The sequence below is a fragment of the Cellulomonas chengniuliangii genome (assembly GCF_024508335.1).
In the GTDB taxonomy this organism is placed as follows: Bacteria; Actinomycetota; Actinomycetes; order Actinomycetales; family Cellulomonadaceae; genus Cellulomonas_A; species Cellulomonas_A chengniuliangii.
The window spans coordinates 910,034-1,371,406 of the sequence record NZ_CP101988.1; the positions used below are offsets into that span (position 1 = coordinate 910,034).

Genomic DNA, 461,373 nt, shown 5'->3' on the forward strand with positions numbered 1-461,373 from the left:
CCGAGCCGCGCGAGCCCGAGGGCCACGTTCGCGGGGCTCCCCCCGACGTGCTCGCTCACGGACCCGTCGGTCCGGCGCACGATGTCGACCAGCGCCTCGCCCACCACGAGGGCCCGCGCCTGGCTCATCGCGACTCGCCCGGGACATCCTCGCCGGATCGCTCCTGGCTCTGGGCCGCCGCGAGCCGCTCCCTGGCGCCGTCCAGCCACTGCTGGCAGCGGCTCGCGAGTGCCTCGCCGCGCTCCCACAGCTGGAGCGACTCCTCGAGGCTCGCGCCCCCGGCCTCGAGTCGGGCGACGACGGCGATCAGCTCGTCCCGCGCCTCCTCGTAACTCAGCGCCGCGAGGGCGTCATCGGCCGCGAGGGCGTCATCGGGGGCAGGGGCGGATCCGTTCGGCGTGGGCACAGCACCAGTCAACCAGCCCCCACCCACCTCCGGCCATGCTGCGCAGCGGACCGAGGGGCCGCGGCCCGCGCGCAGGCGTCACGCCTCGGCCTGGACCGCCGCGCGCAGCTCCCCACGCGCCACCCGCACCCGCAGCGGATCTCCCGCGGCGACCTCGGACGGATCACGCACCACCGCGCCGTCGCCCCGCTGCACCACCGCGTACCCCCGCTCCAGGGTCGCGGCGGGGGAGAGCGCCCGCACCTGGGCGGCCAGCCGCTCCGTCTGCCCTGCCGCACGGCTCAGCAGCAGATCCAGTGCGTGCCGGGCGGTGTCCCGCGCGCGGTGCACGTCGTGCTCGCGCACGTCCACCAGCGTGGTCGGGCGCGCCAGCACGGGACGGGACCGCAGCGCGTCCAGCCCTGCCCGCTCCCGCACCACGCGGTGCGTCAAGGCGGCCCGCATCCGACCACGGGCCTGTGCCAGGCGGGCACGCTCCTCGCCGACGTCGGGCACGATCCGCTTGGCGGCGTCAGTGGGAGTGGACGCGCGGTAGTCCGCGACCAGGTCCAGCAGCGGGGTGTCCGTCTCATGGCCGATCGCGCTGACCAGCGGGGTGCGGCAGGCCGCCGCGGCTCGCACCAGCGTCTCGTTGCTGAACGGCAGCAGGTCTTCCACGGCGCCGCCGCCGCGGGCCACGACGATCACCTCGACGTCGGGGCGCGCGTCCAGCTCGGCGATCGCCGCGCTGACCTGCGCGACGGCCCCCACGCCCTGCACCGCCACCTCGCGGATGACGAACTCGACCTGCGGCCAGCGGGCCTGGGCGTTGACGACCACGTCGTGCTCGGCCTTCGACTCGCGACCGCACACCAGCCCGACCACGCGCGGCAGGAACGGCAGCGCGACCTTCCGGTCGGCGTCGAAGAGCCCTTCGGCCGCGAGCACCCGCTTGAGGTGCTCGATCCGGGCGAGCAGCTCGCCCACGCCGATCGCGCGCACGGCGTCCGCGTTGAGCTGGAGCGTGCCGCGCTTCGTCCAGAACACCGGCTTGGCGTGGACCACCACGTGGGCGCCCTCCTGGACGGAGGTGGTGGCGGCCGCGAGGACGCCCGCGGGCATCGAGACGGGCAGCGACATGTCGGCGTCCGTGTCGCGCAGCGTGAGGAAGGCGATCCCCGATCCGGGGCGCCGGTTCAGCTGGACCACCTGGCCCTCGACCCACACGGGGGCCATCCGGGCCACGTAGTCGGCGATCTTCGACGACAGCAGGCGCACCGGCCACGGGTTCTCCGCGGTGGTGTCCAGCGCCCTCGCGGGCAGCGCCGGGGTGGTCTGGTCCTCGCCTGCGCTCACGCGCCGTGCTCCTGTCCTGCGTCCGTGGTCTGCACCCGACCAGCCTGTCACGAGCCGGGGACACCGTCGGCGGCCGGGGGGACAGGCGCCCCGGGGGCCTGCCTAGACTGGCGGACGTGACCACCTCGACGTCCCCCTCCGTCCGCAAGCGCGTGCTGCTGGCGGCGCCGCGCGGATACTGCGCCGGCGTCGACCGCGCGGTCATCGCGGTCGAGAAGGCGCTCGACCACTACGGCGCCCCGATCTACGTGCGCAAGGAGATCGTCCACAACAAGTACGTCGTGGAGACGCTCGCGTCCCGGGGCGCGATCTTCGTGGACGAGACGGACGAGGTGCCCGAGGGCGCCCGTGTCGTGTTCTCCGCGCACGGCGTCTCGCCCGCGGTGCACGCCGCGGCGGAGGCCCGCTCGCTGCAGGCCATCGACGCCACCTGCCCGCTCGTGACGAAGGTGCACAAGGAGGCCGTGCGGTTCGCCTCCGACGACTACGACATCCTGCTGATCGGCCACACCGGCCACGAGGAGGTCGAGGGCACCCAGGGCGAGGCGCCCGAGCACATCCAGGTGGTGAACTCCCCGGACGACGTCGACGACGTGGTGGTGCGGGACCCGGACAAGGTGGTGTGGATCTCCCAGACCACGCTGTCCGTGGACGAGACCATGGAGACCGTCCGCCGCCTGCGCGAGCGGTTCCCGACCCTGCAGGACCCGCCCTCGGACGACATCTGCTACGCCACCCAGAACCGCCAGGTGGCGGTGAAGAAGCTGGCTCCCGAGTGCGACGTGGTCATCACCGTCGGCTCGGCGAACTCGTCGAACTCGGTGCGCCTGGTCGAGGTCGCGCTGGACGCCGGCGCCCGCTCCTCCTACCGGGTGGACCGCGCCGCGGAGATCGACCCCGCCTGGCTGGTGGGCGCCACGACCGTCGGCGTCACGTCGGGCGCGTCGGTGCCCGAGATCCTGGTCCGGGACGTCTTGGACATGCTGGCCGAGCACGGCTTCGGCGAGGTCGAGGAGGTCCGGACGGCCACCGAGGACCTGATGTTCTCGTTGCCGCGCGAGCTCGCCTCGGACCTCAAGCGGATGGGCGTCAACGTGAGCACGCCCCGCCGCGGGACGCGTCGCGACCTGAGCATCCAGCCGCTCTGAGCATCCAGCCGCTCTGACCCGTCGCGGCTCGCCGGCTCAGTCGGCCGACGGCATCGCGTCCGCGGCGGCCAGTCGCGTGCTCGCGGTCCCGCGCTCGTCGAACGCGACGTAGCGGTCGCTCGCGGACGCCAGCAGCTCCGGGGCGCTGACGGCGCTGAGCTGCGGGTTCGCGGGCGGCGGGGTCGGCAGGTCGGCGTCCACCACCTGCAGGTCCGCGAAGCGTCGTGCGCTGACCAGCACCCGGGTCTCGAGCGACGAGACCGTCTGGTTGTACGCGCCCGCCGCCGAGTCGATCGCGCGGCCCAGCTTGGCGAGGTGGGAGCCCATCGTCGCGAGCCGGCCGTGGAGCTCCTTGCCGAGCGTCAGCACCTGCTGCGCGTTCGACGCCAGGGCGTCCTGGCGCCAGGCGTACGCGATCGTGCGGAGCATCGCGAGCAGCGTCATGGGGGTGGCGATCACGACGTTGCGCTCGAAGGCGTGCTCGACCAGCGTCGGGTCCTCCTCGACGGCAGCGTGCAGGAACGCCTCCGCGGGCACGAACATGACGACGAACTCGGGCGCGGGCGCGAACTGGTCCCAGTAGCGCTTGGCGGCCAGATCGTCGACGTGGGCCCGCACGTGCCGGGCGTGCGCCTTGAGGCGGGCGGCCCGCACGGACTCGTCGGCGGCCTGGCTGGCCTCGAGGAACCCCAGGAAGGCGACCTTCGCGTCGACCACCACGTTCTTGCCGCCGGCGAGCTTGACCACCATGTCGGGGCGCAGCAGGCCGTCGTCGGTGCGCACCTGGTCCTGCTCGACGAAGTCGACGTTCGCCAGCATGCCCGCCGACTCGACGACCCGGCGCAGCTGCTGCTCGCCCCAGCGGCCCCGCACCTGCGAGGAGCGCAGCGCCGTCACCAGCTGCGAGGTCTCCGCCCGCAGCTGCTCGGAGGACGCGCGCATGGCCCGCACCTGCTCGCCCAGCGCGGCCTGCCCCTCGAGGCGGGCTTTCTCGGCCGTCGTGAGCTCGTGCCGCACCGCGTCGAGCGTGCGGCTCAGCGGCTCCACCAGGGCCCGCACCGCCTGCTCGCGCTGCGCGAGCTCGCCGACCTGCGACTGCTGGCTCGCGGCGAGGCGCTGGTGGGCGAGCGCCAGGAACTGCTCGTTGTTGCTCGCCAGCGCGTCCGCAGCGAGGGCGCGGAACTGCTCCGCGAGGCGCTGGTGGTCCTCGCGGACGCCGTCGAGCCGCTCGGCGTGGGCGGCGCGCTCCGCGACGAGCTGGCCGCTGGCGCGCGCCGCCTCGACGCGCGCGGACTCCACCTGGCCGGCTGACCGTCGGGAGGCCACGAGGGCTCCCGTGAGCACACCGACGACGAGCGCGACCAGCGCGGCGAGGATCTCCATGGCGCCACAGTTTCACGGACCGCCGACACGCCCTGCCATCGGGGAGGGATCTGCGTGCTGGTCAGGGCTCCCGCCGCGGCGGCAGCGCCACTAGCCTGGCTGGGTGACCTCGAGCGACCACGAGCCCGCGACACCGCCGCCGCCCGCACCGGGCCCAGAGACCGCCCCGGTCCCGGGCCCTGAGACCGCCGCGCCACCGGTACCCGAGACCGCCCTGCCGCCGGCCCCGGGACCCGAGGCCGCTCCCGCCGCGAGCACCGCCCCCGCGGCGCTCGAGCTGCGCGGGCTGTGGAAGAAGTTCGGTCCCAAGGTGGCCGTCGCCGGCATCGACCTGACCGTCCCGGCCGGATCGTTCTACGGGCTCGTCGGCCCCAACGGCGCCGGCAAGACCACGTCCCTGTCGATGGCGACGGGCCTGCTGCGACCCGACTTCGGCGAGGTCCGCGTACTGGGCCACGACCTGTGGGCCGACCCCGTGCGCGGGAAGTCGTTGCTCGGCATCCTGCCGGACGGCGTGCGCTTGTTCGACCGCCTGACGGGCGAGCAGCTCGTCATGTACGCGGGGCTCCTGCACGGGCTGGAGCGCGAGACGGTGGCGGCGCGCACGGCCGACCTGCTGGCGGCCCTCGACCTGACGGGCGACGCCCGCACCCTGGTGGTCGAGTACTCGGCGGGCATGACCAAGAAGATCGCACTGGCCTGCGCGATCGTGCACGCGCCCCGGGTGCTCGTGCTCGACGAGCCGTTCGAGGCTGTCGACCCCGTGTCCGCGGCGAACATCCGCGAGATCCTCACGTCCTACGTCGCCTCGGGCGGCACGGTGATCGTCTCGTCCCATGTCATGGACCTGGTGCAGCGGATGTGCGACCACGTCGCCGTCATCGCGCAGGGGCACGTGCTCGCTGCGGGCACCGTCGACGAGGTGCGGGCGGGCGCGAGCCTGGAGGACCGGTTCGTGGAGCTCGTCGGGGGCCGGAGCACGGGGGAGGGCCTCGAGTGGTTGCACACCTCGTCACGCTGAAGCTCGCGCTGCTGCGCAACGGCCTGCGCCGCTCCGCCTGGCAGGTCGTGGGCCTGGTCATCGGGCTGCTGTACGGGCTGGGCTTCGCCGCGCTGCTCGTGGTCGGGCTGGTGGTGCTGGCCGTGCAGGGCGACCAGGAGGTCGCCGCGACCACGCTGGTGCTGTGCGGCGGCCTCCTGGTGCTGGGCTGGTGGCTCATCCCTCTCGTCGCCTTCGGGGTGGACGCCACCCTCGACCCGCAGCGGTTCACCACGTTCGGGATTCCCCGGCGCCAGCTCCTCGTCGGGCTGGCGCTCGCGGGCCTCGTCGGGGTGCCCGGCCTGGTCACGGTCGTGGTCGCCCTGACGTCGGCGGCCGTCTGGTGGCGGGACCCGGCCGCGGTGGCGGCCGGCGTGGTGGGCGCGGCGCTCGCAGTGGCCGTGTGCGTGGTCGGCTCGCGGGCCACCACGACGGCCTTGGCCCCGCTGGTCACCCGGCGCAAGGTCCGCGAGATCGGCACCATCGTGGTGCTGGTGCCGCTGTTCATGCTCGGGCCGATCATGGCCGCGGTCGGGTCCGGGCTGTCGAGCGTGTCCGACTCCCTGCCCGAGATCGCCCGGGTGGTGGGCTGGACGCCGTTCGGGGCGCCGTGGGCCCTCCCGGCGGATGTCGCGGCGGGGAGCTGGGGGCCCGCTGTCGCCAAGCTGGTCATCGCCGTCGCGACGCTGGCCGGGCTGGCCTGGGTGTGGGACCGCGCGCTGACCCGCGCGCTGACGGGCGGCGAGCAGCGTGAGGGCTCTCAGGCCAAGGTGCGAGGGCTCGGGATCTTCGGCCGTGTCCCCGCGACCCCGGTCGGCGCCGTCGCCGCGCGGAGCCTCGTCTACTGGCTGCGCGACCCCCGCTACGCCGGCGCGGTGGTGGTGGTGCCGCTGGTCCCGGTGATGCTGGCCTTCCTCGGCGGCGCCGACAGCCTGCTGCTGCTCCTGTCCGCGCCCGTGGGCGCCTTGCTCTTCGGGTGGGCGATCTCCGCGGACGTGGCCTACGACAGCACCGCGTTCTGGACGCACGTCGCGGCGCCGATCACGGGGGCCGTCGACCGGTGGGGGCGCGTCTGCGCGGCGCTGGCCATCGGGATCCCCGGGACGCTCGTCCTTGCGGTCGTGTCGCTGGCCGTGAGCGGGCGCTGGGGGCTGACGGTCCCGCTGCTCGGCTTCAGCCTGGGCGTGCTGGCCACGTCGCTGGGCGCGTCGAGCTTCGTCTCGGCGCGCGTGGTGTACCCGGTGCCGAAGCCGGGGGAGAGCCCGTTCTCGACGCCGCAGGGCAGCCAGACGGCGGCGATGATCTCGCAGATGGTCGGCATGGTCGCCCTGTGCGCCCTCCTCCTGCCCAGCGCGGGCCTCGCGGTCGCGGCGGCGCTCACCGGCTCGGTCGTGCTGGGAGTCGTCACGCTCGTGGTCTCGATCGCGCTCGGGGCGGTCTTCCTGAGGGTGGGAGTGCGGCTGGGCGGCGCGCAGTACGACCGGCGCGCACCCGACCTGCTGACGACGATGCGCGGCTTCGCCTGACGCCGGAGTGACGCTGGCGACGCCCTGAGAGACCGCGTCGCGGCCCGGCATCGAGCGCGGCCACGTAGCATTGCCCGACGTGGCACTCACCATCGGCATCGTCGGCCTGCCCAACGTCGGCAAGTCCACCCTCTTCAACGCCCTGACCCGCGCGCAGGTGCTCGCGGCGAACTACCCGTTCGCCACGATCGAGCCCAACGTCGGCGTGGTCCCGCTGCCCGACCCGCGGCTGGAGAAGCTCGCCGAGATCTTCGGCAGCGAGCGGATCCTGCCCGCCACGGTGTCGTTCGTCGACATCGCCGGCATCGTCAAGGGCGCCAGCGAGGGGGAGGGGCTCGGCAACAAGTTCCTCGCGAACATCCGGGAGGCCGAGGCGATCTGCCAGGTCACCCGCGCGTTCGCCGACCCGGACGTGGTGCACGTCGACGGTCGCGTCTCGCCCAAGGACGACATCGAGACGATCAACACCGAGCTGATCCTCGCGGACCTGCAGACCCTGGAGAAGGCGGTGCCCCGCCTCGAGAAGGAGGTCCGGGGCAAGAAGGCCGAGCAGGCGCTGCTCACCGCCGCCCAGCAGGCCCAGGCCGTGCTCGAGCAGGGCCAGACGCTGTTCCAGGGCGCGAAGGCCGCCGGGATCGACCCCGAGCAGCTCGCCCAGCTGCAGCTCATGACGGCCAAGCCGTTCATCTACGTCTTCAACACCGACGACGCGGGGCTCGCCGACACGGCCATGCAGGAGGAGCTGCGCGCATTCGTGGCGCCCGCCGACGCGATCTTCCTCGACGCGAAGTTCGAGTCCGAGCTCGTCGAGCTCGAGCCCGACGAGGCCAAGGAGATGCTCGCCGAGAACGGCCAGGACGTGCCGGGCCTCGAGCAGCTCGCCCAGGTCGGCTTCCACACCCTCGGCCTGCAGACCTACCTCACGGCGGGCCCCAAGGAGTCGCGCGCCTGGACGATCCACCAGGGGTGGACGGCCCCGCAGGCCGCGGGCGTCATCCACACCGACTTCCAGAAGGGCTTCATCAAGGCCGAGGTGATCGGCTTCGAGGACCTGGTCGAGGCGGGCTCGGTGGCCGCCGCTCGTGCCGCCGGCAAGGCGCGCATCGAGGGCAAGGACTACGTGATGCACGACGGCGACGTGGTGGAGTTCCGCTTCAACGTGTAGCCGGGTGGTCTTCCTCTGCAGTGTCCCTGCTCGGCAGGCGCCGCGGGATCGGAGCCGTCGGCCCGGCTGGCTGGTCACCGTGCACGTCGACCTGGACGGGCTGGAGAACGTCGATTTCTGGCGGGACTACTCGGCCAACGGTCTGTGGGGGACAGCGGCGTACTTCCCCATCTCACGGCGATGCCCGAGCGGGCCGGCGCGGCGCTCGCCGCCGTTGCTGACGCCGACGAGGGAGGCGTCCTCTTCCACTGCGTGGCGGGACGCGATCGGACCGGCCTCGTCGCGATGCTCCTGCTCAGCCTGGTCGGGTGCGGATCCGGACGCGATCGTCGACGACTACCTCGAGACGGTGCGCGACGCCGACGCGCTCGCTCGGGCCGCCGGGCGCGAGAACGACGAGCCGGTGCGCGAGGCGATCCTGGCCCGTCGTGGATCGAGCACCGAGGACGCGTTCCGTGACGCACTCGGTGGCCTGGACATCGACGCTTTCCTGTCTGCGGCGGGGTTGCCCGGCACCACTGTCCAGCGGCTGAGGACGTGGCGCGCCTCAACGTCCTTCGGGACCTCCTGAGCCCGTCGGCTCGGTGAGCGCGACGGCGTAGTCGCGCATCGAGCGCTGGTAACGGGGCAGGACCTCGATCTGTGCCTCGATCGCGACCCGCAGCGCCTCGTCCTTGCGCCCGGCGCTGTGCAGGGCCAGGGCCAAGACGACGCGGGGCGCGGAACCCGTGGACTCGTGGGTCGGAGCAGCGCGGAGGATGGCGATCGCCTCGTTGAGGCGGCCGAGGTTGCGCAGGGTCGATCCGTACTGGACCGCGAGCCGCGCGTGGCGCGCCTCGTCGAGACCGAGCTCGAGAGCGCGCTCGTACTCCGCGCCGGCCTCGGCTTCGAATCCCATGGAGTCGTACATGCTGGCGAGCTCGAACGCTGCTCTTCCGTCGCTGGCCGGGCAGGTCGCTGCCACGTCGCGCATCGCAGCGACGCCCTCGTCGCGCGCGAAGGAGTCGAACCGCGCCCAGAGGTCGGTGACGGTCGTCTCCCACTGCTCGAGGGATGCGCTCATGGCGCTCATTGTGCAGGCGGCCGCGCCGGGGCGCCGTGCATCGGAGCGCGAGGCGTCGGCGCGGCCCAATAGCACGTCCGTGGGGATCCTGCCCGCGGTATGCGCCGATCTGGTGGCCTGTGGGCGTCACTCCCGTGTTACGGCGATGTTTCCGCCGGTCGCCATCTCATATCGTGGACGCTACTGTCCAGTATCGATACGGTAACGATCCGCTCTCCGCAACGCGACGGTCCGATTTGTCCCGTCCGACATGGCTAGCGTGGCTCCACATCCCATGGCGGCCTTGCCTGAGTCAGGCTCGAGACCGCCCGGTGTCCGAACCGCGCCGCAGTGCGCGGCGGGTTCGTCACTTTCCCAGGAGGAACATTGAAGACGATGAGAGCGGTTGCGACCGTCTCCACGCTGGCTGCGGGTTCGCTCGTGCTCGCGGCATGCTCGGGCCCCGCCGAGCAGGACTCCGGCATCTCCGACTCCAGCTCGATCACCGTCGCGTGGGAGGCCCCGCTCAACGAGCTCAACACGAGCTCGAGCAACGGCAACGCCACGCAGAACGCGGTCATCACCTACATGATGAACGGCTCGTTCTGGTACTACAACGAGGCGCTCGAGCTCACGCACGACGAGTCGTTCGGCACGTTCAAGAAGACCAGCGACGACCCGCTGACCGTGGAGTACACCTTCGCGGACGACGTCAAGTGGAGCGACGGCACCGCGACCGACGCCGCTGACCTCCTGCTGGAGTGGGCTGCCACCTCGAACGTCTTCAACAACGTCGTGGCCGAGGAGGACCCGGAGACGGGCGAGATCCTCAACCAGGACGCGATCGACGCCGGCGTCTACTTCGACGGCAACGTCCCCGGGCGCGCGCTCATCACCGAGACCCCGGAGATCTCCGAGGACGGCAAGACCATCACGTTCGTCTACTCCAAGGCGTTCGCCGACTGGGAGTCCGACTTCGAGAAGGCCGACATCGCGGCGCACGTCGTGGGCCAGGTCGCCCTCGGCATCGAGGACGCCGACGAGGCCAAGGCCGCCGTCGTGACCGCGATCCAGGAGAACGACGTCGAGGCGCTGAGCAAGATCTCGAAGGTCTGGAACTCCGGCTTCGAGTTCACCAGCCTGCCGTCGAACGAGCAGCTGTACGTCTCCAACGGCGCGTTCCTGCTCAAGGAGTACGTCGAGAACCAGTACCTGACGCTCGAGGCGAACCCGGACTACAAGGGCACGCGCAAGGCGAAGGTCGACAGCGTCACGGTCCGCTACATCGACGACCCGATGGCCCAGGTCACGGCCCTGCAGAACGGCGAGGTCGACCTGATCGGCCCGCAGGCCACCGCTGACGTCCGCGCCGCGATCGAGGCACTGGACGGCGTCGAGTCGCAGAACGGCATCGAGGGCACGTACGAGCACGTCGACCTGGTCTTCGCCAACGGCGGCCCGTTCGACCCGAACACCTACGGCGGCGACGCCACGAAGGCCCTCAAGGTCCGCCAGGCGTTCCTCAAGGCGATCCCGCGCCAGCAGATCGTCGACAACCTCATCGTCCCGCTGAACCCGGACGCCGAGGTGCGCAACTCCTTCATCATCATCCCCGGCTCCGCCGACTACGACGCGATGGTCGAGGGCAACGGCTCGGACGCCTACACGGCCGAAGAGGACATCGAGGGCGCCAAGGCGCTGCTCGCCGAGGCCGGCGTGACCACGCCGATCAACGTCCGCTTCGCCTTCAACGGTGACAACGCGCGTCGTCAGACGCAGTTCGCGCTCATCACGGAGACGGCCGCCGCGGCCGGCTTCACGCTGGTCGACGCGAGCAAGCCGGCCGCCGAGTGGGGCACGCTGCTCTCCTCCGGCCAGGACCAGTACGACGCCTCGCTGTTCGGCTGGCAGTCGACCTCGACCGCTGTGACCGAGTCGGATGCCAACTACCGCACCGGCGGCGTGAACAACTACGGCAAGTACTCCAACCCCGAGGTCGACGCGCTGTTCGACGAGCTCCAGCTCGAGACGGACCCGGAGAAGCAGCTCGCCATCCAGATCGCGGTCGAGAAGATCCTGTGGAATGACGCGTTCGGCACCACGATCTTCCAGTTCCCGGCCATCCAGGCCTGGAAGAACGTCACGGGCGTCGAGTCGATCACCATCTCGCCCACGATCTTCGCGGGTTTCTGGAACTGGGAGTCCGCGGCCTGACCGTGGGTGACCAGTGATCGGCCACACTCGGCTCGGTTGCACGTCTGACCAGGCTTGACAGCAGTCTGGGCACACCGCGGAGCGCGCCGGAACCTCATGTTCCGGCGCGCTTCGCGGTTCCGTGCCCCATCGGTCGTCATCGCAGCCGCGTCCCCTTCTCACCCGCCCCCGTTCTGACGGCCGGGGCGGGCCTCCCGGTGAATCCGCGCCATTTCGAATCGCAGCGCACAAACGCGTACGCTGGCGCGGCCACGGGGGGAATCCGCTGTCACTGCGAGGTATCGCTTTCGATGTTCACCTTCATATCGCGACGCATCCTGCAAGGGCTCGCCACCCTGCTGGCGTCGAGCTTCCTGATGTACCTGCTCGTGTCGGTGTCGATCCGCCCGCTCGACGACCTGCTGGAGAGCACGTCGCCGAACAAGGCCCAGCTCATCGCCGCGCGGATCGAGCTCCTCGACCTGGACACGCCCGTGGTCATGCGCTACTTCACGTGGCTCGGCAACTTCCTCACCGGCGACATGGGCACCGCCTGGGTCAGCGGTCAGGCGGTCAACGACAAGCTCGGCGGCGCCGTCGTCTCGACGCTCCAGCTCGTGGGCGCCGCGACGTTGCTCGCCATCCTCTTCGGGGTGGCCGTCGGCATCGTCAGCGCGCTGCGGCAGTACACGTCGTTCGACTACCTCATCACCTTCGTCTCGTTCGTCCTCTACTCCCTGCCGGCCTTCTGGGTCGCGGTGCTGCTCAAGCAGTGGGGCGCGATCGGGTTCAACGACTTCCTCGCGGACGCCTCCCAGTCCTGGCCTGCCATGATCGGCGCCGGAGTGGTGATGGGCGCCGTCGCGACCCTGGCCATGGGCGGTGACGCACGTCGCCGGGCCACCGCCTTCGGGATCGGGCTCCTCGCCACGACGGGCGTGCTGGCCTACCTGTCGCTCAGCGGCTGGTGGAGCACCCCGCACCTCGGCCCGGTGCTCATCGCCGTGGTCGGCGCCGGCGTCGCGTTCGGCATCACCGCGCTCTCGACCGGGCTGAAGAACCGCCGAGCCCTCGGCTCGGCCGTCTCGGTCGTGGTCCTCGGCGTCGTGCTCTACACGCCCCTGCAGTACCTCTTCGCCGGCATCAGCATGAGCTGGCCGCTGGCGATCGTGCTGGGCCTCGTGGCAGCGGGCTCCGGGTGGCTCGTCGGCCGCCTGTGGGGCGGCCCGGACTGGGGCCAGTCCGCGCGGACCGCCGCGCTGACCGCGGTGGTCGTGTCGGCCATGGTGTTCATCGACCGGGTCATGCAGGTCTGGCCCAAGTACTTCGCGGCCGGGTCCATCAAGGGCCGTCCGATCGCCACGGTGGGCGACCGCACCCCGAACCTGGGCGGCGACTTCTGGGTGCGCACGCTCGACATGTACACGCACCTGCTGCTGCCCACGCTCGCGCTGCTGCTGATCAGCTTCGCCGGCTACACGCGGTTCTCCCGCGCCAGCATGCTCGAGGTGATGGGCCAGGACTACATCCGCACGGCCCGCGCCAAAGGCCTGTCCGAGCGCACCGTCGTGATGCGGCACGGGTTCCGCAACTCGATGATCCCGCTCGCCACCATCGTCCCCCTCGACGTGGTCGCCCTGTTCGGGGGCGCCATCATCACCGAGCAAGTCTTCGGACGGCCCGGCATGGGGCAGCTCTTCATCAAGTCGCTGCACAACGCGGAGATCGAGCCGATCATGGCCTACCTCGTGATCACGGCAGGGCTCGCGGTCCTCGCGAACATCCTCGCCGACCTCATCTATGCCGCACTCGACCCACGAATCCGGGTGAACGCATGAGCACGCCACCGTCCCCCACCCCCCGCGGGACCTTCGACGAGACGCCCGCGGAGGAGGTGGTCGAGAACGCCATCGAGCTCAGGGAGGTCGAAGGGCTCTCGCAGAACCAGATCGTCCTGCGCCGGTTCTTCCGGCACCGGGCAGCCGTGGGCGCGATGGTCGTGCTCGTCGGCATCGTCCTGCTGGCGTTCACGTCGATCGGCGTCGGCCCCATCCCGGGCTGGTGGTCCTTCACCCCGAACCAGACCGGGCCGCTGACCAACCCGGGTGGCTCGCCCACGATGAGCCTGCCCACCTGGCTTGGCGGGTCGGGCTTCGCGATCGGGGAGCACCCGTTCGGCCAGGACGAGGCGGGGCGTGACGTGTTCGCCCGCGTCATGCGCGGCACGCAGACCTCGCTGATCGTCATGGTCGTCGTCGGCCTGGTCGCCTCGATGGTCGGCATCCTCGTCGGCGCCCTCGCGGGGTACTACCGCGGCGCCCTGGACAGCTGGCTGATGCGGTTCACCGACCTGGTCATCACCATCCCGGTGCTGGTCCTGGGCGCGATCCTGGGCAGCCTCGCCGCGGGCGCGGGTGGCGCCTACCTGCTGGCGATCTTCCTCGGCCTCGCGTCGTGGACCACGCTGGCCCGGCTGGTGCGCGGTGAGTTCCTCTCGCTGCGCGAGCGCGAGTTCGTGGACGCGGCCCGTGTGGCCGGCGCCAGCGACCGCCGGATCATCTTCAAGCACATGCTGCCGAACTCGATCGGCGTCATCATCGTCAACCAGACGCTGCTGATGAGCTCGGCCATCCTGCTCGAGACGGCGCTGAGCTTCGTCGGCCTGGGCATCCGGTACCCGAACGTCTCGCTCGGGCAGCTGATCAACCAGTACCAGGAGGCGTTCGCGACGCGACCGTGGCTGTTCTGGTGGCCCGGCCTGCTCATCGTGACGATCGCCCTCACGGTGAACTTCATCGGCGACGGCCTGCGGGACGCGTTCGACCCCCGGCAGAAGCGCATCCCGTCGCAGCGCAAGATGGACCGCGCCGCGGCCCGTGCCGCGCGGTCGACGGGCTCCGCCTCCACCGGCTCGACCGGCTCGGGCTCGAACGGCGCCGCGTCGAACGGCGCCGCCGCGGAACCGGCCCTCTGATGCGGGGCCTGCTCAGGCCCCCGCCTGCCGGAACCTCAGCCTGCGAGCGCGCCGAGGGCAGCCAGCGCGCTGAGCGTCGCGCAGCCCGCCACGAGGCGCCAGTGCCAGCGGACGGTCGGGGCGGGCACGCCCTGCGCGGGGACATGGTCGAGGTGCCCGGCCTCGCGCAGGGCCGCGTGCCGTGCCGCGATCTCCAGGGCGGCGGCGTCCGCGGTGGCGCCGGTGGCACGGCGCGCCTCGGCGCCGCGGGCCAGGTCGCGGCGCGCGGCGGGGCCGCTGCGCGCCGGGGTCGCCCAGGCCGTGTACTCGCCGGCCGTCGTCTCGATGGTCAGGGCGAGCCGGGTGTCGGCGCCGCGGTACGCGGGCCACGGCACGTGCACGGTGCGCAGCACGTTGCGCAGCTCGATGCCGCCGTCGGAGACCTCGACCTGCGGGCGCCAGAACGACGCCCACACCACCAGCACCACCAGCAGCGGCACGGCGCCGTAGCGCAGCAGCTCGGTGCTGCCGCCTGCCGCCATCGCCGCCAGGCAGGCGAGCCCAGCGACCGCGGTCACGACCGTGAGCACGCGACCTGGCATCGACCTGAAGACCCGCGCAGCATCCATGCGCCCATGCTCCCAGACGCGATGAGCACCCCCGTCGCAGCACTGAGCGTCCGCAGGACCCCCCGGAAGGACCAGATCACCCGTGGCCACTGAAACCGCAGTCGAGGCGCCCGTCGCGCAGCCCGCCGAGCCGGTCCTGACCGTCCGGGACCTGAGCGTCAGCTTCTACGTGGACGGGGAGTGGTTCCCCGCCGCCGTCGACGTGAGCTACGACGTGCGCCCGGGCGAGGTCCTCGCGATCGTGGGCGAGTCCGGCTCCGGCAAGACGCAGTCGTCGATGTCGCTGATCGGCCTGCTCCCGCCGAACGGCCGGGCCTACGGCAGCGCCATGCTCGACGGCCGTGAGCTGCTCGGCATGTCGCCGGGGCGCCTCCGCCACGTGCGGGGCAAGGAGGTCGCGGTCATCTTCCAGGAGCCGATGACCGCCCTGAACCCCGTGTACACGGTGGGCTTCCAGATCGTCGAGACGCTGCGCACGCACTTCCCGATGGGCCCCAAGGAGGCCAGGGCCCGCGCCATCGAGCTCCTGACCATGGTGGAGATCCCCGAGCCGGAGCGGCGGTTCGACTCCTACCCGCACCAGCTCTCGGGCGGGCAGCGGCAGCGCGCGATGATCGCGCAGGCCCTGGCATGCGACCCGCGCCTGCTGATCGCGGACGAGCCGACGACAGCGCTGGACGTCACGGTCCAGGCCGAGATCCTGCAGCTCATGCGGGACCTGCGCACACGCATCGACTCCGGCATCGTGCTGATCACGCACGACATGGGCGTCGTCGCCGACCTGGCCGACTCGATCCTGGTGATGAAGGACGGCCGGGTCGTCGAGCAGGGCACTGCTGAGCAGATCTTCGCCAACCCGCAGCACCCGTACACCCGCTCGCTGCTCGCCGCGGTGCCGCACCTGGGCGCGGCGCGCGAGGAGAGGGTCGTCGTGACCGAGCCGGAGCCCGCAGCCGCCGCGTCGGAGCCTGTCGACGACCGGCCGGTGGTGATGGAAGCCCGCGGAATGGTCATCGAGTACCCGGGCCGTGGTCGCGCCCCGGGGTTCCGCGCGGTGGACGGCGTCGACCTGACGCTGCACCAGGGCGAGGTCGTGGGCCTGGTGGGGGAGTCCGGCTCGGGCAAGACCACCATCGGCCGCGCCGTCGTGGGCCTGCTGCCGGTCTCGGGCGGGTCGCTCCGAGTCGCCGGCGTGGACATGGTCGGCGCGTCCCGCAAGGACCTCGCGCCGCTGCGCCACCAGGTCGGCATCGTGTTCCAGGACCCGGGCTCCTCGCTCAACCCGCGCCTGCCGATCGGGGAGTCGATCGGCGAGCCGCTCATGCTGCACACGGGCACCAAGGGCGCCGAGCTCAGCCGCCGGGTCGAGGAGCTGCTGGACCAGGTCCACCTGCCCCGTGCGATGCGCAACCGGTACCCGCACGAGCTCTCGGGAGGCCAGCGGCAGCGGGTGGGCATCGCGCGAGCGCTGTCCCTCGAGCCGAAGCTGCTGGTGGCGGACGAGCCGACGTCGGCGCTCGACGTCTCGGTGCAGGCGCGGGTGCTGGAGCTGTTCCAGGAGCTGCAGCGCGAGCACGGGTTCGCCTGCCTGTTCATCTCGCACGACCTGGCCGTCGTGGAGATCCTGTCGAGCAAGGTCGCGGTGATGCACCAGGGCAAGCTGGTGGAGCACGGGGCCACCGAGCAGGTCGTCCACGCGCCGCAGCACGCCTACACCCAGCGGCTCCTCGCCGCGGTGCCGGTGCCCGACCCTGCTGAGCAGCGCACCCGCCGTGAGGCGCGGGCCGCCCTCCTGGCGCAGGCGGCGCACGAGCAGGACGAGATCGAGCGCGCCGCGCTGGCGCGGGAGTCGGCTGCACGGCTCGACGGGATCGGCGAGGACAGGGTGCCGCCCAACGCTCTCTGAGCACGGGTGGTCGGACGGGGTCGGCGCGAGTTTCGCGCCGACCCCGTCGTCGTGCTGCGCCTGGGGTGGCAGGCCCCGGCGGCCATCCCCTGGACGCGTGTCCGAGACTCTCCGATTCGGCGTATACCATGTGCCAGGCTGTTCTGCGGAGGCATTGGTCCAAATTGGCTCTAACGGGTGAATGTGGACTGCGTTCGGCTCTGCAACCCGCCGTGCGGCGATCGCACTGACGGGCTCTGACCGTTGAGGTCGCGCAGGGCAGCCATCCGGGGTCGACCGCGCGCGGTGAGGGCCTCCGAGCCGGATCTCTCCGGTCGGCGCCCATCGCCCGCGGATCGCTCGCGGCCTGCCGCGCATGACGTGGTGACGCGAGCCCGGACCTGTGCCGCTTTCCACTGGAGGAAGAATGAAGATCAGGCGTTTCGCCGGCTTCGCAGCCACCGTCGCGGTGGGCGCGCTCGCCCTGACGTCGTGCAGCAGCTCGGGGTCCACGGGTGGCGAAGCCACCACTGACGGCGCGGGCGGCATCGTCACCGCCTGGGGCAGTGAGCCGCAGAACCCGCTCATCCCCACGAACACCAACGAGGTGGGCGGCGGGAAGATCATCGACCTGATCTTCTCCGGGCTCGTCTACTACGACGCCGACGGCGCCCCGCACAACGAGGTCGCCGAGTCCATCGAGACGGACGACGCGCAGACCTACACGATCACGCTCGAGGAGGGCTGGACGTTCTCCAACGGCGAGCCCGTCACCTCGGAGAGCTTCGTCGACGCCTGGAACTACGGCGCGAAGCTCAGCAACGCCCAGCTGTCGAGCTACTTCTTCGAGATGATCGAGGGCTTCTCCTGGGACGAGGACTCTGAGCTCACCGGGCTCCAGATCGTCGACGACACCACCTTCACCGTGACGCTCAAGCAGCCGGAGGCCGACTTCCCGCTGCGCCTGGGCTACTCGGCGTACTTCCCGCTGCCGCAGGCCGCGTTCGAGGACATGGACGCGTTCGGCGAGCACCCGATCGGGAACGGCCCGTACAAGGTGGCCTCGGACGACGCGTGGCAGCACAACGTCGAGATCGCGCTGGTCCCCAACGAGGACTACACGGACGAGCGCGTCCCGCAGAACGGCGGCGTGACGATCAAGTTCTACGAGACCGTCGACGGCGCGTACAACGACCTGCTCGCCGGCCAGCTCGACGTGCTCGACCAGGTGCCGGACAGCGCCTTCAGCACCGTCGAGAACGAGCTGGGCGACCGGGCGATCAACCAGCCCGCCGCCCTGAACCAGACCCTCACCATCCCGATGGACCTGGAGCACTTCTCCGGCGAGGAGGGCGTCCTGCGCCGCCAGGCGATCTCGATGGCGATCAACCGCGAGGAGATCACCGACGCGATCTTCGAGGGCACCCGCACCCCGGCGCGTGACTTCACGTCGCCGGTCATCGACGGCTGGTCCGACGACGTCGCAGGCGTCGAGGTGCTCGAGTTCAACCCCGAGAAGGCCAGGGAGCTGTGGGCCGAGGCTGACGCGATCTCGCCGTACACCGGCACGTTCACGATCGGCTACAACAGCGACGGCGGCCACCAGGCCTGGGTCGACGCGGTGACGAACAGCCTGCGCAACACGCTCGGCATCTCCGCCGAGGGCAACCCGTACCCCGCCTTCAAGGACCTGCGGGCTGACGTCACCGCCGGGACGATCTCCGGCGCGTTCCGCTCCGGCTGGCAGGCCGACTACCCGAGCCTCTACAACTTCCTCGGCCCGATCTTCGGCACCGGGGCGGGCTCGAACGACGCCGGGTACTCGAGCCCCGAGGTCGACTCGCTGCTGGCCCAGGGCTCCGCGGCGTCGTCCGTGGACGAGGCCAACGAGTACTTCACGCAGGTGCAGGAGGTCCTTCTCCAGGACCTGCCCCAGATCCCGCTGTGGTACCAGAACGTCACTGGCGGCTCCGCTGACACCGTCTCGAACGTCGAGTTCGGGTGGAACGGCGTCCCGCTCCTCTACGAGGTCACCAAGGGCTGACCTCGCCTGACGCCGTGGGGGCGGGGCCGCGAGGTCCCGCCCCCACAGCGCGCCTGCGCCGGGATGTCCGGCGCCGGCTCCGACCACCTGTCCCCGCGGCCACGTCCGCGGGGGACCACACGAGGAGGAGACCTGATGGCCTGGTACATCGGGCGCAGGCTCTTGCAGATGATCCCGGTCTTCCTCGGGGCGACGCTGCTGATCTACGCGATGGTGTTCCTGCTCCCCGGGGACCCCGTCGCCGCCCTCGGTGGCGAGCGGGGGCTGAACCCCGCCGTGGCAGCGCAGATCCGCGCGGAGTACAACCTGGACCAGCCGTTCCTCGTCCAGTACCTGCTCTACCTCAAGGGCATCTTCACCCTCGACCTGGGGACCACGTTCTCCGGTCGCGCCGTGACCAGCGTCATGGCGGAGGCCTTCCCCGTCACCATCAAGCTCGCCGTGATGGCGCTGGTCTTCGAGGCCGTGTTCGGCGTCGCGGCGGGCCTGATCGCCGGCCTGCGCAAGGGCAAGGCGTTCGACGCCACCGTCCTGGTCGTCAGCCTGCTCGTGGTGGCCGTCCCGACCTTCGTCATCGGCTTCGTGCTGCAGTTCGTGGTCGGCGTGAAACTGCGCTGGCTGCCCACGGCCGTCGGCAGCGACGTCAGCTTCGAGTCGCTGATCATGCCGGCGATCGTGCTGGGCGCCGTCTCGTTCGCCTACGTGCTCCGGCTGACCCGCAACTCCGTCGCCGAGAACCTCACCGCCGACCACGTCCGCACGGCGACGGCCAAGGGCCTGTCCCGTGGCCGGGTCGTCAACGTGCACGTGCTGCGCAACTCGCTGATCCCCGTCGTGACCTTCCTCGGCGCCGACCTGGGCGCCTTGATGGGCGGCGCGATCATCACCGAGGGGATCTTCAACATCAACGGCGTGGGCGGCACGCTGTTCCGCGCGATCCAGCAGGGGCAGTCCACGACGGTCGTGTCCATCACGACCGTGCTCGTCATCGTCTACATCGTCGCGAACCTGCTCGTCGACCTCCTCTACGCGGCACTCGACCCGAGGATCCGTTATGCCTGAGACCACCACCCGCCCGCACCAGGGCCACTTCTTCGCGAGCCCCGAGCAGGCGCCCCTGCAGGTCGTGGACTCGATCGACGAGGGCGCTGCGCCGGCGAGCCTGTGGGCCGACGCCTGGCAGAACCTGCGCCGGCGCCCGCTGTTCTGGATCTCGGCGGCGCTGATCCTGCTGGTCGTGGCCGCCGCGGCCTTCCCCAGCCTGTTCACGTCGACCGATCCCCGGTTCTGCGAGCTGAAGAACAGCCTCGACGGTCCCAGCGGCGGACACCCGTTCGGCTTCGACCGGCAGGGCTGCGACATCTACGCGCGGACCATCTACGGCGCCCGGGCCTCCGTGCTCGTTGGCGTCCTGACCACCATCGTCGTGACGATCGTGGGCGGTCTGATCGGCGCCATCGCCGGGTTCTTCGGCGGCTGGTTCGACGCGGTGCTGTCCCGCGTGACGGACATCTTCTTCGCGATCCCGCTGGTGCTCGCCGCGATCGTCGTGATGCAGATGTTCAAGGAGAGCCGCAACATCCTCACCGTCGTGGTGGTGCTCGGGATCTTCGGCTGGCCGCAGCTCGCCCGCGTCATGCGCGGCGCGGTGATGAGCGTCAAGAACGCCGACTTCGTCACCGCGGCGAAATCCCTCGGGGCCTCCCGCGTGAAGACCCTGGTGCGGCACGTCGTCCCGAACGCGGCCGCGCCGGTGATCGTGTACGCGACGGTCGCCCTGGGCACGTTCATCGTCGCGGAGGCGACGCTGTCCTTCCTGGGCATCGGCCTGCCGCCCGAGGTGACCTCGTGGGGCGCCGACATCTCGAAGGCCCAGACCTCGCTGCGCAGCCAGCCGTCCGTGCTGTTCTACCCGGCCGGGGCGCTCGCCCTGACCGTGCTCAGCTTCATCATGATGGGCGACGCCGTGCGTGACGCCCTCGACCCGAAGGCACGCAAGCGATGAGCCAGCCGACATCGACGGGCGCCGCTGCGCCCAGCGCCCAGCAGCCGCTGCTGGAGATCCGGGACCTCGAGGTCTCCTTCACCACCGCCACCGGTGACGTGCGCGCCGTGCGCGGCGTGGACCTCACGGTCTACCCGGGCCAGACGGTCGCGATCGTGGGGGAGTCCGGCTCGGGCAAGTCCACGACCGCGCACGCGATCATCGACCTGCTGCCCGGCACGGGGAAGGTCACCGGCGGCTCGATCATGTTCGAGGGCCGGGACCTGGCCGCGCTGAGCCGGCGCGAGATGGTCGCGGTGCGCGGCAAGGAGATCGGCCTCGTCCCGCAGGACCCGATGTCCAACCTCAACCCGGTGTGGTCGGTGGGCTTCCAGGTCAAGGAGGCCCTCAAGGCCAACGGCGTGGCGAGGGGCTCCGCAGCCGACCAGCGCGTCGCCGAGCTGCTCACCGAGGCGGGCCTGCCGGACGCCGCCCGCCGGGCGAAGCAGTACCCGCACGAGTACTCCGGCGGGATGCGCCAGCGCGCGCTCATCGCCATCGGCCTCGCGGCGCGGCCCAAGCTGCTGATCGCCGACGAGCCGACGTCGGCCCTGGACGTCACGGTCCAGCGGACGATCCTGGACCACCTGCAGGGCCTCACCGAAGAGCTCGGCACCGCTGTGCTGTTCATCACGCACGACCTGGGCCTGGCCGCGGAGCGGGCCGAGCACCTCGTGGTGATGTACCGGGGCAAGGTCGTCGAGTCCGGGCCGGCCCGGGAGATCCTCAGCGCCCCGAAGCACCCGTACACGCAGCGGCTGGTCGCCTCGGCGCCGTCGCTCGCGTCCCAGCGCATCCAGAGCGCCAAGGAGCGCGGCGTCGCGACCACCGAGCTGCTGGCCCCCACCGGCGGCGACGGCGTCAGCTCGGCCCGCGACGAGGTGGTGACGGTCGAGCACCTGACCCGCACGTTCCACCTGCGCGGCGGCCGGCCGGGCAAGCGCAAGGAGTTCACCGCGGTCGACGACGTGTCGTTCGCGATCAAGCGCGGCACCACCATGGCGCTCGTGGGGGAGTCCGGGTCCGGCAAGTCCACGGTGGCCAACATCGTGCTCAACCTCCTGGAGCCCACCAGCGGCCGCATCCTGTTCGACGGGACGGACCTGAGCACGCTCGACCGCGCCCAGCTCTTCGACTTCCGCCGCCGGGTGCAGCCCATCTTCCAGAACCCGTACGGGTCGCTCGACCCGATGTACTCGATCTACCGCACGATCGAGGAGCCGCTGCGCACGCACAAGATCGGCGACCAGAAGTCCCGCGCGGCGAAGGTCCGCGAGCTGCTGGACCTCGTCGCGTTGCCCGCCTCCACGATGCGCCGGTACCCCAACGAGCTGTCCGGGGGGCAGCGCCAGCGCATCGCCATCGCGCGCGCCTTGGCGCTCGACCCCGAGGTCATCGTGTGCGACGAGGCCGTCTCGGCGCTCGACGTGCTGGTCCAGGCGCAGATCCTCACCCTGCTCAACGACCTGCAGGCGGAGCTCGGCCTGAGCTACCTGTTCATCACGCACGACCTGGCCGTGGTCCGCCAGATCGCGGACGAGGTGTGCGTCATGAACAGCGGGAGGATCGTGGAGGCGGCCACCACCGACGAGGTGTTCGACCACCCGCGCGAGCAGTACACACGCGAGCTGCTGGCGGCGATCCCGGGCGCGGCGCTGGACATTTTCGGCGGCTCTGGCCAGGGAGTTCCTGCCTGACCAAGGGCCCTTGACACGCGGTCTGGGAACTCTCGCTAGCGCGGGCAGGTAAGATTACTCGGCGCCCGCTGACGGGTGCTCTCCCCATCATGCGAAATGAGTTCCCCATGTCTGTGCGCTCCGACCTGCGCAACGTCGCGATCGTCGCCCACGTCGACCACGGCAAGACCACCCTCGTCGACGCCATGCTCTGGCAGGCGGGGTCGTTCGGCGACCACGCCCACGTCGACGAACGGGCGATGGACTCGGGGGACCTCGAGCGTGAGAAGGGCATCACGATCCTCGCCAAGAACACGGCGATCCGGTACACGGGTCCCGCGGCGGCGGCGGCCGGCGAGCCTGGCGGCATCACCATCAACGTGATCGACACCCCGGGCCACGCCGACTTCGGCGGCGAGGTCGAGCGCGGCCTGTCCATGGTCGACGGCGTCGTGCTGCTGGTCGACGCGTCGGAGGGCCCGCTGCCCCAGACGCGCTTCGTGCTCCGCAAGGCGCTCGAGGCCAAGCTGCCCGTGATCCTCGTGGTCAACAAGGTCGACCGCCCTGACTCGCGCATCTCCGAGGTCGTCGTCGAGGCCACCGACCTGCTGCTCGGCCTCGCGAGCGACCTGCACGAGGAGGTCCCGGACCTCGACCTGGACGCGATCCTCGACGTGCCCGTCGTGTACGCCGCCGCCAAGGCCGGCCGTGCCTCGACCGTCCAGCCGGCCGACGGCACGCTGCCCACCGACAGCGACAACCTCGAGCCGCTGTTCGCGACGATCATCGAGAAGATCCCGGCGCCGACGTACGAGGAGGGCGCCCCCCTCCAGGCGCACGTCACCAACCTCGACGCCTCGCCGTTCCTCGGCCGCCTCGCGCTGCTGCGCATCTTCAACGGCACGATCCACAAGGGCCAGACGGTCGCGTGGGCCCGCGCCGACGGCACGCTGCAGAACGTCAAGATCACCGAGCTGCTCGAGACCAAGGCGCTCGACCGCGTGCCCACCGACTCGGCGGGCCCGGGCGACATCGTCGCCGTGGCCGGCATCGAGAACATCACCATCGGCGAGACGCTCACCGACCCGGACGACCCGCGCCCGTTGCCCCTGATCAAGGTGGACGACCCGGCGATCTCCATGACGATCGGGATCAACACGTCCCCGCTCGCCGGCCGCGGCGGCAAGAACCACAAGGTCACCGCGCGGCAGGTCAAGGACCGCCTCGACAAGGAGCTCATCGGCAACGTGTCGCTGCGCGTGCTCCCCACCGAGCGCCCCGACGCGTGGGAGGTGCAGGGCCGCGGCGAGCTGGCGCTGGCCATCCTCGTCGAGCAGATGCGCCGCGAGGGCTTCGAGCTCACCGTCGGCAAGCCGCAGGTCGTCACGCGCACCATCGACGGCAAGCGCCACGAGCCGATGGAGCGCATGACCATCGACGTGCCCGAGGAGTACCTCGGCTCGGTCACGCAGCTGCTCGCGCAGCGCAAGGGCCGCATGGAGACGATGTCGAACCACGGCACCGGCTGGGTCCGGATGGAGTTCGTGGTCCCGGCCCGTGGCCTGATCGGCTTCCGTACCCGGTTCCTCACTGACACGCGCGGCACCGGCATCGCGTCCTCGATCGCCGAGGGCTACGAGCCGTGGGTCGGGCCGATCGAGACCCGGGTCAACGGCTCGCTCGTCGCCGACCGCGCCGGTGTCGTCACGCCGTTCGCGATGATCAACCTGCAGGAGCGCGGCTCCTTCTTCGTCGACCCCACGCAGGAGGTCTACGAGGGCATGATCGTCGGCGAGAACTCCCGCAACGAGGACATGGACGTCAACATCACCAAGGAGAAGAAGCTCACGAACATGCGCGCTGCCTCCAGCGACACGTTCGAGAACCTCACTCCGCCGCGGCACCTCACGCTCGAGGAGAGCCTGGAGTTCGCTCGCGAGGACGAGTGCGTGGAGGTGACCCCGGAGGTCGTGCGCATCCGCAAGGTGATCCTCGACCAGACCGAGCGCGCCCGCGCGTTCGCCCGCACCAAGCGCGCCTGAGCGCACGATGACCCCGGTGGCTCTGGGCCCTCTCCTCGCGGTGCACGCGCACCCCGACGACGAGACCCTGGCCACCGGGGCGCTGCTCGCGACATGGGCGGCCTCGGGCGCCCCCGTCACCGTGGTCACCTGCACCCGCGGGGAGCGCGGCGAGGTGATCGGCTCCTCGCTCGCGCACCTGGAGGGGGACGGCCCTGCGCTGGCCGCGCACCGCACCGGAGAGCTCGCCGCGGCACTGGCCCAGCTCGGCGTGCGCGACCACGTCTTCCTCGACACGGTCCCCGGCCCTGACGGAGCCCCGTCCGACGTGCGGTACGCCGACTCCGGCATGGCCTGGGCGGGCGTCGGCCGCGCGGGCCGGCTCGAGGACCTCCCCCCGGACGCCTTCGTCGGCGCGCCGGCCGACGAAGCAGCTGGGCGGCTCGCGCGGCTGGTCCGCAGCCGTCGCCCCGCCGTCCTGGCCACGTACGAGCCCGGCGGCGGGTACGGCCACCCCGACCACGTGCGCGCCCACGAGGTGGCGGCCGAGGCGGTGCGCCTCGCGGCCGATCCGGCGTGGGAGCCCGCGGCAGGGGCCCCGCACACTGTCGCCGCCGTGCTGTGGGCGGCGCAGGGGGAGGCCGCCCTGCGCCGGGCCTACGCCGCGCTGGCCGCAGAGCAGGCAGCCTCGGGCCCTGAGGCTGGACTGGTGGCGCCTGACCCCGACGGGCCGCTGCCCTCGGTCGCGACGCCCGACGCCGCGCTCGACGTGGTGGTCGACGTCGCACCTGTGCTGCCCGCCGTGGTGGGGGCGCTGCGCGCGCACGCGACCCAGGTGCACGCGCTCGCGCGCGTCGAGCCCGGCGCGGACCCCGCTGTGCTGGGCCGCTACGCCCTCAGCAACGACATCCTGGCCCCGCTGCTGTCCACCGAGGGCTACCGGCTGGCGCCGGGCTCCGACGCCGACGCCGTGACCTGGCCCGCCGGTGTGCGACGGGTAGCCTGAGGCCGTGCAACCTCTGACCGGCGCGGTGATCCTGCGCGGTGCGGCAGCCCTCCTGCTCGGTGCTGTCGTCGGCGCCACGGGCACGGTCATGCACCGCTCCGAGGCCCCCTGGGGCATGGTGCTCGCGCTCGCCCTCGTGCTGTGCGCCGCGATCGCCGCTCGCGCCTGGGACGGGTGGGTCACCTTCGTCGGCTATGCGGGCGGCATGTACTTCATCGTCCAGCTCCTCGCGCAGACCGGTCCGGGCGGCGACGTGCTGGTCCCCGCCGGGGACTCCTTCGGCTGGTGGTGGCTCATCGGCTCAGGGCTGGCGATCGCCGTGGCGGCCTTCGCCCCCCGCCGGCTGTTCAGCGACGCGCCCCGAGAGCGCGGCGCCCGCAGCCGCCGGAACGGGCCGGACACACCGTGACCGACGAGGACTCGGCCGTCACGCCAGTCGATCCCGTCGTCTACCGTGCCGCGATCGGCCGCCTGCCCTCTGGCGTCGGAGTCGTCTCGTTGCGCTGGCGGGGGACGGACCACGCCACCACAGTCAGCTCGCTGGCGTCGGTCTCCCTCGAGCCGCCCATGCTGCTGTTCTGCGTGCACAACGACTCGCGCCTCCGCGACGCCCTCGACGACGTCGACCGGTGGGCGGTGAGCGTCCTCGCCGACACCTCCGGCCCGGTCGCCGACTGGCTCGCGTCCCCCGGGCGGCCGACCGTCGGGCAACTCGCCCGGGTCCCGCACCGCACCGCTCCGCGCTCCGGCGCGGCGTGGATCGACGGAGCCGCCGCCTGGCTCGAGTGCCGCACCGCCGCCATCCACCCGGCCGGCGACCACGACATCGTCGTGGGCACGGTCATCACCGCCGAGCAAGGGGCCGCGGACGCAGGTGGCCTCGTCCACCTGCGCGGGCGCGTCCACGGGGTCCGCTGAGCCCTGCCGCACGCGTGCGGATCCTGCGCAGACACGGTGACGCGCCCACGTTTGGGCCGTGCATACGTGCGCCGCACGTAGAATCTGCCGCTGTATCACCCGCATCACCACGCAGCAGGGGGAGCCACCGATGGGCACGAACGAGCAGGTCGACGAGCATGCGCCAGAAGCCGCCGACACCCCCGTGCCGGACCGGCAGGATCGGGTCGACGGCTCCGGCATAGCGGATGGCGCCACCGGTGGCAGCGCCGACGCCGACGACGTGGCGTCCGCGGCGGGCGCCCTCGCCGTCGACGAGGAGCCCGTTGCCCACGAGCCCTCCGTCGAGGCCGACCTTGACGACGCAGACGCAGCCCCCGCCGTCGACGCCGATGCAGAGCTCGCCGCGTTGGAGGCCGAGCCCGTCGTGGCCGCGGCTGAGCCCGGCGCGGGCCTTGGCGCGATTGAGCCGGTCGAGCCGGTCGAGCCAGTCGAGGCAGACTCCGCGGCGGAGGCAGCGCCCGCGGTCGCCCACGCCGAGCCCGAGGCCGTCGTGGAGCGTGCCGACGCAGAGGAGGCTGTGCCTGACGCGGCGCCCGACGACGCTGCCGACGTGGACCCCGCTGAGGCGGAGGCCGAGGTGGTCGGGGTGCCGGAGGCCGGGGACGACGACGCGGTGGCACTGGACCAGGACGACGCGCCGACGGGCGCCCCCGCCCTCGGCGACACGGACGCGAGCGACGGCGCCGCCGAGGCTGCAGCCAGAACCCAGGACGACGAGCTCGCGCCGGCGACTCCCGAGAGCCCCGCTGCGGCGAGCGCCACGACAGCGTCGGAGCCGACCCCGCCGGCGAGCGGAGCGGCTGTGCCGGCTGCCGCGACTGCCAACGTCGGCGACGCGCCAGACGACCTCCCGGCACGTGAGGGCGGCGCGGCCGGACAGGACGACGCGGCTGGCACTGGCCAGGACGCGGCTGGTGACGCGGCGCCCGTGGCCCGACCCGCGGACGCCGAGCCCTCAGTGGGCGGCGCCTCGCAGCCGGGCGAGGACCGAGCGGCCCCCCGCGCCGTGCCCGCCGTCCCGCACGACGAGCAGCGGGCCGCCGACGGCCACGCGCCTGACGCGCGGCCCGTTGACGAGGACGCCGCTGCGGAGGCGCGACAGGCGAGCGACGGCTTGCCCGTCGCGACGCCGACCTCCGCCGCGCCGACCTCCGCCGCGCCGACCTCCGCCGCGCCGACCTCCGCCGCGCCGACCTCCGCCGCGCCGACCTCCGCCGCGCCGACCTCCGCCGCGCCGACCTCCGCCGCGCCGACCTCCGCCGCGCCGACCTCCGCCGCGCCGACCGGCGGCGGCTCCGCTCCCGTGGCGGGTCCCGTGTCCGATGCCCCGCGGCCGCCCGCCGTGGACGCGCCGACCCAGGTCACGCCCTCTGCTCCAGCGACGCCGGTCGTGGCGGCAGCAGCGGCGGCGGGCGCCACCCAGGTGCTGCCTCCCGCAGCCCCAGCCCCGACGGGCGCCGCCCCGGTGCGCCGTTCTGTCGTGCCGCCCCGCCAGGACATCGAGCCAGCAGCGCCAGCAGCGCCGGCCGCAGCCGGCGGCTGGCAGGGCTGGCCGTCCACGCAGGCGCAGGCCACGCAGGCGCAGGCCACGGAGGCCGGCTCGTCGACCGCCGCCGGTGCGACCGCCGCCGGTGCGGCCGCAGTCGCGGGAACGGCGGCGTCGACCCGTGCCCCCGCACCCTCCGCCCCGTACAGCGCCTCCGCCCAGCCAGCCCTCGCGGCGCCCGAGGCGGCCCCCGGGCCGTCCCGCCCGCAGGCCGCCGGCTCCGCCGCCGCAGCGACCTCCGCGTCTGAGGAGCCGCCGGCCGCCGCCTCGCCGCTCGACCAGTTCGACTCACCGGAGCGGCCGCGGCGGTGGCCGAGGGTGCTGCTCGTGTCGAGCTTGGTCGCCGTGGTGCTGGGCGGCGCCTATGTGGCGGCCGCCTACGCGCTCGGGGGCAGGGTCCCGCGGGGCGCCACGGTCGCCGGTGTGGAGATCGGCGGGATGGACGCGGGCGCGGCCGAGGACGCGCTGCGGACCGGCCTGGCCGACCTGTCGACCTCCGCTGTTCCGGTCGCCGCGGGCGAGAAGAGCGCGACGCTCGACCCGGTGTCGGCTGGGCTGACCCTGGACATCGCGGCCACCGTCGACTCGCTCACCGGAGTCGACCTGTCGCCCGCGCGGATGTGGCAGCACCTGGTGGGGGTTGACGACAAGCAGCCGGTCACGGCGGTCGACGAGTCGGCGTTCGACACGGCGGTCGAGGGCCTGGACGACGCGTTGGCGCTCGCGCCGGTCGACGGCGCGATCGTGTTCGTGGACGGCGACGCCCATGCCACCGACGCGGTCGACGGGCTGTCCCTCGACGTCGACGCCGCCGCGGAGGTCCTGCGCGCAGGATGGCTCACCGCGGACCGCCCGCTCCAGCTGCCCACGACGGTCGTCGCCCCCGACATCACGCAGGAGGAGACGGACACGGCGCTGCAGACCGTCGCCCGGCGCGTGGTGGCGGCGCCGGTGTCGCTCCAGGTCGCGGACCAGGTGGTGAACTTCTCGCCGGACACCCTCGCGGCTGTCTCGACGATGGCGCCCGACGGCTCGTCGCTGACGCTGCAGATGGACGGGGCCGCGCTCGTGGCGGAAGTCCTCGAGCAGACGACGGACCTGCTGACGGAGTCCGCGGACGCGCACTTCGAGTTCGTGAACGGCGCGCCCCAGGTCATCCCGGGGGAGCCCGGGACCACGTTGGACCCGCAGGCGGTCGCCGACGCCGTCGCCGCCGCCGCGGTGGCGGACGTGCGCAGCGCCACGGTCGAGCTCGTCCCGTCCGACCCGGAGCAGTCCACCGCGAAGCTCGAGGCGCTCGGCGTCAAGGAGGTCGTGGCGCAGTTCAGGACGCCGCTGAACTCCGAGCCGAAGCGCACCAAGAACATCACCCTGGGCGCCTCGCGCGTCAACGGCACGGTCGTGCTCCCGGGCGAGGTCTTCAGCCTCGCCGAGACGGTCGGGCCGGTCACCGCCGCCAGCGGCTACATCGCCGCCGGCGTGATCAACAACGGCGAGCACGTCGACGGCATGGGTGGAGGGCTGTCGCAGCTCGCGACGACGACGTTCAACGTCGGCCACGAGGCCGGGTTCGAGGATGTGGAGCACAAGCCGCACTCCGAGTGGATCTCGCGCTACCCGGAGGGCAGGGAGGCCACCCTCTACACCCCGTCTGTGGATATGAAGTGGAAGAACAACACGCCGTACGGCGTCGTCCTCCAGGCATGGATCGCGGACGGGCACGTGAACGTGGCCGCGTGGAGCACGAAGTACTGGACCGTCGAGTCGACGACCAGCGCGCGCTCGAACGTCAAGCCCGCCGGGGTCAGCTACAGCTCGTCGCCGACCTGCCAGCCGCAGTCCGCGGGCAGCGGCGGCTTCTCGGTCACCGTGACCCGCAAGGTGTCGCTCAACGGCGAGGTCAAGAGCACCGAGTCGAAGACGACGACCTACAAGGCGGCGAACAAGATCGTCTGCGGGCCGCCGCCCACGGAGTGACCAGGCGGCCGGCGGCCCACGCCGCCGGCCCCAGGGCTCATCGCGCGCGTGGCCGGCGGGCGGGGGCCGGTGGCACGATCTTCGCGAGCGCGATCTCCCCGGCCGGGACCCGCACGGTGTCGCCGCGGCGGGTCAGCACGCTGACCCCCTCGTCGTCGACGGCGACCAGGTCCCCCAGAACGTCGGTCCACCGCTGCGGGTCGTCGTCGGGGAGGGTGCGCCGCACCACCACGCGCACCCCCGGCGACCAGGCGCGCCATGCCCGCTGGTCCTGGCGGCTCATCGTCGTGCCCCACGTGGCGGACGCCACTTCGTCTCGGTGCTCACCTGGGGGATACTAGGTCGGACGGCGCGCAGGGCGCCGCTCGCCGCATGATCGCCAGAACCGTCGACCCTGCTCGGTCCGTGGAGGACAGCCGTGACGTATGTGATCGCCCAGCCTTGCGTTGACGTCAAGGACAAGGCGTGCATCGAGGAATGTCCCGTGGACTGCATCTACGAGGGCAAGCGGTCGCTGTACATCCACCCCGACGAGTGCGTGGACTGCGGCGCGTGCGAGCCGGTGTGCCCGGTGGAGGCCATCTACTACGAGGACGACGTCCCCGAGCAGTGGTCGGAGTACTACAAGGCGAACGTCGAGTTCTTCGACGACCTCGGCTCGCCAGGTGGCGCCGCCAAGATGGGCGAGATCGACAAGGACCACCCGATCATCGCGACGCTGCCGCTCCAGATCCACACGGACTGACTCGATGGGCCTGGCCACCGGCGCGCTGCCGGACTTCCCCTGGGATGCCCTCGGCCCGTACGCCGCCACCGCCCGCGCGCACCCCGGGGGCATCGTCGACCTCTCGGTCGGCACCCCGGTCGACCCGACGCCGAAGCTCGTGCGCGACGCGTTGGCGGCTGCCTCGGACGCCCCCGGCTACCCGACGACGCATGGCGCCCCCGAGCTCCGGGGCGCCGTCGTCGACTGGTTCGCCCGGCGGAGGGCGGTCCCCGGCCTGGATCCCGCGGGGGTGCTGCCGACGATCGGCTCGAAGGAGCTCGTCGCCTGGCTCCCGGCGCTGCTCGGCCTGGGCGGCGGCGACGTGGTGCTGCACCCGGCCACCGCGTACCCCACGTACGACCTGGGGGCCCGTTTGGCGGGCGCGCGGCCGGTCGCGGCGGACGACGTCGTGGAGCGGCTCGCTCCCGGGGCCCCCGGCGCCGACGACGTGCGCCTGGTGTGGCTGAACTCGCCCGGCAACCCGGACGGCCGGGTGCTCGGTATCGAGGAGCTGGCAGCGGTCGTCTCCGCTGCCCGGGCCGCTCAGGACCGCACGGGCAAGCCGGTCGTGATCGCCTCGGACGAGTGCTACGCCGAGCTCGCGTGGGATGAGCCGTGGGCCTCCGAGGGCGTGCCGAGCATCCTGGACCCGCGCATCGCGGGCGGTGACCTGACGGGCCTGCTGGCGGTGTACTCGCTGTCCAAGCAGTCGAACCTGGCCGGGTACCGCGCGGCGTTCGCGGCTGGGGACCCGGTTCTGGTGGGCCGGTTGCTCGAGCTCCGCAAGCACGCAGGGATGATCGTCCCCGCGCCCGTGCAGGCGGCGATGACGGTCGCGCTGCGGGACGACGAGCACGTCGCCGCGCAGCGCGAGCTGTACCGCGGCCGGCGCGAGGTGCTGCGAGCCGCCCTGGAGCGCTCGGGGCACGTGGTGGACGGCTCGCACGCGGGGCTCTACCTCTGGACGCGGCCGCAAGGGCTGCCGCAGGACTGTTGGGCGACGGTCTCCGGGTTCGCGGAACGCGGGATCCTGGTGGCCCCCGGAGCCTTCTACGGGCCAGCGGCGGCGGGCCATGTCCGGGTCGCCCTCACCGCGACCGACGAGCAGGTCGACGAGGCGGCGCGACGCCTTGTCGCCGGCTGAACGGCCGCCACAAGCGCGCGACACGGCGCGGGAGAGGTCACAAGCGTCCAGGCGGCAAGTGTGACCTACGACTGTGATGGTTCTCACACCAGGGACTAAATGCCCTCTGAGATTGGTCAGCACGCGCGCGCCGCAGGTACCGTCATGGCTGGCCAAAGACGGTCGAACAGCCGGCCCGAGCGGTCGCGATCAACGACGAATCGGTCACGCCCGCCCGGCGTTACCTGTCGTCGCAGGAAGGAACGCCATGCCCGACGCCGGTGCATCTCCCGTCCAGCTGACCGTGGACGGCACGAGCTTTGAGCTTCCCGTGGTTCCCGCGAGCGATGGGAACCCCGGCATCGTGGTCTCCACGCTGCTGCGCGACACCGGGATGGTGACGGTGGACCCGGGGTTCATGAACACCGCGTCCTGCGAGTCCCAGGTGACGTACATCGACGGCGACGCGGGCATCCTGCGCTACCGCGGGTACCCCATCGAGCAGCTGGCCGAGAAGTCCACGTTCCTCGAGGTGGCGTACCTGCTGGTGCACGGCGAGCTGCCGACGCCCACCGAGCTCGAGGCGTTCGTCGAGCGGGTCAACCGCCACACGCTCGTCCACGAGGACTTCCGCACGTTCATGGGGACCTTCCCCCGCAACGCGCACCCCATGGCGGTGATGTCCTCCGCCATCAACGCGCTCGCGACGTTCTACCCGGAGAGCCTCGACCCGTTCGACCCCGAGACGGTCGAGCTGGCCACGGTGCTCATCCTGGCCAAGACGCGCACCATCACGTCCTACCTGCACCGCACCGCACACGGCGAGCCGCTGCTGTACCCGGACTACTCCCGCGGGTACGTCGAGGACTTCCTGCGGATGACGTTCGCCGTGCCGTACCAGCAGTACGAGGCCGACCCGGTGGTGGTCAACGCCCTCGACAAGCTGCTCATCCTGCACGCCGACCACGAGCAGAACTGCTCCACGTCGACGGTCCGGATCGTCGGCTCGAGCCACGCCAACCTGTACGCCTCCGTCGCGGCCGGCATCAACGCGCTCTCCGGCCCGCTGCACGGCGGGGCCAACGAGGCCGTGCTGAAGATGCTCGGCGAGATCCAGGCCAACGGCGGCGACGCCACCGACTTCATGACCCGGGTCAAGAACAAGGAGGACGGCGTCCGCCTGATGGGCTTCGGCCACCGGGTCTACAAGAACTACGACCCTCGCGCGGCGATCGTCAAGCAGAGCGCAGACGCGGTGCTCGCGGCCCTCGGCAAGAACGACGAGCTGCTCGACATCGCGCGCAGCCTCGAGGAGATCGCGCTGAGCGACGAGTACTTCATCTCGCGCAAGCTCTACCCGAACGTGGACTTCTACACCGGTCTGATCTACAAGGCGATGGGCTTCTCGGAGTCGATGTTCACGCCGCTGTTCGCCCTGGGGCGGATGCCCGGCTGGATCGCCCAGTGGCGCGAGATGATGAACGACCCGCAGACGAAGATCGGGCGCCCGCGCCAGATCTACACCGGCGCCACGGTGCGCGACTACGTGGCCCCTGACGCCCGCTGACCTCAGGCGTCGCCGGCGAGGGTCACCCTGACCTCGCCGGCGGGCAGCACCCGGCCTGCCGGCGCCCAAGCGCCCGTGTCACGCGACCAGGTCTCCCCGTCGACAGACACCCGGGTCACCTGCTGCTCGGCCGCCACCGCCACCGACCACTGGGCCACGGCCCACGCGAACCGCTCCTGGTCGCCCGTCACGCCGTGGGCGAGCGGGGTCGTGTCCAGCACTACCGTGGTGATGCCGTCCTCACCCGTGGACGAGGAGGCCGGGAGGGCGCCGTAGTCACGCTCGACGCGGGCGGTGAAGGCCGGCGCCGAGCCCGGCCCGCTGGGCTCGCGCAGCGTGCACGTGAGGGCCCCGGGGGAGAAGCCGGTGAGGGCCGACGCCCACGCCCGGGAGCGGCCCTCGTGCTGGGCGTAGGCGTCCGGGAACCCGGAGCGCTGCACCGCCTGGGCGGCCTCGGTGATGGGCAGCTGCTCGTAGCCCTGCACCTTGACCAGCCCGTCGTAGAAGGCGTTCGTCGAGTAGACGGGGTCCATGATCTGCTCGACGGCGCCCCAGCCCTGCGAGGGCCTCTGCTGGAAGAGCCCGACCGAGTCCCGGTCGCCGTAGTCGATGTTGATCAGGCGGGACTCCTGCAACGCGGTCGCGATGGCGATGGTCACGGCGCGGGCAGGCAGCCCACGGCGGATGGCGGTGGAGGACAGCAGGGCCGCGTTGCCCGCCTGCTCGGGCGACAGGACCCATGACGTGCCGTCGATCTGGACGACGCAGCGCTCAGCGGTGACCTTGGGGGGCTCGGACCGCACGAGCACCAGCACCACGACAACGATCCCCGCCGCCAGCACCGCGAGCAGCACCAGCGCGGCGCCCACCCCCCGGGCGAGGCGCTGACCCCAACGGTGCCGGTGCCGCCGTGCCATGGATCAGTTGGCGTGCAGCGCGGTGTTGAGCCGGACCCCGGCGCCCGTGCGGGCGACGGCCTCGACAGCGCCGGTCAGCGAGTTGCGCCGGAACAGGATGTTGTCGGCCCCCGCCAACTCCCTGGCCTTGACCACCGGAGGCGCGCCGTCCTCGGCGCCGACCAGCACCAGCTTGGTCCCGGCCGTCAGGTACAGGCCTGCCTCGACCACGCAGTCGTCGCCCAGCGGGATGCCGAGCCCGGCATTGGCGCCCAGCAGGGTGCGCCGGCCGATGGACACCGTCTCGCGGCCCCCACCGGACAATGTGCCCATGATCGAGGCGCCGCCGCCGATGTCGCTGCCGTCGCCGACCGTGACCCCCGCGGAGATGCGTCCCTCGACCATGGACGTGCCGAGCGTGCCGGCGTTGAAGTTCACGAAGCCCTCGTGCATCACGGTGGTGCCGGGGGCCAGGTACGCGCCGAGGCGCACGCGGTCGGCGTCGGCGATGCGGACGCCGGGGGGCAGCACGTAGTCGACCATGCGGGGGAACTTGTCGACGCCGTACACGGTGACGGGCACGCCGTGCGCGGCGCGCAGCCGGGCGCGCGTCGACTCGAAGCCCTCCGGAGAGCACGCACCCCGGTCCGTCCAGACGACGTTCGGCAGCACCGCGAAGATGCCGTCCAGGTTCTGCCCGTGCGGCGGCACCAGGCGGTGGGACAGCAGGTGCAGGCGCAGGTAGGCGTCGGCGGTGTCCGCGGGCGGGGCGTCGAGGTCCACGACGGTGCGCACCACCCGGGTGCTGACCCGGCGCGCCGGATCCGCGCCCTCGGCGGCGAGGAGCTCCTCGGGGGCTGCGGCGTCCTCGTCGACCAGGCCCAGGCTCGGGGCCGGGTACCAGACGTCGAGGGTGACGTCGTCATCGGTCACAGTGGACAGGCCGAACCCCCAGGCCGTGCGCGCGCTCATCTCCTCAGCCTAGACGGAGCCTCGCTAGGGTTCGTCTTGTGACCGAGCCCGCGAGCAACCCGTCCACCCCGAGCCAGGCGGCCCCCGACGCCGGCGTCGTCCCCGCCCTTGACCTGCACGGCGATCTCGTCACGCTGACGCGGGCGCTGTGCGATGCCGCCTCGCCGAGCGGGCAGGAGCGACCGCTCGCCGACGCCATCCAGGCGGCGCTGTCGACGGTCCCGCACCTGGAGGTGCTGCGCGACGGCGACGCGGTGGTCGCCCGCACCCGGCTCGGCCGGCCCGCCCGCGTCGTCGTGGCAGGCCACATCGACACCGTGCCCGTGGCGGACAACCTGCCGACCCGCCTCATCGGGGAGGGCCTGCACGCGGAGATCTGGGGGCGCGGCACCGTCGACATGAAGGGCGGCGTGGCCGTCCAGCTCGCCCTCGCGGCGCGCCTGGCGGCCCCCGCCCGGGACGTGACGTGGGTCTTCTACGACCACGAGGAGGTCGCGGCGGACCTCAGCGGCCTGGGGCGTGTGGCGCGGGAGCACCCGGAGTGGCTGGCCGGGGACTTCGCGGTGCTCTGCGAGCCGACCTCGGGCGGGATCGAGGGCGGCTGCAACGGCACGCTGCGGGCCGAGGTCCGCGTCCCCGGCGTCGCGGCCCACTCGGCGCGGGCGTGGATCGGCGTCAACGCGATCCACGCCACGGGCGAGGTGCTCCGGCGCCTGGAGGCCTACGAGCCCGCCTCTGTCGAGGTGGATGGCCTGGTCTACCGCGAGGGGTTGAACGCGGTGGGCATCCGCGGCGGCGTCGCGACGAACGTCATCCCCGACGCGTGCACGGTCACCGTCAACTACCGCTTCGCCCCGTCCCGGTCGGTCGCCGAGGCAGAGGCGCACGTCCGCGAGGTCTTCACCGGCTACGACGTGACCGTGACCGACGCGGCGGCCGGGGCCCGGCCCGGGCTCGACGACGCGACCGCCGCCGACTTCGTCGCGGCGGTGCTGGCGACGACCGGCGGCGTGCCCGCGCCGAAGTACGGATGGACCGATGTCGCCCGCTTCGCCGAGCTCGGGATGCCAGCCGTCAACTTCGGCCCGGGGGACCCGCTGCTCGCGCACAAGGACGACGAGCGGTGCCCCGCATGGCAGCTCCAGGCCTGCTACGACGCTTTGGGCGCCTGGCTGGGCTGACCCGGGCGGGCCGCCGCGCTGTCGCCGGAGTCCTCCGCAGGCTCCCGCCCGACCTCCTAGAGTCGAGGCCATGAGAAGTCACGACCGAGGGGCCAACGGCTCCGTCTACCGCAAGGGCCCGCTCCAGCTGCGACGCGACCAGATCCCCGCCACGACGTCCGACGAGCGCCTGCTCTCCGGCGCGGACGGCGCCGGCTGGCTGCACAGCGACCCCTGGCGGGTGATGCGGATCCAGAGCGAGTTCGTCGAGGGCTTCGGCGCCCTGGCCGAGGTGGGACCGGCCGTCAGCGTCTTCGGCTCCGCGCGGACGCCCGCCGGTTCGCCCGACTACCTGATCGGCGAGGCCGTCGGTCGTGGGCTCGCCGAGGCCGGCTACGGGGTCATCACCGGCGGTGGGCCCGGCATCATGGAGGCGGCGAACAAGGGCGCCAGCGAGGCGGGGGGCCTGTCGGTGGGGCTCGGCATCGAGCTCCCGTTCGAGCAGGGCATGAACCAGTGGGTCGACCTGGGGGTCAACTTCCGCTACTTCTTCGCCCGTAAGACGATGTTCGTGAAGTACGCCGAGGGGTTCGTGGTGCTCCCGGGCGGGTTCGGCACCTTCGACGAGCTGTTCGAGGCGCTCACACTGGTGCAGACGCACAAGGTCACCGAGTTCCCCATCGTCCTGGTGGGGGTCGACTACTGGTCCGGCCTGCTGGAGTGGTTGCGCGGGCCGGTGCTGGGACGCGGCATGATCGCGGCCGCCGATCTCGACCTGATCCACCTGGTGGACGGCGCCGACGAGGCCGTGCGGATTGTCTGCGAGCGCGGCGCCGAGCTGCGCGCCGCCGAGCAGGCAGCCGTGGAGGAGGCGACCCGCGCCGAGCGGGAGGCTTCCGAGAGCGCCGTGTCGTGACCCGAGCGGGCGTGCCGGTCGCCGGTGCGGACCTCCGGCTCCGCGGTCGCACCTTCGGGCCTGAGCGCCCGCTCGTGATGGCGGTGGTCAACCGCACGCCCGACTCGTTCTATCCCGCGGCCAGGTTCGACGACTCGGGGGCGGACGCGGCGGTGGCCAGGGCGGCCGAGGAGGGCGCGGACCTGGTCGACCTCGGCGGGGTGCGCGCCGGCCGCGGTCCGCGGGTGGACGTCGCGGAGGAGATCGCCCGCGTGATCCCCCTGGTCGAGCGGGTGCGCGCCCGCCACCCGGACCTGTTGGTCAGCGTCGACACCTGGCGCGCCGAGGTGGCGAGGGCGGCGGCCCGCGCGGGCGCGGACCTGATCAATGACACGTGGGCCGGGCACGACCCAGCCCTCGTGGAGGTCGCGGCCGAGCACGGCGTGGGAGTGGTGTGCTCGCACACCGGGGGAGCGGCGCCCCGTACTGACCCGCTGCGCGTGGCCTACGGCGCCGCCGGGGACCACGCCCCCGGCGCCGATCCGCTGGACGGCGTCGTCGACGACGTCGTCGCGACGCTGCGGGCGGCGGCGGCCCGGGCCGTCAGCCTGGGGGTCGACCCCGCCTCGGTGCTCGTCGACCCGACGCACGACTTCGGCAAGAACACGTGGCACTCGTTGCACCTCGTCCGGCGCACCGAGGCCGTCGTCGCCCTCGGGCACCCCACGCTGATGGCGTTCTCCCGCAAGGACTTCGTGGGGGAGTCGCTCGGCCTGCCGGTGGAGGAGCGGCTCGAGGGGACCCTGGCGGCGACCTCGGTGGCCGCCTGGCTGGGCGCCCGCGTGTTCCGCGCGCACGACGTGCTGGCCACGAGACGCGTGCTCGACATGGTCGCTACGATCCGAGGCGACCTCGCGCCGGCTCGTGCTGTCCGAGGCCTCGCGTGAACGGGCAGGGGATCGCGTGAGCGGACCAGGGCGGGCATGAGCGGAGCAGCTGGATGAGCACGGACCTCACGGCACAGCGTCCCGACAGCCTTGCTGGCGGGCCGGACGACGCGGGGGCTGCCCGTCGGCCGACCGCGGACCCGCGCCGCTGGCCCGGCTGGGCGCAGGCGCTGGGCGTGTACCTGGCCGCGCGGGCCTTCTCCACCGTGGTGCTGCTGATCGTCGCCCGCACCCAGGAGGCCAACTACTGGACCCCGGCGAGTCCGTCCTACCTGCAGTTCACCGGCCTGATGTGGGACGCCGGCTGGTACCAGCAGATCGCCGAGACCGGGTACCCCGCCGAGCTGCCGCGAGGCGAGGACGGGCTCGTCCAGCAGAACCCGTGGGCGTTCTTCCCCTTGTTCCCGTACCTGGTGCGGGCCCTGATGCGCCTGACCGGCGGCGACTGGCCGACGATCGCCCCGCTGCTCGCCCTCGCGCTCGGCGCCGGGGCGGCGGTCGTGATCCGCCGGCTCGTGGAGCGCGGGGCGCCGCGCGCTGTGGCAGCGCGCCCGGGTCTCCCGCTGGCCACTGTCACGCTCGTCTCGGTGTTCCCGACGGCTGTGGTCATGCAGCTGGCGTACACGGAGTCGCTCGCGGTGCTCCTCGTCGCGACCTCGTTGCTGCTCGTCGTGGAGCGGCGCTACGCCTGGGCGGCGCTCGCGGTCCTCGCGCTGGGCTTCACCCGCGCCGTGGCGCTGCCCATGGCCGCGGTCGTCGTCGTGCACGCGCTGGTGCGCTGGCGCCAGAGCCGTCGCGGCGAGGACCGGCTCACGGCCCGGGATCTGGTGGGCCTGGGCGGCTTGGGGGTCACGGCCGCGGTCTCGGGGGTGGCGTGGCCGCTGATCTGCGGCTGGGCCACGGGAGAGCCTGACGGGTACCTGTTGACCCAGGGGTCGTGGCGTGGCGTCCGGGAGATCGTGCCGTTCGAGCCTTGGGGCTACGTGTCGCGGTTCTGGTTCGGGGAGGCGGCGCCCTGGGTGCTGCTCGGGGGCTTCGGCCTGCTCGCCGCCTGCCTGCTGGTCCCCGCCGCGTGGCGCCTGGGCAACGAGCTGCACGTGTGGTCAGCGGCGTACCCGCTCTACCTCGCGGCCGCGATCGAGCCTGGCTCGAGCCTCGCCCGGTTCCTGCTGCTGGCCTTCCCGCTGGGCGCGGTGACCGCCGGCGTGGTGCGCCGTCCGGCCCTCGCACGGCGGGCCTGGCTCGTCGCGGTGGTGGTCCTGATGCTCGTCCTGCAGGTGGTCTGGGTGGCCCAGATGTGGCGGCTGACGCCACCCTCAGGATGGCCGCCGTGACCGATTCGGCACACCCGGCGCGCTGACCTGCCCGACTGTGGGGCGTGGTGACCTAGAATGATCCCGGACATCCGGCCCCGCAGCTCGCAGCGGCGCGTGCTTCGGCACGCGCGCGACGACGTTCGGTCGGTCAGGAACGACGCGAAGGAGAGCCCCGCATGGCCGCGATGAAGCCGAGGACAGGTGACGGCCCGCTCGAGGTGACCAAGGAGGGTCGTGGCATCGTGATGCGAGTTCCTCTCGAGGGCGGCGGCCGGCTGGTCGTCGAGCTGAACGCGACCGAGGCCCAGGAGCTGGGTGAGGCGCTGACCTCGGTCGTCAGCTGACGTTGGCCCGTCGAGAGTCCCGGGCCGTCGAGACGGCGCCCGGGCGCACACCACCTGCTGTCGTGCTCGCCACCGGAACGGTGGCGAGCACGGAGCTGTTGGCCGACCCCAGAGTCGACGCGATCGCCCTCCCGGTCGCCCCGTCCGCGCCCGACGAGACCGACCTCCAGCCCCGTGCGGGCACCGCCGACGCGGCCGCCCGCTACGGGCTCGACCTGGCCGAGGCCGCCGAGCGAGGCCGCCTGACCGGAGCCGCGGGCGAGGCCTACACCCTCCAGCTGCCGCGCCCCATCGGCCGTGGGGCAGACCTGCCATGGGCAGGGCTGCCCAGCCGCGTCGTCCTCGTGGGCGTCGGATCAGGCACGCCCGACGAGCTGCGCCGGGCCGGCGCGGCCCTCGCCCGCGCCACCCGCGGGCTCGACCGCGTGGTCACCTCGATCGGCTCCGAGGGCGGCCCCGGCGCACCCCGTGCCGTGCGGGCCCTCGTCGAGGGATATCTGCTCGCCGCCTACGCCACGCCGACCTCCGCGACGGTGGCGCCGGCGACGGCGGCACGCCAGCGGCCCGCGCAGGAGCTCGTCCTGCTCGGTCGCCATGGAGCGCGCGTCGCGACGGCGCTCGAGGAGGCCGTCCGGGACGCCACCGCGACGTGGCTCGTGCGGGACCTGGCGAACACGCCGTCCAGCACCAAGAACCCCGCCTGGCTCGCCGACCAGGCGGCCCGCCTGGCCAAGCAGGCCGGGCTCGCCGTCCAGGTCCGCGGGCCGCGGGAGCTCGCGGCCGAGGGCTTCGGGGGGATCCTCGCAGTCGGGTCCGGGTCGGCCTCCACGCCGCGGCTGGTCACGGTCGACTACACGCCCTCCGGTGACGCGCCCGCGCGAGGCCGCCGTCATGTGGTCGTGGTCGGCAAGGGCATCACGTACGACACGGGGGGCCTGTCCATCAAGCCTCGCGAGGCGATGGTCCCGATGAAGACCGACATGGCTGGGGCGGCTGTCGCCCTGGCGACCGTGCTGGGGGCCGCCGCCGCCGGGAGCCAGCACCGCGTGACCGCCGTGCTGCCCTTGGCCGAGAACCACTTCGGTGGCTCGTCCTACCGCCCGGGAGACGTGCTCCGCATGTACGGGGGCCGCACCGTGGAGATCGCGAACACTGACGCCGAGGGGCGCCTGGTGCTCGCCGACGCCCTCGCCTGGGCGGACGCCGAGCTGGACCCCGACGTCCTGATCGACGTCGCGACGCTGACCGGCGCCGCGAGCCTGGGCCTCGGCCGCCAGCACGCGGCGCTGTACTCGGCCGACTCGCGTGTCGTCGCCGCCCTCGAGGCCGCAGCACAGGAGTCGGGCGAGGCGGTGTGGCACATGCCCCTCGTCGAGGACTACCAGCCCGCGGTCCGCTCGAACGTCGCGGACCTGCGCCACGTGCCCATCGACGGCTCCCAGTTCGGCGGTGGGTCCATCACCGCGGCGCTGTTCCTGCGGGATTTCGTCGGGCGCCGAGTCTGGGCCCACCTCGACATCGCCGGACCGGCGCGCTCGGCGTCGGACAAGCACGAGGTCACCGAGGGCGCCACCGGGTACGGAGCCCGGCTCCTGCTGCGGTACCTGGCCGCGCTGCGCTGACCGGCCCTTCGGTCGCCCCTCGGTGTTCGGGCGCGATCGGCTGCGCCGCCCCGGTCCGCGAGCGCGGCCTCGCGGCGTCAGCGCTTGACCGCGGTGAGCAGCCCGTCTCCGCTGGGGATCATCGCGGGCAGCAGGCGCACGTCGTCCCGCACCTGGCGGCCGACCTCGCGGATGATCGTGGTCACCTCGTCTCGACGGGCAGGGTCCGCGACGCGGTCGTGCCACAGGGCGTTGTCGACGGCGAGCACCCCGCCGGGACGCAGCAGCCGCAGGGCCTGCTCGACGTATGCCGCGTAGGACTCCTTGTCCGCGTCGACGAACACCAGGTCGTAGCCGCCGTCGGTCAGCCGGGGGAGCACGTCGAGCGCCCTGCCGGAGATCGTGCGGGTACGGGTGCTGCGCAGGCCCTCCTCGCCGAAGGCCTCCTTCGCGGCCCGCTGATGCTCGACCTCGACGTCGATCGTGGTGAGGACGCCCTCGTCGGGCATGCCGCGCAGCAGGTACAGCGAGCTGACGCCCGCGCCGGTGCCGATCTCCACGACCGCACGGGCCTGCGCAGCCGCGGCGAGGAGCCGCAGCACGGCCCCGGAGCCCGGCAGCACGGGGGTGCACCCGAGCTGGGCGGCGCGCTCGCGCGCGCGCAGAACGGTGTCGTCCTCGGTGAGGTAACCCTCGGAGTACACCCAGCTCTGGGCCTTGTCAGTCGAGATGGCTGCCTCCTGAGGCGCGCGATGGTGGTGCTATACGGACGCCAGCCTAGTGCCGGGCCAGCACGGCAGCGGGATCTGGGCCTCGACATTCGGCGTTTCGGCGCGAGCCTGGGACACTGGGTCCCGCAGGCGCGCGCGTGGACGACCCATGCCGCGACGAGCAGGAGAGGACCGCGATGACGAGCCCCGTGACCGAGCAGCCGTGGCAGGCGCCGTCGTGGGAGCAGATCGTGCGGGACCACTCCGCCCGGGTGTACCGGCTCGCCTACCGCCTCACCGGCAACCAGCACGACGCGGAGGACCTCACCCAGGAGGTCTTCGTGCGGGTGTTCCGCTCGTTGTCGACGTACACCCCCGGCACGTTCGAGGGGTGGCTGCACCGGATCACGACGAACCTCTTCCTCGACCAGATGCGGCGCAAGCAGCGCATCCGGATGGACGCCATGGGGGAGGAGGCCGACCGGTACCCCGCCGTCGAGGGCCGGCACTCGCCCGAGCGGGCGTACGAGCACGAGAACCTCGACCACGACGTGCAGCGGGCGCTCGACGCGCTGCCCCCCGAGTACCGCGCGGCGGTTGTGCTGTGCGACATCGAAGGGCTGTCCTACGAGGAGATCGCCGTCACCCTGGGCATCAAGCTCGGCACGGTCCGCTCCCGGATCCATCGCGCACGGGCCAGGCTGCGGGTCGCGCTCGAGCATCGGGACCCGGCCCGGCAGGACGGCGGCGTCGACCTCGACGCGCCGGTCCTCGGCCTGGACGGGCTCGGCGAGAGGGCGGTCGCCCGATGACCGCGCACCTGGGGACCAAGATCTCGGCGCTGGTCGACGGCCAGCTCCCGCCCGGGGCCACGGAGCGGGCCCTGGCCCACGTCGCGGGCTGCCCCGAGTGCGCGGCCGAGCTCAGCGCCGCCCGCACAGCGCGCAGCGCCCTGGCGGCCGCGTGCGACGTCCCGCCCAACCCGGACCTGACCGCCCGGCTGCTCTCCCTCGCCGGCTGCCAGCCCGCCGAGCCTCCGACGCCGCGCCGCGACCCGTTCGCACAGCCCGGCTCGTCGGGCGCCGACGCGAGGGCAGCCGCGTACACCGCTCCCCATGCGATGACCGGGGACCTGACTGCGCGCCGCCGTCCGGTGCGGGTGGCGGCCGCCGCGGCCGCGTGCGTGGGGCTCGTCTGCGGAGGGCTGTTCCTGCTGGGCGACAGGCCGTCGGTGCTCCCGTCGAGCCACCCGGCGCAGGCCCTGGCGCTGCTGGGCCACGACTCGGCGGAGTCGTGGGACCAGCCGCGCGCCGCCCACCTGGGGCTCGCCGCGATGCTCCCGGGGTCGTCTGCCGGCGCGGCCCCGACGGCCTCCGAGATCGACCCCTCCGCCGGCGACCTGTGGTCCGCCCTGAGCGTCGCGGGCTGGAAGTGCCCGGTGGCGCTCCCGGAGGGATGGACGGTGACCGACGCGCACGTCAGCCCTGACGGCTCGCGGCTCGAGGTGGACCTCGCGGGTCCGGGCATGACGGCGGTCCTCACCGAGCAGCCCGGGCGGCTCGACACGCAGGCGCTCGAGGGCACGACCCAGCTCGTTCTCGGGGACCGGACGCTGTACGTGCTCTCCGAGCAGCCCTGGCACGCTGCATGGCAGGCCGACGACCTGGTCGTCGAGGTGGTGGCCACCTCCGGCACGGAGACGGTGCACTCTGTGGTGGCCGGATTCCCCGGTGGACGTTTCGACGACGGCCTGCAGGCCAGGATCATTCGAGGATGGGACACCGTGACCCAGGCGTTGCAGAAGCGATGACGAATCCCGAGCGCCCATTCCCGTCTGGCAGTCCTGGCCAGGAGCAGCCGCCCTTCGGCCCGCCGCAGGCGAACCCCTTCGCCGCGCCCACTCAGGCGCCCAACCCCTTCGCGGCGCCGTCGTACGGTCCCGCCCACGGCGGGCAGCTGTATGGAGCCCCGGTCGGGGCGCCCGCGCAGGCGCTCGGTGACCCGTGGCCGGGCGACGGTTGGGGAAGCCCGCCGCCGGTGGCCACCGCGCCCCCCGCGGGTCCCACTGCCCCCGGGCGCAAGGGCCTGCCGCTCGGCTGGGTCGTCCTCCTCGTCGTGCTCGCCCTCGTCGCGGGCTCCGTGGGCGGGGTCGTCAGCAGCCGGGTCTTGGACGACGGCCGGCTCGCCGAGGCCGGGCTGCCCGTCGCAGTGGGCGCCGGCGCGGGGGACAGGGCGCCGGACAGCGTCGCGGGCATCGCCGCGGCGGTGCTGCCCAGCGTGGTGTCCATCCAGGTGTCCGGTCCGAACGGCACGGCGACCGGGTCCGGGTTCGTGCTGCGCCAGGACGGCTACGTGCTGACCAACCACCACGTGGTGGCCGACGCGACGGCCGCCGGAGCCACGACCGTGGTGCTGTTCGGCGATGGCACCGAGGAGTCCGCCACCGTCGTGGGCCAGACCGCCGACTACGACCTCGCGGTGCTGAAGGTCGAGCGCACCGGCCTGGCGCCGTTGGCTCTCGGCGACTCGGACCTCGCGGTGGTGGGGGACCCGGTGATCGCCGTCGGCGCCCCGCTCGGGCTCGAGGGCACGGTGACCACCGGGATCGTCAGCGCGCTGAACCGCCCGGTCTCAGCCGGCGGGGCAGACTCGGACACCGCCTTCATCAACGCCATCCAGACCGACGCGGCCATCAACCCGGGCAACTCCGGCGGCCCGCTCGTGAACGCCGCGGGCGAGGTGATCGGGGTGAACTCGGCGATCGCGCAGCCGCCCGGCTCGTTCGGAGGCGCCAGCGGCAGCATCGGGCTCGGTTTCGCGATCCCCTCGAACCAGGCCCGCCGCACGGCCGAGCAGCTCATCGAGACCGGTCGCGCCACGTACCCGATCATCGGCGTGCTGCTCGACCAGCGGTACGCCGGCGAGGGGGTGCAGGTCGCGACGGAGATGCAGGGCGGCTCCGCCCCGGTGACGCCGCGCGGGCCTGCCGACGCTGCGGGCATCCGCGAGGGCGACGTCATCCTGGCCATCGACGGCCGCCCGGTCACCGACCCCGACGAGCTCATCGTGGCCATCCGCGCGAAGACTCCCGGGGACACGGTGGTGCTGCGGGTGCGCACCGGGACCGACGAGCGCGACGTGCGCGTGGTGCTCGACGAGTCCTCCGGCTCGTGAGCGACGGGTAGCCTGGCCCCGTGCTAGACATCAACGGCGGTGAGTTCATCCTCCTGCTGGTCGTTGCTGTCCTGGTGATCGGCCCCGAGCGCCTGCCCAAGTACGCGGAGCAGCTCGGCCAATGGGCCCGCCAGGCGCGCGGCTTCGTGCAGGACACCAAGTCGCGTGTCGACACGGAATTGGGCGACGACCTGAAGGACGTCGACTGGGCCGCCCTCGACCCGCGGCGCTACGACCCGCGGCGGATCGTGCGCGAGGCCCTGCTCGACGACGTCGCCCCCGCGCAGTCGACAGCGCAGCGGGCACGGGCCTCAGCCGCGCCGGTGGCCGCCGCCGGCACCTCCTGGCGGGCGTCGACCCCCGCTCCCGCCCCGCCCGTCGCCGCCGACGGCGCCCCCGCCCCGTATGACGACGAGGCCACCTGACCGGGAGCCACGCACGCACCCCGCCCCCCGCACGTCCTGAAAGAGAGACTCGTCGAATGGCACCCGCGCCTCAGCGTCCGCGCATCTTCTCCGGGATGCAGCCCACCTCGGACTCGCTCCACCTCGGCAACTACCTGGGCGCGCTCACGCAGTGGGTGGCCCTCCAGGAGTCCTACGACGCGCTGTACTGCGTGGTCGACCTGCACGCGCTGACCGTTGGCCCCGACCCGGCGGTGCTGCGCGAGCGGACCCGTCGCACAGCCGCCCAGTACCTCGCCGCGGGCGTCGACCCGGCGCGATCGATCCTGTTCGTGCAGTCGCACGTGGCGGCGCACTCCGAGCTCGCGTGGCTGCTGTCCTGCCAGACGGGGTTCGGCGAGGCGAGCCGCATGACGCAGTTCAAGGACAAGTCCACGCGGTACGGCCAGGAGGGCACGACCGTCGGGCTGTTCACGTACCCCGTCCTCATGGCCGCGGACATCCTGCTGTACGACACCGCGCTCGTCCCGGTGGGCGAGGACCAGCGCCAGCACCTGGAGCTCACCCGCGACCTGGCCCAGCGTCTCAACGCCCGGTTCGGGGCGGGGACCGCTGTGGTTCCGGAGGCGCACATCGTCAAGGCGACCGCCAAGATCTACGACCTGCAAGAGCCCACCGCGAAGATGAGCAAGTCGGCCGCCAGCCCGAACGGCATCATCGAGCTGCTCGACGACCCGAAGGTGGTGGCGAAGCGCATCCGCTCGGCCGTCACCGACGCCGAGCGCGAGATCCGGTACGACCCCGAGGCCAAGCCGGGCATCGCGAACCTGCTGACCATCTACTCCGCGCTGACCGGCCGCGACGTGCTCGCCATCGAGGCGGAGTACCAGGGCAAGGGCTATGGCGACCTCAAGAAGGACCTGGCGGACGTCGTGGTGGACTTCCTCACGCCGTTCCAGGAGCGGGTGCACGGCTACCTCGCCGACCCGGCGTCGCTGGACGACGTCCTGGCCGACGGGGCCGAACGGGCGCAGGAGCTAGCGTCGGGCATGCTCGACCGGGTCTACGACCGGATGGGCCTGCTGCCGCGGCGAGGCCGGGCATGAGGTTGCCGGCCCGGCAGGGCGACCAGCTGCGGATCGGGGTGGCCATCACCATCCCCGAGCCGTACGGGCCGCTGCTGCAGGCCGCCCGCGGGCGCTTCGGCGATCCCGCGGCGCCGTTCATCCCGCCGCACATCACGCTGCTCGGGCCCACGGTGCTCGAGCCCTCCGACCTCGAGGAGGTCGAGCGGCACCTCACGGCGGCGGCCTCCCGCCACCGGCCGTTCGTGGTGCACCTGCGGGGGACGGGCACGTTCCGCCCGGTGTCGCCCGTGGTGTTCGTTCAGGTGGTGGACGGCATCGCCAGCTGCGAGGCGCTCGAGCGGGAGGTCCGCACCGGCCCCCTGGAGCAGAGCCTCAACTTCTACTACCACCCGCATGTCACGGTGGCCCACGAGGTGCCGGAGCCCGATCTCGACCGCGCGTTCGAGGAGCTGGTCGACTTCGAGGCGACGTTCGTGGTGAGCGCGTTCCATTCCTACGAGCACTGCGACGACGAGGTCTGGCGCCCGGTGCGCGAGTACCCGCTGACGGGGGCGGTGTCGTCGGGATCCGGGGCCCCGGCACGCCGGGCGGGCAGCACGGCCACGTCGCCGCCCTGCCCCCGGACCCCGACGGGCGACGCAGCCCAGGATGCCTCGCGGGCGCTCGACTCCTAGGGTCGGGGGATGATCGCGCAGCCCGATCCTGGCGCGCCGGTCGGCGCAGGGCGGGCGCACGCCAAGGCGGCGGCCACGGAGGGCTCCGTCGAGGCCCGGCAGGGCGGGCTGCGGGCCAGGGTCGCCGCGGTGGTCGCCTGGGCCAAGCGCGTCGTCGAGTGGTGGAACCAGAGCCGCGCGGGACGGGCCAACGCGCGGTTCGGCGCCGCCGGTGGGGGAGTGCTGACCGGGGGCATCGCCTACGCGACCCTGTTCTCCGTCTTCGCGGGCCTGACGATCGGCTACACGGCGTTCATGGCGGTGCTGGGCCGCGACCAGGCCCTTCGGGAGGACGTGCTGGCCACTGTGGCGGCCAACCTCCCCGGCCTGATCGACACCGGCTCGGAGAACGGCGTGCTGGACCCGGACTCGCTGCGGCTGACCGTGGGGCTGAACGTCACGAGCATCGTGGCAGGCGTCGTCCTGCTGGTCAGCGCGACGTCGGCGTTGTCTTCCCTGCGCACCGCGGTCCGCGCCATGTTCGACGCCGGCAAGTTGCCCGAGAACGCGGCGCTCAGCAAGCTGCGGGACCTGGCCGGCTTCGTGGGGCTCGCGCTGGCGGTGCTGGTGGCGGCGGTGCTGAGCCTGGCGGCGTCCTCCCTCGCGGACAGCGCGCTCCACGCGCTGGGCGTCGCCGAGGGCACGGGGACGCTCGTGCGCGCGCTGGTGGTCGTCGTGGGGTTCGTCGTGGACGTGGGCACGTTCATGCTCATCGTGCGGGTTCTCGCCGGGCAGCGGCCGCCGTTCCGCGACCTGCTCGGGGGCGCCGTGATCGCCGCGGTGGGACTGGGCGCCATGCGGATCGCGGGCACCTCGCTCGTGGCGAGCGGGGCCGAGCGGAACGCGCTCCTGGCGTCCTTCGCCGCGATCGTCACGTTGCTGGTGTGGATCAACCTCATGTCCCGCATCGTGCTGCTCGCGGCGGCGTGGACGGCCAACCCGCCACGCGTGACGGCCGCCGAGCCGGGCGACGGGCTGGCGCCGGGGGCGTAGGCCCTGAGGCGTGCGCGCGCGGGCGAAGGGCCTATGCACGGCGAGAGCGCCGCCCCCTTGTGGGGACGGCGCTCTCGGGGCGCCCGGGGGCGGGCGTCAGAAGGCGCGGGTGATCATCGCCCGCTTGACCTCCTGGATCGCCTTGGTGACCTCGATGCCGCGAGGGCACGCCTCGGTGCAGTTGAAGGCGGTGCGGCAGCGCCACACGCCCTCCTTGTCGTTGAGGATCTCGAGCCGCTGGGCCCCGCCCTCGTCGCGGCTGTCGAAGATGAACCGGTGCGCGTTGACGATCGCGGCCGGCCCGAAGTACTGCCCGTCGGTCCAGAACACCGGGCAGGCCGACGTGCACGCCGCGCACAGGATGCACTTGGTGGTGTCGTCGAAGCGCTCGCGCTGCGCGGCGGACTGCAGGCGCTCCTTGGTCGGCGCGTTCCCCTCGGTGATCAGGAACGGCATGATCTCGCGGTAGGAGGCGAAGAACGGCTCCATGTCCACGACCAGGTCCTTGATCACCGGAAGGCCCTTGATGGGCTCGACCAGGATCGGCTTGCCCGGGTTGAGGTCCTTGAGCAGGGCCTTGCAGGCGAGGCGGTTGCGGCCGTTGATCCGCATGGCGTCCGAGCCGCACACCCCGTGGGCGCACGAGCGACGGAAGGTGAGCGACCCGTCGTGCTCCCACTTGATCTTGTGCAGGGCGTCCAGGAGCCGGTCCGTGCCGTGCGCGGTGACCGTGAACTCCTCCCAGTACGCCTCGTCCCCGTGGGAGTCGGGCAGGTACCGGCGGATGCGCAGCGTCACGTCGAAGCTGGGCACCACGCCGATCTCGGAGGTCTCGGACTCCGTGGTGGCGTCGAGGGTGGCAGTCATCAGTACTTACGCTCCATCGGCTGGTACCGGGTCATGACGACGGGCTTGTACCCGAGGCTGACGTCGAACGTGCCGGGCGCGGCCGATCCGGGCCCGCTGAGGACGCCGACGAGCTCGCCCTCCTGATCGGGCGCCACCACCGCGCTGCCCGTGGCCTCCGGGGCCGCGATGGCCACGGCGACGGGCTCCGACGGGGCCAGCACCCCGGGGCGCCGCCGGTAGGCCATCGTGTGCTGCATGTAGCCCTGGTCGTCGCGCTTGGGGTAGTCCTCCCGGAAGTGGCCGCCGCGGGACTCGTTGCGGTTCAAGGCCCCGACGACCACGACCTCGGCGATGTCGAGCAGGAAGCCCAGCTCGAGCGCCTCGAGGAGGTCGGTGTTGAAGGTGCTGCTCTTGTCCTGGACCGACACGTTCCGGTAGCGCTTCTGCAGGTCGCGGACGTCCGCGAGGGCCTGGAGCAGCGACTCCTCGGTGCGGAACACCTGGGCGTTGGCGTCCATGGTCTGCTGCAGGTCGCGGCGCACGTCCGCGACCCGCTCGCCGGACGGCCGCTCGCGCATCTCGAGCAGCTCGGCCACGACGCCGCCCTCGGGGTCGACGGGGACGTCGACCCAGTCCGCGTTGACGGCGTACTCGGCCGCGGCGATGCCCGCCCGCTTGCCGAACACGTTGATGTCCAGCAGCGAGTTGGTGCCGAGCCGGTTGGAGCCGTGCACCGACACGCAGGCGACCTCGCCGGCCGCGTACAGGCCCTTGACGGTGTCGGTGTTGTTGCGCAGCACCTCGGCCGTGATGTTGGTCGGCACTCCACCCATCGCGTAGTGCGCGGTGGGGTAGACGGGGATCGGCTCGGTGTACGGCTCGATGCCCAGGTAGGTGCGCGCGAACTCGGTGATGTCCGGCAGCTTGGCGTCGATGTGCGCCGGCTCCAGGTGCGTCAGGTCGAGGAGCACATAGTCCTTGTTCGGGCCGGCGCCGCGGCCCTCCCGCACCTCGAGGGCCATGGACCGGGCGACGATGTCGCGCGGCGCGAGGTCCTTGATGGTGGGGGCGTAGCGCTCCATGAACCGCTCGCCGTCCGCGTTGCGCAGGATGCCGCCCTCGCCGCGAGCGGCCTCGGAGAGCAGGATGCCCAGGCCCGCGAGGCCGGTCGGGTGGAACTGGAAGAACTCCATGTCCTCGAGCGGCAGGCCGCGGCGGTAGGCGAGGGCCATGCCGTCACCGGTGAGGGTGTGCGCGTTGGAGGTCGTCTTGTAGATCTTGCCCGCGCCACCCGTGGCGAGGACCACGGACTTCGCGCGGAACAGGTGGATCTCGCCGGTGGCGAGCTCGTAGGCGACCACGCCGCTGACCCTGACGTCCTCGCCGCTGGGGACGTCGCCGTCCACCAGGTCGTGCGAGAGCAGCAGGTCGAGAACGTAGAACTCGTTGAAGAACTCCACGTCCTGCTTGACGCACTGCTGGTACAGGGTCTGCAGGATCATGTGGCCGGTGCGGTCCGCCGCGTAGCAGGACCGGCGGACGGCGCTCTCACCGTGGTTGCGGGTGTGCCCCCCGAACCGGCGCTGGTCGATCTTGCCCTCGGGGGTGCGGTTGAACGGCAGCCCCATCTTCTCGAGGTCGAGCACCGCGTCGATGGCCTCCTTGGCCATGACCTCGGCGGCGTCCTGGTCGACGAGGTAGTCGCCGCCCTTGACCGTGTCGAAGGTGTGCCACTCCCAGTTGTCCTCCTCGACGTTCGCGAGGGCGGCGCACATGCCGCCCTGCGCGGCGCCCGTGTGGGAGCGCGTCGGGTACAGCTTGGAGATGACGGCCGTGCGGGTGCGGCCGGAGGACTCGAGGGCGGCGCGCATCCCGGCGCCACCTGCGCCCACGATCACGACGTCGTACTGATGGGTCTGCATCGGGCTCGATGCCTCCTGAGGCGGATTTGCGCGAGACGCGCTGGCCGCGCCCGCCGCGATGGGCGGGCGAGGCCAGCGGTCAGGCGGAGCAGAACGAGGGGAGGAGGTTCGCCGGGCTGTCGACCGGGCACGGGTCGAACGTGAAGATGACGAGCGTGCCAAGCACCACGACGACGACCAGCGAGGCCATGAGCGCCGTCTTGAGCGCGAGCCGGACGCTGTCCCGCTCGGCGTAGTCGTTGATGATGGTGCGCACGCCGTTGGCGCCGTGGATCATCGCGAGCCACAGCATGAGCAGGTCCCAGACCTGCCACAGCGGGGAGGCCCACTTGCCGGCGACGAAACCGAAGTCCACGGCGCTGATGCCCTCGCCCTGGACGAGGTTGACGAACAGGTGGCCGAAGATGAGCACCAGCAGCACGACGCCGGACACCCGCATGAAGATCCAGCCGTACAGCTCGAAGTTGCCGCGGGTGCTGCGGCGGTTGCGGGGCGCGCGGGGCGCCCTCGGCTCAGCGATCGTGGTCATCAGGCGCCCCCGAAGACGTGGCCCAGGTGCCGCGGCAGGAAGCCCGCCATGGTCACGACGAACAGCCCGAGGACGACGTACAGCATCACGCGCTGGTACCGCGGGCCCTTGGCCCAGAAGTCCACGAGCATGATCCGGATGCCGTTGAAGGCGTGGAAGACGATCGCCGCGACCAGGCCGGCCTCGCCGATGCCCATGATGGGGTTCTTGTACGTGCCGATGACCGCGTTGTACGCCTCCGGGGAGACGCGCACGAGAGCCGTGTCGAGCACGTGCACGAGCAGGAAGAAGAAGATGAGGACGCCGGTCACGCGGTGCGCGACCCACGACCACATGCCTTCACGCCCTCGGTAGAGCGTGCCGGCCGGTGCGGTGGGCACGTGGAGAGCCTCCTGGCAGTCGGATGAGGGACAGCACTGTCCTTTTCGCTGTCCACTCTAGTGACTTGTGCCTCACGGTCGACCGCCCTGCCGCCTGTGACGCGAGGGATCTGACCGAATGTGACGAAACCCACAGCGGAGTAGGCCCGGCCGTCGCGCCGCTGGTCATGGCTACCCTGGCCCGATGACCGACGCGATCCCCGGCTTCTACGCCGTCGTCCCCGCCGGCGGCGCGGGCACCCGCCTGTGGCCGCTGTCGCGGGCTGGCGCGCCCAAGTTCCTGCACGACCTGACAGGCTCCGGGCGCACGCTGCTCCAGGGCACCGTCGACCGCCTGCTGCCGCTGACCGGGCCGGGCGGCGTCCTGGTGGTCACGGGCGCGCGCCACCAGGCGGCTGTGCAGGAGCAGCTGCCCGAGGTGCGCCCGCAGGACGTCCTCGCCGAGCCGTCGCCGCGCGACTCCATGGCCGCGATCGGCCTGGCCGCCGCGGTGCTCGAGCAGCGGCATGGGGACGTCGTGCTCGGGTCGTTCGCGGCGGACCAGGTGATCGACGGCGCGCAGGAGTTCGGCCGGGCTGTGCGCGAGGGCGTCGAGGCCGCCCGGGCGGGCCACGTGGTCACGGTGGGGATCGCCGCCACGGGCCCGTCCACCGCGTTCGGCTACGTCCGCTCCGGTCAGCCGCTGGGGATCGCGGGCGCGCCCAGCGTGCGCCACGCCCTGGGCTTCACCGAGAAGCCCGACGCGGAGACCGCCGCGGCGTACCTGGCCACGGGGGAGTACCGCTGGAACGCGGGCATGTTCATCGTTCGCGCCCGGACGCTTCTCGACCACCTCGCAGCCCAGCTCCCGGCCCTGCACGACGGCCTGCGGGAGATCGCAGCGGTGTGGGACGCCCCGGAGCGCGATGAGGTCCTCGCCCGCGTGTGGCCGACCCTCACCCGGATCGCGATCGACCACGCGATCGCCGAGCCCGTCGCCGCGGCGGGTGGCGTGGCGATGGTTCCGGGCGACTTCACCTGGGACGACGTGGGGGACTTCGCCTCGCTCGCCGAGCTGCTGCCCGAGGCCCCGGAGGGCGACGGCGCCCGGACCCTGGGAGAGGAGGCGCTGGTGCTGCGCATCGACGCGACCGGCGCCCTGGTCGTGCCGTCCTCGGGCCGTGCCGTCACCGTGATCGGCGTGCCGGACGCGGTCGTGGTGGACACCCCTGACGCGCTCCTCGTCACGACGCGCGCCTGCGCCCAGCAGGTCAAGGGCGGCGTCGACGGCTGGCGGGCGCGGGGCCGCGACGACCTCCTCTGAGGCGACGCGCGCTGACGCACGGCGCGCTGGGGGACGACGTCGCGCCGGTGGCTGGCGCGGCGCTGGTCCAGGCAGGCGGTCTACCCTCGCGGCGTGCCTGTAGACGAATTCCACCTCGCTGACCGTGTCGCCGCCCTGCGCCCCGAGCTCGTCGAGATCCGGCGGGACCTGCACGCGCACCCGGAGCTCTCGCGCCTCGAGCAGCGGACGACGCGCCTGGTCGCGGACCGTCTGCGCCTCGCTGGCCTGACCCCCCGTCTGCTGCCCGGCACAGGCCTGATCTGCGACATCGGCCCCGGCCTCGCCGAGGGCGACCGCCGGCGCGTCGTGCTGCGCGCCGATCTCGACGCGCTGCCGCTGCCCGACACCTCGGGAGTCCCCTGGGCGTCGACCGTGCCCCACGTCGCGCACGCCTGCGGCCACGACGTGCACACCACGGTGGTGCTCGGCGCTGGCCTCGTGCTGGCTCAGATGGCCGCTGAGGGCACGCTCGACCGCGGGGTGCGGCTGCTGTTCCAGTCGGCCGAGGAGGTGCAGCCGGGCGGCGCCCTCGACGCCATCGCGGAGGGCGTGCTCGACGGGGCGAGCCGCGTGTACGCCGTGCACTGCGACCCGCGGGTCGACGTCGGGCGGATCGGCACGCGCATCGGGCCCATCACGTCCGCCTCCGACGAGGTGACGGTGACGCTGCGCGGCGACGGCGGGCACACCTCGCGCCCGCACCGGACCGGTGACGTGGTCTTCGCGCTCGCCCAGGTCATCACGCAGGTGCCCGCGGTGCTCGGGCGCCGGCTCGACCCGCGATCGGGCGTGAACCTCACCTGGGGCGCCGTGCAGGCGGGCTCGGCGCCGAACGCGATCCCGTCCGCGGGCACGGCCCGCGGCACGCTGCGCTGCCTGGACGTGCGCGCCTGGGAGCGGGCCTCGGCCGTCTTCCACGACGCGGTGCAGCAGGTGGTCGCGCCCTACGGCGTCGTGGCCGAGGTGCGCCACCAGCGCGGGGTGCCGCCGGTGGAGAACGACGAGCAGAGCGTCGCGGTGCTGGAGTCCGCCGCGCGCGACGTGCTGGGCGCGGACGCGGTGCAGCTCACGGAGCAGTCCCTGGGCGGCGAGGACTTCGCCTGGTATCTGACGAAGGTGCCCGGGGCCATGGCGCGCCTGGGCACGCGGACGCCGGGAGGCCGCTCGTTCGACCTGCACCAGGGCGACTTCCAGGTCGACGAGCGCGCGATCGACGCCGGAGTGCTGCTGCTCGCGCGCGCCGCGATGGCCCGGACGGCCGAGTGAGGCGGCTCTTGACCGCGAGTTGGGACGGCCCGTCCCGTATCTCGGAGCAATGTCCCAACTGGATAACGGAAACCGATCGCCTACCCGCTGGTAACTAGACCGAAAGCAGGGGTCCCTAGAATGCCCGTGCGGGTGTCGACGGAGGGCCCGTGCCCGCGCCGCGTCTCATGCCGAGCGGGATCGCAGGTCACCAGCAGCATCTCGATTCAACAACAGGAGTGTCGCGTGAAGAAGATCATCCGTGTGGCAGCGCTCGGTGGAGCGCTCGCCCTCACCCTCGGGGCCTGTGGCAGCGCCCCCGAGGACGACGCGACGGCCACGGCCGGCGCCGGCAGCAGCGACTTCAAGGCCTGCATGGTCTCCGACGAGGGTGGCTTCGACGACAAGTCCTTCAACCAGTCGGGCGCCGAGGGCCTCGAGCGCGCCAAGGCCGAGCTCGGCATCACGACGGTGCTGGTCGAGTCGCAGGCTGTGACGGACTTCGGCCCCAACGTGACGAACCTCGTCAACCAGGGCTGCAACCTCGTCATCGGCGTCGGCTTCATGCTCGAGGACGCGATCGAGGAGGCCGCCGTGGCCAACCCGGACGTCGAGTTCGCGCTCGTCGACTCCGGGTTCAGCGACGCCGACTTCAACCCGGTGACGTACGACAACGCCAAGCCCCTGCTGTTCGACACGCAGGAGGCTGCCTTCCTCGCGGGCTACGCCGCGGCCGGCATGTCCAAGACGGGCAAGGTCGCGACGTTCGGCGGCATCCAGCTCCCCTCCGTCTCGATCTTCATGGACGGCTTCGCCGACGGCGTCGCGGAGTACAACGAGGACAACGGCGCCAACGTCGAGGTCTTCGGCTGGGACAAGGACGCGCAGACCGGCTCGTTCACCGGCGACTTCGAGAACCAGGCCAACGGCCAGAACCTCGCCAAGGGCTTCATCGACCAGGGTGTCGACGTCATCATGCCCGTGGCCGGCCCGGTCGGGCTCGGCGCCGCGGCTGCCGCCCAGGAGGCCGGTGACGTCATGATCATCGGCGTCGACGCCGACTGGTTCGAGACGGCTCCCGACTACTCGTCGATCATCCTCACCTCGGTCATCAAGGAGATCGGCCAGGCCGTCTTCGACACCGTCGACCAGGCTGTCGCCGGCAACTTCTCCTCCGAGGCCTACGTCGGCACGCTCGAGAACGCCGGCATCGACATCGCCCCGTTCCACGACTTCGAGACGGCCGTGCCGTCCGAGCTCGCGGACAACATCGAGGCCCTCAAGGCGTCGATCATCGCGGGCGACCTCACGGTCGACTCGCCGTCCGCCAACAGCTGACGACGATCTCACTCACCGATGGCCCGGGCGGAACGACAGCCCGGGCCATCGGCCTGAAGTCCCGGCCCTCCCACCGAGCCCGGTGGCTAGGGTCGACCACCACGAACCACGCTGAAGGAGCCGGGGCACGTGAAGCTGGAACTGCGAGGGATCACCAAGCGCTTCGGGAGCCTGGTGGCGAACGACCACATCGACCTGGTGGTCGAGCCCGGCGAGATCCATGCGCTGCTCGGTGAGAATGGCGCGGGCAAGAGCACACTCATGAACGTGCTGTACGGGCTCTACGAGCCCGACGGCGGCGAGATCCTCGTGGACGACGCGCCGGTCGCCTTCACCGGGCCCGGCGACGCGATGGCCGCCGGCATCGGCATGGTGCACCAGCACTTCATGCTCGTGCCCGTCTTCACCGTCGCGGAGAACGTCGCGCTCGGGCACGAGCCGGTGCGCGGCGGCGGGCTCATCGACACCGCCGAGGCACGCAGGCGGGTCCGTGACATCTCCGACCGCTTCGGCTTCGACCTGGACCCGGACGCGCTCGTCGAGGACCTCCCCGTCGGCGCCCAGCAGCGCGTCGAGATCATCAAGGCGCTCTCCCGGGACGCGCGCGTGCTCATCCTCGACGAGCCCACCGCCGTGCTGACGCCGCAGGAGACCGACGAGCTCATCGAGATCATGCGGCAGCTCAAGGCGGCCGGCACCTCGATCGTCTTCATCACCCACAAGCTGCGCGAGGTGCGCGCCGTCGCTGACCGGATCACCGTCATCCGGCGTGGGGCGGTGGTGGGCGCCGCCGCCCCCAGCGACTCCGAGACGGAGCTAGCCGCGCTCATGGTCGGCCGGTCGGTCGACCTCGGCGTGGACAAGGCGCCCGCGACCCCCGGCGAGGTCGCCCTGCACGTGCAGGACGTGACCGTGATCGACCCCGCCGGCGTGCGCCAGGTCGACGACGTCAGCTTCGACGTGCGGCGCGGGGAGATCCTCGCCGTCGCCGGTGTGCAGGGCAACGGCCAGACGGAGCTCACCGAGGTGCTCATGGGGCTGCTGCAGCCGGTGGCCGGCTCGGTGCTCCTCGACGGCGCCGAGCTCGTGGGCCGATCGGTGCGCGAGGTGCTGCACGCGGGTGTCGGGTACGTGCCCGAGGACCGCACGGCGGACGGCGTGATCGCGGACTTCTCGGTCGCGGAGAACCTCGTGCTCGACCTGTTCGACCAGGCCCCCTACGCGCGGGGCATCGCGTTCGACCCGGCGAAGGTGGCCGCCAGCGCGCGCGAGCGGGTCGTCGAGTTCGACGTCCGCACGCCGTCGGTCGACGCCTTCGCGGGCACGCTCTCGGGTGGGAACCAGCAGAAGGTGGTCCTCGCCCGCGAGATGTCCCGGCCGCTGCGCCTGCTCATCGCCTCGCAGCCCACACGCGGCCTCGACGTCGGCTCGATCGAGTTCGTGCACAGCCGCATCGTCGCTGAGCGCGACCTCGGCACCCCCGTCGTCATCGTCTCGACCGAGCTCGACGAGGTCCTCGCGCTCGCCGACCGCATCCTCGTGATGTACCGCGGCGGCATCGTGGGGATCGTGCCGGGCGGGACGGACCGCGACGTGCTCGGCCTGATGATGGCCGGCGTCCCGCTCGACGAGGCCCGGGCCCAGGCCGCGGCCCACCACACCACGCTCGGCCAGGCGGATTCCGCGGCCGAGGCCAACCCCTCCAAGGAGGACCTGACGTGAGCGAGTCCGCTCCGCTCCGCGACGCGGCCGTCCCGGTCCCGGGAGACACCGGCGTCGAGACGCGCCCCTCCCGTGGCCAGACCGCCCTGCGGGAGATGCTCGAGAGCAGCTGGCTCGTCACGGCGCTGGCCATGGTGCTGGCACTCGTGATCAGCGCCGTGCTCATCGCCGCGGCCGACGCCGACGTCCAGGCAGCCGCCGCGTACTTCTTCGCCCGGCCGATGGACCTGCTCAGCTCGGCCTGGAGCGCGGTGGCGCAGGCGTACATCGCGTTGTTCCAGGGATCGATCGTCGACCCCGGCGCCACGACGTTCGCCAAGGCCCTCCGCCCGCTGACGGAGACCATGACGGTCTCCGTGCCGCTGATCTTCGCGGGCCTCGGCCTCGGCATCGGCTTCCGCGCCGGCCTGTTCAACATCGGCGCCCAGGGCCAGATCATCATGGGCGCCGTGGTCGGCGGCTACATCGGCTTCGCCCTCGACCTGCCGGTGGGGCTGCACCTGCTCCTCGCGGTGATCGGCTCCGCGCTCGGCGGGGCGATCTGGGCGGGCATCGCCGGCGTCCTCAAGGCCCGCACCGGGGCCAACGAGGTGATCGTCACGATCATGCTCAACAACATCGCGATCTACCTGGTGGGGTACCTGCTCACCACGTCGCCGTTCCAGCGCGGCAACAGCAACAACCCGATCTCCCCGGCGGTGGACGCCAACGCCGTCTACCCGCTGCTGCTCGGAACGGGGTTCCGGCTGCACGCCGGGTTCCTGCTCGCGATCGCCGCGGCGGTGGGCGTGTGGTGGCTGATGAACCGGTCGACCATGGGCTTCCAGTTCCGCGCCGTCGGGTCGAACCCGCACGCCGCCCGCACGGCCGGCATGTCCGTCGAGGCGAGCTACGTGTGGGTCATGGTGATCGCTGGGGCGCTCGCCGGGCTGGGCGGTTCCGCCCAGGTGCTCGGCACCGAGAAGGTCCTCACCGCGGGCGTCGCCGCCAGCTTCGGCTTCGACGCCATCACCGTCGCCCTGTTGGGCCGGTCCAAGCCGCTGGGCACCGTGTTCGCCGGGCTGCTCTTCGGGGCGCTGCGCGCGGGCGGGTACTCGATGCAGGCCCGCACCGGCACGCCGATCGACATCGTGCTCGTCGTGCAGTCCCTCATCGTGCTGTTCATCGCGGCGCCGCCGCTCGTCCGCGCCGTGTTCCGACTGCCCTCACCAGGGGCCGTCCGACCCGGCGTCCTCGCCACCAAGGAGGCCGCAGCGTGAGCGCCGTGACCGCACCCTCGCGGCCCGCCGCGAGCCCCGTCCCCCCGGAGACGGGCAAGCCGCTGCCGCCCATCAGCTGGAAGGCCCCGATCGGCTACAGCGTGACCGCCCTCGTGGCGCTGGTCCTCTTCGGGCTGCTGCCCGCGGGGGGGCGGACCACGACGTTCACGTTCTCCACGTCGAAGGACTTCTTCCACATCGACCCGGTGACCGTGCCGTCCCGGACCGCGGCGATCATCCTGTCGCTGGTCGCGCTGGCGCTGGCCGGGGTGTCGCTGTGGGCGACGCGCGAGCGCCGCAAGACGGGGGTCTGGCTGCCCGCGCTGTTCGGCGTGGCCGTCGTCCTCGCGTTCCTCACCTGGGCGGTCGCCGGCAAGGCGCAGCCGCTGCCGGTGACCGGCCTGCTGCAGGGGTCGCTGTTCCTGGCCATCCCGCTGGTGTTCGGGTCGCTCGCCGGCGTGCTGTGCGAGCGCTCCGGCATCATCAACGTGGCGATCGAGGGCCAGCTCCTCGCGGGGGCCTTCGCCGCCGCGGTGATCGCGTCGCTGACGCACAGCGCGTACGCGGGCCTGATCGCCGCGCCGATCGCCGGCGCTCTCGTGGGCCTGATCCTCGTGTACTTCTCGGTGAAGTACCTGGTCAACCAGATCATCGTCGGCGTGGTGCTCAACGTGCTCGTCGTCGGCGTCACCAGCTACCTGTTCTCCACGGTGCTCAAGGTCAACGCCTCGACGTGGAACTCGCCGCCCAAGCTGCCCACCATCGAGGTCCCGCTGCTCTCGCAGATCCCGGTGCTCGGCCCGGTGCTGTTCCGCCAGACGGCCCTGGTGTACCTGATGTACGTGGTCGTCGCGCTGCTGCAGGTGATGGTCTTCCGCAGCCGGTGGGGCCTGCGCCTGCGCGCCGTCGGGGAGCACCCCAAGGCCGCTGACACCGTCGGCATCAAGGTCAACCGCACCCGGGTGCGCGCCACGATGCTGGGCGGCGCCGTGGCCGGGCTGGGCGGGGCGTTCTTCACCGTCGCCGCCGGACTGGCCTTCGGCAAGGAGATGACCGGTGGCAAGGGCTTCATCGCCCTGGCCGCCATGATCCTGGGCCGGTGGAGCCCCACGGGCGCCCTCGCGGCCGCCCTGCTGTTCGGCTTCGCCGACAACCTGCAGGTGGTCCTGGGCATCATCGGCACCCCGATCCCGAGCCAGATCATGCTGATGACCCCGTACGTCGTGACCATCTTCGCCGTCGCCGGCCTCGTGGGCCGCGTGCGCGCCCCCGCCGCCGAGGGCATCCCGTACGTCAAGTGAGCGACAGTGGAGTGATCGACATGAGCCAGACCCCCGAGATCGACTGGGACGCCCTGCGCGCCGCGGCGCGCGACGTCATGACCCGTGCCTACGTGCCGTACTCCAAGTTCCCGGTCGGCGTCGCCGCCCTGGTGGACGACGGCCGCGTCGTGGTGGGCTGCAACGTGGAGAACGCGTCGCTGGGCCTGACGCTGTGCGCGGAGTGCGCGCTCGTGTCCGGGCTGCACGTCAGCGGCGGCGGGCGCCTGGTGGCGTTCGCCTGCGTCGACCAGCACGGCAACGCGCTGATGCCGTGCGGGCGGTGCCGCCAGCTCCTGTGGGAGCACGGCGGGCCGTCGCTGCTGGTGGACACCGTCAGCGGCATCAAGCCGATGACCGAGGTGCTGCCCGACGCTTTCGGGCCGGACGACCTGGTGGAGAGGGCAGCACGATGAGCGAGCAGCTGGACGCGGTCGACGTCATCCGCACGAAGAGGGACAAGGGCCGCCTGTCGGACGCCCAGATCGACTGGGTGGTCGACGCGTACACCCGTGGCGTCGTCGCCGAGGAGCAGATGGCGGCTCTCGCGATGGCCATCCTGCTCAACGGCATGGACCGGGCCGAGATCGCCCGGTGGACCGGCGCGATGATCGCGAGCGGCGAGCGGATGGACTTCTCCGGCCTGTCCCGCCCGACGGCCGACAAGCACTCCACCGGTGGGGTCGGCGACAAGATCACGCTGCCGCTGGCGCCCCTGGTCGCCGCGTTCGGCGTCGCGGTGCCGCAGCTCTCGGGCCGCGGGCTGGGCCACACGGGCGGCACGCTCGACAAGCTCGAGGCCATTCCCGGCTGGCGCGCCGCGCTCAGCAACGACGAGATGATGACCCAGCTCGAGGACGTGGGCGCCGTCATCTGCCAGGCCGGCTCCGGCCTGGCGCCGGCGGACCGCAAGCTCTACGCGCTGCGCGACGTCACCTCGACGGTCGAGGCCATCCCGTTGATCGCGAGCTCGATCATGAGCAAGAAGATCGCCGAGGGCACCGGTTCGTTGGTGCTCGACGTCAAGGTCGGCTCGGGCGCGTTCATGAAGGACATCGACCGCGCTCGCGAGCTGGCCCGCACGATGGTCGAGCTCGGCACGGACGCCGGGGTGCGGACCGTCGCGCTGCTCACCGACATGGAGACGCCCCTCGGGCTCACCGCGGGCAACGGCCTCGAGGTCCGCGAGTCGGTCGAGGTGCTCGCCGGGGGAGGCCCCGCGGACGTCGTCGAGCTGACCGTGGCGCTGGCCCGGGAGATGCTCACGGCTGCCGGGCAGCCGGACGCCGACCCGGCGGCCGCGCTCGCCGACGGCAGGGCGATGGACGTGTGGCGCCGGATGATCGCGGCCCAGGGCGGCGACGTGGACGCGCCGCTGCCGGTCGCGAAGGAGACGGAGCAGGTCCTGGCCTCGTCCGACGGCGTCCTGACAGGCCTCGACGCCTACGCCGTCGGGGTGGCCGCGTGGCGGCTCGGCGCCGGGCGTGCCCGCAAGGAGGACCCGGTGCAGGCTGCCGCCGGCATCGAGCTGCACGCCAAGCCGGGCGACCGGGTGCGCGCCGGCCAGCCGCTGCTCACGCTGCACACCGACACCCCGGAGCGCTTCGGCCGGGCGCGTGAGGCGCTCGAGGGCGCCGTGCGCATCGACCAGGGCGCCGCCGCGGCGGCCCCGCGTCCGCTGGTCCTCGACCGCATCGGCGAGTGACGCCAGCGGCTGTGCAGCTGACGAGCGTCCTCCGCGCGTTGCGCGGAGGCGCCGTCCCGCTCGACCTGGCGGGCCCGCGCCCGTCCGCTGACGACGCCGTCGGACCGGTCGGGGCCAGGCCTTCCCGGCCGTGCCCCGACCAGGTGCGCGAGCGCGCCAGCGGGCTTCCCGCCGCGGCCGCCGCGGACCTGGTCGCGCGGGTCGACGGGCTCTCCGACCGGGAGGCGTGGCAGGTTGTCGACCCCTTGCGCCCGGCGCCCGGAACTGGCGTGCTGCGGTTCGGCACCGCGGCCGCGCGCCAAGTCGACGAGACGGCCTGCGGAGCGGCCGTGCTGGCCATGATCGCGGCGCATGCCGACCCGGCGGTCGCGCTGTGGCTTGTCACAGGGGACGTGCCCGGCCGCCGGCCGCCTGTGCTGGAGGGGCTCGGGTCGTCCACGGGGCCCGCCGGGCGCCTGGCCGGGCTGCAGGCTGCTCTGCACGTGCGCAGCACGCGCCGGGCGGTGCTCGGCGTCCTCCCATGGCCGACGGCGCTCGGCACCCCGCCGTGGGGCGCGGCGCGCGTCGCCAGCGAGCTCGGCGCGCGGGCGGGCGGTCAGCGGTCGACCTCCTACCGGTCGGTGATGCTTGACGACACCCGCCCCGACGAGATCGGCGGCATGCTGGCCCGCGTGCGCTGCGCGCTCGCGCAGGGGGTCCCGGTGCCGCTGTACACCGGCGGTGACACGTCGGACGGCTGGGCCGCGGCCGTGCCCCGCCACGTCGTCCTCCTCACCGGCCTCGACACGGCAGCGGACACGGCGGAGACGGCTGGCCTGCGGGTCTACGAGCCGTCCAGCGGCCGAGAGCATGTGCTCGCCGAGCACGCGCTGCTCGACGGCGGGGCCCCGCGCGCGGCCTACGGCGGCTGGTCGCACGTGTGCTGGGCGCTGCTCCCCGCGCAGCCTGCCGCGCGGCACGAGGCCTGAGCCCGGCGCCTCCCGGGGGAGGCAGGCCGCCCGGTTGGCAACGGCCCCCGCCGCGGTCCACGATGGAATCGCACGAGCCATCCTCATCCCCCGGGAGGAACTATGAGCACCGTGCCCGGCCAGGACTCCTGGCGCGACGCCGGCCTGACCAAGCCCTCACTGCGGGATGCCGCCGAGGTGGAACCCGCGCCGTTCGAGCTCGACGAGCTCGGTGACGCGGAAGCCGCCGACGAGCTGCGCGAGGACGAGGCGGACACCGACGTGGCCGTCGTCGACCCTGCCGCCGATGTGGTCGAGGAGTACCGTCCCGGCGCGCCACGGCCCGACCTCGACGACCAGGCGAACGTGGCCGACGTGACCGAGCAGACCCGTGAGGTACCGCCCGACGAGCGGGACGACTACCCCTGATCGGAGTAGTCCCCACCGACCACTACGGTGGGACCATGACCCTCGCCGCCGATCAGATCGCCGCCCTGCCCAAGGTGCTGCTTCACGACCACCTCGACGGCGGACTGCGGCCGGCGACCATCGTCGAGCTCGCGGGGGTGGCCGGCCACCCGCTGCCGACCACGGACCCGCAGGAGCTGGGACGCTGGTTCGTCGCGGCTGCCGACTCCGGCTCGCTCGAGCGGTACCTCGAGACCTTCACGCACACCGTCGCCGTGATGCAGACGGCCGACAACCTGCGGCGGGTCGCCCGGGAGTCGGTGCTGGACCTGGCCGCGGACGGCGTCGTCTACGCCGAGCAGCGCTACGCTCCCGAGCAGCACCAGCAGGGCGGCCTCACGCTGCAGCAGGTGGTCGACGCCGTGCAGGAGGGGTTCGCCGAGGGGGTGGCCCAGGCCGCCGCGCAGGGCCGCCGGATCCAGGTCGGCACGCTGCTCACCGCGATGCGGCACGCGGACCGAGGCGACGAGATCGCGGCGCTCGCACTGGCGAACCGTGATCGGGGCGTGGTCGGCTTCGACATCGCCGGCGCCGAGAAGGGCTTCCCGCCCTCTCGGCAGGCCTCCGCGTTCGGCGCCCTGCGAGCGGCCAGCTTCCCGGTGACCGTGCACGCGGGCGAGGCGGACGGCCTGCAGTCGATCGCCGAGGCGCTGCACGTCGCTGGCGCCCTCCGGCTCGGCCACGGCGTGCGGATCATGGACGACATCACCGTCACGACCGGCCTGGACGGCGCTCCGGGCGCCCGGCTGGGGCGGTTGGCGCAGTGGGTGCTCGACCGGCAGATCCCGCTCGAGCTGTGCCCCTCGTCGAACCTGCAGACAGGCGCGGCGGAGTCGATCGCCCAGCACCCGGTGACGGTGCTGCGGTCGCTGGGCTTCGCGGTCACGGTGAGCACCGACAACCGCCTGCAGTCCGGCACCACGCTGACCCGCGAGCTGGCCCTCCTGGCCAAGGAGGCGGGCTGGACCCTCGACGACGTGCGGGACGTGACCGTCACCGCCGCCGAGCACTCCTTCCTCGCGCTGCCGCAGCGGCGCGAGCTGATCGACCGGGTGATCCTCCCGGCGTATTCGCAGAACGGCAGCGGGAGGCACCGCGCATGACCCACCACATCGACCCCACGACCCTCGCCCAGTACGTCGACCACACCCTCCTCAAGCCCGAGGCCACGGCGCAGGACGTCGCCGACCTCGTCGCGGAGGGGCAGCGGCTGGGCGTGTACTCGGTGTGCGTGTCGCCGTCGTTCCTCCCCCTCGACGCGGGCGGCCTGAAGGTCGCGACCGTGTGCGGCTTCCCGTCCGGCAAGCACCACAGCGAGGTCAAGGCCGCCGAGGCCGCTCGCGCGGTGGCCGACGGCGCTGACGAGGTCGACATGGTCATCGACGTGGGCGCCGCGAAGGCCGGCGAGTTCGCCGCGGTGCAGGCTGACATCGCGGCTGTCCGGGCGGCCACGCCGGCCCCCGTCGTGCTCAAGGTCATCATCGAGTCCGCGGCGCTGACCGACGAGGAGATCGTCGCGGTGTGCCAGGCCGCCGAGGCCGCGGGCGCGGACTTCGTCAAGACCTCGACCGGGTTCCACCCCGCCGGCGGCGCCACGGTGCACGCCATCGAGCTGATGCACGCGACCGTCGGGGGGCGGCTGGGCATCAAGGCCTCCGGCGGCGTCCGCACGAGCGCCGACGCGCTGGCGATGATCGAGGCGGGGGCGACCCGTCTGGGCCTGTCGGGCACCGCGGCCGTCCTGGCCGGCCTCGAGGCCGACGCGGGCTACTGAGCTCCTGCCAGACGGCTAGACGGCTAGACCGCTGAGACGGCGGGCTCCCCGAGGGGAGCCCGCCGTCTCTTTGGGTGCTGTCCGAACCCGCTGACCTCGCGACGCGTTCGCCCCTCGGCGCCAGGCGCACCTCCAGGGACTGTCCCAGCGCCGCCACCCGATCTGCGCGCAGAGTGGCGTCCACCATGTGACACGCACCGGTGGCGGGGGAGCGCGGGATCGGCTCGGACGGCCCCACCGCCATGTGCCCACGGGCATAGTGGATGCCATGTCCGCCCAGATACGCCTGCTGGAGGTCCCCTACGACTCGGGCTGCCGGGATGTGCGCCTCGGCGCCGGCCCGACCGCCCTCGTCGCCGCAGGTGCTGCTCAGCGGCTGGCCCGCCACGGTGCTGTCGTCGACCACGGGCGCATCCGGCTCGCAGCCAACCCCGGTCCGACCGTCGAGGCCGCCGCGGGCGCCGAGGTGATGCGGCTCGTCGCGCAGGACGTCGCCGCCCACGCCGGCCACCTGCCGGTGGTGCTCGCTGGCAACTGCGGGGCGACGCTCGGAGTCGTCGCCGGCCTGCGTGCCCTCGCGCCCGAGCGGTGCGTGGCGGTCCTGTGGTTTGACGCCCACGGCGACCTGCAGACGCCCGCGACCTCGGCGACCGGGTTCTTCGACGGCATGAGCCTGGCGATGACCACGGGTCGGTGCTGGGAGGAGCTCGCCGCGAGCGTGCCCGGCCACGCGCCGTTGCCCGACGACCGCACGGTGCTCGTCGGCGGCCACCAGGTCGACGAGGCCGAGCGCCGGCTCCTGGATGGCCCGGGACCGACGTGGTTGACCGTGGCCGACGTCCGGGCGGGTCGGGCGGGGAGCGTGCTCGACCGGGTGGCCGCGCACGCGGACGCGGTGCACGTGCACGTCGACCTCGACGTGCACGACACGTCCCTCCCGCCGGCGAACTCCTTCGCCGCGCCGGGTGGCCTCACGCCCGACGAGGTGCGCGCCACGGTGCTCGACGCCGTCGCCCGGCTCCCGCTCGCGTCGGCGACCGTCGCCTCGTGGGACCCGACCCACGACGTCGACGACCGCATGCGCGACGCGGCCCTGGGCCTGCTGGAGCTCCTGGGCGCGCCGGCTCCGACCCGGTGAGCCCGGACGACCACCTCACCCGGCCACCGCCGGGACGCGCGCCGGGCCACCTCGTCGGCGTCCGCGAGCGACTCAGAACGGCCCAGCAGACCCCGGAGAACCACGAAGCTCCCGGTCAGACAACCCTGACCGGGAGCTTCGGTGCTGCTCGAGCGGTTCCCTCCGGAACCACCTGTCTCCTCGCGTGCGGGCCCGGTCAGGCCCCGGTGATGCCCAGCGCCGCCTCGGTGTCGCGGCGCACCGCGTCGAGCCGATCACGCGCGTGCCGCCGAGCGCTCATGACCTTCGGCTCGCTCGCGTGCTCGCCGACCTCGACGATCACCTCGAGGTAGCACTTGACCTTCGGCTCGGTGCCGCTGGGCCGCACGATGACCCGGGTGCCGTCCTCCGCGAGCAGTCGCAGCCCGACGGTCGGCGGCAGGCCGCCGCGCTCGGCGTCGGTGCCCGCCTCCAGGTCGACGACCTTGGTCACCGGCGAGCCGCCGAGGGTGGCCGGCGGGTTGTCCCGCAGACGCGCCATCGTCGCGGGGATCTGGGCGAGGTCCGTGAACCGCACCGAGAGCTGGTCGGTCATGTGCAGGCCGTGGTCGCGGGCCAGGTCGTCCAGCACCCCGAGGAGGGTGCGGCCGTCGGCCTTCAACGTGGCCGCGAGCTGCGCGATCACGAGCGCCGCTGAGATGCCGTCCTTGTCCCGCACGTGCGCCGGGTCGACGCAGTACCCGAGCGCCTCCTCGTACCCGAACACGAGGCCGTCCACGCGGGAGATCCACTTGAAGCCCGTGAGGGTCTCCTCGTGCCGGGCGCCCGCGGCCTGCGCGATCTGCGACAGCAGCCGCGACGAGACGATCGAGTTCGCGAACACGAGCTCGCGCTCGTCCGGCGTGCTGGCGACGAACGTGCCGGCGCCCGCGATGCGGCCCGCCGCCAAGGCCCCCAGCAACGCGCCCACCTCGTCACCCCGCAGCATCCGCCAGCCGTCGGCCGCGGCGGTGTCCGGCCCGCGGTAGGAGCGCGACATCGGGTCGTCGACGGCGACCGCACACCGGTCGGCGTCCGGGTCTAGGGCGAGCACCAGGTCCGCCGACTCCGCCGCCGCGAGGCCGAGCGCGTAGTCCATCGCGCCGGGCTCCTCCGGGTTCGGGAAGGCCACGGTGGGGAAGTCGGGGTCGGGCTCGGCCTGCTCCGGCACCAGGGTCACGTCGCCGAAACCGGCGGCCGCCAGGACGCGCGTGGCCACGGCCCCGCCCACGCCGTGCAGCGGCGTCAGGACGACCTTGAGCCCGCTCGCCCGCATCCGCGCAGCGTCGCTCGGGTCTGCCAGCGTCAGCACCGACGCGACGTACGCGTCGAGCACGTCAGGCCCGAGCACCGTCCAACCGGAGTCCGCGCGCGGCACGGACGCGACGGACGTGACGCGGGCGATCTCGGCGGCGATGGCCGCGTCCGCCGGCGGCACGATCTGCGAGCCCTGCGCCCCGCCCCCGGCCGCGCGGCCGCCCAGGTAGACCTTGTAGCCGTTGTCCTGCGGGGGGTTGTGGCTGGCGGTCACCATGACCCCGGCCTCGGCTCCCAGGTGCCGCACCGCGAAGGCCAGCACGGGCGTCGGCAGCGCGGAGGGCAGCAGCAGCGCCTCGATGCCCGCGGCCGTCATGACGGCCGCGGTGTCACGCGCGAAGTCCGCGGACCGGTGCCGCGCGTCGTACCCGATGACCACCCGCGGGGCGGGCTTGGCGCCCGGCAGCTGCGCGTTCAGGTACCCGGCCAGGCCCGCGGCGGCCCGGATCACCACCGCGCGGTTCATCCGGTTCGGGCCTGCGGCGATGGCGCCCCGCAGTCCGGCGGTGCCGAACTGCAGGGTCCCCGCGAAGCGGTCCTCGAGCTCGGCGCGGGCCTGCTCGACGTCGGCCGAGAGGCGCTCCTGCTCGGGGGTCAGCGGCCTGCCCGAGCCGCGCACGGCCTCGACCTCGTCCAGGGACGTGGTCGCCCGCGCGAGCAGGTCGGCGAGCTCGGCCGCGGTGCTGGGATCTGGATCGTCAGCGATCCATGCGCGAGCCTGATCCTGGATCTCGGGCCATGTGTCGGCGGTCGCCATGACGCTCAATCTACCGACGTGGTCGTCGACGCGTCGTCCAGGCGTCGCACGATCGAGGCGAGGAGGGCGCTGATGCGCGGGCCGGCGGCCTGGCCGGCCTCGATGACCTCCTGGTGGGACAACGGCACGGGGCTGATGCCGGCGGCCAGGTTCGTCACGAGCGAGAGCCCGAGGACCTCCATGCCCGCCTGACGCGCCGCGATCGCCTCGAGGGCGGTCGACATGCCCACCAGGTCGCCGCCCATCCGGCCGGCCATGGTCACCTCGGCGGGGGTCTCGTAGTGCGGCCCGCGGAACTGGACGTAGACGCCCTCGGCGAGAGTCGGGTCGACGGCGCGCGCGACCTGGCGCAGGCGCTCGGCGTACAGGTCGGTGAGGTCGACGAACGTCGCGCCCTCGAGCGGAGAGGTGGCGGTGAGGTTGATGTGGTCGCGGATCAGGACGGGCGTGCCGGGCGCCCAGTCGAGGTTGAGCCCCCCGCAGCCGTTGGTCAGCACGACGGTGTGCGCGCCGGCGGCGGCGGCGGTGCGCATCCCGTGCACCACGCGGCGCACCCCGCGGCCCTCGTACAGGTGGGTGCGCGATCCGATCACCAGCACGTGGCGGTCTGGCGCGCCGTTCTCGCCGGCGACCCGGATCGAGCGCGTGGTGCCCACGTGCCCGGGCACGGCGGGGGCCGAGAACCCGGGGATCTCGTGGCTGGGGACCTCGGCGATGGTCTCCCCGAGCAGGTCGGCGGCGCCGCCCCAGCCCGAGCCGAGCACGAGGGCGATGTCATGGCGCTCGACGCCGGTGGCGCTCGCCAGATGGGCGGCGGCGAGCCGGGCGACGTCGAAGGGGTCGGTGCGGGGGTCGTCGAGTTCAGGCATGCCCCGAGGCTAACCGCCATCGAGGGTCGAGCCCGCACACGGGGGACGCGCGGGGCAGGGCCGGCCAGGGCGTGCCGCCACGGCGCCGCCCGAGGGCGCCCGTGAAGGGACCGAAGACCCAGACACGCCGGGTCGAGGCCCCCCAGGTCGGGCGCCACGGCACAATGGGGGCGTGAACACCCCCATCCACGACCTGCAGGCCAGCCGTGTCGTCGTCATCGGCGGCGGCCCCGGAGGATACGAGGCCGCGCTCGTCGCACGACGGCTCGGCGCGCACGTCACGGTGGTGGAGCGCGCCGGGCTCGGCGGCGCCGCGGTGCTCACCGATGCGGTCCCCTCGAAGACGTTGATCGCCACAGCGGAGTGGATGACCATCGCGGACCGCGCCCCGGACCTGGGCATCCGCTTGGACGTGCCGGGCGTCGCCGACGCCACGCTGCCGGAGCACCGCCACCCGACCGAGTCTGACCGCCACCACGTCGACCTCGACGACGTCAACGCCCGGGTCCTCGCGCTCGCCGCGGCCCAGTCGCAGGACATTCGCGCACGCCTGGACCGCGAGGGCGTCCGGGTACTGCTCGGCACGGCACGGCTCGACGGACGGCAGCGGGTGATCGCGCAGGAGAACGGCGGCGGCGAGCACACGCTCAAGGCCGACGTCGTGCTGGTGGCGACCGGCGCCACCCCCCGCGTGCTGCCCGACGCCCAGCCGGATGGCGAGCGGATCCTCACCTGGACCCAGCTCTACGACCTGAAGGCCCTCCCAGAGCGGCTCGTGGTGGTGGGCTCGGGCGTCACGGGAGCCGAGTTCGCTGGCGCGTACGTCTCGCTCGGCTCTGACGTGGTGCTGGTCTCCAGCCGGGACCGGGTGCTACCGGGGGAGGACGCCGACGCGGCCGAGCTCATCGAGGAGGTGCTCTGCAGCCGTGGGATGACGGTCATGGCGCGCTCCCGGGCGCAGTCCGTGCGACGGACGGCAGACGGCGTGCTGGTCACGCTCACTGATGGACGCACCGTGGAGGGCTCGCACGCGCTGATGGCCGTCGGCTCGGTTCCCAGCACCGCCGGGCTGGGGCTCGAGGCCGCCGGGGTGCGGCTGACGCCGAGCGGGCACATCGAGGTCGACAAGGTGTCGCGGACGTCGGCGCGGGGCGTGTACGCGGCGGGCGACGTGACGGGGGTGCTGCCGCTGGCCTCGGTGGCGGCCATGCAGGGCCGCATCGCGATGTCGCACGCGCTGGGCGACGCCGTGGTCCCGCTCTCGTTGCCGGGGGTGGCCGCGAACATCTTCACGGCGCCCGAGATCGCGACGGTCGGTGCCAGCCAGGCGGCGCTCGACGCGCGGGGCGAGGTCTATGTGACGAGCATGCTGCCACTGGCCCACAACCCCCGCGCCAAGATGCTCGGCCTGCGGGACGGCTTCGTGAAGCTCTTCGCCCATCCCACCGGGCAGGTGCTCGGAGGAGTGGTCGTGGCGCCGCGGGCCAGCGAGCTCATCTTCCCGATCACGCTCGCGGTGACGCACCGCCTCACCGTGGACGACGTGGCGAGCGCGTTCACCGTCTACCCGTCGATCACCGGGTCGATCGCCGAGGTGGCGCGGATGCTGCACAACGTCCAGGAGGGCTAGGCGGCTCAGCCCGCGGGCCGCACCCGGGCCACGATCGGCAGGTGGTCGGACGAGCCGAGCCCGGTGAGCACCCGCACGTCGCTGAAGGCGACCTGCGCCCCCAGCACCCAGTCGATCCGCACCTGCGGGTCGTCGCTGGGGAACGTGAGGGCGTCCGCGTCGCCCGCGGAGTCGATCGCGCTGGACCAGCCCGCGTCCTCCAGGAGCTCGATCTCGGGCCATCCCGGCTCCGCGTTCAGGTCGCCCGCGATCACGGCGGGCTCGCCGCCGTGCGGGACGGCCGCCAGCAGCGTCTCGAGCTGGTCGATGCGCGTGGGGGTGTTCTCCTCACGGTGCTGCAGGTGGACGGACGTCAGCCGGATCGGGTCGCCGCCGGCGAGTGTCACGGTGGCCGTGATCGCAGACCGCCGCTGCGGGCCGGCGCCGATCGGCAGCGCGGTGGCCACCTGGTCGGCCAGCGCGGACCGGGAGAGCAGGGCATTGCCCATCTGCGCGTCCGCCGCCGGAGCGTAGGCCAGCTCCATGCCGAGCCGGTGCGACAGCCACGTGGCCATGTCAACGCCACCGCCCAGCACCCAGCCGCGGGAGACCTCTTGGAGCGCGACGACGTCGGGGTCCTGCTGCTCGATCACCGTGGCGATGCGCTCGAGGTCCACGTCAGTGGCCGGCTCGACGCCGTAGTGCAGGTTCCAGCTGAGCAGCACCAGCTCGTCGGAGCGCGCCCGCTCCGACGAGGCTGATCCTGGGCTCGACGGGACCCAGCCCACCAGCGCGAGCACCACGGCCGGGATCACCAGCAGCCGGAGTGCGTTGGCCCGCACCGGGTTCGAGCGCGGGGCCTCCGGCTCCGGCTCGGAGGCCCTTGGATCCGTTCCGGGCGGCGGGGGAAGCCTGCGGCGGAGGCCACCGCACGCCAGCGCCACACCGGCGCCGACGAGCACCCACGCGTTGTCGATCCCCAGGGGGACGTCGTAGTCCACCAGGTACAGCGCGAGCGGGAGGATCAGGGCGAGGCCCACGACGGCTCCGGCGAGCGTCATCCGCACACCGCCCCGCGGAGCGGGGCGCCGGGTGCTGAGGGCGGTCACGAGGACGACAGGCGCGGCGACGCCGAGTGCCGCGACGGCGACCAGGGCGCTGGTCCCCTGGGTGAGGAAGGCGGCGAGCAGCGCGAGGGGTGTGGTGACGGCCGCCAGCACACGGGTCTCGCCGTTGAGCCGCTGCGGGTCGAGCATCAGCCACACCGCGACGGTGGAGGCACCGACGACGACCAGCCCGGCGACGTCGAGCCGCGACCCGGACTGGGAGGCGGCGAAGGCCGGGTTGGCGAGCACCATGACGGCGATCGCGAGGAACGGGCCGAGCACCCATAGGCGGCGAGGGCGCATGTCCACGACCTCGTGGCGCACGACGCGGGCCACGGCGACGGTCCCGAGCACGAGGGCCACGGTGATCGCCCACCCGAGCGGGCCGTGCCGCCAGTAGGCGTCCCAGGTGCCCAGCGCGAGCTGCAGGGCAGCGGCCAGCCCGGCGCCCAGGGCCAGCCCGATGGCGGCCTCCCGGGCTCCGTGCCGCCGCCCTGCGACGAAGGCGACCGCGAGCGTGAGCGCCGCCACGGCCACGGCGGCGGTCCCGAGGCCGACAGCGAACCGGGCGGCGCCCTCAAGGGCTTGGACCGCGAGGCGGGCCACCCCGAGCAGCAGAGCACCCGCGAGCACGGTGCGGCCCGACGGGGCGCCGGCGGCGAGGCGGCCGGTCCCGAGCAGGAGGGCGGCGACCACCAGTCCCACCGCGGCGTAGGTCGTGAGGGCCGTGACGCCAACCGTCACCACGCCCGAGGCGAAGGCGCGGTCGAGCAGCGGCCCGCTCGCGCGGACCGCCTCGATGGCCAGGACGGAGAGCAGTGCGACGAGGACCACCCGGGTGGGGGTCCCGGCGTCGGGAGGGCTGGTGCGGTCAGGGCTCGTCACGGCCGCCACGGTACCTCGCGGCGGACGCGGGCCGGGACGAGGGCCCAGGTCAGCGAGCACCGCCGTGCTGGCGCGTGACGCCGTGTCAGGCCTGGCGGCGAGCCCTCCCAGGGCTGGGCGGCTATTCCTCGAGCCGGGCGCGCAGCAGCGGCCAGGCGCGCCCGAACTCGCCGAGCAGCGGCAGGCCCTCGACCTCGTCGACGGGCGCCCAGCGCACCTCGAGGCTCTCCGCGTCCGTGGCGGCGGGCTCGAACGGGGCGATCGCGCGGGCGAGCACCGTCGTGTAGCCCCACGGCCCGTGGTCGAGCAGGTGCTCGCCGACCACCCGCACGGCGGCTGGATCGATGCCCGCCTCCTCGCCCGCCTCGCGCAGCGCCGCGGCGGCGGCGGTCTCGCCCGGCATCCGGGCCCCGCCCGGGACGCCCCACGTTCCGCCCTCGTCGCTCCACGTCGCGCGGTGCTGGAGCACGATGTCCGTGACCGGCCCGTGCGCGGGGCGTGCGACCAGCAGCCCGGCGGCGCCGTGCAGCCCCCAGTGTCGGCGCCCGCAGTCGCACTCGACCCACCCGTCGCCCGGCTGGGGGTGGTGCGCCTTGCGGAGACTGTCCGGCCCCATGGTCGTCAGCCGACGATGTCGCAGATCGCTGTGCCGGCGCTGACGCTCGACCCGACGCCCGCCGACAGCCCCGTGACGCGCCCGGCGCGGTGGGCCAGCAGCGGCTGCTCCATCTTCATCGCCTCAAGGACCACCACGAGGTCGCCCGCTGCGACCTCGGCGCCGTCGGCCACGGCCACCTTGACGATCGTGCCCTGCATGGGCGAGGCCAGGGTCACGCCGTTGGACCCGACCGCGCGGGCGGCGGCGCGCCGCACCGGGCGCCGGTTGGCCGTGGCCGGCCGGCCCGTGCCCACGCTCCGTGCGAGCGAGGCGGGGATGACCACCTCGAGCCGCTTGCCGCCGACCTCGACGATGACCCGCTCGAGCGCCACCGGCTCGTCCTGGGCCTCCGACGGGGCGCCGTTCGACGCGGGCGCGCCGGGCGCGGCCAGCCCGGGCAGCCGGTGGGCGAACTCCGTCTCGATCCAGCGGGTGTGCACGCTGAACGGGACGGCCGGGTCGGCCGGCGCGAACGCCTCGTCCTCGAGCACCGCCCGGTGGAACGGGACGACGGTGGGGATGCCGACCACCTCGAGCTCCGCGAGGGCGCGGCGGGCCCGTTCGAGGGCCTGCGACCTCGTGGCCCCCGTGATGATGAGCTTGGCGATCATGGAGTCGAAGGCCCCGGAGACCGTGTCGCCCTCGACCACCCCGGAGTCGACCCGCACGCCGGGCCCGGACGGGAAGCGGAGCGTGGTCAGCCGCCCGGGGGCGGGCAGGAAGCCCGCCGACGGGTCCTCGCCGTTGATCCGGAACTCGATCGAGTGCCCGCGGGTCTCCACATGGTCGTACCCCAGCGGCTCTCCCGCGGCGATGCGCAGCTGCTCGCGGACCAGGTCCACGCCGCTGATCTCCTCGGTGACCGGGTGCTCGACCTGCAGGCGGGTGTTGACCTCGAGGAAGGACACCGTGCCGTCCACCCCGACGAGGAACTCGCACGTGCCGGCGCCCACGTAGCCCGCCTCGCGCAGGATCGCGACCGACGACGTCACGAGCTGCTCGCGCTGCTCGGCGGTGAGGAACGGCGCGGGGGCCTCCTCGACCAGCTTCTGGTGGCGGCGCTGCAGCGAGCAGTCGCGCGTCGACACCACCACGACCGTCCCGTGCGCGTCCGCGAGGCACTGGGTCTCGACGTGGCGGGGGGAGTCCAGGTAGCGCTCCACGAAGCACTCGCCGCGCCCGAAGGCGGCCGTGGCCTCGCGCACCGCCGACTCGAACATCTCGTCGATCTCCGACGCGTGGCGGGCGACCTTGAGGCCGCGGCCGCCGCCGCCGAACGCCGCCTTGATCGCGACGGGTAGCCCGTGCTGCTCGGCGAAGGCGTGGATCTCGCTGACGTGGGCCACCGGGTCGGGGGTGCCGGGCACCAGCGGCGCGCCGGCGCGCAGCGCGATGTGGCGCGCGCTGACCTTGTCGCCGAGCTGCTCGATGGCGGTGGGGGGCGGGCCGATCCAGACCAGCCCCGCGTCGATCACCGCCCGCGCGAAGTCGGCGTTCTCGGCGAGGAAGCCGTAGCCGGGGTGCACGGCGTCGGCGCCGGCGCGGCGCGCGACGTCCAGCAGCTTGCCGATGTCCAGGTACGTCTCCTGGGCGCGGGAGCCGTCGAGCGCGAATGCCTCGTCGGCGAGGCGCACGTGCAGGGACTCCCGGTCGGGGTCGGCGTAGACGGCGACGGAGCCGATGCGGGCGTCCCGGCAGGCCCGGGCGATGCGCACGGCGATCTCACCGCGGTTGGCGATGAGGACCTTCGAGATGGCAGGCACGGCTCACCGTAACGCGAGCCGCGTCGGCATCTCCGCCGTGCCACGCTTCCCGGCCGAAGATTGGGGAACTGCCCAGTCAGGTCGCGGGGCAGTTGTAGGGATCCGACGAGGACGTGGACGACGTGTCCGCTCCGCCCGGCGCCGATTGTCAGATGCGGACAAAGGCAGCGCGCAGCGCGGCTCAGGAGGGCTGCGGCGCGGGCGCCGTGCCCGGGCGCCACAGCTCGGGGATCAGCACGCCGACCTCGGCCAGCAGCTCGCGCAGCAGCGGCAGGCTCAGCCCCACCACCCCGTGGTGGTCGCCCTCGACGCCCGTCACGAACGCGCCGCCCAGCCCGTCGAGCGTGAAGGCGCCCGCGACGGCCAGCGGCTCCCCGGTGGCGACGTACGCGTCGATCTCGGCGTCGGAGAGGTCCGCGAAGTGCACGACCGTGGAGGACACGGCCCCGAGGGTGCCACCGGTGCCGGAGCCGCCCTCGGCCTGCGAGGTGCGCTCGTCGATCAGCCAGTGCCCCGTGTGCAGCTCGCCGGAGCGCCCGCGCATCGCCCGCCAGCGCTCTGCCGCGTCACGGGCGTCGCGGGGCTTGCCCAGCACCTCGCCGTCGATCTCCAGCATGGAGTCGCACCCCAGCACCAGGAGGCCGTCGGGGCCGTGGCCGTCCTCGGGCGCCGCGCCCAGGTCCTCGGCGGCGAGCGCGCGGGCGACGTCCTCCGCCTTGGCCTGCGCGAGGACGAGCACAGCGTCCGCGGGCTCCAGCGCGCCGAATCGCTCGCGCGCCGCGGCGAGCACCGCGTCCTCGTCCACCTGCGAGACGCGGACGAGGGGGTCGATGCCGGCGGCCGTGAGCGTGGCGAGGCGGGCGGGGGAGGCGGAGGCGAGCAGCAGTCGGGTCACGGCCAGCGAGCCTACCGACCCCCGGCTGGGGGCGAGGCGATGGTGGACCGGGTCGACGGCTCGTTATCGTCGAGGCTGTCCGGCGGCTCCCGACCCGGGGACGTACGTCCCCACCGCGGGCCTCGGAACACGACGATCATCGGAGAAAACCGTGCGATCCCGACCCGACCCCGAGGACCCCGACGCCATGACCGACCTGATGGAGCCAGAGACCCGGCCGATGAGCCGCCTGCGCGCGTTGCGCCACTCCCGCGGCTGGATCTTCGGCACGATGCTGTTCTCCGCGCTCATCAGCCTGACGGCCTCCTTCGTGCTGTCGGTCGAGGCGCTGGCGCTCGCGGCCGACCCCTCCGCCGAGCTCTCGTGCGACTTCAACGCCGTGGTGAGCTGCGGGACCGTCGGCCTGTCCTGGCAGGCCAGCCTCCTCGGCTTCCCGAACGCGTTCCTGGGCCTCATCGCCGAGTCCGTGGTGATCACTATCGCGGTGGCCAGCCTGGGCGGGGTCCGGTTCCCGCGGTGGTTCATGTTCTCCGCGCAGGTCGTCTACACGATCGGGCTGGTGTTCGCGTACTGGCTCTTCCAGCAGTCGATGATGGTGATCGGCGCGCTGTGCCCCTGGTGCCTGCTCGTGACGCTGTCCACCACGCTGGTGTTCGCGACGCTCACGCACTTCAACATCCGGGAGGGCAACCTGTACCTCCCGCCGCGGGCGCAGCGCAGCGCTCGGGAGTTCGTGGACGCCGACAACGACGTCATCATCGTCGCGGCCTGGCTCGTCGTGCTGGTGGCGCTGGTGCTCCTCAAGTACGGGGCCGCGGTCTTCGCCTGACCCGGCCCTCGCCCTACCCGCCGCACGCAGCAGCGCCCGCCCTCGGAGACGAGGGCGGGCGCTGCTGTCTGTGCGGGAGGTCCTCAGACCAGGGCGGACCGCAGCACGTCGAGCGGAAGGGCTCCCATGCCCAGGGCCCGGGCGTGGAACTGGCGCAGGTCGAAGACCTCGCCGCGGCCGGCGGCGGCCGTCGCGGCGTCGTCGCGGGCCTGCTCCCACAGGCGCTGGCCGATCTTGTACGACGGCGCCTGGCCCGGCCAGCCCAGGTAGCGGTTCAGCTCGAAGCGCACGAACTGCTCGGGCATGTTGACGTTGGCGCGGAGGAACTCCCATGCCTTGTCGGCGTCCCACGTGCCCCCGCCCCAGCGCGCGGGCGCGGGGAGGCCCAGGTGCACGCCGATGTCGAGCACCACGCGGGCGGCGCGCATGCGCTGGCCGTCGAGCATGCCGAGCCGGTCGCCCGGCGCGTCCAGGAACCCGAGGTCGGCCATGAGCCGTTCGGCGTACAGGGCCCAGCCCTCGCCGTGTCCCGAGACCCAGCAGCCCAGCCGCCGCCACGAGTTGAGGGTCGCGCGGCTGTGCACGGCCTGCCCGACCTGCAGGTGGTGGCCCGGGACGCCCTCGTGGTAGACGGTCGTCTTCTCGCGCCACGTGTTGAAGGTGGTGACCTCCGGCGGCACCGACCACCACATCCGGCCCGGGCGCGTGAAGTCGTCGCTCGGCCCGGTGTAGTAGATGCCCCCGTTCTGCGTCGGGGCGATCATGCACTCGAGGGTGCGCACCGGCCCCGGGATGTCGAAGTGGACGCCGTCCAGGGCCGCGATGGCCGCGTCCGACGTCTCCTGCATCCACGCCTGCAGCGCCTGCGTGCCGTGCAGCACCAGCGCCGGGTCGGCGTCCAGGTCGGCGACGGCCTGCTCGACCGTGGCGCCGGGCCCGGAGATCTGCGCCGCGACGCGCTCCTGCTCGTCGATCACCCGGGCGAGCTCCTCGAGGCCCCACTGGTAGGTCTCCTCGAGGTCCACCGTGGAGCCCAGGAAGTAGCGCGACCACAGCGAGTAGCGCTCGCGGCCTGCAGCGTCCGCCTGCGGCGCCTGCGGGGCCAGCTCGTCGGAGAGGAAGGAGGTGAGGGTGGCGTACGCCTGGCGCGCGGCCTGGGCGCCCAGCTCGAGCTCGCCGCGGATGGCCTGGCACGCGGCCGAGCCGTCGAGAGCGGCGTCGACCGTGGGGCCCTGGACCAGCCCGGTGAAGAACGACGTGGACGGGTCGGCGAGCTCGGCGGCCTGGGCGACGGCCTCACGCACCTGGCGCACCGCCGCCACCCGGCCGCGGCTCGCGGCCTCGCGCAGGGACTCCACGTAGCCGTCGACGGCGCCGGGCAGCGCGTTGAGGCGGGCGGCGATGTTCTCCCACGCCTCGGGGTCGCCCGTCGGCATGATGTCGAAGACGTCGCGCAACGCCTGCACCGGCGACGCGATGTTGTTCAGGGAGGCCAGGAGCTCGCCCGCCTCGTGCAGCTCGAGCTCGAGGCCCAGGCGCTCGCGCATCGCGGCGACGGTGACCTCGTCCACGGAGTCCGACGGCGCGTGGGCGTCGAGGGCCACCAGCGTCGCGCGGGAGGCCTCGGCGCGGGCCTCGTGGCCCGCAGGCGAGAGGTCCGTCATCTCGTGGTCGTGGCCCGCGATGCCCATCGAGGTGGCGTCGAGCGGGTCGAGCTGGGCGGCCATCGCGACGTGCGCGTCCGCGATCGCGTCGATGGGGGACGGGTCGCGATGACCCAGCTGTCCGTTCAGGGAGGAGGTCGTGGTCACCGCGGCACCTTATCGCGCCGCCGGGACGCTCAGGGGTGCAGGCTCCACCGCCAGGCGTCGCCCGCGCGCGACGGGGCAGCCCCCGGCCCGCGCAGCGAGCGGGAGCGGTCGGACCAGGCCGGCGCGTCGTCGTCGCGGAGCGAGACGAGCCCTCCGGGGGCGTCCTGCTGCCGGGCCGCCACGATCCCGGCGACCAGCGCGGCCAGCTCGGCCTCGTCCGGGTCGCCGCGCAGCACGTGCACGTGCGCGGCCGAGCGGGCGACGCCGTCGAGCGGGGCGGAGGTCACTCGTCGTCGCCCTCCTCGTCCAGGTCGAACACCACCGGCACTCCCCGGGACGTGCCCCACTCGCTGACGTCGAAGCCGCTGCCGATCAGGCGCTGGGCGATCTCCTCGCCGGCGTCGTCCACGATGCCGAGCACCGAGTCCATCGACAGGTCGCTGGTGCCCTGCGGGGGCCCCACCACGAAGCCCAGGTGGAACGTGTCTGTGCGGCTATGCGGGGCCGCCTCGTCCTCGTCGTCCCACGTCATGCCCGTGAGGTCCGAGTGCAGCCCGAGGCGCTCGTGCAGCAGGTCGTAGAGCGACGCGTTGAGGCCGGCCACGCGTGACTCGAGGGCCAGGATGCGCGGGTCCTCGTCGGCCTCGTGGGCGCCGAACTCCGCCCGCACGCCCACCGCCGTGTCGACGTAGTCGCGCAGGGCGGCGGCGAGGTCGTCGACCACCGCCCGCAGCTCGGCGGGATCCACCCCGCCCAGCGGCTCGCTGCTGTGCGAGGCCTGGTCGTGCTCGTGCTCGTGCTCGTCGTGGCCGGTCACAGGGGGATGTTCCCATGCTTCTTGGGCGGCAGGCTGGCGCGCTTGGTCCGCAGCAGGCGCAGGGCCTTGGTGATCTCCGAGCGGGTCTGCGCGGGCGCGATCACCGCGTCCACGTAGCCGCGATCGGCGGCGTCCCACGGGTTCACGATCGCCTCCTCGTACTCGCGGGTCAGCCGGGCGCGCTCCGCCTCGACGTCGCCGCCCGCGTCCGCCACGGCCTTCAAGGCGCCGCGCTGCAGGATGTTCACCGCGCCCCCCGCCCCCATGACCGCGATCTGCGCCGTCGGCCATGCGAGATTCACGTCGGCGCCGAGCTGCTTGGACCCCATCACGATGTACGCGCCACCGTACGCCTTGCGGGTGATCACGGTCACGAGCGGGACCGTGGCCTCGGCGTACGCGTAGATGAGCTTGGCGCCGCGCCGGATGATGCCGTTCCACTCCTGGTCGGCGCCGGGCAGGAACCCGGGCACGTCGACGAACGTCAGGACCGGGATGTTGAACGCGTCGCAGGTGCGCACGAACCGCGCGGCCTTCTCGGCCGCGTTGATGTCCAGGGTCCCGGCCATGGACAGCGGCTGGTTGGCGACCACGCCCACCGGGCGGCCCTCGACGTGGCCGAAGCCGATGAGCACGTTCTGCGCGTACATCGGCTGCACCTCGAGCAGCACCCCGTCGTCCAGGACGTGCTCGACCACCGTGCGCATGTCATACGGCTGGGCGTCCGAGTCCGGCACGAGCGTGTCGAGCTCGAGGTCCTCGTCGGTCACCGACACCTCGGTCTCGTGCGGGAACACGGGCGGGTCGGTGAGGTTGTTCTGCGGCAGGTACGAGAGCAGCGAGCGCACGTAGTCGAGCGCGTCGTCCTCGTCGGAGGCCATGTAGTGCGCCACCCCGGAGCGGGTGTTGTGGGTCGTGGCGCCGCCGAGCTCCTCGAGCCCTACCTCCTCGCCCGTGACCGCGCGGATCACGTCCGGGCCGGTGATGAACATGTTGGACGTGCCGTCCGCCATCACGATGAAGTCCGTGAGGGCGGGGGAGTACACCGCGCCGCCCGCGCTCGGGCCCAGGATCAAGGAGATCTGCGGGATGACCCCGGAGGCCGCGACGTTGCGCCGGAAGATCTCCGCGAACTGCGTGAGGGCCGCGACGCCCTCCTGGATCCGGGCGCCGCCGCCGTCGCTGATGCCGATCAGCGGCACCCCGGTGCGCAGGGCCAGGTCCATGACCTTCGCGATCTTCTGCCCGTGCACCTCGCCGAGGGAGCCGCCGAACACGGTGAAGTCCTGCGAGTAGAGGGCGACGGGCCGGCCATCGATCGTGCCGTGGCCCACCACCACGCCGTCGCCGGGGACCCGCTTCTTGTCGAGGCCGAAGTTCGTCGAGCGGTGCCGCACCAACGCGTCGATCTCGGTGAACGAGCCGGGGTCGAGCAGGGCGTCGATGCGCTCGCGGGCGGACTTCTTGCCGCGCGCGTGCTGCTTCTCGGCGGCGGCGTGGGCGGCGTCGTCGCCGGCCCGGTGGCGCTGCTCGAGGTCGGCGAGGCGGGCGGCGGTGGAGCCGGGGACCTGGTCGGTCGTTGCGCCAGGCGAGGTCGGGTCGGTCTGCGTCACCCGACCGAGACTAGAGGGCACGACGGGTCCGGCACGTGCAGGCCGGTGACCGGGATGCGCGCGTCCTGTCGTCGGGTTCCCACAACACGGCGCATGGAGCGCGCCTCGCGGCCCGGGCGGCGCGTCGTCTGGGCTGCCCACCGTCTGGGCTGCCCACCGTCTGGGCTGCCCACCGTCTGGGCGCCCGGCGCTCGGCGAGCCATGATGGGCCCATGCATGGAGGACCGATGGCTGAGCAGACCGAGCGCCTGCCATTGCGGGCAGCCGTCCTGCGCGACCTGCTGCTGGCCCCGGCCGGCCCGCTGGCGCGCGTGGAGGTGGTCGAGCGCGCCGGGTCGACGAACACGGACCTGGTCGCGGCCGTGCGCGCCGATCCCGACGCGTGGCCGGACGGCAGCCTCCTCGTGGCGGACCACCAGGAGCAGGGACGGGGCCGGGCCGGCCGCACCTGGGAGACGCCGCCGCGCGCGGCGCTCACCGCCTCGTTCGCGTTGCGGCCCACGGCGCCGCCGGAGTCGTACGGATGGATCCCGCTGGTGGCCGGGCTGGGGGCGGTGCACGCGCTGCGCGCCACCGCCGGTGTGGCGGCCATGCTCAAGTGGCCGAACGACGTGATGGTCCGGGCGTCCGACGGCAGCGAGGTTCCGGGGTGGGGCGACCTGCGCAAGCTCGGCGGGGTCCTCACCGAGATGGTGCGCACCCCCGCCGGCGACGTGGTCGTGGTGGGCCTGGGGATCAACGTCTCCCAGCGGCCCGACGAGCTGGTGACGCCGAGCGCGACGTCGCTCGTGGCAGCGGGCTGCGCGCACCCGGACCGCGAGCTGCTGCTCGTCGCCCTGGTGTCCTCGCTCGCGGAGGTGCTGGGACGGTGGCGTGCGCACGGGGGTGACGCCGCGGCCGCCGGGCTCGCCGACGAGGTCGTGTCGGTGTGCGCGACCATCGGGGACCGCGTGCGCGTCGAGCTGCCGGGCGGCGGTGAGGTGGTCGGCCTGGCCAGCGGGCTGGACCGGGACGGCGGGCTCGTGGTGGTCGACGACCACGGGGACGAGCACCACGTGCTCGCTGGTGACGTGCGCCACATCCGGGCAGCCGGGTGATCTACGCTCGACCCCGTGGCAGCGGACAGGGTCGAGCATGACGCGGACGGAGCGTCGGGGCGCTCCTCGACGCTGGACGGGCTGGACGACGCGCTGCTCGGCGGCCCGCGCACGCTGACGCTGCGGGACCTCGCCGAACAGGTCGGCATCGACCTCGACCTGGTGCGGTTGTACTGGCAGACCCTCGGGCTGCCGCACCCCGCGGCGGACGAGGTCGTCTTCACGCAGCAGGACGCGGAGGCGGTGCGCCGCTGGGCCGACCTGCAACGCGAGCACGGCGTGGACCGGCGGACGGCCATCTCGCTCACCCGGGCCCTGGGCCACACCAGCGACCGCCTCGCCCTGTGGCAGGTGGAGGCGCTTGTGGAGGACCTCAGCCGCCGGCACCAGCTCGACGACACGTCGGCGCGGCTGCTCGTCCTGGACCGCCTGGCCGACATCGCGCCGCTGCTCGAGTCCCAGCTGGTGCACTCGTGGCGGCGACAGCTCGCGGCCATCGCCGGCCGGCTGTCGGCGGAGTTCGCCCATCAGCGTGACGAGCGGCCCGACCCGACTGCACTGCCGCTCGCCCGGGCTGTCGGCTTCGCCGACATGGTCTCCTTCACCCGCCGCACTGCGGGGCTCGGCTCGACGGACCTCTCCGAGTTCGTCCAGCGCTTCGAGTCCGTCGCCCGGGACGTGGTCACCGACGCCGGTGGGCGGGTGGTCAAGACGATCGGTGACGCGGTGCTGTTCGTCGCGGACGACGTGGAGACGGGCGCGATGGTCGCCCTCGGCCTGGCCCGCGTGCTGGGCGGCGAACTCGACGTCGAGCGCGAGAAGGAGGCCGGAGGCCTGGCCGAGGGCGCCCGGGGCGTCACCCCCGTGCGCGTCGGCTTCGTCTGGGGGCGGGTGCTGTCCCGGTTCGGGGACGTGTTCGGGCCGTCCGTGAACCTCGCGGCCCGGCTCACGGACATCGCCGACCCCAGCTCGGTGCTCACCGACGGCTCCACGGCGGCGCTGCTGGCAGACGACCGGCGGTTCCGCGCAGTGCAGCAGCCGACGCGTGACCTCGCGGGCATCGGGCCCATCGCGCCCGTGCTGCTGAGCGAAGCCTGACCAGCGGGCGACGCGCCGGGCGGGCGCGCCCGGCGGCTCACCGGCGTGGGAGGGCCGTCAGGGGGCGGGGGTGGACGGCCCTTGGGGCTCGATGAGCTCTGGCCCGTTGTTGCCGACCTTGTTGACACGGGTGGAGACCTCCGTGGCCACGAGCTCGGGGGCTGGGGCCCGCAGCAGGTCGGCGGCGTCCTCGGCGCCCACGGCGGGGTCGAGCCACGCGTCCCACGCGTCGGGGCGCAGCATGAGCGGCTGCCGGTCGTGGATGTGCGCGAGCGGCTCGCTCGCGTCGGTGGTGACCACGGTGGTGGTCACCAGCCACCGGGCGGGGTCGTCCGCGGCCTTGGACGGGTCGCGCCAGAACTCGTAGAGGCCGGCCAGGGCGAGCGGCTCGTCGACGGCTGGGTGGATGTAGAAGGGCTGCTTGGCCTTGGTCAGCGCTCCGGGGCGCGGGCGCAGCCACTCGTAGTACCCGTCGGCGGGGAGCAGGGCGCGGCGCTGGGCGAAGGCCTTGCGGTAGGCGACCTTGTCGAGGAGGGTCTCTGCGCGGGCGTTGATCATCCGGTTGCCGACAGACGGGTCCTTGGCCCAGGAGGGCACCAGCCCCCACTTCGCGGCCTGCAGCTGGCGGGTGATCTCGCCGGTCTCGCGGTCGGCCCGCTCGACGACCATGCGCACGGGGTCGGTGGGCGCCACGTTCCACGACTCAGGGAGCAGGCGGGCGTCCTGGGCGACCTCGGCGATGCGGAACGCGTCCTCGAGGGCCTGGACCCGGCGGAAGGAGGCATATCGACCACACATCCCCCCAGTGTGACGGACACCGCCCACGACACGGTGTCGAATCGATTCGCTCCAGGGTGGGCCCGGTGCGAGCATGGAGGTGATGAACTCCCGCCCGACCCCCGCCCTGCCCCCTGAGCCGACCGGGGCGCCCGCCAGCACTGATGCCCCCGCCTACGTCCCCAACGCGAAGTACGTGCTGCTGCTGGGCGCCATGTGCGCGCTCCCCGCCGTCTCCACCGACATCTACCTCCCGTCGCTGCCCGACGTCGCGCGCGACCTGGGCGCCACGGCCACCGGCGCCCAGCTCACCATGACGGGGATGCTGCTCGGCGGCGCCGTCGGCCAGCTCGTCATCGGGCCGGCCTCCGACCGCCTCGGGCGGCGCCTGCCCGTGCTGATCGGCATCGCGCTGCACGTCGTCACGTCGCTGCTGTGCGCGCTGGCCCCCGGCATCGTGCCGCTCATCGCGCTCCGCGTCCTGCAGGGGTTCTTCAACGCGTCGGCCTCCGTGGTCGCGATGGCGCTCATCCGCGACCGGTTCGTCGGCTCCGACGCCTCGCGGCTGCTGTCCCGCCTCATGCTGGTGATCGGCGTGGCGCCGCTGTTCGCGCCAACCATCGGCGGCCTCATCGCCGGGTTCGCGGGATGGCGCGGTGTCTTCGTGGCGCTCGCGGTGTTCGGGGCGGGCCTGTGGGTGGTGGTGTGGCGGCGCATGCCGGAGACGCTGCCCGCCGAGCGGCGCCGCGACGGCGGCCTGCGCGCCGCGATCGCGGGCTACGCCACACTGCTGCGGGACCGGCACTTCGTCGCCCTGGCCGTGTTGCCCGGCTTCGGCGCCGCGGTGCTGATGAGCTACGTGGTCGGCTCGCCGTTCGTGCTGCGCGAGGGCTACGGCCTCAGCGCCAACCAGTTCGCGCTCATCTTCGCCGTCAACGGCGCCGGGCTCGTGCTCGGCGCGCAGGTCAACGCCTCGCTCGTGCGCCGGTACGCGCCCATCCGGATCATCCGCATCGTGCTGCCGCTCTCCGTGACCCTCACCCTCGCGCTGCTCGCGCTCGCGCTCACCGGGTTCGGCGGGCTCCCAGCACTGCTGGTGGTGATGTGGATGCTGCTCGCCCTGGTGAACTTCACACCGCCGAACGCCTCCGCGCTGGCGCTCGGCCGGCACGGCGCCATCGCCGGCACCGCGGCCGCGTTCATCGGCGCCACGCAGGCCGGGGTCTCCGGCACGGTCAGCCCCCTGGTCGGCGTGCTGGGCGGCGACGTCGTGGCCATGGCGGCGGTCATGGCAGGATCCGCGACCATCGGGTTCATCGTGCTCGCGCTGGCGACTCCCGCGTACCGTGCGGGCGGCTGGACCACCTAGGAGCCTGCCCGCGCGGCGTCGTCGTGCGGTCCCCGACCATCGAGAGCGGCGCCATGACCACTGCGCACCACATCCCCGGCATCCCGTTCGAGCTGACCGCCTCGGCGGGCTCGTCGTGGGCCGTGGACCTGGCCACCGGCACGGTCCGGTCGACGGCGCTGCCGCGCACCGACATCTTCATCGACCCCGCCGCGTCCCCGCTCGAGGTGCAGCCGGTGCTCGACGCCGCGACGCTCCTCGGGTCCCCGCCCGCGGGCGACTTCCAGCTCAGCGCGCGCGTGAGCGTCGACTTCGCCGCGACCTTCGACGCCGGCGTCCTGCTGCTGTGGATCGACGATCGGCACTGGGCCAAGCTGTGCTTCGAGTACTCGCCCGACGGGGAGCCGATGGTCGTCTCGGTGGTGAACCGGGGAGTGAGCGACGACGCCAACGGGTTCGTGGTCGACGGGCGCTCGGTGTGGCTGCGGGTGTCCCGCATCGACCACGCCTTCGCCTACCACGCGTCGCTCGACGGGCAGGCGTGGCGGTTGATCCGGTCGTTCGCGCTCGACGACCCCGCAGGGGCGGTGGCCCTCGGCCTCGAGGCGCAGTCGCCCACCGGCGAGGGCTGCGCGGTCGCGTTCGAGCAGGTCGCCTTCACGTCCTCGCGGCTCGGGGACCTGCGCGACGGCTCCTGAGGGGTCAGACCCCGACGCCGGCGGCGGCCGCGAGCCCGGCGAGGACCAGCAACGCCAGGGACAGCCAGGCGCCGAGCACCCACCAGTCGACGTGCCGACGCCGCACGACCCGCTCCGTCCGAGGGACTCCCATGCCCCTTGATCGGCAGGTGCGGGCGGTTCCGTGAACTGTCGAGGTCTCCTCTGTGCCCGCGTCCGAGGTGAAGTATCCCCGTCGCCCTCGGCCGGGATCCGACGGCGGCGGGTGCGCGCCGCCCTATCGGGCGGCCGCCTCCTCGACCTTCTGGCGCAGCTCCTCGACCCGTGCGGACAACTCGTCGAGGGCGGCGCGGGCTGAGCCGTCTGCCGTGCCGGCGGCCTTCTCCACGTTCGCGCGCGCGTCGGCCAGCGTCGACTGGGCTTCGGCGAGCTGCTCCTTCGCCGTGGCCGATCCATCGGTGGCCGCCTCGTCCAAGGCGGTGGTGGCCTCGTCCATCGCCGAGCTGGCGCTCGCGACGGCGTCCTCGGCAGCGCCGCGCGCGTTGGCGTCGAGCTGCTGCAGCTGTGCACGGGCGTCCTCCGCGGCGGTGCGGGCCTTGTCCAGGCCGTCCCGGGCGGAGTCGACCTTGGCGCGCACCTCGTCCATGGCGTCCCGGGCCCCGTCGACGGCGCCCTGGGCGCCATCGCGCGCCTCGTCGATCTGGGTGGACGCCTCGGAGCATCCGGCGAGCCCGACCGCCAGGGCGGCGACCGTGGCGACCGCCAGAGGGCGGGAGAGGGGGCGGGGGAGGCCTCGGGGGATGCGCATGGGAACTCCTCGCGTGGGGGGACGGGGCACCAGTGTGACCTGAAGGAGACCAGGACGACACCGGAGGAACCGGGCGGCGGGCGGCCGGGCGGCCCGGACAGCGCGACGCCCCGCCCGCGTGGAGCACGCGGGCGGGGCGTCGTCAGCGCATGACCGGCGGGGCCGGTCGGGCGCCGAGGGTCAGGCGGTGACCGTCTCGTCCTCGCCAGCGGCGGCCTCGTCGGCCACCGGCTCCGCGACGGCCGAGCCCTTGGCCGGCGCCTTCGCGTCGCGACGGCTCCGGATGTCCTCGATCGACGTGCCGTAGTACGCCGCGGCCATGATGTCCTTCATGTCCGCCAGCATCGGCATGCGCGGGTTGGCCGGCGCGCACTGGTCCTCGTAGGCGCCCATCGCGACCTCGTCGAGGCGGCCGATGAACTCCTGCTCGTCCACGCCCTGCGCCTGGAACGACGCGGGGATGCCGACCTTCGCCCGCAGCGACTCGACGGCCAGCGCGTACGACTCCACGCCCTGCTCCGGCGTCTCGGCCGGCAGGCCCAGGGTCTGGGCGATCTGCTGGAACCGCTCCGGAGCGACGTAGTGCTCGTACTTCGGCCAGCTCGTGAGCTTGGTCGGGATCGTGCCGTTGTAGCGGATGACGTGCGGCAGCAGGGTCGCGTTCGTGCGGCCGTGCACGAGGTGGAACGTGGAGCCCACCACGTGCGCCATGGCGTGGACGATGCCCAGGAACGCGTTGCCGAAGGCCATGCCGGCGATCGTGCCCGCGTTGTGCATCTTCTCGCGGGCGTCGGCCGTCTCCGGGGTGCCCGGCTCGCCGTTGACGCTCGCGGCCAGGTTCTCGAAGATCAGCCGGATCGCGTGCAGCGCCATGCCGTCCGTGAAGTCGTTCGCGTAGACGCTGACGTACGCCTCGGTGGCGTGCGTCAGGGCGTCGAAGCCCGAGTCGGCGGCGAGCGACCGCGGCATCTTCGACGTCAGCACCGGGTCGATGATCGCGACGGTCGGGGTGAGCGCGTAGTCCGCGAGCGGGTACTTCTTGCCCGCGTCGGGGTCGGAGATGACCGCGAACGGCGTGACCTCGGCGCCCGTGCCCGACGTGGTCGGGATGCACACGAGCTTGGCCAGGTCGCCCAGCACGGGGAACTTGAACGCGCGCTTGCGCACGTCGAAGAACTTCTGCTTGAGGTCGGAGAACACGATCTCCGGGTGCTCGTACAGCAGCCACATGACCTTCGCGGCGTCCATCGGCGAGCCGCCGCCCAGCGCGATGATCGTGTCCGGGCGGAAGTGGCGCATCTGCTCGGCGCCCGCCTTCACGGTGCGGACGCTCGGCTCGGGCTCCACCTGGTCGATGATCTGCAGCGCGACCTTGTTGGGCCGACGGTTCAGGACCTCGATGATGCGGTCCACGAAGCCCAGCTTCGTCATGGTCGCGTCGGTCACGATGGTCACGCGCTCGACGTCGGCCATGTCCGCGAGGTAGCGGATCGCGTTCGGCTCGAAGTACGTCTTGGCCGGGACCTTGAACCACTGCAGGTTGTTGTTCCGGCGGCCGATGCGCTTGATGTTCACCAGGTTGACCGCCGAGACGTTGTTGGAGACCGAGTTGTGGCCGTACGAGCCGCAGCCGAGGGTCAGGGACGGGATGAAGGCGTTGTAGATGTCGCCGATCCCGCCGAGAGAGGACGGCGCGTTGGCGATGACGCGGATCGCCTTGACGCGGCTGCCGTAGACCTCGGTCAGCTTCTCGTCCTGCGTGTGGATCGCGGCGCTGTGGCCCAGGCCGTCGAACTCGACCATCTGCTCGGCGTACGTGATTCCCTGCTCGGTCGAGCCCGCGCGCAGCACGGCGAGGACGGGGCAGAGCTTCTCGCGGGTGAGGGGCTCCTGCGGGCCGACGCCGCTGACCTCGGCCAGGATGATCGACGTCTCGGCCGGGACGGTGAAGCCGGCGCGCTCGGCGATCCAGGCGGGCGTCTGGCCGACGACGGAGGCGTTGAGCTTGGCCTCGCCGCAGTTCTTGCCCTGCGCCTGCACCCCGAAGATGAACTTCTCGAGGAGGGCCTTCTCCTTGGCGTTCACCCGGTACGCGTGCAGCGTGGCGAACTCGGCCATCGCCGCGTCGTAGATCTCGTCGTCGAGGATGACGGCCTGCTCGGACGCGCAGATCATGCCGTTGTCGAACGACTTGGACAGCACCACGTCGTTGACCGCGCGCTTGAGCTTCGCGGACTTCTCGATGTAGGCCGGGACGTTGCCCGCGCCGACGCCGAGGGCGGGCTTGCCGCACGAGTAGGCGGCGCGGACCATCGCGTTCCCGCCGGTGGCGAGGATGAGGGCGACGCCCGGGTGGTTCATCAGCAGGCCGGTGGCCTCCATCGACGGCTGCTCGACCCACTGGACGCAGTGCTCGGGGGCGCCGGCGGCGACGGCCGCGTCGCGCACGACCTTGGCGGCGGCCACCGAGGACGCCTGCGCGCTCGGGTGGAACGCGAAGATGATCGGGTTGCGGGTCTTCAGCGCGATGAGGGCCTTGAAGATCGCCGTCGACGTCGGGTTGGTCACCGGGGTCATCGCGCAGATGACGCCCACGGGCTCGGCGATCTCGGTGATGCCGCTCAGGTCGTCGCGGCTGATCACGCCGACGGTCTTGAGCGAGCGCATGGAGTTCGTGACGTGCTCGCACGCGAAGATGTTCTTCACGGCCTTGTCCTCGAACACCCCGCGGCCGGTCTCCTCGACGGCGTGGCGGGCCAGCTCGCCGTGCTGGTCGAGCGCGGCGACGGCCGCCTTCTTGACCAGGTGGTCGACGTCTTCCTGGGTGAATCGCGCGTACTCCGCGAGGGCCTTCGCGGCGTTGGCGACGAGTCCGTCGATGGCGCCGCCAATTGTCGTGTCGGGGCGGGCAGTTGTGCTCACGGGAGGTTCTCCCTCGGGTCGCGGTGAGTGTGAGAAGTCGCCGTTGACCTCGGTTCACACGCTAGGAGGCGAAAAGTCATGGGACCTGTGCCCAAGGTCCTGATTTTTACGCGGGCATCGCCGTGTTCGCGCACGGCGAGCGGCGTGGGCCGGGGAGGCGGGGGCTCAGATCCGGGTGACCCACGAGGCGGACATCCGCTCCTCCTCGAGGTCGAGCTCGCGCAGCACCCGCTGCATCACCGCCTCGTCGAGCTGGCCCGAGTCACGGCGCTCCACGAGCACCTCGACACGAGCGCGAAGATCCCGTTCGCGTGCATCGGCGGGGCCTCTCGGTGCGGGGGAGGATGACGACGACGGTACGCCGGAGCGCTGGACGAGGGCGCTGCGCCTCGGTTTCGGACGAATCGGACCGTGGACCTGTCTACCCTGGTCCGCGTGCATCCCCTTCTCGTCATCCTCGTCGCCGTCGTCCTGGCCCTCGTCGCGGAGATCTTCGTCGCCACGCTGGTGCACCGGGCTGTGCGCCGCTCACCCCTCGCCGTGGCCCTCGTCGACGTCAGCCGCCGCCCGCTGCGCGTCACGCTCGTGGCGGCCGCCGCGTGGATCGCGCTGGGCGCCTCGGCGGATCCCACACCGGCCGTCCTGGTCCTCGAGTCCCTGCTCCTCGCCGCGCTGATCCTGGCGCTGGCGTGGCTGCTCACCGCCGTCGTGCTGCGCTTGGAGGACGCCGCCCTGGCGCACCACCAAGCCGTCGCGTTCGACGCGCGCGGGCAGGACGAGGCGGGCTTCGACCCGCATGCCCTCGCGCTGCAGACCCGGGTGCGCTCGCTGCTGCGGGGCGCGACGCGCGCCGCGCTCGGCTGCGCCGGCGCCGGCGCCGCGCTGCTGGTGTTCCCTGTGGTGCGGCCGGTGGGCGTCGGGTTGCTCGGGCTCGTGGCCGTCGCCGCTGTGGTGCTGGCCCTGGCTGCCCGCGAGCTGCTGGCCGACGTGGTCGCCGGCGTGCGCCTCGCGTACACCGACGCGGTGCGGGTCGGCGACGTGGTGGTGCTCGACGGCGACTGGGGCCTGGTCGAGTCGGTCGCCCTGACGACGCTGACGGTGCGCCTGGGCGAGGACCGGCACGTCCCGCTGCCCGCGTCGCAGGTGGCCACGGGGCGGTTCGAGAACCGCACCCGGGGCGCCGCGGAGATCGTGGGGGAGGTCGCGCTGGACGTCCCGCGCGACGTGGGCCTGCACGCCGTGCGGGAGCAGCTGCAGCAGGTGCTCGACGGGACGCCGCTGTGGGACGGCCACGTCGTGCGGCTGCGGGTGCTCGACGCCGTCGGGGCGCACGTGCGCGTGCGGGCCGAGGCCAGCGCGGCCGACGGGCCCTCGCTGCTCGCGCTGCGCGAGCACGTGCGGGAGTCGCTCGTGGGATGGCTCTCGGCGACGAGCCCCCAGACGGTCGGCGTGGGGGCGGGCGCGTGGGGGGCCGGGACCGCGGCGAGCAGTGTCACGACGTCCAGCGCCACGACGTCCAGCGCCACGACGTCCAGCGCGTGGCGGCAGACGGCTGCGGCGATCGCGACGCCCACGACGAGCCGCTCGACCGCGCGCGAGCCCGTCGCGCAGCCGGCTGTCGAGCCGCAGCACGCCGCCGCGCAGCCCGGCCCTGCCCCGCACACCGGCCCTGCCCCGCACACCGGCCCTGCTCCGCACACCAGCCCAGCCCTGCAGCCCAGCCCCGTCCCGGAGCCGGGTCCTGCCTACCAGCCCGGCCCGGCCCACCAGTCCCGCGCGGAGCAGGCCCAGCCCGCCGAGAGCCGTCTGCCGGTGCGCCGCAGCGCTGTCCCGCGGGCGGCCGCCGCGCCCGCCCCGCAGGCATCGGCCCCCGACCAGTGGCTCGGCGGAGGCGCGGCCCCCGACCAGACCCAGGTCTACGCCCCGGCGCAGCTCGCCGGCCTGTACGACCAGGACCCGCGCGCCGGCGCCGCCGACGAGACCCAGGTGCTGGACCCGGCCGTCTTCGAGCGGCGGTCCAGCCGGCGAGAGCTCCGCGACTACTGACCTCGGCCAGGGCGCGTCGATAGACCGCCCCCGGTGCTCCGTCGTGCGGTAGCCCGGGGTGCGGGAGACAGTGGAATCCCCCCTGCAGTGTCCGGCACGCACTCGCACAGGAGGACTCACATGCATGTGGCCCGTCGCACCCTCATCTCCCTGGCAGCCGCGCTGGGGATCGTGGTCCTGGCCGTCCTTCCGGCCCAGGCAGCACCGTCGCAGCAGGACCAGAACTGGTTGGTCACCGCCCACCAGGGCAACCTCGCGGAGATCGCAGCGGGCCAGGCCGCGCTGCAGCAGTCCAGCAATGCCGAGGTCCGCGACCTCGGGCAGATGATCATCGACGACCATCAGCGGCTCGACGCTGACGTCACGGCCGCCGCGGGGCAGCTCGGCGTGACCCTCCCGGGCACGCCGAACGCGACGCAGCAGGCCGAGCTCGCGCAGGTCTCCGGGCTCACCGGAGAGCAGTTCGACCGTGCCTGGATCGCCTGGCAGATCACCGCGCACCGGCAGGCGCTCGCCGCCGGCGAGCAGGAGGTCGCGTCCGGGTCCGACCCGGCGGTCAAGGCGCTCGCGGCCGCCGCGGCGCCCGTCATCCAGGCGCACCTGGACATGACCCTGGCGCTCGCGCAGGCCTATGGCGTGCCGACGTCGGTGGCGGCCGGGAACGGCGGGTCCGAGGCCGGCTCGAGCCTCGGCCTCGGCGTGGGGCTGGCCGCCGGCGGGCTGCTCGTGATCGTGCTGTCCGGGGCGGCACTGGTGCGGCGCGCACGCGCGTGACCCCTCGGACGGGCCTCGTGACGCGCGTCCTCGGGGGCGCGCGTCGCGGGGCGTCCCGGGCGTGGTCTCGCATCGCCCGCCTGGCGCTCGTGCTCGGTGTCGCCGTCGGACTGGCGGCCGTCGGGACGGGCGCCTACCTGGCGTCGCAGCCCGCCCGGCTCGACATCGCCGAGGCGGGGGCGGCGCCGCTCCCGCCGCAGCCCGTGGCGGGCGGGAGCCCGTCTCCGCCGACTGCGGCGCCACCGGCGGCACCGGCGCCGGGCCGCGCCCCGGTCGAGCTGCGGCTGCCGGCCCCGGGGGACGGCGCCGCGGCGCCGCGACCTGCCGCCGTGGTCCCGGTGGGGGTGGAGCCGTCGGGCGCGCTGCAGGTGCCGACCGACGGCGCGGTGGTCGGCTGGTGGTCCTCGGGCGCGGCGCCGGGTGGCACGCAGGGCGCCGTGGTCCTGGCGGGCCACGTCGACACCGTGGCGGGCGCCGGCGCGATGCGCCAGGTGCTCGACCTGCCGCTGGGGTCGGTCGTGGAGGTCGTGGACGAGGCGGGCGGCGTCCTCGGCTACCGGGTCACGGGCCGCGAGCAGTTCGACAAGGCGGCGCTTCCCCGCGGGCTCTTCCGGGTGGATGGCCCTCCAGGGCTCGTGCTCATCACCTGCGGAGGGACCTTCGACGCCCGGACGGGCCACTACAGCGACAACGTGGTGGTGTACGCCGAGCCGGTCTGAGCCGGTCCCGGGCGGCGCCCTGTGCGGATGCGCGCCGCGCTGGACCGGTCGAGCATGGGCCCACGACACACGTCACGACCGACGGGAGGCCTGCCATGCCGATGACGGACAAGAAGGGCAAGGTCAAGAAGCGCGAGCTGCCCAGCACGGTGGCGCGCTCGAGCAAGAAGGCGCAACGGACGTTCGCGAAGGCGCATGACGCCGCCGCCGACGAGTACGGCGAGGGCGAGCGCGCGTACCGGGTCGCATACTCGGCGCTCAAGCACACCCACGAGAAGATCGGCGACCGCTGGAAGCGCAAGGACAAGGGCGCCAAGGGCCCCTCCGACGCGAAGGCCGCGGGCGGCCGTCAGGCGAGGGCGGCCACCTCGGGCGGGGTCGACGCCAACTCGAGCAAGGCGCACCTGTACGACGTCGCGAAGCGGCTGGAGATCGCCGGGAGGTCGTCGATGTCCAAGGGGGAGCTGGTCGACGCGATCCAGAGGGCGAACGACTCCAAGACGCGGGCCGCGCGGAGCCGGAAGGGCTGAGGCGCCGCCATGACGAACGTCTCGGACGCGATGGTGGCACGGCTCTCCGACTGGGGCGTCTCGCGCGTCTTCGGGTACGCGGGGGACGGCATCGACCCGATCCTGGCGGCGATCGGACGCGCCGAGGACCGCGTCGAGCTGGTGACCGCACGGCACGAGGAGATGGCCGCGTTCATGGCCACGGGCCACGCGAAGTACAGCGGTGAGGTGGGCGTGTGCCTGGCCACCCAGGGCCCGGGGGCGATCCACCTGCTCAACGGCCTGTACGACGCGAAGCTGGACCGCAAGCCCGTGGTCGCGATCGTGGGGCAGGTGGTCAGCACCGCCCTGGGCAGCGGCTACCTGCAAGAGGTCGACCTGCAGACCTTGTTCAAGGACGTGTGCGGCCAGTACGTCCAGACCGTCACCCGGCCCGAGCAGCTGCCCCTCGTGCTCGACGACGCGATCCGCACGGCGCTGGCCACCTCGAGCCCCACCTGCGTGATCGTCCCCCACGACGTGCAGAAGGCCGAGGTCCCCGAGGCGGAGCAGCACGGGCACGGCCTGGTCTCCACCTCGACCGCGTTCGCCCGGCCCCGGGTCGTCCCGCACGACGCGGACCTGGATCGCGCGGCGGAGCTGCTGAGCGCTGGCGAGCGGGTCGCGCTGCTCGTCGGGCAGGGCGCCGCGGGAGCCGCCGCCCAGGTGGAGCAGGTGGCGGGGCGGCTCGGCGCGGGGATCACGACGTCGCTGCTCGGCAAGCCGCACCTCGACGAGTCGCTGCCGTGGAACTGCGGTGTGATGGGGCACCTCGGCACCATCGCCTCCGCTGATCTGCTGGGGAGCTGCGACACCTTCCTCATCGTCGGCAGCAGCGACCCCTGGACGGAGTTCTATCCAGCGCCAGGCCAGGCCCGCACCGTGCAGATCGACCTGGCGGCGCGCAACATCGGCGCCAAGCACCCGGTGGACGTGCCGCTGCCCGGCGACGCCGCCCTGACGTTGGACGCGCTGCTGCCGCGGCTGCGGCCCGCTGGGCCCGGCTGGCGCGACGAGGTCGAGGGCTTCGTGACGGCGTGGCGCGACATCGCCGAGCGCCGGGCGAGCCAGCCCGCCGAGCCGCTCAACCCCCAGCTCGTCGTGCGCGAGCTCTCCGCGCAGCTGCCCGCCGACGCCCAGGTCGCCGTCGACGTGGGCTCGGTGACGTACTGGTACGCACGGCACCTGCTCCTGCCCGCCGGTGTGCCGGTCCACCTGTCGTCGACGCTGGCCTCGATGGGCTCGGCGATGCCCTACGGGATCGCGGCGAAGCTGCTGCGCCCCGACCGGCCGGTGGTCGCGCTCGCGGGCGACGGGGCGATGCAGATGAACGGCCTGTCCGAGCTCGTGACCGTCGCCGCGCGCTGGCGTGAATGGGCCGACCCCCGGTTCGTCGTGCTGGTGCTGCACAACGGCGACCTCTCCGAGGTGACGTGGGAGCAGCGGGAGATGGAGGGCGACGGGCGCCTGCCCGCCTCGCAGGAGGTGCCGTCGTTCCCCTACGCCGGGTACGCCGAGCTGCTCGGGCTGCGCGGCATCCGGGTGGACTCTCCCGACGGCGTGGCAGGCGCATGGCGTGAGGCGCTCGCGGCGGACCGCCCGTGCCTCATCGAGGCGGTGGTGGACCCGGACGTCCCGCTGCTGGCGCCCCGGCAGCTGCAGGAGAAGGTGGACCAGACGCGCCGTGGTCTGGCGCAGGAGCCCGCCGGCGACCGCGCGGAGGGCATGCTCGACGCGCAGCGCCGACACGAGCGCGACCACGACCCGGCGGGGATGTCCCGCCGCGACCAGGACGACTGAGCGGGCTCAGAGCCAGCCCGCGCCCCATGCGGCCGCCAGCGCGGCGAGGACCACGACCAGCACGACGCCCGCGACGATCATGGCCCGATTCCGGGGCGTGGAGCGTCCGCTGACGAGGCCCTTCGGCTCGCGGAACGAGACGCCGCCCGTGGCCGAGGCCTCCGCTGGCGGCGTGTCGCCGGGGTGCACGGACCCGCCGTGCCCGAGGCCGCTCGTGTCCTCGGGTGGGGGGTCGGTCGGCGGGTCCGACGGCGGCTGTCGCTCAGCCATGGCCGGCGGAGGTGGTCGGCGGGCAGTCGCGAGATTCCATCGGTCGACCTCTCGTCTGGTTGCTCGATCCGCTGGGTGCCAGCGTGCCAGTGCCGCCCCTGGGCCGCAGCCTGAGGAGAGCGCCGCATCTCGCCGCGCGAAGAGGGTGGGTCCTCTCCATACTTCCCCTCATGGCGACCACCGACCAGGGATCCGGACGGCTGCGGCGGGCCGTGACCGGCCCGCTGCTGTACTTGTTCATCCTCGGCGACGTCCTCGGCGCGGGCATCTACGCGCTCGTGGGGGAGATGGCCGGCGCCGCGGCCGGCATGATCTGGCTCCCGTTGCTGGTGGCCCTGGGCATGGCGATGCTCACCGCGGCGTCGTACGCCGAGCTGGTGACCAAGTACCCCCAGGCGGGCGGGTCGGCTGTGTACGTGCAGCGGGCGTTCGGCCGGCCGCTGGCCTCGTTCCTCGCGGGGTTCTGCATGCTGGCCGCGGGGGTGACGTCCGCCGCGGCGCTGTCCCTGGCGTTCGCCGGGGACTACCTCGGGGAGTTCCTGGACCTGCCCCCAGTCCCCGTGGCCATCGTGTTCCTGGCCGCGGTGGGGCTGCTGAACGCGCGCGGCATCAAGGAGTCGGTGCGGGCCAACACCGTCATGACCGCCATCGAGCTCACGGGCCTGCTGACCGTCGTCGTGCTGGGCGCCGTGGTGCTGGGCCGCGGTGACGGCGACCTGGGCCGCGTGCTCGAGCTGCCCACGGACGTGACGCTCGCCGGCGCCACCCTCGCCGGCGCCCTGATCGCGTTCTACTCGTTCGTCGGCTTCGAGACGTCGGCCAACATCGCCGAGGAGCTCACCGAGCCGAGCCGGATCTACCCGCGGGCGCTGTTCGCCTCGATGCTCACGGCGGGGGTGGTGTACCTGCTGGTGGGCGTGGTGGCGCCCGCTGTGGTGGCGCCCGCCGACCTGGAGGGCTCGTCTGGCCCGCTGGTCGAGGTGGTGCGCGTCGCCGGGGGAGTGCCGACCGAGGTGTTCGCGGTGGTGGCCCTGGTGGCGGTGGCGAACGGGGCGCTGCTGACCATGATCATGTCGAGCCGGCTCGTGTACGGCATGGCGGACCAGCGCCTGCTGCCGTCGCCCCTCAGCCGGGTCCTCCCCGGACGGCGGACTCCCTGGGCGGCGATCGTGGTGACCACCGTCGTGGCGATGGGCCTCACCGCGATCGGCGACCTGGTGACCCTCGCGTCGACGGTGGTGCTGCTGCTCCTGCTCGTCTTCCTCATGGTCAACGTGTCGGTGCTCGTGCTGCGCCGCGACGCCGTCGAGCACCCCCACTTCCGCGCCTGGACCGTGCTGCCCGTGCTGGCCATCGCGTCGTGCGTGCTGCTGCTCACCCGGCAGGAGGCCCGGCACTGGCTCCTGGCAGGAGCGCTGGTCGGGGTGGGCGTCGTCCTGTACCTGGTGACAGGACGGGGGTCGGCGGTGCGGGCGGCGGCTCAGGGCGAGGACGCCGCCGCGGTCTGACCGATGTCAGGCGTACTTCTCGGGGTCGCCCATCAGCGCGGCCACGTGGTCGTCGACGTGCGTGGACAGCTCCCGCGGTGGGCGCACGTACCCGTTCGACGCGGCCGGGCGCTCGGGCAGCTCCACCTTCGCGTGCGGCACGTCCGTGTACGGGATGGTCGAGAGCAGGTGGGAGATCATGTTGAGCCGGGCGTGCTTCTTGATGTCCGACTCGACGATGTACCACGGGCTCGCGGGCACGTCGGTGTGCACCAGCATCTCGTCCTTGGCCCGGGAGTAGTCCTCCCAGCGGTTGATCGACTCGAGGTCCATGGGGCTCAGCTTCCACTGGCGCACCGGGTCGCCGAGCCGCGAGCGGAACCGCTTGAGCTGCTCGTCGTCCGAGACCGAGAACCAGTACTTGCGCAGCAGGATCCCGTCCTCGACGAGCATCTGCTCGAAGATCGGCGTCTGGCGCATGAACTGCGCGTACTCCTGCGGGGTGCAGAACCCCATCACCCGCTCGACGCCCGCCCGGTTGTACCAGGACCTGTCGAACAGCACGATCTCCCCGGCCGCGGGCAGGTGCTCGATGTAGCGCTGGTAGTACCACTGGGTGCGCTCGCGCTCGGTGGGCGTGGGCAGCGCCGCGATCCGCGCGACCCGGGGGCTCAGGTACTCGGTGATGCGCTTGATCGTGCCGCCCTTGCCCGCCGCGTCCCGCCCCTCGAAGATCACCACCACGCGCGCCCCGGTGGCCTGGGCCCACAGCTGGAGCTTCACCAGCTCGGCCTGCAACCGGAACAGCTCGGCCTCGTAGACGGCGTTCGGGATCTTGGCCGGGCGCGCGGCCTTGGCCTTCTTCTTGCCCGACCTCTTCGTCGCCCGCTCGGCGGGGGCCGCGTCGTCCGACGTCTTCGTCATGCTCGCAAACTACCGCTGACCGAGGCCCGCGTCTCGGCCTGCGCGCAGCGCGTGGTCGAGGGCGCCGCTGAGCAGCGCGCCCACGGCGTACGCGGGCAGGTCGTGCGCGGCGAACGTGGAGCCGAGCACATACCGGGCGGGGCCGAACGCGTCGACCAGCTGCGCGGGCACGCCGGTGAGCTGCGCGAGCTCGACGACGGCGCAGATCCCGGTGGCCACACCGGCGAGGACCGTGGGCCGCCAGCACGGTCGCACCGCGCCGAGCAGCACGTACACGAGCGCCGCGTACAGCGCCCCGCCGAGCAGGTCGCCCGCGAGGCCGTCCACGGCGCGGGTGGCCACGAGCCCTGCGCCGACGACGACGGGCACGAGCAGGATGAGCGTCGCTCGGCGGCGCGGGGCAGGGGGCACATGGGCACCCTAGGGCGACGGCTCCCGCCGGCGACGCGTGAGTCGTGCGCGTCCCGTGCAGGTCGCGTCCGGCTTCAGGAGCGGACCGCCTCGACCTCGGCGACGCGGAAACCCTCGACCGCGCTGCCCGAGAGCGCCATCTCGAGGGTCACGTCGGGCTCGATGTCCACACCGGTCCACGAGCAGACGAGGCCGGTCAGCACCGTCCCGCCGCCCTCCGTGCAGCCGTTGAACGTCATCTCAGGCTCCACGGCGACGAACGGCAGCTCGTCGGTCACGCCCTCGGCGCCGTACGCGCTCTCGAGCGTCTCGTCGTCAGCGATCCATGCCCGGTACACGCACGTGGCCGCCTGCTCGGCGCCGACCGGGTCCGTCGGCTCCATCGGGCACTCGATGTCGGACGACGGCGGCGAGGTCTCCGCGGGCGGCCCGGCGTCGGCTGCCTGCCCTGGGCCGCAAGCGGCGGTGACGAGCACGACGACGGCACAAGCCGAGGCAGCCGCCCGACGGCGTATCGCGCTCATGCGCCACAACGTAGTGGAGGAGGGGGCGCGGGGCGAGGGTGCGCGGTCCGCGGGAGCCGGGGAACGGCGAAGGCCCGGTCCGCAGGGGACCGGGCCTTCTGTGGTGCCCGCGAAAGGACTCGAACCTTCGACCTTCTGCTCCGGAGGCAGACGCTCTATCCACTGAGCTACGCGGGCGTGCGCTAGTTGCTGGCGCAGGTCACGAGACTACCAGCAACCGCGGCCGTCGCCGCCAACCGAATGCCTCAGGAGACGTCGATCAGCCGCGACAGGTAGGTGTCCACCTCGGTCATCGAGGCGACGTCGTCCCCTGCCGCGATGGCGGCCACGAGGTCGTCGTGGCCGGGGTCGTCGTCGACGGGCCGCTCGAAGTTGAAGCGGATGTTCTCGGTGATCGCGTCGAGCAGGCTCTCGTAGAGCGAGAGCAGCACGGGGTTGTGCGCGGCGCGCGCGATCGCGAGGTGCAGGGCCAGGTCGGAGGCGACCATCGCGTCCAAGTCGCCCAGCGAGTAGGCGGTGGCCCGCTGGTCGCGCAGCTGCTCGAGAGCGGTGACGTCGGCGGTGGTCCGGCGGCGGGCGGCCAGCCGGGCTGCCTCGACCTCGAGGCTGCGCCGCACCTCGACCACGTCGCGCTGGTGCGCGTCGGCGATCTGGCGTCCCATGGTCACGGCTAGCTCGGAGCTGGACAGCACATAGGTGCCGGACCCCTGGCGGCGGGCGAGCAGCCCGGCGTGCACGAGCGACTGGACGGCCTCGCGCACGGTGTTGCGGCCCACGCCGAGCAGCTCGGCGAGGGCGGGCTCGGGCGGGATGCGGGTGCCGACCGGCCAGCGGCCAGAGGTGATGCGCTCGCGGATCCCGTCGACGGCGGTGTCGATCAGGCCTGTGCGTCGCCGCATGTGGGGAGTCCTCCTTCGTCGTCGCCCAGTCCCGGGCGGCCACGGTGCGGACGTCGTTGTCGGCACGTGGTCGGAGCAGTCAACACCGCCGACGGCGTCGGCCGCCAGACCAACGTCCCATGTCTGCGCTCCGGCGGCACGCGGCTGGACCGCGACGCCCCTCCCGATCCACCACGCATCGGGCATGCCGGGCGCCACGCGCGCTGGATATCCGTGCGGGGCACCAGGCGGCGCTCGCTACCCTGGTGCGGTGACTCCCGCTGAGCTTTCTGCTGCCCTCCGTGACGCCCTCGTGGCAGCGGTGTCCGACGGCGCCTTCGCCCTCGACCCCGCCGACATCCCTACCACCGTCCACGTGGAGCGACCCCGGCAGCGCGAGCACGGCGACTGGGCGACGAACATCGCGATGCAGCTCGGCAAGAAGGCCGGCACGAACCCGCGCGCGTTCGCGGAGGAGCTCGCCTCGCGCCTGAAGGCGGCCCCGGGCATCGCGAAGGTCGACGTCGCCGGTCCCGGCTTCCTCAACATCACCCTCGACGCGGCCGCGGCGGGCGAGCTCGCACGCGGCATCGTCGACGCGGGCCCGGCCTACGGCCGCTCCGAGGCGCTCACGGGCGAGAAGATCAACCTGGAGTTCGTCTCGGCGAACCCGACCGGCCCCATCCACATCGGCGGGGTGCGGTGGGCCGCCGTGGGCGACAGCCTGGCCCGAGTGCTCCAGGCCGCGGGCGCCGACGTGACCCGCGAGTACTACTTCAACGACCACGGCTCGCAGATCGACCGCTTCGCGCAGTCGCTGCTGGCGCGCGCGATGGGCCAGGAGGCGCCGGAGGACGGGTACGGCGGGCAGTACATCAGCGACATCGCCGACGCCGTCATCGCGCAGGCGATCGCGGCGGGGGAGCCCGACCCGCGCACGCTGCCCGCTGCCGAGGCGCAGGAGGTCTTCCGCAGCCGCGGCGTCGAGCTCATGTTCGGCGAGATCAAGGGCAAGCTGCACGACTTCCGCGTCGACTTCGACGTGTACTTCCACGAGGACTCGCTGCACGAGTCCGGCGCCGTGGACCGCGCTGTCGAGCGGCTGCGCGGGCTGGGCCACATGTTCGAGGCCGACGGCGCGCTGTGGCTGCGGACCACCGACTTCGGTGACGACAAGGACCGCGTCATCATCAAGTCCGACGGCCAGGGCGCGTACATCTCGGGCGACCTCGCCTACTACCTGGACAAGCGCGAGCGCGGCTTCGACCGGGCGATCATCATGCTGGGCGCGGACCACCACGGGTACATCGGGCGCATGATGGCCATGTGCGCGGCCTTCGGGGACACCCCGTGGGTCAACCTGGAGATCCTCATCGGCCAGATGGTCAACCTGGTGCGCAACGGCGAGCCGGTCCGCATGTCCAAGCGCGCGGGCACGATCGTCACCATCGACGACCTGGTGGACGCGGTGGGCGTCGACGCCGCCCGCTACTCGCTGGCCCGCTCGGCCGCCAACTCGAGCCTGGACATCGACCTGGACCTGCTGGTCACCGCGTCGAACGACAACCCGGTCCACTACGTGCAGTACGCCCACGCCCGCACGGTGAGTGTTGGCCGCAATGCCGCCGACTCCGGCGTGAGGCGGGAGGACTGCTTCGACGCCGCGCTGCTCGACCACCGCGCTGACACCGAGCTGCTGGGCTTGCTTGCCGAGTTCCCGCGCGTCGTGGTCCAGGCAGCCGAGCTGCGCGAGCCGCACCGGGTCGCGCGCTACCTCGAGGAGCTCGCCGGCAGCTACCACAAGTGGTACGACCAGCGCCGGGTCACGCCGTTCGGCGACGAGGAAGTCACAGACCTGAACCGCACGCTCCTGTGGCTCAACGACGCGACGCGCCAGGTGCTCGCCAATGGCCTCGACCTGCTCGGAGTGACCGCGCCGGAGCGTAAGTGAGCGCGCCCGGGCACGCGCTCGGGCAGCCGTGGTCGAGCGGCGCCACGCGCACGCCCGACGGCGCGCTCAGCGTGGCCGGGATCGACCTGCGCGCGCTCGCGGCTGAGCACGGCACGCCCGCCTACGTGCTCGACGAGGCGGACTTCCGCTCGCGGGCCCGCGCCTACCGTGAGGCCTTCGAGCACGCGTTCGCCGGGATCGGCACGGGTGTCGACGTGTACTACGCCGGCAAGGCGTTCCTCTCGGTGGCCGTCGCCCGCTGGGCGCACGAGGAGGGGCTGCGGGTCGACACCGCCACCGGCGGCGAGCTCGCGGTGGCCCTGCGCGCCGGGCTCTCCGGCGCGGACATCGGCCTGCACGGGAACAACAAGTCCGACGCGGAGATCGACCGCGCCCTGGCGGCCGGGGTCGGGCGGATCATCGTCGACTCCCTCGGCGAGGTGGAGCGCGTCGCCGCGGCGGTGCGCGCCCGTGGCGGCGAGCCCGCGCCGGTGATGGTGCGCGTGACGACGGGCGTGCACGCGGGCGGCCACGAGTACATCTCCACCGCGCACGAGGACCAGAAGTTCGGCCTGTCGATGGCCGAGCCTGACGACGGCTCCCTGAGCCCGGCGCTGACGGCGCTGCGCGCGGTGGTGGACCGCCCCGAGCTGCGCCTGCTCGGCATCCACTCGCACATCGGCTCGCAGATCCTCGACCCGTCGGGGTTCGAGGTCGCGGCGCACAAGGTGATGGGCCTGCGGGCGGCGCTGCTGTCGCAGACCGGCGTCCTGGTCCCCGAGGTGGACCTGGGCGGTGGCTTCGGCATCGCCTACCTGCCCGAGGACGTGCCGCTGGACCCCGCGCGGGTCGCGGACGACCTGGCCTCGGCGGTGGCCAGGGCCTGCGCGGCCCTCGGCACGCCCCTGCCGCGGATCTCGATCGAGCCGGGCCGGGCCATCGTCGGGCCCACCACCCTCACGCTGTACACGGTCGGCACCGTCAAGGACGTCACGGTGGACGGCGAGCAGCCGTTCACCCGCCGCTACGTGTCGGTGGACGGCGGCATGAGCGACAACCTGCGCCCCGCGCTGTACGGCGCGGCGTACCACGCCGACCTGGCCTCGCGGACGGGCGACGCGGCGCCGGTGCTCGCCCGCGTGGTCGGCAAGCACTGCGAGAGCGGTGACATCGTGGTCCACGAGGTCCGCCTGCCGGGCGACGTCCGGCCTGGGGACCTGCTGGCCGTGCCCGCCACGGGCGCCTACGGCCGGTCGATGGCCTCGAACTACAACCACGTGCCGCGCCCGCCCGTGGTCGCGGTGCGGGACGGCTCCTCGCGCGTCATCGTCCGCAGGGAGACCGAGGACGACCTGCTCGCGCTCGACCAGGGCTGACGCGCCGATCCAACGCCCGCCCAGCACCCGGACCCGCGTCCGGGCGCTGGTGGCGGCGCACTACCCTGAGGGCGCCGAGCGACGACCTCGCTCGCGTCCCACTCCCGGTCGCGCACCGGGCCCTTGAAGGAGGCGGCAACCCGTGGCAGTGCCCCAGCAGCCCCGACCCGACGACGCCGCGCCGGCCCAGGCCGCCGCGCTGACCGAGACCGCACCCACCGAGACGCGGCGCACGCTGCGCGTCGCGGTGCTCGGCTGCGGGGTCGTGGGCACCGAGGTCGTCCGGCTCCTCACCACGCAGTCCGCCGACCTCGCCGCCCGGGTGGGCGCCCGGCTCGAGCTGGTCGGCGTCGCGGTGCGGGACACGTCCGTGGACCGGGACCCCGTGGTGGACCGCGCGCTGCTCACCGACGACGCCGAGGGCCTCGTCGAACGGGCCGACGTGGTGGTCGAGGTGATGGGCGGCATCGAGCCCGCCCGCACGCTGCTGCTGCGCGCCATCGAGCACGGCGCCGCCGTCGTGACCGCCAACAAGGCGCTCCTCGCGGAAGACGGTCCCACCCTCTACGCCGCGGCCGACGCGGCAGGCGTCGACCTCTACTTCGAGGCGGCCGTCGCCGGCGCCATCCCCATCGTCCGCCCCGTCCGCGAGTCGCTCGTGGGCGACCGGGTGCAGCGCGTGCTGGGGATCGTCAACGGGACCACGAACTACGTGCTCGACAAGATGTCCACCGAGGGCCTGGACCTGGACGCCGCCGTCAAGGAGGCCCAGGCGCTCGGCTACGCGGAGGCCGACCCCACCGCGGACGTCGAGGGCTATGACGCGGCCGCGAAGGCGGCGATCCTCGCGTCGCTGGCCTTCCACACCCGGGTGTCGATCGACGACGTCGACCGGGAGGGCATCACCGCCATCACCGCTGATGACGTCGTCTGGGCCCAGCGCACGGGCTACGCGATCAAGCTGCTGGCCATCGCCGAGCGCAGCGGCGACGGCGTCCAGGTGCGCGTGCACCCGGCCCTCGTGCCGCTGGACCACCCGCTCGCCGGTGTGCGAGGCGCCTACAACGCCGTGTTCGTCGAGGCCGAGGCCGCCGGCGAGCTCATGTTCTACGGCCGCGGCGCCGGCGGCGCGCCCACCGCGTCGGCGGTGCTCGGCGACGTGGTGTCGGTGGCACGGCACCGTGTGCTCGGCGGCAAGGGTCCTGTCGAGTCGTCGTACGCGGCGCTCGCCGTGCTGCCCGCCTCGGCTGCCCGCACCCGGTACCAGGTCCGCGTCGACGTGGACGACCGCCCCGGCGTGCTCGCCACCGTCGCCGCCGTGTTCGCGAGCCACGACGTCTCGATCGAGGCCATGCGCCAGGCGCCTGCCCCGCTCGGCCCGGACGGCGTCGGGTTCGCCCGTCTGATCCTCACGACGCACCAGGCGTCGGAGGAGTCGCTCGCCGCCACCGTGGCGGCGGTCGCCGACCTCGACGCGGTGCGTCGGGTCATCTCTGTGCTGAGAGTCGAGGGAGCCTGATGGCGCACCAGTGGCGGGGGATCATCGCCGAGTACGCAGACCGCCTGCCCGCCCACGTGCAGGAGAGGGTCGTGACCCTGGGGGAGGGCGGCACGCCGCTCGTGGCCGCGCCGGCCCTCTCGGAGCGCACGGGCGCCGAGGTCTTCGTCAAGGTCGAGGGCATGAACCCGACCGGCTCCTTCAAGGACCGCGGCATGACCACGGCGATGTCCTCGGCGGCGGGGCGCGGCGCGAAGGCCGTGGTCTGCGCGTCGACGGGCAACACGTCCGCCTCGGCGGCCGCCTACGCCACCGCCGCCGGGATGCTGTGCGTCGTGCTCGTGCCGGACGGCAAGATCGCGATGGGCAAGCTCAGCCAGGCCATCGCGCACGGCGCCAAGCTGCTGCAGGTCGACGGCAACTTCGACGACTGCCTCGTCGCGGCCCGCAAGCTGGCCGAGGTCTACTCGGTCGAACTCGTGAACTCCGTCAACCCGGACCGCATCGAGGGCCAGAAGACCGGCGCCTTCGAGATCGTCGACGCGCTGGGCGACGCCCCGGACATCCACGCGCTGCCTGTGGGGAACGCCGGCAATATCACCGCGTACTGGAAGGGCTTCCGCGAGTACGCGGGCCTGGACGCCGGCAGTGACCTCCCGGCCGTCGCGACCCGCACCCCCGCGATGTGGGGCTTCCAGGCCGCGGGCTCGGCGCCCATCGTCGCCGGCCACCCCATCACGCACCCGGAGACCATCGCGACGGCCATCCGCATCGGCAACCCGGCCTCGTGGCAGCAGGCCGAGCAGGCGCGGGACCAGTCCGGCGGGGTCATCGAGGCCGTCACCGACGAGCAGATCCTCGCCGCGCACCGGATCCTGTCGAGCGAGGTCGGCGTCTTCGTCGAGCCCGCCTCGGCGGCGGGGGTGGCGGGCATCCTCATGCGCGCCGAGCGGGGCCAGGTCCCGGCGGGCGCGCGCATCGTGGTGACGGTGACCGGCCACGGCCTCAAGGACCCCCAGTGGGCCCTGCGCAACGCCGACGGCTCGGACGTGACCCCGCAGCGTGTGACCGCGGACGTCGTCGCGATCGCTGACGCGCTCGAGCTCGGCTGAGCAGCGCGATGGCACTCGGCCACGACCAGGCCCGGGTCCGCGTCCCGGCCACCAGCGCGAACCTGGGCCCGGGTTTCGACGCGCTCGGCCTCGCGCTCGCCCTGCACGACGACCTCGAGGTGCGCGTGCTGCCCTCCGGGGTGAGCGTGCAGGTCACGGGTGAGGGCGCGGGCGAGGTGCCCGACGGCGAGCAGCACCTGGTGCTGCGCGCCCTGCGCCTGGCGCTGGACCACGTGGGAGCCCCGCAGCCCGGGTTGGCGCTGACCTGCGTGAACCGCATCCCGCACGGTCGGGGCCTGGGCTCCTCCGCGGCCGCCGCCGTGGGCGGGCTGCTGCTCGCCCGGGGGTTGCTGGCCGATCCGGCGGCGCTCGACGACGACACCGTGCTCGCCCTGGCCACCCGCCTCGAGGGGCATCCGGACAACGCCGCGCCCGCTCTGCTGGGCGGCGCCACCATCGCCTGGGTCGAGCAGGCCGACGGCACGGCGCCGAGGCCCCGCGCAGTCCGGTTCCCGGTGCACCAGGAGGTGGTCCCGGTGGTGCTGGTCCCGCAGGAGCGGCTCTCGACCCAGCACGCGCGCAGCGTCCTGCCCGCGGTCGTGACGCACAGGGACGCCGCGTTCCAGGCCGGACGGGCGGCCTTGCTCGTCGAGGCGCTGGGCCGCCGACCCGACCTGCTGCTGCCCGCCACCGAGGACCGACTGCACCAGGAGCACCGGCGGGAGGTCATGTCGGACTCGCTCGCGCTGGTCGACGAGCTCCGCGCGCAGGGCGTGGCGGCCGTCGTCTCCGGCGCGGGGCCGACCGTGCTGGCACTGACCCGGCGGGCCGGCGAGGGCATGGATGCCGACGAGGCGCTCGCCCGTGCCCTCTCGACCCGTGCGAGGGCGTGGCGGCTGCTCCGTCCCGGGGTGGACGACGAGGGCGGCCAGGTCCGGTCGGGCGCCTGACCAGGCCTCGATTCAGCCCTTCGGGTGAACGGACGGGGTTCACGTCCGGACGAGGGCGCGGTGCTAGGATGAACGGGTTCCCCGGCCTCGTGCCTACCCGCGATGGCGATGCCCCGCGTGTACAGCCGCACAGTTCTGATGAGAACTGACGAGCCGGGAACGATCCAGCCCACGTGTGCAGACGTCGTCGTACGCACGTGCTGCTTCACCACACCGATCCGACCGCAATGGCCGGGCGTAGGCCGCGCCAGGGGCGCCGCCACCGACGAGGGGGAAGGGTCCTTCGTGACTGACACCATCCAGGCCGCCGGGAGCAAGAGCTCCGACGCGCCGAGCACCACCGGAGCGATCTCCGCGCTGCGTCTTCCGCAGCTCCAGGCCCTCGCCGCCGAGCTCGGGGTGACGGGCACGTCGAAGATGCGCAAGAGCGACCTCGTGGAGGCCATCAAGGCCAAGCGGGGAGGCTCCGCGCCCACGTCCGCCCGTCGTGCCGAGACCGCCGCGGAGGCGCCGGTCATCCCGGACGTCCGCGTGGACGTCGAGCCGAAGCGCGCGCCCCGCTCCACCGACGACGCCCCCGTGCGCCGCCCCGACATCGCCGCCGAGCTGCAGGCCGTCGAGCGGACGCTCGACCAGCGCCACGCCGCGAGCGAGACCCGCGACGACCGCGCCGCCCGTGCGGCCGACGCGGTCGGCTCCGTCACCGGGGAGCGTCGCTCCCGTCGCTCCGGCCGTGGAGCCGGCGCGCCCCGCGGTGACGCCGCCGAGCAGGCCGTCGACGCCGCCCTCCGGCACGAGCCCGCCGAGCAGGCGGACGACTCCCCGCGCGGCGAGCGCTCCGAGCAGTCCGGGCACCGCGACGGCGGCCAGCGCCAGCAGCGTGACGGGCAGCAGCGGGACGCCCAGCGTGACGGCCAGCAGCGTGACGGTCAGCAGCGCGACGGCCAGCAGCGCGACGGCCAGCAGCGTGACGGCGGCCAGCAGCGTGACGGCGGCCAGCAGCGTGAGGGCGCGGGCCAGAACGCGCAGCGCGACCACGCCGGGCACGAGGACGACGAGCGCGGCGGTCGCCGCCGCCGCTCGCGTGACCGCTACCGCGACCGCGACCGCACCAAGGGCCGCTCGCGCGGCGGGCGCGTCGCCGGCGGAGACGTCGCCGGCTACGAAGAGGTCGAGGTCAGCGCCGACGACGTGCTGCTGCCCGTCGCGGGCATCCTCGACATCCTCGACAGCTACGCGTTCGTGCGCACCAGCGGCTACCTGCCGGGCGCGAACGACGTGTACGTCTCGCTGGGCCAGGTCAAGAAGGCCGGGCTGCGCCGCGGTGACGCGATCACCGGCGCCGTCCGCCAGCCGCGCGATGGCGACCCGCAGCCGCAGGGCAACAGCGCCCGATCGAAGTTCAACGCGCTGGTCCGGTTGGACTCCATCAATGGCATGTCTCCCGAGGAGGCGCGCCAGCGCCCCGAGTTCTCGAAGCTCACACCGCTGTACCCGCAGGAGCGCCTGCGCCTCGAGCACGACCCGAGCCAGGTCACCCCGCGCGTCATCGACATCGTCGCGCCGATCGGCAAGGGCCAGCGTGGACTGATCGTGTCGCCGCCGAAGGCTGGCAAGACGATCATCATGCAGCAGATCGCCAACGCCATCACGACCAACAACCCTGAGGTCCACCTCATGGTGGTGCTCGTGGACGAGCGGCCTGAAGAGGTCACCGACATGGAGCGGACGGTCAAGGGCGAGGTCATCGCCTCGACGTTCGACCGCCCCGCCTCGGACCACACGATCGTCGCCGAGCTCGCGATCGAGCGCGCCAAGCGCCTGGTCGAGCTGGGCCAGGACGTCGTCGTGCTGCTCGACTCGCTGACCCGGCTGTCGCGGGCCTACAACCTCGCGGCCCCCGCCTCGGGCCGGATCCTCTCGGGTGGTGTCGACGCCTCGGCGCTGTACCCGCCCAAGCGGTTCTTCGGCGCCGCGCGCAACATCGAGCACGGCGGGTCGCTCACGATCCTCGCCTCGGCGCTCGTGGAGACCGGGTCCAAGATGGACGAGGTCATCTTCGAGGAGTTCAAGGGCACCGGGAACATGGAGCTCCGGCTCACCCGCTCGCTCGCGGACAAGCGCATCTTCCCGGCGGTCGACGTCAACGCCTCGGGCACGCGCCGCGAGGAGATCCTCATGTCGCCCGACGAGCTCAAGATCGTCTGGAAGCTCCGTCGCGTCATGGGCGCCCTCGACCAGCAGCAGGCCATCGAGCTGCTGCTCGGCAAGCTGCGCGACACCAAGTCGAACGTCGAGTTCCTGCTGCAGGTGCAGAAGACCACGCCCGGCACGGGCGGCCCGACCGACACGTGAGCCGACGAGCGTGCCTCGTCCTGCGGGGCGGGGCACGCTCCCGGCCAGGTCAGCCGGAAGATTTCGAGGCCTGGCGCAGTTCTGGCAGAATGACCCCTCGGTCTGCGGTTCACGGAGGCGCGCCTGCGCTTGCCGACCCGGAGGCATCCCAGTCAAGGAGAATCCCTGTGAAGTCTGACATCCACCCCGCGTACGTGGTCACCCAGGTGACCTGCACGTGCGGCAACACGTTCACGACGCGCTCGACGGAGACGTCGGGCGAGATCCGCGCGGACGTGTGCAGCGCCTGCCACCCGTTCTACACGGGCAAGCAGAAGATCCTCGACACCGGCGGCCGCGTGGCCCGCTTCGAGGCCCGGTACGGCAAGAAGGCCAACTAGTCCTCCTGCGCCGGTGGGACGGTTCTCGTCACGACGAGTCCCGGCCCACCGGCGTTGTCGTGCCCGCCGACCGGTGGGCAGAAGCTGGACGGACTAGAGGAGACCGGCGATGACGGAGCACTTCGGGGCCGCTGAGGCCCTGCTCGAGGAGCACGCCGAGATCGAGCGGCAGATGGCCGACCCGGACGTGCACGCCGACGCGGGGCGCGCGCGCACCCTCGGCCGCAGGTATGCCGAGCTCGGCCAGGTCGTGGCCGCCTACCGCGCGTGGCGCGCCGCCGCCGACGACCTCGCGGACGCCACCGAGCTCGCGCAGGACGACGAGGCCTTCGCCGCCGAGCTGCCCGAGCTGCAGGCCGCGGCCGACACCGCCGCCGAGCGCCTGCGCCGCGTGCTCATCCCGCGCGACCCCGACGACGCCCGGGACGTGATCCTGGAGATCAAGGCGGGGGAGGGCGGCGAGGAGTCCGCGCTGTTCGCCGGTGACCTGCTGCGCATGTACCTGCGCTACGCGGAGCGGCGCGGCTGGCGCACCGAGATCCTCGAGAGCACCGACTCCGAGCTGGGCGGCTACAAGGACGTGCAGGTCGCGGTGAAGGCCCGGGGCGTGACCGACCCCGCCCAGGGCGTGTGGGCCAGCCTCAAGTACGAGGGCGGCGTCCACCGGGTGCAGCGCGTGCCTGTCACCGAGTCGCAGGGGCGGATCCACACCTCGGCCGCCGGCGTGCTGGTGCTGCCCGAGGCGGAGGACGCCGGCGAGGTCCAGATCGACCAGAACGACCTGCGAATCGACGTGTTCCGCTCGTCCGGGCCTGGCGGCCAGTCGGTCAACACGACCGACTCCGCAGTGCGGATCACGCACGTGCCCACCGGCATCGTCGTCTCGATGCAGAACGAGAAGTCCCAGCTGCAGAACCGCGAGCAGGCGATGCGGGTGCTGCGCGCCCGGCTGCTCGCCGCGCAGCAGGAGGAGGCCGCCGCCGCTGCCAGCGAGGCGCGCCGCTCGCAGGTGCGCACGGTGGACCGCTCGGAGCGGATCCGCACGTACAACTACCCCGAGAACCGCATCGCCGACCACCGCACCGGCTACAAGGCCTACAACCTCGACGCGGTGCTCGACGGCGACCTCGAGCCGGTGGTCCGCTCGGCCATCGAGGCCGACGAGGCCGCGCGGCTCGAGGCCGCGGGGAACTGACCATGGGCGACGACGCCGCCAGGCTCCCGGAGGCGCTCCGCGCCGCTGAGCGCGCGTTGGCCGCGGCGGGGGTGCCCAGTCCCCGGGTCGACGCCGAGCTGCTCGCGGCGCACCTGCTCGGGATCGAGGCGGGCCGCGCGATGAGCCGCGGCGAGGTGCAGGCGGCCGCGATCCTGGGTCGGCCGGCGCCGGCCGGCCTCGACGAGCTGGTCGCCCGCCGGGCCGCGCGGGAGCCCTTGCAGCACCTGGTGGGCTCGGCCGCGTTCCGAGGGCTCGTGCTGTCGGTGGGGCCGGGGGTGTTCGTGCCCCGCCCGGAGACCGAGCAGGTCGCCGAGCACGCCGTCCGCGAGGCGCAAGCGCTGCTCGCGGGTGGCGCCCGGGCCCGGGTGGTCGACCTGTGCACCGGCTCGGCGGCGATCGCCCTGGCCGTGGCTCACGAGGCGCCCGGCGCCGAGGTGCACGCCGTCGAGCTCGACGCCGCCGCGCACGCTTGGGCGGCCCGCAACGTGGCCGCCGTCGCGCCCGGCGTGCGGCTGCTGCGCGGCGACGCCCGCACCGCACTGCGCGAGCTGGACGGCACGGTCGACGTGGTCGTCTCGAACCCCCCGTACGTGCCGCCGGGCGCGGTGCCGGTGGACCCCGAGGTCGCGGAGCACGACCCGGCCGTGGCGCTGTACGGGCTCGGCGCCGACGGCCTGGAGGTGCCGCGCGGGATCGCCGCCGCGGCCGCGCGGCTGCTGCGGCCGGGCGGGCTGTTCGTCATGGAGCACGCCGAGGTGCAGGACGCCGCCGCGCGAGCCCTGGTCGTCGCGACCGGGGCGTTCGCGGAGGTGCGCACCGAAACCGACCTCACCGGCCGCGCGCGCATGGTGCTGGCCCGCCGCCAGCCGGACGGCGGCGGTGTGGACGGCCCCCTCGGCGTGGGAGACTCGCAGCCGTGAGTCTGATTCGCATCAAGGACGCCACCGACCCCCAGACGTGGGGACCTGCCATCGACGAGGCGGTCCACGCCATCGCGCGCGGCGAGCTGATCGTGCTGCCCACCGACACCGTCTACGGCGTGGGCGCCGACGCGTTCACCCCCGAGGCGGTCCAGGCGCTGCTCGACGCCAAGGGGCGCGGGCGGCAGATGCCGCCGCCCGTGCTCATCCCCGACGTGCGCACCCTCGACGGCCTGGCCACCGACGTCCCCGACGGCGCGCGGGACCTCGCCGAGGCCTTCTGGCCCGGCGGGCTCACGCTCATCCTGCGGGCGCAACCGTCGCTGGCCTGGGACCTGGGGGAGACCCACGGCACTGTCGCCCTGCGCATGCCCGACCACCCCGTCGCCCTCGCCGTGCTGCGCCGCACCGGGCCGCTAGCCGTCTCGAGCGCCAACCTCACCGGGAAGCCGGCCACGGTCACGGCGCAGGAGGCGTACCAGCAGCTCGGCGCGTCGGTGCCCGTCTTCCTCGACGGCGGCCAGGCCCCGGGCCAGGTGGCCTCGACGATCGTGGACGCCACCGGCCCGACGCTGCGCGTCGTGCGGCTGGGCGCGCTGAGCCTGGCCGAGCTCAACGAGGTCGCCGAGGTCGTCGACCCGTCCGCCGAGACGGCCGCGCCCGATGGCGCCGCGACGACCGGCGCCGACACCGCCGGCGAGGCCCCCGACATCGCGGAGGGTGAGCACGAGAGGTGAGGGCCTACCTCCTGGTCCTGATCGTCGCGGCGGCGGTGACGTACCTGATGACGCCGCTGGCCCGCTGGTGCGCGCTGCGCTGGGGGGCCATCACCGCGGTGCGCGACCGCGACGTCCACGCGATCCCCACACCGAGGCTCGGCGGCCTGGCGATGCTCATCGGGCTCGTCGTGGCGTTCACGATGGCGAGCGGGCTGCCCTTCCTGTCCGACGTCTACGCCGACCCGGCGCCCATCCTCGGGATCGTGGGGGGAGCGGCCCTGGTGTGCCTGCTGGGGGTCGCGGACGACATCTGGGACCTCGACTGGCTGACCAAGCTGATGGGCCAGATCCTCGCCGGCGGGCTCGTCGCCTGGAGCGGCGTCCAGCTCTACCAGCTCCCGATCGCCGGGGTGATGGTCTACTCGGGCCGCACCACCTTCCTGCTGTCGGTGCTGACCGTGGTGGTCGCGATGAACGCGGTGAACTTCGTGGACGGGCTCGACGGGCTCGCCGCGGGGGTCATCGCGATCGGCGGCACGGCGTTCTTCCTCTACTCGTACCTCCTGACCGTCAACGCCGGCTCGATGGACTACTCGAGCCTGGCCACGCTGGTCATGGCGGTGCTGGTCGGCATCTGCCTGGGCTTCCTGCCGCACAACGTGTATCCCGCGCGGATCTTCATGGGCGACTCCGGCTCGATGCTGCTGGGGCTGGTCTTCGCCGTCGCGGCGATCCGTATCACCGGCCAGATCGACCCCGGCGTGGTCTCGACCCGGCAGTTCTTCCCCGCGTTCCTGCCCATCCTGCTGCCGGTGGCCGTGCTGCTGCTGCCTCTGCTCGACATGGGGCTGGCCATCATCCGACGGGTCGGCAAGGGCAACTCGCCGTTCCACCCGGACCGCATGCACCTGCACCACCGGCTGCTCGGCCTCGGCCACTCGCACCGCCGCGCGGTGGGCATCATGTACATCTGGACCGCTGTCTTCGCGTTCGGCGCCGCCGCCCTGGTGGTGGTGTCCACGACCACGGCGCTGTGGGCGCTCGGCGTCGGCGTCGTGGTCGCGATCCTGCTGACCCTCGGCCCCCTGCGCGGCAAGCGTGCCGCGCCCATCGTCTCGGAGGACCCCGCGTGACCACCGCACCCCAGCCCCAGCCTGTGGCGCCGAAGAGCGAGCGCTCCGCCGCCGACGACGTCTTCCGCGCCGCCCTGCGCGGCATGCTCCTGCTCCTCGCCCTCGTGGGCGTCCTCGGCGTGGGCGTCGGCGCCCTGGTGGCGGGCACGCCGGGCGTCTGGGGGGCGCTGATCGGCGTCGGACTCGTGCTGGTTTTCTCCGGCACCACGGTGCTGTCGATGCTGCGGACCTCCGGGGCGAGCCCTTCCACCATGGCAGCCGTGGTGATGGGCGCCTGGCTCGGCAAGATCGTCGTGGTGATCATCGTCCTGGCGATCCTGCGCGACATGGACTTCTACAACCGGGGCGTCCTGGCAGTCGTCGTCGCGGTGGGCGTGATCGGCTCGGCGCTACTCGACTACCGGGCCGTGGCACGCGGCCGGGTGCCCTATGTGGAGCCCGTCTCGCAGACCGTCTCACGAGCGGACGATCGTTCAGATAACGGCCAGCCATAGGTTAGGCTCCACACATCCATGACGGCCTGGTGCCGACGGCGTGCCCGCATTGACGCGGTTGGCCGGCACCGTCGAGCACCGGGAGAGCGCCCTGTCCAACGTAGCGACGATTCTCCGCCTCGCCTCGGGTGAGGGCGACGGCGGTTTCCATGCGCCCTCCATCGCTGACTTCTTCCCGGCTCCGATCTTCTTCGAGGGCACGTTCTTCGAGATCAACCGCCTGCAGCTCGTGCGGTTCATCGCGGCAGCGGCGCTCATCATCATCTTCGTGGTCGCGGCACGCCGCGCGAAGCTCGTCCCGGGACGTTTCCAGAACGTCATCGAGTTCGTCCTGAACTTCGCCCGCGTCAACGTCGCCGAGGACATCCTCGGCAAGGAGAAGGCGCCGAAGTACACGGCGCTGCTCACGACGATCTTCTGCGCGATCCTGGCGTTCAACCTCACGGGCGTGATCCCCGGGCTGAACATCGCCGGGACGTCGCTGGTCGGCCTGCCGATCGTGCTGGCGCTCTGGGTGTACGTGATGTACCTCGGGGCCGGCGTCAAGGCCCACGGCCTGGGCGGCTTCCTCAAGACCAGCCTGTTCCCGCCCGGGGTGCCGCCGTTCCTCTACGTGCTGCTGACGCCCGTCGAGTTCCTGACGGTCTTCATCCTGCGGCCCGCGACGCTGGCCATCCGGCTCATGGCCAACATGGTCGCCGGCCACCTGATGCTGGTCCTCTGCTTCTCGGCCACGCAGTACTTCATCTTCGAGGCTGGTCCCGCGATGAAGGCGTTCGGCGCCCTCACCTTCGTGGGAGGGTTTGCCATCACGCTCTTCGAGCTCTTCGTCGCAGCGCTGCAGGCCTACATCTTCGTCATCCTCGCGGCTGTCTACATCAGCCTGTCGATCGAGGACGAGCACTGATCTCTCGCTGACCCGCCGGGGATCCGGGCGATCCCCACTACTGAATGAGCGCTCGGCCGTCCGGCCGAGGGCCCAACGGAAGGAACGAGCTACCGTGATCACGGAAACCACCACCGTCCTCGCCGAGCTGCAGGGCAACATCGCGACCGTCGGCTACGGCCTCGCGGTGCTCGGCCCGGGCATCGGCCTCGGCATCCTCATCGGCAAGACCGTCGAGGGCATCGCGCGTCAGCCCGAGGTCGCCGGCCAGCTGCGCACCACCATGTTCATCGGCATCGGCTTCGTCGAGGTCCTCGGTCTGCTCGGCCTCATCACCGGGTTCCTGTTCTGATGTCTGTCGCGGCACTGTCCGCGGCTGTCCTGACGGCCGCGGAGACGAGTGGGGAGCCCAAGGGCTACGAGCTTCTGCTGCCCGCCCCGTACGACATCCTGTGGTCGACGGTCGTCCTCGTCGTCATCGCGGTGGCGTTCTACAAGTTCGTGCTGCCGAAGTTCAACGCGGTGCTCGACGAGCGCACGGCCCTGATCGAGGGCGGGCTCGCCCAGGCGGAGACCGCCCAGGCCGAGGCTGACGCGGTGCTCGCCGAGTACAAGCAGCAGCTGCAGGACGCCCGCGCCGAGGCGGCGCGCATCCGCGAGGAGGCGCGCGTCGAGGGCGGTCAGATCGTGGCCGAGCTCCGTGCCAAGGGGAACGACGAGGCCGCGCGCCTGGTCGAGACCGCGCACAAGCAGATCGAGGCGGAGCGCCAGCAGGCGGCCGTGTCGCTGCGGGCCGATGTCGGCTCGCTGGCCACGCAGCTCGCGTCGAAGATCGTAGGAGAATCGCTGGAGGACGAGGCGCGCCGGTCGCGCGTCGTCGACCGCTTCCTCGACGACCTCGAGGCCAGCACCACGGCGAACGCCGGTAAGGGGAACTGATGCGCGGGACGAGTCAGGTGTCGCTGCAGGCCGCGGAGGCCCGGTTCGAGCCGGTGCTGCGCGCTGCGGGCGCCCAGGCGTCGACGTTGGGCGAGCAGCTGTTCGCCCTGGTGGACGCGCTGGACTCATCCGGCTCGCTCCGGCGCACCCTGGCCGATCCGTCGGTCGACGGCGACGCCAAGGCACGGCTGGTGGGCCAGCTACTCGCTGGAGCCGACCCGCGCACGATCGAAGCGGTCGACGGACTGGTGCGCTCGCGCTGGTCGGCGGACGCCGACCTGGCCGAGGCGGTCGAGCACCTCGCGTTCCATGCGGTGCTCGCCTCGGCGCAGGCTTCCCCCGGAGGCCTGGAGCAGGTCGAGGAGGAGCTCTTCACGATCGGCAAGGCCCTCGCGGGACAGCGTGAGCTCCGGCGGGCGCTGTTCGACGACAAGATCGGCGCCGCCGGTCGTGGCGCCGTGGTCGACGAGCTGCTCGGGGGCCAGGGAGCCCCGGCCACGGAGATCCTCGCCCGGCGGGCCGCCACGGCGCCCCGCGGTCGGCGGTACGTGGCCACGCTCGACCACCTGTCCGACCTGATCGCCGACCGTCGCAACCGCCAGGTCGCGACGGTCACCACCGCGACAGGGCTCAGCACGGCCCAGCGCGCACGCTTGGTCCAGATCCTGGAGCAGTCGTACGGGCACCCGATGCAGCTCAACGTGATCGAGGACCCGCACGTCATCGGCGGCCTCCGGGTCCAGGTGGGTCCCGAGGTCGTGGACGCGACGGTCCTGTCCCGGCTTGCCGATGCCCGACGACGACTTGCCAGCTGACGCCCGCGTCCACCCGACGCGCCGTCCCGAGAACGTGTTCGACCGCACGCACAGTGCAGTCATGACAGGAGAAGAGCAATGGCTGAGCTGACGATCCGGCCGGAGGACATCCGGTCCGCTCTGGACAGCTTCGTGAAGTCCTACGAGCCGAACGGCGCGGTGACCGAAGAGGTCGGGCGCGTCACGCTGGCAGGCGACGGCATCGCCCAGGTGTCCGGACTTCCCGGCGCGATGGCCAACGAGCTGCTGCGCTTCGAGGACGGCACGCTCGGCCTGGCGCTCAGCCTCGACGTGCGCGAGATCGGCGTCGTCGTGCTCGGCGAGTTCACCGGGATCGAGGAGGGCCAGGAGGTCCGCCGCACCGGTGAGGTCCTGTCGGTGCCCGTCGGCGACGGCTACCTCGGACGCGTGGTCGACCCGCTCGGCCAGCCGATCGACGGCCTCGGCGAGCTCGTGACGGAGGGTCGTCGCGCGCTCGAGCTGCAGGCCCCCGGCGTCATGGACCGCAAGAGCGTGCACGAGCCGCTGCAGACCGGCCTCAAGGCCATCGACGCGATGATCCCGATCGGCCGCGGCCAGCGCCAGCTGATCATCGGCGACCGCCAGACCGGCAAGACGGCCATCGCGGTGGACACGATCATCAACCAGAAGGCCAACTGGGAGACGGGCGACCCGACCAAGCAGGTCCGCTGCATCTACGTCGCCATCGGCCAGAAGGGCTCGACGATCGCCGCCGTGCGCAGCGCTCTCGAGGAGTCCGGCGCGCTCGAGTACACGACCATCGTCGCGGCCCCCGCCTCCGACCCGGCTGGCTTCAAGTACCTCGCCCCCTACACCGGATCGGCGATCGGCCAGCACTGGATGTACGGCGGCAAGCACGTCCTCATCGTGTTCGACGACCTGTCGAAGCAGGCCGAGGCGTACCGCGCCGTGTCGCTGCTGCTGCGGCGCCCGCCGGGCCGCGAGGCCTACCCCGGTGACGTCTTCTACCTGCACTCCCGTCTGCTCGAGCGTTGTGCGAAGCTCTCGGACGAGCTGGGCGGCGGCTCGATGACCGGCCTTCCGGTCATCGAGACGAAGGCCAACGACGTCTCGGCGTACATCCCGACGAACGTCATCTCGATCACCGACGGCCAGATCTTCCTCCAGTCGGACCTGTTCAACGCCGACCAGCGCCCCGCAGTCGACGTCGGCATCTCGGTGTCCCGCGTCGGTGGCGCCGCTCAGGTCAAGGCCATGAAGAAGGTCTCCGGCACGCTGAAGATCGACCTCGCGCAGTTCCGCTCGCTCGAGGCCTTCGCGATGTTCGCCTCCGACCTGGACGCGGCCTCCCGCGGCCAGCTCACGCGTGGCGCGCGCCTCATGGAGCTGCTCAAGCAGGGCCAGTACAGCCCGTACCCGGTCGAGGACCAGGTCGCGTCGATCTGGGCCGGCACCAAGGGCAAGCTGGACGACGTCCCGCTCGAGGACGTGCGGCGCTTCGAGAGCGAGCTGCTCGAGAGCCTGCGCCGCAACACCGAGGTGCTCAGCACGATCGCCGCGACCGGCAAGCTCGACGACGACGTGGAGAAGGAGCTCGCCACGGCGATCGACGACTTCCGCGCCGGCTTCCTCAAGGGTGACGGCACCCCGCTCATCGGCGAGGAGCCGGCCGACGAGGCCGCCCCCGTCGAGCAGGAGCAGATCGTCCGACAGAAGAAGGGCTGAGAGTGGCCGGCAGCCAGCGGGTCTACCGGCAGCGAATCCGGTCGACGCAGTCGCTGAAGAAGATCTTCCGCGCGATGGAGCTCATCGCGGCGTCCCGCATCGGTCGTGCGCGCGAGCGCGTGACCGCGGCGACCCCGTACTCGCGGGCCATCACGCGGGCCGTCTCGGCACTGGCGACGCACTCGAACGTCCAGCACCCGCTGCTCAACGAGCGCACCGACACCAACCGGGTCGCCGTGCTGGTCGTCACCTCGGACCGCGGCATGGCGGGCGCCTACTCGGCGAGCGTCATCCGCGAGACCGAGCGCGTGGTCGAGCGCCTCGAGGCTGCGGGCAAGGAGGTCGCGCTCTACGCGACCGGGCGTCGCGCGGTGTCGTACTACACGTTCCGCGGCCGCCAGCTCGCTGGCTCGTGGGTCGGCAGCTCGGACGCCCCGACGGCCGAGATCGCGGACGAGATCGCCAACGCGCTGCTCGGCGCCTTCGACGCCGAGCACGACGAGGGCGGTGTGGGCGAGCTGCACGTGGTCTACACGCAGTTCGTCAACATGGTCACCCAGCGGCCTCGCGTCATCCGGATGCTTCCCCTCGAGGTCGTCGAGGGGGTCGAGGCGGCCGGCACGAACGACGTGCTGCCGCTCTACGACTTCGAGCCCAGCCCGGAGGAGGTGCTGGACGCGCTCCTGCCCCGCTACGTGCGCAGCCGGATCTACAGCTGCCTGCTGCAGGCCGCGGCATCCGAGCTGGCCTCACGCCAGCGCGCGATGCACACCGCGACCGAGAACGCCGAAGACCTGATCCGCATGTACACGAGGCTGGCCAACCAGGCGCGCCAGGCCGAGATCACCCAGGAGATCAGCGAGATCGTGTCGGGCGCCGACGCACTCGCCTCCTGATCAGACTGCACCACCATTCCCACGCCGGAGCACGCTCCGGTCGAGCGAAGCGAGGCCAGACATGACCGCCACCACCGTCGACGCCACGGCGACCGACTCCGGCGCGCCCGGAGTGGGCAGGGTCGCCCGCGTGATCGGCCCCGTCGTGGACATCGAGTTCCCGTCGGACCAGATCCCCGAGATGTACAACGCCCTCACGGTCGACATCGACCTGTCCTCGCAGGGCGAGAGCGAGGGCATGTTCACGATGACCCTCGAGGTCGCCCAGCACCTGGGTGACTCGCTCGTCCGGGCGATCGCCCTCAAGCCCACCGACGGCCTGGTCCGCGGCGCGCTGGTCACCGACACGGGCGCCCCCATCAGCGTCCCCGTCGGAGAGATCACCAAGGGCCACGTCTTCAACGTGACCGGCGAGGTGCTCAACCTGGCCGAGGGCGAGAAGTTCGAGGTCACCGAGCGCTGGCCCATCCACCGCAAGCCCCCGGCCTTCGACCAGCTCGAGTCGAAGACGCAGATGTTCGAGACCGGCATCAAGGTCATCGACCTGCTCACGCCGTACGTGCTCGGCGGGAAGATCGGCCTCTTCGGCGGCGCGGGCGTCGGCAAGACGGTCCTCATCCAGGAGATGATCCAGCGCGTCGCGCAGGACCACGGCGGCGTGTCCGTGTTCGCCGGCGTCGGCGAGCGCACGCGTGAGGGCAACGACCTCATCGTCGAGATGGAGGAGGCGGGCGTCTTCGACAAGACCGCCCTCGTCTTCGGCCAGATGGACGAGCCGCCGGGCACGCGTCTTCGCGTGGCGCTGTCCGCCCTCACCATGGCGGAGTACTTCCGCGACGTGCAGAACCAGGACGTGCTGCTCTTCATCGACAACATCTTCCGGTTCACGCAGGCCGGCTCCGAGGTCTCCACGCTGCTCGGCCGCATGCCGTCCGCGGTCGGCTACCAGCCGAACCTCGCCGACGAGATGGGCATGCTCCAGGAGCGCATCACCTCGACGCGTGGTCACTCCATCACGTCGCTGCAGGCCATCTACGTGCCCGCCGACGACTACACCGACCCGGCCCCGGCCACGACGTTCGCGCACCTCGACGCGACGACCGAGCTCAGCCGTGACATCGCCTCGCGCGGCCTCTACCCGGCTGTCGACCCGCTGGCCTCGACCAGCCGCATCCTCGACCCCCGCTACGTGGGCCAGGCGCACTACGACACGGCCACCCGCGTGAAGTCGATCCTGCAGCGCAACAAGGAGCTCCAGGACATCATCGCGATCCTCGGTGTGGACGAGCTCTCCGAGGAGGACAAGACGGTCGTCGCGCGTGCGCGCCGGATCGAGCAGTTCCTCTCGCAGAACACGTACATGGCGGAGAAGTTCACGGGCGTCGTCGGCTCGACGGTGCCGGTCTCGGAGACCGTCGAGGCGTTCTCGAAGATCGCGGACGGCGAGTTCGACCACGTCGCCGAGCAGGCCTTCTTCAACATCGGCGGCCTCGAGGACCTCGAGCGCAACTGGGCGCGGATCCAGAAGGAGTACGGCGTCTGACGACGTCCCATTCCCCCGTCCCCCCATCTGTGAAGGAGTGAGCGTGGCAGAGCTCGAGGTCGACATCGTCGCCCCCGACGGCAAGATCTGGTCGGGCACGGCGCAGCAGCTCAGTGCGCCCGCCGCAGACGGCGAGATCGGCATCCGTGTGGGCCACACCCCCCTGCTCTCCGTGCTCCGGCGCGGAGAGCTGCGGGTCGCGCGCGCCGGCGGAGCCCCGCTCCGCTGGATCGTCGAGGGGGGCTTCCTCTCGGTCGACGCCGATCAGGTGACGGTCGTCGTCGACTCCGTCGAGCAGGTCTCGGGCGGCGCCCCCGCCCCGGCCGCGCACTGACGGCAGGCGAGGATGGGGCTGTGGCTCGGCCTGATCCTCGGCGGGCTGCTGCTCGCCGCCGTCGTCCTGGGCGCCGTGTGGACGTCCCGGATGCGGACGCTCTCCGGCCGCGTCGGATCGTTCGAGTGCGGCGCCCGCACGGATGACGGCCCGTCCGCCGGCTGGGTGGCCGGCATCGGGCAGTACGGCGCGGAGAAGCTCTACTGGTGGCGGTCGTGGTCGTTGGCGCTGCGACCGTCCCGGTGCTGGGCACGCAGGGCCTTGGTGATCGTCTCCCGGGAGCCGATGGACGAGCCCGGGCGGGTGCTCGTGACGTGCCGGGCCGGAGGCGAGACGTTCGAGCTGACGATGTCACGCGAGGCCTATGCGGGCCTCACCTCATGGATCGAGGCGGCTCCGGCCGCGGTGGGCAGGGTGATCTGAGTGCGACTGGTCGTCGCACGCTGTGCCGCGAGATACAGCGGCAGGCTGAACGCGCACCTGCCCGAGGCCACACGGCTGATCGTCGTGAAGGCCGACGGCAGCGTGCTGCTGCACTCCGACGGCGGGTCGTACAAGCCGCTGAACTGGATGAGCCCGCCGTGCGTCCTCGCCGAGCGCGAGGTCGACGAGGCCGCGCGCGAACGAGGCGTGACGCAGGTGTGGCACGTGCAGCACGCCAAGAGCGACGACCGGCTCGAGATTGAGCTGTTCGATGTGCTGCACGACTCGGCGCACGACCTCGGTGTGGATCCGGGCCTGGTGAAGGACGGGGTCGAGGCGCACCTGCAGGAGATGCTCGCGGCGCAGATCGAGTTGCTCGGCGCAGGGCTGACGCTCGTCCGACGCGAGTTCCCGACGGCCATCGGGCCGGTGGACATCCTGGCGCGCGACGCGAGCGGCGGCACTGTCGCGGTCGAGATCAAGCGGCGCGGTGACATCGACGGCGTCGAGCAGCTCACGCGCTACCTCGAGCTGCTCAACCGGGACCCGCTGATCGCCCCGGTGCGAGGTGTGTTCGCGGCGCAGGAGATCAAGCCGCAGGCGCGGGTGCTCGCGCAGGACCGCGGCATCGGCTGCCTCGTGCTCGACTACGACGCGATGCGCGGCGTCGACGACGTGGACTCCCGGCTCTTCTAGCCCGCGCACGGCAAGATGGCCTCGTGAGCACCTCCGAGGAGCCCGCCGCCGAGCGCGGACAGGTCATCACCCCCACAGGCGCGATCCCGGACGGCGTGGTCGTCGTCGAGGATGGGCTGATCACGTGGGTCGGGCCGGCGGCTGAGGCGCCGCCCCGGTGGGCGGCTTTGGTCAGGCAGACGGCGCCCGGGCCCGGGCGCTCGGTGCTGCCCGGGCTGGTGGACCTGCACAACCATGGCGGCGCGGGCGCCGGGTTCCCGGACGCGACGACGTCCGACGAGGCCCGCAGGGCCGCGCGCGAGCATCTGCGCCATGGCACGACCAGCGTCGTCGCGTCACTGGTGACGGCCCCCCCGGAGGTGCTGCTGGCCCGGACAGCGCTGCTCGCAGACCTCGTGGAGGAGGGGGAGCTGGCGGGGATCCACCTGGAGGGCCCTTTCCTGTCCGCCCGGCGGTGCGGCGCCCAAGACCCGCGCGCGATGACGCCCGGCGACTCGCGGCTCGTCGAGTCGGTCGCGACGGCGGCCCGCGGCGGGCTGGTGACGATGACGATCGCGCCGGAGGTCCTCGGGGTGGTGGACGGCGGTGACGACGTCGTGGCGGCGCTGGCGCGAGTGGGCGCACTGCCGTCGTTCGGCCACACCGACGCGAGCGCCGAGCAGGTCGACGTGGGGGTGGCGCGGGCCATCGGGCTGCTCGGGGCGGACGGGTCGCGGTCGGCTCGCCCGACGGCCACCCACCTGTTCAACGGGATGCGACCGCCGCACCACCGGGATGCCGGACCGGTTGCCGCCTGCCTCGCCGCGGCGGCGCGCGGCGAGCTCGTGGTGGAGCTCGTCGCGGACGGCGTCCACCTGGACGCGGCCACCGTCCGTGCGGTGTTCGACCTGGTGGGTCCGGGCGCCATCGCGCTGGTGACCGACGCGATGGCCGCCACGGGGATGCCGGACGGCGACTACGAGCTGGGCGCGCTAGCTGTGCGGGTGGTGGGCGGTGTCGCGCGGCTCGCGTCTCCGGAGGGCCCGGGCGCCATCGCGGGCGGGACGGCGCATCTGCTGGACGTGGTCCGCGCGACGGTGCGGGGCGGCGTCCCGCTCGTCGACGCGGTGCGCGCGGCCGCCACGACTCCCGCCGAGGTGCTCGGGCGCCCGGACCTGGGCGCCCTGGTCGCCGGTCGGCGCGCGGACATCCTGGTGGTCGACGACGCGCTGCGCCCGGTCCGGGTGCGGCGAGCGGGGCGGCTGGTTCAGGGAGTGGGCGAGGCCCCAACCGCGGTCAGCTCGCCTGCGCGGACCGGTCCCGTCAGCACCACCCGGACGTCCACCACCTTCCCCACGAGCGACTCCCAGCCTGGGCCGGCGGCCACGGGAACGTCCCACCAGTCGTAGCGCCCGCCGTCGGTGGGCGCTTCGGCCGTCCCGGCCACCTGCCACGCCCCATCGTGGCCACGCGCCAAACCGGCCGCGTCCTCGGCCCCCCGGACCTCGACTCGAGCGCGTGCCTCGCCGGGGCCGGTGCGGGCCAGCGTGATCCGCAGGCTGTCGGAGCCCTGGGCGTCCACGGACCGCAGGAGCACCCATCCGCTCCGCGCGCCGGGGGCGGGCTGCACCACGTCACCGGCCTCGCGTGTCCGCTCGGCGAGCGTCGTGCTGTGCTGCTCGTCGTAGTCAGCCAGCCGGAGCGGCCTCCCGACGGCAGCCCGGGGCGGGACGGGTGGCCCGCCCACGCGCAACTCGGCGCGCAGCGGCTGCACGGCGCTCGACGGGCCCGCGTGCAACTCGTGGAGGCCAGGCTCGACCACCATCTGGCTCCGGGTCACGTCCCAGGTCGCGAGGCGCGCGACCGGGGCCTCGAGCTCGACGGATCGAGTCTCGCCGGGCGCGAGCGGCACGCGCGCGTGCGCGACGAGCCGTCGGCGGGGGACCTGCAGGCGGTGGCCCGGTGACGCCCCGTACAGCTGCACGAGCTCGTCGACGGGTCTGGCCCCTCGGTTGGCGACCGTGACCTGGGCCCGGACCACCGCGTCCGGGCCGACGTCGGCGCCGTCCAGCCGAAGCCCCGTGTACTCCACGTCGGTGTAGGACAGGCCATGGCCGAAGGCGTAGAGCGCCGGGTGCTCGGCGTACCAGTACGTCGCGCCGGCCTCGATCACGTCGTAGTCGAGGAGGTCGCCGACGTGGGACTCGTCAGCCGGCCAGGCCTGCGCGAGGCGGCCGCACGGCTCGCGGTCCCCGACGAGCACGTCGACCATCCCCGGCCCGAGCTCCTGGCCGCCGTGCGAGCTCCACACGACCGCCGCGGCCTGGTCCGCGACGTCGCCCAGGACGTACGGATAGGAGGACACGACGGCGAGCACAGCCCGCGGGTTGGCGTCGCGCGCCGCGCGCCACAGCTCGGCCTGCTCGTGGGGGAGGCGCAGGTGGGGGCGGTCCTCCGTCTCGCGGCCCAGCAGATGGGGGTCGTTGCCGACGGCGACCACCACGACGTCCGCGGCACGGGCCGCCTCGGCGACCTGCGCCAGTCCGGAGCGGACCGTGCGCAGGGTGAACCGCTCGGCGCCGGACAGGCTGGCGGCGTCGGCGGCGACCTGTCCGTGGCCGTGCTGCACCCGGAGCCAGCGTCCGCTGCCCAGGTGCAGGATCGACCACGTCGCGTCGTCGTGGCGGTGCAGGCGGAAGCTCTCCTGGACGACCCATCCGCCCACCCGCTCGGCGTCGGCGCGGACCACCCAGCCCGCCGCGGACCAGAGGGCGCCGGTCTGGGCCGAGCGGAGCGTCACGACCCCGTCGCCCCACGCGGTGATGTCGATCTGCGCGGCAGCGCGCGCGTCCGGGCCGTCTGCGAGGAGCGTCCCGTCGGCGTCAGGGCGCAGGTATCCGCCGGTGGTCGTGGAGCGGAGCGCCACGCGATCGGCGCCCTCGGCCATCGTCACCGCGCCGGGGAGCCGCGCGGCCAGCGCGGTCGCGATGCCCACCGTGTACGGGGGCGTCCCGGAGTACCAGTCGTGCAGGACGCGGTCGGCGTGGGGGCCCACCACGGCGACGCGCTGGCCCGCGCCCAGCGGCAGCACCCCGTCGTTGGCGAGCAACACCACGGACCGCGCGACGGCCTCCCGGGCAAGGGCTCGGTGCTCGGGCAGGTCGATGTCCTGCGGGCCGATGCCGGCGTACGGGTCGAGGCCCGGATCGAGCTCGCCGGTGGCGAGGCGCAACTCGAGGTGGCGCCGCACGGCGCGGTCGATGTCGGCCTCGGTGAGCAGTCCGCGCTCCAGGGCGGCGGTGATCCGGTCGATCGTCGGCTGGGCGTCGGCGTCGTTGTCGGTGAACGAGTCCACCCCGGCCCGCAGCATGGCGGCGTGGCCCGCGACGTGGTCGGGGTAGAAGCGCTCGAAGGTCACCAGGTTGCCCGGCGCCGCGGCGTCGGAGACCACGAGCAGCGACGCGGGGGTCCAGCTCCGCAGCTCATCGAGCAGCTCGCGGGCGACGTGGTTGGGGCGGCCGTTGACCAGGTTGTACGACGGCATGACCGCCCCGACGGCGCCTGCCTCGACCGGTCCGCGGTAGGCGGGCAGCTCGTACTCGTGGAGCACCCGGGGCCGGAGCCGGGAGCTGGTCAGCGCCCTGTCGGTCTCGTTGTTGTACGCGAGGAAGTGCTTGAGGGTGGGGACGGTGCGCCAGTACACCGGGTGGTCGCCGCGCAGCCCGCGGGCGTAGGCGGTGGCCAGCTCGGCGGTGAGGTGCGGGTCCTCGGAGAAGCCCTCCTCGTTGCGTCCCCAGCGTGGATGGCGCAGCGGGTTCACCACCGGGGCCCACACGTTGAGGCTGACGGAGGGGTCCTCGGCGTGCTTCGCGCGGACCTCGACGCCGACCGCCTCCCCGACTCGGGTGAGCAGCTCGGAGGACCAGGTGGCGGCGAGGCCGACGGGCTGGGGGAACACGGTGGCGGCGCCGAGCCAGGCCACTCCGTGCAGCGCCTCCGCCCCGGTGTGGAACGCGCGCAGCCCGAGGCGCTCCACGGCGGGGGCGTGCTGGTGCAGCAGCGCGATCTTCTCTGGGAGCGCGAGCTCGGCGAGCAGGGATCGGGCGCGCTCCGCGCGGAGGGCCGCTGCGTCGGGCTGGGTGGGCTGGACATCGTCGTCGGCCACGGAAGGTCCTCGGCTTCGGTGCTGGTGATCGGATGAATGGGCGGGCCGATGCTGTGTGGTCGAACCGTTTCGACGGATCGAGCCAGGCCTGCCCGCGCCACCAACCGTACGCGAAACGGGACTGTTTGCACCGCTGATCCGGAGCAACTGCCGAAAATCCGTCATGCGCGATCCGTGTAAAAAGGGGTATTGCGAGATTCGCTCACCCTGCCCTAGAGTCGGCCCGTCGAACCGCTTCGATGTCGATGGTCGAGGTGGCTGACATTGCTGTCCCGGGTCATCCGATCACTGTCGATCAGCCCGGAGCTCATCCCGGCCGTGCCACCGCGCACGGCGGTCCCCTCCGCAGGTGCGTTTCCACAAGGGAGTGAAGGGCGCTGATGAACACCACCACACACCTCCGCCACGCCGGCCGGGTCGCGGACGTCGCCCTCGAGAGGCGGTCCTTCCTGGGCCTGGTCGCAGCGGGCGCCGCCGTCGTCGGGGTCCCCACGCTGCTGACCGGTTGCGGGAGCCCGAGCGACCCGCAGGGCGGAGCAGCCGCAGCGCTCCCGATCGAGGACGCCATCCCCACGTACATCCCGACGGACTACGTCGACCCGGACTTCCCCAGCGTCAACGGCTCCACGCCTGGCTTCAGCCGCCTGCCGGACACCCTGGTGACGTCGGTGCCCACACCGCCCGGCAGTGGCGCGGTGTTCACTGCCATGACCCCGCTGTGGGGCACCATCCCCCAGGCCAAGGGCAACCAGTACTACGCGGCCGTCAACGAGATGCTCGGCTCCACCATCGAGTTCCAGATCGCCGACGGCAACACCTACGGGGACAAGCTCGCCACCGTGCTCGCCTCGTCCAAGGACGTTCCCGACTGGGTGTGCGTGCCCAACTGGAACCTGCCGCCCCGGTTCGCCACCGAGATCGTCGGCAACGTCTTCCAGGACCTCACGCCCTACCTGGCCGGGGACAAGGTCAAGGCGTATCCCAACCTCGCGAACATCCCGTCCGACGTGTGGAAGTTCTGCGTGTTCAACGGGCGGCTGTACGGGCTGCCGATGCCGGGGGAGATCCTCACCGACGCGACGTTCTACCGGCAGGACGTGCTCGACCAGCTCGGCATCACCCCGGACGTCAGGAACGGCGACGACCTGCTCGCGCTCGCGCTCGAGCTCACGGACGCAGGCTCGGGGCGGTGGGGCGCCGAGGACCTGTGGACCACCGCCGCCATCATCCACGGCGTGCCGCCGAAGTGGCGGCTCGACGACGACGGCTCGCTGGTCCACCGGATCGAGACCGACGAGTACCGCGCGGCGCTGGCCTGGAACGCGAAGCTCTTCGCGTCCGGCGCCGTGCACCCCGACGCGGTCGCCGCCCAGGACGGCGACGCCAAGCAGCGCTTCCAGTCAGGGCGGTCGCTCATCATGGCCGACGGGCTGGGGAGCTGGAACGAGGCGCTGCGCGACAACCTCGGCGCGAACCCGGCGTTCTGGCAGCAGCCCTTCGCGCCCTTCGCCGCGGACGGCGGAACGCCCGTGCTGTACAAGGGCAACCCGGCGAACATCTCCTCGTTCCTCAAGAAGACCGACGACGAGGACAAGGTCAAGGAGCTCCTCGCACTGGCGAACGCCCTCGCGGGGCCGTTCGGCACGGCGGAGTTCGACCTGGTCAACTACGGCGTCGAGGGCGTGCACTACACGAAGGACGCCGATGGCCTGCCGGTCCCGACCGAACTGGCCGCCAGCGAGGTGCAGCCCACCTACATCTTCCTGCTGAGCGGGCCCGTGGTGAACGCGAAGGTGCAGTACCCGGGCTACGTCGAGGCGTCCTCCGCCTGGCAGGCCGACGCGGCCCAGTACCTCACCGATCCGCTGTTCTTCGGCCAGCAGATCTCCGAGCCCCAGCAGTACGCCTCGATCGGGCAACCGTTCCAGGACCTCGAGAAGGACATCTCCCGTGGGAGGAAGTCGCTCGACGACCTGGACGTGGCGGTCCAGACGTGGAAGTCCGCGGGCGGTGACGAGCTCCGCGCCTTCTACCAGGACATCCTGGACAACGCGTGACGATCCCGCTCCTGCACCGCCGGCGGGCCGAGCCGGCGCCTGAACGCCCCGACGGCGTGGCCGCGCCGTCGGGGCCGCCGCCTCGACGGCTGAGCCGTCGGGCGCAGATCGCGCGCGACCGATCGCTGCTGCTGATGGTGCTCCCCGCGGTCGTGCTCTTGGCGGTGTTCGCCTATGTGCCGATGCTCGGCAACATCATGGCGTGGTCGTCGTACTCGCCGTACCAGGGGTTCTTCTCGAGCCCGTGGGTCGGCTGGGAGAACTTCGAGCGGGTGTTCAGCAACCCGCTGTTCCTCAACGCGGTGGGCAACACCCTGGCGATCACGGCCTTCCAGCTCGTGTTCTTCTTCCCGGTGCCGATCTTCCTGGCACTGCTGCTCAACAGCGTGATGTCGCCGCGGGTCCGCACCACCATCCAGTCGATCGTCTACCTGCCGCACTTCTTCTCGTGGGTGCTGGTCGTCACGCTGTTCCAGCAGATGTTCGGCGGCGCCGGCCTGCTCAACCAGACGCTGCGCCAGCACGGCTACGCGGGCTTCGACCTGATGACGAACCCGGACACGTTCCTGGTGCTCATCACCATGCAGTCGGTCTGGAAGGACGCCGGCTGGGGGATCATCATCTTCCTCGCAGCGCTCAGCACCGTGTCGCCCGAGCTGTACGAGGCGGCCGCCGTCGACGGGGCGAACCGGTGGCGGCGGATGTGGCACATCACGCTGCCCGCGCTGCGCCCCGTCGTGATCCTGCTCCTCATCCTGCGGCTGGGCGACTCGCTCACCGTCGGGTTCGAGCAGCTGATCCTGCAGCGCGGGGCGGTGGGCGTGGGCGTCTCGGAGGTCATCGACACGTACGTCTACTACCAGGGCGTGGTCTACGGCGACTGGAGCTTCGCCGCGGCCGCCGGCCTGGTCAAGGGAGTCGTCAGCCTCGCGCTCGTCCTCGGGGCGAACAAGCTGGCGCACGTCTTCGGGGAGTCGGGAGTGTACAAGCGCGCATGAGCGGACAGGTCTCACAGCTGACCCCGGGAGCGGCTCCCATGCCCCCCGTCCTCCCCGACGCCCCGCCGCCGCGAGCGCGGCCGAGGCGCTCGAGGCACCGGCCGGCATGGGAGGAGCCGCCGTCCAAGGCGGGCGCCGTCTCCAAGGTCGTCGTGCTGGCCGTGGTGGTGCTCGCGGTGGTGTTCCCGCTGTACACCGTGGTCCTCACGAGCCTGTCGACGCAGGCCGAGACGCTGCGCGCGGGCGGCCTGGTGACGGTGCCGGGCGAGCTGACCCTCAACGCGTACACCCAGATCCTCTCGGGCGGGGTCGTGACCCGCGCGGCCCTGGTCAGCGTGGGCGTCACGGCGGTCGGCACAGTGCTGTCGACGGTGGTCTCAGTGCTCGCGGCCTACGGGCTGTCCAGGCCGGGCTCGTACCTGCACCGCCCCATCCTGTTCGTCTTCCTCATCACGATGTTCTTCGGGGCCGGGCTGATCCCCACCTACCTGCTGGTGAGCGGCCTGGGCCTGATCGACTCGTACTGGGCGCTGATCCTGCCCGGCGCGGTGTCGGCCTTCAACGTGCTGATCCTGCGCAACTTCTTCATGGGCGTGGAGCCGGCGATCATCGACGCGGCGCGGATCGACGGCGCGGGGGACTGGCGCATCCTGGGCGCCATCGTGCTGCCGATGTCGAAGGCGGCGGTGGCGGTGGTCGCGCTGTTCTACGGGGTGGGCTACTGGAACGCGTTCTTCAACGCGATGCTGTACATCAACGACAACGCCAAGTGGCCGATCCAGCTGGTTCTGCGCTCGTACGTGCTGCAGGGCGTCTCGCTGCCCGGCGGCGGCACCGGCACCGTGGACGTCGCGACGGGCGTGGTCACGGGCCTGCCGGTGCAGATGGCCGTGATGGTGCTCGCGGTGGTGCCGATCCTGCTCGTCTACCCGTTCGTGCAGCGGCACTTCACCAAGGGCGTCATCTTCGGCGCCATCAAGGGTTGAGGTGCGCCGCGGCCGTCGGTGGCGCCGCGGTGGTGGCGCGCGCCGTCAGCACGGGCGCCAGCAGGCGCGTCTCGGCCGGCTGCTCGCCCTCCACCCGCGCCATCGCCATCTCGACCGCGACCCGGCCGATGGTGTGCGCGGGGATGTCCACGGCGGTCAGCGGGGTGGGCTGGCCGACAGCGACGTCCTCGGGGCAGATCGCGACGACCGAGACGTCCTCTGGCACGCGGCGCCCGCGCTCGCGGAGCGTCGCGAGGACCGCGGGCAGCGCCACCTCGTTGTGCACGACGATGCCGGTGATCCCGGGCATGGCCGCGAGCACGGCGTCGACGGCCTCGACCGCGCCGGTGTGCGAGGACTCGCACGACTGCGTTGTCGCGTCCAGGCCGAACGACGCCGCCTCGCCGCTGAAGCCGCGCAGCATCCGGTCCGCGTAGGAGGTGTGCCGCTCCAGGACGGCCCGAGGGGACCCGATCAGGGCGATCTCGCGGTGCCCGAGCTCGGCGAGATGCCGGACGGCGACCCGCCCTGCGGCCTCGAAGTCCAGGTCGACGCAGGACAGGCCCTCGGGATCCTGCGGCAGCCCGATCAGCACTGCGGGCTGGCGCAGCCCCACCAGGACCGGCACGCGCGGGTCGTCGGCCTCGACGTCCATCATGATCAGGGCGTCGACCATGGAGCCGTCGGCCACCCGCTCGAGCCCGGCGGAGTCGTCCTGCGTGAGCAGCAGCACGTCGTGCTCGAACGCCCGTGCGCTGGTGACCACGCCGGTGACGAACTGCATGATGACGCTGACGTTGACGTCCGCGCGCAACGGCGCCATCAGGGCGAGCACGTTCGTGCGGCTCGAGGCGAGGGCGCGCGCGCCGGCGTGCGGCCGGTACCCGAGGTCGCGGATGCTCCGCTCGACGCGCTGCCGGGTGGGCGCGGAGATCGGCCGCTTGCCAGAGAGCACGTACGAGACGGTCGACGTGGAGACGCCGGCCGCTCGTGCGACGTCGTCGATGGTCGCCACGGGGCGCCCCCTTCCGGTCCGGTTGTCGGGTGGACTATCGGGCCGTTGCGCCTCGACTGCGCTCACCCTAGCGGGGCGGGGGCCGTGACTAGTGCACTGGACGGATCCGTTCGCCCGTCCGTATGCGTAAGCGCTTCGACGATCACTGGGCGCTTCGTGACGGGTGATGTCCACAGTTGCCGCTGGACTCGCTCACCGAGATCGGATTATCGTGTTGAACCGCTTCGATGAGCCTTCGCCCACGGGCGCGGGCAGGGACAGAGGGCATGTGGACAGCACCACCCAGGACAGGCCGTCGGCCGCCGGGATGCTGGCGCCTACGGGGCGCACGGGCCTCGGCGCCCTGACGCGCGACCTCGGGATCCTGTTCGGCGGCGACTACAACCCCGAGCAGTGGGAGCCCGACGTCTGGCGGGAGGACGTCGCCCTCATGCGCCAGGCTGGCGTCAACCTCGTCACGCTGGGCGTCTTCAGCTGGGCCCGGATCGAGCCACGGCCCGGCGACCACGACTTCGCCTGGCTCGACGAGGTGCTGAGCCTGCTCCACGCGGCGGGGATTGCCGTCGACCTGGCGACGCCCACCGCCTCGCCGCCGCCCTGGCTCGGCCTGCGGTGGCCCGAGACCCGCGCGGTCACCCAGGACGGTGTCCGGCTCAGCCACGGGTCCCGCAACCACTTCTGCCCCTCATCCCCGGTGTACCGGGAGCGGGCGCTCGCGATCGCCCGCGCCCTCGCCGAGCGGTACGGCGCGCACCCGGCGGTGCGGATGTGGCACGTCGGGAACGAGTACGGCCAGGTGTGCCACTGCGACCTGTGCGGGGCCGAGCTGCAGGCGTGGCTGCGCCGCCGGCACGGCACGATCGCCGAGCTCAACAGGGCCTGGGGCACCGCGTTCTGGGGCCAGCGCTACGACGACTGGCGCGAGATCGTCCCGCCCCGCGCAGCGCCCTACCTGCTTAACCCGACCCAGGTGCTCGACCACCGTCGCTTCGCCTCCGACCAGCTGCTCGCGGTGTACCGCGAGCAGCGCGACGTGATCCGGCGCCTCGCGCCCGGGACCCCCGTCACGACGAACTTCATGGGGTTCCACCACGCCACCGACTACTGGCGCTGGGCGCCCGAGGTCGACGTCGTCGCCGACGACGTCTATGGCGACCCCGCCGACCCGCGGTCCCCCGCGGCGCTGGCGCTGACCCATGACCTCATGCGCTCGCTGGCCGGCGGCGAGCCGTGGATGGTCATGGAGCAGGCGGCCGGCGCCGTCAACTGGCGCCCGCACAACGTCCCGAAGTCCCCGGCGCGGATGCGGCTCGACTCGCTGCGGGCCATCGCCCGCGGCGCGGACGGCTCCTGCTTCTTCCAGTGGCGCGCCTCGGCCTTCGGCGCCGAGCGGTTCCACTCGGCGCTGCTGCCACACGCCGGGGCCGACACCCGCCTGCACCGCGCGGTCCAGGCGCACAGCGCCGAGCTGCGCCGGCTGGCGTCCGTGGTGGGGACCGGCGTCGAGGCGCGCGCGGCGATCGTCTTCGACTGGTCGAGTTGGTGGGCGGCTGAGGAGCCCGCCCAGCCCTCCGACCGGCTCCGTGTCCTGCCGCAGGCGCACGCGTACTACCAGCCGTTGTGGCAGGCGGGCATCGCCGTCGACGTGGTCGGCCCCGGCGCGGACCTGGACGGGTACGACCTGGTCGTCGCGCCACAGCTGTACCTCGTGGAGGACGACGACGCCGCGCGCCTCCGCGGGGTGGTCGAGCGCGGCGGCGTGCTGCTGCTGGGCCCTTTCTCGGCAGTCGCCGACCGCGACGGCCACGTGCGCCCCGGGCGGTTCCCGGCGCCGTTCTCCGACCTGGTGGGCGCCTCCGGCGAGGAGTACTGCCCGCTCCCGGACGCCGGCGCTCCCGTCGTGTCGGAGGCGCTTTGGGACTTCACGGCGTATACCTGGGCCGAGCGGCTGCGCCTCGAGGGCGGCGAGGCCGTCGCCCAGTTCGCCGGCGCGGACCTCGAGGGCTGCCCGGCGATCGTCCGGCGGCAGCACCCCTCCGGCGGCCAGGCCTGGTACGTGGCCACCACGCCCCCGCAGGAGGTGCTCGACGCGGTGGTGCGGCAGTGCGCCCACGCGGCCGGCGTGCGCGGCGTGCTCGACGACCTACCGGAGGGCGTCGAGGCCGTCCGGCGCGGACCCGTGCTCTTCCTGCTCAACGCGAACCCGGACGAGCGTGTCGTGGCCCTGCCCGGGCCGTTCCGCGACCTGCTCACCGGCGACGACCACACCAGCACGGCACGCCTCCCCGCGGAGGGCGCCGTGGCCTTGATCGAGAGGACCCCATGAAGTTCACCGACGGTTACTGGCAGGTCCTGCCAGGCGTCAGCATCCTGCGCCCCCAGGCGGTCGACGACGTGGTCGCCGGCACGGACACGCTCACGCTGTACGCCGCGACCGGGCCCCTAGCCACCCGCGGCGACACGCTCAACCGCCCGCTCATCACGGTGTCGTTCCACACGCCGATGGACGACGTGATCGGTGTGACCATCGAGCACTTCCAGGGCGGCGTCGAGCGGGGACCGCGGTTCGAGCTGGCGAGCGCGGTCGCGAACGTGAAGGTGTCCGGCCCCGACATGTCGGGCGAGGCGGCCGCGACGTTCCGCTCGGGAGCGCTCACCGCGCGCGTCGCGACGGAGGGGGAGTGGACCGTCGACTTCCAGGCCGACGGGCGCACCTTGACCTCCTCGACGCCGCGCAGCGTCGGCGTGATCACCGACGCCGAGGGCCGTCACTTCGTCCGCGAGCAGCTCACGCTCGGCGTCGGCGAGCACGTCTACGGCCTGGGGGAGCGGTTCGGCGCGCTGGTCAAGAACGGGCAGACCGTCGACATCTGGAACGCGGACGGCGGCACCGCCTCGGACCAGGCCTACAAGAACGTGCCGTTCTATCTGACCGACGCCGGCTACGGCGTGTTCGTGGACCAGCCCGAGCGGGTCTCGTTCGAGGTCGGCACGGAGGTCGTCTCGCGCGCCCAGTTCAGCGTCGAGGGCCAGTCCCTGCGCTACTTCGTGATCTACGGGCCCACGCCCAAGGACATCCTGCGCAAGTTCACGGCCCTCACCGGGCGCCCGGCGCGCGTGCCGGAGTGGTCGTATGGCCTGTGGCTGTCCACGTCGTTCACGACCAGCTACGACGAGGCGACGGTCACGAGCTTCATCGACGGCATGGCGGAGCGCGACCTGCCGTTGTCGGTCTTCCACTTCGACTGCTTCTGGATGCGGCAGTTCCACTGGTGCGACTTCGTGTGGGACCCGGCGACGTTCCCGGACCCCGAGGGGATGCTCGCCCGGCTCAAGGCCAAGGGGCTCAAGATCTGCGTCTGGATCAACCCCTACATCGCGCAGCGCTCGGCGTTGTTCGCCGAAGGGCGCGAGCGGGGGTACCTGGTGAAGAACCCGGACGGCTCGGTGTGGCAATGGAACATGTGGCAGGCCGGGATGGCGCTGGTGGACTTCACCAATCCCGAGGCCACCGCCTGGTACCAGGGCAAGCTCCGCGGGCTGCTCGACATGGGGGTCGACGCGTTCAAGACGGACTTCGGCGAGCGGATCCCCACGGACGTCGTCTGGCACGACGGGTCGGACCCGGCCGGGATGCACAACTACTACACGCACCTCTACAACAAGGCGGTCTTCGAGCTGCTCGAAGCGGAGAAGGGCGCCGGCGAGGCGGTGCTGTTCGCGCGCTCGGCGACCGCCGGGGGGCAGCAGTTCCCGGTGCACTGGGGCGGCGACTGCGAGTCGACGTTCGTGTCGATGGCCGAGTCACTGCGCGGCGGCCTGTCGTTGGCCATGTCGGGGTTCGGCTACTGGAGCCATGACATCGGGGGCTTCGAGGGCGTCCCGGACGCCGCGGTGTTCAAGCGGTGGCTCCCGTTCGGGCTGCTCTCCTCGCACAGCCGGCTGCACGGCTCCGACTCCTACCGGGTGCCGTGGGCCTTCGACGAGGAGGCCGTGGACGTCACCCGGCGGTTCACCCGCCTCAAGCTGGCGCTCATGCCGTACCTCGCGCGGATCGGCGCCCAGGCGCACCAGGAGGGCGTGCCGGTGATGCGCCCGATGGCCCTCGAGTTCCTGGACGACCGCGGCGCCGCGACCGTCGACACGCAGTACATGCTCGGTGACGCGCTGCTGGTCGCGCCGGTGTTCAGCGCCGAGGGCGACGTCGAGGTCTATGTGCCGGAGGGGACGTGGACCCACCTGCTCACGGGGGAGCGGGTCACCGGCCCCCGGTGGGTTCGCGAGCGGCACGGGTTCGACTCGCTGCCCCTGCTGGTGCGCCCGGGCACGGTGCTGCCGGTGGGCGCCCGCTCGGACCGGCCGGACTACGACTACTCCGACGGTGTGACCCTGCACCTGTTCGAGTTGGAGGACGGCCACACGTCGACCACCTGGGTGCCCGACCTCGGCGGCGAGGGCGGAGCGCGGTTCACCGTGACGCGCGAGGGGGGCCTCGTGCGCGTCGTGGCGACGGGGGCGCGGGGTCCGTGGTCGGCGCAGGTCGCCGGTGGCCCGCGGGCTGACGCCGCGCCCGGCGACGATCTGCTGGAGTTGCGGCTCTGAGCTCCTGTGCGAGGCCCTGCCCTGGGTGGCCGCCACCTGGGCAGAGCCTCGCACAGGCGCACGCCGTGTTGTATCGTATCGATTCGACCCCGGGCGCCGCCCGCCGCGGTCCTGAGGCGCCTGAGATGGCGCCGGACGCCCCACACACGAAGGATCGACGATGACCACCTCGCGCCCGTCCGGCAGGCAGTTCCCCGCCGACTTCCTGTGGGGCTCCGCCACCGCCTCCTATCAGATCGAGGGAGCGGCGGCCGAAGACGGCCGTGGGCCGTCGATCTGGGACACCTTCTCCGCGACGCCCGGCAAGGTGCTGAACGGCGACACCGGTGCGGTGGCCATCGACCACTACCACCGCACGGCCGAGGACGTCGCGTTGATGAAGGCGCATGGCCTGCACGCCTACCGCTTCTCGATCGCGTGGCCGCGCATCCAGCCCACTGGCTCGGGCGCCGTGAACCAGAAGGGCCTGGACTTCTACTCCCGGCTCGTCGACCAGCTCGTCGAGGCCGGCATCGACCCCGTCGTCACGCTGTACCACTGGGACCTCCCGCAGGCCCTCGAGGACGCGGGCGGCTGGCCGGCGCGCGACACCGCCTACCGGTTCGCCGACTACGCGGCCGTCGTCGCGGAGGCGCTGGGCGACCGCGTGAAGATCTGGACCACGCTGAACGAGCCGTGGTGCTCGGCCTACCTCGGGTACGCCTCGGGCGTGCACGCCCCCGGCCGGGAGAACCACGCGGACTCGCTCGCCGCGGTGCACCACCTCAACCTCGCCCACGGGCTCGGCGGCCGTGCGGTGCGTGAGATCGTCGGCGCCGAGACGCAGTTGTCCATCACGCTCAACCTGCACGTGACGCGCGCGGCGTCCACCTCTCCCGAGGACATCGACGCCAAGCGGCGGATCGACGGCCTCGCGAACGGCGTCTTCCTCGGCCCGCTGCTCGACGGCGCCTACCCGGCCGACGTGCTCGCCGACACCGCCGAGATCACCGACTGGTCCTTCGTGCAGGACGGCGACCTCGAGACGATCAACACGGGAATCGACGTGCTGGGCGTCAACTACTACTCGACCGGCATGGTGCGGAAGTCGCAGACGCCGCGGGTCCCGGGCGACGGCACCCCCGGTCCTGACGGACACAAGTCCTCGCCGCTCAGCCCGTGGCCGGGCACCGACGACATCGAGTGGATGGCGATGCCCGGCCCGCACACCGCGATGGGCTGGAACATCGACCCCGAGGGGCTCACCGAGCTGCTGCTCGACCTGCACGCCGCCTACCCGGGTCTGCCGCTCGCGATCACCGAGAACGGCGCCGCCTTCGACGACGAGGTCACCCCCGACGGCCGCGTGCACGACGAGCGCCGCGTGAGCTACCTCCACGACCACATCGACGCGGTCGGCGTGGCCATGGACAAGGGCGTCGACGTGCGCGGCTACTTCGTGTGGTCGCTGTTCGACAACTTCGAGTGGGCCTACGGCTACGACCGCCGCTTCGGCATCGTGCGGGTCGACTACGACACGCTCGAGCGGACCCGCAAGGACTCGTCGTACTGGTACGCCGAGCTGGTCCGCACCGGCGCCATCCCGTCGGTCGAGTCCGCGCCCGAGCTGGGCTGACCCCACGACCCGGCCGCCCTCCCCGGTCCCGCCGACCGGGGAGGGCGGCCGTCTGCGTGCCCGGCAGCGTGCGCTCGACGCCAGACGGGTGAGAGAGGATGGACGGGTGCCCAGCGGACGCCGATCGACCAAACGGCCCTACGGGACCGAGCACATCCCCCTGGACCCTGACCGCCTGCGCGGCGGGCGCCGCACCGAGCACGGGGCCGACGGCGAGTGGACCGTGCAGGACGTGCGCGGCTCCGACCGGCCCTACCGCTGCCCCGGATGCGACCAGCTCGTCGCCCCCGGCACCACGCACGTCGTCGCCTGGGCCGCCGATGGGATGTTCGGCCCCGCGGCGGCCCTCGACGACCGCCGGCACTGGCACAGCGCTTGCTGGGCGGCGCGCGGCCGGCGGCGTCCGACCCGTTGACCCACGGGTCCCCGATCAGCGGCAGACAACCCGGCTAGGGTCGGGCCCGTGCACCTCCGCGCCCCCCGCCTGATCGCCACCGACCTCGACGGCACGCTGCTGCGGTCGGACGGCGTCCTCTCCGACCGCACCCGCGACGCGTTGCGCGCCGTCGAGGAGGCCGGGATCGGCGTGGTCTTCGTGACCGCCCGACCGCCCCGCTGGGTGGACGGGCTGCGGGCGGCCGTCGGCGGCCACGGCGCCGCCATCTGCGCCAACGGCTCGGCCGTCTACGACGTGCGCGAGCGGCGCGTGCTGCTCGACCGCGGCATGGGCCCGGAGCTGGTGGCCGAGCTGGTCGACGACCTCCGGCGATCCGTCGCGGGGGCGTCCTTCGCCGTCGAGGGCGTCCGCGGGCTCGTCGCCGAGCCAGCCTTCGGCGCCGACGAGGCCCCACCGTGGGACGCCGCGCCCGCGCGAGACGTGGCGCGCGCGTTGGACGGGTCGACGTTCAAGCTCCTGGTGCGGTCCACCCGGCTCGGGCCCGTCGAGCTGCTCGACCAGGTCCACGCCTCGCTCGCGGAGCGCGCCATCGTCGCCGACTCCGGGGCCCAGGGCCTGGCGGAGATCACCGGGCCCGGGGTGACCAAGGCGTCGACCCTCGCGCACTGGGCGGCGGGCCACGGCGTCGAGCCGGCGGACGTCTGGGCCTTCGGCGACGCGCCCAACGACCTGCCGATGCTCGCCTGGGCGGGGCAGTCCTTCGCCGTGGCGAACGCCTACCCCGCCGTGCGGGCCGCCGCGTCGTGGACCTGCGCCGCGAACGACGACGACGGGGTCGCCCAGCAGCTCGAGGCCGCACTCGAAGCCCTGGCCCGGCACGGATAGTCTCGTCGGCGATGAGCATCTCCGGTTGGCCCGACTTCGCCGGCCGTCGACGCGACCGACTGCCGACGTCGGCCCCGGCGGCCGGACGACCCTGAGGAGACCCCATGACCGCGACGCCAGGCGAGGCCCCCGTGCGTGACGACCTGCTCGCGGTCCGCGAGCTCCGCCAGGGTTCGGACAACGCCGTCCCGCTGGTGCTGCTGCACGGGTTCCCGGTGGACTCGCGCATGTGGGACGCGGCCGCTGCCGAGGCGCCGGGGGAGCGCGCCATCCTGGCGGTCGACCTGCCTGGGCTCGGCGGCTCTGCGGGGTTCCCGCTGCCCTCGCCGCCCTCGCTGGACGACGCCGCCGACGCGGTCGCCCGGACCCTCGCCGACCGGGGCGTGGAGAGCGCCGTCGTCGCCGGGCTCTCGATGGGCGGCTACGTCGCGCTCGCGCTGCTCGAACGCCACCCCGGCCTGGTCGCCGGGCTCGGACTGCTGGACACCAAGGCCACCGCGGACGACGACGACGCGCGCGCGAACCGGCTCCGGATCGCCGACGCCGTCGAGATGGCCGGCGCCGTCGAGGAGGTCTTGCCCATGGGCGGCACGCTGCTGGGCGAGTCCACCCGGGCGTCCCGCCCGACGCTCGCCGACACGTTGACCGCCTGGATCGCGGGGCAGCGGCCCGAGGGCGTGGCGTGGTCCCAGCGGGCGATGGCCGCACGGCCGGACCGCAGCGGCCTGCTCGCGGGCTTCCAGGGCCCCGCACTGGTGCTCGTCGGCGACGAGGACCAGGTCACGCCCCCGGCCGTGGCCGAGGCGATGGCGGAGGCCCTGGCCGCCAGCCAGTTCGTCGTGGTGGTGCGCAGCGGGCACATGACCGCCGTCGAGGACCCGTCGGCCGTCGGCGCCGCCCTCGGCGACCTGGCGCAGCGGGTCGACGCGCTGGTCGAGCAGGGCTGAGCGGCCGTCAGCCGGCTCTGTCGTCGCCCAGCGCCCGGGCCAACGCGACCGGCAGGTCGAGTGACTCGCCGTCCTTGCCGCCGGCGCCGATGACCAGCGGGGGGTCACGCGGGGGCACCGAGGCGCCGCGCAGCGCGGACCGCAGCGACGCGGGGACGCTCAGCACGTAGAACTCGCCGTCGTCGCCCACCGCCACGCTCTCGTCCCGGCGCAGGTACCACCCGCGCAGGTCGGTGCGGTAGCGGTGCCGCCCGTCATAACTCCGCGCCCGCAGCGGCGTCGGCTCGACACCGCGGGCCTGCGCCTCGCTGACGAACTCGGCGATGAGCCCACGGGCGCGGGCGGACTCGGCGAGCTGGCGGCGCTCGAGCGCCTCCGCGTGCACGGCGGCGGCCTCGCGCCGCTGCTCACGCCAACTCGCCGGGTCCGGTGTGCTCATCTCGTTGCTCCTCGCGCTGGTCAGGCCTGGGACGCGTCGCCCGACGGAGCCGGGTCGGACGTGCCCGCCTTCGACTTCCCTGACACGGCTGCCGGCGCCGCGCCACCCTCTGCGGGCGCCGGCTCCTTGGCGGGCCCGGAGCCCTTCGCCGCGGACGCCTTCGCGCTCGGGGCGGCCTCGGCGTCAGCCGCGGCCTTCTGCGGAGCGGGCGTCGCCGGGGCGGCGTCGGGGGCCGCCTCGGCCTTCGCGGCGGCCTTTCCCTGACCCCCCGCGGGCTTCTCGTCGCGGGGCGCCGCCTGGGAGGCAGCGGAGACCGGCGCCGGGCGGACCTTGCCGACGGGCCGCACGCTGCGCAGCGTCCCGGTGCTGGGCGGGGTCGGCGCGTCGGGTCGGGACCCGGCCGGCTTGTCGCTCTGCTGGGCGGCGAACTGCGCCTCCGCCTTCTCCGCCTGCTCGAGCGTCTTGCGGGTGGGCACCGGGTCGTTGCCGAGCAGGTTCCGCAGCTCGTCCAGGTAGGACGTGATGGACTCGCGCTGGCGGTTGAGGTCCTCGACCTGGCGCTGCGCGGAGGTGCGCTCGCGCTCGGCCTCGGTCATGGCCTCCGAGAGCTGCTTCTCGGCGTGCTCCCGGGCCTCGGCGACCACGCGGTCCGCATTGCGGCGGGCGTTGGTGAGCAGCTCCTTGGCGTGCGACTCCGAGTCCACGCGGACCTTCTCCGCCTGCTCGAGGGCCCGCGCCACCCGCTGCTCCGCCTCGCTGGCATGCGCCTCGGCGTCCCGGACCAGGCGCTCGGTCTCCTGCCGGGCGACCTCGTGGCGCTCGGCGTCGGAGCGCTCGGCGGCCTCCCGGCGGGCGGCGATCGACAGCTCCGCGTCGGTCAGCGCCTCCTCGGTCTGCCGCACCAGCGCGTCCGCGCTGGCCTTGGCCGACGCGGTCATCTCCGCGACCGTGCGGTGCGTCTCGGTGAGCATGCGCTCGACCTCCAGACGCGTGGTCTCGCGCAGCTCGGCGGTCTCCCGCTCGGTCAGCTCGCGCAGCTCGGCGGCCTCGCGCTGGGCGGTGTCGCGCAGCTCGGCGCTCTCCCGCTCCGCGGCGGCCCGCAGGTGCTGGGTCTCGTGCTCGGCACGCTCGCGCAGCTCCGCGGTCTCGCGCTCGGCCTGGGCGCGCACCTCGACCGAGTAGTGCTCGGCCTCGAGGCGCATCGAGGTGATCGACTGCTCGGCCTCGGACCGGGCGGCGGCGACCTCGTCCGCCGTCGCGGCCCGCAGCTCGCCCGTCTCGCGCTCGGCGCTGGCCCGCACGAAGCCGGCGTACTGCTCGGCCTCGGCACGCAGCGCGGTGACCTCGGCGGCGACGCGCTGCTCGAGCGCCGTCGACTCGCGCTCGGCCTTCGATCGGACGTTGTCGGCGTACTCGTGGGCCTCGGCGCGCAGGGAGGTGACCTCGGCGGCGATGGCCTGGCGCGCCTCGGCGACCTCGGTGGCGGCGACCGATCGCTGCATGGCCGCGAACCGCTCGGCCTCGGTGCGCAGCGTCGCGAGCTCGGCGTCCACGCGCTGGCGCAGCGCGGTGGTCTCGGCCTCGGCGGTCTGTCGCAGGTCCTCGGCGTACCGCTCGGCCTCGGCGCGCTCCGCGCTCGTCTCGGCCTCGGTGCGGGTGCGCAGCTCGGTGGCGGCCCGCTCGGTCGAGATGCGCAGCTCGGTGGCCTCGCGCTCGACGGTGGCGCGCAGCGTCCCGAGCTCGCGCTCGAGGGTGCTCCGGCGCTCGCTCTCCTCGGTGGTGATCGCGCTCTGGATGCGGGCGGCCTCGCGCTCAGCGGAGCCGACCAGCTCCTCGGCGCGACGCTGGGCGGCGGCGAGGGCGCTCTCGGCCTCGGTGTTCGCGGTGCTGCGGACCTCCTCCGCCTCACGGCGGGCCGTGGCGAGCAGCTCGGCGACCTCGTTCTCGGCGCGGGCGCGCAGCTGGCCGGCGGCGAGCTTGGCGCGGGCCAGCGCGTCGGAGGCCTGCGCGTTCGCCTGCTGGACGACGTCGGAGGACTGCTCCTCGGCCGAACGCAGCAGGTGCTCGATGCGCGACCCGAGCCCCGAGTACGTGGGGCGCTCGGCCTCGCGGAGCTGACGGTGCGCCTCGGAGAGCTCGCCGGACACCTGCATGGTGCGGGAGTCCAGCGCCTCGACCTGGGCACGGGCGTCAGCCAGAGCCTTCTCGAGGGCCTCGATACGGGCATCGACCGGCGCCCGTTCGTAGCCGCGGAAATTGACGACGGGGAAGGGTGAACGGTCCTCTGCCACGGGGATCCTCCTGGGCGCTCGAGCGCCGGTTCCGGGACGGCCTCGATCAAGGCTCGGCGCGGTCGGCCGGTAGTCCGGGCGCCAGGATACTGGCCGGTTCGGGGCGAGCCCTCCACACGGCGGCGGATGGCGAGCCAGGTCCGGCTGTGACGGGTTCGTCCGGTCGCCCTCAGCGCTCTCGTCTACCCTGGCCGTCGACGTCCGGGAGGATCCTGCGTGCTCCATCGACTAACTGCCGCCGTTCTTAGCGCCCTTGGCCTGCTCGTCATGGGCCTCGGCGTCGCGTCCGCGACGGTGTGGCGCGGCGACGACGTGCTCGTCGCCACCGCCACGCCCGACGACGGGACCCAGCTGCTCGTCGCCGACCCCGGCGTGCTCGAGATGGCGGGCGACCCGGTGACCGTGACGGTCGAGGCATCGGGGGACACCCCCGTTGCCATCGCGATCGGACGCGACACCGACGTCGCCGGCTGGGTGGGGCAGGACGCGCACCTGCGCGTGACCGGCCTCGCCGCCTGGGACCAGCTCCGCACCGAGGAGGTCGAGGGCTCGACCCCGGCCCCGACGGCGGAGGACGTCGCCGAAGAGCCCGAGGCCCCGCCGGCCGAGGGCGTCGAGGCGGCGCCAGCGGACGAGGCCGCCGCCGAGCCGGCGGTGCCCGCGGCGGACCCGCGCGGCTCCGACCTGTGGGTCGCCGAGGCCAGCGGCAACGGCTCCGCCACGCTGACGTGGACCGACGAGCCCGGGCGCTGGAGCCTGCTCGTCGCCAGCGTCGGATCCGAGCCCCCCACGCTCACCCTGTCCTGGCCGCGCACCGTGACCACCCCGTGGCTCGTGCCCTCCCTCGCGGTCGGCGGGCTTCTGCTGGTCGTCGGGATCCTGCTGGGTGTGCGGCAGTGGCGCCGTGGCCGTCGCGGGGCGACGGAGGCCGAGTGGCACCCGGTGCACACCGGCGCGATCCCGGCCGTCACGGGGACGGTCGGCTCGCAGGCCCCCACCGCGCTGACGCGCCGACAGCTGCGCGAGCTCCAGGCCGCCGGTCCGGGCGTGCGCGCCCGAGACGAGCGCCAGGAGCCCTCCGAGGCCGCGACTCGTCCCGGCCCGTCGGCCCCCGCCGCGTCACCCTCCGCGCAGCCGTCCGCATGGGCAGACCGGCCCGGCGCCACCTCGGCGTCCTCCCCGTCGACTCCCGCGTCCTCGTCGAGCCCGGCGACGCCCGCGGGAACGCCCTGGGGCGCGGCGCCTGGTCGCCGTGAGGTCGACGCCGGCCCGGCACGGCCCGCCGCGCCTTCGCCAGCCGCGGCCTCGTCCGCCGCGCCTCACGCGCCCCGCTCGCCCGAGGCCCCGTCGGCGGACCGGTCTCGTCGGCCGTCGTGGCTGCAGGGCCGCCCTGCCGACGAGGCGCCCGCCGCGGCGTCGGTGCCGCCCCCCGCCCACGTCAACGGACCGGGCGCGCGCCCAGCGCCCGGCTCGGGCGCGGCGTCCGACGCGCCCGAGGAGTCGCGGCGCCGACGCGACCTGCCGACGCTCGGCAGCCGGTGGGTGTCACGCGGGGCCGAGCGCCAGCGTCCCGTGCCCTCGCCCGAGGGCGTCCCCGCCGAGCCGCACGTCGCCGCCCAGGCCGACGGTCCCGCGAGGCCGACGTCCCGCGCCGAGCTCCGGCGTGGGGCAGGCGACGGCCGACGGTCGATGGGCTGGGGCTCCCGACCTGAGGCGTCGCCCGAGCCTGTTCGCGGTCCTGTGCCGCCGACAGGCGCGCGCCCCGACGATGCCGCCGCCCGCCCAGGGCCCGCCGCGGGTACCGCGTGGCCGGTGACGACCCCCCAGCCGACGTGGTCGCACGTCGGCGCCGCCGAGGGCGCCGCGCCGCGGGCCGATGCCTGGCGCCGCGCGTGGGGCATTCCGGGGGAGACGGCTCCGGCCGACGACGAGCCGGGCCGCGACCCGGAGGAGAGTGAGCGCAGATGACGTCCCCCATCCGCCGCGCGCGCGCAGGCGCCGTGGTCCTGGCCGGCTGCCTCGCGCTCGGCGCCTGCTCGGGCTCGCTGCCCGAGCCCGCCCCCGAGCCGGCCCAGGCTGTGGCGCCCCCGGTGCTCACCGCCGCGCAGTCCGAGACCGTGCTGGAACGGCTGGGGGAGGTGCTGGGGCAGGCTGACGCCGCCCTCGACCCCGCGCTACTGGCTGAGCGGGTCTCCGGCCCGGCGCTGGCGATGCGCGGCGCGGAGTACGTGCGCGCCAGCGCGACCGCCGGCGCGAAGCCGCCCACGGCGCTCCCGGTGACGGCCCAGTCGAGCGTGGTCCCCGACACGACGGAGTGGCCCCGGACCCAGCTGGTGGTCACCGAGCAGCCGGAGGACCTGCAGGCCCCGCGCATCCTGGTGCTGCAGCAGGCCTCGCCCCGTGAGCCGTACAAGTTGTGGGGGTGGGCCCGCCTGGGCGGCGGTGTGCAGATGCCGCCGACTGCCGACATCGCGTTGGGCAGCCAGCCGGTCGCCCTCGACGACGAGTCGCTGCTCGTGAAGCCGGCCGACCTGATGGGCCTGTACGCGGACGTGCTCACCAACGGGGACGCCTCCCCGCACGCGGCGACCTTCGGCCCTGACTTCTTCCGCACGACGATCGAGGGCCGCCGGGCCGAGTCGCAGGCGAGCGTGCAGGCCGTCGGCACGGCAGCCGAGTCCTACACGCCCGTGGGAGACGTGATCGCGCTGTCGACCGCGGACGGCGGGGCCCTCGTCGTCGCCGAGATGAGCACCGTGACCACCCTCGCGATCAGCCAGGGCAGCCTCACGCTCACCGACCCGTTCGAGGTGGCGTTGGCTGGCAAGGCCAGCGTCGGCAAGAATCTGTCCAGGACGTGGTCAGACGTCATCGTCTTCTACGTGCCGCCCGCAGGCTCGGTGACGCCCCAGGTCCAGGTGCTCGCCGCCGAGCACGCACTCACCGCCGTCACCGGCGAGTGAACTCGACGCTTACGCAGGAGAACCCACGATGAGCCAGCCGCCGAGCCAGCGCCCGCCCCTCGACGTCCGGGGCGCGATCGACCTCTCCGCCCTCGCGCGGCCGTCCACCCCGCCGCCCGGCGCGCCAGGCGGCCCCCCGGCCGCCGGGTCCTACGTGGTCGACGTCGGCGAGGCGGACTTCCCCGCACTGGTCCAGTCGTCCACCCAGTTCCCGGTCGTCGCCCTGCTGTGGGCCGCCTGGAGCGAGGTGAGCACCGGCCTCGCCCGCGACCTCGGGGCCCTCGCCGCGGAGTACGGCGGGCGATTCCTGCTGGCCCGCATCGATGTGGAGGCGAATCCCCAGATCGCGCAGGCCTTCCAGGTGCAGTCGGTGCCGACGGTGGTCGCCGTGCTCGCCGGCCAGCCGCTGCCGCTGTTCCAGGGCGCGCTCCCGGGCGACCAGGTCCGCGGGGTGCTCGACCAGGTGCTCGCCGCCGCCGCCGCGAACGGGATCACCGGAACGGCGCCGCTGGCCGACCAGGCCCCGGCTGACGCCCCCGAGGAGGAGGAGGAGCCGCCGTTGCCGCCTCTGCACCAGGCTGCCTTCGACGCGATCGAGCGCGACGACCTCGCGGCCGCCCAGGAGGCGTACGCCCAGGCCCTGCGCGAGAACCCCCGGGACGACATGGCGCGCGCCGGGCTGGCCCAGGTCGGCCTGCTCGAGCGGACCCGCGACGCCGATCTCGCCGCTGCCCGCGACGCCGCCGCCGCGGACGCGTCCGACGTCGCGGCGCAGCTCCTGGTCGCCGACCTCGATGTGCTGGGCGGCAAGGTGGAGGACGCCTTCGCCCGCCTGATCGACGTCGTGCGGATCACCGCGGGCGACGAGCGGGAGTCGGTCCGCCAGCGGCTCGTGGACTTGTTCGAGGTCGTGGGCGGGGACGACCCCCGGGTAGTCGCTGCCCGGCGGTCGCTCGCCAACGCCCTGTACTGACCGACCGACGGCAGCGCGTCGTCGTGCATGGAGGGCCGGGCCCGCGTCATCACGCGGGGCCGGCCCTCCGCGCATCCGCGCCCACCGGGGCCTTCCCGTGGCCGCCGGGCCCTCGTGACTCAGATCACGGGTCGCTCGCTTGACGCTCGGCGCCGGGCGCTCGTAATGTTCTGGACGTCGCCCGGCAGGGAGGAACGGACACCGAGGAGTGAACCTCGGAGGCCGGTCCCGCGGAGCGGCCACCAGGGCGTCATCCACGACGGCGACACGATCGCGGTCGAGGAGAGATGCCCGGCGGAGGCGCAGTATCCACCCCAGATCAGCTGGCAACAGCGGGTTTGACGGAAGGAAGCGGCTCGGCTAAGTTTCAACGGCTGCCTCCGGGCGGAAGGCGGACACCAAGGGAAGAACCTCGGTGGCCGCTCGACGGAGCAGCCACCCACACTTCATGATCACGGCGGTTCGTCCGTCGTGAGACTGTGGCGCGGGGTGGAGACGAGTCTCCTCCCACGAGTCCCTCGAAAGAGGGACTTGACGGAGGGAAGCGACTCCGCTAAGTTAGAACGGTTGCCTCCAGACGGGTTGCAAGGCCCGAACGGATGCGCGTCTGTTCCTTGAGAACTCAACAGTGTGCCAAGTAGTCGATGCCAAGATGGTTCATCGTCTGGTGGTTCCCCGCTTTTTGGTGGGGGGTTGCTGGTTGGTGAGTCTTGGTTGACATGGAGGCGTTGTCCACCCCGTGGGTGGCGTCTTCGAATCAGCCGAATTAACTGGCCCTGCTTTCGGGTGGGGCTGTTTCGTGTGTCGGTTTCCTTGCCGCTTCGGTGGTGGGGTGCCATGAGACATCTACGGAGAGTTTGATTCTGGCTCAGGACGAACGCTGGCGGCGTGCTTAACACATGCAAGTCGAACGGTGACGACAGGGCTTGCCCTGTCTGATCAGTGGCGAACGGGTGAGTAACACGTGAGTAACCTGCCCTTGACTCTGGAATAACCGCGGGAAACGGCGGCTAATACCGGATACGAGACGCACAGGCATCTGTAGCGTCTGGAAAGATTTATCGGTCAAGGATGGGCTCGCGGCCTATCAGCTTGTTGGTGGGGTGAAGGCCTACCAAGGCGACGACGGGTAGCCGGCCTGAGAGGGCGACCGGCCACACTGGGACTGAGATACGGCCCAGACTCCTACGGGAGGCAGCAGTGGGGAATATTGCACAATGGGCGCAAGCCTGATGCAGCGACGCCGCGTGAGGGATGACGGCCTTCGGGTTGTAAACCTCTTTCAGCAGGGAAGAAGCGAAAGTGACGGTACCTGCAGAAGAAGCGCCGGCTAACTACGTGCCAGCAGCCGCGGTAATACGTAGGGCGCAAGCGTTGTCCGGAATTATTGGGCGTAAAGAGCTCGTAGGCGGTTTGTCGCGTCTGCTGTGAAAACCTGAGGCTCAACCTCGGGCTTGCAGTGGGTACGGGCAGACTAGAGTGCGGTAGGGGTGACTGGAATTCCTGGTGTAGCGGTGGAATGCGCAGATATCAGGAGGAACACCGATGGCGAAGGCAGGTCACTGGGCCGCAACTGACGCTGAGGAGCGAAAGCATGGGGAGCGAACAGGATTAGATACCCTGGTAGTCCATGCCGTAAACGTTGGGCACTAGGTGTGGGGCTCATTCCACGAGTTCCGTGCCGCAGCAAACGCATTAAGTGCCCCGCCTGGGGAGTACGGCCGCAAGGCTAAAACTCAAAGAAATTGACGGGGGCCCGCACAAGCGGCGGAGCATGCGGATTAATTCGATGCAACGCGAAGAACCTTACCAAGGCTTGACATACACCGGAAAAGTGCAGAGATGTGCTCCCCGCAAGGTCGGTGTACAGGTGGTGCATGGTTGTCGTCAGCTCGTGTCGTGAGATGTTGGGTTAAGTCCCGCAACGAGCGCAACCCTCGTCCTATGTTGCCAGCGGGTCATGCCGGGGACTCATAGGAGACTGCCGGGGTCAACTCGGAGGAAGGTGGGGATGACGTCAAATCATCATGCCCCTTATGTCTTGGGCTTCACGCATGCTACAATGGCCGGTACAAAGGGCTGCGATACCGCGAGGTGGAGCGAATCCCAAAAAGCCGGTCTCAGTTCGGATTGGGGTCTGCAACTCGACCCCATGAAGTCGGAGTCGCTAGTAATCGCAGATCAGCAACGCTGCGGTGAATACGTTCCCGGGCCTTGTACACACCGCCCGTCAAGTCACGAAAGTCGGTAACACCCGAAGCCGGTGGCCCAACTCGCAAGAGGGGGAGCCGTCGAAGGTGGGACTGGCGATTGGGACTAAGTCGTAACAAGGTAGCCGTACCGGAAGGTGCGGCTGGATCACCTCCTTTCTAAGGAGCATCTGGCCAGGTCTCTTCGGGGGCCGGGTCCAGGCCCATGTCCCTGGCCGAACGAGCCGGGGGTGGAGCTCAAGGGTGGAACATCGACTATGGCCGGCTTCGCGCTGGCCTCCTTCTAGTACGTCTCGGGTTCGCCCGGGTCTGGAACACGAGGGGGTCTGATCGGGTCGGCTGGGCACGCTGTTGGGTCCTGAGGGAACAGCCGGAAGGTTGTTGTCTCGGGTTGCCCCGCTGGCTCGTCTTCGGATGGGTTGCGGTGGGGTGGCTGGATACGGGTCCGTGTGATCGGTCGAACCGCCCAGTTCTGGGTAGGCGCCGGTGTCAGCGCGGGGATCGTTCGTAGCTTGAGAACTGCACAGTGGACGCGAGCATCTTTGTAGAATTTTGTGGTCAAGTTTTTAAGGGCACAGGGTGGATGCCTTGGCACTAGGAGCCGATGAAGGACGTAGTAGCCTGCGATAAGCCTCGGGGAGTTGGCAAACGAACCGTGATCCGAGGATTTCCGAATGGGGAAACCCCGCTGGAGTCATGTCCAGTGACCCGCACCTGAATATATAGGGTGTGTGGAGGGAACGTCGGGAAGTGAAACATCTCAGTACCGACAGGAAGAGATATTCCGTGAGTAGTGGCGAGCGAAAGCGGATCAGGCCAAACCGTATGCGTGTGATAGCCGGCAGGCGTTGCGTGTGCGGGGTTGTGGGACCTTTCAGCTGGTTCTGCCGAATCAGCAGGGAGTCAGAAAGCCGCGTTATAGTCGAAGGGCATTGAAAGGCCCGGCACAGAGGGTGTGACCCCCGTAGACGAAATGACGTGGCCTCCCGAGGGGGATCCCAAGTAGCACGGGGCCCGAGAAATCCCGTGTGAATCCGGCAAGACCACTTGCTAAGCCTAAATACTACCTAGTGACCGATAGCGGACAAGTACCGTGAGGGAAAGGTGAAAAGTACCCCGGGAGGGGAGTGAAATAGTACCTGAAACCGTGTGCCTACAATCCGTTGGAGCCTCCCTAGCAGGGGTGACAGCGTGCCTTTTGAAGAATGAGCCTGCGAGTTAGTGGTACGTGGCGAGGTTAACCCGTGTGGGGAAGCCGTAGCGAAAGCGAGTCCGAATAGGGCGATACAGTCGCGTGCTCTAGACCCGAAGCGAAGTGATCTAGCCATGGGCAGGTTGAAGCGCGGGTAAGACCGCGTGGAGGACCGAACCCACTTGGGTTGAAAACCGAGGGGATGACCTGTGGTTAGGGGTGAAAGGCCAATCAAACTTCGTGATAGCTGGTTCTCCCCGAAATGCATTTAGGTGCAGCGTCACGTGTTTCTTACCGGAGGTAGAGCTACTGGATAGCCGATGGGCCCCACAAGGTTACTGACGTTAGCCAAACTCCGAATGCCGGTAAGTGAGAGCGTGGCAGTGAGACTGCGGGGGATAAGCTCCGTAGTCGAGAGGGAAACAGCCCAGACCACCAGCTAAGGCCCCCAAGCGTATGCTAAGTGGGAAAGGATGTGGAGTTGCACAGACAACCAGGAGGTTGGCTTAGAAGCAGCCACCCTTGAAAGAGTGCGTAATAGCTCACTGGTCAAGTGATTCCGCGCCGACAATGTAGCGGGGCTCAAGCATACCGCCGAAGCTGTGGCATTCACACAATAGCTTAGCCTTCGTGGTTCAGGCGTGTGGATGGGTAGGGGAGCGTCGTGTGGCGAGTGAAGTCGCGGGGTGACCCAGCGGTGGACGCCACACGAGTGAGAATGCAGGCATGAGTAGCGAAAGACGGGTGAGAAACCCGTCCGCCGAATGACCAAGGGTTCCAGGGCCAGGCTAATCCGCCCTGGGTAAGTCGGGACCTAAGGCGAGGCCGACAGGCGTAGTCGATGGACAACGGGTTGATATTCCCGTACCGGCGAAGAACCGCCCATACCGACCCCGGTGATGCTAAGCGCCCGAAGCCGTCCATCGTCCCTTCGGGGACACCGGGCGGGGGAGCGCGCGACCCGAGCCGGCAGTAGGTAAGCGCATTAACAGGGGTGACGCAGGAAGGTAGCCCAGCGTGGCGATGGTAGTCCACGTCCAAGGTTGTAGGGCGAGAGGTAGGCAAATCCGCCTCTCACATAGCCTGAGAACTGATGGTGACCGCGAATGCGGGATGATTGGGTGATCCTATGCTGCCAAGAAAAGCCTCGGCGCGAGGTTCTAGCCGCCCGTACCCTAAACCGACTCAGGTGGTCAGGTAGAGAATACTAAGGCGATCGAGAGAATCGTGGTTAAGGAACTCGGCAAAATGCCCCCGTAACTTCGGGAGAAGGGGGGCCCGAAGCGTGATCCCACTTGCTGGGGGAGCGTGGACGGCCGCAGAGACCAGGGGAAAGCGACTGTTTACTAAAAACACAGGTCCGTGCGAAGTCGCAAGACGATGTATACGGACTGACGCCTGCCCGGTGCTGGAAGGTTAAGAGGACGGGTCAGCCGCAAGGCGAAGCTCAGAATTTAAGCCCCAGTAAACGGCGGTGGTAACTATAACCATCCTAAGGTAGCGAAATTCCTTGTCGGGTAAGTTCCGACCTGCACGAATGGCGTAACGACTTTCCCGCTGTCTCAACCGCGAACTCGGCGAAATTGCACTACGAGTAAAGATGCTCGTTACGCGCAGCAGGACGGAAAGACCCCGGGACCTTTACTATAGCTTGGTATTGGTGTTCGGTGCGGCTTGTGTAGGATAGGTGGGAGACTGTGAAGCCGGCACGCCAGTGTCGGTGGAGTCAACGTTGAAATACCACTCTGGTCGCTCTGGATATCTAACCTCGGTCCGTCATCCGGACCAGGGACAGTGCCTGGTGGGTAGTTTAACTGGGGCGGTTGCCTCCTAAAATGTAACGGAGGCGCTCAAAGGTTCCCTCAGCCTGGTTGGCAATCAGGTGTCGAGTGCAAGTGCACAAGGGAGCTTGACTGTGAGACTGACAGGTCGAGCAGGGACGAAAGTCGGAACTAGTGATCCGGCGGTGGCTTGTGGAAGCGCCGTCGCTCAACGGATAAAAGGTACCCCGGGGATAACAGGCTGATCTTGCCCAAGAGTCCATATCGACGGCATGGTTTGGCACCTCGATGTCGGCTCGTCGCATCCTGGGGCTGGAGTAGGTCCCAAGGGTTGGGCTGTTCGCCCATTAAAGCGGTACGCGAGCTGGGTTTAGAACGTCGTGAGACAGTTCGGTCCCTATCCGCTGCGCGCGCAGGAAACTTGAGAAGGGCTGTCCCTAGTACGAGAGGACCGGGACGGACGAACCTCTGGTGTGCCAGTTGTTCCGCCAGGAGCACGGCTGGTTGGCTACGTTCGGAAGGGATAACCGCTGAAAGCATCTAAGCGGGAAGCCTGCTTCAAGATGAGGTTTCCATGGGGACTAGTGCCCCGAGAGGCTCCCAGCTAGACCACTGGGTAGATAGGCCGGATGTGGAAGGCAGGACGAAAGACTGCTGGAGCTGACCGGTACTAATAAGCCGATGACTTCACCACACTACATTGCTACGCGTCCACTGTGCGGTTCCCGAGATACGAACGGGAATCATCCCGAGATTCATATCTCCATAGAGTTACGGCGGTCATAGCGAAGGGGAAACGCCCGGTCCCATTCCGAACCCGGAAGCTAAGCCCTTCAGCGCCGATGGTACTGCACTCGCCAGGGTGTGGGAGAGTAGGTCGCCGCCGGAACATCATTCAGGAAGAGCCATCCCCTATGGGGATGGCTCTTTCTGTTTTGCCCACATGACACGCCCCCGCGTCCCCGATCCCGGGAGCCCGCACGGCGGCGTCTCGGGGCGCGGGACGCTGCGTCGCCCTGCGCTCGAGGTTGTCTCGGACGATCCCGAAGGGCCGCCGAGGCAGGCCAGAGTGCGTTCGACGCCGGGAGCTTGTCGCTCCCGGCGTCGCTTTCCTCACTCCGCGATGAAGTAGACGGCTCCTAGCGGAGGAACGCGGACGGTCGCCGAGAACGGACGGCCATAGTGCGGCTCGGGAACGGCTTCGACCGCGCCGAGATTGCCCACACCAGAGCCGGCGTACACCGTGGCGTCAGTGTTGAGCGCTTCGATCCAGCGCCCGCCACTGGGCAGCGCGAGCCGATATCCCTCGTGCGGGGTGCCGGCGAAGTTCACGACCACCGCGACTTGGCGGCCTGCGGAGTCACGGCGCAGATAGGCGAGGACGTTGTGGTCGGCGTCGTTCGAGTCGATCCACTCGAAGCCCTGCGGCGAGTCGTCGAGCTCCCAGAGGGCCGGAGTCTCGCGGTACAGGCGGTTGAGGTCGCGCACCAGGTGATGGACCCCCGCGTGCAGCGGATTGTCGAGCAGCCACCAGTCGAGGCTGCGCGACTCCGACCACTCCGCGCCCTGGCCGAACTCGGAGCCCATGAAGAGCAGCTGCTTGCCCGGGTGGGACCACTGGTAGGCGAGCAGCGCCCGCACATTCGCCAGCTTCTGCCAGTCGTCTCCCGGCATCTTCCCCATGAGGGAGCCCTTGCCGTGGACGACCTCGTCGTGGCTGATCGGCAGGATGAAGTGCTCGGTGAAGGCGTACACGAGGGAGAACGTGGCCTCGTTGTGGTGGTAGCGCCGGTTGATCGGCTCCTCCGCCATGTAGCGCAGGGTGTCGTTCATCCAGCCCATGTTCCACTTGAACCCGAACCCGAGCCCGCCCTGGTCAGTCGGGGCGGTCACTCCGGGCCAGGCGGTCGACTCCTCGGCGATGATCATCACGCCGGGGGTGCGCCGGTAGGCCGTGGCATTGGCCTCCTGGAGGAAGCCGATGGCCTCGAGGTTCTCCCGGCCACCATGGATGTTCGGGCGCCACTGCCCCGGCTGGCGGGAGTAGTCCAGGTACAGCATCGAGGCCACAGCGTCGACGCGCAGCGCGTCCACGTGGAACTCCTCGAGCCAGTAGGTCGCGTTGGCCACGAGGAAGTTGCGGACCTCGAGCCGTCCGTAGTTGAAGACGAACGTGCCCCAGTCCGGCTGCTCGCCCAGCAGGGGGTCCGGGTGCTCGTAGAGCGGGGTGCCGTCGAAACGGGCCAGCGCCCACTCGTCCTTGGGGAAGTGGGCGGGCACCCAGTCGACGATCACGCCAATCCCGGCGCGGTGCAGGGTGTCCACGAGGTGCCGGAAGTCGTCAGGGTGGCCGAACCGCGAGGTGGGCGCGTAGTACGAGGAGACCTGGTATCCCCAGGACCCGCCGAAGGGGTGCTCGGCCACGGGCATCAGCTCGACGTGGGTGAACCCCAGGTCCAGCACGTACTCGGTGAGCTGTGTCGCGAGCTCCCGGTAGGACAGGCCGGCCCGCCACGAGCCGAGGTGCACCTCGTAGATGCTCACCGGGCCGGTGTGCGGGTCACGCGAGGAGCGGCCCGCGAGCCAGGCGTCGTCGGTCCACTCGTGGCGGCTCTCGACCACGACAGACGCGGTCGCAGGGGGCACCTCGGTGCCCTTGGCCAAGGGGTCGGCCTTCTGCCGCCACGAGCCGTCGCGCCCGAGGATCTCGTACTTGTACCGCGCCCCTGCCTCGACGCCCGGGATGAAGAGCTCCCAGACGCCGCGGTCGCCCAGTGAGCGCATGGCGTTCTGGGTTCCCTGCCAGTGGTTGAAGTCGCCGACGACCCGGACCGCGACGGCGTTGGGCGCCCAGACGGCGAACGCCGTGCCGCGGACCTCGCCGAGCATGCTCGGGTAGGTGTGCGTGTTCGCGCCGAGCACGGTCCACAGCTGTTCGTGGCGGCCCTCGCGGATGAGGTGGCGATCGAGCTCGTGGACCGTCGGCAGGAACCGGTAGGGGTCGTCCGTGCGGGTGGTCTGGCCGGCGTACGTCACATCCAGCCGGTAGTCCGGCACCTGGTCGCCGGGCAGCACCACGAACCAGACGCCGTCCACCTCATGGGTGGCGGGGAACGAGCCCTGCTGGGTGACGACCTCGACGGCGTCGGCCAAGGGCCGCAGCACGCGGATCGTCGTCCGCCCGCTGTCGACGTGGGGCCCGAGCACGGAGTGCGGCTCGTGGGACATGCCCCGCGCGACCGCGTGCAGGCGCGCCGGGTCGACGGGGACGGGGACGAGCTCGGCCTGCCGGTTCATGTCCCTACCCAACCACCAGGAAGGGCCGTCCGCACCGTCTCCACGCGGGGAAGTACGAGGTCAGGGCGTGTAGGTGGCGGTGGACCCGCGCGCGACGAGGCGGGGGAGCGGCGCCATGTGCGATGCGACAGGGCCGTCAGCGAGCAGGTTGAGCACGCAATCGGCGGCTTGGGCGCCCATCGCGTGCACGTCCAAGCTCATCGCGGACAGCGGCGGGTGGGCGAGCCGGCACAGGGCGGAGTCGTCCCACGCGAGGATCGACAGCCGCTCGGGGACCGAGACGCCCATCTCCTGCGCGACGCCGAGCCCCGCGAGAGCCATCACGTCGTTGTCGTAGACGATCGCCGACGGGGCGCCCCGGCGGCCGAGGAGGGCACGGGTGGCCCGTGTCCCGGAGAGCTCCGTGTAGTCGCCCTCGACCACGGTGCCCTCGGCGCCCCGGCGGGTGCACTCGGAGAGGAACGCCTCGGTGCGGGTCTGCGTGTGCGCCAGGGCGGCGGGCCCGCTGACCCGGGCGAGGTGCAGGTGGCCGAGCGAGACGAGGTGCGCCACGGCGTCGCGCATCGCCTGCGCGTTGTCGATCCAGACGTTGGAGAACGGCAGGTCGCGGGTGGGGCCGCCGATGACCACGGCGGGGATGCCCAGCTCGGCGAGCACCGGCAGCCGCGGGTCGTCGGCCACGACGTTGACGACCACGACGGCGTCGACCATCTGGCCCTTGCCCCACCGGCGGTACGCGGCGATCTCGGCGTCGTGGTCGGGCACGACGTGCAGCAGGAGCGAGCGGTCGTCGGAGCCGAGCGTCTCCTCGATGCCGGCGATCAGCTCCATGAAGAAGGGCTCGAGCCCGAGCATCCGGGCAGGTCGAGCCAGCACCAGGCCCACGGCGTCCGCCCTGCTCGTCACGCGCGCCAGCCTAGTGCCAGGGCTCGTGCTGATGGCCCGGCCGCGACGTCGCACGCCGGGATGCGCCTGGGCCAAGGTTCCCGCCGGAGGATCGCGTGCGGCAGCCGTGCGCTACACTCCGGTCATACCGAACAGTCGGTTTGTTGCCGCTGAGCAGAGGAGCCCGGTGAGACGCTTCGAGGGGCAGGTCGCCGTCGTGACCGGCGCGAGCCGGGGCATCGGGCTCAGCATCGCGGAGCGGCTCGTCTCCGAGGGCGCCCAGGTGGTCATCACCGCACGAGACGAGGGCGCGCTGCGCGAGGCGGCGGTCAGCCTCGGCGCCCCGGAGGCCGTCCACCACGTCGCCGGTCGGGCCGACGACCCGGAGCACCGCGCCGCCGTGCTCGACCTCGTGGACCGGGAGCTCGGGCGGCTCGACCTGCTCGTGAACAACGCCGGGGTGAACCCGGCCTACGGGCCCGCGCTCGAGATCGACTCCGCGGTGGTCCGCAAGATCCTGGACGTCAACGTGGTGAGCGCCCTCGAGTGGTCGCGTGACGCCGTGGCGCACGGCCTGGCCGATGGGGACGGGGGCGCCATCGTCAACATCGCCTCGATCGCCGGACTCACGGCCAGCCCGGGCATCGCGTTCTACGGGGTGTCCAAGGCCGCGCTCATCTCGCTGACCACCCAGCTCGCCTTCGAGCTCGCGCCGCGGGTGCGCGTCAACGCCGTGGCCCCCGCGGTGGTCAAGACCGACTTCGCCCGCGCCCTGTACGCAGGACGGGAGGAGCAGGTCGCCGCGTCCTATCCTCTTGCCAGGCTGGGGACGCCGACGGACGTGTCGGGGCCCGTGGCGTTCCTGCTGTCGCGGGACGCCGGCTGGATCACCGGGCAGACGATCGTCATCGACGGCGGCGGCTCGATCAGCCCGGTCTCCTGAGGAAGGACAACCCCCGTGAAGAACTCGAGCGTCCAGGACAGCGTCAAGAAGGCCGCTGTCGACCTGTTCGCGACCCAGGGCTACGCGACGACCTCCGTTCAGCAGATCGTCGAGGCCGCGGGCGTCACCAAGGGTGCGATGTACCACTACTTCCGCTCCAAGGACGACCTGCTGTTCGCCATCTACGAGCAGCTGCTCACGCTGCAGGGCGAGCGCCTGTCCCAGATCGTCGACAGCGGGCTGCCGACCCAGGAGACCCTGCGCGCGGTGTGCGTCGACGTCATCGAGACGTCGATCGACTACCTGCCCGAGGGCACCGTCTTCTTCCGGTCCGTCCACATGCTCTCGGACGAGCGGCAGGAGGAGGTCAAGCGCAGGCGCCGGAAGTACCACGACGACTTCTCCTCCATCATCGAGCGCGGTCAGCGCGAGGGCGTCTACCGGGCCGACGTGCCGCGAGCCGTCCTAGTGGCGCACTTCTTCTCCGACGTGCACTACCTGTCGCACTGGTACTCGCCGGCCGGCCCTGAGAGCAAGGGCAAGATCGCCGCACAGATCACCGACCTCTTCCTGGACAGCCTCAGCGCCGACGCGCCAGCCCGGCGGCGATGATGCGCGCCTGGCGGGTCGAGGCCCATGGCGAGCCGCGCGACGTGCTGCGTCTGGTGGACGTCGACCGCCAGGCGCCGGGCCCTGGCCAGGTGCTGGTGCGGGCCCTCGCCGTGGCCGCCAACTTCCCCGACGTGCTGCTCGCCCGTGGCGAGTACCAGGTGAGGCCGGCGCTGCCGTTCGTGCCCGGTATCGAGCTGTGCGGGGAGGTCGTGGCCACCGGGGACGGGGTGGGACATCTCGTGCCGGGGCAGCGCGTGGTGGGGTCGCGCATCGGCGTGCTGGCGGAGTACGCCGTGCTCGACGCGGCGCTGGTGTTCCCGGCCCCCGAGCAGTTGAGCGACGCCGAGGCGGCAGCCCTGTACATCGGGCACCAGACCGGGCACTTCGGCCTCCACCGCAGGGCGCGGATCCAGCCCGGCGAGACGCTGCTGGTGCACGCCGCCGCAGGGGGAGTGGGCACGGCCGCCGTGCAGCTCGGCAAGGCGGCCGGGGCCCAGGTGATCGGCGTCGTCGGCAACGCCGCCAAGGTCGAGGTGGCGCGGGCCGCGGGCGCGGACGTCGTGGTGGACCGCAGCGCCGAGGACTTCGTCGAGGCGGTCGGGGAGGCCACCGGGGGACGAGGCGCGGATGTCGTCTACGACCCGGTGGGCGGGGACTCGTTCGACCGGTCGACGCGGTGCGTGGCGTTCGAGGGGCGGATCGTGGTGGTGGGCTTCGCGGGCGGCGTGATCCAGACGATGCGGCCGAGCCACGCCCTGCTGAAGAACTACGCGGTGCTCGGCCTCTACTGGGGGCTGTACGCGGAGCGCCGCCCCGACCTGGTCGCCGCGACGCATCGCGAGCTGACCCGCCTGGCGGCCGAAGGGCTGGTGCGGCCGGTGGTGCGTCAGGTCGTCCCCTTCGAGCAGGCCGCGGACGCGATCCAGCAGCTGGCAGACGGCACGACGGTCGGCCGGGTGGTCATCGCCGTGGCGTGACGACGACGGCGGCCCGGTCAGGGCGCGCCGCGACCAACCGGGAGGGGTGCGCAGTGGGACGACTCGACGGCAAGGTCGCCATCGTGACGGGGGGATCCCGCGGGCTCGGGGCCGCCTACGCCCGGGCGATGGTCCGGGAGGGCGCCCGGGTGGTGGTGGCCGACGTGCTCGACGACGAGGGCAAGCTGCTCGCCGACGAGCTGGGCGAGGCGGCGATCTTCCACCACCTCGACGTGACGGCGGAGGCCGGGTGGTCGGCCGTGGTCCGGGCCGTCGAGCAGATGTGGGGGCCGGCGGACGTGCTGGTCAACAACGCCGGGATCGCGACGGCCGGGTCGATCGAGTCGTACTCGCTCGCGAGCTGGAACGCGACGCTGGCGGTGAACGTCACGGGAGTGTTCCTGGGCGTCAAGGCGGTGGTGCCCGGCATGAAGGGGCTGGGCCGCGGCTCCATCATCAACGTGTCCTCGGTCGAGGGGCTCCGGGGGAGCGCGGCGCTCCACGGCTACGTGGCGAGCAAGTTCGCGGTGCGCGGGCTGACCAAGTCCGTCGCGATGGAGGTGGGGAAGCACGGCATCCGCGTGAACTCGATCCACCCGGGGTTCATCACCAGCGCGATGACGGAGCGGCTCGACCCGGAGCACCTGCCGATCCCCCTCGGCCGGCCGGCGGCCCCCGAGGAGGTCGCGGGGACGGTGGTGTTCCTGGCGAGCGACGAGTCCTCGTACTCGACGGGGGCCGAGTTCGTGGTGGACGGCGGGCTCGTCGCCGGGGTCGGGCACCGCTAAAGGGCTGTCGCCCGACCGTCCGACCGTCCGGCCCTCCGGCGCGAAGGGCACGGTTCGGTCACGACAACATACCGTCTAGTCGGTTTCTTGCTAGGGTGGGCCCACGACCGACACGACGAGGTGTTCATGTCCCGCAGCGCGGCCCCGGCCACAGCCGCCACCACACGGCTCTCGCTCCACGACGTCAGCGTGCGGTTCGGCGGCGTGGTGGCGCTCGACCACGTGGACCTGACCGTCTCGGACGGCGAGGTGGTCGGCCTCATCGGGCCCAACGGCGCCGGCAAGACGACCCTGTTCAACGTCGTGTGCGGCATCGTGCGACCGACTTCCGGCGAGGTGCGGATCGGCGCCTCGTCGCGGCCGCCGGTCACCCACCGGCTCGTCCGGGACGGCGTGGCCCGCACCTTGCAAGGGCTCGGGCTGTTCGCCGGGCTGACCGTGCGGGCCAACGTCATGGCAGGGCTCAGCACCGCGGCGCCCGGCATGCTCGCCGCCGCCCTGGGGGCTCCACGGGCTGCCAGGCACGAGCGGACGGCGGAGCGGCGGGCCGATGACGCCCTCGACGCGCTCGGCATCCGCGACACCGCGGGACGGCTGCCAGGGGACCTCCCGTACCCCGTGCGGAAGCGCGTCGCGCTGGCCCGCGCGTTGGTCAGCGATCCGGCGCTGCTGCTGCTCGACGAGCCGGCCGGCGGCCTCGGCGCCGCTGACATCACCGAGCTCGCGCAGACCGTCCGCGATCTCGCCGCCACCCGCGGGTGCGCGATCCTGCTGGTCGAGCACCACGTCGACCTGGTCATGTCGCTGTGCGACCGCGTCGCTGTGCTCGACTTCGGACGGCTCATCGCCGACGCGACGCCCGCCGAGGTCCAATCCGACCCCGCCGTGGTCGAGGCCTACCTGGGGATCGAGGCCGACGTGGCCCCGCACGGCGGGGGAGGACCACGATGACCGCGCCGACGGCGGCGCCCGGCGGCGGGCGGACGGGAGGCGGGCATCCGTTGCTCGACGTCGCCGGCCTCACCGCCGGGTACGGCGCCTCCCCGGTGCTGCGCGACGTGACGCTCCAAGTGCCGGCCGGCGACATCGTCGCGGTCGTGGGGGCGAACGGCGCGGGCAAGACGACGCTCCTGCGCGCGCTGTCCGGACTGGTGCGGCCCACCGCGGGGACCGCGCTCCTGGACGGGCAGGACCTGCTCGCGGCGCCCGTCGAGCAGAGGGTCCGCGCCGGCCTCGCCCACGTCCCCGAGGGGCACGGTGTGATCGTCGAGCTGACCGTCGACGAGAACCTGCGGCTGGGCGGCCTGTGGCGCGCCGGCGGACGGGACCTGCGGGCCGCCGTCGACGAGGTCTACGCCCTGTTCGAGCCGCTGGCCCGCCGCGCCGCCAGCCCGGGCCACCAGCTCTCCGGGGGTGAGCGGCAGATGCTCGCCGTGGGACGAGCCCTGGTGGCGGGCCCGCGGCTGCTCCTGCTCGACGAGCCCTCGCTGGGCCTGGCGCCCCGGGTCGTCGCCGACATCATGACGATGCTGCGCCGGCTCTGCGACGAGCGCGGGCTCACCATCCTGCTCGTCGAGCAGAACGTGCGCAGCGCGCTGTCGGTCGCCGACCACGGCGTCGTGCTGCACCTCGGCCAGGTCGTCGCCACCCGCCCCGCGCGCTCGCTGCTCCACGACGACGCGCTCCGCCACGCCTACCTGGGGTTCTGATGGACCACTTCCTGCACCTGCTGAGCAGCGGGCTCGCCCGCGGCGCCGTGTTCGCCGTCTTCGCCCTGGCCCTCGTGCTCATCTGGCGGGCGGCGCGCATCGTCAACTTCGCGCAGGGAGCCATGGCCGCGGCGACCACGTACGTCGCCTTCGCGGTCACGACGGCCACCGGCAGCTATTGGCTGGGCCTCGGCGCGGCGGTGCTGGGCGGGGCGGCGCTCGGCTTCGCCGTGGAGCGCGGGGTGATGCGGCACGTGGCTGGAAGATCCCCGCTGAACAGCGTGATCGTCGCGCTCGGCGTGGTGATGGTGCTGCAGGCGGTGCTCGGCATCGCGTTCGGCAACGACTACAAGCCGATGGCGGTGCCGTTCAGCATGGAGCCGCTGTGGGTGGCCGGGACGCCGCTGCTGTCGCCCTACGACCTGTACGTCCTGGGCGCCGTCGCGGTGCTCCTCGTGGCCTTCGGGCTGTTGTTCACGCGGACGTCGGTGGGGCTGCGGATGCGCGCCGCGGCCTTCGCCCCGGAGACGTCCCGGCTGCTCGGCGTCCCCGTCTCGCGGATGCTCACCCTCGGGTGGGCGCTCTCGGCAGCCGTCGGCGCCCTCGCCGCGGTGCTCGTCATCCCCACCGAGCTGGGGCTCAACCCCCACGCGACCGACACCCTGTTCGTCTACGCGTTCACGGTGGCGATCGTCGGGGGCCTCGACTCCCCGGTGGGCGCGGCCCTGGGCGGTCTGGCGGTGGGGGTGCTGCTCAGCATGGTGACCGGCTACCTCGGCTCGACTCTCGCGCCGATCGCCGTGCTGGCGCTCCTCGTGGTCGTGCTGATCGCGCGGCCCTCAGGGATCTTCAGCGCGAGGCAGGTGAGGCAGGCATGAGCGCCCACGTCCCCGTCCACGTCCACGGCTCCTGGCGGCGGCCCGGTCCGGCGACGCGACGGCTGGGCCTGACAGTGGCGGGGCTTGCGCTCGCGATCGGCGCCACCTTCGTGCTCGAGCCGTACCGCGCCTACCAGGTCGCCATCGTCGCCGCCTACTTGTGCGCCACTGCCGGCCTGACGCTCCTGGTGGGCAGGGGCGGGCAGCTGTCGCTCGGGCACGCCGCGCTCATGGCGGCCGGGGCGTACGGGTTCGGGCTCTCCTCGAACGCGCTCAGCGCCGCAGGAGCGAGCGGCGCCGTCCGCCTGGTGGTCCCGCTGGCCGCCGGAGTCCTCGCCGCCGCGGCCCTGGGAGCGCTGCTCGGCGCCGCCGGGGCGCGGCTGCGGGGCCCGTACCTGGCCGGGCTCACGCTGGCCGTCGTGGTGGCCGTGCCCGCGATCACCAGCACGTTCTCCCGGACCCTCGGCGGTGACCGCGGCCTGTGGATCGAGATCGAGCGGCGACCCGACGCGCTGCGCCCATGGGTCGGCGCCGAGCAGTGGCAGGCGTGGGTCGCGATCACCGCGGCCGCCCTGGTGCTGCTGGTGCTCGGCAACCTCGCCTCGGGCAGCGCGGGCCGCCAGATCGCCGCGGTGCGCGACGACGAGGCCGCGGCGAGGCTCGCCGGGATCGACGTGACCCGCGTCAAGGTCGTCAGCTTCACCCTCAGCGCCGCCGCGGCGGGGCTCGGCGGCGCCGTCCTGGCGTACGTCACCCAGATCGCCAACCCAGGCGCCTACTCGCTCGTCTTCTCGTTGTTCCTTGTGGTGGCCGTGGTCATCGGCGGGCTCGGGTCCCTCGCCGGGGCGTTCTGGGGGGCGCTGCTGCTCGTCGCGCTGCCCGAGGCCACCACCTCGATCGCCGAGACGCTCCCGGTCTCCCCGACGCTCGCCCAGCGGCTCGAGGGGAACCTCGCGCTGCTCGTCTTCGGGCTCCTGCTCATCGTGCTCATGATCGTCGCCCCGCGTGGCATCCACGGGGCGCTCGCCCGCGCCCGGGGCGCCCTGCGGCGCCGGTGGAGCGCGCGCGGCCCGGCGCCCGCCCCCGCGCCCGTCCCCGAGGGCGCGGCTGCCCGCGCGCCGACCACGGGGTGAGCCGCCTCCCGTCAGCCCCGGCCCGTCAGCCCGACCCCAGACGTCCGAACCGACCCTGACAGACCCGAGAGAAAGGTGTCACCGATGACACGTCCCAGGATCGTCCAGGTGGTCGCCGCGCTCGGCGTCGCCGCGCTCCTCGCCCCGCTGCTCGCCTCGTGCAGCGGGGACGCCGACGACGGCGCGAACCAGGGCGCGGCAGAGGGGGAGCCCGCGCCCGGCGTCACCGACACCACGGTGGTGGTGGGCACGCACCACCCGCTGACCGGGCCGGCGGCGGCCGGCTACGCGTCGATCTCCGCGGCCACCAGCGCCTACTTCGCGTACCTCAACGACAACGGCGGGGTGAACGGCCGCAGCATCGAGTACATCGTCAAGGACGACGGCTACAACCCCGCGACCACGCAGTCCGTGGTGCGCGAGCTGGTCCTCGAGGACCGTGTGTTCGCGGTGCTCAACGGCCTCGGCACGGCGCCGCACAGCGCGGTGCTGGACTTCCTCGACGAGAACGAGGTGCCCGACCTGTTCGTCGCGTCCGGCAGCCCGATCTTCAACCAGCCCGAGAAGTACCCGTGGACCTTCGGGTTCAACGCGGACTACACCGCCGAGGCCAAGGCGCTCGCGACGTACGCCCAGGAGCAGCACCCCGGCGCGACCGCGTGCCTGCTGGGCCAGGACGACGACCTCGGCGAGGACTTCGGTGCGGGCCTGCGCACCGTGCTGGGCGACGACGGCCTCGCCTCCGAGCAGGCCTACACGACGTCCAACCCCGACGTCTCGGCGCAGGTGGCCGCGATGAAGCAGGCCGGCTGCGAGGTGGTGTTCCTGGCGGCGATCAACGCGTTCAGCGCCCTGGCGGTCGGCACGGCCGCCAAGCTCGGCTACCAGCCCCAGTGGCTGTCGTCGTCGGTGGGCGGGGACTACGGCACCGTCTCGCAGTACCTCGGGGAGAACGCCGCGCTGCTCGAGGGCTTCGTCAGCGCCAACTACCTGCCGTCCCACTTCAGCGAGACGGACGAGTGGACCACGCTGTTCCGCCAGATCAACGACGAGTACAACGAGGGGGCGCCGTTCGACGGGAACACCGTGTACGGCATGTCCGTGGGCTACCTGTTCGCCGAGGCGCTGGCGAACGCCGGTGGCACGCCGACCCGGCAGGGCATCGTCGACGCGGTGACGTCCGGGGACCTGCGCGGCAACGGGGTGGTGCCGCTCGCGCTCTCGACGACGAACAACGGCGCCTACCAGGGGGTCCAGGTCACCGTGGTCGCGGGCGGGGTGCAGGAGTACGTCGGCGAGCCGTACACGGCGGAGGCGGGGGACGGCCCGGTGGCGCCGTACACGGGCGGCCCGGTGGCGCTCGAGGACGACGGCGTCCCGACGTCCTGACACCGCCCGGCGCGGCCCGCACACCCGCGGCGCCGCACGGCACAGGACCTGTGCCGTGCGGCGCCGCAGGCGTCTCAGGCCTCGGGCGTGAACGTCGCGACGAGCTCGCGCTTGAGGACCTTGCCGCTCGCCCCCACGGGCAGCGCGTCGACCACGTGCACGTGGCGCGGGTACTTGTACGCCGCGATCCGCTCCTTGGCGAACGCCACCACGTCCTCGCCGTCGAGGCTGGCGCCCGGCGAGGCGACCACGGCCGCGTGGATCTCCTGCCCACGGGCCGCGTCCGGCAGCCCGAAGACGGCCGCGATGGCGACGCCGGGATGGCGCACCAGGATCTGCTCGACCTCGCTCGGGTACACGTTGTAGCCGCTGCGCACCAGCATGTCCTTCTTGCGGTCCACGATGGTGAGGATGCCCTCGGCGTCCTGCGTGCCGAGGTCGCCCGTGCGGAACCAGCCGTCCACCATCACCGCAGCCGTGTCCTCCGGCCGGCCCAGGTAGCCCTTGAACAGGTTGTGCCCGCGGACCACGACCTCCCCGACGACCCCCGGCGGCAGGAGCTCGACCGAGTCCTCGACCGCGGCGTCCGCGATCGCGACGTCGACCCCCCACAGCGCGCGTCCCACGGTGCCCGGGCGCGGCGGCTCGGTGACGTAGTTGAACGACACCGTCGGGGAGGTCTCGGTGAGCCCGTAGCCCTCGTGCACCGAGGCGCCGAACGTCGCCTCGAACTGCTCGAGCACCGCCACCGGCAGGGCGGACCCCCCGGAGACCGCGTACCGCAGCGGCGGCCGCCCCGGGTGCTCGGCGGCGGCCGCCAGCAACGCCACGTACATCGTGGGCACCGCGGTGAACACCGTGGCCCCGTGCCGCACCATCAGGTCGAGCGCCTCCACCGGGTCGAACCGGGGGATCAGCAGCACGGTGGCGCCGCGCCGGAACGCGGTGTTCATCACCGAGCTCTGCCCGAAGCTGTGGAACAGCGGGAGCCCGCCGAACACCACATCGTCGGCGGTCATGTCGAACGTGTCGATGAGCGCCACGTGCACCTGCTCGACCAGCGCGAGGTGCGAGCCCACGGCGCCCTTGGGCCGCCCGGTGGTGCCGCTGGTGTAGAGCACCGTCGCCGCCGCCAGCGGGTTGACGGGCTCGAGACGGCTGATCGGCTCGGCGACCGAGGCCTCGTCCTCGAGGCGGGGGACGCCGCTCTGCGCTGCGAGCGCCTCCGGGAGGAGCACGGACACGATCGGCACGCGGGCGGCGGCTGCGGCGGGCGCCGCCACCGGGAGCAGCGGCGCCGCGACCACGAGGACCCGGGCGCCGCTGTCGCGCAGCACGTGCTCGATCTCCTCCGCCTTGAACAGCAGGTGGACGGGGACCACGACCGCGCCGAGCGCGAGCACCGCGTAGTACACGCGCGGGAAGTCGGGGACGTTCGGCACCAGCATCGCCACGCGGTCGCCCGGGCCGATGCCGCGGGCCCGCAGCGCGCCCGCGTAGCCGCAGGCCTGGGCCCACAGGTCCCGGTAGGTCGTGGACGTGCCCGCCCAGACCACCGCCGTCCGGTCGGGGGTGCGACGGGCCTGCTCGGCGAGGATCGAGGCCACCGACAGGCTGCCGTGGCCGAGCCCGGCCAGCGTGGGGTCCGGCGCGGTCTGGGCGGCCGGGGGAGAGGGGTCGAGGTGTGGTGAGGGCTCGAGCGGTGGAGAGGACTCGAGCGGTGGCGAGGACTGGGGTGTCGACATCGTTGCCCTTCCTTTCATCGTCGTGGTCGACGTGCTCCGGTGTTGTGGCACACCACCGGTGGGACAGCTCAGGGCGCGAGGGCATCGGCCTCGTCGGGTGTGGCGGTGCGGCGTGCCTCGGCGGCGCCGAGCGAGGCGCGGTGCACCTCGTCGGGCCCGTCGGCCAGGCGCAGCGCCCGTGCGGCGGCGAACATCGCGGCGAGGGGCTCGTCGTCGTCGAGCCCCGCGGCGCCGAAGAGCTGCATGGCGCGGTCCAGGATCTGCTGCACGGCGCCCGGCACGGCGACCTTGATCGCCTGGATCTCCGTCATCGCGGCGCGGTTGCCCACGGTGTCCATGAGCCACGCGGTCTTCAGCACGAGGAGGCGCAGGGCCTCGATGGTCCAGCGCGACTCCGCGAGCCACTCCCGCACGACTCCTTGGGCCGCGAGCGGGCGGCCGAACGCGACGCGCTGCCGGGCTCGGGCGCCCATCAGGTCCATGGCGCGCTCGGCCATGCCCAGCGCCCGCATGCAGTGGTGGACGCGCCCTGGCCCGAGCCGCGCCTGCGCGATGGCGAACCCGTCGCCCTCGCCCCGCACCAGGTTCTCGACCGGGACGCGCGCGTCCTCGAACACCACCTCCGCGTGGCCGCCGTGGTCCCGGTCGTCGTAGCCGAAGACGCTCAGCGGCCGGACGACCCGGACGCCGGGGGTGTCACGCGGCACCAGGATCATGCTCTGCCGCCGGTGCCGAGCCGCCTGGGGATCGGTGGTCCCCATCACGACCAGGAGCGCCGCGTCGGGGTTCATCGCGCCCGTCGACCACCACTTGCGGCCCGTGACGACGTAGGAGTCGCCGTCCCGGCGGATGCGGGTGGCCAGGCCGGCCGCGTCCGAGGACGCGACGTCCGGCTCGGTCATGCAGAAGGCGGAGCGGATGGACCCCGCGAGCAGGGGGGCCAGCCAGCGCTCCCGCTGGGCGGGAGTGCCGAACTCGTGCAGGAGCTCCATGTTCCCCGAGTCCGGCGCCGCGCAGTTCATCGCGACCGGCGCGAGCTGGGGGCTGCGGCCGCTCAGCTCGGCCACCGGGGCGTACTGCAGCGTGGTCAGCCCGCGGCCGCCGTCGCCGTGCTCGCCGGGCAGGAACAGGTTCCACAGGCCGCGCTCGCGGGCGTCGTCGCGGAGCAGGCCCACGACGGGGCGCAGGGACCACACGTCCGGCGTCTGCGCGACCTCCCGGCGCAGGACGGGCTCGGCGGGGTAGACGCAGTCCTCCAGGAAGTCCCGCATGAGGTCCGCATGCTTCGAGGCGGTGGCGTCGGGGGCGAAGTCCATGTCGTCTCCTACCTGGCGGTGGCGCTGGTCGTGCCCAGGCAGGCGAGCCCGTGGGCGGCGAGCGGGGCGACGAGCGCGCCCACGGTGTCGAAGCCGGGCCCGACGGTCTCGCCCGCCCGGTGCCGGTAGTGGACCCCCTCGAGGATGATCGCCAGCTTGTACGCGGCGAAGGCCCGGTACCAGGACAGCTCGGGGACCCGGACGCGTCTCTCGGCGCTGTACGCGTCGACGAGCTCGTCGAACGCGGGGTATCCCGCCGTGGTGTCGACGGCGCTGGTGGCGATGCCGAGCGAGTCTCCGCCGATCGCGCGGATGTCCCAGTACAGGGCCAGCAGCCCGAGGTCGGTGAGGGAGTCGCCGTGGGTGGCCATCTCCCAGTCGAGGACCGCCGCGAGGCGGGGCGCGCCGTCGGCGCCGACCTGGACGATGACGTTGTCGAGGCGGTAGTCCCCGTGCAGCAGGGAGTCCTGGGTGGTCGCGGGCACGCTCGTGCGGAGCCGGTCCTGGAGGTGGTCGAGCTCGGGCATCGGACGGCTGCGGGACAGGTCGTACTGCGCGCCCCAGCGTCGCACCTGCCGGGCGAGGAACCCGTCAGGGCGTCCGAGGGTCCCGAGCCCGATCGCGGCCGGGTCGAGACCGTGCAGCCGGCCGAGCGTGGCGGCCAGGTCGAGGCTGAGACCCCGCAGCTGGGATGCGGTGAAGCCGGCGTTGTCGCTGGGGGTGCGCAGCACGTCGCCCTCGACGAGCCGCATCAGGTAGAAGGGCGTGCCCACGCCGGCTGCGCCGTCGGCGTCGTCGTGATGGAGCTCGGCGCGGGGGACCGGCACCGACGTCGGCGCCAGCGCGGCGATGACGCGGTGCTCGCGGGCCATGTCGTGGGCGGTGCTGAGCACGTGGCCGAGCGGTGGCCTGCGCAGCACCAGGGGCGTGGCGGCGCCGTCCAGGCGGTAGGTGAGGTTGGAGCGCCCTCCGTCGAGGAGGGTGGCGCGCAGCGGGGCGGCGGTGACGAGGTCGGGGCGCACGGCGCGCAGCCATCGTTCGAGCGTTGCGGTGGACAGGCCCACCGGGTCGGTCGGGTGCTCGCTCACAGTCGGCGTCTCTCCGCTGAGGTCGTGGCGACGCGCCCCGGTGGGGCGGTGGCCCTGGAGCGCCAACGTAACATACCGGCCAGTCGGTTTGGTGGATGGCGGTGGCTGGACCGCGACCGGGAGCCCGGGCGTCACGCGACGAGTCGGGCCTCGACCGCGGCGCGCAGCGCTGCCGGGATCGGCACGGGCCGGCGGTGGGCCCGATCGACGAAGACGTGCACGAAGCGGCCCGTGGCGAGCAGCTCGCCGTCCCGCTCCCGGAAGATGCCGGTCTCCCAGGTGAGGCTCGTCGAGCCGAGCCGCCCGGCGCGCAGGCCCACCACCAGCACGTCGGGGTAGCTCCCTGACGCCGTGTACTCGCACGAGGAGGCCTTGCACACCCCGATGGAGGGGCCGTCCACCAGGTCGAGGCCGCCGTGCTCGATCAGCCACGTGTTGATGGTCGTGTCCATCGCCTCGTAGTAGACGGCGTTGTTGACGTGGCCGTACACGTCGTTGTCGTTCCAGCGCGTCGCGAACGACGCCAGGTGCCCGTACTCGTCCATGTCTCCACCTCGTCGTGGGTGCGGATCGTGTGTTCGGTCAGGTGCCCCGCAGGACGTAGGAGAACGCGGCGTGCGCGCGCTCGGCGCTGGGCTCCTCGCCCGTCACCAGGTCGGCGTAGGTGAACGACTCGGAGATGCGGACCAGCAGGTAGGCCAGGTCGTGGGCGGGCAGCCCGAGCGTCAGGCAGCCGGCCTCGGACTCCGCGCGGAGGACGTGCTCGGTCACCGCGACGTAGCGCCGCTGCACCTGGCTCTCCTTGGTGGTCAGCAGGCGCAGCGCCCGAGCGGGCTCGCGGCGCAGGAACGCCCGGAAGTAGTCGGCCGAGATGAGCGCGTCGACGAACTCGGTGAGCAGGGCGACGACCCGGTCGGCGCCGCGCCCCGCGGCGAGGGTGTCGGCGTGGGTCAGCGTCGGCACGGCCAGCGACCACAGCACCTCGGAGAGCAGGGCGTCGCGGTTGCCCACCCAGCGGAACAGCGACGTGCGGTCCACCCCCAGGCTGGCCGCGAGGTCGCCCATGTCGACGCGCTCGCCTGCCACGAACGTCTTGCGGGCGAGCAGGAAGGCGCGCAGCGCGTCCGGGTGCCCGTCGGGGCCCTGCTCGAGCCGCCGGGACAGCCGGCTCGGCGCGAGCGCGGCCCCGAGGTCCCCGAGGCCCGGGACCCGGGGCGCCGTGGCGGTCGAGGTGGCGGTCGAGGTCATGCCCGCACAGTAACGACCGGGCAGAACGGGTGCAACATTCTGCAGAATGATGCATAGTGGCGGGAACGACACCCCCGAGCGATGGAGCCCAGGATGCGGTCAGACCTGTTGAGCAGCGACTTCTACTCGTTCCAGGACAGCCTCAGCCCGCGGGAGGTCGAGGCGACACTGGCCGTGCGCGACTTCTTCGAGGCCGAGGTCGGTCCCATCGTGAACGACTTCTGGGCGCGCGCCGAGTTCCCCAGCCACCTCGTCAAGCCGCTCGCCGGGCTCGGCCTGCTCGGCGCCGCCTGGGAGGAGTCCCGGCAGTTCGAGAACTCGGCCCAGTGGCGCGGCTGGATCGCCCTCGAGATGTCCCGCGTCGACGCGTCGGTGTCCTCGTTCGTGGGCGTGCAGAGCGGGCTCGCCATGGGGTCCATCGCGAACGGCGGCTCGCCCGCCCAACGCCAGGAGTGGCTGCCCCAGATGGCCACCGGCGAGGTCGTCGGCGCCTTTGGCCTCACCGAGCCGCTGTCCGGCTCCGACTCAGCGCGCGGCCTGCGCACCACCGCCGAACGGCGCGGCGAGGGCTGGGTGCTCAACGGCGCCAAGCGCTGGATCGGCAACGGGACCTTCGCGGACATCGTGGTGATCGCCGCCCGCGACGCCGCGGACGGGCAGGTCAAGAGCTTCCTGGTGCCCACCGCCACCCCAGGGTTCGCCGCCGCCAAGATCGAGGGCAAGCAGAGCCTGCGAATCGTGCAGAACGCCGACATCACCCTCCAGGACGTCGTGGTGCCCGACGAGCTCCGGCTGCCCGGCGTCGAGTCCTTCCGCGACGTGGCCACCGTGCTGCGGCTCACCCGCGCCGAGGTGGCGTGGCAGGCCGTCGGCAACTCGATCGGCGCGTACGAGGCGGCAGTCGCCTACGCGAGGGAGCGGGAGCAGTTCGGGCGGCCCATCGGCGCCCACCAGCTCGTCCAGGACCTGCTCGCGCGGTGCCTGGGCAACATCACGGCCAGCATCGCGCTGTGCATGCAGGTCTCACGCCTGCTCGACGAGGGCCGCCAGCTCGACGAGCACGCGGCACTCGCCAAGTCCTTCGCCACCAGCCGGATGCGCGAGACCGTCGCCTGGTCGCGGGAGATCCTCGGCGGCAACGGGATCCTGCTGCAGAACGACGTCGCCCGGCACTTCGCCGACGCCGAGGGCATCTACTCCTACGAGGGCACCCGCGAGATGAACAGCCTCATCGTCGGCCGGGCGATCACCGGCCACGCCGCGTTCGCGTAGCGCCCAGCCACCGCCCGAGAGGACTCCGCCATGCCCGCGCCAGCCCAGCCGGAAGCCGTCATCGTCTCCGCCACCAGGTCGCCCATCGGCCGGGCCTTCAAAGGGTCCCTCGCCGACGTCCGCGCCGACGACCTGGCCGCCACCATGGTCGCCGCCGCGCTCGCGGCCGTCCCCGCGCTGGACCCCGAGCGCATCGACGACCTCATCCTGGGCTGCGGCCTGCCCGGGGGCGAGCAGGGCATGAACATGGCCCGTGTGGTGGCCGTGCTGCTCGGGCTCGACACGGTGCCCGGCACGACCGTCACCCGCTACTGCGCGTCCAGCCTGCAGTCCACCCGGATGGCCTTCCACGCGATCAAGGCCGGGGAGGGCGACGCGTTCGTCTCCGCGGGAGTCGAGACGGTCAGCCGCTCGACCCGCGGCACGAGCGACCACATCCCGGGGGAGGACCTGCGCAACCCGCGGCTCGCCGACGCGATGGCGCGCAGCGACAAGCTCGCAGCCGGCGGGGGGCGCTGGGCGGACCCTCGCGCCGTGGGCGACCTGCCGGACGTGTACGTGGCGATGGGCCAGACCGCCGAGAACGTCGCCGAGCTGTGCGGGATCACCCGCGACGAGCAGGACGAGTTCGCGGCCCGCAGCCAGCAACGCGCCCAGGACGCGCTGGCCAGCGGGTTCTGGGAACGGGAGATCACGCCGGTGCTGCGGCCGGACGGAACCGTGGTCGCGCGCGACGACGGCCCGCGTGCCGGGGTGACCGTCGACTCGCTCGCCGGCCTGGACCCGGTGTTCCGGCCGGACGGCACAGTGACTGCGGGGAACTGCTGCGCCCTCAACGACGGCGCGGCAGCCCTGGTGATCATGAGCGAGAGGCTCGCCGACGAGCTGGGCCTCGCGCCTCTCGCCCGGATCGTGTCGACCGGCGTCAGCGGGCTCTCGCCCGAGGTGATGGGCCTGGGGCCCGTCGAGGCGAGCCGGCAGGCCCTCGCCCGGGCCGGGCTCGGCATCGACGACATGGACCTGGTCGAGGTCAACGAGGCGTTCGCCGCGCAGGTGCTGCCCTCCGCGCGGCAGCTCGGTGTCGACCCGGAGCGCCTGAACGTCCACGGCGGCGCCATCGCCGTCGGGCACCCGTTCGGCATGACCGGGGCCCGGATCACCGCGACCCTTCTCAACGGGCTGGCCGCGACGGACGGGCGGTACGGCCTCGAGACGATGTGCGTGGGCGGCGGCCAGGGGATGGCGATGGTGATCGAGCGGCTCCGCTGACCCGGTTGGCCACGCGGGCGGAGCTCGGCCCTAGGCTCAGCCGGCGAGCACCGAGATCGCGTCCGCCACCAGCGCGGGCTTCTCGGCGCCGTCGATCTCGACCGCCACATGGAGCGTGAGCCGCACTCCGAGGTCCACCCGCCGCGCGTCGGCCACCGTGCCGGTGGCCCGCACCCGGGAGCCGACGCGCACCGGCTGGAGGAACCGCACCCGGTCGAGCCCGTAGTTCACAGCCATCGTGACGCCCTCGACCACCAGGAGCGACGAGGTCAGCGCGGGCAGCAGCGAGAGCGTGAGGTAGCCGTGCGCGATCGGGGCGCCGAACGGGCCCGCGGCCGCGCGCTCGGGGTCGACGTGGATCCACTGCTCGTCGTCCGTCGCGGCGGCGAACGCGTCGACGCGGTCCTGCTCGACGGGGAGCCACTCCCCGGCGCCGAGGTCCGCGCCCGCGGCGTCGAGCAGGGCGGCAGGGCTGGCGAAGGCGCGCACGGCGGGCCCCCTAGCCCTGCGGCCCGCCGGCCACGTACAGCACCTGGCCCGAGACGAACGACGCCTCGTCCGAGCAGAGGTACGACGCGGCGGCCGCGATGTCGTCGGGCTGGCCGACCCGCCGCACGGGGATCTGCCGCGCGGCGGCGTCGAGGTACTCCTCGAAGGTGATGCCCAGGCGGGCGGCCGAGGCGCGGAGCATGTCGGTGGCGATGAAGCCGGGGGCGATGGCGTTGGCCGTGATGCCGAACGGGCCGAGCTCGATGGCCAGCGTCTTGGTGAAGCCCTGCAGGCCCGCCTTGGCGGCCGCGTAGTTCGCCTGCCCGCGGTTGCCGAGAGCGGAGGTGCTCGACAGGTTGACCACCCGGCCCCACCGCGCCTCGACCTGGTGGCGCTGCACCTCGCGGGCCATGAGGAACGCGCCGCGCAGGTGCACGGAGACGACGGCGTCCCAGTCCTCGTCGGCCATCTTGAACAGCAGGTTGTCCCGCAGGATGCCCGCGTTGTTGACGAGCACCGTGGGGGCGCCGAGCTCCTCGACGGTCCGTGCCACGGCGGCCCGCACGTCGGGCCCCGCGGCGACGTCCGCGCCGATGCCGATGGCACGCCCGCCCTTGTCGACGATCGCCTGGACGGTGGTGGCTGTGTCCTCCTCGCGCAGGTCGAGCACGGCGACGTGGCTCCCGTCGGCCGCCAGGCGGCGGGCGATCGCCGCGCCGATCCCGCGTGCTGCCCCGGTGACGATCGCGACTCGTGTCTCAGCCATGGGAGTGCAGGTCCTTCCGCTCGGGATCGGGATGCTCGCCGGCGTGGCCGTCGAGGTGGATGAGCTGGCGCAGAGCGCGGCCCTCGGCGAGCGCGTCCATCGCCTCGTTGACGCCTTCGAGTGTGATGCGCGCGGAGATGAGCCGCTCGACGGGAAGGCGGCCCTCGCGCCACAGCCGCGCGTACCGGGGCACGTCGCGCTCGGGCGTCGCGGAGCCGAGATAGCTGCCGATGATCGTGCGGGCCTCGGCGGTGAGCAGGAGCGGCGACACGGCGGCCCGGGCGTCGGGGGAGGGCAGCCCGACCGTCACGGTGCGCCCGCCCGGGGCGGTGGCGGCCAGCGCGGTCTCGAAGGCGCGCGGGTGGCCGGCGGCCTCGATCACGACGGGCGTGACGCGGCCCGAGTCGAGGAGCTGCTCGGGGGAGAGGGCCTCCTCGACCCCGCAGGCGCGCGCGTGCGCCAGCTTGGCGTCGTTGCTGTCCACGCCGATCACGTGGTGGCCGAGCGCGCGCGCCACGAGCGCCGCCGCGAGGCCGACGCCGCCGAGCCCGACGACCATGACGGTCTCGCCCGGGGCGGGCCGTGCCGCGTTGGCCACCGCCCCGCCCCCGGTGAGGACGGCGCATCCCAGGAGCGCGGCCACGTCGGGCGGCACGTCGGGGCCCACGCGGACCACTGACGCGCGGTCGACCACGGCGTGGGACGCGAAGGCGGAGACGCCGAGGTGGTGCGCGACCGGCTGCCCGTCGCGGTGCAGCCGCACGCCGCCGCCCAGCAGCGCGCCCGCGCCGTTGGCGGCGCTGCCGGCCGGGCACGGCAGCCGGCCGTCGCTCGCGCACGCGGCGCAGCGCCCGCAGCGGGGGAGGAACGTCATGACGACGCGATCGCCCACCTGGAGGCCGTCGACGCCCGCGCCCAGCTCCTCGACGATGCCCGCGGCCTCGTGGCCCAGCAGCATCGGGGTGGGCCGTGCCCGCGCGCCGTCCACCACGGAGAGGTCGGAGTGGCAGACGCCCGCCGTCTCGATCCGCACGAGCACCTCGCCGGCGCGGGGCGGGTCGAGCTCGAGCGGCCCCACGGCGAGCGGCCTGGATGCGGCGTACGGCGCCGGAGCGCCCACCGACTCGAGCACGGCGCCGAGGATCTGCATCGCGTGGCTCCTGTCCGAGCGGGCACGACGTCGTGCCCCACGGGCGCCGTTGTCCCGATATCAGGACGAAGCGCAATACCGACTGGACGGTACGTACTCCGCACGCTACACCAGCGCGGCGCCCGCGGGGCCCGATCGCCTCGGTCGGCGGGCCGCTCGGGTCAGTCGGCGGGCGTGCCCACCAGCGGCGCGTCCCCGACCAGCCCCACCGCCCGCAGGTCGTTCGCCGTCCGCAGCACCGGCGCCGCGACCAGGGCGTCCTCGTCGAGGCGCGCCGACGTCCGCACCCAGAACGTGGCCCGGGCGCCAGCCGGCAGGGTCACGAGGGCGTCGTCCACCACGGCGTCCGGGTCGAGCCGGTCCACCAGCAGCGTGACGTCGCGTGCGAGGGAGCGCGCCGTGACGTCCACCCGGTACCCGCCGTCCGCCGGCGTGGCCACGGCCTCGACCGGCGAGGGGTCAAGGTCGAGGTCGAGGTCCTCGGCCCACAGGTGCACCGCGCGGACGTCGTCGAGCTCGGCGACGAGCACCTCGCGGCGAGGCTCCCCCGGGGTGGCGACCTCTTCGGGCAGCGGGATCAGGGCCACCGACCGGGCGCCGACGCTCACCGGTTGGGACGCCGCGGCGAGCGGCGTCCCGTCGAAGAGCTCGCGCCGCAGGGCCACCACGCCACGCCACAGCTCGGGGCTGTCGTTGACCACCGCGAGGACGCGCCGGCCGTCCCGCTCGTGCACCGAGAGCACCCGGTCGGCGAACGCGTGCCGCAGCGCGTGCCACAGCGGCTTGCGTCGCTCGTCGGAGTCCACCGCCGCCCACGACGTCACCGGCCAGCAGTCGTTGAGCTGCCACACGATGGCGCCCGTGGTGCGCGGCCACCACGACCGGTAGTGGTCGATGGCGTGCCGCACGGCCCGCGCCTGGTTGAGCTGGGTGGCCCAGTGCCAGTCGGCGAAGTCCTCGGGGACGCCCAGGTGCGGCGCCAGGCCGCGGTCGAGCTTGCCGTTGCCGTCGTCGGCCTTCTGGTGCAGCAGGAACACCGGGTCCGTCTTGGCGAGCGGCGACCCGTCGGGGTTCCGGACCGCGCGCTGCAGGGTGGCCCACGTCGGGGGGCCCTGGAAGCCGAACTCCGAGCAGAACCTTGGCGCCGCGTCGCGGTACGCCGTGTAGTCCACCCGGTTCCAGACCTCCCACTCGTGGTGGGTGCCGTGGTCGGGGTCGTTCGGGTGCGTGCCCTCGGGCGCGGCGGCGGGGGAGTACGGGCTGCCGTCCATGTAGGGGCGCGTCGGGTCGAGCTCGGCGACGACGGCGGGGAACAGCTCGGTCGCGTACCGCCGACCCCACGTCGCGCCGTTGAGCCGGTCCTTCCAGCCCCAATCCTCGAAGCCCCAGAGGTTCTCGTTGCCGCCGTTCCACAGCACGAGCGAGGGGTGCGGGGTCAGCCGGGCGACGTTCTCCCGGGCCTCCGCCTCGAGCTCGTCCCAGAGCGGGTCCTCCTCGGGGTACGCCGCGCACGCCAGCAGGAAGTCCTGCCACACGAGCACGCCCCGCTCGTCGCAGACGTCGTAGAAGTCCTCCGACTCGTACACGCCGCCGCCCCAGACGCGCAGCAGGTTGAGGTTCGCGCCGACCGCCTGGTCCACCCGGCGGGCGACCTGCGCGCGGGTGACCCGGGTCAGCAGGTGGTCGTCGGGGATCCAGTTGGCGCCCTTGACGAAGATCGAGCGGCCGTTGACGCGGAGCGTGAAGGAGGACCCGAACTCGTCGGGGTGGGTGTCCAACTCGACGGTGCGGAACCCGATGCGGCGGCGCCAGGCGTCCAGCGCGATGGGGGCGGCGTCCTGGTCCGCGCCCACCGCCTCGAGGACGACGTCCAGGTCGAGCAGCGGCTGGGCGCCGTGGCCCACCGGCCACCACAGGGGCGCGTGCGGGACGGCGAGGTGGACGACGGCGGTGTCCTCGCCGAGGGCCAGGACCGCCTGGGCCTCGACGTCCGCGACGTGGGCCCGCACCACGAGCGTCGTGTCCGCGGAGCCGCCGAGCCCGGACCGCTCGACCCGGACGTGCGCCGCGACGCGCCCGAACCCCTCGGCGTCGACGGTGACCAGCGGGCGGACCTCGGCCAGGCGGGCGGTGCGCCACCGCTCGACGCGGACGGGCTTCCAGATGCCGGCGGTCTGCAGGTCGGGGCCCCAGTCCCAGCCGAAGCTGCACGCCATCTTGCGGACCATGTTGAAGGGGTGGGAGTAGGCGGCGGGGCGGGCCCCGAGCCGGGCCTCGAGGGCCTCGGCGTGCTGGAGCGCGGAGGCCAGGTCCACGACGAGGGTGCGGGGCGTCCCGTCGGCGGCGTCGCGCACGTCGAAGCGGTAGGAGCGGTGCTGGTTGGCGGTGCTGCCGACCAGGCGGTCGTCGAGCCGCACGTCGGCCACCGTGTCGAGGCCCTCGAACACCAGGTCGACGCGCTCGTCGTCGTCCGCGGGGGCGAGCGTCAATGGGCGGGTGTACCGCCAGCCGGCGCGGTGCAGCCAGGCGAGCGCCGTCTCGTTCTCGTCCAGGTAGGGGTCGGGGATGAGGCCTGCGGCGAGGAGGTCGGTGTGGACGGTGCCGGGGACCTCCGCGGCGACCTCTCGTCCCGCGAGCTCGGCGGGGACGGGCCCGGCCGTGGCCCGCAGGGTCCATCCGTCGTGCAGGTCCTGTGCGGTCATCCGGGGCGCTCCCTGCCTCTGGGGGCCCTCGCGTCGGCGCGCGCATCGTCGCGCGCGCCCTCGGTCATCGAGGCGAGGACCCTGGTGGACGCATTCTTAGGCAACTGAACAAAGTAAGTCAATCCCTTCTGCCCTATCGTCGAGCCATCCAGCCGACGAGGGAGCCGACCTGTGACAACGCACGACGCTGTGCACCAACACACCATGACACCGCGCAGAACGCCAGCCCACGGCCGGCCGCCGGGGGTCGACGTCGGCGGCTCGATCGTCCAGCTCCGCGCCGCGGGGGTCGGCGTGGTGGTGGACCTCGGCGGCGGCACGCTGCCACGCGTCCTGCACTGGGGCGCCGACCTCGGCCCGCTGGACCCCGGCGCCCTCGCCGCCCTGCGCACCGGCGCCCGGCCGACGCCCCTCGGCTTCCCCGTGGACGGCGAGGTCGAGATCGCGGTGCTGCCCGAGCAGTCCGCCGGCTACCTGGGCGCCCCCGGCCTGTCCGGTCACCGTGACGGGGCCGACTTCTCCACGGCCTTCCGGGTCGCCGCCGCCCGGCTAGAGCACGGCTCGGACGGCGCGCAACGGCTCGTCGTCGACGCGGCGGACGAGCACGCCGGCCTCGAGCTGCGGCTCGTGCTCGAGCTCACCGCGCAAGGCCTCGTGCGGCAGCAGGCGCGGCTCACGAGCACCGGGCGCGGCGTCTTCACGGTGGACGGGCTGCTGCTCACCCTGCCCGTGCCGGCGCGGGCCACCGAGCTGCTCGACTTCACCGGCCGGCACCTGCGCGAGCGCAGCCCTCAGAGGACGGCCTTCACGCACGGCGCCCGGCTCCGGGAGAACCGGCGCGGGCGGACCGGCTACGACGCCGCGCACGTGCTGGTGGCGGGCGTGGCGGGGTTCGCGCACCGGCACGGCGAGGTCTGGGGCGTGCACGTCGCGTGGTCGGGCAACCACCGCTCGCTCGCCGAGCGCAGCCACTACAACCCCGGGCTGCTGGGCGGCGGCGAGCTGCTGCTGCCCGGGGAGGTGCGGCTGACGCCGGGGGAGTCGTACACGACGCCGTGGCTGTACGGCTCCCACGGCCACGGGCTCGACGCGCTCGCGGCGCGGTTCCACGAATGGATGCGCGCCCGGCCGCAGCACCCACGGCGCCCGCGCCCCGTCGTGGCCAACACGTGGGAGGCGGTGTACTTCCAGCACGACCTCGAGCGGCTGACGGACCTGGCGGACGCGGCGGCGGCCGTCGGCGTCGAGCGTTTCGTGCTCGACGACGGCTGGTTCGGCTCGCGCCGCGACGACTCCACAGGGCTCGGCGACTGGTTCGTCTCCGCGGAGGCGTGGCCCGACGGCCTCGGGCCGCTCGTGGAGCACGTGACTGGGCTGGGCATGGAGTTCGGGCTGTGGGTCGAGCCGGAGATGGTCAACCCCGACTCGGACGTGGCCCGCGCGCACCCGGACTGGATGCTCCGTGCGCCCAGCCGCCTCCCGCGCGAGGCGCGCCACCAGCAGGTGCTCGACCTCGGCCGCCCGGAGGCGTTCGCGTACATCCTGGAGCGGCTTGACGCGCTGCTGACGGAGTACCCCATCGCATACCTCAAGTGGGACCACAACCGGGACCTGGTCGACGCGGGCCACGGCTCGCGCGGCGTGGGCGGCGTGCACGGGCAGACCCGGGCGGTCTACCGCCTGCTCGACGAGCTCCGCGCGCTGCACCCTGGTGTCGAGGTCGAGTCATGCTCGTCCGGCGGCGGCCGTGTCGACCTGGAGATCCTGGAGCGGACCGACCGGGTGTGGACCAGCGACTGCATCGACGCCCTGGAGCGCCAGCAGATCCAGCGCTGGACCAACCTGCTGGTCCCGCTCGAGGTGATGGGCGCGCACGTCGGGTCGGGGTCCGCGCACTCGACCGGGCGCCGCCACCCGCTGTCCTTCCGCGCGGGCACGGCGCTGTTCGGGCACCTGGGCGTCGAGTGGGACCTGCGCGAGGCCGACGCGGACGAGCGCGCGGAGCTCGCGGCGTGGATCGGGCTGTACAAGGAGGTGCGCTCCCTGCTGCACACCGGCGTGGCGGTGCACGCCGACGTGGCCGACCCGGCCTACGACGTGCACGGCGTGGTGGCGCAGGACGGCTCGGACGCGCTGTTCGCCGTGGTCGCGACCGCCACCTCGGCGGCCTATCCGACCGGCCGGGTGACCTTCCCAGGGCTCGACCCGGAGGCCTCGTACCACCTGCGCCCGCAGGCTCCGGGCGACGTCGTGGACGGTGTGGCGAGCGGCTCGCTCGTGCTGCCGTGGTGGACCCCCGAGGGGGTGTGGCTGCCGGGCCGCGTGCTCGCGGAGGTCGGTGTGGAGGCGCCGGTGCTCTTCCCGGAGCGGTTGGTGCTGCTGCGCGCGACCCGTGGGTGATCCGCACTGATTGCCCAGGTCACGCAGGGCAGGTCACAAAGAGGACACAATCCTTGACAGCGATACTTTGGACAGTTAAGAAAGTAACCGCTGAGTGGCCCGACGCAGTGCCGCGCCGCCGACAGGGACGTCGCGGAAGGTCTCAGCACAACCTCGTCACGACGTGGTGACGACCAGACCGAGGGATCACAGATGCTCCTCTTCACTCGGCGCCCCGGGAGGCGCCTGGCCTGGACCGCGGCCGCCGTCGCCTCGGTCGCCGCTCTCAGCCTGAGCGCCTGCTCCGGATCCGACCCCGCCGGCGCCAACGGGGGAAGCGGATCCGCCATCACCGTCTTCAACGGCGCCACCGGCACCATCACCGAGAACTTCAACCCGTTCTCGCCCACCGCGCTGCAGCCCACGCTCGGCGTGATCTTCGAGTCGCTCTACTGGTACAACCTCGCCTCCGAGTCCGAGCCCACGCCCATGCTGGCCACCGGCCACGAGTGGAACGAGGACGGCACCGAGCTGACCATCACCACGCGCGAGGGCGTGAAGTGGAACGACGGCGAGCCGTTCAGCGCCGCCGACGTCGCGTTCACGTTCAACCTCGTCAACGAGACCCCCGAGCTCAACACCACCGGCCTGGCCGCCACCGCCGAGGCCACCGACGAGAACACCGTGGTGCTCTCGTTCGCCGAGCAGTCCTTCATGCAGGAGCCCGAGATCCTCGGCAACCGCGGCATCGTCCCCGAGCACATCTGGAAGGACGTCGCCGACCCGGTCACCGAGGTCAACTCCAACCCGGTCGGCACCGGGGCCTTCAAGGTGAAGAGCTTCTCCGCGCAGAGCTACGCGCTCGAGAAGAACGCCGACTACTGGGAGGAGGGCAAGCCCGCCATCGACGAGGTGCGCTACATCTCCCTCGAGACGGCCGACGCCGCCAGCGCCGCGCTCACCGCCGGGCAGGTGGACTGGATGAGCGCCTTCCTTCCGGGCCTCGAGCAGCTGCTCAAGGACCAGGAGGACCTCGCCTACGTCAACACCCCCGCGCTGACCACGTCCATCTACACCTGCTCCAACGCGGAGCTCGGGTGCGAGGGCCCGCAGACCGACGTCGCCGTCCGCCAGGCCATCTACCACGCGATCGACCGCACCCAGCTCAACAACCTCGCCGGCGGCGGGTTCGCGGGCGAGGGCAGCCCGACGCTGCTGCTGCCCGAGCGCGACGCGAAGTGGATCGTCGACCCCGAGCACAAGGTCGCCCCGCAGACGGCCGACACGGCCACGGCGAACCAGATCCTCGACGCCGCGGGCTGGACCCTCGGCGCCGACGGCATCCGCGTCAAGGACGGCCAGAAGCTCGCCCTCACCATCCAGACGGTCACCGGCTGGAGCGACTACATCTCGCTCAACGACGCGATGAGGCAGCAGCTCAAGGAGGTCGGCATCGACCTCACGCCGACCCAGCTCTCGTGGAACGAGTGGAACGCCAACCAGACCGGGGGCACCTTCCAGCTGTCGCTCGACTCGATCGGCCTCTACGCCTCGCCGAACCCGTACTACCCGTACAACCAGCGCTACCACAGCGACAACACCACCCCGGTGGGCGAGTCCGCCATCTCCGGCAACTTCGCCCGCTACTCCAACCCGGTCGTCGACGCGGCGGTCCGCGCCGCCGGATCCACCAACGACGAGGCCGAGCAGCTCGCGCAGTACGCGATCGTGCAGGAGCAGATCGTGAACGACCTGCCGTACATCCCCATCTACATCAACTCGACGCTCACCGAGTTCAACACGAGCCGCGCGGAGGGCTGGCCCACGAACGACGACAAGTACGCGTTCGCGGCGTCCTGGAAGGCCTGGGACAACGGGATCATCCTCAAGACGATCACGCCCGTCACCAAGTAGCCCCACCCGCACGACGCATGCGAGTCGGCGCCGAGGGGCGCCGTCGACGAGGGAGAGCGACATGAGATACGTCCTGCAGAAGCTGGGGTTCTACGTGGCGGCCCTGTGGGCCGCGCTCACGCTGAACTTCCTCATCCCGCGGTGGATGCCGGGCGACCCCGTCGACATCATGATCTCGAAGCTCGCGACGCGGGGGCCGGTCACGCCGTCCACCCGTCATGCCATCGAGCTCCTCCTCGGCACCGACTCGCAGCAGCCGCTGTGGCAGCAGTACATCGCCTACCTCGGCCAGATCTCCTCCGGGAACCTCGGCACCTCGGTGGTCTACTTCCCCACACCGGTGGCCAAGGTGATCTCGCAGACCCTGCCGTGGACCATCGGCCTGATCGGGATCGCCACGATCATCTCGTTCCTGGTCGGGATCGGGCTGGGCACGCTGGCGGGTTGGAAGCGCGGCTCGTGGCTGGACAACGTCATCCCCGTGACGACGATGCTCCAGTCCGTGCCGTACTTCTGGCTCGCCCTCATCCTGCTCTTCGCGTTCGGCAGCGTGTGGCAGGTGTTCCCGCTCAACGGGGGCTACGACGTGTACACCACGTCGATAGGCCTGAGCTGGCCGTTCATCTCGTCGGTGCTCTACTACGGCGCCCTCCCTGCGCTGACGATCGTCATCTCGTCGATCGGCGGCTGGATGCTCGGGATGCGCAACATGATGGTCTCGACCCTGTCAGAGGACTACATCCTCACCGCCGAGGCCAAGGGCCTGAAGCCGGGGCGCATCATGCGCACCTACGCCGCCCGCAACGCGGTGCTCCCGTCGATCGCCGGCTTCGCGATCTCGCTGGGCTTCGTGGTGGCCGGCTCGATCGTCACGGAGGCCGTCTTCTCCTACCCGGGGATCGGGTCCGCGCTGCTGCAGGCCGTCAACAGCAACGACTACGCGCTGATGCAGGGCATCTTCCTGGTGATCACCCTGTCCGTCCTCGGAGCGAACCTCCTGGTCGACCTGCTCTACACGATCATCGACCCGCGCACGCGGGCCCGGGCGTAGGAGGAAGCTCTCATGGCACTGACCACCCAGGACCCGACGATCGCGGAGAGCGAGTCGCACCTGCCAGCCCCCAGCGGCCGCACGCGCAGGCGCTCGCTGCCGCCCATGACCCTCAAGCTCGGCATCGGGCTGTCCATCGCCGGCGCGATCGCGCTGTTCGGCCTCATCGGGCCGTACTTCGTGGGGGACCCCTCCAGGGTCGACAACATCGGCCTGAGCGCCCCCGGTGGCGGCTTCCTTCTCGGCGCCACGCAGACCGGGCAGGACGTCTTCGCCCAGCTCGCGCACGCGACGCGGGGCTCGCTGACCATCGGGCTCGTGGTGGGTGTGCTGACCCTTGTGCTCTCCACGTTCTTCGGTGTCGTGGGCGCCTACGTGGGAGGCGTGGTCGACGAGTCGTTCTCGCTGTTCAGCAACGTGATGCTGGTGATCCCGGGCCTCCCGCTGGTCATCGTCATCTCGAGCTACGTGCCGGACAAGAGCGTGTGGCTGATCGCGTTCGTGCTCGCCCTGACCAGCTGGGCTGGCTCGGCGCGCGTGCTGCGCGGGTTCACGCTCTCGCTGCGGAACCGCGACTACGTGCTCGCCTCACGGGTCAGCGGCGAGCGGTCCTGGCGGATCCTCACCGTCGAGGTGCTGCCCAACCTGATCCCGCTGCTCGCGTCGCAGGTGGTGTTCGCCGTCATCTTCGCCATCCTCGGCGAGGCGGGCCTGTCCTTCCTCGGCCTCGGGGCCTCGGGCTCGTTCACCTGGGGCACCATGCTCTACTACGCGCAGAACGGGCTCGCGCTGCGGCTCGGCGCCTGGTGGTGGTTCATCCCGCCCGGCCTGATGCTCGCGCTGTTCGGCGCAGCGCTATCCCTCATCAACTTCTCGATCGACGAGATCATCAACCCCAAGCTGCGCTCGCAGACTCGCGCGGTGCGGCGCTCCTGGCGCATGTCGCGCGCCCAGCTCCAGAGCGCGAAGGAGTCCACGCTGTGACGACCACGCCCGCCTCCGCGCCCGCCCGGACCCCGGCGGGGACGTCGCCCCACCCGGTGCTCACCATCGAGGACCTGAGCATCGACTACCTCGTGGACCCGGTGGTGCACGCGGTGAGGAACGTGACCCTGTCGCTGGGCCGCGGCGAGGTGCTCGGCCTCGCGGGGGAGAGCGGCTGCGGCAAGAGCACCCTCGCCTACGGAGTGAACCGCCTCCTCAAGCCGCCCGCGGTGATCACGAGCGGCCGCGCGGTGTTCCACTCGCGGGAGGGGTACGAGATCGACCTGGGCGCCCTGCACGGCGAGGACCTGCGGGCCTTCCGGTGGGACCGGATCGCCATGGTGTTCCAGGGGGCGATGAACTCGCTCAACCCGGTGATCAGCGTGCAGGCCCAGCTCGAGGACATCTTCACCACCCACCGGCCCGACATGGGCCGCGCCGAGCGGGTCGAGCGGTGCGGCGAGCTGCTCGAGCGGGTCGGGGTGGACCGCAGCAGGCTCTCGTCTTTCGCGCACGAGCTCTCGGGCGGGATGAGGCAACGCGTGATGATCGCGATGGCCATGGCGCTCGACCCGCAGGTCATGATCATGGACGAGCCCACCACGGCGCTCGACGTGGTGGTGCAGCGCGAGATCCTGCGCGAGATCACCCGGCTCCGGTCCGAGCTGGGCTTCGCGGTCATCTTCATCACGCACGACCTGCCGCTGCTGCTGGAGATCAGCGACCGCATCGCGATCATGCGCGAGGGCGAGGTCGTCGAGCTGGCGGACGCGATGACGCTCTACACCCGGCCGCAGCACGAGTACACCAAGAAGCTGCTCGGGTCCTTCCCGAGCCTGACCGGCGCCCGTGGCGGGTTCATCCGCTCGGGCGTCGACGAGCACGTGCTCGTCGAGGCCGGCGTCGACGAGGAGGAGGCACGATGACCACCCTCGAGGTGCGTGACGTGGTGAAGGAGTACCACCTGCGCAGCGGCTTCCGCTCGTCGACCCTGACGGCCGTGGACCACGTGAGCTTCACGCTGGCGCCGGGGCGCACGGTCGCCCTGGTGGGCCAGTCGGGTAGCGGCAAGTCGACCATCGCGAAGCTGCTCATGCAGCTCGAGCGGCCCACCAGCGGGCAGATCGTGATGGACGGGAAGCCGGTGCGCCGGCGCGGCGCCGGCCTGCGGGAGTACCGCAAGGAGGTGCAGATGGTCTTCCAGGACCCGTTCGCCTCGCTCAACCCGTACCACACCATCGAGCACCACCTGGAGCGGCCGATCCGGCTCCACCAGCGAGGGCTCTCGGCCGACGAGGTGCGCGCGAAGGTGCGCTCCCTGCTCGAGCGGGTGCGCCTGGACTCGTCCGACGAGTTCGCCCGCCGGCGCCCGCACGAGCTCTCCGGCGGGCAGCGGCAGCGCGTGGCGATCGCGCGGGCGCTGGCCCCCGAGCCCGGCATCCTGGTGGCCGACGAGCCCGTGTCCATGCTCGACGTCTCGATCCGGCTCGGCGTGCTCAACCTGCTGGCGGGCCTGCAGCGGGAGGAGAACCTGGGCGTCCTCTACATCACCCACGACCTGGCCACAGCCCGGCACTTCTCGGACGAGATCCTGGTGATGTACCGGGGCCAGATCGTGGAGCGCGGCCCCGCCGACGATGTCATCCTCAACCCGCAGCACGCGTACACCCGGCTGCTGGCCGAGGCCGCGCCCGACCCCGAGCGTCGCCTGCGCGAGCTGTCGGCGTCGGCCTGACGGCGCGCGGCCGAGGGCGCCGGGCGAACACGGCAGGGACGTCACGATCCTGTGGCACTCTTTGGCGAGCGAGCACAGTCGGGCGAGCCGCGGGCCCCGGGCGCGACCACGCCGTCGCCCGGTCGGCGCGGCGCGGGGACCAGGGCGCGCGCCCGACCGGACAGGAGACCCAGCGTGAGCAGCACGAGCCTCGGCATGGCGCACACCAGCAGCCGGTCGGCGATCCTCGACGTCATCCGGGCGGCCGGCACCATCAGCCGGGTCGAGCTGACCCATGCCACCGGCCTCACCGGGGCCACCATCTCGACCGTCGTCCGGCGGCTCATGAACGAGGGGCTCGTCGTCGAGGCCGGGCGCGCCGAGTCCACCGGGGGCAAGCCCCGCCGGCTGCTGCAGCTCGACCCCAACGCCCGGTACGCCGTCGGCGTGCACCTCGACCACGCGGGCATCACGTACGTGCTGGCGAACCTCGGCGGGGCGATCGTCGCCCGGTGGCGCAAGTCCGGCGCGGGGTCTGACGACCCCCAGGAGGTCGTGGCCCGGATGGTCGGCGAGATCGACGCGATGGTCACCCGCGCCGGCGTCGACCACGCCCGCGTCCTCGGCGTCGGCGTGGTGTCGCCCGGGCCCATCACCGCCTCTGTTGGGATGGTGCTGGCGCCGCCGATCATGCAGCGGTGGGCCGACTACCCCCTCGGCGACGCCCTCGAGGAGGCGGTGGGGGTCCCCGTGCTGCTCGACAACGACGCCACCGCCGCCGCGATCGGCGAGTACTGGGCCGGGGGCATCGAGAAGACGTCCGCGTTCGCCGCCCTGTACATGGGCACCGGGATCGGCGCCGGGGTGCTGGTGAACGGCGCCGTGTACCGCGGCTCGTCCTCCAACGCCGGGGAGATCGGCCACATCTGCGTCGACGTGGACGGCCCGGAGTGCTGGTGCGGCAGCCGGGGGTGCGTCGAGGCGCTCGCAGGCCCCGCGGCCGTCGTGGCAGCCGCGCAGGCCGAGGGGCTCGACCTGGGCCAGCCCGATCGCACCGTCGCCGAGCAGTTCGCGGCAGTGGCGCGGTCCGCGCTGCGAGGCGAGGCGGCCGCGCAGGCGATCCTGCAGCGCTCGGCCCGGTACATCGGCGTCGCGGCGCAGACGCTGGCGAACATCATGGACGTCGACCTGGTGGCCCTCACCGGGCCGTCGTTCGCCGTGGCCGGCTCGATCTACCTGCCCACCGTCGAGGAGCAGCTCGGCCGGTCGTTCTTCGCCCGGGGCAGCCACGCGGTGCGCGTGACCATCTCGTCGAACGCCTCGGAGGCGGCGGCGGTGGGCGCCGCGGCGCTCGTCCTGCAGAGCGAGCTGGCGCCTCGACAGTCCGGGCTACGGCTCCCGGCCCCGCTCCTGGCCGAGTCCGACGGCGCCAAGCCGTCCGCGGCGCTGGGCTGAGGCGCACGCGCCGACGAGGCCGGTGCTCAGGTGAGCAGCCGAGCGATCGCCCGCAGCGGGATCGACAGCCAAGCCGGGCGGTTGCGCGCCTCGTAGACCGCCTCGTACAGCGCCTTGTCGAGCTCGAGGGCCCGGAGCACCTGGGCACGCGCCTCGTGGCCGATGTCGGTGGGGTCCTCGTCGGTCCCCGGGTGTGGTCCGGCGGCCAGCCGGGCGTCCCGGTACCCGGCCAGCAGGGCCGCGCGGGCCGCGTCCGTCCACTCCTGGGCCGCGGCGTCGTCCGCGATGCCGCCGCCGGTCACCGCGCCTACTGCCGCCGCGTAGTCGAAGGACCGCAGCATCCCGGCGACGTCCCGGAGGGCCAGGTCCGGGCGGGTCCGCGCCGCGACGGGCGCCAGTGGCTCGCCCTCGAAGTCGGTGATGAACCACGCCTCGTGCGCGTAGAGGGCTTGGCCCAGGTGCAGGTCGCCGTGGATCCGCTGCGGCGCCGGCAGCCGGTCCAGGTGCTGGGTGCGGACGGCGAGGTCCTCCACCGCGGCGGCGAACGGCGCCAGCTCCGGGACGGCGGCCACCGCCCAGCGGAACCTGTCCCGCACTGCCTGCGCGACCGAGCTGGCCCGGTGGACTGTGGGCGGCGGCGGCGGCACGGGAAGCGCGGCGGCCAGGGCCGCGTGCATGCTGGCCATGACCACGCCGAGCTCGCGTGCGTGCTCGGCGAACGACTCGCCCCGCGCAGCCATGGCGCAGGCGAGCTCGAAACCGTCCTCCGCCCCGGACAGGAACTGGCTGAGCACCGCGAGGTGGCCGCGAGCGGTCTCGTCGCGGTCAGTCCAGCTGCCTTCGAGCCATCCGAGCGGGCGGGGGACGTGCTGCCAGCCGTACGCCGCGAGGGCCCGCGGCACGTCGACATCCGGGTTGTCGCCCGGTGACAGAGTCCGGAACACCTTGAGGATGCCGGGGGTCGCGGGTGGGCCGTCGGCCTGAGGCGCGGCGGGCAGCACCACGGACGTGTTGGACTGCTCGCCGGTGAGCACGCGGGCACGGTCCGCGTCGACGGCGGCGCCCGGCCCGTCGGCCACGGCGAGCCAGGCGCGCAGGAACGCCGGGTCTCCGCAGCCGTCGCGCACCTCCACGGGCGGGACGCCAGCCACGCCGATCACCGCGGCGCCGGCCGGCGCTCCCACCGCGCCGGGGGAGCGCAGGGTCACGGGGATCTGCAGCACCACGTCGGCGCCCGGCGCGGTGGCGCGCACGACCAGGATCCGCACCCCGGCCTCGCCGCGGGGGTCGGCGAGCTCGCGCGAGCCCACCACCTCGAGGGCCGCGACCACTCCCTTGACGGGGTACCAGCGGAGGCCTGGCAGCCAGTCGGCGAGCAGCCTGACGATCTCGCCGTCCGCGAGATCCTGGGCGTCGCCGACTGTGGTCATCAGTCCCCGATCCGTAGCCAGTAGAAGTCGCGCGAGCCCAGGGTGAGCTGGATGGAGCCATCCGCGGACACCGCGGGGAACTCGGCCCCGCCGAAGACGTCCTGGGTGGGCTCGCCCTCGTGGCCGGGGACGCGCACCGTCGCCGAGCGGGGCGTCGACGCCATGTTCGCGACCACCAGGATGGTCTCGTCGTCCGTGGACCGCAGGAAGGCGAGCACCGCGTCGTTGTCGACCTTGAGCACGGTGAGGTCGCCGAGCCCGAGAGCGCGGTGCTGCCGCCGGATGGCGAGCATCCCGTGCACCCAGTGCAGCAGCGACGTCGGCTGCGCCAGCTGGGCCTCGACGTTGATGTTGCTGTAGTTGTGCACCAGCGACTGGATCACCGGCAGGTACAGCTTGCCGGGGTCGGCCGTCGAGAACCCGGCGTTGCGGTCGGGGGTCCACTGCATGGGCGTGCGCACCGCGTCGCGGTCCGCGAGCCAGATGTTGTCGCCCATCCCGATCTCGTCGCCGTAGTACAGGCAAGGGCTGCCGGGCAGGGACAGCAGCAGGGCGTGCGCGAGCTCGATCTCGCTGCGGGAGTTGTCGAGCAGCGGCGCCAGGCGGCGCCGGATGCCGATGTTGGCGCGCATCCGGGAGTCCGGGGCGTACCACCCGTACATCGAGGCGCGCTCCTCGGTCGAGACCATCTCGAGCGTCAACTCGTCGTGGTTGCGCAGGAACGTGCTCCACTGCGCGCCCTTCGGGATCGGCGGCGTGTCCGCGAGGATGTCCACGATGGGCGTGGCCCGCTGGTCGCGGATCGCGTAGAAGATCCGCGGCATCACCGGGAAGTGGAACGCCATGTGGCACTCCGGCTCCTCCTCGGTGCCGAAGTACTCGACGACGTCCTCGGGCCACTGGTTCGCCTCGGCCAGCAGGATGCGGCCGGGGAACTCGTCGTCGACCATCTTGCGCAGCCGGCGCAGGAACGTGTGCGTCTCGGGCAGGTTCTCGCAGTTGGTCCCCTCGGCCTCGTAGAGGTAGGGCACCGCGTCCAGGCGGAAGCCGTCCACGCCGATCTGCAGCCAGTACCGGGCCACGTCTATCATCGCGTCCACGACGCGGGGGTTCTCGAAGTTCAGGTCCGGCTGGTGGCTGAAGAAGCGGTGCCAGAAGTACTGGCGCCGCACCGAGTCGAAGGTCCAGTTGGACGTCTCGGTGTCCACGAAGATGATGCGGGCGTCCTGGTAGCGCGTGTTGTCGTTGCTCCACACGTAGAAGTCGCCGTAGGGGCCGTCGGGGTCCGAGCGGGACGCCTGGAACCACGGGTGGGCGTCGCTGGTGTGGTTCATCACCAGGTCGATGACGATGCGGATCCCGCGCTCGTGCGCGGCGTTGATCAGCTCGATGAAGTTCTGCGCGGTGCCGTACTGGGGCGCGATCGAGGTGTAGTCCGAGACGTCGTACCCGCCGTCGCGCAACGGCGACGGGTAGAACGGCGGGAGCCACAGCACGTCCACGCCCAGCCACTGCAGGTAGTCGAGCCGCTGGATCAGGCCGATCAGGTCGCCGCTGCCGTCGCCCTTCCCGTCGGAGAAGGCTCGGATCATCGCCTCGTAGAAGACACCGGTGCGGTACCAGTCCGGGTCGTCGGACAGCCCTGGGCGGTCTGCGCGGGGACGGGGCACCAGCGGCTGGGGGCGGTTGGGCAGGGCGCCGCGGGCGGGGTGCTCGGGGCCGGTGGGCAGGCCTGCCTTCGGGGGCCCAGGGGGGAAGGTGGTCATGCCGGGTCCACCTGCACGACGTGGGCGCACCGGACGGCGGGGTCCAGGCGGACGTAGACCGTCGAGCCCCAGGCGTACGTCTCGTCTGAGAGCACGTCGTGGGCCACGAAGAGGCCGGTGGGGGCGCTGCCCGGTCGAGGCAGCCCGAGGGCGGCCAAGTCGAGGTAGACCAAGCCCTCCCTCGCTTGGAAGGGGTCGAGGTTCACCACGACGATGATGGTGTCAGGTCTCCCTGTGGGCGAGTCCTCGGCGTCGAGGCTCCGCGAGAAGCACAGCAGCGCGTCGTCAGACGTGGGGTGCACGGTGAGGTCGCGCAGCTGGCGCAGCGCCGGGTGCTGGCGCCGGATCTCGTTGAGCCGGCCGATCAGCAGCGCGATGCCGAGGTCGTCCGCCAGAGCCCAGTCGCGCGGCTTGTACTCGTACTTCTCGTTGTCGATCTGCTCCTCGACGCCCGGCCGGGGCACGTTCTCCACGAGCTCGTAGCCGGAGTAGACGCCCCAGCTGGGCGACCCGAGGGCCGCGAGGACGGCGCGCACGGCGAACCCGGCGATGCCCCCGTGCTGCAGGTACGGCGGGAGGATGTCGTGCGTCGTGGGCCAGAAGTTGGGGCGCATCCACGAGCCCTGCTCGCCGGACACCTCCCGCAAATACTCCTCGAGCTCGGTCTTCGAGTTCCGCCACGTGAAGTACGTGTACGACTGGTGGAACCCGATGCGCGCCAGGTTCAGCATCATCGCCGGCTTGGTGAACGCCTCCGACAGGAAGATGACCTCGGGGTGCGTGGCGCGCACATCCGCGAGCAGCCGTTCCCAGAACGTCAGCGGCTTGGTGTGCGGGTTGTCGACGCGGAACGCCGTGACCCCGTGGTCGATCCACACCTGCAGCACCCGACGGATCTCCTGGTAGATGCCCTCGGGGTCGTTGTCGAAGTTGAGCGGGTAGATGTCCTGGTACTTCTTCGGCGGGTTCTCGGCGTAGGCGATGGTCCCGTCGGCGCGGGTGGTGAACCACTCGGGGTGCTCCGTGACCCACGGGTGGTCCGGCGACGCCTGCAGCGCGAGGTCCAGCGCCACCTCGAGCCCGAGCCCGCGCGCGGTGGCCACGAACGCGTCGAAGTCCTCGAAGGTGCCCAGCGCGGGGTCGATCGCGTCGTGCCCGCCGTCGGGGGAGCCGATCGCGTACGGCGAGCCGGGGTCGCCCGGCAGCGCGGTGAGCGAGTTGTTCCGCCCCTTGCGGTACGTCGTGCCGATCGGGTGCACCGGGGTCAGGTAGACGATGTCGAAGCCGAGGCCCGCGATCCGGGGCAGCTCCAGCGCTGCGGTGCGCAGCGTGCCCGACGTCCACTCCCCGGTGTCCGGGTCCCGCACGGCCCCCGCCGAGCGGGGGAACATCTCGTACCAGGCGCCCGCGAGGGCCAGCTCGCGGTCCACCTGCAACGGGTACACGGGGGAGGGGGTGACCAGGTCGCGCAGCGGGTGCTCGTCGAGCACCGCGCGCACCTCGTCGCTCAGCGCCGCCGCGAGGCGCGCCTGAGGAGGACGCCCGGTGTCCCGCAGCGCGGTCACGGCCGCGAGCAGGACCTCGGCGGCCTCGGCCGGCGGCTTCTCCCGGCCGGTGCGCCGGGCGGCGCGCTCGAGCAGCAGCGCGCCCTCGGTGAGCATCAGCTCGACGTCGATCCCGGCCTCGACCTTGATCGTGGCGTCGTGCGCCCACGTCGCGTAGGGGTCGGACCAGCCCTCGACGCGGAAGCCCCACAGCCCGAGGGAGTCGGGCACGAGCCGCCCCTCGAACCGGTCCAAGCCCGGGGCGATGTCGACCATGCGGGTGCGCGCGCGGTCGCGGCCGTCGGGGCCCACGAGCACGGCGGTCGCCGCGACGGCGTCGTGGCCCTCGCGGAAGACGGTCGCGCGGATCGGGACCGCCTCGCCGACGACGGCCTTCGCCGGCCACCGTCCGGCGTCGACCACGGGGGAGACGTCGACGACAGGGATGCGCCCGATGGGAGGTCCGTCAGCTCGCGGTCGGCGGGGGGCGGAGGGTCGGGCGCGACGCTGTGTCGCCGGGGGGACGTGCGGTGGTGTCTGCGTCACGGTCCGAACCTATCCACTCGGCGGTGGTCAGAGCATCTGCTGGCCACGACGCGCCCACGCCGGACGATCGAATCGCCGTTCGGGTGTGCGTAGCCGCCTGACCTGCGTAGTGTCGGGCAGGTGAGAGCGATCCGACGATTCACCGTCCGCACTGTCCTGCCGGCCGAGCTCGCCGATCTCGACGATCTGGCCCACAACCTGCGCTGGTCGTGGCACGCGCCCACCCGCGACCTGTTCGCCTCGGTCGACGAGGCGCTGTGGGCCGAGGTGGCAGGCGACCCGGTCGCCCTGCTGGGCGCGCTCGGCCCCGAACGCCTCGCCGCGCTCGCGCAGGACGAGGCGTTCGTCGGGCGGGTCCACGCCGCGGCCGCCGACCTCCGGCGCTACCTCACCGCGCCCCGCTGGTACCAGGAGCAGGACAAGGCCGACCTCCCGGCGTCGATCGCGTACTTCTCGCCGGAGTACGGCATCACCTCGGTGCTGCCGCAGTACTCGGGCGGCCTCGGCATCCTCGCGGGGGACCACCTCAAGAGCGCCTCCGACCTCGGCGTGCCGATCGTGGGCGTCGGGCTGCTCTACGGCTCCGGGTACTTCAAGCAGTCGCTCACCCGCGACGGCTGGCAGCTCGAGACGTACCCCGTGCTCGACCCCGACGGCCTGCCGCTCACGCTCGTCCGCGAGGAGGACGGCTCCCCGGCCCGGGTGAGCATCGACCTGCCCGGCGGCCGCACGCTGAACGCGAACATCTGGTCGGCCGCGGTCGGGCGGATCCCGCTGCTGCTGCTCGACTCGAACATCCCGGACAACGACGAGCTCGCGCGCAAGGTCACCGACCGGCTCTACGGCGGCGGCGGCGAGTACCGCCTGCAGCAGGAGCTGCTGCTGGGCGTGGGCGGCGTCCGCGCGTTGCGCATCTGGTCGCGCCTCACCGGCGCGCCCGCGCCCGAGGTCTTCCACATGAACGAGGGCCATGCCGGGTTCCTGGGCGTGGAGCGCATCCGCGAGCTCGTCACCGAGCGGGGCCTGGACTTCGACGCGGCGCGCGAGGCGGTGCGCGCGTCGACCGTGTTCACCACCCACACTCCCGTGCCGGCCGGCATCGACCGCTTCGAGGCCCGGCTCGTCGCCCAGTACTTCGGCGGGGACAACGCCGTCGACGGGATCCCCGTCGAGCGGGTGCTCGAGCTCGGGGCCGAGGACTACGAGGGCGGCGACCCGCTGCTGTTCAACATGGCCGTGATGGGCCTGCGCCTGGGCGGCCGCGCGAACGGCGTCTCGCTGCTCCACGGCGACGTGTCGCGTGACATGTTCAACGGGCTGTGGCAGGGCTTCGACTCCGCCGAGGTGCCGATCGGCTCGATCACCAACGGCGTGCACTCGCCCACCTGGGTGGACCGCAAGCTGGCCGACCTGGCCGCCTCCCGGCTCACCCCGGAGGAGATCGCGACCGGGTCCGGCTGGCTGCGCCCCGACGGCGTGAGCGACGCCGAGCTGTGGGAGGTCCGGCACGAGCTCCGGGCCCAGCTCGTGGCCGACGCGCGCGCCCGGGTGGGGTCCTCGTGGCACCAGCGCGGCGCGAGCCCCGCCGAGCTCGGCTGGCTCGACGACGTGCTCTCGCCCGACGTCCTCACCATCGGCTTCGCGCGCCGGGTGCCGACGTACAAGCGCCTCACCCTGATGCTGCGTGACACCGACCGGCTGCGCGCCCTGCTCACCGACCCCGAGCGCCCCGTGCAGCTCATCGTCGCCGGCAAGTCGCACCCCGCCGACGACCAGGGCAAGCGCCTCATCCAGCAGCTCGTGCGCTTCGCGGACGAGCCGGACGTGCGCCACCGCATCGTCTTCCTGCCCAACTACGACATCGGGATGGCGCAGACCCTGCTGCCCGGCTGCGACGTGTGGCTCAACAACCCGCTGCGCCCGCTCGAGGCGTCCGGCACCTCCGGGATGAAGTCCGCTCTCAACGGCGGGCTGAACCTGTCGGTGCTGGACGGCTGGTGGGACGAGTGGTTCGACGGGGAGAACGGCTGGGCCATCCCCACCGCCGACGGCGTCGACGACGCCGAGCGCCGGGACGACCTCGAGGCCGCGGCGCTGTACGACCTCATCGAGCACCAGGTCGCGGCGCGCTTCTACGACCGTGACGAGCGCGGGCTGCCGGTGCACTGGCTCGAGATGGTCCGGCACACGCTGGCCACGCTCGGCCCGAAGGTGCAGGCCACCCGGATGGTCGCCGACTACGTGCGCCACCTCTACGTCCCGGCAGCCGTGGCGGGCCGGGACCTCGACGAGGACGACTTCGCCGGCGCCCGCGAGCTCGCGCGCTGGAAGGAGCGGGTGCGTGCAGGCTGGAGCCACGTCCGCGTCGACCACGTCGAGTCCGGCGGCGTCAGCGACGTGCCGCAGGTGGGCGACGAGCTCCATGTCAAGGCGTACATCTCGCTCGGCGACCTCACCCCGCAGGACGTCGAGGTCCAGGTGCTGCACGGGCGCGTCACGGAGAACGACGAGCTCACCACCTTCTCGGTGGCGGCCCTCGACGTGGCCGAGACCTTCGAGCTCGGCCGGTACTCCTTCGCGGGAGTCGTGCGGCTCGAGGCGTCCGGCCCCTTCGGCTACACCGTGCGGATCGTTCCCCGGCACCGTGGTCTGACGTCGGTCGCCGACGTGGGCCTGGTCGCCAACGCGGCAGGCTGACGGACTGACGACGGGGGCGGCGCGCCGATGGCGCGCCGCCCCCGTCGTGCTGCCAGTCCCCAGGGCGCCGTCAGCCGCCCAGCTGGTCGGCGAGGGCCCGGCCCGTGGTGCGACCGGTGAACAGGCACCCGCCGAGGAACGTGCCCTCGAGGGCACGCCGCCCGTGCGCGCCGCCGCCGCCGAACCCGGCCGCCTCGCCCACCGCGAACAGGCCGGGCAGCGTCCCGCCGCCCGGCCGCAGCACCCGGCCGTCGGTGTCGGTGAGCAGCCCGCCCAGCGTCTTGCGGGTCAGGACCGACAGGCGCACCGCGAGGAGGGGGCCGTGCGCCGGGTCCAGGAGCTCGTGCGGCTTGGCCACCCGGATCAGCCGGTCGACCACGTACCGGCGGGCCATCGCGGTCGCCGTGACCTGCAGGTCCTTGCCGAGACCGGTGCGCACCTGTCGGTCGCGGTCCCGGATGGTGCGCTCGAGCGCGCCGGCGTCGATGCGGTCCTCGCCGCTCAGGGCGTTCATCCGGGCGGCCAGCCCGGCGGGGCTCTCTGCCCACAGGAACTCGTCGGACAGGTCCGCGAAGGCCTCGACCGGGCCCACCGCCCCCGAGCGCACCCGTTGGACCAGCAGCCCGAGGTCCTTGCCGGTCAGGTCCGGGTTCTGCTCCGAGCCGGACAACGCGAACTCCGAGCCGAGGATGGTCTTGTCCAGCACGAACCACGAGTGGTCGTCGCCGCGCCGCGTGATGTGCTGCAACGCGCCCAGCGAGTCGAAGCCCGGGAACAGCGGCGCGGGCAGCCGGTGGCCGTCCGCGTCGAGCCACAGCGAGCTCGGCCCCGCCAGGATGCGGATGCCGTGCCGCCCCCACACCGGCGAGTGGTTGGCCACGCCCTCGGGGTAGTGCCACATCCGGTCCTCGTGCACCACGGCCGCCCCCGCGCCCCGCGCCGCCTCGATGCCCGAGCCGTCGACGTGGTCCGGCACCCCTGAGAGCATCCGGTCCGGCATGCGTCCCGCCGGCGCGGGCCAGGTGGCGCGCACCAGGTCGTGGTTCGCCCCGATGCCGCCGGTGGCCAGCACCACGGCGCTCGCGGAGAGCTCGAACTGCCCGACCGCCTCGCGGGAGCTCGGCGCCCCGCGCGCTGCGCCGTCGGCCGCGAGCACGTCGCCCCGCACCCCGGTGACCCGGCCGTCGGTCAGCACCAGCCCGGTCACCCGGCGGCGGAAGAGCCCGGTGAGGAGGCCTGCGGCCCGCGCGGCCAGCAGCGCCCGCACGAACGGCTCGAGAACGCCCGGCCCGGTGCCCCACGTGACGTGGAACCGGGGCACCGAGTTGCCGTGCCCGTCGGCCAGGTAGCCGCCCCGCTCGGCCCACTGCACCAGCGGGAACCAGCGCACACCCTGCGCGTGCAGCCACGGCCGCATCTCGCCGGCCGCGAAGTCGATGAAGGCCTCGGCCCAGGCGCGCGACCACTCGTCGCCGCTGCCCGGCGCGCCGCCCCCGTCGAAGTCGGCGGAGCCCAGCCAGTCGGCCAGGGCCAGGTCGGCGGAGTCCTTGACGCCGAGCCGGCGCTGCTCGGGTGAGTCCACCAGGAACAGCCCGCCGAACGACCACCAGGCCTGGCCCCCGAGCGCGGCCGGGCCCTCGGCGTCGACGAGGGTCACGTGCCGTCCCGCCGCGGTGAGCTCGGCGGCGGTGACGAGGCCGGCGAGGCCCGCCCCGACGACGATCACGTCGGTGGCGTGCGGCGGGACGTGCTGCGGACTGACGGCGCTGTCGGTCATGGCCGCACTGTAGCGGCGCGTCAGCGCGCGATATAGACCCGGGTGCTGAGCGGCGCCATGACGGTGCGGTCCCCGGACGGCGTGCGCAGCGCCGAGCTCATCGCCGCGGCCCGCAGCTCGCGCGGGCTCTCCCACGTCGAGTCCCAGGCGAGCTCCCACACGGTGGGGCGGTCGGCCGCGAGCACGACCTCGACCTGGTCCAGCGCGCCGTTGACCAGGAGCATGACCGTGTCGTCCGCGGGCTCCGCGCCGCCCTGGCCGGCGGGGCCGCCCTCGGAGGGCAGCGATCGCACCATCTGCAGGGTGCGGATGTCCGGGTCGTGCCACCGCCCGTGGTCGAGCGCGACGCCGTCGGGGCCGTACCAGGCCAGGTCGGGACGCGCGCCGGGGGCCGCCGGGCTCCCGGTGAAGAAGCGCTGGCTGCGCAGCGCGGGGTGCTCGCGTCGCAGCCGCAGCAGGTGCCGCACGGTGGCCAGCAGGTCCGCCCGCCAGGGCGACAGCTCCCACGACACCCACGACGTCTCGTTGTCCTGGCAGTAGGCGTTGTTGTTGCCGCGCTGCGTGCGGCCCATCTCGTCGCCCGCGGTGATCATCGGGGTGCCGGCCGACAGCAGCAGCATCGCGAACAGGTTGCGGATCGACCGGCGCCGCAGCGGGAGGATGGGCGCGGCGATCGAGTCCCCCTCGAGCGGCCCCTCCACGCCGTGGTTCCACGAGCGGTTGTCGTTGGTGCCGTCGCGGTTGTCCTCGCAGTTCGCGGAGTTGTGCTTGTGGTCGTAGGCGACCAGGTCGGCCATCGTGAAGCCGTCGTGCGCCGTGACGTAGTTGACCGAGGCCAGCGGCCCGCGCATGAGCGGCGGGTCGGTGTGCCCGAACAGGTCGGCGGAGCCGGCGAGGCGGGTGGCGAGCTCGCGCACCCGGTGCCCGGGCAGGCCGTGCGCCGCGCGCCCCGGGTCGGCCAGCCAGAACGAGCGCACGGCGTCGCGGAACTTGTCGTTCCACTCCGCGAACGGCGGGGGGAACTGCCCGGTCTGCCATCCGCCCGGGCCCACGTCCCACGGCTCGGCGATGAGTTTGAGGTCGCGCAGGCTCGGGTCGGTGGTGAGGGCCACCAGGAACGGGTGGTGAGGGTCGAAGCCGGCCGGGCCGCGGCCCAGGGTCACCGCCAGGTCGAAGCGGAACCCGTCGACGCCCACCTCGTCGGCCCAGTAGCGCAGCGAGTCCAGGGCCATCCTGATGACGGGCGTGCGCCGGAAGTCGAGCGCGTTCCCGGTCCCGGTGAAGTCGGCCAGCCTCGCCGGGTAGCCGCCGTCGTGCGCGTAGTACACGCTCGGGTCGAGGCCGCGCCAGCCGATCTGCGGGCCGCCGATACCGCCCTCGCACGTGTGGTTGAGCACCACGTCGAGCAGCACCTCGATGCCGGCCGCGTGCAGCGCGCGCACCGCCGCCTTGACCTCGGCGAGCACCGCCGCGGGACCCTGTGCCTGCGCCTCGCGGGTCGCGTAGGCGGCGTGCGGGGCGAAGAATCCGAGCGTGTTGTAGCCCCAGTAGTTGGACAGCCCGTGGCGGGACAGGTGGGGCTCCGAGGCGGAGGCGTGCACGGGCAGCAGCTCGAGTGCGGTGACCCCGAGCGCGCGGAGATGACCGATCGTCGCGGGGTGGGCCAGCCCGGCGTAGGTGCCGCGCAGCGCCTCGGGCAGGTCGGGCATCTGCTGGGTCAGCCCGCGCACGTGCGCCTCGTAGACGACGGTGCGCGACCACGGGGTGCGCGGGCGGTTCGCGGCGGGAGCCGGCGCCCCGCCGTGCGCGCGGGTGTCCACCACCACGGAGTGCGGCACGTGCGCGGCGGAGTCGCGGCCGTCGGCCGGGCCGTACGGGTCACCCTGGAGCTCGTCGTCGACCACCTGCCCGAACACCTCGGGCCGCAGCTCGAGGTCGCCGTCCAGGCCGCGCGCGTACGGGTCGACCAGCAGCTTGGCGGGGTTGTAGCGCAGGCCCCCGGCGGGATCCCACTCCCCGTGGGCGCGGAAGCCGTAGTGCTGCCCGGGGCGCACGCCGGGGGCCTCGACCCAGAAGACGCCCAGGTGCGGGCCGCGCATCGCGATGCGGCGCTCGACCCAGGTCGGGCCGTCCGGGCCCGGGGGCCCCGGGTCGAGCAGGCACAGGTCCACCGCGCTCGCGTGCGAGGCGAGGACGGCAGCCTCGATGCCGGCGTCGGTCACGCGGACGCCGAGGTCTGGCACTCGTTGATGCGCGTCGCCCGGATTCACCCCGCCATTCTTGCCTGATCTGGCAGCGGCACGGCCGCCGTTCCACGAGGGGTCGGTGGACGGGGCGGGTCGGGAGGGCCCAGCGCGAAAAACGAGCACGGGCTGGGTGCCGGGCGCGGCGGACGGTAACGTTCCGCGGGTGAGAATCGTGGTGTGCGTCAAGCACGTGCCGGACATCCAGTCAGAGCGCTCCCTCCAGGCGGACGGGCGCATGGTCCGCGACGGTGGTGACGGCACGCTCAACGAGCTGGACGAGAACGCCGTCGAGGCCGCCCTCGCGCTCGTCGAGGAGCACGGCGGCGAGGTCGTCGCGGTGACGGTCGGCCCGGACGACGCGGTGGACGCGGCACGGCGGGCCCTGCAGATGGGCGCCGAGCAGGCGGTCCACGTGCTCGACGACGCGATCGCCGGATCCGACGTGTTCGGCACGGCCACCGTGCTCGCCGCCGTGGTGCGGCGCCTGGGCGACCAGGAGTCGGTCGACCTCGTCGTGACCGGCATGGCGGGGCTCGACGGCCTGACGTCGCTGCTGCCGTCCGCGTTGGCGACCGAGCTGGGCCTGCCGCTGCTGGCGCTCGCCGCCGAGGTCCGCGTCGAGGATGGCGCCGTGCGGGTGCGCCGCGAGCTGGACCACGCCACCGAGGTGCTCGAGGCCCCGCTCCCCGCGCTCGTCTCCGTCACCGACCAGGCGAACGAGCCGCGCTACCCGAACTTCAAGGGCATCATGGCCGCCCGCAAGAAGCCCGTCGACGTGCTCACGCTGGCGGACCTGGGCATCGAGCCCCAGTCCGTGGGCGCCGCGGGAGCCCGCACCGAGGTCCTGGAGGCGGCGGCGCGGCCCCCGCGCGAGGACCGCGTGCTCGTCACGGACGACGGTGAGGCGGGCCTGCGGCTGGCGGCCTACCTCGTCGAGAACAAGCTCGTCTGAGCGCTGCGACCGGAGGACCTTGACGATGACGAACCACCTGGCCGGCCCTGTGCTGGTGCTGCTCGACCACGCCCCGGACGGCACGCTGCGCGCCCCGGTCCTCGAGCTCCTGACCCTCGGCCGCCGGCTCGGCTCGGTGCACGGCGTCTGGCTGGGCGCCGAGGGCCCCGGCGGAGACGTGCTCGCCGCGCTGGGCGCCTACGGCGTCGACGTGGTGGACGTGCTCGACCTGGGCGGCGCCGACGCGCGTCTCACCCCGGTCGTCGCGGACGCGCTCGCCGACCTGTCCGCCGCCCTCGGCGCGGCGGCGCTGCTGCTGACCTCGTCGTTCGACAACAAGGAGGTCGCCGGCCGACTGGGCGTGCGGTCGGGCGCCGGCGTGGTGGTCGACGCCTCCGACGCGCGCGTCGTGGACGGGCGCGTCGTGGCGGACAAGACCGTCCTGGCAGGGACCTGGACCACGAGCTGCGCGGTGCGCACCCCGTTCGCGGTCGTGGCGCTCAAGGCCAACTCCGCGCAGCCCGAGCCAGTGGCCTCGCCCACCCAGCCCGCCGTGGTCGCCCACCCGGTGACGCTCGCGGACGACGCCCGGCAGGCCGTCGTCGTCGAGCGCCAGGAGCGCACCCGGTCCGACCGTCCCGCGCTCGGCGAGGCGCAGGTCGTGGTCGTCGGGGGCCGGGGCACCGACGGGGACTTCTCCGCGGTCGAGGAACTCGCCGACGTGCTCGGCGGCGCCGTGGGCGCCACCCGGGTGGCGACGGACGAGGGCTGGATCGGGCACGACGCCCAGATCGGCCAGACGGGCGTGACCATCGCCCCGCGGCTGTACATCGGCGCCGGAGTCTCGGGCGCGGTGCACCACCGCGGCGGCATGCAGGCGTCCGGGGTCATCGTGGCGGTCAACTCCGACCCGGAGTCCCCGATCTTCGAGATCGCGGACCTGGGCATCGTCGGAGACCTCTTCACCGTGCTGCCGCAGGCCACGCAGGAGCTGCGGCGGATCAAGGCCGCTCAGGGCTGACGCGAGATGGCCTGCCGCCCGGCCAAGGGGCCGGGCGTCAGGCCATCTCGCGCAGCCAGCGCAGCGCCGCCTCGGCCTGCGCGCGCTGGAACCGGCGCAGGTTCGGGATGCCCTGCGGCGAGGGCTGCATCGAGGCGTAGGCGAGGAACCCCGACATCCCGGTGAGCGCCGCCCGCAGGTGGTCCATCGGCAGCCCATCTGAGACGGGGTGCGACCAGAACAGGTGCTGCGGGTCGCCGCCGCCCTGCATGGACACGCTCGGCAGCATGAACGCCAGGTCCAGCCAGGGCGCGCCGATGCTCGCGTGCGGCCAGTCGATCAGCGCGACTTTGGCGTGCTCGTGGTCGATGAGCATGTTGTCCGCGCGCAGGTCGCCGTGCACCAGTGACGTCCCCGCGCTCACCCGCAGCGCGTCCTGCTCCCAGCGGACGAGCTGCTCGAGGTTCTCGAGCGCCCACCCGCCGAGCTCGCCAGCGCGCTCGGCGGCCTCCATGCGGACCCCCGGCGCCGCCGCGAGCATCGTGCGCCAGCCGGTGAAGTCGGCGGCGAGGGACACGTCGGTGCTGGGCAGCCGGTGGCCGGGCAGCGGCGCGGCGTCCGCCAGCACCGCCAGCGCGTCCAGTGCGAGGTCGAGGTCGGCCGGGCGCCACGGCGTCTCCGGAGGCCGGCCATGGGCGACCTCGAACCCCAGCAGCACCCACTCCCCGTCGTCGTCCGACCACAAAAGCCGCGGGGCGGGCACCTGCGGCGGGAGCGACGGGGCGACGCGGATCTCCGCGCGCGCGAGCTCGGGGGAGACGGGGTTCTGGTCGGGGGAGACGGCCTTGACGAACACGCCACGGCCGTCGGACAGCTCCAAGACGGCCGCGAACCCAGGGCTGAACCCGGTGTTGGCGCTGATCTCCGCCGTCACCTGGGCGCCGGCGAGGGCTGCGATGCGGGTCCGGACGGCGCGCGGGAGGTCGCGCCAGTCCAGGCGCTGCCCGCTGAAGGCGAGCGGGGATCCCATGACGTCGTCGGCACTCACGTGCCTATCTTGCCAGTGCGGCTTCGTAGGATGACGCGGTGAGTGTCTATCTGGACCATGCGGCGACCACGCCGATGCTCCCCGAAGCCGTCAGCGCCTTCACCGAGGCCCTGGTCCGAACCGGCAACCCCTCGTCCCTGCACACGTCCGGTCGCGCGGCCCGCCGCACGGTCGAGGAGGCGCGGGAGCGGCTGGCCGGCGCGCTCGGGGCCCGGCCCAGCGAAGTGGTCCTCACCGCGGGCGGCACCGAGGCCGACAACCTGGCCGTCAAGGGCCTGTTCTGGGCGCGCCGCGCGCAGGAGCCCGCCCGGCGTCGCATCCTCGTCTCCGCGGTCGAGCACCACGCGGTGCTGGACCCGGCCTTCTGGATGGCCGAGCACGCGGGCGCCGAGATCGTGCTGCTGCCCGTCGACTCGGACGGCGTGCTGCGCGTGGACGCGCTCGCGGAGGAGCTCGAGGCGCACGGCGACGCGGCTGCCCTGCTGTCGGTGATGTGGGCGAACAACGAGGTGGGCGCACTGCAGCCGCTCGCGGAGGTGGTGGCGCTCGCACGTCGGCACGGTGTCCCCGTGCACGCCGACGCCGTGCAGGCCGTGGGGCAGGCGCCCGTGGACTTCGCCGCCTCGGGCCTGGACGCCTTGACCGTCAGCGGCCACAAGGTGGGCGGCCCGATGGGCGTGGGCGCCCTCCTGGCCCGGCGCGGGCTCGACCTGACACCGGTGCTGCACGGTGGTGGACAGGAGCGCGGGGTGCGCTCCGGCACGCTGGACACGCCCTCGGTGGCGGCGTTCGCGGTGGCGGTCGAGACCGCGGTCGGGGCGCTGCCTGCCACCGCCCCGAGGATCGCCGCGCTGCGGGACCGGCTGATCGCCGACGTCCGCCGCGTCGTCCCGGACGCCGTGCTGCGCGGCCCCGCGGACCCCGCGCTGCGGCTGCCCGCCAACGCCCACTTCACGTTCCCGGGCTGCGAGGGGGACTCGCTGCTGTACCTGCTCGACTCGGCCGGCGTGGAGTGCTCCACAGGCTCCGCCTGCCAGGCGGGCGTCCCGCAGCCCAGCCACGTGCTGCTCGCGATGGGAGCCGGTGAGGACGAGGCACGCGGCGCCCTGCGGTTCACCCTCGGCCACACGTCCACGCCAGCCGACGTCGAGGCCCTGATCGCGGTGCTCCCGGGCGCCGTCGAACGGGCGCACGCCGCCGGGCTGTCCGGCCGCCATCGGGCCGGGGCCCGCTGATGCGCGTCCTCGCAGCCCTGTCCGGTGGCGTGGACTCCGCCGTCGCCGCGGCGCGCGCGGTGGACGCCGGGCACGAGGTCGTCGGCGTGCACATGGCCCTGTCCCGGTCCCGCGCGCAGCTGCGCACCGGGTCCCGCGGCTGCTGCTCGATCGAGGACGCGGGCGACGCCCGCCGCGCCGCCGACGTGCTGGGAATCCCGTACTACGTGTGGGACCTGTCGGAGCGGTTCGAGGACACCGTCATCGCGGACTTCCTCGCCGAGTACTCCGCGGGGCGGACCCCCAACCCGTGCGTGCGCTGCAACGAGCACATCAAGTTCGAGGCGCTGATGGACAAGGCGCTGGCCCTCGGCTTCGACGCGGTCTGCACCGGCCATTACGCCCGGGTCGAGCGGCACGGGGGCCCGGACGGCGCGCCCGAGCTGCACCGGGCGCGGGAGGCGGCCAAGGACCAGTCCTACGTGCTCGCGGTGATGGGGCCCGATCGCCTGGCGCGGTCCATGTTCCCGCTCGGCGACGTCGCGTCGAAGGACGAGGTGCGCGCCGAGGCGGCCGCCCGTGGGCTGTCCGTGTCGGCCAAGCCCGACTCGTACGACATCTGCTTCGTGGCCGATGGCGACACCCAGGGCTTCCTGCGCGAGCGGCTCGGCACGCGGCCCGGCGACGTGGTGGACACCACGGGCGCCGTGGTGGGCGCGCACGAGGGCGCCTACGCGTACACCGTCGGGCAGCGCAAGGGGCTGGCCCTCGGGCGCCCCGCCGCGGACGGGAAGCCGCGCTACGTCCTCTCGATCGAGCCGGTGAGCAACACCGTGGTCGTGGGGTCCTCCGAGGACCTCCGGGTCGGCGGCATCCGCGGCGAGGACGCCGTGTGGCTCGCCCCGCCCGCCGACGACGCCTGGTTCGCGTGCGCGGTCCAGGTTCGCGCGCACGGCGAGGCTGTCCCCGCTCGGGCCCGGGCGACGGGCGACGAGATCGAGGTCCGCCTCGACCCCGCGGCGTCCTCGCTGCACGGCGTGGCGCCCGGCCAGTCGCTCGTGCTCTACGACGGCACGCGGGTGCTCGCCCAGGCCACCGTCCGCGCCACGAGCCCGGCGGCCCGGCCGTGACCGCGGTGACGGGATCCGGTCCGTGGCCCGGTGACGACGTCTTGGAGGCGCAGACCGTCGTGGTCGGCGACCTCGCCGAGACCCCCGCCGGCGTCACGGGCATGCCCTTCGCCGTGCGGCTGCCCCAGCGCGGACCGTGGGGCGGACCGACCGGCAGCGCGGCGGTGCTGCTCGCGGACTTGCCCACCGAGCTCGGCCCGCACGGCTGGAAGCTCGCGGACCGGCCCGGGGGCGACCTCGCGCGGGCTCAGGCGCTGCGCCGCGAGGACCTCGACGCGCTCGCCGTCGCCGCGCACGGGTACGCCGGGCCGCTCGTGGTCCCCGTGACCGGGCCGCTCACGCTCGCGGCGCGGCTCTACCTGGCACGCGGGGACCGGGTCCTGGCAGACCGTGGCGCGCTCGACGAGCTCGCCTGGTCGCTCGCCGCCGGCGTGGCCGAGCACCTGGCCGACGTGCGGCGGCTCGTGCCGGGGGCCGAGCCCGTCGTGCTGCTGCACGAGCCGCTGCTGGCGCAGGCTGTCGCGGGGGTGCTGCCCAGCTTCTCCGGCTACAGCGCGCTGCGGGCGGTCCCGGCGCCCGTCGCCACCGAGCTGCTCGGTGTGGTGGTGCGCGGCGCGCGGCCGGGCGCCGGTCAGGTCGTGGTGCACGGCGGAGCCGCATGGACGACGCTGCGGCCCATCGTGGGCTCGGGCGCCGACGGCGTCGCGCTCGCGCTCGCCGCGCTCGACGAGCGCGCGTGGGAGGCCGTCGCCGGGGCGGTCGAGGATGGCGCCTCACTGTGGGGGGAGCTGCCGCCCCTGACCTCGTCGCAGTGCGCCGGGCCGGACCTGCGGGCGCAGGCGGACGCCCTGACCGTGCCCTGGCGCCGGGTCGGCCTGCCGGCGGCCGGGCTGGGCCGCGTCACGCTCCTCCCGCCGCCCCCGGACGCGTCGGCGACCCCTGATCACGCACGCGCGGCGCTCGCCGCAGCGGTGCGGGCGGCCGAGCTGGTCGCCGAACGAGCGGAAGGCTGATCGATGGCACGCATGGCAGGACGGACCCGGGGGCAGCTGCTCGCGCTGCTGGCCGGCTCGGGGGTGGCCCTGGTCGGGCTCGGGATCCTCGTCGCAGGCTGGATCGGGCTGGGCGTCACCACGCTCGGGTCCGCGGCCACGAGCGACGAGCCGTGCCTGGTCGCCTATGACCAGGAGCAGGCGACCGTGCAGTTCACCGGTTTCCCGCCGCGCGCCGTGTGCGCCTGGGACGAGGGCGGCGACGAGGTGGTCGTCGGGGAGATGGCGCCTGCCGCGTTCGCGGCCGGGATGACCGCGGCGGTGCTCGGCGCCGGGGCCACGGTCGCGGTCGGCCTGCTCACGCGGCGCCGGCGCGTGGCCCCGGTGGCCTGACCGCGCCTCCCGCGCGCCCGGGAGGCGCGGCGGCGGCGCGAGGCGTCTGTGGGCGGGACACGCGATGATGTGCCCGTGAGCACTGCACCTGATCCCGTCACCTCGCCGACCGCCACGCCCGACGGAACGACGCTCCCGGCCGACCTCGACGAGGTCGGCGCCCGCCACCTGTGGGCGGACCTCGCCGAGCGCGTCCGCGACCTGCAGTTCGCGTACTACGTGCGCGACGCCCCGCTGGCCAGCGACGCCGAGTACGACGTGACGATGCGCCGGCTGGAGGCGCTCGAGGACGCGTTCCCGGTGCTGCGCACGCCGGAGTCGCCCACCCAGACGGTGGGCGGCACGTTCTCGACCGAGTTCACCGCGGTGGACCACGTCGAGCGGATGCTCTCGCTCGACAACGCGTTCTCCGCCGAGGACGTCGCCGCCTGGGCCGAGCGGGTGGCCCGCGACGTGGGGGAGAGCCCGGGCGGGATGCACTACCTCACCGAGCTCAAGATCGACGGCCTGGCCATCGCGCTGCTCTACGAGCGGGGCCGGCTCGTGCGTGCTGCCACGCGCGGCGACGGGCGCACCGGCGAGGACGTCACCCTGAACGTGCGGACCATCTCGACGATCCCCCAGGTGCTGGCCGGCGACCCCGCGGGGCACCCCGAGCTGATCGAGGTGCGGGGCGAGGTGTTCCTGCCCGTCGCGGCGTTCGCGGAGCTGAACGCCGCGCAGGTCGAGGCGGGCAAGGCGCCGTTCGCCAACCCGCGCAACGCGGCGGCGGGGTCGTTGCGGCAGAAGGACCCGCGGGTCACCGCCTCCCGGCCGCTGCGCATGTACGCCCACGGGATCGGCGCCCTGCGGTGGGGCGACGGCTCGGGCGGCGAGGGCCTCGAGCGCCAGTCGCAGGTGTACGAGCTGCTCGAGGGGTGGGGGGTGCCCGTCTCGTCCCACAGCCGGGTCGCGTCCGGCCTGCCCGAGGTGCAGCAGATGATCGACCACTACGGCGAGCACCGGCACGACGTCGAGCACGAGATCGACGGAATCGTCATCAAGGTCGACGAGATCGCGCTGCAACGCCGGCTCGGCTCCACGAGCCGGGCCCCCCGGTGGGCGATCGCGTACAAGTACCCGCCCGAGGAGGTGAACACCAAGCTCCTGGACATCCGCGTGAATGTCGGCCGCACCGGCCGGGTGACCCCCTTCGGCGTGATGGAGCCGGTGCGCGTCTCGGGCTCGACGGTGGAGATGGCGACGCTGCACAACGCCAGCGAGGTCGCCCGCAAGGGCGTGCTGATCGGCGACACGGTGGTGCTCCGCAAGGCCGGCGACGTGATCCCCGAGATCGTGGGGCCCGTCGTCGAGCTGCGGGACGGCACTGAGCGGGCCTTCGAGATGCCGACCGAGTGCCCCTCGTGCGGCACTCCGCTCGCGCCCGCGAAGGAGGGCGACATCGACATCCGCTGCCCCAACGCGCGGTCCTGCCCGTCGCAGCTGCGCGAGCGGGTGTTCGGGATCGGTTCCCGCGGCGGCCTGGACATCGAGGCGTTGGGCTGGGAGGCCGCGATCGCCCTGGTCGATCCCGAGTTCAACCGGCCCGAGGACGCGGAGGGCGAGCCGCAGACTCCGGTGCTCAGCACCGAGGCGGGACTCTTCGACCTGCGCGCCGAGCACCTCGCCGACGTGCGGGTCTGGCGCGAGAGGAAGAAGTCCGGCGTCGGCACCGGGGTGTGGGAGCAGATCCCGTACTTCTACTCGAGGCCCACCGCGAAGAAGCCCTCGGCTCCCACGGCGACCACGCACAAACTCATCGAGCAGCTCGAGCTCGCGAAGACGAAGCCGCTGTGGCGGGTGCTCGTGGCCCTGTCCATCCGGCACGTGGGGCCGACGGCCGCGCGGGCGCTGGCGGGCGCCTTCGGCTCGCTCGACGCGATCCGCGACGCGGACGCCGCGGCCCTCGCCGCCGTGGACGGGGTGGGTCCCACGATCGCCGCCGCGGTGCAGGAGTGGTTCCACGGCGAGGGCGCCGACTGGCACACCGAGATCGTGGACCGCTGGCGGGCGGCGGGCGTCTCGATGGCCGATGAGCGCGACGAGTCCGCCCCGCGCACCCTCGAGGGCGTCACGGTCGTGGTGACGGGCGGCCTCGAGGCCTTCAGCCGGGACGGCGCGAAGGAGGCGATCATCTCCCGCGGCGGCAAGGCATCGGGCAGCGTGTCGAAGAAGACGGACTTCGTCGTCGTGGGGGAGAACGCGGGGACCAAGGAGGCCAAGGCGCGCGAGCTCGGGCTGCGGATCCTCGACGAGGCCGGGTTCGTCCGGCTGCTCGCCGGCGGCCCCGCGGCGTTCGACGACGCGGATCCCCAGGAGCCCGCGGATCGCGAGGAGCCTGCGGACGCCGCTGGCGACGCTGCGGCAGACGCCGAATGACGAGGGAGCGGCGCGGCGCGGCGCAGGCCTCGCCGGTCGAGCCGCCCAGCCCAGTCCCGGCGCCGGGCGTGGCGGTCGAGGTGGCGACCTGGCCGCCCCTCGAGGTCGAGCAGGTGGACGGGTGGCGCCTGGGCTTCTCGGGCGGGCTCACCCGCCGGGCCAACAGCGCCCTGCCGCTCGCCGAGCCGGCCGACGTGCTCGCGACGGTCGTCGAGGTCGAGCGCAGGTACAGGGCCGTGGGCCTGCCCACGGTGGTGCGAGTCGGCCGCGAGAGCCGGCCGGCAGGGTTGGCGGCGGTGCTCGAGGAGCGGGGGTACAGGCGCGTCGCACTCACCGACGTGCTGGTGCGCGACGCCGCCGACCCCGCCCGCGGCCAGGAGCCGCACGGGCCGGGCCCCGACGGCACGCGGATCGACGTCTCTGCCGCGCCCGCCGACGACTGGCTGGCGTGCTGGCTCGGGGTCAAGGCCGGCGGAGGGGCGGACCACGGCCTCGCCCGGGCGATCCTCGAGGGCGCGCCGGCCGTGTACCTCACGGTCCGTGACCGCGCGGGGGTGTCGGGCGTCATACGTGCGGCGTTCGCCGCGGACTGGGTCGGCCTGTCGTGCCTGGTGGTCGAGCCGCAGGCCCGTCGGCGCGGGCTCGGCCGCGCGCTGACGGCGGCGGCGCTGGACGCGGCGCGCGCGCACGGGGCCGCGCGGGCTTTCCTCCAGGTCGAGGTCCACAACACCGGCGCCGCGGCGCTCTACGCGGGCCTCGGCTTCCAGGCCGCCGACAGGTACGGGTACCTCGAGCGCGCTGACCAGCGGTGACCGGCGCGGCCCGGGCTCCGGGTGGCCATGCCGCCGGCTCGGGGCCGTCGTCGGCGCCGACGTGCCCGGCCACCCGACCCGGCCGATACTGGGCGCATGGTCTCCGTCGATCGCGCGTTGCGGCTCCGGGCCGCCGGGATGAGCTGGCGTCCGCGTGCCGGGGACCGGTTCACGATCCTGCAGCCCGGGCTGTCGACCGAGGTCTTCACGATCTCGGACATGATGATCGAGGCGCACGAGTACCCCACCGGCACAGTGCTCGGCTTCAACGGGACGACCGAGTGGGCGCTGGACTCGGTGTCCCAGGAGGACGCGCTGTGGCTGCCGAGCGAGGGCCAGCTCCGCGAGATGCTCGGCGGCACCTTCCGCAGCCTGTCCCGAGGCATCGACGACTACCAGGTGGTGGTCGAGCTGCCCGGCCGCCCCGAGCAGTCGTTCCGCGCGCCGACGGCGCCTGACGTGTACGCGGACGCCCTGCTCGCCCTGGTCGCGGCGGCCGTGGACCGGGTGCGCTGACCGCCGCGCTCGTCGCAGCGCCCATGGTCGAACGCCTAGACTTCGAGGCATGTCCACCCTCTCCCGCGACGAGGTCGCGCGCGTGGCAGCCCTGGCCCGGATCGACCTGACGCCCACCGAGCTCGACCGCCTGGCGGGCGAGCTCGACGTGATCGTCGAGTCGGTCGCCCGGGTCAGCGAGGTCGCCACGCCCGACGTGCCTGCCACCAGCCACCCGCTGCCGATGACCAACGTGTTCCGCTCGGACGTCCCCGAGCAGCCGCTGACGCAGGAGCAGGCGCTGTCCGGCGCCCCCGCGTCGGAGGACGGCAAGTTCCTCGTCCCGCAGATCCTCGGGGAGGAGTGACATGACCGACCTGACCCGCCTGTCCGCCGCCGACCTGGCCGACAAGCTCGCCGCGCGCGAGGTCACCAGCGTGGAGGCCACCCAGGCCCACCTGGACCGCATCGCCGCCGTGGAGCCTGCCGTGCACGCATACCTGCACGTCTCCGGCGAGGAGGCCCTGACCACCGCGCGCGAGGTCGACGAGCGCCGGGCCGCGGGCGCCGACCTGCACCCGCTCGCCGGGGTGCCCATCGCCGTCAAGGACATCATCGTCACGAAGGGCCTGCCGACTACTGCCGGCTCGAAGATCCTCGAGGGCTGGGTGCCGCCGTACGACGCCACCCTGGTCGAGCGGATCAAGGCCGCGGGCCTGCCGATCCTCGGCAAGACGAACATGGACGAGTTCGCCATGGGGTCGAGCACCGAGCACTCCGCCTACGGCAACACCCACAACCCGTGGGACCTGGACCGCATCCCGGGCGGCTCCGGCGGCGGCTCCGCCGCAGCTGTCGCGGCGTACGAGGCCCCGCTCGCCATCGGCACCGACACCGGCGGCTCGATCCGGCAGCCCGGCGCGGTCACCGGCACGGTCGGCGTGAAGCCGACCTACGGCTCGGTGTCCCGCTACGGCCTGATCGCGCTCGCCTCGTCGCTCGACCAGGCAGGCCCGGTGACCCGCACGGTGCTGGACTCGGCCCTGCTGCACGAGCTCATCGGCGGGCACGACCCGCGCGACTCGACCTCGATCAACGAGCCGCTGCCGGGCCTGGTCGCGGCGGCCCGCCAGGGCGCCACCGGCGACCTGTCCGGCGTGCGCGTCGGGGTGGTCCGCGAGCTGCAGGGCGAGGGCTACCAGCCCGGCGTGCTCGCGCGGTTCGAGGAGTCGCTCGACCTGCTGCGCTCGGCCGGCGCGGAGATCGTCGAGGTCTCGTGCCCGCACTTCACGTACGCGCTCGGCGCGTACTACCTGATCCTGCCGAGCGAGGCGTCGAGCAACCTCGCCAAGTTCGACGGCATGCGGTTCGGCCTGCGGGTCGAGCCCGAGGACGGCCCGGCCACCGCCGAGCGCGTCATGGGCGCCACGCGCGGCGCCGGCTTCGGCGACGAGGTCAAGCGCCGGATCATCCTGGGCACGTACGCGCTGTCCGCGGGCTACTACGACGCCTACTACGGCAGCGCGCAGAAGGTCCGCACCCTGATCCAGCGCGACTTCGCGGCCGCATTCGAGCAGGCCGACGTGCTGGTCTCCCCGACGGCGCCGACCACGGCGTTCAAGCTCGGCGAGAAGCTCGACGACCCCCTGGCGATGTACCTCAACGATGTCGCCACGATCCCGGCGAACCTCGCCGGTGTGCCCGGCATGTCGCTGCCGAACGGCTTGTCGGACGACGGCCTGCCGGTCGGCTTCCAGGTGCTGGCCCCCGCCAAGGCGGACGACCGGCTGTACCGCGTGGGCGCCGCGCTCGAGGCGCTGCTGGAGAAGAACTGGGGCGGCCCGCTGCTGGCCAAGGCGCCCGAGCTGGAGGTGGGCAAGTGAGCGCGCAGACCGTGGACCTGGTCGACTACGACGAGGCCGTGCGCCGGTACGACCCGGTGATCGGCATCGAGGTGCACGTCGAGCTCGGCACCCGCACCAAGATGTTCGACGCCGCGCCGCAGACGTTCGGCGACGAGCCCAACACGGCGGTCACCCCGGTGTCCCTCGGCCTGCCCGGCGCCCTGCCCGTGGTCAACGGCACGGCGGTGGAGTACGCGATCCGGATCGGCCTGGCGCTCAACTGCCAGATCGCCGAGTCCTGCCGCTTCGCCCGGAAGAACTACTTCTACCCGGACGTCCCGAAGAACTTCCAGACGTCGCAGTACGACGAGCCGATCGCCTTCGACGGCTACCTCGACGTCGAGCTCGACGACGGGGAGATCTTCCGCGTGCAGATCGAGCGCGCCCACATGGAGGAGGACGCGGGCAAGAACACCCACGTCGGCGGCTCCACGGGCCGCATCCAGGGCGCCGAGTACTCGCTGGTCGACTACAACCGCGCCGGCATCCCGCTGGTGGAGATCGTCACGCGTCCCATCGAGGGCGCGGGGGAGCGGGCGCCCGAGGTGGCGCGCGCCTACGTCCAGACCCTGCGGGACATCTTCCGGGCGCTCGGCGTCTCGGAGGCCCGCATGGAGCGCGGGAACGTGCGCGCCGACGTGAACCTGTCGCTGCGCCCGACGCCCGAGTCGGTGCTCGGCACCCGCACCGAGACCAAGAACGTGAACTCGTTCCGGTCGGTCGAGCGCGCGGTGCGCTACGAGGTGTCGCGCCAGGCGGCCGTCCTCGACGCGGGCGACACGGTGACGCAGGAGACCCGGCACTGGCACGAGGACACCGGCATCACCACGGCCGGGCGCGTGAAGTCCGACGCCGAGGACTACCGGTACTTCCCGGAGCCCGACCTGGTCCCGGTCAACCCGAGCCGCGAGTGGGTCGAGGAGATCCGCGCCACGCTGCCCGAGCTGCCGGCCGCGCGCCGTCGCCGCCTGCAGGGCGTCTGGGGCTTCGCCGACGCGGAGATGCGCGACGTGGTCAACGCGGGCGCCATCGAGCTGATCGAGGCGACGGTGGCCGCGGGCGCGTCCCCTGCCGCCGCGCGCAAGTGGTGGATGGGCGAGCTGGCCCGCACCGCGAAGACGCAGGAGGTCGAGCTCGGCGACCTGCCGATCACGCCCGAGCAGATTGGCCAGCTGCAGGCGCTCGTCGACTCGGGCCGGATCAACGACAAGCTGGCGCGCCAGGTGCTCGAGGGCGTCCTGGCGGGGGAGGGCGACCCCGAGCAGGTCGTCGTCGCGCGTGGGCTCGAGGTCGTCTCGGACGACGGCCCGCTGCTCGAGGCCATCGACGCGACCCTCGCCGCCCAGCCGGACCTGGCCGAGAAGATCCGCTCCGGCAACCAGGGCCCCATCGGCGCGATCATCGGCGCGGTGATGAAGGCCACGCGCGGCCAGGCCGACGCCGGCCGGGTGCGCGAGCTCGTGCTGGAGCGGCTCAGCGAGGGCTGACCGCTCGCCGTGCGCTCTCCGCGCACGGCGACGCACAGCGGGGCGCGGCCTGCGGGCCGCGCCCCGCTGTGCGTTCTCCCCCCCGCTGTGCCCGTCCTCCCGGGGCGCGGTCTCTTGTGGCGCGCGGGCTGTCAGCCGCCGTGGGCTGTCAGCGGAGGACGGCCTGGGCGTACACCCGCATCGCGTCGCGCAGGTACACCGCGAGCCCTGGCGCGTACGCGTCGTAGACGGCGGTGAAGCGCGCGTCCTCCACGTACATGTCGCCGAGGCCCGCGTACGACTCCCTCCCGGGGGTCCAGGACACGCAGATCCCCGCGTAGTGCCGCGCGACGAGCGCCTGCACGCGGTCGTCGTCCACGGGCACCCCCGCGGCCAGGAACTCGGCCAGGCCGCGGCTGACGGCGTCCTGCTCCGCGAGGTGCCGCGCCTGGCCGTCCTCGCCGAGCCGCGTCCAGGAGTCGTTGCTCCGGTCCACCGCCGCGTCGCCCCAGCGCTCGCGCGCCTCGGCGTCGTACTGGCTGTTGTCGAACCCGGCGTACAGGTCTCGGGCTTCCATAGGACTGCCCCCTTCCAGGGACTCGAGGGTGGAGGTGACGGTGGCTGCGAGCCGTGCGAAGCGGTCGCTCTCCGCGAGCAGCCGTTCCCGGTGCTCACGGAGCAGGTCGAGCCGCGCCCGGCGAGCAGCCTCGGGGCTGTCGGCGTCCTCGGCGCGCAGCAGGTCGCCGATCGTGGCGAGGTCGACCCCGAGCTCGCGCAGCACGAGGATCTGCTGCAGCCGCACCAGCTCGGCACGCCCGTAGAGGCGCCGTCCTCCGGCCGCCGTGCCCCGGGGCGCCAGCACGCCGATCGCGTCGTAGTGCCGCAGGGCGCGTGACGTGGTCCCCGACAGGCGGGCCACCTCGTCGATGGTCCACGTCTCGTCGCGCTCCGGCCGCGGTCCGCGTCCCGGCATGGCCTGCCTCCCGCTGCGTCGTCCCTCCGGACGGCGGGCTCTCCGCCATCGAGGCCGACGCTAGAAGTTGACGCTACGTCAAGCGCAAGCCCGTCATCGTGCCGCCCTGGCGCGCTTGTTGTCGGCCAGCGCGACGCGCCGCTCGACCGCGTGGTCGACGACCCGGTCCGGGTAGCCGGGCGCCGCCCCGGCGGGCAGCAGCCACGGCTCATGGGCTGCGGCGCCCGCGATGCCGCGCAGCTCGGGGACCCACCGGCGCACGTAGTCGCCCTCGGGGTCGAACCGCAGGCCCTGCGCCACCGGGTTGAACACCCGGAAGAACGGCGCGGCGTCGCGGCCGGTGCCGGCGGCCCACTGCCAGTTCAGCTGGTTCTGGCTCACATCGGCGTCCACCAGCCACCTCATGAAGTGCTCGGCGCCCCGCTGCCACCGGATGTGCAGGTCCTTGACCAGGAACGACGCGACCACCATGCGCAGCCGTCCGTGCATCCAGCCCTCGGCCCGCAGCTGGCGCATGCCCGCGTCGACGAACGGATAGCCCGTGCGTCCGTCCTGCCAGGCCCGGAGGCCTGCGCGCTCCTGCTCGCCCGAGGCCCAGGCGTCCTCGGGCGCCACAGGCCGCAACGACTCCACGCGGGCCGACGGCACGTGGTGCAGCACGTCCGCATGGAACTCGCGCCACGCGAGCTCGCTGCGGAACATCGCCGGGCCAGGGCCGGCGAGCCGCCCGAGGTCCGCGAGCAGCGTGCGCGGGTGCGTCTCGCCCCAGCGGAGGGCGGCCGACATCCGCGAGGTGCCCTCGCGGTCGGGACGGTCGCGCTCCTCGGCATAGCCCGGCACGACGTCGGCGAGGGTGGCCGCCCAGCGTGCCCGCGCCGCGTCCTCCCCGGCGGCGGGCAGCCGGAGCCCGCCCAGGTCGGGCTCGGCGGGGAGCGGATCCCCCCGGCCGGCGTCCAGCCACCGGGTGCGCGAGGCGTCGCCCGCCGGGCCCGGCCACCCGTGCTCGAGCCACGCCGCCCGGAACGGGGTGAAGACCTGGAAGGGGTCCCCCGAGCGGGTGCGCAGCAGGCCGGGCTCGACGGCGTAGGCCGAGCCCGTGGGCGTCAGTCGCGCCCCGGCGCCCGCGAGCGCCTCCTCGACAGCCTCGTCGCGCCGCCGGCCGTACGGCTCGTGCGAGGCCGCCACGTGCACGGCCCCGGCCGCGAGGTCGCGCGCCAGCCGGGGGATGGCGTCGACGGGGGAGCCGCGCAGCACCAGGAGCCTGCCGTCCATGCTGGCGTCAAGGGCGGCCAGGCTCCGCAGCAGGTAGGCGCGGCGGGGCTCCCCGGCGGCGTGCCACAGCCTGTCGTCGAGCACGAAGACACCGACCACGTCGCCGCCGGCGCCCGCGGCCAGCAGCGCGGGGTTGTCCGCGAGGCGCAGGTCGCGGCGGAACCAGTGGATGGCGGTCACCTCGCCACGCTAGCCGCGAGGAGCGTCCTGGAAACGTCGGCGACATGGCGGGCACGTAGGCTCGGAGGCGTGATCAGAGGAGCGCTATGAGGAAGCCGACCCTCGAGGGGGAGATGATCCGGCTGCGGCCGGTCCGCGCCGATGACGCGGACGCCATGTGGGAGATGGTGCAGGACCCGGAGGGCATCCGCCTGACCGGCACGACCACCGTCTTCACCCGCCCGCAGATCGACGCCTGGTGCGCGACGATCGCGGAGGAGGACGGGCGCGTCGACCTGGCGATCACCGCCAACGGGTCCGACGAGTACCTGGGCGAGATCGTGCTCAACGACATCGACGAGGTGGTGCGCAGCGGCAACCTGCGCCTGGTGATGCGCCCGGCCTACCGGGGGCGCGGCTACGGCACCGAGGCGATCCAGCTCATGCTGGGGATGGCGTTCGACGGCCTGGGGCTGCACCGCGTCGAGATGGACGTGCTGAGCATCAACCCCCGGGCGCGCTCGTTGTACGAGAACTTGGGCTTCCGGGTCGAGGGCCGGCTGCGGGACGCGTACCGCGACGGCGAACGGTGGTGCGACGGCTTGGTGATGGGGCTGCTCGAGGACGAGTTCCGCGCCGCACAGCTCGACTGACCGACGCGGGCCGTCCACGCGGGCGGGATCGGACGACGGCCGCCGCCCCGGCGCCGGGCCGCCTGCCGGTCGTGTCGAGCGACGAGGCAGGCAGCCCGGCTGGGGGTACCTGACCAAGGATCAGCAGGGCCAGGCGTCAGCAGGCGGACTGGTGGTCCGCACCCGGTGCGCCATGCGTCGTCAGGGACTGGTGGCCCTGACCAGGCGGGGCGTCCGGCTCGGTCCAGGATGCGCCGTGGCTTGCCGCGAGGTGTGGGCCGTTCGTCCTGGTGACAGGACTATGAGCCTGCGCCGGTTCCAGCGAGTCGTTGCACGATATGGGGATGAGTAGCAGCTCCCAGGCCGAGCCCCGGCCTGATCACCAGCCGCCCGTGCCTCGCGACCGTGCCTTCTTCGGGCACCCGCTGGGTCTCTTCACCCTTTTCAACACTGAGCTGTGGGAGCGGTTCAGCTACTACGGGATGCGCGCCATCCTGCTGTACTACTTGACGGCCGCCACGCGGGACGGCGGGCTGGGCATCAGCAGCGGCACCGGCGCGGCCCTCGTCGCCATCTACGGCACCGCGGTGTACCTGCTCTCGGTGGTCGGCGGCTGGTTGGCCGACCGGGTCATCGGCGCCCGCCGGGCCACCCTGTACGGCGGCATCGTGATCGCCGCGGGGCACGTGCTGCTGACCATCCCCACGGCGGCCTTCTCCTTCGCGGGGATCGCGTGCGTCGCGATGGGCACGGGGCTGCTCAAGCCCAACGTCTCGACGATGGTGGGCGAGCTCTACGACCGCGAGGACTCGCGCCGCAGCTCCGCGTTCTCGATCTTCTACATGGGCATCAACATCGGCTCCCTCGCGGCGCCGTTCGTGGTGGGCGCCGCGCGCGCGTGGGGCGGGTTCCACGCCGGCTTCGCGGTCGCGGCCGTCGGCATGGCGATCGCGCTGGCCTTCTTCGTCGTGGGCCGCCCGCTGCTGGGCAAGGCCGGCGACCAGCCGGGCAACCCGCTGACCCGCTCCGACGGCCCGTCGGTGGCCCGCACCGGGCTGCTGGTGGCCGCGGCCGTGGCCGTCGCCGTGCTCGTGGCGTCGTGGACCTCGGACGCGACCGGCATCGGCACCATGATCGACGCGCTGTCGTACCTGGCGTTCGCGGCGCCGATCGTGTACTTCGTGGTGATGTTCCGCTCGCCTCGCGTGACCTCGCACGAGCGCTCGCGGCTGGCCGCGTACGTGCCGCTGTTCATCACGGCCATGGTGTTCTGGATGATCTTCGAGCAGGCCGCCAGCACCATGGCGGCCTACGCGGAGAACCGCACGGACCTGTCCCTCCTCGGGTTCACCCTGGCCCCGGAGGTCTTCCAGTCGGTCAACCCGGCGGGCATCGTGCTGCTGTCGCCGGTCTTCGCGTGGCTGTGGCTCAAGACCAACAACCGCCCGCCCACCGCGGTGAAGTTCGCCATCGGCCTGACGCTGGCCGCGGCGAGCTTCCTGTTCTTGTCGGGCGCGTCGGCGCTGGCCGGGGACGCGAAGACCCCGGCGTGGGTGCTCGTGGCCACCTACGTGCTCCAGACGCTGGGGGAGCTGTGCCTGTCCCCGATCGGCCTCGCGGCGACGACCCTGCTGGCGCCCGAGGCGTTCCGCAGCCAGGCGATGGCCCTGTGGTTCTTGGCGCCGGCCGCGGGGAACGCGATCACCGCGCAGGTCCTGACGGCCACCACGGGGGTGAGCGAGACGGCCTACTTCGGGTGGATCGGCGCGATCGCGCTGATCCCGGCGGTCGCCATGTTCGCGCTGTCGCCATGGGTGACGCGGCACATCAAGGCGGGGGCGGAGAGCACCCGCGAGGCCGCGATCCAGGAGTGAGGCCGGGGGCGGTCCCGCGCGCCGCGCGCGGGGCCGCCGGAGCGGTCAGGCGCGCGGCGGGGCGCAGGACGCGCGCACGACGAGCTCGGTGGACAGCCGCACGTGCGAGGGGCGCTCGCGCCCGTCGATCAGGTCGACCAGCATGCGGAGCGCCTCGGCGCCCATCTGCTGCAGAGGCTGGTTGATGGTGGTGAGCGGGGGGAAGGCCAGCGCGGACTCGGGCACGTTGTCGAACCCGATCACCGAGAGGTCGTCGGGCAGGGTCATGCCGAGCCCGCGTGCGACGGTCATCACCTGGATGGCCGAGAGGTCGTTCGCGGCGAAGACCGCGGTGGGCGGCTCGGGGCGGTCCAGCAGGGCGCGGGCGGGGCCGTCGGCCGTCTCGGGGCGGTAGCCGCCGATGGCCACGAGCGACTCGTCGACGGCTATGCCGGCGGCGGCCATCGCGTGGCGGAACCCGTCCTCACGCTGCTGCGCGGAGTCGAGGTCCACGCGCCCCCCCAGGTAGCCGATGCGCCGGTGGCCGAGCGCGATGAGGCTCTCGGTGGCCAGGACGGCGCCGGCGCGGTTGTCGGAGTCGATGGTCGGGGTGCCGGACGGGCCGGTGTGCGGGTCGACGGCCACGACGGGCACGCCGTGGTTGGCGGCGACCACGGTGGGCGTGACGATGATGGCGCCGTCGATCAGGGTTCCCGACAGGCGCGAGAGGTACCGGCGCTCCCAGCCGACGTCGCCGCCACGGCCGCCGCCCGAGTAGGCGAGCAGCTCGTACCCCGTGGCCGCCACCGCGGCCGAAGCTCCCTTGAGGAGCTCGGTGCTGAACGGCTCGAACTCCGCGACGAGTATGCCGAGCACGTTGGTGCGGTGCCGCCGCAGCGACCGGGCGCCAAGGCTGGCCTCGTAGCCCAGGTCGTCGATGACCTCCTGGACCCGCGCGAGGGTGCTCTGCGCGACCCCGTAGCGCCCGTTGACGACCTTGGACACGGTGGCCACGGAGACGCCCGCGGTGCGGGCCACATCAGCCATTTTCACCCGCGGGGTCGTGTCCACGTGGGAAGCATAGAGCATCAGTTCGATAACGATATCGACAACGTTTGACGCGATTGTCCTCTTTACTGGCAGCCTGGCGCCGTCCAGCCCTGTCAGTGACGACGAGGAGATTCGACGATGAAGACGAAGACCAGGACTGCCGCACTGCGCACCCTGAGCCTGGGGCTCGGGGTGGCATTGCTCGCGACCGCCTGCAGCTCGGGGGGGACGGGCGAGGCTGAGGAGACCTCCGGGGACACCGGGGACAGCACCACCATCACCTGGTGGCACAACTCCAACACCGCGCCCGGCAAGGACTACTACGAGAAGGTCGCGGCCGACTTCTCCGAGGCCAACCCCGGCGTGCAGATCGAAGTCAGCGCCATGCAGCACGACGACATGGTGACCAAGCTGGACGCGGCCTTCCAGAGCGGCGACGCGCCCGACATCTACATGGAGCGCGGCGGCGGCGAGATGCAGGCCCACGTCGAGGCCGGCCTGACGAAGGACCTCTCCGACGTGGCGGCGGACACCATCTCCACGCTCGGCAGCTCGGTCGCGGGCTGGCAGATCGACGGGCAGACCTACGGCCTGCCGTTCTCGATGGGCGTCGTCGGCTTCTGGTACAACAAGGCGCTCTTCGAGCAGGCCGGCGTCACCGAGGCCCCGGCCACGTGGGACGAGTTCTACACCGTGATCGACAAGCTCAAGGCCGCCGGCATCGAGCCCATCTCGGTGGGCGTCGGCGAGAAGTGGCCGGCCGCGCACTACTGGTACTACTTCGTGCTCCGCGAGTGCTCGCAGAAGGTCCTGCAGGACGGCGTCAGCACCCTCGACTTCTCCGACCCGTGCTTCGCGAAGGCCGGCGAGAACCTCGAGAAGCTCGTCGCGGCAGAGCCGTTCAACGCGGGCTTCCTGTCGACCCCCGCGCAGAAGGGCCCCACGAGCGCCTCGGCGCTGCTCGCCACCGGCAAGGTCGCGATGGAGCTCGCGGGCCACTGGGAGCCCGGCGTCATGCAGGGACTCACCGAGGACAAGCAGGGCCTGGGCGAGGACACCGGCTGGTTCCCGTTCCCGGCCGTGACCGGGGGCAAGGGCGACCCAGCGGCCGTGCTCGGCGGCGGCGACGCGTGGGCGGTGTCCGAGGGCGCGCCTGACGTGGCCGTCGACTTCGTCAAGTACCTGCTGTCCGACGAGGTCCAGCAGGGCTTCGCCGAGCAGGACATGGGCCTGCCGACCAACCCCGCGGCCGTCGAGTTCGTCAAGGACCCGGCACTCGCGGCGCTGCTCGAGGTGCGCGACAGCTCCCCGTTCGTCCAGCTCTACTTCGACACGGCGTTCGGCACGTCGGTCGGTGGCGCGATGAACGACGCGATCGCGCTGGTCTTCGCCTCGAGCGGGTCCGCGCAGGACATCGTGGACGCCACCCAGTCGGCGGCTGACGCGGAGAAGTGACCGACGTGGCAGACGACACGACCGCCCCCCGGGGCGCCACCGTCTCGCCTGCGACGTCCACCACCCAGGCCCCGGTCGTCGGTCGCGCCACAGCGCGGCCGACGGCCCGGGTCGCGGGCGGACGCCGTGGGCCGGGCCCCGCCTGGCGCAAGCGCGCGGAGATCGTCTTCTTCGTCGCGCCCGCGCTCCTGCTGTTCCTGTTCTTCGTGGTCTGGCCCATCGTCAAGGCTGTGCAGTTCTCGCTGTACCGCTGGAAGGGGTTCGGCCCGCTCGTCGACTTCGTCGGCCTCAGGAACTACGTGAGCGTGCTCCAGAACGACGTCTTCACCGACGCGCTCCAGCACAACCTCACCATCGTGGTCTTCTCGATCCTCATCCAGCTCCCGCTGGGCCTGGCCATCGCGCTGCTGCTCAACCGCCGGCTGTGGGGCCAGGGGGTGCTGCGGACCATCATCTTCGTGCCGTACGTGCTGGCGGAGGTCATCGCCGGCGTCGTGTGGTTCCAGCTGCTGCAGCCCCAGTACGGGGTGATCGACGCGGTCCTGGGCGTGGTCGGCCTCGAGGGGCCGCCGCAGGGCTGGCTCGGCACCCCCGACAAGGCGATGATCGCCGTGATCGCGGTGCTCACCTGGAAGTACCTGGGCCTGGCCGTGATCCTCTTCCTGGCCGGCCTCCAGGGTGTCCCCGAGGAGCTGTACGAGGCCTCGCAGCTCGACGGCGCCAGCTGGTGGCAGACGCAGCGCAGGATCACCATCCCGCTGCTCGGCCCGACGGTCCGCACGTGGGCCTTCCTGTCGATGATCGGCTCGCTGCAACTCTTCGACATGGTCTGGATCCTGACCAAGGGCGGCCCCGCCAACGCCACCACGACCATGGTGACCTTCCTGGTCACGGAGGGCACCAAGCGGCAGAACTTCGGCATCGCGTCGGCGGCCTCGGTGATCCTCTTCGTGGTCGCCCTGACCTTCGCGCTGCTCTACCAGCGGTTCGTGATGCGTCGTGACACCCACGACCCGGCCCCGCGAAAGAAGGCACACCGATGAGCGCCGGCACCCTCACGTCAGCGTCGACCGGCCAGCCTCCGACAGCGGCCAGGCGGCGGCGTGGCCCCAAGCGCCCGGGCGGCGGCTCGCCGCTCGTCTACGGCCTGGCCCTTGTCGTCGTCGCGCTCACCGTGGGCCCCGTGCTCTACGGCGTGCTGGGCGGCTTCCGCTCCAACGCGCAGCTCGCCGAGACGCCGGCAGGCCTCCCGAGCCCATGGGTGCTGAGCAACTACTCGGGCGTGCTCACCAACCCGGACTTCTGGCGCTACACGCTCAACTCCACGGTGATCGCCCTGGTCACCACCGCCATCGTGGTGGTCTTCGGCATGATGGCCGCCTACCCGCTCGCCCGGTACCGGTTCCGTGGGCGCGAGCAGCTGTTCCTGGTGTTCGTCGCAGGACTGCTGTTCCCCGCGACGGTCGCGATCATCCCGCTGTTCATCCTCATCACCAAGGACCTGCAGCTGGGCAACACCTGGTGGGGGGTGGCGCTGCCGCAGGCGGCGTTCGCGCTGCCGACCACGGTGATCATCCTGCGGCCGTTCCTGCAGGCGCTGCCCGACGAGCTCGAGGAGGCGGCGCTGCTCGACGGCGCCTCCCGCGTCGGGTTCTTCTGGCGCATCCTCGTGCCGCTCTCCGGCCCGGGCATGGTGACGGTGGGCGTGCTCGCGTTCGTCGGCTCCTGGAACGCGTACCTGCTGCCTCTGCTCCTGCTGCAGGGAGGGATGAAGACCCTGCCGCTGGGCGTCGCCGACTACTCCTCCGAGTACTCCTCCGACACGGCGGGCGTGTTCGCGTTCACCTCGCTGGCCATGATCCCCGCGCTGGTGTTCTTCCTCGCCATGCAGAAGCGGATCGTCAACGGCCTCCAGGGCGCGGTCAAGGGATGAGCGCCGCCCCGCGGGCGAGCGCCGACGCTCCGGCCCGGACCATGCCGACAGGACACGACGAGGGCAATGGCCCGGTGACGGCCGCCCAGCCGCTGGGGTCGGAGGTCGGCGCCCGCCCGCGGGCGCTGCTCGCGCAGATGACACTCGAGGAGAAGCTCGCGCAGATCACCGGGTTCTGGGAGAAGGCCGACGGCGAGGCCGTGGCGCCCCTGCAAGGGGACTTCACCCACGACCTCGGCCTCGCGGAGGCGACCCGCCACGGCCTGGGCCACCTCACCCGGGTGTACGGCACGCGGCCGGTCGACCCGGTGGAGCGGGCCCGCTGGCTGTGGGCGCAGCAGCGGTCCCTCGTGCGCGACACCCGGCTGGGCATCCCCGCGCTGGTGCACGAGGAGTGCCTGACCGGGCTCACCGCGTGGCAGGCCGCGACCTTCCCGACGCCGCTGGCCTGGGGCGCCTCGTTCGACCCGGGGCTCGTGGCCGAGATGGGCGCGGCGATCGGGGGCTCGATGCGCCAGCTCGGGGTCCACCAGGGCTTGGCGCCGGTGCTCGACGTGATCCGCGACCCCCGGTGGGGCCGGGTCGACGAGTGCATCGCCGAGGACCCGTACGTGGTGGGCACCCTCGGCACGGCGTACGTGCGCGGCCTGCAGTCGGCCGGCGTGCACGCCACCCTCAAGCACTTCGCCGGGTACTCGGCCTCGCAGGCGGGGCGGAACTTCGCGCCCGTGCGCGCCGGCCGGCGCGAGGTGGAGGACGTGCTGCTGCCGCCGTTCGAGATGGCGCTGCTGGACGGCGGGGCGCGCTCGGTCATGAGCTCCTACGCCGAGATCGACGGCGTGCCCGTCGCGGCCAGCCCCGAGCTGCTCACCGGCGTGCTGCGCGAGCGGTGGGGCTTCGAGGGGCCCGTCGTCGCGGACTACTTCGGCGTGGCGTTCCTGCACCTGCTGCACGCCGTCGCCGCCGACCTGGGCGAGGCCGCCGGCCTGGCCCTCGCCGCGGGGGTCGACATCGAGTTGCCGACCGGCGACGCGTACCTGGGGCCGCTCGCCGCGGCGGTGCGGTCCGGGCGGGTCGACGAGGCGCTGGTGGACCGCGCGGTGCTGCGGGCGCTCGAGCAGAAGGAGGCGTTGGGGCTGCTCGACGCGACCTTCGAGGACGAGCCGCCCACCGCGGTCGACCTGGACAGCCCCGAGCACCGGCGGATCGCGGCACGGCTCGCCGAGGAGTCGGTGGTGCTGCTCGCCAACGACGGCACGCTGCCGCTCAGGGCGCCGGCCCGCATCGCGGTGGCGGGCCCCAACGCCGACCGGGTCGCGGCCCTGTTCGGCTGCTACTCGTTCCTCAACCACGTGCTCGCCCACCACCCCGGAGTCGAGGTGGGCATCGAGATCCCGACGGTGGTCGAGGCGCTCCGCTCCGCGCTCCCCGACGCGGAGGTCGTCACAGCCCTCGGCTGCGCGATCGACGACGACGACCGCTCGGGCTTCGCCGCGGCGACCTCGGCGGCGGCCAACGCCGAGGTCGCCGTGCTCGTGGTGGGAGACCACGCGGGCCTGTTCGGCCGCGGCACCGTGGGCGAGGGGTGCGACCGGGACGACCTCGAGCTCCCCGGCGTGCAGCGCGAGCTGGTGGAGGCAGTCCTGGAGACGGGGACGCCGGTGGTCCTGGTGCTTCTCACCGGCAGGCCGTACGCGATCGACTGGGCGCTCGGGCGCTGCGCGGCGGTCGTGCAGGCGTTCTTCCCCGGGGAGGAGGGCGCCCCGGCGATCGCGGGGGTGCTGTCGGGGCGGGTGAACCCGTCGGGCCGGCTGCCGGTGAGCATCCCGCGGTCGGCCGGCGCGCAGCCGTACTCCTACCTGCACCCGCCGCTGGGCGGGGACGGGGACGTCACGAACCTGCGCAGCACGCCCGCGCTGCCGTTCGGCCACGGGCTGTCGTACACGACGTTCACCCACACCGGCCTGCAGGCGCCCGCGCAGGTGGCCACGGACGCCCCGGTCGAGGTCTCGGTGCGGGTGGCCAACACGGGGGAGCGGGCGGGCGACGACGTGGTGCAGCTCTACGCGCGCGACGTCGTGGGCTCGGTGACCCGGCCGGTCGCGCAGCTCATCGGCTACCACCGGGTCCACCTCGAGCCGGGGGAGTCCGTCGTGGTGTCCTTCTCGGCCCCGCCCGCGCGGCTCGCGTTCACCGACCGGGAGATGCGCCGCGTCGTGGAGCCCGGGGAGCTCGAGCTGTGGGTCGGGCCCTCGTGCGCGGTGCGGGAGACGGAGGCGCGGACGACGCTCACCGGGCCCGTGCACCGGGTCGACTCGGGCAGCGACCGTTGGACGGCGGTCTCGGCGCGCTGAGGCCGGTGGCGCCGGGCCCGACAGGCAGATGTCGGCGCCCGGCGCCACGCTGTGCCCATGAGCGATCTGCTGACGCACGCCGACGTGACAGCCCGCACGGACGCACGCCACTGGCGCGTGCTCCTCAACACGATCCACGCCTCGTTCCGCACCGAGACGTTCACCCGCGGCTTCCTCCTGGCCCAGCGCATCACGATCGCCGCCGAGGCCGTGCAGCACCACCCGGACCTGCACCTGACGTACGACCGCCTGCGGGTGCGCCTCACCAGCCACGACGTCCACGGCGTGACCGACCGCGACATCGCGCTCGCGGCCGTCATCTCGCAGATCGCGGACGAGCTGGGCATCGAGTCGGAGGTGCCGGTGCTCGGCGTCACCGAGATCGCGGTCGACGCGCTCGACATCCCGGCCGTCCTGCCGTTCTGGCGGGCCGTGTTCGCCTACCGCGACGACGCGACCACGCAGGACGCGCTCGAGGACCCGGCGGGCATCGGCCCCTCCATCTGGTTCCAGCAGATGGACGCGCCGCGCCCGCAGCGCAACCGGATCCACCTCGACGTGACGGTCCCGCACGACGTGGCCGAGCAGCGGGTGGCGGAGGCCATCGCCGCCGGAGGGCATCTGGTGAGCGGCGACCGCGCGCCCTCGTTCTGGGTGTTGGCCGACCCGGAGGGCAACGAGGTGTGCGTCTGCACGTGGCAGGCCCGGGACTGACGTGCCGTTGACGCCCGGTCCTAGACTCCGAGGCATGGCCACTGACGCGGAGAGCCAGGCGGGGTCGACGGTTCCCGGGGTCGACGTCAAACCCCGGTCGCGGCAGGTCACGGACGGCCTCGAGGCCACCGCCGCGCGGGGGATGCTGCGCGCTGTCGGACTCGGCGACGAGGACTTCGCCAAGCCGCAGATCGGCGTCGCGAGCTCGTGGAACGAGATCACCCCGTGCAACCTGTCCCTTGCCCGGCTCGCGACGGCCGTCAAGGAGGGCGTGCACGAGGCCGGCGGGTTCCCGCTCGAGTTCGGCACCATCTCGGTGTCGGACGGCATCTCGATGGGCCACGAGGGCATGCACTTCTCGCTGGTGAGCCGCGACGTCATCGCGGACTCGGTCGAGGTGGTGATGCAGGCCGAGCGCCTGGATGGCTCGGTGCTGCTCGCGGGCTGCGACAAGTCCCTGCCGGGCATGCTGATGGCGGCGGCCCGCCTCGACCTGGCCAGCGTGTTCCTCTACGCGGGGTCGACGCTCCCCGGCTTCGTGACCCTCGAGGACGGCACCGAGAAGGAGGTCACGATCATCGACGCCTTCGAGGCGGTCGGCGCCTGCGCGCGCGGGATCATGAGCCGCGAGGACGTGGGCCGCATCGAGCGCGCGATCTGCCCGGGGGAGGGCGCGTGCGGCGGGATGTACACCGCGAACACGATGGCCTCGGTGGCGGAGGCGATGGGGATGTCGCTGCCGGGCTCGGCGGCGCCACCGGCGGTCGACCGGCGCCGCGACGTCTACGCGCGGCAGTCCGGCGAGGCCGTCGTGGAGCTGCTGCGCCGCGGGATCACCGCCCGGCAGATCATGACCAAGCGGGCCTTCGAGAACGCGATCGCGGTGGTGATGGCCTTCGGCGGCTCGACGAACGCCGTGCTGCACCTGCTCGCGATCGCGCACGAGGCCGAGGTCGACCTGACACTCGACGACTTCGCGCGGGTCGCCGCGCGCGTGCCGCACCTGGGAGACCTCAAGCCGTTCGGGCGGTACGTGATGACCGACGTGGACCGGGTCGGCGGGGTGCCGGTGGTGATGAAGGCCCTGCTCGACGCCGGCCTGCTGCACGGAGACTGCCTGACGGTCACGGGCCGGACGGTCGCGGAGAACCTCGCGGACGTCGCGCCACCGGACCCGGACGGCAAGATCCTGCGGGCGATGGGCGACCCGATCCACCGGTCGGGCGGGATCACGATCCTGCGGGGCTCGCTCGCGCCGGAGGGCGCCGTGGTGAAGTCGGCGGGGTTCGACTCGGACGTGTTCGAGGGCACGGCGCGGGTCTTCGACCGCGAGCGGGCGGCGATGGACGCGCTCGAGGACGGCACCATCACCGGGGGCGACGTGGTGGTGATCCGGTACGAGGGCCCCAAGGGCGGCCCGGGCATGCGGGAGATGCTGGCGATCACGGGCGCGATCAAGGGCGCCGGGCTGGGGAAGGACGTGCTCCTGCTCACCGACGGGAGGTTCTCGGGCGGGACGACGGGTCTGTGCGTCGGCCACGTGGCGCCGGAGGCCGTCGACGCCGGGCCCATCGCGTTCGTGCGGGACGGCGACCGGATCCGCCTCGACGTGGCGAACGCGACGCTGGACCTGCTCGTGCCGGCCGAGGAGCTGGCGGCGCGCGCCGCAGGCTGGGAGCCGTTGCCGCCGCGGTACACGCGCGGGGTGCTCGGCAAGTACGTGAAGCTGGTGCGATCCGCCTCGGTGGGGGCCGTGCTCGGGTGACGACGCGCGGCGTCCGCCCAGGTGGGGCACGAGCCTCGTCCGAGAAGTGGACGCGTGCACCACGATGTGAGACAGCGGGGGAAGGGCGTGACATTCCCCAAGCGACCGGCGTACAGTCCTGTCCGTGCAGACGATCCTCGCTGTAGTACTTCCCGGGCGCGCAGGCTGAGGCCACCTCCCCGGAACCTCGTCCGCGCGCGCACCCCTCGTCCAGCCCTCTAGGGCCGAGGGGTTTTTCTATGCCAGCCGCACGGGCCACCGTGCGGCGCCACGATCGACCAGCAGCACCCAGCTCCAGCACCGACGCCAGGGAGAAACCATGGTCCAGGGCACCCACCCCGCACCTCAGCGCACGACGGCCGCCACGCCCGCCTCGGTGCGCGCCACGGTCGAGCCGCGGCTCGCCAGCGCGCACCAGCCCGTCCAGCAGGGGACGGTCGTGCCGGAGCAGGTGACGGGCGCCCAGTCGATCGTCCGGTCGCTCGAGGAGGCCGGGGCCGAGGTCGTCTTCGGGATCCCGGGCGGCGCGATCCTGCCGACCTACGACCCCCTGATGGACTCGACCAAGCTCCGCCACATCCTGGTGCGGCACGAGCAGGGCGCCGGTCATGCCGCGTCGGGCTACGCGCACGCCACGGGACGGGTCGGGGTCTGCATGGCGACGTCCGGCCCTGGCGCCACCAACCTGGTGACCCCCATCGCCGACGCCAACATGGACTCGATCCCGATGGTGGCGATCACGGGCCAGGTCGGCGCGTCGCTGATCGGCACGGACGCGTTCCAGGAGGCCGACATCGTCGGCATCACGCTGCCGATCACCAAGCACAACTTCCTGGTGACCGACCCGGCCGACATCCCGCGGGTCATCGCCGAGGCCTTCCACATCGCCTCGACGGGCCGGCCCGGGCCGGTGCTCGTGGACATCGCGAAGTCGGCCATGCAGACCCAGACCACGTTCTCGTGGCCCCAGGAGCTCGACCTGCCCGGCTACCACCCGGTCACGAAGCCGCACGCCAAGCAGATCCGCGAGGCCGCGCGCCTGCTCGCCACCGCGCGCCGACCGGTCCTGTACATCGGCGGCGGCGCGATCCGCTCGGGCGCGTCCGCCGAGCTGCGCCAGCTCGTCGACGCCTCGGGCGCCGCGGCCGTGACCACGCTGATGGCCCGCGGCGCGCTGCCCGACTCGCACCCGCAGCACCTGGGGATGCCCGGCATGCACGGCACCGTCGCGGCTGTCGCCGCCCTGCAGAAGGCCGACCTGGTGGTCAGCCTGGGCGCGCGGTTCGACGACCGCGTCACCGGCAAGCTGTCGAGCTTCGCGCCGAACGCGACCATCGTGCACGCCGACATCGACCCCGCCGAGATCGGCAAGAACCGCGCCGTCGACGTGCCGATCGTCGGGGACCTGCGCGAGGTCATCGCCGACCTGCTGCCCGAGCTCGCCCGCGAGCACACGCAGCACGGCCGCCCGGACCTGGGCGCCTGGTGGAGCGAGCTCGACAAGCTGCGCGAGACGTTCCCCCTCGGGTACGACGAGCCCAGCGACGGCCACCTCGCCCCGCAGCACGTCATCTCGCGCATCGGCGCCATCTCCGGGCCGGACTCGATCTTCGTCGCGGGCGTCGGCCAGCACCAGATGTGGGCCTCGCAGTTCATCCGCTACGAGCGCCCCAACTCGTGGCTCAACTCGGGCGGCCTGGGCACCATGGGATTCGCGGTGCCCGCCGCCATGGGCGCCAAGGTGGGGGAGCCGGGCCGCACCGTGTGGGCGATCGACGGCGACGGCTGCTTCCAGATGACCAACCAGGAGCTCGCCACCTGCGCGATCAACGAGATCCCGATCAAGGTCGCGGTCATCAACAACTCGTCGCTCGGCATGGTGCGCCAGTGGCAGACGCTGTTCTACGAGTCCCGCTACTCGAACACCGACCTGCACACCGGCCACGGCACGCGCCGCATCCCGGACTTCGTCAAGCTCGCCGACGCGTACGGCTGCGTCGGCCTGCGCTGCGAGACCCAGGCGGACGTCGACGCCACCATCAAGCGCGCGATGGAGATCAACGACCAGCCCGTGGTGGTGGACTTCACTGTCTCGCGGGACTCGATGGTGTGGCCGATGGTGCCGTCCGGGGTCAGCAACGACGACATCCTGTACGCGCGGGGCATCACGCCCGCGTGGGACCGGGAGGACTGAGTGCGACGGATCGGGCTCCTCGGCGGCACGTCCTGGCAGTCGTCGGCGCACTACTACGCCCAGCTCAACGAGGGCGCCCAGGCCCGCCTGGGCGGACTGCACTCGGCCGACCTGGTGCTGCGCTCCGTGGAGTTCGCCGAGATCGAGGCGCTGCAGCGCGCCGGCGACTGGGCGGCGCTCGGTGAGCGGTACGAGCGCGAGGCCGAGCAGCTGCGGGCGGCCGGCGCCGAGCTGGTGGGCATCCTGGCGAACACGATGCACCTGCTCCACGACCATGTCGCGCGCGGCTCGGGGCTGCCGGTCGTGCACGTGGTCGACGTGGTCGCGGACGCGGTCGAGGCCCTGGGCGTCGAGCGCGTGGGGGTGCTCGGCACCCGCTTCACGATGGCCTCGGACCTCTACCCCGCCCGCCTCGCCGCCCGCGGCGTGGAGACGCTCATGCCCACGGGCGCCGACGCCGCCGAGGTCGACCGGGTGATCTACGAGGAGCTCGCGCTCGGCCAGGTGCTCGACTCCTCCCGCGCGGCCTACGTCGCGATCATCGGCCGGCTCGTGGAGCAGGGCGCGCAGGCGATCGTCCTCGGGTGCACCGAGCTGTCGATGCTCATCTCGCCCGACGACCCCGCGCACAGCCCCGTGCCCGTGCTCGACAGCACGGCCCTGCACGTCCACGCCCTCCTCGACGCGGCCCTCGCGCCGCAGGCCTCGTCCCTGGAAGAAGGTGCAGCATGACCAGGCACACGCTCTCGGTGCTGGTGGAGAACAAGCCGGGTGTCCTCACCCGGGTCGCGGGGCTGTTCGCCCGGCGCTCGTTCAACATCCACTCGCTCGCGGTCGGCCCGACGGAGCGCGAGGAGATCTCGCGCATCACGGTGGTCGTCGACGTCGCCGAGCTGCCGCTCGAGCAGGTGACGAAGCAGCTCAACAAGCTGATCAACGTCATCAAGATCGTCGAGCTCGAGGACAGCGCGTCCGTGCAGCGCGAGCTGCTGCTGGTCAAGGTCCGCGCCGAGGCCGCCCAGCGCACCCACGTGCTCGAGGTCGTCCAGCTGTTCCGCGCGCACGTCGTCGACGTGGTGCCGGACACGGTGACCATCGAGGCGACAGGCGGCCCGGACAAGCTCGCCGCGCTGCTCGCGGCGCTCGAGCCGTTCGGCGTGCGTGAGATCGTGCAGTCCGGCACGGTCGCGATCGGCCGCGGCTCCCGTTCCATCACCGACCGCGCGCTCGAGCGGGTCAGCCGGTCTGCCTGACCGCCCCGCGCGAGCGACCACAGACGTCCATCACCACCGAATACACAAGGAGAACCACCGTGGCTGAGCTGTTCTACGACGACGACGCCGACCTGTCCATCATCGCCTCAAAGAAGGTCGCGGTCATCGGCTACGGCAGCCAGGGCCACGCGCACGCGCTGAACCTGCGCGACTCCGGCGTCGACGTGCGCGTCGGCCTGCGTGAGGGCTCCGCCTCGCGGGCCAAGGCCGAGAACGAGGGCCTGCGCGTGCTCTCCGTGGTGGACGCGGTCAAGGAGGCCGACGTCGTCGTGATCCTCGCGCCGGACCAGGTCCAGCGCCACCTGTACCGCGACGAGATCGCGCCCCACCTGAACGAGGGTGCCGCGCTGGTCTTCGGGCACGGCTTCAACATCCGCTTCGGCTACATCACGCCCGAGGCCGACCACGACGTCGTCATGGTCGCCCCCAAGGGCCCGGGCCACCTGGTGCGCCGCGAGTACGTCGACGGCCGTGGCGTGCCGGTGATCGTCGCGGTCGAGCAGGACGCGTCGGGCCAGGCGTGGGAGCTCGCGCTGTCCTACGCGAAGGCGATCGGCGGGCTGCGCGCCGCCGGCATCAAGACGACCTTCACCGAGGAGACCGAGACCGACCTGTTCGGCGAGCAGGCCGTGCTCTGCGGCGGCGCCTCGCAGCTGGTCCAGTACGGCTTCGAGACGCTGACCGAGGCGGGCTACCAGCCTGAGGTCGCGTACTTCGAGGTGCTGCACGAGCTCAAGCTCATCGTCGACCTGATGGTCGAGGGCGGCATCGCCAAGCAGCGCTGGAGCGTCTCCGACACGGCCGAGTACGGCGACTACGTCTCCGGGCCGCGGGTCATCGACCCGAGCGTGAAGGAGAACATGAAGGCCGTCCTCGCGGACATCCAGAACGGCGCGTTCGCGAAGCGCTTCATCGACGACCAGGACGCGGGCGCCCCCGAGTTCACCGAGCTCCGCGCGAAGGGCGAGGCGCACCCGATCGAGGCCACCGGCCGCGACCTGCGCAAGATGTTCGCCTGGGTCAAGCCGTCCGAGAGCGACTACGTCGAGGGCAGCGCGGCGCGCTGACCTGCGGTCGACAGCCCGGGACCCGTCCGTCGACGGGGCCCGGGCTGTCGCGCTTCCCGCGTGCGTCGCGCGTGTGACCTGCGAGACTCGACCGCCACCCACACTCATCCCCAGGAGGGCGAGATGACCTCGACCGACCACCGCCTCCCCGACGAGGGCGCCCTCGCCCAGTTCTGGGAGATCGCCCGGGTCCGCGCCGGCATCGACCGCATCGGGGTGGTGGTGGGCGCCTCGGCGCTCGGCGCCGTCGTCCCGCCGGCCTGGTCCTTCGGGGACTCGCCCGCGCTGGCGGACGCACTGCTCGACCTGGTGCTGTCCGGCGAGAAGCGCGCCACCGCCACGGCGCTCTGGGAGTTCGAGGTGGGCGACGAGCCGCGGCCCAACGCCGGGGACCTGTCGATCGTGCTGGACGGCGCGGGGCGGCCGCGCGCGCTGATCCGCACCACGGCGGTGCGGGTCGAGCGGTTCTGCGACGTCGACGCGGAGTTCGCGGCCGCCGAGGGCGAGGACGACGGGTCTCTCGAGTCGTGGCGCCGCGAGCACGAGGCCTACTGGCGCCGGCTCGCGCAGACGGAGGGCGGCCAGCCCTTCTCTGCCGAGATGCCGGTGCTGCTCGAGGAGTTCGAGGTCCTGTACCGCCAGGCGGCCGTTCCGGAAAATGAGATGCAGGTCCCGACTCGTGAGACAGAGCGGTAGCCTGCACCCATGGTCGAGAACAACGCAGCACGGGATGTCCGCCTCGCAGTCGTGGCGGGCGACGGGATCGGCACCGAGGTCGTCGAGCAGGGCCTGCTGGCCCTCGAGGCGGCCCTGACCGGCACGGACGTGCGCGTCAGCACCACGGACTTCGACCTCGGCGCCCGGCGCTGGCACACCACGGGGGAGACCCTCACCGACACGGACCTCGACGCGATCCGCGCCCATGACGCCATCCTGCTGGGCGCCATCGGCGACCCGACGGTGCCGTCCGGGGTGCTCGAGCGGGGCCTGCTGCTCAAGCTGCGCTTCGCGCTCGACCACTACGTCAACCTGCGGCCCAGCCGCCTGTACCCCGGCGTGGCGTCACCGCTCGGTAACCCGGGCGACATCGACTTCGTGGTCGTCCGCGAGGGCACCGAGGGCCCCTACGTCGGCAACGGCGGGGCGATCCGGGTGGGCACCCCCGCCGAGGTCGCCAACGAGGTCAGCGTCAACACCGCCTTCGGCGTCGAGCGCGTGGTCCGCGACGCCTTCGCCCGGGCCGCGGCCCGCCCCCGCAAGAAGCTCACGCTCGTGCACAAGCACAACGTGCTGGTGCACGCCGGGCACCTGTGGCGCCGCACGGTCGAGGCCGTCAACGCGGAGTTCCCCGACGTCACGGTGGACTACCTGCACGTCGACGCCGCCACGATCTTCATGGTCACCAACCCGTCGCGGTTCGACGTGATCGTCACCGACAACCTGTTCGGCGACATCATCACCGACCTCGCCGCCGCGATCACCGGCGGCATCGGGCTCGCGGCCTCGGCCAACATCAACCCCGAGCGCACCACCCCGAGCATGTTCGAGCCGGTGCACGGCTCCGCCCCGGACATCGCTGGCCAGGGCAAGGCCGACCCGACGGCCACGGTGCTGTCCGTCGCGATGCTGCTGGACCACCTGGGCCTGCCCGACGCGTCCGCGACGGTCGAGGCCGCGGTCGCGGCCGACATCGCCGAGCGCGCGTCGCTCGGCGGGCGAGTACGGTCGACGGCCGAGGTGGGCAAGGACCTGGCCGACCGCATCGCCGGCTGACCGCGCACCTGTCACCACGGCCGTCCTCACCCGGTAACGTCAGAGCAGAACCTGGTGAAAGGCCAAACCATGAGCACGACGTCCCCCACCTCCCTCGCCAACTTCGAGATCCGCCCCACTGCCACGCCCACCTCGGACGAGGACCGCGCCGCAGCGCTCGCCGCGCCCCGGTTCGGCACGGCGTTCACCGACCACATGGCCCGGATCTCCTGGACTGCCGAGCAGGGGTGGCACGACCGGCGCGTCGAGGCGTACGGGCCGCTGCGGCTCGACCCCGCCACGGCCGTGCTGCACTACGCCCAGGAGATCTTCGAGGGCTTGAAGGCCTACCGGCACGCGGACGGCTCGGTGTGGACCTTCCGGCCCGAGGCGAACGCCCAGCGGTTCGCCCGCTCGGCGCACCGCCTGGCGCTGCCGGTGCTGTCCGAGCAGGACTTCCTCGACTCGCTGGCCGCACTGGTCGCCACCGACTCCGCGTGGATCCCGACGGGCGAGGAGACGAGCCTGTACCTGCGGCCGTTCATGTACGCGTCCGAGGTGTTCCTCGGGGTGCGGCCCTCGGCCGCGGCCGAGTACCTGGTCATCGCGTCGCCCGTGGGCCCGTACTTCGCCAGCGGCGTGCGGCCCGTGTCCATCTGGGTGGCCGAGGACTACCACCGCGCCGGCGCGGGGGGCACTGGCGCCGCCAAGTGCGGCGGCAACTACGCCGCGAGCCTGCTGCCCCAGCAGGAGGCGCAGGCCCTGGGCTTCGACCAGGTGTGCTTCCTCGACTCGTCGACGAACACGCTCGTCGAGGAACTCGGTGGCATGAACGTGTTCGTCGTCCACGCCGACGGCAGCGTGTCGACCCCCGAGCTGTCCGGCTCGATCCTCGAGGGCGTCACGCGCTCGTCCATCCTGCAGCTCGTGCGGGACGCCGGGCACGAGGTGCGCGAGCGCCCGATCCCGCTCGCCGAGCTCCGCGCCGGCCTCGAGGACGGCTCGGTGACCGAGGTGTTCGCCTGCGGCACCGCCGCTGTGGTGACCCCCATCGGACGCCTCGGCGGGGTGGGGTTCGACCTCACCGTGGCCGACGGGGAGGCAGGGCCGGTGACGTCGAGCATCCGCGCCGAGCTCACCGACATCCAGTACGGGCGCGCGGCCGACCGGCATGGCTGGCTGCACCGCCTGCTCTGAGACGCCGTTTCGCGTGAGGCTCGGGGCCGCCGACGACTCGTCGGCGGCCCCGAGCGCGCGCGGCAGCGTTTCGGGCCCGCTGCCGGGGCCGGTGTGGCAAGATGGCGCCCGTGACACCTCACGCCTCGTACCGCCGCGCCATCGCGTAGCGCGTCTGCCCACCCGCAGACGCGCCAACCTCCCGCACCTTCGGGGGGTTTTTTTGTTGTCGCGCACCATCCCGCGCGCGACCGCCACGCACCATCCTGGAGTGACGCACCGTCCCGGGAGCGACGCGCGGGCCTGACCACCAGGTCCGCACGCGCCGCCACCCGCCACTCGCCTGGAGAGAGACCACCGTGAGCAGCTTCACCACCGGCCCCGGCCTCCCGTTCCACGTCTACGACACGACGCTGCGCGACGGCGCCCAGCAGGAGGGCATGAACCTCTCCGTCGCCGACAAGCTGGCGATCGCCCCCCTGCTCGACGAGCTGGGCGTGGGCTTCATCGAGGGCGGCTGGCCCGGCGCCATTCCCAAGGACACCGAGTTCTTCGCTCGCGCCGCCAAGGAGCTGACGCTCCGCAACGCCGTGCTGGCCGCTTTCGGCGCCACCCGCAAGGCGGGCGCCGAGGCGTGGCAGGACCCCCAGGTGAGGGCCCTGCTCGACTCGGAGGCCCCGGTGGTCACCCTCGTCGCGAAGAGCGACCTGCGGCACGCCGAGCGGGCCCTGCGCACCACGGGCGCCGAGAACCTGGCGATGATCACGGACACGGTCGCGTTCCTCGCGCGTGAGGGGCGGCGCGTCGTCATCGACGCGGAGCACTTCTTCGACGGGTACCGGGACGACCCGGCCTACTCGCTGTCCGCGGTGCTGGCCGCGTTCGAGGCGGGCGCGGAGGTGGTCGCGCTGTGCGACACGAACGGCGGCATGCTTCCCGACTGGGTCGGCCAGATCGTCACCGAGGTGCGCGCCGCCGTCGGGCCGGACGCCATCCTGGGCATCCACGCGCACAACGACTCCGGCTGCGCGGTGGCGAACTCGCTCGCGGCCGTGGACGCCGGGTGCACCCACGTCCAGGGCACGGTCAACGGGTATGGCGAGCGGACCGGCAACGCCGACCTGTTGGCCGTGGTCGCGAACCTCGAGCTCAAGGGCGGGCGGCAGCTGCTCGCCACCGACGGCCCTGAGGCCGGCGGGCTGCGGGAGATGACCCGCATCGCGCACGCCATCAGCGAGATCACCAACATCGCGCCGTTCGCCCGGCAGCCGTACGTCGGCGCCAGCGCGTTCGCGCACAAGGCCGGGATCCACGCCAGCGCGATCAAGGTCGACCCCGATCTGTACCAGCACATCGACCCCGTCGCCGTCGGCAACGACATGCGGATGCTGATCTCCGACATGGCGGGCCGCGCCACCATCGAGCTGAAGGGCCGCGAGCTCGGCTTCGACCTCGCCGGGCAGGCCGAGGTGCTGACCCGGGTGACCCACCGCGTCAAGGAGGCCGAGGCGAACGGGTACACCTTCGACGCCGCCGACGCGTCGTTCGAGCTGCTGCTCGTCGAGGAGCTCGAGGGCGCCCGCCCGGGGTACTTCCAGGTCGAGAGCTGGCGAGCAATCGTGGAGCGCGCGGGCAGCCGCGGCACGCCCGCGACGGCCGAGGCCACGGTGAAGATCCGGGCCGGCGGCGAGCGCATCGTCAGCACAGGGGAGGGGAACGGCCCCGTGAACGCGCTCGACCAGGCGCTCCGCCAGGCCCTGGTGCGGGCCTACCCGGAGCTCGAGGCCTTCCAGCTCATCGACTTCAAGGTGCGCATCCTCGACGCCATGCACGGCACCGACGCGGTGACCCGCGTGCTCATCGAGACCACCGACGGGCAGACGTCGTGGAGCACGGTGGGCGTGGGGCCCAACGTCATCGAGGCGTCGTGGGAGGCCCTGACGGACTCGGCGATCTGGGGCCTTCGGCACCACGGGGTCGCCCCGCGCTGAGCGCCTCGGCTCGACCGGCCCGGCGAGGAGTCCTAGGGTCGAAGAGCCCTTCGAGGCAGGGAGCCCCCGGTGTCCGCGAACGTCCCCGAGCCGCACGCGCTGGCTGACGGCGACGCCCCGGCGGTCACGCGCCGTTCCGCACGGCGGTGGCGCTGGGTGGTCGCGGTGCTGGTCCTGCTGGTCGGGGCCGTGCTGGTGGTGCAGGCCTGGGGCGCCGGGGACGGTGGAGCGCCCCCGGGCGTGAGCGACTCGGGCGCGGGACTGGTGAGCCCGGCGCCCTCGGCCCCGCCGACGGCGCCGAGTTTCGACGCGGCGGACCTGGGTGCGCTCTTCGTGACCGCGAGCGACCTCGAGGACGCGGCGCCGGCCGCGGCCGACGGGATCGAGGCCCTCACTTTGGGCGACGACGCGGCCTGGGGCCTCAAGCCAGGGACGTCGGTGTCGCCGCCCGAGTGCCTCGTGGCGGCCACGGTCGTCGCCGAGCCGCCGGTCGAGTACGCGATGCGCGCGTGGGGGAACGCGGAGGTGACGTTCGAGCAGCAGGTGACGTTGCTGGCGTCCACCGACGCCGCCGAGGACGCCTTCCGCACCCTGGTCACAGTCGTCGACGCCTGCCCCGAGTACAGCCTGCTCGGGCCCGAGGGCGAGTCAGCGCAGGTGAGCACGTCGCCGGCGATCGAGGACCAGGGGTACTTCCCCTCGCTCGCGCAGCACGCCGAGGTGGCCCGCCCCGACGCGAGCACGCAGGCCCAGGTGCGGGGCCACCTGCTGGTGGGCAACGCCATCCTCACCTGGACCGCGAGCACACCCGCTGACGGCGACGCCGACCAGGCGCGCGAGCGGCTCGGCGCCGAGGCCACGCTCGACGCCATGGTGCAGGCGCGGGCACGGGCGGCCGCGGTCGCCCTGCCGTGAGGGCAGGGCGGCCTCGCCGGGGGCGAGCCGTAGGCTGAGGCCGTGCATGGTGAGTACAAGGTCCCCGGTGGCAAGCTCGTGGCAGTCGACGTCGAGGCGCGGGACGGCGCGCTCGCGGAGGTGACCGTCAGCGGCGACTTCTTCCTCGAGCCCGACGAGGCCCTCGGGGTGATCGAGCGGTCCCTCGTGGGCCTCCCCGACACCACGCGGGTCACCGAGCTCGTCGCGCGGATCGACGCCGCGCTGGCGGCGGCGGAGGCCGACGGCGAGCTGCCTGGCGGCGCCACGCTGGTCGGCTTCGACGCGGAGTCCGTGGCGATCGCGGTGCGCAGGGCGCTGGGCCACGCGACAGGTTGGCACGACCACACCTTCGAGCTGATCCACGAGGCCCCGCAGACCGCCGCGTTCAACGCGGCCCTCGACCAGGTGCTGACCGAGGAGCTCGCCGCGGGGCGGCGCGGGCCCACCCTGCGGTTCTGGGAGTGGGTGGAGCCCGCCGTGGTGATCGGCTCGTTCCAGTCGCTGCGCAACGAGGTGGACCCCGAGGGCGCCAGCCGCCACGGGGTGACGGTGGTGCGGCGCATCTCCGGCGGCGGCGCGATGTTCATGGAGGCGGGCAACTGCATCACGTTCGCGCTCGTGGTGCCCGCCTCCCTGGTGGACGGGCTCACCTTCGAGCAGTCCTACGCCTTCCTCAACGACTGGGTGCTGGGGGCGTTGGCGGACGTCGGCGTCAAGGCGACGACCTCGGGGCTCAACGACATCGCCTCGCCCGCGGGGAAGCTGGCGGGATCCGCGCAGAAGCGGCTCGCCGGCGGCGCCGTGCTGCACCACGTGACCATGGCGTACGACATCGACGCGGACAAGATGCTCGAGGTGCTCCGGATCGGGCGGGAGAAGCTCAGCGACAAGGGCACCACGAGCGCCAACAAGCGCGTGGACCCCGTGCGCTCGCAGACCGGGATGCCCCGGGAGCAGGTCATCGAGGCGTTCAAGGAGTCGTTTCGCGCGCGCTACCGCACCGTGGACTCCACGCTCACCCCCGACGAGCTCGAGCGGGCGAGCCACCTCGTCGAGACGAAGTTCGCCGACCCGGAGTGGACCGCGCGCGTCCCCTGACCTGCGACCGCCCACGCCGCGCCGCTCGCACGCCGGCCTGAGGCGGCGGTCAGCGCCGGGCGGGAACGGCCTGTGGCGCCTAGCGTTGCGCTGTGGACCCTGACGCGCCGCACCCTGGCTCAGCGATGCCGGACCCGGCGGGCGCCGGTGGCGCCGAGCCGCCTGGGCGCCGCCTCGCCCCACGCCACGCGTCGTCGCCGGCGCGCCCGCGCTCGACGTCGTGGACGCTCAGCCTGGTGCTGGTCGCCGTCCTGGCGTTCGCCGGGTCGCTCGCGGGGTTCGGGGTGCTGCGGCTGCAGGGCAACGTGCGCACCGTCGGGGACCTGGGCGCGCTGATCGCGCGGGACGACGAGGGGGGCTCGACGGCCACGCCGGACACCGACGCGTGGGAGGGGCGCCCGCTCAACTTCCTGGTGATCGGCTCGGACGACCGTGGAGGCGCCAACGGGGAGATCGGCGGGGTCGTGGGCGGCATGCGCTCGGACACGGCGCTGCTGGTGCACGTCGCCGCCGACCGCAGCCGGGTCGAGGTCGTCTCGATCCCGCGCGACTCCGAGGTGCGGATCCCGGCATGCCACCTCGACCGCGACCCTGCTGGGCGCATGTCCGAGCCGACGAAGGACAAGTTCAACGCGGCGTTCTCGCTGGGCGGCGCCTCCGGCGATCCAGGGCTGGCCGGCCTGTGCACCGCGGCCACCGTGGCGGAGAACACGGGCATCGACGTGGGCGCCGACTTCGCGATCGTGGACTTCGCCGGCTTCGAGGGCATGGTCGACGCGATCGGAGGGGTGCGGCTGTGCGTCCCGGAGGCGATCCGTGACACGCACCGCAACACCGACCTCGACCTGGACGCCGGATGGCACGACCTCACCGGGGGGCAGGCGCTCGACTACGTGCGCGCCCGCTACGTCACCGGCTCCGACAACTCCGACACGCAGCGCATCCCGCGCCAGCAGAAGTTCATCGGGGCGGTCGTGCGCAAGGTGACCTCGTCCGACGTGCTGACCAGCCCGCGCAGCATCGCGGGCTTCCTCGAGCAGGGGACCCGGGCGCTGACCCTCTCGGGGGACCTGGCCTCGATGCGGAGCCTCGCCGGGCTGGGGTGGCGCATGCGAGGGCTGGACCCGGAGCAGGTGACGTTCGTGACCGTCCCGACAGGGCCCAAGCCGGGGTCCGCCGGCCGGGTGCTGTGGACCGACGACGCGGACCTCCTGTGGCAGCGCATCGCCGCGGACGAGCCGGTGGCGCCCGAGCCGACGCCGGGCTCCACGTCCACGCCGGCTCCGGACGCGACGGGAGACCAGGCGACGCCGGGAGGCGTCCCGCCCCCGGCCGGGACGGACGTCCCGCAGCCGGCCGTCACGCCGCGGACCGCCGAGGACCCGGACGACGTGCTCTGCGGCTGACGGCGGTGCGTTACCGGTGGGTTTGCTACCGTTCGTCACGCGGATGCTCCGTGCCGGGGGGGAACCGGGAGGAGCCTGGATGTCCCACGTCTCGAACCAGCACCGCGCGGTGCGGGTGTCGGCCCATGTGCTGTGCCTCGACCGCGGGCAGGTGTTGTTGACCCGTCGACGCGGCGGCCAGGGGCTGGCCTGGACGCTGCCGGGCGGAGGGCTGGGCTTCGCGGAGGAGCCCGCCGACGCCGCGCGTCGCGAGGTGCTGCAGTCCACCGGGTTCGTCGTGGAGATCGGGCCGCTGCTCGGCGTCGACTCCTCGCGCGGGTCCGGTATCGCGCCGGTCGGCCGGCGCGGCCCCACCGACCTGCACCTGCTGAGGATCGTCTACGCCGCGCGGGTGATGGGCAACCTCGTGGTGGACGACGTCACGGCGTGGGGTTCAGGCGCCGAGTGGGTCGACCTCGGCGCGGTCGTGGACGGCCGCCGCGTCGACCTGGTCGACACCGCGCTGGCCTGGGCGTGGAGCGCGGTGCCGGTCTGAGACCCCTCGCAGGTCAGCCTCGCGCCGGCCAGGCCGTCTCCAGGGCGGCACGGTCCCAGCCCGCCAGCTCGGCGGCCGCGTCGTAGGTGGTCCGGTAGAACGCCAGCAACGCGGCGTCAGGGTCGGGCGCCGATCGCACCGCCTCGTAGGGCAGCAGGAACTCGCGCAGATCGGGGTCGTAGTGCGCGCCCTCCGGGAGCACCGGGCGATCCGGGTAGCCCGCGGGCTCCGGGTAGGCGTAGGCGTAGAACTGGCCCTCGCCGTCGCCTCCCGGCCAGAAACCGGCGTTGCTGTTCTCGTGCGACTCGGCCTCGGCCATCACCGACGCGGAGACGTGCAGCGGGGTCCCCGTCCAGGTGGGCGCCGGACGCCCGGAGAACACGGTCACGACCAGGTCGAACCCTCCCCAGAAGAAGTGCACAGGGCTCGCCTTGCCGATGAACGGCGAGCGGAACCGCCGCATCACGCGGTGCGCGGCGATGAGCTGGCGCCAGAACGCCTCGACCGCGCCGGCGTCGTAGGACGCGTGGTGCTCGTCCTGGGGGAAGGGCGCCTGGGTCTCGACCTCTCTCGGCACGGGGTCGATGCGCGCGTCGAGCCCGATGCGCCGCAGCGCCGCCAGGGTCTCGTCGTAGAACTGCGCCACCGACTTGGGGGCGAGCGAGACGGAGCTCGCGCGGCCGTCGGTCGAGCGCGCCCGCAGCTCGTGCTCGAGGAGGTCGAGCTCGACGTCGACCAGCTCGGACCCGTTCGCGAACGCGGACGTCGTGAGCCCGCGGGCGGTGACGTAGAACGGGGTCTGCCACCAGTGGTTGAGCATGGGCTCCTGTGCGAGGCGCACCTTGCCGACGATCTGCGTCCACAGGTGCAGGGTGTCGCGGGTGTCCGCCCACGCGTCAGCCCGCAGCGCCGGCCACGCGCGGTCGGGCGGCGGGGGCGTCCCCTCGGGTGCGGCCATGATCCACCGTCGGCCCCGGGGGACGGGCTGTCAATCGCTCAGAGCGGGCGTGCCCCGAACACGGCGGAGCCCACCCGGACGATCGTGGCGCCCTCGGCGACGGCCAGCTCCAGGTCGCCGCTCATGCCCATCGACAGCTCGATGGCGCCCTCGGCGCCCGGCTCGCCCGAGTCGCGCACCTCGTCGCGGATCTCCCGCAGCAGCCGGTACCCGGCGCGCACCCGCGCTGGGTCGGAGGAGCGCGCGCCCACGGTCATGAAGCCGCGCAGGCGCAGCCCGTCCAGGGCCGCGACGTCGAGGGCTGTGCGGACCGCGGCGTCGGGATGGGCGCCGTGCTTCGTCTCCTCGCCCGACACGTTGACCTGCACCAGGACGTCGAGCACCCGTCCTGACGCGGCGCACCGGGTGGCGAGCCTCTCGGCGAGCGCCACCGAGTCGACGGTCTCGACGCATCCGGCCACGCCGAGCGCCTGGTTGACCTTGTTGGACTGCAACGGCCCGATCAGGTGCACCTCGGGCGCCAGGTCCGCCAGGTGTGGCGCCTTCGCCACCAGCTCCTGGACGCGGTTCTCGCCGACCAGCACCGGAGCCGGGGCGGCGGGGTCGCCCGCCCGCGCTGCGGCGTCGGCGAGCAGGGCCGACCGGACGCCGTCGAGCGGGACGGTCTTCGTGGCGAGGAGGAGGCGCGCCGACCCGGGGGCGCGGTGCGCGTCGTGCTCGGCCGCCGCGACCCTGGCCCGTGCGGCCGCGAGGCGTGCGCCGATGTCGTCCAGGTGCTCCGCGCTCATGCCCAGGACCCTAACCCGAGGTACTGGGGCTCCGGCTCAGGGGTGGTTCAGGGCCCTCCCCGATGTCGTGGAGCGCTGCAGGAGAGGACACTGGAGGAATGAAGACGCTGCTCAACCTCATCTGGCTGGTCCTCGCAGGTTTCTGGCTCGCGGTGGGGTACGTCGTGGCGGGGCTCATCTGCTGCGTGCTGATCGTGACCATCCCGTTCGGCATCGCCTCGTTCCGGATGGCCAACTACGTCCTGTGGCCCTTCGGCCGCACGGTGGTGGACAAGCCGACCGCGGGCGCCATGTCGACGATCGGCAACGTGATCTGGCTGATCGTGGCGGGCTGGTGGCTCGCCCTGGAGCACATCCTCACGGGCATCGCGCAGTGCGTGACGATCATCGGCATCCCGTTGGGCATCGCGAACTTCAAGATGGTGCCGATCTCGCTGATGCCCCTCGGCAAGGACATCGTCAGCACCGACCGGTCGTTCGCGGGCTACGGCCGCTGACGCCTTCCTGAGCCGACGGCTCAGTCCTCGCGGCCGATCTCGGCCACGGTGGCGGACGTCAGCCGGACCAGGTCGGCGGGGGACAGCTCCACGTCGAGGCCTCGGCGGCCGCCGGAGACGAAGACCGTGTCGAACAGCCACACCGTCTCGTCGACGACCGTCGGGTGGGCGTGGCGCTGGCCCAGCGGGGAGATGCCGCCCACCACGTACCCGGTGGCGCGCTCGGCGGCGGCCTTGTCCGCCATGACGGCCTTCTTGCCGCCCACGGCATGGGCCAACGCCTTGAGGTCGAGCTTGCCGGTCACCGGCACGACTGCGACGGTCAGCACGCCGTCCACCGACGCCATGAGGGTCTTGTAGACCTGCTCGGGCGGGACGCCGAGCACCTGGGCGGCCTCCAGGCCGTACCCCACGTCGCCGGTGGGGTCGTGCTCGTACGGGTGCGCGGTGTGCGCGACGCCCGCCTCGGCGAGCGTCACGAGGGCGGGGGTGCCGGTCGGGCCGTGCTTGGAGCTCTTCGCCACCTGTCCAGCCTAGAGCGGGCCGACCTCCGTGACACGGAGCACGACCTCGCCGGCGGCGTCCGACGCGGGCAGGTCGACCACGGCGTCGATGCGCCAGTCGTGGTCGCCCTCGGGGTCTTCGAGCGTCTGCCGGACCTGCCACGTCGTCGCGCCCGGGGTGACCTGGAAGAGCGCCGGGCCGCGCGCCGCGCCCCCGGTGAGGATCTCGTCGTGGTCGTCGTAGTACGGGTCGAGGGCCTCCGCCCACCGGTCCCGGTCCCAGGGCGTGCCGTCCGCGTCCAGGTCGCCCAGCAGCGCGAGGGCGCCGTACTGCTCGCGCGCGGCGAGGTCGACGCGCCGGAACATCGCGCCGCGCACCAGGGCGCGGAAGGCCCGGGGGTTGGCGGTGACGGGCGGCGGGGTGTCGTCGTCGACGGCGCCCGGGGCGTCGGTGCCCTCCTCGTCGAGGGGGTTGCGCAGCCGCTCCCACTCGTCGAGCAGGCTCGAGTCGGTGCGCCGCACCAGCTCGCCGAGCCACTCGACGATCTCGTGGAGCTCCTCGGTGCGGGCGTCGTCGGGCACCGTCTGGCGCAGGGCCCGGTACGCGTCGGCCAGGTAGCGCAGCAGCACGCCCTCGGTGCGGTCGAGCGAGTACGCCGAGACGTACTCGGCGAACGTCATCGCCTTCTCGTGCATCTCCCGGACCACGGACTTGGGGGAGAGCTCGTGGTCGGCGATCCACGGGTTGGTCTTGCGGTACGTCATGAAGGCGGCGCCGAGCAGCTCAGCGAGCGGCCGGGGATACGTGACCTCCTCGAGCAGCGCCATCCGCTCGTCGTACTCGATGCCGTCGGCCTTCATGGCGCCGATGGCCTCGCCGCGGGCCTTGTTCTGCTGGGCGGCGAGGACCTGGCGCGGGTCGTCGAGGGTCGCCTCGATGATGGACACGACGTCGTGCGCGTAGGACGGGTCCTCGCGGTCCAGCAGGTCGAGCGCCGCGAAGGCGAACGGGGACAGCGGCTGGTTGAGCGCGAAGTTCGCGGGGATGTCGACGGTGAGCCGCACGGTGCGCGGGGTGGGGCGTCGGCCGGAGCCGTCGTCCGGCAGGGCCACCCGCTCGACGACCCCGGCGGTCCGCAGCGACAGATAGATCGAGATGGCACGGCGGATGTGGCCCGAGCGGTGCGCCTCGGGCTCGTGGTTGTCCGTCAGCAGCCGGGTCATGGCCGCCACCGGGTCGCCCTCGCGGGCCAGCACGTTGAGCACCATCGCGTGGCTCACCGCGAAGCTCGACGTCAGCGGCTCGGGCGGGGCGTCGCGCAGCCGCTCGAAGGTCTTGTCCGTCCAGTTGACCGCGCCCTCAGGCGCCTTCTTGCGGACGATCTTCTTGATCTTCTTCGGGTCGTCGCCGGCCTTGGCCAGCAGCTTGCGGTTCTCGATCACGTGGTCGGGGGCCATCACGATGACCTCGCCCACGGTGTCGTACCCCGCGCGGCCCGCCCGCCCGGCGATCTGGTGGAACTCGCGCGCCGACAGGTGGCGCATCCGCACCCCGTCGTACTTCACCAGCGACGTCAGCACCACGGTGCGGATCGGCACGTTGATGCCCACGCCCAGGGTGTCGGTGCCGCACACGACCTTGAGCAGGCCCTTCTGCGTCAGGCGCTCCACCACGCGGCGGTACTTCGGCAGCATCCCCGCGTGGTGGATGCCGATGCCGTGGCGCAGCAGCCGCGACAGCGTCTTGCCGAAGCCGGGGCCGAACCGGAAGGCGCCCAGCTCGGTGGCGATGGCGTCCTTCTGCTCACGCGTCGCGAGGTTCATCGACAGCAGCGACTGCGCGCGCTCGACGGCCTCCTTCTGCGTGAAGTGCACCACGTACACCGGCGCGCGCTTCGTCTGCACCAGCTCCTCGAGCAGCTCGTGCAGCGGCTCGACGGCGTAGTCGAACGTGAGCGGCACCGGGCGCTCGGCGTTCGCGATGACGGCGACCTCGCGGCCCGTGCGCCGCTCGATGTCCTCGGCGAAGAACGCGACGTCGCCGAGCGTCGCGGACATCAGCACGAACTGCGCGCGCGGCAGCTCGAGCAGCGGCACCTGCCACGCCCAGCCGCGCTGCGGGTCGGCGTAGAAGTGGAACTCGTCCATCACGACCTGGCCGACATCCGCGTCAGGACCCTCGCGCAGGGCGGTGTTGGCCAGGATCTCCGCGGTGCAGCAGATGATCGGCGCGTGCGGGTTCACCGCCGAGTCGCCCGTCATCATGCCGACGTTCTCCGAGCCGAACGCCGCGACCAGGGCGAAGAACTTCTCGCTGACCAGGGCCTTGAGCGGGGCCGTGTAGTAGGTGCGCCTGCCCTGCGCGAGGGCCACGAAGTGGGCGGCGACGGCCACCAGCGACTTCCCGGACCCGGTGGGCGTGGACACGATGACGTGCGAGCCGCTGACCAGCTCGAGCAGCGCCTCGGCCTGGTGCGGGTACAGGTCCAGGCCCTCGTCGGCCGCCCAGCCCGTGAACGCCTCGTACAGCGCGTCGGGGTCGTGGGGGTCGGCGGGGATCCGCTCGGTGAGGGTCAGACGCGATTCGGGCACCGGCACAGTGTCCCAGGCCCGGGTGGGCGCGAGGTCCCCGGGCCCCTGGGTCAGGACGACGGCTCGTCCTCCGGGTCTGCGCTCTGGCGGGGGGCGCCTCTCGCGCCGCCCCGGTCAGGGCCCGGCCGGTCGGCCGTCGCGCGGCTGCTCGTGGCGGCGACGGCGTCTCCCGCCGTCTCCTGCTCCGGGAGCACGACGTCCTGGGCTGGAGCCGCGTCGCCGTCCGCGTCCTCGTCCGGCTCGCGTCCCGGGGTGCGCAGGTTCCACCGGGTGATGACGAACCGGAAGAGCACGTAGTAGACGACCGCGTACCCCAGGCCCACCACGATGAGCAGCAGGGGCCGCTCGGCGATGCGGAAGTTCAGCAGGTAGTCGATCGCCCCGGCCGAGAACCCGAAGCCGTCCCGGATGCCGAGGGCGTTGACGAGCGCGAGCGAGGTGCCGGTGAGCACCGCGTGGATCACGAACAGCGGGTACGCGACGTAGAGGAACGCGAACTCGAGCGGCTCGGTGACGCCGGTGACGAACGCGACCAGGGCCGCCGATCCCATGATCCCCGCGATGAGCTTGCGGTTCTTCGCGTGCGAGGTGTGCACGATGGCCAGGGCGGCGGCGGGCAGCGCGAACATCATGATGGGGAAGAACCCGGTCATGAACGCGCCGGCGGTCGGGTCGCCGTGCAGGAACCGCGCGATGTCCCCGTTCCACACCTCGCCATCGGCGTCGGTGTAGGAGCCGAACTGGAACCACGGCAGCGAGTTGAGCAGGTGGTGCAGCCCGAACGGCACCAAGAGGCGGTTGAGCGTGCCGTAGACGAAGGCGCCCAGGATGGTGCTGCCGGTGACCCAGTCGCCCACCGCGGTCAGGGCGCTGCTGAACACCGGGTAGATGAGCGCCCCGACCACCGCGATGCCGATGGCGGCCACCGCGGCGACGATCGGCACGAACCGCCGACCGCCGAAGAACGCCAGGTAGGGCGGCAGCGTGATGCGGTGGTAGCGCTGGTAGAGCAGCGCGGTGACCAGGCCGATGACGATGCCACCGAGCACGCCGTAGTTGATGAGCTCCTGGGGCTCGCCCTCGGGGGCCTCGCCCAGCACGTACGGCGAGAGGGCGTCCGACACCCCGGAGAAGACCAGGTAGGCGACGAGCGCCGCCAGGCCGGTCGATCCGTCGGACTTGCGCGCGTACCCGATCGCCACACCGAGCGCGAAGAGCAGGGCGAGGTTGCTGAACAAGGCGTTGCCGGCGGCGCCGAGGACGTCGGCCACGGGCAGCAGCCACGGCGCGTGCGCCCCGAGCCCGTCCTCGCCCAGCATGTCCGCCTGTCCGAGTCGCAGCAGGAGGGCGGCCGCGGGCAGCGAGGCGATGGGCAGCATGAGCGAGCGCCCGATGCGCTGGAGCTGGGCGAGTCCGGGGACGCCGCGCGAATGGGTGGCAGGGCTGGCGGCGGTGGCAGTCATGGGCACTCCTGGTGCTGACGTCCGGCGCGATGCGGGTGGCGGCGCGGTGGTGCGCGCTCCCGATGCCGATCGGCGGGTGACGATCCCCGCGCCGATGGGCGAGAACAGCAGGTCTGAGCCAGTTGCGGCCACATTGGTCTAGACCTCATGATGGTGTCAAGGGGTCATATCCACCAGGTGAGGGGAGGGGCGGCTCGCATGGCTGAACCCACCGGGCGCGCGAGCGTCCCGGGCGCCCCCGCCACGCACGGCAGCGGGCGCAAGCATGTGGCGGTCCGCGAGTACGTCAGCGACCTCGTGGCCCGCGAGCTCGACGTGGGAGACGCCATCCCCTCCGAGCGCGCCCTGTCCGAGCGGTTCGGCGTGGCCCGCATGACCGTCCGCCAAGCCGTCGACGCCCTGGTGGCGGACGGCATCCTGGTCCGCGAGCAAGGGCGCGGCACCTTCGTCGCCCCGCGCCGAGTCGACTTCGAGATGCGGCTCACCACGTTCGGCGAGGAGATGCGCCGACGCGGCATGCGGCCCGACAGCAAGGTGCTCGCCGCCGACAAGGTCCCGGCCCCCGCCGACGTCGCCGAGGCCCTCGGCATCCAGCCGGGCCGACTGGTGCACTACCTGTGCCGGGTGCGCTACGCCGACGGCACCCCCATGAGCATCGAGCAGACCTGGGTGCCGGTCGCCCTCGTGCCGGACCTCTTCGAGCACGGCGCGCCCGGAAGCGTGTACGAGGCGCTGCGCAGGTTCGGCCTCGACCCCGCGTGGGGCGAGGAGACCCTCGCCGCCTCCGAGGCCGACGAGCGCGAGTCCGCGCTGCTCAGCATGAGGGGCCGGCGTGCCGTGATGCGCGCGGAACGCCGCACCTATAGCGAGTCCGGGCCCTGCGCCTACTCACGGGCCTGCTACCGCGGCGACCGGTACAGCGTCTGGGTCCCCCTGGGCACGCCCACCAAGGTCCTGGTGCCACGCCAGCCCGCCCCGGCCGAGGCGTGAGAGATGCTGTCGACCCGGACGCCGAGGAGGACGAGGTGACGACGATGCACGGACCGCGGAGCCAGCGCGAGCAGGCGGCAGCGATCCTGGCCGCGCTCGGCGGGATCGCCAACATCGACGAGATCGAGCCGTGCACCACCAGGCTGCGATCCCTCGTGAAGTCGCCCGGCCGCGTGGACGCCGCTGCGCTGCGGGCCGCCGGGGCCTACGGCGTGATGATCTCCGGACGCGTGGTGCAGGTGGTGGTCGGGCCTGGGGTCGACACCCTGGCCTCGGACCTCGAGGACCTGATGTGAGCTGGCCCCTGGGCGGCGCCGAGCGAGAGGGAGCGGGACATGAGTGAGCCAGTGGCGACCAGCAAGGCGGTGCGGATCGTCGAGGCGCTCGGCGGGGACGCCAACATCCTCGACCTCGAGCCCTGCATCACCCGGCTGCGGGTCGAGGTGGTCGACGGGTCTCGGGTCGACTCGCGCGCCCTGCGCGCCGCCGGGGCGATCGCGGTCGTGGCATCCGGCAATGTGGTGCAGGTGGTGGTGGGCCCGGAGGCCGACACGCTCGCCTCGGACATCGAGGACCTGCGCTGATGGCCGTCACGATCCTGGCGCCGATCTCGGGGACGGTCATGGCGCTCGCGGACGTGGAGGACCCCGTCTTCGCCGAGGAGCTCGTCGGGCCCGGGGTGGCGATCAGGCCGGACCTCGCTGGACGCGCGGCCGTGGTGTCTCCCGTCAGCGGGCGGGTGGTCAAGCTGCACCCGCACGCCTTCGTGGTCCAGGGGGACGAGGCGCACGGCGCCGTCGCAGTGCTCGTCCACCTGGGCATCGACACCGTGCAGCTCGCGGGGGAGGGGTTCGCCCTGCACGTGGCCGAGGGCGACGACGTCACGGCCGGCCAGCCGCTGGTCACGTGGGACCCCGCGGAGGTCGAGCGCGGAGGCCGGTCGTCGGTGTGCCCCGTGGTGGTGCTCGAGGGGAAGCCCGAGTCCGTGGCGCGGCACGTCGATCCGGGCAGCCGGGTCGACCAGGGGGAGCGCCTCCTCGACTGGTCTTGAGCGCCCGGGCGGCCGAGGGGGACGCCCGGGCGCTCGAGACCCGCAGCCGACCAGGCCTGGACGCGCTCAGCCCTGCCGCGGCGCCGCGGGGGCGGCCACCCCGTCGGGGCAGGGCTCGACGCCGCCCGCCACACGGGTCGAGACCTCGTGCAGCACCCGCTCGAGCGGCCCACGGCCCAGCCACGACCGCCACGCGGTGCACAGCACCACCGCGACCACGATGAACGCCGCCCACGTCGAGGCGCGCGGCTGCCACACCACCGCGCTGCCGAGCACGCCGATCGCCACCACGTGCCCGACGTACGCCGTCAGCGCGAGGGCGCCCGTGGCGGCGATGGGCGTCAGGAGCCGGGGCGCGGCGTCCTGCGCCATGAGGCACATGCCCAGCACGGCGAGGGCGACCCCCGTGTTCGCGACGACCTCGAACGTCGTGCTCGCGTGCGGCTCGGTGGTGATCAGCCGGACCAGGTCGCCCGACGGCGCCGCCTGCTGCCACGCCCACGACACGGTGTGCGCGCCCACCGCCATCGCCGCTCCGACCAGGACCAATAGTCGGCGGACGGCGGACTCACGCAGATCCAAGCGGCCCACGGCCAGCCCGACGAGCAGGTACGCGAACCAGACCCCCACCGGGTAGTACGGCCCCACCAGCAGGTCGGTGACGGCCTCGCCGCCAAGCGGGGCGGCCGCGAGCCGGTCACGGGCGGCGAAGACCAGGGGAGGGGCCACCAGCGCCACGACGCCGGCCAGGGCCAGCAGCGCGGGCACGCGAAGGGCCAGGAAGGGCAGGACCAGCACGAACAGCAGCGCGTACTGCAGCAGGATCAGCGCCAGCGGGGCCTCCAGCAGCTCCAGCACCAGGCCGATCGGAACCATCAGCGCGCCTCGCACCGCGATGCGCTGCCGGGCCCGCGCGAGCAGCTCGCCCTCCACGGGCCGCGCGCCACCCGACAGCAACGCCACCGACACTCCCGCGAGCACCACGAACATCGCCGCTGAGCGGCCGTCCGCGACCTGCACGGCGCCCAGCGGCCAGGGGTCCCCGGCGCGCCCGGGCGCCAAGTGCGCGGTGAACATGCCCAGCACGGCCAGGCCCCGCGCGACGTCGACCCCCCAGAGACGCTCCACGCTGCGCACGCTACCGGTGGGCCGCCGACGGCAGAATCCGCAACACCTCAAGTTCGCTGTCGACGAGACCGACTGAGTCCTGAAGGTCGTCGGTCTGCGACAAGGGCTCCTGGGCAACCTTCACAAGTCAGACGTCCCCTATGTGCGCCATTCGCCGAGGTGAGTATGGACTTCGATGAGCTGTCGTCAGCGCAGGCGGCACAGTTCTGTGAGCATGTGGTCGCTCGTGAGCCCTACCTGCTGCGGGAACTGGCGTCGTGGATGGACCAGACGGGCGGGCCACTCGACCAGATGGACGCCTCCGTTGACTCTCTGGTCCCGTTGCTGGAGTGGTATCTGGACCTTGCGCGGGCGGACTTCCTCGGTCTCACGGAAGGGCTGGTGCCCTCGCTGTTCCCCAAGATCAGCGGGCCTGACCTCACGGCAGAACTGGAACGATCCCGGCAATCGCTGGTGGGTGGCGACCGGCTGGTGCACTACGTCCGGTTGGTTTTGGCGCGGCTTGTTCCCGAGTCGTACTGGGGCGTCTACCGAAGCCCTGGGGTCATCGACAATCTCCATCACCAACCGGCGGTCTTCCTTCCCGGGTGGCCGTCCGGGCCGGGCCGCCGCGGCGAGTGGTCGGTCATCTTCGCCGCCACTCTGGGCGCTCTCGCGGGCGCGCACGTGAGGAAGGGCACGGTCGAGCCTGACCGGCTGCGCAGCGCCCTGATTGCACGTTGCCCCCGGGGCCTGGTTCCCGCGCGTCAGGAGCGCCTGGCCTCGGTGCTTCGCCCTTACCTGGACCTGGCGCTGCCTTCGATGCCGATGATCGCCCGCGTCACCCCTGCCCAGGCGTGGCTGCACGAGCCGCCCCCGCCCCCGCCCCCGGCTCGGGCGCGGGCGCGCGGTGCGGACGACGAGGGTGACGAGGACTGGGAGAGCCTGATCCTCGCGAGAGGGCCCGGGGCAGGGCTTGAGGACGAGCCGTGGTTGCTTGACCCGCTGTCGGCCGACCGCATCGCCGCTGCTCTCGCCGAGGGCGGCTTCAAGGGCCTCGACGCGGCGACCCTCCTGGGGGGAGCCGAGTTCGAGCACCCGGACGGCGTCGCCCACGTGATGGTCGCGACCCACGACGGCGCTGTGCGTGCTGTGCACATCCAGCCCGTTGACCCCACTGCCCGGTCCTGGGAACGGCTCATCGCCCCGCTGCGGATGCTGGCCGTCGAGCTCGGCGCGAACCTCGTGCCCGAGGGCGAGTACCCCGACTAGCCGCCCTGCCGCAGGGCGGCGCCGGCGTGGAACGGGTGGAGGGCGCGGTCGCATGAGGCCAGCAGTCGAGCACGCAGCACGTTCGCGCGCGCCGCGAAGTCCCGCTGACGCCGCACGTACTCGGCCTTGCCCTCGGGGGTCTCGATCGCGACGGCCGGCTCGCCGAGTGAGGAGACGTCGTAGGGGGAGGCCTGCATGTCGAGTGTGCGGATGTCGCGGGCGAGCTCGAAGCAGTCGAGCAGCAGGTCGCCGGGCGTCGCGGGACCGAGCTTGAGGGCCCACTTGAGGCAGTCCATGTTGGCGTGCAGGCAGCCGGGCTGCTCGGTCGCCACCTGGGTGTCGCGGCTCAGCAGGTCGCGGTTGCGGGGGACCGCGTCGGGGGTGAAGAAGCGGAACGCGTCGAAGTGGGTGCAGCGCAGCGGGTGGCTCTCGACGACCGCGTCGGTGCCCTCGCGGCCGAGGCGCAGCGGCAGCGAGTGGCGGCGGCGCGTGTCGTCCTGCCGGTAGACCATCGCCCACTCGTGCAGGCCGAAGCACCCGGTGTGGGCGGGGCGGGCCGCGGTGGCCGCGAGCAGCTCGTGGATGTGGGCCACGGTGTCGCCGCGATCGGCGAGGAAGGCCGCGACGTCGAGCGCCACGGCGCCATCGTCGTCGGCCCGGTACCAGCGCCAGCCAGCGTGCTCGGCCGGGCCGTCCTGGGCGGCGGCGAGGACGATGCCGGGCCCGGGGTGCCAGCGGCGCAGCAGCGAGGGTTTGACGGTGTAGTAGTCGTAGAGGAAGTCGTCGATGGGGTGCCGCTCGCCGCTCGCCTTGCGGGTGCGGTGCGGCGCGGTGAGCGCGTCGGCCCGCGCCTGGTGCGCGATGGCGCGGCGGCGCCACTCGGACGCCGCGAGCTGCTCGGCGTGCACGGGCTGTCTCACGTCTCCAGGGTAGGCGGCGCGGCGCGGCAGCCCGTCCGCCGACGGCGACCGGCCAGGCGCAAGATCTCATCCTTGAAGACGATCAGGTCCAGCGGTTGAAACGGGGGAGCGTGTCCGGATTACAGTGGCGTGTGAGCACCCAGGCCAAGCAAGACGTCTACACCCACGGGCATCACGACAGCGTGCTGCGTTCGCACAGGTGGCGCACCGCGGAGAACTCCGCCGCCTACCTGCTGCCGCACCTCCAGCCCGGCGTCAAGGTGCTCGATGTCGGCTGCGGCCCGGGCACCATCACCATCGACTTCGCCCGTCGTGTGGCGCCCGCCCAGATCATCGGGCTGGACCGGTCAGCCGCGGTCATCGACGCGGCGCGGGAGGCGGCCGCCGAGGCGGGCGTCGAGAACGCCGAGTTCACGGTGGGCGACGTCTACGAGCTGCCGTACGCGGACGGCGCCTTCGACGTGGCGCACGCGCACCAGGTGCTGCAGCACCTCACCGACCCCGTCGCCGCGCTGCGGGAGATGAAGCGGGTGACCAAGCCCGGCGGCGTCGTCGCCGTGCGGGACGCCGACTATGCCGCCATGACCTGGTACCCGGAGTCGCCCGGCCTCGACGAGTGGCTCGCGCTCTACCACGAGGTCACCCAGGCCAACGGCGCCGAGGCCGACGCGGGCCGCCGCCTGCAGAGCTGGGTCCGGGAGGCGGGATTCGACCCGGCCGGCATCGAGCCCGGCGCGGGCGTGTGGTGCTACGCCACCCCCGAGGACCGCACGTGGTGGTCCGAGCTGTGGGCCGATCGCGCGGTCGCGTCCAACTTCGCCGCGCAGGCCATCGAGTACGGGCTCGCGGACGACGTGGGCCTCGAGCACCTGGCCGAGGCGTGGCGCGAGTGGGGCCGGGCCGAAGACGGCTGGTTCACGATCCTGCACGGCGAGGTCATCGCCCGCGTCTGACCGGCTGGCTGATCAGGCGCGGCTGAGGCGCCATGCCTGATCTAGGGTTGGCTCGTGCGCATCGCGAGGTTCACCACGGGGGACGACCCCCGCTACGCCCTGGTCGACGGAGAGCCCGGCTCGGAGCAGCTGCTGGTCATCACCGGAGACCCCATCTACACCCCGGTACAGCCGACCGGTGAGCGGATCCCGCTGGACGACGACGGGGTGCGGCTGCTCGCCCCCGTCATCCCGCGGTCCAAGATCGTCGGGGTGGGGCGCAACTACGCCGACCACGCCGCCGAGATGGGCAACGAGCTGCCCCCGGCGCCGCTGCTCTTCCTCAAGCCGAACACCGCGGTGATCGGCCCGGATGACCCGATCGTGCTGCCCGAGTGGACCGAGCACGTCGACCACGAGGCCGAGCTGGCCGTGGTGATCGGCAAGGTCACCAAGAATGTGGCCCCCGAGCACGCGCTCGCCCAGGTGTTCGGCTACACCGTCGCGAACGACGTCTCGGCGCGCGACGCCCAGCGATCGGACTCGCAGTGGACGCGGGCCAAGGGCTTCGACACGTCCTGCCCCATCGGCCCCTGGATCGTGCCCGGCCTCGACGTGGACGACCTGGCCGTGCGGTCGCGCGTCAACGGCGAGCTCAAGCAGGACGGCCGCACCTCGCAGCTCATCTTCGACGTCGCGTACCTCGTCTCGTACATCTCCGAGGTGTTCACGCTGCTGCCCGGCGACGTGATCCTCACCGGAACCCCCGCCGGGGTCAGCCGGATCGAGGACCGCGACATCGTCGAGGTCGAGGTCGAGGACATCGGCGTGCTGCGCAACCCGGTGCTGCGCCGCGCCTGACGTGCCACAGGGGCCGCCTCCCGTCGTTGTCTCGGGAGGTGGCCCTGTGTGCGCTCAAGCGGCCGGGGCGAGGTGGCAGCGCACGCGGATAGGCTGGGCGTCGTGACTTCTGCAGCCTCCGACGCCCCCACCGGCTCCGCGATCCGTGTCCGCTTCTGCCCCTCGCCCACGGGCACCCCGCACGTCGGGCTGATCCGCACGGCCCTGTTCAACTGGGCCTACGCGCGGCACACGGGCGGCACGTTCGTCTTCCGCATCGAGGACACCGACGCGGCGCGCGACTCGGAGGAGAGCTACCTCCAGGTGCTCGACGCGCTGCGCTGGCTCGGGCTGGACTGGGACGAGGGCGTCGAGGTGGGCGGCCCGCACGAGCCCTACCGTCAGTCGCAGCGCATGGATATCTACCGTGACGTGGCGCGCCGCCTGGTCGAGGCGGGCTTCGCGTACGAGTCGTTCTCGACCCCCGAGGAGATCGAGGCCCGCCACCGCGCCGCCGGGCGCGACCCGAAGCTCGGCTACGACGGCTTCGACCGCGACCTCACCGACGAGCAGAAGGCCGCCTACCGCGCCGAGGGCCGCGAGCCCGTGCTGCGGCTGCGGATGCCCGACGAGGACATCACCTTCACCGACCTGGTCCGCGGCGACATCACGTTCAAGGCGGGCTCGGTGCCCGACTACGTGATCGTGCGCGGCAACGGCCAGCCGTTGTACACGCTGGTCAACCCCGTGGACGACGCGCTGATGGGCATCACGCACGTGCTGCGCGGCGAGGACCTGCTGTCCTCGACCCCGCGGCAGGTCGCGCTCTACCGGGCGCTGCTGGCCATCGAGGTCGCCACCGTGATGCCGGCCTTCGGCCACCTGCCCTACGTCATGGGCGAGGGCAACAAGAAGCTCTCCAAGCGCGACCCGGAGTCGAACCTCTTCCTGCACCGCGAGCGCGGCTTCACCCCGGAGGGCCTGCTCAACTACCTGTCGCTGCTGGGCTGGTCGATCTCGCCCGACAACGACATCTTCTCGGTGGACGAGCTCGTGGCCGCGTTCGACATCACGGACGTGAACCCGAACCCCGCGCGCTTCGACCTGAAGAAGGCCGAGGCGATCAACGCCGCGCACCTGCGGCTGCTGGCGCCGGACGACTTCCGCAACCGGCTGGTCCCGTACCTGCACGCCGCGGGCCTGGTGCCGGCGTCGTCCTACGCGGATCTGGCGCCCGAGCACCGCGCGCTGCTCGACGTGGCGGCGCCCCTGGTCCAGGAGCGCATGACGCTGCTCGGCGAGGCGCCCGGCATGCTCGGCTTCTTCTTCGTGGCCGACGACGCGGTGGTGGTCGAGGATGACGCCCGGGCCGGGCTGCGCGAGGAGGCCCCGGCCGTGCTCGACGCCGCGACGACGGCGCTCGAGGCGATCCCGGCCGACGCGTTCACCACGGAGGCGACCCAGGCGGCGCTGCAGGCCGCGCTGGTCGACGGGCTGGGCATCAAGCCCCGGTTCGCGTACACGCCGCTGCGCACCGCGCTCTCGGGCCGCCGGGTGTCCCCGCCGCTGTTCGAGTCGATGGAGATCCTCGGCAAGGAGTCCACGCTGGCCCGTATCGCCGCGCTCCGCTCGAGCCTGTGAGCGTGGGCGGGCGTCGATGACCGGAGGGTGTCGGTGACCGGCGGGCCGCCGCCCGTCGGCCCGCCCGGGCCGGGCCCTGCTCTGCCCGTGGCCCCGGGGGCGCCGGCCCAGGCGTGGGGCCCGCGGCCGTACCCGCAGGCCCTGCGCGGCCCCTGGCACCGCTGGTGGCGCCCGCTGCTGGGCGTCGCCGTGGTGCTGGGCGTCGGCCTGGTGGGGCTGATCGCGCTGACCCTCGTGCTGGCGGTGTCCGCCCTGCTGCAGATGGGCGGTGCGTCCGGCAGCCCGTCCATGCTCGACGACGCGTGGCTCGTGAGCCCGTGGGGGCTGCTCTCGACCAACCTCCTCCTGGCGGCGGGCATCCCCGTGGCAGGGCTGGCCGTGTGGGCCGGGCAGCGGTGGCGCCCGGGGTTCGTCTCCTCGGTGGCGGGCCGCGTGCGCTGGCCGCTGCTGCTGGCGTCCACGACCCGCGCCGCCCTCGTGCTGGTGCCCGCTCTGCTCATCGGGGTGGCGGTGGACGCGGCGGCGTCGGGCGCGCTCGGCGACCTGGCCTCCTTCGCCCCCGAGCCGCAGTGGCCCGCCCTGGCCCTGGTCGTGCTGCTCACCACCCCGCTGCAGGCGGCGGGGGAGGAGTACTTCTTCCGCGGCTGGCTCAGCCAGGCGATCGGGTCGTGGTGCGCCAGCCCCCGCGTCGCCGTCGTGCTGCCCGCCCTGGTCTCGGCGACGCTGTTCGCGCTGGCCCACGGCGCCCAGGACCCGTGGCTGTTCGCCGACCGGTTCGCCTTCGGGCTCGTGGCGAGCGTCCTGGTGTGGCGCACGGGCGGCCTGGAGGGGGCGATCGCGGTGCACGCCGTGAACAACGTGGTGGCCTTCGCCGTGGCGATCGCCTACGGGGACCTCGAGGCGTCCCTGGGGGTCACGTCCGCGTCGCCATGGGTGGTGCTGCTCGACGTCGCCGCGTTCGCCACGGCGGGGTGGGTGGTGGTCCGCCATGCCGACCGGGCGGGGGTCCAGCGGCAGGTCCTCGGCGGCTGGCCGGGCCGCGGCCTGCCGCCCGCTGCAACCCCTCGTCCGGGAGCCCCCGGGCCGGGACACGGAACGACCGGAGGTGAGGCGCGATGAGCGTCGACGGAGTGCTGTTCGACATCGACGACACCCTCGTCGACACCCGGGGCGCCTTCACCAGCGCCCTGGCCCGCACGGCCCGGCACTACCTGCCCCACCTCGGGCCCGAGCGCCATCACGAGGTGGTGGCCGCCTGGCGCCGTGACGCCGGGGACCACTACGCGGCCTACACCCGCGGAGAGGCCACCTACCGGGGCCAGCGCATGGCCCGGGCCAACGAGCTCCACGCGGCGTTCGGCGGGCCGGTGCTGGACGACACCGGGTACGACGCCTGGGACGCGCTCTTCGAGGAGGGGTTCTCGTCCTCGTGGCGGGCGCTCGACGACGCCGAGAAGGCCGTGCGCGCGCTGCTCGACGCGGGCGTCGCGGTGGGCGCGCTGTCCAACGCCGGCACCGCCTACCAGGCTGCGAAGCTCGCCAGGACCGGCTTCGGGGACACCGTCCCCATGCTGGTCGGCATCGACACCCTCGGCTTCGGCAAGCCGCGCCCCGAGGTCTTCCTCGAGGCGTGCCGGCGGCTGGGCTCGGAGGCGTCGCGCACCGCGTACGTGGGAGACGAGCTCGAGGTGGACGCTGTCGCAGCCGTCCGCGCGGGGCTGCTGGGCGTGTGGGTGGACCGGCCAGGGTCACGCCGACGCCCCCTCGCCGACGAGGCCGTGGACGCGGCGACCGCGGCCGGCGTCGTCGTGATCGGATCCTTGGCCGAGCTGCCCTCCGTGCTCGGGCTGTAGCACCGCCCCGCCGTCGGCCCTGGGAGAGGGGTGCGAAAGGCTCGTGTGAGGCTCGCCTCGACGTCGTGGTTTGGAGCGGCCCGATCGGTCGGGTAGTGTTTCCCGGCGGTAGGGCAACCACGGGAAACCCGCACAGGACCGGTCTCAGGGCAGGTCAGGAGCGGATGGCAGCGTGGGAGTCATACCCCATGGGGTATGGTGTAATTGGCAGCACGACTGATTCTGGTTCAGTTAGTCTAGGTTCGAGTCCTGGTACCCCAGCGGTTGGCAAGGCTCCCGGAGAACATCCGGTAGACTCGTCACCCGGCAGCCACCGAGGCAACTCGGAGGATGCAGGCTCAAGTGTCACAGGCCCCCGTTGTGTAGCGGCCTAGCACGCCGCCCTCTCACGGCGGTAGCGCCGGTTCGAATCCGGTCGGGGGTACGTCGAGAGGCCCGGTCACCGTCAGGTGGCCGGGCCTTTCTCGTTGCCGGGAACTCGGTGCGACGCCGACGCCGACACGCTCGTCTGTCGTCGACACAGGCGGCGATGCCCGCGTGTCCTGCGTCACAGGACCGACGATCGGCCACCGAGTGCGACTGTGGCGTCCGTCACCTCCGGCCAGGGTCGCGCTGGTGCTGCTCGCGCTGGCCCTTGCGGGTGCGGAGCTGGGCGGCCAGCTCGTCGCGCGCGTGGTGCAGGGCCCGTCGCGGGTCCGCGTCCTCGGCGTTCGCCACCAGCTCGGGCTCGCCCGCCACGCTGAGCACCAGCGTGACGGTCTGGACCCGGTGCGTCTCGTCCTTGCGGTCCAGGGCCAGGTCCACCTGCTCGGCGGTGTAGCCCTCGAGGAACGGCTCGAGGCGGTGCAGATCGGCGACGATCTCGGCGCGGTCGGCATCGCTGAAGCCCTTGACCAGTCGCAGCGCGCTGTCCACGGTGGCCCGCGCGTGTGGGTCGGGCGCCCGCGGCTCGGGTTCGGGGGACTGGGGGCGCTCAGGGCGTTCGGTCACGGTTCCCACCTCCGGCTGGGTGCTGTTCCCGCCATCGTCCGCGCGTCCCGTCCGTGCCGCACGACGGGGAAGCACGACGGGACCAGTGGCCGGCCTCAGCCGTCCTCTGGTCCCGTCGGTGGATCGTGGCGCGTCGCGCGCCCTCGCGCGCTACTCGCCGGTGCGGCGCAGCACCTCGGTGAGCCGGTTGGCCGCGGAGACCACGGCCCCCGCGTGCAGCCGCCCGGGCTGGCGCGAGAGGCGCTCCAGCGGGCCGGAAATGGACACCGCGGCGACGATGCGGCCTGAGGGCCCCCGCACCGGGGCCGAGACGGACGCGACGCCGACCTCGCGCTCCGACACCGACTGCGCCCAGCCGCGGCGGCGGACGCCCGAGAGGATCGTCGCCGTGAACTTCGCGCCCTGCAGGCCGCGGTGCAGCCGGTCGGGCTCCTCCCACGCGAGCAGGATCTGCGCGGCGGAGCCGGCCTGCATCGTCAGGGTGGCGCCCACGGGGATGGAGTCGCGCAGGCCTATCGGGCGTTCCGCTGCGGCCACGCAGATACGCTGGTCCCCTTGGCGGCGATAGAGCTGCGCGCTCTCACCGGTGTGGTCGCGCAACGCCGTGAGGACGGGATTGGCGGCCGCGAGCAGCCGGTCCTCCCCGGCGGCGGTGGAGAGCTCCGACAGGCGCGGGCCGAGCACGAACCGGCCCTGCATGTCGCGGGCGACGAGCCGGTGGTGTTCGAGCGCGACAGCCAGGCGATGGGCGGTCGGGCGTGCGAGGTGAGTGGCAGTGACGAGCTGGGCGAGGGTCGCCGGTCCCGCCTCGAGGGCGCTGAGGACGGACGCTGCCTTGTCCAGGACGCCGACTCCGCTAGAGTTGTCCATAGGTCGATATTGCCGTCTCGCACACTGAGATGCAAGTGAGTCGAGTAGATACCACCCCGTAACCACCCATCGGGGTACACCGAGAGGACACGACATGGCCGGCACGCTGGCAGAGAAGGTTTGGGACGCGCACATCGTGCGCCGCGGCGCCGACGGCGCGCCCGACCTCCTCTACATCGACCTGCACCTCGTGCACGAGGTCACGAGCCCGCAGGCGTTCGAAGGACTCCGGCTCGCGGGGCGCCCCGTCCGGCGGCCCGACCTGACGCTCGCGACCGAGGACCACAACACCCCCACGCTCGACATCGACCGCCCCATCGCGGACGTCACGAGCCGGACGCAGATCCAGACGCTGCGCAACAACGCCGCCGAGTTCGGCGTGCGGCTGCACTCCCTGGGCGACGCGGACCAGGGCATCGTGCACCAGGTCGGACCGCAGCTCGGGCTGACCATGCCCGGGCTCACGGTCGTGTGCGGCGACTCGCACACCTCGACGCACGGCGCGTTCGGCGCCCTCGCGTTCGGGATCGGCACCAGCGAGGTCGAGCACGTGCTCGCCACCCAGACGCTGCCGCTGGCCCCGTTCAAGACGATGGCCATCACCGTCGACGGCGAGCTGCCCGCGGGCGCCACGTCGAAGGACATCATCCTGGCGATCATCGCGAAGATCGGCACCGGTGGCGGGCAGGGCTACGTGCTCGAGTACCGCGGCGAGGCGATCCGGGCGCTGTCGATGGAAGCCCGCATGACGATCTGCAACATGTCCATCGAGGCCGGCGCCCGCGCGGGCATGATCGCCCCCGACGAGACGACCTTCGAGTACCTCAAGGGCCGCCCGCACGCCCCCGAGGGCGCCGACTGGGACGAGGCCGTCGAGTACTGGAAGACGCTGCGCTCGGACGACGACGCGCAGTTCGACGCCGAGGTGGTGCTCCGCGCCGCCGACCTGGAGCCCTTCGTGACCTGGGGCACCAACCCGGGCCAAGGGCTGCCGCTGTCGGCGAGCGTCCCCGTCCCGGCCGAGATCGCCGACGCGGACGAGCGCCAGACCGCCGAGCGGGCCATCGAGTACATGGGCCTGACGCCCGGCATGCCGCTGCGCGACATCGCCGTGGACACCGTCTTCATCGGCTCGTGCACCAACGGCCGGATCGAGGACCTCCGCTCGGTGGCCAAGCTGGTCAGGGGCCGCAAGAAGGCCGACTCGGTGCGCGTCCTGGTCGTGCCCGCGTCGGCGCGGGTCCGCCTGCAGGCCGAGGCCGAGGGCCTCGACCAGATCTTCCTCGACTTCGGCGCGGAGTGGCGGAACGCGGGCTGCTCGATGTGCCTGGGCATGAACCCCGACCAGCTGGCGCCGGGGGAGCGCTCGGCGTCCACGTCGAACCGCAACTTCGAGGGACGCCAGGGCAAGGGCGGGCGCACGCACCTCGTCTCGCCGCTCGTCGCCGCCGCGACGGCCATCCGGGGCACGCTCTCGTCGGTCTCCGACCTGGGCCCCGACGTCGTCGCCCCCGACGGCAGCCCGCTCGACGACCTGCAGCTCGTCTGACCCCGACGGACCACGAGAACGAGAGACCCATCATGGAGAAGTTCACCCAGCACACCGGCGTCGGGGTGCCGCTGCGTCGCAGCAACGTCGACACCGACCAGATCATCCCCGCCGTGTACCTCAAGCGGGTCACCCGCACCGGGTTCGAGGACGCCCTGTTCGCGGCCTGGCGCGGCGACCCGTCGTTCGTCCTCAACCAGGACGCGTACCGCTCGGGCTCCGTCCTGGTCGCGGGCCCCGACTTCGGCACCGGCTCCTCGCGCGAGCACGCCGTGTGGGCGCTCAAGGACTACGGCTTCAAGGTCGTCGTGTCCGCCCGCTTCGCGGACATCTTCCGCGGCAACTCCGGCAAGCAAGGGCTGCTCGCCGCCCAGGCCTCGCAGGAGGACATCGAGCTCATCTGGAAGATCCTCGAGACCCGCCCGGGCACCGAGGTGACCGTCGACCTGGAGAGCCGCACCATCACGTGCGACGACGTGGTCGTCCCCTTCCAGGTCGACGACTACACGCGCTGGCGCCTGCTCGAGGGCCTCGACGACATCGGCCTGACCCTCCAGCACGAGGCCGACATCACCGAGTTCGAGAAGTCGCGCGCCGGGTGGCGCCCGAAGACGCTGCCGGCCAAGCACCTGCCGCCCGTCGAGATCAAGGCGGCCCGTCCCGTCGGCGTCCCGGTCGACCTCGGGGCCACGCGCACGTCCTGACCTGCCCTGCTCGCGCCACGGGCGGCCCCCACGCCGGGGGCCGCCTGTCGTGCGTCCGGGGGACGGGAGCCCGAGCGCCGATCGCCGGGCCCACATCGAGCTCCGGCGCGCGTGACGATGTGAAGGTTCGGCGCTAGGGGACGGCTCGGCGGGCCGCCCGTTACGTCCAGACCATGTTGATGGTTCACCATGGGGGCATGAGCGACCTGCTGTACGTCAACGGCGGCACCCCGCTGTCGGGTGAGATCACCGTCCGAGGGGCCAAGAACTTCGTCTCGAAGGCCATGGTGGCCGCCCTGCTGGGCGAGACCCCGAGCACCCTGCGCAACGTCCCCCAGATCCGCGACGTGGGCGTCGTCACCGGTCTGCTCCAGCTGCACGGCGTCGAGGTCCAGGCGCAGGACGGCACCCTCGTGCTCGACCCGTCGAACGTCGAGTCGGCGCACGTGGCCGACATCGACGCCCACGCGGGCTCCAGCCGCATCCCGATCCTGTTCTGCGGGCCGCTGCTGCACCGGCTCGGCGAGGCGTTCATCCCCGACCTGGGCGGCTGCCGGATCGGCGACCGGCCGATCAACTTCCACCTCGACATCCTGCGGCAGTTCGGCGCCGTCGTGGAGAAGCGCGAGGGTGGCATCCACATCGAGGCGCCGCGCCGGCTGCAGGGCACCAAGATCGCGCTGCCGTACCCGAGCGTGGGCGCCACCGAGCAGCTGCTGCTGACGGCGGTGCGCGCCGAGGGCATCACCGAGCTCGCGAACGCCGCGATCGAGCCCGAGATCATGGACCTGATCAACGTGCTGCAGAAGATGGGCGCGATCATCTCAGTCGACACCGACCGCGTGATCCGCATCGAGGGCGTCGACCGCCTCGTGGGCTTCCAGCACACCGCGCTGTCGGACCGGATCGAGGCCGCGTCGTGGGCGTCGGCCGCGCTGGCCACGGGCGGCGACATCTACGTGCGCGGCGCCACCCAGCCGGAGATGACGGCATTCCTCAACACGTTCCGCAAGGTGGGCGGGGAGTTCGCCGTGGACGACGAGGGCATCCGGTTCTTCCACCCCGGCGGGGACCTGCGCTCCATCGTGCTGGAGACCGACGTGCACCCGGGCTTCATGACGGACTGGCAGCAGCCCCTCGTCGTGGCGCTGACGCAGGCCAAGGGCCTGTCCATCGTGCACGAGACGGTCTACGAGAACCGCTTCGGCTTCACCGACGCGCTGCGCGGCATGGGCGCGACGATCCAGGTGTACAAGGAGTGCCTCGGCGGGCGGCCGTGCCGCTTCGGGCAGCGGAACTTCTACCACTCGGCCGTCATCTCGGGCCCGACGCCGCTCGCCGCCGCGGACATCGTGGTGCCGGACCTGCGCGGCGGCTTCTCGCACCTGATCGCCGCGCTCGCCGCCAAGGGCACGTCCTCGGTGCGGGGGATCAGCCTGATCGACCGCGGCTACGAGCACTTCATGGACAAGCTCGGCGCCCTGGGCGCCGAGTTCAGCCGGGACTGAGCCCAGCGTGACCGCCGCCGCGCGCGACCCGGACCACCCTGTGGAGGACTCTGGCCCGTCGCCGCGGCCGTCCGGCGTGGGCCGCCGCGGCAGCGTGCTCGTGCGCCCCGCGGCGGCTGCCGACGCGTCCGCGCTGGGCGAGGTGCACGTCGGGGCCTGGCGAGCGGCCTACCGCGGCATGCTGCCGGACGAGTTGCTCGACGGCATGGACGCGGACGTCGCCGGCGCCCGATGGCGGTCGTTGCTCGAGGACGGCCTGCGGCCCCACACCCTCGTCGGGCAGCTGGACGGGCGCGTCGTGGGCTTCGCGAACCTCGGGCCGGCTTTCGAGAGCGTCCCCGACGGCGAGCTGTACGCGATCAACGTGCTGCCTGAGGCCTGGGGGACCGGCGTGGGGCCGGCACTGCTCGCGGCGGCCGAGGACGAGCTGGTGCTGCTCGGCCACCGGGTGGCCGTGCTGTGGGTGATCCCGGAGAACGCCCGCGCCCGGCGGTTCTACGCCCGCTCCGGCTGGCACAGCACGGACCTGCGCAGCACGCGCGAGGTGGGCGGCGCCCAGGTGGGCCTGGTGCAGCACCTCAAGGTCCTCATTCCCTGAGCGTGCGGGTTCCCCAGGGCCCGTCGGCGGGTCCTCGCAGGTGGCGCCCTGGGAGAGCCGGGCCGTGGGTTCGGGGGTAGCGTGCGAACGTGGCGTCCCCCCGGCCGCGTTCATGCGCTCCGGTGTGGGGGGAGGCCTCGTGCAGACGACCCGTGGCGGCCCCTCGCGTGGACGCGCCCGCCCCGCGGAGGCGCACGACCCGGGGTCGGCCGCACGGGAGCCACGATGAGGCGCGCCAGCCCGACGCACGCCCGGTCCGAGCGGCCCCGCGCGGGCGCGTGGTGGGTGGCGACAGCCCTCGCGGCGGCCGTCGCGGCGGTGCTCGTCGTCGCCCTCCTGACGCCCACGACGCGCTCCGCGCCGAGCAAGCGGGAGCCGGAGCCCACCGCGGCCACCCGGGCGGTGGTGGAGCGCCGAGCCCTCGGCGGGGAGGCGCCCACGCTGCGGGGGACGGTGCGGCTCGCCTCCCGGATCTCCGTCCCGGCGCCGGCGGCGGCGCCTCCCATCGAGCGGCTCGTGGTGACGGACGCCCCCGCGGACGTCGGGACGGTCGTCTCGTCCGGGAACGTGGTGATCGGGATCTCAGGGCGCCCGATCATCGCCCTGGCCACCGAGGTGCCCCTGTACCGCCCGTTGCGCGCCGGCGACACCGGGGAGGACGTGCGCCAGCTGCAGGCCGCGCTGGCCGAGCTCGGCCTGTACACCGGCGACCTGGACGGGCTCTTCGGGCCGCTCACGGCCGACGCGGTCGCCGCGCTGTACGCGCAGGCGGGATACGAGACCGCGCCGCCCGACGCCCAGCGGACGGCGGCCCTGCAGCAGGCCGAGGACCGCTGGGCGTCGTTGCAGGCCGCCCAGGACGCCGCAGAGGACGGGGTGGGCGAGCCGTCGGCCGCGGACGTCACGCAGGCGCAGCGGGCGCTGGTCCGCGCGAGGGACGAGGCCGGGGTGTGGCTGCCGCCTGCCGAGATCGCCCACGTGCCGGGCGAGGGGGCGATGGTGACGAGCATCACCGAGCTGGGCGCCGTGCTGACCCCGGACCAGGCCACGGTGGCAGAGCTGGTCGGCGGGACGCCACTGCTCACCGTGAGCGGGCCAGCCGCCCGGCGAGACGCCTTCGAGCCGGGCGCCGCGGTCGAGGTGCGGGTGGTCGGCTCGGACGACGCCGTGCCCGGCACGATCCTGCCCACCGCCTCGGCCCTCGCCTCAGACCCGGGGGCGGGCGGGGCGACGGCCGATCCCGGCGGAGCCGTGGCCATCGCGGCGCCCGGCGCCGCGGAGGCCGGGATCGCGGACGGCGCCCGGGTCGTGGTCACCCTGACGGGCGGGCGGGCTCCGGCCCCCCGGCTCGTGGTGCCGCTCGACGCCGTCCACGAGGACCAGGACGGCAAGTACGTGATGGCGGCGGGCGAGGAGGGCGCCCGCAGGGTCGCCGTCGAGCTGGGCGAGCGGCGCGACGGCTACGTGGAGCTGCTCGCCGGCGCGCTCCTGGACGAAGGCGACGAGGTGATGGTCGGTCCCGCCACGGTCAGCCCTGGGACCAGATGAGGTCTCCCGGCCCGGGCGGGTAGCATCCCTGACCGTGCGAGCACCGGAGCGATCGAACCGCGCCTACCGCAACATCGCCCGCGTGATCCGGCCGCTGCTGCGGGCCATCACCCGGCGCGACTGGCGGGGCGCCGAGCATCTCCCCGCGTCGGGGGGGTACATCGCGGCGGCCAACCACATGACGAACTTCGACCCGCTGACCTTCGCGCACTTCCTGTACGACAACGGGGTCGCGCCCAAGGTCCTGGCGAAGTCGTCGCTGTTCAGGATCCCCGTGATGGGGAGCCTCCTACGCGCCACGGGCCAGATCCCCGTGCACCGCAACACCGTGCAAGCGGGGCAGTCGCTCGACGCCGCCGTCGAGGCGCTGGTCAAGGGGGAGTGCGTGGCGGTCTTCCCCGAGGGCACCCTCACGGGCGACCTGGACCTGTGGCCCATGGTCGGCAAGACCGGCATCGCCCGGCTCGCGCTGACCACCCGCGTCCCGGTCATCCCCGTCGCCCAGTGGGGCCCGCAGAACGTGCTGGGGCGCTACGGCAAGGTGTTCCGGCCCTTCCCGCGCAAGCTCGTGACGGTGGTCGCCGGGCCGCCCGTTGCCCTCGACGACCTCTACGGCCGCCCGCTCGACACCGCGACGCTGCGCGAGGCCACGGGCAGGGTCATGGCGGCCATCACCGCGCTGCTCGAGGACATCCGCGGCGAGAAGGCCCCCGCGGAGGTCTTCGACCCGCGGCGCGCACGGCCGGAGGCCCAGGCGTGAGCGCCGGCGCGGGCCTGCGGGCCGCGGTGCTGGGCACCGGGAGCTGGGGGACGGCGTTCGCCGCGGTCCTCGCCGACGCGGGCTGCGACGTGGCGCTCTGGGGCCGGACGACCGCGACGTGCGAGGAGATCACCCTCAAGCACCGCAACGAGCGCTACCTGCCCGGTGTCGACCTGCCGCCCGCCCTGCGCGCGTCGACCGACGCGTCGGCCGTCCTGGAAGGGGCCGACCTGGTCGCCATCGCGATCCCCTCGCAGAGCGTGCGCGCCACCCTCGAGCCGCTGCGCGCCGCCTTCCCCGCCGGCGCTGTGGCGGTCAGCCTGATGAAGGGCGTCGAGCTCGCCACCGACCGGCGCATGAGCCAGGTCGTCGCCGAGGCCCTCGCGCTCCCCGACGACCGCGTCGCCGTCGTGTCCGGGCCCAACCTCGCCCGTGAGATCGCCGAGCACCAGCCCACCGCCACCGTGGTCGCGTCCACCAGCCCGGAGACGGCCGCGCTCGTGGCGCGCGCCTGCGCGTCCGCGTACTTCCGGCCCTACACCAACGACGACGTCGTCGGCGTGGAGCTGTGCGGGGCCGTCAAGAACGTCATCGCGCTCGCGGTCGGCATCTCGCAGGGCCGCGGGCTCGGGTACAACACCATGGCCACCGTCATCACGCGAGGGCTGGTCGAGATCACCCGCCTGGGGCTCGCGCTCGGCGCCCAGCCGGCCACGTTCCCGGGCCTGGCGGGCATGGGCGACCTCATGGCGACCTGCGCCTCGCCCGACTCCCGCAACCACAAGCTCGGCGTGCACCTGGGCCAGGGGATGACGCTCAACGAGGCGCTCACGGCCACCGGCGGCACCGCCGAGGGCGTCAAGAGCTCACGGTCGGTGCTCGAGCTCGCGCACTCCGTGGGCGTCGAGATGCCCATCACGTCCGCCGTCGTCCAGGTGCTGCACGAGGGGCTGCCCGTCGAGGACCTCGCGCCGCTGCTGCTGGGCCGCCCGCACAAGGCTGAGCGGGTCTGACGGCTGCGGTGTGCCCGGGGCGTTCGCGGGCCTAGGCGCCCGCGACCTCGTCGGCGAGCGCCTCCGCGCTGGCCGCCGGAGCGGCGTGCGCCGCGCGCAGCGCCTGGTCCAGGTCGCGCCAGACGTCCTCGACGTCCTCGATGCCGACCGACAGCCGCAGCAGGTCCTCCGGCACGGTGAGGGACTCGGTGGCGAACCGCCGACGCCGCTCCAGGGTGGACTCGACGCCGCCCAGGCTCGTCGCGGGCGCCCACAGGCGGACCGCCCGCGTCACCGTGTCGGCCGCGTCCGACCCGCCGCGGGGACGCACCCCGATGATCGAGCCGAACCCGTTCATCAGGCGCGCCGCCCGCTCGTGGCCAGGGTCGGACGGAAGGCTCGGGTGACGCACCTCGAGCACGTCCGGGTGCTCCGCCAGCCGCCGGGCGAGCTCGGCCGCGGTGGCCTGCGAGCGCTCGACCCGCAATGCCAGCGTGCGCAGCCCGCGCAGCGCGAGCCACACCTCGAACGGCCCGGCGATCGCGCCGTGCAGGGTGCGGTGCGCCAGCAGCCGGCCGTGCAGCTCGGCGTCGTCGGCGAGCGCGGCGCCGAGCACCACGTCGCTGTGCCCCGCGAGGTACTTCGTCACGGAGTGGACCACCAGGTCCGCGCCCATGGACAGCGGCTGCTGCCCCAGCGGCGTGGCGAACGTGTTGTCGACCGCGACCAGGGCGCCCTCCGCGTGGGCTCCGGCGATGAGCGCGGGCAGGTCCGCCACCTCGAGCATCGGGTTGGTGGGCGACTCGACCCACAGCATGGACGTCGGGGCGGCGGCCACCGCGGCGAGCACGGCGGGGGTGTCGTCGATGTCCACGAGCACGACGTCGACGCCCGACCGCTCCGCGAGCTCATGCGCGAAGGCGAGGGTCACCTGGTACGAGTGGCGCGGCATCACGAGGCGGCCGCCGACGGGGATCAGGGAGAACGCCGCGGCGATGGCCGCCATGCCCGAGCCGAACACGAGCCCGGGCCTGGTGGAGCCCTCGAGCGCAGCCAGCGCCTCCTCGAACGGCTGCCACGTCTCCGTGCCGGCGCGCGCGTACAGCAGCTCGCCCGGGCCGGGCACGCCCGTTGAGACGTACGTGGAGGACAGCACGAGCGGCGGATTGACCGGTGAGCCCTGCGTGCGGACAGGCCGTCCGGCGGTCACGGCGAGGGTGGACGGGGCCTGGTCTGCGGGCTCGTGCGACATGGCAGCAGGCTACCCACGGCCCGCGTGTCCAGGCGGGGGCGTCCAACGGGGCCCACGGGCCGCCCCACGGACGCCGGGGGCACGAGGTCGCGCGGTAAGGTCGCACGCGATGGACACGACCCCGCGCCCCCAGGACCTTGCCCCGACGTCCACCCCGGCCGGGCGCCCTCGGGTGCTGCTGCTCTTCGGCGGCCGCTCGGGGGAGCACGCGATCAGCTGTGCGACCGCGGGCGGCGTGCTGCGGGCGATCGACCGCGACCGCTACGACGTGATCCCGGTGGGCATCACCCCCAGCGGCCGGTGGGTGGGCGTCGATCCGGACCCGGACGCGTGGTCGATCACCAACGGCAGGCTGCCGCAGGTCGCGGACGCCCCGGAGCGCGTCCTGCTGCCTCAGTCCACTGACGAGCGGTCGGCGCACGTGCTGGCCGACGGCCTGCCGCCTCGGGACCTGGGGCGGATCGACGTGGTGTTCCCGTTGCTGCACGGCCCGTTCGGCGAGGACGGCACCGTGCAGGGCATGCTCGAGCTGGCCGACCTGCGGTACGTCGGAGCCGGGGTGCTCGCGTCCGCGGTGGGCATGGACAAGCAGTTCATGAAGCTGGTCCTCGCGGGCCAGGGGCTGCCGATCGGCCCGTACACGGTGCTGCGGCCCGGCGAGCTGGACCGCGACCCCGACGGGGTGCGCGCGCGCCTCGAGCCGCTGGGCCTGCCGCTGTTCGTCAAGCCGGCCCGGGCGGGCTCCAGCCTGGGCATCACACGGGTGACCGACCTCGCCGACCTGCCCGCCGCGGTGGCCGAGGCCGAGCGCCACGACCCGAAGGTGATCATCGAGGCGGCCATCGTCGGCCGTGAGATCGAGTGCGCGGTGCTCGGCAGCCCGGGCGCGCAGCGTGCTCGGGCGTCCCTGCCCGGCGAGATCGTGGTCACCGACGCCCGGCACGACTTCTACGACTTCGAGGCGAAGTACCTGGCGGAGGCGGACGTCGAGCTGAGCTGCCCCGCCGACCTGCCCGCCGACATCATCGAGCGGGTGCGGGACGTCGCCGTGCGCACCTTCGAGGCCGTCGACTGCGAGGGGTTGGCCAGGGTCGACGTGTTCGTCACGGAGGCGGGCGAGGTCGTCGTCAACGAGATCAACACGATGCCCGGCTTCACGCCGTTCTCGATGTACCCGCGCATGTGGGAGGCCTCGGGCCTGCCGTACTCGCAGCTCGTCGACGAGCTGCTCCAGCTGGCCCTGCACCGGCCCACCGGCCTGCGCTGAGGCGCGAGGCCGCTTCGAGCGCAACAGCCCGCGTCGAGCCGTCGGGCCCGGCGGTCACAGGCAGGAGCGGGTGGGCTCCACGAGGGCGATGGCTGGGCCGAGCTGGTCGACGAAGCTCGTCGAGTGGCCCGCGGTGACCGCGGCCGGCACCAGCAGCTCGACGGCGGGCTCGCGGCCGTAGGTGGTGAACGTCCAGTCGGTCGCGCCGTCGGCGTCCGGCTCGCCGGCCACCGTCACCCAGTCCACCGAGGGCCCGCCCGGGGTCTCGACGGTGACGCAGCGGTCGGTGGTGGGAGGCGGGGCGTCGACCCCGCAGCGCAGCACCACGGCGGCCTCGGGCGAGCCCCACGCGGCGCTGGCCTGGCTGGTCGTGTCGAGGAGCTCGAGGTCGCCGAGCACCTCGGGCAGGGCCAGCACGACGCTGGCGCAGGCGGGGTCCGCGGCGTGGGGGGCGCTGGCCACCGACACCGCCGACGTGCAGCCCGCGAGCAGCAGGCCGAGCGCTGAGGCCGCGGCGGCCACGCTGAGGGGCCGTCGCGCGCGGGATGCGGGATTCACGCCGCCACGCTAACCCGGCGCGGCGCCGGCCAGCGACCACCGCCGGGTGTCCGGGATACCGTGGCGCCGTGAGCGCTTCCGACGACCCGACCGTCGCCGACCTGTCCGAGGACGCGATCCTCGCCCGGATCTTCCCCCACCTGCCCCAGGGACCCGGCACCGTCGTGCCGCCCGGCGACGACGCGGCCGTGGTGCGCGCGCAGGACGGTCGTGTGGTCGTCTCGACGGACGTCCTGGTGGAGGGGCAGCACTTCCGCCGGGAGTGGTCGAGCGGCGCCGACGTGGGCTGGCGGGCGGCTGCGCAGAACCTCGCCGACATCGCCGCGATGGGCGCCCGCCCCACGGCCCTGGTGGTGGCGCTCGTCGCCCCGGCGGACCTGCCCGCCTCGTGGGTGGAAGGGCTCGCGCGCGGGCTCGCGGGCGCCTGCGGCCCGCACGGCGCGGGCGTCGTCGGCGGCGACCTGTCCGGAGGCCCGGTGGTGGTCGTCTCGGTGACGGTGCTGGGAGACCTGGAAGGGAGGGTGCCCGTGCTGCGCTCCGGGGCGCGGCCCGGCGACGTGGTCGCGCACGCGGGAGTCCGTGGGCGCTCCGCCGCCGGTCTGGCGCTGCTCGGCGCGGGCCTGCCCGACCTGGACCCCACGCTGGTCGCCGCGTACCTGCGCCCCGACCCCCCGATCGCCGCGGGCGCCGCGGCCGCCGCGTCGGGGGCGACGGCGATGCTCGACGTCTCCGACGGGCTGCTGCGCGACGCCGGGCGGATCGCCGCCGCGAGCGGGTCGCGGATCGACCTGGACCCGGTGGACGTGGCCTTCGGGGAGGACCTGGCCCGGGTCTCGGCGGCGGCGCGCGCCGTGGGGGCCGATCCCCGGGCCTGGGTGCTGACCGGCGGTGAGGACCACGGCCTGCTGGCGACGTTCCCCGCCCGCACGCCGCTGCCGGCGCCCTTCCGGGTCGTGGGACGGGTGCTCGCGGCCTCGGAGGATGAGCCCGCGGTCACGGTCGGCGGTGGCGCGCCCGAAGTGTCCGGCGTCGGGTGGGACCACTTCGCGCGGTAGCCGCCCGCGCCGGGCGTCAGCCGCGGCGGTAGCGGACCTGGAGCAGCTCGGCGCCGCCCACGTCCTCGAAGCGCTCGGTGCCGTCGGGCTGGAAGCCCGTGCGGCGGAAGAAGTGGCGGGCGCGCTCGTTCTCGGCGAGCACCCACAGCGATAGGGGCGCCGACTCCCCGAGCTCGTGCACCACCGTCCGGACGAGGTGGCGGGCGACGCCGTGCCCCCACGTCCCCGGGTCCAGGTACATCGAGTAGATCTCGCGCTCGCGCGGTCGCGCGTCCTCGTCCCGACTCGGTCCGACGGTCACGAACCCGAGCAGGGCCCCCTCGAGCGCCGCGATCCACGTGCGGACGTGGTCGTGCGGGCCGTTCGCCAGGTTCCGGGCCCACTCGTCGGCGCGGGTCTCCGGATCGAGTGAGGCCAGGTGCGCGGCGGGCACGATGCTCTCGTAGGCCTCCTGCCAGGATCGCACGTGCACACGCGCGATCGCGGGGGCGTCGTCCACCTGGGCGGTGCGGATGGTCACCTCGTCGAGATCGTCCGGCATGCCCTCACCCTGCCACACGACCCCACGGCCCATCAGTCCTTGAGCAGCACAAAGGCCCGTGAGGATCTCCTCACGGGCCTTCGCGCACTGCGGGAAGGGCTCAGATCGCGCGCTGGACCTTGCCGGCCTTGAGGCAGGAGGTGCAGACGTACAGACGCTTCGGGGTTCCCGCGACGACGGCGCGCACGCGCTGGATGTTCGGGTTCCAGCGACGCTTCGTCCGCACGTGAGAGTGCGAGATGCTGTGCCCGAAGCTCGGGCCCTTGGCGCAGACTTCGCAGTTGGCAGCCACGGTGTTCTCCTGATTCGGTCTTGACACGCCGCAGCGCGGCGAAGTTCTGGTCCGGGGGCGGGCGCACAACCCGGAATGGGGCGCGACCCGTGCCCGGACGCAGCCGGGCAACCGCTACAGACTAGCCCACCTCCCCGGTGGGCCCAAACGTGGGCGGGATGCGGCATCGTGTGGGCTGGATCGGATGGAGGACGGAACCGCGTGAGACTGCTCGACGGGACGGCTGTGCGCGCCTGGGCGCTCGCGGCGCAGGAGGCGCTGGCCGGTGCGCGCGACCGCATCGACGCGGTGAACGTGTTCCCGGTGGCCGACTCGGACACCGGGACCAACCTGCACCTCACCGTCGCCGGGGGCGCCGCCGAGGTCGCCGCGCTGCCGGGCGAGGGGGCCGACGAGGGCGCCGACGTCGCGGCCCGGGCCTTCGCGCGCGGGGCCCTGCTCGCCGCGCGGGGGAACTCCGGCGTCATCGTCAGCCAGTACCTCGCGGGCCTCGCCGAGGCGCTTCCCGCCCGAGCCGACGGCGCCCAGGTCGCCCAGGCGCTCCGCGCGGCCGCGACCGCGGCGATGCGAGCCGTCGCCGACCCGCAGGAGGGCACGGTGCTGACCCTCGCCCGGGTGATGGGCGAGGCCGCCGTGTCGGCGTCGTGCGCGCCAGGCACGGGGCCCGCGGACGTCGCGGCGGTGCTGCGCGCCGCCACGGAGCAGGGCCGCGCGAGCCTCGGCCCGATCAGCGCGAAGCACCCCCAGCTGCGGGCGGCCCACGTGCTCGACGCCGGCGCCTGCGGCCTGCTGGTCCTGGTGCAGGCGCTCGCGCGGGTCGCCGCCGGCCAGGAGCAGGAGCCGGCCGACCTGGACTGGCTGCCCGCCTCGGGGCCGAAGCCGCACCCAGCCCCGCAGGGCGGAGGGGCGTACGAGGTGATGCTGCTGGTGCGCCCCCGGCATGAGGGCGGGTCGGGGGAGGGCCCGGGCCCCGGGCTCGAGGGCGGCCTCGGGGCAGTGCTGAGCGCGCGGATGCAGGCCGTCGGGGACTCCGTCGCCGTGGTGGGCGCCGAGGGCCTGTGGAACGTGCACGTGCACACCGACGACCCCGCGCGGGCGATCGCCGAGGCCGCAGTGGGCGCGCGCGACCAGGTGGTGGTCCGCCTGCTCCGCCCCGAAGATCCGGGGTGCGGCGGTGGAGCGCGCGCCGGGGAGCAGCCGGTGGCGCCCGCGCCCGGGGTCGTCGCGTGCACCGCGTCCCCCGAGCTCGCCGCGGCGCTCGCGGCGGGCGGAGCAGTCGTCCTGGTCCGCTGCGACGGCGCCGAGGTCGGCGGCCGGAACCTGCAGCGCGCGCTGACCGACGCCAGCGCGTCCCGGGTCGTGCTGCTGCCCGGTGATGCGTCCACCGCCGAGCAGGCCAGGTCGGCCGCCCATGGGCTGGCGCCCGGCGTCCAGGTGGAGGTCGTCGAGGCGCTCGACGACCTTCGGGTGCTCGTCGGGCTCCTCGCCCTGCAGGGCGGCCCGGGCGACGGCTGCACGCGGCTCGCCGGATGCGCGGCGGCGTTGGCGCGGCTGCGCACGGCGCGCGTCGACGACCCCGACGCGGCGTCCCTCGCGGCGGCGCTCGACCGGCTCGTCGACGAGCACGGCGCCCAGCCGGAGTCGCTCACCGTGCTGCTCGGGCACACGGTCGACGAGGTGCTGGCAGCCGGGCTGGAGGCGTACGCGGCGGACCGCCACCCCGGGCTCGCCACGGTCGTGGCAGGGCCCGTTGAGACGCTGCCCGGCGTCTGGCTGGGGGTCGACTGATGGCCGTGCCCGCGCACGCCGAGGGGCCGAGCGCCGTGGAGGAGCGCCGATGAGCGTGCCCGACGACGCCGTGGTGCGCCCTGGCGCCCGGCAGGACGAGCCGCTGGCCCGGGTGCTCGGGGAGCGCAGCGCCGCCCCGCTGGCGAAGCTGGGCCTGCGGACGGCGGGCGACCTGCTCCGGCACTACCCTCGCCGGTACTCCGAGCCCGGCACGCTCACCGACCTCGCGAGCCTCACCGTGGGCGAGCACGTGACCGTCATGGCGGAGGTGCAGCAGGCCACCGTCCGGGAGATGCGCTCACGGGGCGGCGCGATGCTGCAGGCCGTGGTCACGGACGGCTCGCGCACGCTGCACCTGACGTTCTTCGCCAAGCGCCGCGGCGCGTTGCGGGTGCACGAGCAGCGCCTGCTGCCGGGCCGCACGGGCATGTTCACCGGCGTGGTCTCCGACTACCGAGGCCAGCGGCAGCTCACCCACCCCGACTACCAGCTCATCGGCGTCGACGCCGACGACGAGGCCGCCGCTCTCGTGGAGGCCAGCCGGCCGATCCCGATCTACCCGGCCTCGGCCGGGGCGCCCACCTGGCGCGTGCAGCGCTGCGTGCGGACGGTCCTGGACCCGCTCACGGACGCGGACCTGCCCGATCCGCTGCCCGAGCCGGTGCGCGCGCGTCGCGGCCTGGTGGGGCTGCGGGAGGCGCTCGGGCTCGTGCACGAGCCCTACGACGACGGGCAGTGGCGCCGCGGGCAGGACAGGCTGCGGTTCGAGGAGGCGTTCGTGCTGCAGGCCGAGCTGGCCCGCCGCCGGGCCCGCACCGCGCAGCAGGAGGCCGTCGCGCGCCCGCGGGTCCCCGGGGCGCTGCTTGACCAGTTCGACGAGCGGCTGCCGTTCGCCCTGACCGCCGGGCAGCGCGAGGTGGGGGAGACCCTCGCCCGCGAGCTCGCCGGCGCGCACCCCATGCAGCGCCTGCTGCAGGGCGAGGTCGGATCGGGCAAGACGGTCGTGGCGCTGCGCGCGATGCTGCAGGTGGTCGACGCGGGCGGCCAGGCGGCGCTGCTGGCCCCCACCGAGGTGCTCGCCGCCCAGCACGTGCGCACGCTGCGCCTGCTGCTCGGCGAGCTCGCCGAGGGCGGCTTCCTCGGGGGCGCGGACCTGAGCACCCGGGTCGCGCTGCTCACCGGCTCGCAGGGCGCGGCTGCCCGCCGGGAGAACCTCCTCGACGCGGCGAGCGGTCGCGCGGGCATCGTGGTCGGCACGCACGCGCTGCTCACCGAGACCGTGCAGTTCGCCGACCTCGGCCTGGTGGTGGTCGACGAGCAGCACCGCTTCGGCGTCGAGCAGCGGGACCTGCTGCGCGCCAAGGCCGCCCAGACGCCGCACCTGCTCGTGATGACGGCCACGCCCATCCCGCGCACCGTCGCGATGACCGTGTTCGGGGACCTCGAGACCTCGACCCTGCGCGAGATCCCCGCGGGCCGCAGCGGCGTCACCACGCACGTGGTCCCCGCAGACAACGCCGCCTGGGTCGAGCGCACCTGGCAGCGGGTGCGCGAGGAGGTGGAGCGCGGCGGGCGCGCGTACGTCGTGTGCCCGCGCATCGAGCCCGACGACGAGCAGGCCAAGGGGTCCCGGCGGGGCGCCGGGCGGCACGGCGACGGCGACGGGGCGGACCTGCTGGCCGACGACCTCGGCGCCCTCGACGGGAGCGCGGCCGACGGTGGGCCCGGCGATGGCGGCCCGCCCGCCCGGGTGCTGCGGTCGGTGGTCGACGTGGCCGCCGAGCTGCGCGCCCGCCCTGCCCTCGCGGGCCTCCAGGTGGGCGAGCTGCACGGGCGCATGAGCCCCGACGAGAAGGAGCGGGCGCTCGCCGACTTCGCCTCGGGCCGAGTCCCCGTGCTGGTGTGCACCACCGTCATCGAGGTCGGCGTGGACGTGCCCGAGGCGACAGTGATGGTGGTGCTCGACGCCGATCGCTTCGGCCTCTCCCAGCTGCACCAGTTGCGCGGCCGGGTGGGCCGCGGCTCGGCCCCCGGCCTCTGCCTGCTGGTCGCCAGGGCGCCCGAGGGGACCCCCGCCGCCACGCGGCTGGCCACCCTCGCGGGGACCTCCGACGGCTTCGAGCTCGCCGCGGCCGACCTGGGCCTGCGCCGTGAGGGCGACGTGCTCGGCGCCGCGCAGTCCGGGGCCACGAGCTCGCTGCGCCTGCTGCGGGTCACCCGCGACGCCGACGTGATCGCCGACGCCCGTGCCGACGCGCGCGAGCTCGTCGACGCCGACCCCGAGCTCGTCGGGTGGCCGGCCCTGCGCGACGCGATCGACAGGCAGCTCGCCGGCGAGCGGGACGAGTTCCTCGACCGCGCCTGAGGGTCCGCGGTCCGAGTCGGGCGGCGGGGCGCGCATGGAGGCCGCGTACTCTGGCGCGCGTGTCCAAGGCCCCTGTCATCCGCGCCCGCAACCTCCTCGTCGGGTACGGCGGGGAGCCCGTGTGCGCTCCCGTCACCTTCACCCTCGGGCCGGGCCGTGTGCTGGCCCTGGTCGGCGCGAACGGCTCGGGCAAGTCCACGGTGCTGCGTGCCGTGCTGGGCCTGCTCAAGCCCGCCGGGGGCGCCGTGGAGGTCTTCGGCCGCCCGGTCGACGAGCGCGAGGCCGGCTTCCGCGCGAAGGTCGCGAGCGTCCTCGACGACGACGCCTACTTCCCGGCGCTCACGGTCGAAGAGCACCTGTACCTGACGGCCCGCGGGCACGGGGTGCGCGGCGCCGACGAGGTCGTCGCGGACGCGCTCGAGGCCTTCGGGCTGACCGAGCACGGCGCCTCGCTCCCCGTGGCCCTGTCCTCCGGCCAGCGGCGCCGGCTGCTCCTGGCCGCGGGCTTCGTGCGGCCGCGCGCCCTGCTGGTCCTCGACGAGCCCGAGCAGCGGCTCGACCTGACGATGCGCAGCCGGCTGGCCGAGCGCCTCGTCGCCGAGAAGTCCACCGGGGGCTCGGTGCTCCTCGCGACCCACGACCCGGTGCTGCTGCGCGCCGTCGCCGACCGGGCCGTGCTGATCGCCGATGACGAGTGCGAGTTGCTGAGCGCCGACGACGCCGCCGCCGCGATCGCGCCGGGCGTGCTGTGAGCGCACACGTCGAGCCCGGCGGCCTCGACCCGGCCCACGGGCTCGAGCCGGTCCTCGTCGGCCCCTCGGACCGGGGCCCCGCGCCGTCCGGCCGGTCGATCCGCCGATACACCGCCGCGGCCGCCAACCAGCGCGGTGGGGCCAGCCTCGGGCAGCTGCTCAACGACGTGTACTACGCGGTCATCTCCCTGGCCATCAGCATCGGGATGGCGCTGGGCATCACGGGCTCCTTGCGCGAGGCGCTGCCCGAGCCGCCGACCGGCGGCGTCGACGCGGGCATCAGCCTGCCGGCGCTCGTCGCCGTCGTCGTGGTGGCGTTGACGGGAGTCCTCCTGTCGCTCGCCGGGCGGCTCGGCCCCGTCGGGGCGGGCGGCGCCGAGGCGGCCTGGTGGCTGTCGCTGCCGGTGGACCGGCGCGGCCTGCTGCGTCCGGCGTCCCGGCGCCTGCCCTTGCTGGGGGCGGCCGCCGGCGCCGTCATCGTGGCCCTCCTCGACGCGGGGCTGCTCGGCGGGGAGGACATGGCGCAGGTGCTGCGCGCCGGCCTCGGAGCAGCGCTCGGCGCGGCCGTGGTGGTGCTGGCGGCGGGCATCGGGCAGACGCTGCAGGTCTCTCGTCGCACCACGGCGCTGGTCGGAGACCTGGTGCTGGCCGCGGCGCCCGTCCTGGCCCTGGTCGGCGCTGTCGCCGGATGGAGCCTCGACGCGCTTCCCACGGCGCCCGCCTGGCTGCTCGCGCTGCTGGCGGTCGCCGCGGGCCTGCTCGCGTGGCTCCTCGACCGCCGGCTGGACCGCATCCCGTCTCGATCCCTGCGGGAGAGCGGCTCGGTGGCGAGCCAGGCGGTGGGCGCCATGGTCTCCCTCGACTCCCGCGAGCTGGGCCGCGCCCTGACGGACGGCGCGGCCCGGACGCGGCGGCGCGGCTCCCGGCGGTTCCGCGGCGTCTCCGGGGCCCCTGCGGCCCTCCTCACGGCCGACGTGACGGTGCTGCTGCGCTCGACCCGGCACGTGGTGCAGATCGTCGTCGCCGCGCTCGTCCCCGCGCTCGTGGCCTTCGTCCCCCAGCTCGCCGGCCCGGTCGGGTTCCTGCTCGCGATCCTCGTCGGCGGCTATGCCGCGATGACCGCCACGGGGGAGGGCGCGCGGCGGGCGGAGATGGCCCCGGTGCTGGACCGGCTGCTCCCACTGCCCGCGGGCCAGGTGCGGCGCTGGCGCATGATCGTGCCGGGCGTGGTGATGCTGCTGTGGTCGGTGGCCGCCTTCGGCTCCATCGGGGCCTGGGCAGGCGACGTGGCCTCCTGGCTTGCCCTGGGGATCGCCTCGGCGCCCGTGTGGGCCGGCGCCGCGATCCGCTCGGCCTACCGGCCCGCCCCGAACTGGGCGGGCCCGCTCGTGTCCACGCCCATGGGCGCGCTGCCGTCGGGTGTCACCTCGGTGCTGGCCCGAGGGCCGGACGTGGTGATCCTGGGGATGATCCCGGTGGCCATCGCGATCCTGCTGGGCTCGGTGCTTCCCATCCTGCTCGGCGTCCAGATGGTGCTCTCGGTGATCGTCGTCGCCGTGTCCGGCGGCACCCGCACCCTGATGGAGCGCATGCAGGACACCCTCGGGCAGGACCCGGCCCAGCCCGGCGGGGCGGTGCGCCGATGACCCGGATCGTGGCGGGAACAGTCGGCGGGCGCACATTGCAGGTGCCCGCCAAGGGAACCCGGCCCACGAGCGACCGCGTGCGCGAGGCGCTGTTCGCCCGCCTTGAGCACCTGGGCGCCGTGGACGGCGCCCGCGTGCTCGACCTGTACGCCGGCTCGGGCGCGCTGGGGATCGAGGCCGTCAGCAGGGGCGCGGCGCACGCGACCCTCGTGGAGGCGGCGCGCGCCGCGGTCGAGGTGTGCCGGCGCAACGTGGCCGCCCTCGGGCTGGCCGGCGAGGTCGCCGTGGTCGCGGACCGCGCCGAGCGCTTCACCGCCCGGGGCGCCGCGCAGCCGTGGGACCTGGTGCTCCTGGACCCCCCGTACGACGTGCCCGAGAAGGACCTGGCCGTGGTGCTCGCCGGGCTTGAGGGGAGCCTGTCTCCCGACGCGGTGGTGGTGGTGGAGCGCTCGGCGCGCAGCCCCGAGCCCACGTGGCCCGCGGGGCTCGAGCGGTTCGACGAGCGGGCGCACGGCGAGACCCGGGTCTGGTGCGCCCAGCCTGTCACGCAGCCGTCCGGGGACGCCCTCGCGTAGGTTGGCACCCGTGACCACCGCCGTCTGCCCGGGATCCTTCGACCCGATCACCTTGGGCCACCTGGACGTGGTGCGGCGCGCGCGCAGCCTCTTCGACGAGGTCGTCGTGGGCGTCGCCCGGAACTCGTCGAAGCAAGCACTGCTGACGCCCGAGGCGAGGGTCGAGCTGGCCCGCGGGGCGTTGGCGGGCATCGACGGGGTGCGGGTCGAGGTGATCCCCGGGCTCCTCGCCGACTTCGTGCGCGAGGTCGGCGCCGCCGCCGTGGTCAAGGGCCTGCGGGGTGGCGCCGACTTCGACGCCGAGACCCCGATGGCCCTCATGAACCGCCACCTGACCGGGGTGGAGACGGTGTTCGTCATCGGCGACACCGCCCTCGCCCACATCGCGTCCTCGCTGGTCAAGGACGTGGCCCGGTTCGGAGGGGAGATCGACGACCTGGTGCCGCCCGGCGTGGGCCGGGCGGTCCGCGAAGCGCTGGGCGCAGGCCCGGCGGGGGGAGGCAGCAGATGACGACCGCAGACGCGCACAACGACGCCGAGGACCGCACCCGGCCCGAAGGGCTCACGGGGATACTCGAGGCGCTCGCGGCCTCGATCGAGTCCGCGCGGGCGATGCCCATGTCCTCGTCGGTGCTGGTGAACCGCGCCGAGCTGCTGGACCTCGTGGACCAGGCGATGGCCGCGCTGCCCAGCCAGCTGGTGCGCGCCGACGCCGTGCTGGCCGACGCGGCCGCCGCCCAGGAGGCGGCGCAGGCCTCGGCCGACTCGATGCTCCGGGAGGCCCGCATGCAGGCCGCCAGGCTGGTCGAGCGCGAGCAGGTGGTCGAGGAGGCGCGAGTCCGCGCCGGCGAGTTGATCGCCGAGGCGGAGCACACGGCCGAAGGGCTGCGCCGCGACGCCGACGACTACTGCGACCGCAGGCTCGCCGATTTCGAGATCGACCTGGGCAAGGTCCTCAGCCAGGTCCAGGCCGGCAGGGCGAAGCTCGCCGGGCGGCTGGCGGGCGCCGACGGCGCCTGACGACTCGGTTTGGGACGCGGCCCGGGGTGACGTAGGATCTTTCTTTGGTCCTGCCGGTCATCGTGCGGACCGAGACTCCTCATGACGGGAACCTGGACCGTGCAGCGCGCGACACACCTCGATCCCCGCTCGCCCTTCGTGCTCGACACCCACGAGCTCGGACGACGTCCGGGATCGATGCGGACCGTGCAGCGGACGGTGCCCGCCCCTGAGGACCTCGGCACCGAGGTGATCGGCATCCCTGCCGGGAGCGACCTGGAGCTGGAAGTCCGGCTCGAGGCTGTGATGGAAGGGGTCCTGGTCACCGGATCCGTCCGCGGCCGGGCGGTCGGGGAGTGCGTGCGATGCTTGGAAGAGGTCGTCGAGGACATCGACGTGCCTTTCCAGGAGTTGTACGTCTACCCTGAGCGCGCGGTGGTCGCGGTCGAGGACGGCGACACCGAGGAGGATGTGCGCGAGCTCGACGGCGACCTGGTCGACATCGAGCCCGCGCTTCGGGACACGGTGGTGCCTGCGCTACCCTTTCAACCGCTGTGCGGACCCGACTGCCCGGGCCTGTGCTCCGAGTGCGGTGCACGCCTGGTGGACGACCCGGACCACACGCATGAGATCCTTGACCCTCGGTGGGCTGCCCTCGGGCGCCTCCAGGGCACGTTCGACGAGACGAAAGAGAGCTAGCCGTGGCTGTTCCGAAGCGCAAGATGTCGCGCAGCAACACCCGTGCGCGTCGGTCGCAGTGGAAGACCACTGCCACGACGCTCAGCACCTGCCCGCAGTGCAAGGCTGACAAGCAGCCGCACATCGCCTGCCCGTCGTGCGGTGCGTACAACAACCGTCGCTACGCCGAGGCGGTTCGCACCGAGCACGAGGCTCGCTGAGCCGCGGTCGTCTGACCGTGAGAACCAGCATGCTGCGCGCGCGCCGTCTGACCTGGTCATGAACGACGCCGCCACACCGCTCATCGAGAAGCTCGGGGTCCAACTGGACCCCGAGCTTCTTGTGCTGTCCCTGACCCACCGGTCCTTCGCGCACGAGGCCGGCGGCATCCCGACCAACGAGCGCCTGGAGTTCCTCGGGGACACGGTGCTCGGCCTGGTCGTGACCGAGACGCTCTACCGCACTCATCCGACGCTGTCCGAGGGCGAGCTCGCCAAGATGCGCGCCGCGACGGTGTCCCAGCGCGCCCTGGCCGCGGTGGCCCGCGAGCTCGAGCTCGGGTCGTACATGCTCCTCGGCAAGGGGGAGCTCGCGACGGGCGGGGATGACAAGGACTCGATCCTGTCCGACACGCTCGAGGCGCTGTTCGGGGCCGTCTACCTCGCCCATGGGCTCGAGGAGGCGCGGGGAGTCGTGCTGCGCCTGGTCGGCCCCACCCTCGAGGCCGCGGCCGACCTAGGGGCCGGGCTCGACTGGAAGACCAGCTTGCAGGAGCTAGCCGCGGAGCTCGGCCTCGGCGCCCCGGTCTACGAGGTGGTGGGCGAGGGCCCCGACCACGCCCGCACGTTCACCGCCCGCGCGATCGTCGGGGGCGAGGCCCGGGGGACCGGCACCGGCCCCGCGAAGAAGCTCGCCGAGCAGCAGGCCGCGGCCGACGCCTACGGCGCGCTCGACGCCCTCCCACGCTCGACGGCCCCGTCGGCCTGACCTGGCACGGGTCGCCTTGCCGGAGCTGCCCGAGGTCGAGACCGTCCGCGACGGGCTGGCGCGCCACATCGTCGGGCGCACCGTCGCTGATGTCGAGGTGCGCCGGGACTACAGCGTGCGCCGGCACGAGGGCGGGCCGCTCGACTTCGCCGGGCGGCTGAGGGGGCGCCGCCTGGACGCCGTCGCCCGCCGGGGCAAGTTCCTCTGGCTGCTGCTCGACGCGCCCGGGACAGAGCTGCCCGACGCGGCGCTCATGGCCCACCTGGGCATGAGCGGGCAGCTCCTGGTCCGTGGCTCGGCCGAGGACGCCGGCGCTGCCGAGCCGCACCCCCACCTGCGGGTGCGGCTGTGGCTGGACGGCGGCGGAGCCCTCGATTTCGTGGACCAGCGGACCTTCGGCCACCTCTCCGTCGTCGAGCTCGTGCCGACCCCCGACGGCGCGCCCGGGGGAGCGGGGTCGCCGTTGCCGCTCATCCCCGAGCCCGCGGCCCACATCGGACGCGACCTGCTGGACCCGGCCCTGGACCGCGACGGGCTCGTCGCCCGGATCCGCGCGCGCAGGACCGGCCTCAAAAGGGCGCTGCTCGACCAGACCCTGGCCTCGGGCGTGGGGAACATCTACGCCGACGAGGGCCTGTGGCGCGCACGGCTGCACTACGCCCGGCCCACCGAGACGTTGCGCAGGGCCGAGGTGGAGCGCGCGCTCGACGGCGCCGCCGAGGTCATGCGGGAGGCCCTCGCGCAGGGCGGGACGAGCTTCGACGCGTTGTACGTGAACGTGAACGGGGCCTCGGGCTACTTCGACCGGTCGCTCGCGGTGTACGGCCAGGAGGGGCGCCCATGTCCGCGCTGCGGCGCCCTCGTGCGCCGGGACACGTTCATGAACCGCTCCTCCTACACCTGTCCCAGGTGCCAGCCGCGCCCGCGCAACGCCCGTTGGTAGATCCCTCGCCCGCAGTCCGGGGGTCAGGATGTCGTGCGGCCGGTGGGTCTCGACCGGATGTGCCCCCTCCCTGGATACGATGAGGTGTGCCCCCCACGAACTCCGCATCGAAGCCCGAGCGCACCGGCCCCATCACCGTGATGATCGTCGACGACCATGAGGTGGTCCGACGCGGTATCGCCGAGGTGGTCGAGCGTGCCGACGGCATGACCGTCATCGCCGAGGCGGGCTCCGTCGCCGATGGCGTCCGCCGCGCGACCTTGGTCCAACCGCAGATCCTGCTGGTCGACCTGCAGCTGCCCGATGGCACGGGGATCGACCTCATCAACGCCGTGCGCAAGCTGCACCCGGACGTCCGCGCGATCGTGCTCACGTCCTTCGACGACGACGACGCGCTGACGGCGGCGCTCGAGGCCGGCGCCTCGGCCTACCTGCTCAAGAGTGTGCGCGGCGCGGAGATCACCGACGTGGTGCGCGCTGTCGCGTCGGGCCGCACGCTGCTCGACGAGCGGACCGTGACTCGCCGGCGGGCGGGGCACGACGACCCCACGGAGAACCTCACGCCGAGCGAGATGAAGGTGCTCGACCTGATCGGCGAGGGCCTGTCGAACCGGGAGATCGCCGAGCGCCTCGGCGTCGCGGAGAAGACCGTCAAGAACCACATCACCTCGCTGCTCGCCAAGATGGGGCTGCAGCGTCGCACCCAGGTCGCCGCCTGGGTGTCGGCGCGCAAGCACAGCGGCTGGCGCGCCGAGACGGGCCGCTGAGCGATCCAGCAGAACGGGCTGGCCGAGGGAGCCTCGGCCAGCCCGTTATCGCCGCAGGGCTCAGCCGAGCGGCGCCGACCAGCTCAGCAGCGTCCCCGCGCCGCTCGGGGAGACGCCCAGGCTGAACGCGCCGCCGTGCTGGCGGGCGCGTGCGGCCAGGTTGCCCGTGCCCGATCGACGGTCGCGCACGGCTGGCAGGCCGGACCCGTCGTCCTCGACCTCGACCAGCACCGTGCCGGTGGGGCCGGAGCCGCGCACCGACACGCGCACGGTGACGCCCGACGCGTGGGCGTGGCGGGCGGCGTTCGCCAACCCCTCGCGCACCACGGCGACGACGTCGTCGGTCAGGTCGGTGCCGACGCGGGCGTCGACCTGGTCCGCCTCGAGGTAGTCGCCGTCGGGCACCGGAACGTCGTCGAGCAAGACGACCAGGGACGGCGCGAAGCCCAGCCCGGTGCGGGCGAGGCTGGTCTCCCGGCGCAGCCGCTCCACGAGTCCGGTGGCGGCATCCGGGTCCCGCAGGGCGTAGACGATCTGACGGATCTGCCGCACTGAGCCGTCGACGTTGTCGAGCGCCTCCTCCACGATGCTCGTCAGCTCGCTGGGGTCGACGCCCCGCGCCGCGCGGCGGCGCACCGTCTCGAGCTGCATGCCCGTGGCGAAGAGCTGCTGGATGGCCAGGTCGTGCAGGTCCCGGGCGATGCGCTCGCGCTCGTCGAGCAGCGCCGCGACGTCCTGCGCGTGGCGGGCCTCGGCGAGGACGAAGGCCAGGGCAGCCTGGGAGGCGAACGACTCCGCGGTCACGAGGTCGCTCGGGTCGAACGTCGGGCTGCCGATGCGGCGCAGCAGGATCAGCACCCCCACCCCGCGCCCGGAGGTCTGCAGCGGGGCGAACAGGGCCGGCCCGAACGCGCGCATCGGCACCACCCGCACCACGCGCGACCTCGATAGGGACTCGACCAGCAAGCCGCGACCCTCGGTCATCACGGACCACGACCGGCCGTCGCGCGGCATGATCTCGCCGATCAGGCTGTCCGCGTTGTGGCCGTCGGCGAGCTCGATCATGAGCTCGCCGCCCATCCCGGGCAGCGCCAGGGCGGCGGTGTCGGCGTCTGCCACGTCGCGCGCCGTCGCGGCGATGTGCGCGAGCGCGTCCTCCTCGTCGACGCCCGAGAGCAGCATCGTGGTGATGTCCTGCCCGGCGCGCAGCCAGTGCTCCCGGCGCGCCGCCTCGGTGTAGAGCTGGGCGTTGGAGACGGCGACACCCGCGGCGGCGGCGAGCGCGACGACCACCGTGGCGTCGTCCTCGGTGAACCCGCTGGGCTTGTCGGAGAGGTAGAGGTAGCCGTACACCTGGTCGCGCACGCGCACGGCCGCGCCCAGGAACGAGCCCATGGGGGGATGCCCGGGCGGGAAGCCCTCGAACGCCGGGTGCTGGATGAGGTCGTCGAGCAGCAGGACTCCGGTGGCCGGGATCTTGCTCAGCACGCCGACACGGTGCGGCGGGTGCCCGAGCATCGCGGCGACCGCCGCGGGCACCCCGGTCTGCACGAAGGTCGTCGACGTGCCGCGCTTGTCGAGCACGTTGATGGCCCCGTACGCCGCGCCGGTGAGCTCGACGCTGACATGCACGAAACGCTCGAGCACCCCGGTCAGGTCGAGGTCGCTCGCAACGGAGAGAACGGCGTTGAGCAGCTCCGTGAGGCCGTCGCCGGTCGGGGCGTCCTCGACTGCGGCGCCACCGCGGTTCGGGCGGTCGGTCATTGTTCCTCCGGTGCCTCGTGCTCTCGTGCGAAGCCATCACGGTAGCCCGCATGCGAGGCCAGCAAATCCCCGTGGCTGCCGCGACCGGTCACGCGACCGCCCTCGACCACCAGGATCTCGTCTGCGGCGTCTAGCGGCGACAGGCGGTGCGTGACCACCACCACACCCCGGCGCGTGTCGTCGGAGCCCTGCGAGAGCAGGTCGCGCACCAGCCGGTCGGCGGTCTCGGCGTCGAGGTGCTCGGCTGGCTCGTCGACCAGGAGCAGCGGCGCGTGGGAGAGCAGGGCCCGCGCCAGCAGCAGGCGCCGGCGCTCGCCACCGGAGACGCTCTGCGCGTCCGGGCCGAGCTCGGTGGACACGCCGTCGGGCAGGGCCGCCAGCCACTGGCCGAGGCCCGCCCGCTCGAGCGCCGCCACGGCCTCCTCGGGCGTCACGTCGCCTCGGGACACGCGCAGGTTCTCCAGGACGGAGGTCTCGAAGACGTGCGCGTCCTCGGAGGTGAGCACCACGCTGCGCGCGATCTCGTCGTGGGGGAGCCCGTCGAGGGGGAGGCCGCCGAGCTCGAGGCTGCCTCCCTGGCGGGGGATCAGGCCGGCGAGTGTCAGCAGCAGCGTGGTCTTCCCAGCGCCGCTGGGGCCGACCACCGCGATCGACCGACCGGGCCGCACGTCGAGGTCCAGCGCGTCGACGACCGGGGCCCGGCCGGGCCACCCGCACGCCAGGCCACGGGCGACCAGGTCCGTGGGCGGCGGGTCCTGCGGGGCGGAGGAGGCGGCGGGGGAGAGGTCTGGCTCCTCCGACAGCTCGACCGGGACGCCGCCGTCGGGCGCCGCGGAGTCGAGCAGCGACATGATGCGCCGGGCGGCGGCGCGCGAGCGCTGCAGCTGGATCGCCGCGGTGGGCAGCACGTTGACGGCCTCGAACGAGGCGAGCGGGGTCAGCACGATGACGGCGAGCTCCACCGGGGCCAACGCCCCCGACTGCACGGCCGGCACGCCGAACAGCAGCGCGGCCAGCGTCGCGAGGCCTGTCGCGAGCGACCCGAGCAGCGCGCCCAGGGCAGCCGGGCGGGCTCCGGCGTCGGCGGCCGAGGCGAGCTCGCGGTCGGCCTCGCGCAGCGCGGAGAGCTCCTGGGGCGCGCGGCCCTGCACGGTCAGCGGCCCGGCGTCGTCCAGCAGGCCGAGGGCCACGGTGGACAGGGCGGCCCGGGCGTGCACGGCGCGCTGCTCGGTGGTGCGGGCGGCGCGGGCGGCGAGCCAGGGCGCCACCACGCCCGCCAGCAGCAGGCAGGCCGCGAGGCTCAGGCCCGCGGCGGGCAGGAACAGGGACATCGCGACGACGGTGCCCACGCCGAGCACCGCGGCGACCGCGATGGGCAGCAGCCCTCGCACGACGGCGTCGCCCACCGCGTCGACGTCTGCCCCCACGCGCGTCAGCAGGTCGCCGCGGCGCAGGCGCAGCGTCGCCTCGGGCCTGCCCACCGCGAGGCGGCGGTACAGCGCGGTGCGGAGGTTCGCCATGCCGCGGAGCGCAACGTCATGGGAGGTCAGTCGCTCGACGTAGCGGAAGACCCCGCGGCCGATGCCGAAGGCCCGCACCCCCACGGTCGCCACCGAGAGGGCCAGCACCGGGGGCATCTGCGACGCGCGGGCGATGAGCCAGGCGGACACCGCGGCCAGGGCCACGGCGCAGCCCAGGCCGAGGACGCCGAGCAGGACGGCCAGCGCCACCCGTGCCGGGCGCACTCCCAGCAGCGCCACCGCGCGCCACAGCGGGTCGTCGCTCCGGGCCCACCGGCTCTGCCGGCGGTCCGTGGCGGCGGCGCGAGAGGCGGGAAGCGTGGAGGGCGTGGGGGGGACGGTCGGGGCGGTGGTCGCGGCGGTCATGCGGCCACCTCCTCACCGGCGCGCACGGCATCGTCGACGTCAGCGGGCCGGACCTCGACGACCTGGTCGGCCAGGGTCGTCAGCGACGCGCGGTGCGCGACCAGCAGGACGGTCCGACCGTCGCGTCGCAGCGCCTCGACGGTCCGGAGCACGACGTCCTCCGAGGCGGCGTCCAGGTGGGCGGTGGGCTCGTCGAGCACCACCAGGGGGGCGTCGGAGAGCAGCGCGCGGGTCAGCGCGACCCGCTGGCGCTGCCCCACGGACAGCCCGCTCCCGCCGCGGCCCAGGGGCGTGTCCCAGCCCTCCGGCAGCGCGGCCACCACCGCGTCGAGCCCGGTGAGGGCCGCAGCCCGGTCCCGGGCGCTCGTGCGGGCGTCGCTCGCCCGGCTGTCGCCCGCGCCCGTGTGGGGCAGCGCGCCGCCCCACACGACCTCGTCGACCGTGCCCGGCTCGAGCACCGGCCGTTGCGGCAGCCACGACACTTGGCTCCAGTAGGTGGCGAGATCGACGTCGGCCAGTGGGAGCGCGTCACCGACGGCGGGGATCACCTCGACGGCGCCCGTGTCCGGACGGAGCAGGCCGAGCAGCACCGACACCGCCGTGGTCTTGCCGCCCCCGCTGGCGCCGGTGAGGGCCAGCACCTGCCCGGGGCGCAGCTCGACGTCGAGCCCCGCTGGGGCCAGGACGTCGCGTCCAGGGGCGCGCACGCTCACGTCCCGCAGCCTGATGGCTGCCGTCCGCAGGTCGGGGCACGGCTGGGAGCCCTGCTCGGGCAGCGGGGTCTCCAGGACCTCGAAGACCTGCTCCGCGGCGGCGACCCCGTCGGTCGACGCGTGGAAGTGGGCGCCCACCTGACGCAGCGGCAGGTACACCTCGGGGGCCAGGACGAGCACCGTCAGGCCGGTGACCAGGTCCATCTGGCCGTAGACCAGCCGCATGCCGATCGCGACGGCCACCAGCGCGACGGCGAGCGTGGTGAGCAGCTCGAGGACCATCCCGGACAGGAACGCGATCCGCAGCGTGCCCATCGTGGCCCGGCGGTGCGCCCGGCCCAGGTCGGCGACCCGCCCCGCGGCCCCGCGCTCCCGGCCGAAGCCGCGCAGGGTGGGCAGCCCGGCGAGCAGGTCGAGCACCTGGGAGCCGAGCCGCTGCATGACCCGCAGCCCGCGCTCCGACCGGCCTTGCGTGAGCCGGCCGACCAGCACCATGAACAGCGGGACCAGCGGGATGGTGCCCACCACGATGGCCGCGGAGATCCAGTCCAGGCCCAGCACCACGAGCACTGTCGCCGGCGTCACTGTCGCCGCCAGCACCAGCTGGGGGAGGTACTTGACGAAGTAGGGCTCGAGGTTCTCCAGCCCTCGCGTCACGAGCGTGACCACCCGAGGGCCGGCGCCGCCCGCGAGCCAGCGCGGGCCGAGGGCCGTGGCCCGCTCGACGACCTGCGCGCGGAGCTCGCCGATCGCACGGGTCGCGGCCCGGTGCGCGTACCGCTCCTGGGCGCCCGCGACGAGGGCGCGCGCCGCCACCACCGCGACGAGCCAGCCGATCAGCGGAGCCAGCTCGGCCAGGTCGGCGCCGTCCTGGACGGCGGAGCCCAGCGCCTGGCCGAGCAGCAACGCCTGGGCGATGACCAGGCCTGCGACGGCCAGGCCCAGCACCACCGTGAGGCCGACGTACCGCCGTGCCGCGCGCGCGTGGCGCAGCAGCCGGGGGTCGAGTGGCTTCACAGCCCGACGCGCCTCACGACGACGAGCCGCCCGATCGCGAGCCCGAGGCCACGGGGCCGTCGTCCGTGGCCGCTCCGTGGTGCGAGCCGCTGCCGTTGTCCGAGCCCCAGGCGGCGGCCTTCACACGGGCGAAGGTCAGGCCGATCGAGTCGGGGATCTGCTCCGACGAGATGCGCTTGCGGAACACCCAGTACGTCCAGCCCTGGTAGAGCAGGACGACGGGCACCAGGCACACCGCGACCCACGTCATCACCGTGAGCGTGTACGACGACGACGAGGCGTTGTCGATGGTCAGCGAGTTGGCGGGGTTGAAGGCGGGCATCACGTCGGGGTACATCGAGCCGAAGATCAGCACCACCGCGGCGACCAGCGTCACGGCCGAGGCGATGAACGCCCAGCCCTCACGGCGGGCGCGGGTGGCCAGGACGAGCGCCACCAGGGCGACCGCGGCCACGGCGACGGCGGCCCACGTCCACGCCACGGAGTACGCGACCTGCGCCCAGATCGCCCAGGCGGCGGCGACGACGAGCGTGACCACGGACAGCCGGGAGGCGAGCGCGCCGGCGCGCCGGCGCACCTCGCCGTCGGACTTCAGGGCCAGGAACACGGCGCCGTGCGTGGCGAAGAGCAGCGCGGTGGTGACGCCGCCCACGAGGGCGAACGGGTTGAGGAGTGCGAAGAACCCGCCGACGTACTGGTGGCTCGCGTCGAGCTCGACGCCGCGCACCAGGTTCGCGAACGCGACGCCCCACAGGATCGCGGGGACCCAGGACCCGATGGTCAGGGCCCAGTCCGCGCGGTTGCGCCAGGCGTCGTCGTCGATCTTGCCGCGCCACTCGAAGGCGACGACCCGGACGATCAGGGCCAGCAGGATCAGCAGCAGCGGCAGGTAGAAGCCGGAGAACATCGTGGCGTACCACTCGGGGAAGGCGGCGAACGTCGCGCCGCCCGCCGTCAGCAGCCACACCTCGTTGCCGTCCCACACCGGGCCGATGGTGTTGATCATGACGCGACGCTCCTTGTCGTCGCGCCCGAGCAGCTTGAGCAGCATGCCCACCCCGAAGTCGAACCCCTCGAGGACGAGGTAGCCGGCCCAGAGCAGGGCGATCAGCAGGAACCAGACTGTCGTGAGCTCCATGACTCCTGCCTCAGTACGCGAACGACAGCGGCTTGTCGGCCGCGTCGCCGCTGTGGTCGTCGGGTCGGTGGTTGTCAGGGCTGTCGGGGCTCGGGTCGTGCTCGGTGTCGGCCACGCCCTCGACCGCGAAGCGGTGCATGAGCTTGTACCAGATGACCGCGAGGACCCCGTAGAGCGCCGTGAAGGCGACCATCGAGATGATCACGGAGGTCGGGCTCACCACCTCGGAGACACCGCGCGCGGTGAGCAGCCACACCCCGTCCACGCCGGTCGGGTTGGGGGCCACCACCCAGGGCTGACGGCCCATCTCGGTGAAGATCCAGCCGAACGAGCTCGCCAGGAACGGCATGGGGATCGCGGCGATCGCGAGTCGCGAGAACCAGACGTTGTCGGTGACGCGGCCCTTGCGGGTCAGCCACAGCGACGCGGCGGCGAGCGCGGCCGATCCGACCGCCAGGCCGATCATCAGGCGGAAGCTCCAGTAGGTGATGGCCAGGTCGGGCGTGTAGTCGACGCCCTCGCCGTACAGCTCCTCGTACCGCTCCTGCAGCTGGTTGACGCCCTCGAGGTGCGCGGTGAAGTCGTTCGAGGCGAGGAACGAGGTGACGCCGGGCAGCTCGATCAGGTGGGTGACCCCGTCGCAGTCGGCGTTGATGTCGCCGATCGCCAGGATCGAGAAGGCGGCGCCGTCGGTGCTCTCGCACAGGGCCTCGGCCGCGGCCATCTTCATCGGCTGCTGCTCGAACATGAGCTTCGCCTGGATGTCGCCGGACAGGCCCAGCCCCACGCCGGAGATGAGCATCGTCACCATGCCGAGCACGACCGCGGGTCGGTAGACCTCCCGCGCCTTCTCGGCCTGCCCGTTGCGGACCAGGCGGACCATCCACCAGGCGGCGATGCCGGCGACGAAGGTGCCGGCGGTGAGCCACGCGGCGGTGATGGTGTGCGGGAACGCTGCGAGCAGGGTGCTGTTGGTGAGCACCGCCCACACGTCGACCATCTCCGCACGGCCCGTCTCGAGGTTGAACACGGTGCCGACGGGGTGCTGCATCCACGAGTTCGCGGCCAGGATGAAGTAGGCCGACAAGTTGGTGGCGATGGCCACGGCCCAGATGCACGCGAGGTGGATCTTCTTGGGCAGCTTGTCCCAGCCGAAGATCCACAGCCCCAGGAACGTCGACTCGACGAAGAAGGCGGCCAGGGCCTCCATCGCCAGCGGGGCGCCGAAGACGTCGCCGACGAAGCGCGAGTACTCGCTCCAGTTCATGCCGAACTGGAACTCCTGGACGATGCCGGTGGCGACGCCGATCGCGAAGTTGATCAGCAGCAGCTTCCCGAAGAACTTGGTGAGGCGCAGCCAGCGCTCGTTGCCAGTGCGGACCCAGAAGGTCTGCATCAGGGCCACGAGAGGGGCGAGGCCGATCGTCAACGGGACGAAGATGAAGTGGTAGACGGTGGTGATGCCGAACTGCCACCTGGCCAGGTCGAGGGCTTCCACGGGATGACTCCGTCACGTGCTTGGCTACGGGGGTTCGGGCCGACGCTCCCTGTCCGAACGGTAGGTGGGCGTGGGCGGGGCACCCGGGACCTAGGTCCCGGGCCATTGCGCGCACACCGCGAGCCCGGTTCCATGGTGCACCCGCCGTGTCGCCTCCCCGTCTCAAGGCTCCTGTGCGATACTGACAGCGGATTCCAGGGCGACCACACCGTTCTGATTCCGTGACCGTGCTCGCAGTACCTAGCGTGTCGAGCTCGCCAGGCGCCGCCGGATGTGACCGATCCCCACCGTGGGGCTCTCGAACGACATGCTGGCTGGCGATGGCGCTGACCGCGGTGCAGCAGCCGCCACCGACGACTTCCGTCGCAGCGCACAGCGCGAGCGACGACCGACCGCCCCTGGGGCGCCGAGGAGTGTGGCCGGCTCCGAGGGGCATGCAGGAGCACCACGCGTGACGTTCGACATCACCCCCGCGAACAGCGACAGCACCACGAAGGTCGATGCCGGGGGCTCTGCTCCCGACACCGCGCCCAGCAAGCCCGCACGACGCCGTGCGACCCGCAAGACGGCGCCGCCGTCCGACGGGCCCACGCTCGAGAGCGCGACGTTCGGGGCGGCTGTGACCAGCGCGTCGACCGCCGCGACCGCGTCCTCCACGGCGGACGCGCCGGCCAACGCGCCGACGGCCGCCGCCGAGGCCTCCGTCGAGCCGCAGCCCGCCAAGGCCCCCCGCAGCCGTTCGCGTCGGGTCACCAAGCCCGCTGCGGCGGCCGCTCCCGCAGTCGAGGTGGCGGCCGGGCCCTCGGCGGTCGAGCCGGCGCAGCCCGCCCCCGCGGAGGCCCCGGCCGCGCGTGCCACCCGGTCCCGCCGGGCGGTCCGGCCCGCGGCGTCCGCTGCGGTCGTGCCCGCCACCGGCGCCACGGCCGGCGACGTCGCGACGAGCAGCCCTGCCGCGGCCGCCCCTGCCGCCGAGGCCCCTGTCGCCGCAGAGCCCGCGCCGGCCCGCACGCGCAGCCGTCGCTCCACCCGCCCGGTGACCGCCCCGGCGGCGGACCTGGTCGCCGCGGACGCCCAGACCACAGCGGCTGAGGCGCCCGAGCAGGACGAGGCCGCGCCGGTCGAGAAGCCGAAGCGCACGCGTCGCGCCCGCAAGGCCCCGGAGCCTGTCGTCGAGGTCGAGGCCGAGGTCGCCGCCGACGAGGAAGAGGACGAGGACGTCGCTGAGAGCCCGGCCGCCGCGGGCGGGCTCGACGTCTTCGCCGAGCTCGCCGCCACCGGCAAGGCCCCGGCGGACGCGCGCACGGCCACCGGGTCGCGACGCGGCCGCTCCCGCGCGCCGCGGTCCGAGGCCGCTGGCGACGCTCCGCAGGAGACCGCGTCCGTCGAGCCCACTGAGCAGGCGCGTGCCGAGCAGCCCCGCGGCGCCACGTCGCGGATGGCCACCACCGCGTTGCTTTTCCAGGCCCCGGACCCGGACGCCCGCCCTCGCCGTCGCCGTGCCCAGGCGCCCGCCGGGCCCCCCGAGCTGGTCTCGGAGGCCGCGGTCGCGCAGAGCGTCGAGGAGGAGTCCACGGACGCCGCACCCATGGAGGCGCCCGCCGCTCCCGAGCGGCCCTCGCGCCGCCGCGGCCGTCGCGCGCCCCAGGCGGTCGAGCTGGAGGAGGACGAGCAGTCCGACGTCGTCGACCAGGCGCCCGCTGACGAGGACCTCTCCGACGTCGAGGCGGACGGTTCGCAGGACGACGAGTCGCGCGACGACGAGCAGTCCGCGCAGCGCCGCCGCCGCCGCCGTGGCGGCCGTGGCCGTCGTGGCCGCAGCTCGGAGGAGCAGGCCGACGCCGCCGAGTCGCACGACGCCGACTCCGCCGACGACTCGCACGACGAGGACGCCGCGTCCGAGGCCGCCGAGGGCGAGGGCGAGGGCGAGGGCGAGCACGACGAGCAGGGCGGCTCGAGCCGTCGTCGCCGGCGTCGCCGCCGCAGCGGGCGGGGCGAGTCGGGGGAGCCGGAGCCGTCGGCGCCGACACGCTCGCGCGGCTCGCGCACGTCGAGCGACGAGGTCACGGCACTGCGCGGCTCGACCCGCCTCGAGGCCAAGCGCCAGCGCCGCCGCGAGGGCCGGGATGCCGGCCGCCGCCGCCAGATCATCACCGAGTCGGAGTTCCTGGCCCGCCGCGAGGCCGTCGAGCGCTCGATGGTCGTGCGGGAGGACGACGGCCGCACGCAGATCGCCGTGCTGGAGGACGGGGTGCTCGTCGAGCACTACGTCTCCCGCCAGGCGCAGGTCTCGATGGCCGGGAACGTGTACCTCGGCCGGGTGCAGAACGTCCTGCCCAGCATGGAGGCGGCGTTCGTGGACGTCGGCAAGGGTCGCAACGCGGTGCTGTACGCCGGCGAGGTCAACTGGGACGCCGCGGGCCTCGAGGGCCAGCCGCGCCGCATCGAGCAGGCGCTCAAGTCCGGCGACTCGGTGCTCGTCCAGGTCACCAAGGACCCGATCGGGCACAAGGGCGCCCGCCTGACGTCGCAGATCACGCTCGCGGGCCGGTACCTGGTGTACGTGCCCGGCGGCGGGATGACCGGCATCAGCCGCAAGCTCCCCGACACCGAGCGCTCGCGCCTGAAGAAGATCCTGCGCGAGATCGTCCCGGACTCCGCGGGCGTCATCGTGCGCACCGCGGCCGAGGGCGCCAGCGAGGACGAGCTCCGCGCCGACATCGCCCGGCTGCAGGGGCAGTGGGAGGCCATCGAGAAGAAGGCGAAGTCGGCGTCCGCGCCGGCGCTGCTGCAGGGTGAGCCCGACATGGCCATCCGCGTGGTCCGCGACATCTTCAACGACGACTTCAGCTCGCTCGTGGTGCAGGGCGACGAGGCGTGGGCGACGATCTCCGGCTACATCGGCGACCTGGCCCCGGACCTGGCCGAGAAGGTCACCCGGTGGACGGGCAAGGGCGACGTGTTCGCGGCGCACCGTGTCGACGAGCAGCTCGCCAAGGGCATGGACCGCAAGGTCTGGCTGCCCTCGGGCGGCTCGCTGATCATCGAGCGCACCGAGGCCATGACCGTGGTCGACGTCAACACGGGCAAGTTCACGGGATCCGGCGGCACGCTCGAGGAGACCGTGACCCGCAACAACCTGGAGGCGGCCGAGGAGATCGTCCGCCAGCTCCGGCTGCGGGACATCGGCGGCATCATCGTCATCGACTTCATCGACATGGTGCTCGAGTCGAACCGGGACCTGGTGCTGCGTCGCCTGGTCGAGTGCCTGGGCCGGGACCGGACCAAGCACCAGGTGGCCGAGGTCACCTCGCTCGGCCTGGTGCAGATGACCCGCAAGCGCGTGGGCCAGGGCCTGGTCGAGGCGTTCAGCGAGACGTGCGAGCACTGCCACGGCCGCGGGTTCATCGTGCACACGGACCCGATCGAGCGTGGCGGGCGATCCGACGCGGGCTCGGGCCAGCAGGCCGCTGCCGCTCCCGCCGAGGCGGAGCCCAAGCGCGCGCGTCGCAAGCGCGGCGCCAAGGAGGCCGCTCCGGCGGCTGCCTCCGCCCTGCCGGCGGTCCCGGTGCTCCCGGAGGCCAGGGAGGCCGTGAAGGCCACTCTCGCGACCATCGCGGCTGCCGCTGCGCACGCGCACGAGCACGGCGAGGAGGGCGCCCCCCGCGCCACTGCCGCGCAGCTCGACGCGTTGGCCCCGGCTGCCCGGGGCGCGAAGGCTCCTGCCGCCCCGGAGCGGCAGGCCGACGCGCCCGCCGTGCTGGACGTGGCAGCGGAGGCAGCAGAGGCTCCTCCGGTGCTCGATGTGCTGGCGGCGTTCGCGGTGCCCTCCGGCGAGGCGACGGACGTCGTCGCGGCGGAGGAGTCCGTGCAGGCGCAGGAGGCTCAGGCCGAGGTGGTCGAGGCTCTCGCCCTGACCCCTGTGGCGCCCGAGGTGTTCGAGGCTGACGGGGACGACGAATCCCCGACCGCCTGACGGGTCCGGGGCGCCTCCGGCTCATTTGACCGAGCCAGAGGCGTTCCGTACTCTTGAGCGTCGGTGCCTTTGGGAGCACCGACGTGCGCGTCCGTGATGTGAGGGCCAACACCCGTGTCCATCACGTAGAGCGCGCCCCTGACTGAAGTTCGACGAGCAGAGATGAGCAGCAACGTGGTGTACGCGATCGTGAAGGCTGGCGGCCGCCAGGAGAAGGTCGCCGTGGGCGACGTCGTCGTCGTCGACCGCCTCTCCGCACAGGCTGGTGCGACGGTTGAGCTCCCCGCTCTGCTGCTCGTCGACGGTGAGAAGGTCACCCACGACGCTCAGGCCCTGGCCAAGATCACCGTGACGGCTGAGGTCGTCCGGGATGAGAAGGGCCCGAAGATCGACATCCTGAAGTACAAGAACAAGACCGGCTACCGCGTCCGCAAGGGCCACCGCCAGAAGCTGACCCGCCTGAAGGTCACCGGCATCAACTGATCTTGCGCCGCGGCGTGGTCCGCGGGGCGTCATCCATCTGAGCACGAAGGCAGGTTCGTCATGGCACACAAGAAGGGCGCGAGTTCGTCGCGCAACGGTCGCGACTCGAACGCGCAGCGCCTGGGCGTCAAGCGCTTCGGTGGCCAGGTCGTCAAGGCCGGCGAGATCATCGTCCGCCAGCGCGGCACGCACTTCCACCCCGGCATCAACGTCGGCCGTGGCAAGGACGACACGCTGTTCGCGCTGGCGCCGGGCGCCGTGGAGTTCGGCCAGCGTCGTGGCCGCAAGGTCATCGACATCGTGGCGGCGGCGGTCTGACCCCGTCCCATCTCGTTCGTCGAAGGGGCGCACCGGTGCGGTGCGTCCCTTCGTCGTTGCCGGCGCCGAGCAGGGCGCGGGCAGAAGCAGAGCGCGCACGCGGTGCGGGCGACGCACAGCATGGCCTGCCAGCATTCGCGGCAGTGGAGAGTGGCCGGCACGTGCCGGCTCGAGGAGAGTGGTGACCGATGGCGACCTTCGTCGACCGCGTCGTCCTGCATGCCAGCGGCGGTGACGGTGGCCACGGGTGCGTCTCGATCCACCGTGAGAAGTTCAAGCCCCTGGCGGGGCCCGATGGCGGCAACGGAGGCCACGGCGGGAGCGTCACCCTGGTCGTCGACCCCCAGGTGACCACCCTGCTCGACTACCACCACGCCCCCCACCGGCACGCCTCCTCGGGCAAGCAGGGCATGGGAGACCACCGCCAGGGCGCCTCCGGCGAGGACCTGGTGCTGCCTGTGCCGGACGGCACGGTGGTGAAGTCGACCACCGGCGAGGTGCTCGCCGACCTGGTGGGCGCCGGCGCCGAGTACGTCATCGCCGCGGGCGGCCACGGCGGGCTGGGCAACGCGGCCATCGCGTCCCCGCGCCGGAAGGCCCCCGGCTTCGCGCTGCTGGGCGAGCCCGGCGAGGCCCGCGACGTGGTGCTCGAGCTCAAGACGATCGCCGATGTGGCCCTGGTGGGCTTCCCGAGCGCGGGCAAGTCGAGCCTGGTCGCCGCGATCTCGGCCGCTCGGCCCAAGATCGCGGACTACCCGTTCACCACCCTCATCCCGAACCTGGGCGTCGTGCAGGCCGGCTCGGCCCGCTACACCGTCGCCGATGTGCCCGGCCTGATCCCGGGCGCCAGCGAGGGCAAGGGGCTGGGCCTGGAGTTCCTGCGGCACATCGAGCGCTGCGCCGTGCTGGTGCACGTGCTCGACTGCGCGACGCTCGAGCCCGACCGCGACCCGATCAGCGACCTCGAGGCCCTCGAGGCCGAGCTGGCCACGTACTCGGGCGACCTCGGCATCGAGGGCGGCCGCGTGCCGCTCAACGAGCGTCCTCGCCTGGTCGTGCTCAACAAGATCGACGTGCCCGAGGCGCGCGAGCTCGCCGAGATGGTGCGCCCCGAGCTCGAGGCACGGGGCCTGCAGGTCTTCGAGATCTCCACCGCGAGCCACGAGGGCCTGCGGCCGCTCACGTTCGCGCTGGGCGAGCTGATCGACCGGGCGCGCCGCGAGGCGCCGGTTCCCGAGCCGACCCGCGTGGTGCTGCGGCCCAAGGCGGTCGACGACACGGGCTTCACCGTGACGCGCCGCACCGAGGGCGGCCGGGACTACTTCCAGATCATCGGCTCGAAGCCCGAGCGCTGGGTCCGCCAGACGGACTTCCGCAACGACGAGGCCGTCGGCTACCTCGCCGACCGCCTGGCCCGGCTGGGCGTCGAGGAGAAGCTCTTCGCCGCCGGCGCCGTCGCGGGGGCGGAGGTCGTCATCGGCGCGGGCCCGGACGGCGTGGTCTTCGACTGGGAGCCCACGCTGCTCACCGGCTCCGAGCTGCTCGCCGGCCCGCGTGGCACCGATATGCGCATCGAGGAGCGGTCGCGGCCCACCCGCGGCGAGAAGCGCGAGCAGTACAAGGACCGCATGGACGCCAAGGCCGAGGCGCGCGCCGAGCTGTGGACGGAGCGCGAGGCAGGCCTCTGGACGGACGAGGACTGACATGGCCGCGGTCCGGGGGGCGGGCAGCCCGGCGAGGACAAGCCGTCGCGGGGGAGGATGCACCCTGTGAGCGCAGCCGCACTGCTCGACCGTCGCCAGCTCGTCGACGCGCCGCGCGTGGTCGTCAAGGTCGGGTCCTCGTCCCTCACGGACGAGGACGGCCATCTCGACCCCGAGCGTCTCGACGCGCTGGTCAAGGTGCTGGCCGCCCGGCGTGCCGCGGGCGGCCAGGTCGTGCTGGTGTCCTCCGGCGCGATCGCGGCCGGTATCGGCCCCCTTGGCCTGTCGTCGCGGCCACGCGACCTGGCGACCCAGCAGGCTGCCGCCTCGGCCGGGCAGGGCCTGCTCGTGGCGCACTACACCCGCTCGTTCTGGGACCACGGGCTGCGGGTCGGCCAGGTGCTGCTGACGGCGGACGACACGGTGCGGCGCACGCACTACCGCAACGCGCAGCGCGCCCTGACCCGGCTGCTCGAGCTCGGCGTGGTGCCGGTGATCAACGAGAACGACGCCGTCGCGACCGACGAGATCCGCTTCGGCGACAACGACCGGCTCGCGGCGCTGGTCTCGCACCTGGTGCGCGCTGACGCGATGGTGCTGCTCACCGACGTGGACGGGCTGCACACCGGGCCGCCGTCACGGCCTGGCTCGGTGCGGATCCCCGAGGTCCGGGGCCCGCGCGACCTCGAGGGCATCGATGTGACCGCCCGGGGCAGCGCGGTGGGCACGGGCGGCATGGTCACCAAGCTCGAGTCCGTGGCGATCGCGACGGCGTCAGGCATCCCGGTGGTGCTGACGTCGGCCGAGAACGCCGCGGCGGCACTGGCCGGCGAGGACGTCGGCACCTGGTTCGCGGCCACCGGACGGCGGGCCTCCACCCGCCTGCTGTGGCTCGCGCACGCGGCCCGGACCCGGGGCCGGCTCGTGCTCGACGAGGGCGCCGTGCGCGCGGTGGTGGACCGGCGCACGTCGCTGCTCCCCGCCGGTGTGACCCGCGCCGAGGGCACGTTCGAGGCCGGGGACCCGGTCGAGCTGTGCGGGCCCGACGGCGACGTCGTGGCGCGTGGCCTGGTCGCCTACTCCTCGGAGGAGGTCCCGGGCCTGCTGGGCCACACGACGTCCGAACTGCGCGCGGACCTCGGCCCGGAGTACGGCCGCGTGCTGGTGCACCGGGACGACCTGGTGCTGGTGCGGCGCCGGCGCTGACCGTCTCTTCGGCGTGGCCGGGCGTGGACGCGGTTCGACCTGCGGCGGGCTGGGCCGTCATCCTGGTGGCAGGGGACCCGCGTCCCGTGCCCGGGGCAGCCGCCGGGCTCCGACCCAGGATCGAGGGAGACCGACCATGACCGTTCGCCAGCCCACCGCCTCGCGCGATCGGCTCGGCGACGAGCCGCGGAGCGGGAGGGACGCCTGATGTCGGCCGTTGAGGGTCCTCGTCCGGCGGCGCCGAGCACCGCCTACCTGGACGAGCTGCGGGCGCAGACCGAGCGTCGCCGGGCGGCCTTCGTGCCAGTCGAGTCGCCCTTCGAGGGCGCCGACGAGCAGGACGTCGCTCTCGTGCGGTCGGCCGCGCAGTCGTTGCGGGACGACGTGGTGGGTCTCGCGCGGGTGATCCACGCGCACCCCGAGGAGGCGTTCCGCGAGCACCGGGCGGCAGCGGAGATCGCCGACCTGCTCGCACGGCACGGTGTCCCCGCCACGGTGGGCTCGCACGGGCTGGCCACGGCGGTGCGCGCCGGCTTGACGGCCCAGGGTCCCGACGCCGGAGGCCCGGACACCGCAGCCGGGCCCACCGTGGCGATCCTCGCCGAGTACGACGCGCTGCCGGGAATCGGGCACGCGTGCGGGCACAACGTGATCGCTGCCGCCGGCGTGGGCGCCTTCCTCGCGCTGCGCCGCGCGGTCGCGGAGGGCCTGGCGCTGCCGGGGCGGGTGCTGCTCCTCGGCACACCGGCCGAGGAGGGCAACTCCGGCAAGGAGATCCTGGCCCGGGCGGGGTTCTTCGACGGGGTCGACGCGGCGATCATGGTCCACCCTTTCGGCTACGACGTGATCGACCACCCGTTCCTGGGGCGGCGACGGCTCCAGGTGACCTACCACGGGGTGGCGGCGCACGCGTCGGCCAGCCCGTTCATGGGCAGGAACGCCCTCGACGCCGTCGCGCTCAACTACCAGGCGGTTGGTTTTCTGCGCCAGCACATCCCGCCCACCGACCGCGTGCACGGCATCGTGGTCGACGGAGGCGAGCGGCCAAGCGTGGTGCCCGAGCGCGCCGCCCTCGAGTACTACGTGCGGTCCGCGCACGCCCCCACCCTCCGGGACCTGTCGCAACGGCTCGAGGACATCGCCCACGGGGTCGCGCTCGCCACCGGGACCACGGTCGAGGTCACCTGGGACCCTGTGCCGTTCAGCCTCCCGCTGCGCACCAACACCCCGCTCGCCGAGCGCTGGGCCCAGCACCAGGCGGCCCAGGGGCGCACCGCGCTCGCCGGCGGCATCGTGCCGGAGATCCTCGCCGCGTCCACGGACTTCGGGAACGTGAGCCAGCGGCTGCCGGGCATCCACCCGATGATCGCGGTCAGCGAGCCTGATGTCGCCCTGCACACCCGTGAGTTCGCGCAGGCCGCGGGCGGCCCGGCCGGGGACCGGGCGGCCGTCGACGGCGCCGTGGGCCTGGCGCTGACCGCCCTGGACTACCTGGCCGATCCGCGGCTGCGGGAGGCCGTCCGTCAAGACTTCGAGGACGGCGGCGGGATCGTGGACGTGCCCGGCTACTTCGACTGAGGCGATCCACCCAGGGAAGAAGGCGCCACCGCGCTGCGGAGCAGACGCGGTCCGACGAGGGACGTGACGATGGGCATCGAGATACGCGCCGCGCGGATCGACGAGCACCCGGCTGTGGGGCGGCTGACCGAGCGCGGCTTCGCGACCGGGGCGTACGGGCCGACGACGAACCCCGACAGGCTGCGGGCGCTGCACGACGCCGCCGGTCGCGCCGCCGCCGGCGAGCTCCTCGTGGCCGTGGACGGCGGCGACCTGCTCGGCACGGCGAGCCTGGTGCGGGCGGGCACGGCGCACTCCCGTGAGGCGCAGGACGGCGAGGCCGAGCTCCGGCTCCTGGCCGTCGCCCCCGAGGGCCGGGGCCGCGGGGTCGGGGCCGCGCTGGCCCTCGAGTCCCTCGCGCGGGCGAGGGACTGGGGCATGCGGGCGGTCGTGCTGGACACCGGGCCCGCGAACGCCGCCTCGCAGCGGCTCTACGAGCGGCTCGGGTTCGTCCGCGAGCAGCAGCGCGAGACCACGATGGTGGACGGGGTCGGTCGCCTGGTCGTCTACCGCTACGACTTCGCCCGGGAGGGCGTCCTGGTCCGCCTGGTCGCCGCGCACGAGCACGACCGGGTCGCCGAGCTCACCGTCGCCGCGTACAGCCACGACTACGAGATCTCCGAGCGCTACCGCGGCATGCTCGAGGACGTCGCAACCCGCGCGCGGGAGCACCAGGTGTGGGTCGCCCAGGACCTCGCGACCGGGGCCCTGCTCGGCGCGGTCACCACGCCCCGCCCCGGGGCCCGCCTCTCGGTGGTCGCGCGGGAGGGCGAGCTCGGCCTCCGCCACCTCGCCGTCGACCCGGGCGCGCGAGGCCGCGGGATCGGCGCGCTGCTCACCCGGCACGCGATCGACCTCGCGCGCGAGCGTGGCCTGCGCAGGGTGGTCCTGAACTCCGGTGAGCACATGGCCCCCGCCCACCGCCTCTACGCGCGGCTCGGCTTCGCCCGGCTGCCCGATCGCGAGGAGCGCGTGTTCGAGGGCGGGCTGCTGCTCGCCTTCGGCATCGACGTCCCCGTGGAGGCGGGCGCGCCCCCGAGCCAGGGCTGAGGCCCTCCGCCGGGTCGAGACGGGGCTCGATGCGCGGGGAGGGCCGGACTACATTGGCTCCATGACAGCCTCGCTCGAGAACACCGTCGCGACCACGTCGTCCCACGTCAGCGCACCGGGCTCTGACGTGGCCGAACGGGTGCTCGACGCGGCGCGCCGCGCGAAGGCCGCGGCGCGCGTGCTCGCGACGGCGACCAGGGCGACGAAGGACAGCGCGCTCGAGGCCCTCGCCGACGCCCTCGTCGCCCGCACCGACGAGATCCTCGAGGCCAACGCCGAGGACCTCGAGCGCGGGCGCGCCAACGGCACCTCGCCCGGGCTGCTCGACCGCCTCGCGCTGACCGACGCCCGCATCGTCGCGATCGCCGAGGCGCTGCGCGAGCTCGCTGCGCTGCCCGACCCGGTGGGCGAGGTCGTGCGCGGCTCCACGCTGCCGAACGGGCTGCGCCTGCGCCAGGTGCGGGTGCCGATGGGCGTGGTCGGCATGATCTACGAGGCCCGCCCCAACGTGACCGTGGACGCCGCCGGACTCGCGCTCAAGAGCGGCAACGCCGTGGTGCTCCGCGGCGGCTCCGCGGCGGCGCGCAGCAACGAGGTCATCGTCGGCGTCCTCGCCGAGGCGCTCGCCGCCCAAGGGCTTCCCGCGGACCTGGTCCAGTCGATCGACGCGTACGGGCGCGAGGGCGCCGTCGCGCTGATGCACGCCCGAGGGCTGGTGGACGTCCTCGTGCCCCGCGGCGGCGCCGACCTGATCCAGACGGTCGTGCGCGAGTCCACGGTGCCCGTCGTGGAGACGGGAGTCGGGAACTGCCACGTGTACGTCGACGCGACAGCCGACCCGGCGATGGCGCTGCCCATCCTGCTCAACTCCAAGACGCAGCGGGTCGGCGTGTGCAACGCCGCCGAGACGCTGCTGGTGCACGCCGACGCCGCCGCCGGCTTCCTGCCGGCCGCGCTCGTCGCCCTCGCGGGGGAGGGCGTGGTGGTCCACGGGGACGAGGCCACCGCCGCGCTCGCGCCCGAGGGTGTCGACGTCGTCCCGGCCACCGACGAGGACTGGGCCACCGAGTACCTCTCGCTCGACCTGGCGGTGCGGGTGGTCGACGACCTCGACGCGGCGATCGAGCACATCCGCACGTGGTCGTCGGGGCACACCGAGGCCATCGTCACCCGCGACCTCGCGGCGTCCGAGCGGTTCGTGGCCGAGCTCGACTCGGCCGCGGTGATCGTCAACGCCTCGACCCGGTTCACCGACGGGGGCCAGTTCGGGCTCGGGGCCGAGATCGGGATCTCGACGCAGAAGCTGCACGCGCGGGGTCCGATGGGCCTCCCCGAGCTGACCACGACGAAGTGGGTCGTCCACGGAGACGGGCACGTCCGCGCCTGAGCGCACGACCGACGTGCGACACTTGAGCCGCTCTGTTGAGACCTGACTGGAGGATGCCGTGCTGGCTGCCCTGCTCACTGCTGCTGTCGAAGACGACGTCGTGAACCACTTGGAGTTCCCGCCCATCGTCTACGGCGGCATCACGCTGGCGTGCCTCCTCGCGCTCCTCGCAGCCACATACGCGTTCCGGAGCGTGGGCACGCGCCACTGAGCGCAGCGCCGCGCCACCGCACGACGAGGACGAGAGTGAGGGTGCAGCCGATGACGCCGCGACGGCCCCGGCTCGGTGTGATGGGCGGCACGTTCGACCCGATCCACCACGGCCACCTGGTCGCCGCGAGCGAGGTGGCGGCCGAGTTCGACCTGGACGAGGTGATCTTCGTCCCCACCGGGCAGCCGACGTTCAAGCAGGGCCAGCACGTCACCGCCGCAGAGCATCGGTACCTCATGGCGGTCATCGCGACCGCGTCCAACCCGCGGTTCACGGTGAGCCGGGTCGACATCGACCGCCCAGGCCTGACGTACACCGTCGACACGCTGCGCGACCTCAACTCGCAGCGCCCGGGCGCCGATCTGTTCTTCATCACAGGCGCCGATGCCGTCGAGCAGATCCTCACCTGGAAGGACCCGGACGAGCTCTTCGGCATGGCACAGTTCGTCGCCGTGACCCGCCCAGGTCACACGTTGTCCATCGCCGGCTTGCCCGCGGACCGGGTCAGCCAGCACGAGATCCCTGCGCTGGCCATCTCCTCGACGGATGTCCGCGCGCGTGCGCGCGCCGGTCAGCCCGTCTGGTACCTCGTCCCCGACGGGGTGGTCCAGTACATCGCGAAGCACGGTCTGTATCGAGGTAACGATGAGTGAACCTGGAGAGCGGCGCCGCCGTCGAGAGATGGCGCGCCCGGACGAGGCCGGAGCCCTCGGAGCCCCCGGCGGCTCCGCAGGCGCCGAGAGCACGCCGATGTCGCGTCGGGCGCTGCGCAGCCAACCCGTCCAGTCGGTCGGGCCTGACGGCCACGCCGGGGCGCAAGGGCCCTACCAGGTGCCTGGCCTGGCGCCCGAGCCGCCGAGCCCGATGCGCTCGCGCCGCGCCATCCGCGACACCAGCCTCGAGCCGTCCGGGCCTGGGCAGGGCCCGTCCGCCCGCCCGGCGGCGAGCGGCTCGCCCTCCTGGGCCTCGCACCCAGGACAGCCGTCCGCGCCGACGCAGGGCCGGCCCGAGGCGAGGCCGGCAGCCGCCCCGCCGCCGGCCCGGCCCACCTACGCCGACCGCGCCGCCTCGGCCCCGCCGGCCGCAGCGCGCCCGTCGTCCACCCCGCCGCCCGCCCCCCGCCAGCCCGAGCCGTCTCGCCCGTGGGGCGCCCCGGCGCCGACCTCCAGCGGCCCCGCGGCCTGGGGCGCCAGCCCTGCCTCCGCGGCTCCCGCGCCGGCGGCGCCGTTCGGCCAGCCCAGTCCGGCGGCGCCGCAGGGCTCCTCGCCCTCACGGACCAGCGCCCGCCCGCCAGTGTGGGGCGGGGCCGCGGAGGCCGGGACCGCCGCGCCTGTCGTGAGCCCGGCGGCCGCGCCTGGCTGGCGGCCCACCGCGAGCCCCAGCGGTCCGTCCTGGGCGAGCACCGCGCCGGGCTCCCCGCCGCAGGCACGCACGGCTCCGCCGGTCGCGCCGGTCGACGCGCCGTCCCCCGCGGCCGCGGCCACTCCCGCCTGGGCCCCCAGCGCGCCCGCCGATGAGCCGGCTGCCCCGCCGTGGGGCGCCCTGTCCCGCTCGACGCGGGCCGACAGCGAGGACGGGCCGGAGCCTGGACCCAGCACCACGACGTACGCTAGTCACGACGACGACGAGGACGCCGAGTACGACGAGCGTCCTTCGCACCCGTACACCTGGCTGCAGCTGATCGTGCTGGCGCTGGTCGCGTTCGTCCTCGGCTTCCTCATCATGCTGCTCGGCAGCAAGGCGGCGGGCGGCGACGATTCCGCCGCCGGACCGGTGGCCACGCACATGGCCGCCGCCGCTGCCGTCGACCTATCGACCGGCCTGCGCGCGCTCTGACGAGCGCCCGCAGCCGCCCATCACAAAGGAGTCCCGTGCCGGCAACCGAACGCGCCGTCGAGCTCGCCATCCTGGCAGCCCGCGCCGCAGCCGACCTCAAGGCTGAAGAGATCATCGCCCTCGACGTGAGCGAGCAGCTCGTCCTGACGGACGCGTTCGTCATCGCGTCGGGCACCAACGAGCGCCAGGTCGGCGCCATCGTCGACGCCGTCGAGGAGTCCCTGCACAAGGCCGGCTCCAAGGCCGTGCGGCGCGAGGGCAAGTCGGAGGGCCGCTGGGTCCTCCTGGACTTCGGCGACATCGTGGTCCACGTGCAGCACGCCGAGGACCGCGTGTACTACGCGCTCGAGAAGCTGTGGAAGGACTGCCCGGCCATCGAGCTCCCGGCGGACATCCGCAGCGGGGACGGCACCACCGCCGACGAGACCGTCGAGGACGGAACCGCCGGATGACCGCGGGGCGCGTGCTGCTCTGGCGGCACGGGCGCACCGCGCACAACGCCTCCGGGCGTCTGCAGGGACAGGTCGACATCCCGCTCGATGACGTGGGCCTGTGGCAGGCCCGGACCGCGGCGGCCGCGCTGGCCGCCCGGTACCGGCCCACGCGCGTCGTCAGCTCGGACCTCTCGCGAGCACGGGCCACCGCCGGCGCGCTCGCCGCGCAGGTCGGGCTCGAGCTCGTGCTCGACCCGCGTGTGCGGGAGCGCTCGTTCGGCGACTGGGAGGGCATGACCTCCGACGAGATCGCGGCGCGCTGGCCCGACGAGCACGCCGCGTGGGCGCGGGGCGGCGAGCCGCACCGTCCTGGCGGCGAGAGCCGTGCGGACGTGGCGGAGCGCATGCGCGAGGCAGTGGGCGAGCACGCGGCCGGGCTCGGCGCGGGGGACACCCTCGTGGTCGTCACCCACGGCGCGGCGATCAGCCTGGCCGTGGGCGCGCTCCTCGGGCTGCCCTCCGACTGGCGGGGCATCACCGGTCCCAGCAACGCCCACTGGGCGGAGCTGCACGCGGGGCGCCTCTCGCACGGCGGGGCGTGGCGGCTCACCGGCTACAACCTGGGCCCCACAGACGCCTCGGCGGACTGGAACGCGGGACCCGATCAGCAGGTCAGAGATCCCGATTAGCCATTCGGGGCCTCTCTGACCTACAGTTATCCACGCCCGCAAGGGCACGGGGGATCCGCCCGGAACACGTTTCTGGTTGGTCTCACGGGGCTGTGGCGCAGCTGGTAGCGCACCTGCATGGCATGCAGGGGGTCAGGGGTTCGAATCCCCTCAGCTCCACCGAAGACGAAGAGCGTCCGACCACTGGTCGGGCGCTCTTCGTCGTATGCGGCTGCTCTGGTGCTCTCGAGGGCGGGCGGCATGAGGGCGCCCCTGACCCGGCCGCCCTCGCGTCATCAGGGAGCGATCACGAGCTCCGTGATGAGGCCGTCCTCGAGGCGGAAGCGCATCCGGAGGTCGACCGTTCCGCCCGGGAAGTCGCCTCGAGGTGCGACAGGACGATCCAGCGGCGCTGTCCGCGTCGCGTGCGACCTGGTGGCCCTCGAGGCGCCGCCGCACCGGCTCGGGCAGCGATTCAGGCTGGTGCGCCGTGGTGGTCGTCGAGTGGTCCTGTCGCGTGCTCGTCATGCCGTGGACTGTGCGCCCTGCCCCAGGGGCGAGGTCCACCGGCGACCAGGGCTCCTCAGCGGGAGATCCGGAAGACGGGCCACCCGATCTCGGTCACGGAGTGCGGATCGATCCCGGGGAACCCCTCGAGGTAGGACTCCCGGATGGGCCCGTCGACTGAGAGCTCGTGGCGGGCGACGTGCTCGCCGAGCGCCGCGTAGACGTGCGGCGTCGTCTCGTCGGCGCCGCGGTGGGTGGCGACGGCGAGCTCCACCTGCGGGAGCCGCACAACCCTCGCGCGCCCCTCGAGAGCCCAGTCCTCGGGCTCCGCCGCGACGGGGACATGGACGGAGGCGGAGCCCTTCTCGTCGAGGAAGAGCTCAGTGGATCACTCCCCGCCGTAGGGCCCGCTCCGGCGCAGCGCGCCGCCGTCGGCGAGGGCGGTCAGCTCGGCCACCGACCGCTGGAACCACGTGCCGAGATCGGCCAGCGCGATGGTCTCGGTGATCGCCACAGCCAGCGTCTCCGGCACGCTGCGGTGCGTGATCGGGATGGGCGCCGACGTCTCGTCCAGCAGGCCGCGCAGGCTCCGCACGGCACGGGCCTCCTCGAGTCGCGCCTCCATGCGCTCGAGGTGCTCGGAGACGAGCTCCGCCCTCGTGGCCACGGCCGGGGCTGCGAGCACGTCGCGGATCACGTCGACCGGCAGCCCGAGTGCGCGCAGCTCGCGGATGACCCGGGCGTCGGCCAGCTGCTCGGGCGCGTACCTGCGGTAGCCGTTGTGCGCGTCGACGGCGGCGGGGGTGAGCAGCCCGGACTGGTGGTAGAGGCGCAGCGCCTTCGCGCTGAGGTGGGTGGCCCGGGAGAAGTCGCCGATGGTCATGGAAGGGCGCATGGCTCCATCTTGCGCCGCCACGGGGGAGCGGTGCGGAGAACGCCCGCTCCGCTCCGCTGCTGGCTGACCAGCACGCCGAGGAGGACGAGCCCTGAGCCCACCGCCTGGCGGGCGCCGAAGGCCTCCCCGGCGGCCAGGGCGCCGAGTAGCATCCCGGTGACCGGGTTGAGCAGACCGAGCGCCCCGACGGCGCCCGCGGGCAGCTGGCGCAGGCCCGCGAACCAGGCGACGTAGGCGAGCGCTGTGGCCACCACCGTCACGTATCCGAATCCCAGGAGCGCGGGGCCGCCGAGCGGCGGTGGCGGGCCCTCGACCACGAGCGCGACGGGCAGGATCAGCGCGCCGCCGCCGATCAGCTGCCAGGAGGTCACGGCGACGGTCGACTCCGTGGGCGCCCATCGCTTGGTCAGGACGAAGCCGATCGACGACATCGCCATGGCCGCGATCGACGCGGCCACGCCCCAGCCGCGCACCGGGGCTCCCGGTCCGAGCAGGAGTGCTCCGACGCCCGCGACGCCGGTCACGGCGCCCAGGACGCCGAGGGCGGCGGGCCGCTCCGAGAGCAGCGGCCAGGCGAGCAGCATGAGGGCGAGCGCCGAGGTCGCCATGATCGTGGACGCCACGCTGGACGGCAGCAGCTGGGAGGCCACGTACACCAGGACGAAGAAGGCCCCGATGTTGAGCGCGCCCAGCACGAGCGACCGCCACCACCACGAGCCGCGGGGGAGCCTGCGCGCGAGGAGCAGCAGCAGGACTCCGGCCGGCAGCGCGCGGAGGGCGGAGCCCCACAGCGGCGACTCGGGGGGCAGGAACTGGCGGGTCACGTAGTAGTTCGAGCCCCACGCCACGGGCGCGATCGCGGTGACGAGGACCCACCGCCATTTTGCTTCCATGGAAGCGATAATAGCTTCCAGGGAAGATATAGTCGTCGCATGGCAGAGCCGAGCGACCGGGTGGCCCGCATCCAGGCGGAGTGGCGTCGGGAGCGGCCCGACCTCGACGTCGCGCCCCAGGGGGTCATCGGGCGGCTGCACCGGCTCGCCGGGCGCCTCACCGCCGAGCTGGTCGCCGTCTACGAGAGGCACGGGCTGGGCGAGGGCGAGTTCGACGTGCTCGCGGCGCTCCGCAGGGCGGGCGCCCCGTACGAGCGCGCCCCGGTCGACCTCGCCCGGCACACCATGGTCACCACCGGTGCGATGACCAAGCGGGTCGACCGGCTCGTGGCCGCGGGGCTCGTGGAGCGCCGGCCCGCCGAGGGCGACGGCAGGCGCCGGATCGTCGCGCTCACCCCGGCGGGGCTCGAGGTGATCGACGCCGCGTTCGCCGAGCACATGCAGAACGAGCGGCGGCTCGTGGACCAGCTGTCGCCCGACGACCAGGCGGCGCTCGAGCCGATCCTCACGCGTTGGCTCCAGGCGTACGAGGGCGAGTGACGGCGGTGCTGAGCCGCGCGGGCTCGAGCGCTCGCCCCCTCGGGCCGCTGAGGCCCACTACCGTGGCGCCGTGAGCAGCAACGACGCCACCGAGCAGCCGATCGACCCCGACAGCACCGCCTGGCGGCGCCGCCTCCCGACCGCCGCCGAGGGGCGCGCCGACGTGGGCATGGCCGTCGCGCTCTTCGCGGGCGCGGTGCTGAGCTGGGTGCTGTACCGGACCGCCGGGATCTACGAGGACCCCGCTTCCGGGCCGGTGTCCCTGCTCTGCCTCGCTGGCGCGACCCTGCCGCTCGCGTGGCGCAGGCGGTGGCCGGCGGCAGTGGGCGCCGCGGTGGCCACGGCGTTCGTGCTGATCGCCACGCTGTCGGTGCCGGAGCTGCTGGTCGTCAACATCGCGCTGTTCATGGCGCTGTACTCGGTGGGCGCCTGGGAGCCGTCGCGGCGGCGGGCCACGTGGGTGCGCGTCGCCGTGATCATCGGGATGCTGGTGTGGCTCCTGGTGTCGCTGTTCCAAGCCTCGACCGACGAGGAGATGCTCGAGAAGTTCGACGGGGCGGGCGTGCTCTCCCCGATGGTCGCGTACATGCTCATCCAGCTGCTCACGAACGTCCTGTACTTCGCCGGCGCGTACTGGTTCGGCGACCATGCGTGGGCCTCGGCTCGCGACCGGGCCCGCATGCGCTGGCGCACGCGCGAGCTGCAGGTCGAGCGGCTCCGCGTCGAGGCGCAGGCGGTGACCATCGAGCGGCTGCGCCTGGCCCGTGAGCTGCACGACTCCGTCGGCCACCACGTGTCGTTGATGGGCGTGCAGGCCGCCGCCGCGCGCACCCTGCTCGACGTCGACCGTGAGCGGGCGGCGGCCGCCATGGAGCACGTCGAGGACGCCGCGCGCGAGGCCGTCGACGAGCTCCACGGGCTGCTGACCACGTTGCGGGTGCACGAGTCGGAGGGCGGCCCGCAGGAGGCGGTGGGCTCGCTCGGCGTCGACCGGATCCCCGAGCTGGTCGAGGGCGCGTGCGAGGCCGGGGTGCGGGCCACCTACCAGGTGGTGGGCGAGCCGGCGCCGCTGCCGCCCGTCACGTCGCTCAACCTGTACCGGATCGCGCAGGAGGCGCTCACCAACGTGCGCAAGCACGCCGGGGCGAGCGCCCAGGCCGACGTGCGCCTGCGGTACCTGACCGACGCGGTGGAGCTCGAGGTCGCCGACGACGGAGTGGGGCTGCGCCGGGCGTCGTCCGACGGCGCCGCGGGCAGGCTCGGGCTGGTGGGCATGCGGGAGCGCGTGGCGGCCGACGGCGGCGAGCTCCTGACGGCGCCACGGCGGCTCGGCGGGTTCGTGGTCCGCGCCCAGGTGCCGCTGCGCAGGGAGACCGCCGACGCCCGACGGGAGACCGCCGATGTCTGAGCAGATCACGGTGCTGCTGGTCGACGACCAGGCGCTGGTGCGCGGCGGGTTCGCGACCATCCTCGACGCGCAGCCCGACATCACCGTGGTGGGGGAGGCCTCCACCGGGGCCGAGGGCGTCGCCGCCGCGCGCCGGCTCGACCCCGACGTGATCTGCATGGACGTGCAGATGCCCGACATGGACGGCCTCGAGGCCACCCGGCAGGTGGTCGCCGACCCCGGGATCCGCGCCGGCGTGCTGATGCTCACCACGTTCAACCGGCAGGACTACCTGGTCGAGGCGCTGAGCGCGGGCGCCAGCGGCTTCCTGCTGAAGAACTCGCGTCCCGCGCAGCTGGTCGACGCGGTGCGCGCGCTCGCGGCCGGCGACGCGCTGCTGGCGCCCGAGGTGACCCGGGCGGTGATCCGGCAGGCGCTCGAGGGCGCCGCCGCCGGGCGGGACCTCGGCGTGCGGGCCGCTCCGCCGCACGGCGGAGGCCTCCCCGCGGAGGTGTCGGCCCTCACCGACCGGGAGCTGGGCGTGCTCCGGCTGCTGGCCCGCGGGCTGTCGAACGACGAGATCGCCGCGGAGCTCGTCGTCGGCCGGGCGACCGTCAAGACGCACGTGTCCAACGTGCTCATGAAGCTCGCCCTGCGCGACAGGGTCCAGGCGGTGGTGTTCGCGCACCAGCACGGCCTGGTCTCCAGCGACTGACTCAGCCTCGCGGCGGAGACGCGATTTCCACCTCGCGCCGGAGGTGGGACCTGCGGCGACGTCCGTAATCTCGAGGGCAGCGGGGCAACAGCCCGAACCAGAACTCGAGAGAGGGCGACATGCTGCAGCTCGACGGCATCACCCGGTCATTCGGAGATCGTCGCGTGCTCGACGACGTGTCCTTCACGGTCGCGAGCGGCCGCCTGACGGGGTTCGTCGGCGCCAACGGCGCGGGCAAGACGACCACCATGCGGATCATCTTGGGCGTGCTCTCGCCCGACGCCGGCGCGGTCACCATCGACGGGCGTCCCCTGGACACCGTCCAGCGCCGCTCGTTCGGGTACATGCCCGAGGAGCGCGGCCTGTACCCGAAGATGAAGATCGCCGAGCAGCTCGCCTACCTCGCCCGGCTGCACGGCTTCGACAAGGCGACAGCGATGGACCGGGCCCGCGACCTGCTGGAGCGCCTGGGCCTGGGCGAGCGCGCCGACGACGCGTTGGAGAGCCTCTCGCTGGGCAACCAGCAGCGGGCCCAGGTGGCCGCCGCGCTGGTCCACGACCCGCAGCTGCTCATCCTCGACGAGCCGTTCTCGGGCCTGGACCCGATGGCCGTGGACGTGGTCCTCGCCGTGCTCGCCGAGAAGGCCGCGACAGGAGTCCCGGTTCTGTTCTCGTCGCACCAGCTCGACGTGGTCGAGCGGCTGTGCGACGACCTGGTGATCATCGGCGGCGGGAAGATCCGCGCCGCGGGATCGCGCGCCGCCCTGCACGAGGAGTTCGGCTCGACCCGCTACGAGATCGCCGCGACCCAGGACATCGGGTGGCTGCGCAGCGAGCGCGGCGTGCGCGTCGTCGAGTTCGACGGCGGCTCAGCGCTGTTCGAGGCCGAGCCCGAGGCCGCGCAGGCCGTGCTGCGCTCGGCGCTCGAGCGGGGCCCGGTGACCACCTTCGGGCCCCAGCGCCCGACCCTCGGGGAGATCTTCCGCGAGATCGTCGCCGAGCCCACAGACGAGCCCGGCCACGCCGGCGACGTCACCGCACCCCTCGCGAACCAGAAGGAGATGGCCCGATGAGCGCGCAGCGCCCTGCCGTGCCCTCGATGTGGGGCTCCACGCTCCTCGTCGCGGAGCGCGAGATCACCACCCAGGTCCGCACCAAGGCGTTCCTCGTGTCCACCGCGATCACTCTCGTCCTCGTCCTGGCCGGGATCGTGGCCCCCTCCCTGTTCGGGTCGGACGACGACGCCACCAAGGTCGCCGTGGTCGCGTCGACCTCGGCCGTCGTGGAGTCCGCCGAGGGCCTGGAGGCGGTGCTGGCGGATGACGCTGACGAGGCACGGCGACTCGTCGCCGACGAGGAGGTCGAGGCGGCAGTGCTGCCCGGTGGCGGCGCGGTGGGCCTGACGGTCGTGGGCCTCACCAGTGCCCCGTCCGAGGTGGTGGGCGCGCTGTCGGTGTCGCCGACCGTCGAGGTGCTCGAGGGCGACGGGACGAGCGACGGCCTGCGGATGCTGGTGTCCCTGGCCTTCGGGTTCGTGTTCATGATGTCGGCCATGGGGTCGGGCAGCATGATCGCGCAGAACACCGTGCAGGAGAAGCAGACCCGGATCGTGGAGATCCTGCTCTCGGCGGTCCCGTCGCGTGCGCTCCTCGCGGGGAAGATCCTGGGGAACTCAGTGGTCGCGTTCGGCCAGACGGTGGCGATCGCCGTCGTCGCGGTGATCGGGCTGGTCGTCACCGCCCAGGATGACCTGCTCGGGGTGTTGGGCTCGGCGATCGTGTGGTTCGTCGTGTTCTTCGTGGTCGGGTTCGTGCTGGTGGCCGCGATCTTCGCGGCGAGCGCGTCGCTCGTGTCACGCCAGGAGGACGTCGGCTCAGTGCTGACCCCGGTGATGACGCTCGTGATGATCCCGTACTTCCTGGTGCTGTTCCTCAACGACAACGCGTTCGCCATGACGGTCATGTCGTACGTGCCGTTCAGCGCCACGGTGGGGATGCCCGTGCGGCTGTTCCTGGGGGAGGCCCAGTGGTGGGAGCCGCTCCTGTCGATGGGGATCCTGATCACGAGCACGCTGGTCGTCACGGCCATCGCGGCGCGCATCTACTCCGGGTCCCTGCTGCGGATGGGCGGGCGCACCACGGTGCGGGAGGCGCTGCGGGCCGACTCCTGAGGCGGCGCCCGCGACGCGGCCCGGTGGCGAGGACTCCCTCGCCACCGGGCCGCGTCGTCATGGGCTGGGCACGGGACGGGCTCGTCAGCCGACGGCCGACATGTCCATGTGGACGAACTCCCAGACGTGCCCGTCCGGGTCGGTCACGGCCCGCCCGTACATCGGGCCGTCCTCCTGGGTCTTGCCGTACACCGATCCGCCGTGCGCGACGGCGTTGCCCACCAGCGTGTCGACCTCCTCGCGGGAGCTCGCGGACAACGCGTTGAGGACCTGCACCGTGGCGCGAGGATCGGCGACGGGCGCCTCCGCGAAGTCGGCGAAGCGGTCGCGCTCCATGATCATCACGACGATCGCGTCCGAGACGACGATCGAGGTCACCTGCGCGTCGCTGAACATCTCGTTCACGTTGAACCCGAGCCCGGTGTAGAACTCGCGGGACGCGGTCACGTCCGCCACGGGCAGGTTCACGAAGATCATGCGTTCCATGGTGCTGGCTCCTCCGGTTGCGCGATCTGCTGACGCCGGTACTGACTGGGCCCGGGGCCCAGACTCGTCGCCCTGGCGGGGCCCGCGCCTCGCCCTGTCGCGTGTGGGCGGCCGTGGCTACGGTGGGGATATGACCTCCGTCACAGGATCCTCCGCGGCGTCGGACGGAGGGCTGGAGCGTGACTTCGCGGCCCTGGTCGAGCCCATGCGGCGCGAGATCATGGCGCACTGCTACCGGATGACGGGCTCGGTGCACGACGCCGAGGACCTGGTGCAGGAGACGTACCTGCGCGCGTGGCGCGCGATGCACGGGTTTGAGAACCGGTCGTCGCTGCGCACCTGGATGTTCCGGATCGCCACGAACACGTGCCTCACGCACCTGGCGGCGCGCTCGCGGCGCCCGCTGCCCACCGGCCTCGGGGCGGCCGCCGCCGATCCCGCGCACGAGCCCCGACCGGACGAGGCGGTGACGTGGCTCGAGCCGCTGCCCGACACGGTGGTGTGGGGCAACCCGACCACCGACCCGGCTGTGGCGGCGGTGGACCGCGAGTCGGTGCGACTCGCCTTCGTGGCGGCCTTGCAGCACCTCACCGCGAGGCAGCGCGCCGTCCTGCTGCTGCGCGACGTCCTGGCCTGGAGCGCGGCCGAGGTGGCCGACGCGCTCGACATGACCGTGGCGGGCGTGAACTCGACGCTGCAGCGGGCCCGGGCGAACGTCGCGCGGCTCGACCGCGAGGCGCCCGGCGAGATTGAGGGGGAGCGGCTGCGAGGCCTGCTCGACGCCTACGTCGCCGCGTTCGAGGCGTACGACGTGCCGGCCATCGTGGAGCTGATGGCCGCGGACGTGGTGTGGGAGATGCCGCCGTTCCCCGGCTGGTACGCCGGGCCCGCGGACGTGGCGGCGCTCATCTCGACGTGGTGCCCCGCCAGCGGGCCCGGCAGCATGCGGATGGTCCCCACCGCCGCCAACGGGGCGCCGGCGTACGGCCTCTACATGGCCGGGGCCGACGGCGCGCACCGGCCGTTCCAGGTGCAGGTGCTCGAGGTCGGAGACCGAGGGGTCGGCCGCGTGACCGCGTGGTTCGGGCCGCGGCTGTTCAGCGCGTTCGGGCTGCCCGACGAGCTGGAGCCGGCCGAGGCGTGAGGCGGTCGCGGGCTGTCAGTCCCACGAGAGCGCGCCCAACGCGACCTTGACCCCGATGTCGACCGCTGCGAGGAAGCCGGCGTCGGGGAACCTCTCGCGCAGCGCCTTCGCCGCTACGCCCGGGTCGCTCGTCGCGGTGACCACCTCCTCGAACACGTCCAGGTACTGCAACGTCCAGGTGACCGGGTCGCCCTGCCAGCCCGGCTTGCGATGTCCGGGGACCAGCTTCCGGGCGCCCGTCTCCTGGACGCCGCGCAGGCGGGCCGCCCACGCCGCGCGGTCTGCCTTCGTCGGCGTCCCGGCCGTCCAGACGTGATCGCCGCCGAACAGCAGCGCGCCGCCGAGCACCGTCCGGGTCTGCGGCTGCCAGAGGTAGTCGCCGCGCCACGCCAGCGGGTCGCCGCCCGCGCGCAGCTCGAACAGGAACCCGTCGAACTCGAACGTGTCGTCGGGCCACGGGTCGATCACCGCCCTGCGGGTGGGCAGGTTGCGCCCGAGCCGCTCCCACTGGATGCGCTTGCGCTCGTAGGTCCGCAGGATGTGGTCGACGACCCGCGGCGTGGCGAACATGTGCGCGTCGGGGAACGCGTCGGCGACGATGCCCGAGCCGAAGTAGAAGTCCGGGCCCGCGCCGCTGATCAGCACGTTCGTGACGGGCCTGCCGGTGTCGAGGGCAGCCGCCACGATGCGGTGGGCCTGCGACCGGGTGAAGCCCGCGTCGACGACCATGAGCGCCTCGTCGCCGTAGACCAGCGTGCTCGTCTTCGTCAGCGTGGTCTCGGAGGAGTCCAGCACGTCGACCGTCAACCCTGTCATCGCTGCTCCTGAGCCTGCGTGAGGACGGCTGCCCCTTGGCCCGATCTCGCGCGGTCCCGGTTCGGGGTCGCCTTCGACGTTACGCTCGTGCCCAGGGCCCAGCCACAGGGCTGGCCGCGCGAGAGGAGCCGGCCATGAGCGACAGCGGGAACGGCGACTTCGAGTTCGAGCGCCGCTTCTTCGTCCGGGAGGTTCCGAGGGAGGCCCTCGCCGAGCCGGATCCCGTCCTCATCGTGCAGAGCTACTACCTGGCCGACCACGGCTACGCCCTGCGCCTGCGGGCGCAGTCCTCGACGGCGCGGCTCGAGCTCGACGGCTCCGAGGACGTGCTCGAGGTGCTCGACGAGTTCGCCGACCAGTTCGACTTCTGCGCGTTGACGGCCAAGGGCCCGATGATCGAGGGCACGCGCTACGAGGCGGAGCGGGAGATCGACGTCAGCGTGGGCGTCGAGATGATCCGCCGGGGTGGCGCCCGCATCGTCAAGAACAGGTACTCGCTGTGGCTTGGTGGAGACGGCTGGGTGATCGACGTGTTCGGCGGAGCGAACCGCCCGCTGGTCATCGCCGAGTGCGAGCGCGGCGGCCCGGTGACGGACCTGACCATCCCCGCGTTCTGCGTCAGCGAGGTGACCGGAGACCGGCGGTTCGCGAACGACGCGCTGTCGGGCGCCCCGTTCTCCGGGTGGGCCGCCGCCTACGCCGCAGAGCTCGCGTCCCAGGGGCCGCGGTTCCTGCACGGCCTCGGGATCAACCGCTTCGAGCGGTAGGCCCCGCTCGGTGGGCGCGCCCCCTGCGGGCGGCGGACAGTGGGAGGACCACATCCGTGCCGCGGCTCTCGCGGCCACCTGGCGGAGGTAGTCATGACCACTGTGAGCATCATCGGCGCCGGCACCATGGCGTCCGCGATCGCGTCCGTGGGCGTCAACGGGGGCGCCAGCGTGCAGGTCCTGTCGCGGAACATCGACCAGGGGGTGCAGATCGCCGCGAACCTCGGCGAGCAGGTCGTGCCCGGACAGCTCGGCGACCCGTTGACCGGGGACATCGTGGTGCTCGCGCTTCCGTACACCGGCCTGTCGCGCGCGGTGGAGCAGTACACGCCGGAGCTGGGCGGCAAGACGCTGGTGGACATCAGCAACCCCATCGACTTCGCCACCCTCGACGGCCTGGTCGTGCCGCAGGGCAGCTCGGCCGCCGAGCAGGTGGCGGTGTGGGCGCCCGATGCTCATGTGCTCAAGGCGTTCAACACCAACTTCGCCGCGACCCTCGAATCGGGCACGGTGGGTGGTCTGCCCACCACGGTGCTGGTCGCGGGCGACGACCCAGCCGCCAAGCGCCAGCTCACCGACCTCCTGGACGCGGCCGGCCTGGTAGGCCTGGACGCGGGCCCGCTCAGCCGGGCGCAGCAGCTCGAGCAGCTCGGGTTCTTCCAGATCTCGTTGGCCACCGCCGAGCGCATCCGCTGGACTGGCGGGTTCGCAGTGGTGCGGTGAGCCGCGTCGGCGCGAGAGGATCAGGGCGGCCAGCCCGCGGCGACGCGGGGAGGCCGCCGCACCGTGCCACCGCACCGAGGAGCCTTGATGCCCGACTGGGTCGACCACGCCATCTGGTGGCACGCCTATCCGCTTGGGTTCACCGGGGCTCCGGTGCATGGCCCCGACGCGGACCCGGGCGTCCGCCACCGGCTGGGCCGGCTGGCCGAGTGGCTGGACTACGTCGTCGAGCTCGGGTGCAACGGGCTCCTGCTGGGGCCGGTGTTCGCCGCGCAGACCCACGGCTACGACACCATCGACCACTTCGCGCTCGACCCGCGGCTGGGCGGCGACGAGGACTGGGACGCGCTCGTCGCGGCGGCCCGGGACCGCGGGGTGCGGCTCGTGCTGGACGGGGTGTTCAACCACGTGGGCCGGGACCACCCGCGGGCGCGGGCGGCGCTCGCCGCGGGGCCGGGCACCGAGGCGGGCCGGTGGGTGCGCTGGACCGGCGATGGCGACGGAGCGGTCCCCGAGGTGTTCGAGGGCCACGGGCAGCTCGTGGTGCTCGACCACAGTCAGCCGGAGGTGGCCGAGCACGTCGCCCAGGTCATGTCGCACTGGCTGGAGCGGGGCGCCGACGGCTGGCGCCTCGACGCCGCGTACGCCGTGCGGCCGGAGTTCTGGCGGTCGGTGCTGCCGGTGGTGCGCGCCCGCCATCCGCAGGCGTGGGTGCTGGGGGAGATGATCCACGGCGACTACGCCGCGTACGTGGCGGAGTCCGGGATCGACTCGGTGACGCAGTACGAGCTGTGGAAAGCGGTCTGGAGCTCGCTGGCCGACCGGAACTTCTACGAGTTGGCATGGGCGCTGGACCGGCACCGGGCGTTCCTGGACGTGTTCCTGCCGCAGACCTTCGTGGGGAACCACGACGTGACGCGCATCGCCGACCAGGTGGGGGACGCCCGTCATGTGACGCACGCGCTCGCGGTGCTGTTCTTCGTCGCGGGCACCCCCTCGGTGTACGCGGGCGACGAGCAGGGCTTCCGCGGGGTGAAGGAGGACCGGGCGGGCGGCGACGACGCCATCCGGCCGGAGTTCCCGCCGAGCCCGGGGGACCTCGCGCCCGACGGCTGGCCCGTCTACCGCGAGCACCAGCGCCTGATCGGCTTCCGCCGGCGCCACCCCTGGCTGGTGCGGGCGCCGGGGAGCACGGTGCAGGTGGCCAACGAGCAGCTGGTGCTCGAGTCGGCGTCGCCCGACGGCACGGAGCGCCTGCGGCTGGTCCTCAACCTGGGGGACGAGCCTTTCGCGCCGCAGGAGGGGGTCGGCGAGCGGCTGCTGCGCTCGGGCGGCCTCGACCTCGCCGAGGGCCCTGAGGGCGTCGTGCCGCCGCACGCCTGGGCGGTGTTCCGGGCTCAGGCCTCCAGGTAGGCCAGCAGCACCTGCGCGTGGTTCACGCGCGGGTCGCGCGCCGCGTAGAGCAGCGTGACCCGGGGGCGCTCCTGCGTCACGAGACGCAGCTCGGTGGCCGCCGGGTTGTGGTCGAGCTCGGCGTCGTACCGCGCGGCGAACTCGGCGAGCTTGTCCGGGTCGTGGTCCCACCAGGTGCGGAGCTCGGGGCTCGGCGCCACGTCTCGCAGCCAGAGGTCGAGGTCGGCCTCTGCCTTGCTGACCCCTCGCGGCCAGAGCCGGTCGACCAGCACGCGGTACCCGTCGTCCGGTGCGACGGGGGAGTAGATCCGCTTCGTCGTCACGTCCATCGATCGAGCATGCCGGTGCCGGACGCGGTGAGCACCGGGAACAGCCGCGGCTCGCTTTAAGTTGAACGATCAACTACATTGAGGGCAGTCCACCAGTCTGAGGAGTCCCCATGAACGCCGTCCCCACCATCAGCACGACGTCCGAGCCGGCCCGCCGAGACGCGATCGCGACGGGCTCCGGCATGGACGCGGTCACCCTGCTGGTGGGCGACCTCGACCTGCAGGTGCGGTTCTACCGGGACGTCCTGCTGTTCGAGGTGATCGAGCAGCCCATCGACCGGCTGGCCGGCTCCGGGCGCCCCGACGTCGTCACCCTCGGCCGCCACGGCGTCCCGCTGGTCGTGCTCCGCCACACCCCGGACCTCCCCCCGCAGCAGCGCGGGCAGGCCGGCCTGTTCCACAGTGCCTTCCTGTTCGAGGACCGCGCCACCCTCGCCGCCACGCTCGCCTCCGTGGCGCGCAGAGCGCCCCAGCAGTACGTGGGCAGTGCGGACCACCTGGTCTCGCTGGCCTTCTACGTCACGGACCCCGAGGGAAACGGCGTCGAGCTGTACTGGGACCGCGCGCGCGCCGACTGGGGCTTCGACGGGCAGGGCCACGTCCGGATGGACTCGCTGCGGCTCGACCCGAACGACTTCCTGCGCGAGCACCTGGCCGAGCCGGCGCCGAGCGACGCGGCGATCCCCGCCACGGCGCCCGGCGCCGCGTCCATCGGACACGTGCACCTGCAGGTCGGCGACGTGCCCTCGGCGCGCGACTTCTACGTGGACGCCGTGGGCTTCGACGTGATGGCGGAGTTCCACGGGGCGCTGTTCGTCGCCGCGGGCGGGTACCACCACCACATCGCCGTCAACACGTGGAACAGCGCCGGCGCGGGCCCACGCGCCTCCGCGCTGGGCCTCGGCGAGATCGGCATCGTCGTGCCGACCGCCGACGACGTCGCCGCGCTCGGCGACCGGCTGGCCCACGCCCGGGTGCAGGCGCGCCACGACGGGCTGACCCTCACGTTCGAGGACCCGTGGCGCAACGTCATCAAGGTCACGGCGGGCTGACGCCCCCGCTGAACGCGCCGAAGGACGAGAGCCAGCCCGCCGCGGCGGACAACCCCACCACCGCGGCGCACGCGGCGAGCACCACTCCCGCGAACACCGCGTCCGCCGGCCCCAGCGGCGCCGGGCGGTGCACGGTGCGCGGACCCGCGCCCAGCGCCCGGGTCTCCATCGCCACCGCCATGCGCTGGCTCTGCCGCAGCGTCACGACCAGCAGGGTGAACGCCGCGCGCGCCGCGGCGCGACCCCGGTCGTGGCCGCGGCGGGCGGGCGGAACCCGTGCCGCCTGCGCTTGGCGGATGGTCGACCAGCGCTCGGGCAGCTGCTCGAGCATGCGGTAGCCCGCCAGCACCGCGAACGTCACCCGGGGACCCAGGCGGGCGTGCTGGTGCAGGCTGGTCATCAGCCGGGCGCCGTCCGTGGTGAGCACGAACGCCGTGGAGAGCGTCCCGACGAGCACCGTCCGCCACCCCAGCGAGGCGCCCACCGAGACGCCGACGTCGGTGATCTCGAGGCCCGCCACCTCGGCCAGCACGCGTCCCGGGCGGGTCACGGCGTTGACCATGAAGATGCTCAGCGCGAACGGGGTGAAGGCCCACTGCGCCCGCAGCACCGTGCGCCACGGCAGGCCTCCGGCCAGGGTGACGGCCGGGCCCGCGACGAGGAGCAGGGCGAGGGGCGTCCACGGGTCGAGCACCGCGACGAGCGCGCCCGTGACGAGCAGCAGCACCACCAGCTTCACGGTGGGGTTGCGACGGTGCAGCAGCGAGTCGTGTGCCAGGGCCCGGCCCAGCCCGGGCCCGCTCACCGCGGCACGGCCGACGCCGCGGGACCACGCAGGGCCGACGAGGCGCGGACGCCGGCGTCCAGGGCGTCGAGGAAGTCGCGGAGCGCGGCGCCCGACGCCCGCCATGCGCCCAGGACCGGCGGGAGCGCCAGGCCGGCGCGGTCGAGCAGAGGCTCGTCGGACAGCACGCGGTCCGGCGGGCCGGCCGCCAGGACCCGGCCGCCGCCCAGCATCACCACCTCGTCGGCCAGCGATCCCACCAGCCTCAGGTCGTGCGTCACCAGCACGACGCCGCGCCCCTCCTCGGCGAGCCCGCGCAGCGCCGCGGCGACCAGGCCCCAGGTCGACCGGTCCTGCCCGAACGTCGGCTCGTCCGCGAGCAGCACGTCGTGGTCGCACACCGTCATCGCGGCCAACGACACCCGCCGCTGCTGGCCCCCCGAGAGCCGGAACGGGTCCTGCTCGGCGAGGCCCCGCAGATCCAGGTCGGACAGCGCCCGGTCGGCCACGGACAGCGCGTCCACCCGCCCGGCCGCGCGCGGCCCGTACGCGAGCTCGGCGCGGACGCTGCGGGTCAGGAGCTGGTGCTCCGGATGCTGGAACGCCATCCCGACGCTGCCCCCGGCCACCGTGCCCTCGCACGGCAGCAGCCCGGCCAGCGCGAGGAGCAAGGAGGACTTCCCCGAGCCGTTGACGCCGACGACCGCCGTCACCGTGCCGCCTCGAACCGTCAGGTCCACGGGGCCGACCACCACGCGACCGGCGCGCCGCACCTCGACCGACCGCGCCTCGAGCACGACCTCCCCGGGCCGGGCAGCGGCGGCTCGCGGCCCGCGCCGCGCGGCCGCGGCCACCCGGGCAGGGGAGTCGAAACCGGCGGCCCGCAGCTCGGCGGTCGCGGGCAGCCAGCACCCGAGGCCCACCAGCTCCTCCGGGCGCTCGTCGAGGACCACGCGGGTCGGGCCGTCGACGCGCACCCGGCCGCGCTCGTCGAGCACCACGACGCGCGGGGGCAGCGCCCCGATCTCGTCGAGCCGGTGCTCGACCAGCACGCTCGCCCGTCCCTGGGCGGCAGCCCGCGCCGCGGCGGCGACCTGCCGCGTGCCGACGGGGTCGAGCAGCGCCGTGGGCTCGTCGAGCAGCAGCACGTGCGGGTCTGCGACAAGGGTCGCCGCGAGCGCGACCCGTTGGCCCTCCCCGCCCGACAGCTCGCTCGTGCGGCGGCCGATCAGCCCGCCAGCGCCGACCAGCCGGAGCGCGCGCTCCACGCGCGGCCCGATCTCGTGCCGCGGCGCGCGGCGGTTCTCCAACGGGAAGGCGACCTCGTCCAGCACCGTCGGCAGCACGAGCTGGTCGACCGGGTCCTGGGTGAGGGTGCCCACCCGCATCGCCAGCGTCGGCACGTCGACCACGGGACCGGGCCCGAGCACCTCGAGGCCTGCCACCCGCGCCTGGCCGTCAGCCTGTGCCCCGATCGACTGGGGCACGATCCCGGCCAGGACGCGCAGGACGGTGCTCTTTCCGGCCCCGGACGGCCCGAGCAGCAGCACGTGCTCGCCCGGTCCCACGTCGAGGTCGAGGCCGTCGAGCACCGGGCGCGCGGCGCGGGGGTAGCGGACCGCCAGGCCGCGCACGCGGATCACGGCGTGCTCGCGTCGGGGGAGCCGGTGACCGCGTCGGCGCCGGCTGGGGGACCGCCGCCGGCGGGCGCAGCGGGCGCGGCCAGCCGCTCGCGGCCCACGGCGTGGTCGTCGAGCACCCCCGTGCGCAGCAGCGCCTCGCCCGTGACCCGGGCCAGCAGCCCGCACAGCACCACGCCGCTGACGGCCTGCAGGGCCACGCGCAACGCGAACCAGTCCTGCGTGGCCCACCCGAACCGCACCATCCCGATCGCGAGGTTCGCCGCCGCCGCCGTCAGGCCGGAGAGGACGAACACGCCCCACCCGTACCTGCGGTAGCGGGTGAGCGCGAACGCCAGCTCCGCCCCGGCGCCCTGCACCACGCCCACCAGGATCAGCATCGGGCCGACGGGCGAGGCGAGGAACACGACCTCGACGAGGGCGGCCACCACCTCGGCGACGATCCCGACGCCGGGCTTGCGGATGATGAACACGGCGAGCGGCGCCACGACCATCCAGCCGCCGGCCAGCGCGTTCTGCGCGAGGTCCCCGAACGGGCCCATCGCCACCTGCAGCGCGAGCCACCCCTGCACCAGCGCCCAGTAGAGGAACCCGGCCACCACGGCGAGCGCGGCCAGCAGCACCAGCTCGTGCAGGGTCAGCGCGGCCCGGCGCCGTGCGGCGCTCATCGGGCCGCCGCCGCGGAGCCGGACGCCGCGCGAGCAGGCGTGGACGGCGAGTTGAGCGAGATCGTGGCGTGCGACACGACGTGCCGGACCTCACGGCCCACCAGCAGCCAGCCCTGCGCCACGGCGGTCAGGACATCGGCGAGGTCGCCGTCGAGCCGGGTCACGAAGTGCTCCGTGCCGCTCACGACCCCCAGGCCGCGGGCGTGCTCGATCGCGGCGAGGATGCCGGCCATGTGGTCGCCGGGACGGTCGGGCCCGCCGTCGTCGAGCGGGTATAGGGCCCAGTGGGCGCTGGCCGTCTGACCGCTGCGTGGCAGCGGCTCCAGAACCACGGGGCGCAGCAGGGTCGAGTCGTCCACCGCGCACGACACCTCGCCGGGGCAGCCCCGGGACAGGTGCAGGTGCGCGACGACGTGCGCGCCGGAGGCGGCTGCGCTCGCGATCGCCGCCTGCGCGAAAGCCACGACGTCCTGCTCGTCGCCCCGGAGGAACGTCGACACGTCGTCGGTGACAACCTCGACCCCAGGCCGTCGGGCCGCCCGCAGGGCATCGAGGATGAGCGGCGCGAAATCGGAGGTCATGGGGTGCAGCGAGAGGCGCGCGCCGACTCCGAGGGCGTCGGGCTCGGCCCTGCCCTCCGCGTCGGGCGCGGCGGCGTGCTGGTCGGTGGTGGTCATCAGAGGGCCTCTCGTCCGTCGTCGGACCCCCGGGCAGCCGCACGCGGCCGCCGGGCCCTCACGACGATGCGGACGACGGGGTCGGACAGCGGTCGCCGTCCAGCCCGCCGGCCACGCGGCGACGGGGGAGCCCGACGACACATGCCCTGCTCCCTACGCCGGTGTGAACCGGATCAGGTTCCACGGGTCTGCGGGTGGGACTCTCGTCCGGCCGCACTCTCAGCGCTCCTGCGCTCCCCGGGGGCTTGTCTCCTCGACGCTAGCCGGAGCCGGGCGACCGTGGCGAGCCCGTGTCCGGATGCCGGTCAGCGCATCCACTCGTGCCGGCCCCGCGCGGTGGCCCGCCGGGCGACGCGAGGGAGCCGCTGGTCGAGCGCGACCGAGCGGGCCGCGGCCCGCTCGTGCAGCAGCCCGTAGGTGAAGGCGCTCTCCCCGGCGGCGTGCGCGTCGAAAGCCACCCGCCGGAGCACGGCCCGCGCCACCACCAGGTCCTGGTGGTGGCCCAGGACCTCCTGCACCTGCTCGGCGGCCCGCGCGCTGCGGGTGGCCGCCGGGCCGATCACGGGAGCCAGCGCCTCGGCGGCGTACCGGGCCTGGCGGGCGTCCTTGCGCGCCTCGTGCAGCGCCATGTCACGCAGCGCGCCCGGGGCCTCGGCGCGCGCCGCCCGCCAGGCCCGCCGCAACCGGCGGAAGGCCCTGTCCACGCGGGGCAGGAGCCGGTCCTCGACAGCGCCCGCGGACTCCGTGACCACGGGCGGATCGGTCGCGAGGCCGCCGAGGCGCGCGCTCAGCCCCGCCCAGGCCGGGCTGTCGAGCACCGCGACGAGCTGCGACAGCGCGACGTCGAAGGCCGCGCGACGGTCTCCGTCGAGCCGGGCCCGCACGGGTCCCAGGACGAGGCCCTCGGGCGTCTCCTCGAGCAGGGCCAGCAGGCCGTCACCGCTCACGTCCGCGTCCCGGGCCTCCCCGAGGTGGCGGCCGAGGCGCCGCAGCTCGTCGCGCAGCGGGTCGGTGCGCTCGCGCCGCAGCACAGGGCGGAAGGTGGCGAGCGCGCTGCGCAGCCTGCGGGTGGCGACGCGCATGTCGTGCACGGCGTTCCCGTCGCCCGCGCGGACCCCGGGCTCGTGGGCGAGGAGCTCCTCGACCTGGTCGGCGAGGTAGGCCTGCACCAGTCGACCGGCGTCGACCGCCCTCCCGTCACCCGCCGTCTCGTCTCCCGCCGCGAGGTCGATCATGCGCGTCTCCCGTCATCTGGCCGACGCCGGCCCGCTCGGGTGGGCCGGCGGTCGTGGGCCGAGGGCTCAGCCCCGCATCGCGGCGGCCGTGTGCTCGACCGGCACCCGGTCGGGCTCGGGGACGGGGCCGGGCGGGACGCCGTCGCCGAACGGCCGTCCGCCCAGCTCCTCGCGGCCGTGCGGGTCCAGCCAACCGCGAAGGTCGGGCCCCTGAGGGACGATCCGCGTCGGGTTGATGTCCTCGTGGACCACGTAGTAGTGCCGCTTGATGTCCTCGAAGTCGACCGTGTCGCCGAAGCCGGGGGTCTGGAACAGGTCGCGCGCGTACGCCCACAGCACCGGCATCTCGGTGAGCTTCGAGCGGTTGGCCTTGAAGTGCCCGTGGTACACGGAGTCGAACCTCACCAGCGTGGTGAACAGGCGGACATCCGCCTCGGTGATGGTGTCCCCGACCAGGTAGCGCTGGCCGGCCAGCCGCTCGGACAGCCAGTCCAGCCGGGCGAACAACCGGCGGTAGGCGGAGTCGTACGCCTGCTGGGACCCGGCGAAGCCGCAGCGGTACACACCGTTGTTCACGTCCCGGAAGACGTCGCGGGACACCGCGTCGATCTCGGCGCGCATGGCCTCGGGGTAGAGGTCCGGGGCGCCGGGCCGGTGCAGCGCCGTCCACTCGGTCTCCAGGTCGAGGGTCATCTGCGCGTAGTCGTTCGTCACCACCTGGCCCGTGGCGATGTCGACGATGGCCGGCACCGTGATGCCCCGGGGGTAGCCCGGGAACCGGGCGAAGTAGGCGTCCTGCAGGCGTGGGATGCCGAGCACCGGGTCCACCCCGCCCGGGTCCAGGTCGAAGGTCCACGAGCGGCGGTCGTGCGTCGGGCCGGCCACCGCCATCGACAGCGCGTCCTCGAGCCCCAGCAAGCGGCGCACGATCACCGCGCGACTGGCCCACGGGCATGCGCGCGAGACGACCAGGCGGTACCGGCCGGCCTCGACGGGGTAGCCGTCCCGGCCGTCGGCTGTGATCCGCGTCGCGATGTAGCGGTCGTCGCGGGTGAACTCCGCGCCTGCTGTCACGTACGCCCCGGCGGTGCTGACCTCGTCTGTCATAGACCGAATCCTGCCGTGTCCGTCATCGGGCCGCCGCCCCAGGACCGCCGGGGCCGCGCTGGACGCCGGTCGGCCGCCGCGCCCCGCGCCTAAGGTGTGAGGTCCCTCGCCGAACTCAGGAGCCCTGTGTCTTCCCGTCCTGCCCGCCGCGCCGTCCCGCCCCACCGCCTGGTCATGGGAGCCGCGGTCGTCCTGGGGTTGGTCGTGACGGCCTGCGTCGCCGCCCCGGACCCCGAGCCCACCCCCGTCGCCACGACGGCGCCGAGCCCGGCCGCGCTCGCGGCGGTGACCGCCCCCGCGGCGGAGCTGGCCCTCGTGGGGGTCGAGGAGGCCGACGCGGTGGCGCTCGCGGCGAGCCGAGCGCTGTACGAGCGGGGGCCTGTCGTGGTGCTGGCGTCCGCGGCGGAGCACGCTGACCAGCTCGTCGGGGCCTCGGCCGCCGTCGCACTCGGCGTCCCGCTCCTCCTCACCGGCGGACCGGCCGACGGCGAGGTCGCCGCCGAGCTGGAGCGGCTCGGCGCGACGGCCGTCCTGGTCGTCGGCTCCGCCGCGACTCCGGCCTGGCTCGACGCCGGGCTCGGCGTCGTGACGGTCACCGCCGATGGCCGGGCCGCCGACGCCCTCGCGGGCGCCACCGGGCTGCGGCTCGGCGACGCCCAGGCCGTGGAGGAGGGCCAGGAGCTCGTGGCTGTCGCAGCGCTCGGGCGCCCGACGACCACCGTGCTGTCGTCGGCAGCCGCCGTCGCGCCCGCGGCCGAGACGCCCGAGCCCGCCGATACGCCCGCGCCCGCGGCCAGCGCGTCCGAGGCCCGGCTGCCGCGCGTCAGCCCGCCCGAGCCCGCCGCGACCACGACGGTGCTGACCGACGGCAGCCGCGCGCATCTCGCCGCTGTCGCGACCGCGCGCGCCGCGGGCATGCCGGTGGTCCTCGCGCCGGGTGGCGACCCGCGCGCCTCGGCCGCCACGGTCGACGCGCTCGCCGGGGTGGGCCCCGTCCTCGCGCTCGGCCCGGCGTTCGGGTCCCCGGAGGTCCTCGCCGCCCGGCTCGCGGCGGTCTCCACCGGCGTCCAGGCCCCGGGCGGCGGCCAGCTCGTGTTCCCCGCGGCGCCGGGCGCCCCGGGCAAGAAGTACGTCGCGCTGTACGGCACGCCCGGCACGGCCGCCCTGGGCCTGCTCGGCGAGCAGGACGTGCCGGCGACGATCGCGCGCGCGCAGCAGCTCGCCGCCGAGTACCAGGCGCTCACCGCCGACACCGTGGTCCCCATGCTCGAGGTCATCGCCACGATCGCCTCGGCCGGGCCCGAGGACGGCAGCTACTCGCGGATGCGGCCTATCGAGGAGCTGCGCCCGTTGGTCGAGGCGGCCGGCGACGCGGGCATCGCCGTGGTGCTCGACCTGCAACCCGGCCGCACCGACTTCGTGACCCAGGCCCAGCAGTACGCCGAGCTGCTCGCCCTGCCGCACGTGAGCCTCGCCCTCGACCCCGAGTGGCGCCTGGCCCCGGACCAGGTGCACCTGCGCCAGATCGGCTCGGTGGGCATCGACGAGGTCAACGCCGTGGTCGCCTGGCTCGCAGACTTCACGCGCGAGCGCGCTTTGCCGCAGAAGATGCTCGTGCTGCACCAGTTCTCCCTGCGGATGATCAGCGAGCGGGAGCGCCTGGACACGAGCCGCGACGAGCTGGCACTGCTGATCCACGTGGACGGCCAGGGGTCGCAGCCGGCCAAGGCGGGAACCTGGGCCGCGCTGCGGGCCGGCGCCCCGGCGGGCGTGCGCTGGGGGTGGAAGAACTTCATCGACGAGGACGTCCCGATGCTCGACCCGGTGCAGACCTACCAGGTCCAGCCCGTCCCCGACCTGGTCACGTACCAGTAGCGCGGGGCCGTCAGGCCCTGACGCGGCCTGCGCCCCGCCGTGGCGGCGCGGGGCGATCGTGACATATCCGCCCAACCATGGCGGACCGTGGCGGCGGCGCGCGGCGACACCCGCGCGCGAGGTCGTGACCCGCAGGTTCGCGACCTAGGCTTCGGGCGATGAGCGAGCCGTCGGCGCCCTCCGAGCGCCCCCAGGACCCGGTGGACGACGCGTCCGCCCCACAGCGGCGCCCGCGTTCGCGATGGTGGACGATCAGCCTCCCCGCCCTGGTCGCGCTCCTCATCTCGATCGTCTTCGGGGTGACCACCGCCACCGCTGACCTGAGCCTGGGGCCGCACGAGGCCCGCTACGACGTCACCACTGACAGCCTCGTCACGGTGGACCTCGGCCCGCTGGGGACGCTGCAGCTCGCCTCCCCGCTGCCGCTCACCCTCGGCGTCCACGTCACCGTCGAGGAGATCCCCGACTCGTTCACGGCGGTCGACGCCGCGACCACCCTGCAGGCGCTCAGCGGCGACCTCCAGGGCTACTTGCAGTTCTTCGCGGGCCCCCAGGCGACGGTCCATGACGCGACCCGTGCGCTGATCGCCGACGCGGCGTGGCGGGCGGCCAGCGCCTTCGTGGTGCTGGCGCTCGGCTGGCTCGGTGTGCGGTGGCTGATGGGCCAGGCGCGGCGGGACGAGCTGGCCGACGCGATCGCCCCCCACGCGCGGCAGATCACCGCCTCGGTGCTGGTGGCCGGGCTAGGGCTGGGCGTCCTCACGTCGAGCCTGGGCGAGGACGCCCGGCCGGCGGAGGAGGCGCACGTCTCGGCCGTGTTCGACGGCACGCCGCTCGAGGGAGCCCGGGTGACCGGGCGCCTCGGTGGGGTCATCGACACCTACGGCGGCTACGTCGTCGAGGCGTACCGCTCGAACGCCGCCTTCTACGAGACGGCCGAGCGCTCGCTGCAGGCCGCCTGGCGCGAGCGGGAGGCCGCGATCGCGCAGGCCGCCGAGCAGGTGAGGGCCGGCCCGTCGGTGCGCACCGACCCCGGGGTGCAGCCGGCGCCTGAGGCGGGCTCGGCGCAGGACGGGGCGCTGTCGGGCGCGGAGGCCGGGCTGCCCGAGGCGGCTCCGGGCGCCGCGACGCCGAGCCAGACCCCCAGCCCGAACCCCACCCCGAGCGGGGAGAGGGCGGATCCGGTGGTGCTGCTCGTGATCTCGGACCTGCACTGCAACGTGGGCATGGCTCCGGTGATCCGCTCGCTCGCCGAGCTCTCCGACGCCCAGGTGATCCTCGACGCGGGGGACACGTCCATCAACGGCACGGCCGTCGAGCAGTACTGCGTGACGACGTTCGCGCAGGCGGCGCCCAGCGGCGTGCCCGTCGTCACCTCGCCCGGCAACCACGACTCCCGGGAGACGTCCGCGATGTACGGGCGGTCTGGCGCCACGGTGCTCGCCGGCGACGTCGTGGAGGTGGCTGGGGTGCGGATCCTCGGCGACCGCGACCCGAACGAGACCCGGCTCGGCTCCGGCACGTCGACGGCCGACGCGGAGACCGCCACGGAGATGGGCGCCCGGCTGGCCGAGACGGCGTGCGCCGACGAGGACGGCGTCGACCTGCTGCTCATCCACACCCCTCGCGTGGGGCAGGCGGCCCTGGACGGTGGCTGCGTGCCCGCGCAGGTGTCGGGGCACCTGCACCGCCGGGGGGGTCCCGCGCTGGTGGGCGAGGGGGTCCGCTACATCAGCTCGAGCACCGCGGGGGCGTCTGCGGGCCAGGCGACGGTGGGACCGCTCAACGGCGTCGCCGAGATGACGGTGCTGCGCTTCGACCCTGACCGCCGCCAGATGCTCGACTACCAGGTGGTGCAGGTGCGCACGGACGCGTCCGTCGAGGTGGGGCCGCGGGCGGCGTGGCCGTCGCGCTCCCCGCTGCAGTCGCAGCCCCGCTCCCCGCTCCTCGTGCCGCTGGACTGAGGCCTCGCGCCGCGCTGGGCTCTTGCCCGACGCCGACTCGGGCGCCAGCATGTTCGGTGTGCCGAACTTTTATCTTCGAGGTCCCACGGTGCTGGTGGCGGCGGTGCTCGCGACGCTCCTGCTCACCGGCTGTGCGGGGTCCTCCGGGCGGTCTCAGGCTGCGGGCCCCACGGGGTCGGAGCACGACGACCGCCCCGTCGTCCTCGCCACGTTCACCGTGATCGCCGACATGGCCCGGGTCGTCGCCGGGGACCATCTGAGGGTCGAGTCGGTCACGAAGGCCGGCGCGGAGATCCACGGCTACGAGCCCACGCCCGACGACCTGCGCCGCGCCGCGAACGCCGACCTGGTGCTCGACAACGGCCTCGGCCTGGAGGCGTGGTTCGACAAGTTCATCGACCGGCTCGACGCGCCCCACGCGACCCTCTCCGACGGCGTCGACACGATCCCCATCACCGGCGGCGAGTCGCGCGGCCACGCGAACCCCCACGCGTGGATGTCGCCCGCCGCGGCGCAGGTCTACGTGGCGAACACCGCCGCCGCGTTCGCCGCCCTCGACCCGGAGAACGCCGCCGACTACCGCGCCAACGCGGAGGCGTACGCGGCGCAGATCGCGGACCTCGGCGCGGAGCTCGAGCGCGAGCTCGCGGCGCTCGAGCCCTCACGTCGCGCGCTGGTCACGTGCGAGGGGGCGTTCTCCTACCTCGCCCGCGACGCCGGCCTGGCCGAGGCCTGGCTCTGGCCCGTCAACTCGGAGCGCCAGGGCACCCCGCAGCAGGTCGCCTCGACCATCGACTTCGTGCGCGACAACCAGGTGCCCGCGGTCTTCTGCGAGTCCACTGTCTCCTCGACCGCGCAGGAGCAGGTGGCCGAGGAGGCGGGAGCCCGGTTCGCCGGGGTGCTGTACGTCGACTCGCTGTCCGAGTCGGACGGCCCGGTCCCGACCTACCTCGAGCTGCTCGCCCACGGCGTGCGGACGATCATCGCCGGGCTCACCGGCGTCGAGGACGCCACCCGGTGAGCGCCGCCGCGATCGAGGTCCGAGGGGTGACCGTCCGCTACCACGACGTGCTCGCGCTCGACGGCGCGGACCTCACGGTCCCGGCAGGGCGGCTCACCGGGCTGCTCGGCATGAACGGCTCGGGGAAGTCGAGCCTGCTCAAGGCGATCATGGGCATCGTCACCCCGGACGCGGGCGAGGTGCGGGTGCTCGGCCGCGCGTCCCGAGAGGCGCGGCGCGAGGCGCTGATCGGCTACGTGCCGCAGTCCGAGGACGTCGATTGGTCGTTCCCGCTGACCGTCCGGGACGTGGTGGCCCAGGGCCGGTACGGGCGGCTAGGGCCTCTGCGCCGGCCCCGGGCCGTGGACAGGGCGGCGGTCGAGGAGGCACTCGACCGGGTGGGCCTGGGCGAGCTCGCCGATCGGCAGATCGGCCGGCTGTCCGGGGGGCAGCGCAAACGGGCGTTCCTCGCGCGGTGCCTCGCCCAAGAGGCCCGAGTGCTGCTGCTGGACGAGCCGTTCGCCGGGGTCGACGTGTCATCGCAGGCGGCGATCACCGGGCTGCTGCGCGAGCTCGTCGCCGACGGGGTCGGAGCCCTCGTCTCGACCCACGACCTCGCCGCGCTGCCCACCCTCGCGGACGACGCGGTCCTGCTGCACCGCCGCGTGCTGGCCGCTGGCGCCCCGCACGACGTGCTACGGCCCGAGAACCTCGCGCTCGCGTTCGGAGGAGCCCCATGACGGTCCTGGAATGGCTCGCGGAGCCCTGGCAGTACGAGTTCATGCAGCGCGCGCTGCTGGTCACGGTCGTCGCGGCGGTGGTCTGCGGCCTGCTGAGCTGCTGGCTGGTGCTCATCGGCTGGTCGCTGCTGGGCGACGCGGTCGCGCACGCCGTCCTCCCCGGCGTCGTGCTCGCCTACCTGGCGGGCGTGCCGTTCGCGGTGGGGGCGCTCGTCTTCGGCCTCGGCGCGGTGGCCCTCATCGGGGCAGTCCGCGAGACGTCGGGCCTCCGCGAGGACACCGCGATCGGCGTCGTCTTCACCACCCTGTTCGCGCTCGGGATCGTCCTCGTGTCGGTCACGCCCAGCCAGGTCGACCTCGGCCACATCCTGTTCGGGAACGTGCTCGGGGTCTCCGACGCCGACATCGCGCAGGTCGTGGTGCTCGGCGTCCTGGCGTTCACAGTGCTCGTGCTCAAACGGCGGGACCTCACCCTGTACGCGTTCGACCGCACGCACGCGCACGCCGTCGGGATCTCCCCGCGCGTGCTCGCGGCGCTGCTGCTCGGGGTGCTCGCCCTCACCGTGGTGGTGGCGTTGCAGGCCATCGGCGTCGTCCTCGTGGTGGCCATGCTCATCACGCCCGGGGCCACGGCGTTCCTGCTCACCGAGCGGATGAGCGCCATGCTGGTCATCGCCCCGTCGATCGCGGCGGCCTGCGCGCTCGCGGGCCTGTACGCGAGCTACCACCTGGACGCCTCGAGTGGCGGCATGGTGGTCCTGGCCCAGGGGATCGTGTTCACCGGGGTGTTCCTGCTGGCCCCGCGCCGGGGCGTCCTGCGCCGGATCCGCGGGCGTGGCGGCGAGGGCGCAGGGCTCCCGGGGGCTCCGGGCGATGCGGGGGCGCCCTCTTCGGTGGGCGCCGAGGGGTCGCCTAGGGTGGGCGCGTGAGCTCCCCGGACCCCAGCGCGCTGACGGCTGTCGCCCAGGACTACCTCAAGGTCATCTGGACGGCGGGGGAGTGGTCACAGGCCCCGGTGACCACCAAGATGCTCGCCGAGCGGCTCGGCGTGGGCCCGTCGACGGTCTCGGAGACCGTGCGCAGGCTCGCCGACCAAGGGCTGGTCACTCACGCCCCCTATGCGGCCATCGAGCTGACGCCGGAGGGCGCGGCCCACGCGCTGGCGATGGTGCGGCGCCACCGTCTCATCGAGACGTTCCTGGTCAGCGTGCTCGGCTACGGCTGGGACGAGGTGCACGACGAGGCCGAGGTGCTCGAGCACGCGGTCTCCGACCTCATGGTGGACCGCATCGACGAGCGTCTGGGGTTCCCCACGAGGGACCCGCACGGCGACCCGATCCCCACCCGGGACGGGCAGGTGCCCACCCCCGCGGCCCGGGTGCTGTGGGAGCTGGCCGAGGGCGCGTGGGTTGTGGCGCGCATCGCGGACAGCGACCCCGACCTCCTCCGCTACCTGGAGTCGGTGGGCCTGGTGCTCGACGCCCGTGTGGAGGTCGCCGAGCGGCGCCACGTCGCCGGCGTGACGGCGGTGCGGGTGCGGCCGCCAGTGGGGGAGCCCGGGGAGTCGGCGGAGTCCGAGAAGCACCGCCCGGTGGAGCTGGGCGAGAAGGCGGCATCGGCGATCTGGCTGGTCCCCGCAGGCTAGGCTTCCGGCATCACCGCACGTGGTCGACGGCGATCTGCGACGCGCCGTCGAATCGATTCGAGGCCGATGGCCGCGCCCCCACGTCCGACCCGCTGGGAGGCGACACGCATGGCCAGGGCAGCCACTGAGCCGAGTCTGGGGACGGCCCCCGCGGCCGCGGGCGCGGAGCGTTCCGGAGCGCGCGCGGCGCTCCTGGCCCTCGCCCTCGGCGGGTTCTCGATCGGGACCACAGAGTTCACCACCATGGGCCTGCTGCCCGAGATCGCCGGCAGCATGGACATCTCCATCCCAGCCGCCGGGCACGTCATCACCGCGTACGCGCTGGGCGTCGTCATCGGCGCGCCGCTGCTCACCACGCTGGCCGCGCGGATGGACCGCCGCACCCTGCTGCTGTGGCTGATGGCGGCCTTCGCCGTCTCCAACACCCTGGCGGCGGTCGCGCCGAGCGCAGGGTGGCTCGTCGCGGCCCGGTTCGTCGCCGGGCTGCCGCACGGGGCGTTCTTCGGCGTCGGAGCCGTGCTCGGCGCCCACGTCGCGGGCCCCGGCCGTCGCGGCCGCGCCGTCGCGACCATGATGGCCGGGCTGACCATCGCCAACATCGTGGGGGTGCCGGCGTCGACGTGGATGGGCCAGCAGCTCGGCTGGCGCGCCGCCTTCGTCGGCGTGGGCGTGCTCGGGGTCCTCACCCTGCTGGCTCTGATCCGCTGGACGCCGGCCGTCCCCGTCGCCGCGGGGGCCACGGTGCGCGGGGAGGTCAGCGCGCTGCGCAACCCGTCCCTCTGGATCGCCGCCGGCGCCGGCGGGATCGGCTTCGGCGGCATGTTCGCCGTCTACACGTACATCTCCCCGCTGCTCACCGAGGTCACCGGCCTCGGGATCGGGACGGTGCCGCTCGTCCTCGCGCTGTTCGGCGTCGGCATGACCATCGGGACGGTGGCCGGCGGCCGGCTCGCCGACCGCTCCGTGCCCGCGGCCATGCACGTCGGGTTCGCGTCCACGATCGTCGCCCTGGTCGCGATCGGCCTCACCGGGGGAGGCCATCCGGTGGTCGCGGTCGGCGCCATCGTGGCGCTCGGCGTCACCTCGCAGGTCCTCGGGATCGGCCTGCAGTCCCGGCTGATCGACCTCTCGCCCGACGCGCCGTCGCTCGGCGCCGCGCTGTGCCACTCCGCGCTCAACGTCGGGAACGCCGCGGGCGCCTGGGCGGGCGGCCTGGTGATCGCGGCGGGCCTCGGGCACCTGGCCCCCGCATGGGTCGGCGCGGTGCTCACGGCCGCCGGCCTGCTGGTCGTCGTGACGGCGGGGCGCGGCCCGGCGCCTGCCCGGCCCTGACCAACGGGCGCCCAGACCGCGCCCGACGCTCTGGCGCGAACCGGTCGACCGCTCGCACGAGCGGTCAGGCCGCCAGGCCCGCCCCCCGCGCGCCCAGCGTCGCCACATCCGTGCCCGGCCAACCGTGCACCACGGCCGCCCACTCCCCGGGGATGGCGGACGCCCCCCACTTGGCGCCGAGCAGGGCGCCGGCGATCGCCGCGACCGTGTCGGTGTCGCGGCCGCCGCGCACCGCCGTCTCGAGCGCGGCCCGCAGGTGCGCGCTCGGCTCGGCGCTCGGCACAGGGGTCGTGGAGATCGCGCACCACGCGGACTGCAGCGCCTCGACGACCCAGCCGTTCTGCGTGAAGTCGGCGCACCGCGCGGACTCGGCGACCGCCAACCGGTCCCGCCAGAGGTCGCGGCTGCGCGGGGGGAGGTCGTCCAGGCCCACAGAGGCGTCGGCCGACCCGGTGATCACGGCGTGCGCGATCGCGGCGCACCACAGGACGCAGGCGTCCCCCGCGTCGCCGTCGGCGTGCGTGAGCTCGCTGATGGCGCGAGCCGCCTCGGCTCGCGCCGACCTGTCGTGCAGGTAGGCCAGCGCCACGGGCGCGGTGCGCATCAAGGAGCCGTTGCCGCCCGTGCGCGACGTGCGCGCGTGCAGGTCCGCGGCGCTCGCACGAGCCGACGCCGCTGTCACCGGACCCGCCGCCGCGGCGGCGGCCAGGACGGCCGCGGTCTGGGCCCCGACGTCGGCGGCGGTCGTGGACCACTCCGCCCAGCCGCGGGCGACGGCGTCCATCTCGTCGAGCAGGCGCCGTCCGCCCGCGTGGGCGCGCTCGGCCGCGTCGACCAGCACGGCGGCCATCTGCGTGTCGTCCGTCCACTCGCCCGGCGCCCAGTCGAACGGGCCACCGCCGCACATCGACAGCTCGGTCGAGCGCGGCAGCGGCGGCCCGAACTCGTGCGGCGCGCCCAGCGCGTCACCGCAGGCCATGGCCATCAAGACGCCAGCGGCACGGTCCTGCTGGACGGCGGTGAGAACGGGCATCGCGGAGGCCTCCACTGGTCGGGTGCCGGCATGCTGCCACAGGCGCGGCCCCGCCCCTCCCGGGCGTGCCGCGCCCCGGTCGGCCACACTCCACGGAACCTTCACGCCGGATCGCCCAGAGGCCGCTAGTGTGGGCGGAACCGACAGGACGGGCCGCCCTCCGCGTTCCGTCCCCGCCGACGTAGACGGGTCCCCACGTGGCAGAAACCTTGACCGATGACGGCCTTGAGAAGGCCCCCCGCCCCGACACCGCCGCCGGCTCGCCGCGCGAGCGCCAGGTCAGCGAGTTCACGGACCTGATGCGCACCGTGCAGGAGTCCGGGCTGATGCGCCGACGGTACGGCTACTACTGGACGCGTTTCGCGGTGCTCACCCTGCTGCTGGGCGGCACGGTCACGGCGTTCGTGCTCATCGGGCAGTCGTGGTGGCAGCTGGTCGTGGCCGCCGTGCTCGCCGTGCTGCTGGGGCAGGTCATGTTCCTGGGGCACGACGCCGCGCACCGCCAGATCTTCGTCTCGGGCCGGTGGAACGACTGGGCGAGCCTCGTGGTCGCCAACCTGTACGCCGGCATGTCGTACGGCTGGTGGAGCCACAAGCACAGCCGTCACCACGCGAAGCCCAACACGGTCGACGCCGACCCGGATATCGGCTCGGGCGTGCTCGTGTTCACCACCGAGGACCTGCCGAAGGCGCGCACCGGCGCCGCCGCGTGGTTCGCCAAGCGGCAGGGGTGGCTGTTCTTCCCGCTGCTGCTCCTCGAAGGCCTCAACCTGCACATCTCCGGGGTCAAGACGATCTTCGGCCGCGGCCCGGTCAAGCGCCGCCCGGTCGAGATCGCGTTCGTGACGTTCCGGCTGGTCGGCTACGTCGCCCTGGTGTTCTGGGTGCTGCCGGTCGGCATGGGCTTCGCGTTCCTGGGCGTCCAGCTCGGGCTGTTCGGGCTGTACATGGGCGCCAGCTTCGCGCCCAACCACAAGGGCATGCCGATCATCCCGGCCTCGATGAAGATCGACTTCCTGCGCCGCCAGGTGCTGCTGAGCCGCAACATCAAGGGCGGGCGCCTCACCGACCTGTTCATGGGCGGGCTCAACTACCAGATCGAGCACCACCTGTTCCCCAGCATGCCGCGGCCCTCGCTGCGCAAGGTGCAGCCGATCGTGCGCGAGTTCTGCGCGGCGCGCGACATCACCTACACCGAGACGACACTGATCAACTCGTACCGGATCGTCGTGCGGTACCTCAACGAGGTGGGCCTCGCCGCTCGCGACCCGTTCCAGTGCCCGCTCACCGCGGAGTTCCGCTCGGTCCGCTGAGCATCGCCGCTGGGAGGGCGGCCGTCGAGGCCAGCGGGGCTAAACTCGCGGGGTGACTTCGCAGGCTCCCTCCCAGCCCACCGTCGGTTCCGGCGCTGGCAACGACGTGCCCTTCCGCTACGACGCCGCGATGGCGGAGCAGATCGAGCTCCGCTGGCAGGACCGGTGGGAGGAGCGCGGCACGTTCTTCGCCGCGAACCCGTCCGGCCCGCTCACCGACGGCAAGGGCCGGCACGCCGACCCCCAGGCGCGGCCGTACTTCGTGATGGACATGTTCCCGTACCCCTCGGGCGCGGGCCTGCACGTCGGCCACCCGCTCGGGTACATCGCCACCGACGTGGTCGCGCGGTACCGCAAGATGCTCGGCGACAACGTGCTGCACGCCCTCGGCTACGACGCGTTCGGGCTGCCGGCCGAGCAGTTCGCGGTGCAGACCGGCACGCACCCGCGGATCACCACCGAGGCCAACATCGAGATCATGGCGCGCCAGCTGCGCCGCCTGGGCACGGGATACGACTCGCGGCGCACCTTCGCCACGATCGACCCGGACTACGTGCGCTGGACCCAGTGGATCTTCTTGCAGATCTTCGAGTCCTGGTACGACGCCGACGCGATCCGCCCGGACGGCGGCCGCGGGCGCGCCCGGCCCGTCAGCGAGCTGGTCGAGGAGTACGCCACGGGGGAGCGCGCGGTGCCCGAGGGCGTCGAGGGCGTGCCCGCCGGGGTGGCCTGGGCCGACCTGGACGACGTCGCCCGTCGTCGCGTGATCGACCAGCAGCGCCTGGCCTACGTCTCCGAGACGCCAGTCAACTGGTGCCCGGGCCTGGGCACCGTGCTGGCCAACGAGGAGGTCACCTCCGAGGGACGCTCCGAGCGTGGCAACTTCCCGGTGTTCAAGCGCACGCTGCGGCAGTGGAACATGCGCATCACGGCGTACGCCGACCGCCTGGCCGACGACCTGGACCTGATCGACTGGCCGCACAAGGTCACCGCGATGCAGCGGAACTGGATCGGCCGCTCCGAGGGCGCCCAGGTGCGGTTCCCGGTCGCGCGCCCGGGCAGCGACGCCTCGGTGGCCGAGATCGAGGTCTTCACCACCCGGCCCGACACCCTGTTCGGGGCCACGTTCATGGTGCTGGCCCCCGAGCACGCCCTGATCGACACCCTGGTCCCGGCGGCCTGGCCCGAGGGGACGAAGGACGCCTGGACCGGTGGGCACGCCACCCCCGCCGAGGCCGTCGAGGCGTACCGCGCCCAGGCGGCGGCGAAGACCGAGATCGAGCGGCAGAGCGAGGGCCGGGAGAAGACGGGCGTCTTCACCGGCATCCACGCCACCAACCCGGTCAACGGGGCGACCGTCCCGGTGTTCATCGCCGACTACGTCCTGGCGGGCTACGGCACCGGCGCGATCATGGCCGTCCCGGCGCAGGACGTGCGCGACTGGGAGTTCGCGACCCGGTTCGAGCTGCCGATCATCCGCACCGTGCAGCCGCCCGAGGGCTTCGAGGGCGACGCGTACGTCGGCGACGGCGTGGCGATCAACTCGGCGAACGACGAGATCAGCCTGGACGGGCTGGGCGTCGTCGACGCGAAGCGGGCCATGACCGAGTGGCTCGAGGCCAAGGGGCTCGGCACCGGCACGGTCACCTACCGGCTGCGCGACTGGCTGTTCAGCCGCCAGCGCTACTGGGGCGAGCCGTTCCCGATCGTCTACGACGAGAACGACCTGCCGATCGCGCTGCCCGACTCCGCGCTGCCGGTCGACCTGCCCGAGGTGCCCGACTACTCGCCGCGCACCTTCGCCCCTGAGGACGCCGACTCCTCGCCCGAGGCGCCGCTGGGCCGCAACGAGGACTGGGTCAACGTGACCCTGGACCTCGGCGACGGGCCCAAGACATATCGCCGCGACACCAACACCATGCCCAACTGGGCCGGGTCCTGCTGGTACTACCTGCACTACCTCGACTCCCAGAGCCGTGACCAGGTCGTCGACCCCGCGCTCGAGTCGTACTGGATGGGCCCTGGCCACAACCCCGCCGACACGCACGGGGCGGGCGGCGTCGACCTGTACGTCGGCGGCGTCGAGCACGCCGTGCTGCACCTGCTCTACGCCCGGTTCTGGCACAAGGTCCTCTACGACCTGGGCCACGTGAGCAGCGTCGAGCCGTTCCGCACGCTGTTCAACCAGGGGTACATCCAGGCTGACGCCTTCACGGACGCGCGTGAGGTCTACGTCCCGGCCGCCGAGGTCGTGGCGGACGAGTCGGTCCCGAGCGGGTACTCCTGGAACGGCGAGGAGGTCTTCCGCGAGTACGGGAAGATGGGCAAGTCGCTGAAGAACGCGGTCACGCCTGACGAGCTGTACGCGGAGTACGGCGCCGACACGCTCCGCGTCTACGAGATGTCGATGGGACCGCTCGACCTGTCCCGCCCGTGGGAGACCCGCGCGGTGGTCGGCGCCCAGCGGTTCCTGCAGCGGCTGTGGCGGAACGCGATCGACGAGTCCACGGGCGAGCTCGCGGTGACCGACGAGGCCCCCTCCGAGGAGACGCTGCGGGTGCTGCACCGCACGATCGCGGACGTCCAGGCGGACATGGAGGCCATGCGCCTCAACACCGCTATCGCGAAGCTCATCGTGCTCAACAACCACCTGACCACGCTGCCGCGCACGCCGCGCGCCGCCCTCGAGCCGTTGGTGCTGATGACGGCTCCCGTGGCGCCGCACCTGGCGGAGGAGCTGTGGTCGCGGCTGGGCCATCCCGAGTCCCTCGCCGACGAGCCGTTCCCGGTCGCCGACGAGGCGTACCTGGTCGAGGACACGGTCACGTGCGTGCTGCAGGTGCAGGGCAAGGTGCGCGGCCGCGCCGAGGTGCCGGCCGACGTCACCGAGGACGCGCTGCGGGAGATCGCCCTGGCCGATCCGGGCGTGCAGCGGGCCCTCGACGGCCGGGGCGTCCGCACGGTCATCGTGCGCGCGCCGAAGCTCGTCAACGTGGTGCCGGCCTGAGCCCGCACCGCGACGCCCGCCGCCCCGGCCGGCACGGCCGCCCGCACGTCGCGCTCGTCACCGACTCCACCGCGTCGCTGCCCCCCCGGGTCGCGGAGCAGTGGGGCGTGGTCGTGGTGCCGCTCGACGTGGTGATCGGCGGCGAGCGGCGCCGGGAAGGCGTGGACCTGGCCTCGGCCGACCTGGCCGCGGCCCTCGAGTCCGGCGCGCGGGTGACGACCTCGCAGCCCGCTCCCGCGGCGTTCGCAGACGTGTACGCGCGCCTGGCGGCGGCAGGCGCCCGCGAGATCGTCTCGATGCACCTCTCGGGCGACCTCTCCGGCACCGTGCGCTCGGCGCAAGTGGCAGCCCTGGCGGCGCCCATCCCGGTGCACGTCGTCGACTCCCGCTCGGTGGTGATGGGGCTGGGCTTCGCCGTGCTGTCCGCCGCCCAGGCCGTGCGCGGGCTGCAGCCCGGCGAGGTGGCGGCGTCCACGTCCGGCGATCCCGTCGACGGCAGCCGGGCGCGCCGGCTGCGCGAGATGGTGGGGCGCAGACAGCGGGCTGAGGCGGACGTGGACGCCGTCGAGGTGGCGCAGCGCGCCCGGCAGGTGGGCTCGCAGGCCAGTGCCTGGTTCCTGGTCGACTCGCTCGAGCACCTGCGTCGCGGCGGCCGGCTCAGCGCCACCGCGGCCGCACTGGGCACGGTGCTGGGGCTGCGACCGATCCTCACGCTCCGCGACGGGCGCATCGACGTCGCGGAGAAGGTCCGCACCCGGCGGGCGGCCCGCGACAGGCTCGAGGCGGTCGCGGTTGCCGAGGTCCGGCGCCGGGGTGGGGCGCGCGTCGCCGTCCACCACCTGGGCCAGCCCGACGTGGCGGCCGAGATGGCGCACCAGCTCGAGGCCTGGCTCGGCGACCTCGTGGGAGCCGTCGAGGTCTGCGAGGTGAGCGCCGTCATCGGAGCGCACGTCGGCCCTGGCCTGCTCGCCGTGGTCGTCGCCGACTCCTGACTCGCGCGCCACCCCCAGCCCTGGGGTTGGAGCCCTCATCGACTGCGCTGGCCAGGACCGCGCCACCACCCGGGCCGCGGCGCCTACCGTGCCGGCATGACTGCTCCTGCTGACAACGCCGCCCGTGCCCGGCTCGTCGGCATGACCGAGCCGACCGACGGCAGCCGCGAACCCGGAGCGCCGGCCTGGACGCCACGCGGCAGGCCGCTGGCCGCGGAGGCCGCCCTCGACGCGCCTGCCAGGCCTGTCCGCGCCGCTCAGGGCGAGGCGCCTGCGTGGCCGGGCGCCGAGCGCTCCGAGGACCCCGAGGACGGGTCGTGGCTCCTCGAGGATGCCTCGGACGTCGCCGCGCGGTGGCGGCAAGGCGCCCTGGCGAGGGTGGGCGAGCTGTACGCCGACGCGCACGGGACGCCCCTCGACCATGTCGCCCGCGACCGCCCGCGACGGCGGTGGGCGGTCTCGCTCCGGCTCGCCGTCACCGCCTCGGTCGCCCTCGCGCTGCTGGGAGGAGGGGTGGCGGTCCGGGCGCTGTCCGCGTCGGGAGGCGCAGAGTTCGCCGCGGAGCTGCCCGAGGCCGCGGCCCCGGGTCGGAGTGGCGCCCAGGACGCCGGCGCGGATTCCGGCGCTCGCTCCTCGACAGCCGTCGCGGGCGACGACTCGCCGTCCCCGGGCGGCGTGCCCGGCGGCGGCGCCGCAGCGAGGACCGGTGCGGCGCCTGAGGAGGGCGGCTCCTCCGTGGTGGTGCACGTGGTCGGGGAGGTGCTCGCGCCAGGGCTCGTCGAGCTGCCTGCCGGCGCGCGAGTCGCCGACGCGCTGACGGCCGCTGGCGGTGCCACGAGCGCCGCCGACCTGGCCGCCGTGAACCTCGCGCGACACCTCGTCGACGGCGAGCAGGTGCTTGTGCCGCTGCCAGGGCAGGAGGTCCCCGCCCCCCTGGGCGCCGCGCAGGGCGGTGGCGGCGGGCCCGGCCCCGCTAGCGCGCTGGTCGACGTGAACACGGCTGACTCCGCCGCCCTGGACGCCCTGCCTGGGATCGGGCCTGTGCTCGCCGAGCGCATCGTCACCTGGCGCCAGGAGAACGGCCGATTCACGAGCGTCGACGAGCTGGGCGAGGTGTCCGGCATCGGCCCGACGCTGCTCGGCCGCCTGCGGGCGCTCGTGCGGGTCTGACCGGGTGCGCGCGCCCGTCGACCTCAGGCTCGTTCCCGCCGCGGGAGCCGCATGGGCCGCTGCGACCGTGGCGGTGCTGATGCCGGCTGGGACCGCTGCTCTGGCCGCCGGGGCGGCGAGCGCCGCCGCGGTGCTGGTCCTGGCGTGGGCGGTCGCCGGCGCCGGTGGCAGCCGGGGCGGCCGCGGACGCGTCGAGAGGGAGCGACACGCCCGCGTCGCAGGGTCGGTGTTCCTCGCCGCGGTCGCTGTGGCGGTGGTGCTCGGCGCGGCGGCCTCCCAGCTGCACGCACGGCAGGCGAGCGGCCTGGCGGCGCTCGCGATCGACCAGGCCACGGTGGTTGTCGTGGGCACGGTGCGCACCGCGCCGATCGCCACGGCCAGCCGGTGGCGCGGCGCCGAGCCGCGCTTCCGCACGATGCTCCACATCGAGTCGGTCGAGGTTCGCGGGGTGCGGTCCCGGTCCGCCGCCCAGCTCGCGGTGCTGGGCGGGCCAGGGTGGGACGCCCTGCCGGCGGGCGTCAGCGTGCGGGCCGCTGGGCGGCTCCTGCCATCGGACGCCACCGGGCGGGAGGCCGCGGTGCTCATCGCACCCGGGCCGCCCACCGTGGTGTCGGACGCGTCGGCGCTGCTCACCGCCACCGCTCGGGTGCGCGGCGGGCTCGCCGCCCTCGCCGCCGGGCTCCCCGGGGACGCGGGCGCCCTGCTTCCCGGCATGGCGGTGGGGGACACCTCACGGCTCCCCGTGGACCTGGCCGACGCGATGAGGGCCTCCGGTCTGACCCACCTCACGGCGGTGTCGGGAGCGCACTTCTCCCTGGTCGGAGCGGCGGTGCTGAGCGCCGCGGCGGTCATCGGGTTGCCGCGCCCGGCGAGGGCGGGTCTCACCGCCGCGGTGCTGGCCGGTTTCGTCGTGCTCGTGGAGCCAAGCCCCAGCGTGCTCCGAGCGGCGGTGATGGGAGGGGTGGGGTTGTGCGCGTTGCTGCTCGGGCGCCCGGCGCGGGCGCTCCCCGCCCTCGCCGCTGCGGTGGTCGCGCTGCTCGTGGTCGACCCCTGGCTGGCCCGCGAGGTGGGGTTCGTGCTGTCCGTCCTGGCCACGGCCGCCCTGGTGCTGCTCGCCGGGCCGCTGGCGGCGCGGTGGACCAGGACGGGCCGGACCACCGCAGCCCACGCGGTCGCGGCGCCGTTCGCCGCGCAGAGCGCGTGCGCGCCCGTCGTGCTGCTCCTCACGCCGTCGGTGTCCACCTACGCGGTCGCGGCGAACCTCCTCGTGGCGCCGGTCGTCGCGCCGATCACCGTGGCCGGGCTCGGTGCGGCGGTCCTGGCGCCCGCATGGACGCAGGGCGCGACCATCCTCGCCCAGGTGGCTGGCGCCGGGTGCTGGTGGGTGGGCGCCGTGGCCCGCACGGCGGAAGGCCTGCCCGGCTCGAGGGTGGCGTGGGTCGGGGGAGCGCCGGGCGCCCTGCTGCTGGCCGCGGCGACCGCGGCAGCCCTCGTGCTGCTCCTCGGCTCCCGCGACTCGGAAGCCGCCCTCGGCTCCGACCTCCCGGGCGCGGCCGGCGGTGGCGGGGGCGACAGGGGTGCCGGTGGCCCGTCTGGTGGGTTGTCCGTGGCAGGCTTGTGGCATGCCTCCCACGCCTCGCTCGACCAGTCGGAGCTCCCGGGGCGCTGGACGCGCGGCCCCGGCGGGGATCGCCTGGGACGAGGTCGAGCTCGCGCCCGTGGTGCTCGTCGCCGGCGCCGAGGGGCTCCTCGCAGAGCGCGCCGTGGACCGGCTCGTGGGCCTCGCGCGGGAGCGTGACCCCGGGGTCGAGGTCACGACGCTGGACGGCGCCCTGTACGGCTCCGGCATGCTCGGGGTCGTCGCCAGCCCGTCGCTGTTCGACGAGGACCGCGTGGTGGTCGTGGAGGGCGTCGAGCGTGCCACCGACGAGCTGCTCACGGACGCCCTGGCCTACCTCGCCTCGCCGGCCCCCGACGTCGTCCTGGTGCTTCGCCACGGCGGTGGCCAGCGCGGCAAGAAGCTGCTCGACGCGGTGCGCGCCCAGGGGGCGCCGGTCGTCGTCTGCGAGCCGGTCAAGAAGGACTCCGACAAGGCGGCGTTCGTCTCGGCGGAGCTGCGGCGCGCCTCGCGCCGGGCGGATCCCCGCGCGGTGCGCGCGCTCGTCGACGCGGTGGGCGCCGATCTGCGCGAGCTCGCCGCCGCGTGCGCCCAGCTCGTCGCGGACACGACGGGGGTGATCGGGTCTGAGGTCGTCGAGCGGTACTACGGCGGCCGGATCGAGGCGACCGGGTTCCGGGTGGCCGATGCCGCGATCGAGGGCGACGCGGGTCAGGCGGTGGCACTCCTACGCCATGCGCTCGCGACCGGCGTGGACCCGGTGCCCGTCGTGGCCGCTCTCGCCATGAAGCTGCGCACCCTCGCGAAGGTGGCGGCGACGCGTGGCCGCGGTGGCGCCTCCGTGCGTGATCTGAGCCTGGCGCCGTGGCAAGTGGACCGGGCGCTCAAGGACCTTCAGCGGTGGACCCCCGAGGGACTGGCAGAGGCCATCACCGCGGTCGCCCAGGCCGACGCGGAGGTCAAGGGCGCCGGGCGTGACCGCGAGTTCGCCGTCGAGCGCGCGGTGCTGCGGATCGCGTCAGCCGGATCGCGGTGACGGCGCCGCCGTGGTGCGGTCCAGCACCGATGTGGCGGAGAACAGGCGCGAGGTCGACGAGGCTGGCGCCGGAGGGCTCGCGGTCGCGGTAGTCGATCTGACGTAGTCGGAGCACGAGATGCGAGCGGGTGATATTCACGACCGTGAGCCGTCCGTCGGCCACCCGCTCGGCGCCGCCGTCGACGACCTGCGCGAGCACGATCGCGGTGGCTCGATCTTGGTGCTCGGGAGTCCACGTGTCGAACCTCAGGGGACGCTGCGTGGGGAAGCGGTAGAGGAACTCGAAGCCGACTGGGACACCGTCGGGCGCGACGATGTGCCTGCTGCCGAGCAGGGTGGGCCGGCCGCTGCGGCGGCCGCCCGTAGGGGCGCGAGGGACCGATGGCCGCGCGTGTCGTTGGGCGCCAGGTCCGATCGGGTCACCAATCCTGAGAACGTGTGTCACACGAGGGCGTGACGCGCCGTGGGCGATGTTCACCCAGTTGGCTCAACCTGCGTGGCTGCCCCATGGCGCCGTCGACCGGTCGAGGACGGTGGCCTGCTCCAGGAGGTTGCCCTGGAAGAAGTCGAAGCCGAGGTCGCGGCTGTGACTGAGCATCCACCGCCGCTCGACGAACTCGGCGATGAGCAGCGCCCCGTGGGACCGGGCCAGCTCGACCACCGGCCTTCCCTCGATGTCGAGGTCGCGGACGTCGATCTTCACGAAGTCGGCGTACGGCAGCAGCTCTCGCTGCCCGGGCCTGCTGACGAACCCGGGGATGGCGATCCGGTATCCGCGTTCGCGCAGCCCTTGGATGCCGGCGAGAACCTCCGAGTCCACGTGGACGTGGTCGGCGACCTCGATGACGAGCCGGTCGGGGCGTGCTGGGATCGGCAGCCCGCCGACGAGATGGGCCCGCGGCATGCGGATGAACAGCCACCGGCCGTGCGCCGCCTTCTCGAGGTCGGCACGCCCGAACGTGGCGCGGAGGACGTGCGCGGTGGCCCGCTCGTGCTGCAACTCGGTCCACGCGCGCGCGGAGTGCTCGGGGTTGGGGCTGCGGAATGAGAACTCGTATCCGAAGGGCCGCAGCCGCGTGGTGAAGATCCCTTGCCGACCGACCAGCACCTGCTCCCGGGCCACGTGGCGCTCCCACTCGTCGCGGAGTCCCGCGGGGACAGCCTCGTCCACTGCCGCGCCGAGGAGGGCGGTGCGATGCGTGTCGTCGGTCATGCGTACTATGACAGCACATACAGACGCCTATGACACTCGCTCTTCCGCGTGACGGGGATCGGGGCCCGACGGGAAGCGGCGAGCGCCTCGGCGGGCGGCGTGTGAGGGACTCACCTCATCGGGGTGCAGTTCACCCCAGACGCGCGCCGCCGCTGGCTTCATGCTGGTCAGACGGTCATCATATGTTTGACAGCAAGTCAGCCAACTGTGACAGGAGAACTCTCGTGACTCGCACCCTGAAGGCCGTTTCCGTCTTCGCCGTGGCCGCCGTCCTGACCCTCGGCGGCTCGGTCGCCGCGCACGCGGGCGAGGTGACGGTCTCCTCCGGCGCCACGGGATGCTGCCGCATCATGAAGTGACCTGGCGCGGCTCGCTGACGCGACCGCGAGAAACGGGCGCCGACCGCGTGTCGGCGCCCGTTTCTGTTCCGGTCCAGTAACAATCCCTCGAAGAGGGCCGACGGACCCGGACGTCACAGGTACAGTGACTCGCTATGACCACGATCGCTGACCGCGTGCGCCAGGCCAGGCTCGCCGCGGGACTCTCGCAGACCGCGCTCGCAGGGGACGCGTTCTCGCCGAGCTACATCTCGCTGATCGAGGCCGGGCGTCGAGAACCCACCGACGCCGCGCTCGCCGTCCTGGCCTCCAGGCTCGGCTCCACGGTCGAGTATCTCAAGCATGGGGACGACGGCCCCAACGAGGCGCGGACCAAGCTCGAGATCGACTACGCCAAGCTCGAGCTCACGTCCGGCGAGCCGACGGCTGCCAGGGCGCGGCTCTCGCGGCTCGACCTCGCCACCGTCACGCAGGCGCTCCGGGTGGACGGGCTGCTGACCCTCGCGCGCGCCCACGAGTCGCTCGGCCAGCTCGAGGAGGCCGTGGCGATCCTCGAGCCGCTGCTCGCCGACGCCCGGGCCCGCGGGCACCACATGGACGCCGCGGTCGTGGCCACCGGGCTCGTCGCGTCCTACCTGGAGGCCGGCGACCTGCACCGTGCCGTCGAAGTCGGCGAGCGCACGCTGCGCGACCTCGACGGGGCGGCGCTCACCGGGTCCGACGAGTACCTGCGGCTCGCGTCCACGGTCCTCTGGGCCTACGTCGAGCGCGGGGACCTGCTCTACGCCACGCACCGCGCCGCCGAGCTGATCCGGCAGGCCGAGGAGATCGGCAGCCCGCGAGGGAGGGGCAGCGTCTACTGGAACGCCGCCGTGGTCGCCGAGCACCGCCGCGACTACGAGCTCGCCCAGCGGTACACCCAGCGGGCCCTCGCGCTGCTCGGCGAGGGTGAGAGTGGTCGCGACCTTCCGCGGCTCCGGCTGAACTACGCGTGGCTGCTGCTCCGCAGCGAGCCCGCGGAGCCGCACGAGGCGCTGCTCCAACTCGACCGGGCCATCCCCGAGCTGATCGCCGGGGGCTCCGAGATCGAGCTCTCCCGCGTGGACGTCGAGCGATCGCGCGCGCACCTCCTGCTCGAGGACCCGGTGCTCGCCGAGGCGTGCGCCCGGGACGCGATCGCGCGGCTGGGCGACCAGCCGCGGCTCGAGACCGCGGTCGCCCAGCTCGCGCTGGGGGATGCGCTCTACGCCCGGGAGGACGTCGCGGGGGCGACGCGGGCGTACCGATGGGCCGCGGACATGCTCGGCATGATGTCCGCGAACCGCAAATCGGCTGCGGCCTGGCGCGAGCTGGGCGACCGCTTCATGGGCAACGGGGACGTCGCGGGTGCAGCCAACGCCTTCGACCGCGCGCTCCGTGAGGCGGGCATCAGGCCCGCCGTTCCAGCTGTCCTGCGGGAGGTGTGGAACGCGGGGGTGTGAGCCCAGCGACCGCCGGACATGGCGAAGGCGTCACCCCGCAGGGGGGGTGACGCCTTCGTTGGTCCTAGGGGCTCGTCAGAGAGACGAGACCGCCTTCGCCAGCGCGGACTTCTTGTTGGCGGCCTGGTTGGCGTGGATCACGCCCTTCGAGACAGCCTTGTCGAGCTTGCGCGACGCGGAGACGAGGGCGACCGAGGCGGCCTCCTTGTCGCCGCCGGCGACGGCCTCGCGGACGCGACGGATGTGCGTCTTGAGCTCCGACTTGACGGCCTTGTTACGCAGGCGCGCCTTCTCGTTGGTGCCGATGCGCTTGATCTGAGACTTGATGTTCGCCACGTGAGGACTTTCTGGTGTGTTCGCCTGAGCGATCGATGAGGTCGTAGAGGGCTTGTCCAGCACCGGGACTTGGGCGTGGGGATACCCGCGGAGAGGCACTGGACGAGTGCCCGCCGACCTGGGCGGACACGCGACTGCCCATCCTAGCAGTCGAACCACACGTCACAAGGCGCGCACCACGCGGTCGAAGACGGCGCGGTCCAGCACGGCGCCCTCGCGCCGCACCGCTGCGGGGTCGATGCGCAGGACGCGGTCCAGCCGCACCTCGCTGGGCCGTCCCCGCGCGTCCCAGGCCCCTGCCCCGATGTCGACCCACCGGCGTCCATGCCGGGCCTCGTCGGCCGCGTCCAGGTCGTGGTCCTTGCTGGTGAGCATGAGGCCCAGCAGCCAGCGCCCGTCCCGGGCGATCACGAGCACAGGCCGGTCCTTGCCGCGCGAGGGGTCGTCCTCGTACGCGACCCAGGTCCAGACGACCTCGCCGGGGTCCGCGTCGCCGTCGAGCCGGGGGGTGTACTCGGCGCGGACCGGGCCGGTGTGGTCGCCGGGCGCGGTCCACGCCGTCGCGGTGGGCTGGCGCGGGGCGGGCTGGCGCGGGGCGGGCTGGCGTGCGGCGGGCTGCGCGGCGCGTCCGCGCTCGGGCCTGGCGCGGACGCTCGCGTCGGCGCGACGCAGCACCGCGCGGATCGCCCGTCCCCACCGTCCGCTGGCCACCCGCACACCCTACGGCGGCTCTCGCGCGCGGGGCGGGGAGTCCCGCGCGCTGTCGCGGCTGCGGCGCGCGGCGAAGGGCTCGATCGGGGAGCGGGAGGCGCGAAGCGGGGGCGCAGGGTGCGCCATGTCACACACCCGACATCTGACCGCGGTAGGTTCCGGACATGGCGGACCTGTTCGACGACTACCCGGCCGGCCCCGCCTGGGACGAGATGCTCGACCGGGGCGGCGAGGTGCGCCCCGCCTACGGGAACGTGCACTCGGCCCTGGCGCAGCTCTCGGCCGAGGACCTGCGCGCCCGCGCCGAGGCGCTCGCCCGCTCCTACCTCGCCGAGGGGGTCACGTTCGACCTCGCCGGGGAGGAGCGCCCCTTCCCGCTCGACGTCGCGCCCCGGGTGCTCACCAGCCAGGAGTGGGACCAGGTGGCGCCCGGCGTCGCCCAGCGGGTCCGGGCGCTCGAGGCGTTCCTCGCCGATGTCTACGGGCCGCAGAAGGCGGTGGCCGACGGCGTGGTCCCACGAGGGCTGATCGTCTCCTCGACGCACTTCCATCGCGCCGCCCGCGGGATACAGCCGCCCAACGGCGTGCGCGTGCACGTCTCCGGGATCGACCTGATCCGCGACGAGGCGGGCGTGTTCCGGGTCCTCGAGGACAACGTGCGCGTGCCCAGCGGGGTCAGCTACGTGCTGTCCAACCGCCGGGCCATGACGCGGACCTTCCCCGAGCTGTTCGCGACGCTGCGCATCCGCCCGGTGCAGGACTACCCGCGGCGCCTGCTCTCGGCGTTGACGGCCGCGGCGCCGGCCGGGGTGGACGACCCGACGGTCGTGGTCCTCACGCCCGGCGTGCACAACAGCGCGTACTTCGAGCACTCGTTGCTGGCGCGCACGATGGGCGTCGAGCTGGTCGAGGGCCGCGACCTGTTCTGCGCGGGCGGGCGGGTGTGGATGCGGACCACGAAGGGGCGCCGGCGCGTCGACGTCGTGTACCGGCGGGTCGACGACGACTACCTCGACCCGGTCGCGTTCCGCTCCGACTCCCTGCTCGGCAGCCCTGGCCTCATGACCTGCGCGCGCGCAGGCACGGTGACCATCGCGAACGCCGTGGGGAACGGCGTCGCCGACGACAAGCTGGTCTACACCTACCTGCCCGACCTGATCCGCTACCACCTCGGCGAGGAGCCGCTGCTCGCGAACGTCGACACCTGGCGCCTCGAGGAGCCCGGCGCCCTCGAGGAGGTGCTCGACCGGCTTGACGAGCTGGTGGTCAAGCCCGTGGACGGCTCGGGCGGCAAGGGCCTGGTGGTCGGCCCGCAGGCGAGCCGCCGCGAGCTCGACGAGCTGCGCGCCCGGCTCATCGCGGACCCCCGGGGCTGGATCGCGCAGCCGGTGGTGCAGCTCTCGACAGTGCCCACCCTGGTCGGCGACAGCCTGCGCCCCCGGCACGTGGACCTGCGCCCGTTCGCGGTGAACGACGGCGAGCAGGTGTGGGTGCTGCCCGGCGGGCTCACCCGGGTCGCGCTGCCGGAGGGGCAGCTGGTGGTGAACAGCTCCCAGGGCGGCGGGTCGAAGGACACCTGGGTGCTCGGCGACGCGGCCGCCCGCCGCGGGAGGCCGAGCGAGCGCCCGGCGCCGGCCACGCCGCAGGCGCAGGCGTCCTCCCCGGTGCCGATCGACGCCAACCCCACCGACGACCTCCGTGCGCAGGCGAGCCAGCAGCAGCAGGCCCTCGCCTCGCCCCCGGCCACCCAGGAGGCGCCGTGCTGAGCCGGATCGCCGAGTCGCTCTTCTGGATCGGCCGGTACGTCGAGCGCGCGGACGACACCGCGCGGCTGCTGGACGTGCACCTGCAGAACCTGCTCGAGGACCCGTGGTCCGAGGAGGACCTGGCGTGCCGCTCCCTGCTGTCCGTGATGGACCGCACCGACTTCCCCGCCGAGGTGCGGGTCGGCCGCGAGCTGGTGCTCGACGTGCTGGCCTACGACCGCCGCGCGCCCGCCTCGATCGCCGGGGCGCTGACAGCGGCCCGGGAGAACGCCCGCCGGGCGCGCGAGACGGTGTCCACGGAACTGTGGGAGTGCCTCAACACCACCTGGAACCAGCTCCCGGCCCAGGTGCGGCCCGGCCGGCCGCACGACTACTTCACCTGGGTGCGGGAGCGCGCGGCAATCGTGGCGGGGCTCGTCGACTCGGTCACCTCCCGGGACGACACCTGGCAGTTCATGGTGCTGGGACGCTCCCTCGAGCGCGCGGACATGACCGCCCGGCTGCTGACCACGCGCGCGCTGGCCGGGGCGTCAGGCCCGGGGTGGACCACGCTGCTGCGCTCCTGCGGCGCCCACGAGGCGTACCTGCGCACCTACCGGGGCATCGCCTCCGACGAGCGGGCCGCGGGCTTCCTGCTGCTCGACAGGCTGTTCCCCCGATCGGTGGTGCACGCGCTCGGCCAGGCCGAGGCCTGCCTGGCGGCGCTCGAGCCGGTGGCCGACCGCTCGGCCGTGGAGGACGCGCGCCGGCACCTGGGGTTGGCGCGCACCAGCCTGGAGTACCGCCCGCTGCTCGAGGTGCTCGACGGGCTGCCCATGGAGATGGAGCGCGTGCAGCGCGCCTGCTCGGCGGCGAGCGACGCGATCCGTGGCCGGTACTTCCCGACCGGCCACCTGACGACCTGGGTGGGTGAGGCGCTGTGAGCCGGCTGCACGTGGTGCACACGACGTCGTTCCACTACGCGTCCCCGGTCACGGCCTCGTACAACGAGGCGCGGATGACGCCGCTGTCGCAGCCGGGCCAGGCCGTGCTGGAGTCCCGGCTCGACGTCTCGCCCATGACCTGGTCCCACGACTACCGCGACTACTGGGGGACGGCGGTGACCGCCTTCGAGGTGCTCGTGCCGCACGAGTCGCTGCAGCTCACGGCCGAGCACCGCATCGAGGTCACGGACCGGCCCGCGCCGCGCCCGCCGTGCTCGTGGGACACGCTGGCCAGCGCGGAGCTGCGGGACCAGCTCGCCGAGTTCCTCGCCGACACCACGACGACGGCCGCGCCCGCCGAGGTCGCCGAGCTCGCGGCCCGGGCCAGGCACGGCCGTGAGCCGCTCGACGCGGCCGCGGCGATCTGCGACCTGCTGCGGTCGGAGGTCGAGTACGTGCCCGGCACGACGTCCGCCCACACGCCGGCCAGCGAGGCCTGGGCGGCGCGGAGCGGCGTGTGCCAGGACATGGCACACCTCGCGGCGGGGGCGCTGCGCAGCGTCGGGCTGCCCGCGCGGTACGTCTCGGGCTACCTGTACCCCCGCGGGGACGGCGCCGTCGGCGAGACCCTGGTGGGGGAGTCCCACGCGTGGATCGAGTGGTGGGCGGGTGACTGGCACCCCTACGACCCGACCAACCGCACCCGCGCGGGCCAGCACCACGTGGTGCTGGCGAGGGGGCGCTCGTACGACGACGTGCCGCCGCTGCGGGGGATCTACGCCGGCGCCAGCACGCAGGACCTGGACGTGCGGGTGCGGATCACACGCGAGTCCTGAGTGCCCGGCGGGTGCCGGGCACGGTCGGCGGGTGGCCCGGCGACGTCAGGTCCAGCGCGTGCTCCGGCTCGGGATGGCCGAACAGCCACCCCTGCCCGTGCGTCCAGCCGTGCGCGAGGGCCAGCTGGCGCTGGTCCTCCGTCTCGATCCCCTCGACGACCCCGTGGCTCGACAACGAGTCGACCAGGGCCGCGATCGCGGTGCTGATCCGGTCGCAGGCGCCGTTGTCGCCGAGCCGCATCGTGAACGAGCGGTCGAGCTTGAGCCCGCGGATGGGGGCGGACAGCACCGACGACAGAGCGGAGTACCCCGTGCCGAAGTCGTCGAGGACGAGCACCACGCCCAGCTCGGTGAGCATGTCCAGGTCGGCGCGCGCCAGGTCCGTGGCCTGCAGCACCCCGCTCTCGGTGATCTCGATGCCCAGGCGCTCGCCGGAGACCCCCGTCGCCGCGAGGACGTCGGCGACGGTCTGGGCCAGCCCGCGAGAACCGCTCCCGCCATCGTCCCTGCGCCCGATCTGCCGCGGCGAGACGTTGACGTACACCCGGCCGGGGAGCTCGGGATGGCGGGCGAGGAACGCCACGGCCTCCTCGATGACCCAGGCGCCAAGCCCGACGATCAGGTCGGTGTCCTCGCACACCTGGATGAACTCGCCCGGGAGCAGCAGCCCGCGCTCGCGGTGCTGCCACCGCACGAGGGCCTCGTGCGCGATGACCTCGCTGGTGGAGAGGTCGACGATGGGCTGGTAGTGCAGCACGAAGTCTCCGCGCTGCACGGCGCCGCGCAGCTCTGCCTCCACGGAGATGCGGTGGAGCGCCTCGCGCCGGTACTCGTCCTGGTACACCTCCCAGCGGGAGCGGCCGGACTGCTTGGCCACGTACAGGGCGGTGTCGGCGTCGCGCAGCACCCGTTCGGCGTCGCGTGAGCCGTCATTGACGGTCAGCCCGGCGCTGAGGCGCGGGACCACGTCGTGCCCGCCCACATGGACCGGCGCGTGGACCACGGCGAGCACCGCGTCGAGCAGCTCGCCGGCATGCTCGGCGGAGGTCACCTTCTCGAAGACGATGACGAACTCGTCGCCGCCCACCCGGGCCACGGTGTCCCCGGGACGGATGGCCGAGCGCAGCCGGTCGGCGACCACCCGGAGCAGCAGGTCGCCCGCGTCGTGGCCGAGCGAGTCGTTGACCCGCTTGAAGTCGTCGAGGTCCGCGAAGACGACCGCGACGTGGCCGGGCGCGTGCGCGTGCTGCTGCAGCGCGTGCGCGAGCCTGTCGAGCAGCAGGCGCCGGTTGGCGAGCCCGGTGAGGTGGTCGTACAGCGCGCGCCACTCGAGCAGGTCCTGCGCGCGGCGCATCTCGGTGACGTCCTCGATCTGGTGCCACAGGTGCAACGGCTTCCCGGAGGGGTCGCGCACCACGGTGACGGTGAGGCGGGTGTGCAGCAGCGTGCCGGTGCCCGTGATGAAGCGGCGGCCCATGGTCGCGGACGTGGGCCCGCCGGCGGCGCCCTCCAGCAGCCGGGCGATCTCCGCCCGCCCCTGCTCGCGGTCCTCGGGGTGGGCCAGGTCGTCGAGCGGGCGGCTGAGCAGCTCGGCGTGGGTCATCACGAAGGAGCGGGCGAGCGCGGCGTTGGCGCGGATCACCCGGCCGTCGAGGTCGACGAGCGCCATCCCGATCGCCGCGTCCTCGAAGGTCACCCGGACCATGTCGGCGTGCATGGCGAGGGCGCGGGCCTGAACGACCTCCGGGCCGGCGTCGTCGACCGTCACCAGGAGCGCGGCGTCCTGCGTGGGCTGCTCGAGCGGCGTCGCGGTGACCCGGAGCCAGGAGGGGTCGGCCTCGGCGCGTCCGAGGCCGACGACGGCGCTCGCGGGGACGCCGGTGCGCAGGGCGGAGGCGGCAGGCAGCTCGTCCCAGGAGATCGCCACGCCATCAGGGGACCAGGGCTCGAGGTCGGGCTCCCCGAGGACGACGGCGCCGAGGTCGGTCGAGGCGTCGCCGAGCAGGTCGCGGGCCGCGGCGTTGGCGCTCAGCACCGCGCCGTCGGCCCCGACGAGGAGCACTCCCTGTGGCAGCACGTCGGCGAGGTCGGAGGTCAGCGTCAGCCGGGCCGCGAGGGGGGAGCTGGGGGCGTCTCGGGCCACCGGATGCTCGTCCTGAGGGGTCACCAGGTTCGTATCGGCCGTTCTGCCGCAGACATGAAGCCCGATTGCGAAGTCATCGAACCGGTTCGGCACCGGGCGTCGGGAGCGGGCGGGTCGGGCAGCCGCGCGCGCATGGGACGATGGGGGCAGCCGTCCCCTGCCCACACGAACCCGGAGCGCACACGTCTTGTCCCCGATTCCCAGTGCCACGAGCATGCAGCGCATCCAGCCGGCAGCGACCCCGCCCGAGCTGCTGCGCAACTTCTGCATCATCGCGCACATCGACCACGGCAAGTCGACGCTGGCCGACCGCATGCTCCAGCTCACCGGCGTGGTCGACTCGCGGGCGATGCGCGCGCAGTACCTCGACCGCATGGACATCGAGCGCGAGCGCGGCATCACCATCAAGTCGCAGGCCGTGCGCATGCCGTGGGCGGTCGAGGACGAGGCCGGCGCCCTGACGCCGTACGCGCTCAACATGATCGACACGCCGGGGCACGTGGACTTCACCTACGAGGTCTCGCGGTCGCTGGCGGCGTGCGAGGGCGCCGTGCTGCTGGTCGACGCCGCGCAGGGCATCGAGGCCCAGACCTTGGCCAACCTGTACCTGGCGATGGAGAACGACCTCCAGATCATCCCGGTGCTGAACAAGATCGACCTGCCCGCCGCGCAGCCGGAGAAGTACGCCGCGGAGATCGCCGGCCTGGTCGGCTGTGAGCCGGAGGACGTGCTCAAGGTCTCGGGCAAGACCGGCGTCGGCGTCACCGAGCTGCTGGACCGCATCGTGCAGACGGTGCCCGCCCCGCACGGCGACCCGGCCGCGCCGGCCCGGGCGATGATCTTCGACTCGGTCTACGACACCTACCGGGGCGTGGTCACGTACGTGCGCGTCGTGGACGGCAGCCTGAGCCCGCGCGAGCGCATCGTCATGATGTCGACCCGCGCCACCCACGAGCTCCTCGAGATCGGCGTGACGTCCCCCGAGCCGGTCCCCACCAAGGGGCTGGGCGTCGGCGAGGTCGGGTACCTCATCACAGGCGTCAAGGACGTGCGCCAGTCGAAGGTCGGCGACACGGTCACCAACCTGGCGAAGCCTGCCACGGAGCCGCTGGGCGGGTACTCCGACCCGAAGCCGATGGTGTTCTCGGGCCTGTACCCGATCGACGGCTCGGACTACCCGGTGCTGCGCGACGCGCTCGACAAGCTCAAGCTCAACGACGCCGCGCTGGTCTACGAGCCGGAGACGTCCGTGGCCCTCGGCTTCGGTTTCCGCGTCGGCTACCTGGGGCTGCTGCACCTCGAGATCGTCCGCGAGCGGCTCGAGCGCGAGTTCGACCTGGACCTCATCTCGACTGCGCCGAACGTCATCTACGACGTCACGCTCGAGGACAAGTCCGTGGTCACGGTCACGAACCCGAGCGAGTTCCCGGGCGGCAAGATCGGCGAGGTCCGCGAGCCGGTGGTGCGCGCCACGATCCTGGCCCCGTCCGAGTACATCGGCGCGATCATGGAGCTCTGCCAGCAGCGCCGTGGCGACCTGCTCGGCATGGACTACCTCTCGGCCGAGCGGGTGGAGATGCGCTACCAGCTCCCGCTCGCCGAGATCGTGTTCGACTTCTTCGACCAGCTCAAGTCGAAGACCCGCGGGTACGCCTCCCTCGACTACGACGTCACCGGCGAGCAGGCGGCCGACCTGGTCAAGGTCGACATCCTGCTGCAGGGCGAGCAGGTCGACGCGTTCAGCGCCATCGTGCACAAGGACAAGGCCTACGCCTACGGCGTCATGATGACGGGCAAGCTCAAGGACCTCATCCCGCGCCAGCAGTTCGAGGTGCCGATCCAGGCTGCCGTTGGCGCGCGCGTGATCGCCCGCGAGACGATCCGCGCGATCCGCAAGGACGTGCTGGCCAAGTGCTATGGCGGTGACATCTCCCGCAAGCGCAAGCTCCTCGAGAAGCAGAAGGAGGGCAAGAAGCGCATGAAGACCATCGGTCGCGTGGACGTCCCCCAGGAGGCGTTCATCGCCGCGCTCACCTCGGAGCAGACGGAGACGAAGGACAAGGCGAAGAAGTGATCGCGCGTGTCACCCGCACTGCCTGACGGAGACGTTCCACCGGACGACGGCGCGCTGCCGGGATCGGCGGCGCAGGGGGCGGCCGAGCGCGCGTTCGGGGTGTACCTGCACGTGCCGTTCTGCACGGTGCGCTGCGGGTACTGCGACTTCAACACGTACACCGCCACCGAGCTCGGGGGCGGGGCCAGCCAGGCCTCGTACGCCGATACGGCGCTGCGCGAGATCGAGCTGGGCGGCCGGGTCCTGGCGGGGCTGCCCCCGCGGCCTGCCTCGACGGTGTTCGTCGGCGGCGGCACCCCGACGGTGCTCCCGCCGGGAGACCTGGCGCGGCTGCTCGAGGGTGTGCGCTCCACGTGGGGCCTGGCCCCCGGCGCCGAGGTGACCACCGAGGCGAACCCCGACTCGGTGACGCCCGAGTCGCTCGCGGCGCTCGCCGCGGCGGGCTTCACCCGGGTGTCGTTCGGGATGCAGTCGGCCGTGCCGCACGTGCTCGCGACGTTGGAGCGCACGCACGATCCCGCCCGGATCCCCGACGTGGTCCGCTGGGCGCGCGACGCGGGCCTGCAGGTGTCGCTCGACCTGATCTATGGGACTCCCGGTGAGTCGCTCGACGACTGGCGCGCCAGCGTGGAGACGGCCCTGGCGACGGGCGTCGACCATGTCTCGGCGTATGCCCTCGTGGTCGAGGCCGGCACGAAGATGGCTGTGCAGGTGCGGCGTGGGCTGCTCGACCTTCCCTCGGAGGACGACCAGGCGGCGAAGTACGAGCTGGCCGACGACCTGCTGGCCGCGGCCGGGCTGCGCTGGTACGAGGTGAGCAACTGGGCGCGCTCCGACGCCGACCGGTGCCGTCACAACCTGGCGTACTGGCGGGGCGACGACTGGTGGGGCGTGGGTCCTGGCGCGCACAGCCACGTGGGCGGTGTGCGCTGGTGGAACGTCAAGCACCCGCGCGCCTATGCCGAGCGCCTCGAGCGGGGCCTGAGCCCTTCCGCTGGCCGAGAGGTCGTCGCCGGCGAGGCAGCCCAGCTCGAGCGCGTGATGCTGGGGGTGCGGCTCGCGGAGGGCCTTCCGCTGGCCGACCTGGGCCCGGAGGCCCGGACCTCGGTCGCCGGCCTGGTGGCCGACGGGCTGCTGGACGGCGCCGCGGCCCTCGGCGCGGGCGGACCGCGCCGGGCGCTGCTGACCCGGCGCGGACGGCTGCTGGCCGACGCCGTGGTCCGCACTCTGACCGATTGAATGATTGACCGACTGGCTGATTGACCAGCGACGGGGCGGCGGGGCCGGCTCGCTCGCCGGGACCCGCCGCCCACCCGGTCAGGAGACCAGGCGCAGAGTCGCCGGATACCGGTACCACTCGTACCGTCCGGCGGCGACGGCGGCGAGGATCATGAAGATGAGGCCGGCGAGGCTCACCCCCAGGGCCAGGGGGGAGGCAAGTCCCAGCGTCAGGATCGCGAGCAGGATCGCGACGGCGTAGGCGATGGCCAGGGTGATCTGGAAGTTCAGCGCCTCCTTCGCCTGGTTCTCCAGGTAAGGGCCGCGGCCCTTGAAGACCTGCCACACGACCAGCGGGGCGACGAACCCGAGGACGAGCCCGCCGATGTGGGCGACGATCGCCCAGGTGCGCTCCTCGTCAGGACGCAGGGGGATCGGGCCGTAGTGCGGAGGCTGGCCGGGGAACGGCTGGTGGGCGCTCATCGGACGAGGGCCAGGGAGAAGGGGTACTGGTAGCGGTCGCCGCGCTGGACGGCGACGAACGCGAGGATCGAGAACACCAGGCTGGCGACGCCCAGGGCGATCTGCCCCAGGAAGCCGATCAGTCCGATCAGGGGGATCTGCCCGAGGACCCAGCACACCACCAGCCCGATCAGCAGCGTGAGCTGGAAGTTCAGCGCGACCTTCGACTCCACCGCGACGTGGTTGCTGCGGTCCCGGTACACGAGCCAGATGACCAGTGCCGGCAGCCATCCGATGAAGAGGTAGGCGAAGATGCCGCCCAGGTGGGCGAGGGCCGACCAGGTGCGCGCCTCGCTCTCGGAGACGCCCTGGGGCGTGCCGGGCGGCGGCGGTGGGGGATAGTCGCTCGTCATGGTTGCTCCTGGGTGGCCGGGCTGCCCGGCATGGGGGGATCGGGGACATAGCGCCCCCGGCGGCAGGACTCTACCGAGGCCGCGCGCCCCGGCGTGCGGAGTCGCCTCACCGTGGGCCGGCGGCTCGGCACGACCGGGCGCGACCCCTGCCCCGGGCGTACGTTGAGAAGCCTGGGCCGACTGAGTGCGGCCCGCTCCCCGATCCGGCGAGGCCGCGCGGAGGCTGACGATGAGCGAGCGAACCCCCGACGCCCCGGACGACCCGGACCAGCCTGGCGCCCCTCGCCCGCACGACGGGGGGGCCGCCGGGGAACGGCCCGCGCCGCCCGGGTACCCGCCACCGGGGGGCTACCCGCCACCGGGGGGCTACCCGCCACCGGGCGGGTACGGGCCGCCTCCGCCGCCACCGCCAGCCGGGCACGGCGGGTCCTGGAACCCGCCCCCTCCGGGCGGGCCGTGGGGGAGCGCGCCGCAGCAGCCCGGTCCGGGCCGCGGAGGCTCTGGCCAGCAGCCGCCATCGGTGGGCGAGGCGTTCGCATGGGGCTGGCGCGGATTCGGCGCGAACCTCGGGCCCATCCTCCTCACGGTGATCGGCTACCTCGTGGCGGGGCTGCTGATCTCGCTGGTGTGGAATCTGCTGCTCTCGGCTGGGGACGCCGGCCTGCGGTGGTCCAGCGCCGACGGGCTCGCCTGGGCGGCCGGCGGCGGGCTGTATCTGGGCAGCGTCCTGGTGTCGCTGGTGGTGGTGGTCGTCACGTACATCCTCCAGGCGGCGATCGTGCGCGGGGCGCTGGCGATCAGCTACGGCGAGCGTCTCGAGCTGCGCACGATGTTCACGTTCCCGAACCTCGGAGACGTGCTGCTCGCCGCGCTGCTGGTGGGCGTGCTGACGTCGCTCGGGTCGCTGGTGTGCGGCATCGGGGCGCTGGTCGTGTGGTTCTTCCTGCAGTTCACGCTGTTCTTCGTGATCGACGTGCGGCAGAACGCCGTCGACGCCCTGCGCTCGAGCGCGCAGCTCGTGACCAAGAACGCGGGCACCATGGTGCTGTTCAGCCTGGCCGCGCTCCTGGCGCTGGTCGTCGGCGCGTTGCTGTGCGGGGTTGGCCTGATCGTGGCCATCCCGCTGGTGGTCCTGGCCGAGACGTACCTCTACCGGCGGCTGCTCGGCGCCCCCGTCGCGGGGTGAGGACGGCGTCCCGGGTCAGGGAGCCGTCACGAAGTCGATGAGCTCCTCGACGCGGCCGAGCAGCGACGGCTCGAGGTCGGCGTAGGAGCGCACCGATCGCAGGATGCGCTGCCAGCCCCGAGCGACATCGGCCTGCTCGTCCGCCGGCCAGCCGAGCTCGCGCAGAATGCCCAGCTTCCACTCCGTGCCCCGCTCGATCGTGGGCCAGGCGCGCAGCCCGATCCGCTCGGGGCGCACCGCCTGCCAGACGTCGACGTACGGGTGGCCGAGCACGAGCACGGTGCCCGGGCGCACGGTGCGCAGGGCGGCGTCGGCGATCCGCTGCTCCTTGGACCCGGGCACCAGGTGGTCGACGAGCACCCCGACCCGGCGGCCTGGCTCGGGCCGGAAATCGGCGAGCGCGTCCGCCAGGTTGTCCACCCCGTCCAGCAGCTCCACCACGACGCCCTCGAGGCGCAGGTCGTCGCCCCACACCTTCTCGACGAGCTCGGCGTCGTGCTTGCCCTCGACCCACAGGCGGCTGCCCCGTGCGACCCGGGCCTGGGCGCCGTGCACCGCCACGGACCCCGACGCGGTCCGCGCCGGGCGCGCCGGCGCGGGCGCCGTGGCCGGAGGGGTCAGCAGCACCGGGGCGCCGTCGACCCAGAAGCCAGGGCCCAGCGGGAAGGTGCGGGTGCGGCCCTTGCGGTCCTCGAGCACCACCACGTGCTGGCCCCCGGACTTCTCGACCCGCACCACGGCGCCCACCCACCCGGTGGTGACCTCCTCGACCACGAGGCCTGGCTCGGCGGCCTGCGGAGTCGAGGCGCGGGGCGCGCGGTGGTGGGTCGGGCGCTGGGCGCTTGACAGGACGTCCTGGCCGTAGCGGTCGTGGGTCACCGGACGAGCCTACGGGCGGCGCGCGCCCAGGTGGCGGAGCGCCGTCGGCATGCCTCGTCCAGCAGGGCGCCGCCGCGCCGCCCTGTGATCCACTGGGCGGGTGACGCAGTCCGCCGGAGAGCCCGCGCCGGACCCCCGCCGATGGCGAGCCCTGTCGGTGTGCCTGGCCGTCGGCTTCATGACGATGCTCGACGTGTCGATCGTCAACGTCGCCCTCCCGTCGATCGACGAGGCGCTGCGCGCGAGCTCGAGCCAGCTCCAGCTGGTGGTGGCCGGCTACACCCTCGCGTTCGGGCTCGCGCTGGTCCCCGCCGGCCGGTGGGGCGACGCGCGCGGGCGGCGGCCGCTCCTGATCGGGGGGCTCGTGTGTTTCGCGCTGACCAGCCTGGGCGCCGGCCTGGCGACGTCGGGCGGGGCGCTCGCGGTGATGCGGCTGCTCCAGGGGCTGAGCGCGGGGGTGCTCAACCCCCAGGTCACCGGCCTGATCCAGGAGCTGTTCCGCGGCGGCGAGCGGGCGAGGGCCTTCGGGCTGTTCGGGGCGACGATCGGGGTCTCGACCGCGCTGGGCCCGCTGATCGGCGGCCTCATCATCCAGGCGGCCGGGCCAGAGGCCGGATGGCGGTGGGTGTTCTTCGTCAACGTGCCCGTCATGGCGGTCGTGCTGCCCCTCGCCTGGCGGTGGCTGCCGCGCGCGGCGCCCCGGCGGTCCGCGCGGTTCGACCACGTCGGCCTCGCGCTCATCGGCCTGACCACCGTCGGACTCATGCTGCCCCTGGTGACCACCACGGGCGTGGGCGACGACCCGGCGCGGTGGTGGTGGTGGGCGGCGGCCGCGGTGGTGGGCTCGTGCGCGGTCGCCTGGGAGCGCCGGTACCAGCGCCGCACCGGCGCCGCGGTGCTCGACCCGGCGGTGCTCGGCCAACGGTCGTTCCGCAACGGCGCGCTGCTCGGCTTCGCCTACTTCTCCGGGTTCACCGCGGTGTTCCTCGTGATCACGCTGTACCTGCAGACCATCCTCGGCTACACGGCCTTGCAGGCGGGACTGGTCGGCATGCCGTTCGCCATCGCGTCGGCGGGGACCGCGGCGCTGTCCGGGCGGCTGGTGGTCAAGCACGGGCGCCGTGTGGTGGTGCTCGGGCTGATCCTCGTGCTGATCGGCCTCGCCGCCACCGACCTGGCGTTCCGCACGCTCGACGGGGCGACCGTGGGCTGGGTCGTGGCGGCCACCCAGCTCGTCACCGGCGCGGGAAGCGGGCTCGTGATCGCGCCGAACCAGACGCTGACGCTCGAGCGGGTGCCGGTCGGATCGGCGGGGGTCGCGGCGAGCATGCTGCAGCTCGGCCAGCGGGTCGGGTCGGCGCTCGGCGTCGCGGTGAACGTCGCTGTGTTCTACGCCACGCTGGCCGCGGGCGGAGCCGGTGGGCTCGCCGTCGGGCGCGCATTCCTCGTCACGTCGGCGCTGGTCGCGGTCGCCCTGGTCGTGGCCCTGGTGGACGCCCGCACCCGCTCGACGGGCGGCGCGCCGCAGGGCGGGACCGCCGCTCGCGCGACCGCGTAGAATTGGCACTCGTGCCCCAGGAGTGCTACCCACGAGGCGCCAGGAGGTGAGATGAACGAGGACCGTCGACTCGACGTGCTGCGCGCGATCGTCGAGGACTACGTCGCCACGCGCGAGCCCGTCGGATCCCGCGCGCTCGCGGACCGGCATGCGCTCGGCGTCTCGCCCGCGACGATCCGCAACGACATGGCCGCGCTCGAGGAGGGCGGGTACATCGCCCAGCCGCACACCTCGGCCGGACGGGTGCCGACCGACAAGGGGTACCGGCTGTTCGTCGACCGGCTCTCGACCGTCAAGCCGCTCTCCGCGCCGGAGAAGCGCGCGATCCAGGGCTTCCTCGACGAGGCCGTGGACCTCGACGACGTGGTGGACCGCGCCGTGCGGCTGCTCGCGCAGTTGACGCAGCAGGTCGCCGTGGTGCAGTACCCGTCGCTGCGCCGCTCGGCGCTGCGGCACCTCGAGCTGGTCCCGGTCGGCGAGCGCCACCTGCTCGTGGTCATCATCACGGACAACGGGCGGGTCGAGCAGCGGACCATCGAGCTGGAGGCCCCGGCGGACGAGGCCGTGGTCGCCCGCCTCCGCATCCGGCTGAACGTGGCAGCTGCCGGGCACCGGCTGGCCGACCTCGACGAGGTGCTGTCCGGGCTGCCCGACGCGTTCGCCCTCGCCGACGAGAAGCTGGTCCGGGCCGTGGTCGGCATCGTCGAGGAGACGCTCGCCGAGGACAGCGAGGAGCGCATCGTGCTCTCGGGCACGGCCAACCTCGCCCGGGGCGGCGGCATGGACTTCGCCCACACCATCAGCCCTGTCCTCGAGGCCCTCGAGGAGCAGGTGGTGCTGCTGCGGCTGCTCGGCGAGATGGCCGAGGACGCCGAGGCCGTCTCGGTCCGGATCGGGCGCGAGACGCAGCACGAGGGGCTCGTCGAGACGAGCTTCGTCACCACCGGCTACGGCGCGGACGGGACCACGGTGGCGCGGATCGGCTCGATCGGCCCCCTGCGCATGGACTACCCCGGCACGATGGCGTCGGTGCGCGCGGTCGCGCGATACCTGTCGCGCATCCTCGCCGGCTGACTTCTCCCCGCCTCCCACAGAAAGCGATCAGTGAGCGACTACTACGAGATCCTCGGCGTGCCGCGTGACGCGAGCCCCGAGCAGATCAAGAAGGCCTACCGGCGGCTCGCGCGCGAGCACCACCCGGACGTCGCGGGCGAGGGCGCCGGGGAGGACAGGTTCAAGGAGGTCTCGCGCGCCTACGAGGTGCTGTCGAACCCCGAGAAGCGGCGGATGTACGACCTGGGCGCCGACCCTTCGTCTCCCGGCGGCGGCATGGGCGGCGGCTTCGGCTTCCAGGACATCTTCGAGACGTTCTTCGGCGCGGCCGCAGGCCAGAGCGCGCAGCGCGGGCCGATCCCGCGGGCCCGCCGCGGCCAGGACGCGCTGGTGCGCCTGGACGTCGACCTCGCCGAGGCGACGTTCGGCGCCCACCGCGAGGTCCACGTGGACACGGCCGTGCTGTGCCCCACCTGCTCGGGCTCGTGCTGCCGGCCGGGTACCTCGCCGCGCACCTGCGACGCCTGCGGCGGGCGGGGCAGCGTGCAGCGCGTGGCGCGCTCGTTCCTGGGCCAGGTCATGACCTCGCAGCCCTGCGCGGCGTGCCACGGCTTCGGCACCGTCATCCCCGAGCCCTGCCCGGAGTGCTCGGGCGAGGGCCGGGTCCGCTCGCGCCGGACGCTCGAGGTCGACATCCCGGCGGGCGTGGACACCGGCACGCGGATCAAGCTGACCGGCCAGGGCGAGGTCGGCCCGGCCGGCGGACCCGCCGGCGACGTCTACCTGGAGATCCGGGAGCGCAAGCACGACACCTTCGTGCGGCGCGGGGACGACCTGCACTGCACGCTCGAGGTGCCGATGACCGCCGCGGCGCTCGGCACGATGCTCACCCTCGAGACCCTGGACGGCCCGCGCGAGGTCGACCTGCGACCGGGCACGCAGCCCGCCCAGGTCGTCACCCTCAAGGGGCTGGGCGTCGGGCGGCTGCACGTGGGCGGTCGCGGCGACCTGCACGTCCACGTCGACGTGCGGGTGCCCACCGACCTGGACGACGAGCAGGTGGACCTGCTGCGGCGCCTGGCGATGGCTCGCGACGAGGAGCGGCCGGACACCCGGCTCGCGGCCTCGCACTCGGGGGTCTTCTCCAAGCTCCGCGAGAAGCTCGCCGGGCGCTGAGGGTGAGCGCTCCGGTCTTCCTGGCGCCGCCGGGCTCGTTGGACGACGTCGCCCCTGGCGGGACGTACACGCTCGAGGGCGCCGAGGCGCGCCACGCGGGCGTCGTCCAGCGCCGGGCCGCTGGTGAGCGCGTCGACGTCGTCGACTGCGCCGGCGTCCGGCTCGAGTGCACCGTGGCCGCGGTGGGCGGCGAGGGCGTGCGGCTCGACGTGGTCGACGTGGTCCGAGAGCCGGCCCCCGACGTGAGCCTGGTGCTGGTCCAGGCGCTCGCCAAGGGAGACCGGGACGAGCTCGCGATCGAGGCCGCGACCGAGGTGGGCGTCGACGCGGTGTTGCCGTGGCAGGCCGAGCGGTCGGTCGTGGTGTGGCGCGGCGACCGCGCCGCCAAGAGCCGCGCGCGATGGCTCGGCACGGTCCGGGCGGCGGCGAAGCAGTCGCGGCGCGCGCGGGTCCCCGACGTGGGGCTGGCCGTCGACGGGCGGGCGCTGGCCGCTCGCGTCGCGGCGACGGTCGCCGCCGGCGGTGTCGCGCTCGTGCTGCACGAGGAGGCGAGCGCGCCGCTCGCCGACACTCCGCTGCCCACGGCCGGCGAGCCCGGCGCCCCGGCGCCCGAGGTGCTGGTGGTGGTCGGCCCCGAGGGCGGCATCTCGCCCGCTGAGCTGGGCGCCCTGCGCGACGCGGGAGCCGTCGCCGTGCGGCTCGGCCCGCACGTGCTCCGCACCTCCACCGCGGGGCCGGTCGCGCTGGCGATGCTCGCGCAGCGCCTCGGGCGCTGGGGCTGACGGCCCGCCGTCGCCAGCCGACGAGGCGCGTCAGGGCGCGCAGTGATCGGTAGGATGGGGAGGTCGAGCGACACCTGGACCGAAGGAGAGCAGCGGCGAAAGCCGAGCACATGGCCGAGAGCACATCCGCACCGCGCGCGAGCACCGTGGGCGGCGCCCGGGTCGAGCACCGGATCACCGTCCCGCCTGCCGTGTCGATGGTCGAGCTCCTCGGGCTCCGCGACGAGGTGTTGCGCGCCATCGAGGCTGGCTTCACCGGCGTCGACATCCACGTGCGCGGCAACGAGGTGTCCCTGGCCGGGCCCGCCGGCGACGTGGCCCTCGTCGCGCGCCTGGTCGACGAGCTGGTCGAGATGGCCCTCAGCGGGACGCCGCTGACGCCCGACGTGGTGTCCCGGACCGTCGAGATGCTCGCCAACGGAGTCGTGGGCCGTCCCGCCGACGTCCTCTCGTTCAACATCCTCTCCTCGCGCGGCCGGACCATCCGCCCCAAGACCGCCGGGCAGAAGGACTACGTCGACGCGATCGACCGGCACACCGTCACGTTCGGCATCGGGCCGGCCGGCACCGGCAAGACGTACCTCGCGATGGCCAAGGCGGTGCAGGCCCTGCAGGCGCGCCAGGTCAACCGGATCGTCCTCACCCGGCCGGCGGTCGAGGCGGGAGAGCGGCTCGGGTTCCTGCCCGGCACCCTCAACGACAAGATCGACCCGTACCTGCGCCCGCTGTACGACGCGCTGCACGACATGATCGACCCCGAGTCGATCCCGCGGCTCATCGAGGCGGGCACCATCGAGGTCGCGCCGCTCGCGTACATGCGCGGCCGCACCCTCAACGACTCCTTCATCATCTTGGACGAGGCGCAGAACACCTCGACCGAGCAGATGAAGATGTTCCTCACCCGCCTGGGCTTCGGCTCCAAGGTGGTGGTCACGGGAGACGTGACCCAGGTCGACCTGCCCGCCGCGACGGCCTCCGGGCTACGCACGGTCGAGTCGGTCCTCGCCGACGTGGACGACGTCGAGTTCTGCCGGCTGACGTCGTCCGACGTGGTTCGTCACCGGCTCGTCAGCGACATCATCGACGCGTACGCGCGCTGGGACAGGTCATGAGCATCGAGGTCAACAACGAGTCCGGCGCCGAGGTCGACGAGGCGGAGTTCGCCGCGCTCGCCCGCTACGTGCTGGATGCCATGCACGTCCACCCGCAGACGGACCTGTCCATCCTGCTCGTCGGCACGGACGTCATGTCCGAGCTGCATGTGCAGTGGATGGACGAGCCCGGCCCCACCGACGTGCTCTCCTTCCCGATGGACGAGCTCCGCCCCGGGCGCGAGGGCGAGCAGACGCCCGCCGGCCTGCTTGGCGACGTGGTGCTCTGCCCCGAGGTGGCTGCCGAGCAGGCCCGGGTGGCCGGGCACTCCACGGCCGAGGAGCTCCTGCTGCTGACCACGCACGGGATCCTGCACCTGCTGGGGTACGACCACGCCGAGCCGGAGGAGGAGAAGGAGATGTTCGCGTTGCAGCGCCAGCTCCTTCTGACGTTCCTGGCCGGTCGATGACGCAACCGCCCGTCGGGCTCCTGCTCGTCCTCGCCGTGGTGGGGATCCTGCTGGCGGCCGCGCTGAGCGCCAGTGAGGTGGCGGTGCTCCGGGTGACCCGCGCCGCCGTCACCGAGCTGTACAGCACGCGCCACGCCGCAGCCGATCGCGTCCGCAAGGTCGTCGAGCACCCGGTGCGCGTCTCCTCGTCGGCGGCGTTCGTGCGCCTGCTCTGCGAGATGACCGCCACCGTCTGCCTCACCCTGATCGTGGCGTCCAGCGGCTGGCCGTGGTGGACCGTGCTGATCGTCGCGGGGGTGCTGTGCGCGCTGGTGGCCTACCTGCTGGTGCGGGTGAGCCCGCGCACGCTCGGGCGCCAGCACCCGGTCACGGTGCTTGTCGCGTTCTCGCGGCTGCTGCTCGTCGTCTCGACGGTGGTCGGCGGCTTCGCCCGTGCCGCGCCCGCGGGCCGGACCGTCGAGGCCGAGGACGAGCTGCGTGACATGGTGCAGCGGGTCAGCGAGTCGGACGTGATCGAGGACGACGAGCGGGACATGTTCCGCTCGGTGCTCGAGCTCGGCGACACGCTCACCCGCGAGGTGATGGTGCCGCGCACCGACATGGTGACCACCGGCGCCGACACGCCGCTGCGCAAGGCGCAGTCGCTGCTGCTGCGCTCCGGCTACTCGCGGGTGCCGGTGGTCGGCGACTCGGTCGACGACCTGCGAGGCGTGCTGTACCTCAAGGACCTGGTGCGGCGGCTCGCCGACGACCCCCAAGCCGCGTCGGCGCCCGCCGCGTCGATCGCCCGGCCCCCGGTGTTCGTCCCCGAGTCCAAGCCCGTCGACCAGCTGCTGCGCGAGATGCAGGCCGGCTCGTCGCACATCGCGATCGTCGTCGACGAGTACGGCGGCATCGCCGGGCTCGTGACCATCGAGGACGCCCTCGAGGAGATCGTCGGCGAGCTCACCGACGAGCACGACCGCTCCGGGCCCGCGGTCGAGGACCTCGGCGACGGCGTCATCCGCGTCCCCGCGCGGCTCGGCAAGGACGAGCTCGGCGAGCTGTTCGGCCTGCAGGTCGAGGACGACGACGTCGACAGCGCCGGCGGCCTCCTGGCCAAGGCCCTGGGCAAGGTCCCCCTGCCCGGGTCGGTGGGGGAGATCCACGGACTGCACCTGGTCGCCGAGCAGGCTGGCGGCCGGCGCAAGCAGATCATCACCATCCTCGCGAGCCGCATCACCCGAGACGACGAGGCCGACGAGCCCGACGACCATGACGACTTCCCCTCACGACGCTGACACTGGAGCCACCCGAATGACCTTCCGCTCAGGATTCGCCTGCTTCGTCGGGCGGCCGAACGCCGGCAAGTCCACCCTCACCAACGCGCTCGTCGGGCAGAAGGTCGCGATCACCTCCGGCCGCCCGCAGACCACGCGGCACACCGTGCGCGGCATCGTGCACCGTGACGACGCGCAGCTCGTGCTGGTGGACACCCCCGGCCTGCACCGCCCCCGCACCCTCCTGGGGGAGCGGCTCAACACCCTGGTCCGCGACACCCTCACCGAGGTCGACGTCGTGGGCTTCTGCCTGCCCTCCGACCAGAAGGTCGGGCCCGGGGACCGGTACATCGCCGAGCAGCTCAGCGAGCTGGCGCAGGGCCCGGGGAGGACGCCGGTGGTGGCGATCGCCACCAAGGCGGACCTGGTGGGCAAGCAGCGCCTCGCCGAGCACCTGCTGGGCATCTCGCAGCTGGGGGACTGGGCCGACATCGTCCCGGTGTCCGCCGAGTCGGGCTACCAGGTCGACGTGCTCGAGAAGGTGCTCGTGGGCCACCTGCCGGAGGGCCCCGCGCTGTACCCCGAGGGCGAGCTCACCGACGAGCCCGTGGCCGTGATGGTCGCCGAGCTGGTGCGCGAGGCCGCGCTCGAGGGCGTCCGCGACGAGCTTCCGCACTCGCTCGCCGTGGTGGTCGACGAGATGCTGCCCCGCGAGGGTTCCACGGAGGAGCGGCCCATGCTCGACGTCCGGGTCAACCTGTTCGTGGAGCGCGACAGCCAGAAGGCGATCATCATCGGCAAGGGCGGCTCGCGGCTCCGCGAGGTCGGCACGCAGGCCCGTCAGGGGATCGAGGCCCTGCTCGGCACGCGGGTCTTCCTCGACCTGCACGTGAAGGTCGCCAAGGACTGGCAGCGGGACCCGAAGCAGCTCGGCCGCCTCGGCTTCTGACGCGTCGATGTCCTCCCACGCACCGGGGCACGACCTGTCCCCAGTGCCGGATCGCGTCGTGCGCGATACTGGCCCCATGCCCTTCCGCATCGCAGGGAGCACCGCGGTGGGCATCCTCATCCTGGCCTTCATCGGCGCGATCATGGGCCCCCAGTGGGACCCGGCGCCCCTGAGCGAGGCCCTGCCCCGCGAACGGGTGTCCACGACGATCGGCGGCGCGCTCCCACGCCAGCAGTACGACGTGCGGGTCAGCCAGATCACCGTCGAGCTGGACGGCTCCAGCGTCGACGCCCGGCTGATGGAGCCCGTCGGGGCTCCCGAGGGCAGGCCCGGCGTGGTGTTCGTCCACGGCGCCGGCACCGGGCAGTCCGAGAGCGCGTTCGGCGCCCAGACCCAGGCGCTCGCGGCCGCCGGCGTGGTGACGCTCGTGCCGAGCAAGCGGCTGGACACCTACTCGACGAGCCATCGCGACTACGTGGAGATGGCCGCGGACTACGAGAGGTCGGTCCGGGCGCTGCGCGAGGTGCCCGGCGTCGACCCGGGCAAGGTGGGGGTCTACGGCGAGAGCGAGGGCGCCTGGATCGCGCCGGTGATCGCCGCGCGCGATCCCGAGGTCGCCTTCGTGGTGCTCGTCTCGGCGCCCGTCGTGCCGCCGCGCCAGCAGGCCGCGTTCGCCACCGACGCCTACCTGCGCAACACCGGGGTGCCTGGCGGGGTTTTCCGCGCCATCCCGCGCGCCGTCGGGATCTCGCTGCCGGGCGGCGACTTCGAGTACGTGGACTTCGACGTCGCGCCGTTCCAGCGCCAGATGACCCAGCCGGTGCTCGTCGTCTACGGCACCGCCGACCTGTCCATGCCGATGGTCCAGGGCGCCGAGCAGATCATCCGCGACACCGCCATCGTCGGGAACACCGACATCACCGTCCGGTACTACGAGAACGCCAACCACGGCCTGAAGGTCGACGGCAAGGTCTCGTCGGTCTTCCTGCGGGACCTCGCGGACTGGGTGGCCGGACTGCCGTCCACCGCCGGCGCGGCGCCGCGCATCGCCGGCGCGGACCCGGTCCAGCTCTACGCGGCGGCGCCGGTGCCGACACCGCGCTGGCTCGGCGACGGCGACGTGGTGCTCGGGGTCGCGGTCGTCGGGGCCGGCCTCGTCGCCCTGGGCCCGGTGATCCTGCTCGTCGCGGCAGCCCTCCGGCGCGTCCGCGGACAGCCCTCCGACAGCGCCATCGCGCCGGGCATGGCACTCCGCACGTGGCTCCTGGGAGTGCTGTCGCTGCTGACCGTGGGCGCGCTCATCTGGTACCTGTTGGCCGTGGCGCGGCTCGCCCTCGGCTACGAGCGCAACGTCTGGATCGTGCAGGGCGGCTGGTTGGCGGTGCGCGTGCTGGGGATCGCCGCCGTGGTGGCGGGGGTGCTGCTCATCGAGCGGGCGCGCCGCGTGCGGGAGTCCGGCGCCGCGATCGCCCGTGGCGCGGTCGCCATCGGGTCGTTCGCGACGACGGTGCTGGGCGCGGCGGTGCTGCTGGTCGTCCTTGCCTACTGGGGGGTCTACCAGCTGGGCATCTGACCCGGTGGGCGGTGGTACGCATCTGCCTCTCAACTAAGGCACGATGTGGGCCGATACATCAAGATCGGGGGCGCGTGCCGCCCCGGACAAGTTCGTGGGGGTGAGTCTTTGCGCACGTCGTGGGGTTCCGCGACCGATCGCGGGCTCGTGCGCGCGGTCAACGAGGACGCGCTGCTGGCCTACCCGCCGGTGTTCCTCGTGGCCGACGGCATGGGCGGGCACGACGCTGGCGACGTCGCCAGCAGGCTGGCGGTCGAGGAGTTCGCCCAGCTCGCCGGGCAGCCGCACGCCACCTCGGACGACGTGCACGCCTGCTTCACCCGCACCGCGGAGCGGATCCGGGAGGCCCTCGACGGGCGCCCGTGCGGCACCACGGTCTCCGGGGTGGCAGTCGCCGAGCACGAGGGCAGCTCGTACTGGCTGGTGTTCAACGTGGGCGACTCCCGCGTCTACCGCTGGGTGGACGGCCACCTCCGCCAGATCAGCGTCGACCACTCGGTGGTCCAGGAGATGCTCGACAACGGGGCGCTCGACGCGGAGCAGGCGCGCTCGCACCCTGAGCGCCACGTCCTCACGCGCGCGCTCGGCAGCGGCGCCAGCCCCGAGCCCGACTACTGGATGATTCCCGCCGGGCCCCACGACCGGGTGCTGGTGTGCTCGGACGGCCTGACCGGCGAGCTCTCCGACGCGGCGATCAGCGAGGTCCTCGGGCTCTTCGCCGACCCGCAGGAGGCGGCCCAGGAGCTCGTGCGGCTGGCCGTCGACGCGGGCGGCCACGACAACGTCAGCACGGTGGTGGTGGACGTCGCCACCGCCGACGCGGGCGACACCCACATGACGGTCCCACGCGCGGGGGCGGGCCTCGGCCCGGGAGCCTGGGACGAGATGCTCGACGGCGCCACCGTGCCGCGTGCCAGGACGAGGGAGATCTGACGTGAACGTGCCCGAGTACACCCCTGGGACATGGCACGCCGTCGTCGCGCACGGGATGGTGGCGCTGCTGGCTCCGTCCACCCCTGCCGAGACGGTCCGCGCGGTGTGGGACGCCGCGCCCACGCACGGCGGGATCGCCGACCAGCTCGAGGTGCTGCTGCGCGGCGGCATCAGCGGCCTGCAGCCCTTCGCCCTCGTCGACGTCACGTCCGGGCGCGTGCACGCGGCCCTGCGCGGCGAGGTCGAGGTCGAGGTCAGCGGAGCGGGCGGCGCCCGCGTGCTCACGGCCGGCGAGGTCACCACCTGGTCGGAGCGCGTCGCGGAGGGCGCCGATGTCATGACGGTGCGCGTCAGCGGGGCGCCGACGTGGTCCGGGACGACCGCCTGGCCGATCGCCACCGGGGTGGTGCGCGCCGACGGCGTGCGGGTCGCGCTGGCCGCGTCCTCCGAGGCGGGCCTCGCGTCTCCGGTCGTGGCGTCGCCCGTCGACGCGAGCGTCGGCGCGCTGGGCGGCGAGCCGCTGCCCGGCGAGCCCGTGCCCGCTGTCGAGCCGCTGCCTGCGCCCGAGCCCGAGCCCGCTTCCGAGCCCGAGGCCGCCGTGTCGGACGAGCCGGCGCCTGTGGAGCCCACGCTCGCCAGCGAGGCCGTGGTGTGGGCCTCCGAGCTCGAGGGTGGCAGCCATCGGGCGGCCGACCCCGTCGCGGACGCCGGAGGGCTGATCGAGGGCGCGCCCGCCTGGCTGCTGCCGCCCGCCGAGGAGCCCGCCCCTAGCATCGCCTTCGACGCTCCTGCCGCCCCGTCCGCACTGGACGCCCCGCTCGACCAGGTCGGCGGCGCGCCGCAGGCGCCCGCCACCGACGCCTACGGCGGGTCGGAGCCGGCCACGGCCCACCTCCCCATGCCCGGCCAGGAGTCGGTGGTGGCGGAGGCCGAGGCCGTGCTGCACGCCCAGCAGGGAGCCGTCGCGACTGGCGAGGTCCCGCCGGACGACCACGACGGGCTGACCATCCTCAGCAGCGACCTCGTGGCGATCCGCGACCAGCTCCCGTCGTGGGCGGGCGACGAGGTGCCCGGCCCGTTCCGGGTGGTGGCCCCGGCGCCCCCCGCGGTGTCCCGCCTGGTGCTGTCCACGGGCGCGGTCGTCCCGCTCGACCGCTCCGTCCTGCTGGGGCGCGCCCCGCAGGTGCTGCGGGTCACCAACAGCGAGATACCCCGCCTGGTGAGCGTCCCCTCGCCGCAGCAGGACATCTCGCGCACGCACGCCGAGGTGCGCGCCGAGGGCGAGGACGTGCTGGTCACGGACCTGCAGTCCACCAACGGCGTGCTCGTGTCCCGCGACGGCGAGCGCGCGCGACGCCTGCACCCGGGGGAGCCGACGGTCGTGCGCCCCGGTGAGCTCGTCGACCTCGGGGACGGTGTCACGTTCACGGTGGAGCGGGGTACGTGACCGCACGCCGCGAGGCGTCGACGCCACCGCAGATCGCGGGCCACCGGTACGTCCGGGTGCTGGGGCTCGGCGGGTTCGCCGACGTCTTCCTGTACGAGCAGGACCTGCCGCGCCGCTCGGTGGCGGTCAAGGTGCTGCTGGCCGGCTCGCTCGACGACGACCTGCGCTCGGGTTTCCGCACCGAGGCCAACCTCATGGCGCAGCTGTCCCACCACCCGTCCATCGTCACGATCCACCACGCCGACATCGCCCGCGACGGCCGCCCGTACCTGGTCATGGAGTACTGCTCCGGGCCGGCCCTCGCCGAGCGCTACCGGCGTGAGCGGATCTCCGTGCCGGAGGCCCTGCGCATCGGCGTGCGGCTGGGCTCTGCCGTGGAGACGGCGCACCGCGCGGGCATCCTGCACCGCGACATCAAGCCAGCCAACGTCCTGACCACGGACTTCGGCTGGCCGGCGCTCACCGACTTCGGGATCGCCGCCACCACGGGCGCCGGCGCGGGGGCCGCGCTCGGCATGTCGATCCCGTGGTCGCCGCCCGAGCTGCTCGCCCAGCAGCCCCACGGCGACGCCCGCTCCGACGTGTACTCGTTGTCGGCGACGGTGTACTCCCTGCTGGCCGGCCGAACCCCCTTCGAGGTGCCCGGCAGCCCCAACGGGGCCGCCGACGTCGTCGCCCGGATCGAGCGCAGCCCTCTGCAGCCGACCGGCCGCGAGGATGTCCCCGCGTCGCTGCAGGCGGTGCTGGCCCGGGCGATGGCCAAGGACCCGAACGAGCGGTTCGCCAGCGCGGCCGCTTTCGCACGGGCGTTGCAGCAGGTCGAGGCGTCGCTCGGCTTCGCGGTGACGCCGCTCGACCTGCCCGACGACGCGCGCCTGGCGCCCCCGAACCCCGCCCACCTGACGTCGGCGCAGGACGCGCCGGCGGGCGACGACGCGACCCGGCTCCGCCCGGTGATCAGCATCGACGCGTCCGGGCTCCCGGCGGAGATGTCCTCGCGCACCCATGCGGGCGCGCCCCTGCCCGAGCTCGACGGGCCCTCCCAGGTGCGGCTGAACCTCCCGCAGACGGCCAGGATCCCCGGCGCGGCGGCCCCGGTCCCGACGCCCGGCGGCGAGGGTGCAGCGCGCCCCGGCGCTGACGCGGCGCCCGCGGCGGGCCAGTCCGACCCCGCGGCGCCTGACGCCCGCCGCCGCAGGCGCGTGGCGGTCAGCTCCGTCTCGGGCGTTCTCGTCGTGGCGGCGCTCGCCGGGGTCGCCGCCCTGACCCTCGGCGGCCGGGCCGACGCCCCGCCCAGGCCCATGCCGATGCCGACTGTGAGCGAGCTCGCCCGCCCGACCCTCGGCGGGGTGTCCTCCGTGGTGCCCGCGCCCGCCGACCTCGTGGGCCGACGGACCCCCAGCGGCGTCGAGTTCACCTGGACGAACCCCGACCCGGCCGAGGGCGACCAGTACCTGTGGGGGGTGCGGACCGCGACCGGCGGGGCCGAGCTCGAGCTCGTGGGGGAGCGTCGCGTGTCCGTCCCGGCCTCGGCCGATGAGACCGTGTGCGTCGAGGTGTCGATCGTCCGAGCGAACCGCGCGTCCTCGGCGTCGCCCGCGGAGGCCTGCGCGTCATGAGACTGCTCGCAGCCCGCCGTCGCGTCGCCCAGGCGGCCGCCCTCGTCACGGCCCCTGCCGTGCTCCTGGTGCTGGCCCTGGTGAACCCCGGCTTCCCCCTCGCCCGGGTCGACCTCAATGACGCCGGCGTGTGGCTGACCGCCACCGAGTCGTTGCGGCTCGGACGCCTGAACGCGCAGGTCGAGGAGCTCAACGCGGGACTGGTGACGACCGGCAGCCGTTTCGACGTGCTGCAGGACGGCGCGGACGTGCTGCTGGTCGAGCCCGTCACCGTGTCCCTGGTGGACCCGGCCACGGTCACGCTCGCCGCCCAGGTCGCCGTGCCCTCGGGCTCCGAGGTGTCGATGGGCGGCGGGACGATCGCGTTGGTCGACCCGGACGGCGACGCGTGGGTGCGTCCCGTCGCGCAGCTCGGCGGGCTCGCGCCCGCGGCGGACACGCCGGACATGGTGCTCGGCGCGGGTGGCCGCGTGGTGGTCACCGACTCGGGGGTGGCCTACGGCGTGGACGCCGAGACCGGCGACGTCACGCGGGTCGCACTGGTCGACGGGCAGCCGCAGGCCGAGCCCGCGGGGACGCTCGGGGCCCCGGTCGAGCAGCTCACCGCGGTGGGCGACGAGCCGGTGGGCCTCAGCAGCGACACCGTGCGCAGCCGCCGGGCGGCTGTGCCGCTCGAGGGCGGGCGCGACGTGGTCCTGCAGCAGCCCGGCCCGGCCCATGACACGGTGCTGGTGGCGACACGGGACGCCTTGCTCGAGGCGCCGCTCGGCGGTGGCGACGTGGCACGTCATGCCACCACGGGCCAGGGCGTGCCTGCCGCGCCGGTGCGGCTCGACGGCTGTGCGCACGGCGCCTGGGCCTCGGGCTCCGGCTCGTACCTGCGGCGCTGCGGCGAGGGCAAGCCGGAGGTGCTGGACCTCGAGGGCATGACCACCAGCGACGAGCTGACGTTCCGGGTCAACCGCGGCGTCGTGGTGCTGAACGACACCCTGCGCGGCCGGCTGTGGATGCCGATGGAGGACGTCGCGCTCCGCGAGCCGAACTGGCAGGACATCGTCCCCGAGGACGAGCCTGAGGAGAGCCAGGAGGAGGCCGAGGGCGCCGCGACCACCCAGGACCTCCTCGCGGAGTGCGGCGCCGAGTCGTCCGCCCCGCAGGCCCAAGACGACGTCTTCGGAGTGCGCCCGGGACGGACGATGATCCTGCCGGTCATCGACAACGACTCCTCCTCGGACTGCGGGATCCTCGCGGTGAGCGAGTTCGACCCCCTGCCCGAGGAGTTCGGCACGCTCCAGGCGATCTACGGAGGGCGCGCGCTGCAGGTCCGGGTCAACCCCGACGCCGCGGGGACTGTCGTCTTCACGTACACGATCTCGGACGGGCGGGGCACCAGCGCCCCGTCGACGGCCGACGTGCAGCTCACGGTCCGCGACCCGGGCATCAACGACGCGCCAGTGCAGAGCCGGATCGGCTCGCTGAGCGTCGAGCAGGATGCGCACGCGCAGTACAACGCCCTGGCCGACTTCACCGACCCCGACGGCGACGACCTCACGCTGGTCGACGCGACGGCGACGTCGGGCACGGTCCGGTTCCGGCAGGACGGGATCGTCACGTATCAGGCGGACGGCGGGACGCTGGGCCGCACCGAGGTCCGGCTGCTGGTCTCGGACGGCCAGGAGACCGTCGAGGGCACGCTCGTCGTGGACATCCGAGCCGCGGGCTCGCTGGCGCCCCAGATCGACCCGGTGCACGCGGTCACCTACGTGGACCAGCCGGTGCGGCTGCAGCCGCTCGACGCCGTGCGCACCAGCGGCAAGGAGCCGGTGCGCCTCGCGGGGGTCGACGACCTGCCCGGCGCCAAGATCACCACCGACCTCGCCGCCGGCACGTTCACGTTCAGCGCCCCGCGCCCCGGCACCTACTACGTGAGCTTCGTCGTGGTGGCGGCCCCGCAGCAGGCCACGGGCCTGGCCCGGGTGGACGTGCTCGAGTGGCCGTCGCAGGTCGAGCCGCCCGTGGCGGTGCGGGACCGGGTGTCCCTGGCCCCTGGCCGCGAGGTGACCGTGGCGCCGCTGGCGAACGACTCCGACCCGGCCGGCGGGGTGCTGGTGCTGCAGTCCGTGGACACGCCCGAGGACTCCGGGCTGCGGGTCGCCATCCTCAACCACGAGCTCGTGCGGATCTCCGCGACGCGCACCCTCACCGCCCCCGTGTCGCTCACGTACACGGTGTCCAACGGCGCGGCGTCGGCGGTCGGGGAGATCGCCGTCCACCCGGTGCCCGCGTCCGCGGTCGCGCAACCGCCCGTCGTGGAGAACCTCGAGGTGAGCGTGCGCACCGGGGGAGTCGTGACGGTGCGGGTGCTCGACCACGCCTACGACCCTGACGGCGACGCGCTCTCCGTCGTGCCAGCCCTCGCCGAGCCGCTCGGGGAGGGCGAGGGCCTGCTCTTCGTCTCGGGCGACGTGCTCCGCTACCAGGCCCCCGCGACCCCGCTCACCGCCCACGCGACCTTCGTCGTCCGCGACGAGACCGGCAACGAGACCGCGGCGACCCTGACGGTGCGGGTGCACGCGTCGGACGCCACCAGCAAGTCGCCGCCCCGCCCGCGCGACCTCACCGCCCGAGTCTTCGAGGGCGAGGCCATCCGCATCGCGGTGCCCCTGGTGGGCATCGACGACGACGGCGACGGCGTGACGCTGCTCGGCGTGGCGGTGGCGCCCACCAAGGGGCGGGTCATCGACTCGGGGGCCGACTGGCTCGAGTACGAGGCGCTGCCCAACGAGACGGGCACCGACTCGTTCACCTACGCGGTCGAGGACTGGACCGGGCAACGGGCCGTCGCGACCATCCGGGTCGGCATCAGCCCCCGGCCCGCGGAGAGCGCCCAGATCGTGGCCCGCAACGACGACGTGACCGTGCGGCCCGGCCAGCGGGTCGAGGTGCGCGTGCTGGCCAACGACATCGACGCCAGCGGTGGCGAGCTCGCCCTCGCCGAGGAGCTCGACATGGCCGAGGGCATCGATGCCAAGGTCGAGGGCCGGCGGATCATCGTCCAGGCGCCGCCGAGCCCCGGCGTCCTGCAGATCGCGTACACGGTGACCAACGGCCGCGGCGGCAGGGACTCCGCGGTGCTCACTGTCAACGTGCTCGAGGACGCGCCCGTGCTGCCTCCGGTGGCCCGTGACGTCGTGGTGCCGGCGATCGACACCCTCGGCCGGGAGAGCGTCGAGGTCGATGTGCTCGCGGTGGCGCAGAACCCGAGCGGGCCGCTGAGCGACCTCGAGGTGTCGGTGCCCGACTCGGCGGCGGGCGTCGCGTCGGTCACCCCCACCGGCAGCGTCGTCATCACGCTCGGGGAGCACGCCCAGACGGTGCCGTACCTGCTGACCAACACGACCGCGCGCAGCACCGCCCGGACGTACGCGTTCATCACCGTGCCCGCGCTGGGGTTCTTCCCGCCGACGCCACGCCCCAAGGCGCCCGAGCTGCGGGTGGCGTCCGGCGAGCAGATCGTGATCCCGCTCGACGAGCAGGTGCAGGTGGCGCCAGGGCGCGTCGCGACGATCGCGGACCCGTCCGCGGTGCAGGCCACCAAGTCCGACGGGTCCCACCTGGTGCGGGACGCCACGACGCTGGTGTTCACCTCGGCGTCCGGGTATGCCGGCCCGGCGTCCATCACGGTGCCTGTGACGGACCGGACGAGCGTCTCGGACACCACCGGCCGCACCTCCGTCATCACCCTGTCGATCACGGTGTACGCGGTGGACGACCACCCCCCGAAGTTCATCGCGCCGACGATCGCCGTGGCGCCGGGCGAGGAGCCGGTGGCGGTGGACCTGCGGACGCTCACCACCGGCCCCGAGGGGGCCACCGGCAGCGCGGACCTGTACTCGTACCAGCTGCGCTCCGCCGTCCCCTCCGGGTTCACCGCCACCCTGGACGGCTCGGTGCTGCGCGTCGCGGCGGGCCGCACCACCGCCAAGGGCACGATCGGCTCGATCGACCTCACGCTCGGCTATGGGCGGGCGGGGTCGATGGAGGTCACGGTGGACCTGCGGACGACCGCGAGCACCCGGGCCATGCCCCGGGTCCTCGACCGCCGCATCACGGACGGGGTGCAGGGGCGCGAGGTCACCGTCGACGCCCTCGCGGGGGCGCGCAACCCCTTCCCGGACAGCCCGCTGACCATCGTCGAGGCCGTCGTCGAGACGCCCGGCTCCGGCACGGCGTCCCTGTCCGGCGCCAACGTCGTGGTGCGGCCGGGAACCGACTTCGTCGGAGAGATGGTCGTCCGGTTCGGCGTGCGCGACGCCACCGGCGACCCGGACCGGCAGGTCGAGGGCCGCATCACCGTGGTCGTGCGCGGCAAGCCGGCCACCCCCAAGGCGCCGCGGGTCGTCGAGGTCCGCGACCGCACCGTCGTGCTCAGCTGGGACGCCCCGGACGACCGCGGTGAGCGGATCACCGGCTACCGCGTGACGCCCACCCCGGCCGCCGGCGCCGGGTCGCGCCAGTGCGCCAGCACCACGTGCACGATCGACAACCTCACCAACGACGTCGAGTACACCTTCACGGTCGCCGCGCTGAACGCGGTGGACTGGTCCGAGCCGAGCCCGGCGTCGGCGACGGCGCGGCCCGACGCCGTGCCGGACAGGCCCGAGCCGCCGACGCTCGTCTCGGGCGACGGGCAGGTCAGCGTGTCGTGGACCGCGCCGACGAGCCCTGGCTCGCCGGTGTCCCGGTACGACGTGATGATCTCGCCGGCGCCCGGCAGCGGCAGCGCCACCCAGACCACCTCGTCGCTGGGCGCCACGTTCAACGGTCTGCGGAACGGCACCGCGTACACCGTGCAGGTGCGCGCCTACAACAGGCTCCCCGAGCCCAGCGCCTGGAGCACGCCGTCGGCGCCGGCCACCCCGGCGAAGGCCCCGGAGGCGCCCATGCCGCGTGCCGTCGGCACCGTCACCGGGTGGTTCGGCACCACCGGCCGCATCGACGTCGACTGGGACGCCCCGGCGGACAACGGCGCGCCGATCACCGGGTACCACGTCTCCGTGGACGGGGGCCCGCCCGTGGCCAACGGGACGTCCAACCATTTCGTGATCGCCGAGGCCGAGCGCGGCAAGACCTACGAGATCCGGGTCCGCGCCGTGAACCGGGCGGGCGAGTCCGCCTGGGGGGTCGTCACGGGCACCACGTACAGCGCGCCGGACACCCCGAAGGGGCTGTCGGCGACGACGTCGGGCACCGCGTTCGGCGCCGGCGCCGTGGTGCTGGCATGGACGGCGCCCGCCGACGCCGGAGGCCGAGGCATGTCGATCAAGCACTACGAGATCGAGGGCTACGGCACGACGAGCTCCCGCGCCTTCACCATCCCCGCCACGGGCGGCACGACGGTGACCGCACGGATCCGCGCCGTCAACACGCGCGACCTGGCCAGCGAGTGGGCGACGTTCACCGGCGTCACCGTGCGGACAGTGCCCCAGCAGCCGAGGCTCACCGTCGCGGCGGGAGCAGTCGACCAGGTCTCCATCGTGGTCGCCGACGGCGCGGACGGCGGATCGCCGATCGACCGGCGGCAGCACCGGGTCAACAGCAGCCGCGCGTTGGGCGACGATCGGGACTGGGTCACCGGCGCGCCTCCGGCGGTGCACGGGCAGGCGGGCGGAGACGTCACCATCGACTACCGGGTCGGGAACGCCGTCGGCTGGTCTGAGCCGGTCCGTCAGACGGCCCAGCCGGGCCGGGCAGCGGTCCCCGACGCCCCGGGACAGCTGACCGCGTCCTCCCCGGGCGCCGAGGTGCTCGACTTCGCCTGGACGGCGCCGGTCGACAACGGGCGGCCGGTCACCGGCTACGAGTGGGAGATCCTCCGCGGCGCGGCGGTGCTCAAGCGTGGCTCGGTGGGCGCCGGCGTCCTGGGCGTGGCCCGGGAGACCGTGCCCGGGGGCGGCGCCGTCACGGTCCGTGTGCGCGCCGTCAACGCCGTCGGGCCCAGCGCCTGGGCCACGTCGGCCGAGATCGCCGTCCCGGCCACGAGCGGATGAGCCGGATGAGCCGCTAGACGTCCGCGGCCGCGCCGTGCCAGGGCGCGCCGCCTTGAGACCTTCGCTGAACCAGCCCCACCCAGAGAGAGCATCCCGATGACACCTGAGCAAGCGACCTGGTTCGCCGAGACCTTCGGCGCGCTCGTGGACAACGTGGGCCGTGCCCTGCTCGGCAAGGAGCACGCCGTGCGCCTGGCCATGACGGCGATGATCGCCGAGGGCCACCTGCTGCTCGAGGACGCGCCGGGAACGGGCAAGACGTCGCTGGCCAAGGCCATCGCGGCCACGGTGCAGGGCACCCACCACCGCATCCAGTTCACCCCGGACCTGCTGCCCAGCGACGTCACCGGCGTGACCATCTACGACCAGGGCTCGGGACGGTTCGAGTTCCACCCCGGCCCCATCTTCGCCTCGGTGGTGCTGGCCGACGAGATCAACCGGGCCTCGCCCAAGACCCAGTCCGCGCTGCTCGAGGTCATGGAGGAGGGCCAGATCACGGTGGACGGGGTGACCCACCCGGTGGGCCGCCCGTTCATGGTCATCGCCACGCAGAACCCCATCGAGCAGGCGGGCACCTACCGGCTGCCCGAGGCGCAGCTCGACCGGTTCCTGATCAAGACGTCGCTGGGGTACCCGGACCGGGTGGCGGCGGTCGAGATCCTCGCGGGGGCGAAGGACCGCACCACGACGCTGAAGCCGAAGATCACCACCCACGCGGTGGGGGACATGGCCCAGCTGGCCACGACGGTGCACATCGACGCCGCCGTCCTGGACTACGTGGCACGCCTGCTCGAGGCCACGCGCGAGGACGCCCAGACCTCGCTCGGCGCCAGCGTGCGCGGCGGCCTGGCGCTCGTCCGCTGCGCGAAGGTCTGGGCGGCCTCCGAGGGCCGCGCGTACGTCGTGCCGGACGACGTGAAGTCGCTCGCCACGCCCGTGCTCGCGCACCGGCTCATGCTGGACACCGAGGCGGAGTTCGCGGGCGTGACCACCACCCACGTGCTCGACCGGATCGTCGCGGACACCCAGCCCCCGGCCCTGCGGGCGGTCTGACGGTGCTGCCACGCATCAGCCCTGTCGGCTGGGGCGCCGTCATCGGCGCCCTGGCCGGCCTCGTTCTCGGCCGGTGGCTGGGCTGGCTCGAGCTCGCTGCCTTGGGGGCGGCGCTGGGCGTGGCGGTCGTCGTCTCGCTGGTGATGACGGTCGGGCGGGACCGGTACGTGGTGGACCTGTACCTGGCCGACCGGCGTGTGCGGGTCGGGGAGCGGGCCGTCGGCCGCCTCACCGTGCGCAACGCGTCCCGGCGGCGCTCGCTGCCCGCCCGGATCGAGCTCCCGGTCGGCACGGGCGCCGCCGAGCTGCCGCTGCCCTCGCTGTCCGGCGGAGAGGAGCACGAGGACCTCTTCGCCATCCCGACGTCCCGCCGTGCGGTCGTCGTCGTGGGGCCGGTGCGCTCGGTGCGCGGCGACCCGCTGGGCCTGGCCCGGCGTCGGCTGCGCTGGACGGAGCCCGTCGAGCTCTTCGTGCACCCCCGGATCGTCTCGCTCACGGGCGCGAGCTCCGGGCTGCTACGCGACCTCGAGGGGCAGTCCACCCGCGACCTGTCCGACTCCGACCTGTCGTTCCACGCGCTGCGCGACTACGTCGCGGGCGACGACCGCCGGTACATCCACTGGCGCACCACCGCGCGACGCGGGGTGCTGATGGTCAAGCAGTTCGAGGACACGCGGCGCACGCAGACCGTCGTGGCGCTGTCCACCGACCCTCGCGACTACGCCGACGCCGACGAGTTCGAGCTGGCGGTCTCGACGGCCGCGTCCCTGGGCGTCCAGGTGCTGCGCGAGGAGCGTGACCTCGCCGTCCTCGCGGGGCCCGGGCGGTTGCGCGTGGAGACCCCGCCGCGGCTCCTCGACGACTGCGCGGCGCTGGGCCTCGCGCTCGGCACAGCGGGCGCGGGCGACCTCGGCAGGCGGATCGCGCGCGACGCCCCGGAGGCGTCGGTGGCCCTGCTGGTCGCCGGCTCGACCCCGACGGTCGGCCAGTTGCGCGCCGGGGTGCGCCACGTCCCGGTGGGCACCCGCACGGTGGTGCTGACCTGCGCGCTGGGCGCGGACGTCGAGGTGCGCACCCAGGGCTCGTTGACCCTCGGCGTCCTGGGCCGGCTCGACGACCTGCCCCGTGTGCTGCGCAGGGCGCTCGGATGAGCGCCCTGGCTCCCCGCGCCGGCTGGCGGGCCGCGGTCGACGTGCTCGTGCTCGTGGCGGCCCTCGCGGCTGCCCTCGTCCCGTTGGCCCCGGTGTACGGCGCATCGGCCGCCGCACCCGCCATCGCCGGCGGCCTGGTGCTCGGCTCCGGCGTGGCCGTGCTCGGCGCGCTGCGCCGCTGGTCGGCGATCACCGTTGTGGCCGGGCTCGTCCTCGCGTACCTGGTCTGCGGCGGTGCGTTCGCGGCCCCGTCGACCACGGTCGCCGGGGTGCTGCCCACCCTCGGCACGTTCTCGTCGCTCGTGGCGGGCGCCGCGACCTCGTGGAAGCAGATGCTGACGCTGCAGCCACCGCTCGGCGCCGCCTCCAACTTCCTCGTCGTGCCGTTCCTGCTGGCACTGGCCGGCTCCGCGACCGCGGTGGCCCTGACGCTGCGCGCGCGTCCCGCCGTCGCGGCCGTGGCGGCCGTCGTGCCGGTGGCGGTCCTGCCGCTGGCGGTGCTGCTGGGCTCCCGGACCACGGTCGCGCCGGTGGCCGGTGGAGTCGCCCTCGGCCTGGCCATGCTCGGCTGGGCCGCGTGGCGGTCAGGCGCGTTGCGCGCGCGCCGGGTGGCCGCGGTGTCGTCGATGGTGGTGCTCACGGTCGCCGGCGGCCTGCTCGGCGGGCCGGTGGTCGTCGGGGACACGCCCCGGTTCGTGCTCCGCGACGAGCTCGTGCCGCCCTTCGACCCGAGCGACTACCCCAGCCCGCTGTCGGCGTTCCGCAAGCACGTCAAGGACGAGGACGTCGCACTGTTCACCGTGCGCGGCCTTCCCCCGGGTGCCCGGGTGCGCCTGGCCACGATGGACCGGTTCGACGGCGTCGTGTGGAACGTCGCGGGCGACGGCTCCGCGGCCGCGTCGGGGGAGTACCGGCGGGTCGGGCAGAGCATCGAGACGACAGCCCGCGGCGAGCGGGCACGCGTGGAGGTCGAGGTCCACGACCTGACAGGGGTGTGGCTGCCGACGGTGGGCCAGGCCCGCGCGGTGGACGTCGACGGCTCCGCTGCCGCCGACGTCCGCTACAACGACGCCACCGGCTCCGCGGTGCTCACCAGCGGGCTGCGGCCCGGCCTCGCCTACACGCTCGACGTGGTGATCCCCGACGAGCCGTCGGACGAGGTGATCGGCGACGCCTCCACCGCCTCCGTGGTGGTGCCGACCGCCGTCGCCGTTCCGGACGCGGTGGCGGTAGCCGCCGCCTCGGTCGCCCGTGACGCCGGCACGCCGGTGGAGATCGCGCGGAGCCTGCAGAAGGCGCTCGCGGAGGACGGCTTCTTCAGCCACGGACTCGGCGGCGACTACCCGTCGTTGTCCGGCCACGGCGCCGACCGTCTGACGTCCTTGCTGGGCGGCGACCTGATGGTGGGCGACGGGGAGCAGTACGCCTCCGCGATGGCGTTGATGGCCCGCCAGATGGGCTTGCCCTCGCGCGTCGTGATGGGCTTCGTCGCGTCACAGGACCGCGAGGAGGACGGCGCGGGCCAGCCGTCCAGTGAGGACGAGGAGGGTGCCGAGCCCTCCGACGAGGTCACGTACACCGGCGACGACGTCGAGGCGTGGGTGGAGATCGCGTTCGAGGGGCATGGCTGGGTCGCGTTCGACCCGACGCCCCCGCGCACGCAGACCCCGCACGAGGACTCGACGACGTCGCCGTCCGACCCGGAGCCCCAGGTGGTGCAGCCTCCGCCGCCGGTGCCCGAGCCCGAGTCGCCGCCCGAGGACGACACCGAGCAGCCCCAGGCGCAGGACCCCGAGGCCGCGCCCGACGCCCGGCCGTTGTGGCTGAGGGTGGCCATCGTGGCCGGGGCGGTCGCCGTGCCGCTGCTGCTCTTGGCGCTGCCGTTCCTGCTGGTGGTCGCGGTCAAGCTCCGCCGCCGGCGTCGGCGCCGCACGTCCCCCGACCCGGTCGCCAGCGTCGCCGGCGGCTGGGACGAGGTGCTCGACGTGGCCCACGACCTGGGCCTCGCCACGTCGCCGCTGGCCACCCGGCGGGAGACGGCGCGGACGCTGGCCGGCGCCCTCGACGACGCCCGTGCACGCTCCGGCGACCGGGTCGCGGCCGTGGTGCGGGTGCTCGCGGAGGAGGCGGACGCCGTGGTGTTCGGGCCCGGAGCGCCGGGCGAGAACGTCGCCACCGCCTACTGGGCACGGGTGGACGCCGCGCTGTCGCACCTGCGGGCCAGCGTCTCCCGGCGGCGCTGGTGGCGTGCGCGCGTGTCGCTCGCCTCGGCGCGCGAGCGCCGGCGCCGGGCGCGCACCAGCCCGTCCGCCCGCCCCATGCCCAGGTCACGCCCGCAGCACGGCCCAGCCGCCGCCACGCACGAGTCTCGGACGAGGACGCTCGTCGACCAGGAGGTACGCATCCCATGACGTCCGCCGCACCCCGTTACCTGGTGCCCGCGCCGTCCGCGCCGCTGGGTCGGCGCGCCCTCGCCTCGCTCGTTGACGCCGTGCTGCTCGTCCCGGTGGCCGTGGCGCCACTCGGCTCGGTGCTCGCCGAGTGGCTGCGGCAGCTGACCGACTCGGGGTGGGACGCGGTCGACAGCCCGCCGGGCGCGCTCGGCACGATGGCCGTCGCGACGGCGCTCGGCGGCGCCCTCGGGGTGGTGCAGTGGTGGGCCCACGGCGTCCACGGGTGGACGATCGGCCGCCGGCTGACCGGCCTGCGCACGGTCGACGTCCGCACAGGTGATCCGATCGGTATGTGGCGTGCCCTGCAGCGGACCGTGCTGATCGCGGGCGGCGCCCTCGCCTGCCTGGTGGGCCAGTTCCTGGTGCTGGCCTCGCCGCTGTTCGACGGCTCGGGGAGGGGCCGCGGCTGGCACGACCGGCTCACCGGCGCGGAGGTCGTGGATGTGCGCGGCCGGGCGACGACTCGTCGCCCGGCCCGGAGTGGGCCAGCGAGGGGCCGGCGCCCCGAGCACGTCGAGCTCGAGCCGGTCTCGGTGGAGCACCTTGCGGCGCCCGGTGGGGCAGGCCGCGTCGAGCAGCCCACCGGCCCGGCTGCCCTGCCGCGGACGGCAGGGCAGCCCCGGGCGCAGGACGCCCACGCGGCCGCCGCCCGCCGGCTCGACGCGCTGCTGGCCGATCGCCGGCCTGCCACCGGTGGGCTGGTGCTGCCGCCGCTGCGCGAGCCGGGGGTGTCGCCGGATGTCGACACCCGCATGATGGCGGTCGTGCGCCCCGTCCAGTTCGCTGGCGACGCCGCCGCCCGTCGAGATGCCGTCGCCGACCGCCAGCCCGCCCACGGCCAGCCTGTCGACGACTCCCTCGATCCAGCGCTCGAGCTGACGCACCGGGCGCCGGCGCGCGCCCTCGAGCCGCTGGCGGCTCCCGAGCCCTCCGGAGACCCGTCCGTCGCCGAGATCGAGCTGCACGACGGCCGGCTGGTGCGGGTGGCCAGCGCGGCGGTGGTCGGTCGCAACCCGGTGGCTGTGGACGGTGTGCAGGTGGTGCGGGTGGTCGACCCGGGCAGGTCGGTCTCGAAGACCCACCTGCAGATCGGGGTCGAGGGCGACGCGGTCTGGGTGGCCGATCGGGGCTCCACCAACGGCACCCTGGTGACCCTCGCCGACGGCCAGCAGATCGTCTGCGGGCCAGAGCAGCACGTGCGTCTACCGGTCGGGGCCACGGTCTCGTTCGGCAACTGCGGTCTGCGGCTGATCCGAGGCCCGCGAGCCCGCCAGCAGGCCTAAGATCGCGCCATGGCGCCGACGCCGTCCCACCGCATGGAGGCGGTCGAGCTCGTCGAGGAGGACCTCCCCACGAGCCCGACGACGGTGGGCGGGCGCAAGGGCGGGCAGACGGCACGGCCCTCGGCCGAGGAGCCGCCCCCGGGCTCGGAGGCGCCGCCGGGGGCTGCGCGCCGCGGCGTCGCCCGCGCCGTCCGGCGATGGTGGCCGATCGCTCTGCCGCTGGTCCTCGTCGTGGCCGCCGGCTCGGCAGTCTCCGCCCAGCGCGAGAGGGCGCGCGCCGATCGCGTCGCGGCCGTCCCCGGCATGGTGCGGCCGCTCGACGGCGCCCCGAGCGAGCTGTGGCGGGTTCCGGCAGGCCCCGGCGACCAGGTGGTCGCGGCTGGCGGCGGAGTGGCCGTGGTGGGCGACCGCCAGGGGGTGTGGCGTGTGACGGCGGTGGACGCCCGCACGGGTGACGAGCGCTGGTCGACGCGGCTCACCCGCGTCGCGTCGGTCGCGGTCGAGGCTGGCGCCGTGGTCTGCCCGGGCGGCGCCGACGTGGGCGAGCTCCTGGTGTGCCTGGTGCGCGCCCCGGCGCCGGTGTACGCCGACGCCCTGGCCGCGGCGCCAGGGGCCGCGCGCATCGTGGCGCTCGACTCCGCGGACGGGACGGTGGCCGGCGAGTGGGCGGTCGGCGACGCCGTCGTCAGCGTGGCGCGCCGGGGCGACGACGTGGTGCTGGTGACCGAGGACCCGGACGGCATCGTCCACGCCGCCAGGCACGACGCGCTCACCGGCGCCACCCGCTGGTCGTACGAGGCGCGCCAGGCGGTGGGCTCGGACGGCTACGTGGACGTCGCGAGCGCCGAGGCCACCGGCGAGCATCTGCTGCTCGGCGGCTACGGCACCGCGGTGCTCGACCTCGACGACGGCGCCGAGCTCTTCTGGGCGCGGTACCTCTCGTTCGTGCTGACGCGATCGGACAGTGAGCGGTTCGGCACCTGGTCGGCCTCTCGCGGCGGCGCCCTGCACGGCGCGTCGGGGCGCAAGCTGCGGGACCTGCCCGCCCTGCCGGTGCGGCCAGCCGTCGACGACGGCACCGCGGACGACGTGGTGGTCCTGGACACCGGCCGCGAGCTCAGCGCGGCCGGCGCGTACACGGGAACACCGCTGTGGACCCTCGACACCGACCTCGAGGTCGCGCTGGTGGTCGCCGGCCACCTCGTCCTCGCGGCGCCGGGGCGCCAGATGAGCGTCGACGCCCACACCGGGGAGGTCGCGTGGGACGTCGCGACCCGGGCCGGCGCGTTCGCCCTGGTGTCCGATGGCGCGCTGGTCCTCACTGCCGAGCCGGGCGCGGACGGCGCGCCCGTCCTGACCGCCCGCGGGGTCGAGGACGGCGTGGAGTACTGGTCCCGGCCGTTGCCGGCGGGCACGTCGTCCCTGGTCGTGGAGGGCGGCGCCCTCCTGGCCCGGACCGCTCACGAGCTCGTCGCGCTCGGCTGACGCCATGGCGCGCCGCAGGTGGGCCCTCCCGGGGAGCGCGGAGTACAGTGGCGACGTGCTGAAGCTCGAGCTGCTCCTCCTTCGTCGCCGCGGCGAGGCCTTGTAGGCCGCATCCTCGCCGCGGTGTTCGGTGTGCCGGCTGCTTCCCACCGACCAGCGAAGGATCACGATGAGCTATCACGACCGCACCCCTCAGCGCCCGTCCGGCATGCCGATCCACAAGTACCGGCCGTTCCACGAGCAGATCACCGTCGACCTGCCGGATCGCACCTGGCCCACCCGGCGCATCACGAAGGCCCCGCGCTGGTGCGCGGTCGACCTGCGTGACGGCAACCAGGCGCTGATCGAGCCCATGAGCCCGGCCCGCAAGCTGCAGATGTTCGAGCTGCTCGTCCAGATGGGCTTCAAGGAGATCGAGGTCGGGTTCCCCTCGGCCTCGCAGACCGACTTCGACTTCGTGCGGATGCTGATCGACGAGGGCCGGATCCCCGACGACGTCGTCATCCAGGTGCTGACGCAGTGCCGGGAGCACCTCATCGAGCGCACCTACGAGGCGATCGCGGGCGCGAGGCAGGCGATCGTCCACCTGTACAACTCCACGTCCACACTGCAGCGCGAGGTCGTCTTCCGCTCGGACGAGGACGGCATCATCGACATCGCCGTGTCCGGCGCCCAGCTGTGCAAGAAGTACGAGCAGACGGTGCCCGGCACCGAGGTGTTCTACGAGTACTCCCCGGAGTCCTACACGGGGACCGAGCTCGAGTTCGCCGCCCGGATCAGCAACGCGGTGCTCGACGTGCTCGAGCCCGCGCCGGAGCGCAAGGTCATCATCAACCTGCCCGCCACCGTCGAGATGGCCACGCCGAACGTGTACGCCGACTCGATCGAGTGGATGGGCCGGAACCTGCGCTACCGCGAGAACGTCATCCTCTCGCTGCACCCGCACAACGACCGCGGCACGGGCGTCGCCGCCGCCGAGCTGGGCTACCTGGCCGGCGCGGACCGCATCGAGGGCTGCCTGTTCGGCAACGGCGAGCGCACCGGCAACGTGTGCCTGGTGACCCTCGGCATGAACCTGTTCAGCCAGGGCATCGACCCGGAGATCGACTTCTCCGACCTGGACCACGTGCGCCGCACCGTCGAGCACTGCAATCAGCTGCCGGTCAACGAGCGGCACCCGTACGGCGGGGACCTGGTGTTCACGGCGTTCTCCGGCTCGCACCAGGACGCGATCAAGAAGGGCCTGGACGCCATGGCGGACGAGGCCGCGGCGTCGGGGCGCGAGGTCGACGAGCTGGTGTGGGCGGTGCCCTACCTGCCGATCGACCCCAAGGACGTGGGCCGCTCGTACGACGCGATCATCCGGGTGAACTCCCAGTCCGGCAAGGGCGGCATCTCGTACCTGATGAAGTCGGAGCGGGACCTGGACCTGCCGCGCCGGCTGCAGATCGAGTTCTCGCACGTGGTGCAGTCGCACACCGACGCGCACGGCGCCGAGGTCACGGCCGACGACCTGTGGCGCATCTTCAACGACGAGTACCTGCCGGTGGAGCCGGGCGGCCCGCTGGCGCCCTGGGGCCGGCTGCGCCTGCGCGGCATGAGCATGACCACGTCCGACGAGGGCTCGGTCACGCTCTCCGCGGACGTCGTCGACCGGGGGCAGCCGCGCACGATCGAGGGATCCGGCAACGGCCCGCTCGACGCCTTCCTGAACGCGCTCGGCGGCCTGGGGATCTCGGTGATGGTGCTGGACTACGCCGAGCACGCCCTCTCGTCCGGCGGGGACGCGACCGCCGCCGCCTACGTCGAGTGCGCGGTCGGCGACCAGACGCTGTGGGGCGTCGGCATCGACCCGTCCACCACGACCGCCTCCCTCAAGGCGATCATCTCCGCGGTGAACCGCGCGCAGCGCTGACCACGGCTCCTCGTCGACGGAGGCCGCCGGACGCCCCACGCGACCGGCGGCCTCTGCCGTGCCCGGTGGCGCCGCATGGAGCAGCCGCCCACTCATTCGAGTGACGTTCGGCGCAGGCGCTGCACAGTCGTGGCCGATGGCCGATGGGCACCCCGGACGAGTGCAGCAGTGCACGGGGGGCGATGCGTGAGGCGGGGTGGACCATCGGCGGCGAGATGGTGGCGACGTCCGAGTTCGGCGTGTTCGACCTCATCGCCGATCGGGCGTTCTGGCAGTACCAGCACGGCGACCGGCTGGCCGCCCTGACGCTCTGCGCGCATGGGATCGCGGTCGCCGAGCGGGCCGGCGACGAGGCGACCGTCCGGTTCTTGCTGTACACCCGGGGCCGGTGCCTGATCGAGACCGGGCAGGTCGACGCCGCCGTCGTGTGCGCGGACGAGCTGCTGGCGCGCACCGAGCACGACGAGGCCCCGTTCTGGGAGGCCAAGGCCCTCGCTGTCCGGGCCCTGGCGAGGATCCGGGCCGGCGCAGTCATCGAGGTGGTGGACCTGCTCGCCCGCGTGTGGAGCCTGGTCGGGGAGCCGGACGGCCGGCGGTACAACCAGGCCTCTGCCGTCGCCGTGCTGGCCAACGGCCTGCGCACGGCCGAGCTCTACGAGCAGAGCCACGCGCTGACCCGGCGGCTGCACCGGCTGGTGCCGCCCGGCTTCGACGTCAACGTCGTCGCGCAGTCCATGCGCAACCTGTGCGAATGGGGCGCCCGCCTGCTGATCCTGGGGCACGACCGGGAGGCGACAGCCACTTTCGCCGAGCTGGCCTCGCGGGTGCTGCTGCTCCGTCGGATGTCGCACGGCGCCCCGGGCGAGAACGGGTTGGCGGCCGACTCCGCGGAGATCGTCGCGATGGTGGGCCTCGGCGACCCCGAGGGCGCGCTGGCCCTGGCCGAGCGGGTCGGCCCAGCCCTGGAGGCCTACCGGGGGCGGCCGGAGTGGCTGGCGGCCACCTGCGCGCGCGGGCTCGCGCTGACCGTCGTGGGCAGGCACGCGGAGGCGGAGGCCGTTGTCGCGGAGGTCCGTCCGGAGACGCTGACCCGCGATCGGGACGTGTGGCAGACCGCCGTGGACGCGGTGCTGCTGCAGGCGGCCCGGGCCCGGTTCGGGGACCATCCGGCGGCCACGCAGGCCATCGCCATGTTCCGACGGGTCGCGCGCCGCACCTGGATCGACCGGGAGCAGCGCTTCGAGGCGCTGCTCAGCAAGGTCCGGATCCAGGAGCTCGTGGAGGAGAGCGCCCGCGCCACCGCGCTGAGCTCGCGTGACGAGCTGACGGGCGTTGGCAACCGCCGGGCGATCCAGGAGTTCGTGTCCGGCGCCGAGGGCCCGGTCGCCGGCGTCTTCATCGACGTGGACGACTTCAAGTGGGTCAACGACCAGCACTCGTACCTGGTGGGGGACGCGGTGCTGGTGCGCATCGCCGAGCTGCTGGGCCAGCACGCCCGCGACGAGGACCTGGTCGCGAGGTTCGGCGGCGACGAGTTCGTGATCCTGCCGGCGCCGGGCACAGTGATGACGGCGCTCGCCCTCGAGCGGCTGGCTCGTCGGATCCTGGCCGGGGCGCGAGCTGCGGACTGGGACGCCCTCGCGCCTGGGCTGTCGGTGACGCTCTCGGTCGGCGTGGCCCGGGTGGAGACCGCGGAGGCGCTCTTCGACGGCCTGAGCCAGGCTGTGCGGGAGGCGAAGCGTGGCGGACGTGACCAGGTGGTCGTCGTCGGCGGATAATGTCCGGGTGAGCCTCTACCGCGACGAGGCCATCGTGCTGCGCACCCTCAAGCTGGGTGAGGCCGATCGCATCGTGACCCTTCTGACCCGCGCCCACGGCAAGGTCCGTGCCGTGGGCAAGGGCGTGCGCCGCACGTCCTCGCGGTTCGGCTCCCGGCTCGAGCCGTTCATGCACATCGACGTGCAGCTCAACACCGGCCGGTCTCTCGACCTGGTCACGCAGGTCGAGACCATCGGGCCCTACGGGCGGCCGATCTGTGAGGACTACGCGCTCTACACCGCGGGGACGGTGATGCTCGAGACCGCGGAGCGGCTGGTCGAGGACGAGCACGAGCCCTCCGTGCAGCAGTACTGGCTGCTGGTGGGAGCGGTCCGCTCGCTCTCGACCCGTGAGCACGCCCCCGGCCTGGTCCTCGACTCCTACCTGCTGCGCGCCCTGGCGATCGCCGGGTGGGCGCCGAGCTTCGCCGATTGCGCTCGATGCGGCCGCCCGGGGCCCCACACCTCGTTCGCCATCGCGCAGGGTGGCGCCGTGTGCCAGGCCTGCCGGCCGCCGGGCGCCACCTCGCCCGCGAACGAGACGTTCACGCTGCTCGCCGCGCTGCTCGCGGGGCAGTGGGACGTGGCGGAGGCCAGCGCCGAGCGGCACCGACGCGAGGCCGACGGCCTGGTCGCGGCATACTGCCAGTTCCACCTCGAGCGCCAGCTGCGCTCGTTGCCCATGGTCGAGAGGGTCTGATGCCGATCGCACCGCCGCCGCACCCCAGCGGCGCACGTCCCCCTGCCATCCCCGCGGAGCTGGTGCCGCAGCACGTCGCGATCGTCATGGACGGCAACGGCCGGTGGGCCAACGCCCGTGGCCTGCCGCGCACCGCAGGCCACGCGGCCGGCGAGGCCTCGCTGCTCGACGTCGTGGCGGGGGCCATCGAGATCGGCGTCAAGCACGTCTCCGCGTACGCGTTCTCCACCGAGAACTGGAAGCGCTCGCCAGACGAGGTCCGCTTCCTGATGGGGTTCAACCGGGACGTGCTGCGCCGCCAGCGGGACACCATGAACGACTGGGGCGTGCGGGTGCGCTGGGCCGGGCGCCGGCCGCGGCTGTGGCGCTCGGTGATCAAGGAGCTGGAGACGGCCGAGCAGCTCACGCGCGGCAACGACACGTGCACCCTGACGATGTGCGTGAACTACGGCGGCCGCGCGGAGATCACCGACGCGGTGCAGGCCATCGCCCGTGAGGTCGCGGCGGGCCGCCTGGACCCGTCGAAGATCAGCGAGAAGACCATCGCGCGGCACCTCGACGAGCCCGACCTGCCCGATGTCGACCTGTTCCTGCGCACGTCGGGGGAGCAGCGCACCTCCAACTTCATGCTCTGGCAGTCCGCGTACGCCGAGCTGGTGTTCCTGGACGAGCCGTGGCCCGAGGTCGACCGCCGACACCTGTGGCGGGCGGTCGAGACGTACGCACGGCGCGACCGTCGTTACGGGGGAGCGGTCGACCAGCCCGTCGCGTAGGCGTCGGCGGGCGCCGCTAGTGTGCTGGACATGACGCTCACGGTGGAGATGGTCACGTTCGACGCGCTGGACGCCCCGATGCTCGCCCGGTGGTGGGCGGCCCAGACCGGAGGGGTGGTCCAGGGGGAGCCCGACGCCCCCTTCGTCGTCGTCAGCCCTGGGACGCCCGGAGGACCGAACCTCGGGTTCCAGCAGGTGGCGTCGCCGACCCGCGGGAAGAACCGCGTGCACGTCGACCTCTCGGCGCCCGACCGGGCGGCAGAGGTCGCCCGCCTGACCGGGGACGGCGCGACATTCGTCGCCGACCACCGCGAGGACGGCTTCGCGTGGACGGTGCTCGCGGATCCCGAGGGCAACCAGTTCTGCGTCTCGGGCCCGCACTCCTGAGCGGTCAGCCGCCGGTGCGCTGCCCGGCCGGCACCGCGCCGTCGCGGCGCGCCGCGCGGCGTCGGGACCACCAGAACGCGCCGGCCGCGAGCAGGAGGCCCGCCGCGGCGAGGCCCCACGGGGACTCCGCGGCGAGCGCCGCCGCGGCCCACACGGCGCCGAGCCCGACCGTCCCCCAGATGAAGGCCCAGGCGACGCACCCCGGCAGCGAGGCGATCGTGAATCGGCCGTAGGGCATGCGGGCCATCCCGGCGGCGATGAAGACGGCGGTCTGCGCGCCGACGGTCAGGTAGGCCAGGGTCACGGCGAGCGGGCCCCAGCGGTGCACGGCGCGCGAGGCGCGCTGCGCGGACACCGTCGAGCCCCAGTCGGCGGTGCGGGCATGGGCGACGGCCCACCAGCGCGGGCCCCGGCCTGTCGCGGCCAGGCGGCCGGCGCCCTCGGACGCGGCCCGGCCCGCCCAGTACGTCAGGTGCGAGCGGGCGAACACGATCACGGTGAGCACCATGATGACGACCCAGAACGGTCGCCCGCCCAGGCCGTACGCCTCGGCTACGTCGGTCACGGGCGTCGAGTCTACGAGCCGCGCCTGTGCGGCGGCCTGGGCCCTCAGTCTCTTGCCGTGGACGCCAGGACCACGTCGTCCTCGACCTCTGGGTGCGGGTCCTCGCGCTGGGCGGGCCGGTGGATCAGCGGGCGCAGGGTCGCGGCGACGGCGTACACGACGATCGCGAGCACGACGATCGTCGCGCCGGGCGGGTAGTCCTGCCAGTACGTGACGGACAGCCCGACCACGCTCACCGCCACCCCGATCGCGCTGGCCAGGGCCATGGTGCGGCCGAACGAGCGGGCGAAGACCTGCGCGATGGCCACCGGGACGATCATCAGGGCGCTGACGAGCAGGAGCCCGACGACGCGCATCGCGATGGTGACCGTCAGCGCGGCGACCGTGGCGATGAGCATGTTGAGGAACCGGACGGGCAGCCCGGAGCCCCGTGCGAACTCCTCGTCGTAGCTGACCGAGAACAGTGCGGTGCGCAGCCCGACCCCCGCGGCCAGCACGATGAGCGCCAGCCCTGCCGTCCACCACAGGTCGCCGCCCGAGACGGTCGAGATGGAGCCGAACAGGTAGGCCATGAGGTTCGCGTTGGTGCCCCCGGCGACCTTGATCAGCAGCACGCCGCCCGCGATGCCGCCGTAGAACATGATGGCCAGCGCCAGGTCGCCGCTCGTGCGGCCGCGCTCCCGCACGAGTTCGATGACCACCGAGCCCACGACGGCCGCCACCACAGCGCCGGGCACCGCCAGCGTGTCGTCCTGGGCGAGGTTCGCCCAGTTCCCCACGAGCCACCCGAGAGCGACGCCGGTGAGCGCCACGTGGCCGATGCCGTCGCCCATCAGGGCGAGGCGTCGCTGCACCAAGAACGTCCCCACCACGGGAGCGGCGGCGCCGACGAGCAGCGCGGCGAGGAGCGCCCGCTGCATCAGCGGCCACTCGAGCATGGTGATGATCTGGTCGAGCCAGGTCATGGGGTGACCTCGATGGTGATCGTGGGACCGGCGCCGGGCGTCTCGGGGTCCGCGTGGGGGTGGGTGTGGTCGTGCCCGGGCTCGGCGTGCTCGTCGCGGGCGTGGGGCGGCGCGCCGTCGTGCACGAGCCTGCCGTGCCGCAGGACCAGCGCGCGCTGGATCAAGGGCGCGAAGGGCCCGAGCTCGTGGAGGATCACCAGCACCGTCGCGCCGTCCGCGTGTAGCCGCTGGACGGTGTCGACGAAGGTCTGCTGGGTGGGGATGTCGATGCCGGACGTGGGCTCGTCCAGGACGAGGAGGTCGGGGGAGCGCACCAGTGCGCGCGCGATCAGCACGCGCTGCTGCTGCCCGCCGGAGAGCTCGTGCACGGGGCGGCGGGCCTTGTCGGCCATTCCGACCTGCTCGAGGGCGGCTTGCGCCCGGGCCCGGGCGTCCCGTGGGGGCCGCAGCCGCCGACCCGTGAGCAGCCCGGAGGTGACGACCTCGATCGCGTTGGCGGGGACGCCCGTGGCCGCGGGCAGTCGCTGCGGCACGTAGCCGACCCGCTTCCACGGGACGCCGGCGCCGAGCGGCTGGCCGAAGAGGCGCACCGTCCCCGAGTCGACGGGCACGATGCCGAGCAGGGCACGCACCAGCGTCGACTTGCCGGAGCCGTTGGCGCCCAGCAGGGCGACGACCTCCCCGGGGCCGACGGCCACGTCGATCCCGCTGAGGATCTGCTGGCCGCCGAGGGCGACCCCGAGTCCCTCGACCTGGATGACCGGGGTGTCGGCGCGGGCGGGCTCGGCCGGGGCGGTGCTCATGAGCAGCCCAGCGCCGTCTGCAGGGCCTGGAGGTTGTCCTCGGCCACCGAGAAGTAGGTCTGCGAGCCGCTGACGCCTTCCAGGGGGTCGAGCACTGCCGACTCGATGCCGAGGTCGGTGGCGAGCGTCTGGGCCACCTTGGGGCTGACGAGCGCCTCGAAGAAGATCGTGGTCACTCCCTCACGTTCGACCACGTCGTGGATCTCCACCAGTCGGGCCGGGGAGGGCTCGGCCTCGGGGTCGACGCCGGAGATCCCGACCTCCTCGAGGCCGTATCGGTCCGCGAGGTATCCGAAGGCGGTGTGCGTGGTCACGAAGACGCGGCGCTCGCAGGCGGCGAGGCCCTCCTCGAAGGCGGTGTCGAGCTCCCCGAGGCGCGAGGCCAGCGCGGCCGCGTTCGCCTCGAACTCGGCGGCGCCGTCGGGGTCGAGCTCGCTGAGCTGGGCCGCCACGGCCTGGGCCACCGGCGCGAGCAGCGTCGGGTCGAGCCAGAAGTGCGGGTCGAGGTCGCCGTGGTCGTGGCCGTCGTGCGCGTGGTCGTGCTCGTCCTCGCCGGCGTGCGCCTCGTGGCCGTGCTCGTCGACCTCCTCGACGTTCTCCTCGGAGAACGGGACCAGCGTGGTGGCGTCCGCGGCGTCGACGACGTGCGCGGGGCCAGCGGACTCGACAGCCTCGTCCACGGAGGGCTGGAATCCGGAGAGGTAGACCACCAGGTCGGCCGAGCGCAGCGAGCTCACCTGGCTGGGGGACAGCTCGAGATCGTGCGGCTCGGCGCCGGGCGGGGTCAGCGAGGACACGTCGACACGGTCGCCGCCGACCTCCTGGGCGACGAACTGCAGCGGGTAGAACGACGCGGAGACGGAGAGCCGGCCGTCCGAGCCCTCCGGCCCGGCGCATCCGGTGAGGGCGAGGGCGGCGAGCGTGAGGCCGCAGGTGGGGGCCAACAGGCCGCGTCGGGAGAGCATGACGATCATTCTCATTAGTGTGAGAATCATTGTCAATCTGGCCCGGACCTGCAGCCGCGGAGGCGACCACCCCCACCGCGCCCCGGTAACCTCGTCCCGGAGCCTCCACCAGCCAGGCGGGGGCACGCGAACCAAAGTGAGTGTGAGCTGTGGCCCCGTCCCGTCTTGACGCCGTCACCTCCCTGGCCAAGCGCCGGGGCTTCGTCTTCCCGTCCGGAGAGATCTACGGCGGGACCCGCTCCGCCTGGGACTACGGGCCATTGGGCGTCGAGCTCAAGGAGAACATCAAGAAGCAGTGGTGGCGCACGATGGTCACCGGCCGCGACGACATTGTCGGGCTGGACTCGTCGGTGATCCTGCCGCGCAAGGTCTGGGTCGCCTCGGGCCACGTCGGGGTGTTCACCGACCCGCTCGTCGAGTGCCTGAGCTGCCACAAGCGGTTCCGCGAGGACCACCTGCTCGAGGAGTTCGAGGAGAAGAAGGGCCGCGCCCCCGAGAACGGCCTCGCCGACATCGCGTGCCCGAACTGCGGCACCCGCGGCCAGTGGACCGAGCCGCGCGACTTCAACATGATGCTCAAGACGTACCTCGGCCCTGTCGAGGACGAGTCCGGGCTGCACTACCTGCGCCCCGAGACGGCGCAGGGCATCTTCGTGAACTTCGCCAACGTGGTGACGACCAGCCGCAAGAAGCCGCCGTTCGGCATCGGCCAGATCGGCAAGTCGTTCCGCAACGAGATCACCCCCGGCAACTTCATCTTCCGCACGCGCGAGTTCGAGCAGATGGAGATGGAGTTCTTCGTCGAGCCCGGCACCGACGAGCAGTGGCACCAGTACTGGATCGACGCCCGCACCGACTGGTACGTCGACCTGGGCCTGCAGCGCGAGAACCTGCGGCACTACGAGCACCCGCAGGAGAAGCTCTCGCACTACTCCAAGCGCACGGTCGACATCGAGTACCGGTTCGGCTTCCAGGGCAGCGAGTGGGGCGAGCTCGAGGGCATCGCCAACCGCACCGACTTCGACCTGAAGACCCACACCGAGCACTCGGGCCAGGACCTGTCGTACTTCGACCAGGCCAAGAACGAGCGCTGGGTCCCGTACGTGATCGAGCCGGCGGCCGGCCTGACCCGCTCGCTCATGGCGTTCCTCGTCGAGGCCTACACCGAGGACGAGGCCCCCAACACCAAGGGCGGCGTCGACACCCGGACGGTCCTCAAGCTCGACCCGCGCCTCGCGCCCGTCAAGGCCGCGGTGCTGCCGCTCAGCCGCAACGAGTCCCTCTCGCCGAAGGCGCGCGACCTCGCGGCCGAGCTGCGGCGCAACTGGAACGTCGACTTCGACGACGCGGGCGCCATCGGCCGCCGGTACCGCCGTCAGGACGAGATCGGCACCCCGTTCTGCATCACGGTCGACTTCGACACGCTCGACGACCAGGCCGTGACGATCCGCCACCGCGACGACATGACGCAGGAGCGGGTCGCGCTCGACCAGGTCACGACGTACCTCGCCACCCGGCTCGTCGGGGCCTGACACGCGGGATGTGAGGGGCGCGCCGCATCTGCGGCGCGCCCCTCACGTCGTCCCCTGGGGTAGTTTCGCCGGCATGGCAGCGCACGATCACGTGGACGAGCAGGGGCGCGTCGAGCCGCCGGTGGCCGACGGCGAGGTGGCGACGCTGCTGGGCTTCCTGGACTTCCAGCGCGCCACCCTCGCGTGGAAGTGCTCGGGCCTCGACGCGGACGCGCTCACCGCCACGACTGGCGCCTCGTCGATGACGCTGGGCGGGCTGCTCAAGCACCTGGCGCTCGTCGAGCACGACTGGTTCTCGCGGTCCCTGCACGGGCTGGACCGGGGCGAGCCGTGGGGGTCGGTGGACTGGGCCTCCGACCCGGACTGGGAGTGGCGCACCGCCGACGACGACGCCCCCGAGCGGCTCCTGGCGCTGTGGGAGGGCGAGGTCGCCCGCTCCCGCGAGCTCACCGCCCAGGCTCTCGCCGATGACGGGCTCGACACGCTGGCGCGGCGCTCCTGGAAGGACGGCAGGACGCCGAGCCTGCGCTGGATCCTGGTCCACATGATCGAGGAGTACGCGCGCCACAACGGCCACGCGGACCTGCTCCGAGAGTCCGTCGACGGGCAGGTCGGCGAGTAGACAGCGTGCCGACTCCGTCCCACCCCACCCCTGTGCCCGGCGCCCAGAGCCCTGGCCGGCCCCTCGCGCACGCCCACGCGCACGCCCACGGCGGCGCCGGCGAGGGCGTCCGCGTGGACGGCCGGGTCCGGGCGGTGCTCGCGGCCGTGCTGGCCCCGGCGCTCGCCCTCACGCTGCTCGGGGCGTGGCTGCTCTGGCCTGACGCCGAGTCGCCGACCCTGACCACCCTCGCCCCCGGGTCCAGCTATGCCCGGGTCGAGGTGCTCGCCGTGGACCCGGCCGTCGCAGCCGAGGACCAGGTCAGCGCGCGTGGCCCCGACGGGCAGCCGACGGCCGTTCTCGTGCCGCCCGAGCAACTGCCCGAGATCAAGCCCGGCGACATGCTCGTCGTGATGCGGCTCCCCATGACGGACGCCGACGGCGCCGTGGGCACCGCCCACGTCTTCGTGGACTTCGTGCGAGGCCCCCCGATGGCGGTGCTCGCCGCCGTCTTCGCCGTCTTGGTGGTGGCCGTGGCGCGATGGCGGGGCGTGGCCGCGATCGCGGGGCTCGGCGTCTCGCTGGCCGGCATCGGCGCGTTCATGCTCCCCGCCCTGCTCCAGGGCCGGCCCGCCGTGCCGGTGGCCCTCGTGACGGCCACAGGGCTCATGTTCGTGCTGCTCTACCTCGCGCACGGGTTCTCCGCGCGCACTTCGACCGCGCTGGTCGGCACACTGGGCGGCCTGGTCGCCACCTCGGCACTCGCCGCCTGGGCCACGGGCGCCGCGCAGCTCACCGGGCTGGTCGGCCAGGACTCGCTCGACCTGCAGCACTACGCGCCCCTGGTGACGCTCCGCGACGTGCTGCTGTGCGGCATCGTGCTCGCGGGCCTGGGCGTGCTCAACGACGTGACGATCACCCAGGCGTCGGCCGTGTGGGAGCTGCACGCCGGCGTGCCCACGATGTCGCGCGCCGAGCTGTTCCGCCGCGGCATGCGGATCGGGCGCGACCACATCGCCTCGACCGTCTACACGGTGGCCTTCGCGTACCTCGGCGCGTCGCTGCCGCTGATCCTGCTGGTGAGCATGTCCGACCGTCCGCTGCTCGCGTCGTTGACCAGCGGGGAGATCGCCGAGGAGGTGGTCCGCACGCTCGTGGGGTCGATCGGCCTCGTGCTGGCGATCCCGCTGACCACGGCCGTGGCCGCCATGGTCGTCAGCGCGCGCCGGTCAGTGACTGTGCCCGCCGTGACCGTGACCGGCGTGGACGCGCCCCGCCCCGCGGCCGCGCAGACGGAGCCCGACCCCATCCTCAGCCGTGACATCGGCCCCGTCCGCGGCGACGTCGACGGGTGAGGCGCTCACCACGACCGCGGCCACCGCGGTCGTGATCGGGATGGCGAGGACCAGGCCGATCGAGCCCACGAGCGTGCGCACGATCTCCTCGGCGAAAGACCCGCTCGTCAGGGTCTGGCCGAGCGAGAACTGGTAGACCTGCACGAGCAGCAGCACCGGCAGCGCCGCCCCCGCGTACGCGAACGCGATGGTGTAGACCGTCGACGCGATGTGGTCGCGGCCGATCCGCATTCCCCGCCGGAACAGCTGCTGGCGGGTGGCGCCCGGCATCGACGCGCGGAGCTCCCACACGGCGGAGGCCTGGGTGATCGTCACGTCGTTGAGCACGCCGAGCCCGGCGAGCACCACCCCGCACAGGAACACGCCACGCAGGGCGCTCGCGCCCTGGTCGCCGAGCAGCCCGGCGAGCTGGTAGGTGTCCTCGCTGACCACGCCCGAGAGGTGCGCCCAGCGTGCGGCGGCCATCCCGAGTCCCGCGGTGACCAGCAGCCCGATGACGGTGCCCAGCAGCGCCGTGGAGGTGCGCTCCGAGAACCCGTGGGCCAGGTACAGGACCACGTACATGATGACGCCCGAGCCGCACAATCCGATGAGCAGGGCGTCCGACCCGGCCAGCAGCGCGGGGAGCACATAGGCGCCGAGCACCGCGAATCCGATCGCCAGGCCGATGATCGCGCGCAGACCTCGCATGCCCGCCACCAGCACCGTCACCAGGGCGAAGACCAGGGCCAGCGTCATGAGGGGCAGGCCGCGCTCGAAGTCGTGCCAGGCCCACACGTCCGGCTCGCCGTCCGCTCCCGGGTAGCGCTGGACGACGATGCGCGTCCCGGCGGGCACGTCGTCCGGGGTCAGCGTGGCAGTGGCCCACACCTCGATCTGGGCGCCGGCCTGGGAGCCGCTCGTCACAGTCGCCCGGACCGTCAAGCAGCTCACCGAGGCGGGCACCGACCCGTCGGGGCGGATGTCCTCCACGGTCCCCTCGCAGCGGGCGGTGGCCGAGGAGTCGACGCGGGCCGTCGGGTGCTCCACGTCCACGGCCACGACCGTCCCGTGCGTCGCCCGCGGCTCGCCCGGCCAGCTCAGCAGCATGCCCACCAGGGCGGCGAGGCCGATCGGCGCCAGGACGGCGGCGAGGATCAGGGTGGTCCGGCGGGGACGGCGAAGGGCGGGCACCGGGAGATTGTCCCGGACCCGCTGCGCGGGGCCGGCACGGCGCGCGGTGGGCAGGACGCGCCGGTGGGGGACAATCAAGGGGTGCCGCCGTTGACCCAGACCTCCGTGCCCCCCGTGGGCGCCATCCCGGCGCCCGTGCTCCCGCCGCTGCGCATCGGGCCCCTGACGATCGACACCCCCGTGGTGCTGGCGCCCATGGCCGGCGTCACGAACGCCGCGTTCCGGCGCCTGTGCCGGGAGTCCGGGGCGGGGTTGTACGTCGCGGAGATGGTGACCTCGCGGGCTCTGGTCGAGCGCGGCGAGGAGTCCATGCGGATCATCTCGCACGAGCCGGACGAGAAGCCCCGCTCGGTGCAGGTGTACGGGGTGGACCCCGGGACTGTGGGCGCCGCGGTGCGGCTCATCGCGTCGGAGGACCGCGCGGACCACATCGACCTGAACTTCGGCTGCCCGGTGCCCAAGGTCACCCGGCGCGGCGGGGGAGCGGTGCTGCCGTGGAAGCGGGACCTGTTCCGCTCGATCGTCAGCGCGGCGGTCGACGCGGCCAGCCCGCACGGCGTGCCGGTCACCGTGAAGATGCGCAAGGGCATCGACGAGGCGCACCTGACCTACCTGGAGGCGGGCCTGGTCGCGCAGGAGGTGGGCGCCGCGGCGGTCGCCCTGCACGCGCGGACGGCCGCCGACTACTACTCCGGCACCGCCGACTGGGAGTCGATCGCCCGGCTCAAGGAGACGGTCACGGACATCCCGGTGCTGGGAAATGGTGACATCTGGTCCGCCGAGGACGCCCTGGCGATGGTCCAGCAGACCGGCTGCGACGGCGTGGTCGTGGGGCGCGGGTGCCAGGGGCGGCCGTGGCTGTTCGCCGACCTGGCCGCGGCGTTCGCGGGATCCGACGTGCGCGTGCGGCCTGGGCTCGGGGAGGTGGCGGCCGTGGTGCGCCGTCACGCGGAGCTGATGATCGAGCACTTCGGCGAGGAGCAGAAGGCGCTGCGCGAGATGCGCAAGCACATGGCCTGGTACTTCAAGGGGTACGTGGTGGGAGGCGAGCAGCGCGCCGCGCTCGGCCTGGTCTCGACCCTCGCGGAGCTGGACGACAGGCTGGCGGCGCTCGACCTCGACCAGCCGTACCCCGGTGCGGCCGCCGAGGGCCAGCGCGGCCGGGCGGGGTCGCCCAAGCGGCCGATCCTCCCGGAGGGCTGGCTCGACTCGCGTGACCTGTCGGAGGACTTCCGCCGGGCCTTGCACGAGGCCGAGCTGAGCATCTCGGGCGGCTGACCGGCCGCGGTCGCCGGGCCCTCAGGGCGCCGGCGCAGTGCTGCCGCGCACCACGATCCGTGGCCGCAGGCGCAGGTCCTCGGGCGGGGGCGAGCCGTCCAGCAGCGCGCGGACCCGCAGCCACGCGTGCTCGCCGATCTCGTCGGTGGGGACGGAGGCCGTGGTGAGCGTCGGGGTGGCGTAGCCGCTGAACGGGATGTCGTCGAAGCCGACCACGGACATCTGCTCGGGGACCCGCACGCCGAGCGCGTGCAGCCCGGAGAGCACGCCCAGCGCGACCAGGTCGTTGTAGGCCACGACCGCGGTGGCGCCGGTCTCGCGCGCGGCCCCGGCGACGGCGTGGCCGTCGGCGAAGGAGGGGCCGCACCCGAGCACGTCGAGCTTGAGGCGGCCCGCCTGGACGAGCTCGTCGAGCGCGTGCGCGCGGAGCGCGTTGGACGCGCTCGTGGCGGGACCGGACAGGTAGGCGAGCCGTCGGTGGCCCAGCCCTTCCAGGTGTGAGACCAGGTCGCGGATCCCGGCGGCGTAGTCGACGGTGACCTGCGGGGAGCTGACCTCGGGCACGGCGCGGTTGAGCAGCACGAGCGGCTCCAGCTCGGGGGCGAGCTGGGCGAGGACGTCGGCGGGCATGCGCGGCGCGCACAGCACCAGCGCGTCGCAGCGTCGGCGCGCCTCGCGCGCGACTTCGATCTCGGCGGCGGCGTCCTCGTTGGACTCCGCGACCAGCAGGCGGTGGGAGGCGCGCCCGGCGGCTTGGCCGAGGCTGCGCAGGATCCCCTGGAACAAGGGGTTGGCGAGGTCGGGCACCACGAGGGCCACCGTGGAGGTGCGTCCTCCCGCGAGGCCCCGCGCGACGATGCTGGGCCGGTACTCCAGGGCGGCGGCCGCGGCCTGGACGCGCGCGGCGAGCTCCGGGGCCACCGAGGACTTGCCGTTCATCACTCGAGAGACCGTGGCGCGGGACACCCCTGCGCGCGCCGCGACCAGGTTGATCGTCGCGGGTCGCCACGATCCCACGTCGGCCTCCTGTGGCTCGGTGCTGGCGCCGCGAGTGCGACCGGCGCCCGGATCATATCGGGACGATCCGGCGCCGGTCGCACTCTCGCACGCATCCGAGCCCCGCCAGGGGCGTTCACGCTCCTGGCGTGTCGCGGGAGGTCAGGACAGACGCGCCCACACGGCCACGTCGGTCGGGACGCTGACGCGCCCGTCCTCGGTGACCAGGTCGCCGCTGGCGAGGAGCACGGTGGCGCCCTCGGGCAGGACGACGGGCTCGTCGCCCAGGTTCGTCACGACCAGCACGTCCCGGTTGGCGAAGACCACTGCCGCCTGCTCGTCGCCCACGCCGTCCACCCAGGCCAGCGAGCCGGAGCCGAGGTGGAACTCGCGGCGGACGCGCAGCGCCTCCCGGTACATCTCGTACGTCGAGCCCGGCACGCCCTTCTGCGCGTCGAGGGCGTACGCGGACCACGAGTCCGGCTGCGGCAGCCAGGTGGCGCCGGTGGGGGAGAAGCCGAATCCGGGCTCGCCGGCCTTCCAGGGCAGCGGGACGCGGCAGCCGTCGCGGCCGCGCTCGGTGTGGCCGGTGCGCCACCACGCCGGGTCCTGGCGCAGGTCGTCGTCGAGGGCGGTGTGCTCGGGCAGGCCGAGCTCCTCGCCCTGGTAGATGTACGCGGAGCCCGGCAGGCCCAGCATCATCAGGCTCGCGGCGCGGGCGCGGCGCAGGCCGAGCTCCTCGTCCGGCTGCTCGTCGCCGTGGCCGATGCCGTTGGGGCGCGAGTTGGGCTCGAGAAGACCCAGGCGCGACGCGTGGCGGACGGTGTCGTGGTTGGACATCACCCAGGTGGTGGGCGCCCCGACGTTGTCGTTCGCGGCGAGCGACGCCGTCACGACGGTGCGCAGCGCGGCGGCGTCCCACGTGGTGCTGAGGAACGAGAAGTTGAAGGCCTGGTGCATCTCGTCCGGGCGGACGTACCGCGCCAGGCGGGACAGCGGCTCGACCCAGGCCTCGGCGACCAGGGCGCGGTCGCCGTCGTACTCGGCGAGCACCTTGTTCCAGGCCCGGTAGATGTCGTGCACGCCGTCCTGGTCGAACATGGGCCCCGAGTTGCCGGCGCCCGTGGAGCCGGCCTCGTCGTGCGAGCCGTCGATCATCGAGACCGAGCCGTGCCAGTCGGGCAGGCCGGGGGCCTTGACCATGCCGTGCGCCACGTCGATGCGGAAGCCGTCGACGCCGCGGTCGAGCCAGAACCGCAGGACGTCCTCGAACTCGGCCCGCACCTCCGGGTGCTCCCAGTTCAGGTCGGGCTGGCGGGTGTCGAACATGTGCAGGTACCACTGGCCCGGCTCGCCGGAGGGGTCGGTGGTGCGGGTCCACGCCGGGCCGCCGAAGATCGACTCCCAGTTGTTGGGCGGCAGCTCGCCGTGCTCGCCCTTGCCCTCGCGGAACATGTAGCGCTCGCGCTCCGGGCTGCCAGGACCGGCGGCCAGCGCCGCCTGGAACCACTCGTGCTCGTCAGAAGTGTGGTTGGGGACCAGGTCCACGATGATCCGCATGCCGCGCTGGTGGGCGCGCTCGAGCAGCTCGTTGAAGTCCGCCAGCGTGCCGAACAGCGGGTCGATGGCGCGGTAGTCCGCCACGTCGTACCCGGCGTCGGCCTGCGGCGAGCGGTAGAACGGGGACAGCCAGATTGCGTCGACCCCGAGGCGTGCGAGGTGGTCGAGCCGGGAGGTGACGCCCGGCAGGTCGCCGATCCCGTCGCCCGACGCGTCCGCGAAGGAGCGCGGGTAGACCTGGTAGATCACCGCGTGCCGCCACCACTCGCCCGCGGTGTCGCTGGGCGCGTGGACGAGCGTGGTGGTGGTGGTGGTGCGGCCGTGGGGGTCGGCGAGTGTCACGTCAATGCCTCGATTCATGAGGGGTGGGCGGCCATGCCCGGAAACAGGCGCACGCCGGTGGCGGCCGTGCGCAGGGGGCGGTTCAGGGGGTGGTGGGGGCGGTCACCGGGGCTGCGCCCGTGGATGACCGCACGATCAGCTCGGGGAAGAAGAGCAGCTCGGTGCGAGAGGCGTTCGTGCCGGCGATCTCGGACATCAGGGCGCTCACCGCCGCGTGTCCCATGGCCTGCACGGGCTGGCGCACGGTGGTCAGGGGCGGGTCGGTGTACGCGATGAGCGGGGAGTCGTCGTAGCCGACGATCGACAGGTCGCCCGGCACCGAGAGCCCGCGCTGGCGGGCTGCCCGGATGGCGCCCAGCGCCATCAGGTCGGAGCCGCAGATGATCGCGGTGTGACCGGCGTCGATGAGCTCCCCGGCCGCCGCCTGCCCGCCCTCGACTGTGAACAGCGTGGTGACGACGTGCGCGGAGGGGTCCGTCTCACCGAAGTGCTTCTCGAGGTTCTGGGCGAACCCCTCGACCTTGCGCTGGGCGGGGACGAACCGGTCCGGCCCGATGGCGAGGCCGATGCGCCGGTGGCCGAGCGAGGTCAGGTGCCGGAAGGCCAGCTCCATGGACGCGAGGTCGTCGTTCGACACCGAGGGGGCGTCGACGCCCGCGGAGTGCCCGTTGACCAGGACGATCGGCACGCCCCGGCTGCGCAGCCGGTGGTAGCGCTCAGAGCTGGCGGAGGTGTCGGCGTGCAGGCCGGACACGAAGACGATGCCCGCGACCTCGTGCTCGAGGAGCATCTCGACGTACTGGTCCTCGGTGGTCCCGCCGGGGGACTGGGTGCACAGCAGGGGCGTGTAGCCGCGCTGCGACAGCATCGTCTCGATGACCTGGGCGAAGGCGGGGAACACCGGGTTGGACAGCTCGGGCACCACGAGCCCGACGAGACCCGCGGACCGGGTGCGCAGCTTCTCGGGGCGCTCGTAGCCCAGGAGGTCGAGGGCGGCCAGGACCGCCTGCCGGGTCTGCGCGGAGACGCCGTGCTTGCCGTTGAGCACGCGCGAGACCGTGGCCGTGCTGACGCCTGCGTGATCGGCCAGGTCGGTCAGACGGGTGCGCACGTGAGGCAGCGTAGGGGACATGGGACCTCCTCGTCCGGGGTATGAGCGCACGGAGAGTGCCCGCGTAGCCGACCTTGCAACTGTTGCCTGAAAGTTACCGTAACGGTTTGCAAGGGGCCGTGCAAAGGCGTTAGCGTCACGCCACACCAAGCCAGCGTCGGTGGGACACCCCTCCGCCTTGGCATCTCCCCTTCGATTTGGAGACATGACGATGCGACGGAGCATCCCTATAGTCGCGGCGACTCTCGGCCTCGCGCTGACCCTCACCGCGTGCGCGGGCTCGACCGACGAGCCCGCGGCCGACGCGACGGCCACGCCCTCCTCGGACGCCCTGACCGTCTGGGTCGACGAGACCCGCCAGGACGCCGTGGCCGAGGCTGCGAAGGCGTTCGAGGCCGAGACCGGCACCGACGTCGAGCTGGTCCTGAAGAACTTCGGCGACATCCAGGCGGACTTCATCGCCCAGGTGCCGACGGGCGAGGGCCCGGACGTCACGGTCGGCGCGCACGACTGGCTGGGCGCCTTCCTGCAGAACGGCGTTGTGGCGCCCGTCGAGCTCGGCGACAAGGCAAGCGAGTTCGTCTCCACGTCGATCGAGGCCTTCTCCCAGGACGGCCAGGTCTACGGCGTCCCGTACGCCGTCGAGAACATCGCGCTGATCCGCAACACCGCGCTCGCCGCGTCCGCTCCCGCGACGTGGGACGAGGCCGTGGCCGCGGGCCAGGCCGCCGGCACCCGGTACCCGATCCTCGTCCAGACCGGTGTCGAGGGCGACCCCTACACGTACTACCCGCTGCAGACCTCTTTCGGCGCCCCGGTCTTCGCGCAGAACGAGGACGGCTCCTACACCGACGAGCTGACCCTCGGCGGCGAGGCCGGCGTGGCGTACGCGACGTGGCTCCAGGCCCAGGGCGCCGCTGGCGTGCTGAGCACCGACATCACCTACGACATCGCGGTGGAGGCCTTCGCCAACGGCGAGTCGCCCTTCATCATCGGCGGCCCGTGGATGATCGAGTCCTTCGAGGGCCTGGACCTGGCCATCGACGCCATCCCGTCGGCCGGCGGCCAGCCCGCCGAGATGTTCGCCGGCGTGCAGGGCTTCTACGTGAGCGCGCAGAGCGACAACGCCCTCCTCGCGAACGACTTCATCACCAACTACATGGCGACGACCGACGCGCAGGTCGCGCTGGCCGAGGCGGGCAACCGCCCGCCGGCGTTCCTCTCCGCCGCCGAGAAGTTCGCCGACGACCCGATCATGGCCGGCTTCTCGACCGTGGGCGCCACCGCCGCCCCGATGCCCTCCATCCCGGCCATGAACTCGGTCTGGGCCTTCTGGGGCGTGACCGAGGCGAACATCATCTCCGGCGCGGCCGCTCCCGCGGACGCCTGGAACAAGATGGTCACGGACATCCAGGGCGCGATCGGCAAGTGATCCCCCCGCGGTCGTGAGACCGCACCGAGCCGGTGGTGCGCGCGTGCCGCGCGCCACCGGCTCTCCTGCGAGGACGGCCCCTCCCTTCCTCGCCCACTGAGCACTCGAGCCCCGGAGGCACAGATGTCCACCCCCCAGCCTGCGGTCGTCGACACGGCCACCGCCGGATCACGCGACGGCGGGGACGCGCCCACGAAGCGGCGTCCACGCACCGCCGACCGATCCCATGCGCGCGACTTCTCCCGTGGCTTCGTCGTCAAGCTCGTGCTCATGGCCGTCATCGACGCCCTCGGCGTCTACGCCCTCTTCGCCGCCTGGAACGCCGAGGCCTGGGGCATCTTCGCCGCGATGGCCGCGCTGGTCCTCGTGGCCAACTGGGTGTACTTCTCCCGTCGGGCGCTGCCGCTCAAGTACATCCTCCCCGGGCTCGCGTTCCTCCTGGTCTTCCAGATCTACGTGGTCGCGTACACCGGCTACGTCGCGTTCACCAACTACGGCGACGGGCACAACTCGACCAAGGAGCAGGCCATCGAGGCCCTGCTCATCCAGAACGAGCGGCGCGTCGAGGGCTCGGCCTCGTACCCGCTGACGGTGCTCGCCGACGGCGACGACCTCGCCTTCGCGATCCGCACCGAGGACGGCGACGTCCGCGTCGGCAGCGCCGAGGAGCCCCTCGAGACCGTGGACGACGCGGTCGTCCAGGGCGGAACGGTCACCGAGGTCCCCGGCTACCAGGTGCTCGACCGCCAGGCCGTGCTGGCCCGCCAGAACGACGTGACGAACCTGCGCGTGCCGATCTCCGACGACCCCGAGGACGGCTCGATCCGCACCCAGGACGCCCGCACCGGGTACGCCTACACCTCGACCCTCGTCTACGACGAGACCGCCGACGCCATGACCGACGCCGCCACCGGCACGGTGTACACCCCCAACGACCGCGGCGAGTTCGAGGCCGACTCGGGCGCGAAGCTCGGCGTGGGCTGGCGCGTGGGCGTCGGGTTCGAGAACTTCACCACCGCGTTCTCCGACAGCCGCTACGCGCAGCCGTTCTTCAAGATCCTGCTGTGGACGTTCGCCTTCGCGATCCTGTCGGTCGCCACCACGTTCGCGCTGGGCCTCTTCCTGGCCATCGTCTTCAACGACGAGCGGCTCCGCGGGCGCAAGGTCTACCGGACCCTGATGATCCTGCCGTACGCGATCCCCGGCTTCCTCGCGGCCCTGCTGTGGTCCGGGATGCTCAACCGCAGCTACGGGTTCGTCAACCAGGTGCTGCTCGGAGGAGCGCAGATCGGCTGGCTGACCGACCCGGTGCTCGCCAAGGTCGCGGTGCTCGGGGTCAACCTCTGGCTCGGCTTCCCGTACATGTTCCTCATTTGCACCGGCGCCCTGCAGTCGCTCCCGGGCGACGTGCTCGAGGCGGCGAAGATCGACGGCGCGGGCCGGTGGCGGACGCTGCGCTCGGTGACGCTCCCGCTGCTGCTCGTCTCGACGGCGCCGCTGCTCATCTCGTCCTTCGCGTTCAACTTCAACAACTTCACGCTCATCTACATGCTCACCGGCGGCGGGCCGCGCTTCGCGGACGCGTCGGTGCCACTGGGGCACACCGACATCCTGATCTCGATGGTCTACTCCGTCTCCGGCATCGACGGGACGGCCTCGAAGAACTTCGGCCTCGCCAGCGCGCTGTCGATCATCATCTTCATCATCGTCGGCGTGGTCTCCGCCATCGCGTTCCGTCGGACCCGCAAGCTCGAGGAGATCAGCTGACATGGCCACCGACATCCTCACCACCAGCGCCCCCGAGGCGACCGCGGAGCTCTCGCAGCGCATGGGCTTCCGGCGCTGGGCGCGCGAGCTCGGCTGGCGCCACCTCATCGGTGTGATCGCCGTGGTCTACGCCGGCTTCCCGATCGTCTACGTGATCTCCTCCTCGCTCAGCGAGAAGGGCACCCTGACCGGGTCCAACGCGCTGTTCTCGCAGGTCAGCCTCGCCAACTACACCCAGCTCGGCCAGACCCGGTTCTGGGAGTGGGTGGGCAACACGGTCGTGATCGCGAGCATCACGGCGATCGGCACCGTGCTCATGGGCGCCGCCGCGGCCTACGCGTTCTCGCGGTTCCGGTTCTCCGGCCGACGGGTGGGCCTGACCACCCTGCTGATCATCCAGATGTTCCCGCAGATGCTGGCCTTCGTCGCGATCTTCCTGCTGCTCATCGCGCTCGGCAACGTCATCCCCGGCCTGGGGCTCAACAGCCGCATCGCGCTGATCTGCATCTACCTGGGCGGCTCGCTCGGCGTGAACACGTTCCTCATGTACGGGTTCTTCAACACGATCCCGCGCGAGCTCGACGAGGCCGCCAAGATCGACGGCGCCACGCACACCCAGATCTACTGGACGATCATCCTGCGACTGGTCGCGCCCATCCTGGCGGTCGTCGGCCTGCTGTCGTTCATCAGCACCTTCGGCGAGTTCATCATCGCCCGCACGGTGCTGCAGTCGGAGGCGAACTGGACACTCGCGGTCGGCCTGTACAACTGGGTCTCGGACCTGCTCGAGGCCAACTGGGGCCTGTTCGCGGCAGGCGCGGTGATCTCGGCGATCCCCGTGCTCGCGCTGTTCCTGTTCTTGCAGAAGTACATCGTCGGCGGCCTGACCGCGGGCTCTGTGAAGGGCTGAGCCGTGGCAGGACTCCTCGACCAGCCGCACCACGACGGGTCGGAGCTGTACGTCCCGCACGGCGCCCCCCGGCTCGGCGACACGGTGCCGGTGCGCTTCCGCGTGCCGGCCACCGGGTCGGAGCGCGCGGTGTGGGTGCGCACCGTCCGGGACGCGGAGCCGCGCATGGAGCCGGCCCGGCTCGAGCACGCCGACGAGCATGAGCGCTGGTACGTCGCCGACATCCCGATGCACAACCCGGTGACGAGCTACCGCGCGCTGCTGGACGAGCCCGGCGGGTACCGCTGGCTCAACGGCGCCGGCGTGCACAGCCGGGACGTCGCCGACACGCACGACTTCCGGCTCTCGGCGCACGAGCCCGCGGCGGCCTGGCTCGACGACGCGGTCGTCTACCAGATCTTCCCGGACCGGTTCGCGCGCTCGAGCGGGCACACCGGCCGCCCGACGGGGGAGCTCCCGGACTGGGCGGAGCCCGCGGACTGGGCCGACGAGTCCATCGGCTCCGGGCCCTCGACGCCCCGGCAGCTCTACGGGGGCGACCTGCGCGGCATCGAGCAGCGGCTGGACCACCTGCAGCGGCTGGGGGTCGACACGGTGTACCTGACGCCGGTCTTCCCGGCGCGGTCCAACCACCGGTACGACGCGAGCACGTTCGACCACGTCGACCCCGTCCTGGGCGGCGACGAGGCCCTCGTCTCGCTCAGCCGGGCCCTGCACTCCCGGGGCATGCGCCTGCTGGGAGACCTCACCACGAACCACACGGGCGCCGGCCACGAGTGGTTCGCGCGGGCGCAGGCCGACCGTGCGAGCGCGGAGGCGTCCTTCTACTACTGGCAGGACGAGGCGCCGGGCTACGTCGGCTGGCTGGGGCACGACTCGCTGCCCAAGCTCAACTACAACGCCCCGGCGCTGGCCGAGCGCATGGTCGAGGGGCCCGACTCGATCATCGGCCGGTGGCTGCGCGAGCCCGTCAGCCTCGACGGGTGGCGGATCGACGTCGCCAACATGACCGGGCGCCACGGCGCGGACGACTTCACCCACCAGGTGGCGCGGGCCATCCGGGCGACCATGCGGGACCTGAACCCGGAGGCCGTGCTGGTCTCCGAGCACTTCCACGACGCCGGCCTGGACCTGCGCGCCGGCGGCTGGCACACCAACATGAACTACTCGGCGTTCACGCGCCCGGTGTGGACGTGGCTGGTGGACCCCGACAACGAGCTCGGCTTCCTCGGGCTGCCGACGTCGATCCCTCGCCGCGACGGCGGGTCGATGGTCGCCACCATGCGGGAGTTCGACGCCGCGGTGCCGTGGTCCATCACGACGCACCAGTGGAACATGCTCGGCTCCCACGACACCCCCCGGCTGCGCACCGTGGTGGGCTCGCGCGCGATGGTCGAGGTCGCGGCCGGCCTGCTGTTCACGTACCCGGGCACCCCGGTGATGTTCGCCGGGGACGAGGGCGGGCTCACCGGGGTCAATGGCGAGCACGGGCGGGCGCCCATGCCGTGGCCGTCGATCGACGCGGGCGGCGGACCTCGCTGGGACGCGGCGACCTTCGACGTGTACCGCTCGCTCATCGCGCTGCGCCGGTCCTCGCGCGCGCTGCGTGAGGGCGGCATCCGGTGGGCGGTGGTCGAGCCCGACGCCGTCGCGTACCTGCGGGAGACGGCCGACGAGCGGGTCCTGGTCCTGGTGGCCCGGGCGCCGTGGGGTGGCGCCACGCTGCCCCGGCATCTCGTCCCCGCGGGCGGCGAGGCGCAGAACCTCTACGGCGGGGCGGCGCTGTCGTTGCGGCCCGACGCCATCGAGCTGCCCGGGGACGGGCCGGGCGTCCAGGTGTGGCGCCTGGCATGAGGGCGGCGCGCTGCGGCGGGCCGCCTGTGGAGCCCTCCGACCCGCCGCAGCGCGGCCAACTAGGGTGAGCGCGTGACTGTGCAGACCCTGATCGACGGATACACCGAGGTGGACCGTGCGCGCTGGGTCGCCGAGGCGCCCAAGTCGCGGGCCAGGTCCCCGTTCGAGCGGGACCGCGCGCGCCTGGTGCACTCCTCGGCGTTGCGGCGGCTCGGCGCCAAGACGCAGGTGCTCGGCCCCGGCTCGGACGACTTCGTGCGGACCCGGCTGACCCACACGCTCGAGGTGGCGCAGGTGGGCCGCGAAATCGGCAAGGCGCTGGGGTGCGACCCGGACGTCGTCGACACCGCGTGCCTCGCGCACGACCTGGGCCACCCGCCGTTCGGCCACAACGGCGAGCGCGCCCTGGCCCAGCTGGCGCGCGGCATCGGCGGGTTCGAGGGCAACGCGCAGACGCTGCGCCTGCTCACCCGCCTGGAGCCGAAGGTGATCGGCCCTGACGGCCGCGCGGTCGGGCTGAACCTGACTCGGGCCAGCCTGGACGCCGCCACCAAGTACCCCTGGGCCGCGGGCGAGGGCCCGCTCATGCCCGACGGCCGTCCGACGCACAAGTTCGGCGTGTACAGCGACGACCAACCCGTCTTCGCCTGGCTCCGCGACGGCGCGCCGGCAGGCCGCAAGTGCCTCGAGGCGCAGGTCATGGACCTCGCCGACGACATCTCCTACTCGGTGCACGATGTCGAGGACGCCGTCGTCGGGGGCCGCCTCGACCTGGTCGTGCTGACGCAGGCCGAGGAGCGGGCCCGTGTGGTCGAGGGGGTGCAGGCCTGGTACGGCGACGACATCGACGGCGACGGGCTGCTGGACGCGATGGACCGCCTCAACGCCGCAGGGCTGTGGGCGCACGGGTTCGACGGGTCGCGCGGCGCCCTGGCGGTCCTCAAGGACGCCACCAGCCAGCTCATCGGCCGGTTCGCCGGCGCCGCCCAGGCCGCGACCCGCGCGCTCTACGGGGACGGCCCGCTCACCCGCTACGCCGCGAACCTCGTGGTGCCCGCGGAGACCGCCGCCGAGATCCTCGTCCTCAAGGGCCTCGCCGTGGCCTACGTGATGGCGCCCCGGGAGCTCGAGCCGCTCTACCACCGGCAACGGGAGATCCTCGCGGACCTGGTCCAGGTGATGGCCGACCGCGCCCCCGTCAGCCTCGAGCCGCCGTTCGCCGCCGACTGGAACGCCGCGGCCGACGACGGCGCCCGCCTGCGCGTGGTCATCGACCAGGTCGCCTCGCTCACCGACGTCTCGGCCGCCGAGCTGCACGGGCGCCTGGTGCGGCCACCGCGTCGCTGACGCCCGCCGTCGTGGTCTGCGCAGCGCGACACCGGCGGCGCCCGCCCTCGCGCCGCGGCCCGCAGGGGTGGCCCTGGAGGGGCAGCCCGCTCGCCTAGACTGCGGGCGTGGCAGGACGGATCCGGCGGGAGGACGTGCAGGCGGTCCGCGAGCGCGCCCACATCGAGGAGATCGTCGGCCAGCACGTGACGTTGAAGTCGGCGGGCGTCGGCTCCGCGAAGGGCCTGTGCCCGTTCCACGACGAGCGCTCGCCCTCGTTCCACGTCCGCCCCCAGGTGGGCCTGTGGCACTGCTTCGGCTGCGGCGAGGGCGGCGACGTCATCTCGTTCGTGCAGAAGATCGACGGCCTGCCGTTCGCCGAGGCCGTCGAGTACCTGGCTGGCAAGGTGGGGCTCCAGCTGCGGTACGAGGAGGGCGGCGCGCCACGCCCGGGCGAGGAGCCCGGTCGGCGCCAGCGCCTGCTCGAGGCGCACCGGGTCGCCGCGGCGTACTTCGTCGAGCAGCTGACCACCCCGGGGGCGGCCACCGCGCGACAGTTCCTCGCCGAGCGCGGCTTCGGCCGTGAGGCGGCCGAGCAGTTCGGCGTCGGCTACGCGCCCCAAGGGTTCGACTCGCTGCTGCGCCACCTGCGCGGCAAGGGGTTCACCGAGGCCGAGTTGACGGCGTCCGGGCTGGTGAGCCAGAACAACCGGGGGGTGTACGACCGGTTCCGCGGCCGCCTGGTGTGGCCCATCCGCGAGGTCACGGGCGACACGATCGGCTTCGGCGCGCGCAAGCTCTTCGAGGACGACCAGGGCCCCAAGTACCTCAACACCCCGGAGACCCCGCTCTACCGCAAGTCCCAGGTGCTGTACGGCATCGACCTGGCCAAGCGGGAGATCGCCAAGGAGAAGCGGGTCGTGGTCGTCGAGGGGTACACCGACGTCATGGCGATGCACCTGTCGGGGGAGGGCACGGCTGTCGCGACCTGCGGCACGGCCTTCGGGCCGGACCACGCGCGGATCGTGCGCCGGCTCGTCGGCGACGCGGGCTCCAGCGGCGGGGTGCAGCTCGCGTCCGGGGCCTCGGTCGGCGGCGAGATCATCTTCACCTTCGACGGGGACGCCGCCGGCCAGAAGGCCGCCCTGCGAGCCTTCGGCGAGGACCAGACGTTCACCGCGCAGACCTTCGTCGCCGTCGAGCGCAGCGGCATGGACCCCTGCGAGCTCCGTCAGGCGCAGGGCCCGGACGCGGTGCGCGCACTGGTCGCCGGGCGCCAGCCGCTCTTCGAGTTCGTGATCCGCGCGACGCTGCGCGCCTACGACCTCGGCACCGCGGAGGGCCGGGTCGGGGCGCTGCGGGCCGCCGCGCCCGTCGTCGCCGGCATCCGCGACACCGCGCTGCGCCCCGAGTACACCCGCCTGCTGGCCGGGTGGCTCGGCATGGACCAGGCCTCCGTGAGCGACGCCGTGCGCTCCGCGGGCAGGCAGGGCGGCGGCGCGCGGGGCCAGGACTCGCGAGGCGGACGGCCCGACGGCTCGCGTGGCGGCCCACAGCGTGGAGAGCGCGTCCCCGAGGGGCAGCCCGTGCCCGTGGCCCGGATGCAGCAGCCCGACCGCCGTGACCCGGTGGCCCGCACCGAGCGCACCGCGCTCGAGGTGGTGCTCCAGCACCCCCACCTCGTGCCCGCCGAGTTCGACCAGCTCCAGGCCGACGCCTTCACGGCGCCTGCCTACCGCGCAGTGCACGAGGCCGTCCGGGCCGCAGGAGGGCTCCAGGGGGCCCGTGAGGCGCTCGCCAGCACCGGCTCGGGGAACGCCGCCGCCTGGGTCGCCCGCGTCCAGGAGGAGGCCGCCGGGCCGGTCTCCGGGCTGGTCACGGAGCTCGCGGTGGCGCCGCTGCCCGAGGACCGCCCGACGGCGCTCGCGGACTACGTCCGGGGCGTGGTGCTGGCGCTGGTCGAGATCGGCTTCACCCGCCACATCGCGGACCTGCGAGGGCGGCTGCAGCGGATGGACGGCGCCCAGGACCCCGAGGCGTACCAGGCCGCCTTCGCCGAGCTCGTGGCGGTCGAGGCACGGCGCCGCACGCTGCGCGACAGCGCCTGACCCCCCTCAGCGGAGCGTGGTGGGGGAGACCCCGTCGTCCGTGGGCAGATCGCCCTGCACGGTGGCCGTCACGGTGAGTGCTTGGAGCACGACCTGCCCGCCGTAGCTCGACAGGAACGCGGTGTCGGTGGCGTCCCGGCCTGTCGCGATCCGCAGCATCGACGCGCGCGGCGCCAGGCCGGTGGCGTCGACGACGGTCCAGGCGCCGTCCACGAAGGCCTCGACGACCGCGTGGAAGTCCATGGGGCTGAGCCCGGGGGCGTAGACGGACACCAGCCGCGCGGGGACGTCACGTGCCCGCAGCAGGGCGATCACCAGGTGCGCGAAGTCGCGGCACACCCCGCGGCGCGTCAGGACGGTGTCCGTGGCGCCGTCGGTCGGCCCGCTCGAGCCGGAGAGGTACGTGACGTGCCCCCGCACCCACCGCACGACGGCCCCGAGGAGCTCCCTGCCGGCCAGTGGCCCGAACTGGTCCTGGGCGAACGCGAGCAGCTTGTCCGACTGCGCGTAGCGGCTGGGCCGCAGCGACTCCAGCACGTCGTTCTCCTCGACGGCCGGCGGGAGGTCGAGGCCGGAGGCCTGTGCCCAGTAGTCCACGACGACCGCGCCCGGGGGAGCGGCGACCCGGTGCACGCGCGAGCCGTGGGGGCCTTTCAGCTCCACGACGTCGAGCGGCTCATCCGCATGAGACACGGCCAGACGCTCCTGGCAGTCGTAGGCGCCGTCGGCGACCGCCAGGGCGAGGTACAGGTCGCTGGGCCCGAGCACGTCGAGCTCGAGGTGGGAGGTGACGGTCCGCAGCACCGACGTCACGACCTTTCGGGAGGGCACGGCTGGCACAGGGCGCGCTCGGCCCGTCGAGTACCGCGCGCAGATGAAGTGTGGGGCTGCGCGAAGCCCTGCGCCAGTGGGCGCCGTGGGCTTGAAAAAGGTCAGGCCCCCTCGAGAGGGGGCCTGACCTGGTGGAGCCTGTGCTCCCTCGACTGGACTCGAACCAGTAACCGTCCGTTCCCTGGGTTAGGCCAGGTGGCGAGCGATCCGAAACCCGACATCGTCGATCCGCAGAGTCGGATGGCTGCGCCGGCGCACGGAGGCGCGGCAGCTCCAGTGCTCGTCGAACCAGCCGCCACCGCGCAGCACCCGGTACGTGCCGTAGACCTCGGGGTCGTAGAGGTCCCAGCACCATTCCCACACGTTGCCGAGGGTGTCGTAGAAGCCCCAGGCGTTGGGCTCCTTGCCGCCGACCGCGTGCAGCCGTTCGCCGGAGTTGGCGCGGTACCAGGCGCTCACCGCTAGCGGTCCGTATCGCGGGCCGCTCGTCCCGGCGCGACAGGCGTACTCCCACTCCGCCTCGGTAGGCAGGCGGTAGCCGTCCGCTGACCGGTTCCATTCGACGTGCTCATCGGCGGGGTCGAGCCGATAGGCAGGAGTGAGGTCTTCGTGCCGTGACAGGGTGTTGCAGAACTCTGCCACCTCCCACCAGGAGATCTCCGTCACCGGTAGCCGCCCTTCGTCCGCAGGCGGCGGCGGGAGGTTCAGGATTCGGTGAAAGTAGGCCCGGGTGACGGGCGTCGCCGACATCTCGTACGCACTGATCTCCACCGGCCAGCTTGCGCTGGTGCGGCGGTCGGTCAGGGTCACGGCGCCAGGCGCGACAGAGATCATCGTGCAGGTCACGGAAGAACGTCCTCCAGCACCGAAGTCACGACCTTTCGGGAGGGGCACGGCTGGCACAGGGTGCGCCCGGATCGTCGGGGACCCGTGCGCAGATGAAGTGTGGGGCTGCGCCGGGCGTCGCGCCATTGTGCCCCAATGGGCGTGAAACAGGTCAGGCCCCCTCGAGAGGGGGCCTGACCTGGTGGAGCCTGTGCTCCCTCGACTGGACTCGAACCAGTAACCGTCCGATTAACAGTCGGATGCTCTGCCAATTGAGCTACGAGGGATCGTGGCGGAGACGACTCTAGCAGCCGTCTGAGGGTGGTCCGAAATCGGCGCCGGGAGGGGCCTCCGCACCCGGCTTCCACCCGGCTGGGCCTTAGTCCGGCAGCCCTGCGGCCCTGCGGACCCGGACCTCGGCGGCGTCCACCTGGGCGGCCACCGCAGGCGAGGTGAGGTCGATCGCGCCGTCCCCGATGACTTGGGACACCAGGTCGCCGTCCTCGGCGCGGCGCAGTGCCACGCGTGCTGTGGCGCCGCCCGGCAGGGTGACGGTCTCCGCATGCACCACGGACGACTGCACCCGCTCGCGCAGAGTCTGCGCGAAGGCCGGCGCGCCCCGCTCCGTGAGCACGAGCTCCTGCGCCCAGCCGTCCACCCAGTGCACGGTGATGGTCGAGGTCTCGACGGTCAGGCTCGCCCGGTCCACGTCCATCCACGGGCGCCGCTCGACGCTGTCCGTGGACACCACGCACAGCGCGCGTCGCGTGGCGACCGCCCAGCGGCCATCGGCGAGCTCGACGACCGCGAGAGCGCGGTCATGGGCCGGAAGGGCCAGCCGCGAGCGGATCGGGGCAGGCAAGGACGGGCGGCGCGAGAACAGGGGCACGAGGCCACGGTAGTCGTGCTGCTGCGGTGGTGGGCCAGGTGGGGCTTGAACCCACGACCGACGGATTATGAGTCCGCTGCTCTGACCGGCTGAGCTACTGGCCCGCGACGGGACAGGGTACCGGTATTCGCCGATCAGCCGCGTGATGCAGGGCGTCCGCGTGGTCGTGCCCGCGGCGGTCGCGGCGAGACAGGGCGCCTCACCCGCACAGGATGAGGCGCCCTCGCCTGCTGTGGACTGGCCACGGCGTCCCGCTCGCGCCTGGACGTTGTCGCGAGCATAGGGCCGCGATGTCGCGCTCGCAGCAGATGCGTCGCTGCTGTCTGGTTCCTCCGGGCTCGACCGGGGACCTGGCGGTTCGGGGGAGATATTCCGGAGACCTTCCGTTTTCACCCGATGAGGTTGTTGCACGCTTGTCCAGTTTCCTGCATAGTTCTGTTCGTCAGCGAGAACGGCAAACCCGCCGCAAGGTGGGGACGCAAAGCCACGGGGCCTACACGGCTAGCCGAGCTACCGAACGACAGGAGTCGAAGTCATGGCCATTACCACCCCAAACCGCAACGAGTCCGCGACCCCGATGCCGGGTGCGCTGCTCACCCCCGGTGAGGTGGCCGTCCTGTTCCGCGTCGACCCGAAGACGGTCACGCGGTGGGCCCAGGCGGGCAAGCTCTCCGCGGTGCGGACCCTCGGCGGCCACCGCCGGTTCCACGAGGCCGAGGTTCGCGAGTTGCTGACGGGCGTCCCGCAGCAGCGCAGCGAGAGCTGAGCGAAGCACGCACCGCACGAAGCCCTGGGGACTCTGGGTCCCCGGGGCTTTGTCGTGCCCGGGGGACGAGCGCCGGGTGGCTGGACATCGGTGCTCCGCGTCCCGTGCCGACCTCCGGGCAGGGCGCTTGGGCCTGGCGGGCCGCGACGCGGACCGCGGGCCGTCCACGCATGAAACAATCCGTCCATGGCGATGAGAGAGATCCGCACGGTCGGCGACCCGGTCCTGCGCACCCCCTGTGACCCGATCACCACTGTCGACGAGCGAGTGCGCTCCCTCGTCGCGGATCTGGTCGAGACCGTGGACCACGATGGCAGGGCCGGCCTCGCCGCCAACCAGATCGGTGTGAACCTGCGCGCCTTCTCGTGGAACATCGACGACGAGGTCGGCTACGTGCTGAACCCGACCATCGTGGAGCTCTCAGACGACTACCAGGACGGTGACGAGGGCTGCCTGTCCGTGCCGGGCCTGTGGTACCCGACGCGTCGCGCCTGGTACGCCCGGGTCGTCGGCGTCGACCTCGACGGCGACGAGGTCGTGGTCGAGGGAACCGAGCTCATGGCGCGCTGCCTGCAGCACGAGGTGGACCACCTGGACGGGATGCTCTACCTGGACCGGCTCGACCGAGCGGTCCGCAAGAAGGCCATGCGCGCGATCCGGGAACAGCTGGCCTGATCTGCGCGGCCCTGAAATCGGGGTGATTCGCCCGACGGCTGGCGCGAGCCGTCGGCAGTCGGGCATGCTGTCCCCAGCACGCCGCGAGACCGTGTGCAACTTCCGGAAACGGGCTGAGGTCGTTGGGGAAGGCGAACCTCGATCCGTCAGGAGGGCGACATGGCAGGTGCGATCACCCGCGGTGTACTTTTCGTGCACTCAGCTCCACGTGCGCTGTGCCCGCACTTGGAGTGGGCAGCAGGCAATCTCTTGGGCACCCGCGTGTCCATGGACTGGACGCCGCAGCCGGCTGCCCGGGGCATGTACCGCGCCGAGCACTCGTGGCAGGGCCCGCAGGGCACCGGCGCGCAGCTCGCCTCCGCGCTGCGTGGCTGGACCCACCTGCGGTACGAGGTGACGGAGGAGGCCAGCCACGGCTCCGACGGCGCCCGGTGGAGCCACACCCCTGAGCTCGGCATCTTCCACGCGGCCACTGACGTGCACGGCAACGTCGTGGTGCCCGAGGACCGGATACGCGCGGCGCTCGTGCACGCGGGAGACCCCGCCAGGCTCTGTGCCGAGCTGGACCTCGCCCTGGGGCAGGCGTGGGACGACGAGCTGGAGTCCTTCCGGTACGCCGGCGCCGGGGCGCCCGTCCGCTGGCTGCACCGCGTCGGCTGAGCCGCCCGGACGACACGAAGGCCCCGACGTGACCGCGTCGGGGCCTTCGTCGTGCGTGAGGTCAGGCGCTCGTGACCACCAGGGCGACGTTGTGGCCGCCGAACCCGAAGGAGTTGTTGATCGCCGCCACCTGGCCCGAGCGCAGGTCTCGCGGCTTGTCGCGGACCAGGTCCAGGACCAGCTCGGGGTCAGGGTCGGTGACGTTGATCGTCGGGGGAGCGGTGCGCTCCGCCAGCGCGAGCACCGTGAAGATCGTCTCCAACGCGCCGGCGCCACCGAGCAGGTGCCCGGTCATGGACTTCGTGGCGGACAGCGCCACCTGGTCCGCATCGGCGCCCAACACGTCCCGGACGCCCCGCGCCTCGATGAGGTCCCCGACCACGGTCGAGGTGGCATGGGCGTTGACGTGGACCACGTCGGCCGATGTGACCTGCGCGTCGGCCAAAGCGCGGCTCATCGCCGCGATCTGGCCACGGCCGCTCGGCTCGGGGGAGGTGATGTGGTACCCGTCGCTGCTGAGCCCCACCCCGGCGATCCGGGCGTACACCCGCGCCCCGCGGGCAGCGGCGTGCTCGGCGCTCTCCAGGACGACGATCCCGGCGCCCTCTCCCAGGACGAAGCCGTCGCGGTTGACGTCGTAGGGCCGTGACGCGCCCGCGGGGTCGTCGTTGCGCAGCGACACGGTGCGCGACGCCGCGAAGGCGGCCACCGGCAGCGGATGGATCGCCGCCTCGGTTCCCCCAGCGACGACCACGTCGGCCCGGCCCGAGCGGATCATCTCGACCGCGTAGCCGATCGCCTCGGCGCCGGACGCGCAGGCCGAGACCAGGGCGTGGGCCCCGGCGCGGGCTCCGAGCTCGAGCTCCACGTAGGCGGCGGGGGAGTTGGGCATCAGCATGGGGACGGTCATGGGCAGGACGCGGCGCGCGCCCTTCTCCTGCAGCGTGTCCCAGCCGTCCAGGGTGGTCCAGATGCCGCCGATGCCCGAGGACACGACGGCGCCCAGGCGTTCCGGGTCGACCTCCGGGCTGCCAGCGTCGTCCCAGGCCTCGCGGGTGGCGATGATGGCGTACTGCGCGGAGGGGTCCATCCGCTTGATCTCCTGGCGCGGGAGCACCTCGGAGGGGGCGACCTTGATCTGCGCCGCGAACGTCAACGGCAGCTCGTAGGTCTCGGCCCAGTCGTTGTCGAAGTGCCGGGCGCCGGACTCACCGGCGAGGGCAGCGCGCCAGGTGCTGGCCACATCCCCGCCCAGCGGGGTCGTGGCGCCCAGGCCGGTGACGACGACGTCGGTGACGGGGGTCATGGCTGCTCCAGTTCGGTGGGGTGAGCGGCCAGGGCCTGACCGTCATGGCGCCGGTGGGCGGCGCCGCGACGGCCAGGCCTGGACGCGTTCGAGCCTGTGGTGCGGGCGAGGATCAGCCCTGCGCCTTGGTGATGAAGGTGACGGCGTCGCCGACGGTCGCGAGGTTCTTGACCTCGTCGTCGGGGATCCGCACGTCGAACTTCTCCTCGGCGAGGGTCACGATCGTCATCATCGACAGCGAGTCGATGTCCAGGTCGTCGGTGAAGGACTTCTCGGGCAGGACGGAGTCGGTGGGAAGCCCGGTCTCCTCGCTGACGATCTCGGCCAGTCCGGCCAGGATCTCCTGCTCGCTGTGCGCCATCGGTGTTCTCCTTGTTAGGTGGTGCGGGGCGGAACGGGGCTGAACGCTACCGGGCGCCAGGCGGCGCCGGGGCGGTCACGGCAGGACGACGACCTGGGCGGCGTAGACGAGGCCGGCGCCGAAGCCGATCTGCAGGGCTAGCGCGCCGCTCGACACCTGACCCTCGCGCAGAAGGCGCTCGGTCGCGAGCGGTATGGAGGCCGCGGAGGTGTTGCCGGTGTCGGCGATGTCGCGGGCGACCGCGACGGACTCGGGGAGCTTGAGCTGCTTGATCATCTGGTCGATGATCCGCATGTTGGCCTGGTGGGGGATGAACGCGTCGATCTGGTCAGCGGTCACTCCCGCGGCGTCCAGGGCGCGCTGCGCGACGGGCGCCATCTGCCACACGGCCCACTTGAAGACGCTCTGGCCCTCCTGGCGCAAGGTCGGCCAACCCGCGTCGGAGTCCCGGGTCTCGAGCCACGAGTGCGTCTGGCGGATCGCCTCGGCCTGGGAGCCGTCGGAGCCCCAGACCGTGGGGCCGATGCCGGGGAAGTCCGACGCGCCGACGACCACGGCGCCGGCGCCGTCCCCGAGCAGGAACGAGATGCTGCGGTCGGTCGGGTCGACGAAGTCGCTCATCTTCTCGGCGCCAACCACCAGCACGTTGCGCGCCGCGCCAGACCGGACCAGCGCGTCGGCCTGGCCGATGCCGTAGCAGTAGCCCGCGCACGCGGCCGAGATGTCGTAGGCGGCCGCCGGGGTGGCGCCGACGCGCTCGGCGAGGAACGCGGCGGCCGAAGGCGTCTGGTGGAAGTGGGTGACGGTCGAGACCAGCACCGCGTCGATGTCGGCGCCGGTGAGCCCGGCGTCTTTGATCGCCGCGTTCGCGGCCTCCTCGGCGAGGTCCAGCACACCGGTGCCCTCGGCGGCGCGGCGGCGCGTCACGATGCCCGTGCGCTGGCGGATCCACTCGTCGGACGAGTCGATGGGGCCGGCAAGGTCGTCGTTCGTCACGACGCGCTCGCCGCGCATGACGCCGAGCCCCAGGATGCGGGAGTGCGCGGGGCCGGTGGACTGCGTCAGGGTGGGTCGGGTCACGAGGGGGTCTCCTGGCTGAGCGGGGCAGCGTGGCGGGCGATGAGGTCGCGTGCGGCCTGGATGTCGGTGGGGGACTTCACCGCGACCGTCTCCACACCGGGCAGCGTACGCCGGGCCAGCCCGGTCAGGACCCCGCCCGGCGCCAGCTCGAGGAGCCCGGTGACGCCCACGCGGAGCAACGCCTCCTGGCACAGGTCCCAGCGCACGGGGGCGACGATCTGCTGGGCGATCCGGTCCAGCACGTCCGCCGCCGCGCCGAACCGGCCGTGCTCGCCGGGGAGGTCGCCGTAAGCGGCGCCGTCCGCGTCGGACAGCAGCACCATGCGGGGGTCGTCGGCCGGGCGGGCCGCGGCGACCGGCGCGAATCCGTCGAGGGCGGACTGCATGAAGGGGGTGTGGAAGGCTCCGGCCACCTGGAGCGGGATGACCCGTGCCCGGGCGGGCGGCTCGGCGGCGAGGGCGGCGAGGCCCTCCAGGGATCCGGCGGCGACGACCTGGCCGCCGCCGTTGACGTTCGCCGGCCACAGGCCCGCCTGGGCGATCGCGGCGAGCACCTGCTCCGGGTCGCCCCCGACGACGGCGCTCATGCCGGTGGGCTCGGCGGCGGCTGCCTGGGCCATGAGCGAGGCGCGCACGGTCACCAGGCTGACGGCGTCCTCGTCGGTGAGCACACCGGCGACGGCCGCGGCGGCGAGCTCGCCGACGGAGTGGCCAGCGGTGGCTCCCGCGACCTGCGCCGCGTCCTGGCCGTCGAGGATCGCGCGCAGGGCGATCAGCGACATCGCCACGATGAGCGGCTGGGCGACGGCCGTGTCCCGGATCGCCTCCGCGTCGGAGTCGACCCCGTGCGACCGCAGGTCAAGCCCCGATGCCTCGGAGAACGCCGCGACACGCCCGGGCACGCCGGCCACGTCGAGCCACGGGGCGAGCATTCCTGGGGTCTGGGAGCCCTGACCTGGGCACACGATGGCAAGCACGTGTCGACTATGCCGGTCGTGGGCGTCCGGGCGGTCCCCACGACGCGCACCAACCTTCGGTCGGGCGGTTGTGTCGACCCTACAAAGCGGCTGCGAGGGCCCTACGCCGGGCCGTCTCCGCCGAGCCGGCCGAGGGCGAGCGCGGTCTGCAGCACGTAGGACTCACGCGGGTCCAGCGGGTCCCATCCGGTCACATCGGCCACCCGGCGCAGGCGGTACCGGACGGTGTTGGGATGCACGTACAGGGTGCGCGCCGCGGCCTCGAGCGAGCGGCCCGCGCCGAGGTACGCCGAGAGCGTCTCGAGCAGCGACCCGGTGCTCGCGGCGAGCGGCACGTACGCCTGCGCCACGAGCATCCGGCGCGCGTCCGCGTCGCCCACCAGCACCCGCTCGGGCAGCAGGTCGTCAGCCTGCACCGGGCGCGGCGCCTGCTCCCAGGCCGCGGCTGCCAGCAGGCCCGCGAACGCGGCGCGCGCCGAGCGGGCGGCCTCGACGACGTGCGGGACCGCTGGCCCGATGACCACCGGGCCCGGCCCGAACTTGGGGAGCAGCGTGCCCGCCGCCGCGGCCAGGTCGCCCTCTCCGCCCAGGAAGACGACCAGGCGGTCGCCCTGGATGCCCACGAGCGCGTCCTCCGCGGCACGGCGGGTGGCCCGGCGCAGGTCGGCGGCGCGCACGTCGTCGAGCGGTGAGGTCGTGGTGCCGACCATCACGAGGGTCGAGCCCTTCCCGCTCCAGCCGAGCGCGGCCACGCGCGAGCGCAGCGAGTCGTCGACGTCGCCGCGCACCAGTGCGTCCACGACCAGCGCCTCGAGCCGGGCGTCCCACGCGCCCCTGACCTCCGCGGCTCGCGCGTACACCTCGGCTGCCGAGAAGGCGACCTCGCGGGAGTACCGCAGCACGGCCTCGCGCAGGTCCCGCTCGCCGCCGGGCGCGGCGAGCTGGTCGCTGTGCTTCTCCACGACGTCCACCAGCACGCGCACCAGCTGGAGGGTGTGCTGCAGCGAGATGGACCGGGTCAGCTCGGGCGGCGCCGCCGCGAAGATCTCGCCGACGCCGTGCGGAGGGCTCGACGGGTCGCTGAACCAGGTCACGAACGCGGTGATGCCCGCCTGCGCCACGAGGCCCACGGACGAGCGGTCCTCCGCGGAGAGCACGCGGTACCAGTCGAGGTCCTCGTCGAGCCGGCGCATCGCGGCCGCGGTGAGCAGGCCATTCCCGTCGCGCACCCGGCGCAGGGTCTCGATGCCGGCCCGCGGGGGCGCCGCGTCGTTGGCGGCCGGTGAGGCCGCTGGAGCGGCGAGGGGCACGGGCGACGACGCCCCGACAGGTGTGGCGGGGTGGCGACGCTGCGTGACCATAGCGCGAGCATAGGTCTCGGGTTGTGGGGAGTCGACAAAAGTCCACGGCGTGGCGGCCGCCTACTGGTCTGGCGGGTGGGGGAGCGCGACACGGGGGGGAGCGACTAAGGTCGCGTCATGGCTCTCCTGCCGCGTCTCCGCCAGCTCATGCGGCGCCCCTCGTCGGCGTCGCGGGTCGGCGCGCGTCGCCCGACGAAGTCGGCCCGGCGTGGGGACACCCTGCACGAGGACGCGCTGCGCTCCGTGCTGAGCGACGACCCCAACAACGAGCGCGCCTTCCGGGCGCTGGCGGAGATCGTCCGGCGCCGTGCGGCCGAGCCCGAGGGCTCCGAGCACGACCCGTTGACCCGCGCCCTCCCCGAGAGCGAGAAGCAGCGCGCCGCGGACCTGGCGGTCTGGTCGCTCGGCGAGGAGCTGGCCGGCAACCCGCGCGCCTGGTACCCGTTGGTCGAGGTGGCGCGCCTGTCGGTGCGTGACGACCACGAGGGGACGCTCCGCCGGCTGACCACGGCCGCCGAGCGCGACGCGAGCGGGATCGCCCTCGCCGAGGGCATCCAGGTGCTGCGCGAGGCCGAGCTCCCCGTGGACGCGTTGTGGCTCGGCGTGGGCCACTGGCGCCCCCGCGAGCACGACCTCGAGGTGGCGCGGCAGCTGGTCCACGCCTCGATCGAGGCCGAGCGCCCGCTCGAGGCCAAGCAGCACCTCGCCGTCCTGGACGCGCACCCCGACGCCTCCGCCGTCGCCCGGCTGCGGTCGGAGATGGCCGAGGTCATCCAGGACGCGTTGCAGCAGCACTCTCCCGGCGCCTGAGCCGACCGGCGCCGCCCGGACAACGGGACAGGCCCCGGACCGCGTCTGCGGTCCGGGGCCTGTCCCGTTGTCGGCTCAGCGACTCAGGAGTCGCCGCCCACGTTGCCGGACGTGCCGGCGGTGACGTCGTGCAGGCGGTACTGCTCGATCGCCCTGGCAGGAGCGTCGGCAGGGACCTCGCCCGTCCGCGCGAGCTGCTGCAGCACGCGGACCGCGGTCGAGGGGCCATCGATCTTGAAGTGGCGACGAGCCGCCGCGCGCGTGTCGGAGAAGCCGAAGCCGTCCGCCCCGAGCGTGGCGTACGTGCCCGGGATCCACGCCCGCACCTGGTCGGCGACGAGGTGGTCGTAGTCCGTCGTCGCGACGAAGGGACCCTCGGCGCCACGCAGCTTCTGCGTCAGGTACGCCTCACGCGGCTCCTCGCCGGGCTGCAGGAACGCCTGCGCGTCCGCGGCCAGGCCGTCGCGGCGCAGCTCGTTCCAGCTGGTCACCGACCACACCGCGGCGCGCACGCCCCAGTCGTCGGCGAGGAGCTGACGCGCCTCGAGCGCCCACGGCACCGCGACGCCGGAGGCGAGGATCTGGGCGCGCGGCCCGTCGCCCTCTGCCGGCGCGATGAGGTGGATGCCCCGCAGGATGCCCTCGACGTCGACGTCCTCCGGCTCGGCCGGCTGGATCATCGGCTCGTTGTACACCGTGAGGTAGTACATGACGTCGGGGTCGCGCGGGTCGTCCTGGCCGTACATCCGCTGGATGCCGTCGCGCACGATGTGCCGGATCTCGTACCCGTACGCCGGGTCGTAGTGCACGACGTGCGGCTGGGTGCCCGCGAGCAGCGGGGAGTGCCCGTCGGCGTGCTGCAGGCCCTCGCCCGTGAGCGTGGTGCGGCCAGCCGTGGCGCCGATCAGGAACCCGCGCGTCATCTGGTCGCCGGCGGCCCAGAACTGGTCGCCGGTGCGCTGGAACCCGAACATCGAGTAGTAGAAGTAGAACGGGATCAGCGGCTCGCCGTGCGTCGCGTACGACGTGCCGACAGCCTGGAACGCTGCCGCCGAGCCAGCCTCGTTGATGCCGGTGTGCATGATCTGACCGCTCTCGGACTCCTTGTAGGAGAGCATCAGGTCACGGTCCACCGCGAGGTAGTGCTGGCCGTTGGTGTTGAAGATCTTCGCCGAGGGGAAGATCGCGTCCAGCCCGAAGGTGCGTGCCTCGTCCGGGATGATCGGGACGATCCGGTGGCCGAACTCCTTGTCCCGCACCAGGTCCTTGAACAGCCGCACGAGCGCCATGGTGGTGGCGACCTCCTGCGTGCCCGAGCCCTTCTTGAGCAGGTCGTAGGTCTTGTCGTCGGGGAGCTTGACCTCGGTGTGCTTGCTGCGCCGCTCCGGGACGAACCCGCCCAGCGCCCGGCGCCGCTCCAGCATGTACTGGATCGCCGGGTCGTCCTGGCCGGGGTGGTAGTACGGCGGGACGTACGGGTTCTCGTCGATCTGCTCGTCCGTGATCGGGATGTGCAGCGAGTCCCGCAGCAGCTTCAGGTCATCCGACTTGAGCTTCTTCATCTGGTGCGTGGCGTTGCGCCCCGCGAAGCCCGAGCCCAGGCCGTAGCCCTTGATGGTGTGCGCCAGGATGACCGTCGGCTGGCCGGTGTGGGCCGTGGCCGCCGCGTAGGCCGCGTACAGCTTGCGGTAGTCGTGGCCACCGCGCTTGAGCGCCCAGATCTCGTCGTCGGTCATCTTCTCCACGAGCGCCTTGGTGCGCGGGTCGCGACCGAAGAAGTGCTCACGGACGAAGGCGCCGTCGTTCGCCTTGTACGTCTGGTAGTCGCCGTCCGGCGTGACGTTCATGAGGTTGACCAGCGCGCGGTCCTTGTCCGCGTTGAGCAGGACGTCCCACTCGCGGCCCCAGATCACCTTGATGACGTTCCAGCCGGCGCCGCGGAACTGAGCCTCGAGCTCCTGGATGATCTTGCCGTTGCCGCGCACCGGGCCGTCGAGGCGCTGCAGGTTGCAGTTCACGACGAACGTCAGGTTGTCGAGGCCCTGCTGGGCGGCGAGCTGCAGCATGCCGCGGCTCTCGGGCTCGTCCATCTCGCCGTCGCCGAGGAACGCCCAGACGTTCTGCTGGCTCGTGTCCTTGATGCCGCGCTCGTGCAGGTAGCGGTTGGTCCACGCCTGGTAGATCGCCGACGCCGGGCCGAGGCCCATCGACACCGTCGGGAACTCCCAGAGCTCGGGGGCCAGGCGCGGGTGCGGGTACGACGGCAGGCCGCCGCCCGGGTGCGAGAGCTCCTGGCGGAAGCCGTCGAGCTGCTCCGCCGTGAGCCGGCCCTCGAGGAAGCCGCGGGCGTACACGCCGGGGGAGGCGTGGCCCTGGAAGTAGACCTGGTCTCCGCCGCCCGGGTGGTCCTTGCCGCGGAAGAAGTGGTTGAGGCCGACCTCGTACAGCGTCGCGACCGACGCGTAGGACGAGATGTGCCCGCCGACGCCGATCCCGGGACGCTGGGCGCGCGTGACCATGACGGCCGCGTTCCAGCGGATCCACGAGCGGTAGCGGCGCTCGAGCACCTCGTCGCCCGGGAAGTACGGCTCCTCGTGGACGCCGATCGTGTTCACGTACGGCGTGTTCAGGGAAGTCGGGATCGCGACGTTGCGCTCACGTGCCCGCTTCAGCAAGTTGAGCAGCACGTAGCGCGCGCGGGGCCCGCCCTTGTCGTCGATCAGGCCGTCGAGGGAGTCCACCCACTCGCCGGTCTCCTCAGGGTCGATGTCCGGCACCTGGCTCAGCAAGCCGTTGATGAGCGGACCTCTGTCCTCGGTCGAAGCCACCTGTGCTCCCTCGCCTCTCGTCCGCGGCGAGGCCATCGGCCCCGGCGCGCTCTCTTGGCCCGGCGCCGTCGCGGCACGCTTCTGCGGCTCGACAGGTTCGGGTAGTCGCGGCCATTCTCCGACCTCAAGGGGCCCAAAGTCACACCGGGCGCGGAAAATGGGACGTGACGTCCGCGACAGCGGGCCCACGGCGACACGACCGGCCCTTGCCAGAGCGGCGCCCCGTGCGGTGGGCTACGGTTTGCGAGCATCAGCAGGTCGCCCTCCCGGGCGGTCGTGACGGAAGGGAACGGGTCAGGACGTGGCATCCACCGCGGACGACGCGGCTACGCAGGCGGCGGGTCGTCTCGGATTCACCTCGGGTCAGGTGATCCAGGAATTCGGATATGACGACGATGTCGACGGCGGCCTGCGGGGCGCGATCGAGGAGGCCACCGGGGCCGAACTCGTCGACGAGGACTACGACGACGTCACGGACGGCGTCATCATCTGGTGGCGGGACGGCGACGGTGATCTCACCGACATGCTGGTCGACGCCCAGACCGTGCTGGACGACGGGGGGACCATCTGGGTCTTCACGCCGAAGAAGGGCCGCACGGGTCACGTCGACCACGGCGAGCTCGAGGAGGCCGGCACGACAGCGGGCCTGCACGTGACGAGCACCTTCTCCATCGCCGACGACTGGTCGGCGACGCGCTTGGGCTACCGCGGCCGCGGCAAGTGACCGTGGCCGAGCAGCCGGCGCCGGAGCTCGGCGCGCTGGCGCCGGACTTCACCCTCGCCGACACCCACGGGAGCCCGGTGACGCTCTCCGCGCTGCGGGGCTCCCCGGTGGTGGTCGTGTTCGTGCCGTTCGCGTTCTCGGGCATCTGCACCAGCGAGCTGTGCGAGCTGCGTGACAACCTGGCCGCGTTCGATGACGTCGGCGCCCGTGTCCTCGTGGTCTCATGCGACCCGACCCCCGCGCAGCGGGCGTGGGCCGAGCAGGAGGGCTACCGCTTCGACCTGCTCTCCGACTTCTGGCCGCACGGCGAGGTCGCGCGTGCGTATGGCGTGTTCGACGACGAGCGGGGCCGCGCGCTGCGCGGCAGCTTCCTCGTCGACGCCGACGGCGTGCTCCGCTGGAGCGTCGTCAACCCTGCCGGGCAGGCCCGTGACCTGGGCGCCTACCGTGCGGCGCTCGCCGCGCTGACCGCCTGACGGCGACGTCGCAGGCCCTGCCGCGCCCGAATCGGGCCGGTAGGCTGTGCGACCGTCGAAGGGGCCTGTAGCTCAGCTGGTCAGAGCGCCGCGTTTACACCGCGGAGGTCGCCGGTTCGAAACCGGCCGGGCCCACCACCACCTCGTGACGCGCGCAGACGACGCGATCGGCTCCCGGGCGTCATCGGGAGACCCACCCGGCCGTGTGGAGCCGTGCGAACGCGTCGAGCAGAAGATCGAGGGTGAACTCGAACTCTGCCTGGTGCTCGCACTGCCGACGCGGCCCTGGTGGCGATCCACGACGGGGCGTTCCTCGTCGGGCCCGGCCTTCTCCCGGCGGTGAACGCCCTCCTGTTCGGCGCCCTGCTCTACCGCGCCCGGCTCGTGCCCCGCGTCATCCCGCTCGTCGGCATGATCGGCGCCCCCTTGCTCGCGCTGTCCGCGCTCGGCACGATCCTCGGCCTCCACGACCAGGTGTCGCCGCTGGCAGGCCTTGCGGCCCTGCCGATCGCGCTGTGGGAGCTCAGCATCGGGGTCTGGCTCATCGTGAAGGGGGTCGACCAGACCGCAGCCCCGGCGCACCGGCCAGCAGCTGTGCGCCGATCGACAGCACCGGAGTAGCCAGACGTCCCCCTCCGCAGCCATGGCCGTCATCGCGCTGCTAGCGTCGCCGCCGTGCATGTCGGCGCGTTGACCCTGTTCCCCGTGAAGTCGCTGCGCGGCGTCCCGGTGCGCGAGGCCGACGTCGAGCGCCACGGGCTGCGAGGGGACCGCCGCTGGATGGTGGTGGACGAGCACGGCGAGACGCTCACGGCGCGCCGGGTCCCCGAGATGCTGGCGGTCACGGCGACGCCCACGCCGGGCGGCATCGTGCTCAGCGGAGAAGGGCTCCCCTCGCTGACCGTGCTCGAGCCGCGGGGCCCCGCCACCGTGGCGGTGGCCCTCTCGCGGCTCGGCCTGGCGACGGCCGGAGGAGAGGCGGCGGACGGGTGGCTGACCGCTGCGCTCGGGCGGCCCGCCCGGCTGGTGTGGCTCGACGACCCGTCGCGGCGGCCGGTCTCGCCCACGCACGGAGGCGAGACGGGAGACCCCCTGAGCCTGGCCGACGCGGGCCCGCTGCTGCTGACCACGACCGCCTCGCTGCGCCGCCTCCAGTCGTGGGTGGCCGACGAGGCGCAGTCCCGCGGTGAGGACGCAGTCTCGATCGGCATGGAGCGGTTCCGCCCGAACCTCGTGGTCGACGGCGATGACCTCGAGCCCTTCGCGGAGGACGCCTGGGGCCGGGTGCGGGTCGGCGAGGTCGAGTACCGGTTCGCGGAGCACTGCGACCGCTGCGTGCTCACCACGATCGACCCTGTGACGCGCGCGGGTGGCAAGGAGCCGCTGCGCACGCTGGCCCAGCATCGCCGCTGGGGCGGCAAGGTGTGGTTCGGCATCCGGGTGATCCCGGTCACCGCAGGGCGCGTCGCGGTGGGCGACGAGGTGGTCGTGACCGGCTGATGGGTCGGCCGACGGACCTCCGCGGCGGAGCACGCGCCGCGCCCGTTCTTCGTGCCCCGTGCGCCAGGTAGCGTTCTTCCCGTGAGCAGCAACCCCGACCACCACGCGACTCTGGCCGATGTCGTCCGGGTGCTCGACCGGCACTACCCGCCCGGCACGGCCGAGTCATGGGACTCGGTGGGCCTCGTCAGCGGCGACCCCGCCCAGCCGGTCCGCAAGGTCTTGCTCGCGGTGGACCCGGTGGACGCCGTGGTCGACGAGGCGATCGCGTGGGGCGCGGACCTCGTCTTCGTGCACCACCCGCTGCTGCTCAAGGGGGTGCACTCCGTCGCGGCGACGACTTTCAAGGGCGCACTGCTGCACAAGCTCATCAGGTCGGGGATCGCCCTGTACAACGCGCACACCAACGCTGACGCGGCAGCCGGCGGAGTGGCGGAGGGCCTCGCGGCCGCCGTGGGGCTGGTCGACCTGGAGCCGCTCGTCGCGCTCGCGTCGGAGCCGCTCGACAAGCACGTCGTGTTCGTCCCCGTGGACGACGCGGGCAGGCTCGTCGACGCACTGGCCGCGGCCGGCGCCGGCGCGATCGGGGAGTACACGCGCTGCGCGTGGCAGACGACGGGCGAGGGCACGTTCACGCCGTCCGACGCGGCCAGCCCGGCGATAGGACGCGCGGGGGAGCCGAGCGCGGTGGTCGAGGCGCGCGTCGAGATGGTGGCCCCCCGTGCCCTGCGCAGGGCTGTGATCGAGGCCATGCGCGCCGCCCACCCCTACGAGGAGCCCGCCTTCGACGTGCTCGAGCTGGCGCGGTGGGACGGGCCCACGGGCATCGGCCGCGTCGGGAGGCTCGCCGAGCCGACGACGCTGCGCGGCTTCGCGGAGCGGGTCGCCCGTGCGCTGCCGCCCACGCCGCAGGGCGTGCGGTTCGCGGGCGATCCCGCTGGGCGGGTCGAGCGGGTCGCCGTGGTCGGCGGCTCCGGGGACTCGCTGTTCGACGCGGTGCGGAGGGCTGGCGTGGACGCCTACCTGACCGCCGACCTGCGGCACCACCCGGCCTCCGAGCAGCGCGAGCGCGCCGAGTTCGAGGCCGGCCCGGATCGACCCGCCGTCCCGTACCTCGTGGACGTCGCCCACTACGCGTCGGAATGGCCCTGGCTCGCCCAGGCCGCCACCGACCTCCGCACCTCGCTCGAGATCACCGGGACTACGGTGGAGACCAGGGTCAGCACGCTGCGCACCGACCCGTGGACCGACCGTGTCTCGAGCCCGGACCACGTCCCGCCGTCGGAAGGAACCGCACCGTGACCACAGCACCCCCCGAGGAGCAGCGCCGGCTGCTCGACGTCCAGGAGCTCGACACCCGCCTGGACCAGATCGCGCACCGCCGCCGCAACCTCCCCGTCCTGGCCCGGCTCACCGAGCTGGAGAGCCGCATCGCCGACCTGGACACGGCACTGGTCGCGTCCCGCACCGCCGCGAGCGACCTGCGCCGCGAGCTGAAGAAGGCCGAGACGGACGTCGAGCAGGTGCGCACGCGCGCCGCGCGCGACCAGGCACGCCTCGACTCGGGCACGGGCAGCCCCAAGGACCTCCAGGCCCTGCAGCACGAGCTTGTCGCCCTGGGCCGGCGGCAGAGCGACCTCGAGGACGTCGAGCTCGAGGTCATGGAGCGGCTCGAGGCGCACGAGACGGCGCTGGCAGGGCTCACCCAGGCGCACGACGAGCTTCTCGCGCAGCGGGTCGAGCTCGAGGCCGAGCGGGACGCGGCGCTCGCCGAGCTCGACGCGGAGGCCGCACAGGTCACGGCCCAGCGCGCTGAGGCGGTCGCGCCGATCGACGAGAAGCTCGTCGCGCTGTACGAGCGGCTCCGCGGGAGGCTCGGGGGAGTCGCTGTGGCGCGGCTGCGTCGTGGGCGGTCCGAGGGCAGCGGGCTGCAGGTGCCCGGCACCGAGCTCGCCCGCATCAAGGCCCTGCCGGCCGACGAGATCGTGTTCTGCGAGGACTCCGGCCGCATCCTCGTGCGGGGCGAGGACGCCTACTGATGAGCGTCGCCGGGGGGCCGGGAGCGCGCAGGAGGCTGATCGTCGAGGCGGACGGCGGATCGCGCGGCAACCCCGGCCCTGCCGGCTACGGTGCGCTGGTCCGTGACGCGCGCACCGGCGACGTGCTCGCCGAACGGGCGGAGCCCCTGGGCCACACCACCAACAACGTGGCCGAGTACTCGGGGCTCGTGGCGGGCCTGCGCGCCGCCGCGGCGATCGACCCCCAGGCCCAGGTGGAGGTCCGGCTCGACTCCAGGCTCGTCGTGGAGCAGATGTCGGGCAGGTGGCAGATCAAGCACACCGAGATGCGGCGTCTCGCCGACCTCGCCCGCGCGGTGCTGCCGCCCGAGCAGGTCACCTACACGTGGGTGCCGCGGGCGCTGAACGCCGCAGCGGACTCTCTCGCGAACGAGGCGATGGACACCGGGCGGTCGATCACGCGCGAACCAGCGCCTGCCGGCGCCACGGCCGCGCTCAGCGGTGAGGAGGGCGCTCCCGGCGCGCCCGTTCCCGCGCGGGGTCGGAGGCCGTCGGGGGCGGCGCCGCGGTTCGACGACGCTGAACCGGTCACCGTCGTCCTGCTTCGCCACGGCGAGACTGCGATGACCACCGCGGGCGGCTACTCGGGCTCGTCTGAGCCAGGGCCGCCGCTGAGCCCGCACGGGCGCCAGCAGGCCGCGGCGGCCGCCGAGCTGATCGAGCGGATCGGGCGGGACCTGTGGGGCGACATCCCCTACCCGACGGAGATCATCAGCTCGCCGATGGTCCGCACGCAGGAGACCGCCGCGGTCATCGCCGACCGGCTGGGCCTGCCGGTTCGGGTTATGGAGCTGGTCAAGGAGGCCGACTTCGGCGACTGGCAAGGGCTCACCGCCCTGCAGATCGAGGAGCGGTGGCCCGGCGTGCTCGAGCCGTGGCACACCCAGGCGGACGTGCGGCCACCGGGCGGCGAGTCGATCGTGGACGTGGGCCGCCGGATCGAGCAGGTCTTCGCCGAGCTGCTCGCGGGTGGCGTGGACCGCACCGTGGTGGTGGTGAGCCACGCCGTGTCGATCCGGGCCGCGGTCGGTGTGGCGATGGGCGCGCAGCCCTCGTCCTGGAGCCGCCTGCGGGTGGCACCCGCCTCGGTGAGCATCGTGAGGCTCTTCGAGGACGGCCGCACCGAGGTGGCGGTGGCCGGCGCCCCGAGTGAGGGATGGGCTCGCGGTCGCTGACAGCGGACCACGTCGCGGCTACCGCACCACCAGGGAAAGCACTCGGGCGCCGCGCCCTGCGGGGCCGAGCTCGACGTCGTGCAGCTCGGAGCCCACCAGCTCGCCCGCCGCCGCGGCGAGCTGCTCCGCGTCCACCGGCTCGGGGGCCGCGCGGGTGAGGAGGTGCCGGGCGAGGACGCCCCGGGTGTGCTTGGCGTGGTGGGAGACCACCGAGCGCTTGCCGTCCAGCTCACGCAGCACCCGCACCGCGACCCACTCCTGGGCGGCGGCCGGCCGCCACGCGGCGAGGTAGGCCGCCGATCGGCAGTCGACGACCAGCTCGGTGGCGCCGCGGGAGTCCAGCTCGGCAGCCAGCGGCTCCCGCCACACCCGGGCCAGCGGGCCCACGCCGGGCAGGTCCACCCCCATCGACAGGCGGTACGCGGGGATGGCGTCGTCAGGCGCGACGAGCCCCCACAGGGCGGAGACGACCCGCAGCGACATGGCGGCGCGTGCCGCCGCCGGCCCTGACAGGTCCGCGAGCCCGGCCGCGGCGTACAGCACGCCGGTGTAGACCCGCGCGGCCGGGGCGGTGGCGGCCGCCCGCAGCCCCACGTTGCCCGCGACCTCGGCGGCGAGGCTCGGGCCCACCCCCAGCACCGACGCGGCGTCGGGGCGTGCGCTGACCTCGGCCAGCGCGTCGAGCACCTTCTCCCGCCACGGGTTCAGCGCGGGGGAGGACATCGCGTCGAGATGGAGCGGCGGGCCGTCGGCCGGAGCGGTCTTGCCTTCGGAGGGTGGGAGCAGGACGAGCACGGCATGACTCTACGGGCCTGGGCTGGAGCGCCAGACCCGCGCGGAGGTCGCCCACGGGTGGTGGCGCTGTGCGCGCGGCACGGCACCAGATGCCGACGTCCGCCGGGCGCCGGACGATGGGGGTCGGCGTGCGCGGCGGCGCCCACGCCTGCTCGACCGAGGGGTGCGGATGGCACAGGTCAAGGTGTACGGGCGACGTGACGTCTGGGGACCGCGACGACGCGAGGTCTCGGACGCGGTGCACGCGGCCCTGGTGAGCACGTGGGGGGTGCCCCAGGACCAACGGTTCCACCGGTTCCTGCTTCTCGACGCCGACGACCTGCTGGCCCCCCGTTCGCGGGAGTACTTGATCCTCGAGGTGCTGTGCTTCTCCGGGCGCGGCCCCGTCGAGCGGCGCGCGTTGATCAACGCGATGTACGTCGAGGTGGCCCCGGCCCTAGGGCTGGGCGCCGACGACCTGGAGATCGTCATCATCGAGAGCCCGCCGGGCAACTGGGGGCTGCGCGGCGTCGCGGGCAACGAGCTGCTGCTGAGCCGGCGCGCCGGACTCTGACCGAGGGCGGTCGGCCGGGCGGTGCGCGCGCCGCGCCAGGCAACGGCTAGTCTGGACCCGCGGATGAGTCAGTCAGGCGGCCGCGTCGAGCCCTCGGGCTCGCCGAGGAACGTCCGGGCTCCACAGAGCGGGGTGGTGGGTAACACCCACCCGGGGTGACCCGCGGGACAGTGCCACAGAGAACAGACCGCCTCGCAGGCTCCTCGGAGCAGGCGAGGTCAGGGTGAAACGGTGGTGTAAGAGACCACCAGCGTGCCGGGTGACCGGCGCGGCTAGGTAAACCCCACCCGGAGCAAGGTCAGACAGGGAGCGTTCGAGGGCTGCTCGCCCGAGCTCCTGGGTAGACCGCTGGAGGCGTGCGGCAACGCACGTCGTAGATGGATGGTCGCCACCCGTGCCGGGGCGACCGGGCACGGGGACAGAACCCGGCGTACGACTGGCTCATCCGCTCTCACCCCTCCTTCTGGAGCCGCGCCCGGGACATGGCCGGGCGCCCAGCAGAGGAGCCCCTCATGGCGTCCCAGGTCGTGCCCGTCGATCCGCCGCACATGCGCCACAGCCCTGCGTTCGCCCAGGGGATGATCGCGCCAGCGGGCCCCACCCTCTACGTCGGGGGGCAGAACGGCGTCGACGGCGACGGCACGCTCCTCGACGGCCTCGGCCCGCAGACCGAGCAGGCGCTGCGCAACGTCCTGGCGGTCCTCGCCCATGCCGGGACCGGGCCCGAGCACGTGGCCAAGCTGACGGTCTACCTCGCCGCGGGAGTCGACCCCGGCGCCGCGTACGCCGCGACCGCCGCGGTGTGGGGCGGGCATCGCACCGCCGTCACGGTGCTGGCGGTCCCCCCGGCGCGGGAGGGCGCCCTTGTCGAGATCGAGGCCGTGGCGGCAGTCCCGGAGGGCTGACCGCGGCGTCGGCGCGGCCGAGCAGGCCGGGTCAGCCGGGGAGCGACTCGGCGGCCGCCATGTCGGCGGCGACCTCGGCCGGCGTGGACCGGAGCAGGCAGAACTCGTTGCCCTCCGGGTCGGCGAGGACGACCCACGTGACGTCCGGCCCCTGCCCGACGTCGACCCGCCGTGCGCCCAGCGCGATCAGGCGCTCGAGCTCGGTGGCCTGGTCCGATCCGTCCTGCGGCCGCAGGTCGATGTGGAGCCGGTTCTTGACCGTCTTGTCCTCCGGGACTCGGATGAAGCCCAGCTCCAGGTCGCCCGGGCTCTCCCCGACGATCCAGATCTCGTCCTCGCCGTCCGCCTCGACCTCGCGGCCCAGCACCTCGCCCCACCAGGCGGCGAGGCTCGCGGGGTCGCGGGAGTCGACGACCACTTGGCTCAGGATGATGCCCATACGGGGACGATAGGGATGGCCCCGAGCGCACGCAAGGGCTCCGCGCGTCCCATCCGCCATGGTTGGCCCGTTCTGCGAGGATCTGGCCATGACTGGTCCTCTCGTCGCGGAGCGTGCCGCCGCCGTCAACGCCGCCTCCCTCGACTGGGTGGGCTGGGCCGTGGTGCTCGGACCGGCGGCGACGCTCGTCGCGGGCCTCGTCGCAGGGGTTGTCGCCTACCTTGCGATCGCGCAGCGCCGGCGGGCCGACGCGAAGGCCGAGTGGTGGCGCCGCACCCAGTGGGCGCTCGACGAGGTGCTGTCCGGCGAGCCCGATCGTCGCCGTGTCGGCGTGGCGGTGCTGTACCGCCTGGCTGAGAGCGAGCTCGCCACCCCTGAGGACCTGGAGGTGTTCGACGCCGCGTGGGGCCTGGTGCTCGGAATCGGCGGCCCTGTCGCCTCGGCGGCGCCGGAGCCCTCGGCCACCGAGGTGACGGCGGCGCGGGGCCGGGTGCTCACCGACGGCAGGCGGGGGGTGGCCACGGCGGGCTGGGTGGTGCGGCTCGCCGTGGGAGCGTCCGGCGTCCCTGCGGCCGGGGGCGTGGCTGACCGAGAACCCGCGCCGCCAGATGCGGCGGGTCGTGGGGCGACGGACGATGGGAGTGGCCCGCACGGGCCGCGTCTCGATGGAGGGGAGGGCCTCATGGGGATCGACGACATGAAGGACAAGGCCTCGCAGGCCGCGAAGAGCGACAAGGCCGAGGGGGCTAGCGACTCCGGCCTGGACAAGGCGGAGTCTGCCGCCTCCTCCAAGGCCGGCGAGGGGCACGAGGACAAGGTCGCGCAGGCCCGCGACAAGGGGGACGAGGCGCTCGGGAACGCCTGAGGCTCCGTTCGAGCGACGGCTCCAGGCTGCCACAGGGCTGCCTCGGGGCCGTTCGTCGTGGGGGCGTCAGGCGCTGAGCCGCTCCACGTGCCCGCGGTGGGCGTCCGCCAGCCACGGGGTGCGGAGGCGCTCGTCGTCGGGCTGCCGCCCCGAGGCCAGGGCATCGAGGTATCGACGGTCGGCTGCGAGGCGACGGGCGAGCTCGGCGGTGTCGCCGACGTGGCCGTGGCCGGGGACCAGGGTGTGGAGCCCGTACTCCGCGATCGCGCGCTCGAGGGTCTCCAAGCCCGCCCAGTAGTCGCCGAGCGGGTCGTCGGCGTCGGTGTCGAGCAGCGGGATCTCGAGGTCCGAGAGCATGTCGCCCGCCAGCAGGGCCCCGGCGTGGGGGATGGCGAGCGCGGCGTGGCCTGGGGCGTGGGCCCGGTGCGCCACGACGTGGACGTCCGGGCCGTCCCACGGCAGGGTCGCCGCGCCGGGCGGCAGCGGGGTCAGGCGCCCGAAGTGCTGGCGGTCCTGCCCGGGGCCTCGGCCTCGGCCTGGGCCAGGTCCGCGTCGCGGGTGCGCGACTGCGACGCGACAGCCTCGGGCGTGGCCCAGCGGGGGACCCCCGCCCAGTCCGCCCTCCACAGCACGTGGTCCCAGTGCGGGTGGGTGCTGAAGCCGGCGACGACCCGCCAGTCCCGGGCGCGGGCCTCGTGAGCCCGGGAATCGAGCTCGGGGACGGTGATGCCGGGATCAACGAGCACGCAACCGCCGTCGGCCCCCACGATCGCCGTGGTGATGCTGGTCCAGGTGGTGGCGGTCGCCACCCAGATCCCCGGGGCGACCTGCGTGAACGTGGATCGCGCCGTCATGGCTCGATCGTAGGGCCGATCAGATGAGAACACCCTCATGGGTGATTTCACCCAGAAAGCGCTCTCTTCTGAGAGGCTCGACTCAAGGACGTGAGCCGCCGCCTCCCCCCCGCAGCAGGCTCGCGTCACGGTCGCCACGCGACCGAGCGACGGCGGCATCCCGCTCCAGGGATGCCGCCGTCAGTTCGTGTGCGGGCGCCCGCCTCAGTGCGAGGCGTCGGCCGCCAACGCCGCCGCCCCGACGATGCCCGCAGCGTTGCGGAGCGTTGCCGGAACGATCGGCGTCCGGAGGCGGAGCAGGGGCAGGAACTTCTCGTGGTGCTTGGAGACGCCGCCGCCCACCACGATGAGGTCCGGCCAGAACAGGTTCTCCACGACGCTGTAGTAGCGCTGCAGGCGCTCGGCCCACTCCGTCCAGCTGAGGTTGTCGCGGTCGCGCGCGCTCTCCGCCGCGCGGCTCTCCGCGTCGTGCCCGTCGATCTCCAGGTGCCCGAGCTCCGTGTTCGGGACCAGGTGGCCGTCGACCACCAGGGCCGAGCCGATGCCTGTGCCCAGCGTCGTCACCAGCACCACGCCGGACACGCTGCGGGCCGCGCCGTAGACGGTCTCCGCGTACCCGGCCGCGTCCGCGTCGTTGACGGCCACGACGTTGCGGCCGGTCGCCTCGGCGATGACGTCCTCCACGTCCGTCCCGATCCACGACGGGTCGACGTTCGCGGCGGACTGCGCGACGCCGTGCAGGATCACCGCCGGGAACGTCACGCCCACCGGCACGTCCTCGGGCAGGTGGAAGGCCTCGATGACCTCCGCGACGGTCCGCGCGACGGCGTCCGGGGTCGCCGGCTGCGGCGTCGGGATGCGGACCCGGTCGCCCGCGAACTCGCCGCGGACCAGGTCCACCGGGGCGCCCTTGATGCCGCTGCCGCCGATGTCGATGCCGAACGCCGTGGTGGGGCGCTCGGCGAGCATGTGGCGGCGCTTGCGGTGGCGGTCGCCCGCGTCCTTGTCGTGGTCGTGCTTGTCGTGGTGGCTCATGGCAGTGTCAGCACCTCGGCTCCTGTCTCGGTCACGACCAGCGTGTGCTCGAACTGAGCGCTGCGCCTGCGGTCGGCCGTGACGACGGTCCATCCGTCGTCCCACATCTCCCACTCGGGCGTCCCCAGGTTGAGCATGGGCTCGATGGTGAAGACCATGCCGGGCTCCATCACTGTGGCGTAGTGCGGCGCGGCGTCGTAGTGGGGGACCACCAGCCCGGAGTGGAACGCCTCGCCCACGCCGTGCCCGGTGTAGTCGCGGACCACGCCGTACCCGAAGCGCTGCGCGTACTTCTCGATGACGCGCCCGATGACGTTGATCTCCCGGCCGGGCTTGACCGCCTTGATCGCACGGTTGAGCGACTCGCGGGTTCGCTCGACCAGCAGTGCCGACTCCTCATCGAGCTCGCCCACGCCGAACGTCGCGTTGTTGTCCCCGTGCACCCCGCCGATGTAGGCGGTGATGTCGATGTTCACCAGGTCGCCGTCCTGCAGCACCGTGGAGTCGGGGATGCCGTGGCAGATGACCTCGTTCACCGAGGTGCACAGCGACTTGGGGAAGCCGCGGTAGCCGAGGGTCGATGGGTAGGCGTGGTGGTCCATGAGGAACTGGTGGCCCACCCGGTCGAGCGCGTCGGTGGTGACGCCAGGCGCCACGTGACGGCCGACCTCCTCGAGCGCCTGCGCGGCGATGCGCGCCGCGACCCGGATTCGCTCGAGCACCTCGGGGGCCGGGATGTCGCTGCCGGTGAACGGCGTGGGCGCCGGCCGGCCCACGTACTCCGGGCGGGGGATCGACGCCGGGACCGGCAGTTGGGGGCTGATGGTCCCGGGGACGAGGGTGGCTCTCGGCGCGTGCACGATCGACATAGGTGGCAGTCTACGGAGCACGCGCGGCCGAGGTGCGGTCGCACCGAGGAGGGCAGCATGTCGGGCAGCGGCGACGAGTTCTACTTCAACATCGCGACCGGGCAGGTCGAGCAGGGCAAGGTGTCCGACTGGAAGGACCGGATGGGCCCGTACCCCACCCGTGAGGCCGCCCAGCGCGCGCTCGACATCGCCGCCGCACGCACGAAGGCGTGGGACGAGGACGACGCGCGCGAGCGCTGAGCGGCCTCCCTCGAGGGCTGAGCCCCTCAGGCCAGGAACGAGTGCGCGTCGTCGGGGAAAGTCGCCCCGCGGACGTCCGCCGCGTACGCCCGGGCGGCGTCGCCCAACGCCTGGCCGATCTGCCCGTACTGCTTGGCGAACCGCGGCGACCAGCCGCCCATGCCCGCCATGTCGAGCCACACGAGCACCTGGCCGTCGCAGTCGACGCCCGCGCCGATGCCGATGGTCGGGACCCGCAGGATCTCGGTGATGCGCGCGGCCACGGGCGCCGGGACCATCTCCAGGACGACGGCAACCGCGCCCGCCTCCTGCAGCGCGATCGCGTCCTCGCTGAGCAGCTCGGCGGCGTCCTCGTCCCTGCCCTGCACGCGCTTGCCGCCCAGGGCGTTCTCCGACTGCGGTGTGAAGCCGAGGTGCCCGAAGACCGGGATGCCCGCGTCGGACAGCGCCTTGACCTGGGCCGCGACCCGGCGGCCGCCCTCGAGCTTGACCGCGTGCGCCCCCGTCTCCTTGAAGATGCGCACGGCCGTGGCCAGCGCCTGCTCGGGGCCGGCCTCGTACGAGCCGAACGGCATGTCCACGACCACCAGCGCGCGGCTCACCGAGCGCACGACGGCGCGGGCCGGCGGGATGAGCTCGTCGAGCGTGACCGGGATGGTGGTCTCGTGGCCCAGCATCGTGTTGCCGATCGAGTCCCCGACGAGCAGGAGGTCGATGCCCGCCTCGTCGAAGATCCGGGCGGTCGGCGCGTCGTACGCCGTCAGCATCGTCAGCTTCTCGCCGCGCTCCTTCGCCTCGCGCAGGTGGTGGACGCGCACGCGCTTGGGGGTGGTCGTCATCGTGCTGGCTCCTGTGGGTCCGGGGCTGGGTCGGCTGGGGCGTCTTCGCCGGTCAGGGCTCGCGCCACCGCGTCGTGATGGGCAGCCTACGGTCCCGGCCGAAGGCGAGCGCTGTGACCTTGGGGCCCAGCGGGTACTGGCGGCGCTTCCACTCGGCGCGGTCCACCAGGGACAGGACCTTGTCGACCACCTCGGGGTCGTAGCCCCGGGCGAGCAGCTCGGCCCGCCCCTCGGCATGCTCGACGTACGCGTCCAGCACCTCGTCGAGGAGGTCGTAGGGCGGCAGCGAGTCCTGGTCGGTCTGGCCGGGACGCAGCTCGGCCGACGGCGGCTTGGTGATCGAGCTCTCCGGGATGGGCGGGATCTGCCCGGCGTCGACCGCGGCGTTGTTGCGCCACCGGGACAGCGCCCACACCCGCGACTTGTCGACGTCCTTGAGCGGGGCGTACCCGCCGACGGCGTCGCCGTAGATGGTCGAGTAGCCCACCGCCAACTCGCTCTTGTTGCCGGTGGCCAGCACCAGGGGCCCTTCGGCGTTCGAGATCGCCATGAGGATCATGCCGCGCACCCTGGCCTGCAGGTTCTCCGCCGCGACGCCCTCCAGCCCGAGCTGCGCCTCGAACGCGTCGACGATCGTGCCGATGGGCTGGACGCGGTAGTCGGCGCCGATCCGCTTGGCGAGGTCGGCGGCGTCGTCCTTGGAGTGCTCCGAGGAGTACCGGGACGGCATCGACACCCCGATCACGTTCTGGCCGCCGAGCGCGTCGGCGCTGATCGCCGCCACGAGCGCGGAGTCGATGCCACCCGACAGGCCCAGGACCACGGACCGGAACCCGTTCTTGCGCGCGTACCCGGCCAGTCCGGTGACCAGCGCCTGGTAGACCTCCGCGTCGGCGTCCAGGTGGGGCGCGATCTCGCCGGTCCGCGGCTCGCGGCCGTCGTCGAGGTCCCACACGAGGAGGTGCTCGACGAACTGCGGCGCGCTGGCCAGCAGCGTCCCGTCGGCGGCCACCACGAACGAGCCCCCGTCGAAGACGAGGTCGTCCTGGCCGCCCACCATGTTCACGTAAGCGACCGGCGCGTCGACCTGCCGGGCGCGCCGCGCGGCCAGCTCGGTGCGGATGTGCCCCTTGCCCTCCTCGAACGGCGAGCCGTTGAGGACCACGAGCAGCGCGACCTCGTTCTCGTCCATCTCGGAGACGGGCCCGCCGTCCTGCCAGATGTCCTCGCAGACCACCACGCCCACCCGGTGGCCGCGGACGTCGATCACGCAGATGTCGTCGCCGGGGGCGAAGATGCGGAACTCGTCGAAGACGCCGTAGTTGGGCAGGTGGTGCTTGTCGTAGCGCCGCGCGACCGTCCCGTGCTGCAGCAGCACCGCCTGGTTGGTGGGGCGCGCGGGGGCGCCCTCGTGCTCGCGGGAGGCGGTGTCGCCGACCGTGCCGACCAGCACGGCCAGGTCGCCCATGCCGCGCGCGTCGAGCTCGGCCGCGGTCCGCTCGAGCGCCCGCTCGGCGCCGCGCCGGAACGAGGCGCGCAGCGCCAGGTCCTCGATGGGATATCCGGTGATCGTCATCTCGGGGAAGACGACGAGGTCGGCGCCGGCCTCGGCCGCGCGCTGCGACCACGCGAGCACCGCCTGGGAGTTGCCGTCGAGGTCGCCGACGCACGTGTCGATCTGGGCCAGGGCGATGCGCAGTGCCATGGCCTGAGCCTAGGCCCCGGCCGCGCGTGGGCGGCGCCCGGGCCGCGCGAGGGCGCGGACGGGCCGCGCAGAAGAATCGCCTGCGGGTATGTCACCAGCCGTCACAGGCATCGGGCAGGATGTACCGCATGGACAGGCAGCAGGAGTTCGTGCTCCGCACGGTCGAAGAGCGGGACATCCGCTTCATCCGCCTCTGGTTCACCGACGTGCTCGGGATCCTGAAGTCCGTCGCGATCGCCCCGGCCGAGCTCGAGGCCGCGTTCTCCGAGGGCATCGGGTTCGACGGCAGCTCCATCGAGGGGCTCACGCGGGTGTACGAGGCGGACATGATCGCCAAGCCCGACCCCACCACGTTCCAGATCCTTCCGTGGCGCGGCGAGCGGCACGGCACCGCGCGCATGTTCTGCGACATCCTCACGCCCGACGGCGAGCCGTCCATGGCGGACTCCCGCAACGTGCTGAAGCGCGCGCTCGCCAAGGCCAGCGCCCAGGGCTTCACCTTCTACACGCACCCCGAGGTCGAGTTCTACCTGTTCGAGGCGCCCGCGGACCCGTTGAGCCCGCTGATCCCCGTCGACCAGGGCGGCTACTTCGACCACGTCCCGCGCGGCACCACGCACGACTTCCGCCGCGCCGCGATCACCATGCTCGAGTCGATGGGCATCTCGGTGGAGTTCTCCCACCACGAGGCCGGCCCGGGCCAGAACGAGATCGACCTGCGGTACGCCGACGCGCTGACCACCGCGGACAACATCATGACGTTCCGCACGGTCGTCAAGGAGGTCGCGCTCGAGCAGGGCGTCTTCGCGTCCTTCATGCCCAAGCCGATGCCCGACAAGCCCGGCTCGGGCATGCACACGCACCTGTCGCTGTTCGAGGGCGACCGGAACGCGTTCCACGAGCCCGGCGCCCACCTGGAGCTGTCCAAGGTGGCGCGCAGCTTCATCGCGGGCATCCTCACGCACGCCGCGGAGATCACCGCGGTGACCAACCAGTTCGTGAACTCCTACAAGCGGCTGTGGGGCGGCTCCGAGGCGCCCAGCTACATCTGCTGGGGCCACAACAACCGCTCCGCGCTGGTGCGCGTTCCCATGTACAAGCCGGGCAAGGGCAACTCGAGCCGCGTCGAGTACCGCGCGGTCGACGCCGCCACGAACCCGTACCTCGCGTTCGCGGTGCTGCTCGCCGCGGGGCTCAAGGGCATCGAGGAGGGCTACCAGCTCCCCGAGGGCGCCGAGGACGACGTGTGGGAGCTCACCGACGCCGAGCGCCGGGCCCTGGGCATCGAGCCGCTGCCCACGTCGCTCGACGCCGCGATCGCGGTGATGGAGAAGTCCGAGCTGGTCGCCGAGACGCTCGGCGAGCACGTCTTCGACTTCGTGCTGCGCAACAAGAAGCAGGAGTGGGACGAGTACCGGGCACAGGTCACGCAGTACGAGCTGCAGCGGTTCCTGCCTGTGCTGTGAGCGCGCCCGGACAGGTGTCCGGCCCGGGCGGCGACGTCGGTAGCGTGAGGTCGTGAGCACAGGACGACCGGGGACCTCCCTCGCGGGGCGCCTCACACGATCAGGCTTTGAGGACGCCGCGCGCGCCGAGCGGCTGCTGCAGGACGCAGGGCTGCTGGCGCTCGTGCCCGACCCCGAGGAGACCCTCCTCGGGCCGCTGGCCGAGGTCGCCGACCCCGACCTCGCCCTGCTGACCCTCGCGAAGCTCGCGGGCGCCGTCGCCGGCAGCGCGGAGCACCGGTCGCTGCTGGCCGGGCTGCTCACCGAGCCCGGCCCCGGCCGGGACAGGCTGCTGGCCGTCGTCGGCTCGTCGGTGGCGCTCGGCGACAACCTGGCCGCCCACCCCGCCCATCTCGCCATGCTGGCCGACACCACGCCCGGCACCGGCGTCCCGGCCGAGGAGGTGCGGGCAGAGCTGCTCGAGGCCGTCGGCGCCGATCCGGCAGCGGCCGTCCCGGTCGCGGATGACGGCGGGCACCGGGCGATCGACGCGATGCGCCGCGCCTACCAGCGCCGGCTGCTGCGCATCGCCGCGACCGACCTGTGCTGCCAGGAGCCCATCTCGCAGCTGCCCGCGGTCGGCGCGGCGCTCGCGGACCTCGCCGCGGCGGCCCTCGAGGCGGCGCTGGCCATCGCGCGCGCCGACCTCGACGACCACGGCGCCGGTGTGCGCCTCGCCGTGATCGGCATGGGCAAGTGCGGAGGCCGCGAGCTCAACTACGTGAGCGACGTCGACGTCGTCTACGTCGCCGAGCCGGTGGACGGGACGTCTGAGGAGGACGCGCTGGCGACCGGCGCCCGCCTGGCCGCCGGGCTGGCCCGGGCTTGCTCGACGGCCTCCGGCGAGCCCGCGCTGTGGCCGGTGGACGCGGCGCTGCGCCCCGAGGGGAAGAACGGCCCCCTGGTGCGCACCCTCGCGAGCCACCGGGCGTACTACGAGCGGTGGGCCAAGACGTGGGAGTTCCAGGCGCTGCTCAAGGCCCGCCATATCGCCGGCGATCCCGAGCTCGGACGCGCGTACGTCCAGACCGTCAACCCGATGGTGTGGGCGGCCGTGCAGCGCGAGAACTTCGTCGAGGACTCGCAGGCGATGCGCCGCCGGGTCGAGGACAACGTCCCCGCCGCGGAGGCTGACCGGCAGCTCAAGCTCGGCAAGGGAGGCCTGCGCGACGTCGAGTTCACCGTGCAGCTGCTGCAGCTGGTGCACGGTCGCGCCGACGAGTCGATCCGCAGCCCGCACACGCTCACCGCACTCGCGGCGCTGGCCGCCGGTGGGTACGTGGGACGCGAGCACGCCGCCCAGCTGGCGGTCTGCTACCGGTTCCTGCGCGCCCTCGAGCACCGGATCCAGCTCTACCGGCTGCAGCGCACGCACCTGATGCCCACCTCGGAGACGGACCTGCGCCGCCTGGCCCGCTCGGTGGGCATGCGGGCCGACGGCGCGCAAGGGCTCACCGACCGTTGGCGCGTGGTCCGCAGGGAGGTGCGCCGGCTGCACGAGGAGCTCTTCTACCGGCCGCTCCTGCCCGCCACGGCGCAACTGTCCGCGGAGGAGGCGAGCCTCGCGCCCGAGGCCGCCCGGGCGCGCCTGGCCGCCATCGGCTACCGCGACCCCGGGGGCGCCGTGCGGCACATCGCCGCGCTGACCGAGGGAGTCTCGCGCCGCGCGGCCATCCAGCGGCAGCTGCTGCCCGTGATGCTCGGCTGGTTCGGGGACGGCGCCGATCCCGACGCCGGGCTGCTCGCGTTCCGCCGGCTCTCCGAGGAGCTCGGCACGACGCACTGGTACCTCAAGCTGCTGCGCGACTCGGGCCTCGCGGCCCAACGGCTCGCGCGGGTCCTGTCGACGTCGCGGTACGTCTCCGACGCGATGTCACGCTCGCCGGAGTCCGTCGCCTGGCTCGCCGACGACACGGAGCTGGCGCCCCGCACCCGGGAGGGCCTCACCGCGGAGGCCGACGCGATCCTCACCCGCGCCACCGAGCCGGTCCCCGCGGTGACCGCGTTGCGCGCCCTGCGCCGCCGTGAGCTGGCCCGGGCGGCGGCCGCCGACGTGCTGGGCGTGCCCACCGGCGCCCGGTCCGCGGCGAGCCTGACCGTGGCCGCCGACGTCGTCCTCGCGGGCGCGCTGCGGGTGGCGACGGCGCAGACCCGGGCCGAGCGCGGCCTCGACGAGGACCCCACCCGGCTGCTCGTGGTGGCCATGGGCCGCCTGGGCGGCCAGGAGATGGGCTACTCCTCGGACGCCGACGTGCTGTTCGTGCACGACCCGGTCCCGGGCGCCGACAGCGGGATCGCACAGGACTTCGCGCTGGCCGTCGTGACCCGCCTGCGCAAGCTGCTGGGCGAGGTCGGGCCCGAGCCCGCGCTCGAGGTGGACGCCGACCTGCGCCCCGAGGGCCGCAACGGCCCGCTCGTGCGCACGTTCGACTCGTACGCCGAGTATTACGACCGCTGGTCCTCGCCCTGGGAGAGCCAGGCCCTGCTGCGTGCCCGCACCGTCGCGGGGGACCCCGAGCTCGGCCACCGGTTCACCGCGCTCGTGAAGCCGGTGCGGTACCCCGCCGGGGGGATCGACGCCTCCGTCGAGCGCGAGATCCGGCGCATCAAGGCGAGGGTCGAGTCGGAGCGGCTGCCGCGCGGCGTCGACCCGGCCCGGCACCTGAAGCTCGGCCGCGGCGGGATCTCCGACGTCGAGTGGACGGCCCAGCTGCTCCAGCTCCAGCACGCCTACGCCGTGCCCGGGCTGCGGACCACGTCCACCCTCGACGCTCTGGCCGCCGCGGTCGGGGCGGGCCTGCTCGACGCGGCGGACGCCCAGACGCTCACGCACGCGTGGGACCTGGCCTCGCGGCTGCGGGACGCGATCGTGCTCTGGACCGGGCGGATCGGCGGCGCCCAGGCGGACGTGCTGCCGCACGACACCCAGGCGCTCGCGGGGGTGGCCAGGATCCTCGGCTACCCCTCCGGGTCGGCGGGAGAGCTCGAGGAGGAGTACCTGCGCTCGTCACGGCGCGCACGCGCGGTGGTGGAGCGGGTCTTCTACGCCTGACCTCGCCGAGTGGTCAGGTCGGTCGAGGCGGCGCCGTCGGGCGCGGTCCCAGGCCCTACGACGGGGTGGTGACCGCGCCGGGCTCCGCGTCCTGGGCTGTCGTGGGAGTCGACGGCGCCCCGGTGGACGTGGCCGACCCGCTGTCGGAGTCCTCCGCCGCGTCGGGAGCAGGTGACGCCCCCCGCTTCCGCGACCCGGACGTCTCGGCCAGCAGGTCCGAGTCCACCAGCGCGTGGCGGTGCAGGTAGGCGCCCGAGACCGCTTTGATCGTCGCGGCGACCGGGAGGGCGAGGAAGGCCCCGAGCGCCCCGAAGACGGCGCCGAAGGCCAGCACGGAGACGAACGCCACGGCGGGGTTCAGCTCCATGGTGTGCGCGGAGATCTTCGGAGCCAGCAGCAGGTTCTCGATCTGCTGGTAGACGACGATGAAGATCACCACGCCCAGCCCGGTGAGAGGGCTGACCGTGAGGCCGACGATCACTGGCAGCGCCCCGCCGATGTAGGTGCCGATCGTCGGGATGAACTGCGACACGATCCCGGAGAACGCGGCCAGCGGCACCGCGTACGGCACGCGCGCCACGGTCAGGTAGACGAACGTCACGAGCGCGGACACCGCCGCTAGGACGATCCTCGAGCTGAGGAAGTTCGACACCTGCTCCTGCGACGCGTCCCACACCCGCAGCACCTCGCGCTGGCGGTCGGGCGCCAGCAGGCTGAGGATCGACGCCTTGAAGCGTGGGCCTTGGGCGACCATGTAGAACACGACCAGCAGCACCGCCGACAGGACGAAGAGGCCCCCGAGGATCGTGCCGCCCACGCCGATCACGCCTTCGGCGACATTGGACCCCCAGCCCTCGACCAGCTGGACGAGCACCTTGTCGGTGGTGGGGAGCTCGTAGCCGAACGCGTTGAGCACGAAGTCCGTGAGCTGCCCGTAGAGCTGGGGGACGGCCTGGATGAGGTCGACGAGCTGGGCGACGAACAGCTGGCCGAACACGGTGAGGACGCCCAGGCTGGCGAGGATCGTGCCGAACATCACCAGGCCCGTGGCGAGTCCTCGCCGCATCCCGCGACGGGCCAGCCAGCGCACCGGCGGCTCCATGGCCAGGGCGATGAACCACGCGATGACGAGGATCGTGGCCACCGTGCCGAGCTGGCTGAACGCCCGCCACGCCAGGATCGCGGCGAAGACGGCGAGCACGATCATGAGCAGGGCGCGCGGCAGCCAGGCGGGCGGGCGCCGGGCATCGACGCGCTGGGCTGTGGTGGTCCTCATCGGGCGTCCCTCACAGGTCATGGCCGCACGGGCGCGGCACACACGGAAGTTACCGGATGCGGTCGTGTTCGGGGGGAGGACTGGCGGCGCCTCGCTCAGCCGTCGGAGCCGGCGCCCGCGGGATCGTCGGACGCGGGGCCGTCGGGCCCAGGGACGACGTCGGACCTGTCGTCGAGCAGCGCCGAGTCCACGAGCTCGTGGCGTCGCAGGTACGTCCCGGAGACGGCCTTGATGGTCGCGACGACCGGGAGGGACAGGAACGCCCCTAGCGCGCCGAACACCGCCCCGAACGCGATGACGGCCAGGAAGGCGACGGCGGCGTTGAGCGACATGGTCTGGGCGGCGATCCGCGGGGCGAGCAGCAGGTTCTCCACCTGCTGGTAGGCGACGATGAAGATCAGCACGCCGACCCCGGTGAGCGGGCTCACCGACAGGGCGACCGCCACCGGGAGCGCCCCGCCGATGTACGTGCCCACGGTGGGCACGAACTGCGACACGAGGCCTGTGAACGCCGCGAGCGGGAGCGCGTACGGCACCTTCGCGATGGTCAGGTACCCGAACGTCACGAGGGTCGCGATCGCCGCGAGCACGATGCGCGAGATGAGGAAGTTCGAGACCTGCTCCAGGGAGACCTCCCAGATGCGCAGCACCTCGCGCTGCCGGTCAGGCGCCAGCAGGCGGCAGATCGCGGATCGGAAGGCCGGCCCCTGCGCCACCATGTAGAACGCGACGAGCAGCACGGCCGCCAAGATGAACAACGCGCCGATGATCGTGCCGCCCACGCCGATGACGCCTTGGGCCACGTTGCTGCCCCAGCTGTCCACCAGCTGTGAGAGCAGCCTGTCGCTGGGCGGCAGGGCGTAGCCGAACGTGCGGTCGAGGAAGTCGGCGAGGTCCGCGTAGAGCGCGGGGACGTCCTCGAAGAGGTCGATCAGCTGCACGACGAACAGCTGCCCGAACACGGCCAGGATGGCGGCCGTCCCCACCAGGCCGCCGAACATCACCAGGCCCGTGGCGACCCCGCGCCGCATGCCCCGGCGTGCGAGCCACCTGACCACCGGCTCCATGGCGAGCGAGAGGAACCAGGCCACCACGATGATGGTGATGACCGTCCCGAGCTGGGTGAGGGCGCGCCACACGAGAACGCCCGCGAACACGGCGACGAGGGTCATGAGCAGCGCTCGCGGAAGCCATGCCGGGGGACGGCGGGCGTCACGGGAGGCGGTCGGACTCCTCATCGCGGTCCTTCGCAGTGGTTGGCCGTGCGGTGGCGGTTCCACCGCCATCCTGCCGGAGCGTGCCCGTGATCGCCGGAGACCGGCGCAGGCCGGGTGAAAACGGCCACTCTGGGCGGCCGGCGCGCGGAGTCGCTCACACTCCCGACGCCTCGGTCGATAGAGCAGGACAGCATGCCCGTGTGTCCCGCGACGAAAGAGCCTTCCCATGCCGTCTGTGAGCACCCCGCACGACACCGGCGCCCCGTGGGCCGCCCGACTCACCATCCGGGCGAAGATCCTGATGCTGCTCGTGTTCCTGAGCGTGGCCATCGGAGTGGTCGGCGTCATCGCGTCCTTGTCGGTCCTCGACCTCGCTGAGGGCTCGAGCGGTGACAGCGTCGACTCCGCCGGGACCACGGTCACGGTGATCGTGGCCGTCCTCGCTGTGGGGGTCGTCGTGATGTGGGGCGTCGGCCTGAGCGTGCTCCGCTCCATCCGCGCCTCGGTCACCGGCCTGTCGACCCGGCTCGAGGCCATGGCCGCGGGAGACCTGACGGTTCCGGCGCGGTCGACCCGCCAGGACGAGCTGGGTCACATGGAGTTTCTGCTCACCCGAGCGCAGGATTCCTTGCGGGCGACGCTGTCCCAGGTCGCGGCGACCGCGTCGAGCCTGGTGGGCTCGAGCGAGGAGATGTCGGTCGCGAGCGCCCAGATGGCCTCTGGCGCGGAGGAGACCAGCGCCCAGGCGGGCCGGGTGGCCGCCGCGGCCGAGCAGGTGAACGGCAACGTCCAGGCGGTCGCGACCGCGGCCGAGCAGATGGGGGCGTCGATCCGAGAGATCGGGCAGAACGCGAACGAGGCCGCGAACGTCGCCTCGCGCGCCACTGGCGTGGCGGAATCGACCAACGAGCGCGTCGCGAAGCTCGGCGCGTCCAGCCAGGAGATCGGCAACGTGGTCAAGGTGATCACCTCGATCGCGGAGCAGACGAACCTGCTGGCTCTGAACGCCACGATCGAGGCGGCGCGGGCGGGCGAGGCCGGCAAGGGGTTCGCCGTGGTCGCGGGCGAGGTCAAGGAGCTGGCCTCCGAGACGGCCCGGGCCACCGAGGACATCGCCCGCCGTGTCGAGGCCATCCAGGCCGACACCGCCGGGGCGGTGGCCGCGATCGGTGAGATCTCCGAGATCATCGCGAGCATCAACGACTACCAGACGACCATCGCCAGCGCGGTCGAGGAGCAGACCGCCACGACCAACGAGATGTCCCGGGGCATCCAGCAGGCCGCCTCGGGCTCGGGCGAGATCGCGTCGACCATCAGCAGCCTCGCCTCGGCGACGAGCGCGTCCACCTCGGCGCTCAGCCAGGTGCAGTCCTCGATCGACGAGCTGGCCCGGGTGGCCTCCGCGCTGCGTGTGAATCTGGGCGAGCTCGACTACTGAGCGGGGTCGCGACCCCGTGCAGGCATGGTGTGCTGATGCTGTGCAAGCCTTGGGCACGCTGCTTGGCGGGGCGCCCCGCGCTTGGTCGACGTCGGAGCCGCATGCCAGGGTGGCCGCCACGAGGGACGCCCGGACTCGCGGGACGCCCGCAGCCACTCGCATGAAGGGGAGTCGATGACGCAGCGCTGGGGAGCCGTGGCCGACGCCGCGGCGGTCGGAGTGTTCGGCGTGCTGTGGTACGGGATGCCTGACGTCGTGCGGACGCGCCGCGCCCGCGTGCCGGTCAAGGCGGCGCTCGTCGCGGGGTACGCGGCGTACGCCTGGGGGCGCCGCGACGTCCCCGGGGACGACCCCGTCGCCCGCGTGGCCGCCGCCGACGGCCAGCAGGGCGGAGAGCCCGCCGACGCGCCGCGCCCGCCCGCGTCCACGGGATCCACCACAGGACTCTCCGTCGTGGCGTCCGCCATCGCCGCGGGGCCGGCCGTGAGCCCGGCCGACCTCGGGCTGCCCGTGGACGCGGACGGGCGGTTCGCGCCGCGGCAGGGCAGAGCAGGGCGGATCGGCCTCGCCGTCGCCGTGGCCGGGCTGAGCGTGCTGTTCGAGAGCGCGCTGCACCGCGGCGCGATCCACCTGGGACGGCGCGGCGTCCGGTCGCCCCACACACGGGTGGGGGTCGTGATGGGCCTGGCGAGCGCGGCCTCGACCTACGCCGTGGACGCCATCGGCCAGGGCCGGCTGGCCGCGCGCTCCGGATCGGGAGACGTCCCCGCGTCCTGACTCGCAGGCGCCTGCGAGCCGACGATCGCGCTCACGGGGGCCCGTCGGCCGCGCCACCGACGTGTCGAAGCGGGTCCATGGACTCGCGCAGCACGAGGACGGGGCACGGCGCGCTCCGGATCACCGCCCGGCTCACGGCGCCCATCATCTGGCCGCGCACAGGGCCGAGACCACGCGACCCCACCACCACCAGAGCGGCGTCCCGGCCCAGCTCGACCAGCGATCGGGCGGGATCGTCGTCCATCAGCGTGAGTCGCACCTCGAGGGCCGGGTGCTCTGCGCCGATCAGCGCCGCGACCGAGCGCGCCCCGTCATGGCAGGGGTCAGCGGGGTCTCCCAGCCGGGGCGCCGATCCGCGGCGCGGGCGTGGGCCGGGCGCGGAGGCGCGTGCGTGCGCGAGCAGCAGGGGGACGCCCCGCCGAAGCGCCGAGGCGGCGGCGGTGCGGGCCGCCGCGACCGATGCGGGCGAGCCGTCCACCCCCACCACGACGGGCGTCCAGGCGCTCGGGGCGGTGACGCCCATGGCGGGGACCACGGCCACCGGGCAGTGCCCGCTCCGGGCGAGAAAGGCGCTGTTCGCCCCGGGCCCTGGCCGTCCCAGCACCCCCCGCGCGCCCACCACCAGCATCCGCGCGTCGTGGCTCAGCACGCACAGCGACGCCAGCAGAGGACCGCGCAGCACCCGTGCCGAGACACGCAGGCCAGGGTGCAGCAGCGACACCTCGGCACGCGTGCGCTCGAGGAACGCCGTGGTGTCGTCCTTGGGGACGTACCCGCCCATCGCGCCGGGGACGCAGGCGTACGCCCAGGCGATCGACCGGTGTGGCTCGTGCGGGGCACGCGCCAGCACCAGCGGCGCGCCCGCCCGCAGCGCCTCCTCGACACCGAACTGCAGCGTGCTGGCGCTGTGCGGCGTCCCGTCCAGAGCGACGACGATGGGGCCTTCGGCGAACATGACCATCACCTCATCGGGACGACGATCAGGTCAGGGTACGGACCCGGGGAGGGCACGGCCGGGCACGAAGGTCCCGACCGTCCCCGACGCGCGCGACGACGGCGGGCGGTGTGAGATCGGGGGATGGCCTGGGAGGTGCGCCCTGTGACGCCCGACCGGTTCGACGACTTCGCCGACGTGACGAACCCGAACCGGCGCGCGGACGCGTGCTGGTGCTTGTCGCACCGCCTGGGCGCCCGCGAGATCGAGGAGCTCGGCGCAGGAGACCGCGAGCAGGCCATGCGCCGCCTGTGCGAGAGGGCCGACCCGCCGGGAGTGGTCGCGTACCTCGACGGGGAGCCCGTGGGCTGGTGCAACATCGGCGCCCGCGCCGACATCCCCCGCCTGGTCCACTCGCGGGTCATCCGACCGATCGACGACGTGCCGGTGTGGAGCATCGTGTGCGTGGTCGTGCGCGCGGGCCATCGCCGGCAGGGCGTCACGACCCCGCTGATCCAGGGCGCCGTCGACTACGCGTCGTCCCGGGGCGCCCCGGCCGTGGAGGCGTACCCGGTGGACCCCGAGGGGCGCATGGACACGACCATGGCGTTCGTCGGCACGAGGCCCATGTTCGAGAAGGCCGGGTTCCGGGTGGTCGGGGCCACCGACGCGCTCGCCAGCAGGATGCCGCGGATCGTCATGCGCCGGACCCTCTGAGCGGCGCCCGCGCCGCCGGGAGCACAGCCCTGAAGTGGCGAGATCTGGGGATGCGCATAGTGTCGTGGCAGGTCAGGAAGCGGCTGTGCCGGAAGGGCGGCGCCGGGCCTCTGGTTCCCGAGCGCCATCCGTGAAGGCGCCGACATCCGGCGCGTCACGGGGGAGGCAGCCGCGCGGATCGGCACCGGAGGGACACGACCATGGCTGAGGAATCACGGCATTCGGACGAACGCGCAGGGCACGGGGCAGAGCACGGGCGCCGGGCGGCGGGACCGCGACCCGAGGGGCCGCCCGCCTCGCCGCCGGCTCCGGACGACCCGCGCAAGCCCGCGTCCCCGCCCGACATGCACAAGCCCTCGTGGGCCCACGCCATGCGCACCACCGTGAGGCAGTTCTCGCGGGACCAGTGCCAGGACGCCGCCGCCGCGCTCACCTACTACGCGGTCCTCGCATCGGCGCCCGCGCTGCTCGCGCTGGTCTCGCTGCTGGGGCTGCTGGGCGACAGCGAGAAGATCGTCGAGGACGTGATGGGCGTCGCGGAGTCGGTCGTCCCGGCGGACGCGATGGCCACCCTGGAGCCCCTCATCGAGCAGGTGGCCGGCAAGGGGGAGAACGCAGGGCTCGCGTTGATCATCGGCCTGGCCCTAGCGCTGTGGTCCGCGTCGGGATACGTCGGCGCCTTCGGCCGTGCGATGAACCGCATCTACCAGGTGGACGAGGGCAGGCCGATCTGGAAGCTGCGCCCCGTGATGCTCGTGGTGACCGCCGTCGTGGTGGTGCTCGCGGCGCTCGTCGCGGCCGCGCTGGTGCTCACCGGCCCGGTCGCGACGGCGATCGGGGAGGCGGCGGGATTCGGTCCGACGGCGCTGACCGTGTGGAACATCGCCAAGTGGCCGGTGGCGCTGGCCCTGGTCGTGGTCATCGTCGCGCTGCTGTACTACGCGACGCCCAACGTGCGTCAGCCCAGGTTCCGGTGGATCAGCGTCGGAGCCGTCGTGGCGATCCTCATCTGGGTGATCGCCTCGGCCGCCTTCGGGTTCTACGTGGCCCGTTTCGGCTCGTACGACGCGACGTACGGGGCGCTCGGCGGGGTGATCGTCTTCCTCCTCTGGCTGTGGATCACCAATCTGGCGCTCCTCCTGGGGGCCGAGCTCGACGCCGAGCTGGAGAGGGGACGCGAGCTGCAGGGCGGCATCGCCGCCGAGGAGTCGCTGCAGCTGCCCCCACGGGACACGCGCGCGAGCGAGAAGCGGCAGAAGAAGCTCCAGCAAGACGTCGACCGAGGACGCGAGATCCGCCTGGGCGCCGTGGGAGCGGCCGAGGGCAAGGGCGCCGAGCGAGGCGACGCGCACTGACCAGGCCCTCGCGCCGCGAGGGCTGAGACGCCGACGGAAGGACCGCCCATGCGAGCGCTGACCTGGCAAGGCAAGGAGAACGTGGCCGTCGAGGACGTGCCCGACCCCCGGATCGAGGAGCCCACCGACGCCATCATCCGGGTGACGTCGACGGCGGTCTGCGGGTCGGACCTGCACCTGTACTCGGTGCTCGGGATGTACCTCGACGCCGGAGACGTGCTCGGGCACGAGGCCATGGGGGTCGTCGAGGAGGTCGGTCCCGGCGCCACGAGGCTGAAGCCGGGGGACAGGGTCGTCGTCCCGTTCGGCATCGCCTGCGGCTCCTGCTGGATGTGCGTCCGCGGCCTGCAATCCCAGTGCGAGACGACGCAGGTGCGCTCCCAGGACAAGGGCGCCGCGCTCTTCGGCTACACCAAGCTGTACGGGCAGGTGCCCGGCGGCCAGGCGGAGTACCTGCGCGTGCCGCAGGCGCATTACGGCCCGGTGGTGGTGCCCGAGGACGGCCCCGACGAGCAGTACCTCTACCTCTCCGACGTCTTGCCCACCGCATGGCAGGCCGTCGAGTACGCGGACGTCCCCGAGGGCGGGACCGTCGTCGTGGTGGGACTCGGGCCGATCGGCCAGATGGCCGCGCGCGTCGCGCGCCACCGTGGAGCAGGCACGGTGATCGGCCTCGACCTGGTGCGCGACAGGTTGGAGATGGCCAGGCGGCACGGCATCGAGGTCGTGGACGTGACCGGGCTCGACGACGTGGCGGGGGCGGTCAGGGAGCTCACCGGCGGCCGTGGCGCCGACAGCGTCATCGACGCCGTGGGCATGGAGGCCCACGGGTCGCCCGGCGCAGCCTTCGTCCAGCGCGCCGCGGGCCTGCTCCCCGACGCGCTCGCGGGCGCCGCCATGGAGAAGGCGGGAGTGGACCGTCTCGCGGCGCTGCTGTCCGCGATCGGGCTCGTGCGGCGTGGGGGGACGCTGTCGATCTCCGGCGTGTACGGCGGGGCGAAGGACCCGCTGCCGATGATGGAGCTGTTCGACAAGCAGGTGACCCTGCGGATGGGCCAGGCGAATGTCCGCCGCTGGATCGACGACCTCCTGCCGCTCGTCACGGACGGCGCAGACCCGCTCGGGGTGCTGGACCTGCGTACGCACCGTCTGCCGCTCGAGGACGCCCCGCGCGCCTACGACATGTTCCAGAAGAAGGAGGACGGCTGCGTCAAGGTGGTGCTGGACCCGACGGTCCCCGATGCTCCCACGTCCACGCGGGATGCGGGCGCGGTCGCCCCGGCTTAGCGTCGGTGGTGGCGGAGGGGAGATCACCAAGGGATGCGCGGAGCGTCCACCGCTCGTCGATGGCGACGGTGGCGACCGGACCCTCCCGCAGCGATTCACCGCCGCTGACCACCCAGCGACCGGTGCTGCCACCGGTCACGAGCGAGAAGAGGTAGAGCCATGGCGACAGGCGAGACCGGATTCGACGACGTGACCTTCGACTTGATCTCCCTGCAGTACCACTCCTTGAAGGCTGGGCACGACTACGGCCAGTACGTCCGTGACGCGCGCAACGCCGGCAAGGAGGACATCGCGGCCTTCTTCGAGTCCGTGATGGCCGAGGACTCCCAGCGGGCGCAGAAGTGCCACGAGTTCCTGTCCGAGCTCACCAAGGACGGGACCTCGGCCACTGCGCCGCAGGCGTGACCGCACGATCGTGACGGCCTCGGCCTCAGCCCCGACGGCGGGGCGAGGCCGAGGCCGGGCCACCGCCTTGCATCAGCGCGCCGCGCCCTGCGGGAGGGGTTCGGCGGCCTCGGGCAGGCGCCGCTCCGCGGGACGTGTCAGGACGTGCTCCCGGATCCACCGCTCTGAGTGCGCCGCGCAGCGCAGCCGGGAGCCGGAGTAGCGGATCCCGCCGGCCAGCCGGTGGGCGACTGCGCCCCAGGAGCAGACCGCTCGCTCCACCACCCATGCCGGTGTGAACAGGACGCACGCGCCGGGGAACTCGCGGCGCCCACCGGCGCGTGCGCGGCCCCGCTCGGCGACCAGTGCCGCGAGCGCCGACAGCGCGACCATCCGTGACGGGCGTCGGGCCGCCCAGGCGAGCACGGGGAGCAGGGCCAGCTCGACTGCGAGCCGCGCGGGCTGGGCTTGGCTGTCGTAGGCCTGCCGCACACGCTGGGAGAGGAAGCGCTCGGTGGTGGGCGGGTGGCGGGCCACGAAGAGGTCGAGGGCGCGGTGCTCGCGTCCTCCGGCGGCTCGGACGGTCCGCACCAGCTCGAGGTTCTCGAAGAGGACGTGCGTGTCGTAGCCGCACGGGAGCGCCCGCCGGCGGAGGCCCAGCGTCCCGGGGTAGTCGCCGCCGCCCGCACGGTTGACGAGAGCACGCGCGGTGTCCCATCGCGCGTGCCAGGGCAGGGGGTGGAAGGTGTTCTGGGGCCGGACCAGGTCGGCGTCCTGGAGCAGGCCGAGGATGCGCCTCAGCCCTGCCTCGTCGTACCGCACATCGTCGTCGGCGATGACGACCAGCGGCGCCGTGGTGGCCCGCAGGCCCTCCATGACGGCCACCGCCTTGCCGTTCTCGCCGGGGAGCGGCGATCGCGGCGCCAGGTGCGTGACGAGGCCGCCCCAGAGGGCGCGGTGCCGGCTGAAGACGTGGTCGGGCGATCCATCGACCACCACCACCTCGATCCAGCGGGATAGGCGGCTCAGGTACCTGGTGACCTCCCCGTCGTCGGGGTGCTCCCAGCGAAGAGGCAGCAGGTAGACGGCGTGGTCACTCGCGGAGGGGCGTGCGGTCACGGGTGCTCCTCAGCAGGCTCGCTGCTTCTGAATGCGGGGAGCGGGGCGCCGAGCAGCGTGTGGACGCCGGGCGACGCGTGCGCCAAACGGCGCGCCGGCGGCCGACGCGTCGGTGTCCACGGTGCCCTCCGGCGGTCGTCACCGCATCCGCAGGCGCGGCGTCCTTGCGCGACGCGGGGCGGCTCTCGCCGAGACGGTTCTATGCGCCACGCGTATACACACTGTGTATAGTCGTCAACATGTCAGTTGGACTCACACTTCTCGGCCTGCTCCAGCAGGGCCCGCGCCACGGCTA

At 73.3% G+C, this 461,373-nt stretch carries 400 protein-coding genes, 7 tRNA genes, 3 rRNA genes, 1 other RNA gene, 3 pseudogenes and 2 riboswitches (2 of these 416 only partly in view); of the genes and pseudogenes, 287 read left to right on the forward strand and 127 right to left on the reverse strand.

The window, feature by feature from the left end; all coding sequences use genetic code 11:
- From NP064_RS04300 to xseA, 3 genes are all read right to left on the reverse strand, one after another.
- Positions 1-128: the 5' end (the start) of a carbohydrate kinase family protein gene (locus NP064_RS04300; RefSeq protein WP_227567744.1), read on the reverse strand. The gene continues 802 nt to the left of window position 1, outside the view; the window shows 128 of its 930 coding nt (coding positions 1-128); the start codon lies at positions 126-128; its stop codon lies off the left edge, out of view.
- Entirely contained in the window at positions 125-406 is a 282-nt protein-coding gene (locus tag NP064_RS04305; RefSeq protein WP_227567743.1) for an exodeoxyribonuclease VII small subunit, read from the reverse strand. The genes NP064_RS04300 and NP064_RS04305 overlap by 4 nt, the downstream gene beginning before the upstream one ends.
- Before the next feature lie 78 nt (positions 407-484).
- The gene (xseA, locus tag NP064_RS04310; protein WP_227567742.1) at positions 485-1,741 is read right to left on the reverse strand and encodes an exodeoxyribonuclease VII large subunit; all 1,257 of its coding nucleotides are present in this window, start codon (positions 1,739-1,741) and stop codon (positions 485-487) included.
- 116 nt (positions 1,742-1,857) lie between these two features.
- Between xseA and NP064_RS04315 the strand changes: the two genes are divergently transcribed.
- Complete coding sequence (locus tag NP064_RS04315) at positions 1,858-2,889, forward strand: 4-hydroxy-3-methylbut-2-enyl diphosphate reductase (RefSeq protein WP_227567741.1); 1,032 nt, start codon at positions 1,858-1,860, stop codon at positions 2,887-2,889.
- Between the two features lie 36 nt (positions 2,890-2,925).
- Here the strand turns inward: NP064_RS04315 and NP064_RS04320 are convergent, their stop codons facing one another.
- Positions 2,926-4,272 carry a DNA recombination protein RmuC gene (locus tag NP064_RS04320; protein WP_227567740.1) on the reverse strand — a complete coding sequence of 449 codons (1,347 nt, stop codon included), beginning with the start codon at positions 4,270-4,272 and terminating at the stop codon, positions 2,926-2,928.
- A gap of 103 nt (positions 4,273-4,375) precedes the next feature.
- Between NP064_RS04320 and NP064_RS04325 the strand changes: the two genes are divergently transcribed.
- The 4 genes from NP064_RS04325 (at position 4,376) to NP064_RS04340 (ending at position 8,461) form a co-directional block, all read left to right on the forward strand.
- The gene (locus tag NP064_RS04325) at positions 4,376-5,293 is read left to right on the forward strand and encodes an ABC transporter ATP-binding protein (protein WP_372456330.1); all 918 of its coding nucleotides are present in this window, start codon (positions 4,376-4,378) and stop codon (positions 5,291-5,293) included.
- Positions 5,269-6,837: a hypothetical protein gene (locus NP064_RS04330; protein ID WP_227567739.1), complete on the forward strand. Its 1,569-nt coding sequence runs from the start codon at positions 5,269-5,271 to the stop codon at positions 6,835-6,837. Before NP064_RS04325 ends, NP064_RS04330 begins: the two co-directional genes overlap by 25 nt.
- A 79-nt stretch (positions 6,838-6,916) precedes the next feature.
- A complete protein-coding gene (ychF, locus tag NP064_RS04335) occupies positions 6,917-8,002 on the forward strand; it encodes a redox-regulated ATPase YchF (RefSeq protein WP_227567738.1) in 1,086 nt (361 codons plus the stop codon).
- A 180-nt stretch (positions 8,003-8,182) separates the two neighbouring features.
- Positions 8,183-8,461 carry a tyrosine-protein phosphatase gene (locus NP064_RS04340; protein WP_227567737.1) on the forward strand — a complete coding sequence of 93 codons (279 nt, stop codon included), beginning with the start codon at positions 8,183-8,185 and terminating at the stop codon, positions 8,459-8,461.
- An 88-nt stretch (positions 8,462-8,549) separates the two neighbouring features.
- On the opposite strand, the gene NP064_RS04345 is transcribed toward NP064_RS04340, so the two are convergent.
- Positions 8,550-9,065, reverse strand: coding sequence for a tetratricopeptide repeat protein (locus NP064_RS04345; RefSeq protein ID WP_227567736.1), 516 nt, complete (start codon positions 9,063-9,065; stop codon positions 8,550-8,552).
- Between the two features lie 375 nt (positions 9,066-9,440).
- Between NP064_RS04345 and NP064_RS04350 the strand changes: the two genes are divergently transcribed.
- The 3 genes from NP064_RS04350 (at position 9,441) to NP064_RS04360 (ending at position 14,211) form a co-directional block, all read left to right on the forward strand.
- Entirely contained in the window at positions 9,441-11,258 is a 1,818-nt protein-coding gene (locus NP064_RS04350; protein ID WP_227567735.1) for an ABC transporter family substrate-binding protein, read from the forward strand.
- Positions 11,259-11,548: 290 nt separating this feature from the next.
- The gene (locus NP064_RS04355) at positions 11,549-13,075 is read left to right on the forward strand and encodes an ABC transporter permease (protein WP_227567734.1); all 1,527 of its coding nucleotides are present in this window, start codon (positions 11,549-11,551) and stop codon (positions 13,073-13,075) included.
- A complete protein-coding gene (locus tag NP064_RS04360; protein ID WP_227567733.1) occupies positions 13,072-14,211 on the forward strand; it encodes an ABC transporter permease in 1,140 nt (379 codons plus the stop codon). The genes NP064_RS04355 and NP064_RS04360 overlap by 4 nt, the downstream gene beginning before the upstream one ends.
- A 35-nt stretch (positions 14,212-14,246) precedes the next feature.
- Here the strand turns inward: NP064_RS04360 and NP064_RS04365 are convergent, their stop codons facing one another.
- On the reverse strand, positions 14,247-14,819 hold the full coding sequence (locus NP064_RS04365; protein ID WP_227567732.1) for a PH domain-containing protein: 573 nt from the start codon (positions 14,817-14,819) through the stop codon (positions 14,247-14,249).
- 82 nt (positions 14,820-14,901) lie between these two features.
- Between NP064_RS04365 and NP064_RS04370 the strand changes: the two genes are divergently transcribed.
- The 11 genes and pseudogenes from NP064_RS04370 to NP064_RS16745 all read left to right on the forward strand — a co-directional run bounded on the left by NP064_RS04370 (position 14,902) and on the right by NP064_RS16745 (position 29,978).
- The gene (locus NP064_RS04370; RefSeq protein WP_227567731.1) at positions 14,902-16,725 is read left to right on the forward strand and encodes an ABC transporter ATP-binding protein; all 1,824 of its coding nucleotides are present in this window, start codon (positions 14,902-14,904) and stop codon (positions 16,723-16,725) included.
- 406 nt (positions 16,726-17,131) lie between these two features.
- On the forward strand, positions 17,132-18,748 hold the full coding sequence (locus tag NP064_RS04375) for a peptide ABC transporter substrate-binding protein (protein ID WP_227567730.1): 1,617 nt from the start codon (positions 17,132-17,134) through the stop codon (positions 18,746-18,748).
- Positions 18,749-18,883: 135 nt separating this feature from the next.
- Positions 18,884-19,810 (forward strand): ABC transporter permease, encoded by a 927-nt coding sequence (locus NP064_RS04380; protein ID WP_227567729.1) that lies wholly within the window; start codon positions 18,884-18,886, stop codon positions 19,808-19,810.
- Entirely contained in the window at positions 19,803-20,753 is a 951-nt protein-coding gene (locus NP064_RS04385; protein WP_227567728.1) for an ABC transporter permease, read from the forward strand. The genes NP064_RS04380 and NP064_RS04385 overlap by 8 nt, the downstream gene beginning before the upstream one ends.
- The gene (locus NP064_RS04390; protein WP_227567727.1) at positions 20,750-22,489 is read left to right on the forward strand and encodes a dipeptide ABC transporter ATP-binding protein; all 1,740 of its coding nucleotides are present in this window, start codon (positions 20,750-20,752) and stop codon (positions 22,487-22,489) included. Before NP064_RS04385 ends, NP064_RS04390 begins: the two co-directional genes overlap by 4 nt.
- A gap of 107 nt (positions 22,490-22,596) precedes the next feature.
- The gene (gene typA / locus NP064_RS04395; protein WP_227567726.1) at positions 22,597-24,510 is read left to right on the forward strand and encodes a translational GTPase TypA; all 1,914 of its coding nucleotides are present in this window, start codon (positions 22,597-22,599) and stop codon (positions 24,508-24,510) included.
- A gap of 7 nt (positions 24,511-24,517) precedes the next feature.
- Positions 24,518-25,495, forward strand: a complete 978-nt coding sequence (locus NP064_RS04400) for a PIG-L family deacetylase (protein WP_227567725.1) — start codon at positions 24,518-24,520, stop codon at positions 25,493-25,495.
- A gap of 4 nt (positions 25,496-25,499) precedes the next feature.
- On the forward strand, positions 25,500-25,904 hold the full coding sequence (locus NP064_RS04405; RefSeq protein ID WP_227567724.1) for a hypothetical protein: 405 nt from the start codon (positions 25,500-25,502) through the stop codon (positions 25,902-25,904).
- On the forward strand, positions 25,901-26,413 hold the full coding sequence (locus NP064_RS04410; RefSeq protein WP_227567723.1) for a flavin reductase family protein: 513 nt from the start codon (positions 25,901-25,903) through the stop codon (positions 26,411-26,413). The genes NP064_RS04405 and NP064_RS04410 overlap by 4 nt, the downstream gene beginning before the upstream one ends.
- A 1,215-nt stretch (positions 26,414-27,628) precedes the next feature.
- A pseudogene (locus NP064_RS16740) lies at positions 27,629-28,249 on the forward strand (pentapeptide repeat-containing protein); the annotation flags it as partial.
- Between the two features lie 802 nt (positions 28,250-29,051).
- The gene (locus NP064_RS16745; protein WP_431355874.1) at positions 29,052-29,978 is read left to right on the forward strand and encodes a VanW family protein; all 927 of its coding nucleotides are present in this window, start codon (positions 29,052-29,054) and stop codon (positions 29,976-29,978) included.
- Between the two features lie 37 nt (positions 29,979-30,015).
- Here the strand turns inward: NP064_RS16745 and NP064_RS04420 are convergent, their stop codons facing one another.
- On the reverse strand, positions 30,016-30,261 hold the full coding sequence (locus NP064_RS04420; RefSeq protein WP_227567722.1) for a putative acetyltransferase: 246 nt from the start codon (positions 30,259-30,261) through the stop codon (positions 30,016-30,018).
- Between the two features lie 135 nt (positions 30,262-30,396).
- Here NP064_RS04420 and fdxA point away from each other — a divergent pair, with 135 nt between their 5' ends.
- The 3 genes from fdxA (at position 30,397) to NP064_RS04435 (ending at position 33,434) form a co-directional block, all read left to right on the forward strand.
- The gene (gene fdxA, locus NP064_RS04425; protein ID WP_066584786.1) at positions 30,397-30,723 is read left to right on the forward strand and encodes a ferredoxin; all 327 of its coding nucleotides are present in this window, start codon (positions 30,397-30,399) and stop codon (positions 30,721-30,723) included.
- 4 nt (positions 30,724-30,727) lie between these two features.
- The gene (gene dapC, locus NP064_RS04430) at positions 30,728-31,888 is read left to right on the forward strand and encodes a succinyldiaminopimelate transaminase (protein WP_227567721.1); all 1,161 of its coding nucleotides are present in this window, start codon (positions 30,728-30,730) and stop codon (positions 31,886-31,888) included.
- A 247-nt stretch (positions 31,889-32,135) separates the two neighbouring features.
- The gene (locus NP064_RS04435; RefSeq protein ID WP_227567720.1) at positions 32,136-33,434 is read left to right on the forward strand and encodes a citrate synthase; all 1,299 of its coding nucleotides are present in this window, start codon (positions 32,136-32,138) and stop codon (positions 33,432-33,434) included.
- A 2-nt stretch (positions 33,435-33,436) separates the two neighbouring features.
- Here NP064_RS04435 and NP064_RS04440 read toward each other — a convergent pair whose 3' ends face one another.
- Together NP064_RS04440 and dapD are read right to left on the reverse strand one after the other, a co-directional pair.
- Positions 33,437-34,351: a hypothetical protein gene (locus NP064_RS04440; RefSeq protein ID WP_227567719.1), complete on the reverse strand. Its 915-nt coding sequence runs from the start codon at positions 34,349-34,351 to the stop codon at positions 33,437-33,439.
- 3 nt (positions 34,352-34,354) lie between these two features.
- Positions 34,355-35,302 (reverse strand): 2,3,4,5-tetrahydropyridine-2,6-dicarboxylate N-succinyltransferase, encoded by a 948-nt coding sequence (gene dapD / locus NP064_RS04445; protein WP_227567718.1) that lies wholly within the window; start codon positions 35,300-35,302, stop codon positions 34,355-34,357.
- A 38-nt stretch (positions 35,303-35,340) separates the two neighbouring features.
- On the opposite strand from dapD, the gene dapE reads away from it, so the two are divergent.
- The 6 genes from dapE to NP064_RS04475 all read left to right on the forward strand — a co-directional run bounded on the left by dapE (position 35,341) and on the right by NP064_RS04475 (position 41,586).
- Entirely contained in the window at positions 35,341-36,483 is a 1,143-nt protein-coding gene (dapE, locus tag NP064_RS04450; RefSeq protein WP_372456329.1) for a succinyl-diaminopimelate desuccinylase, read from the forward strand.
- Positions 36,484-36,553: 70 nt separating this feature from the next.
- A complete protein-coding gene (locus tag NP064_RS04455) occupies positions 36,554-37,378 on the forward strand; it encodes an LOG family protein (protein ID WP_227567717.1) in 825 nt (274 codons plus the stop codon).
- Positions 37,375-38,304, forward strand: coding sequence for a dihydropteroate synthase (gene folP, locus NP064_RS04460; RefSeq protein ID WP_227567716.1), 930 nt, complete (start codon positions 37,375-37,377; stop codon positions 38,302-38,304). Before NP064_RS04455 ends, folP begins: the two co-directional genes overlap by 4 nt.
- A gap of 53 nt (positions 38,305-38,357) precedes the next feature.
- Positions 38,358-39,638 carry a hypothetical protein gene (locus NP064_RS04465; protein ID WP_227567715.1) on the forward strand — a complete coding sequence of 427 codons (1,281 nt, stop codon included), beginning with the start codon at positions 38,358-38,360 and terminating at the stop codon, positions 39,636-39,638.
- 158 nt (positions 39,639-39,796) lie between these two features.
- Positions 39,797-39,964, forward strand: coding sequence for a DUF3117 domain-containing protein (locus NP064_RS04470; RefSeq protein ID WP_082812748.1), 168 nt, complete (start codon positions 39,797-39,799; stop codon positions 39,962-39,964).
- A gap of 62 nt (positions 39,965-40,026) precedes the next feature.
- Positions 40,027-41,586, forward strand: coding sequence for a leucyl aminopeptidase family protein (locus NP064_RS04475; RefSeq protein ID WP_256813786.1), 1,560 nt, complete (start codon positions 40,027-40,029; stop codon positions 41,584-41,586).
- 77 nt (positions 41,587-41,663) lie between these two features.
- On the opposite strand, the gene NP064_RS04480 is transcribed toward NP064_RS04475, so the two are convergent.
- Positions 41,664-42,296: an O-methyltransferase gene (locus tag NP064_RS04480; protein WP_227570869.1), complete on the reverse strand. Its 633-nt coding sequence runs from the start codon at positions 42,294-42,296 to the stop codon at positions 41,664-41,666.
- Positions 42,297-42,472: 176 nt separating this feature from the next.
- On the opposite strand from NP064_RS04480, the gene sigE reads away from it, so the two are divergent.
- The 7 genes from sigE to NP064_RS04515 are packed head-to-tail and all read left to right on the forward strand — an operon-like array spanning position 42,473 to position 48,647.
- Complete coding sequence (gene sigE, locus NP064_RS04485) at positions 42,473-43,087, forward strand: RNA polymerase sigma factor SigE (protein ID WP_372456423.1); 615 nt, start codon at positions 42,473-42,475, stop codon at positions 43,085-43,087.
- On the forward strand, positions 43,084-44,085 hold the full coding sequence (locus tag NP064_RS04490; RefSeq protein WP_227570859.1) for an anti-sigma factor family protein: 1,002 nt from the start codon (positions 43,084-43,086) through the stop codon (positions 44,083-44,085). The genes sigE and NP064_RS04490 overlap by 4 nt, the downstream gene beginning before the upstream one ends.
- Positions 44,082-45,449 (forward strand): S1C family serine protease, encoded by a 1,368-nt coding sequence (locus NP064_RS04495; protein ID WP_227570858.1) that lies wholly within the window; start codon positions 44,082-44,084, stop codon positions 45,447-45,449. The genes NP064_RS04490 and NP064_RS04495 overlap by 4 nt, the downstream gene beginning before the upstream one ends.
- A 20-nt stretch (positions 45,450-45,469) precedes the next feature.
- On the forward strand, positions 45,470-45,874 hold the full coding sequence (locus NP064_RS04500) for a twin-arginine translocase TatA/TatE family subunit (RefSeq protein ID WP_227570857.1): 405 nt from the start codon (positions 45,470-45,472) through the stop codon (positions 45,872-45,874).
- 56 nt (positions 45,875-45,930) lie between these two features.
- A complete protein-coding gene (gene trpS / locus NP064_RS04505) occupies positions 45,931-46,959 on the forward strand; it encodes a tryptophan--tRNA ligase (protein ID WP_227570856.1) in 1,029 nt (342 codons plus the stop codon).
- Positions 46,956-47,615 (forward strand): 2'-5' RNA ligase family protein, encoded by a 660-nt coding sequence (locus NP064_RS04510; protein ID WP_227570855.1) that lies wholly within the window; start codon positions 46,956-46,958, stop codon positions 47,613-47,615. Before trpS ends, NP064_RS04510 begins: the two co-directional genes overlap by 4 nt.
- Before the next feature lie 9 nt (positions 47,616-47,624).
- A complete protein-coding gene (locus tag NP064_RS04515) occupies positions 47,625-48,647 on the forward strand; it encodes a YihY/virulence factor BrkB family protein (RefSeq protein ID WP_227570854.1) in 1,023 nt (340 codons plus the stop codon).
- Between the two features lie 96 nt (positions 48,648-48,743).
- On the opposite strand, the gene NP064_RS04520 is transcribed toward NP064_RS04515, so the two are convergent.
- From NP064_RS04520 to sdhC, 4 genes are all read right to left on the reverse strand, one after another.
- Positions 48,744-49,514 (reverse strand): succinate dehydrogenase iron-sulfur subunit, encoded by a 771-nt coding sequence (locus NP064_RS04520; protein WP_227570853.1) that lies wholly within the window; start codon positions 49,512-49,514, stop codon positions 48,744-48,746.
- Entirely contained in the window at positions 49,514-51,418 is a 1,905-nt protein-coding gene (sdhA, locus tag NP064_RS04525) for a succinate dehydrogenase flavoprotein subunit (RefSeq protein ID WP_227570852.1), read from the reverse strand. The genes NP064_RS04520 and sdhA overlap by 1 nt, the downstream gene beginning before the upstream one ends.
- A 79-nt stretch (positions 51,419-51,497) precedes the next feature.
- The gene (gene sdhD, locus NP064_RS04530) at positions 51,498-51,947 is read right to left on the reverse strand and encodes a succinate dehydrogenase, hydrophobic membrane anchor protein (RefSeq protein ID WP_227570851.1); all 450 of its coding nucleotides are present in this window, start codon (positions 51,945-51,947) and stop codon (positions 51,498-51,500) included.
- Complete coding sequence (gene sdhC / locus NP064_RS04535; RefSeq protein ID WP_227570850.1) at positions 51,947-52,327, reverse strand: succinate dehydrogenase, cytochrome b556 subunit; 381 nt, start codon at positions 52,325-52,327, stop codon at positions 51,947-51,949. Before sdhC ends, sdhD begins: the two co-directional genes overlap by 1 nt.
- 184 nt (positions 52,328-52,511) lie before the next feature.
- Between sdhC and NP064_RS04540 the strand changes: the two genes are divergently transcribed.
- The 13 genes from NP064_RS04540 to NP064_RS04600 all read left to right on the forward strand — a co-directional run bounded on the left by NP064_RS04540 (position 52,512) and on the right by NP064_RS04600 (position 66,566).
- Entirely contained in the window at positions 52,512-53,630 is a 1,119-nt protein-coding gene (locus NP064_RS04540) for a mannose-1-phosphate guanylyltransferase (protein WP_227570849.1), read from the forward strand.
- 93 nt (positions 53,631-53,723) lie between these two features.
- On the forward strand, positions 53,724-54,917 hold the full coding sequence (locus NP064_RS04545) for an amidohydrolase (protein ID WP_227570848.1): 1,194 nt from the start codon (positions 53,724-53,726) through the stop codon (positions 54,915-54,917).
- A 225-nt stretch (positions 54,918-55,142) separates the two neighbouring features.
- Positions 55,143-56,234 (forward strand): BMP family lipoprotein, encoded by a 1,092-nt coding sequence (locus NP064_RS04550; protein WP_227570847.1) that lies wholly within the window; start codon positions 55,143-55,145, stop codon positions 56,232-56,234.
- A gap of 129 nt (positions 56,235-56,363) precedes the next feature.
- Positions 56,364-57,956 carry an ABC transporter ATP-binding protein gene (locus NP064_RS04555; RefSeq protein WP_227570846.1) on the forward strand — a complete coding sequence of 531 codons (1,593 nt, stop codon included), beginning with the start codon at positions 56,364-56,366 and terminating at the stop codon, positions 57,954-57,956.
- The gene (locus tag NP064_RS04560; RefSeq protein WP_372456422.1) at positions 57,953-59,215 is read left to right on the forward strand and encodes an ABC transporter permease; all 1,263 of its coding nucleotides are present in this window, start codon (positions 57,953-57,955) and stop codon (positions 59,213-59,215) included. The genes NP064_RS04555 and NP064_RS04560 overlap by 4 nt, the downstream gene beginning before the upstream one ends.
- A 5-nt stretch (positions 59,216-59,220) precedes the next feature.
- Positions 59,221-60,516 (forward strand): ABC transporter permease, encoded by a 1,296-nt coding sequence (locus NP064_RS04565; RefSeq protein WP_227570867.1) that lies wholly within the window; start codon positions 59,221-59,223, stop codon positions 60,514-60,516.
- Positions 60,517-60,536: 20 nt separating this feature from the next.
- Positions 60,537-60,950, forward strand: coding sequence for a cytidine deaminase (locus tag NP064_RS04570; RefSeq protein ID WP_227570845.1), 414 nt, complete (start codon positions 60,537-60,539; stop codon positions 60,948-60,950).
- A complete protein-coding gene (locus NP064_RS04575) occupies positions 60,947-62,239 on the forward strand; it encodes a thymidine phosphorylase (RefSeq protein WP_227570844.1) in 1,293 nt (430 codons plus the stop codon). The genes NP064_RS04570 and NP064_RS04575 overlap by 4 nt, the downstream gene beginning before the upstream one ends.
- A gap of 11 nt (positions 62,240-62,250) precedes the next feature.
- Entirely contained in the window at positions 62,251-63,207 is a 957-nt protein-coding gene (locus NP064_RS04580; RefSeq protein WP_227570843.1) for a hypothetical protein, read from the forward strand.
- A gap of 102 nt (positions 63,208-63,309) precedes the next feature.
- A complete protein-coding gene (locus tag NP064_RS04585; protein WP_227570842.1) occupies positions 63,310-63,615 on the forward strand; it encodes a hypothetical protein in 306 nt (101 codons plus the stop codon).
- Positions 63,616-63,650: 35 nt separating this feature from the next.
- Positions 63,651-64,757, forward strand: coding sequence for an adenosine deaminase (locus tag NP064_RS04590; protein WP_227570841.1), 1,107 nt, complete (start codon positions 63,651-63,653; stop codon positions 64,755-64,757).
- On the forward strand, positions 64,754-65,428 hold the full coding sequence (gene deoC, locus NP064_RS04595; protein ID WP_227570840.1) for a deoxyribose-phosphate aldolase: 675 nt from the start codon (positions 64,754-64,756) through the stop codon (positions 65,426-65,428). Before NP064_RS04590 ends, deoC begins: the two co-directional genes overlap by 4 nt.
- 268 nt (positions 65,429-65,696) lie before the next feature.
- Positions 65,697-66,566 (forward strand): arginase family protein, encoded by an 870-nt coding sequence (locus NP064_RS04600; RefSeq protein ID WP_227570839.1) that lies wholly within the window; start codon positions 65,697-65,699, stop codon positions 66,564-66,566.
- 196 nt (positions 66,567-66,762) lie between these two features.
- Here the strand turns inward: NP064_RS04600 and NP064_RS04605 are convergent, their stop codons facing one another.
- Together NP064_RS04605 and NP064_RS04610 are read right to left on the reverse strand one after the other, a co-directional pair.
- A complete protein-coding gene (locus tag NP064_RS04605; RefSeq protein WP_227570838.1) occupies positions 66,763-68,658 on the reverse strand; it encodes a phospho-sugar mutase in 1,896 nt (631 codons plus the stop codon).
- Between the two features lie 5 nt (positions 68,659-68,663).
- Entirely contained in the window at positions 68,664-69,527 is an 864-nt protein-coding gene (locus NP064_RS04610) for a purine-nucleoside phosphorylase (protein WP_227570837.1), read from the reverse strand.
- A gap of 172 nt (positions 69,528-69,699) precedes the next feature.
- On the opposite strand from NP064_RS04610, the gene NP064_RS04615 reads away from it, so the two are divergent.
- On the forward strand, positions 69,700-71,157 hold the full coding sequence (locus NP064_RS04615; RefSeq protein WP_227570836.1) for an NAD(P)H-quinone dehydrogenase: 1,458 nt from the start codon (positions 69,700-69,702) through the stop codon (positions 71,155-71,157).
- Positions 71,158-71,162: 5 nt separating this feature from the next.
- Here NP064_RS04615 and NP064_RS04620 read toward each other — a convergent pair whose 3' ends face one another.
- The 4 genes from NP064_RS04620 to NP064_RS04635 form a co-directional block, all read right to left on the reverse strand.
- The gene (locus NP064_RS04620; RefSeq protein ID WP_227570835.1) at positions 71,163-73,127 is read right to left on the reverse strand and encodes an endonuclease/exonuclease/phosphatase family protein; all 1,965 of its coding nucleotides are present in this window, start codon (positions 73,125-73,127) and stop codon (positions 71,163-71,165) included.
- Between the two features lie 121 nt (positions 73,128-73,248).
- Complete coding sequence (locus tag NP064_RS04625; RefSeq protein ID WP_227570832.1) at positions 73,249-73,743, reverse strand: NUDIX domain-containing protein; 495 nt, start codon at positions 73,741-73,743, stop codon at positions 73,249-73,251.
- 5 nt (positions 73,744-73,748) lie between these two features.
- Positions 73,749-75,548, reverse strand: a complete 1,800-nt coding sequence (locus tag NP064_RS04630) for an acetyl/propionyl/methylcrotonyl-CoA carboxylase subunit alpha (RefSeq protein WP_227570831.1) — start codon at positions 75,546-75,548, stop codon at positions 73,749-73,751.
- Positions 75,549-75,729: 181 nt separating this feature from the next.
- Positions 75,730-76,443 carry a Maf family protein gene (locus NP064_RS04635; RefSeq protein ID WP_227570829.1) on the reverse strand — a complete coding sequence of 238 codons (714 nt, stop codon included), beginning with the start codon at positions 76,441-76,443 and terminating at the stop codon, positions 75,730-75,732.
- Positions 76,444-76,594: 151 nt separating this feature from the next.
- On the opposite strand from NP064_RS04635, the gene NP064_RS04640 reads away from it, so the two are divergent.
- Positions 76,595-77,272, forward strand: a complete 678-nt coding sequence (locus tag NP064_RS04640) for a vitamin K epoxide reductase family protein (RefSeq protein ID WP_227583927.1) — start codon at positions 76,595-76,597, stop codon at positions 77,270-77,272.
- Positions 77,273-77,355: 83 nt separating this feature from the next.
- Here the strand turns inward: NP064_RS04640 and NP064_RS04645 are convergent, their stop codons facing one another.
- From NP064_RS04645 to NP064_RS04660, 4 genes are all read right to left on the reverse strand, one after another.
- Positions 77,356-78,999 (reverse strand): DUF885 domain-containing protein, encoded by a 1,644-nt coding sequence (locus tag NP064_RS04645; protein WP_227570866.1) that lies wholly within the window; start codon positions 78,997-78,999, stop codon positions 77,356-77,358.
- Positions 79,000-79,112: 113 nt separating this feature from the next.
- Positions 79,113-79,370, reverse strand: a complete 258-nt coding sequence (locus NP064_RS04650) for an acyl-CoA carboxylase subunit epsilon (RefSeq protein WP_227570823.1) — start codon at positions 79,368-79,370, stop codon at positions 79,113-79,115.
- Positions 79,367-79,900 carry a hypothetical protein gene (locus NP064_RS04655; RefSeq protein WP_227570822.1) on the reverse strand — a complete coding sequence of 178 codons (534 nt, stop codon included), beginning with the start codon at positions 79,898-79,900 and terminating at the stop codon, positions 79,367-79,369. Before NP064_RS04655 ends, NP064_RS04650 begins: the two co-directional genes overlap by 4 nt.
- Positions 79,897-81,513, reverse strand: coding sequence for an acyl-CoA carboxylase subunit beta (locus NP064_RS04660; RefSeq protein WP_227570820.1), 1,617 nt, complete (start codon positions 81,511-81,513; stop codon positions 79,897-79,899). The genes NP064_RS04655 and NP064_RS04660 overlap by 4 nt, the downstream gene beginning before the upstream one ends.
- Positions 81,514-81,740: 227 nt before the next feature.
- Between NP064_RS04660 and NP064_RS04665 the strand changes: the two genes are divergently transcribed.
- Both NP064_RS04665 and NP064_RS04670 read left to right on the forward strand, forming a co-directional pair.
- Positions 81,741-82,610 carry a biotin--[acetyl-CoA-carboxylase] ligase gene (locus tag NP064_RS04665; RefSeq protein WP_227570818.1) on the forward strand — a complete coding sequence of 290 codons (870 nt, stop codon included), beginning with the start codon at positions 81,741-81,743 and terminating at the stop codon, positions 82,608-82,610.
- Between the two features lie 15 nt (positions 82,611-82,625).
- Positions 82,626-83,708 (forward strand): adenylate/guanylate cyclase domain-containing protein, encoded by a 1,083-nt coding sequence (locus tag NP064_RS04670; protein ID WP_227570817.1) that lies wholly within the window; start codon positions 82,626-82,628, stop codon positions 83,706-83,708.
- 57 nt (positions 83,709-83,765) lie between these two features.
- Here NP064_RS04670 and NP064_RS04675 read toward each other — a convergent pair whose 3' ends face one another.
- Positions 83,766-84,506, reverse strand: coding sequence for an SOS response-associated peptidase (locus NP064_RS04675; protein ID WP_227570816.1), 741 nt, complete (start codon positions 84,504-84,506; stop codon positions 83,766-83,768).
- 73 nt (positions 84,507-84,579) lie between these two features.
- Here NP064_RS04675 and NP064_RS04680 point away from each other — a divergent pair, with 73 nt between their 5' ends.
- Together NP064_RS04680 and NP064_RS04685 are read left to right on the forward strand one after the other, a co-directional pair.
- Positions 84,580-85,854, forward strand: a complete 1,275-nt coding sequence (locus NP064_RS04680; RefSeq protein WP_372456421.1) for a multidrug effflux MFS transporter — start codon at positions 84,580-84,582, stop codon at positions 85,852-85,854.
- A 53-nt stretch (positions 85,855-85,907) separates the two neighbouring features.
- Entirely contained in the window at positions 85,908-86,531 is a 624-nt protein-coding gene (locus tag NP064_RS04685) for a DUF1349 domain-containing protein (protein ID WP_227570814.1), read from the forward strand.
- A gap of 4 nt (positions 86,532-86,535) precedes the next feature.
- On the opposite strand, the gene NP064_RS04690 is transcribed toward NP064_RS04685, so the two are convergent.
- The 3 genes from NP064_RS04690 to adhE form a co-directional block, all read right to left on the reverse strand.
- Positions 86,536-86,637, reverse strand: a complete 102-nt coding sequence (locus NP064_RS04690) for a molybdopterin oxidoreductase (protein WP_227570813.1) — start codon at positions 86,635-86,637, stop codon at positions 86,536-86,538.
- A 150-nt stretch (positions 86,638-86,787) separates the two neighbouring features.
- A complete protein-coding gene (locus NP064_RS04695; protein WP_227570812.1) occupies positions 86,788-87,318 on the reverse strand; it encodes a hypothetical protein in 531 nt (176 codons plus the stop codon).
- A 180-nt stretch (positions 87,319-87,498) separates the two neighbouring features.
- The gene (adhE, locus tag NP064_RS04700) at positions 87,499-90,240 is read right to left on the reverse strand and encodes a bifunctional acetaldehyde-CoA/alcohol dehydrogenase (protein WP_227570811.1); all 2,742 of its coding nucleotides are present in this window, start codon (positions 90,238-90,240) and stop codon (positions 87,499-87,501) included.
- Between the two features lie 435 nt (positions 90,241-90,675).
- On the opposite strand from adhE, the gene NP064_RS04705 reads away from it, so the two are divergent.
- The 5 genes from NP064_RS04705 (at position 90,676) to NP064_RS04725 (ending at position 96,127) form a co-directional block, all read left to right on the forward strand.
- On the forward strand, positions 90,676-92,286 hold the full coding sequence (locus tag NP064_RS04705) for a mechanosensitive ion channel domain-containing protein (RefSeq protein WP_227570810.1): 1,611 nt from the start codon (positions 90,676-90,678) through the stop codon (positions 92,284-92,286).
- A 120-nt stretch (positions 92,287-92,406) separates the two neighbouring features.
- Positions 92,407-93,060, forward strand: a complete 654-nt coding sequence (locus tag NP064_RS04710) for a DUF4142 domain-containing protein (RefSeq protein WP_227570809.1) — start codon at positions 92,407-92,409, stop codon at positions 93,058-93,060.
- 17 nt (positions 93,061-93,077) lie between these two features.
- A complete protein-coding gene (locus tag NP064_RS04715) occupies positions 93,078-93,779 on the forward strand; it encodes a class F sortase (RefSeq protein WP_227570808.1) in 702 nt (233 codons plus the stop codon).
- Between the two features lie 95 nt (positions 93,780-93,874).
- On the forward strand, positions 93,875-94,309 hold the full coding sequence (locus NP064_RS04720) for a ChaB family protein (protein ID WP_227570807.1): 435 nt from the start codon (positions 93,875-93,877) through the stop codon (positions 94,307-94,309).
- Between the two features lie 9 nt (positions 94,310-94,318).
- Entirely contained in the window at positions 94,319-96,127 is a 1,809-nt protein-coding gene (locus tag NP064_RS04725) for a thiamine pyrophosphate-requiring protein (RefSeq protein WP_227570806.1), read from the forward strand.
- Positions 96,128-96,133: 6 nt separating this feature from the next.
- On the opposite strand, the gene NP064_RS04730 is transcribed toward NP064_RS04725, so the two are convergent.
- Positions 96,134-96,397: a DUF6480 family protein gene (locus tag NP064_RS04730; RefSeq protein ID WP_227570805.1), complete on the reverse strand. Its 264-nt coding sequence runs from the start codon at positions 96,395-96,397 to the stop codon at positions 96,134-96,136.
- Between the two features lie 170 nt (positions 96,398-96,567).
- Between NP064_RS04730 and NP064_RS04735 the strand changes: the two genes are divergently transcribed.
- Positions 96,568-97,905: an APC family permease gene (locus NP064_RS04735; protein ID WP_227570804.1), complete on the forward strand. Its 1,338-nt coding sequence runs from the start codon at positions 96,568-96,570 to the stop codon at positions 97,903-97,905.
- A gap of 6 nt (positions 97,906-97,911) precedes the next feature.
- Here NP064_RS04735 and ppk2 read toward each other — a convergent pair whose 3' ends face one another.
- The 5 genes from ppk2 to NP064_RS04760 form a co-directional block, all read right to left on the reverse strand.
- Positions 97,912-98,808, reverse strand: coding sequence for a polyphosphate kinase 2 (gene ppk2 / locus NP064_RS04740; protein WP_227570803.1), 897 nt, complete (start codon positions 98,806-98,808; stop codon positions 97,912-97,914).
- A gap of 9 nt (positions 98,809-98,817) precedes the next feature.
- Positions 98,818-99,219 (reverse strand): ribosomal maturation YjgA family protein, encoded by a 402-nt coding sequence (locus tag NP064_RS04745; RefSeq protein ID WP_227570802.1) that lies wholly within the window; start codon positions 99,217-99,219, stop codon positions 98,818-98,820.
- Between the two features lie 74 nt (positions 99,220-99,293).
- Positions 99,294-99,743 (reverse strand): hypothetical protein, encoded by a 450-nt coding sequence (locus tag NP064_RS04750; RefSeq protein ID WP_227570801.1) that lies wholly within the window; start codon positions 99,741-99,743, stop codon positions 99,294-99,296.
- A gap of 101 nt (positions 99,744-99,844) precedes the next feature.
- A tRNA-Arg gene (locus NP064_RS04755) sits at positions 99,845-99,920 on the reverse strand.
- 68 nt (positions 99,921-99,988) lie between these two features.
- The gene (locus NP064_RS04760; RefSeq protein WP_227570800.1) at positions 99,989-100,642 is read right to left on the reverse strand and encodes a FadR/GntR family transcriptional regulator; all 654 of its coding nucleotides are present in this window, start codon (positions 100,640-100,642) and stop codon (positions 99,989-99,991) included.
- A gap of 250 nt (positions 100,643-100,892) precedes the next feature.
- On the opposite strand from NP064_RS04760, the gene argS reads away from it, so the two are divergent.
- The 23 genes from argS to NP064_RS04875 all read left to right on the forward strand — a co-directional run bounded on the left by argS (position 100,893) and on the right by NP064_RS04875 (position 124,352).
- Positions 100,893-102,572, forward strand: coding sequence for an arginine--tRNA ligase (gene argS / locus NP064_RS04765; RefSeq protein WP_227570799.1), 1,680 nt, complete (start codon positions 100,893-100,895; stop codon positions 102,570-102,572).
- On the forward strand, positions 102,569-103,948 hold the full coding sequence (lysA, locus tag NP064_RS04770; protein ID WP_227570798.1) for a diaminopimelate decarboxylase: 1,380 nt from the start codon (positions 102,569-102,571) through the stop codon (positions 103,946-103,948). The genes argS and lysA overlap by 4 nt, the downstream gene beginning before the upstream one ends.
- 199 nt (positions 103,949-104,147) lie before the next feature.
- Positions 104,148-105,467, forward strand: coding sequence for a homoserine dehydrogenase (locus NP064_RS04775; protein ID WP_227570865.1), 1,320 nt, complete (start codon positions 104,148-104,150; stop codon positions 105,465-105,467).
- Positions 105,467-106,558: a threonine synthase gene (gene thrC, locus NP064_RS04780; RefSeq protein WP_227570797.1), complete on the forward strand. Its 1,092-nt coding sequence runs from the start codon at positions 105,467-105,469 to the stop codon at positions 106,556-106,558. Before NP064_RS04775 ends, thrC begins: the two co-directional genes overlap by 1 nt.
- Positions 106,559-106,566: 8 nt before the next feature.
- Positions 106,567-107,508 carry a homoserine kinase gene (gene thrB / locus NP064_RS04785; protein WP_227570796.1) on the forward strand — a complete coding sequence of 314 codons (942 nt, stop codon included), beginning with the start codon at positions 106,567-106,569 and terminating at the stop codon, positions 107,506-107,508.
- Between the two features lie 285 nt (positions 107,509-107,793).
- The gene (gene rho, locus NP064_RS04790) at positions 107,794-109,863 is read left to right on the forward strand and encodes a transcription termination factor Rho (protein ID WP_227570795.1); all 2,070 of its coding nucleotides are present in this window, start codon (positions 107,794-107,796) and stop codon (positions 109,861-109,863) included.
- Positions 109,864-110,030: 167 nt separating this feature from the next.
- Positions 110,031-110,243 (forward strand): 50S ribosomal protein L31, encoded by a 213-nt coding sequence (gene rpmE, locus NP064_RS04795; protein ID WP_227570794.1) that lies wholly within the window; start codon positions 110,031-110,033, stop codon positions 110,241-110,243.
- Positions 110,244-110,352: 109 nt separating this feature from the next.
- Positions 110,353-111,438: a peptide chain release factor 1 gene (gene prfA / locus NP064_RS04800; protein WP_227570793.1), complete on the forward strand. Its 1,086-nt coding sequence runs from the start codon at positions 110,353-110,355 to the stop codon at positions 111,436-111,438.
- 2 nt (positions 111,439-111,440) lie between these two features.
- The gene (gene prmC, locus NP064_RS04805; protein WP_227570792.1) at positions 111,441-112,379 is read left to right on the forward strand and encodes a peptide chain release factor N(5)-glutamine methyltransferase; all 939 of its coding nucleotides are present in this window, start codon (positions 111,441-111,443) and stop codon (positions 112,377-112,379) included.
- Positions 112,376-113,116 (forward strand): L-threonylcarbamoyladenylate synthase, encoded by a 741-nt coding sequence (locus NP064_RS04810; RefSeq protein WP_227570791.1) that lies wholly within the window; start codon positions 112,376-112,378, stop codon positions 113,114-113,116. The genes prmC and NP064_RS04810 overlap by 4 nt, the downstream gene beginning before the upstream one ends.
- The gene (locus NP064_RS04815; protein WP_227570790.1) at positions 113,113-114,231 is read left to right on the forward strand and encodes a glycosyltransferase family 4 protein; all 1,119 of its coding nucleotides are present in this window, start codon (positions 113,113-113,115) and stop codon (positions 114,229-114,231) included. The genes NP064_RS04810 and NP064_RS04815 overlap by 4 nt, the downstream gene beginning before the upstream one ends.
- Positions 114,228-114,725: a Cg1360 family ATP-synthase-associated protein gene (locus NP064_RS04820; protein ID WP_227570789.1), complete on the forward strand. Its 498-nt coding sequence runs from the start codon at positions 114,228-114,230 to the stop codon at positions 114,723-114,725. The genes NP064_RS04815 and NP064_RS04820 overlap by 4 nt, the downstream gene beginning before the upstream one ends.
- 49 nt (positions 114,726-114,774) lie before the next feature.
- Complete coding sequence (gene atpB / locus NP064_RS04825; protein WP_372456424.1) at positions 114,775-115,632, forward strand: F0F1 ATP synthase subunit A; 858 nt, start codon at positions 114,775-114,777, stop codon at positions 115,630-115,632.
- A 94-nt stretch (positions 115,633-115,726) separates the two neighbouring features.
- On the forward strand, positions 115,727-115,963 hold the full coding sequence (gene atpE, locus NP064_RS04830; protein WP_372456417.1) for an ATP synthase F0 subunit C: 237 nt from the start codon (positions 115,727-115,729) through the stop codon (positions 115,961-115,963).
- A complete protein-coding gene (locus tag NP064_RS04835) occupies positions 115,963-116,550 on the forward strand; it encodes a F0F1 ATP synthase subunit B (protein WP_227570787.1) in 588 nt (195 codons plus the stop codon). Before atpE ends, NP064_RS04835 begins: the two co-directional genes overlap by 1 nt.
- Positions 116,550-117,365 carry a F0F1 ATP synthase subunit delta gene (locus NP064_RS04840; RefSeq protein WP_227570786.1) on the forward strand — a complete coding sequence of 272 codons (816 nt, stop codon included), beginning with the start codon at positions 116,550-116,552 and terminating at the stop codon, positions 117,363-117,365. The genes NP064_RS04835 and NP064_RS04840 overlap by 1 nt, the downstream gene beginning before the upstream one ends.
- 78 nt (positions 117,366-117,443) lie before the next feature.
- Positions 117,444-119,072 (forward strand): F0F1 ATP synthase subunit alpha, encoded by a 1,629-nt coding sequence (atpA, locus tag NP064_RS04845; protein ID WP_227570785.1) that lies wholly within the window; start codon positions 117,444-117,446, stop codon positions 119,070-119,072.
- A 2-nt stretch (positions 119,073-119,074) separates the two neighbouring features.
- Positions 119,075-119,968, forward strand: a complete 894-nt coding sequence (locus NP064_RS04850; RefSeq protein WP_227570784.1) for a F0F1 ATP synthase subunit gamma — start codon at positions 119,075-119,077, stop codon at positions 119,966-119,968.
- A 61-nt stretch (positions 119,969-120,029) separates the two neighbouring features.
- Positions 120,030-121,511 carry a F0F1 ATP synthase subunit beta gene (gene atpD, locus NP064_RS04855; protein ID WP_227570783.1) on the forward strand — a complete coding sequence of 494 codons (1,482 nt, stop codon included), beginning with the start codon at positions 120,030-120,032 and terminating at the stop codon, positions 121,509-121,511.
- 43 nt (positions 121,512-121,554) lie between these two features.
- The gene (locus NP064_RS04860; RefSeq protein ID WP_227570782.1) at positions 121,555-121,845 is read left to right on the forward strand and encodes a F0F1 ATP synthase subunit epsilon; all 291 of its coding nucleotides are present in this window, start codon (positions 121,555-121,557) and stop codon (positions 121,843-121,845) included.
- Between the two features lie 12 nt (positions 121,846-121,857).
- Entirely contained in the window at positions 121,858-122,268 is a 411-nt protein-coding gene (locus NP064_RS04865) for a DUF2550 domain-containing protein (protein ID WP_227570781.1), read from the forward strand.
- Entirely contained in the window at positions 122,269-122,964 is a 696-nt protein-coding gene (gene nucS, locus NP064_RS04870; RefSeq protein ID WP_227570780.1) for an endonuclease NucS, read from the forward strand.
- A 23-nt stretch (positions 122,965-122,987) separates the two neighbouring features.
- Entirely contained in the window at positions 122,988-124,352 is a 1,365-nt protein-coding gene (locus tag NP064_RS04875) for an N-acetylglucosamine-6-phosphate deacetylase (protein WP_372456416.1), read from the forward strand.
- Between the two features lie 428 nt (positions 124,353-124,780).
- Here NP064_RS04875 and NP064_RS04880 read toward each other — a convergent pair.
- Positions 124,781-127,273 (reverse strand): annotated as a pseudogene (locus NP064_RS04880) (beta-glucosidase family protein); the annotation flags it as partial.
- Between the two features lie 215 nt (positions 127,274-127,488).
- Between NP064_RS04880 and NP064_RS04885 the strand changes: the two are divergent.
- Genes NP064_RS04885 through NP064_RS04895 form a run of 3 tightly spaced genes read left to right on the forward strand, consistent with a single transcriptional unit; the run spans position 127,489 to position 131,149 of the window.
- On the forward strand, positions 127,489-129,165 hold the full coding sequence (locus NP064_RS04885; RefSeq protein WP_227570778.1) for an extracellular solute-binding protein: 1,677 nt from the start codon (positions 127,489-127,491) through the stop codon (positions 129,163-129,165).
- 56 nt (positions 129,166-129,221) lie between these two features.
- Positions 129,222-130,163: an ABC transporter permease gene (locus NP064_RS04890; protein ID WP_227570863.1), complete on the forward strand. Its 942-nt coding sequence runs from the start codon at positions 129,222-129,224 to the stop codon at positions 130,161-130,163.
- A gap of 38 nt (positions 130,164-130,201) precedes the next feature.
- The gene (locus NP064_RS04895) at positions 130,202-131,149 is read left to right on the forward strand and encodes a carbohydrate ABC transporter permease (RefSeq protein WP_227570777.1); all 948 of its coding nucleotides are present in this window, start codon (positions 130,202-130,204) and stop codon (positions 131,147-131,149) included.
- Here NP064_RS04895 and NP064_RS04900 read toward each other — a convergent pair.
- Positions 131,139-132,164 (reverse strand): LacI family DNA-binding transcriptional regulator, encoded by a 1,026-nt coding sequence (locus tag NP064_RS04900; protein WP_227570776.1) that lies wholly within the window; start codon positions 132,162-132,164, stop codon positions 131,139-131,141. The genes NP064_RS04895 and NP064_RS04900 overlap by 11 nt on opposite strands.
- 268 nt (positions 132,165-132,432) lie before the next feature.
- On the opposite strand from NP064_RS04900, the gene NP064_RS04905 reads away from it, so the two are divergent.
- The 6 genes from NP064_RS04905 to NP064_RS04930 all read left to right on the forward strand — a co-directional run bounded on the left by NP064_RS04905 (position 132,433) and on the right by NP064_RS04930 (position 140,610).
- Positions 132,433-134,490, forward strand: a complete 2,058-nt coding sequence (locus tag NP064_RS04905) for a beta-galactosidase (RefSeq protein WP_308015950.1) — start codon at positions 132,433-132,435, stop codon at positions 134,488-134,490.
- Positions 134,487-136,766: an alpha-xylosidase gene (gene yicI / locus NP064_RS04910; protein ID WP_227570775.1), complete on the forward strand. Its 2,280-nt coding sequence runs from the start codon at positions 134,487-134,489 to the stop codon at positions 136,764-136,766. The genes NP064_RS04905 and yicI overlap by 4 nt, the downstream gene beginning before the upstream one ends.
- Positions 136,767-136,926: 160 nt before the next feature.
- A complete protein-coding gene (locus tag NP064_RS04915; protein ID WP_227570774.1) occupies positions 136,927-138,381 on the forward strand; it encodes a glycoside hydrolase family 1 protein in 1,455 nt (484 codons plus the stop codon).
- A gap of 106 nt (positions 138,382-138,487) precedes the next feature.
- Positions 138,488-138,796 carry a hypothetical protein gene (locus NP064_RS04920; RefSeq protein WP_227570773.1) on the forward strand — a complete coding sequence of 103 codons (309 nt, stop codon included), beginning with the start codon at positions 138,488-138,490 and terminating at the stop codon, positions 138,794-138,796.
- A 48-nt stretch (positions 138,797-138,844) separates the two neighbouring features.
- Positions 138,845-139,663 (forward strand): HAD family hydrolase, encoded by an 819-nt coding sequence (locus NP064_RS04925; protein WP_227570772.1) that lies wholly within the window; start codon positions 138,845-138,847, stop codon positions 139,661-139,663.
- Between the two features lie 104 nt (positions 139,664-139,767).
- Positions 139,768-140,610 carry an alpha/beta fold hydrolase gene (locus tag NP064_RS04930; protein ID WP_227570771.1) on the forward strand — a complete coding sequence of 281 codons (843 nt, stop codon included), beginning with the start codon at positions 139,768-139,770 and terminating at the stop codon, positions 140,608-140,610.
- Between the two features lie 7 nt (positions 140,611-140,617).
- Here the strand turns inward: NP064_RS04930 and NP064_RS04935 are convergent, their stop codons facing one another.
- Entirely contained in the window at positions 140,618-141,049 is a 432-nt protein-coding gene (locus NP064_RS04935; protein ID WP_227570770.1) for a hypothetical protein, read from the reverse strand.
- Between the two features lie 20 nt (positions 141,050-141,069).
- On the reverse strand, positions 141,070-143,340 hold the full coding sequence (locus NP064_RS04940; RefSeq protein WP_227570769.1) for a coiled-coil domain-containing protein: 2,271 nt from the start codon (positions 143,338-143,340) through the stop codon (positions 141,070-141,072).
- Between the two features lie 216 nt (positions 143,341-143,556).
- On the opposite strand from NP064_RS04940, the gene NP064_RS04945 reads away from it, so the two are divergent.
- The 6 genes from NP064_RS04945 to rrf all read left to right on the forward strand — a co-directional run bounded on the left by NP064_RS04945 (position 143,557) and on the right by rrf (position 153,348).
- On the forward strand, positions 143,557-145,308 hold the full coding sequence (locus tag NP064_RS04945; protein WP_227570768.1) for a hypothetical protein: 1,752 nt from the start codon (positions 143,557-143,559) through the stop codon (positions 145,306-145,308).
- The gene (locus NP064_RS04950; protein ID WP_227570767.1) at positions 145,305-146,303 is read left to right on the forward strand and encodes a DUF8094 domain-containing protein; all 999 of its coding nucleotides are present in this window, start codon (positions 145,305-145,307) and stop codon (positions 146,301-146,303) included. Before NP064_RS04945 ends, NP064_RS04950 begins: the two co-directional genes overlap by 4 nt.
- 28 nt (positions 146,304-146,331) lie before the next feature.
- Complete coding sequence (locus tag NP064_RS04955; protein WP_227570766.1) at positions 146,332-147,276, forward strand: tetratricopeptide repeat protein; 945 nt, start codon at positions 146,332-146,334, stop codon at positions 147,274-147,276.
- Between the two features lie 845 nt (positions 147,277-148,121).
- Positions 148,122-149,645: ribosomal RNA gene (locus tag NP064_RS04960) — 16S ribosomal RNA — on the forward strand.
- Between the two features lie 397 nt (positions 149,646-150,042).
- A 23S ribosomal RNA gene (locus NP064_RS04965) occupies positions 150,043-153,153 on the forward strand.
- A gap of 78 nt (positions 153,154-153,231) precedes the next feature.
- Positions 153,232-153,348, forward strand: a 5S ribosomal RNA gene (rrf, locus tag NP064_RS04970).
- Together the 16S, 23S and 5S rRNA genes form the textbook arrangement of a ribosomal RNA operon.
- Before the next feature lie 224 nt (positions 153,349-153,572).
- Here the strand turns inward: rrf and glgB are convergent.
- Together glgB and NP064_RS04980 are read right to left on the reverse strand one after the other, a co-directional pair.
- Positions 153,573-155,756: a 1,4-alpha-glucan branching protein GlgB gene (gene glgB, locus NP064_RS04975; protein ID WP_227570497.1), complete on the reverse strand. Its 2,184-nt coding sequence runs from the start codon at positions 155,754-155,756 to the stop codon at positions 153,573-153,575.
- Between the two features lie 60 nt (positions 155,757-155,816).
- Entirely contained in the window at positions 155,817-156,662 is an 846-nt protein-coding gene (locus NP064_RS04980; RefSeq protein WP_227570498.1) for a LacI family DNA-binding transcriptional regulator, read from the reverse strand.
- A 166-nt stretch (positions 156,663-156,828) separates the two neighbouring features.
- Between NP064_RS04980 and NP064_RS04985 the strand changes: the two genes are divergently transcribed.
- The 9 genes from NP064_RS04985 (at position 156,829) to NP064_RS05025 (ending at position 165,070) form a co-directional block, all read left to right on the forward strand.
- A complete protein-coding gene (locus NP064_RS04985; protein ID WP_227570499.1) occupies positions 156,829-157,584 on the forward strand; it encodes an SDR family oxidoreductase in 756 nt (251 codons plus the stop codon).
- 15 nt (positions 157,585-157,599) lie between these two features.
- Positions 157,600-158,196, forward strand: coding sequence for a TetR/AcrR family transcriptional regulator (locus NP064_RS04990; RefSeq protein ID WP_227570500.1), 597 nt, complete (start codon positions 157,600-157,602; stop codon positions 158,194-158,196).
- Entirely contained in the window at positions 158,193-159,173 is a 981-nt protein-coding gene (locus tag NP064_RS04995; RefSeq protein WP_227570501.1) for an NADPH:quinone oxidoreductase family protein, read from the forward strand. Before NP064_RS04990 ends, NP064_RS04995 begins: the two co-directional genes overlap by 4 nt.
- Before the next feature lie 53 nt (positions 159,174-159,226).
- Complete coding sequence (locus tag NP064_RS05000) at positions 159,227-159,961, forward strand: glucose 1-dehydrogenase (protein WP_227570502.1); 735 nt, start codon at positions 159,227-159,229, stop codon at positions 159,959-159,961.
- A gap of 126 nt (positions 159,962-160,087) precedes the next feature.
- Positions 160,088-160,912, forward strand: a complete 825-nt coding sequence (locus NP064_RS05005; RefSeq protein WP_227570503.1) for an ABC transporter ATP-binding protein — start codon at positions 160,088-160,090, stop codon at positions 160,910-160,912.
- Positions 160,909-161,670: an ABC transporter ATP-binding protein gene (locus tag NP064_RS05010; protein WP_227570504.1), complete on the forward strand. Its 762-nt coding sequence runs from the start codon at positions 160,909-160,911 to the stop codon at positions 161,668-161,670. The genes NP064_RS05005 and NP064_RS05010 overlap by 4 nt, the downstream gene beginning before the upstream one ends.
- Positions 161,670-162,548, forward strand: a complete 879-nt coding sequence (locus tag NP064_RS05015; RefSeq protein WP_227570505.1) for a branched-chain amino acid ABC transporter permease — start codon at positions 161,670-161,672, stop codon at positions 162,546-162,548. The genes NP064_RS05010 and NP064_RS05015 overlap by 1 nt, the downstream gene beginning before the upstream one ends.
- The gene (locus tag NP064_RS05020) at positions 162,545-163,681 is read left to right on the forward strand and encodes a branched-chain amino acid ABC transporter permease (RefSeq protein WP_227570506.1); all 1,137 of its coding nucleotides are present in this window, start codon (positions 162,545-162,547) and stop codon (positions 163,679-163,681) included. Before NP064_RS05015 ends, NP064_RS05020 begins: the two co-directional genes overlap by 4 nt.
- A gap of 84 nt (positions 163,682-163,765) precedes the next feature.
- The gene (locus NP064_RS05025; RefSeq protein ID WP_227584649.1) at positions 163,766-165,070 is read left to right on the forward strand and encodes an ABC transporter substrate-binding protein; all 1,305 of its coding nucleotides are present in this window, start codon (positions 163,766-163,768) and stop codon (positions 165,068-165,070) included.
- 74 nt (positions 165,071-165,144) lie between these two features.
- On the opposite strand, the gene NP064_RS05030 is transcribed toward NP064_RS05025, so the two are convergent.
- The 5 genes from NP064_RS05030 to NP064_RS05050 form a co-directional block, all read right to left on the reverse strand.
- On the reverse strand, positions 165,145-166,815 hold the full coding sequence (locus NP064_RS05030; protein ID WP_256813788.1) for an AMP-binding protein: 1,671 nt from the start codon (positions 166,813-166,815) through the stop codon (positions 165,145-165,147).
- A gap of 68 nt (positions 166,816-166,883) precedes the next feature.
- On the reverse strand, positions 166,884-168,131 hold the full coding sequence (locus tag NP064_RS05035) for an acyl-CoA dehydrogenase family protein (RefSeq protein WP_227570508.1): 1,248 nt from the start codon (positions 168,129-168,131) through the stop codon (positions 166,884-166,886).
- An 8-nt stretch (positions 168,132-168,139) separates the two neighbouring features.
- A complete protein-coding gene (locus NP064_RS05040; protein ID WP_227570509.1) occupies positions 168,140-169,219 on the reverse strand; it encodes a phosphotransferase family protein in 1,080 nt (359 codons plus the stop codon).
- Between the two features lie 131 nt (positions 169,220-169,350).
- Entirely contained in the window at positions 169,351-169,764 is a 414-nt protein-coding gene (locus NP064_RS05045) for an acyl-CoA thioesterase (protein WP_227570510.1), read from the reverse strand.
- 37 nt (positions 169,765-169,801) lie between these two features.
- Entirely contained in the window at positions 169,802-170,467 is a 666-nt protein-coding gene (locus NP064_RS05050; protein ID WP_227570511.1) for a QsdR family transcriptional regulator, read from the reverse strand.
- 93 nt (positions 170,468-170,560) lie between these two features.
- On the opposite strand from NP064_RS05050, the gene NP064_RS05055 reads away from it, so the two are divergent.
- Positions 170,561-171,739: an acyl-CoA dehydrogenase family protein gene (locus NP064_RS05055; protein WP_227570512.1), complete on the forward strand. Its 1,179-nt coding sequence runs from the start codon at positions 170,561-170,563 to the stop codon at positions 171,737-171,739.
- Positions 171,740-171,769: 30 nt separating this feature from the next.
- On the forward strand, positions 171,770-173,008 hold the full coding sequence (locus NP064_RS05060; protein ID WP_227570513.1) for an acetyl-CoA C-acetyltransferase: 1,239 nt from the start codon (positions 171,770-171,772) through the stop codon (positions 173,006-173,008).
- Positions 173,009-173,044: 36 nt separating this feature from the next.
- On the opposite strand, the gene NP064_RS05065 is transcribed toward NP064_RS05060, so the two are convergent.
- The 4 genes from NP064_RS05065 to NP064_RS05080 form a co-directional block, all read right to left on the reverse strand.
- Positions 173,045-173,497: a MaoC family dehydratase gene (locus NP064_RS05065; protein WP_227570514.1), complete on the reverse strand. Its 453-nt coding sequence runs from the start codon at positions 173,495-173,497 to the stop codon at positions 173,045-173,047.
- 10 nt (positions 173,498-173,507) lie between these two features.
- Positions 173,508-174,263, reverse strand: coding sequence for a 3-oxoacyl-ACP reductase FabG (fabG, locus tag NP064_RS05070; RefSeq protein ID WP_227570515.1), 756 nt, complete (start codon positions 174,261-174,263; stop codon positions 173,508-173,510).
- Positions 174,256-175,413, reverse strand: coding sequence for an alcohol dehydrogenase catalytic domain-containing protein (locus NP064_RS05075; protein WP_227570516.1), 1,158 nt, complete (start codon positions 175,411-175,413; stop codon positions 174,256-174,258). The genes fabG and NP064_RS05075 overlap by 8 nt, the downstream gene beginning before the upstream one ends.
- Before the next feature lie 161 nt (positions 175,414-175,574).
- Complete coding sequence (locus NP064_RS05080; RefSeq protein ID WP_227570517.1) at positions 175,575-178,115, reverse strand: glycoside hydrolase family 2 protein; 2,541 nt, start codon at positions 178,113-178,115, stop codon at positions 175,575-175,577.
- A gap of 204 nt (positions 178,116-178,319) precedes the next feature.
- Between NP064_RS05080 and NP064_RS05085 the strand changes: the two genes are divergently transcribed.
- The 7 genes from NP064_RS05085 to NP064_RS05115 all read left to right on the forward strand — a co-directional run bounded on the left by NP064_RS05085 (position 178,320) and on the right by NP064_RS05115 (position 187,612).
- Positions 178,320-180,515: an alpha-galactosidase gene (locus NP064_RS05085; protein ID WP_227570518.1), complete on the forward strand. Its 2,196-nt coding sequence runs from the start codon at positions 178,320-178,322 to the stop codon at positions 180,513-180,515.
- 192 nt (positions 180,516-180,707) lie between these two features.
- Complete coding sequence (locus NP064_RS05090) at positions 180,708-182,408, forward strand: ABC transporter substrate-binding protein (RefSeq protein ID WP_227570519.1); 1,701 nt, start codon at positions 180,708-180,710, stop codon at positions 182,406-182,408.
- A 61-nt stretch (positions 182,409-182,469) separates the two neighbouring features.
- Positions 182,470-183,459, forward strand: coding sequence for an ABC transporter permease (locus NP064_RS05095; protein WP_227570520.1), 990 nt, complete (start codon positions 182,470-182,472; stop codon positions 183,457-183,459).
- A 12-nt stretch (positions 183,460-183,471) separates the two neighbouring features.
- Positions 183,472-184,443: an ABC transporter permease gene (locus tag NP064_RS05100; protein WP_227570521.1), complete on the forward strand. Its 972-nt coding sequence runs from the start codon at positions 183,472-183,474 to the stop codon at positions 184,441-184,443.
- The gene (locus NP064_RS05105) at positions 184,440-185,369 is read left to right on the forward strand and encodes an ABC transporter ATP-binding protein (RefSeq protein WP_227570522.1); all 930 of its coding nucleotides are present in this window, start codon (positions 184,440-184,442) and stop codon (positions 185,367-185,369) included. Before NP064_RS05100 ends, NP064_RS05105 begins: the two co-directional genes overlap by 4 nt.
- The gene (locus NP064_RS05110; RefSeq protein WP_227570523.1) at positions 185,366-186,178 is read left to right on the forward strand and encodes an ABC transporter ATP-binding protein; all 813 of its coding nucleotides are present in this window, start codon (positions 185,366-185,368) and stop codon (positions 186,176-186,178) included. The genes NP064_RS05105 and NP064_RS05110 overlap by 4 nt, the downstream gene beginning before the upstream one ends.
- Positions 186,179-186,352: 174 nt before the next feature.
- Entirely contained in the window at positions 186,353-187,612 is a 1,260-nt protein-coding gene (locus NP064_RS05115) for an ROK family transcriptional regulator (RefSeq protein ID WP_227570524.1), read from the forward strand.
- Between the two features lie 26 nt (positions 187,613-187,638).
- On the opposite strand, the gene NP064_RS05120 is transcribed toward NP064_RS05115, so the two are convergent.
- The 3 genes from NP064_RS05120 to NP064_RS05130 are packed head-to-tail and all read right to left on the reverse strand — an operon-like array spanning position 187,639 to position 192,898.
- Positions 187,639-189,042 carry a maltokinase N-terminal cap-like domain-containing protein gene (locus NP064_RS05120; protein WP_227570525.1) on the reverse strand — a complete coding sequence of 468 codons (1,404 nt, stop codon included), beginning with the start codon at positions 189,040-189,042 and terminating at the stop codon, positions 187,639-187,641.
- Positions 189,042-190,808, reverse strand: a complete 1,767-nt coding sequence (gene treS / locus NP064_RS05125; RefSeq protein ID WP_227570526.1) for a maltose alpha-D-glucosyltransferase — start codon at positions 190,806-190,808, stop codon at positions 189,042-189,044. The genes NP064_RS05120 and treS overlap by 1 nt, the downstream gene beginning before the upstream one ends.
- Positions 190,805-192,898, reverse strand: a complete 2,094-nt coding sequence (locus tag NP064_RS05130; protein ID WP_372456409.1) for an alpha-1,4-glucan--maltose-1-phosphate maltosyltransferase — start codon at positions 192,896-192,898, stop codon at positions 190,805-190,807. The genes treS and NP064_RS05130 overlap by 4 nt, the downstream gene beginning before the upstream one ends.
- Before the next feature lie 120 nt (positions 192,899-193,018).
- Here NP064_RS05130 and glgP point away from each other — a divergent pair, with 120 nt between their 5' ends.
- Positions 193,019-195,595, forward strand: a complete 2,577-nt coding sequence (gene glgP, locus NP064_RS05135) for an alpha-glucan family phosphorylase (protein ID WP_227570527.1) — start codon at positions 193,019-193,021, stop codon at positions 195,593-195,595.
- Positions 195,596-195,665: 70 nt separating this feature from the next.
- On the opposite strand, the gene NP064_RS05140 is transcribed toward glgP, so the two are convergent.
- Entirely contained in the window at positions 195,666-197,372 is a 1,707-nt protein-coding gene (locus NP064_RS05140; RefSeq protein WP_227584658.1) for an FAD-binding dehydrogenase, read from the reverse strand.
- A gap of 20 nt (positions 197,373-197,392) precedes the next feature.
- Positions 197,393-199,615: a glycogen debranching protein GlgX gene (gene glgX / locus NP064_RS05145; RefSeq protein WP_227570528.1), complete on the reverse strand. Its 2,223-nt coding sequence runs from the start codon at positions 199,613-199,615 to the stop codon at positions 197,393-197,395.
- Between the two features lie 166 nt (positions 199,616-199,781).
- Between glgX and NP064_RS05150 the strand changes: the two genes are divergently transcribed.
- Positions 199,782-200,570 (forward strand): electron transfer flavoprotein subunit beta/FixA family protein, encoded by a 789-nt coding sequence (locus NP064_RS05150; protein ID WP_227570529.1) that lies wholly within the window; start codon positions 199,782-199,784, stop codon positions 200,568-200,570.
- A gap of 25 nt (positions 200,571-200,595) precedes the next feature.
- Positions 200,596-201,591: an electron transfer flavoprotein subunit alpha/FixB family protein gene (locus NP064_RS05155; RefSeq protein ID WP_227570530.1), complete on the forward strand. Its 996-nt coding sequence runs from the start codon at positions 200,596-200,598 to the stop codon at positions 201,589-201,591.
- 37 nt (positions 201,592-201,628) lie between these two features.
- Here the strand turns inward: NP064_RS05155 and NP064_RS05160 are convergent, their stop codons facing one another.
- Positions 201,629-202,618 (reverse strand): phosphotransferase family protein, encoded by a 990-nt coding sequence (locus tag NP064_RS05160; protein WP_227570531.1) that lies wholly within the window; start codon positions 202,616-202,618, stop codon positions 201,629-201,631.
- Positions 202,619-202,656: 38 nt separating this feature from the next.
- Between NP064_RS05160 and NP064_RS05165 the strand changes: the two genes are divergently transcribed.
- The 10 genes from NP064_RS05165 to gatB all read left to right on the forward strand — a co-directional run bounded on the left by NP064_RS05165 (position 202,657) and on the right by gatB (position 213,463).
- The gene (locus tag NP064_RS05165; protein ID WP_227570532.1) at positions 202,657-203,853 is read left to right on the forward strand and encodes a cysteine desulfurase family protein; all 1,197 of its coding nucleotides are present in this window, start codon (positions 202,657-202,659) and stop codon (positions 203,851-203,853) included.
- Positions 203,853-204,962 carry a tRNA 2-thiouridine(34) synthase MnmA gene (gene mnmA, locus NP064_RS05170; protein ID WP_227570533.1) on the forward strand — a complete coding sequence of 370 codons (1,110 nt, stop codon included), beginning with the start codon at positions 203,853-203,855 and terminating at the stop codon, positions 204,960-204,962. Before NP064_RS05165 ends, mnmA begins: the two co-directional genes overlap by 1 nt.
- A 5-nt stretch (positions 204,963-204,967) precedes the next feature.
- Complete coding sequence (locus NP064_RS05175) at positions 204,968-205,975, forward strand: uroporphyrinogen decarboxylase/cobalamine-independent methonine synthase family protein (RefSeq protein ID WP_308015944.1); 1,008 nt, start codon at positions 204,968-204,970, stop codon at positions 205,973-205,975.
- Between the two features lie 3 nt (positions 205,976-205,978).
- On the forward strand, positions 205,979-206,347 hold the full coding sequence (locus NP064_RS05180; protein WP_227570535.1) for a hypothetical protein: 369 nt from the start codon (positions 205,979-205,981) through the stop codon (positions 206,345-206,347).
- Positions 206,348-206,422: 75 nt separating this feature from the next.
- On the forward strand, positions 206,423-208,765 hold the full coding sequence (ligA, locus tag NP064_RS05185) for an NAD-dependent DNA ligase LigA (protein WP_372456410.1): 2,343 nt from the start codon (positions 206,423-206,425) through the stop codon (positions 208,763-208,765).
- A complete protein-coding gene (locus NP064_RS05190; protein WP_227570536.1) occupies positions 208,762-209,577 on the forward strand; it encodes a GNAT family N-acetyltransferase in 816 nt (271 codons plus the stop codon). The genes ligA and NP064_RS05190 overlap by 4 nt, the downstream gene beginning before the upstream one ends.
- A 96-nt stretch (positions 209,578-209,673) precedes the next feature.
- A complete protein-coding gene (locus tag NP064_RS05195) occupies positions 209,674-210,093 on the forward strand; it encodes a pilus assembly protein CpaE (RefSeq protein WP_227570537.1) in 420 nt (139 codons plus the stop codon).
- 49 nt (positions 210,094-210,142) lie between these two features.
- A complete protein-coding gene (gene gatC / locus NP064_RS05200) occupies positions 210,143-210,439 on the forward strand; it encodes an Asp-tRNA(Asn)/Glu-tRNA(Gln) amidotransferase subunit GatC (RefSeq protein ID WP_227570538.1) in 297 nt (98 codons plus the stop codon).
- Position 210,440: 1 nt separating this feature from the next.
- Positions 210,441-211,955: an Asp-tRNA(Asn)/Glu-tRNA(Gln) amidotransferase subunit GatA gene (gatA, locus tag NP064_RS05205; protein WP_227570539.1), complete on the forward strand. Its 1,515-nt coding sequence runs from the start codon at positions 210,441-210,443 to the stop codon at positions 211,953-211,955.
- Positions 211,952-213,463 (forward strand): Asp-tRNA(Asn)/Glu-tRNA(Gln) amidotransferase subunit GatB, encoded by a 1,512-nt coding sequence (gatB, locus tag NP064_RS05210; protein ID WP_227570540.1) that lies wholly within the window; start codon positions 211,952-211,954, stop codon positions 213,461-213,463. Before gatA ends, gatB begins: the two co-directional genes overlap by 4 nt.
- A 148-nt stretch (positions 213,464-213,611) precedes the next feature.
- Here the strand turns inward: gatB and NP064_RS05215 are convergent, their stop codons facing one another.
- Together NP064_RS05215 and NP064_RS05220 are read right to left on the reverse strand one after the other, a co-directional pair.
- Positions 213,612-214,415 (reverse strand): MerR family transcriptional regulator, encoded by an 804-nt coding sequence (locus NP064_RS05215; protein ID WP_227570541.1) that lies wholly within the window; start codon positions 214,413-214,415, stop codon positions 213,612-213,614.
- 93 nt (positions 214,416-214,508) lie between these two features.
- Positions 214,509-215,867 (reverse strand): cryptochrome/photolyase family protein, encoded by a 1,359-nt coding sequence (locus tag NP064_RS05220; RefSeq protein WP_227570542.1) that lies wholly within the window; start codon positions 215,865-215,867, stop codon positions 214,509-214,511.
- Between the two features lie 86 nt (positions 215,868-215,953).
- Between NP064_RS05220 and NP064_RS05225 the strand changes: the two genes are divergently transcribed.
- Together NP064_RS05225 and NP064_RS05230 are read left to right on the forward strand one after the other, a co-directional pair.
- Entirely contained in the window at positions 215,954-216,499 is a 546-nt protein-coding gene (locus NP064_RS05225; RefSeq protein ID WP_227570543.1) for a GNAT family N-acetyltransferase, read from the forward strand.
- Between the two features lie 323 nt (positions 216,500-216,822).
- A complete protein-coding gene (locus NP064_RS05230) occupies positions 216,823-218,352 on the forward strand; it encodes a peptide MFS transporter (protein WP_227570544.1) in 1,530 nt (509 codons plus the stop codon).
- A 45-nt stretch (positions 218,353-218,397) separates the two neighbouring features.
- On the opposite strand, the gene NP064_RS05235 is transcribed toward NP064_RS05230, so the two are convergent.
- Positions 218,398-219,402: a LacI family DNA-binding transcriptional regulator gene (locus NP064_RS05235; RefSeq protein WP_227570545.1), complete on the reverse strand. Its 1,005-nt coding sequence runs from the start codon at positions 219,400-219,402 to the stop codon at positions 218,398-218,400.
- Positions 219,403-219,519: 117 nt separating this feature from the next.
- On the opposite strand from NP064_RS05235, the gene NP064_RS05240 reads away from it, so the two are divergent.
- The 18 genes from NP064_RS05240 to NP064_RS05325 all read left to right on the forward strand — a co-directional run bounded on the left by NP064_RS05240 (position 219,520) and on the right by NP064_RS05325 (position 241,031).
- Positions 219,520-220,836: an ABC transporter substrate-binding protein gene (locus tag NP064_RS05240; protein WP_227570546.1), complete on the forward strand. Its 1,317-nt coding sequence runs from the start codon at positions 219,520-219,522 to the stop codon at positions 220,834-220,836.
- A gap of 5 nt (positions 220,837-220,841) precedes the next feature.
- The gene (locus NP064_RS05245) at positions 220,842-221,879 is read left to right on the forward strand and encodes a carbohydrate ABC transporter permease (RefSeq protein WP_227570547.1); all 1,038 of its coding nucleotides are present in this window, start codon (positions 220,842-220,844) and stop codon (positions 221,877-221,879) included.
- Positions 221,876-222,769 carry a carbohydrate ABC transporter permease gene (locus tag NP064_RS05250; protein WP_227570548.1) on the forward strand — a complete coding sequence of 298 codons (894 nt, stop codon included), beginning with the start codon at positions 221,876-221,878 and terminating at the stop codon, positions 222,767-222,769. The genes NP064_RS05245 and NP064_RS05250 overlap by 4 nt, the downstream gene beginning before the upstream one ends.
- 137 nt (positions 222,770-222,906) lie before the next feature.
- On the forward strand, positions 222,907-225,123 hold the full coding sequence (locus tag NP064_RS05255) for a beta-xylosidase/alpha-l-arabinosidase (protein ID WP_227570630.1): 2,217 nt from the start codon (positions 222,907-222,909) through the stop codon (positions 225,121-225,123).
- 57 nt (positions 225,124-225,180) lie between these two features.
- A complete protein-coding gene (locus tag NP064_RS05260; protein ID WP_227570549.1) occupies positions 225,181-225,837 on the forward strand; it encodes a 4a-hydroxytetrahydrobiopterin dehydratase in 657 nt (218 codons plus the stop codon).
- Between the two features lie 34 nt (positions 225,838-225,871).
- Positions 225,872-227,602, forward strand: a complete 1,731-nt coding sequence (gene ilvD / locus NP064_RS05265; RefSeq protein WP_227570550.1) for a dihydroxy-acid dehydratase — start codon at positions 225,872-225,874, stop codon at positions 227,600-227,602.
- Positions 227,603-227,921: 319 nt separating this feature from the next.
- Positions 227,922-229,796 (forward strand): acetolactate synthase large subunit, encoded by a 1,875-nt coding sequence (locus tag NP064_RS05270; protein WP_227570551.1) that lies wholly within the window; start codon positions 227,922-227,924, stop codon positions 229,794-229,796.
- The gene (locus NP064_RS05275) at positions 229,797-230,528 is read left to right on the forward strand and encodes an aspartate/glutamate racemase family protein (RefSeq protein WP_227570552.1); all 732 of its coding nucleotides are present in this window, start codon (positions 229,797-229,799) and stop codon (positions 230,526-230,528) included.
- On the forward strand, positions 230,525-231,049 hold the full coding sequence (gene ilvN, locus NP064_RS05280; RefSeq protein ID WP_227570553.1) for an acetolactate synthase small subunit: 525 nt from the start codon (positions 230,525-230,527) through the stop codon (positions 231,047-231,049). Before NP064_RS05275 ends, ilvN begins: the two co-directional genes overlap by 4 nt.
- Positions 231,050-231,108: 59 nt before the next feature.
- Positions 231,109-232,137, forward strand: coding sequence for a ketol-acid reductoisomerase (ilvC, locus tag NP064_RS05285; protein WP_227570554.1), 1,029 nt, complete (start codon positions 231,109-231,111; stop codon positions 232,135-232,137).
- Between the two features lie 123 nt (positions 232,138-232,260).
- Positions 232,261-232,833, forward strand: coding sequence for an ASCH domain-containing protein (locus NP064_RS05290; RefSeq protein ID WP_227570555.1), 573 nt, complete (start codon positions 232,261-232,263; stop codon positions 232,831-232,833).
- Between the two features lie 9 nt (positions 232,834-232,842).
- Complete coding sequence (locus NP064_RS05295; protein WP_227570556.1) at positions 232,843-233,910, forward strand: 3-isopropylmalate dehydrogenase; 1,068 nt, start codon at positions 232,843-232,845, stop codon at positions 233,908-233,910.
- 69 nt (positions 233,911-233,979) lie between these two features.
- Positions 233,980-235,086: a branched-chain amino acid aminotransferase gene (locus tag NP064_RS05300; RefSeq protein ID WP_227570557.1), complete on the forward strand. Its 1,107-nt coding sequence runs from the start codon at positions 233,980-233,982 to the stop codon at positions 235,084-235,086.
- A gap of 338 nt (positions 235,087-235,424) precedes the next feature.
- On the forward strand, positions 235,425-237,056 hold the full coding sequence (cimA, locus tag NP064_RS05305) for a citramalate synthase (protein WP_227570558.1): 1,632 nt from the start codon (positions 235,425-235,427) through the stop codon (positions 237,054-237,056).
- A 69-nt stretch (positions 237,057-237,125) separates the two neighbouring features.
- Complete coding sequence (locus NP064_RS05310) at positions 237,126-237,971, forward strand: hypothetical protein (protein ID WP_227570559.1); 846 nt, start codon at positions 237,126-237,128, stop codon at positions 237,969-237,971.
- A gap of 42 nt (positions 237,972-238,013) precedes the next feature.
- The gene (gene lplAB / locus NP064_RS05315) at positions 238,014-239,090 is read left to right on the forward strand and encodes a lipoate-protein ligase LplAB (RefSeq protein WP_227570560.1); all 1,077 of its coding nucleotides are present in this window, start codon (positions 238,014-238,016) and stop codon (positions 239,088-239,090) included.
- A gap of 92 nt (positions 239,091-239,182) precedes the next feature.
- The gene (locus NP064_RS05320; RefSeq protein WP_227570561.1) at positions 239,183-240,496 is read left to right on the forward strand and encodes an LCP family protein; all 1,314 of its coding nucleotides are present in this window, start codon (positions 239,183-239,185) and stop codon (positions 240,494-240,496) included.
- 79 nt (positions 240,497-240,575) lie between these two features.
- On the forward strand, positions 240,576-241,031 hold the full coding sequence (locus tag NP064_RS05325; protein ID WP_227570562.1) for an NUDIX hydrolase: 456 nt from the start codon (positions 240,576-240,578) through the stop codon (positions 241,029-241,031).
- A gap of 13 nt (positions 241,032-241,044) precedes the next feature.
- Here the strand turns inward: NP064_RS05325 and NP064_RS05330 are convergent, their stop codons facing one another.
- Positions 241,045-241,989, reverse strand: a complete 945-nt coding sequence (locus NP064_RS05330; protein ID WP_227570563.1) for a DUF5996 family protein — start codon at positions 241,987-241,989, stop codon at positions 241,045-241,047.
- A gap of 38 nt (positions 241,990-242,027) precedes the next feature.
- On the reverse strand, positions 242,028-242,777 hold the full coding sequence (locus NP064_RS05335) for a YggS family pyridoxal phosphate-dependent enzyme (protein WP_227570564.1): 750 nt from the start codon (positions 242,775-242,777) through the stop codon (positions 242,028-242,030).
- 98 nt (positions 242,778-242,875) lie between these two features.
- Here NP064_RS05335 and NP064_RS05340 point away from each other — a divergent pair, with 98 nt between their 5' ends.
- A complete protein-coding gene (locus tag NP064_RS05340) occupies positions 242,876-243,274 on the forward strand; it encodes a YccF domain-containing protein (RefSeq protein ID WP_227570565.1) in 399 nt (132 codons plus the stop codon).
- 20 nt (positions 243,275-243,294) lie between these two features.
- Here NP064_RS05340 and ybaK read toward each other — a convergent pair whose 3' ends face one another.
- Genes ybaK through NP064_RS05355 form a run of 3 tightly spaced genes read right to left on the reverse strand, consistent with a single transcriptional unit; the run spans position 243,295 to position 247,832 of the window.
- Positions 243,295-243,798, reverse strand: coding sequence for a Cys-tRNA(Pro) deacylase (gene ybaK, locus NP064_RS05345; RefSeq protein ID WP_227570566.1), 504 nt, complete (start codon positions 243,796-243,798; stop codon positions 243,295-243,297).
- 9 nt (positions 243,799-243,807) lie between these two features.
- A complete protein-coding gene (locus NP064_RS05350) occupies positions 243,808-246,369 on the reverse strand; it encodes a DEAD/DEAH box helicase (protein ID WP_227570567.1) in 2,562 nt (853 codons plus the stop codon).
- A 50-nt stretch (positions 246,370-246,419) separates the two neighbouring features.
- Positions 246,420-247,832, reverse strand: a complete 1,413-nt coding sequence (locus tag NP064_RS05355) for a PTS transporter subunit EIIC (protein ID WP_227570568.1) — start codon at positions 247,830-247,832, stop codon at positions 246,420-246,422.
- Positions 247,833-248,030: 198 nt separating this feature from the next.
- On the opposite strand from NP064_RS05355, the gene NP064_RS05360 reads away from it, so the two are divergent.
- From NP064_RS05360 to NP064_RS05375, 4 genes are read left to right on the forward strand one after another with little or no spacing between them, the layout of a single operon-like run.
- On the forward strand, positions 248,031-248,822 hold the full coding sequence (locus NP064_RS05360; RefSeq protein ID WP_227570569.1) for a GntR family transcriptional regulator: 792 nt from the start codon (positions 248,031-248,033) through the stop codon (positions 248,820-248,822).
- A 44-nt stretch (positions 248,823-248,866) separates the two neighbouring features.
- A complete protein-coding gene (locus tag NP064_RS05365; RefSeq protein WP_227570631.1) occupies positions 248,867-249,118 on the forward strand; it encodes a PTS transporter subunit EIIB in 252 nt (83 codons plus the stop codon).
- A gap of 39 nt (positions 249,119-249,157) precedes the next feature.
- Positions 249,158-249,406: a PTS sugar transporter subunit IIB gene (locus NP064_RS05370; protein ID WP_227570570.1), complete on the forward strand. Its 249-nt coding sequence runs from the start codon at positions 249,158-249,160 to the stop codon at positions 249,404-249,406.
- On the forward strand, positions 249,406-249,873 hold the full coding sequence (locus NP064_RS05375) for a PTS sugar transporter subunit IIA (protein ID WP_227570571.1): 468 nt from the start codon (positions 249,406-249,408) through the stop codon (positions 249,871-249,873). The genes NP064_RS05370 and NP064_RS05375 overlap by 1 nt, the downstream gene beginning before the upstream one ends.
- Before the next feature lie 66 nt (positions 249,874-249,939).
- Here the strand turns inward: NP064_RS05375 and NP064_RS05380 are convergent, their stop codons facing one another.
- Positions 249,940-251,001 carry a heparan-alpha-glucosaminide N-acetyltransferase domain-containing protein gene (locus tag NP064_RS05380; protein WP_227570572.1) on the reverse strand — a complete coding sequence of 354 codons (1,062 nt, stop codon included), beginning with the start codon at positions 250,999-251,001 and terminating at the stop codon, positions 249,940-249,942.
- A 165-nt stretch (positions 251,002-251,166) separates the two neighbouring features.
- Here NP064_RS05380 and NP064_RS05385 point away from each other — a divergent pair, with 165 nt between their 5' ends.
- The gene (locus NP064_RS05385) at positions 251,167-252,252 is read left to right on the forward strand and encodes a hypothetical protein (protein ID WP_227570573.1); all 1,086 of its coding nucleotides are present in this window, start codon (positions 251,167-251,169) and stop codon (positions 252,250-252,252) included.
- On the opposite strand, the gene NP064_RS05390 is transcribed toward NP064_RS05385, so the two are convergent.
- Positions 252,249-253,172, reverse strand: a complete 924-nt coding sequence (locus NP064_RS05390; RefSeq protein ID WP_227570574.1) for a 3-methyladenine DNA glycosylase — start codon at positions 253,170-253,172, stop codon at positions 252,249-252,251. The genes NP064_RS05385 and NP064_RS05390 overlap by 4 nt on opposite strands.
- Positions 253,173-253,303: 131 nt before the next feature.
- Between NP064_RS05390 and NP064_RS05395 the strand changes: the two genes are divergently transcribed.
- The 7 genes from NP064_RS05395 to NP064_RS05425 all read left to right on the forward strand — a co-directional run bounded on the left by NP064_RS05395 (position 253,304) and on the right by NP064_RS05425 (position 258,862).
- Positions 253,304-254,125 (forward strand): methyltransferase domain-containing protein, encoded by an 822-nt coding sequence (locus tag NP064_RS05395; RefSeq protein WP_227570575.1) that lies wholly within the window; start codon positions 253,304-253,306, stop codon positions 254,123-254,125.
- A 54-nt stretch (positions 254,126-254,179) separates the two neighbouring features.
- Positions 254,180-254,965 carry a fumarylacetoacetate hydrolase family protein gene (locus NP064_RS05400; protein ID WP_227570576.1) on the forward strand — a complete coding sequence of 262 codons (786 nt, stop codon included), beginning with the start codon at positions 254,180-254,182 and terminating at the stop codon, positions 254,963-254,965.
- Positions 254,966-255,067: 102 nt separating this feature from the next.
- Positions 255,068-256,585 carry a glutamate--tRNA ligase gene (gltX, locus tag NP064_RS05405; protein WP_227570577.1) on the forward strand — a complete coding sequence of 506 codons (1,518 nt, stop codon included), beginning with the start codon at positions 255,068-255,070 and terminating at the stop codon, positions 256,583-256,585.
- A gap of 27 nt (positions 256,586-256,612) precedes the next feature.
- Positions 256,613-257,704 (forward strand): CPBP family intramembrane glutamic endopeptidase, encoded by a 1,092-nt coding sequence (locus NP064_RS05410; RefSeq protein WP_227570578.1) that lies wholly within the window; start codon positions 256,613-256,615, stop codon positions 257,702-257,704.
- The gene (locus tag NP064_RS05415) at positions 257,701-258,438 is read left to right on the forward strand and encodes an HAD family hydrolase (RefSeq protein ID WP_227570579.1); all 738 of its coding nucleotides are present in this window, start codon (positions 257,701-257,703) and stop codon (positions 258,436-258,438) included. The genes NP064_RS05410 and NP064_RS05415 overlap by 4 nt, the downstream gene beginning before the upstream one ends.
- Positions 258,439-258,627: 189 nt before the next feature.
- A tRNA-Gln gene (locus tag NP064_RS05420) sits at positions 258,628-258,699 on the forward strand.
- A 90-nt stretch (positions 258,700-258,789) separates the two neighbouring features.
- Positions 258,790-258,862: transfer RNA gene (locus tag NP064_RS05425), tRNA-Glu, on the forward strand.
- 167 nt (positions 258,863-259,029) lie between these two features.
- On the opposite strand, the gene NP064_RS05430 is transcribed toward NP064_RS05425, so the two are convergent.
- Together NP064_RS05430 and NP064_RS05435 are read right to left on the reverse strand one after the other, a co-directional pair.
- Positions 259,030-259,428: a hypothetical protein gene (locus NP064_RS05430; protein ID WP_227570580.1), complete on the reverse strand. Its 399-nt coding sequence runs from the start codon at positions 259,426-259,428 to the stop codon at positions 259,030-259,032.
- A 150-nt stretch (positions 259,429-259,578) separates the two neighbouring features.
- The gene (locus NP064_RS05435; RefSeq protein ID WP_066587483.1) at positions 259,579-260,298 is read right to left on the reverse strand and encodes an IclR family transcriptional regulator; all 720 of its coding nucleotides are present in this window, start codon (positions 260,296-260,298) and stop codon (positions 259,579-259,581) included.
- A gap of 94 nt (positions 260,299-260,392) precedes the next feature.
- On the opposite strand from NP064_RS05435, the gene leuC reads away from it, so the two are divergent.
- The 7 genes from leuC to NP064_RS05470 all read left to right on the forward strand — a co-directional run bounded on the left by leuC (position 260,393) and on the right by NP064_RS05470 (position 267,978).
- Complete coding sequence (leuC, locus tag NP064_RS05440) at positions 260,393-261,847, forward strand: 3-isopropylmalate dehydratase large subunit (protein WP_227570581.1); 1,455 nt, start codon at positions 260,393-260,395, stop codon at positions 261,845-261,847.
- 32 nt (positions 261,848-261,879) lie between these two features.
- Positions 261,880-262,551, forward strand: coding sequence for a 3-isopropylmalate dehydratase small subunit (leuD, locus tag NP064_RS05445; protein ID WP_227570582.1), 672 nt, complete (start codon positions 261,880-261,882; stop codon positions 262,549-262,551).
- Positions 262,552-262,748: 197 nt separating this feature from the next.
- Positions 262,749-264,059 (forward strand): UDP-N-acetylglucosamine 1-carboxyvinyltransferase, encoded by a 1,311-nt coding sequence (murA, locus tag NP064_RS05450; protein WP_227570583.1) that lies wholly within the window; start codon positions 262,749-262,751, stop codon positions 264,057-264,059.
- Positions 264,060-264,066: 7 nt separating this feature from the next.
- Positions 264,067-264,657 carry a GNAT family N-acetyltransferase gene (locus tag NP064_RS05455; RefSeq protein WP_227570584.1) on the forward strand — a complete coding sequence of 197 codons (591 nt, stop codon included), beginning with the start codon at positions 264,067-264,069 and terminating at the stop codon, positions 264,655-264,657.
- A gap of 225 nt (positions 264,658-264,882) precedes the next feature.
- A complete protein-coding gene (locus NP064_RS05460) occupies positions 264,883-266,205 on the forward strand; it encodes a peptidoglycan-binding protein (protein ID WP_227570585.1) in 1,323 nt (440 codons plus the stop codon).
- A gap of 34 nt (positions 266,206-266,239) precedes the next feature.
- Positions 266,240-266,965: a lysophospholipid acyltransferase family protein gene (locus NP064_RS05465; protein WP_227570586.1), complete on the forward strand. Its 726-nt coding sequence runs from the start codon at positions 266,240-266,242 to the stop codon at positions 266,963-266,965.
- Positions 266,962-267,978, forward strand: coding sequence for an NAD(P)H-dependent glycerol-3-phosphate dehydrogenase (locus tag NP064_RS05470; protein ID WP_227570587.1), 1,017 nt, complete (start codon positions 266,962-266,964; stop codon positions 267,976-267,978). The genes NP064_RS05465 and NP064_RS05470 overlap by 4 nt, the downstream gene beginning before the upstream one ends.
- A gap of 31 nt (positions 267,979-268,009) precedes the next feature.
- On the opposite strand, the gene NP064_RS05475 is transcribed toward NP064_RS05470, so the two are convergent.
- Entirely contained in the window at positions 268,010-269,209 is a 1,200-nt protein-coding gene (locus NP064_RS05475; RefSeq protein ID WP_227570588.1) for a trans-sulfuration enzyme family protein, read from the reverse strand.
- Between the two features lie 109 nt (positions 269,210-269,318).
- Between NP064_RS05475 and NP064_RS05480 the strand changes: the two genes are divergently transcribed.
- The gene (locus tag NP064_RS05480; protein WP_227570589.1) at positions 269,319-270,476 is read left to right on the forward strand and encodes a D-alanine--D-alanine ligase family protein; all 1,158 of its coding nucleotides are present in this window, start codon (positions 269,319-269,321) and stop codon (positions 270,474-270,476) included.
- 54 nt (positions 270,477-270,530) lie between these two features.
- Here NP064_RS05480 and NP064_RS05485 read toward each other — a convergent pair whose 3' ends face one another.
- Complete coding sequence (locus tag NP064_RS05485) at positions 270,531-271,034, reverse strand: DUF3515 domain-containing protein (RefSeq protein ID WP_227570590.1); 504 nt, start codon at positions 271,032-271,034, stop codon at positions 270,531-270,533.
- Positions 271,035-271,102: 68 nt separating this feature from the next.
- Here NP064_RS05485 and NP064_RS05490 point away from each other — a divergent pair, with 68 nt between their 5' ends.
- The gene (locus tag NP064_RS05490; RefSeq protein ID WP_227570591.1) at positions 271,103-272,089 is read left to right on the forward strand and encodes a thiamine-phosphate kinase; all 987 of its coding nucleotides are present in this window, start codon (positions 271,103-271,105) and stop codon (positions 272,087-272,089) included.
- 16 nt (positions 272,090-272,105) lie between these two features.
- On the opposite strand, the gene NP064_RS05495 is transcribed toward NP064_RS05490, so the two are convergent.
- On the reverse strand, positions 272,106-272,630 hold the full coding sequence (locus NP064_RS05495) for a GNAT family N-acetyltransferase (protein ID WP_227570592.1): 525 nt from the start codon (positions 272,628-272,630) through the stop codon (positions 272,106-272,108).
- 100 nt (positions 272,631-272,730) lie between these two features.
- Positions 272,731-272,922, reverse strand: coding sequence for a 50S ribosomal protein L28 (gene rpmB, locus NP064_RS05500; RefSeq protein ID WP_066587508.1), 192 nt, complete (start codon positions 272,920-272,922; stop codon positions 272,731-272,733).
- 201 nt (positions 272,923-273,123) lie between these two features.
- Here rpmB and NP064_RS05505 point away from each other — a divergent pair, with 201 nt between their 5' ends.
- The 12 genes from NP064_RS05505 to NP064_RS05560 all read left to right on the forward strand — a co-directional run bounded on the left by NP064_RS05505 (position 273,124) and on the right by NP064_RS05560 (position 284,422).
- On the forward strand, positions 273,124-274,710 hold the full coding sequence (locus NP064_RS05505) for a DAK2 domain-containing protein (protein WP_227570593.1): 1,587 nt from the start codon (positions 273,124-273,126) through the stop codon (positions 274,708-274,710).
- A gap of 49 nt (positions 274,711-274,759) precedes the next feature.
- A complete protein-coding gene (locus NP064_RS05510) occupies positions 274,760-277,075 on the forward strand; it encodes an ATP-dependent DNA helicase RecG (RefSeq protein ID WP_227570594.1) in 2,316 nt (771 codons plus the stop codon).
- A 59-nt stretch (positions 277,076-277,134) separates the two neighbouring features.
- A complete protein-coding gene (locus NP064_RS05515; protein WP_227570595.1) occupies positions 277,135-277,827 on the forward strand; it encodes an ABC transporter ATP-binding protein in 693 nt (230 codons plus the stop codon).
- Positions 277,824-279,473, forward strand: a complete 1,650-nt coding sequence (locus NP064_RS05520; protein ID WP_227570596.1) for a DUF6297 family protein — start codon at positions 277,824-277,826, stop codon at positions 279,471-279,473. The genes NP064_RS05515 and NP064_RS05520 overlap by 4 nt, the downstream gene beginning before the upstream one ends.
- Positions 279,470-280,048 (forward strand): 16S rRNA (guanine(966)-N(2))-methyltransferase RsmD, encoded by a 579-nt coding sequence (gene rsmD / locus NP064_RS05525; RefSeq protein WP_227570597.1) that lies wholly within the window; start codon positions 279,470-279,472, stop codon positions 280,046-280,048. The genes NP064_RS05520 and rsmD overlap by 4 nt, the downstream gene beginning before the upstream one ends.
- A 10-nt stretch (positions 280,049-280,058) precedes the next feature.
- On the forward strand, positions 280,059-280,559 hold the full coding sequence (gene coaD / locus NP064_RS05530; RefSeq protein WP_227570598.1) for a pantetheine-phosphate adenylyltransferase: 501 nt from the start codon (positions 280,059-280,061) through the stop codon (positions 280,557-280,559).
- The gene (locus tag NP064_RS05535) at positions 280,556-281,068 is read left to right on the forward strand and encodes a hypothetical protein (RefSeq protein ID WP_227570599.1); all 513 of its coding nucleotides are present in this window, start codon (positions 280,556-280,558) and stop codon (positions 281,066-281,068) included. The genes coaD and NP064_RS05535 overlap by 4 nt, the downstream gene beginning before the upstream one ends.
- Before the next feature lie 81 nt (positions 281,069-281,149).
- Complete coding sequence (locus NP064_RS05540; RefSeq protein WP_227570600.1) at positions 281,150-281,746, forward strand: YceD family protein; 597 nt, start codon at positions 281,150-281,152, stop codon at positions 281,744-281,746.
- A 2-nt stretch (positions 281,747-281,748) separates the two neighbouring features.
- The gene (gene rpmF, locus NP064_RS05545; protein WP_227570601.1) at positions 281,749-281,946 is read left to right on the forward strand and encodes a 50S ribosomal protein L32; all 198 of its coding nucleotides are present in this window, start codon (positions 281,749-281,751) and stop codon (positions 281,944-281,946) included.
- Between the two features lie 58 nt (positions 281,947-282,004).
- The gene (gene rnc / locus NP064_RS05550; protein WP_227570602.1) at positions 282,005-282,712 is read left to right on the forward strand and encodes a ribonuclease III; all 708 of its coding nucleotides are present in this window, start codon (positions 282,005-282,007) and stop codon (positions 282,710-282,712) included.
- Positions 282,713-282,728: 16 nt separating this feature from the next.
- The gene (gene mutM, locus NP064_RS05555; protein ID WP_227570603.1) at positions 282,729-283,655 is read left to right on the forward strand and encodes a bifunctional DNA-formamidopyrimidine glycosylase/DNA-(apurinic or apyrimidinic site) lyase; all 927 of its coding nucleotides are present in this window, start codon (positions 282,729-282,731) and stop codon (positions 283,653-283,655) included.
- Between the two features lie 140 nt (positions 283,656-283,795).
- A complete protein-coding gene (locus tag NP064_RS05560; RefSeq protein ID WP_227570632.1) occupies positions 283,796-284,422 on the forward strand; it encodes a response regulator in 627 nt (208 codons plus the stop codon).
- A gap of 60 nt (positions 284,423-284,482) precedes the next feature.
- Here the strand turns inward: NP064_RS05560 and NP064_RS05565 are convergent, their stop codons facing one another.
- From NP064_RS05565 to NP064_RS05585, 5 genes are read right to left on the reverse strand one after another with little or no spacing between them, the layout of a single operon-like run.
- The gene (locus NP064_RS05565) at positions 284,483-286,186 is read right to left on the reverse strand and encodes a GAF domain-containing sensor histidine kinase (RefSeq protein ID WP_227570604.1); all 1,704 of its coding nucleotides are present in this window, start codon (positions 286,184-286,186) and stop codon (positions 284,483-284,485) included.
- A complete protein-coding gene (gene cydC / locus NP064_RS05570; protein WP_227570605.1) occupies positions 286,183-288,072 on the reverse strand; it encodes a thiol reductant ABC exporter subunit CydC in 1,890 nt (629 codons plus the stop codon). The genes NP064_RS05565 and cydC overlap by 4 nt, the downstream gene beginning before the upstream one ends.
- On the reverse strand, positions 288,069-289,802 hold the full coding sequence (gene cydD / locus NP064_RS05575) for a thiol reductant ABC exporter subunit CydD (RefSeq protein WP_227570606.1): 1,734 nt from the start codon (positions 289,800-289,802) through the stop codon (positions 288,069-288,071). Before cydD ends, cydC begins: the two co-directional genes overlap by 4 nt.
- Before the next feature lie 13 nt (positions 289,803-289,815).
- Positions 289,816-290,940 carry a cytochrome d ubiquinol oxidase subunit II gene (gene cydB / locus NP064_RS05580; RefSeq protein WP_227570607.1) on the reverse strand — a complete coding sequence of 375 codons (1,125 nt, stop codon included), beginning with the start codon at positions 290,938-290,940 and terminating at the stop codon, positions 289,816-289,818.
- 10 nt (positions 290,941-290,950) lie between these two features.
- On the reverse strand, positions 290,951-292,438 hold the full coding sequence (locus tag NP064_RS05585) for a cytochrome ubiquinol oxidase subunit I (RefSeq protein WP_227570608.1): 1,488 nt from the start codon (positions 292,436-292,438) through the stop codon (positions 290,951-290,953).
- 451 nt (positions 292,439-292,889) lie between these two features.
- Here NP064_RS05585 and NP064_RS05590 point away from each other — a divergent pair, with 451 nt between their 5' ends.
- From NP064_RS05590 to NP064_RS05655, 14 genes are all read left to right on the forward strand, one after another.
- Positions 292,890-296,411: an Rne/Rng family ribonuclease gene (locus NP064_RS05590; protein ID WP_227570609.1), complete on the forward strand. Its 3,522-nt coding sequence runs from the start codon at positions 292,890-292,892 to the stop codon at positions 296,409-296,411.
- 174 nt (positions 296,412-296,585) lie between these two features.
- Positions 296,586-296,894, forward strand: a complete 309-nt coding sequence (gene rplU, locus NP064_RS05595; RefSeq protein ID WP_227570633.1) for a 50S ribosomal protein L21 — start codon at positions 296,586-296,588, stop codon at positions 296,892-296,894.
- A gap of 60 nt (positions 296,895-296,954) precedes the next feature.
- Positions 296,955-297,212, forward strand: coding sequence for a 50S ribosomal protein L27 (gene rpmA / locus NP064_RS05600; protein WP_066587549.1), 258 nt, complete (start codon positions 296,955-296,957; stop codon positions 297,210-297,212).
- Between the two features lie 188 nt (positions 297,213-297,400).
- Positions 297,401-298,915: a GTPase ObgE gene (obgE, locus tag NP064_RS05605; protein ID WP_227570610.1), complete on the forward strand. Its 1,515-nt coding sequence runs from the start codon at positions 297,401-297,403 to the stop codon at positions 298,913-298,915.
- A gap of 57 nt (positions 298,916-298,972) precedes the next feature.
- Positions 298,973-300,121 (forward strand): glutamate 5-kinase, encoded by a 1,149-nt coding sequence (gene proB / locus NP064_RS05610; protein WP_227570611.1) that lies wholly within the window; start codon positions 298,973-298,975, stop codon positions 300,119-300,121.
- Positions 300,122-300,328: 207 nt separating this feature from the next.
- Positions 300,329-301,699, forward strand: coding sequence for a M20 family metallopeptidase (locus NP064_RS05615; protein WP_227570612.1), 1,371 nt, complete (start codon positions 300,329-300,331; stop codon positions 301,697-301,699).
- A 69-nt stretch (positions 301,700-301,768) separates the two neighbouring features.
- Positions 301,769-302,788, forward strand: a complete 1,020-nt coding sequence (locus tag NP064_RS05620; RefSeq protein ID WP_227570613.1) for a GNAT family N-acetyltransferase — start codon at positions 301,769-301,771, stop codon at positions 302,786-302,788.
- A 61-nt stretch (positions 302,789-302,849) separates the two neighbouring features.
- Positions 302,850-304,175: a glutamate-5-semialdehyde dehydrogenase gene (locus NP064_RS05625; protein ID WP_227570614.1), complete on the forward strand. Its 1,326-nt coding sequence runs from the start codon at positions 302,850-302,852 to the stop codon at positions 304,173-304,175.
- 58 nt (positions 304,176-304,233) lie between these two features.
- Positions 304,234-304,386: a hypothetical protein gene (locus tag NP064_RS05630; RefSeq protein ID WP_227570615.1), complete on the forward strand. Its 153-nt coding sequence runs from the start codon at positions 304,234-304,236 to the stop codon at positions 304,384-304,386.
- Positions 304,387-304,436: 50 nt separating this feature from the next.
- Positions 304,437-305,039, forward strand: coding sequence for a nicotinate-nucleotide adenylyltransferase (nadD, locus tag NP064_RS05635; protein WP_227570616.1), 603 nt, complete (start codon positions 304,437-304,439; stop codon positions 305,037-305,039).
- The gene (locus NP064_RS05640; protein ID WP_227570617.1) at positions 305,032-306,222 is read left to right on the forward strand and encodes a hypothetical protein; all 1,191 of its coding nucleotides are present in this window, start codon (positions 305,032-305,034) and stop codon (positions 306,220-306,222) included. The genes nadD and NP064_RS05640 overlap by 8 nt, the downstream gene beginning before the upstream one ends.
- Positions 306,223-306,257: 35 nt before the next feature.
- Positions 306,258-306,674: a ribosome silencing factor gene (gene rsfS / locus NP064_RS05645; protein WP_227570618.1), complete on the forward strand. Its 417-nt coding sequence runs from the start codon at positions 306,258-306,260 to the stop codon at positions 306,672-306,674.
- Positions 306,671-307,345 (forward strand): histidine phosphatase family protein, encoded by a 675-nt coding sequence (locus NP064_RS05650; protein ID WP_227570619.1) that lies wholly within the window; start codon positions 306,671-306,673, stop codon positions 307,343-307,345. The genes rsfS and NP064_RS05650 overlap by 4 nt, the downstream gene beginning before the upstream one ends.
- Before the next feature lie 86 nt (positions 307,346-307,431).
- Positions 307,432-307,504 (forward strand) — tRNA-Ala (locus NP064_RS05655).
- Positions 307,505-307,907: 403 nt separating this feature from the next.
- On the opposite strand, the gene NP064_RS05660 is transcribed toward NP064_RS05655, so the two are convergent.
- From NP064_RS05660 to NP064_RS05670, 3 genes are all read right to left on the reverse strand, one after another.
- The gene (locus tag NP064_RS05660) at positions 307,908-308,120 is read right to left on the reverse strand and encodes a GyrI-like domain-containing protein (RefSeq protein WP_227570620.1); all 213 of its coding nucleotides are present in this window, start codon (positions 308,118-308,120) and stop codon (positions 307,908-307,910) included.
- 99 nt (positions 308,121-308,219) lie between these two features.
- Positions 308,220-308,726 carry a MerR family transcriptional regulator gene (locus NP064_RS05665; RefSeq protein WP_227570621.1) on the reverse strand — a complete coding sequence of 169 codons (507 nt, stop codon included), beginning with the start codon at positions 308,724-308,726 and terminating at the stop codon, positions 308,220-308,222.
- Positions 308,711-309,619, reverse strand: coding sequence for a DMT family transporter (locus NP064_RS05670; RefSeq protein ID WP_227570622.1), 909 nt, complete (start codon positions 309,617-309,619; stop codon positions 308,711-308,713). The genes NP064_RS05665 and NP064_RS05670 overlap by 16 nt, the downstream gene beginning before the upstream one ends.
- A gap of 39 nt (positions 309,620-309,658) precedes the next feature.
- Between NP064_RS05670 and NP064_RS05675 the strand changes: the two genes are divergently transcribed.
- The 5 genes from NP064_RS05675 to NP064_RS05695 all read left to right on the forward strand — a co-directional run bounded on the left by NP064_RS05675 (position 309,659) and on the right by NP064_RS05695 (position 314,431).
- Positions 309,659-310,159, forward strand: coding sequence for a MarR family winged helix-turn-helix transcriptional regulator (locus NP064_RS05675; RefSeq protein ID WP_227570623.1), 501 nt, complete (start codon positions 309,659-309,661; stop codon positions 310,157-310,159).
- Positions 310,160-310,229: 70 nt separating this feature from the next.
- Positions 310,230-311,567 carry a sensor histidine kinase gene (locus NP064_RS05680; protein WP_227570624.1) on the forward strand — a complete coding sequence of 446 codons (1,338 nt, stop codon included), beginning with the start codon at positions 310,230-310,232 and terminating at the stop codon, positions 311,565-311,567.
- Entirely contained in the window at positions 311,560-312,261 is a 702-nt protein-coding gene (locus NP064_RS05685; protein ID WP_227570625.1) for a response regulator, read from the forward strand. Before NP064_RS05680 ends, NP064_RS05685 begins: the two co-directional genes overlap by 8 nt.
- A 119-nt stretch (positions 312,262-312,380) precedes the next feature.
- Positions 312,381-313,334 carry an ABC transporter ATP-binding protein gene (locus NP064_RS05690; protein WP_227570626.1) on the forward strand — a complete coding sequence of 318 codons (954 nt, stop codon included), beginning with the start codon at positions 312,381-312,383 and terminating at the stop codon, positions 313,332-313,334.
- Entirely contained in the window at positions 313,331-314,431 is a 1,101-nt protein-coding gene (locus tag NP064_RS05695; RefSeq protein ID WP_227570627.1) for an ABC transporter permease, read from the forward strand. The genes NP064_RS05690 and NP064_RS05695 overlap by 4 nt, the downstream gene beginning before the upstream one ends.
- 84 nt (positions 314,432-314,515) lie before the next feature.
- Here NP064_RS05695 and NP064_RS05700 read toward each other — a convergent pair whose 3' ends face one another.
- Positions 314,516-314,917, reverse strand: coding sequence for a VOC family protein (locus NP064_RS05700; RefSeq protein WP_227584703.1), 402 nt, complete (start codon positions 314,915-314,917; stop codon positions 314,516-314,518).
- 130 nt (positions 314,918-315,047) lie between these two features.
- Here NP064_RS05700 and NP064_RS05705 point away from each other — a divergent pair, with 130 nt between their 5' ends.
- Positions 315,048-316,061, forward strand: coding sequence for a sigma-70 family RNA polymerase sigma factor (locus NP064_RS05705; protein WP_256813795.1), 1,014 nt, complete (start codon positions 315,048-315,050; stop codon positions 316,059-316,061).
- A 15-nt stretch (positions 316,062-316,076) separates the two neighbouring features.
- Here NP064_RS05705 and NP064_RS05710 read toward each other — a convergent pair whose 3' ends face one another.
- Positions 316,077-316,877, reverse strand: coding sequence for an MBL fold metallo-hydrolase (locus tag NP064_RS05710; protein WP_227584705.1), 801 nt, complete (start codon positions 316,875-316,877; stop codon positions 316,077-316,079).
- A gap of 134 nt (positions 316,878-317,011) precedes the next feature.
- On the opposite strand from NP064_RS05710, the gene NP064_RS05715 reads away from it, so the two are divergent.
- The 3 genes from NP064_RS05715 to NP064_RS05725 all read left to right on the forward strand — a co-directional run bounded on the left by NP064_RS05715 (position 317,012) and on the right by NP064_RS05725 (position 319,780).
- Entirely contained in the window at positions 317,012-317,644 is a 633-nt protein-coding gene (locus tag NP064_RS05715; RefSeq protein ID WP_227584706.1) for a CYTH domain-containing protein, read from the forward strand.
- Positions 317,645-317,737: 93 nt separating this feature from the next.
- Positions 317,738-318,367, forward strand: coding sequence for an NADPH-dependent F420 reductase (locus NP064_RS05720; RefSeq protein WP_227584707.1), 630 nt, complete (start codon positions 317,738-317,740; stop codon positions 318,365-318,367).
- Between the two features lie 87 nt (positions 318,368-318,454).
- Positions 318,455-319,780, forward strand: coding sequence for an alpha-amylase family glycosyl hydrolase (locus NP064_RS05725; protein ID WP_227584708.1), 1,326 nt, complete (start codon positions 318,455-318,457; stop codon positions 319,778-319,780).
- On the opposite strand, the gene NP064_RS05730 is transcribed toward NP064_RS05725, so the two are convergent.
- Entirely contained in the window at positions 319,765-320,109 is a 345-nt protein-coding gene (locus NP064_RS05730) for a DUF488 domain-containing protein (protein WP_256813799.1), read from the reverse strand. The two genes, NP064_RS05725 and NP064_RS05730, sit on opposite strands and share 16 nt — an antisense overlap.
- 110 nt (positions 320,110-320,219) lie before the next feature.
- On the opposite strand from NP064_RS05730, the gene NP064_RS05735 reads away from it, so the two are divergent.
- Complete coding sequence (locus tag NP064_RS05735; RefSeq protein ID WP_256813800.1) at positions 320,220-321,161, forward strand: VOC family protein; 942 nt, start codon at positions 320,220-320,222, stop codon at positions 321,159-321,161.
- Here the strand turns inward: NP064_RS05735 and NP064_RS05740 are convergent.
- The 6 genes from NP064_RS05740 to NP064_RS05765 form a co-directional block, all read right to left on the reverse strand.
- Positions 321,148-321,966 carry an energy-coupling factor transporter transmembrane component T family protein gene (locus NP064_RS05740; RefSeq protein WP_256813801.1) on the reverse strand — a complete coding sequence of 273 codons (819 nt, stop codon included), beginning with the start codon at positions 321,964-321,966 and terminating at the stop codon, positions 321,148-321,150. The genes NP064_RS05735 and NP064_RS05740 overlap by 14 nt on opposite strands.
- Positions 321,963-323,588: an ABC transporter ATP-binding protein gene (locus tag NP064_RS05745; RefSeq protein ID WP_256813802.1), complete on the reverse strand. Its 1,626-nt coding sequence runs from the start codon at positions 323,586-323,588 to the stop codon at positions 321,963-321,965. The genes NP064_RS05740 and NP064_RS05745 overlap by 4 nt, the downstream gene beginning before the upstream one ends.
- Positions 323,585-324,253, reverse strand: coding sequence for an ECF transporter S component (locus NP064_RS05750; RefSeq protein ID WP_227584713.1), 669 nt, complete (start codon positions 324,251-324,253; stop codon positions 323,585-323,587). The genes NP064_RS05745 and NP064_RS05750 overlap by 4 nt, the downstream gene beginning before the upstream one ends.
- Positions 324,250-324,930, reverse strand: a complete 681-nt coding sequence (locus NP064_RS05755) for a Ykof family thiamine-binding protein (protein ID WP_256813803.1) — start codon at positions 324,928-324,930, stop codon at positions 324,250-324,252. The genes NP064_RS05750 and NP064_RS05755 overlap by 4 nt, the downstream gene beginning before the upstream one ends.
- Before the next feature lie 131 nt (positions 324,931-325,061).
- A riboswitch (TPP riboswitch) is annotated at positions 325,062-325,180 on the reverse strand.
- Between the two features lie 55 nt (positions 325,181-325,235).
- On the reverse strand, positions 325,236-326,165 hold the full coding sequence (locus NP064_RS05760; protein ID WP_256813805.1) for a CHAD domain-containing protein: 930 nt from the start codon (positions 326,163-326,165) through the stop codon (positions 325,236-325,238).
- Positions 326,166-326,231: 66 nt separating this feature from the next.
- The gene (locus tag NP064_RS05765; RefSeq protein ID WP_227568674.1) at positions 326,232-327,272 is read right to left on the reverse strand and encodes a glutathione S-transferase family protein; all 1,041 of its coding nucleotides are present in this window, start codon (positions 327,270-327,272) and stop codon (positions 326,232-326,234) included.
- Between the two features lie 126 nt (positions 327,273-327,398).
- On the opposite strand from NP064_RS05765, the gene NP064_RS05770 reads away from it, so the two are divergent.
- The 7 genes from NP064_RS05770 (at position 327,399) to NP064_RS05800 (ending at position 335,828) form a co-directional block, all read left to right on the forward strand.
- A complete protein-coding gene (locus NP064_RS05770) occupies positions 327,399-329,147 on the forward strand; it encodes a cell wall-binding repeat-containing protein (RefSeq protein WP_227568675.1) in 1,749 nt (582 codons plus the stop codon).
- Between the two features lie 158 nt (positions 329,148-329,305).
- On the forward strand, positions 329,306-331,111 hold the full coding sequence (locus NP064_RS05775) for a metallophosphoesterase family protein (RefSeq protein WP_227568676.1): 1,806 nt from the start codon (positions 329,306-329,308) through the stop codon (positions 331,109-331,111).
- A 49-nt stretch (positions 331,112-331,160) separates the two neighbouring features.
- A complete protein-coding gene (locus NP064_RS05780; protein WP_372456349.1) occupies positions 331,161-332,132 on the forward strand; it encodes a metal ABC transporter substrate-binding protein in 972 nt (323 codons plus the stop codon).
- Positions 332,129-332,851, forward strand: a complete 723-nt coding sequence (locus NP064_RS05785) for a metal ABC transporter ATP-binding protein (protein WP_227568678.1) — start codon at positions 332,129-332,131, stop codon at positions 332,849-332,851. Before NP064_RS05780 ends, NP064_RS05785 begins: the two co-directional genes overlap by 4 nt.
- A complete protein-coding gene (locus tag NP064_RS05790) occupies positions 332,848-333,780 on the forward strand; it encodes a metal ABC transporter permease (RefSeq protein ID WP_227568679.1) in 933 nt (310 codons plus the stop codon). Before NP064_RS05785 ends, NP064_RS05790 begins: the two co-directional genes overlap by 4 nt.
- A complete protein-coding gene (locus NP064_RS05795; protein ID WP_227568680.1) occupies positions 333,777-334,496 on the forward strand; it encodes a metal-dependent transcriptional regulator in 720 nt (239 codons plus the stop codon). Before NP064_RS05790 ends, NP064_RS05795 begins: the two co-directional genes overlap by 4 nt.
- Before the next feature lie 108 nt (positions 334,497-334,604).
- Positions 334,605-335,828 carry an MFS transporter gene (locus NP064_RS05800; protein WP_227568681.1) on the forward strand — a complete coding sequence of 408 codons (1,224 nt, stop codon included), beginning with the start codon at positions 334,605-334,607 and terminating at the stop codon, positions 335,826-335,828.
- A 64-nt stretch (positions 335,829-335,892) separates the two neighbouring features.
- On the opposite strand, the gene NP064_RS05805 is transcribed toward NP064_RS05800, so the two are convergent.
- Positions 335,893-336,861 (reverse strand): ADP-ribosylglycohydrolase family protein, encoded by a 969-nt coding sequence (locus tag NP064_RS05805; protein ID WP_227568682.1) that lies wholly within the window; start codon positions 336,859-336,861, stop codon positions 335,893-335,895.
- Between the two features lie 299 nt (positions 336,862-337,160).
- On the opposite strand from NP064_RS05805, the gene NP064_RS05810 reads away from it, so the two are divergent.
- The 6 genes from NP064_RS05810 (at position 337,161) to holA (ending at position 345,997) form a co-directional block, all read left to right on the forward strand.
- Positions 337,161-338,174, forward strand: a complete 1,014-nt coding sequence (locus tag NP064_RS05810; RefSeq protein WP_227568725.1) for a fatty acid desaturase family protein — start codon at positions 337,161-337,163, stop codon at positions 338,172-338,174.
- Positions 338,175-338,226: 52 nt separating this feature from the next.
- Complete coding sequence (gene leuS / locus NP064_RS05815; RefSeq protein WP_372456348.1) at positions 338,227-341,181, forward strand: leucine--tRNA ligase; 2,955 nt, start codon at positions 338,227-338,229, stop codon at positions 341,179-341,181.
- Positions 341,178-342,173, forward strand: a complete 996-nt coding sequence (locus tag NP064_RS05820) for a DegV family protein (RefSeq protein WP_227568727.1) — start codon at positions 341,178-341,180, stop codon at positions 342,171-342,173. The genes leuS and NP064_RS05820 overlap by 4 nt, the downstream gene beginning before the upstream one ends.
- A gap of 96 nt (positions 342,174-342,269) precedes the next feature.
- Positions 342,270-343,343 carry a ComEA family DNA-binding protein gene (locus NP064_RS05825; protein ID WP_227568683.1) on the forward strand — a complete coding sequence of 358 codons (1,074 nt, stop codon included), beginning with the start codon at positions 342,270-342,272 and terminating at the stop codon, positions 343,341-343,343.
- A gap of 79 nt (positions 343,344-343,422) precedes the next feature.
- Positions 343,423-345,141: a ComEC/Rec2 family competence protein gene (locus NP064_RS05830; RefSeq protein ID WP_227568684.1), complete on the forward strand. Its 1,719-nt coding sequence runs from the start codon at positions 343,423-343,425 to the stop codon at positions 345,139-345,141.
- Entirely contained in the window at positions 345,062-345,997 is a 936-nt protein-coding gene (holA, locus tag NP064_RS05835) for a DNA polymerase III subunit delta (protein WP_256813807.1), read from the forward strand. The genes NP064_RS05830 and holA overlap by 80 nt, the downstream gene beginning before the upstream one ends.
- A gap of 487 nt (positions 345,998-346,484) precedes the next feature.
- On the opposite strand, the gene NP064_RS05840 is transcribed toward holA, so the two are convergent.
- The gene (locus tag NP064_RS05840) at positions 346,485-347,210 is read right to left on the reverse strand and encodes an EAL domain-containing protein (protein WP_227568685.1); all 726 of its coding nucleotides are present in this window, start codon (positions 347,208-347,210) and stop codon (positions 346,485-346,487) included.
- Positions 347,211-347,434: 224 nt separating this feature from the next.
- Between NP064_RS05840 and NP064_RS05845 the strand changes: the two genes are divergently transcribed.
- On the forward strand, positions 347,435-347,569 hold the full coding sequence (locus tag NP064_RS05845; protein WP_255623664.1) for a hypothetical protein: 135 nt from the start codon (positions 347,435-347,437) through the stop codon (positions 347,567-347,569).
- A 134-nt stretch (positions 347,570-347,703) separates the two neighbouring features.
- Positions 347,704-349,029: a helix-turn-helix domain-containing protein gene (locus NP064_RS05850; protein WP_227568686.1), complete on the forward strand. Its 1,326-nt coding sequence runs from the start codon at positions 347,704-347,706 to the stop codon at positions 349,027-349,029.
- A 75-nt stretch (positions 349,030-349,104) separates the two neighbouring features.
- Here the strand turns inward: NP064_RS05850 and rpsT are convergent, their stop codons facing one another.
- Positions 349,105-349,365 carry a 30S ribosomal protein S20 gene (gene rpsT, locus NP064_RS05855; protein WP_227568687.1) on the reverse strand — a complete coding sequence of 87 codons (261 nt, stop codon included), beginning with the start codon at positions 349,363-349,365 and terminating at the stop codon, positions 349,105-349,107.
- 162 nt (positions 349,366-349,527) lie between these two features.
- Positions 349,528-350,076: a type II toxin-antitoxin system PemK/MazF family toxin gene (locus NP064_RS05860; RefSeq protein WP_227568688.1), complete on the reverse strand. Its 549-nt coding sequence runs from the start codon at positions 350,074-350,076 to the stop codon at positions 349,528-349,530.
- Positions 350,077-350,240: 164 nt separating this feature from the next.
- On the opposite strand from NP064_RS05860, the gene NP064_RS05865 reads away from it, so the two are divergent.
- The 3 genes from NP064_RS05865 to NP064_RS05875 are packed head-to-tail and all read left to right on the forward strand — an operon-like array spanning position 350,241 to position 353,601.
- The gene (locus tag NP064_RS05865) at positions 350,241-351,842 is read left to right on the forward strand and encodes a circularly permuted type 2 ATP-grasp protein (protein ID WP_227568689.1); all 1,602 of its coding nucleotides are present in this window, start codon (positions 350,241-350,243) and stop codon (positions 351,840-351,842) included.
- Positions 351,836-352,765 carry an alpha-E domain-containing protein gene (locus tag NP064_RS05870; RefSeq protein ID WP_227568690.1) on the forward strand — a complete coding sequence of 310 codons (930 nt, stop codon included), beginning with the start codon at positions 351,836-351,838 and terminating at the stop codon, positions 352,763-352,765. Before NP064_RS05865 ends, NP064_RS05870 begins: the two co-directional genes overlap by 7 nt.
- Complete coding sequence (locus NP064_RS05875) at positions 352,762-353,601, forward strand: transglutaminase family protein (RefSeq protein ID WP_227568691.1); 840 nt, start codon at positions 352,762-352,764, stop codon at positions 353,599-353,601. Before NP064_RS05870 ends, NP064_RS05875 begins: the two co-directional genes overlap by 4 nt.
- Here the strand turns inward: NP064_RS05875 and NP064_RS05880 are convergent.
- Positions 353,585-355,744 carry a putative bifunctional diguanylate cyclase/phosphodiesterase gene (locus NP064_RS05880; RefSeq protein ID WP_227568692.1) on the reverse strand — a complete coding sequence of 720 codons (2,160 nt, stop codon included), beginning with the start codon at positions 355,742-355,744 and terminating at the stop codon, positions 353,585-353,587. The genes NP064_RS05875 and NP064_RS05880 overlap by 17 nt on opposite strands.
- 214 nt (positions 355,745-355,958) lie before the next feature.
- Here NP064_RS05880 and lepA point away from each other — a divergent pair, with 214 nt between their 5' ends.
- Together lepA and hemW are read left to right on the forward strand one after the other, a co-directional pair.
- On the forward strand, positions 355,959-357,818 hold the full coding sequence (gene lepA, locus NP064_RS05885; protein WP_227568693.1) for a translation elongation factor 4: 1,860 nt from the start codon (positions 355,959-355,961) through the stop codon (positions 357,816-357,818).
- 6 nt (positions 357,819-357,824) lie between these two features.
- Entirely contained in the window at positions 357,825-359,057 is a 1,233-nt protein-coding gene (hemW, locus tag NP064_RS05890) for a radical SAM family heme chaperone HemW (protein WP_227568694.1), read from the forward strand.
- Between the two features lie 78 nt (positions 359,058-359,135).
- Here hemW and NP064_RS05895 read toward each other — a convergent pair whose 3' ends face one another.
- Positions 359,136-359,519, reverse strand: coding sequence for a DUF4870 domain-containing protein (locus tag NP064_RS05895; RefSeq protein ID WP_227568695.1), 384 nt, complete (start codon positions 359,517-359,519; stop codon positions 359,136-359,138).
- Complete coding sequence (locus NP064_RS05900) at positions 359,516-359,911, reverse strand: DUF4870 domain-containing protein (protein WP_227568696.1); 396 nt, start codon at positions 359,909-359,911, stop codon at positions 359,516-359,518. The genes NP064_RS05895 and NP064_RS05900 overlap by 4 nt, the downstream gene beginning before the upstream one ends.
- A gap of 520 nt (positions 359,912-360,431) precedes the next feature.
- Between NP064_RS05900 and NP064_RS05905 the strand changes: the two genes are divergently transcribed.
- Positions 360,432-361,097, forward strand: a complete 666-nt coding sequence (locus tag NP064_RS05905; protein ID WP_227568697.1) for a hypothetical protein — start codon at positions 360,432-360,434, stop codon at positions 361,095-361,097.
- A 15-nt stretch (positions 361,098-361,112) separates the two neighbouring features.
- Here the strand turns inward: NP064_RS05905 and NP064_RS05910 are convergent, their stop codons facing one another.
- Entirely contained in the window at positions 361,113-361,976 is an 864-nt protein-coding gene (locus NP064_RS05910; protein ID WP_227568698.1) for a DUF3097 domain-containing protein, read from the reverse strand.
- 100 nt (positions 361,977-362,076) lie between these two features.
- On the opposite strand from NP064_RS05910, the gene NP064_RS05915 reads away from it, so the two are divergent.
- The 23 genes from NP064_RS05915 (at position 362,077) to NP064_RS06025 (ending at position 394,953) form a co-directional block, all read left to right on the forward strand.
- Positions 362,077-363,534: an MFS transporter gene (locus NP064_RS05915; RefSeq protein ID WP_227568699.1), complete on the forward strand. Its 1,458-nt coding sequence runs from the start codon at positions 362,077-362,079 to the stop codon at positions 363,532-363,534.
- Between the two features lie 51 nt (positions 363,535-363,585).
- A complete protein-coding gene (gene hrcA / locus NP064_RS05920; RefSeq protein WP_227568700.1) occupies positions 363,586-364,608 on the forward strand; it encodes a heat-inducible transcriptional repressor HrcA in 1,023 nt (340 codons plus the stop codon).
- A gap of 30 nt (positions 364,609-364,638) precedes the next feature.
- Positions 364,639-365,763: a molecular chaperone DnaJ gene (dnaJ, locus tag NP064_RS05925; protein ID WP_227568701.1), complete on the forward strand. Its 1,125-nt coding sequence runs from the start codon at positions 364,639-364,641 to the stop codon at positions 365,761-365,763.
- 2 nt (positions 365,764-365,765) lie between these two features.
- Complete coding sequence (locus tag NP064_RS05930) at positions 365,766-366,545, forward strand: 16S rRNA (uracil(1498)-N(3))-methyltransferase (protein WP_227568702.1); 780 nt, start codon at positions 365,766-365,768, stop codon at positions 366,543-366,545.
- A 110-nt stretch (positions 366,546-366,655) separates the two neighbouring features.
- A complete protein-coding gene (locus NP064_RS05935) occupies positions 366,656-367,657 on the forward strand; it encodes a PhoH family protein (protein WP_227568703.1) in 1,002 nt (333 codons plus the stop codon).
- The gene (gene ybeY / locus NP064_RS05940) at positions 367,654-368,106 is read left to right on the forward strand and encodes an rRNA maturation RNase YbeY (protein WP_066587727.1); all 453 of its coding nucleotides are present in this window, start codon (positions 367,654-367,656) and stop codon (positions 368,104-368,106) included. The genes NP064_RS05935 and ybeY overlap by 4 nt, the downstream gene beginning before the upstream one ends.
- Positions 368,103-369,386: a hemolysin family protein gene (locus NP064_RS05945; protein ID WP_227568704.1), complete on the forward strand. Its 1,284-nt coding sequence runs from the start codon at positions 368,103-368,105 to the stop codon at positions 369,384-369,386. The genes ybeY and NP064_RS05945 overlap by 4 nt, the downstream gene beginning before the upstream one ends.
- Positions 369,387-369,402: 16 nt before the next feature.
- Positions 369,403-370,314, forward strand: a complete 912-nt coding sequence (gene era, locus NP064_RS05950; RefSeq protein WP_227568705.1) for a GTPase Era — start codon at positions 369,403-369,405, stop codon at positions 370,312-370,314.
- 76 nt (positions 370,315-370,390) lie between these two features.
- A complete protein-coding gene (locus NP064_RS05955) occupies positions 370,391-371,887 on the forward strand; it encodes an alpha/beta hydrolase family protein (protein ID WP_227568706.1) in 1,497 nt (498 codons plus the stop codon).
- A gap of 108 nt (positions 371,888-371,995) precedes the next feature.
- On the forward strand, positions 371,996-372,820 hold the full coding sequence (locus tag NP064_RS05960; protein WP_227568707.1) for a PP2C family protein-serine/threonine phosphatase: 825 nt from the start codon (positions 371,996-371,998) through the stop codon (positions 372,818-372,820).
- Position 372,821: 1 nt separating this feature from the next.
- Positions 372,822-374,267 (forward strand): FHA domain-containing protein, encoded by a 1,446-nt coding sequence (locus NP064_RS05965; protein WP_227568708.1) that lies wholly within the window; start codon positions 372,822-372,824, stop codon positions 374,265-374,267.
- Complete coding sequence (locus tag NP064_RS05970) at positions 374,264-375,886, forward strand: serine/threonine-protein kinase (protein WP_227568709.1); 1,623 nt, start codon at positions 374,264-374,266, stop codon at positions 375,884-375,886. Before NP064_RS05965 ends, NP064_RS05970 begins: the two co-directional genes overlap by 4 nt.
- Positions 375,883-381,936 (forward strand): Ig-like domain-containing protein, encoded by a 6,054-nt coding sequence (locus NP064_RS05975; RefSeq protein ID WP_227568710.1) that lies wholly within the window; start codon positions 375,883-375,885, stop codon positions 381,934-381,936. Before NP064_RS05970 ends, NP064_RS05975 begins: the two co-directional genes overlap by 4 nt.
- Positions 381,937-382,032: 96 nt before the next feature.
- Positions 382,033-382,989, forward strand: a complete 957-nt coding sequence (locus tag NP064_RS05980) for an AAA family ATPase (protein WP_227568711.1) — start codon at positions 382,033-382,035, stop codon at positions 382,987-382,989.
- A 2-nt stretch (positions 382,990-382,991) separates the two neighbouring features.
- Positions 382,992-384,140 carry a DUF58 domain-containing protein gene (locus NP064_RS05985; protein WP_227568712.1) on the forward strand — a complete coding sequence of 383 codons (1,149 nt, stop codon included), beginning with the start codon at positions 382,992-382,994 and terminating at the stop codon, positions 384,138-384,140.
- The gene (locus NP064_RS05990) at positions 384,137-386,551 is read left to right on the forward strand and encodes a transglutaminase TgpA family protein (protein ID WP_227568713.1); all 2,415 of its coding nucleotides are present in this window, start codon (positions 384,137-384,139) and stop codon (positions 386,549-386,551) included. Before NP064_RS05985 ends, NP064_RS05990 begins: the two co-directional genes overlap by 4 nt.
- Positions 386,548-387,876 carry an RDD family protein gene (locus tag NP064_RS05995; protein ID WP_227568714.1) on the forward strand — a complete coding sequence of 443 codons (1,329 nt, stop codon included), beginning with the start codon at positions 386,548-386,550 and terminating at the stop codon, positions 387,874-387,876. The genes NP064_RS05990 and NP064_RS05995 overlap by 4 nt, the downstream gene beginning before the upstream one ends.
- Before the next feature lie 9 nt (positions 387,877-387,885).
- Positions 387,886-389,361 carry an outer membrane protein assembly factor BamB family protein gene (locus NP064_RS06000; RefSeq protein WP_227568715.1) on the forward strand — a complete coding sequence of 492 codons (1,476 nt, stop codon included), beginning with the start codon at positions 387,886-387,888 and terminating at the stop codon, positions 389,359-389,361.
- 169 nt (positions 389,362-389,530) lie between these two features.
- Positions 389,531-391,276, forward strand: a complete 1,746-nt coding sequence (leuA, locus tag NP064_RS06005; RefSeq protein ID WP_227568716.1) for a 2-isopropylmalate synthase — start codon at positions 389,531-389,533, stop codon at positions 391,274-391,276.
- A 143-nt stretch (positions 391,277-391,419) separates the two neighbouring features.
- On the forward strand, positions 391,420-393,054 hold the full coding sequence (locus NP064_RS06010) for a GGDEF domain-containing protein (RefSeq protein ID WP_227568717.1): 1,635 nt from the start codon (positions 391,420-391,422) through the stop codon (positions 393,052-393,054).
- Between the two features lie 7 nt (positions 393,055-393,061).
- On the forward strand, positions 393,062-393,793 hold the full coding sequence (gene recO / locus NP064_RS06015; RefSeq protein ID WP_227568718.1) for a DNA repair protein RecO: 732 nt from the start codon (positions 393,062-393,064) through the stop codon (positions 393,791-393,793).
- On the forward strand, positions 393,793-394,566 hold the full coding sequence (locus NP064_RS06020; RefSeq protein ID WP_227568719.1) for an isoprenyl transferase: 774 nt from the start codon (positions 393,793-393,795) through the stop codon (positions 394,564-394,566). The genes recO and NP064_RS06020 overlap by 1 nt, the downstream gene beginning before the upstream one ends.
- Before the next feature lie 30 nt (positions 394,567-394,596).
- Entirely contained in the window at positions 394,597-394,953 is a 357-nt protein-coding gene (locus tag NP064_RS06025; protein WP_227568720.1) for a VOC family protein, read from the forward strand.
- A gap of 4 nt (positions 394,954-394,957) precedes the next feature.
- On the opposite strand, the gene NP064_RS06030 is transcribed toward NP064_RS06025, so the two are convergent.
- The 4 genes from NP064_RS06030 to NP064_RS06045 are packed head-to-tail and all read right to left on the reverse strand — an operon-like array spanning position 394,958 to position 398,251.
- Positions 394,958-395,518 (reverse strand): DedA family protein, encoded by a 561-nt coding sequence (locus tag NP064_RS06030; RefSeq protein WP_284439689.1) that lies wholly within the window; start codon positions 395,516-395,518, stop codon positions 394,958-394,960.
- Between the two features lie 44 nt (positions 395,519-395,562).
- A complete protein-coding gene (locus NP064_RS06035; RefSeq protein ID WP_227568721.1) occupies positions 395,563-396,483 on the reverse strand; it encodes a metal ABC transporter permease in 921 nt (306 codons plus the stop codon).
- A complete protein-coding gene (locus NP064_RS06040; RefSeq protein ID WP_227568722.1) occupies positions 396,480-397,286 on the reverse strand; it encodes a metal ABC transporter ATP-binding protein in 807 nt (268 codons plus the stop codon). Before NP064_RS06040 ends, NP064_RS06035 begins: the two co-directional genes overlap by 4 nt.
- Positions 397,283-398,251 (reverse strand): metal ABC transporter substrate-binding protein, encoded by a 969-nt coding sequence (locus NP064_RS06045; RefSeq protein ID WP_227568723.1) that lies wholly within the window; start codon positions 398,249-398,251, stop codon positions 397,283-397,285. The genes NP064_RS06040 and NP064_RS06045 overlap by 4 nt, the downstream gene beginning before the upstream one ends.
- A gap of 149 nt (positions 398,252-398,400) precedes the next feature.
- Between NP064_RS06045 and NP064_RS06050 the strand changes: the two genes are divergently transcribed.
- The 3 genes from NP064_RS06050 to NP064_RS06060 all read left to right on the forward strand — a co-directional run bounded on the left by NP064_RS06050 (position 398,401) and on the right by NP064_RS06060 (position 401,739).
- A complete protein-coding gene (locus NP064_RS06050; protein WP_227568724.1) occupies positions 398,401-399,783 on the forward strand; it encodes a glycine--tRNA ligase in 1,383 nt (460 codons plus the stop codon).
- A 73-nt stretch (positions 399,784-399,856) separates the two neighbouring features.
- Positions 399,857-400,405: a DinB family protein gene (locus NP064_RS06055; RefSeq protein ID WP_227568730.1), complete on the forward strand. Its 549-nt coding sequence runs from the start codon at positions 399,857-399,859 to the stop codon at positions 400,403-400,405.
- A gap of 5 nt (positions 400,406-400,410) precedes the next feature.
- Positions 400,411-401,739, forward strand: coding sequence for a YibE/F family protein (locus NP064_RS06060; RefSeq protein WP_227568731.1), 1,329 nt, complete (start codon positions 400,411-400,413; stop codon positions 401,737-401,739).
- A gap of 18 nt (positions 401,740-401,757) precedes the next feature.
- Here NP064_RS06060 and NP064_RS06065 read toward each other — a convergent pair.
- Positions 401,758-402,828, reverse strand: a pseudogene (locus NP064_RS06065) (YibE/F family protein); the annotation flags it as partial.
- Positions 402,829-403,017: 189 nt separating this feature from the next.
- Here NP064_RS06065 and dusB point away from each other — a divergent pair.
- Positions 403,018-404,190 (forward strand): tRNA dihydrouridine synthase DusB, encoded by a 1,173-nt coding sequence (gene dusB / locus NP064_RS06070; protein WP_372456354.1) that lies wholly within the window; start codon positions 403,018-403,020, stop codon positions 404,188-404,190.
- 21 nt (positions 404,191-404,211) lie between these two features.
- On the opposite strand, the gene NP064_RS06075 is transcribed toward dusB, so the two are convergent.
- The 3 genes from NP064_RS06075 to NP064_RS06085 all read right to left on the reverse strand — a co-directional run bounded on the left by NP064_RS06075 (position 404,212) and on the right by NP064_RS06085 (position 408,220).
- Positions 404,212-405,207, reverse strand: a complete 996-nt coding sequence (locus tag NP064_RS06075) for a LacI family DNA-binding transcriptional regulator (RefSeq protein WP_227568732.1) — start codon at positions 405,205-405,207, stop codon at positions 404,212-404,214.
- A 141-nt stretch (positions 405,208-405,348) separates the two neighbouring features.
- The gene (locus NP064_RS06080) at positions 405,349-407,106 is read right to left on the reverse strand and encodes a glycoside hydrolase family 13 protein (protein ID WP_372456350.1); all 1,758 of its coding nucleotides are present in this window, start codon (positions 407,104-407,106) and stop codon (positions 405,349-405,351) included.
- 64 nt (positions 407,107-407,170) lie between these two features.
- Positions 407,171-408,220 carry a LacI family DNA-binding transcriptional regulator gene (locus NP064_RS06085; RefSeq protein ID WP_227568734.1) on the reverse strand — a complete coding sequence of 350 codons (1,050 nt, stop codon included), beginning with the start codon at positions 408,218-408,220 and terminating at the stop codon, positions 407,171-407,173.
- Between the two features lie 190 nt (positions 408,221-408,410).
- Here NP064_RS06085 and NP064_RS06090 point away from each other — a divergent pair, with 190 nt between their 5' ends.
- The 6 genes from NP064_RS06090 (at position 408,411) to dnaG (ending at position 417,596) form a co-directional block, all read left to right on the forward strand.
- Complete coding sequence (locus tag NP064_RS06090) at positions 408,411-409,631, forward strand: sugar ABC transporter substrate-binding protein (protein ID WP_227568735.1); 1,221 nt, start codon at positions 408,411-408,413, stop codon at positions 409,629-409,631.
- Positions 409,632-409,754: 123 nt separating this feature from the next.
- The gene (locus NP064_RS06095) at positions 409,755-411,398 is read left to right on the forward strand and encodes an ABC transporter permease subunit (RefSeq protein WP_227568736.1); all 1,644 of its coding nucleotides are present in this window, start codon (positions 409,755-409,757) and stop codon (positions 411,396-411,398) included.
- 1 nt (position 411,399) lies between these two features.
- Positions 411,400-412,308: a sugar ABC transporter permease gene (locus tag NP064_RS06100; protein ID WP_227568737.1), complete on the forward strand. Its 909-nt coding sequence runs from the start codon at positions 411,400-411,402 to the stop codon at positions 412,306-412,308.
- Positions 412,309-412,311: 3 nt separating this feature from the next.
- The gene (locus tag NP064_RS06105; RefSeq protein WP_227568738.1) at positions 412,312-414,162 is read left to right on the forward strand and encodes a glycoside hydrolase family 13 protein; all 1,851 of its coding nucleotides are present in this window, start codon (positions 412,312-412,314) and stop codon (positions 414,160-414,162) included.
- 72 nt (positions 414,163-414,234) lie between these two features.
- Positions 414,235-415,509, forward strand: a complete 1,275-nt coding sequence (locus tag NP064_RS06110; protein ID WP_227568739.1) for a deoxyguanosinetriphosphate triphosphohydrolase — start codon at positions 414,235-414,237, stop codon at positions 415,507-415,509.
- A gap of 107 nt (positions 415,510-415,616) precedes the next feature.
- Complete coding sequence (gene dnaG / locus NP064_RS06115; RefSeq protein WP_227568740.1) at positions 415,617-417,596, forward strand: DNA primase; 1,980 nt, start codon at positions 415,617-415,619, stop codon at positions 417,594-417,596.
- Positions 417,597-417,602: 6 nt separating this feature from the next.
- Here dnaG and NP064_RS06120 read toward each other — a convergent pair whose 3' ends face one another.
- The 5 genes from NP064_RS06120 to NP064_RS06140 form a co-directional block, all read right to left on the reverse strand.
- Positions 417,603-418,427 (reverse strand): transglutaminase-like domain-containing protein, encoded by an 825-nt coding sequence (locus NP064_RS06120; protein ID WP_308015301.1) that lies wholly within the window; start codon positions 418,425-418,427, stop codon positions 417,603-417,605.
- Between the two features lie 186 nt (positions 418,428-418,613).
- On the reverse strand, positions 418,614-419,261 hold the full coding sequence (locus NP064_RS06125; protein ID WP_489146091.1) for a formylglycine-generating enzyme family protein: 648 nt from the start codon (positions 419,259-419,261) through the stop codon (positions 418,614-418,616).
- A 205-nt stretch (positions 419,262-419,466) separates the two neighbouring features.
- Positions 419,467-419,539, reverse strand: a tRNA-Asn gene (locus NP064_RS06130).
- A gap of 92 nt (positions 419,540-419,631) precedes the next feature.
- The gene (locus tag NP064_RS06135) at positions 419,632-420,141 is read right to left on the reverse strand and encodes a hypothetical protein (RefSeq protein ID WP_227568742.1); all 510 of its coding nucleotides are present in this window, start codon (positions 420,139-420,141) and stop codon (positions 419,632-419,634) included.
- A gap of 27 nt (positions 420,142-420,168) precedes the next feature.
- Positions 420,169-420,245, reverse strand: a tRNA-Ile gene (locus NP064_RS06140).
- Between the two features lie 339 nt (positions 420,246-420,584).
- Positions 420,585-420,659, forward strand: a riboswitch (cyclic di-GMP riboswitch).
- A 17-nt stretch (positions 420,660-420,676) separates the two neighbouring features.
- On the opposite strand from NP064_RS06140, the gene NP064_RS06145 reads away from it, so the two are divergent.
- The 3 genes from NP064_RS06145 to NP064_RS06155 all read left to right on the forward strand — a co-directional run bounded on the left by NP064_RS06145 (position 420,677) and on the right by NP064_RS06155 (position 422,242).
- A complete protein-coding gene (locus tag NP064_RS06145; RefSeq protein WP_372456351.1) occupies positions 420,677-420,907 on the forward strand; it encodes a BldC family transcriptional regulator in 231 nt (76 codons plus the stop codon).
- Between the two features lie 186 nt (positions 420,908-421,093).
- The gene (def, locus tag NP064_RS06150; RefSeq protein ID WP_227568743.1) at positions 421,094-421,582 is read left to right on the forward strand and encodes a peptide deformylase; all 489 of its coding nucleotides are present in this window, start codon (positions 421,094-421,096) and stop codon (positions 421,580-421,582) included.
- Between the two features lie 159 nt (positions 421,583-421,741).
- Positions 421,742-422,242, forward strand: a complete 501-nt coding sequence (locus tag NP064_RS06155; protein WP_227568744.1) for a DUF3145 domain-containing protein — start codon at positions 421,742-421,744, stop codon at positions 422,240-422,242.
- Between the two features lie 61 nt (positions 422,243-422,303).
- Here the strand turns inward: NP064_RS06155 and NP064_RS06160 are convergent, their stop codons facing one another.
- From NP064_RS06160 to NP064_RS06180, 5 genes are all read right to left on the reverse strand, one after another.
- Positions 422,304-423,548, reverse strand: a complete 1,245-nt coding sequence (locus NP064_RS06160; protein WP_227568745.1) for a beta-ketoacyl-[acyl-carrier-protein] synthase family protein — start codon at positions 423,546-423,548, stop codon at positions 422,304-422,306.
- A gap of 112 nt (positions 423,549-423,660) precedes the next feature.
- Positions 423,661-423,909: an acyl carrier protein gene (locus tag NP064_RS06165; protein ID WP_227568746.1), complete on the reverse strand. Its 249-nt coding sequence runs from the start codon at positions 423,907-423,909 to the stop codon at positions 423,661-423,663.
- Between the two features lie 75 nt (positions 423,910-423,984).
- Positions 423,985-424,989, reverse strand: a complete 1,005-nt coding sequence (locus tag NP064_RS06170) for a beta-ketoacyl-ACP synthase III (RefSeq protein WP_227568747.1) — start codon at positions 424,987-424,989, stop codon at positions 423,985-423,987.
- Positions 424,986-425,966 (reverse strand): ACP S-malonyltransferase, encoded by a 981-nt coding sequence (locus NP064_RS06175; RefSeq protein ID WP_227568748.1) that lies wholly within the window; start codon positions 425,964-425,966, stop codon positions 424,986-424,988. The genes NP064_RS06170 and NP064_RS06175 overlap by 4 nt, the downstream gene beginning before the upstream one ends.
- 101 nt (positions 425,967-426,067) lie before the next feature.
- Positions 426,068-427,327, reverse strand: coding sequence for a PucR family transcriptional regulator (locus NP064_RS06180; protein ID WP_227568749.1), 1,260 nt, complete (start codon positions 427,325-427,327; stop codon positions 426,068-426,070).
- 117 nt (positions 427,328-427,444) lie between these two features.
- Here NP064_RS06180 and NP064_RS06185 point away from each other — a divergent pair, with 117 nt between their 5' ends.
- Positions 427,445-428,137 carry a hypothetical protein gene (locus NP064_RS06185; RefSeq protein ID WP_227568750.1) on the forward strand — a complete coding sequence of 231 codons (693 nt, stop codon included), beginning with the start codon at positions 427,445-427,447 and terminating at the stop codon, positions 428,135-428,137.
- Between the two features lie 83 nt (positions 428,138-428,220).
- On the opposite strand, the gene aceE is transcribed toward NP064_RS06185, so the two are convergent.
- Positions 428,221-431,001 (reverse strand): pyruvate dehydrogenase (acetyl-transferring), homodimeric type, encoded by a 2,781-nt coding sequence (gene aceE, locus NP064_RS06190; RefSeq protein ID WP_372456352.1) that lies wholly within the window; start codon positions 430,999-431,001, stop codon positions 428,221-428,223.
- A 265-nt stretch (positions 431,002-431,266) separates the two neighbouring features.
- On the opposite strand from aceE, the gene NP064_RS06195 reads away from it, so the two are divergent.
- The 8 genes from NP064_RS06195 to NP064_RS06230 all read left to right on the forward strand — a co-directional run bounded on the left by NP064_RS06195 (position 431,267) and on the right by NP064_RS06230 (position 436,918).
- Complete coding sequence (locus tag NP064_RS06195; RefSeq protein WP_227568752.1) at positions 431,267-431,689, forward strand: DUF3052 domain-containing protein; 423 nt, start codon at positions 431,267-431,269, stop codon at positions 431,687-431,689.
- Between the two features lie 2 nt (positions 431,690-431,691).
- Entirely contained in the window at positions 431,692-432,165 is a 474-nt protein-coding gene (locus NP064_RS06200; RefSeq protein ID WP_227568753.1) for a peroxiredoxin, read from the forward strand.
- Between the two features lie 61 nt (positions 432,166-432,226).
- Positions 432,227-432,303: transfer RNA gene (locus NP064_RS06205), tRNA-Val, on the forward strand.
- Positions 432,304-432,453: 150 nt separating this feature from the next.
- Positions 432,454-432,786, forward strand: coding sequence for a DUF4386 domain-containing protein (locus NP064_RS06210; protein ID WP_227568754.1), 333 nt, complete (start codon positions 432,454-432,456; stop codon positions 432,784-432,786).
- A 54-nt stretch (positions 432,787-432,840) separates the two neighbouring features.
- Complete coding sequence (locus tag NP064_RS06215) at positions 432,841-433,665, forward strand: MOSC domain-containing protein (RefSeq protein WP_227568755.1); 825 nt, start codon at positions 432,841-432,843, stop codon at positions 433,663-433,665.
- 81 nt (positions 433,666-433,746) lie between these two features.
- Positions 433,747-434,967 (forward strand): Nif3-like dinuclear metal center hexameric protein, encoded by a 1,221-nt coding sequence (locus NP064_RS06220; RefSeq protein WP_227568756.1) that lies wholly within the window; start codon positions 433,747-433,749, stop codon positions 434,965-434,967.
- The gene (locus NP064_RS06225) at positions 434,964-435,704 is read left to right on the forward strand and encodes a zinc ribbon domain-containing protein (RefSeq protein ID WP_227568757.1); all 741 of its coding nucleotides are present in this window, start codon (positions 434,964-434,966) and stop codon (positions 435,702-435,704) included. Before NP064_RS06220 ends, NP064_RS06225 begins: the two co-directional genes overlap by 4 nt.
- The gene (locus NP064_RS06230) at positions 435,704-436,918 is read left to right on the forward strand and encodes a bifunctional RNase H/acid phosphatase (RefSeq protein WP_227568758.1); all 1,215 of its coding nucleotides are present in this window, start codon (positions 435,704-435,706) and stop codon (positions 436,916-436,918) included. Before NP064_RS06225 ends, NP064_RS06230 begins: the two co-directional genes overlap by 1 nt.
- 18 nt (positions 436,919-436,936) lie before the next feature.
- Here the strand turns inward: NP064_RS06230 and NP064_RS06235 are convergent, their stop codons facing one another.
- On the reverse strand, positions 436,937-437,713 hold the full coding sequence (locus NP064_RS06235; protein WP_227568759.1) for a YaaA family protein: 777 nt from the start codon (positions 437,711-437,713) through the stop codon (positions 436,937-436,939).
- Positions 437,714-437,882: 169 nt separating this feature from the next.
- On the opposite strand from NP064_RS06235, the gene NP064_RS06240 reads away from it, so the two are divergent.
- From NP064_RS06240 to NP064_RS06250, 3 genes are all read left to right on the forward strand, one after another.
- Positions 437,883-438,266, forward strand: a complete 384-nt coding sequence (locus NP064_RS06240) for a tautomerase family protein (RefSeq protein ID WP_227568760.1) — start codon at positions 437,883-437,885, stop codon at positions 438,264-438,266.
- 64 nt (positions 438,267-438,330) lie between these two features.
- Positions 438,331-438,714, forward strand: an RNA gene (gene rnpB / locus NP064_RS06245) — RNase P RNA component class A.
- A 64-nt stretch (positions 438,715-438,778) separates the two neighbouring features.
- Positions 438,779-439,171 carry a RidA family protein gene (locus NP064_RS06250; protein WP_227568761.1) on the forward strand — a complete coding sequence of 131 codons (393 nt, stop codon included), beginning with the start codon at positions 438,779-438,781 and terminating at the stop codon, positions 439,169-439,171.
- Between the two features lie 31 nt (positions 439,172-439,202).
- Here the strand turns inward: NP064_RS06250 and NP064_RS06255 are convergent, their stop codons facing one another.
- Positions 439,203-439,610 (reverse strand): VOC family protein, encoded by a 408-nt coding sequence (locus tag NP064_RS06255; protein ID WP_227568762.1) that lies wholly within the window; start codon positions 439,608-439,610, stop codon positions 439,203-439,205.
- Between the two features lie 88 nt (positions 439,611-439,698).
- Here NP064_RS06255 and NP064_RS06260 point away from each other — a divergent pair, with 88 nt between their 5' ends.
- Positions 439,699-440,475 carry an antitoxin gene (locus NP064_RS06260; protein WP_227568763.1) on the forward strand — a complete coding sequence of 259 codons (777 nt, stop codon included), beginning with the start codon at positions 439,699-439,701 and terminating at the stop codon, positions 440,473-440,475.
- 66 nt (positions 440,476-440,541) lie between these two features.
- Here NP064_RS06260 and NP064_RS06265 read toward each other — a convergent pair whose 3' ends face one another.
- The 4 genes from NP064_RS06265 to map all read right to left on the reverse strand — a co-directional run bounded on the left by NP064_RS06265 (position 440,542) and on the right by map (position 443,233).
- A complete protein-coding gene (locus tag NP064_RS06265; RefSeq protein WP_348519201.1) occupies positions 440,542-441,072 on the reverse strand; it encodes an MBL fold metallo-hydrolase in 531 nt (176 codons plus the stop codon).
- On the reverse strand, positions 440,964-441,329 hold the full coding sequence (locus NP064_RS06270; RefSeq protein ID WP_227568765.1) for an MBL fold metallo-hydrolase: 366 nt from the start codon (positions 441,327-441,329) through the stop codon (positions 440,964-440,966). Before NP064_RS06270 ends, NP064_RS06265 begins: the two co-directional genes overlap by 109 nt.
- A gap of 204 nt (positions 441,330-441,533) precedes the next feature.
- Positions 441,534-442,298: a polyphosphate--glucose phosphotransferase gene (gene ppgK / locus NP064_RS06275; RefSeq protein WP_227568795.1), complete on the reverse strand. Its 765-nt coding sequence runs from the start codon at positions 442,296-442,298 to the stop codon at positions 441,534-441,536.
- Positions 442,299-442,360: 62 nt separating this feature from the next.
- Positions 442,361-443,233: a type I methionyl aminopeptidase gene (map, locus tag NP064_RS06280; protein ID WP_227568766.1), complete on the reverse strand. Its 873-nt coding sequence runs from the start codon at positions 443,231-443,233 to the stop codon at positions 442,361-442,363.
- Positions 443,234-443,290: 57 nt separating this feature from the next.
- On the opposite strand from map, the gene NP064_RS06285 reads away from it, so the two are divergent.
- Positions 443,291-443,473 carry an SPOR domain-containing protein gene (locus NP064_RS06285; RefSeq protein WP_227568767.1) on the forward strand — a complete coding sequence of 61 codons (183 nt, stop codon included), beginning with the start codon at positions 443,291-443,293 and terminating at the stop codon, positions 443,471-443,473.
- Between the two features lie 26 nt (positions 443,474-443,499).
- Here NP064_RS06285 and panB read toward each other — a convergent pair whose 3' ends face one another.
- Positions 443,500-444,312, reverse strand: coding sequence for a 3-methyl-2-oxobutanoate hydroxymethyltransferase (gene panB, locus NP064_RS06290; RefSeq protein ID WP_227568768.1), 813 nt, complete (start codon positions 444,310-444,312; stop codon positions 443,500-443,502).
- Between the two features lie 52 nt (positions 444,313-444,364).
- The gene (locus NP064_RS06295; protein WP_227568769.1) at positions 444,365-446,017 is read right to left on the reverse strand and encodes an NAD+ synthase; all 1,653 of its coding nucleotides are present in this window, start codon (positions 446,015-446,017) and stop codon (positions 444,365-444,367) included.
- Positions 446,018-446,145: 128 nt separating this feature from the next.
- On the opposite strand from NP064_RS06295, the gene glnA reads away from it, so the two are divergent.
- Together glnA and NP064_RS06305 are read left to right on the forward strand one after the other, a co-directional pair.
- The gene (glnA, locus tag NP064_RS06300; protein WP_227568770.1) at positions 446,146-447,483 is read left to right on the forward strand and encodes a type I glutamate--ammonia ligase; all 1,338 of its coding nucleotides are present in this window, start codon (positions 446,146-446,148) and stop codon (positions 447,481-447,483) included.
- Between the two features lie 52 nt (positions 447,484-447,535).
- A complete protein-coding gene (locus tag NP064_RS06305) occupies positions 447,536-450,574 on the forward strand; it encodes a bifunctional [glutamine synthetase] adenylyltransferase/[glutamine synthetase]-adenylyl-L-tyrosine phosphorylase (protein WP_227568771.1) in 3,039 nt (1,012 codons plus the stop codon).
- A 55-nt stretch (positions 450,575-450,629) separates the two neighbouring features.
- On the opposite strand, the gene NP064_RS06310 is transcribed toward NP064_RS06305, so the two are convergent.
- Positions 450,630-451,850: an AI-2E family transporter gene (locus NP064_RS06310; RefSeq protein WP_227568772.1), complete on the reverse strand. Its 1,221-nt coding sequence runs from the start codon at positions 451,848-451,850 to the stop codon at positions 450,630-450,632.
- Between the two features lie 95 nt (positions 451,851-451,945).
- On the reverse strand, positions 451,946-453,088 hold the full coding sequence (locus NP064_RS06315; protein ID WP_227568773.1) for an AI-2E family transporter: 1,143 nt from the start codon (positions 453,086-453,088) through the stop codon (positions 451,946-451,948).
- 214 nt (positions 453,089-453,302) lie between these two features.
- On the opposite strand from NP064_RS06315, the gene NP064_RS06320 reads away from it, so the two are divergent.
- Both NP064_RS06320 and NP064_RS06325 read left to right on the forward strand, forming a co-directional pair.
- The gene (locus tag NP064_RS06320) at positions 453,303-454,505 is read left to right on the forward strand and encodes a methyl-accepting chemotaxis protein (RefSeq protein WP_227568774.1); all 1,203 of its coding nucleotides are present in this window, start codon (positions 453,303-453,305) and stop codon (positions 454,503-454,505) included.
- Positions 454,506-454,679: 174 nt separating this feature from the next.
- Positions 454,680-455,282, forward strand: a complete 603-nt coding sequence (locus NP064_RS06325; RefSeq protein ID WP_227568775.1) for a hypothetical protein — start codon at positions 454,680-454,682, stop codon at positions 455,280-455,282.
- Positions 455,283-455,313: 31 nt separating this feature from the next.
- Here NP064_RS06325 and NP064_RS06330 read toward each other — a convergent pair whose 3' ends face one another.
- The gene (locus tag NP064_RS06330) at positions 455,314-456,237 is read right to left on the reverse strand and encodes a universal stress protein (protein ID WP_227568776.1); all 924 of its coding nucleotides are present in this window, start codon (positions 456,235-456,237) and stop codon (positions 455,314-455,316) included.
- 144 nt (positions 456,238-456,381) lie between these two features.
- On the opposite strand from NP064_RS06330, the gene NP064_RS06335 reads away from it, so the two are divergent.
- The 4 genes from NP064_RS06335 to NP064_RS06350 all read left to right on the forward strand — a co-directional run bounded on the left by NP064_RS06335 (position 456,382) and on the right by NP064_RS06350 (position 459,980).
- Complete coding sequence (locus NP064_RS06335) at positions 456,382-456,933, forward strand: GNAT family N-acetyltransferase (RefSeq protein WP_227568777.1); 552 nt, start codon at positions 456,382-456,384, stop codon at positions 456,931-456,933.
- 371 nt (positions 456,934-457,304) lie between these two features.
- Positions 457,305-458,288, forward strand: a complete 984-nt coding sequence (locus NP064_RS06340; RefSeq protein WP_227568778.1) for a YihY/virulence factor BrkB family protein — start codon at positions 457,305-457,307, stop codon at positions 458,286-458,288.
- Between the two features lie 48 nt (positions 458,289-458,336).
- Positions 458,337-459,575 (forward strand): zinc-dependent alcohol dehydrogenase, encoded by a 1,239-nt coding sequence (locus NP064_RS06345; RefSeq protein WP_227568779.1) that lies wholly within the window; start codon positions 458,337-458,339, stop codon positions 459,573-459,575.
- 159 nt (positions 459,576-459,734) lie between these two features.
- Positions 459,735-459,980: an acyl carrier protein gene (locus tag NP064_RS06350; RefSeq protein ID WP_227568780.1), complete on the forward strand. Its 246-nt coding sequence runs from the start codon at positions 459,735-459,737 to the stop codon at positions 459,978-459,980.
- Positions 459,981-460,052: 72 nt separating this feature from the next.
- Here the strand turns inward: NP064_RS06350 and NP064_RS06355 are convergent, their stop codons facing one another.
- Positions 460,053-461,078, reverse strand: coding sequence for a glycosyltransferase family 2 protein (locus NP064_RS06355; RefSeq protein WP_227568781.1), 1,026 nt, complete (start codon positions 461,076-461,078; stop codon positions 460,053-460,055).
- A 239-nt stretch (positions 461,079-461,317) separates the two neighbouring features.
- Between NP064_RS06355 and NP064_RS06360 the strand changes: the two genes are divergently transcribed.
- On the forward strand, positions 461,318-461,373 hold the 5' portion of the coding sequence (locus tag NP064_RS06360) for a PadR family transcriptional regulator (RefSeq protein ID WP_227568782.1). The gene runs 472 nt beyond the window's last position; the window shows 56 of its 528 coding nt (coding positions 1-56); it begins with the start codon at positions 461,318-461,320; the stop codon falls past the right edge of the window.

Bases quoted from the DNA above. Each gene is read 5' to 3' on its own strand.
- NP064_RS04320 (WP_227567740.1), bottom strand. From the start codon at position 4,272: ATGGAGATCCTCGCCGCGCTGGTCGCGCTCGTCGTCGGTGTGCTCACG.
- NP064_RS04340 (WP_227567737.1), top strand. From the start codon at position 8,183: ATGCCCGAGCGGGCCGGCGCGGCGCTCGCCGCCGTTGCTGACGCCGAC.
- NP064_RS04345 (WP_227567736.1), bottom strand. From the start codon at position 9,065: ATGAGCGCATCCCTCGAGCAGTGGGAGACGACCGTCACCGACCTCTGG.
- NP064_RS04350 (WP_227567735.1), top strand. From the start codon at position 9,441: ATGAGAGCGGTTGCGACCGTCTCCACGCTGGCTGCGGGTTCGCTCGTG.
- NP064_RS04355 (WP_227567734.1), top strand. From the start codon at position 11,549: ATGTTCACCTTCATATCGCGACGCATCCTGCAAGGGCTCGCCACCCTG.
- NP064_RS04360 (WP_227567733.1), top strand. From the start codon at position 13,072: ATGAGCACGCCACCGTCCCCCACCCCCCGCGGGACCTTCGACGAGACG.
- NP064_RS04365 (WP_227567732.1), bottom strand. From the start codon at position 14,819: ATGGATGCTGCGCGGGTCTTCAGGTCGATGCCAGGTCGCGTGCTCACG.
- NP064_RS04375 (WP_227567730.1), top strand. From the start codon at position 17,132: ATGAAGATCAGGCGTTTCGCCGGCTTCGCAGCCACCGTCGCGGTGGGC.
- NP064_RS04380 (WP_227567729.1), top strand. From the start codon at position 18,884: ATGGCCTGGTACATCGGGCGCAGGCTCTTGCAGATGATCCCGGTCTTC.
- NP064_RS04385 (WP_227567728.1), top strand. From the start codon at position 19,803: ATGCCTGAGACCACCACCCGCCCGCACCAGGGCCACTTCTTCGCGAGC.
- NP064_RS04390 (WP_227567727.1), top strand. From the start codon at position 20,750: ATGAGCCAGCCGACATCGACGGGCGCCGCTGCGCCCAGCGCCCAGCAG.
- typA (WP_227567726.1), top strand. From the start codon at position 22,597: ATGTCTGTGCGCTCCGACCTGCGCAACGTCGCGATCGTCGCCCACGTC.
- NP064_RS04400 (WP_227567725.1), top strand. From the start codon at position 24,518: ATGACCCCGGTGGCTCTGGGCCCTCTCCTCGCGGTGCACGCGCACCCC.
- NP064_RS16745 (WP_431355874.1), top strand. From the start codon at position 29,052: ATGGACGGGGCCGCGCTCGTGGCGGAAGTCCTCGAGCAGACGACGGAC.
- NP064_RS04420 (WP_227567722.1), bottom strand. From the start codon at position 30,261: ATGAGCCGCCAGGACCAGCGGGCATGGCGCGCCTGGTCGCCGGGGGTG.
- dapC (WP_227567721.1), top strand. From the start codon at position 30,728: ATGGGCCTGGCCACCGGCGCGCTGCCGGACTTCCCCTGGGATGCCCTC.
- NP064_RS04435 (WP_227567720.1), top strand. From the start codon at position 32,136: ATGCCCGACGCCGGTGCATCTCCCGTCCAGCTGACCGTGGACGGCACG.
- NP064_RS04440 (WP_227567719.1), bottom strand. From the start codon at position 34,351: ATGGCACGGCGGCACCGGCACCGTTGGGGTCAGCGCCTCGCCCGGGGG.
- dapD (WP_227567718.1), bottom strand. From the start codon at position 35,302: ATGAGCGCGCGCACGGCCTGGGGGTTCGGCCTGTCCACTGTGACCGAT.
- NP064_RS04455 (WP_227567717.1), top strand. From the start codon at position 36,554: ATGAGAAGTCACGACCGAGGGGCCAACGGCTCCGTCTACCGCAAGGGC.
- NP064_RS04465 (WP_227567715.1), top strand. From the start codon at position 38,358: ATGAGCACGGACCTCACGGCACAGCGTCCCGACAGCCTTGCTGGCGGG.
- NP064_RS04470 (WP_082812748.1), top strand. From the start codon at position 39,797: ATGGCCGCGATGAAGCCGAGGACAGGTGACGGCCCGCTCGAGGTGACC.
- sigE (WP_372456423.1), top strand. From the start codon at position 42,473: ATGACGAGCCCCGTGACCGAGCAGCCGTGGCAGGCGCCGTCGTGGGAG.
- NP064_RS04490 (WP_227570859.1), top strand. From the start codon at position 43,084: ATGACCGCGCACCTGGGGACCAAGATCTCGGCGCTGGTCGACGGCCAG.
- NP064_RS04495 (WP_227570858.1), top strand. From the start codon at position 44,082: ATGACGAATCCCGAGCGCCCATTCCCGTCTGGCAGTCCTGGCCAGGAG.
- trpS (WP_227570856.1), top strand. From the start codon at position 45,931: ATGGCACCCGCGCCTCAGCGTCCGCGCATCTTCTCCGGGATGCAGCCC.
- NP064_RS04510 (WP_227570855.1), top strand. From the start codon at position 46,956: ATGAGGTTGCCGGCCCGGCAGGGCGACCAGCTGCGGATCGGGGTGGCC.
- NP064_RS04515 (WP_227570854.1), top strand. From the start codon at position 47,625: ATGATCGCGCAGCCCGATCCTGGCGCGCCGGTCGGCGCAGGGCGGGCG.
- NP064_RS04520 (WP_227570853.1), bottom strand. From the start codon at position 49,514: ATGACTGCCACCCTCGACGCCACCACGGAGTCCGAGACCTCCGAGATC.
- sdhA (WP_227570852.1), bottom strand. From the start codon at position 51,418: ATGCAGACCCATCAGTACGACGTCGTGATCGTGGGCGCAGGTGGCGCC.
- sdhD (WP_227570851.1), bottom strand. From the start codon at position 51,947: ATGACCACGATCGCTGAGCCGAGGGCGCCCCGCGCGCCCCGCAACCGC.
- NP064_RS04540 (WP_227570849.1), top strand. From the start codon at position 52,512: ATGACCGACGCGATCCCCGGCTTCTACGCCGTCGTCCCCGCCGGCGGC.
- NP064_RS04570 (WP_227570845.1), top strand. From the start codon at position 60,537: ATGAGCCAGACCCCCGAGATCGACTGGGACGCCCTGCGCGCCGCGGCG.
- NP064_RS04575 (WP_227570844.1), top strand. From the start codon at position 60,947: ATGAGCGAGCAGCTGGACGCGGTCGACGTCATCCGCACGAAGAGGGAC.
- NP064_RS04585 (WP_227570842.1), top strand. From the start codon at position 63,310: ATGAGCACCGTGCCCGGCCAGGACTCCTGGCGCGACGCCGGCCTGACC.
- NP064_RS04590 (WP_227570841.1), top strand. From the start codon at position 63,651: ATGACCCTCGCCGCCGATCAGATCGCCGCCCTGCCCAAGGTGCTGCTT.
- deoC (WP_227570840.1), top strand. From the start codon at position 64,754: ATGACCCACCACATCGACCCCACGACCCTCGCCCAGTACGTCGACCAC.
- NP064_RS04600 (WP_227570839.1), top strand. From the start codon at position 65,697: ATGTCCGCCCAGATACGCCTGCTGGAGGTCCCCTACGACTCGGGCTGC.
- NP064_RS04605 (WP_227570838.1), bottom strand. From the start codon at position 68,658: ATGGCGACCGCCGACACATGGCCCGAGATCCAGGATCAGGCTCGCGCA.
- NP064_RS04610 (WP_227570837.1), bottom strand. From the start codon at position 69,527: ATGCCTGAACTCGACGACCCCCGCACCGACCCCTTCGACGTCGCCCGG.
- NP064_RS04625 (WP_227570832.1), bottom strand. From the start codon at position 73,743: ATGGGGCCGGACAGTCTCCGCAAGGCGCACCACCCCCAGCCGGGCGAC.
- NP064_RS04645 (WP_227570866.1), bottom strand. From the start codon at position 78,999: ATGGCCGCCCAGCTCGACCCGCTCGACGCCACCTCGATGGGCATCGCG.
- NP064_RS04665 (WP_227570818.1), top strand. From the start codon at position 81,741: ATGGCTGAGCAGACCGAGCGCCTGCCATTGCGGGCAGCCGTCCTGCGC.
- NP064_RS04675 (WP_227570816.1), bottom strand. From the start codon at position 84,506: ATGTGTGGTCGATATGCCTCCTTCCGCCGGGTCCAGGCCCTCGAGGAC.
- NP064_RS04680 (WP_372456421.1), top strand. From the start codon at position 84,580: ATGGAGGTGATGAACTCCCGCCCGACCCCCGCCCTGCCCCCTGAGCCG.
- NP064_RS04685 (WP_227570814.1), top strand. From the start codon at position 85,908: ATGACCACTGCGCACCACATCCCCGGCATCCCGTTCGAGCTGACCGCC.
- NP064_RS04695 (WP_227570812.1), bottom strand. From the start codon at position 87,318: ATGCGCATCCCCCGAGGCCTCCCCCGCCCCCTCTCCCGCCCTCTGGCG.
- NP064_RS04710 (WP_227570809.1), top strand. From the start codon at position 92,407: ATGCATGTGGCCCGTCGCACCCTCATCTCCCTGGCAGCCGCGCTGGGG.
- NP064_RS04720 (WP_227570807.1), top strand. From the start codon at position 93,875: ATGCCGATGACGGACAAGAAGGGCAAGGTCAAGAAGCGCGAGCTGCCC.
- NP064_RS04725 (WP_227570806.1), top strand. From the start codon at position 94,319: ATGACGAACGTCTCGGACGCGATGGTGGCACGGCTCTCCGACTGGGGC.
- NP064_RS04730 (WP_227570805.1), bottom strand. From the start codon at position 96,397: ATGGCTGAGCGACAGCCGCCGTCGGACCCGCCGACCGACCCCCCACCC.
- NP064_RS04735 (WP_227570804.1), top strand. From the start codon at position 96,568: ATGGCGACCACCGACCAGGGATCCGGACGGCTGCGGCGGGCCGTGACC.
- ppk2 (WP_227570803.1), bottom strand. From the start codon at position 98,808: ATGACGAAGACGTCGGACGACGCGGCCCCCGCCGAGCGGGCGACGAAG.
- NP064_RS04750 (WP_227570801.1), bottom strand. From the start codon at position 99,743: ATGAGCGCGATACGCCGTCGGGCGGCTGCCTCGGCTTGTGCCGTCGTC.
- NP064_RS04760 (WP_227570800.1), bottom strand. From the start codon at position 100,642: ATGCGGCGACGCACAGGCCTGATCGACACCGCCGTCGACGGGATCCGC.
- thrC (WP_227570797.1), top strand. From the start codon at position 105,467: ATGGCGCACCAGTGGCGGGGGATCATCGCCGAGTACGCAGACCGCCTG.
- thrB (WP_227570796.1), top strand. From the start codon at position 106,567: ATGGCACTCGGCCACGACCAGGCCCGGGTCCGCGTCCCGGCCACCAGC.
- prfA (WP_227570793.1), top strand. From the start codon at position 110,353: ATGACGGAGCACTTCGGGGCCGCTGAGGCCCTGCTCGAGGAGCACGCC.
- prmC (WP_227570792.1), top strand. From the start codon at position 111,441: ATGGGCGACGACGCCGCCAGGCTCCCGGAGGCGCTCCGCGCCGCTGAG.
- NP064_RS04835 (WP_227570787.1), top strand. From the start codon at position 115,963: ATGTCTGTCGCGGCACTGTCCGCGGCTGTCCTGACGGCCGCGGAGACG.
- NP064_RS04840 (WP_227570786.1), top strand. From the start codon at position 116,550: ATGCGCGGGACGAGTCAGGTGTCGCTGCAGGCCGCGGAGGCCCGGTTC.
- atpA (WP_227570785.1), top strand. From the start codon at position 117,444: ATGGCTGAGCTGACGATCCGGCCGGAGGACATCCGGTCCGCTCTGGAC.
- atpD (WP_227570783.1), top strand. From the start codon at position 120,030: ATGACCGCCACCACCGTCGACGCCACGGCGACCGACTCCGGCGCGCCC.
- NP064_RS04865 (WP_227570781.1), top strand. From the start codon at position 121,858: ATGGGGCTGTGGCTCGGCCTGATCCTCGGCGGGCTGCTGCTCGCCGCC.
- NP064_RS04885 (WP_227570778.1), top strand. From the start codon at position 127,489: ATGAACACCACCACACACCTCCGCCACGCCGGCCGGGTCGCGGACGTC.
- NP064_RS04895 (WP_227570777.1), top strand. From the start codon at position 130,202: ATGCCCCCCGTCCTCCCCGACGCCCCGCCGCCGCGAGCGCGGCCGAGG.
- yicI (WP_227570775.1), top strand. From the start codon at position 134,487: ATGAAGTTCACCGACGGTTACTGGCAGGTCCTGCCAGGCGTCAGCATC.
- NP064_RS04915 (WP_227570774.1), top strand. From the start codon at position 136,927: ATGACCACCTCGCGCCCGTCCGGCAGGCAGTTCCCCGCCGACTTCCTG.
- NP064_RS04930 (WP_227570771.1), top strand. From the start codon at position 139,768: ATGACCGCGACGCCAGGCGAGGCCCCCGTGCGTGACGACCTGCTCGCG.
- NP064_RS04935 (WP_227570770.1), bottom strand. From the start codon at position 141,049: ATGAGCACACCGGACCCGGCGAGTTGGCGTGAGCAGCGGCGCGAGGCC.
- NP064_RS04950 (WP_227570767.1), top strand. From the start codon at position 145,305: ATGACGTCCCCCATCCGCCGCGCGCGCGCAGGCGCCGTGGTCCTGGCC.
- NP064_RS04955 (WP_227570766.1), top strand. From the start codon at position 146,332: ATGAGCCAGCCGCCGAGCCAGCGCCCGCCCCTCGACGTCCGGGGCGCG.
- glgB (WP_227570497.1), bottom strand. From the start codon at position 155,756: ATGAACCGGCAGGCCGAGCTCGTCCCCGTCCCCGTCGACCCGGCGCGC.
- NP064_RS04995 (WP_227570501.1), top strand. From the start codon at position 158,193: ATGATGCGCGCCTGGCGGGTCGAGGCCCATGGCGAGCCGCGCGACGTG.
- NP064_RS05005 (WP_227570503.1), top strand. From the start codon at position 160,088: ATGTCCCGCAGCGCGGCCCCGGCCACAGCCGCCACCACACGGCTCTCG.
- NP064_RS05010 (WP_227570504.1), top strand. From the start codon at position 160,909: ATGACCGCGCCGACGGCGGCGCCCGGCGGCGGGCGGACGGGAGGCGGG.
- NP064_RS05015 (WP_227570505.1), top strand. From the start codon at position 161,670: ATGGACCACTTCCTGCACCTGCTGAGCAGCGGGCTCGCCCGCGGCGCC.
- NP064_RS05020 (WP_227570506.1), top strand. From the start codon at position 162,545: ATGAGCGCCCACGTCCCCGTCCACGTCCACGGCTCCTGGCGGCGGCCC.
- NP064_RS05025 (WP_227584649.1), top strand. From the start codon at position 163,766: ATGACACGTCCCAGGATCGTCCAGGTGGTCGCCGCGCTCGGCGTCGCC.
- NP064_RS05030 (WP_256813788.1), bottom strand. From the start codon at position 166,815: ATGTCGACACCCCAGTCCTCGCCACCGCTCGAGTCCTCTCCACCGCTC.
- NP064_RS05035 (WP_227570508.1), bottom strand. From the start codon at position 168,131: ATGGACTTCGCCCCCGACGCCACCGCCTCGAAGCATGCGGACCTCATG.
- NP064_RS05045 (WP_227570510.1), bottom strand. From the start codon at position 169,764: ATGGACGAGTACGGGCACCTGGCGTCGTTCGCGACGCGCTGGAACGAC.
- NP064_RS05050 (WP_227570511.1), bottom strand. From the start codon at position 170,467: ATGACCTCGACCGCCACCTCGACCGCCACGGCGCCCCGGGTCCCGGGC.
- NP064_RS05055 (WP_227570512.1), top strand. From the start codon at position 170,561: ATGCGGTCAGACCTGTTGAGCAGCGACTTCTACTCGTTCCAGGACAGC.
- NP064_RS05060 (WP_227570513.1), top strand. From the start codon at position 171,770: ATGCCCGCGCCAGCCCAGCCGGAAGCCGTCATCGTCTCCGCCACCAGG.
- fabG (WP_227570515.1), bottom strand. From the start codon at position 174,263: ATGGCTGAGACACGAGTCGCGATCGTCACCGGGGCAGCACGCGGGATC.
- NP064_RS05075 (WP_227570516.1), bottom strand. From the start codon at position 175,413: ATGCAGATCCTCGGCGCCGTGCTCGAGTCGGTGGGCGCTCCGGCGCCG.
- NP064_RS05080 (WP_227570517.1), bottom strand. From the start codon at position 178,115: ATGACCGCACAGGACCTGCACGACGGATGGACCCTGCGGGCCACGGCC.
- NP064_RS05085 (WP_227570518.1), top strand. From the start codon at position 178,320: ATGACACCGCGCAGAACGCCAGCCCACGGCCGGCCGCCGGGGGTCGAC.
- NP064_RS05090 (WP_227570519.1), top strand. From the start codon at position 180,708: ATGCTCCTCTTCACTCGGCGCCCCGGGAGGCGCCTGGCCTGGACCGCG.
- NP064_RS05095 (WP_227570520.1), top strand. From the start codon at position 182,470: ATGAGATACGTCCTGCAGAAGCTGGGGTTCTACGTGGCGGCCCTGTGG.
- NP064_RS05100 (WP_227570521.1), top strand. From the start codon at position 183,472: ATGGCACTGACCACCCAGGACCCGACGATCGCGGAGAGCGAGTCGCAC.
- NP064_RS05110 (WP_227570523.1), top strand. From the start codon at position 185,366: ATGACCACCCTCGAGGTGCGTGACGTGGTGAAGGAGTACCACCTGCGC.
- NP064_RS05120 (WP_227570525.1), bottom strand. From the start codon at position 189,042: ATGACCACAGTCGGCGACGCCCAGGATCTCGCGGACGGCGAGATCGTC.
- treS (WP_227570526.1), bottom strand. From the start codon at position 190,808: ATGACCACCTTCCCCCCTGGGCCCCCGAAGGCAGGCCTGCCCACCGGC.
- NP064_RS05140 (WP_227584658.1), bottom strand. From the start codon at position 197,372: ATGACCGACAGCGCCGTCAGTCCGCAGCACGTCCCGCCGCACGCCACC.
- NP064_RS05155 (WP_227570530.1), top strand. From the start codon at position 200,596: ATGACGAACCACCTGGCCGGCCCTGTGCTGGTGCTGCTCGACCACGCC.
- mnmA (WP_227570533.1), top strand. From the start codon at position 203,853: ATGCGCGTCCTCGCAGCCCTGTCCGGTGGCGTGGACTCCGCCGTCGCC.
- NP064_RS05180 (WP_227570535.1), top strand. From the start codon at position 205,979: ATGGCACGCATGGCAGGACGGACCCGGGGGCAGCTGCTCGCGCTGCTG.
- NP064_RS05190 (WP_227570536.1), top strand. From the start codon at position 208,762: ATGACGAGGGAGCGGCGCGGCGCGGCGCAGGCCTCGCCGGTCGAGCCG.
- NP064_RS05195 (WP_227570537.1), top strand. From the start codon at position 209,674: ATGGTCTCCGTCGATCGCGCGTTGCGGCTCCGGGCCGCCGGGATGAGC.
- gatC (WP_227570538.1), top strand. From the start codon at position 210,143: ATGTCCACCCTCTCCCGCGACGAGGTCGCGCGCGTGGCAGCCCTGGCC.
- gatA (WP_227570539.1), top strand. From the start codon at position 210,441: ATGACCGACCTGACCCGCCTGTCCGCCGCCGACCTGGCCGACAAGCTC.
- NP064_RS05215 (WP_227570541.1), bottom strand. From the start codon at position 214,415: ATGCCGGGACGCGGACCGCGGCCGGAGCGCGACGAGACGTGGACCATC.
- NP064_RS05225 (WP_227570543.1), top strand. From the start codon at position 215,954: ATGAGGAAGCCGACCCTCGAGGGGGAGATGATCCGGCTGCGGCCGGTC.
- NP064_RS05230 (WP_227570544.1), top strand. From the start codon at position 216,823: ATGAGTAGCAGCTCCCAGGCCGAGCCCCGGCCTGATCACCAGCCGCCC.
- NP064_RS05240 (WP_227570546.1), top strand. From the start codon at position 219,520: ATGAAGACGAAGACCAGGACTGCCGCACTGCGCACCCTGAGCCTGGGG.
- NP064_RS05250 (WP_227570548.1), top strand. From the start codon at position 221,876: ATGAGCGCCGGCACCCTCACGTCAGCGTCGACCGGCCAGCCTCCGACA.
- NP064_RS05255 (WP_227570630.1), top strand. From the start codon at position 222,907: ATGACACTCGAGGAGAAGCTCGCGCAGATCACCGGGTTCTGGGAGAAG.
- NP064_RS05260 (WP_227570549.1), top strand. From the start codon at position 225,181: ATGAGCGATCTGCTGACGCACGCCGACGTGACAGCCCGCACGGACGCA.
- ilvD (WP_227570550.1), top strand. From the start codon at position 225,872: ATGGCCACTGACGCGGAGAGCCAGGCGGGGTCGACGGTTCCCGGGGTC.
- NP064_RS05270 (WP_227570551.1), top strand. From the start codon at position 227,922: ATGGTCCAGGGCACCCACCCCGCACCTCAGCGCACGACGGCCGCCACG.
- ilvN (WP_227570553.1), top strand. From the start codon at position 230,525: ATGACCAGGCACACGCTCTCGGTGCTGGTGGAGAACAAGCCGGGTGTC.
- NP064_RS05290 (WP_227570555.1), top strand. From the start codon at position 232,261: ATGACCTCGACCGACCACCGCCTCCCCGACGAGGGCGCCCTCGCCCAG.
- NP064_RS05295 (WP_227570556.1), top strand. From the start codon at position 232,843: ATGGTCGAGAACAACGCAGCACGGGATGTCCGCCTCGCAGTCGTGGCG.
- NP064_RS05300 (WP_227570557.1), top strand. From the start codon at position 233,980: ATGAGCACGACGTCCCCCACCTCCCTCGCCAACTTCGAGATCCGCCCC.
- NP064_RS05325 (WP_227570562.1), top strand. From the start codon at position 240,576: ATGTCCCACGTCTCGAACCAGCACCGCGCGGTGCGGGTGTCGGCCCAT.
- NP064_RS05330 (WP_227570563.1), bottom strand. From the start codon at position 241,989: ATGGCCGCACCCGAGGGGACGCCCCCGCCGCCCGACCGCGCGTGGCCG.
- NP064_RS05335 (WP_227570564.1), bottom strand. From the start codon at position 242,777: ATGAGCGCGGAGCACCTGGACGACATCGGCGCACGCCTCGCGGCCGCA.
- NP064_RS05340 (WP_227570565.1), top strand. From the start codon at position 242,876: ATGAAGACGCTGCTCAACCTCATCTGGCTGGTCCTCGCAGGTTTCTGG.
- NP064_RS05355 (WP_227570568.1), bottom strand. From the start codon at position 247,832: ATGACTGCCACCGCCGCCAGCCCTGCCACCCATTCGCGCGGCGTCCCC.
- NP064_RS05360 (WP_227570569.1), top strand. From the start codon at position 248,031: ATGGCTGAACCCACCGGGCGCGCGAGCGTCCCGGGCGCCCCCGCCACG.
- NP064_RS05365 (WP_227570631.1), top strand. From the start codon at position 248,867: ATGCACGGACCGCGGAGCCAGCGCGAGCAGGCGGCAGCGATCCTGGCC.
- NP064_RS05370 (WP_227570570.1), top strand. From the start codon at position 249,158: ATGAGTGAGCCAGTGGCGACCAGCAAGGCGGTGCGGATCGTCGAGGCG.
- NP064_RS05375 (WP_227570571.1), top strand. From the start codon at position 249,406: ATGGCCGTCACGATCCTGGCGCCGATCTCGGGGACGGTCATGGCGCTC.
- NP064_RS05385 (WP_227570573.1), top strand. From the start codon at position 251,167: ATGGACTTCGATGAGCTGTCGTCAGCGCAGGCGGCACAGTTCTGTGAG.
- NP064_RS05415 (WP_227570579.1), top strand. From the start codon at position 257,701: ATGAGCGTCGACGGAGTGCTGTTCGACATCGACGACACCCTCGTCGAC.
- NP064_RS05435 (WP_066587483.1), bottom strand. From the start codon at position 260,298: ATGGACAACTCTAGCGGAGTCGGCGTCCTGGACAAGGCAGCGTCCGTC.
- leuC (WP_227570581.1), top strand. From the start codon at position 260,393: ATGGCCGGCACGCTGGCAGAGAAGGTTTGGGACGCGCACATCGTGCGC.
- leuD (WP_227570582.1), top strand. From the start codon at position 261,880: ATGGAGAAGTTCACCCAGCACACCGGCGTCGGGGTGCCGCTGCGTCGC.
- murA (WP_227570583.1), top strand. From the start codon at position 262,749: ATGAGCGACCTGCTGTACGTCAACGGCGGCACCCCGCTGTCGGGTGAG.
- NP064_RS05460 (WP_227570585.1), top strand. From the start codon at position 264,883: ATGAGGCGCGCCAGCCCGACGCACGCCCGGTCCGAGCGGCCCCGCGCG.
- NP064_RS05475 (WP_227570588.1), bottom strand. From the start codon at position 269,209: ATGTCGCACGAGCCCGCAGACCAGGCCCCGTCCACCCTCGCCGTGACC.
- NP064_RS05480 (WP_227570589.1), top strand. From the start codon at position 269,319: ATGGACACGACCCCGCGCCCCCAGGACCTTGCCCCGACGTCCACCCCG.
- NP064_RS05495 (WP_227570592.1), bottom strand. From the start codon at position 272,630: ATGCCGGACGATCTCGACGAGGTGACCATCCGCACCGCCCAGGTGGAC.
- NP064_RS05510 (WP_227570594.1), top strand. From the start codon at position 274,760: ATGAGCGTGCCCGACGACGCCGTGGTGCGCCCTGGCGCCCGGCAGGAC.
- rsmD (WP_227570597.1), top strand. From the start codon at position 279,470: ATGACCCGGATCGTGGCGGGAACAGTCGGCGGGCGCACATTGCAGGTG.
- NP064_RS05535 (WP_227570599.1), top strand. From the start codon at position 280,556: ATGACGACCGCAGACGCGCACAACGACGCCGAGGACCGCACCCGGCCC.
- NP064_RS05540 (WP_227570600.1), top strand. From the start codon at position 281,150: ATGACGGGAACCTGGACCGTGCAGCGCGCGACACACCTCGATCCCCGC.
- rnc (WP_227570602.1), top strand. From the start codon at position 282,005: ATGAACGACGCCGCCACACCGCTCATCGAGAAGCTCGGGGTCCAACTG.
- NP064_RS05560 (WP_227570632.1), top strand. From the start codon at position 283,796: ATGATCGTCGACGACCATGAGGTGGTCCGACGCGGTATCGCCGAGGTG.
- NP064_RS05565 (WP_227570604.1), bottom strand. From the start codon at position 286,186: ATGACCGACCGCCCGAACCGCGGTGGCGCCGCAGTCGAGGACGCCCCG.
- cydC (WP_227570605.1), bottom strand. From the start codon at position 288,072: ATGACCGCCGCGACCACCGCCCCGACCGTCCCCCCCACGCCCTCCACG.
- cydB (WP_227570607.1), bottom strand. From the start codon at position 290,940: ATGGAGCTCACGACAGTCTGGTTCCTGCTGATCGCCCTGCTCTGGGCC.
- rpmA (WP_066587549.1), top strand. From the start codon at position 296,955: ATGGCACACAAGAAGGGCGCGAGTTCGTCGCGCAACGGTCGCGACTCG.
- obgE (WP_227570610.1), top strand. From the start codon at position 297,401: ATGGCGACCTTCGTCGACCGCGTCGTCCTGCATGCCAGCGGCGGTGAC.
- proB (WP_227570611.1), top strand. From the start codon at position 298,973: ATGCACCCTGTGAGCGCAGCCGCACTGCTCGACCGTCGCCAGCTCGTC.
- NP064_RS05615 (WP_227570612.1), top strand. From the start codon at position 300,329: ATGTCGGCCGTTGAGGGTCCTCGTCCGGCGGCGCCGAGCACCGCCTAC.
- NP064_RS05620 (WP_227570613.1), top strand. From the start codon at position 301,769: ATGGGCATCGAGATACGCGCCGCGCGGATCGACGAGCACCCGGCTGTG.
- NP064_RS05625 (WP_227570614.1), top strand. From the start codon at position 302,850: ATGACAGCCTCGCTCGAGAACACCGTCGCGACCACGTCGTCCCACGTC.
- nadD (WP_227570616.1), top strand. From the start codon at position 304,437: ATGACGCCGCGACGGCCCCGGCTCGGTGTGATGGGCGGCACGTTCGAC.
- NP064_RS05640 (WP_227570617.1), top strand. From the start codon at position 305,032: ATGAGTGAACCTGGAGAGCGGCGCCGCCGTCGAGAGATGGCGCGCCCG.
- NP064_RS05650 (WP_227570619.1), top strand. From the start codon at position 306,671: ATGACCGCGGGGCGCGTGCTGCTCTGGCGGCACGGGCGCACCGCGCAC.
- NP064_RS05665 (WP_227570621.1), bottom strand. From the start codon at position 308,726: ATGCGCCCTTCCATGACCATCGGCGACTTCTCCCGGGCCACCCACCTC.
- NP064_RS05670 (WP_227570622.1), bottom strand. From the start codon at position 309,619: ATGGAAGCAAAATGGCGGTGGGTCCTCGTCACCGCGATCGCGCCCGTG.
- NP064_RS05675 (WP_227570623.1), top strand. From the start codon at position 309,659: ATGGCAGAGCCGAGCGACCGGGTGGCCCGCATCCAGGCGGAGTGGCGT.
- NP064_RS05685 (WP_227570625.1), top strand. From the start codon at position 311,560: ATGTCTGAGCAGATCACGGTGCTGCTGGTCGACGACCAGGCGCTGGTG.
- NP064_RS05690 (WP_227570626.1), top strand. From the start codon at position 312,381: ATGCTGCAGCTCGACGGCATCACCCGGTCATTCGGAGATCGTCGCGTG.
- NP064_RS05695 (WP_227570627.1), top strand. From the start codon at position 313,331: ATGAGCGCGCAGCGCCCTGCCGTGCCCTCGATGTGGGGCTCCACGCTC.
- NP064_RS05700 (WP_227584703.1), bottom strand. From the start codon at position 314,917: ATGGAACGCATGATCTTCGTGAACCTGCCCGTGGCGGACGTGACCGCG.
- NP064_RS05705 (WP_256813795.1), top strand. From the start codon at position 315,048: ATGACCTCCGTCACAGGATCCTCCGCGGCGTCGGACGGAGGGCTGGAG.
- NP064_RS05710 (WP_227584705.1), bottom strand. From the start codon at position 316,877: ATGACAGGGTTGACGGTCGACGTGCTGGACTCCTCCGAGACCACGCTG.
- NP064_RS05715 (WP_227584706.1), top strand. From the start codon at position 317,012: ATGAGCGACAGCGGGAACGGCGACTTCGAGTTCGAGCGCCGCTTCTTC.
- NP064_RS05720 (WP_227584707.1), top strand. From the start codon at position 317,738: ATGACCACTGTGAGCATCATCGGCGCCGGCACCATGGCGTCCGCGATC.
- NP064_RS05725 (WP_227584708.1), top strand. From the start codon at position 318,455: ATGCCCGACTGGGTCGACCACGCCATCTGGTGGCACGCCTATCCGCTT.
- NP064_RS05730 (WP_256813799.1), bottom strand. From the start codon at position 320,109: ATGGACGTGACGACGAAGCGGATCTACTCCCCCGTCGCACCGGACGAC.
- NP064_RS05735 (WP_256813800.1), top strand. From the start codon at position 320,220: ATGAACGCCGTCCCCACCATCAGCACGACGTCCGAGCCGGCCCGCCGA.
- NP064_RS05750 (WP_227584713.1), bottom strand. From the start codon at position 324,253: ATGAGCGCCGCACGGCGCCGGGCCGCGCTGACCCTGCACGAGCTGGTG.
- NP064_RS05755 (WP_256813803.1), bottom strand. From the start codon at position 324,930: ATGACCACCACCGACCAGCACGCCGCCGCGCCCGACGCGGAGGGCAGG.
- NP064_RS05760 (WP_256813805.1), bottom strand. From the start codon at position 326,165: ATGATCGACCTCGCGGCGGGAGACGAGACGGCGGGTGACGGGAGGGCG.
- NP064_RS05765 (WP_227568674.1), bottom strand. From the start codon at position 327,272: ATGACAGACGAGGTCAGCACCGCCGGGGCGTACGTGACAGCAGGCGCG.
- NP064_RS05775 (WP_227568676.1), top strand. From the start codon at position 329,306: ATGAGCGAGCCGTCGGCGCCCTCCGAGCGCCCCCAGGACCCGGTGGAC.
- NP064_RS05780 (WP_372456349.1), top strand. From the start codon at position 331,161: ATGTTCGGTGTGCCGAACTTTTATCTTCGAGGTCCCACGGTGCTGGTG.
- NP064_RS05790 (WP_227568679.1), top strand. From the start codon at position 332,848: ATGACGGTCCTGGAATGGCTCGCGGAGCCCTGGCAGTACGAGTTCATG.
- NP064_RS05800 (WP_227568681.1), top strand. From the start codon at position 334,605: ATGGCCAGGGCAGCCACTGAGCCGAGTCTGGGGACGGCCCCCGCGGCC.
- NP064_RS05805 (WP_227568682.1), bottom strand. From the start codon at position 336,861: ATGCCCGTTCTCACCGCCGTCCAGCAGGACCGTGCCGCTGGCGTCTTG.
- NP064_RS05810 (WP_227568725.1), top strand. From the start codon at position 337,161: ATGCGCACCGTGCAGGAGTCCGGGCTGATGCGCCGACGGTACGGCTAC.
- NP064_RS05825 (WP_227568683.1), top strand. From the start codon at position 342,270: ATGACTGCTCCTGCTGACAACGCCGCCCGTGCCCGGCTCGTCGGCATG.
- NP064_RS05830 (WP_227568684.1), top strand. From the start codon at position 343,423: ATGCCGGCTGGGACCGCTGCTCTGGCCGCCGGGGCGGCGAGCGCCGCC.
- NP064_RS05840 (WP_227568685.1), bottom strand. From the start codon at position 347,210: ATGACCGACGACACGCATCGCACCGCCCTCCTCGGCGCGGCAGTGGAC.
- NP064_RS05850 (WP_227568686.1), top strand. From the start codon at position 347,704: ATGACCACGATCGCTGACCGCGTGCGCCAGGCCAGGCTCGCCGCGGGA.
- NP064_RS05865 (WP_227568689.1), top strand. From the start codon at position 350,241: ATGGCGGACCTGTTCGACGACTACCCGGCCGGCCCCGCCTGGGACGAG.
- lepA (WP_227568693.1), top strand. From the start codon at position 355,959: ATGCAGCGCATCCAGCCGGCAGCGACCCCGCCCGAGCTGCTGCGCAAC.
- NP064_RS05895 (WP_227568695.1), bottom strand. From the start codon at position 359,519: ATGAGCGCCCACCAGCCGTTCCCCGGCCAGCCTCCGCACTACGGCCCG.
- NP064_RS05900 (WP_227568696.1), bottom strand. From the start codon at position 359,911: ATGACGAGCGACTATCCCCCACCGCCGCCGCCCGGCACGCCCCAGGGC.
- hrcA (WP_227568700.1), top strand. From the start codon at position 363,586: ATGAACGAGGACCGTCGACTCGACGTGCTGCGCGCGATCGTCGAGGAC.
- NP064_RS05935 (WP_227568703.1), top strand. From the start codon at position 366,656: ATGGCCGAGAGCACATCCGCACCGCGCGCGAGCACCGTGGGCGGCGCC.
- ybeY (WP_066587727.1), top strand. From the start codon at position 367,654: ATGAGCATCGAGGTCAACAACGAGTCCGGCGCCGAGGTCGACGAGGCG.
- NP064_RS05945 (WP_227568704.1), top strand. From the start codon at position 368,103: ATGACGCAACCGCCCGTCGGGCTCCTGCTCGTCCTCGCCGTGGTGGGG.
- era (WP_227568705.1), top strand. From the start codon at position 369,403: ATGACCTTCCGCTCAGGATTCGCCTGCTTCGTCGGGCGGCCGAACGCC.
- NP064_RS05955 (WP_227568706.1), top strand. From the start codon at position 370,391: ATGCCCTTCCGCATCGCAGGGAGCACCGCGGTGGGCATCCTCATCCTG.
- NP064_RS05975 (WP_227568710.1), top strand. From the start codon at position 375,883: ATGAGACTGCTCGCAGCCCGCCGTCGCGTCGCCCAGGCGGCCGCCCTC.
- NP064_RS05980 (WP_227568711.1), top strand. From the start codon at position 382,033: ATGACACCTGAGCAAGCGACCTGGTTCGCCGAGACCTTCGGCGCGCTC.
- NP064_RS05990 (WP_227568713.1), top strand. From the start codon at position 384,137: ATGAGCGCCCTGGCTCCCCGCGCCGGCTGGCGGGCCGCGGTCGACGTG.
- NP064_RS05995 (WP_227568714.1), top strand. From the start codon at position 386,548: ATGACGTCCGCCGCACCCCGTTACCTGGTGCCCGCGCCGTCCGCGCCG.
- NP064_RS06000 (WP_227568715.1), top strand. From the start codon at position 387,886: ATGGCGCCGACGCCGTCCCACCGCATGGAGGCGGTCGAGCTCGTCGAG.
- leuA (WP_227568716.1), top strand. From the start codon at position 389,531: ATGAGCTATCACGACCGCACCCCTCAGCGCCCGTCCGGCATGCCGATC.
- NP064_RS06010 (WP_227568717.1), top strand. From the start codon at position 391,420: ATGGGCACCCCGGACGAGTGCAGCAGTGCACGGGGGGCGATGCGTGAG.
- NP064_RS06020 (WP_227568719.1), top strand. From the start codon at position 393,793: ATGCCGATCGCACCGCCGCCGCACCCCAGCGGCGCACGTCCCCCTGCC.
- NP064_RS06025 (WP_227568720.1), top strand. From the start codon at position 394,597: ATGACGCTCACGGTGGAGATGGTCACGTTCGACGCGCTGGACGCCCCG.
- NP064_RS06035 (WP_227568721.1), bottom strand. From the start codon at position 396,483: ATGACCTGGCTCGACCAGATCATCACCATGCTCGAGTGGCCGCTGATG.
- NP064_RS06040 (WP_227568722.1), bottom strand. From the start codon at position 397,286: ATGAGCACCGCCCCGGCCGAGCCCGCCCGCGCCGACACCCCGGTCATC.
- NP064_RS06045 (WP_227568723.1), bottom strand. From the start codon at position 398,251: ATGCTCTCCCGACGCGGCCTGTTGGCCCCCACCTGCGGCCTCACGCTC.
- NP064_RS06055 (WP_227568730.1), top strand. From the start codon at position 399,857: ATGGCAGCGCACGATCACGTGGACGAGCAGGGGCGCGTCGAGCCGCCG.
- NP064_RS06080 (WP_372456350.1), bottom strand. From the start codon at position 407,106: ATGAATCGAGGCATTGACGTGACACTCGCCGACCCCCACGGCCGCACC.
- NP064_RS06085 (WP_227568734.1), bottom strand. From the start codon at position 408,220: ATGTCCCCTACGCTGCCTCACGTGCGCACCCGTCTGACCGACCTGGCC.
- NP064_RS06090 (WP_227568735.1), top strand. From the start codon at position 408,411: ATGCGACGGAGCATCCCTATAGTCGCGGCGACTCTCGGCCTCGCGCTG.
- NP064_RS06095 (WP_227568736.1), top strand. From the start codon at position 409,755: ATGTCCACCCCCCAGCCTGCGGTCGTCGACACGGCCACCGCCGGATCA.
- NP064_RS06100 (WP_227568737.1), top strand. From the start codon at position 411,400: ATGGCCACCGACATCCTCACCACCAGCGCCCCCGAGGCGACCGCGGAG.
- NP064_RS06125 (WP_489146091.1), bottom strand. From the start codon at position 419,261: ATGATCTCTGTCGCGCCTGGCGCCGTGACCCTGACCGACCGCCGCACC.
- NP064_RS06145 (WP_372456351.1), top strand. From the start codon at position 420,677: ATGGCCATTACCACCCCAAACCGCAACGAGTCCGCGACCCCGATGCCG.
- def (WP_227568743.1), top strand. From the start codon at position 421,094: ATGGCGATGAGAGAGATCCGCACGGTCGGCGACCCGGTCCTGCGCACC.
- NP064_RS06155 (WP_227568744.1), top strand. From the start codon at position 421,742: ATGGCAGGTGCGATCACCCGCGGTGTACTTTTCGTGCACTCAGCTCCA.
- NP064_RS06160 (WP_227568745.1), bottom strand. From the start codon at position 423,548: ATGACCCCCGTCACCGACGTCGTCGTCACCGGCCTGGGCGCCACGACC.
- NP064_RS06165 (WP_227568746.1), bottom strand. From the start codon at position 423,909: ATGGCGCACAGCGAGCAGGAGATCCTGGCCGGACTGGCCGAGATCGTC.
- NP064_RS06180 (WP_227568749.1), bottom strand. From the start codon at position 427,327: ATGGTCACGCAGCGTCGCCACCCCGCCACACCTGTCGGGGCGTCGTCG.
- NP064_RS06185 (WP_227568750.1), top strand. From the start codon at position 427,445: ATGGCTCTCCTGCCGCGTCTCCGCCAGCTCATGCGGCGCCCCTCGTCG.
- aceE (WP_372456352.1), bottom strand. From the start codon at position 431,001: ATGGCCTCGCCGCGGACGAGAGGCGAGGGAGCACAGGTGGCTTCGACC.
- NP064_RS06230 (WP_227568758.1), top strand. From the start codon at position 435,704: ATGAGCGTCGCCGGGGGGCCGGGAGCGCGCAGGAGGCTGATCGTCGAG.
- NP064_RS06240 (WP_227568760.1), top strand. From the start codon at position 437,883: ATGGCACAGGTCAAGGTGTACGGGCGACGTGACGTCTGGGGACCGCGA.
- NP064_RS06250 (WP_227568761.1), top strand. From the start codon at position 438,779: ATGGCGTCCCAGGTCGTGCCCGTCGATCCGCCGCACATGCGCCACAGC.
- NP064_RS06255 (WP_227568762.1), bottom strand. From the start codon at position 439,610: ATGGGCATCATCCTGAGCCAAGTGGTCGTCGACTCCCGCGACCCCGCG.
- NP064_RS06260 (WP_227568763.1), top strand. From the start codon at position 439,699: ATGACTGGTCCTCTCGTCGCGGAGCGTGCCGCCGCCGTCAACGCCGCC.
- NP064_RS06270 (WP_227568765.1), bottom strand. From the start codon at position 441,329: ATGACGGCGCGATCCACGTTCACGCAGGTCGCCCCGGGGATCTGGGTG.
- ppgK (WP_227568795.1), bottom strand. From the start codon at position 442,298: ATGCTCGCCGAGCGCCCCACCACGGCGTTCGGCATCGACATCGGCGGC.
- map (WP_227568766.1), bottom strand. From the start codon at position 443,233: ATGTCGATCGTGCACGCGCCGAGAGCCACCCTCGTCCCCGGGACCATC.
- NP064_RS06285 (WP_227568767.1), top strand. From the start codon at position 443,291: ATGTCGGGCAGCGGCGACGAGTTCTACTTCAACATCGCGACCGGGCAG.
- panB (WP_227568768.1), bottom strand. From the start codon at position 444,312: ATGACGACCACCCCCAAGCGCGTGCGCGTCCACCACCTGCGCGAGGCG.
- NP064_RS06295 (WP_227568769.1), bottom strand. From the start codon at position 446,017: ATGGCACTGCGCATCGCCCTGGCCCAGATCGACACGTGCGTCGGCGAC.
- glnA (WP_227568770.1), top strand. From the start codon at position 446,146: ATGGACAGGCAGCAGGAGTTCGTGCTCCGCACGGTCGAAGAGCGGGAC.
- NP064_RS06310 (WP_227568772.1), bottom strand. From the start codon at position 451,850: ATGAGGACCACCACAGCCCAGCGCGTCGATGCCCGGCGCCCGCCCGCC.
- NP064_RS06315 (WP_227568773.1), bottom strand. From the start codon at position 453,088: ATGAGGAGTCCGACCGCCTCCCGTGACGCCCGCCGTCCCCCGGCATGG.
- NP064_RS06325 (WP_227568775.1), top strand. From the start codon at position 454,680: ATGACGCAGCGCTGGGGAGCCGTGGCCGACGCCGCGGCGGTCGGAGTG.
- NP064_RS06330 (WP_227568776.1), bottom strand. From the start codon at position 456,237: ATGTTCGCCGAAGGCCCCATCGTCGTCGCTCTGGACGGGACGCCGCAC.
- NP064_RS06340 (WP_227568778.1), top strand. From the start codon at position 457,305: ATGCGCACCACCGTGAGGCAGTTCTCGCGGGACCAGTGCCAGGACGCC.
- NP064_RS06345 (WP_227568779.1), top strand. From the start codon at position 458,337: ATGCGAGCGCTGACCTGGCAAGGCAAGGAGAACGTGGCCGTCGAGGAC.
- NP064_RS06350 (WP_227568780.1), top strand. From the start codon at position 459,735: ATGGCGACAGGCGAGACCGGATTCGACGACGTGACCTTCGACTTGATC.